At 36.6% G+C, this 461,373-nt stretch carries 430 protein-coding genes, 1 tRNA gene, 4 pseudogenes, 5 riboswitches and 2 other annotated features (3 of these 442 running past the window's edge); of the genes and pseudogenes, 142 read left to right on the plus strand and 293 right to left on the minus strand.

What is annotated here, in order from left to right; translation table 11 throughout:
* A protein-coding gene (locus tag NST91_RS17770; RefSeq protein ID WP_341332200.1) for a UvrD-helicase domain-containing protein crosses the window boundary here: on the minus strand, window positions 1-3 show its 5' portion. 3,201 nt of this gene lie to the left of the window's left edge; 3 of the gene's 3,204 nt are visible here — the first part of the coding sequence; its start codon is at window positions 1-3; the stop codon falls past the left edge of the window.
* Window positions 1-2,932, minus strand: partial view of a PD-(D/E)XK nuclease family protein gene (locus NST91_RS17775; protein WP_341332201.1) — the 5' portion only. 5 nt of this gene lie to the left of the window's left edge; 2,932 of the gene's 2,937 nt are visible here — the first part of the coding sequence; it begins with the start codon at window positions 2,930-2,932; its stop codon lies beyond the left edge, outside the window. The genes NST91_RS17770 and NST91_RS17775 overlap by 8 nt, the downstream gene beginning before the upstream one ends.
* 125 nt (window positions 2,933-3,057) lie before the next feature.
* On the minus strand, window positions 3,058-3,747 hold the full coding sequence (locus tag NST91_RS17780) for a copper homeostasis protein CutC (RefSeq protein ID WP_341332202.1): 690 nt from the start codon (window positions 3,745-3,747) through the stop codon (window positions 3,058-3,060).
* Between the two features lie 108 nt (window positions 3,748-3,855).
* Window positions 3,856-4,350 (minus strand): DUF1648 domain-containing protein, encoded by a 495-nt coding sequence (locus tag NST91_RS17785; RefSeq protein WP_341332203.1) that lies wholly within the window; start codon window positions 4,348-4,350, stop codon window positions 3,856-3,858.
* Window positions 4,351-4,525: 175 nt separating this feature from the next.
* Between NST91_RS17785 and NST91_RS17790 the strand changes: the two genes are divergently transcribed.
* From NST91_RS17790 to NST91_RS17805, 4 genes are all read left to right on the plus strand, one after another.
* Entirely contained in the window at window positions 4,526-5,758 is a 1,233-nt protein-coding gene (locus NST91_RS17790; RefSeq protein WP_341332204.1) for an aminopeptidase, read from the plus strand.
* A 268-nt stretch (window positions 5,759-6,026) separates the two neighbouring features.
* Complete coding sequence (nadC, locus tag NST91_RS17795; RefSeq protein WP_341332205.1) at window positions 6,027-6,887, plus strand: carboxylating nicotinate-nucleotide diphosphorylase; 861 nt, start codon at window positions 6,027-6,029, stop codon at window positions 6,885-6,887.
* A gap of 79 nt (window positions 6,888-6,966) precedes the next feature.
* Window positions 6,967-7,974, plus strand: a complete 1,008-nt coding sequence (locus NST91_RS17800; protein WP_341332206.1) for a TAXI family TRAP transporter solute-binding subunit — start codon at window positions 6,967-6,969, stop codon at window positions 7,972-7,974.
* Window positions 7,975-7,998: 24 nt separating this feature from the next.
* Window positions 7,999-9,927 (plus strand): TRAP transporter permease, encoded by a 1,929-nt coding sequence (locus tag NST91_RS17805; protein ID WP_341332207.1) that lies wholly within the window; start codon window positions 7,999-8,001, stop codon window positions 9,925-9,927.
* Window positions 9,928-11,066: 1,139 nt separating this feature from the next.
* Here NST91_RS17805 and NST91_RS17810 read toward each other — a convergent pair.
* The 3 genes and pseudogenes from NST91_RS17810 to abc-f all read right to left on the minus strand — a co-directional run.
* Window positions 11,067-11,957: pseudogene (locus NST91_RS17810) on the minus strand (IS3 family transposase); the annotation flags it as partial.
* Window positions 11,951-12,292 (minus strand): transposase, encoded by a 342-nt coding sequence (locus NST91_RS17815; RefSeq protein ID WP_341332208.1) that lies wholly within the window; start codon window positions 12,290-12,292, stop codon window positions 11,951-11,953. The gene NST91_RS17815 and the pseudogene NST91_RS17810, both read right to left, overlap by 7 nt.
* 274 nt (window positions 12,293-12,566) lie before the next feature.
* Window positions 12,567-14,255, minus strand: coding sequence for a ribosomal protection-like ABC-F family protein (abc-f, locus tag NST91_RS17820; RefSeq protein ID WP_341332209.1), 1,689 nt, complete (start codon window positions 14,253-14,255; stop codon window positions 12,567-12,569).
* Window positions 14,256-14,756: 501 nt separating this feature from the next.
* On the opposite strand from abc-f, the gene NST91_RS17825 reads away from it, so the two are divergent.
* The gene (locus tag NST91_RS17825) at window positions 14,757-15,689 is read left to right on the plus strand and encodes a CobW family GTP-binding protein (protein WP_341332210.1); all 933 of its coding nucleotides are present in this window, start codon (window positions 14,757-14,759) and stop codon (window positions 15,687-15,689) included.
* 225 nt (window positions 15,690-15,914) lie between these two features.
* Window positions 15,915-16,109: a small, acid-soluble spore protein, alpha/beta type gene (locus NST91_RS17830; RefSeq protein ID WP_121445252.1), complete on the plus strand. Its 195-nt coding sequence runs from the start codon at window positions 15,915-15,917 to the stop codon at window positions 16,107-16,109.
* 68 nt (window positions 16,110-16,177) lie between these two features.
* Here the strand turns inward: NST91_RS17830 and NST91_RS17835 are convergent, their stop codons facing one another.
* Window positions 16,178-16,333 carry a hypothetical protein gene (locus NST91_RS17835; protein WP_165918085.1) on the minus strand — a complete coding sequence of 52 codons (156 nt, stop codon included), beginning with the start codon at window positions 16,331-16,333 and terminating at the stop codon, window positions 16,178-16,180.
* 175 nt (window positions 16,334-16,508) lie between these two features.
* Here NST91_RS17835 and NST91_RS17840 point away from each other — a divergent pair, with 175 nt between their 5' ends.
* Window positions 16,509-16,694 carry a hypothetical protein gene (locus NST91_RS17840; RefSeq protein WP_341332211.1) on the plus strand — a complete coding sequence of 62 codons (186 nt, stop codon included), beginning with the start codon at window positions 16,509-16,511 and terminating at the stop codon, window positions 16,692-16,694.
* Window positions 16,695-16,793: 99 nt separating this feature from the next.
* Complete coding sequence (locus tag NST91_RS17845) at window positions 16,794-17,024, plus strand: spore germination protein (protein WP_341333555.1); 231 nt, start codon at window positions 16,794-16,796, stop codon at window positions 17,022-17,024.
* A gap of 36 nt (window positions 17,025-17,060) precedes the next feature.
* On the opposite strand, the gene NST91_RS17850 is transcribed toward NST91_RS17845, so the two are convergent.
* The 8 genes from NST91_RS17850 to ykzS all read right to left on the minus strand — a co-directional run bounded on the left by NST91_RS17850 (window position 17,061) and on the right by ykzS (window position 24,460).
* Window positions 17,061-18,680, minus strand: a complete 1,620-nt coding sequence (locus tag NST91_RS17850; protein WP_341332212.1) for an ABC-F family ATP-binding cassette domain-containing protein — start codon at window positions 18,678-18,680, stop codon at window positions 17,061-17,063.
* 211 nt (window positions 18,681-18,891) lie between these two features.
* A complete protein-coding gene (locus NST91_RS17855; protein WP_121445256.1) occupies window positions 18,892-19,233 on the minus strand; it encodes a DUF4257 domain-containing protein in 342 nt (113 codons plus the stop codon).
* Window positions 19,234-19,429: 196 nt separating this feature from the next.
* A complete protein-coding gene (locus tag NST91_RS17860; RefSeq protein WP_341332213.1) occupies window positions 19,430-20,389 on the minus strand; it encodes a nucleoside hydrolase in 960 nt (319 codons plus the stop codon).
* A gap of 106 nt (window positions 20,390-20,495) precedes the next feature.
* The gene (locus NST91_RS17865) at window positions 20,496-21,086 is read right to left on the minus strand and encodes a cell wall hydrolase (protein WP_341332214.1); all 591 of its coding nucleotides are present in this window, start codon (window positions 21,084-21,086) and stop codon (window positions 20,496-20,498) included.
* 241 nt (window positions 21,087-21,327) lie between these two features.
* Entirely contained in the window at window positions 21,328-22,701 is a 1,374-nt protein-coding gene (locus NST91_RS17870) for an aldehyde dehydrogenase (protein ID WP_341332215.1), read from the minus strand.
* 138 nt (window positions 22,702-22,839) lie between these two features.
* Entirely contained in the window at window positions 22,840-23,583 is a 744-nt protein-coding gene (locus NST91_RS17875) for a GTP cyclohydrolase II RibA (RefSeq protein ID WP_121445260.1), read from the minus strand.
* Between the two features lie 137 nt (window positions 23,584-23,720).
* Window positions 23,721-24,173 carry a MarR family winged helix-turn-helix transcriptional regulator gene (locus NST91_RS17880; RefSeq protein ID WP_099364562.1) on the minus strand — a complete coding sequence of 151 codons (453 nt, stop codon included), beginning with the start codon at window positions 24,171-24,173 and terminating at the stop codon, window positions 23,721-23,723.
* A 92-nt stretch (window positions 24,174-24,265) separates the two neighbouring features.
* Complete coding sequence (ykzS, locus tag NST91_RS17885; RefSeq protein ID WP_341332216.1) at window positions 24,266-24,460, minus strand: protein YkzS; 195 nt, start codon at window positions 24,458-24,460, stop codon at window positions 24,266-24,268.
* 224 nt (window positions 24,461-24,684) lie between these two features.
* Between ykzS and NST91_RS17890 the strand changes: the two genes are divergently transcribed.
* Window positions 24,685-25,395, plus strand: a complete 711-nt coding sequence (locus NST91_RS17890) for a hypothetical protein (protein WP_341332217.1) — start codon at window positions 24,685-24,687, stop codon at window positions 25,393-25,395.
* 44 nt (window positions 25,396-25,439) lie between these two features.
* Here NST91_RS17890 and NST91_RS17895 read toward each other — a convergent pair whose 3' ends face one another.
* The gene (locus tag NST91_RS17895; protein WP_341333556.1) at window positions 25,440-26,294 is read right to left on the minus strand and encodes a patatin-like phospholipase family protein; all 855 of its coding nucleotides are present in this window, start codon (window positions 26,292-26,294) and stop codon (window positions 25,440-25,442) included.
* 209 nt (window positions 26,295-26,503) lie between these two features.
* Between NST91_RS17895 and NST91_RS17900 the strand changes: the two genes are divergently transcribed.
* Window positions 26,504-26,686 carry a YkvS family protein gene (locus tag NST91_RS17900; RefSeq protein WP_099353856.1) on the plus strand — a complete coding sequence of 61 codons (183 nt, stop codon included), beginning with the start codon at window positions 26,504-26,506 and terminating at the stop codon, window positions 26,684-26,686.
* Window positions 26,687-26,725: 39 nt separating this feature from the next.
* On the opposite strand, the gene rarD is transcribed toward NST91_RS17900, so the two are convergent.
* Both rarD and NST91_RS17910 read right to left on the minus strand, forming a co-directional pair.
* Window positions 26,726-27,667 carry an EamA family transporter RarD gene (gene rarD / locus NST91_RS17905; RefSeq protein WP_341332218.1) on the minus strand — a complete coding sequence of 314 codons (942 nt, stop codon included), beginning with the start codon at window positions 27,665-27,667 and terminating at the stop codon, window positions 26,726-26,728.
* Window positions 27,668-28,269: 602 nt separating this feature from the next.
* Window positions 28,270-28,395, minus strand: a complete 126-nt coding sequence (locus NST91_RS17910; RefSeq protein ID WP_010283238.1) for a DUF6254 family protein — start codon at window positions 28,393-28,395, stop codon at window positions 28,270-28,272.
* Between the two features lie 124 nt (window positions 28,396-28,519).
* Here NST91_RS17910 and NST91_RS17915 point away from each other — a divergent pair, with 124 nt between their 5' ends.
* Together NST91_RS17915 and NST91_RS17920 are read left to right on the plus strand one after the other, a co-directional pair.
* Window positions 28,520-29,119 (plus strand): CPBP family intramembrane glutamic endopeptidase, encoded by a 600-nt coding sequence (locus tag NST91_RS17915; RefSeq protein ID WP_341332219.1) that lies wholly within the window; start codon window positions 28,520-28,522, stop codon window positions 29,117-29,119.
* A gap of 18 nt (window positions 29,120-29,137) precedes the next feature.
* Window positions 29,138-29,302, plus strand: a complete 165-nt coding sequence (locus NST91_RS17920; protein ID WP_165918087.1) for a hypothetical protein — start codon at window positions 29,138-29,140, stop codon at window positions 29,300-29,302.
* Here NST91_RS17920 and NST91_RS17925 read toward each other — a convergent pair.
* From NST91_RS17925 to NST91_RS17935, 3 genes are all read right to left on the minus strand, one after another.
* Window positions 29,299-30,696, minus strand: a complete 1,398-nt coding sequence (locus tag NST91_RS17925; protein WP_341332220.1) for an amidohydrolase — start codon at window positions 30,694-30,696, stop codon at window positions 29,299-29,301. The two genes, NST91_RS17920 and NST91_RS17925, sit on opposite strands and share 4 nt — an antisense overlap.
* 71 nt (window positions 30,697-30,767) lie before the next feature.
* Window positions 30,768-31,490, minus strand: a complete 723-nt coding sequence (locus NST91_RS17930; protein ID WP_121445283.1) for a small-conductance mechanosensitive channel — start codon at window positions 31,488-31,490, stop codon at window positions 30,768-30,770.
* A 21-nt stretch (window positions 31,491-31,511) separates the two neighbouring features.
* Complete coding sequence (locus NST91_RS17935) at window positions 31,512-32,210, minus strand: DUF5058 family protein (protein WP_341333557.1); 699 nt, start codon at window positions 32,208-32,210, stop codon at window positions 31,512-31,514.
* A gap of 213 nt (window positions 32,211-32,423) precedes the next feature.
* On the opposite strand from NST91_RS17935, the gene NST91_RS17940 reads away from it, so the two are divergent.
* Window positions 32,424-34,505: a helix-turn-helix domain-containing protein gene (locus tag NST91_RS17940; RefSeq protein WP_341332221.1), complete on the plus strand. Its 2,082-nt coding sequence runs from the start codon at window positions 32,424-32,426 to the stop codon at window positions 34,503-34,505.
* Window positions 34,506-34,620: 115 nt separating this feature from the next.
* Here the strand turns inward: NST91_RS17940 and NST91_RS17945 are convergent, their stop codons facing one another.
* Entirely contained in the window at window positions 34,621-35,652 is a 1,032-nt protein-coding gene (locus NST91_RS17945; protein ID WP_341332222.1) for a YkvI family membrane protein, read from the minus strand.
* A gap of 249 nt (window positions 35,653-35,901) precedes the next feature.
* Between NST91_RS17945 and NST91_RS17950 the strand changes: the two genes are divergently transcribed.
* Window positions 35,902-38,037 carry an ATP-dependent Clp protease ATP-binding subunit gene (locus tag NST91_RS17950; protein WP_341332223.1) on the plus strand — a complete coding sequence of 712 codons (2,136 nt, stop codon included), beginning with the start codon at window positions 35,902-35,904 and terminating at the stop codon, window positions 38,035-38,037.
* A 43-nt stretch (window positions 38,038-38,080) separates the two neighbouring features.
* Here the strand turns inward: NST91_RS17950 and NST91_RS17955 are convergent, their stop codons facing one another.
* Genes NST91_RS17955 through NST91_RS17965 form a run of 3 tightly spaced genes read right to left on the minus strand, consistent with a single transcriptional unit; the run spans window position 38,081 to window position 40,472 of the window.
* Window positions 38,081-39,061 carry a DMT family transporter gene (locus NST91_RS17955; RefSeq protein WP_341332224.1) on the minus strand — a complete coding sequence of 327 codons (981 nt, stop codon included), beginning with the start codon at window positions 39,059-39,061 and terminating at the stop codon, window positions 38,081-38,083.
* Window positions 39,062-39,075: 14 nt separating this feature from the next.
* Window positions 39,076-39,540 carry a GNAT family N-acetyltransferase gene (locus NST91_RS17960; protein ID WP_341332225.1) on the minus strand — a complete coding sequence of 155 codons (465 nt, stop codon included), beginning with the start codon at window positions 39,538-39,540 and terminating at the stop codon, window positions 39,076-39,078.
* A gap of 59 nt (window positions 39,541-39,599) precedes the next feature.
* Entirely contained in the window at window positions 39,600-40,472 is an 873-nt protein-coding gene (locus NST91_RS17965; protein ID WP_341332226.1) for a GNAT family N-acetyltransferase, read from the minus strand.
* A gap of 134 nt (window positions 40,473-40,606) precedes the next feature.
* Between NST91_RS17965 and NST91_RS17970 the strand changes: the two genes are divergently transcribed.
* Window positions 40,607-40,906 carry a hypothetical protein gene (locus tag NST91_RS17970; protein WP_341332227.1) on the plus strand — a complete coding sequence of 100 codons (300 nt, stop codon included), beginning with the start codon at window positions 40,607-40,609 and terminating at the stop codon, window positions 40,904-40,906.
* A gap of 38 nt (window positions 40,907-40,944) precedes the next feature.
* Here NST91_RS17970 and map read toward each other — a convergent pair whose 3' ends face one another.
* Both map and NST91_RS17980 read right to left on the minus strand, forming a co-directional pair.
* A complete protein-coding gene (map, locus tag NST91_RS17975) occupies window positions 40,945-41,697 on the minus strand; it encodes a type I methionyl aminopeptidase (protein WP_341332228.1) in 753 nt (250 codons plus the stop codon).
* Between the two features lie 138 nt (window positions 41,698-41,835).
* Window positions 41,836-43,530, minus strand: a complete 1,695-nt coding sequence (locus NST91_RS17980) for a M3 family oligoendopeptidase (protein WP_341332229.1) — start codon at window positions 43,528-43,530, stop codon at window positions 41,836-41,838.
* A gap of 215 nt (window positions 43,531-43,745) precedes the next feature.
* Here NST91_RS17980 and motA point away from each other — a divergent pair, with 215 nt between their 5' ends.
* Together motA and motB are read left to right on the plus strand one after the other, a co-directional pair.
* Entirely contained in the window at window positions 43,746-44,537 is a 792-nt protein-coding gene (motA, locus tag NST91_RS17985) for a flagellar motor stator protein MotA (protein WP_341332230.1), read from the plus strand.
* Window positions 44,530-45,276: a flagellar motor protein MotB gene (gene motB, locus NST91_RS17990; protein WP_341332231.1), complete on the plus strand. Its 747-nt coding sequence runs from the start codon at window positions 44,530-44,532 to the stop codon at window positions 45,274-45,276. Before motA ends, motB begins: the two co-directional genes overlap by 8 nt.
* A 195-nt stretch (window positions 45,277-45,471) precedes the next feature.
* Here the strand turns inward: motB and NST91_RS17995 are convergent, their stop codons facing one another.
* The gene (locus NST91_RS17995) at window positions 45,472-47,037 is read right to left on the minus strand and encodes a bifunctional metallophosphatase/5'-nucleotidase (RefSeq protein WP_341332232.1); all 1,566 of its coding nucleotides are present in this window, start codon (window positions 47,035-47,037) and stop codon (window positions 45,472-45,474) included.
* Between the two features lie 214 nt (window positions 47,038-47,251).
* Here NST91_RS17995 and NST91_RS18000 point away from each other — a divergent pair, with 214 nt between their 5' ends.
* A complete protein-coding gene (locus NST91_RS18000) occupies window positions 47,252-48,757 on the plus strand; it encodes an ATP-binding protein (RefSeq protein WP_341332233.1) in 1,506 nt (501 codons plus the stop codon).
* 50 nt (window positions 48,758-48,807) lie between these two features.
* Here NST91_RS18000 and NST91_RS18005 read toward each other — a convergent pair whose 3' ends face one another.
* Window positions 48,808-49,755: an aldo/keto reductase gene (locus NST91_RS18005; RefSeq protein ID WP_121445298.1), complete on the minus strand. Its 948-nt coding sequence runs from the start codon at window positions 49,753-49,755 to the stop codon at window positions 48,808-48,810.
* A 229-nt stretch (window positions 49,756-49,984) separates the two neighbouring features.
* Here NST91_RS18005 and NST91_RS18010 point away from each other — a divergent pair, with 229 nt between their 5' ends.
* Window positions 49,985-51,220: an MFS transporter gene (locus NST91_RS18010; protein ID WP_121445299.1), complete on the plus strand. Its 1,236-nt coding sequence runs from the start codon at window positions 49,985-49,987 to the stop codon at window positions 51,218-51,220.
* A 124-nt stretch (window positions 51,221-51,344) separates the two neighbouring features.
* On the opposite strand, the gene NST91_RS18015 is transcribed toward NST91_RS18010, so the two are convergent.
* The 7 genes from NST91_RS18015 to NST91_RS18045 form a co-directional block, all read right to left on the minus strand.
* Entirely contained in the window at window positions 51,345-51,605 is a 261-nt protein-coding gene (locus tag NST91_RS18015) for a Spo0E family sporulation regulatory protein-aspartic acid phosphatase (RefSeq protein ID WP_121445300.1), read from the minus strand.
* A 302-nt stretch (window positions 51,606-51,907) separates the two neighbouring features.
* Entirely contained in the window at window positions 51,908-52,537 is a 630-nt protein-coding gene (gene cbpA / locus NST91_RS18020; protein WP_121445301.1) for a cyclic di-AMP binding protein CbpA, read from the minus strand.
* A 176-nt stretch (window positions 52,538-52,713) separates the two neighbouring features.
* Complete coding sequence (locus NST91_RS18025; RefSeq protein WP_121445302.1) at window positions 52,714-53,259, minus strand: acireductone dioxygenase; 546 nt, start codon at window positions 53,257-53,259, stop codon at window positions 52,714-52,716.
* A gap of 21 nt (window positions 53,260-53,280) precedes the next feature.
* Window positions 53,281-53,901 carry a methylthioribulose 1-phosphate dehydratase gene (locus tag NST91_RS18030; RefSeq protein WP_121445303.1) on the minus strand — a complete coding sequence of 207 codons (621 nt, stop codon included), beginning with the start codon at window positions 53,899-53,901 and terminating at the stop codon, window positions 53,281-53,283.
* A complete protein-coding gene (locus NST91_RS18035) occupies window positions 53,888-54,556 on the minus strand; it encodes a 2-hydroxy-3-keto-5-methylthiopentenyl-1-phosphate phosphatase (protein WP_121445304.1) in 669 nt (222 codons plus the stop codon). The genes NST91_RS18030 and NST91_RS18035 overlap by 14 nt, the downstream gene beginning before the upstream one ends.
* Window positions 54,557-54,558: 2 nt before the next feature.
* Window positions 54,559-55,797 (minus strand): 2,3-diketo-5-methylthiopentyl-1-phosphate enolase, encoded by a 1,239-nt coding sequence (gene mtnW / locus NST91_RS18040; protein WP_341332234.1) that lies wholly within the window; start codon window positions 55,795-55,797, stop codon window positions 54,559-54,561.
* Between the two features lie 76 nt (window positions 55,798-55,873).
* Window positions 55,874-55,980, minus strand: a riboswitch (SAM riboswitch).
* 139 nt (window positions 55,981-56,119) lie between these two features.
* Window positions 56,120-57,295, minus strand: coding sequence for a pyridoxal phosphate-dependent aminotransferase (locus NST91_RS18045; protein WP_341332235.1), 1,176 nt, complete (start codon window positions 57,293-57,295; stop codon window positions 56,120-56,122).
* A 96-nt stretch (window positions 57,296-57,391) separates the two neighbouring features.
* Between NST91_RS18045 and NST91_RS18050 the strand changes: the two genes are divergently transcribed.
* The 3 genes from NST91_RS18050 (at window position 57,392) to mtnA (ending at window position 60,904) form a co-directional block, all read left to right on the plus strand.
* Window positions 57,392-58,183: a carbon-nitrogen family hydrolase gene (locus tag NST91_RS18050; protein ID WP_121445307.1), complete on the plus strand. Its 792-nt coding sequence runs from the start codon at window positions 57,392-57,394 to the stop codon at window positions 58,181-58,183.
* 86 nt (window positions 58,184-58,269) lie between these two features.
* Window positions 58,270-58,404: riboswitch (SAM riboswitch) on the plus strand.
* Window positions 58,405-58,659: 255 nt separating this feature from the next.
* Entirely contained in the window at window positions 58,660-59,850 is a 1,191-nt protein-coding gene (gene mtnK / locus NST91_RS18055; RefSeq protein WP_341332236.1) for an S-methyl-5-thioribose kinase, read from the plus strand.
* A 4-nt stretch (window positions 59,851-59,854) separates the two neighbouring features.
* Complete coding sequence (gene mtnA / locus NST91_RS18060; RefSeq protein ID WP_341332237.1) at window positions 59,855-60,904, plus strand: S-methyl-5-thioribose-1-phosphate isomerase; 1,050 nt, start codon at window positions 59,855-59,857, stop codon at window positions 60,902-60,904.
* A gap of 57 nt (window positions 60,905-60,961) precedes the next feature.
* On the opposite strand, the gene NST91_RS18065 is transcribed toward mtnA, so the two are convergent.
* Entirely contained in the window at window positions 60,962-61,450 is a 489-nt protein-coding gene (locus NST91_RS18065) for a methylated-DNA--[protein]-cysteine S-methyltransferase (RefSeq protein WP_341332238.1), read from the minus strand.
* 113 nt (window positions 61,451-61,563) lie between these two features.
* Window positions 61,564-63,324, minus strand: a complete 1,761-nt coding sequence (locus NST91_RS18070) for a methyl-accepting chemotaxis protein (RefSeq protein ID WP_341332239.1) — start codon at window positions 63,322-63,324, stop codon at window positions 61,564-61,566.
* A gap of 211 nt (window positions 63,325-63,535) precedes the next feature.
* On the opposite strand from NST91_RS18070, the gene NST91_RS18075 reads away from it, so the two are divergent.
* Complete coding sequence (locus NST91_RS18075) at window positions 63,536-65,281, plus strand: B12-binding domain-containing radical SAM protein (protein ID WP_341332240.1); 1,746 nt, start codon at window positions 63,536-63,538, stop codon at window positions 65,279-65,281.
* 42 nt (window positions 65,282-65,323) lie between these two features.
* Here the strand turns inward: NST91_RS18075 and ykzP are convergent, their stop codons facing one another.
* Window positions 65,324-65,479 carry a protein YkzP gene (gene ykzP / locus NST91_RS18080; protein WP_099354306.1) on the minus strand — a complete coding sequence of 52 codons (156 nt, stop codon included), beginning with the start codon at window positions 65,477-65,479 and terminating at the stop codon, window positions 65,324-65,326.
* A gap of 146 nt (window positions 65,480-65,625) precedes the next feature.
* On the opposite strand from ykzP, the gene NST91_RS18085 reads away from it, so the two are divergent.
* Window positions 65,626-65,982, plus strand: coding sequence for a DUF3905 domain-containing protein (locus NST91_RS18085; RefSeq protein WP_341332241.1), 357 nt, complete (start codon window positions 65,626-65,628; stop codon window positions 65,980-65,982).
* A gap of 65 nt (window positions 65,983-66,047) precedes the next feature.
* On the opposite strand, the gene NST91_RS18090 is transcribed toward NST91_RS18085, so the two are convergent.
* Window positions 66,048-67,381, minus strand: a protein-coding gene (locus tag NST91_RS18090) for an IS3 family transposase (protein WP_341333558.1) whose coding sequence is annotated in 2 segments (ribosomal slippage) — window positions 66,048-66,937 and window positions 66,937-67,381 — 1,335 coding nt in all. Because the reading frame shifts where the segments join, the coding sequence is not laid out codon by codon here.
* An 86-nt stretch (window positions 67,382-67,467) separates the two neighbouring features.
* A complete protein-coding gene (locus NST91_RS18095) occupies window positions 67,468-68,817 on the minus strand; it encodes a TrkH family potassium uptake protein (protein WP_341332242.1) in 1,350 nt (449 codons plus the stop codon).
* Window positions 68,818-69,047: 230 nt separating this feature from the next.
* On the opposite strand from NST91_RS18095, the gene NST91_RS18100 reads away from it, so the two are divergent.
* Window positions 69,048-69,242, plus strand: a complete 195-nt coding sequence (locus NST91_RS18100; protein ID WP_099354122.1) for an alpha/beta-type small acid-soluble spore protein — start codon at window positions 69,048-69,050, stop codon at window positions 69,240-69,242.
* Between the two features lie 45 nt (window positions 69,243-69,287).
* On the opposite strand, the gene NST91_RS18105 is transcribed toward NST91_RS18100, so the two are convergent.
* Together NST91_RS18105 and sigI are read right to left on the minus strand one after the other, a co-directional pair.
* Window positions 69,288-70,355: an anti-sigma factor domain-containing protein gene (locus NST91_RS18105; RefSeq protein ID WP_341332243.1), complete on the minus strand. Its 1,068-nt coding sequence runs from the start codon at window positions 70,353-70,355 to the stop codon at window positions 69,288-69,290.
* A complete protein-coding gene (gene sigI, locus NST91_RS18110; RefSeq protein WP_341332244.1) occupies window positions 70,352-71,104 on the minus strand; it encodes an RNA polymerase sigma factor SigI in 753 nt (250 codons plus the stop codon). The genes NST91_RS18105 and sigI overlap by 4 nt, the downstream gene beginning before the upstream one ends.
* Window positions 71,105-71,577: 473 nt before the next feature.
* Between sigI and ku the strand changes: the two genes are divergently transcribed.
* From ku to NST91_RS18140, 6 genes are all read left to right on the plus strand, one after another.
* On the plus strand, window positions 71,578-72,507 hold the full coding sequence (ku, locus tag NST91_RS18115; RefSeq protein ID WP_341332245.1) for a non-homologous end joining protein Ku: 930 nt from the start codon (window positions 71,578-71,580) through the stop codon (window positions 72,505-72,507).
* Window positions 72,508-72,555: 48 nt separating this feature from the next.
* Window positions 72,556-72,978, plus strand: a complete 423-nt coding sequence (locus NST91_RS18120) for an ATP-dependent DNA ligase (RefSeq protein WP_341332246.1) — start codon at window positions 72,556-72,558, stop codon at window positions 72,976-72,978.
* A gap of 91 nt (window positions 72,979-73,069) precedes the next feature.
* Window positions 73,070-74,407, plus strand: coding sequence for a site-specific integrase (locus tag NST91_RS18125; RefSeq protein ID WP_341332247.1), 1,338 nt, complete (start codon window positions 73,070-73,072; stop codon window positions 74,405-74,407).
* Complete coding sequence (locus NST91_RS18130; RefSeq protein ID WP_341332248.1) at window positions 74,373-77,561, plus strand: hypothetical protein; 3,189 nt, start codon at window positions 74,373-74,375, stop codon at window positions 77,559-77,561. The genes NST91_RS18125 and NST91_RS18130 overlap by 35 nt, the downstream gene beginning before the upstream one ends.
* Before the next feature lie 16 nt (window positions 77,562-77,577).
* Window positions 77,578-79,260 carry a tyrosine-type recombinase/integrase gene (locus NST91_RS18135; RefSeq protein ID WP_341332249.1) on the plus strand — a complete coding sequence of 561 codons (1,683 nt, stop codon included), beginning with the start codon at window positions 77,578-77,580 and terminating at the stop codon, window positions 79,258-79,260.
* Window positions 79,253-79,981 carry a hypothetical protein gene (locus tag NST91_RS18140; protein WP_341332250.1) on the plus strand — a complete coding sequence of 243 codons (729 nt, stop codon included), beginning with the start codon at window positions 79,253-79,255 and terminating at the stop codon, window positions 79,979-79,981. Before NST91_RS18135 ends, NST91_RS18140 begins: the two co-directional genes overlap by 8 nt.
* A gap of 360 nt (window positions 79,982-80,341) precedes the next feature.
* On the opposite strand, the gene ligD (NST91_RS18145) is transcribed toward NST91_RS18140, so the two are convergent.
* The 3 genes from ligD (NST91_RS18145) to NST91_RS18155 form a co-directional block, all read right to left on the minus strand.
* Window positions 80,342-81,586, minus strand: a complete 1,245-nt coding sequence (gene ligD, locus NST91_RS18145; protein ID WP_341332251.1) for a DNA ligase D — start codon at window positions 81,584-81,586, stop codon at window positions 80,342-80,344.
* A 23-nt stretch (window positions 81,587-81,609) separates the two neighbouring features.
* Window positions 81,610-82,566: an ATP-dependent DNA ligase gene (locus NST91_RS18150; RefSeq protein WP_341332252.1), complete on the minus strand. Its 957-nt coding sequence runs from the start codon at window positions 82,564-82,566 to the stop codon at window positions 81,610-81,612.
* Between the two features lie 375 nt (window positions 82,567-82,941).
* Window positions 82,942-83,265, minus strand: coding sequence for a hypothetical protein (locus tag NST91_RS18155; protein ID WP_341332253.1), 324 nt, complete (start codon window positions 83,263-83,265; stop codon window positions 82,942-82,944).
* A gap of 1,325 nt (window positions 83,266-84,590) precedes the next feature.
* Between NST91_RS18155 and NST91_RS18160 the strand changes: the two genes are divergently transcribed.
* The 8 genes from NST91_RS18160 to NST91_RS18195 all read left to right on the plus strand — a co-directional run bounded on the left by NST91_RS18160 (window position 84,591) and on the right by NST91_RS18195 (window position 89,792).
* Entirely contained in the window at window positions 84,591-85,595 is a 1,005-nt protein-coding gene (locus NST91_RS18160; protein WP_341332254.1) for a DUF3231 family protein, read from the plus strand.
* A 488-nt stretch (window positions 85,596-86,083) separates the two neighbouring features.
* Entirely contained in the window at window positions 86,084-86,290 is a 207-nt protein-coding gene (locus tag NST91_RS18165) for a DUF1657 domain-containing protein (protein WP_335704135.1), read from the plus strand.
* Between the two features lie 74 nt (window positions 86,291-86,364).
* Window positions 86,365-86,826, plus strand: a complete 462-nt coding sequence (locus NST91_RS18170; protein WP_341332255.1) for a YhcN/YlaJ family sporulation lipoprotein — start codon at window positions 86,365-86,367, stop codon at window positions 86,824-86,826.
* 17 nt (window positions 86,827-86,843) lie between these two features.
* Window positions 86,844-87,323, plus strand: a complete 480-nt coding sequence (spoVAC, locus tag NST91_RS18175; protein WP_341332256.1) for a stage V sporulation protein AC — start codon at window positions 86,844-86,846, stop codon at window positions 87,321-87,323.
* The gene (gene spoVAD / locus NST91_RS18180) at window positions 87,323-88,342 is read left to right on the plus strand and encodes a stage V sporulation protein AD (protein ID WP_341332257.1); all 1,020 of its coding nucleotides are present in this window, start codon (window positions 87,323-87,325) and stop codon (window positions 88,340-88,342) included. The genes spoVAC and spoVAD overlap by 1 nt, the downstream gene beginning before the upstream one ends.
* The gene (gene spoVAE / locus NST91_RS18185) at window positions 88,339-88,689 is read left to right on the plus strand and encodes a stage V sporulation protein AE (RefSeq protein ID WP_341332258.1); all 351 of its coding nucleotides are present in this window, start codon (window positions 88,339-88,341) and stop codon (window positions 88,687-88,689) included. Before spoVAD ends, spoVAE begins: the two co-directional genes overlap by 4 nt.
* 12 nt (window positions 88,690-88,701) lie before the next feature.
* Complete coding sequence (locus NST91_RS18190; RefSeq protein WP_341332259.1) at window positions 88,702-88,908, plus strand: DUF1657 domain-containing protein; 207 nt, start codon at window positions 88,702-88,704, stop codon at window positions 88,906-88,908.
* A 23-nt stretch (window positions 88,909-88,931) separates the two neighbouring features.
* On the plus strand, window positions 88,932-89,792 hold the full coding sequence (locus NST91_RS18195; protein ID WP_341332260.1) for a DUF421 domain-containing protein: 861 nt from the start codon (window positions 88,932-88,934) through the stop codon (window positions 89,790-89,792).
* A gap of 96 nt (window positions 89,793-89,888) precedes the next feature.
* Here NST91_RS18195 and NST91_RS18200 read toward each other — a convergent pair.
* The 3 genes and pseudogenes from NST91_RS18200 to NST91_RS18205 form a co-directional block, all read right to left on the minus strand.
* Window positions 89,889-90,071, minus strand: a pseudogene (locus NST91_RS18200) (Lin0512 family protein); the annotation flags it as partial.
* A 316-nt stretch (window positions 90,072-90,387) separates the two neighbouring features.
* Window positions 90,388-90,540, minus strand: coding sequence for a hypothetical protein (locus NST91_RS26325; RefSeq protein WP_445724495.1), 153 nt, complete (start codon window positions 90,538-90,540; stop codon window positions 90,388-90,390).
* Window positions 90,518-90,901 (minus strand): DUF421 domain-containing protein, encoded by a 384-nt coding sequence (locus tag NST91_RS18205; protein ID WP_445724496.1) that lies wholly within the window; start codon window positions 90,899-90,901, stop codon window positions 90,518-90,520. The genes NST91_RS26325 and NST91_RS18205 overlap by 23 nt, the downstream gene beginning before the upstream one ends.
* A 736-nt stretch (window positions 90,902-91,637) precedes the next feature.
* Here NST91_RS18205 and NST91_RS18210 point away from each other — a divergent pair.
* Window positions 91,638-92,042 (plus strand): hypothetical protein, encoded by a 405-nt coding sequence (locus NST91_RS18210; RefSeq protein WP_341332261.1) that lies wholly within the window; start codon window positions 91,638-91,640, stop codon window positions 92,040-92,042.
* A gap of 661 nt (window positions 92,043-92,703) precedes the next feature.
* Here the strand turns inward: NST91_RS18210 and NST91_RS18215 are convergent.
* On the minus strand, window positions 92,704-94,080 hold the full coding sequence (locus NST91_RS18215) for an FAD-binding oxidoreductase (protein ID WP_341332262.1): 1,377 nt from the start codon (window positions 94,078-94,080) through the stop codon (window positions 92,704-92,706).
* A gap of 327 nt (window positions 94,081-94,407) precedes the next feature.
* Here NST91_RS18215 and NST91_RS18220 point away from each other — a divergent pair, with 327 nt between their 5' ends.
* Both NST91_RS18220 and NST91_RS18225 read left to right on the plus strand, forming a co-directional pair.
* Window positions 94,408-95,262 (plus strand): hypothetical protein, encoded by an 855-nt coding sequence (locus tag NST91_RS18220; protein ID WP_341332263.1) that lies wholly within the window; start codon window positions 94,408-94,410, stop codon window positions 95,260-95,262.
* A gap of 1 nt (window position 95,263) precedes the next feature.
* Window positions 95,264-95,929 (plus strand): L,D-transpeptidase family protein, encoded by a 666-nt coding sequence (locus NST91_RS18225; RefSeq protein WP_341332264.1) that lies wholly within the window; start codon window positions 95,264-95,266, stop codon window positions 95,927-95,929.
* Between the two features lie 136 nt (window positions 95,930-96,065).
* Here NST91_RS18225 and NST91_RS18230 read toward each other — a convergent pair.
* The 3 genes and pseudogenes from NST91_RS18230 to NST91_RS18240 all read right to left on the minus strand — a co-directional run bounded on the left by NST91_RS18230 (window position 96,066) and on the right by NST91_RS18240 (window position 98,877).
* Window positions 96,066-97,396: pseudogene (locus NST91_RS18230) on the minus strand (IS3 family transposase).
* Window positions 97,397-97,557: 161 nt separating this feature from the next.
* Complete coding sequence (locus NST91_RS18235) at window positions 97,558-97,995, minus strand: hypothetical protein (RefSeq protein WP_341332265.1); 438 nt, start codon at window positions 97,993-97,995, stop codon at window positions 97,558-97,560.
* A gap of 294 nt (window positions 97,996-98,289) precedes the next feature.
* Entirely contained in the window at window positions 98,290-98,877 is a 588-nt protein-coding gene (locus NST91_RS18240) for a YitT family protein (RefSeq protein ID WP_341332266.1), read from the minus strand.
* Window positions 98,878-99,244: 367 nt separating this feature from the next.
* On the opposite strand from NST91_RS18240, the gene NST91_RS18245 reads away from it, so the two are divergent.
* Together NST91_RS18245 and ligD (NST91_RS18250) are read left to right on the plus strand one after the other, a co-directional pair.
* Window positions 99,245-99,721, plus strand: a complete 477-nt coding sequence (locus tag NST91_RS18245) for a hypothetical protein (protein WP_341332267.1) — start codon at window positions 99,245-99,247, stop codon at window positions 99,719-99,721.
* Window positions 99,722-100,152: 431 nt separating this feature from the next.
* Window positions 100,153-101,709: a DNA ligase D gene (gene ligD, locus NST91_RS18250; RefSeq protein ID WP_341332268.1), complete on the plus strand. Its 1,557-nt coding sequence runs from the start codon at window positions 100,153-100,155 to the stop codon at window positions 101,707-101,709.
* Window positions 101,710-102,762: 1,053 nt separating this feature from the next.
* Here ligD (NST91_RS18250) and NST91_RS18255 read toward each other — a convergent pair.
* The 4 genes from NST91_RS18255 to proV all read right to left on the minus strand — a co-directional run bounded on the left by NST91_RS18255 (window position 102,763) and on the right by proV (window position 108,955).
* A complete protein-coding gene (locus NST91_RS18255; protein WP_341332269.1) occupies window positions 102,763-105,831 on the minus strand; it encodes an efflux RND transporter permease subunit in 3,069 nt (1,022 codons plus the stop codon).
* Between the two features lie 126 nt (window positions 105,832-105,957).
* Window positions 105,958-106,857, minus strand: coding sequence for a glycine betaine ABC transporter substrate-binding protein (locus NST91_RS18260; RefSeq protein ID WP_341332270.1), 900 nt, complete (start codon window positions 106,855-106,857; stop codon window positions 105,958-105,960).
* On the minus strand, window positions 106,857-107,705 hold the full coding sequence (locus tag NST91_RS18265; RefSeq protein ID WP_341332271.1) for an ABC transporter permease: 849 nt from the start codon (window positions 107,703-107,705) through the stop codon (window positions 106,857-106,859). The genes NST91_RS18260 and NST91_RS18265 overlap by 1 nt, the downstream gene beginning before the upstream one ends.
* Window positions 107,705-108,955 (minus strand): glycine betaine/L-proline ABC transporter ATP-binding protein ProV, encoded by a 1,251-nt coding sequence (gene proV / locus NST91_RS18270; RefSeq protein WP_341332272.1) that lies wholly within the window; start codon window positions 108,953-108,955, stop codon window positions 107,705-107,707. The genes NST91_RS18265 and proV overlap by 1 nt, the downstream gene beginning before the upstream one ends.
* Before the next feature lie 326 nt (window positions 108,956-109,281).
* Here proV and cudC point away from each other — a divergent pair, with 326 nt between their 5' ends.
* Window positions 109,282-109,812 (plus strand): choline uptake/conversion transcriptional regulator CudC, encoded by a 531-nt coding sequence (cudC, locus tag NST91_RS18275; RefSeq protein ID WP_341332273.1) that lies wholly within the window; start codon window positions 109,282-109,284, stop codon window positions 109,810-109,812.
* A 5-nt stretch (window positions 109,813-109,817) separates the two neighbouring features.
* A complete protein-coding gene (locus tag NST91_RS18280; protein WP_341332274.1) occupies window positions 109,818-110,081 on the plus strand; it encodes a hypothetical protein in 264 nt (87 codons plus the stop codon).
* Between the two features lie 175 nt (window positions 110,082-110,256).
* Here the strand turns inward: NST91_RS18280 and NST91_RS18285 are convergent, their stop codons facing one another.
* Window positions 110,257-111,516, minus strand: coding sequence for a tetratricopeptide repeat protein (locus tag NST91_RS18285; RefSeq protein ID WP_341332275.1), 1,260 nt, complete (start codon window positions 111,514-111,516; stop codon window positions 110,257-110,259).
* A 496-nt stretch (window positions 111,517-112,012) separates the two neighbouring features.
* Here NST91_RS18285 and NST91_RS18290 point away from each other — a divergent pair.
* A protein-coding gene (locus NST91_RS18290; protein WP_341332276.1) for an IS3 family transposase occupies window positions 112,013-113,346 on the plus strand; the annotation gives its coding sequence in 2 pieces (ribosomal slippage) (window positions 112,013-112,423 and window positions 112,426-113,346; 1,332 coding nt in all).
* Window positions 113,347-113,396: 50 nt separating this feature from the next.
* On the opposite strand, the gene NST91_RS18295 is transcribed toward NST91_RS18290, so the two are convergent.
* On the minus strand, window positions 113,397-113,894 hold the full coding sequence (locus NST91_RS18295; protein ID WP_341332277.1) for a PTS sugar transporter subunit IIA: 498 nt from the start codon (window positions 113,892-113,894) through the stop codon (window positions 113,397-113,399).
* 198 nt (window positions 113,895-114,092) lie between these two features.
* Here NST91_RS18295 and NST91_RS18300 point away from each other — a divergent pair, with 198 nt between their 5' ends.
* The 3 genes from NST91_RS18300 to sstT all read left to right on the plus strand — a co-directional run bounded on the left by NST91_RS18300 (window position 114,093) and on the right by sstT (window position 117,669).
* Window positions 114,093-115,367: an ATP-binding protein gene (locus tag NST91_RS18300; protein ID WP_341332278.1), complete on the plus strand. Its 1,275-nt coding sequence runs from the start codon at window positions 114,093-114,095 to the stop codon at window positions 115,365-115,367.
* 18 nt (window positions 115,368-115,385) lie between these two features.
* Entirely contained in the window at window positions 115,386-116,063 is a 678-nt protein-coding gene (locus NST91_RS18305) for an SOS response-associated peptidase (protein ID WP_341332279.1), read from the plus strand.
* Window positions 116,064-116,433: 370 nt separating this feature from the next.
* Window positions 116,434-117,669, plus strand: coding sequence for a serine/threonine transporter SstT (sstT, locus tag NST91_RS18310; protein WP_341332280.1), 1,236 nt, complete (start codon window positions 116,434-116,436; stop codon window positions 117,667-117,669).
* 70 nt (window positions 117,670-117,739) lie between these two features.
* On the opposite strand, the gene NST91_RS18315 is transcribed toward sstT, so the two are convergent.
* On the minus strand, window positions 117,740-118,750 hold the full coding sequence (locus NST91_RS18315) for a DUF3231 family protein (protein WP_341332281.1): 1,011 nt from the start codon (window positions 118,748-118,750) through the stop codon (window positions 117,740-117,742).
* 135 nt (window positions 118,751-118,885) lie between these two features.
* A tRNA-Val gene (locus tag NST91_RS18320) sits at window positions 118,886-118,958 on the minus strand.
* A gap of 212 nt (window positions 118,959-119,170) precedes the next feature.
* Window positions 119,171-119,321: riboswitch (cyclic di-AMP (ydaO/yuaA leader) on the plus strand.
* Between the two features lie 146 nt (window positions 119,322-119,467).
* Between NST91_RS18320 and NST91_RS18325 the strand changes: the two genes are divergently transcribed.
* From NST91_RS18325 to NST91_RS18345, 5 genes are all read left to right on the plus strand, one after another.
* On the plus strand, window positions 119,468-120,697 hold the full coding sequence (locus NST91_RS18325; RefSeq protein ID WP_341332282.1) for a dicarboxylate/amino acid:cation symporter: 1,230 nt from the start codon (window positions 119,468-119,470) through the stop codon (window positions 120,695-120,697).
* A 111-nt stretch (window positions 120,698-120,808) separates the two neighbouring features.
* Entirely contained in the window at window positions 120,809-121,534 is a 726-nt protein-coding gene (locus NST91_RS18330) for an alpha/beta hydrolase-fold protein (RefSeq protein WP_121445328.1), read from the plus strand.
* A 113-nt stretch (window positions 121,535-121,647) separates the two neighbouring features.
* The gene (locus tag NST91_RS18335; protein WP_121445329.1) at window positions 121,648-122,163 is read left to right on the plus strand and encodes a 2'-5' RNA ligase family protein; all 516 of its coding nucleotides are present in this window, start codon (window positions 121,648-121,650) and stop codon (window positions 122,161-122,163) included.
* A 7-nt stretch (window positions 122,164-122,170) separates the two neighbouring features.
* A complete protein-coding gene (locus tag NST91_RS18340; RefSeq protein ID WP_341332283.1) occupies window positions 122,171-122,593 on the plus strand; it encodes a GNAT family N-acetyltransferase in 423 nt (140 codons plus the stop codon).
* Between the two features lie 77 nt (window positions 122,594-122,670).
* Window positions 122,671-123,345: a DUF421 domain-containing protein gene (locus tag NST91_RS18345; RefSeq protein ID WP_341332284.1), complete on the plus strand. Its 675-nt coding sequence runs from the start codon at window positions 122,671-122,673 to the stop codon at window positions 123,343-123,345.
* A gap of 12 nt (window positions 123,346-123,357) precedes the next feature.
* Here NST91_RS18345 and NST91_RS18350 read toward each other — a convergent pair whose 3' ends face one another.
* From NST91_RS18350 to NST91_RS18430, 17 genes are all read right to left on the minus strand, one after another.
* The gene (locus tag NST91_RS18350) at window positions 123,358-123,600 is read right to left on the minus strand and encodes a hypothetical protein (RefSeq protein WP_121445332.1); all 243 of its coding nucleotides are present in this window, start codon (window positions 123,598-123,600) and stop codon (window positions 123,358-123,360) included.
* Between the two features lie 138 nt (window positions 123,601-123,738).
* Window positions 123,739-123,993: a sporulation-specific transcription regulator SpoVIF gene (spoVIF, locus tag NST91_RS18355; protein WP_121445333.1), complete on the minus strand. Its 255-nt coding sequence runs from the start codon at window positions 123,991-123,993 to the stop codon at window positions 123,739-123,741.
* Window positions 123,994-124,144: 151 nt separating this feature from the next.
* Window positions 124,145-124,282 carry a YjcZ family sporulation protein gene (locus tag NST91_RS18360; RefSeq protein ID WP_121445334.1) on the minus strand — a complete coding sequence of 46 codons (138 nt, stop codon included), beginning with the start codon at window positions 124,280-124,282 and terminating at the stop codon, window positions 124,145-124,147.
* 101 nt (window positions 124,283-124,383) lie between these two features.
* The gene (yjzK, locus tag NST91_RS18365) at window positions 124,384-124,611 is read right to left on the minus strand and encodes a protein YjzK (RefSeq protein WP_121445335.1); all 228 of its coding nucleotides are present in this window, start codon (window positions 124,609-124,611) and stop codon (window positions 124,384-124,386) included.
* 564 nt (window positions 124,612-125,175) lie between these two features.
* On the minus strand, window positions 125,176-126,225 hold the full coding sequence (gene pseI, locus NST91_RS18370) for a pseudaminic acid synthase (RefSeq protein WP_341332285.1): 1,050 nt from the start codon (window positions 126,223-126,225) through the stop codon (window positions 125,176-125,178).
* Between the two features lie 18 nt (window positions 126,226-126,243).
* Window positions 126,244-126,939, minus strand: a complete 696-nt coding sequence (locus tag NST91_RS18375) for a PIG-L deacetylase family protein (RefSeq protein ID WP_341332286.1) — start codon at window positions 126,937-126,939, stop codon at window positions 126,244-126,246.
* Entirely contained in the window at window positions 126,936-127,619 is a 684-nt protein-coding gene (locus NST91_RS18380; protein WP_121445338.1) for a formyl transferase, read from the minus strand. Before NST91_RS18380 ends, NST91_RS18375 begins: the two co-directional genes overlap by 4 nt.
* Complete coding sequence (gene pseH / locus NST91_RS18385) at window positions 127,597-128,172, minus strand: UDP-4-amino-4,6-dideoxy-N-acetyl-beta-L-altrosamine N-acetyltransferase (protein ID WP_341332287.1); 576 nt, start codon at window positions 128,170-128,172, stop codon at window positions 127,597-127,599. The genes NST91_RS18380 and pseH overlap by 23 nt, the downstream gene beginning before the upstream one ends.
* A 4-nt stretch (window positions 128,173-128,176) precedes the next feature.
* Window positions 128,177-129,265, minus strand: coding sequence for a UDP-2,4-diacetamido-2,4,6-trideoxy-beta-L-altropyranose hydrolase (pseG, locus tag NST91_RS18390; protein ID WP_341332288.1), 1,089 nt, complete (start codon window positions 129,263-129,265; stop codon window positions 128,177-128,179).
* Complete coding sequence (locus tag NST91_RS18395; RefSeq protein ID WP_121445341.1) at window positions 129,262-130,011, minus strand: cytidylyltransferase domain-containing protein; 750 nt, start codon at window positions 130,009-130,011, stop codon at window positions 129,262-129,264. The genes pseG and NST91_RS18395 overlap by 4 nt, the downstream gene beginning before the upstream one ends.
* Before the next feature lie 28 nt (window positions 130,012-130,039).
* Window positions 130,040-131,467, minus strand: coding sequence for a glycosyltransferase family protein (locus NST91_RS18400; protein WP_121445342.1), 1,428 nt, complete (start codon window positions 131,465-131,467; stop codon window positions 130,040-130,042).
* 82 nt (window positions 131,468-131,549) lie between these two features.
* Window positions 131,550-132,668 (minus strand): polysaccharide pyruvyl transferase family protein, encoded by a 1,119-nt coding sequence (locus NST91_RS18405; protein WP_341332289.1) that lies wholly within the window; start codon window positions 132,666-132,668, stop codon window positions 131,550-131,552.
* 98 nt (window positions 132,669-132,766) lie between these two features.
* Entirely contained in the window at window positions 132,767-134,404 is a 1,638-nt protein-coding gene (locus tag NST91_RS18410; RefSeq protein WP_341332290.1) for a CDP-glycerol glycerophosphotransferase family protein, read from the minus strand.
* Between the two features lie 46 nt (window positions 134,405-134,450).
* A complete protein-coding gene (gene pseC, locus NST91_RS18415; protein ID WP_341332291.1) occupies window positions 134,451-135,644 on the minus strand; it encodes a UDP-4-amino-4,6-dideoxy-N-acetyl-beta-L-altrosamine transaminase in 1,194 nt (397 codons plus the stop codon).
* A gap of 13 nt (window positions 135,645-135,657) precedes the next feature.
* Window positions 135,658-136,602, minus strand: a complete 945-nt coding sequence (locus NST91_RS18420; RefSeq protein ID WP_341332292.1) for an NAD-dependent epimerase/dehydratase family protein — start codon at window positions 136,600-136,602, stop codon at window positions 135,658-135,660.
* Between the two features lie 412 nt (window positions 136,603-137,014).
* Window positions 137,015-138,019 (minus strand): SDR family NAD(P)-dependent oxidoreductase, encoded by a 1,005-nt coding sequence (locus NST91_RS18425; protein WP_341332293.1) that lies wholly within the window; start codon window positions 138,017-138,019, stop codon window positions 137,015-137,017.
* 55 nt (window positions 138,020-138,074) lie between these two features.
* Window positions 138,075-139,355 (minus strand): surface carbohydrate biosynthesis protein, encoded by a 1,281-nt coding sequence (locus NST91_RS18430; RefSeq protein WP_341332294.1) that lies wholly within the window; start codon window positions 139,353-139,355, stop codon window positions 138,075-138,077.
* Between the two features lie 363 nt (window positions 139,356-139,718).
* Here NST91_RS18430 and NST91_RS18435 point away from each other — a divergent pair, with 363 nt between their 5' ends.
* Window positions 139,719-140,030, plus strand: a complete 312-nt coding sequence (locus tag NST91_RS18435) for a hypothetical protein (RefSeq protein ID WP_121445349.1) — start codon at window positions 139,719-139,721, stop codon at window positions 140,028-140,030.
* Window positions 140,031-140,328: 298 nt separating this feature from the next.
* Window positions 140,329-141,327, plus strand: coding sequence for a spermine/spermidine synthase domain-containing protein (locus tag NST91_RS18440; RefSeq protein ID WP_341332295.1), 999 nt, complete (start codon window positions 140,329-140,331; stop codon window positions 141,325-141,327).
* 116 nt (window positions 141,328-141,443) lie between these two features.
* Here the strand turns inward: NST91_RS18440 and NST91_RS18445 are convergent, their stop codons facing one another.
* Window positions 141,444-142,349, minus strand: a complete 906-nt coding sequence (locus NST91_RS18445) for a spermidine synthase (RefSeq protein WP_341332296.1) — start codon at window positions 142,347-142,349, stop codon at window positions 141,444-141,446.
* Window positions 142,350-142,514: 165 nt separating this feature from the next.
* Complete coding sequence (gene metK / locus NST91_RS18450; protein WP_341332297.1) at window positions 142,515-143,723, minus strand: methionine adenosyltransferase; 1,209 nt, start codon at window positions 143,721-143,723, stop codon at window positions 142,515-142,517.
* Window positions 143,724-143,942: 219 nt separating this feature from the next.
* Between metK and speD the strand changes: the two genes are divergently transcribed.
* Together speD and NST91_RS18460 are read left to right on the plus strand one after the other, a co-directional pair.
* Entirely contained in the window at window positions 143,943-144,359 is a 417-nt protein-coding gene (gene speD / locus NST91_RS18455; RefSeq protein WP_341333559.1) for an adenosylmethionine decarboxylase, read from the plus strand.
* Window positions 144,360-144,655: 296 nt separating this feature from the next.
* A complete protein-coding gene (locus tag NST91_RS18460; protein ID WP_341332298.1) occupies window positions 144,656-145,021 on the plus strand; it encodes a hypothetical protein in 366 nt (121 codons plus the stop codon).
* Window positions 145,022-145,307: 286 nt separating this feature from the next.
* On the opposite strand, the gene NST91_RS18465 is transcribed toward NST91_RS18460, so the two are convergent.
* The 4 genes from NST91_RS18465 to NST91_RS18480 all read right to left on the minus strand — a co-directional run bounded on the left by NST91_RS18465 (window position 145,308) and on the right by NST91_RS18480 (window position 148,219).
* A complete protein-coding gene (locus NST91_RS18465; protein WP_341332299.1) occupies window positions 145,308-145,676 on the minus strand; it encodes a hypothetical protein in 369 nt (122 codons plus the stop codon).
* Between the two features lie 28 nt (window positions 145,677-145,704).
* Window positions 145,705-147,066 (minus strand): arsenic transporter, encoded by a 1,362-nt coding sequence (locus NST91_RS18470; RefSeq protein ID WP_341332300.1) that lies wholly within the window; start codon window positions 147,064-147,066, stop codon window positions 145,705-145,707.
* A 505-nt stretch (window positions 147,067-147,571) separates the two neighbouring features.
* On the minus strand, window positions 147,572-147,694 hold the full coding sequence (locus tag NST91_RS18475) for a hypothetical protein (RefSeq protein WP_341332301.1): 123 nt from the start codon (window positions 147,692-147,694) through the stop codon (window positions 147,572-147,574).
* 123 nt (window positions 147,695-147,817) lie between these two features.
* Complete coding sequence (locus NST91_RS18480) at window positions 147,818-148,219, minus strand: hypothetical protein (protein WP_341332302.1); 402 nt, start codon at window positions 148,217-148,219, stop codon at window positions 147,818-147,820.
* A 219-nt stretch (window positions 148,220-148,438) separates the two neighbouring features.
* Between NST91_RS18480 and NST91_RS18485 the strand changes: the two genes are divergently transcribed.
* Together NST91_RS18485 and NST91_RS18490 are read left to right on the plus strand one after the other, a co-directional pair.
* Window positions 148,439-149,206, plus strand: coding sequence for a BMQ_0737 family morphogenetic spore coat protein (locus NST91_RS18485; protein WP_341332303.1), 768 nt, complete (start codon window positions 148,439-148,441; stop codon window positions 149,204-149,206).
* A 322-nt stretch (window positions 149,207-149,528) separates the two neighbouring features.
* Entirely contained in the window at window positions 149,529-150,374 is an 846-nt protein-coding gene (locus NST91_RS18490; RefSeq protein WP_341332304.1) for a hypothetical protein, read from the plus strand.
* A 73-nt stretch (window positions 150,375-150,447) separates the two neighbouring features.
* Here NST91_RS18490 and NST91_RS18495 read toward each other — a convergent pair whose 3' ends face one another.
* The 8 genes from NST91_RS18495 to NST91_RS18530 all read right to left on the minus strand — a co-directional run bounded on the left by NST91_RS18495 (window position 150,448) and on the right by NST91_RS18530 (window position 157,182).
* Window positions 150,448-151,332: a BMQ_0737 family morphogenetic spore coat protein gene (locus tag NST91_RS18495; protein ID WP_341332305.1), complete on the minus strand. Its 885-nt coding sequence runs from the start codon at window positions 151,330-151,332 to the stop codon at window positions 150,448-150,450.
* Window positions 151,333-151,513: 181 nt separating this feature from the next.
* A complete protein-coding gene (locus NST91_RS18500) occupies window positions 151,514-152,185 on the minus strand; it encodes a YwrJ family protein (RefSeq protein ID WP_341332306.1) in 672 nt (223 codons plus the stop codon).
* Window positions 152,186-152,372: 187 nt separating this feature from the next.
* A complete protein-coding gene (locus NST91_RS18505; RefSeq protein ID WP_341332307.1) occupies window positions 152,373-153,287 on the minus strand; it encodes a hypothetical protein in 915 nt (304 codons plus the stop codon).
* Window positions 153,288-153,606: 319 nt separating this feature from the next.
* A complete protein-coding gene (locus NST91_RS18510; RefSeq protein WP_341332308.1) occupies window positions 153,607-153,960 on the minus strand; it encodes a DUF1360 domain-containing protein in 354 nt (117 codons plus the stop codon).
* Between the two features lie 179 nt (window positions 153,961-154,139).
* A complete protein-coding gene (locus NST91_RS18515; RefSeq protein ID WP_341332309.1) occupies window positions 154,140-155,498 on the minus strand; it encodes an arsenic transporter in 1,359 nt (452 codons plus the stop codon).
* Window positions 155,499-155,934: 436 nt separating this feature from the next.
* On the minus strand, window positions 155,935-156,315 hold the full coding sequence (locus NST91_RS18520) for a hypothetical protein (protein WP_341332310.1): 381 nt from the start codon (window positions 156,313-156,315) through the stop codon (window positions 155,935-155,937).
* Between the two features lie 165 nt (window positions 156,316-156,480).
* Window positions 156,481-156,795, minus strand: coding sequence for a hypothetical protein (locus tag NST91_RS18525; protein ID WP_341332311.1), 315 nt, complete (start codon window positions 156,793-156,795; stop codon window positions 156,481-156,483).
* Window positions 156,796-156,876: 81 nt separating this feature from the next.
* Window positions 156,877-157,182 carry a hypothetical protein gene (locus tag NST91_RS18530; RefSeq protein WP_341332312.1) on the minus strand — a complete coding sequence of 102 codons (306 nt, stop codon included), beginning with the start codon at window positions 157,180-157,182 and terminating at the stop codon, window positions 156,877-156,879.
* A 295-nt stretch (window positions 157,183-157,477) separates the two neighbouring features.
* On the opposite strand from NST91_RS18530, the gene NST91_RS18535 reads away from it, so the two are divergent.
* Both NST91_RS18535 and NST91_RS18540 read left to right on the plus strand, forming a co-directional pair.
* The gene (locus tag NST91_RS18535) at window positions 157,478-157,747 is read left to right on the plus strand and encodes a DUF1216 domain-containing protein (protein WP_121445366.1); all 270 of its coding nucleotides are present in this window, start codon (window positions 157,478-157,480) and stop codon (window positions 157,745-157,747) included.
* Window positions 157,748-157,791: 44 nt separating this feature from the next.
* Entirely contained in the window at window positions 157,792-158,256 is a 465-nt protein-coding gene (locus tag NST91_RS18540) for a spore coat protein (protein WP_121445367.1), read from the plus strand.
* Between the two features lie 540 nt (window positions 158,257-158,796).
* Here NST91_RS18540 and NST91_RS18545 read toward each other — a convergent pair.
* Complete coding sequence (locus NST91_RS18545) at window positions 158,797-159,045, minus strand: hypothetical protein (protein WP_341332313.1); 249 nt, start codon at window positions 159,043-159,045, stop codon at window positions 158,797-158,799.
* An 87-nt stretch (window positions 159,046-159,132) separates the two neighbouring features.
* Here NST91_RS18545 and NST91_RS18550 point away from each other — a divergent pair, with 87 nt between their 5' ends.
* Window positions 159,133-159,765, plus strand: a complete 633-nt coding sequence (locus tag NST91_RS18550) for a LysE family translocator (RefSeq protein ID WP_341332314.1) — start codon at window positions 159,133-159,135, stop codon at window positions 159,763-159,765.
* Here NST91_RS18550 and NST91_RS18555 read toward each other — a convergent pair.
* The 4 genes from NST91_RS18555 to NST91_RS18570 all read right to left on the minus strand — a co-directional run bounded on the left by NST91_RS18555 (window position 159,762) and on the right by NST91_RS18570 (window position 163,839).
* Entirely contained in the window at window positions 159,762-161,108 is a 1,347-nt protein-coding gene (locus NST91_RS18555; RefSeq protein ID WP_341332315.1) for an amino acid permease, read from the minus strand. The genes NST91_RS18550 and NST91_RS18555 overlap by 4 nt on opposite strands.
* Window positions 161,109-161,115: 7 nt before the next feature.
* A complete protein-coding gene (gene bcbE / locus NST91_RS18560) occupies window positions 161,116-162,348 on the minus strand; it encodes a bacillibactin exporter BcbE (protein ID WP_341332316.1) in 1,233 nt (410 codons plus the stop codon).
* A 174-nt stretch (window positions 162,349-162,522) separates the two neighbouring features.
* Window positions 162,523-163,152, minus strand: a complete 630-nt coding sequence (locus NST91_RS18565) for a LysE family transporter (protein ID WP_341332317.1) — start codon at window positions 163,150-163,152, stop codon at window positions 162,523-162,525.
* A 174-nt stretch (window positions 163,153-163,326) separates the two neighbouring features.
* The gene (locus tag NST91_RS18570; protein WP_341333560.1) at window positions 163,327-163,839 is read right to left on the minus strand and encodes a DUF3231 family protein; all 513 of its coding nucleotides are present in this window, start codon (window positions 163,837-163,839) and stop codon (window positions 163,327-163,329) included.
* 230 nt (window positions 163,840-164,069) lie between these two features.
* On the opposite strand from NST91_RS18570, the gene fabI reads away from it, so the two are divergent.
* A complete protein-coding gene (fabI, locus tag NST91_RS18575; protein WP_341332318.1) occupies window positions 164,070-164,849 on the plus strand; it encodes an enoyl-ACP reductase FabI in 780 nt (259 codons plus the stop codon).
* A gap of 108 nt (window positions 164,850-164,957) precedes the next feature.
* On the opposite strand, the gene NST91_RS18580 is transcribed toward fabI, so the two are convergent.
* Together NST91_RS18580 and mgtE are read right to left on the minus strand one after the other, a co-directional pair.
* Entirely contained in the window at window positions 164,958-166,805 is a 1,848-nt protein-coding gene (locus NST91_RS18580; protein WP_341332319.1) for a monovalent cation:proton antiporter family protein, read from the minus strand.
* 27 nt (window positions 166,806-166,832) lie between these two features.
* Window positions 166,833-168,212 (minus strand): magnesium transporter, encoded by a 1,380-nt coding sequence (mgtE, locus tag NST91_RS18585; RefSeq protein WP_341332320.1) that lies wholly within the window; start codon window positions 168,210-168,212, stop codon window positions 166,833-166,835.
* A gap of 251 nt (window positions 168,213-168,463) precedes the next feature.
* Between mgtE and NST91_RS18590 the strand changes: the two genes are divergently transcribed.
* Together NST91_RS18590 and prpE are read left to right on the plus strand one after the other, a co-directional pair.
* A complete protein-coding gene (locus NST91_RS18590; protein WP_121445377.1) occupies window positions 168,464-169,639 on the plus strand; it encodes an FtsW/RodA/SpoVE family cell cycle protein in 1,176 nt (391 codons plus the stop codon).
* 137 nt (window positions 169,640-169,776) lie between these two features.
* A complete protein-coding gene (prpE, locus tag NST91_RS18595; protein WP_341332321.1) occupies window positions 169,777-170,514 on the plus strand; it encodes a bis(5'-nucleosyl)-tetraphosphatase PrpE in 738 nt (245 codons plus the stop codon).
* 314 nt (window positions 170,515-170,828) lie between these two features.
* On the opposite strand, the gene NST91_RS18600 is transcribed toward prpE, so the two are convergent.
* The 4 genes from NST91_RS18600 to NST91_RS18615 form a co-directional block, all read right to left on the minus strand.
* Entirely contained in the window at window positions 170,829-171,728 is a 900-nt protein-coding gene (locus tag NST91_RS18600; protein WP_341332322.1) for an RluA family pseudouridine synthase, read from the minus strand.
* A 226-nt stretch (window positions 171,729-171,954) separates the two neighbouring features.
* A complete protein-coding gene (locus NST91_RS18605; RefSeq protein WP_121445380.1) occupies window positions 171,955-172,749 on the minus strand; it encodes an NAD kinase in 795 nt (264 codons plus the stop codon).
* 175 nt (window positions 172,750-172,924) lie between these two features.
* Window positions 172,925-173,608, minus strand: coding sequence for a GTP diphosphokinase (gene yjbM / locus NST91_RS18610; protein WP_341332323.1), 684 nt, complete (start codon window positions 173,606-173,608; stop codon window positions 172,925-172,927).
* Between the two features lie 33 nt (window positions 173,609-173,641).
* Window positions 173,642-174,010, minus strand: coding sequence for a UPF0738 family protein (locus tag NST91_RS18615; protein WP_341332324.1), 369 nt, complete (start codon window positions 174,008-174,010; stop codon window positions 173,642-173,644).
* 146 nt (window positions 174,011-174,156) lie between these two features.
* On the opposite strand from NST91_RS18615, the gene NST91_RS18620 reads away from it, so the two are divergent.
* From NST91_RS18620 to NST91_RS18635, 4 genes are all read left to right on the plus strand, one after another.
* On the plus strand, window positions 174,157-174,756 hold the full coding sequence (locus NST91_RS18620; protein ID WP_341332325.1) for a CYTH domain-containing protein: 600 nt from the start codon (window positions 174,157-174,159) through the stop codon (window positions 174,754-174,756).
* Window positions 174,753-175,367: a lytic transglycosylase domain-containing protein gene (locus NST91_RS18625; RefSeq protein ID WP_341332326.1), complete on the plus strand. Its 615-nt coding sequence runs from the start codon at window positions 174,753-174,755 to the stop codon at window positions 175,365-175,367. The genes NST91_RS18620 and NST91_RS18625 overlap by 4 nt, the downstream gene beginning before the upstream one ends.
* Window positions 175,368-175,564: 197 nt before the next feature.
* Window positions 175,565-176,404 carry a ClpXP adapter SpxH family protein gene (locus NST91_RS18630; RefSeq protein ID WP_341333561.1) on the plus strand — a complete coding sequence of 280 codons (840 nt, stop codon included), beginning with the start codon at window positions 175,565-175,567 and terminating at the stop codon, window positions 176,402-176,404.
* Window positions 176,405-176,889: 485 nt separating this feature from the next.
* The gene (locus tag NST91_RS18635; RefSeq protein WP_245864076.1) at window positions 176,890-177,066 is read left to right on the plus strand and encodes a hypothetical protein; all 177 of its coding nucleotides are present in this window, start codon (window positions 176,890-176,892) and stop codon (window positions 177,064-177,066) included.
* Between the two features lie 108 nt (window positions 177,067-177,174).
* On the opposite strand, the gene pepF is transcribed toward NST91_RS18635, so the two are convergent.
* From pepF to NST91_RS18660, 5 genes are all read right to left on the minus strand, one after another.
* Window positions 177,175-178,998, minus strand: a complete 1,824-nt coding sequence (pepF, locus tag NST91_RS18640) for an oligoendopeptidase F (protein WP_341332327.1) — start codon at window positions 178,996-178,998, stop codon at window positions 177,175-177,177.
* Between the two features lie 97 nt (window positions 178,999-179,095).
* Window positions 179,096-180,328: a competence protein CoiA gene (locus tag NST91_RS18645; RefSeq protein WP_341332328.1), complete on the minus strand. Its 1,233-nt coding sequence runs from the start codon at window positions 180,326-180,328 to the stop codon at window positions 179,096-179,098.
* A 130-nt stretch (window positions 180,329-180,458) separates the two neighbouring features.
* Window positions 180,459-181,127, minus strand: a complete 669-nt coding sequence (mecA, locus tag NST91_RS18650; protein WP_341332329.1) for an adaptor protein MecA — start codon at window positions 181,125-181,127, stop codon at window positions 180,459-180,461.
* A 641-nt stretch (window positions 181,128-181,768) separates the two neighbouring features.
* Window positions 181,769-182,164, minus strand: coding sequence for a transcriptional regulator SpxA (gene spxA, locus NST91_RS18655; RefSeq protein ID WP_099354197.1), 396 nt, complete (start codon window positions 182,162-182,164; stop codon window positions 181,769-181,771).
* A 234-nt stretch (window positions 182,165-182,398) separates the two neighbouring features.
* Window positions 182,399-182,974 (minus strand): GNAT family N-acetyltransferase, encoded by a 576-nt coding sequence (locus NST91_RS18660; RefSeq protein WP_341332330.1) that lies wholly within the window; start codon window positions 182,972-182,974, stop codon window positions 182,399-182,401.
* A gap of 146 nt (window positions 182,975-183,120) precedes the next feature.
* On the opposite strand from NST91_RS18660, the gene NST91_RS18665 reads away from it, so the two are divergent.
* Complete coding sequence (locus tag NST91_RS18665) at window positions 183,121-183,306, plus strand: hypothetical protein (RefSeq protein WP_341332331.1); 186 nt, start codon at window positions 183,121-183,123, stop codon at window positions 183,304-183,306.
* Window positions 183,307-183,343: 37 nt separating this feature from the next.
* On the opposite strand, the gene NST91_RS18670 is transcribed toward NST91_RS18665, so the two are convergent.
* The 6 genes from NST91_RS18670 to NST91_RS18695 all read right to left on the minus strand — a co-directional run bounded on the left by NST91_RS18670 (window position 183,344) and on the right by NST91_RS18695 (window position 190,369).
* Window positions 183,344-184,549 carry a putative glycoside hydrolase gene (locus NST91_RS18670; RefSeq protein ID WP_341332332.1) on the minus strand — a complete coding sequence of 402 codons (1,206 nt, stop codon included), beginning with the start codon at window positions 184,547-184,549 and terminating at the stop codon, window positions 183,344-183,346.
* 209 nt (window positions 184,550-184,758) lie between these two features.
* The gene (locus NST91_RS18675) at window positions 184,759-185,697 is read right to left on the minus strand and encodes an ABC transporter ATP-binding protein (protein ID WP_341332333.1); all 939 of its coding nucleotides are present in this window, start codon (window positions 185,695-185,697) and stop codon (window positions 184,759-184,761) included.
* A gap of 8 nt (window positions 185,698-185,705) precedes the next feature.
* Window positions 185,706-186,755 (minus strand): ABC transporter ATP-binding protein, encoded by a 1,050-nt coding sequence (locus NST91_RS18680; protein WP_341332334.1) that lies wholly within the window; start codon window positions 186,753-186,755, stop codon window positions 185,706-185,708.
* Between the two features lie 12 nt (window positions 186,756-186,767).
* Entirely contained in the window at window positions 186,768-187,685 is a 918-nt protein-coding gene (locus NST91_RS18685; RefSeq protein ID WP_341332335.1) for an ABC transporter permease, read from the minus strand.
* Between the two features lie 3 nt (window positions 187,686-187,688).
* On the minus strand, window positions 187,689-188,624 hold the full coding sequence (locus NST91_RS18690) for an ABC transporter permease subunit (RefSeq protein ID WP_121445395.1): 936 nt from the start codon (window positions 188,622-188,624) through the stop codon (window positions 187,689-187,691).
* A 107-nt stretch (window positions 188,625-188,731) separates the two neighbouring features.
* A complete protein-coding gene (locus tag NST91_RS18695) occupies window positions 188,732-190,369 on the minus strand; it encodes a peptide ABC transporter substrate-binding protein (protein ID WP_341332336.1) in 1,638 nt (545 codons plus the stop codon).
* A 161-nt stretch (window positions 190,370-190,530) separates the two neighbouring features.
* Window positions 190,531-190,769: a binding site (T-box leader), on the plus strand.
* Window positions 190,770-190,854: 85 nt separating this feature from the next.
* Between NST91_RS18695 and trpS the strand changes: the two genes are divergently transcribed.
* A complete protein-coding gene (gene trpS / locus NST91_RS18700) occupies window positions 190,855-191,844 on the plus strand; it encodes a tryptophan--tRNA ligase (protein WP_341332337.1) in 990 nt (329 codons plus the stop codon).
* A gap of 184 nt (window positions 191,845-192,028) precedes the next feature.
* Here trpS and NST91_RS18705 read toward each other — a convergent pair whose 3' ends face one another.
* The 12 genes from NST91_RS18705 to NST91_RS18755 form a co-directional block, all read right to left on the minus strand.
* Window positions 192,029-192,778: a YjbA family protein gene (locus NST91_RS18705; protein ID WP_341332338.1), complete on the minus strand. Its 750-nt coding sequence runs from the start codon at window positions 192,776-192,778 to the stop codon at window positions 192,029-192,031.
* 99 nt (window positions 192,779-192,877) lie between these two features.
* Window positions 192,878-193,093, minus strand: a complete 216-nt coding sequence (locus tag NST91_RS26345) for a YuzI family membrane protein (RefSeq protein WP_498079583.1) — start codon at window positions 193,091-193,093, stop codon at window positions 192,878-192,880.
* Between the two features lie 152 nt (window positions 193,094-193,245).
* Window positions 193,246-194,154: an oligopeptide ABC transporter permease gene (opp4C, locus tag NST91_RS18710; RefSeq protein WP_121445400.1), complete on the minus strand. Its 909-nt coding sequence runs from the start codon at window positions 194,152-194,154 to the stop codon at window positions 193,246-193,248.
* Between the two features lie 15 nt (window positions 194,155-194,169).
* Window positions 194,170-195,120: an ABC transporter permease gene (locus tag NST91_RS18715; RefSeq protein ID WP_341332339.1), complete on the minus strand. Its 951-nt coding sequence runs from the start codon at window positions 195,118-195,120 to the stop codon at window positions 194,170-194,172.
* A 136-nt stretch (window positions 195,121-195,256) separates the two neighbouring features.
* Entirely contained in the window at window positions 195,257-196,930 is a 1,674-nt protein-coding gene (locus NST91_RS18720) for a peptide-binding protein (protein ID WP_341332340.1), read from the minus strand.
* A gap of 114 nt (window positions 196,931-197,044) precedes the next feature.
* On the minus strand, window positions 197,045-198,067 hold the full coding sequence (locus NST91_RS18725; protein ID WP_341332341.1) for an ABC transporter ATP-binding protein: 1,023 nt from the start codon (window positions 198,065-198,067) through the stop codon (window positions 197,045-197,047).
* Complete coding sequence (locus NST91_RS18730; protein WP_341332342.1) at window positions 198,064-199,047, minus strand: ABC transporter ATP-binding protein; 984 nt, start codon at window positions 199,045-199,047, stop codon at window positions 198,064-198,066. The genes NST91_RS18725 and NST91_RS18730 overlap by 4 nt, the downstream gene beginning before the upstream one ends.
* Before the next feature lie 494 nt (window positions 199,048-199,541).
* The gene (opp4C, locus tag NST91_RS18735) at window positions 199,542-200,450 is read right to left on the minus strand and encodes an oligopeptide ABC transporter permease (RefSeq protein WP_121445405.1); all 909 of its coding nucleotides are present in this window, start codon (window positions 200,448-200,450) and stop codon (window positions 199,542-199,544) included.
* Window positions 200,451-200,463: 13 nt separating this feature from the next.
* On the minus strand, window positions 200,464-201,429 hold the full coding sequence (opp4B, locus tag NST91_RS18740; RefSeq protein ID WP_341332343.1) for an oligopeptide ABC transporter permease: 966 nt from the start codon (window positions 201,427-201,429) through the stop codon (window positions 200,464-200,466).
* A 76-nt stretch (window positions 201,430-201,505) separates the two neighbouring features.
* The gene (opp4A, locus tag NST91_RS18745) at window positions 201,506-203,227 is read right to left on the minus strand and encodes an oligopeptide ABC transporter substrate-binding protein (RefSeq protein WP_341332344.1); all 1,722 of its coding nucleotides are present in this window, start codon (window positions 203,225-203,227) and stop codon (window positions 201,506-201,508) included.
* A gap of 66 nt (window positions 203,228-203,293) precedes the next feature.
* Complete coding sequence (locus NST91_RS18750) at window positions 203,294-204,289, minus strand: dipeptide ABC transporter ATP-binding protein (RefSeq protein ID WP_121445408.1); 996 nt, start codon at window positions 204,287-204,289, stop codon at window positions 203,294-203,296.
* Between the two features lie 3 nt (window positions 204,290-204,292).
* Window positions 204,293-205,306, minus strand: coding sequence for an ABC transporter ATP-binding protein (locus NST91_RS18755; RefSeq protein WP_341332345.1), 1,014 nt, complete (start codon window positions 205,304-205,306; stop codon window positions 204,293-204,295).
* 268 nt (window positions 205,307-205,574) lie between these two features.
* On the opposite strand from NST91_RS18755, the gene NST91_RS18760 reads away from it, so the two are divergent.
* Window positions 205,575-206,402, plus strand: coding sequence for a nuclease-related domain-containing protein (locus NST91_RS18760; RefSeq protein WP_341333562.1), 828 nt, complete (start codon window positions 205,575-205,577; stop codon window positions 206,400-206,402).
* Window positions 206,403-206,870: 468 nt separating this feature from the next.
* On the opposite strand, the gene NST91_RS18765 is transcribed toward NST91_RS18760, so the two are convergent.
* From NST91_RS18765 to NST91_RS18775, 3 genes are all read right to left on the minus strand, one after another.
* On the minus strand, window positions 206,871-207,518 hold the full coding sequence (locus tag NST91_RS18765) for a DUF2268 domain-containing putative Zn-dependent protease (RefSeq protein WP_341332346.1): 648 nt from the start codon (window positions 207,516-207,518) through the stop codon (window positions 206,871-206,873).
* A 214-nt stretch (window positions 207,519-207,732) separates the two neighbouring features.
* Window positions 207,733-208,971, minus strand: coding sequence for a beta-ketoacyl-ACP synthase II (gene fabF, locus NST91_RS18770; protein WP_341332347.1), 1,239 nt, complete (start codon window positions 208,969-208,971; stop codon window positions 207,733-207,735).
* 78 nt (window positions 208,972-209,049) lie between these two features.
* Window positions 209,050-209,982 carry a beta-ketoacyl-ACP synthase III gene (locus NST91_RS18775; RefSeq protein ID WP_121445413.1) on the minus strand — a complete coding sequence of 311 codons (933 nt, stop codon included), beginning with the start codon at window positions 209,980-209,982 and terminating at the stop codon, window positions 209,050-209,052.
* 268 nt (window positions 209,983-210,250) lie between these two features.
* Here NST91_RS18775 and NST91_RS18780 point away from each other — a divergent pair, with 268 nt between their 5' ends.
* Window positions 210,251-210,529 (plus strand): hypothetical protein, encoded by a 279-nt coding sequence (locus tag NST91_RS18780; protein WP_341332348.1) that lies wholly within the window; start codon window positions 210,251-210,253, stop codon window positions 210,527-210,529.
* A gap of 29 nt (window positions 210,530-210,558) precedes the next feature.
* Here the strand turns inward: NST91_RS18780 and NST91_RS18785 are convergent, their stop codons facing one another.
* The 3 genes from NST91_RS18785 to NST91_RS18795 form a co-directional block, all read right to left on the minus strand.
* Window positions 210,559-211,515, minus strand: coding sequence for a BMP family ABC transporter substrate-binding protein (locus NST91_RS18785; protein WP_341332349.1), 957 nt, complete (start codon window positions 211,513-211,515; stop codon window positions 210,559-210,561).
* Between the two features lie 90 nt (window positions 211,516-211,605).
* On the minus strand, window positions 211,606-212,172 hold the full coding sequence (locus NST91_RS18790; protein WP_341332350.1) for a hypothetical protein: 567 nt from the start codon (window positions 212,170-212,172) through the stop codon (window positions 211,606-211,608).
* 87 nt (window positions 212,173-212,259) lie between these two features.
* Window positions 212,260-212,991: an alpha/beta hydrolase gene (locus tag NST91_RS18795; protein WP_341332351.1), complete on the minus strand. Its 732-nt coding sequence runs from the start codon at window positions 212,989-212,991 to the stop codon at window positions 212,260-212,262.
* Between the two features lie 157 nt (window positions 212,992-213,148).
* Between NST91_RS18795 and NST91_RS18800 the strand changes: the two genes are divergently transcribed.
* A complete protein-coding gene (locus tag NST91_RS18800; protein WP_121445418.1) occupies window positions 213,149-213,337 on the plus strand; it encodes a DUF2929 family protein in 189 nt (62 codons plus the stop codon).
* A 38-nt stretch (window positions 213,338-213,375) separates the two neighbouring features.
* On the opposite strand, the gene NST91_RS18805 is transcribed toward NST91_RS18800, so the two are convergent.
* The 13 genes from NST91_RS18805 to NST91_RS18865 all read right to left on the minus strand — a co-directional run bounded on the left by NST91_RS18805 (window position 213,376) and on the right by NST91_RS18865 (window position 227,028).
* A complete protein-coding gene (locus NST91_RS18805) occupies window positions 213,376-213,555 on the minus strand; it encodes a YjzC family protein (protein WP_121445419.1) in 180 nt (59 codons plus the stop codon).
* A gap of 108 nt (window positions 213,556-213,663) precedes the next feature.
* Window positions 213,664-214,623 (minus strand): ornithine carbamoyltransferase, encoded by a 960-nt coding sequence (argF, locus tag NST91_RS18810; protein ID WP_341332352.1) that lies wholly within the window; start codon window positions 214,621-214,623, stop codon window positions 213,664-213,666.
* Window positions 214,620-217,745: a carbamoyl-phosphate synthase (glutamine-hydrolyzing) large subunit gene (carB, locus tag NST91_RS18815; RefSeq protein ID WP_341332353.1), complete on the minus strand. Its 3,126-nt coding sequence runs from the start codon at window positions 217,743-217,745 to the stop codon at window positions 214,620-214,622. Before carB ends, argF begins: the two co-directional genes overlap by 4 nt.
* Window positions 217,738-218,814 carry a carbamoyl phosphate synthase small subunit gene (locus tag NST91_RS18820; RefSeq protein ID WP_341332354.1) on the minus strand — a complete coding sequence of 359 codons (1,077 nt, stop codon included), beginning with the start codon at window positions 218,812-218,814 and terminating at the stop codon, window positions 217,738-217,740. Before NST91_RS18820 ends, carB begins: the two co-directional genes overlap by 8 nt.
* A 117-nt stretch (window positions 218,815-218,931) precedes the next feature.
* The gene (gene argD, locus NST91_RS18825) at window positions 218,932-220,083 is read right to left on the minus strand and encodes an acetylornithine transaminase (RefSeq protein ID WP_341332355.1); all 1,152 of its coding nucleotides are present in this window, start codon (window positions 220,081-220,083) and stop codon (window positions 218,932-218,934) included.
* Window positions 220,083-220,859, minus strand: a complete 777-nt coding sequence (gene argB, locus NST91_RS18830) for an acetylglutamate kinase (RefSeq protein ID WP_341332356.1) — start codon at window positions 220,857-220,859, stop codon at window positions 220,083-220,085. Before argB ends, argD begins: the two co-directional genes overlap by 1 nt.
* Window positions 220,860-220,870: 11 nt before the next feature.
* The gene (gene argJ / locus NST91_RS18835; protein ID WP_341332357.1) at window positions 220,871-222,100 is read right to left on the minus strand and encodes a bifunctional ornithine acetyltransferase/N-acetylglutamate synthase; all 1,230 of its coding nucleotides are present in this window, start codon (window positions 222,098-222,100) and stop codon (window positions 220,871-220,873) included.
* Between the two features lie 35 nt (window positions 222,101-222,135).
* Complete coding sequence (argC, locus tag NST91_RS18840) at window positions 222,136-223,176, minus strand: N-acetyl-gamma-glutamyl-phosphate reductase (RefSeq protein ID WP_341332358.1); 1,041 nt, start codon at window positions 223,174-223,176, stop codon at window positions 222,136-222,138.
* 146 nt (window positions 223,177-223,322) lie between these two features.
* Window positions 223,323-223,556, minus strand: coding sequence for a molybdopterin converting factor subunit 1 (gene moaD, locus NST91_RS18845; protein WP_341332359.1), 234 nt, complete (start codon window positions 223,554-223,556; stop codon window positions 223,323-223,325).
* Window positions 223,553-224,023, minus strand: a complete 471-nt coding sequence (locus NST91_RS18850; protein WP_341332360.1) for a molybdenum cofactor biosynthesis protein MoaE — start codon at window positions 224,021-224,023, stop codon at window positions 223,553-223,555. The genes moaD and NST91_RS18850 overlap by 4 nt, the downstream gene beginning before the upstream one ends.
* 215 nt (window positions 224,024-224,238) lie before the next feature.
* Complete coding sequence (gene mobB / locus NST91_RS18855; protein ID WP_341332361.1) at window positions 224,239-224,751, minus strand: molybdopterin-guanine dinucleotide biosynthesis protein B; 513 nt, start codon at window positions 224,749-224,751, stop codon at window positions 224,239-224,241.
* Window positions 224,736-226,004, minus strand: a complete 1,269-nt coding sequence (locus NST91_RS18860; RefSeq protein WP_341332362.1) for a molybdopterin molybdotransferase MoeA — start codon at window positions 226,002-226,004, stop codon at window positions 224,736-224,738. The genes mobB and NST91_RS18860 overlap by 16 nt, the downstream gene beginning before the upstream one ends.
* A gap of 61 nt (window positions 226,005-226,065) precedes the next feature.
* Window positions 226,066-227,028, minus strand: coding sequence for a methyl-accepting chemotaxis protein (locus tag NST91_RS18865; RefSeq protein ID WP_121445431.1), 963 nt, complete (start codon window positions 227,026-227,028; stop codon window positions 226,066-226,068).
* 189 nt (window positions 227,029-227,217) lie between these two features.
* Here NST91_RS18865 and ric point away from each other — a divergent pair, with 189 nt between their 5' ends.
* Window positions 227,218-227,925, plus strand: a complete 708-nt coding sequence (gene ric / locus NST91_RS18870; RefSeq protein WP_341332363.1) for an iron-sulfur cluster repair di-iron protein — start codon at window positions 227,218-227,220, stop codon at window positions 227,923-227,925.
* Window positions 227,926-227,963: 38 nt separating this feature from the next.
* Here ric and NST91_RS18875 read toward each other — a convergent pair whose 3' ends face one another.
* From NST91_RS18875 to modB, 5 genes are all read right to left on the minus strand, one after another.
* Window positions 227,964-228,605 carry a hypothetical protein gene (locus tag NST91_RS18875; protein ID WP_341332364.1) on the minus strand — a complete coding sequence of 214 codons (642 nt, stop codon included), beginning with the start codon at window positions 228,603-228,605 and terminating at the stop codon, window positions 227,964-227,966.
* A 10-nt stretch (window positions 228,606-228,615) separates the two neighbouring features.
* Entirely contained in the window at window positions 228,616-229,224 is a 609-nt protein-coding gene (locus tag NST91_RS18880) for an SCO family protein (protein ID WP_121445434.1), read from the minus strand.
* Window positions 229,214-230,701 (minus strand): cbb3-type cytochrome c oxidase subunit I, encoded by a 1,488-nt coding sequence (locus NST91_RS18885; RefSeq protein ID WP_341332365.1) that lies wholly within the window; start codon window positions 230,699-230,701, stop codon window positions 229,214-229,216. The genes NST91_RS18880 and NST91_RS18885 overlap by 11 nt, the downstream gene beginning before the upstream one ends.
* 14 nt (window positions 230,702-230,715) lie before the next feature.
* Window positions 230,716-231,240 (minus strand): cupredoxin domain-containing protein, encoded by a 525-nt coding sequence (locus NST91_RS18890; protein WP_341332366.1) that lies wholly within the window; start codon window positions 231,238-231,240, stop codon window positions 230,716-230,718.
* Between the two features lie 136 nt (window positions 231,241-231,376).
* Window positions 231,377-232,030 carry a molybdate ABC transporter permease subunit gene (gene modB / locus NST91_RS18895; RefSeq protein WP_341332367.1) on the minus strand — a complete coding sequence of 218 codons (654 nt, stop codon included), beginning with the start codon at window positions 232,028-232,030 and terminating at the stop codon, window positions 231,377-231,379.
* A 172-nt stretch (window positions 232,031-232,202) separates the two neighbouring features.
* Here modB and NST91_RS18900 point away from each other — a divergent pair, with 172 nt between their 5' ends.
* A complete protein-coding gene (locus NST91_RS18900) occupies window positions 232,203-232,907 on the plus strand; it encodes a Crp/Fnr family transcriptional regulator (RefSeq protein ID WP_341332368.1) in 705 nt (234 codons plus the stop codon).
* Window positions 232,908-232,948: 41 nt separating this feature from the next.
* Here the strand turns inward: NST91_RS18900 and NST91_RS18905 are convergent, their stop codons facing one another.
* The 4 genes from NST91_RS18905 to NST91_RS18920 all read right to left on the minus strand — a co-directional run bounded on the left by NST91_RS18905 (window position 232,949) and on the right by NST91_RS18920 (window position 235,831).
* The gene (locus tag NST91_RS18905; protein ID WP_341332369.1) at window positions 232,949-234,073 is read right to left on the minus strand and encodes a TIGR04053 family radical SAM/SPASM domain-containing protein; all 1,125 of its coding nucleotides are present in this window, start codon (window positions 234,071-234,073) and stop codon (window positions 232,949-232,951) included.
* Between the two features lie 335 nt (window positions 234,074-234,408).
* The gene (locus NST91_RS18910) at window positions 234,409-234,702 is read right to left on the minus strand and encodes a DUF5316 family protein (RefSeq protein ID WP_121445440.1); all 294 of its coding nucleotides are present in this window, start codon (window positions 234,700-234,702) and stop codon (window positions 234,409-234,411) included.
* Between the two features lie 143 nt (window positions 234,703-234,845).
* Window positions 234,846-235,451, minus strand: coding sequence for a molybdenum cofactor guanylyltransferase (locus NST91_RS18915; protein WP_341332370.1), 606 nt, complete (start codon window positions 235,449-235,451; stop codon window positions 234,846-234,848).
* Window positions 235,452-235,600: 149 nt separating this feature from the next.
* A complete protein-coding gene (locus tag NST91_RS18920) occupies window positions 235,601-235,831 on the minus strand; it encodes a DUF2249 domain-containing protein (protein ID WP_121445442.1) in 231 nt (76 codons plus the stop codon).
* A gap of 201 nt (window positions 235,832-236,032) precedes the next feature.
* Here NST91_RS18920 and NST91_RS18925 point away from each other — a divergent pair, with 201 nt between their 5' ends.
* The 7 genes from NST91_RS18925 to NST91_RS18955 all read left to right on the plus strand — a co-directional run bounded on the left by NST91_RS18925 (window position 236,033) and on the right by NST91_RS18955 (window position 239,681).
* Window positions 236,033-236,170, plus strand: coding sequence for a hypothetical protein (locus NST91_RS18925; RefSeq protein WP_341332371.1), 138 nt, complete (start codon window positions 236,033-236,035; stop codon window positions 236,168-236,170).
* 158 nt (window positions 236,171-236,328) lie between these two features.
* Entirely contained in the window at window positions 236,329-237,018 is a 690-nt protein-coding gene (locus NST91_RS18930; protein ID WP_121445443.1) for a cyclic nucleotide-binding domain-containing protein, read from the plus strand.
* A 121-nt stretch (window positions 237,019-237,139) separates the two neighbouring features.
* Entirely contained in the window at window positions 237,140-237,379 is a 240-nt protein-coding gene (locus tag NST91_RS18935) for a DUF2249 domain-containing protein (protein WP_341332372.1), read from the plus strand.
* Window positions 237,379-237,585 (plus strand): DUF2249 domain-containing protein, encoded by a 207-nt coding sequence (locus NST91_RS18940; protein ID WP_341332373.1) that lies wholly within the window; start codon window positions 237,379-237,381, stop codon window positions 237,583-237,585. Before NST91_RS18935 ends, NST91_RS18940 begins: the two co-directional genes overlap by 1 nt.
* 14 nt (window positions 237,586-237,599) lie before the next feature.
* On the plus strand, window positions 237,600-238,841 hold the full coding sequence (locus NST91_RS18945) for a heme-copper oxidase family protein (RefSeq protein ID WP_341332374.1): 1,242 nt from the start codon (window positions 237,600-237,602) through the stop codon (window positions 238,839-238,841).
* A 15-nt stretch (window positions 238,842-238,856) separates the two neighbouring features.
* The gene (locus NST91_RS18950; protein WP_099354253.1) at window positions 238,857-239,156 is read left to right on the plus strand and encodes a metal-sulfur cluster assembly factor; all 300 of its coding nucleotides are present in this window, start codon (window positions 238,857-238,859) and stop codon (window positions 239,154-239,156) included.
* A 216-nt stretch (window positions 239,157-239,372) separates the two neighbouring features.
* Window positions 239,373-239,681 (plus strand): metal-sulfur cluster assembly factor, encoded by a 309-nt coding sequence (locus NST91_RS18955; protein ID WP_121445447.1) that lies wholly within the window; start codon window positions 239,373-239,375, stop codon window positions 239,679-239,681.
* A gap of 46 nt (window positions 239,682-239,727) precedes the next feature.
* Here NST91_RS18955 and yjfP read toward each other — a convergent pair whose 3' ends face one another.
* Window positions 239,728-240,495, minus strand: coding sequence for an esterase (gene yjfP, locus NST91_RS18960; RefSeq protein WP_341332375.1), 768 nt, complete (start codon window positions 240,493-240,495; stop codon window positions 239,728-239,730).
* 152 nt (window positions 240,496-240,647) lie between these two features.
* Between yjfP and NST91_RS18965 the strand changes: the two genes are divergently transcribed.
* From NST91_RS18965 to NST91_RS18975, 3 genes are all read left to right on the plus strand, one after another.
* Window positions 240,648-241,469, plus strand: a complete 822-nt coding sequence (locus NST91_RS18965) for a Cof-type HAD-IIB family hydrolase (protein WP_341332376.1) — start codon at window positions 240,648-240,650, stop codon at window positions 241,467-241,469.
* A 109-nt stretch (window positions 241,470-241,578) separates the two neighbouring features.
* Window positions 241,579-241,728, plus strand: a complete 150-nt coding sequence (locus NST91_RS18970) for a competence protein (protein WP_099354257.1) — start codon at window positions 241,579-241,581, stop codon at window positions 241,726-241,728.
* A gap of 1 nt (window position 241,729) precedes the next feature.
* Window positions 241,730-241,927: a DUF3813 domain-containing protein gene (locus NST91_RS18975; protein WP_099354258.1), complete on the plus strand. Its 198-nt coding sequence runs from the start codon at window positions 241,730-241,732 to the stop codon at window positions 241,925-241,927.
* 58 nt (window positions 241,928-241,985) lie between these two features.
* On the opposite strand, the gene NST91_RS18980 is transcribed toward NST91_RS18975, so the two are convergent.
* Window positions 241,986-242,867 carry a BsuPI-related putative proteinase inhibitor gene (locus tag NST91_RS18980; protein WP_341332377.1) on the minus strand — a complete coding sequence of 294 codons (882 nt, stop codon included), beginning with the start codon at window positions 242,865-242,867 and terminating at the stop codon, window positions 241,986-241,988.
* A gap of 49 nt (window positions 242,868-242,916) precedes the next feature.
* Complete coding sequence (locus NST91_RS18985) at window positions 242,917-243,759, minus strand: YitT family protein (RefSeq protein WP_341332378.1); 843 nt, start codon at window positions 243,757-243,759, stop codon at window positions 242,917-242,919.
* Between the two features lie 157 nt (window positions 243,760-243,916).
* Between NST91_RS18985 and NST91_RS18990 the strand changes: the two genes are divergently transcribed.
* Both NST91_RS18990 and NST91_RS18995 read left to right on the plus strand, forming a co-directional pair.
* The gene (locus NST91_RS18990; RefSeq protein WP_341332379.1) at window positions 243,917-244,780 is read left to right on the plus strand and encodes a DegV family protein; all 864 of its coding nucleotides are present in this window, start codon (window positions 243,917-243,919) and stop codon (window positions 244,778-244,780) included.
* A 64-nt stretch (window positions 244,781-244,844) separates the two neighbouring features.
* Complete coding sequence (locus tag NST91_RS18995; RefSeq protein WP_099354262.1) at window positions 244,845-244,976, plus strand: DUF3941 domain-containing protein; 132 nt, start codon at window positions 244,845-244,847, stop codon at window positions 244,974-244,976.
* A gap of 36 nt (window positions 244,977-245,012) precedes the next feature.
* Here the strand turns inward: NST91_RS18995 and NST91_RS19000 are convergent, their stop codons facing one another.
* Complete coding sequence (locus NST91_RS19000; RefSeq protein ID WP_341332380.1) at window positions 245,013-245,876, minus strand: CvfB family protein; 864 nt, start codon at window positions 245,874-245,876, stop codon at window positions 245,013-245,015.
* A 169-nt stretch (window positions 245,877-246,045) separates the two neighbouring features.
* Here NST91_RS19000 and NST91_RS19005 point away from each other — a divergent pair, with 169 nt between their 5' ends.
* Window positions 246,046-246,537 carry a YajQ family cyclic di-GMP-binding protein gene (locus NST91_RS19005; protein WP_341332381.1) on the plus strand — a complete coding sequence of 164 codons (492 nt, stop codon included), beginning with the start codon at window positions 246,046-246,048 and terminating at the stop codon, window positions 246,535-246,537.
* A 35-nt stretch (window positions 246,538-246,572) separates the two neighbouring features.
* Here the strand turns inward: NST91_RS19005 and NST91_RS19010 are convergent, their stop codons facing one another.
* The 8 genes from NST91_RS19010 to NST91_RS19045 all read right to left on the minus strand — a co-directional run bounded on the left by NST91_RS19010 (window position 246,573) and on the right by NST91_RS19045 (window position 253,517).
* Window positions 246,573-247,013 carry a YtoQ family protein gene (locus NST91_RS19010; RefSeq protein ID WP_341332382.1) on the minus strand — a complete coding sequence of 147 codons (441 nt, stop codon included), beginning with the start codon at window positions 247,011-247,013 and terminating at the stop codon, window positions 246,573-246,575.
* A gap of 47 nt (window positions 247,014-247,060) precedes the next feature.
* Window positions 247,061-247,570 carry a GNAT family N-acetyltransferase gene (locus tag NST91_RS19015; RefSeq protein WP_341332383.1) on the minus strand — a complete coding sequence of 170 codons (510 nt, stop codon included), beginning with the start codon at window positions 247,568-247,570 and terminating at the stop codon, window positions 247,061-247,063.
* Between the two features lie 593 nt (window positions 247,571-248,163).
* The gene (locus NST91_RS19020) at window positions 248,164-248,367 is read right to left on the minus strand and encodes a hypothetical protein (RefSeq protein WP_341332384.1); all 204 of its coding nucleotides are present in this window, start codon (window positions 248,365-248,367) and stop codon (window positions 248,164-248,166) included.
* A 16-nt stretch (window positions 248,368-248,383) separates the two neighbouring features.
* A complete protein-coding gene (locus tag NST91_RS19025) occupies window positions 248,384-248,530 on the minus strand; it encodes a hypothetical protein (protein ID WP_341332385.1) in 147 nt (48 codons plus the stop codon).
* 13 nt (window positions 248,531-248,543) lie between these two features.
* Window positions 248,544-250,259, minus strand: a complete 1,716-nt coding sequence (locus NST91_RS19030; protein ID WP_341332386.1) for a M56 family metallopeptidase — start codon at window positions 250,257-250,259, stop codon at window positions 248,544-248,546.
* Window positions 250,260-250,268: 9 nt separating this feature from the next.
* Window positions 250,269-251,345 carry a LolA family protein gene (locus tag NST91_RS19035; RefSeq protein WP_341332387.1) on the minus strand — a complete coding sequence of 359 codons (1,077 nt, stop codon included), beginning with the start codon at window positions 251,343-251,345 and terminating at the stop codon, window positions 250,269-250,271.
* 1 nt (window position 251,346) lies between these two features.
* The gene (locus NST91_RS19040; protein WP_341332388.1) at window positions 251,347-252,810 is read right to left on the minus strand and encodes a HAMP domain-containing sensor histidine kinase; all 1,464 of its coding nucleotides are present in this window, start codon (window positions 252,808-252,810) and stop codon (window positions 251,347-251,349) included.
* Window positions 252,807-253,517: a response regulator transcription factor gene (locus NST91_RS19045; RefSeq protein ID WP_341332389.1), complete on the minus strand. Its 711-nt coding sequence runs from the start codon at window positions 253,515-253,517 to the stop codon at window positions 252,807-252,809. The genes NST91_RS19040 and NST91_RS19045 overlap by 4 nt, the downstream gene beginning before the upstream one ends.
* A gap of 157 nt (window positions 253,518-253,674) precedes the next feature.
* Here NST91_RS19045 and NST91_RS19050 point away from each other — a divergent pair, with 157 nt between their 5' ends.
* A complete protein-coding gene (locus NST91_RS19050) occupies window positions 253,675-254,541 on the plus strand; it encodes an SDR family oxidoreductase (RefSeq protein ID WP_341332390.1) in 867 nt (288 codons plus the stop codon).
* A gap of 152 nt (window positions 254,542-254,693) precedes the next feature.
* Here NST91_RS19050 and NST91_RS19055 read toward each other — a convergent pair whose 3' ends face one another.
* On the minus strand, window positions 254,694-256,082 hold the full coding sequence (locus NST91_RS19055; protein WP_341332391.1) for an alpha-amylase family glycosyl hydrolase: 1,389 nt from the start codon (window positions 256,080-256,082) through the stop codon (window positions 254,694-254,696).
* A 212-nt stretch (window positions 256,083-256,294) separates the two neighbouring features.
* On the opposite strand from NST91_RS19055, the gene NST91_RS19060 reads away from it, so the two are divergent.
* Both NST91_RS19060 and NST91_RS19065 read left to right on the plus strand, forming a co-directional pair.
* Window positions 256,295-257,665 carry an MATE family efflux transporter gene (locus NST91_RS19060; RefSeq protein WP_341332392.1) on the plus strand — a complete coding sequence of 457 codons (1,371 nt, stop codon included), beginning with the start codon at window positions 256,295-256,297 and terminating at the stop codon, window positions 257,663-257,665.
* Window positions 257,666-257,803: 138 nt separating this feature from the next.
* Window positions 257,804-258,367 (plus strand): DUF2777 family protein, encoded by a 564-nt coding sequence (locus tag NST91_RS19065; protein WP_165918095.1) that lies wholly within the window; start codon window positions 257,804-257,806, stop codon window positions 258,365-258,367.
* Window positions 258,368-258,535: 168 nt separating this feature from the next.
* Here NST91_RS19065 and NST91_RS19070 read toward each other — a convergent pair whose 3' ends face one another.
* The 3 genes from NST91_RS19070 to NST91_RS19080 form a co-directional block, all read right to left on the minus strand.
* A complete protein-coding gene (locus tag NST91_RS19070) occupies window positions 258,536-259,969 on the minus strand; it encodes a putative bifunctional diguanylate cyclase/phosphodiesterase (protein WP_341332393.1) in 1,434 nt (477 codons plus the stop codon).
* Between the two features lie 129 nt (window positions 259,970-260,098).
* Window positions 260,099-260,458 (minus strand): YisL family protein, encoded by a 360-nt coding sequence (locus NST91_RS19075; protein ID WP_341332394.1) that lies wholly within the window; start codon window positions 260,456-260,458, stop codon window positions 260,099-260,101.
* Window positions 260,459-260,595: 137 nt separating this feature from the next.
* Window positions 260,596-261,501, minus strand: a complete 906-nt coding sequence (locus NST91_RS19080) for a fumarylacetoacetate hydrolase family protein (protein ID WP_341332395.1) — start codon at window positions 261,499-261,501, stop codon at window positions 260,596-260,598.
* Window positions 261,502-261,732: 231 nt separating this feature from the next.
* Here NST91_RS19080 and NST91_RS19085 point away from each other — a divergent pair, with 231 nt between their 5' ends.
* Window positions 261,733-261,900, plus strand: coding sequence for an aspartyl-phosphate phosphatase Spo0E family protein (locus NST91_RS19085; RefSeq protein ID WP_121445467.1), 168 nt, complete (start codon window positions 261,733-261,735; stop codon window positions 261,898-261,900).
* Window positions 261,901-261,914: 14 nt separating this feature from the next.
* Here NST91_RS19085 and NST91_RS19090 read toward each other — a convergent pair whose 3' ends face one another.
* Window positions 261,915-263,111 (minus strand): DUF418 domain-containing protein, encoded by a 1,197-nt coding sequence (locus tag NST91_RS19090; RefSeq protein WP_341332396.1) that lies wholly within the window; start codon window positions 263,109-263,111, stop codon window positions 261,915-261,917.
* Between the two features lie 222 nt (window positions 263,112-263,333).
* On the opposite strand from NST91_RS19090, the gene NST91_RS19095 reads away from it, so the two are divergent.
* The 6 genes from NST91_RS19095 (at window position 263,334) to NST91_RS19120 (ending at window position 265,753) form a co-directional block, all read left to right on the plus strand.
* On the plus strand, window positions 263,334-263,555 hold the full coding sequence (locus NST91_RS19095; protein WP_121445469.1) for a spore germination protein: 222 nt from the start codon (window positions 263,334-263,336) through the stop codon (window positions 263,553-263,555).
* A gap of 14 nt (window positions 263,556-263,569) precedes the next feature.
* Entirely contained in the window at window positions 263,570-263,785 is a 216-nt protein-coding gene (locus NST91_RS19100) for a spore germination protein GerPB (RefSeq protein WP_341332397.1), read from the plus strand.
* 258 nt (window positions 263,786-264,043) lie between these two features.
* Complete coding sequence (gene gerPC, locus NST91_RS19105; protein ID WP_341332398.1) at window positions 264,044-264,670, plus strand: spore germination protein GerPC; 627 nt, start codon at window positions 264,044-264,046, stop codon at window positions 264,668-264,670.
* The gene (locus tag NST91_RS19110; RefSeq protein ID WP_099354282.1) at window positions 264,667-264,846 is read left to right on the plus strand and encodes a spore germination protein GerPD; all 180 of its coding nucleotides are present in this window, start codon (window positions 264,667-264,669) and stop codon (window positions 264,844-264,846) included. Before gerPC ends, NST91_RS19110 begins: the two co-directional genes overlap by 4 nt.
* A gap of 5 nt (window positions 264,847-264,851) precedes the next feature.
* Window positions 264,852-265,235 (plus strand): spore germination protein GerPE, encoded by a 384-nt coding sequence (locus tag NST91_RS19115; protein WP_341332399.1) that lies wholly within the window; start codon window positions 264,852-264,854, stop codon window positions 265,233-265,235.
* Window positions 265,236-265,534: 299 nt separating this feature from the next.
* Window positions 265,535-265,753: a spore germination protein gene (locus NST91_RS19120; protein ID WP_099362373.1), complete on the plus strand. Its 219-nt coding sequence runs from the start codon at window positions 265,535-265,537 to the stop codon at window positions 265,751-265,753.
* Between the two features lie 32 nt (window positions 265,754-265,785).
* Here NST91_RS19120 and NST91_RS19125 read toward each other — a convergent pair whose 3' ends face one another.
* From NST91_RS19125 to addB, 4 genes are all read right to left on the minus strand, one after another.
* On the minus strand, window positions 265,786-269,172 hold the full coding sequence (locus NST91_RS19125; RefSeq protein ID WP_341332400.1) for an AAA family ATPase: 3,387 nt from the start codon (window positions 269,170-269,172) through the stop codon (window positions 265,786-265,788).
* A complete protein-coding gene (locus NST91_RS19130; RefSeq protein ID WP_341332401.1) occupies window positions 269,169-270,353 on the minus strand; it encodes an exonuclease SbcCD subunit D in 1,185 nt (394 codons plus the stop codon). The genes NST91_RS19125 and NST91_RS19130 overlap by 4 nt, the downstream gene beginning before the upstream one ends.
* A 130-nt stretch (window positions 270,354-270,483) precedes the next feature.
* Window positions 270,484-274,245 carry a helicase-exonuclease AddAB subunit AddA gene (addA, locus tag NST91_RS19135; RefSeq protein WP_341332402.1) on the minus strand — a complete coding sequence of 1,254 codons (3,762 nt, stop codon included), beginning with the start codon at window positions 274,243-274,245 and terminating at the stop codon, window positions 270,484-270,486.
* The gene (addB, locus tag NST91_RS19140; RefSeq protein ID WP_341332403.1) at window positions 274,238-277,726 is read right to left on the minus strand and encodes a helicase-exonuclease AddAB subunit AddB; all 3,489 of its coding nucleotides are present in this window, start codon (window positions 277,724-277,726) and stop codon (window positions 274,238-274,240) included. The genes addA and addB overlap by 8 nt, the downstream gene beginning before the upstream one ends.
* Before the next feature lie 169 nt (window positions 277,727-277,895).
* Between addB and NST91_RS19145 the strand changes: the two genes are divergently transcribed.
* Window positions 277,896-279,047 carry an MFS transporter gene (locus NST91_RS19145; RefSeq protein WP_341332404.1) on the plus strand — a complete coding sequence of 384 codons (1,152 nt, stop codon included), beginning with the start codon at window positions 277,896-277,898 and terminating at the stop codon, window positions 279,045-279,047.
* On the opposite strand, the gene NST91_RS19150 is transcribed toward NST91_RS19145, so the two are convergent.
* The 4 genes from NST91_RS19150 to NST91_RS19165 all read right to left on the minus strand — a co-directional run bounded on the left by NST91_RS19150 (window position 279,044) and on the right by NST91_RS19165 (window position 283,796).
* Window positions 279,044-279,499: a flavodoxin domain-containing protein gene (locus NST91_RS19150; protein ID WP_341332405.1), complete on the minus strand. Its 456-nt coding sequence runs from the start codon at window positions 279,497-279,499 to the stop codon at window positions 279,044-279,046. The two genes, NST91_RS19145 and NST91_RS19150, sit on opposite strands and share 4 nt — an antisense overlap.
* 2 nt (window positions 279,500-279,501) lie before the next feature.
* Window positions 279,502-280,545, minus strand: coding sequence for a ribonucleotide-diphosphate reductase subunit beta (locus tag NST91_RS19155; protein WP_341332406.1), 1,044 nt, complete (start codon window positions 280,543-280,545; stop codon window positions 279,502-279,504).
* A 14-nt stretch (window positions 280,546-280,559) separates the two neighbouring features.
* The gene (locus NST91_RS19160) at window positions 280,560-282,848 is read right to left on the minus strand and encodes a ribonucleoside-diphosphate reductase subunit alpha (RefSeq protein ID WP_341332407.1); all 2,289 of its coding nucleotides are present in this window, start codon (window positions 282,846-282,848) and stop codon (window positions 280,560-280,562) included.
* Between the two features lie 143 nt (window positions 282,849-282,991).
* Window positions 282,992-283,189: riboswitch (cobalamin riboswitch) on the minus strand.
* Window positions 283,190-283,286: 97 nt separating this feature from the next.
* The gene (locus NST91_RS19165) at window positions 283,287-283,796 is read right to left on the minus strand and encodes a GNAT family N-acetyltransferase (RefSeq protein ID WP_341332408.1); all 510 of its coding nucleotides are present in this window, start codon (window positions 283,794-283,796) and stop codon (window positions 283,287-283,289) included.
* Window positions 283,797-283,953: 157 nt separating this feature from the next.
* On the opposite strand from NST91_RS19165, the gene NST91_RS19170 reads away from it, so the two are divergent.
* Complete coding sequence (locus NST91_RS19170) at window positions 283,954-284,364, plus strand: VOC family protein (RefSeq protein ID WP_341332409.1); 411 nt, start codon at window positions 283,954-283,956, stop codon at window positions 284,362-284,364.
* Window positions 284,365-284,398: 34 nt separating this feature from the next.
* On the opposite strand, the gene NST91_RS19175 is transcribed toward NST91_RS19170, so the two are convergent.
* Window positions 284,399-284,938: a GNAT family N-acetyltransferase gene (locus NST91_RS19175; RefSeq protein ID WP_341332410.1), complete on the minus strand. Its 540-nt coding sequence runs from the start codon at window positions 284,936-284,938 to the stop codon at window positions 284,399-284,401.
* Window positions 284,939-285,184: 246 nt separating this feature from the next.
* On the opposite strand from NST91_RS19175, the gene NST91_RS19180 reads away from it, so the two are divergent.
* Window positions 285,185-286,753, plus strand: coding sequence for an IS1182 family transposase (locus NST91_RS19180; protein WP_341331490.1), 1,569 nt, complete (start codon window positions 285,185-285,187; stop codon window positions 286,751-286,753).
* Between the two features lie 122 nt (window positions 286,754-286,875).
* Here the strand turns inward: NST91_RS19180 and NST91_RS19185 are convergent, their stop codons facing one another.
* The 19 genes from NST91_RS19185 to NST91_RS19275 form a co-directional block, all read right to left on the minus strand.
* Window positions 286,876-293,760, minus strand: coding sequence for a 5'-nucleotidase C-terminal domain-containing protein (locus NST91_RS19185; protein WP_341332411.1), 6,885 nt, complete (start codon window positions 293,758-293,760; stop codon window positions 286,876-286,878).
* A 287-nt stretch (window positions 293,761-294,047) separates the two neighbouring features.
* Window positions 294,048-295,550: an acyl-CoA synthetase gene (locus tag NST91_RS19190; RefSeq protein ID WP_341332412.1), complete on the minus strand. Its 1,503-nt coding sequence runs from the start codon at window positions 295,548-295,550 to the stop codon at window positions 294,048-294,050.
* Between the two features lie 443 nt (window positions 295,551-295,993).
* Window positions 295,994-296,731, minus strand: coding sequence for a 3-oxoacyl-ACP reductase FabG (fabG, locus tag NST91_RS19195; RefSeq protein WP_341332413.1), 738 nt, complete (start codon window positions 296,729-296,731; stop codon window positions 295,994-295,996).
* Entirely contained in the window at window positions 296,728-297,639 is a 912-nt protein-coding gene (phaZ, locus tag NST91_RS19200; protein WP_341332414.1) for an intracellular short-chain-length polyhydroxyalkanoate depolymerase, read from the minus strand. The genes fabG and phaZ overlap by 4 nt, the downstream gene beginning before the upstream one ends.
* A complete protein-coding gene (locus NST91_RS19205; RefSeq protein WP_341333563.1) occupies window positions 297,621-298,652 on the minus strand; it encodes a 3-oxoacyl-ACP synthase in 1,032 nt (343 codons plus the stop codon). The genes phaZ and NST91_RS19205 overlap by 19 nt, the downstream gene beginning before the upstream one ends.
* 12 nt (window positions 298,653-298,664) lie before the next feature.
* Entirely contained in the window at window positions 298,665-298,844 is a 180-nt protein-coding gene (locus NST91_RS19210) for a hypothetical protein (RefSeq protein WP_121445486.1), read from the minus strand.
* 12 nt (window positions 298,845-298,856) lie between these two features.
* Complete coding sequence (locus NST91_RS19215; RefSeq protein WP_341332415.1) at window positions 298,857-299,864, minus strand: branched-chain amino acid ABC transporter permease; 1,008 nt, start codon at window positions 299,862-299,864, stop codon at window positions 298,857-298,859.
* Window positions 299,865-299,868: 4 nt separating this feature from the next.
* Complete coding sequence (locus tag NST91_RS19220; protein ID WP_121445488.1) at window positions 299,869-300,729, minus strand: ABC transporter permease subunit; 861 nt, start codon at window positions 300,727-300,729, stop codon at window positions 299,869-299,871.
* Between the two features lie 31 nt (window positions 300,730-300,760).
* On the minus strand, window positions 300,761-301,468 hold the full coding sequence (locus tag NST91_RS19225) for an ABC transporter ATP-binding protein (protein ID WP_341332416.1): 708 nt from the start codon (window positions 301,466-301,468) through the stop codon (window positions 300,761-300,763).
* Window positions 301,452-302,219, minus strand: coding sequence for an ABC transporter ATP-binding protein (locus NST91_RS19230; protein ID WP_341332417.1), 768 nt, complete (start codon window positions 302,217-302,219; stop codon window positions 301,452-301,454). The genes NST91_RS19225 and NST91_RS19230 overlap by 17 nt, the downstream gene beginning before the upstream one ends.
* Window positions 302,220-302,285: 66 nt before the next feature.
* Window positions 302,286-303,539 (minus strand): substrate-binding domain-containing protein, encoded by a 1,254-nt coding sequence (locus tag NST91_RS19235; protein WP_341332418.1) that lies wholly within the window; start codon window positions 303,537-303,539, stop codon window positions 302,286-302,288.
* A 98-nt stretch (window positions 303,540-303,637) separates the two neighbouring features.
* On the minus strand, window positions 303,638-304,642 hold the full coding sequence (locus NST91_RS19240) for a 3-oxoacyl-ACP synthase (RefSeq protein WP_341333564.1): 1,005 nt from the start codon (window positions 304,640-304,642) through the stop codon (window positions 303,638-303,640).
* A gap of 160 nt (window positions 304,643-304,802) precedes the next feature.
* Window positions 304,803-306,284, minus strand: coding sequence for an o-succinylbenzoate--CoA ligase (locus tag NST91_RS19245; RefSeq protein ID WP_341332419.1), 1,482 nt, complete (start codon window positions 306,282-306,284; stop codon window positions 304,803-304,805).
* Between the two features lie 15 nt (window positions 306,285-306,299).
* Entirely contained in the window at window positions 306,300-306,905 is a 606-nt protein-coding gene (locus tag NST91_RS19250; protein ID WP_341332420.1) for a TetR/AcrR family transcriptional regulator, read from the minus strand.
* A gap of 109 nt (window positions 306,906-307,014) precedes the next feature.
* Window positions 307,015-310,251: an AfsR/SARP family transcriptional regulator gene (locus tag NST91_RS19255; protein WP_341332421.1), complete on the minus strand. Its 3,237-nt coding sequence runs from the start codon at window positions 310,249-310,251 to the stop codon at window positions 307,015-307,017.
* Between the two features lie 123 nt (window positions 310,252-310,374).
* On the minus strand, window positions 310,375-310,935 hold the full coding sequence (gene lepB / locus NST91_RS19260) for a signal peptidase I (RefSeq protein WP_121445496.1): 561 nt from the start codon (window positions 310,933-310,935) through the stop codon (window positions 310,375-310,377).
* A gap of 27 nt (window positions 310,936-310,962) precedes the next feature.
* Window positions 310,963-311,583: a TVP38/TMEM64 family protein gene (locus NST91_RS19265; RefSeq protein WP_341332422.1), complete on the minus strand. Its 621-nt coding sequence runs from the start codon at window positions 311,581-311,583 to the stop codon at window positions 310,963-310,965.
* Between the two features lie 929 nt (window positions 311,584-312,512).
* On the minus strand, window positions 312,513-313,718 hold the full coding sequence (locus NST91_RS19270; protein ID WP_341332423.1) for an IS256 family transposase: 1,206 nt from the start codon (window positions 313,716-313,718) through the stop codon (window positions 312,513-312,515).
* A 1,132-nt stretch (window positions 313,719-314,850) separates the two neighbouring features.
* Window positions 314,851-316,842, minus strand: a complete 1,992-nt coding sequence (locus tag NST91_RS19275; protein ID WP_341332424.1) for a S9 family peptidase — start codon at window positions 316,840-316,842, stop codon at window positions 314,851-314,853.
* A gap of 170 nt (window positions 316,843-317,012) precedes the next feature.
* Here NST91_RS19275 and NST91_RS19280 point away from each other — a divergent pair, with 170 nt between their 5' ends.
* A complete protein-coding gene (locus tag NST91_RS19280; protein WP_341332425.1) occupies window positions 317,013-317,390 on the plus strand; it encodes a YhjD family protein in 378 nt (125 codons plus the stop codon).
* A 34-nt stretch (window positions 317,391-317,424) separates the two neighbouring features.
* On the opposite strand, the gene NST91_RS19285 is transcribed toward NST91_RS19280, so the two are convergent.
* Entirely contained in the window at window positions 317,425-317,964 is a 540-nt protein-coding gene (locus NST91_RS19285; RefSeq protein WP_341332426.1) for a competence protein ComK, read from the minus strand.
* 185 nt (window positions 317,965-318,149) lie between these two features.
* Entirely contained in the window at window positions 318,150-318,365 is a 216-nt protein-coding gene (locus NST91_RS19290) for a hypothetical protein (protein ID WP_121447029.1), read from the minus strand.
* 187 nt (window positions 318,366-318,552) lie between these two features.
* Here NST91_RS19290 and NST91_RS19295 point away from each other — a divergent pair, with 187 nt between their 5' ends.
* On the plus strand, window positions 318,553-318,789 hold the full coding sequence (locus tag NST91_RS19295; protein WP_341332427.1) for an IDEAL domain-containing protein: 237 nt from the start codon (window positions 318,553-318,555) through the stop codon (window positions 318,787-318,789).
* Between the two features lie 75 nt (window positions 318,790-318,864).
* Here NST91_RS19295 and aceA read toward each other — a convergent pair whose 3' ends face one another.
* The 3 genes from aceA to NST91_RS19310 all read right to left on the minus strand — a co-directional run bounded on the left by aceA (window position 318,865) and on the right by NST91_RS19310 (window position 323,230).
* Entirely contained in the window at window positions 318,865-320,142 is a 1,278-nt protein-coding gene (aceA, locus tag NST91_RS19300) for an isocitrate lyase (protein WP_341332428.1), read from the minus strand.
* Window positions 320,143-320,178: 36 nt separating this feature from the next.
* Window positions 320,179-321,768 carry a malate synthase A gene (gene aceB / locus NST91_RS19305; RefSeq protein WP_341332429.1) on the minus strand — a complete coding sequence of 530 codons (1,590 nt, stop codon included), beginning with the start codon at window positions 321,766-321,768 and terminating at the stop codon, window positions 320,179-320,181.
* A 199-nt stretch (window positions 321,769-321,967) separates the two neighbouring features.
* A complete protein-coding gene (locus tag NST91_RS19310; protein WP_341332430.1) occupies window positions 321,968-323,230 on the minus strand; it encodes a M48 family metallopeptidase in 1,263 nt (420 codons plus the stop codon).
* 163 nt (window positions 323,231-323,393) lie between these two features.
* Window positions 323,394-323,681, plus strand: a binding site (T-box leader).
* Between the two features lie 41 nt (window positions 323,682-323,722).
* Here NST91_RS19310 and argS point away from each other — a divergent pair.
* A complete protein-coding gene (gene argS / locus NST91_RS19315) occupies window positions 323,723-325,408 on the plus strand; it encodes an arginine--tRNA ligase (RefSeq protein WP_341332431.1) in 1,686 nt (561 codons plus the stop codon).
* A 28-nt stretch (window positions 325,409-325,436) separates the two neighbouring features.
* Here argS and NST91_RS19320 read toward each other — a convergent pair whose 3' ends face one another.
* The 5 genes from NST91_RS19320 to NST91_RS19340 all read right to left on the minus strand — a co-directional run bounded on the left by NST91_RS19320 (window position 325,437) and on the right by NST91_RS19340 (window position 330,148).
* A complete protein-coding gene (locus NST91_RS19320; RefSeq protein WP_341332432.1) occupies window positions 325,437-325,742 on the minus strand; it encodes an MGMT family protein in 306 nt (101 codons plus the stop codon).
* A 48-nt stretch (window positions 325,743-325,790) separates the two neighbouring features.
* Entirely contained in the window at window positions 325,791-326,567 is a 777-nt protein-coding gene (locus NST91_RS19325; protein WP_341332433.1) for an enoyl-CoA hydratase, read from the minus strand.
* Between the two features lie 128 nt (window positions 326,568-326,695).
* Window positions 326,696-328,249, minus strand: coding sequence for a fatty acid--CoA ligase family protein (locus NST91_RS19330; protein ID WP_341332434.1), 1,554 nt, complete (start codon window positions 328,247-328,249; stop codon window positions 326,696-326,698).
* 171 nt (window positions 328,250-328,420) lie between these two features.
* Window positions 328,421-329,410: a lipoate--protein ligase gene (gene lplA / locus NST91_RS19335; protein WP_341332435.1), complete on the minus strand. Its 990-nt coding sequence runs from the start codon at window positions 329,408-329,410 to the stop codon at window positions 328,421-328,423.
* 6 nt (window positions 329,411-329,416) lie between these two features.
* Window positions 329,417-330,148 carry an MBL fold metallo-hydrolase gene (locus NST91_RS19340; protein WP_341332436.1) on the minus strand — a complete coding sequence of 244 codons (732 nt, stop codon included), beginning with the start codon at window positions 330,146-330,148 and terminating at the stop codon, window positions 329,417-329,419.
* Between the two features lie 178 nt (window positions 330,149-330,326).
* On the opposite strand from NST91_RS19340, the gene yhfH reads away from it, so the two are divergent.
* Window positions 330,327-330,455: a protein YhfH gene (gene yhfH / locus NST91_RS19345; protein WP_341332437.1), complete on the plus strand. Its 129-nt coding sequence runs from the start codon at window positions 330,327-330,329 to the stop codon at window positions 330,453-330,455.
* A gap of 30 nt (window positions 330,456-330,485) precedes the next feature.
* Here yhfH and hemY read toward each other — a convergent pair whose 3' ends face one another.
* The 4 genes from hemY to NST91_RS19365 form a co-directional block, all read right to left on the minus strand.
* The gene (gene hemY, locus NST91_RS19350; RefSeq protein ID WP_341332438.1) at window positions 330,486-331,916 is read right to left on the minus strand and encodes a protoporphyrinogen oxidase; all 1,431 of its coding nucleotides are present in this window, start codon (window positions 331,914-331,916) and stop codon (window positions 330,486-330,488) included.
* Between the two features lie 379 nt (window positions 331,917-332,295).
* Complete coding sequence (gene hemH / locus NST91_RS19355; protein ID WP_341332439.1) at window positions 332,296-333,228, minus strand: ferrochelatase; 933 nt, start codon at window positions 333,226-333,228, stop codon at window positions 332,296-332,298.
* A 17-nt stretch (window positions 333,229-333,245) separates the two neighbouring features.
* Window positions 333,246-334,289: a uroporphyrinogen decarboxylase gene (gene hemE / locus NST91_RS19360; protein WP_341332440.1), complete on the minus strand. Its 1,044-nt coding sequence runs from the start codon at window positions 334,287-334,289 to the stop codon at window positions 333,246-333,248.
* Window positions 334,290-334,494: 205 nt separating this feature from the next.
* Window positions 334,495-336,633: a transglycosylase domain-containing protein gene (locus tag NST91_RS19365; protein ID WP_341332441.1), complete on the minus strand. Its 2,139-nt coding sequence runs from the start codon at window positions 336,631-336,633 to the stop codon at window positions 334,495-334,497.
* 359 nt (window positions 336,634-336,992) lie between these two features.
* Between NST91_RS19365 and NST91_RS19370 the strand changes: the two genes are divergently transcribed.
* From NST91_RS19370 to NST91_RS19395, 6 genes are all read left to right on the plus strand, one after another.
* On the plus strand, window positions 336,993-337,499 hold the full coding sequence (locus NST91_RS19370) for an antibiotic biosynthesis monooxygenase family protein (protein ID WP_341332442.1): 507 nt from the start codon (window positions 336,993-336,995) through the stop codon (window positions 337,497-337,499).
* 113 nt (window positions 337,500-337,612) lie between these two features.
* A complete protein-coding gene (locus NST91_RS19375) occupies window positions 337,613-339,031 on the plus strand; it encodes a hypothetical protein (RefSeq protein WP_341332443.1) in 1,419 nt (472 codons plus the stop codon).
* A 169-nt stretch (window positions 339,032-339,200) separates the two neighbouring features.
* Window positions 339,201-340,808 (plus strand): ATP-binding protein, encoded by a 1,608-nt coding sequence (locus NST91_RS19380; protein WP_341332444.1) that lies wholly within the window; start codon window positions 339,201-339,203, stop codon window positions 340,806-340,808.
* Window positions 340,808-341,491: a response regulator gene (locus NST91_RS19385; protein WP_341332445.1), complete on the plus strand. Its 684-nt coding sequence runs from the start codon at window positions 340,808-340,810 to the stop codon at window positions 341,489-341,491. The genes NST91_RS19380 and NST91_RS19385 overlap by 1 nt, the downstream gene beginning before the upstream one ends.
* 246 nt (window positions 341,492-341,737) lie before the next feature.
* The gene (locus tag NST91_RS19390; RefSeq protein ID WP_341332446.1) at window positions 341,738-342,187 is read left to right on the plus strand and encodes a tripartite tricarboxylate transporter TctB family protein; all 450 of its coding nucleotides are present in this window, start codon (window positions 341,738-341,740) and stop codon (window positions 342,185-342,187) included.
* Between the two features lie 15 nt (window positions 342,188-342,202).
* On the plus strand, window positions 342,203-343,711 hold the full coding sequence (locus NST91_RS19395) for a tripartite tricarboxylate transporter permease (protein WP_341332447.1): 1,509 nt from the start codon (window positions 342,203-342,205) through the stop codon (window positions 343,709-343,711).
* 64 nt (window positions 343,712-343,775) lie between these two features.
* On the opposite strand, the gene acnA is transcribed toward NST91_RS19395, so the two are convergent.
* From acnA to NST91_RS19420, 5 genes are all read right to left on the minus strand, one after another.
* Complete coding sequence (gene acnA / locus NST91_RS19400; RefSeq protein ID WP_341332448.1) at window positions 343,776-346,466, minus strand: aconitate hydratase AcnA; 2,691 nt, start codon at window positions 346,464-346,466, stop codon at window positions 343,776-343,778.
* Between the two features lie 81 nt (window positions 346,467-346,547).
* Entirely contained in the window at window positions 346,548-347,687 is a 1,140-nt protein-coding gene (locus NST91_RS19405) for a PrpF domain-containing protein (RefSeq protein ID WP_341332449.1), read from the minus strand.
* Between the two features lie 12 nt (window positions 347,688-347,699).
* Window positions 347,700-348,608: a methylisocitrate lyase gene (gene prpB, locus NST91_RS19410; protein ID WP_341332450.1), complete on the minus strand. Its 909-nt coding sequence runs from the start codon at window positions 348,606-348,608 to the stop codon at window positions 347,700-347,702.
* Window positions 348,609-348,696: 88 nt separating this feature from the next.
* A complete protein-coding gene (locus NST91_RS19415) occupies window positions 348,697-349,677 on the minus strand; it encodes a tripartite tricarboxylate transporter substrate binding protein (RefSeq protein ID WP_341332451.1) in 981 nt (326 codons plus the stop codon).
* A gap of 124 nt (window positions 349,678-349,801) precedes the next feature.
* A complete protein-coding gene (locus tag NST91_RS19420) occupies window positions 349,802-350,671 on the minus strand; it encodes a LysR family transcriptional regulator (RefSeq protein ID WP_341332452.1) in 870 nt (289 codons plus the stop codon).
* A gap of 134 nt (window positions 350,672-350,805) precedes the next feature.
* On the opposite strand from NST91_RS19420, the gene NST91_RS19425 reads away from it, so the two are divergent.
* The gene (locus NST91_RS19425) at window positions 350,806-351,948 is read left to right on the plus strand and encodes an MFS transporter (RefSeq protein ID WP_341332453.1); all 1,143 of its coding nucleotides are present in this window, start codon (window positions 350,806-350,808) and stop codon (window positions 351,946-351,948) included.
* 281 nt (window positions 351,949-352,229) lie between these two features.
* Here NST91_RS19425 and NST91_RS19430 read toward each other — a convergent pair whose 3' ends face one another.
* Window positions 352,230-353,651 (minus strand): aldehyde dehydrogenase family protein, encoded by a 1,422-nt coding sequence (locus NST91_RS19430; RefSeq protein ID WP_341332454.1) that lies wholly within the window; start codon window positions 353,649-353,651, stop codon window positions 352,230-352,232.
* 163 nt (window positions 353,652-353,814) lie between these two features.
* Here NST91_RS19430 and NST91_RS19435 point away from each other — a divergent pair, with 163 nt between their 5' ends.
* Window positions 353,815-355,896 carry a transglycosylase domain-containing protein gene (locus NST91_RS19435; protein ID WP_341333565.1) on the plus strand — a complete coding sequence of 694 codons (2,082 nt, stop codon included), beginning with the start codon at window positions 353,815-353,817 and terminating at the stop codon, window positions 355,894-355,896.
* 283 nt (window positions 355,897-356,179) lie between these two features.
* Window positions 356,180-357,082 (plus strand): annotated as a pseudogene (locus tag NST91_RS19440) (COX15/CtaA family protein).
* Window positions 357,083-357,096: 14 nt separating this feature from the next.
* Here NST91_RS19440 and NST91_RS19445 read toward each other — a convergent pair.
* The 3 genes from NST91_RS19445 to trhO all read right to left on the minus strand — a co-directional run bounded on the left by NST91_RS19445 (window position 357,097) and on the right by trhO (window position 359,064).
* On the minus strand, window positions 357,097-357,723 hold the full coding sequence (locus NST91_RS19445) for an NUDIX hydrolase (RefSeq protein WP_341332455.1): 627 nt from the start codon (window positions 357,721-357,723) through the stop codon (window positions 357,097-357,099).
* A gap of 20 nt (window positions 357,724-357,743) precedes the next feature.
* Complete coding sequence (locus tag NST91_RS19450; protein ID WP_341332456.1) at window positions 357,744-358,010, minus strand: hypothetical protein; 267 nt, start codon at window positions 358,008-358,010, stop codon at window positions 357,744-357,746.
* Window positions 358,011-358,095: 85 nt separating this feature from the next.
* Window positions 358,096-359,064, minus strand: coding sequence for an oxygen-dependent tRNA uridine(34) hydroxylase TrhO (gene trhO, locus NST91_RS19455; protein ID WP_341332457.1), 969 nt, complete (start codon window positions 359,062-359,064; stop codon window positions 358,096-358,098).
* Between the two features lie 224 nt (window positions 359,065-359,288).
* On the opposite strand from trhO, the gene NST91_RS19460 reads away from it, so the two are divergent.
* Complete coding sequence (locus NST91_RS19460; RefSeq protein WP_341332458.1) at window positions 359,289-360,104, plus strand: bifunctional hydroxymethylpyrimidine kinase/phosphomethylpyrimidine kinase; 816 nt, start codon at window positions 359,289-359,291, stop codon at window positions 360,102-360,104.
* Window positions 360,105-360,404: 300 nt separating this feature from the next.
* Window positions 360,405-360,650 (plus strand): helix-turn-helix domain-containing protein, encoded by a 246-nt coding sequence (locus NST91_RS19465; RefSeq protein ID WP_341332459.1) that lies wholly within the window; start codon window positions 360,405-360,407, stop codon window positions 360,648-360,650.
* 79 nt (window positions 360,651-360,729) lie between these two features.
* Here the strand turns inward: NST91_RS19465 and modA are convergent, their stop codons facing one another.
* From modA to NST91_RS19505, 8 genes are all read right to left on the minus strand, one after another.
* Complete coding sequence (modA, locus tag NST91_RS19470) at window positions 360,730-361,506, minus strand: molybdate ABC transporter substrate-binding protein (RefSeq protein ID WP_341332460.1); 777 nt, start codon at window positions 361,504-361,506, stop codon at window positions 360,730-360,732.
* Between the two features lie 61 nt (window positions 361,507-361,567).
* Window positions 361,568-363,061: a tagaturonate epimerase family protein gene (locus tag NST91_RS19475; RefSeq protein ID WP_341332461.1), complete on the minus strand. Its 1,494-nt coding sequence runs from the start codon at window positions 363,059-363,061 to the stop codon at window positions 361,568-361,570.
* A gap of 75 nt (window positions 363,062-363,136) precedes the next feature.
* On the minus strand, window positions 363,137-363,781 hold the full coding sequence (locus NST91_RS19480) for a hypothetical protein (RefSeq protein WP_341332462.1): 645 nt from the start codon (window positions 363,779-363,781) through the stop codon (window positions 363,137-363,139).
* Window positions 363,782-363,837: 56 nt separating this feature from the next.
* Window positions 363,838-364,674 carry a sugar phosphate isomerase/epimerase family protein gene (locus NST91_RS19485; protein WP_341333566.1) on the minus strand — a complete coding sequence of 279 codons (837 nt, stop codon included), beginning with the start codon at window positions 364,672-364,674 and terminating at the stop codon, window positions 363,838-363,840.
* A gap of 17 nt (window positions 364,675-364,691) precedes the next feature.
* On the minus strand, window positions 364,692-365,417 hold the full coding sequence (locus NST91_RS19490) for a rhamnogalacturonan acetylesterase (RefSeq protein ID WP_341332463.1): 726 nt from the start codon (window positions 365,415-365,417) through the stop codon (window positions 364,692-364,694).
* Window positions 365,389-366,051 carry a YesL family protein gene (locus NST91_RS19495; RefSeq protein WP_341332464.1) on the minus strand — a complete coding sequence of 221 codons (663 nt, stop codon included), beginning with the start codon at window positions 366,049-366,051 and terminating at the stop codon, window positions 365,389-365,391. Before NST91_RS19495 ends, NST91_RS19490 begins: the two co-directional genes overlap by 29 nt.
* Window positions 366,052-366,236: 185 nt before the next feature.
* Window positions 366,237-367,538 (minus strand): Gfo/Idh/MocA family protein, encoded by a 1,302-nt coding sequence (locus NST91_RS19500; RefSeq protein WP_341332465.1) that lies wholly within the window; start codon window positions 367,536-367,538, stop codon window positions 366,237-366,239.
* Window positions 367,539-367,541: 3 nt separating this feature from the next.
* Window positions 367,542-368,657 carry a glycoside hydrolase family 88/105 protein gene (locus NST91_RS19505; protein ID WP_341332466.1) on the minus strand — a complete coding sequence of 372 codons (1,116 nt, stop codon included), beginning with the start codon at window positions 368,655-368,657 and terminating at the stop codon, window positions 367,542-367,544.
* Between the two features lie 296 nt (window positions 368,658-368,953).
* Here NST91_RS19505 and NST91_RS19510 point away from each other — a divergent pair, with 296 nt between their 5' ends.
* Window positions 368,954-371,257 carry a helix-turn-helix domain-containing protein gene (locus NST91_RS19510; protein ID WP_341332467.1) on the plus strand — a complete coding sequence of 768 codons (2,304 nt, stop codon included), beginning with the start codon at window positions 368,954-368,956 and terminating at the stop codon, window positions 371,255-371,257.
* Between the two features lie 16 nt (window positions 371,258-371,273).
* Window positions 371,274-372,173, plus strand: coding sequence for a pectinesterase family protein (locus NST91_RS19515; protein ID WP_341332468.1), 900 nt, complete (start codon window positions 371,274-371,276; stop codon window positions 372,171-372,173).
* A 28-nt stretch (window positions 372,174-372,201) separates the two neighbouring features.
* Here NST91_RS19515 and NST91_RS19520 read toward each other — a convergent pair whose 3' ends face one another.
* The 13 genes from NST91_RS19520 to NST91_RS19580 form a co-directional block, all read right to left on the minus strand.
* Window positions 372,202-373,758: a glycoside hydrolase family 43 protein gene (locus tag NST91_RS19520; protein ID WP_341332469.1), complete on the minus strand. Its 1,557-nt coding sequence runs from the start codon at window positions 373,756-373,758 to the stop codon at window positions 372,202-372,204.
* A 48-nt stretch (window positions 373,759-373,806) separates the two neighbouring features.
* Window positions 373,807-375,360 (minus strand): glycoside hydrolase family 43 protein, encoded by a 1,554-nt coding sequence (locus tag NST91_RS19525; protein WP_341332470.1) that lies wholly within the window; start codon window positions 375,358-375,360, stop codon window positions 373,807-373,809.
* Window positions 375,361-375,398: 38 nt separating this feature from the next.
* On the minus strand, window positions 375,399-376,412 hold the full coding sequence (locus NST91_RS19530; protein ID WP_341332471.1) for an alpha/beta hydrolase family protein: 1,014 nt from the start codon (window positions 376,410-376,412) through the stop codon (window positions 375,399-375,401).
* 33 nt (window positions 376,413-376,445) lie between these two features.
* Window positions 376,446-377,978 carry a glycoside hydrolase family 28 protein gene (locus NST91_RS19535; protein WP_341332472.1) on the minus strand — a complete coding sequence of 511 codons (1,533 nt, stop codon included), beginning with the start codon at window positions 377,976-377,978 and terminating at the stop codon, window positions 376,446-376,448.
* A gap of 23 nt (window positions 377,979-378,001) precedes the next feature.
* The gene (locus NST91_RS19540; protein ID WP_341332473.1) at window positions 378,002-379,114 is read right to left on the minus strand and encodes a prenyltransferase/squalene oxidase repeat-containing protein; all 1,113 of its coding nucleotides are present in this window, start codon (window positions 379,112-379,114) and stop codon (window positions 378,002-378,004) included.
* 36 nt (window positions 379,115-379,150) lie between these two features.
* Window positions 379,151-380,026, minus strand: a complete 876-nt coding sequence (locus tag NST91_RS19545) for a carbohydrate ABC transporter permease (protein ID WP_341332474.1) — start codon at window positions 380,024-380,026, stop codon at window positions 379,151-379,153.
* 18 nt (window positions 380,027-380,044) lie between these two features.
* Window positions 380,045-380,965, minus strand: coding sequence for an ABC transporter permease (locus NST91_RS19550; RefSeq protein WP_341333567.1), 921 nt, complete (start codon window positions 380,963-380,965; stop codon window positions 380,045-380,047).
* A gap of 291 nt (window positions 380,966-381,256) precedes the next feature.
* Window positions 381,257-382,501, minus strand: a complete 1,245-nt coding sequence (locus NST91_RS19555) for an MFS transporter (RefSeq protein WP_341332475.1) — start codon at window positions 382,499-382,501, stop codon at window positions 381,257-381,259.
* Window positions 382,502-382,633: 132 nt separating this feature from the next.
* Window positions 382,634-384,115 carry an extracellular solute-binding protein gene (locus NST91_RS19560; RefSeq protein ID WP_341333568.1) on the minus strand — a complete coding sequence of 494 codons (1,482 nt, stop codon included), beginning with the start codon at window positions 384,113-384,115 and terminating at the stop codon, window positions 382,634-382,636.
* Between the two features lie 271 nt (window positions 384,116-384,386).
* Window positions 384,387-385,853 carry an extracellular solute-binding protein gene (locus NST91_RS19565; protein ID WP_341333569.1) on the minus strand — a complete coding sequence of 489 codons (1,467 nt, stop codon included), beginning with the start codon at window positions 385,851-385,853 and terminating at the stop codon, window positions 384,387-384,389.
* Between the two features lie 293 nt (window positions 385,854-386,146).
* Window positions 386,147-387,307 (minus strand): acyl-CoA dehydrogenase family protein, encoded by a 1,161-nt coding sequence (locus NST91_RS19570; RefSeq protein ID WP_341332476.1) that lies wholly within the window; start codon window positions 387,305-387,307, stop codon window positions 386,147-386,149.
* Between the two features lie 181 nt (window positions 387,308-387,488).
* On the minus strand, window positions 387,489-387,836 hold the full coding sequence (locus NST91_RS19575; RefSeq protein WP_341332477.1) for a DUF2680 domain-containing protein: 348 nt from the start codon (window positions 387,834-387,836) through the stop codon (window positions 387,489-387,491).
* 113 nt (window positions 387,837-387,949) lie between these two features.
* Entirely contained in the window at window positions 387,950-388,642 is a 693-nt protein-coding gene (locus NST91_RS19580; RefSeq protein WP_121447079.1) for a YjbE family putative metal transport protein, read from the minus strand.
* Window positions 388,643-388,809: 167 nt separating this feature from the next.
* On the opposite strand from NST91_RS19580, the gene NST91_RS19585 reads away from it, so the two are divergent.
* On the plus strand, window positions 388,810-390,945 hold the full coding sequence (locus tag NST91_RS19585) for a GDYXXLXY domain-containing protein (protein WP_341332478.1): 2,136 nt from the start codon (window positions 388,810-388,812) through the stop codon (window positions 390,943-390,945).
* 100 nt (window positions 390,946-391,045) lie between these two features.
* Complete coding sequence (locus tag NST91_RS19590; RefSeq protein WP_341332479.1) at window positions 391,046-392,245, plus strand: M20 family metallopeptidase; 1,200 nt, start codon at window positions 391,046-391,048, stop codon at window positions 392,243-392,245.
* Window positions 392,246-392,292: 47 nt separating this feature from the next.
* Here the strand turns inward: NST91_RS19590 and NST91_RS19595 are convergent, their stop codons facing one another.
* The 3 genes from NST91_RS19595 to NST91_RS19605 all read right to left on the minus strand — a co-directional run bounded on the left by NST91_RS19595 (window position 392,293) and on the right by NST91_RS19605 (window position 395,031).
* Window positions 392,293-393,003, minus strand: coding sequence for an EcsC family protein (locus NST91_RS19595; RefSeq protein ID WP_341332480.1), 711 nt, complete (start codon window positions 393,001-393,003; stop codon window positions 392,293-392,295).
* 65 nt (window positions 393,004-393,068) lie between these two features.
* Entirely contained in the window at window positions 393,069-394,298 is a 1,230-nt protein-coding gene (locus tag NST91_RS19600; protein WP_341332481.1) for an ABC transporter permease, read from the minus strand.
* Complete coding sequence (locus tag NST91_RS19605; protein ID WP_341332482.1) at window positions 394,291-395,031, minus strand: ABC transporter ATP-binding protein; 741 nt, start codon at window positions 395,029-395,031, stop codon at window positions 394,291-394,293. Before NST91_RS19605 ends, NST91_RS19600 begins: the two co-directional genes overlap by 8 nt.
* A 735-nt stretch (window positions 395,032-395,766) precedes the next feature.
* Between NST91_RS19605 and NST91_RS19610 the strand changes: the two genes are divergently transcribed.
* The 4 genes from NST91_RS19610 (at window position 395,767) to NST91_RS19625 (ending at window position 398,520) form a co-directional block, all read left to right on the plus strand.
* Window positions 395,767-396,195 (plus strand): HIT family protein, encoded by a 429-nt coding sequence (locus tag NST91_RS19610; protein WP_341332483.1) that lies wholly within the window; start codon window positions 395,767-395,769, stop codon window positions 396,193-396,195.
* Between the two features lie 150 nt (window positions 396,196-396,345).
* A complete protein-coding gene (serC, locus tag NST91_RS19615) occupies window positions 396,346-397,428 on the plus strand; it encodes a 3-phosphoserine/phosphohydroxythreonine transaminase (protein WP_341332484.1) in 1,083 nt (360 codons plus the stop codon).
* Window positions 397,429-397,546: 118 nt separating this feature from the next.
* Window positions 397,547-398,065 carry a tryptophan transporter gene (locus NST91_RS19620; RefSeq protein ID WP_099353390.1) on the plus strand — a complete coding sequence of 173 codons (519 nt, stop codon included), beginning with the start codon at window positions 397,547-397,549 and terminating at the stop codon, window positions 398,063-398,065.
* Between the two features lie 257 nt (window positions 398,066-398,322).
* Complete coding sequence (locus NST91_RS19625; RefSeq protein WP_121447087.1) at window positions 398,323-398,520, plus strand: sporulation YhaL family protein; 198 nt, start codon at window positions 398,323-398,325, stop codon at window positions 398,518-398,520.
* A gap of 227 nt (window positions 398,521-398,747) precedes the next feature.
* Here NST91_RS19625 and NST91_RS19630 read toward each other — a convergent pair whose 3' ends face one another.
* Window positions 398,748-399,602 carry a peptidylprolyl isomerase gene (locus tag NST91_RS19630; protein WP_121447088.1) on the minus strand — a complete coding sequence of 285 codons (855 nt, stop codon included), beginning with the start codon at window positions 399,600-399,602 and terminating at the stop codon, window positions 398,748-398,750.
* A 304-nt stretch (window positions 399,603-399,906) separates the two neighbouring features.
* Between NST91_RS19630 and NST91_RS19635 the strand changes: the two genes are divergently transcribed.
* Window positions 399,907-399,990 (plus strand): YjcZ family sporulation protein, encoded by an 84-nt coding sequence (locus NST91_RS19635; RefSeq protein WP_121447089.1) that lies wholly within the window; start codon window positions 399,907-399,909, stop codon window positions 399,988-399,990.
* A 292-nt stretch (window positions 399,991-400,282) separates the two neighbouring features.
* On the opposite strand, the gene NST91_RS19640 is transcribed toward NST91_RS19635, so the two are convergent.
* Together NST91_RS19640 and NST91_RS19645 are read right to left on the minus strand one after the other, a co-directional pair.
* Window positions 400,283-400,462, minus strand: coding sequence for a hypothetical protein (locus tag NST91_RS19640; RefSeq protein ID WP_099362463.1), 180 nt, complete (start codon window positions 400,460-400,462; stop codon window positions 400,283-400,285).
* Window positions 400,463-400,591: 129 nt separating this feature from the next.
* The gene (locus tag NST91_RS19645; protein WP_341332485.1) at window positions 400,592-401,131 is read right to left on the minus strand and encodes a DUF3267 domain-containing protein; all 540 of its coding nucleotides are present in this window, start codon (window positions 401,129-401,131) and stop codon (window positions 400,592-400,594) included.
* Window positions 401,132-401,380: 249 nt separating this feature from the next.
* Between NST91_RS19645 and NST91_RS19650 the strand changes: the two genes are divergently transcribed.
* Window positions 401,381-401,722 (plus strand): DUF1878 family protein, encoded by a 342-nt coding sequence (locus NST91_RS19650; RefSeq protein WP_341332486.1) that lies wholly within the window; start codon window positions 401,381-401,383, stop codon window positions 401,720-401,722.
* A 7-nt stretch (window positions 401,723-401,729) separates the two neighbouring features.
* Here NST91_RS19650 and NST91_RS19655 read toward each other — a convergent pair whose 3' ends face one another.
* The 8 genes from NST91_RS19655 to NST91_RS19690 form a co-directional block, all read right to left on the minus strand.
* Entirely contained in the window at window positions 401,730-402,308 is a 579-nt protein-coding gene (locus NST91_RS19655) for an HTH-type transcriptional regulator Hpr (protein ID WP_180271217.1), read from the minus strand.
* Between the two features lie 109 nt (window positions 402,309-402,417).
* Window positions 402,418-402,777 (minus strand): YtxH domain-containing protein, encoded by a 360-nt coding sequence (locus tag NST91_RS19660; protein ID WP_341332487.1) that lies wholly within the window; start codon window positions 402,775-402,777, stop codon window positions 402,418-402,420.
* Window positions 402,778-402,863: 86 nt separating this feature from the next.
* A complete protein-coding gene (locus tag NST91_RS19665) occupies window positions 402,864-403,706 on the minus strand; it encodes a hypothetical protein (protein WP_341332488.1) in 843 nt (280 codons plus the stop codon).
* Window positions 403,707-403,806: 100 nt separating this feature from the next.
* Window positions 403,807-404,751, minus strand: coding sequence for a 3'-5' exoribonuclease YhaM (gene yhaM, locus NST91_RS19670; RefSeq protein WP_341332489.1), 945 nt, complete (start codon window positions 404,749-404,751; stop codon window positions 403,807-403,809).
* Between the two features lie 78 nt (window positions 404,752-404,829).
* Window positions 404,830-407,847, minus strand: a complete 3,018-nt coding sequence (locus NST91_RS19675) for an ATP-binding protein (protein WP_341332490.1) — start codon at window positions 407,845-407,847, stop codon at window positions 404,830-404,832.
* Window positions 407,848-407,851: 4 nt separating this feature from the next.
* Window positions 407,852-409,084, minus strand: a complete 1,233-nt coding sequence (locus tag NST91_RS19680) for a metallophosphoesterase family protein (protein ID WP_341332491.1) — start codon at window positions 409,082-409,084, stop codon at window positions 407,852-407,854.
* 149 nt (window positions 409,085-409,233) lie between these two features.
* The gene (locus tag NST91_RS19685) at window positions 409,234-410,487 is read right to left on the minus strand and encodes an ABC transporter permease (RefSeq protein WP_341332492.1); all 1,254 of its coding nucleotides are present in this window, start codon (window positions 410,485-410,487) and stop codon (window positions 409,234-409,236) included.
* Window positions 410,480-411,379 (minus strand): ABC transporter ATP-binding protein, encoded by a 900-nt coding sequence (locus NST91_RS19690; RefSeq protein ID WP_341332493.1) that lies wholly within the window; start codon window positions 411,377-411,379, stop codon window positions 410,480-410,482. The genes NST91_RS19685 and NST91_RS19690 overlap by 8 nt, the downstream gene beginning before the upstream one ends.
* A gap of 159 nt (window positions 411,380-411,538) precedes the next feature.
* On the opposite strand from NST91_RS19690, the gene NST91_RS19695 reads away from it, so the two are divergent.
* Window positions 411,539-411,721: a YhzD family protein gene (locus tag NST91_RS19695; RefSeq protein ID WP_341332494.1), complete on the plus strand. Its 183-nt coding sequence runs from the start codon at window positions 411,539-411,541 to the stop codon at window positions 411,719-411,721.
* Between the two features lie 73 nt (window positions 411,722-411,794).
* On the opposite strand, the gene NST91_RS19700 is transcribed toward NST91_RS19695, so the two are convergent.
* From NST91_RS19700 to NST91_RS19775, 16 genes are all read right to left on the minus strand, one after another.
* A complete protein-coding gene (locus NST91_RS19700; RefSeq protein ID WP_341332495.1) occupies window positions 411,795-412,583 on the minus strand; it encodes an enoyl-CoA hydratase in 789 nt (262 codons plus the stop codon).
* Window positions 412,584-413,252: 669 nt separating this feature from the next.
* A complete protein-coding gene (locus NST91_RS19705) occupies window positions 413,253-414,872 on the minus strand; it encodes a long-chain fatty acid--CoA ligase (protein ID WP_341332496.1) in 1,620 nt (539 codons plus the stop codon).
* A gap of 54 nt (window positions 414,873-414,926) precedes the next feature.
* On the minus strand, window positions 414,927-416,066 hold the full coding sequence (locus NST91_RS19710; protein ID WP_341332497.1) for an acyl-CoA dehydrogenase family protein: 1,140 nt from the start codon (window positions 416,064-416,066) through the stop codon (window positions 414,927-414,929).
* Window positions 416,067-416,402: 336 nt separating this feature from the next.
* Entirely contained in the window at window positions 416,403-418,046 is a 1,644-nt protein-coding gene (locus NST91_RS19715) for a M20/M25/M40 family metallo-hydrolase (RefSeq protein ID WP_341332498.1), read from the minus strand.
* Between the two features lie 141 nt (window positions 418,047-418,187).
* Entirely contained in the window at window positions 418,188-418,862 is a 675-nt protein-coding gene (locus NST91_RS19720; RefSeq protein WP_341332499.1) for a GntR family transcriptional regulator, read from the minus strand.
* 32 nt (window positions 418,863-418,894) lie between these two features.
* The gene (locus NST91_RS19725) at window positions 418,895-420,076 is read right to left on the minus strand and encodes an aminotransferase A (protein ID WP_341332500.1); all 1,182 of its coding nucleotides are present in this window, start codon (window positions 420,074-420,076) and stop codon (window positions 418,895-418,897) included.
* Between the two features lie 148 nt (window positions 420,077-420,224).
* Window positions 420,225-420,572 carry a cupin domain-containing protein gene (locus NST91_RS19730; protein WP_341332501.1) on the minus strand — a complete coding sequence of 116 codons (348 nt, stop codon included), beginning with the start codon at window positions 420,570-420,572 and terminating at the stop codon, window positions 420,225-420,227.
* A gap of 12 nt (window positions 420,573-420,584) precedes the next feature.
* Window positions 420,585-421,868, minus strand: a complete 1,284-nt coding sequence (locus NST91_RS19735) for a TRAP transporter large permease (protein ID WP_341332502.1) — start codon at window positions 421,866-421,868, stop codon at window positions 420,585-420,587.
* The gene (locus NST91_RS19740; protein ID WP_341332503.1) at window positions 421,865-422,344 is read right to left on the minus strand and encodes a TRAP transporter small permease; all 480 of its coding nucleotides are present in this window, start codon (window positions 422,342-422,344) and stop codon (window positions 421,865-421,867) included. Before NST91_RS19740 ends, NST91_RS19735 begins: the two co-directional genes overlap by 4 nt.
* Window positions 422,345-422,434: 90 nt before the next feature.
* Window positions 422,435-423,457 carry a DctP family TRAP transporter solute-binding subunit gene (locus tag NST91_RS19745; RefSeq protein ID WP_341332504.1) on the minus strand — a complete coding sequence of 341 codons (1,023 nt, stop codon included), beginning with the start codon at window positions 423,455-423,457 and terminating at the stop codon, window positions 422,435-422,437.
* Window positions 423,458-423,933: 476 nt separating this feature from the next.
* Window positions 423,934-425,139, minus strand: a complete 1,206-nt coding sequence (locus NST91_RS19750; RefSeq protein WP_445724516.1) for an ornithine--oxo-acid transaminase — start codon at window positions 425,137-425,139, stop codon at window positions 423,934-423,936.
* A gap of 63 nt (window positions 425,140-425,202) precedes the next feature.
* Window positions 425,203-426,750 (minus strand): L-glutamate gamma-semialdehyde dehydrogenase, encoded by a 1,548-nt coding sequence (pruA, locus tag NST91_RS19755; RefSeq protein WP_341332506.1) that lies wholly within the window; start codon window positions 426,748-426,750, stop codon window positions 425,203-425,205.
* 325 nt (window positions 426,751-427,075) lie between these two features.
* A complete protein-coding gene (locus NST91_RS19760) occupies window positions 427,076-428,590 on the minus strand; it encodes a coproporphyrinogen III oxidase (RefSeq protein ID WP_341332507.1) in 1,515 nt (504 codons plus the stop codon).
* A 143-nt stretch (window positions 428,591-428,733) separates the two neighbouring features.
* Entirely contained in the window at window positions 428,734-429,597 is an 864-nt protein-coding gene (locus NST91_RS19765) for a Cof-type HAD-IIB family hydrolase (protein WP_341332508.1), read from the minus strand.
* 178 nt (window positions 429,598-429,775) lie between these two features.
* The gene (locus NST91_RS19770) at window positions 429,776-430,132 is read right to left on the minus strand and encodes a YlbF/YmcA family competence regulator (protein ID WP_341332509.1); all 357 of its coding nucleotides are present in this window, start codon (window positions 430,130-430,132) and stop codon (window positions 429,776-429,778) included.
* Between the two features lie 147 nt (window positions 430,133-430,279).
* Entirely contained in the window at window positions 430,280-431,416 is a 1,137-nt protein-coding gene (locus NST91_RS19775) for a DUF445 domain-containing protein (RefSeq protein ID WP_341332510.1), read from the minus strand.
* Between the two features lie 406 nt (window positions 431,417-431,822).
* Between NST91_RS19775 and NST91_RS19780 the strand changes: the two genes are divergently transcribed.
* The 8 genes from NST91_RS19780 to NST91_RS19815 all read left to right on the plus strand — a co-directional run bounded on the left by NST91_RS19780 (window position 431,823) and on the right by NST91_RS19815 (window position 439,974).
* Window positions 431,823-433,199 carry a YheC/YheD family endospore coat-associated protein gene (locus NST91_RS19780; RefSeq protein WP_341332511.1) on the plus strand — a complete coding sequence of 459 codons (1,377 nt, stop codon included), beginning with the start codon at window positions 431,823-431,825 and terminating at the stop codon, window positions 433,197-433,199.
* An 18-nt stretch (window positions 433,200-433,217) separates the two neighbouring features.
* Entirely contained in the window at window positions 433,218-434,279 is a 1,062-nt protein-coding gene (locus tag NST91_RS19785; protein WP_341332512.1) for a YheC/YheD family endospore coat-associated protein, read from the plus strand.
* A gap of 139 nt (window positions 434,280-434,418) precedes the next feature.
* Window positions 434,419-435,777, plus strand: coding sequence for a YheC/YheD family endospore coat-associated protein (locus NST91_RS19790; protein WP_341332513.1), 1,359 nt, complete (start codon window positions 434,419-434,421; stop codon window positions 435,775-435,777).
* Window positions 435,774-436,958 carry a YheC/YheD family endospore coat-associated protein gene (locus NST91_RS19795; RefSeq protein ID WP_341332514.1) on the plus strand — a complete coding sequence of 395 codons (1,185 nt, stop codon included), beginning with the start codon at window positions 435,774-435,776 and terminating at the stop codon, window positions 436,956-436,958. Before NST91_RS19790 ends, NST91_RS19795 begins: the two co-directional genes overlap by 4 nt.
* A gap of 55 nt (window positions 436,959-437,013) precedes the next feature.
* Window positions 437,014-437,226, plus strand: coding sequence for a DUF5342 family protein (locus NST91_RS19800; RefSeq protein WP_121447110.1), 213 nt, complete (start codon window positions 437,014-437,016; stop codon window positions 437,224-437,226).
* A 373-nt stretch (window positions 437,227-437,599) separates the two neighbouring features.
* Window positions 437,600-437,785 carry a hypothetical protein gene (locus NST91_RS19805; protein ID WP_341332515.1) on the plus strand — a complete coding sequence of 62 codons (186 nt, stop codon included), beginning with the start codon at window positions 437,600-437,602 and terminating at the stop codon, window positions 437,783-437,785.
* A gap of 73 nt (window positions 437,786-437,858) precedes the next feature.
* Window positions 437,859-438,767 carry a PucR family transcriptional regulator gene (locus tag NST91_RS19810; RefSeq protein WP_341332516.1) on the plus strand — a complete coding sequence of 303 codons (909 nt, stop codon included), beginning with the start codon at window positions 437,859-437,861 and terminating at the stop codon, window positions 438,765-438,767.
* A gap of 109 nt (window positions 438,768-438,876) precedes the next feature.
* A complete protein-coding gene (locus NST91_RS19815) occupies window positions 438,877-439,974 on the plus strand; it encodes a sn-glycerol-3-phosphate ABC transporter ATP-binding protein UgpC (RefSeq protein WP_121447113.1) in 1,098 nt (365 codons plus the stop codon).
* A gap of 55 nt (window positions 439,975-440,029) precedes the next feature.
* Here the strand turns inward: NST91_RS19815 and NST91_RS19820 are convergent, their stop codons facing one another.
* Complete coding sequence (locus NST91_RS19820; protein ID WP_341332517.1) at window positions 440,030-440,272, minus strand: hypothetical protein; 243 nt, start codon at window positions 440,270-440,272, stop codon at window positions 440,030-440,032.
* 289 nt (window positions 440,273-440,561) lie between these two features.
* On the opposite strand from NST91_RS19820, the gene NST91_RS19825 reads away from it, so the two are divergent.
* The 3 genes from NST91_RS19825 to NST91_RS19835 all read left to right on the plus strand — a co-directional run bounded on the left by NST91_RS19825 (window position 440,562) and on the right by NST91_RS19835 (window position 441,555).
* The gene (locus tag NST91_RS19825) at window positions 440,562-440,771 is read left to right on the plus strand and encodes an alpha/beta-type small acid-soluble spore protein (RefSeq protein WP_010283556.1); all 210 of its coding nucleotides are present in this window, start codon (window positions 440,562-440,564) and stop codon (window positions 440,769-440,771) included.
* Between the two features lie 144 nt (window positions 440,772-440,915).
* Window positions 440,916-441,134 (plus strand): DUF4025 domain-containing protein, encoded by a 219-nt coding sequence (locus NST91_RS19830; RefSeq protein WP_121447115.1) that lies wholly within the window; start codon window positions 440,916-440,918, stop codon window positions 441,132-441,134.
* A gap of 31 nt (window positions 441,135-441,165) precedes the next feature.
* Window positions 441,166-441,555, plus strand: coding sequence for a hypothetical protein (locus NST91_RS19835; protein ID WP_341332518.1), 390 nt, complete (start codon window positions 441,166-441,168; stop codon window positions 441,553-441,555).
* Window positions 441,556-441,622: 67 nt separating this feature from the next.
* On the opposite strand, the gene NST91_RS19840 is transcribed toward NST91_RS19835, so the two are convergent.
* The gene (locus NST91_RS19840; RefSeq protein ID WP_341332519.1) at window positions 441,623-442,891 is read right to left on the minus strand and encodes a hemolysin family protein; all 1,269 of its coding nucleotides are present in this window, start codon (window positions 442,889-442,891) and stop codon (window positions 441,623-441,625) included.
* Between the two features lie 573 nt (window positions 442,892-443,464).
* Here NST91_RS19840 and NST91_RS19845 point away from each other — a divergent pair.
* Complete coding sequence (locus tag NST91_RS19845; protein WP_341332520.1) at window positions 443,465-443,848, plus strand: globin domain-containing protein; 384 nt, start codon at window positions 443,465-443,467, stop codon at window positions 443,846-443,848.
* Window positions 443,849-444,155: 307 nt separating this feature from the next.
* Here the strand turns inward: NST91_RS19845 and NST91_RS19850 are convergent, their stop codons facing one another.
* From NST91_RS19850 to hpaB, 17 genes are all read right to left on the minus strand, one after another.
* Complete coding sequence (locus tag NST91_RS19850) at window positions 444,156-446,171, minus strand: ABC transporter ATP-binding protein (protein WP_341332521.1); 2,016 nt, start codon at window positions 446,169-446,171, stop codon at window positions 444,156-444,158.
* On the minus strand, window positions 446,168-447,925 hold the full coding sequence (locus tag NST91_RS19855) for an ABC transporter ATP-binding protein (protein WP_341332522.1): 1,758 nt from the start codon (window positions 447,923-447,925) through the stop codon (window positions 446,168-446,170). The genes NST91_RS19850 and NST91_RS19855 overlap by 4 nt, the downstream gene beginning before the upstream one ends.
* Window positions 447,926-447,955: 30 nt before the next feature.
* Window positions 447,956-448,132, minus strand: a complete 177-nt coding sequence (locus NST91_RS19860) for a hypothetical protein (RefSeq protein ID WP_341332523.1) — start codon at window positions 448,130-448,132, stop codon at window positions 447,956-447,958.
* A 534-nt stretch (window positions 448,133-448,666) separates the two neighbouring features.
* Complete coding sequence (locus NST91_RS19865) at window positions 448,667-449,686, minus strand: thiazole biosynthesis adenylyltransferase ThiF (protein ID WP_341332524.1); 1,020 nt, start codon at window positions 449,684-449,686, stop codon at window positions 448,667-448,669.
* A gap of 105 nt (window positions 449,687-449,791) precedes the next feature.
* Window positions 449,792-450,562, minus strand: coding sequence for an energy-coupling factor transporter transmembrane component T family protein (locus NST91_RS19870; RefSeq protein WP_341332525.1), 771 nt, complete (start codon window positions 450,560-450,562; stop codon window positions 449,792-449,794).
* Between the two features lie 20 nt (window positions 450,563-450,582).
* The gene (locus tag NST91_RS19875; RefSeq protein WP_341332526.1) at window positions 450,583-452,046 is read right to left on the minus strand and encodes an ABC transporter ATP-binding protein; all 1,464 of its coding nucleotides are present in this window, start codon (window positions 452,044-452,046) and stop codon (window positions 450,583-450,585) included.
* 13 nt (window positions 452,047-452,059) lie between these two features.
* Entirely contained in the window at window positions 452,060-452,644 is a 585-nt protein-coding gene (locus NST91_RS19880; protein WP_341332527.1) for an ECF transporter S component, read from the minus strand.
* 25 nt (window positions 452,645-452,669) lie between these two features.
* Window positions 452,670-453,350, minus strand: a complete 681-nt coding sequence (gene tenA, locus NST91_RS19885) for a thiaminase II (protein ID WP_341332528.1) — start codon at window positions 453,348-453,350, stop codon at window positions 452,670-452,672.
* 99 nt (window positions 453,351-453,449) lie between these two features.
* A riboswitch (TPP riboswitch) is annotated at window positions 453,450-453,613 on the minus strand.
* A gap of 78 nt (window positions 453,614-453,691) precedes the next feature.
* Window positions 453,692-454,006 carry a heavy metal-binding domain-containing protein gene (locus NST91_RS19890; RefSeq protein WP_121447125.1) on the minus strand — a complete coding sequence of 105 codons (315 nt, stop codon included), beginning with the start codon at window positions 454,004-454,006 and terminating at the stop codon, window positions 453,692-453,694.
* Complete coding sequence (locus NST91_RS19895) at window positions 453,987-454,196, minus strand: hypothetical protein (protein WP_257215761.1); 210 nt, start codon at window positions 454,194-454,196, stop codon at window positions 453,987-453,989. The genes NST91_RS19890 and NST91_RS19895 overlap by 20 nt, the downstream gene beginning before the upstream one ends.
* A complete protein-coding gene (locus NST91_RS19900; RefSeq protein WP_121447126.1) occupies window positions 454,193-454,396 on the minus strand; it encodes a sigmaY antisigma factor component in 204 nt (67 codons plus the stop codon). The genes NST91_RS19895 and NST91_RS19900 overlap by 4 nt, the downstream gene beginning before the upstream one ends.
* Entirely contained in the window at window positions 454,383-454,742 is a 360-nt protein-coding gene (locus NST91_RS19905) for a YxlC family protein (RefSeq protein WP_341332529.1), read from the minus strand. Before NST91_RS19905 ends, NST91_RS19900 begins: the two co-directional genes overlap by 14 nt.
* Window positions 454,696-455,256 (minus strand): RNA polymerase sigma factor SigY, encoded by a 561-nt coding sequence (gene sigY, locus NST91_RS19910; RefSeq protein WP_341332530.1) that lies wholly within the window; start codon window positions 455,254-455,256, stop codon window positions 454,696-454,698. The genes NST91_RS19905 and sigY overlap by 47 nt, the downstream gene beginning before the upstream one ends.
* Window positions 455,257-456,815: 1,559 nt before the next feature.
* Complete coding sequence (gene floT, locus NST91_RS19915) at window positions 456,816-458,351, minus strand: flotillin lipid rafts scaffold protein FloT (RefSeq protein WP_341332531.1); 1,536 nt, start codon at window positions 458,349-458,351, stop codon at window positions 456,816-456,818.
* Window positions 458,348-458,893, minus strand: coding sequence for an NfeD family membrane protein (locus tag NST91_RS19920; protein WP_121447130.1), 546 nt, complete (start codon window positions 458,891-458,893; stop codon window positions 458,348-458,350). The genes floT and NST91_RS19920 overlap by 4 nt, the downstream gene beginning before the upstream one ends.
* A gap of 185 nt (window positions 458,894-459,078) precedes the next feature.
* Window positions 459,079-461,142, minus strand: a complete 2,064-nt coding sequence (locus NST91_RS19925; protein ID WP_445724517.1) for a transglycosylase domain-containing protein — start codon at window positions 461,140-461,142, stop codon at window positions 459,079-459,081.
* Window positions 461,143-461,278: 136 nt separating this feature from the next.
* Window positions 461,279-461,373 carry the 3' end of a 4-hydroxyphenylacetate 3-monooxygenase, oxygenase component gene (gene hpaB, locus NST91_RS19930; protein ID WP_341332533.1) on the minus strand. The gene runs 1,342 nt beyond the window's last position, so only the last 95 of its 1,437 coding nucleotides appear in the window; its start codon lies off the right edge, out of view; it ends in the stop codon at window positions 461,279-461,281.

Raw genomic sequence — 461,373 nt, forward strand, 5'->3', positions numbered from 1 at the left:
CATAGGCGCGCACCCCCTTAAAACTTGTTAATCCTTTTGCCGTCTCGTCTTGTTGTTTTTGTTTTAATGTTTCTTTGTCATATGTGGAACGTCTGCATATTTGTTTAAACTCACAGAATTTGCATTCATTCTCATCATCAGTCATCGTGAAATGCCCATGTTCCACAATCGAAAGAAGCTTGTCTAAAATGTCCTTTCCATTTGTACGGGTGGCTTCTTCCTGCTCTCGTTCAAATCGTTTCCCTGCTCCCTTTCGGGTTGGAAATAAATAAGAGCTCTTTTTCACCGCTCCATCTTTTATTCCCAAATGCGCTTCAATTGCAAGTGTGTAGAGGAGATGTTGGAGTTGTCTTCCACCTTTAAAAAACTCTTGTGTCTTATATCCCCAACTACTTCCCGTTTTATAATCAATAATATGGTATGAACCATCAGGTAACTGATCAACTCGGTCGATGATTCCCCTAACATGAACCTTTCCTGATGGAAGTTCAATCACTGCTGGTGCGTCTTCACCAAAGGAATATTCAAAATACAAGGGTTCCCCTAACTCATTATTTTCTTCTTCGATTCTCAAAAAGGTTTCACACGACTCGATTATTTCCTCCTTCTCAAGTCTTTCCGTTCGTGCATTTGGTGGTGGAACGAGCGTTTTTACAAATTCTATCCTCTCTTTTGCTATTTTGGTTAGCAAGAGTATATGTTTTTCGAAGGAAGGTCTTTCATTACGGGCTTTGATTTCTTTATAGAACTTCTCAAAAATCTCGTGTAGCAAACTTCCCCTCGTTTTTGCGTCAAGCCATCGAGTCGGGTCATAGGAAATATCCTCAATTACTTTTAGTCTCAAAACATTTTCTAAAAAATAGGCATATGGGCATTTAGCAATCTTTTCAAGTTTTCCTGCAGAAATCGTAATATCTTGGTTGTTACGAGGATCAAACTCTGACGTATCACTTTCTATTTTCCCTTCATACACGGTGAAGGCAGGGTCTTGCCTCATCCTTTCAGCATGAAGTCCTCTTGCAATATTTGCATGCCCATCTAATACAGATTCCGCTTTAAGATTAGTTTGAGAATCTATGATGTGGTAGGTCCACCAATCTTCTCTAGCTACTATGTGTTTTCTATCCACACCAGGAACATTCTTTTGTAGAGTTGTAAAATCTGCCGAAATATCACCTGATTGAATTCGGTAGCATTGCAAAAACAAAAAGGCGGGTGATATTACTCGGTTTTCATTAACGTTAAATCTGCAGTAACTCACGGTAATCTCATGGTTTGCAGCTGAGGCTAATAGCTGAGACATGAGATAGAGATTGCGTTTCGCCTTGTCCTTTTCTAACGGAAGGAATCTACCTAATTTCTCACGTTCTATATCAAGCAATAATGGGTCTTCCCCTGAACTCCCTGGAAACCGTTGATTGTCCATTCCAACAATAAATACATGCTCACGATTCAAATAGATACCATTTTTATAGGACGAAATATGTAAAAAGCCAGGATTTGGTCGGGAATGGCCAATATGTATTGACAAAAAATCATCCTCAAATTTTTGATAAACTTCTATTATAGCCTCATTTGCATAGGGCAACAGGTCATCAATTCTACCTAATAATGTCTCTTTCGCTAGTTGGTCAAATACGGAAGAAACTTTACAATAGTTTTGCAGAAAATATTTAATCGTTTTTAGCAGATCACTATAGACAATGGTTCCATCATGTTGGATTGTAGGTGTTTGTTTGAATACAGATGAGAACCATTTTAATAGCCATTGATAATGCTGGATTCGTTCCTCTGAAGTGTTTTGTTGATTGATTTTGTCATGGATTTGTGAAAGATAACGCTCTTTCCCCCAACCAATATGTGCATCCCTTAGCAAGTTTGCAATTCTAGCTTTTGACGGCGCGTCTTCTCTCAAATCCAGTAAATTTTCCTGAAGAAGGTCCAAGAAGACTAGCACACTATAAACTTCCTTCATCCAAGCCAGGATGCCTGCCACAAACTTTCCAGGACGCGTAAAACCAATTGGAATCCCCTCACCGTACGTCACAGGGAGTTGCATTCGTTCCGCTAGATGATACATAGTGGTTATATATTTCGAACTTGCTGTGTAAAAGATTACTGCCTCATCAAACCTGATTCCTTTTTCCTTCATGCGAAATAGTACTTCCTTTAGCTCCGTATCCTCCGTTTTAGCAGAAAAAAGGGAAAGTGTCGGAATCGTTGTTTGGCAATGTTCTACATCAAAAAGATAGCTTAATGGTGTTTCGCCACCGAAAACAACCTTTGAAAAAGAAGTGCTTTCAGGTATCTCCATACCTCGTACTGCTTCCATCGGTAAATGGAAGTAATTTGCTGGAAGTATACTCTTTATAAATTCTACTTGAAGGTAAGCTAACCTTAAGTTGCTCTGAAAAATGAAGACTTGGTTTCTAGAGTGATATTTTCCTAGAGCACTCCTGAAAAGCTCGGCTTCATCAATCATTTTATTTTTATGAAGAAGTTCTTCATAAGTCGCTAATATTCTTATCATATCTTCGCCTTTTGCAGGTGAAACAAAATCTTCCCTCGAAACTGAGCTACTTGTGTAGCCATCCAGGCGCAATAACTTTACTGTTTGGTACATCCTTTGGCTTAAAGTCGGCGTGATTTCAACCTCTTGAAAATAGCGAAAGTCCATCTTTTGCTCCGACAGTAGGGAATACATAAAATGAGTTCCTAGTGTGTCACTGATGAGTTGGTTTTCTTCTTTAGAGTAGGCATCAAGTGCAAGATCCTTAACAGTTTTGATTTTGATATTTACCGCATTATTTTTATTTTGAGTAAATTGCCTTAGTATTTGTTCGCCAATCATATATGAATCCACAAGTAAGATTTTTTCCGTTAATAAATGCTTATTACATATCGTTTCGAGGTGTTTAATGAGAACTTCCAAGGTTTTCACTCTCCATTTTCGTGACTAGCCGTAACTTCTTTGTTTCTAACGGCGTGATATCTGTTCAATCGATTTTTACCAAAATAAAAGGACGTCTAAATCTACATTCAGACATCCATGTTGTATTAACCTAATATTTGTTTTATCGTACTAATAGTATTCCCATTTATCGGTTCGCTAAACTTCCCATTTATTCGAACCGCAGAGCCGAAATGGTATTCGGTTGCATGAACTTTTTCATGAATTTCTACAATATTGTTGTGTGATAAGCCAGATCCTGGCATAACGACCGGTGATGGCTTTTCGTTAGCTAATGCAATCATTTCCTTAAGATTTTCTACACCTTCTAACGCCTTTGGCGCTCCTCCAGAGGTTAATACCGTTTGGATAGAATCACTATATTTTTGAAGGGTCTTATATGCCTCAATAATATCCTTTGCTTCATCAATTGCACGGTGGAAGGTAATTTTCATTCCATCCGCTGCTGCAATCACTATGTCAAGAAAGGCTTCATCAATCTCTCCGCTTTCCGTTAATGAACCAAAAACAATTCCTGTGGCACCAAGGTCCTTACAAACCTTTATATCTTCCAAAATCACTCGCTTATCTTCCTCTGAATATATAAATGAGTACCCATGAGGACGAATCATAACATGAACAGGAATGGAGACCGCTTGAACAACATCCTTTATAACTCCATACGAAGGTGTTAAACCTCCTTCTGTCATTGCCGTTACTAATTCTAAACGATTTGCACCATGTTCTTCGGCCATTCTTGCATCTACTGCGTCTTGTACAATAATTTCAAGTAACATGTTTATTTCCTACCTTTTATGTAATTTGGTACCGCGGGGACGGTTCTTATGGTCCTTATAAGGAACCAAGAGAACCGTCCCTCTGGTCACTTTGACACTCTTCCCCACTTACCTTATTTTAAACATCTTGTACATATAATACCCCATTGTCCCAAAAAGAGACACAAAAAAACCAATCATGTACCATATGCCTAGACCTTCATTTCCTTGGGCGACGTTAATCATTTCCAATGCACCAATCACTAGGAAAAACGTAAGAAGGAAATTCATCACGACGAGCATTTTTCGAGATGCTCTATATATGCCTTCTGCGTTTTCGGGTGTCACCTCAACAGGGTAATTATGAATATGCGGAAACTTACTCAAGATAAACATGGTCTTGAATAAAAAGGTTGCAATGATTGGGAGGATGAGAACACTACCTTTACCGCCCCAGCTATTTGGCTCACCAGAGATATTAAAGTGGGTAGGTACTCGATCCGGGATTTCACCCCAACTTACGATGATGTAAACATAAATACCAACTAAAAATAAAATTGATAGCGTTTCTAGTATTCTTTCAGATATTGTTTTTGGGAGTTTAAGCACTGGTTTGTTGGACATAAAAAAACCACTCCTTCCTCATACTTTTAATACGATGAAGGGGTGGTAAGGGTTTCAATTTAAGACATTAATTTCATAAAAATGTATTTCATGGTTGATATTGTATCTGTTACACTAAAAAAGAAATATAACACAATCGTGTTAGGTTAATAGCACGTTGCAAAGGAGAATACATATGAGTACGTTCGAACAAATGTTAGAGAAATATGCTGACTTAGCTGTGCGTGTAGGTGTTAATGTACAGCAAGGACAAAACCTACTTATCAATGCACCTATCTCAGCTGTAGAATATGTTAGAAAAGTTGTAAAAAAAGCTTATGAGGCCGGAGCAAGAAATGTATATGTCGAGTGGAATGATGACGAAATTACACGCACTCGCTTTGATTTAGCACCAGATGAAGCATTCCTGGATTACCCAATGTGGAAAGCGAAAGGAATGGAAGAACTCGCTGAAAACGGAGCTGCCTTTTTGTCTATCATTTCATCAAATCCAGATTTACTGAAAGGTGTCAATCCTGAGCGCATTGCCAATGCAAATAAAACTGCTGGTCAAGCACTGGAAAAATACAGGAATTATTCTCAAGCTGATAAAGTAAGCTGGTCCGTTATTGCTGTGCCATCAGAAAGCTGGGCTGAAAAAGTATTCCCAGACCTCTCCTCTGCAGAACAAGTTGAAAAGTTATGGGAAGCGATATTCCAAGCAACTCGTGTAGATACGGAAAATCCCGTACAAGCTTGGAAGGATCACAATGCAACTTTGCATGCAAAAGTGGAGTACTTAAACAAGAAAAAATATAAAAAATTGCATTATACAGCGCCTGGAACTGACTTGATGGTAGAACTTCCTGAGGGTCACGTTTGGATTGGCGGTGGTGGTGAAAACGAACAAAATATTCAATTCGTAGCCAATATGCCAACAGAGGAGGTCTTCACCGTTCCTGCGAAAGAAGGTGTAAATGGTTATATAAGCAGCACGAAGCCACTCAATTACGGGGGAAGCTTAATTGATAACTTTACGCTCACATTTGAAAATGGACGAATCGTGGATGTAAAGGCTGAAGCTGGTGAAGACACACTCAAACGCCTTGTGGAAACAGATGAAGGCAGTCACTATTTAGGTGAGGTTGCGTTAGTTCCACATAGTTCACCTATTTCACAATCAAAAATTCTGTTTTACAATACTCTTTTTGATGAAAATGCCTCCAATCACTTTGCAATCGGAAACGCATATGCCTTCTGTATTGAAGGTGGTAAAACAATGTCGCGGGAAGAGCTTGTAATAAAAGGAGCAAACTCAAGTATCACACACGTTGACTTCATGGTCGGTTCAGGTGAAATGGACATCGACGGCATTACGAATGATGGCACCACCGAACCCGTTTTCCGTAAAGGGGACTGGGCATTCTAATATAATATTGTCTCTAGTAAATTTAACAAGTCATATATAGGCATCATTGGAGGATTTTCTCTTCCAGTGGTGTTTTTTTCTTTTTAATTATAAAATAGCCAATAATTTTATTTATTGATGCTATTGAATTTTAGATAGTATTATGTAAATATAGATGACAAGACACTTGTATTTCCAGATGTATCCCTTAAACTTTTTATAACCAAAAATTACCTTACCTAAGTTTGTGAAATTATTATCAAACTTATTTATCCTAGGAGGAAAAACTATGAATCTATTAAAATTGCGTAAAATGTTACAGGAGTTCTTACTTGAAGATTTAGGTGAACTGGATGTAACAAGTCAATCAATTTTCCCAATTGAACAAACAAGTCAAGGCGTATTTATTGCTAAAGAGGAAGGAATTATTTCTGGATTAGCCATTATTAAGGAAGCCTATCGCTTATTAGATTCTACCATTGGAGTCGAGCTTCGTTTTTCTGACGGAGATTATGTTTATGCTGGCGATTCAATCGCAACAGTAAGTGGACCGACATCCCACCTACTCACTGGTGAAAGAGTGATACTGAACCTTATCCAACGAATGAGTGGAATTGCAACCGTTACAAACAGATGTGTAGAAGCTTTAAACGACCCTTCCATTCGTATTTGTGATACTAGAAAAACCATTCCAGGACTTCGTATGCTTGATAAGTATGCAGTTGTAACGGGTGGTGGCAAAAATCACCGTTTTGGGCTCTATGATGGGGTTATGATTAAGGATAACCATATCGCCTATTGCGGTTCGATTACAAAAGCGGTTGAAGCGGTACGCGAAAAAATTGGCCATATGGTAAAGATTGAAGTTGAAACGGAAAACAAAGAAGAAGTCTTGGAAGCTGTGGAAGCTGGAGCAGATGTGATTATGTTCGATAATCGTAGCCCTGAAGAAGTGAATGACTTCACAAAGTTAGTACCAAAGGGAATCATCACCGAAGCCTCTGGCGGAATAACTTTAGATAATTTAGCCACCTATTCCGGTACCGGTGTCCAGTATATATCATTAGGATTTTTAACCCATTCAGTAAAAGCCCTTGATATTAGCTTGCAAGTAAAAGAAGGTAACAAGAAATCTTCTTTCAATGAATGATGATATGCTACCCGAGTACATCTGACTTGTTAAAAGTACGGGTGGAACTCGGGTAGCATGACCTTTGGGGGTAATGTGAATGTCTAAAAAAAATTGGATTTATTCTTTCTTACTTTTAATTAGCAGTATTCTTTTAGCAGGTTGCTTGAATAAAGTTGGTGCGGTGTCTGTCGCTGATACTGGCGATATTCGAACGACTATTATTGGCGGACGGACAGGTGGCGCATGGTCTGTTTTTACAGAAGGTATCGCCGAGTCGATTCGTCGTGAAAATAAAGGTTCACTTATTACGGTTGAGCCTGGCGGAATTGTTGAGAATCCGGCTAGTGTTGGAACAAACACGGTCCCTTATGGTATCTCCTATGCCATGACAGCTTACGCAGCATTTAGTGGAACAGAACCTTATAAAGAAGCCTATCCAGATATACGGGCGATTAGTGTGGTGATTCCTGCTAACTATTATCAATTAATCGCACGAGCTGACGTGGAATTCGATTCATTGGACGAGGTGATTCAAAAGGAAGCACCGATGCGGCTAGCAGTTGACCAAAGGGGCTCTGCGGGTGAAATCATAACCCGAACGATTTTACAAGAGTACGATGTAACCTATAAAGATATAGCATCTTGGGGTGGTTCTGTTGATCATTTAAGTGGTTCAAAAACGTTTGAATTGATGGGAGATAATCGAATCGATACAACAGGAGATGCAGTATCCGTCCCATCCAGTGATATTTTAGAGGCGGCCATCACAAATGACATGAAATTTATTTCGATGGACCAAGATATACTTCAAGATGTAGCAGATAAGCTAGGAATGGAGCTAGGTACAATAGCGGCAGGGAGTTATAATTTTTTAAATCAAGATATACACACCCTATATACCCCTGCTATTTTAATTGTTCACAAGGATGTTCCTGAAGAAGAAGTGTATCGCGTTACAAAGGCTATCTATGAAAATGTAGAATATCTAGGCACAGTCCATAAGGAATTTAAGAAGCTATCAGACGAAAACTTTAGCAAAGTTGGGAAGGTCCCTCTTCATCCTGGTGCAAAGAAATTTTTCGTAGAAAAAGGACTAATCCATTAAATTTAGAAGGGAGTTCCCGAGATAATGGGCTTTACAAATTATATAACTAGAACCTTTTCTGAAGGTGAAAAGCGTGACTTGACAGGTCCCGCTGCTAAATATTTTAAAAGTATTGCATTCATCTTATCACTATTCCAAATTGTGTCTGTTGTCTGGGGAAAACTAGATCCGATCCAACTGTTGGCAACTCATCTAGCTTTCATTCTAATCTTGACCTTTTTATATTATAGTTTTTCAAAACAAAGCAGAACAAGCGCTACACCGACAATCCCTGACTATATTTGTTCACTCTTAGCTTTAGGTGCCGGATGTTATTTTAATATCCACGCTGAACGAATTTCGGAACGGATTCCAATTGTCGACCCTATGTCCCCTTTGGATATTTTTGTTGGCTTCGTATTTGTCCTATTAAGTATCGAAGCAGCACGTCGCACGATTGGAATGCCGATCGTCATCATCGTTTTAATTGGAATCAGTTATGCACTTTGGGGCCATCATTTAGGCGGACTCATTTGGCATAGGGAATTTTCGTTTTCCGAAGTAGTTGAAGATCTAGCTTATAGCTTTAACGGCCTTTGGGGTTCACCAATTGCAGTTGCAGCATCATTCGTGTATATGTTTTTACTATTTGGAGCGTTTTTACAAAAGGCGGGTGCGGGTGAGTTCTTCTTCCGGTTGTCGACAGCTCTTGCTGGAAGAACCCGCGGTGGAGCAGCCAAGGTGGCCGTCATTGCGAGTGCATTTTTTGGCATGATTTCTGGTAGCCCAACAGCGAATGTTGTAACAACAGGCTCATTTACGATTCCAGTGAGTAGGCGTTCCGGATACAAACCAACATTTGCGGCAGCAGTTGAGGCAGCTGCATCGACTGGTGGTAGTATTTTACCACCAATTATGGGGTCCTCTGCCTTTTTAATGGCAGCAATTACTCAGATTCCATATATTTCGATTGTTATTGCTGCCATTATTCCTGGAATACTTTACTATACTTCATTGCTTGCGATGGTTCATTTTGAGGCAATAAGATTAGATTTACCAAAGGCGAATAAAGAAGACATTCCTAACGTTTCAAACGTGTTAAAAGAAGGCTGGTACTATTTTATCCCATTGGTTATCTTACTCTTCTTTCTTTTAAATGGCTATAGCGCATCTAGAACTGGTTTTTACGGTGTATTAGCAATAATCGTAGTTAGCTGGTTTCGTAAAAAAACCCGAATGGGTGTTAAGCAAATTTTTGAAGCGATGCTTGATGGTGCAAAATCCTCTATCCCAGTAACAACAGCTTGTGCCGCGGCTGGGCTAGTCATTTCAGGTATCATGTCAACGGGACTTGGTGGTAAATTAACGAGTATTGTCCTTGGACTAACTGAAGGTATGCTCCTTCCTACCTTGATTCTAGTTATGCTCATTTGTATTATTTTAGGAATGGGAATGCCGGTTGCTGCTGCTTATATTTTAACAGCGATGTTAGCTGCTCCAGCCTTAATGGAATTAGGTGTTTCATTAATGGCTGCCCATTTATTTATTGTTTATTTCTCTATTTTTTCAGCGATTACACCACCTGTTGCAGTAGCAGCTTATGCCGCTGCCGGTATTGCCGATAGCAACCCAAACCAAGTTGGGATAGAAGCAGTTCGACTAGGTTTAGTGGGCTTCATCATTCCATTTATGTTTGTTTTAGAACCTGCACTTCTGCTCGATGGTCCACCTATTGAAATTTTTGTTTCATTCTTAACTGCGGTTATCGGTGTTATTGCACTTAGCGCAGGCGTGATTGGCTGGCTACAAAAATGTGCGACTTACCTTGACCGCATACTGTTAATCTCGAGTGGTCTATTGCTGATATATCCACATGTTTTATTCAGTAGTATGGGCATCATTTTATTTGTATTGGTGATTGCAGTACAAAAAAAGCGCCCAATACAATACACTCCACTCGAAAAAGGGGCTTAAAAGAAAAAGAGTTCGGTGTTGAAGTGACGGGTTCCAAATTTGGGTAGTAAAAGAGTAAATCACAATACATTTTAAGCGTGAATTCACAAACGAATTCACGCTTACATTTTTTATATTGACTTCGGACACAACTACCATAATTTTGCCTTGGCTTTTCCGAAGTTACCTCTACTTCTGACACACTAACGATGATTTTGCCTTCCCCTGTCCGAAGTTACCTCTACTTTGGACACAACCGCGATGTTTTTATCTTCCCTTGTCCGAAGACACCTTGACTTCGGACACAACAGTGATGATTTTGCATTCTCTTGTCCGAAGTTACGTCTACTTTGGACACAACTGCGATAATTTTGCCTCCCCTGTCTGAAGTTACCTTGACTTCGGACACAACAGTGATGATTTTGCATTCTCTTGTCCGAAGTTACCTCTACTTTGTACACAACTGCGATAATTTTGCCTTCCCTTGTCTGAAGTTACCTCTACTTTGAACACAACCGCGATGATTTTGCATTCCCTTGTCCGAAGTTACCTCACCTTCGGACAAGACCGCGATGTTTTTGCCTTCCCCTGTCCGAAGTTACCTCACCTTCGGACAAGACTGCCATGATTTTGCCTTCCCTTGTCTGAAGTTACCTCACCTTCGGACAAGACTGCCATGATTTTGCCTTCCCTTGTCTGAAGTTACCTCACCTTCGGACAAGACTGCCATGATTTTACCTTCCCTTGTCCGAAGTTACCTCACCTTCGGACAAGACCGCGATGTTTTTGCCTTCCCCTGTCCGAAGTTACCTCACCTTCGGACACACTAACGATGATTTTGCCTTCCCCTGTCCGAAGTTACCTCACCTTCAGACAAGACTGAGATGATTTTGCCTTCCTATGTCTGAAGTTACCTCACCTTCGGACAAGACGCCGTGATTTTGCCTTCTCCTGTCCGAAGTTGCCTCACCTTCGGACAAGACTGCGATGTTTTTGCCTTCCCCTGTCCGAAGTTACCTCACCTTTGGTCTTCTGTCAAGAAAGTGGACAATAAAATTTGAGACTTTTTATAACTCAACGCTACCGCACTTCGTTTGGTACGGTATTAGAAATGACCAGTCGAAAACATGACTGCTCATTTCTAATACCAAAAGTCTAATTTATGAGATAAATACATCATTTGTTGGTTGAAGATTTCTCTCATATTCATTTGGAGAAGTATATCCTAAAGTTGAATGCTTTCTTTTTTCATTATAGAAATTATTAATATAATAATTGACCGCTTTTATTGCCTCTTCTCTTGTTTTGAATCGCCTTCTGTAAATTAAATCTTTCTTGATTGTGGAATGAAATGACTCGATACAAGCATTATCGTATGGATCACCTTTTCTACTCATACTGATTTCCATATTATTTTCAACCATAATATCGATATAATCTTGGGCACAATACTGAGAACCGCGATCCGAGTGATGAATTAAACCTTCGCCAGGCTGCCTTAAAACAATGGCCATATTTAATGCTTGAATAGTTAACTCTTTTTTCATATCTGACCCCAGGTTCCAACCCACAATTTTTCTTGAACATAAGTCCATAATGGAGGACAAATACACCCAGCCTTCTACCGTCCAGATATACGTAATATCAGAAACCCAAACTTTATTAGGTTCTTCTACGTTAAATTGTCGATTAAGCAGATTAGGATATGTGTTTAAATTATGGTTTGAATCTGTGGTGACCACGAATTTCGCTTTTTGATTCGCTTTTAAACCCATTTCATTCATGATTCTAGCTACAGTCTTTTCCGAAACCGAATAACCCCATTCATCTAAATCAGAATGTACTCTTGGACTGCCGTAAGTTCCAAAACTCTCATGAAATGATTTACTTATTTTTTGTTGAAGTTCTAAACGATAATCCTCTTTTTCCGATAGAACTCTAGATTTTTTAAGCCACTTATAATATCCACTCTTCGATACATTAAATAAACTGCACATCTTCGAAATAGCATACTCTTCAGAGTGGTCAAGTATAAAACTATAAACTACGCTTGGTTTTTGGTGAAGATGTGCATGGCCTTTTTTAAGATCTCGTTTTCCTCTCTTAGTTTTTCTAGTTCTTTTTCATGTTGTTTTTTTAATTTTTCAACCTCATTGGGCGTTAAATACTTATCACTCGTTTCTCCACAGTTTTTTTGTCGATACGCTGAAACCCACCGACTAATGGACTTAGATGAGATTTCTAATTCACGTGCAACATCAGCTGCTTTTCTACCTTCTTCAATAACTAATTTAGAAACATAATCTCTGAATTCTTGATCATAATGTTTTCCCATACCTGGACACGTCCTTATAAATGATGATTGTATTATATAATAAAATCTCATTTTACGTTGTCCACTATTAAGACTAACCTCACCTTCGGACAAGACTGCGATGATTTTGCCTTCCCTTGTCTGAAGTTACCTCACCTTCGGACAAGACCACGATAATTTTGCCTTCACTGTCCGAAGATTTGATGTTGTTTTTGCTCAGTTGCTTTTTTTGACAATGAATATGATTCGTATATGTTTTTATTTTGATAATGGGGCTGTTTGGAACATAAAAAGGAACTCGTCAGTGTTGAAGTGACACTGAACTTTTTTCTCCTTTTTAAGGCTTTCATAGTTCTCTTTTCTTTTTCATTAACGCTAACAATTTTTTGTCTAACTCCTCGTACATCGGGTCATCCTTTGAAAGTAAAGATAATTTGCCGATTGTCGCACTTATCTCATTGTCAAGTAGTAGCTTTTCTTCTTCCTTGTTTTGTATTGTCTTAGGTTCTTGATGATTTTTTTGCTGATATTCTTCTAGTCCCATCTCAACTCTTTTAATGACTTGATTGTCAAAAACAAGTAGTTTCTCACACATTTTTTTAAGAAAATAGTGATCGTGGGATACCGTTAAAATTGTACCTTGAAAGGACTGTAACATTTTTTCTAATGATTCCCGACTTACAAGGTCAAGGTGATTGGTTGGTTCATCTAATATCAGTATATCAACTTCATCCAATAAAAGTTTAACAAGCTTAATTCTCGTTCGTTCACCTAAGCTTAATGTGGAGATGGGCTGTTTGATTTTATCTGCATTAAACCCGATGTTTGCAAATATCGTTCTAGCTTCACTTATCTCGTCTCTGACGGTAATCCCAAGATATTCTAGAATGGTCTTCGTTTCCTCTAAATCTGTCACATCTTGAGATAAATAGCTAATTTTCAAAGAATCACTTTTCCATAACTCCCCACTTGAAATCCGTTCTTCACCCATTATTATGCGAAGCAAGGTCGTCTTCCCACATCCATTTTCACCAAGTATGCCTATTCTTTCCCCAAACTTTACATAAAAGTGGCTATTCTGAAACAGGATTCTTTCTCCAAATTGCATTTCTCCATTTTTCACTTCAACGATTCGTTTTCCTCTCTTTTTATTTTGTTTGAAGTGAAATTGCAGCTCATCCTTTTCGATCGGCTTTTCAATTTTATTCTTTTCAAGCTCTTTTTCAAGCCGTTTCATTTTTGACTTAATTTGTTTATCCATTTTCTTTGCTTTAACCCGATAGAATTCCTTAAAACCTTCTTTTTTCGTCGATTGGCGATGCGCTTTATCCGACCAAGTTTGTAAATTGCTCATTTGGTTTTCTATTTTTTCTTTATGCTTTTGCTGAATGTCGTAGCGATGAAGCTGGCTTTGATACAACCTTTCTTTCTCCTTATAGTAATTCGTATAATTTCCTTGATAAATGAATGAATTGCCTCCTTCAATCTCCAAAATTTGACTAACCGTTTGATCAAGAAAATATCGGTCATGTGAAATAACTAGAATGGCTCCCTGATATGCCTTCATTTCTTCAATCAGCCATTCCACACCTTTAAAATCAAGATGGTTTGTCGGCTCATCAAGTATTAAAAGGTCAGAGGACGATGACCATACCTTTGCAAGGGATAGCTTTGTTTTCTCTCCACCACTTAAATGTACTGCTCTTTCTTGGTCCCAGGTGTGTACCTTCATTAACCCTAGTTGACTCGTTTGTTCCAATATCTCCCCGGAAATAGTCGCTTCTTCGATTTCTTCATATGTTACTTCTGCAGCCTGTTTTACATATCCAATTGAAATAGGGCCAAAAGGCATGTCAATTGACCCTTTATCCATTTCTATCTTCCCAGTTATGATATTTGCTAACGTTGTTTTACCTGAGCCATTATCCCCGACAATCCCAATTCGGTCCCCTTTTTGGACCGTGAATTCAATATTATTTAAAATAATCTTATCTCCGTAACTTTTTTGAATCCCGGTCATCTTTAAAATCGTCATAAAAAAACCTCCCTAGACGGTATCTAGAGAGGACGTATTTTCCCATCACAAATAAACGTACATTTATAATGTACTAATGGACATGGAAATGGGCAGACTAATCCTATTCTCTAGATACACGTTTTTTCTTTAGAGGATGTTCAAAAGTCCGGTGAAAATGACACATCGAATTTCTGCGTTGACTTGCTTCTCCGTTCCTCACGTATTAATTGCATACGCTCCGGTACTCAAAGCTGCGTCGCCTTGAACTTCTTGGTCCTTTTCATCCTGCTTTTGGACTCTCATTCTTTTTGAAAAATCGGTACGAAAATAAGATTAGTTATCCATTGCCCCTTACCCATTCCTTTCGAATTTAGTTAACTTTAGTATATATTTTTTGTTTATTTCCTGTCAATTCCTACTAACAAGATTCCGCCTTTTCCCTAATTGCCATTATTCGCTATAATAGAAGGTATTCACCTTTAATTAGGAAAATATGTACTATTAAAATGAGGAGTTTTTATGGAAAAAGTTGAGGTTTTTATTTTATCTGGTTTTTTAGGAAGTGGTAAAACCACTTTATTACAAAATATTCTTACTCAAGAAAAGCAATTAGGTCGAAAAGTTGCTGTAGTTATGAACGAATTAGGTCAGGTTTCGATTGATTCAAACGCAGTTTCAGATAGCACTCCGCTTAAAGAACTGCTTAATGGATGTGTATGCTGTACGATTCAAGGACAGCTTGAGGTTCATTTGCAAGGACTATTACAGGATTATGACCTAGATGCTATCTACATTGAAACAACGGGTGTTGCACATCCAATTGAAGTATTAGATGCATGTATGTCACCGCTTTTTGCCGATCAATTATTTGTTCAATCAATTGTAACCCTAATTGATGTGATTCGTTGGAGAGAAAGAGATTCCCTAAGTCCTCAATTACAAATGCTATTACGCGAACAGATTCGTCATGCGGATGTGCTTTTACTTAATAAAATCGACCAGTTATCTGAAATGGAACAAGGACAAATGCTCTTTGAAATTCAATCCATCAACAGCGAGGCAAGAAGTTTGCTAACGAAGCATGCATCGGTGAAGCTTGATGATCTCCGTACAATTAAAAAAGCTGAACGAAAACCACATGAGCGAGCACATGTACATCTCGATTTGAAGCTAAAAACATTTGTGCATACATTTTCAAATGCACTTGATCTCGATTTGTTTGAAGAATGGCTCAGAAAGATGCCTGAAACAATATACCGAATTAAGGGCTATTTAAAGTTTACCCATTCGAACAACACATATTTATTTCAATACTCCTATGGAACACCCATTTACTTAAAAGAGTTGATGAATTATAAACCAACTTTGGTATTTATCGGTGAAAAATTAGACCCAACATGGATGAAGGTCGAAATGGAGAAACTACAGGAAGAAAGTTTGAAGATTGAATAGTTTCTTAAGGAAAAATTTAACCCGTTTTAATGTCATTGTGAAGTTGTTCTGAATAATTGTGACCAACTGGCCAAGATTCTGACCTAACTAAAGTTAATTTTCCCCTACCCATATTAAGGAATAATATTGGTCTTGATTCCCAAGCATGTTTATTTTATTACGTGGAAAGTTAATTATGAGTAATCATTTGGTTACTCAAAAAACTTCTGTCGGGAGTGATGTATCATGGCAAGAAACAAACTATTGGTTCCTGGTAGCGAAAATGCTCTAGATCAAATGAAAGAAGAAATCGCCAATGAGTTTGGAGTTCAGCTTGGTGCAGATACGACCGCACGTGCGAACGGCTCTGTTGGAGGCGAGATGACGAAACGCCTTGTTGCAATGGCGCAGCAGCAGCTTTCAAACGGTTCACAACAGTAACAATTCACCTATAAGGGGGTCCATATACTGGGCCTCCTATTTATTACAATTAAAAAACCGTCATTCCCCTAGAAATGAACGGTTTTTTCAACATATAATTCATCTGAAGTCTTCATCACTGTTGGATTTCCCTTTGCCTCAATCGTTCTTACCCCAAGTAAAATCATTCCCACCACTAACAGTGCAAACAGTACTACAATAATACAATTTTTAACTAATGCCATCTTACCCACCCTATCGTTTTTAAACCTTCTATTTTATCCACTTTTTTCCGACATGACCATTCTATTCACGAAAACGATTTTTATTCCTGTTTATTAAAAAATGTGTAAAACATCGTTGTTTTCCTCACTTTCCTCTCAATTTGGACATATGATGAAGAAAGGAGGGAAAAATCATATGGAAAAAATGTCTATATTATTTTTAGCTTGTATTTTAGCAGGTTTTGCCCTTATTAAAGTAACAGAATATGATAACGTATTAACTAGCCTACATTCCGTATTTACTCTAGTTGGGGCAATTACAATTATCGTATTCTCATTTGTTCTAATCTTTAAAGGAATATTAGCCTTATTAGGTAAGTGATAAGCTACTTTGGCTTATCCTTTTTAAAATTTTAGGGGTTTGTACCTTTCACAATTCCATAGGAGCCATATGCTAGTACTACGAAGATGAACGAAGGTGGTGCAAAGCATATGGCTTCTATCTTTTTTAGGACCGATTGAAATTAACAGCAATGAGGGTATTATCATCACCGGTAATTCCTTTTATGTCTCCCCTACTTCAACCAGTAAAACAATCGCTGGGTCGGGATCATTTAATACAGGTTTTCATGTGACAAACAATAATCGTGTGAGTACTTCAAATACCCTTGACCCGGATGGCGTCGACTCAAATGTTGTTTCCGGCACATAAAAACCGTCTACCTATTAGGTAAGACGGTTTTTAATGTTATACGTACATGGCTTCTACTTGTTTTTGAAGTTCAGTATTTTCAAGGTATTCATCATATGTCATTTGCTTATCTACAAGACCATTTGGTGTGATTTCGATAATACGGTTTGCAATTGTTTGAACGAACTGATGGTCATGCGATGTAAATAATACAGAACCTTTAAACGCAATTAAACCATTATTTAAAGCTGTAATAGACTCAAGGTCTAGATGGTTTGTTGGGTCATCGAGTACAAGCACGTTTGCACCACTTAGCATCATTTTTGAAAGCATACAACGTACCTTTTCTCCTCCAGATAGCACGCTTGGCTTTTTCAATACTTCTTCCCCTGAGAATAGCATTCTGCCTAAGAATCCTCTTAGGAAACTCTCACTTTGATCATTTGGAGAGAACTGACGAAGCCAGTCCACTAATGTTGGCTCATCTCCATTAAAATATTTCGTGTTGTCTTTAGGGAAATAAGCTTGTGATGTAGTCACACCCCATTTGAATGTACCACTGTCTGCTTCCATTTCACCCATTAAAATCTTGTATAATGTTGTGATTGCAATTTCACTTTTTCCTACAAATGCTATCTTGTCGCCTTTGTTCATAATAAAGTTCACATTATCAAGTACTTTAACACCATCAATTGTCTTTGTAAGACCTTCTACACGTAATAAGTCATTACCGATTTCACGCTCTGGTGTGAATCCGACAAACGGATAACGACGAGAAGATGGTTTGATATCATCAAGTGAAATTTTATCTAAAAGCTTTTTACGGGAAGTTGCTTGTTTAGATTTAGATGCATTTGCACTAAATCGCGCAATAAATGCCTGTAGTTCTTTAATTTTCTCTTCTTTTTTACGGTTTGCATCTTGAGCCATTCTTGAAGCAAGCTGGCTTGATTCATACCAGAAGTCATAGTTTCCAACATAGATTTGGATTTTTCCATAATCGAGGTCAGCCATGTGCGTACATACCTTGTTTAAGAAATGACGGTCATGGGATACAACAATAACAGTATTTTCAAAGTTAATTAAAAATTCTTCAAGCCACTGGATTGCTTTTAAATCCAGGTTGTTAGTAGGTTCGTCTAGTAATAGAACATCTGGCTTACCAAATAAAGCTTGGGCCAATAACACTTTTACTTTCTCAGAACCTGTCAATTCTGCCATTTTCTTCGCATGAAGATCTTCAGGTATTCCTAGTCCTTTTAAAAGGATAGCTGCTTCCGATTCAGCTTCCCAACCATTTAACTCAGCAAATTCCCCTTCAAGCTCAGCAGCTCTCATTCCGTCCTCATCTGAGAAATCAGGCTTCATATAGATTGCGTCTTTTTCTTGCATCACTTCATATAGACGAGCATGTCCCATAATCACAACTTTTAGAACTTCATGTTCTTCATATTCAAAATGGTTTTGTTTTAAGATCGCGAGACGCTCACCTGGTGTCATATGCACGTCACCTGTTTGTGGTTCAATCTCACCTGAAAGAATCTTTAAAAAGGTAGATTTTCCGGCACCATTTGCACCTATTAGTCCATAACAATTTCCCGGTGTAAACTTTATGTTAACATCTTCAAAAAGCTTGCGGTCACCGTAACGCAAACCTACATTTGTAACTGTAATCATGTAGTATAAATCCTCCATTTCATATCATTGCTACTGATTATACCATTTTCATAGAAACAACACTAGTTTTCGGTCCATAGTTTGTTGACATAAGACCCATCCATATTGTGACAAGTTTTTTTCCGAAAAATAGAAATGACCCTTCCCACAGTATTCCTGCAAAAAGAGTCATTAAAACAAACCACGTTTTTCTTTTTTTATTTGTTTACAATCAAATAACATCATTCTTATTAATGGTCTCCTGTTCCTGTTTTTTTGGTGGCAATTCGTTTGGCAGATCTGTTTGTTTTCCTGCGCCAAATCCCTGTATAATTTTTTCACCGCCGTAACCTGCTAAAATCGAAAGGAATATGACTCGAAAAATCGATTCTGTGTCACTTGAAGCTACAATTAATACTGCTGCAATGGTTCCAATAAGCATTTCTTCTAAGAATCCTAGGTAGATGAAGCGTTTTGTTACACGAGGTTTCTCTATTTTCCCCCTTTTTTTAGCATGTCCCAGTAAGCCCATAGAGCCACCAATAAAGATTGCTAGCACGAGATGCAACAACATGTCATCACCCCCTAAAGTCCAGATTGGGTAATGCTTGACCTTAGGCAACAAATGGAAGCTTCCTTATTAACATTATATGCCAATTATGAATAAGAAAGCTTGGGTATATTTTCCGAAAATTACGAATACTTTCATGCTACCAATGTCCCATTTTCATTCTAAAAACTATTTCGACCCCCTAAAGGACTGCATATAACTACCTAGCCACTCTTCCGTTTGTCATAACTTGGATAAAATCAGTTATGAACTTTTCATAATCAATGCGTAATGCAATCCGATCTAATGTTTCAACAGGCTCCTTGTCCGGATTAGCACGAAAATCCGCGACGCTCACTCCTTTTAAAATCCCAGACATTTCGATCCTTACTCTACGTCTTGCATATTGCATAATGGATGGATTTACAATTGCGCTAAGGGCAACAACATCATGTAGTGGTGTCCCTTTAATACCAGGCATGCTTTTCTTATAGAATTCATAATAATAATCAAAAATTGGACGAATCAAATTTCGGTAAGGATTATTTGTTCCCTGCCTTACAATTTGATCAACAATTTCAGAAGTTAAGATAGCTTGGATGGTTACATTAAGAGGATGTATTGCCAAGTTATGTGCACGTTCACAGATAAGATTTGAGGCAATTGGGTCACCATAAAAATTGGCCTCTGCTTCAGCGGTGACATTTCCAGGAACAAAAAAAGCCCCTCCCATTATATAAAACCCCTTAACTTTTTCCATCACCTCACCACCCAGGATGAAGGCAATCGCAAGAGATGTTGATCTTCCTACATCGACAATATAGATTTCGTTTTCATATTTTTCGATTATTTTAAAAATCTCATCAAAGTTTAATAACTCAGCGGTAGGAAGTGTATCAGGTGGTTGAATCGGGCCAAGCCCCTCTTCCCCATGTATTTCAGGGTAATACGCTGTGACCTCTCCTGATAATGGTCCCTTTGCACCTGCTATAATTGGGATATCCGTTTTGCCTGCAAGCGATAATAGATAAGCAACATTTTGAGTAGCTTGTTCTTGTTTTACATTACCATAGCTAGGAACGATTCCAACAATCTCAATCTCTGGATTAAGCAGTCCATACATAATTGCGATCGAATCATCAATTCCTGGATCCCCGAAAAACAGTACCTTTGCTGTCATTAACACCGCTCCCCTTTCAAAAATCATTCATAATATTCACTATATGTTGGGATGTTAAAAAAAACACCCACTTCGCTATGACACGAAATGAGTGTTTTGAAAAGTATTATTTTGCAAATCGATGATTTCCAATGACAGTTGTTACTTCTCTATCCATCATAAATGGATTTGAGCTTTTATCTGGATTAAAGAAAAATAATGACCCTTTTCCTTGTCCGCGGAACGTAATGGCTTCGTCTACTGCACGTTTTGATTCTTCATCAGCTGGCTGGTTGATTGAACCATCAGCTACAGGGCTAAATGCAAATGAACCGCCAGTTGTTTTTTCGTAAATGACTTCTTTAATCGTATTAGGGAATTCAGATGAGTCGACACGGTTTAACACTACAGTAGCCACTGCAACCTTACCTGCATATGGCTCCCCTTTTGCTTCCGCATGTACAAGTTTTGCTAGTAATTCCTTATCTTGAGTCGTCACTACCTCTGGTATTTCAAGCTCTTCACCTGGATAGATCATATCACTTGTTCGGTTATTTGCTTTCTTAAGATCTAAAACTGATACTCCATACTTCATGCCAAGATTCCAAAATGTATCACCTGTTTTTACAGTATGAGTTGCTGCCGATGCACTCACACCTGATGCTAATAGGGTAAATGTTAATGCTGTTGCAAATCCAATCTTTTTAAGGTTTTTCATGTTTTTTCCTCCTAGTAATCGTCGTTTTTTGCTCTACTAGAAGGTTAACAGCTGTAATATTTCGTTTCATTGCCCAAAAAGTGGTAGAATACTTGAGCCTTACAGACACTTTGCCTCAAAATATGAGTGGAAAAAATATCCTCGCTAAATATACCACCTATATATTGGTTAGGATGGAAAAATACAGATTGAATTTTACAAACATCTCAGTCATGTTATTAACATAAATAACATTTTACTGTTATTTCATTATCATCTTAATCAGCTTCAAACCATGTTTGGTTGTTGAGTAGCGCAAAGGAAGGTCAAACTTTGTCGTTTGCTTCATGATCCCTTTTTCATGAGAAAATACATCAAAGCTTCCTTTCCCATGGTAGGCACCAATTCCACTATCACCTACACCGCCAAATGGTAAATGGGGTGAAGTAAAATGGTAAACTGTATCATTCACACAACCACCACCGAAAGAGATGGATTCTAGCACTTTATTTTGCACTCGTTCCACTTCTGAAAAAATATATAACGCAAGGGGTTTTGGGCGTTTATTAATCTCATCAATGGTTTGTAGGATATCATCGTATCCCATTACAGGCAAAATTGGACCAAAAATTTCATCTTCCATGATCGGGTGTTCCCATGTAACATCAGTTAAAACTGTAGGCTCAATCAAAAGCTTATCAACATCAGCATCTCCACCATAGAAAATAACCCCACTATTATGGATAAAGGAAGTGAGTCGATCAAAATGGCGCGCACTTACAATTTTCGTAAACTTACTTTCTTTACTTAAGGCATTCCCATACAATTCCTGGATAGCCTCTGTTAACAGATTCAGAAATTCTGCTTTCACTTCATTATGAACATACAGATAGTCTGGTGCGACACAAGTTTGTCCAGCATTTGTATACTTCCCCCATGCAATTCGCTTTGCTGCATATCGAAGATTCGCATCTTTGTGGACAATACAAGGACTTTTCCCTCCAAGTTCAAGGGTAACAGGTGTTAAATGTTTAGCTGCAGCCTCCATAATCACTTTTCCAACGGCCACACTACCTGTAAAAAAGATATAATCTGTCTTTTCCTCTAAAAGGGCCGTGCTTGTCTCAACACCGCCTTCAACAATTGCTATGTAATCCTCTTGAAAATGTTCACGAATCAGTTTTGTTAGTAATTCAGACGTTTTTGGGGTTAGCTCAGAAGGTTTTAAAATCGCACAATTTCCTGCTGCTATAGCCCCAATTAATGGTGCAAATGCAAGCTGAAATGGATAATTCCAAGGGGATATGATTAAGACCACCCCATATGGTTCTGGATAAATATAATTTTTACTTCCAAAACCTGTTAAGCTTGTTTTTACCTTTCTTGGTTTCGCCCATTTTTCAAGATGCTTTATCGTAAACCTAAGCTCTTCTAAAACAAAGCCAATTTCGGTCGCATATGATTCAAACTCAGATTTGTTTAAATCTTTATGTAATGCGTCCATAATTTCCTTTTGATTTGTTTTTATAATGTTTCGAGTCTTTTTAAGAGCTCCCATTCGATAAGCAACTTCTTTTGTTTTCCCTGTAGAAAAAAATTCGCGCTGCTTTTTTATTAATGCACCATAGCTTTCCACTACGTCTCCCCCATTTCAACAGGATTTCCAACTATTTATAAATAGTACATACTATTTTTTAACAAAAAACAAGATAATACTACATGAAGAGTAGAAAAAAGGTAAGCCATCATTTTTTGGCTTACCCTTGATTTAGTATTAGATACTTGCAATTTTTTCTTTTACTCGTATATGACCTGATTTTTCAACCTTCGTGGCTAAATATTTTTTATTGTATTCAGAGACATCTCCCCAAAGTGGGACATGAGTATCTGATAATAGTCCGTATTCTTGTAATGCAGCTAGTTTTTTCGGATTGTTCGTGATTAAGGTAACTGGCTTCGAACGTAACTCAGTAAGCACGCGAATGGCATCTTCATAGTTGCGACTATCATCGTTAAAGCCTAATGCAAGGTTTGCTTCAACTGTGTCTAACCCTTCTTGCTGGAGAATATACGCTAAGGATTTTGAAAATAAGCCAATCCCTCTTCCCTCGTGATTAGCTAAGTAAAAGAGAGCCCCAGATCCATTTGAGACAATCATTCTCATGGATTCCCGTAATTGGAAACCACAATCACAACGCTTGCTTCCAAATATATCACCAGTATGGCAAATACTATGCATTCTAATTAGCGCATCATGTTCTGAGTCAAAATCACCATATACAAGAACAGATGATTGCTGCATTTCTGCTAAATTAGTTGTAGGGAGAGCATCTAGTACTTCCTCTTTACTCATTCCACTCTCCATTTTTAGCCATGTATACCATTTAAAAGTTACCACTTGATCATCTAATTGAACGGGTAATGTTACAGGTCCAACTAAGCAAATATCCTGTTCCCCTTGTTTATGGATCATGCTCATTTTATTTAATAGAAGGTCTTTCACCTTTTCTGAAACCATAAGAATTCTCCCTTTCTAATGTTACCACTTGTAAAATTTATTCTACTCTATGTTTTGAAAGTATAGAATTATTAAAAAGGGAGGTCAAGAAATATACACTTTATATCCTTATAGAATAGTCCCTCATTTAGTAAGTTTTACAGTTTGTCAGCATGATATCCAAGCTTTTTCAATAGCACCATCATTTCTTCTTTTTCAGAATCAGACAGCACCCCAACAATTTCTTCAATAGCCTGTTCATGCTTTGGAAATATCGTATCCATAAATTGTTTACCTTCCTCTGTGATGGACGCCCATGTTACACGTCGATCCTTTGGACATGGTTTTCTTGAAATATAATTCTTTTTTTCTAATTTATCCACAACATATGTTATACTTCCGCTCGATAATAAGACCTTCTTACCAATATGTTGAATTGGTTGGTCCCCTTTATGATAGAGAAGTTCTAACACAGCAAACTCAGTTAGATTTAATCCGTATCCTTTTACATCCTCTTCTACCCGCTCATTTACAGATCGAAATGCTCTAGATAGTATGACAAAAAATTTCAAGGAGAGGTTAGGAACATTTACTGCTTCATTCGCTTCCATACGATCCACCCTTTTTCATTATCTCGAATTCAAGATAATTTTACTAAATTTTTATGTTCTCTGTCAAGTTGGGTTCTGTGACTTTTTTCCCATTAGCTCCTTGCAGCTTCCGTATATCGATACATGACATCCCCACCGTGATGGGCAATTCCTCTAAAATGCTTAAAATCTTCCCGCTTAACCAACGTATTTCGGAACTCCAAAAATTGATCCTTCTTCACAAGGTATTCATTTAACTCTCCATCCCGGAGCTTATTTAAAATTTCATTTACAAATTCTTCATTCATATGTATACACCTCTTTTTAGATTATAATTGTTCAAAAAATAAGAAACAAGGCTAATACCCATTTATACCTCTATCTTACACACTATACATACTTAGGCATAAGATATGGGGGAAATGTCTAGTAGGCATTATGTCGAAATATAAAATTAAAAAGCTCTCTCAAAAAATTGAGATTATGTTTGCTGGCTTTTAACTGTTTGAATACAATAACGAGGTGGTTTTTTATGAAAAATTATCAAAACCCGTTTGGTTTTAATCCGAATATGAGTAACCAACAAGGCTTGGGATATGCGCCTGCGCAAGGAGCTAGCTTCGGACAAGAAGGAATACCTATGGGAATGAATATTCCACAAATGGGATACCCAGGAACTGGCTTCCAACAAGAGGTTCAAGGTAGCTATCCTTCACCCACCCACCAACACATGATGGGCGATGATTGTGGATGTGGTGCTGGTCCAAACGAAGGCGAAGTTGTAATGCCCGCAGCATTTAATTCGTATGGTCCTGGAATGGCGCCAAATATGATGATGCCTCACGGACCTCATGGCCCTGGCTGCACTTGTGGACAACAACAAGGTCCAATGGGCGGACCTGGAATGATGGGCGGTTTTGATCCTCAAGGATCCAGTGTGGGGCCGATGAGCGGTTTTGGTCCTCAAGGACCTGGTGTTGGACCCATGAGCGGTTTTGGTCCTCAAGGTCCTGGTGTTGGACCCATGAGCGGTTTTGGTCCTCAAGGTCCTGGGATGGCACCTGGTGAGATGGGTGGATTCGGACCTGGGGGACCGGGTAATCCTGGGATGATGTCTCCTCAAGGCCCTGGAATGGCACCAAATCTGATGATGCCTCATGGACCTCATGGCCCTGGCTGCACCTGCGGACAGCAGCAGGGCCCGATGGGTGGCCCTGGAATGATGGGCGGTTTTGGTAGATAGATTTACATTATTGGTGTCTCCTGTGAGGCACCTTTTCATATCATTTATGCCAAAACCCATTCATGAAACTTTTCAAACTGAGCATGTGCATCCTTAAGCCCAAGCTCGTAAAGGTTCGTTAATTTAACAGGATCCCTTTCAATCCTTCCCACCTCAAGTGGCTCTGACGGGCTAAATACAAAAACCCTACCCGCTTTTTCTTCTTTCTCTAAGTAAGCAATCGTCTCATTATAAAGCTGATACCGTTTTTCAATTGCTTTAACCAAATTAGGATATTGTTTATAAGAACGCCTCACAACCCATGTCAAATTTGATTTCTTTTTCAAATAACCGCGATTGCGAGTCAAAATGACGACATTTTTCTGATTTCCATCCTGTTGAGCTTTTATCAATGGAATGGGATCCGTAATGCCTCCATCCAGTAATTTCTTACCATTAAATTCAATGATTGGCGCAACAAACGGCAAAGAACTGGATGCCCGAATGACCTTTAACATGTCATTCCCATAATCCTCTCTGTGAAAATAAATAGGTTTGCCTGTTTCACAATCGGTTGTACCCACGACGAATTCTTCTTTTGCTTGATAAAAAGATTCATAGTCAAAAGGGACATGCTTATTAGGAATTTCATCAAAAATAAAATCCATTCCAAACAGCTGCTTATGCTTCACAAAATTCCTGAATGATAAGTAGTTTGGGTGATTCACAAAGTCTATATTAACCGTACGATTTCTTCCCATTTGTCTTGATAGATAGGAAGCTGCCATACACGCCCCAGCAGATACGCCGACGACATATGGGAAATAGATGTTTTGTTCCATAAAATATTCAAGGATGCCTGCGGTATAAACACCACGCATGCCTCCACCTTCTAAGACCAATCCTGTATCGTTCATTATTCTCGCTCCCTTTAGACAGGCATATTAAATAATATAAAAAAAAATTTATAGATTGTCACATTTTTTACATAAATTTTAAATAAAATATTATGAAAACGCTTTACTATTTTACAAAAGTAAGGCAAAATATAAAAAAATGGATTTTTTGTAAGTAAAAGCATGACTTGCTTTTACTTGGAGATTAATAGAATTTCTATGGAGGTGACATTATGAAAATTGCAGAAATTGGGGATGTCATTGAGTTCAAAGAAGGACTAAAAGGCGTCGTTGAAAAAGTAAATGAAAACTCAGTTATCGTGGATTTAACATATATGGACAATTATAGAGATTTAGATTTAGAGAGTCGTACTGTTGTAAATCATAAAAACTATAAGATTGTCACAGCAATATAAAAGTAAGGGAGCCGACCATTTGTGTCGACTCCTTTTTTATTATGCACCTAACGATTTATCTTTCGTAAATTTCGGTTGAATCGATGTTAAGAATTTTGTTTTTGAGAGGGAGTATATAAGTAATGCAGTCCAGATACATAAAAATGTAACGAAATGCGCTTTTGTAAAATGTTCATGAAATAAAAATACTCCTAATACAAGGCTTATAGTTGGCGCGATATATTGCAAGATTCCAATCACAGACAACGGGATTCGATTTGCTCCTGCTGCAAACCATAGCAGTGGCAATGCTGTCGCTACCCCAGCCCCTATTAATAATAATTGCACGTCAAATGTTGCACCAGTAAAGGATTCAACTCCACGGTTGTATAGAAATCCCAAATAGATAAGAGCAATCGGAGCAACCACCATTGTTTCCATCGCTAGCCCAATTAAGGAATCGAGTTTTGCAAGTTTCTTTGTTAATCCATAAAATCCAAAGCTTAATGCGAGTGTAATCGCAACCCATGGGAAACTTCCGTACTGTATAGTTAAAATGAGTACACCTAGACCCGCTAACACAAATGAAACTCCTTGCCAAAACAAGAGACGTTCCTTAAGAACGATAATCCCCAATAGGACACTGACCAATGGGTTGATGTAATATCCTAAGCTAGCATCAATTATATGATCCGTATTAACAGCCCAAATATATGTCGCCCAGTTGACTGTAATAAGGATTGATGAAGCGATAATCCCAATTAGTTTGGTTTTATTTTTGGAAATCTCTTTGAGGGTCGTTACCAACTGGTTCGCTTTTTTAGAAATTAAGATGATTACTAGCACGAAGACGAGCGACCATACAATCCGGTGTGCTAAAATCTCGATTGCCGGGACATAGTCGATTAATTTCCAATAAAGAGGCAGAACTCCCCACGCAATATACGCAATTGTCGTATACAAGATTCCGATTTTATAATCCTTCATGTCATCTTGACCCATCATGATCCTTCTTTCCATTTCATTTTTTATCATTTGTTAATTATATTTCGGTTCTCGACATTTCACAATGAAAATGAATTGGAATTTTGAGGATATCTGGCTGTATGTGGTCCACAAAACTTCTGAAGTAAACTCTGGAAGTATGTCACGGACCGCTTTTTAGGATGTTGATGGTACTCCAGTGCCTTTGGACTTATGTCATTTTCTATTTTTTAGGAAACCAATGATACTCCAAAGCTTTTTAACTCTCACTTTTGGGTATTTCAGGAAAAACTCTACTGTTATATCACGTATATGACACCACAATTGGAAATAACCGGAAAAACTATAGTGTTAAGACCCTTTTATGATATATGTTTTGGATAAATACGGAAAAACCATGCCGATAAACGTTCTTTATACCTTCACTTTTGTAAAATCTAGGAAAAACCTCTCCATTAAACCCTATTTATACCACCACTTTTGTAAGACTATGGAAAAACACAACCTAAATACCACTTTTATGGATCCCCTTCTGCGTAATACTGGATATCAAGTCACCTCTAGATACCCTCCGCCAAAAAACACACACCCAAAGCAGAGTGTGTGCGCCGTGCGTTTTCCTATTCTTTCGTATCCTTGCCAGCTTCTTCAGCCAGCTGTTCAAAGGATTTGACTTTTCCATGTGGGTTTTGTGATTGTTTTCTAACTGTCCACTGGCGTTCTTGTTGACGTTTTGATTGTGTCATGTAGAATCTCTCCTTCTTTCAGATCATCACCATTAGGATGAGTCACCGTCAGTTATTTATTCTAAAAAGTTTACGTTCATGTTAAAATGACAACGACATAATCTAAGTAAAGAGGAACGACAATATGCATAGAAACTTTTATCTTTTATTACTATTGGTACATATTTTATTGGCGACGAGTTTCTTGTCCACCATCCCTTTTTGGGTGATTTTCACCATATCCTTTTTCCTTTTATCAGCAGCAGCAATCCGTTTCGCCAATTTTGATAATAAATCTATATCAGCATCCAACCTAGCTATCGCTATCTTTTCAGGCATTATGATGTATGGCCTTTTCTCGATTGGAAAAATGGGATCCGCATTCCTCTTTCCAAACATGCTAGATGAGGTAGCTGATTTATATATGAAGATTCAGCCAGAGCTTTCCTGGCATTTTGTTGTACTCTTTCTCATCATTATTCCTGGTGAAGAAATCTTTTGGAGAGGCTATATACAGAAGAATATCGAGGCAAAGTTCGACAGCAAGCTAGTCGCAATCATCATCTCCTCTCTTCTTTATACGTCTGCCAATGTTTATACCTTTAATCTACTTTTCTTGCTTGCGACATTTGTAGGTGGGGTTGTTTGGGGAACATTATATATGTGGAAACGAAATATTTTTCTAACAATCCTTTCCCATCTAGTCTTCAATTTATTTTTACTTGTGCTTTTCCCACTATTTTAAATAAGGGGGCATGATTACATGAAGAAACGCAGAAAAAGGAGAGCGAAGGATGGTAAGTATACCTTCTCCGATCTCCTAGGTGATATTTTATTCGCATTGCCTGAGATTATTATTTTTCCATTTCGAATCATTTTTTACCTAATTAGAGGTCTCTTTAGGAATATATTTGATTTCTTTAATTAGGCCAAATTTATCGTTCTCGGTTTAACATTTTCAGGAATTCCTGCAACATATGGTTTATCTATTGTGGTTAGATTAAACTCCTCTTTTGCTCTTTCAAGTATATGATCTTTATTTAGTAATAAATCATATGCTGATAATGCCATCGTTTGCGCGGCAAAGTGCATTCCCTTGAATCCAATGGATGAACCAAATGAGGCTGTGGCCTGCCAAGTATGTAACTGTATACCGATAGGAGCACAAGTTGCCATAATTGAACCCACTGGTGTAATCCAACTAACATCACCGACATCTGTTGAACCAGTTAAAACTTTGCCCTTTGTCGATTTATCATTTTGTAAGTCTGACGCTAGGGACTCATTTGTAGAATTATGCGTCATTTTTATGATGTTAGAATCTACTGTCTTTAGCAATTCCTGAGCAAATTTCGCTTCTTCAACAGTATATGCCAAGGGTTCTGCTAGATTCATATTTTCAAACATGAGGTCATTTAAAGCTTCATTTGGAAGTGTGTCATAAGCAAAAGCATCGATTTCTGAACAAACCTCTGTTTCTGTCATAAGTGCTGCTCCTTGAGCAATTTTCTCTACCCTTCTAAGGATATCTTCAACTTGTTCTTTTGTAGATGCCCGTAAATAATACCAAACACTAGCATGTTCAGGAACAATATTAGGAGCAAGTCCCCCGTTTGTAATGACATAATGTATTCGTGAACCGTCCAACACATGCTCTCTTAAAAAGTTAGTGCCGACATTCATCAATTCAACAGCATCTAGTGCACTTCTTCCAGCATGGGGTGAGGCGGCCGCATGGGCTGGGATGCCTTTAAAATGAAACTTAATGGATACAATTGCTTGCATACTCATATTTAATGTCATGTTAGATGTCCATGGATGCCAGGTTAACGCACAATCTAAATCGTCAAAGACGCCTTCTCTCGCCATGAACGTTTTTCCAGACAATACTTCTTCAGCTGGACAGCCATAATAACGAATAGTCCCATTGATATCATACTTATCCATAACTTCTTTTAATGCAATTACTGCTTCAACCCCTGCTGTTCCGAGTAAATTGTGACCGCAGCCGTGACCTGGTCCATCTAATATAACTGGTTCCTGAACTGTATTAACTGTTTGAGAAAGACCAGGCAAAGCGTCGTATTCCCCTAATATCCCTATTATTGGTTTATCTGAGCCATATTCCGCAACAAATGCAGAAGAAATTCCTCCTATCGGGGAATGAATTCGAAATCCTTCTTCTTTTAATTTAGACACTTGTAGATCACTTGCATAGTTTTCCTCATATGCAATTTGCGGATGTTCCCATATTTTTTTTGCCATTTCAGTAAAATCTGATTGGTTGTTTTTAATCCACTGTAAAATATTCTGTTTACTCATTTTTTAGTCCATTTACTAAATGGATTTTTCACCCCTTCCCAAAAATTCAATACAAGGTCGACAACAAGGCTTTAATTATTTTTCTCTTGTTTTTTTAACTTCTCTAAAAGTAAACAAACTACAACAGTTCCGAGTATGCAGACAAATGTTTGGAAGGCACGGGGAACAGGACCTAAATTAACAAATAAACCAAATGCAATCCCAACTACACCAAATAATGGCTTCTTTATAGCAAACTGAGCAATGACTCCTCCAAAAATAGCCGGAAGGACAAAGTTTAGGCTATTTAAGACTGATTCAGGCAAGATTGTTAAAATGTATGAACCACTTAGTATTGCTAAAATAAGAATGATAGCATTCACGATTGAAGCAGTCGCAATTGCCAATGAGGCAGTAATTTCTCCCTTTTTAGTTCCTGGTTCTGCATCAACAACACGTTGAGCAACCGAAGCACATGGAAGACACATGTTTCCGATATTACCTGTAAGAAAGGCAAGATATGTACCAGAAACCCCCAAAACAGGATAATAGCTAATCGGCTCCAGCACCCAAACAAACATGATAATAGCTGCATAAGCAGTAAAACCTGAAATGATAGTTGACCAGCCTGGATGGTAACCAAGAACATATGATAGATATAGAGGCACAATTAATGTTAATGCAATGATTCCCCAAATTGTTAAGCGTCCCCAAAAATGAGACTTTAATTGAAAGGTTTCAAAGTCAATTGATGATGCAGACACTGGCACTGCTTCGTTTATAGATAGATTATTTTCCTCTCTAGTAACTGGCATATAGCTCTCCTACTTTCTTTTTTAAGATATCAAGTAACCAGCAAACATACCCACAATAATAACCAGACCTAATGACCATTCTTTTATCCACCTCAACTGGGTTTTATCTCCGATCCAAATAATGATGGGCATAACAATAAAGGCAACAATAAATACGACGAATTCACTAATACCTTTTACCATTTCTCCCCCACCAAGGTAGCTAAAAGCCCCAATCATTGCAGCAACTGATACTGTGCTTAACATCGTTACATTTTTAGGATTAGCTTCTGCTTTTTTCTGTATTTTCCCTAGAGATTTAGTAAATAGAGCAACGAATAATAACCAGCCCATTCCACCAAGACACATCACCCATACTGCATTTGTAAAGGCTTGTAACGTATAACCTTGAGAACCTAAATCAACCCCAGCTGCTTTAGACCCTATACTTGCACCAACTGTTTCTATTGCTGCCGATCCAATAATAGAGATTCGCATCAATGTAACGGGGCTTCCAATTAAAGAAATCATTGAAATAGCGACAACGATGATTGCTAATGATGGTCCAAGGGAACTAATCGCGCCAGCCCTTATTGCAGACTTAACATCTGTAGGTGTCATACCAACGGATTGGCTTGTTTTTGATGCAAGCCGAATAAAGATGATAGCTTGAAAGATTACGATACCAACTACCAGTGTAGCCAAAATCCAAAGTGGTAAGCTATTTGCCGTTTGTAACACTTTTTCCAAAATAATCTTCCTCCTTTTTCGAATTACTTTTAATTACAACCTTTAACCTCTAAAGAAAGCGCATTTAATATTTAATGGTTGAAAATTCTATATTTTCTAATTCTTATAGTAATTTATTAAAATACAGATTACAATGTAATAAATTACATTAATAAACCGGCAGATATGGAACTTTCTACATTTTCTTATTCTAGGAGGTTAGTAATGACAACAATTCAACAAATTTCATCTTATCTTGATAAAATTTTTAATGGAGCTTCCTATGAAATCTTGATACAAAAAGCACACGATACTTCGTTCAACCTTATATATAAAAAAGGGAATCTAAAAAAAGAGAATATTAATCCACAAACAAGTAATGGAGAATGCAAATACAAAATCATGATAAATAAAGGGTACTTATATGTTTTATTTTCTTACGTGAACAAGCATCAAGTGCTTCTTCGCTCTAATAGTAAAACTTGTCCCTTTGATGAAAGAGATTTGGAATATTTATATGTATGCTTCGAACTGCTAGATGCTAAAAGCCAAGTCCAAGCTAAAGGTGCAGAACTAGAGATGTTAATAGAGGGAATACGTTCTGTTTCTTCTTCTCTTGTCCTTGATGACCTATTAGAGAGGATTACAAAAAATGCATTATCAGTAATACCAGTTGCAAATGCAGGTTATCTACAACTCTATGACTATGATCAAGAAAAAATTATCACAAAGACAAGTGTTGGATTTGAACCGATCATCAGAAAGCTTAAAATGGAGGTCGGAGAATCGATTACGGGTGTAGTTTTTAAGGAAGGAAAACCGTTAATTTATCATTCTAAAGAACAGATTTATAAAGTAATGAGTGAGAATTCTATTTCAGAGAGAAATCTACATATAATCAAGTCTTCGTATAAAGAAAAAGAAATTCAAGCAATTGTTAGTGTACCTATATCTATTGGGGAAAAGCGTATTGGAGTCATGACGATTCACCAATTTAATAAGGTAGGAAAATTTACTGATGATGACGTGCGACTTTTACAAGGCTTTGCATCCCAGGCTGCAATCGCAATTCAAAATGCACGTCTTTATACAGAGGTAAAGCAACAATTAAATGAGCTCGCAAAAAGAAACGAAGTCCACGACAGACTTATTAAGATTTCTATACAAAACAAAGGTTTAAAGTCCATTATTAGAGAACTAGGAAAAATGATAAATGGTCCGTTTTCCTTCTACGACTATTTAGAAAACGATTGGTACCATAATCAAGAGAAAGAAAAAATTTATTTTAGCGTGGATGAAATTACTACTATTTTTAAAAATAGAAGAAATGCTGTTTTCGTGGAATTGCGTAAGCCTGAAGAGGGAAAATTTTATCTTTACCCGATTCTAAATGGTACTATTTTTCTTGGATGCTTTATTTACCCCTACTCTAATACATTATCAATCATTGATCGAATTATTATCGAACAGGGTGGCTCTTTACTCGCACTTGAACTTGTAAAGAAACACACACTAGAAGAAATCTATTATAAGAAATTCCATGAATTTTTTAATGAATTGATTCAAAGCAAGGAGCCAGAAGTCTTACTTGAGAAAAGAAAAGAGTTTAACATAAATCCTTCTCATATGTTTTATGTGGTCTTAATTGAACTTGTTAATTATAAAGATTTATATAAGCTTGGTGCTGATATTCATAGTATTATCTCATTGATAAAAAAGAATATCCAAGACGTGCAACTCATCTACGGATTTCATAATAAAATCATTTTACTTGTTTCAGTTGCACACAATTCAGGAGCTGACGACACGATAAAGGGATTAAAAACAATTATTACTAACTGGAAAACTATTAATGATTCGTTTTTGTGTGTGGGTATTGGTTCTGAAAATCAGGGAGTATATCACATAGGAAAGAGTTATGAGGAAGCAAAGAAGGCAGTTGCCTATCTAGTTAATAAAAAAGAATCTGGTATGATCGCATATGAAAGCATTGGGGTTAATCGCTTGTTTATTAATCAGGATACCAATGAGATTCAGGAATTCATAAATACCTTTTTCCAGCCTTTAAATACAGCAAAATCAAAGAAAAATGATTTAGAACAAACATTGTTAACATATGTAAAGTTAAATAAGTCTATGAATGAAACTTCGAAAAAACTTCACGTTCATATTAATACACTATACCAGCGTCTTAAAAAAATTGAAGACATGCTGAATTTGAGTTTTAATGACCCTAAAGAATTTCTTGAAATACAGCTGGCCTGTCACCTTAAAGAAACATTCGCTTATTCTAAGGATGTACATTAGTTATTTAAGTAGTTACCGTTAATCACTCTAAAAAAGTAAATAAAGAGGTTGATTATACCTCTTTATTTTTCCTCTTATATAGTTTCATTTATCCAGGTTTTGATTATTCCCTCGGTTAGCGCTTCATCGGTCTTGCCAACAGTACTAATAAAATCAAACTCATGTACCCAAACAATGGATATAAGAAAGAAATCAAGGAGCCATAACCTAATTGACTTATCAAATAGGCTATTGATAGAATCCCAAACACAATTGAAATCGATGAAAGCTTCAAGACATTTTTCAATTGGCGCTCAAGACCAAATAGGTTTCCGATCACAGACGTAAAGATTTCTCCATAAATCACAAGGATGTACAACCAATAAAACACAGCCATGAAGTTTTTCATTACTTCAGCCATCGGGATTTCAAAACCTTCTACATTTGGTAGTGCGGATAATGATATATGGCTCGTAAATAAAATAAGACATAACGCACCACCACCGATAAAACCGCCCCATCTTAATGTATGTTCATGGTTAATTTCTTTTGCAAGCGGAACTAATACCGGCATTGCCATAGTCAAATTAAAAGCCGAATATAAAAATGGTGAAATCAGCCATTTAGCGCTATGCGACTCGATTTCTGGCCGACTTAATAGACCCGTTGCATCATTTGCTATGACCTCTATTGCTAAAACAACACTAAAGAATATCATAATTGGAACAACAAACATGTTCACACCAAATAACCCTTTAACTCCATAAGTCAAAACAAAGATGGAAAGCCCACCCGTCAACAGGATTCCAAGCTGATAAGATATTCCCAATTGTTCATGAAAAACCGCTCCTGCACCAGAAAGCATAACGGAAGTTACTCCTATTAGGACAAGAAGCATAAGTGCATTCACCATTAACCCAATTTTTTTTCCAAATAAGTATTCATTAAATTCCTTATATGAATTTGCTTGAATTCGGTTTGCAATAATCATAATTCTTGTTCCTAACCATATAAATAGGAAACCGCTGATGCAGATTCCAACCAAGCCATATACACCGTGCTGGGTAAAAAATTCGACAATTTCTCTACCTGTTGCAAAGCCTGCTCCTACGATTGTTCCTACATATACAGCACCAATCTGGAATGCTGCTCCCCAATTCCCTCGCACAAATAGCCACCTCATTGTTTTATCTATATTACTTGATATATATGTACAAGTTCTATAAATAAGACGAGCTATTATTTCGGAAACAAGCGGAAAAAATTGCTAGGCCTTTTCACTTGAAAGTCAAAAATGGTCAAAGTATAATGTAGACATAAGGTCAAAGATGGTCAAACACTACGAATCATCATGCATGGCCTATTTCATTTATCTAATTAGTCAAAGATAGTCAAAAATTCAAGGAGGTATTTGTTTATGATTTGTCAAGCATGTAATCAAAATGAAGCTACTGTTCAATTACATCTACAACTTAACCAAGAAAAGCGACAAATTCAACTTTGCAGTGAGTGTTATGCGAAGGAGAAGAACAACATGAAAATACCTTCAGGATTGAACGGTTTCCCTAATTTCACATTTGATGACCTATTTAAAGGCAATGCCTTTAGTCAACAAAATGGAATCAACCAACAACAAACACAAACAAAACACGGTGGAAATGGCGGAGGTCTTCTCGATCAATTTGGACGTAACCTTACTCAAATGGCGAAAGCTGGACTAATTGACCCAGTTATTGGCCGTGATGAGGAAATCCAACGTGTCATTGAAATTCTGAACCGTCGTAATAAAAACAACCCCGTTCTAATTGGGGAACCGGGTGTAGGTAAAACTGCTATTGCAGAAGGATTAGCCCTACTTATCGCTGAAGGAAAGGCACCTAACAAGCTTTCAAATAAACAGGTTTACTTACTAGATGTCGCTTCATTAGTTGCCAACACGGGAATCCGTGGTCAATTTGAAGAACGAATGAAGCAATTAATAGCGGAACTTCAAAAACGTAAAAATATTATTCTATTTATTGATGAGATTCACCTTTTAGTTGGTGCAGGATCTGCAGAAGGATCAATGGATGCAGGAAATATTTTAAAACCAGCTCTTGCACGTGGTGAGCTGCAAGTGGTCGGTGCAACCACTCTAAAAGAATATCGAGAAATTGAAAAAGATGCTGCACTCGAGCGCCGTTTCCAACCTGTTACTGTGGAGGAACCATCGATTGATGAAGCAATTCAGATTCTTGAAGGAATTAAAGGAAAGTACGAAGACTTTCATGGAGTAAAATATTCAAACGAAGCAATCCGTGCATGTGTCACATTATCACACCGCTACATTCAGGATCGCTTTTTACCAGACAAAGCCATTGACTTACTTGATGAAGCTGGGTCAAAAATGAACCTAGTATCTGGTGGAACAAATCCAAAGAATATTGAAGGAGAGCTTTCAAAAATTGCAGCAGAAAAAGAAAAAGCTGCTGGTGAAGAAAATTATGAATTAGCAGCAAAATTAAGACATCAAGAAATTCTACTTGAAAAACAATTAAATAATCCAGAAAACAACGTAGAGCATGTGATTGATGTCGAAAACATTCAACAAATTATTGAAAAGAAAACCGGTATTCCTGTTGGTAAGCTCCAAGAAAATGAACAACAAAAAATGAAGCTACTTGCAGAAAATCTTGCCAAAAAAGTAATTGGTCAAGATGAAGCAGTAACAAAGGTTGCGAAAGCAGTTCGTCGTAGCCGTGCTGGTTTGAAGGCTAAAAATCGCCCTATTGGTTCCTTCCTCTTCGTTGGACCAACGGGTGTAGGTAAAACAGAATTAACAAAGACACTTGCTGAGGAGCTCTTCGGCTCAAAGGATGCGATGATTAGACTCGATATGAGTGAGTATATGGAGAAACATTCAGTGTCTAAAATCATCGGTTCACCTCCTGGATATGTCGGCCATGAGGAAGCTGGACAACTAACCGAAAAAGTTCGTCGTAATCCTTATAGCATCATCCTTTTAGACGAAATTGAAAAGGCACATCCAGATGTTCAACATATGTTCCTACAAATATTAGAGGATGGTCGTTTAACAGATAGCCAAGGCCGTACTGTAAGTTTCAAAGAGACAGTCATTATCATGACAAGTAATGCCGGAGTTGGCGCTCCTAAGAAAATTACGGTCGGCTTTGAAAAGGCTGAAACAGGTGCCTACAAGGAATCATCTATCCTTGAGTCACTTGGTTCCTTCTTCAAGCCTGAGTTCTTAAACAGATTTGATGCAATCATCGAATTCAAACAGCTTGAAAAAGAGCATCTGCTAAAAATTGTCGACTTAATGTTACATGATCTTGAAGCAACTCTTAAAGAACAAGAAGTAACTATGTCTGTTGACGACGAAGCGAAACAAAAATTAGCTGAGCTTGGTTACCACCCAGCATTTGGTGCACGTCCACTACGCCGTGTCATCCAAGAACAGCTTGAAGACCAAATCACAGATATTCTTCTAGAAAATGAAGATCAAAAAAGCTTGAATGTAACAGTTGAAGAAAATAAAATTGTAGTAAAATAATCTTCCCACTAAAAATGCAGAGCCCAAAAAGCTCTGCATTTTTTTATATTGACTTAGTCTTCAGGTCAGTCACCTTAATCGGAGTCTTTCGATTCGAGAACAGGCTGTGTAGCACCATCCCACCAGCGATCATGAAGAGTCCGACAAAGGAATACATCGTTGGCATTGGTGCACTTAATAAAAGGACCTCACCAAATATGACAAAAATAATCTGTGTAGCTTGGGTTGCTTCTACAGCAGCAAGTTTACTTTGATCATGTTTAACTAGCTCTGTCGCAAAAAAGAAAAGTACGGTTGCGATAATCCCAGAGGAAATCCCTACAATAAAGGACTGAAACACCTGGTCCTTACTCGGAAGTCCAACCGTAGCACCCCCAATTCCAGCAATGATTAGCCAAAATGGAGTCGATGCAAGTGTCATTCCAAGCACACGCTGAAACGTATCAAAGTTATTTTTACAATGCTCCATCATTTTCCTGTTACCTAATGGATACGCAAAGGCTGCCACCACAACTGGAAGGATCCCTACAAGAAACATCTCCATTCCAATGCCTTCATTTGCTGCCTGGAGTTGGATCAAGATAATCCCAATAAAAATGAGACTAGAAAAAATAAGACCTTTAACAGGGATTTTTTCTCGAACCCTTTGCATTCCATTCTTTGTTTCTACTGTCTTATAGAAAAACGGCACAACTAGTAATCCAGCAATAATCACAAATTGCCAAGTTCCCGCAACCAACCAACCTGGGCCTGATGTAGCTGCAAATGTAAGGGGTGCATAAAACAAGCCAAACCCAATCGTGCTCCATAATATCCATGTAACAGGATTTATTTTTAGCTCATGTAGTAGTTCCTTCATATTCCCTCTAAATAGAACAATCCCAATTAAAAATGGTACCATAAAAAAATATCGCAAGGATGAACTCCAAAGCCAACTACCACCTGAAAGTTCCATCGATCGATTTAGAATAAAAGTAACTGCAAAAAATAGTGATGAAACAATCCCAATGAGTATTGCTTTCATTCATATACTCCTTCCTACACCCTAAAACAATAAACTTCTTCGTCTACAAACCCTTTTATGATTTCAGCTGTTTTCGTAAATCCTGCTTCTGTATAAACATGGATTGCAGCTTTGTTAGTTGGAATAACTGACAAGTAAATCTCATCACAATAGGGTAATGTCCTTATCATTTCCGCAATAATTTCCTTTACTGCCGCTGTACCATAGCCTTTTCCTTGAAATTTATAATCAATCATTATCCTACATAGTTCAAACCGATTTCGTTCATTATCTAGTCCGAACATCGTAAATCCAATTAATTGTGTCCCATCATAAATTGCCTTTGTTACCCAATCTGGTTGGACTTTTGCCTGGGCTAGTGAAAATACATTTGAAGCAACCCACTTTTCAAATAAAACAAACTCTTTATCCTCAGATTTCAATTGAATGACATCCAGTAAATTTTCCATCGTGACATCACGTAAAATGATTTTTTTCAATTACCCTCCCCCACTTTACAATTGGTTTGACACTCAATTGATGTGAATATTCTAATAATTCATTTTATCATAAAGACTTGCTCTGCTTTCACATTAAATCCTTCTTTTTCTAATAATTCCCGTAAAATATTATTCAACATTGAAATATTGGCTGCAGTTCTTACCACAGGTTGACTAGTTGTTTTGTAAACCATACTTAGTAGATTTCTAACAATGTCCTCTTTCAATAGATGCGAAGGCTCGGCCTCACATTGAAATAGAATGATAGATTGAAGTGTACCTTCCTCATTAAATAGCCTTTTAAAGATTGCATAACCAACGACATTCTTGTTCTCATCTAAGGCTAGTATTGATTCTCCATCACGTGCATTGCTCCACTGCGTCTGCCACGGAACAAGTGCTTTGTAAAACGGCGCTTGCATAGCGTCAATTGGAATCCCTTTTTTATAAGTGTAACAGTTATTGTCTGATAAAAATGCATCCTTTGACAATTCACCTGTATGCTGGAGGTGAACTAACTCATCTACAATTTTATAACCGACCTTTTCGTATAAAGAGATAGCTTTCACATTTTCTTTCACAGCCTCGAGCGTAGCAACTTCTACACCTTCCACTTCATAGATTGCTAGCACAGCCTCAATCAGCTTTTTGCCGACGCCCTTACCTCTGTATTCAGGGTCAACACCTGTTCCACCATTCCAAGAAACCTTCTTACCGTTAATAAGGCGAATGCCGTTTAATATAATTCCTACTGGTCGCTCATCATCATATGCAATCACAGATAAACTTGGAGAAAGCCCTTCCAAAATTAATCGTCTTGTAAAAAAATCGACTGTTGTCGTCATATCAAAATAGTATCCTTCAAATCCTTTATTCCATGCAACTACTGCATCCTCAAGTGTACATTGGGACAAGCGCTTTATTGTGATCATGATTTTTTCGCCTCTTCCTTAAAAAGTAATTTAGTCGATTTATTTAACCATATTTTTGCTTAGGCTACAAGTAATTTTTGGAAGTGTGTCATCTACCTCTTTACTAATTCATATACATTAATGAGGTGGAAAACATGTCCATTATTCCAAGAATTTTCTTAATCATGTCCTTTTTCTTATTATTTATTAATGGTTCAGCATTAGGATTTATTTTGTATAATGAGAGGTTTAATACTTTATTTGGGAATGGCTTTTTTATCTTTACTTGTCTAGTGGGGGCTGTATTTGCGTCGATTGCTGAGGAACCAGGTTCGACAAAGAGGTTTTATTGTAGATATTGTTTCTATGGAAACTTACTTGTTATTGTTTTCCCGCTCTATTTTCATTGGGTAGCGGACTCCGTCTTCCCAGTATTAATCGAAACAATTCTTTAACAAAAAAGTGCCACAATGGATGTGACACTTTTTTGTGATTATGCATCTTGGTCGGTTAAGATTAGAGGACCATCTTGTGTAATTGCAAGTGTATGTTCGTATTGTGCGGAAAGACTGCCATCAATTGTACGCGCCGTCCATCCATTTTTATCCATGGTTGTTTGCCATTTTCCGACGTTTACCATTGGTTCTATTGTAAAAACCATTCCTTCTTTTAAGCGCAATCCTTTGTTTGGAAGACCATAGTGTAACACTTGTGGCTCCTCATGCATCGTTGGTCCGATTCCATGTCCGATAAAGTCACGAACAACTGAAAATCCTTCACCTTCCGTATAAGACTGAATAGCGTGACCAATGTCCCCAAGACGGTTGCCGATTACCGCTTGTTCAATTCCCTTGTACATTGCCGTCTTAGTAACATCGAGTAGCTTAGATGCCTTTGGTGAAATTTCACCAACCCCATAAGACCATGCAGAGTCTGCGAGTGCGCCCCCAAGGTTAACAACCATATCAATTGTAACTATATCACCATTCATCAATGGTTTCTTTCTAGGAAACCCATGACAAATTTCATCGTTAATTGATGCACATGTTGCATATTTGTAGCCCTTGTAGCCTTTTTGTTCAGGCGTGGCACCATTTTTCTTAATAAAGTCCTCAGCAAAGCTGTCGATCTCAAGGCTTGTGATTCCAGGCTGAATCATTTTAGCAATTTCCTTATGACAAGCAGCTAGAATTTGGCCCGCTTCACGCATTAATTCAATTTCTCTTTTTGTCTTTAAATGAATCATGAAAACACCCTCAATTTCAGTTTGATGTTTTTATTATATCCTTAATTCATACCTTTTGCATAACATACAACTTAATTTGAAAAATTTGAAAAAATAGCACAGAAAAGACTGTGGAATTTTCCACAGTCCCCCTGTCTTTTATAATGTTTTGTCGTCTACACTATTTAGCCACGCTTCAATTTCACCAACAACAGATTCTACAGTTCCCTCTTCGAATGGGGAAAGTAGGTTTGCAACCTTGACTAATTCAGTGAAAGGCTTGCTTCCTCCTTGTTTACATAGGTGAAGATAATCCGCCCACGCTGCTTCATGATTATCTCTAGATTTTTTCCAGAATTGGAATGCACAAATTTGAGCTAATGTATAATCAATATAATAAAAGGCAGTTGTGTAAATATGTCCTTGACGCTGCCAAAAGCCACCTTCTTCTAAGTATTGATTACCATCATAATCACGTAGTGGCATATACTTTTTCTCAATTTCTCTCCAAGCATTATTGCGTTCAGCAGGTGTTAATTCAGGATTTTCATAAACAATATGTTGGAATTCGTCTACTGCTACACCATATGGTAAGAATAATAACGCCTCACTTAAATGAGAAAACTTGTATTTTTCTGTATCTTCTTTGAAGAATAATTCCATCCATGGCCATGTGAAGAATTCCATGCTCATTGAATGAATTTCTGCAGCCTCATATGTTGGCCAGTTGTATTCAGGAACCTCGTAATGTCTACTTGAGTATACCTGGAACGCGTGTCCAGCCTCATGTGTCAGTACATCAATATCCCCTGATGTTCCATTGAAGTTTGAGAAAATATACGGAGCTTGATAATCGCTAATGTACGTACAGTAACCGCCACTAGCTTTCCCTTTCTTGGCAACAAGGTCCATTAAATTCGTATCAATCATATAATTGAAGAATTCTTTTGTTTCTTCAGAAAGTTCCTCATACATTTTCTTTCCATTTTCAATAATCCATTCAGGGTCACCCTTCGGAACTGCATTTCCGGATTTAAAGCTGAATGACTCGTCATAATATTTTAAGCTGTCAATTCCAATACGCGCTGCTTGACGCTCACGAAGCTTAACAGCTAGCGGAACAATATGTTCTTTCACTTGTTTTCTGAAGTTAGCAACCATTTCCGCATCGTAATCTGTTCTTGATAATCTCACATAGGCTAACTCTACAAAGTTATTAAATCCTAGCTTTTGTGCAATTCGAGTGCGTACCTTTACTAGCTGATCATATATCTCATCGAATTTCTCTTGGTGCTCTTGGTAAAATGAAAATCGCACTTCATTCGCTTTTTTACGCATAGTTCTGTCTTTAGATTCAGCAAATGGCTGTAACTGTGCTAATGTACGTTCTTCTCCCTCAAACATAATTTTTGCTGAAGCTACAAGTTTCGTATACTCGGAAGAAAGCTTGTTTTCTAACTGTAGATCCTCCACAACTTCTGGAGAGAATGTTTTTATTTGTGTTTCTGCAAAATCAAATAGCTGTTTGCCCCATTTGTTTTCTAATTCGGTACGGAATTTAGAATTAACAAGAGCTTCATAGTATTTCGTTGTTAAACCTTGAACTAATGGCTGTATTTCATCAAGATAATCTTGCTCATTTTTGTAGAATTCATCATTTGTATCAACCGTATGCCTGATATAGCAAATGTTAAAAGCTGTATCAACTGTTCGTTGAATGGCAATGATTTCTTTCATCGCTTCATCTTGTCGGGCAGGATTTGCCGCATTTTTAAATTTTTCAAGCGCTACATTAAATGATTGCTCTACATCGTCCATGTTCGGGCGGACATACTTAAAGTCATTAAAATTCATAGAAGGTTCCCCTTTTCGCTTAAGAGATTCGTATATATGTATACTCTTACATTGTAAACCACTCCTACATATATTTACCACTCCGAAATATTCGATATTAAATGATAAGTTTCGCTAAATAATCTAGTAAGTTTGTCGATAAAAATAGTAGAATGTTAGAATACACGATTATAAACAACTCGAGTTGTTGCGTATGAAAGTAAAGGTGATATTAATTGGATAAATCGTCATTAATAGGTGTAATACTTGGTTTGATTGCCGTCTTTATAGGTATGGTTTTAAAAGGGGTCCCAATGACAGCTTTGGTAAATCCCGCTGCCTTTTTAATTATTATTTTAGGTACGATTGCAGCAGTAACGATTGCTTTTCCTTCCAGCGAATTAAAAAGAGTACCACAATTATTTGGGATCCTATTTAAAGAAAAAAAGCTGTTAGGTGTCGAAGAATTAATTCCAATGTTCTCAAACTGGGCAACGATTGCTCGTAAAGAAGGGCTATTAGCGCTTGAAGTCAAGGTTGCTGAAGTGGATGACCCTTTCTTAAAAAACGGTTTAAGCATGGCGGTTGATGGACAAAGTGCTGAATTTATTCGCGATGTGATGACAGAAGAATTAGAAGCTATGGAAGACCGCCATTTATCTGGCGCTTCGATTTTCTCCCAAGCAGGAACATATGCCCCAACACTTGGGGTATTGGGGGCTGTTGTAGGTCTGATTGCCGCATTGGGCCATATGGACGATACAAATGCACTAGGGGAAGCTATTGCAGCTGCGTTCGTTGCAACTTTATTAGGGATTTTCACAGGTTATGTACTATGGCATCCTTTCGCAAATAAGTTAAAACAGAAATCAAAGCAGGAAATAAAAATAAAAGAAGTCATGATAGAAGGCGTTTTGTCCGTCCTTGAAGGTCAATCACCTCGAGCAATCGAACAAAAGCTTTCAATGTACCTATCAAACAAAGACCGCGAAAAGGTTTTGACTGAAGGTGAAATGATAGATGGCTAGAAAAAGAAGAAAGAAAAAACACGATGAGCACATGGATGAATCATGGCTGGTACCTTATGCGGATATTTTGACATTGTTGCTGGCGTTGTTTATCGTCCTCTTTGCTGCAAGCAATGTAGATGCGAAGAAATTTAATTCACTCAGAAGTTCCTTTAACAATGTTTTTATTGGAGGGACTTCTGTTTTGGAGTATGAGAGTCCGACACCAGTTGAAATTGATACAGTTGCAATCCAAAATGATAAAGAAAAAGAAAGAGAAAAACAAGAACAAGAAGAATTGAAAGAATTGCAAAAGAAAATTAACGGTTATATCACCGAGAGTGGTTTAGATTTAAGTCTTAAAACGCGCTTAACAGAAGAAGGTTTGCTAGTTACCATTCAGGATGGTGCCTTCTTTAATCCGGCAAGTGCAAAGGTTCGTGCAGAGGATATTAAAATTGCAAGGGAAATTTCTGAGTTGTTAGTTATGGATTCCCCTCGCAATATCATAGTAAGTGGACATACAGATACTATCCCTATTAATAATCATGAGTTTAAAAGCAACTGGCATTTAAGCGTCATGCGCTCCGTTAATTTTATGAGTATTTTATTAGAGAATGAAAAACTTGATCCAAGCCGTTTCAGTGCTCGCGGCCTTGGTGAATATGAGCCCGTTGCGACAAATGACACACCAGAAGGTCGTAGTCTAAATCGTCGTGTAGAAATATTAATCCTGCCAAATGGTGTAGAACAAGAATAAATGCGCAAGTGCCTTAAACAGCCCTGACAAGGTGGGACCCTGATGAGGGCTCAAAGCTAAGCTGAGCATATGTTCTCCGTGGATTATTCTCGTACATTTCTTCTGCAGCAGGTAGAGTAAAGTGACCACTAAGGGCTAGGTGTTTGAGCTGGATTACCATAAGAAAACCCCCGGACCATATCCGTGGGTTTTTCATTACCATATTACCTTCCAATTATCATCAACAGTGGCTTCAATTGTTCCTCTTTTAAGGATATAGTTTGCAATTAACTCGGACATATCAAGTGGAATATCTTTAATAACTGGCTTATCCTTGAACATGACATATTCACCACCACCACCTGCACGATAGTTGTTCATGACAACATCATACTCACCTTCTGGTTGAATGGGTTCACCCTTAAAACTTAACTTTACTACTCTCTCCCCCATAGGCTTTGAAATATCAATTATATATTCAATACCCTCCCACATATCATAATTGTAATGTTGTGGCTTTGGTGTTGCGAATGAAGGGTTGACTGCTGCCTTTCCATTTTCAAGAATAAAATAACTTGCACTTCTTTCTAGTGCAGCTCTTACGTCATCCCCTGTTATCCGAATGACCGTTAACGTGTTCGGATAAATATAATTGGAGACCACGTCTCTCATCGTAATATTTGAAGGAAAACCTTTCGTTATATTATTAAAAAGTGCTGTATTTGAAATCGATACCTTGGCGACATCCATCTGCACCTTGTTAATAAATTCAACAAGCGCATTATCCCTTAAGCGTGCTTTTAAAGGATCATCAATTGTCATATTTCCGATAACTTGACCAATTGGTTTGTCCAACCATTCTTGTGTCGCAACCTCATATTCATTTACTAGTTCAATTGAGCCTTCGTCTGCTTTTTTATCTTTTACGAAAATAAGTTCAGGCCTAGATTCAGAAATGGTCCACTTTTTCTCATTTTTCGTAAGGATTAGGGTAATTTTACCAATTGCCTGACCATTAAAGCTTGGCTGAACAATCGGGATGCCGTTTACTTTCCCGGCAAGTGAACGATGCTGATGGCCAGTTAATAAAAGGTCAACCCCCTCAATCTCTTTACAAATTCGGTACCCCTGATTTTCTCCTGTTATCTTTTCGGTTGGCTCACCGGTTTCCAAATCTGCTTCAAATCCACCGTGGTAGGAAACAATCATCAAATCCGGATTTTCATCATTACGGATTTTCCCCACCCAATATTTTGTTGTTTCAAATGCATCATTAAATGTTAAACCTTTAATATGTTCCGGATTCTCCCAATTCGGGATGTAATGAGTGGTTACACCCAGAATCGCAACCTTTATTCCTTCCTCAAGCTCAACCATGATATATGGCCTTCCAATAAATGGCTCCCCTTCTTCATTTACTATATTTGCAGAAAGCCATGGAAAAGTTGAATCTTTAATCGCCTGCTGTAAAACATCGATCCCATAATTGAATTCATGATTTCCAACAACAACTGCATCATATTTTAAATCATTCAATATTTTAATCATTGGATTTTGTTTATGACGACCTGATCTTACATAATAATAAGTTAAAGGTGTTCCTTGAATTAAATCTCCATTATCAATAACGATAGTATTCCTATTACGACTTCTCTCTTCTTTAATCACAGTTGCAATCTTTGTAAGTCCAAGACCAACAGGCTCATTGTTCCCATAGTTAATTGGAAAAATATTGCCGTGTACATCACTCGTTTCAAGAATGGTAATTGATATCGATTTCATTTTTTTACCTCTTTTGTATAGGGTCAATTTTAGTATACATAATTTTACCAATTTTCGGGGTTAAGAATAATAATCTTTTAACATTAAAGTTTCTCCATTCACCCCTAATTAATGTACCATTAGACAGAAATTGACTACTTTTGTCAAATTTAATATGTTTCTCTTTGCCATTTTGATATAATAATTTTACAGAAAAATGGCAAGGAGAATGTGTTTGAAAATAGAATCTAAAGTTCTAAAAAATAGTCTTGTATATCTAATTATTGTAATTTTACCTACCACAATTGGTAGTATTTTATTTGCGAATTATCATTATAATACGGCTATTATTAACCAAACAGCCAAAACAAAAGAGATGGTAAACTTTCAATCTAGCTATATTGATCGGTTTATTGGAGAAACTTTAGCTAGCACCGAAACTCTTGGGATTGTCTTTGAAAACAAAAATAGTAATGAAGAGATTAAGAACATGCTACATTCAATTCATAAAAAGGATGATCGCTTTTCTGGACTATATTGGGCAAATCCAAACGGTGATATCCTTGTGTCTACTCTCGACTTAGATAATAAAGTGAACATTTCCTATCGCGAATATTTCCAACAGGCGCTTCAAACAAAACGGACAGTCATCTCATCAGGGCATAAAGGAGTAATAACTGGAAGATTTATAGTTACAATCGCCACACCCGTTATTAAATCGAATAAAGTTAAAGGAGTTGTACTCTTTAGCTTACGCCTAGATTATTTAGAAAACGTACTGAAGGTTCTTGCACCAGATGAAATTTTAAGAGTCATCGACCCGATTGGCCAGGAATTAATTACCACTAATTTAGATTCACATTCGATTGATAGCGATATCATTAGTACGGAGCTAGCTAATGTGAATTGGACAGTTGAAGCATGGCCACGAACAACATTATCGAATAAAAAGATATTTATTTTAAACTCAGTGATTTTTAGTGGTATTTTATTGATCCTTACTCATATTCTTTTTCTTCTTGGAAAATATCTTCTTCTCAAACGCCAAACTATTCGTGAGCGAGAGGAAAATGAGTTACAGAAATTAGAATTAGTCGGAACACTAGCAGCAAGTAGCGCACATGAAATAAAAAACCCTTTAACTGGGGTTAAAGGACTCATTCAATTATTAAGTGAAAAACATAAGGATCCGAACGATCAATTTTATTTTTCGGTCATTCAGCAAGAAATTACAAGGATTAATGATATTGTCAATGAGTTCTTAATCCTTGGCAAACCTACCGCAGACAAACGTAAAAGTTATGATATGAATGACATTGTGAAAGAAGTCCAACCCATTATTCAATCTGAAACAAACCTCTATAATGTGGAATTTGATTTACATCTTTCGGAAAAGCCAATGTACATCATGTGCTCAAATGATAATATTAAACAGGTTGTTTTAAATCTATCCAAAAATGCAATAGAATCGATGCAAGCAGATGGTGGCAAACTGTCAATTTCAATTCAAAAAGAGGGAAAATCTTGTATATTATCAATCACTGATACAGGTGTCGGTATTCCAAAACATATTCTTTCAAAGGTGTATACCCCATTTTTTACAAATAAGGATACTGGAACTGGCCTCGGTCTTGTGATTTGTAAAAGAATTGTCAATATGTATAACGGAACAATTAATATTGATAGTGTGGAAGGTAAAGGTACTATAGTTCAAGTACACTTGCCTTTACACGAAGATTAATTAATAACAAACCCACTTTCTCGAAAGTGGGTTTGTTGATGCTTATGGGACTAGACAGTCAAAATAGATTCGATTCTCTTAATCTCTTCAAATCCAAGTACTAGGTCAGTGGCCTTGGCATTTGCTTCAATTTGTTCCGGATTTGTCGCTCCGACAAGTGTACTCGCGATATTGTGCTGTCTTAATATCCATGACAGAGCTAATTCCGGTAAGGTGACACCTAGTTCTGTTGCAAATTCTTCAAGACGATCTAATTTAGTTGAAACAATTCCATTAATGATATTTTTCACCCACGTATTTACCTGTGAGTTTGCTCCCCTACTACCAGTTGGAATCGTACCACCTCTATACTTACCGGTTAATACCCCTTGGGCAAGCGGTGAATATACCACCTGAGAAATTCCATTTTTCTCACAAACTGGTATTATCTCATCCTCGATGTCACGATGGAGCATATTGTATTGAGGCTGATTCACAATAATTCGATCTAATAAATACTTATCTGCAATGGCTACAGCTTCCTGGATTTGAGCTGCACTCCATTCGCTTACACCAACATAAAGAATTTTTCCTTGCCTAATTAAATCGTCAATTGCTCGTAGTGTCTCATCCAGAGGAGTATCTTCGTCATAGCGGTGACAGTAAAACACATCCACATAATCTAGTTCCATGCGTTTTAAACTTGCATTCACCTGTTCAATCACGTGTTTCCTTGATAAGCCTCTATCGTTTGGACCATCACCCATCGGACCATATGCCTTAGTTGCGATAACATATGACTCTCGCGGATATTCTTTTAATGCACTTGCTACGATTCGCTCTGCTTCCCCTCGCTCATACACATTTGCCGAATCAAAAAAATTTATTCCAAGTTCATATGCTTTATGAACGGTTTTCGTTGCCATTGATTCATCAACTGTTTTCCCAAAAGTTAGCCAACTACCCAAACTAATTTCACTAACTTTAAGACCAGAACGTCCTAATCTTCTGTATTTCATGTCATGCCTCCTCCTTCAAGCGAATATTATCTTACTATTAAATTTATCAGAAATTTCAAACAAGGTAAAGCAATTGTTCAATGAAGAAAATGCTGATTTTTGTCTTGATTTACTTAAATTTATTTTGAATTTTCGCTTTACAAAATTGAAAAAAAGGTTTTTTATAGAGTAAAGGATTATATTGATTAAAATTACTTCATCGGTAAGTAACAAAGGGGAAATAAATAAAATGCTCGCAGCAAAAACACAAGCTACAAGTACTGAAAATGACGCGAATAAAACACTTTATGGGATTTTATTTATCATTGGATTTGTCCACATGCTCAATGACTCCATACAAGCGATTATTCCAGCGATGTTCCCAATTTTAGAACAATCAATGGGATTAACGTTTACGCAGCTCGGATTAATATCCTTTGCGTTACAAATTGTATCTTCAGTTGCTCAACCTGTTGTCGGTTGGTATACAGACAAAAAACCAATGCCATTTGCCTTGCCAATTGGATTAACCTCTACTTTTTTTGGAGTCATTGGCCTCGCATTTGCACCTAACTTTTTAACGATCATTCTTTCAGTTCTATTTATTGGAATAGGTTCAGCTATTTTCCATCCCGAAGGGTCCCGTGTTGCCTACATGAGTGCAGGTAACAGACGTGGATTGGCACAATCGATTTATCAAGTTGGGGGGAATTCAGGTCAAGCTCTGGCACCTGTCATTACTGCTTTAATCCTTGTACCACTAGGACAATTTGGGGCCATTTGGTTTTCATTAGTTGCTGCGCTTGCAGTCGGACTACTTATATATATTGCTAAATGGTATTCTAAAACACTAAAAACAGTTGAGCTTCAAAAGAAAGTAAAAAAGGCCATTTCAGCTGCTCCGCGAAACATGAAAGCTGTCAAATTCGCATTAGTTGTTCTCGTGCTATTTGTATTTGCTCGAACATGGTACATGTCAAGCATCACAAATTTTTACTCATTTTATGTAATTGAAAAATATGGTTACAGCATTTCACAAGCACAAATATTTATTTTCTTATTCTTAGCCACAGGGGCCTTAGGAACATTCTTTGGGGGACCATTGGCTGATAAATTCGGTAAACGAAATGTCATCATTGTTTCTCTATTAGGTACAGCACCATTAGCACTGATTCTCCCGTTTGTTGGTCCTCATGTGGCAATCGTGCTCGTTACAGTTATTGGGTTTATGCTACTATCAAGCTTCTCTGTTACTGTTGTCTATGCTCAAGAATTAGTTCCAGGAAAAATCGGAATGATGTCAGGATTAATTGTTGGCCTCGCCTTCGGTATGGGGGCTATAGGCGGCGTTGGGATTGGTGCTATCATCGACGCAATCGGGTTAACACCAACCATCATTATGATGGGCTTCCTTCCATTGTTAGGATTATTGGCCTTCCTATTACCTACTGATCATAAGCTTAATGAGTGGAATAATGCAGGATAACACAATTTTCAGGACGCGTATGCGTCCTTTTTTATTGAGTCTTGGCATAACCTTGCAAATTCCTCTTCCCTTCGCAAAAAAATAAACAATCCATTTTCATGAATTGTTTGGTAGGTTATATTTTTTATGATTGTGATTTATAGCTGACTTTTTGAAGTAAGAAAAATAACATGACTCTCTTTAAAAACTGACGAAAAAGTGAATGGTTTCGTTCTGCTGTTTCTGCTCGTTGATAGATATTTATAAGTTCATCAAGTTCTTGACTACATTCAATTGTTTCATTACTTGTAAACCCCGTACTATTAGCGATAGCAATCATTTCTTCTCTTTTTCTATTAATATCCTCTAATAGTATCTGTTTGTAATCTATACGTCTAGTTTCCAAAACTTCCACTCCTTTATTCACACGTTAGAAAATTCTAACGCCGCATACAACTATCGTATGCCAACCAATACTACCTTTGGTGCATGCTGAGTTGCTACTCTATGAATTATTACAAAATCTACTATTTATGTAAATAGATTCGCAAAAATAGACATTTTTTTCTTAAAAAAATTTACAAATTTGTGTACGAAATCGCTTCCAAGCTGCCATTCAACCTTTTTCGACAATCGAAATAATACAGGAACCGACATAAACTTCAATAGAAAAACCTACAGGAATTCACCCATAGGTTAAAATTTTTCTTATTTAATTCGATCGATATGTGTAACACGGAATTCTTTCGTTTCGAGCTTCCTTTTGATAGCTTGAATCTTATCCTCTCCAAGAGTTCCCGGTAGATTTAGGATAATGCGACGGAGGTATTTTTCACCATTATCCAGAGTTAACATTCCATCTATGTTAACGTCACGGATTAGAGATACAAGATCTTTTATCGCACCTTTATGTTCAATCGTAGCAATTGTTAGTGTATATCCACCTGTCCGCATACCAAATGAATCCTCAAGGACATCCATAACATTAGAATGTGTAATAATTCCAAGAAATTCTTTCTCGGAGTTAAGCACCGCAATAAACGGCAAACGACGAATTGTTAAAAATGTTTTAAAGAAGGAATCCTCATCGTAAACAAATGCATCCTTACTTTCGACAAGGGTAAGAATACTTCCATTTGCATCTCCATTCTTTTCATAGAGGTACTCTAAAATGTCAACTTTATAAATTAAACCTTCAAATGTTGTACCATTTTTTGACAATACCGGCACAGACCGATATCCTGTTTCATTTAAAAATTGAAGTGCTTGTTGGACGGTAAAATCGTCGTTACAATATTTTACATCTGATTTTTCAACAAAATTATAGCGAATTTTCATAGTCTCCACTCCTCTTACAGTAGAAAGAATTCCCAACTACCTATAGTATATGCATCAGAATATTTCTTTTTCCAATGAACAAAAATGTAACATATTTACACTAATGTGTAAAGAATATTCTAAACATTTTGATATAAAAAAGCTTTATGGAAAATACCATAAAGCTCCTTCTATTCCTATTTTGTACCTGTAAACTCTGGGTCTTGGAATGGATGAGCTACCCAACCAGTTGGATCAATAAATAATCGAACTGCTACGACCTCACGATCATCCATTAGTGTGAAAAAGTGTGGTGTGTCAACAGGAACAGAAATAACATCCCCTGCCTCTAATTCAACATCAAAGTAGCCAGTATCGCCACTTCCTTTAATAATGAAAATTCCATGTCCTGCTACGATTGCACGTACTTCATCTTCTGTATGAACATGTACTTGTTCAAATTTCTTTAAAAGCTCATCAAGATTAGGAGTAGCATCGGACAATGCGATGACATCCCATTTTTGATATCCGTTACGCTCACCAAGTGATTTGATTTCTGCTTCGTAAATCGATAGGATTTGATCTTTTTGCTCATCCGTAATTCTACAATTTCCTCTTAATTCCTCTGGTAGTTTGTTAGTATCCCAATGTTCATAAAGGACACCTTGTTCTTCTAAAAATGCTGCTACCTCTTCTTGTCCCTCTAGTCTCTCACCTGTATTACGTAATTTAATATTTGCCATTTTTCTCACCTCGTGAATTTTTTATACCCTTAAAGGGGCTAATGCTAATAGTTTTAAATGATAGCTAAAAAGAAACTCATATGCTTCTAAATGTTTTTTTGCATCAAATGCATTGTTAGCCCAGACAGTGATTCCATGGTTTCGGATCAGTACGGCGCCAAAGTCGCTAGTGACATACTTGCCAAAATTTCTTGCAAGTGTAGGGATATCAGCATCATTTTGGATGATTGGTATTCTAATTTCTGAATCCACATCCCATAAACCAAGCGCTTTAATAATTTCCTGCCCCTTGAATACAACTTCTCCTTTGTCAGCATATAGTTCAGAAATGACATTATTATCAACTGTATGAACATGAAGACTACAACCTGCATTTGTTTTGTTATAGATTTCAACATGCAGAAGTGTTTCTGCCGAAGGCTTCAAGTGAGTAGGAGTAACTGGATAACCTGCTTCATCCACTAATAAAAAGTCCTCATCAGTTCTTTTCTTTTTATCTTTGCCACTTGCTGTAACAAGAAATGTGATAGGATTGTCGGATACTTTTATGGAAAGATTTCCACTTGTCCCCATAAACCAATCACGCGCTGCAAGTTCATCTTTTATATCTGCAAGCTCTGTCCATTGCTTAATTCGAAGCATTTGTTAGAACCTCCTTTTTTAGAATCTCTATTACATCAAAAAAGGAATGGAATGAAGAATGATTAATTCCAAGTTCTTCACATTTTTGGACAAGAAAATCTCTAGCAATGACCTTGTCTCCAAGTTTAGCCGCTTGAAGATCTGTAATGGAATCACCAATAACGATCTTAAAATCGTCCTGATTTGCAAACTTACGAATCAACGTTGGCTTGCAACAGCCACACTCGTTTGTGCACTCATCATCACAAGTGTATGGCCATACAATCTTTATTTTTTCATTTGTAAAATCGGATCTGTTACAGTAAATTTGCTCTTTTGGAACGAGTCCGTCAAGCAATGGCTCTACAAAAAAATCAATCCCACCGCTGACAATGTATAAGGGAATTTCCTCTTCTTTTGTAAACGCAACAAATTCCTTAAATCCTTCTCGTATTTCTGCATGGTTGAGTATATAGTCTGTAATTTCCTTACGCGATGCTGATGGTAAAAGCGCAAACATTCTACTCACTCCCAACTGTATCGGGATTGTTTGTAAGAGAACTTGGTCCTTGATCTCCTCCCATGCAGGGGGAGCAAATCTTTTCATGATGGCAATAATGTTATCAGTATTCGTGATTGTACCATCAAAATCACAGAAGATAATTGGTTTATTCATTTTTATACCTCTTTATATCCCCATAATTCAATTGCCTTTTTAAGCTCAGGGCTATTTTTTGCAAATTCAATAAGTGTCTTTCCACCTAGTACTGCATCAACTGCAGCATTAAAGGCTATTCCGCCCCCAATTGCACCATCAGGATGTCCGTGAACACCGCCACCGGCATTGATGACACTATCTTTTCCAAAATCATTGATTAGTAGTGGCACTAGGCCTGGATGGATTCCGGCTGAAGGAACAGGAAATGTTGGTTTAAATACCTCATCATTTTTTGTTAACTCTTCTGCAATTGCTAGTGTCTGTTCTCTTTCAAGCGCAACACTACCATATGGTGAAGGGAACAAGACAAGATCTGCCCCAGCATATCTAAGTAATTTTCCTAGTAATAGCTTATTAGAAAATCCGTAAAACTCAGAAGGAGTGAGTGTCCCACTTACAGCTGGATGGGCCATAATTGGTATTGAAATTTGCGGGTCTTCTGCTAAACTTTGAAGTACATCAATTCCGTAAGCAAAAACATTAAACAATAGTAGGTCAGCACCTAACTCTACTGCCTTCCTAGCTTTTTCCCTTAATTCGAATGTTCTTCCGGTTAAGTTTACAGCGTAAAGTGCCCGTTGTCCGGTTTCTTTGAACACATCTTCAAGTACCTTTTTCCCTTCAGTGATTCTTGTTTCCAAAGGTGTTAACGTGTTCTCAAAGAGTATTTCATCATCCTTGATGATATTCACACTACCGAGTGCCTGCTCACGAAGCTGATCCTTGAGATAGGCTATGTCTCTTCCAATGACCCCTTTAAAAATACTCATTACCAGCGGTCTATTATATACTCCAAGTTTTGCACGAATGCCTTCAATTCCAAATTTCGGACCAGGGAATGTGGATTTTAATTCACTAGAAAACTCCAAATCTAATAGTTTAACTTCCCCATCCAAGGAAAGCTTACCAAAGGTAGTTGTTAAAACAGCTGGTAGGTCTGCACTAAAATTAGCGCTTGGGTATGCTATTCTAATAATTCCCTTTTTTACTTGCTTTCCTAAATATTGACTTGCTCTGTTGTCTGAATCTAAATGCTCGACACTTATTACTATACCTTTATGCTTTTTAAGTTGGTTTTGTTCTATTTTTGGTAAATTTGTCCAAGAGCCGATTGTTAAGCCGAGTGCGATACCTTCAGCTTTTTTCACTAAGTTGTCCCCGGTGTCATGCACCAAATACGTAGCAATCACTTCACTCATTTTTCAACCCTCATTTCAAAATGTTCCATAAGACGAAAAAAACCTCTTCATAAGAAGAGGTTAGCAAACTAACATCTTCTTATCTCTCAGCTTAATGCTGCAAGAATTAGCACCGTGCTTACAATTTGTAAGTCGGTTGCCGGGCTTCACTGGGCTAGTCCCTCCACCTGCTCTTAATAAGAAAATAGATTCTATTATTATATTGAGCCATGTTTTAAGTAAGCTCAATCTAAATTTAATTTTTACGAAATTGAATTTAATTAGGATTATGACAGGAATTATTTTTCTTGTCAAACATTTTTTAACTTTTAAATTTTAATGGTTATTTAAACAAGTTTAGTTTTTTAATTCGATTTGCAGCTTCAACAAGTCTATTTTCGTCAGTTAAAAGACCAACACGTACATATCGATCGCCATATTCACCAAAGCCGATTCCTGGTGCTACAGCAACATGAGCTTTTTCTAGTAATAGGTCTGCAAAACTAACTGATGTGTAACCTTTAGGTACAGGTAACCATGCGAAAAATGAGCCTTCAGGTGCGTTCACATCCCATCCGATGTCTTTTAAGGCACCAATGAATGCATTCCGTCTTGATTCATATTTGTCTACTAATTCTTTTACACAGTCCTGTGACTCGGTCAGTGCGGATGCAGCTGCTACTTGAACGGGACTGAACAAACTCACGTACATATGGTCTTGAATTAGATTTATTGCTTCAATTACACTTGGGTTTCCAACCGCAAAGCCCACTCTCCAGCCTGCCATATTATAGGTTTTTGAAAGTGTGTATATTTCAATACCGATATCTTTGGCACCTTCAACTTCCAAAAAGCTGATCGGCTTTTTCCCCTCATATCCAATCGCACCATATGCAAAATCATGTACCACACAAATATTATGTTCTTTCGAAAAAGAAATTGTATCTTCAAAAAATTCTTTCGTTGCAATAGCCCCTGTTGGGTTATTCGGGTAATTTAAGAACATTACCTTTGCTTTTTCAAGCTTTTCTGAATCAATTTCTGTGTAATCTGGTAGAAAGTAATTCTCTTCTTTCAGAGGCATATAGGCCATTTCAGCTCTTGCAAGCTCAACACCTGACCAATAGTCTGGATAACCAGGGTCAGGTACTAATGCAACATCCCCAGGATTTAATAGACATTGTGGAATCTCTACCAATCCAGCCTTTCCACCAAATAAAATCGCGATTTCTGTTTCAGGGTCAAGTTCAACACCATATTCACGTTGGTAAAATTCTGCCGCTGCCTTCTTTAAGAATGTATGGCCACGAAATGGAGAATACTTATGAAATTTAGGCTGATCGGCAGCCTTTTTAAGAGCTTCAACAATATGTTGAGGTGTTGGTTGGTCAGGATTCCCCTGACCTAAATTTATTACATCATGCCCTTGGGCAACTACATTGTTCACCTTAGCTACAAGAGAAGCAAAAAACTGTTTCGGTAATTTTTGCAGGGTTTCAGATTGTTGGAAATTTTTCATATCTACACCTTCTTCAAAATACTTGAAATACTAACCAAAAATAATATATTGTTAGAGTTAACTTGTAAAGTATTATTTTCACTGGGAGGATACCAAATGAATCTTAAAATTGCTTGTATACAGTATGATATTCAATTCGGTAAACCGCAAGAGAATTTTGCCCAAATTTCTAAAGAAATCGAAAAGACAATGAATCAGGACAAACCTGATATTATCATCCTTCCAGAGCTTTGGACGACTGGATATGATTTAACAAGATTAGATGAAATTGCAGATGAAAATGGCGATGAAACAAAAACGTTTATAAAAACCTTAGCAAAACAATACTCTGTAAATATTGTAGCAGGCTCTGTAGCCAAAAAGACGGAGCAAGGTGTGACAAATACGATGTTTGTCTTTAATCGAGACGGAGAATTGCTAAGTGAATACAGCAAACTACATTTATTCAAGCTAATGGATGAACATTTGTATTTAAAGGCCGGTGAAGCAAAAGGCGATTTCATAATTGAAAATGTACCAGCAGCTGGTGTGATTTGTTACGACATTCGCTTCCCAGAATGGATTCGTGCACATACAACAAGTGGCGCAGAAGTTTTATTCGTGGTAGCAGAATGGCCACTTCCTCGCCTTGAGCATTGGCGAACATTACTCCTTAGTCGAGCGATTGAAAATCAGTGCTATGTTGTTGCATGTAATTGTGTTGGAAGTAATCCTAATAATGAATTCGGAGGTCATTCGATGGTTATCGACCCTTGGGGAAACATTATTGCTGAAGCAGGTACTGAAAGCACAACTCTAGTTGGAGAAATCGACCTTAGCAAGGTAAAAGAGGTGAGAAAACAAATTCCTATCTTCCAGGATCGTCGTCCTAATTTTTATCATTCATAGAAATAAAAATATATTGACAATTATGTACATTCGTTGATATCATTCTCTTCAGTATCAACATATAATAGAATATCAATTAATTTGATCTCTTATCAAGAGTAGGCAGAGGGACTTGGCCCGATGAAGCCCAGCAACCGACCGTAAATCCATCGCAAGGTGAGGCGCTATTTTTTAGCGCTGGGGAAACCCACAAGGCACGGTGCTAATTCCAGCAGGAAGTGAATAACTTTATTCAGTCATGCTTAAAACCAGACTGAATAAAGTTATAGCCTCCGGCGGATGCAACAGATTTTCAAAGGTAAATTTTCGAGCAAGCTCGAAAAAATCTGTGCGCAAATTCGCTGAAGGCTCATTTGATCTTCTTGGCAGATAAGAGGTGCGAAGCCGTGTCTTCAAGCCTCTTTCAATGAAAGAGGCTTTTCCGTTTTTAGAAAAGCCTCCAAACTATTAAATAATACTTCTGGAGGAATATAAATATGTCAATTTCATATCAATCGATTTACGAACCATTAACAGAAAGCACTGCGGTGGCATTGGCCATTCGTTTAGGTTTGTTTGAAGAAGGAACATTTTTAAAATGCAGAGAAATTGGGGATGGAAATTTAAATCTAGTTTTCCATATCACCGAAGAAGAAGGAAATGGCATTATTATTAAGCAAGCTTTACCATATGCAAAGGTGGTTGGTGAAAGCTGGCCATTATCTTTAAAGCGAGCAACAATTGAAGCAAATGCATTATTAGCAGCAGCGGATTATGTGCCAACTCTTGTACCAAAGGTTTATTATTCTGATGAGATTCTAGCTATTACTGTGATGGAAGACCTCTCCCACTTGCAAATCTCAAGAGCAGGTCTCATTGAAGGTAAAAACTTCCCGCTTTTATCTGAGCATATTGGAACATTTTTAGCTAAAACATTATTTTACACTTCAGACTTTGGACTAGAGCCATCGAAGAAAAAAATATTGGTTCAAAAATTTATAAATCCTGACCTTTGTAAAATTACGGAGGATCTTGTTTTTACAGATCCATTTTTCGATATCGATACAAATAGTTTCGAAGAGGAATTACAGAATGATGTTGAACAAATTTGGGCTGACCAACCGCTGAAGCTTGAAATTGCAAAGTTAAAGCAGAAGTTCTTAACTCAAGCAGATGCTCTATTACATGGCGATTTACACACAGGAAGTATATTCGCTAGTGAAACTGAGACGAAAGTTATTGATCCTGAATTTGCCTATTTTGGCCCACTCGGTTTTGATATCGGGCAATTTATTGCAAATCTATTATTAAATGCAATTTCAAGAGATTCTGAGTACCGTGAGCCATTATACGAACATATCAAAAGAACATGGGAAGTGTTTTCCTGGACTTTCTCAGACCTTTGGAAAAATGAAGCGGTTGAACTTTATCGTGATACGGAAGGTTATTTGGAATATGTTCTTGAGCAAACTTTTGAAGATGCAATTGGTTTTGCTGGCTGTGAAGTGATACGTCGAACAATCGGCCTTGCACATGTTGCTGACTTAGATGGCATTGAAAGCATTGAACAAAAAATCGCAACTAAACAGCATGCACTACGTTTAGGAAAAGAATTAATAAAAGAACGCAAGTCAATCAAGGAACTTGGAACTCTACGAAACTATGTAGAAAAAACAGCTAAGGAGTGACAACATGACATACACAAAAAAAGTTCCTCAATCTGTTCAGTGGAATGAAACACATATCAAACTATTAGATCAAACAAAGCTTCCGTTGGAAACTGTATTTATCGACCTTTTTTCAATTGAGGATGTTTGGGACAGTATTACCACATTAAAAGTCCGTGGAGCTCCAGCAATAGGAATTACTGCTGCGTTTGGTTTAGCATTGTCTGCTCAAGGCTATGATGTAACATCCATACAAGAATTCAAGGAAAGACTCCAAAAAGATAAAGAATACTTAGGAAGCTCACGCCCTACCGCTGTAAATCTAATTTGGGCATTAAACCGTCTAGTTGCAAGTATCGAAGCTTCAAAGTCAGTGAATGAAGCAAAAACAACACTTGTCCATGAGGCGATTCGAATTCAAGCAGAAGATGAAGGGGTTTGCCGCCAAATTGGTGAATATGCACTTTCTCTATTCAAAGATGGATTCAAGGTGTTGACAATATGTAATGCGGGTTCAATCGCAACAGCACGTTATGGAACTGCACTAGCACCTTTCCATCTTGCTGCACAACAAGGAATTAATCTATCAGTCTATGCATCTGAGACAAGACCAGTATTACAAGGTGCTCGGTTAACAACTTGGGAGCTACTTCAGTCAGGAGTGGATGTAACACTCATTACGGACAATATGGCCGCCCATACAATTTTGGAAAAAGGCATTGATGCGATCATTGTAGGTGCTGATCGAATTACAGCAAATGGGGATACTGCCAATAAAATAGGAACCTTTAATTTGGCGTTATTAGCAAAAACATTCGGTATTCCATTTTATGTCGCGGCACCTCTTTCTACGTTTGACGTGACATTGGAAAGTGGAAAAGAAATTCCGATTGAGGAACGAAATCCAGAAGAAGTGACTCATTTGGGTGGTGTTCGCGTCGCTCCAAAAGAAGTAAAAGTATACAATCCTGCGTTTGATGTTACACCAAATGAACTGATTACAGCGATTATTACGGAAAAAGGAATTTTACAAGGCGAGCTAAGAACGGAAATCCAGCAGGTGTTTGAAAGATAATAGATTATAAGAAAATCCAGTGTGAAGGCACACTGGATTTTTTGATTTGAAAGATCTTTAAAACACGCCTTCCAATTCCAACAATTTTTCTTTTAAATCTGTTCGTGTACCAGAGTATCCCGTCAATGACTTGTCTTTTCCAATTACACGGTGGCATGGAATTACAATCGGAATTGGATTTTTCCTGTTGGCTTGTCCAACCGCACGAACGGCTTTTGGATTATCAATGGCATCCGCAATATCCGCGTAACAGCGAGTTTCACCGTATGGAATATTTAAAAGTTCATTCCACACCTGTTCTTGAAACACTGTACCACGAAATTTAATTGGGAGGCTGAATATCTTTCGTTCCCCGCTAAAATATTCCTCAAGCTGATTTTTAATTTTAACGATAGTAGCATCGTCCGGAGCATTGGAAGCATTGTACTTTTTATTTGCCACTTCCCAGTCCTCTTCAGAGAGTGAGATGTCAACTAATTCCATTCCGTGGACAAGGATATAAATAGTTCCAAATATATCGGTATTCATTTCACTATATTTATACATCGCGCAGAACTCCCTTCTCTACTTTTATTTTACAAAACCCTGAAACATTTTGGAAATCCTATATTTTCTAAATAGAAAGCCAGTGCTTTGATTAGTGCACTGGCCTGTCCGCCTTATAGTTTGAATTTAGTAATCATGGTGTTTAGTCTATTTGCTAAATGAGATAACAGCTCTGAATGGTCAGAAATTGTTTCCATCGTACTCGTGGTCTGTTGAACAGAGGCAGACGTTTGCTCAACTCCAGCTGCTGACTGCTCTGAAACCGCAGCAATATTGTCAATCGATACATTCATTTCCACCGTATTACTTGTAATTGTATCAAGATTTTCAGAAATCGTTTGGATACGCTTAACCATGTCTGTAACGGCATCATAAATATCCTTAAACGTTTGTCCAGTTATTTGAATTTGTTTGGACCCTTCATCTACCTGGCTGTATCCATTTAATAAAACCTGAGCAACTGAATTTGACTCCTTTTGAATGCTATTTACAATTTCAGTAATGTCTTTAACTGAATGAGATACTTGTTCAGCTAATTTCCGGACCTCATCTGCAACAACTGCAAATCCTCTTCCATGTTCTCCTGCTCGTGCTGCTTCAATTGCTGCATTAAGTGCCAACAGATTCGTTTGATCTGCAATATCTCGGATGACCTTAACAAGGGTAGATATTTGTTTTGTTTGTTCGTCTAGTCCTTTTACCTTTTCGACGGAAAATTGCATGATGTTGTTTATTTTATTCATTTGCTCTGTTGAGGCACTCATATATTCATGGCCCTTTTTCGTCATATCCAATACGTTTTGTGACGACTCATTGATTTGGATTCCACTTTGATTTGCTGTCTTAATTTTCTCAGCATAATCATCCATCATTTTAGCTAATTGTGTAGAGGAGTTAGCCTGCTCTTCAGCCCCTGTTGATAACTCTTGGACGGTAGACGCAATTTGCTGGCTCGCTGCTTTCACTTCACTTGACGAGATCATTAATTCGGAACTCTTTGTAGTTACTTGCTCGGAAACCGTTGTAATTTCGCGAATCATCGACCGAAGGCTTTCATTCATTACGTTCAATGACTTGCTGAGCAACCCTATTTCATCATGTCCTTTCACTTGAATGACATCGACATTTAGGTTACCCTCTGCAATTCGATTCGAAATTCCAATCAATTTTTTAAGCTGCTTTCCAATATTTCTACCGATTATCACTAGGCTTAAAATAGCAATTATCGTCGATATGACTATTGAAACAAGTAAAACAATAGCCGTTCCAGTTACATTCGAATTTGCTACTGTAATGGCACGTTCACTTTTTACTTTCATGTTCGCTCTCATCTGATCCAATTGTCTGACAGTATCTTTAATTATTTGTTCAGCTTCCTTACTAGCTTCTATTGAACTAAGCTTATTTGCCGAGACAACCGCTGGAAAAACTTTCTCATCAAATAAAGTGGTGAGCTTTTGCTTATTTTCTCCAACCTTGTTATAATGCTGAAGCTCTATAGTTGTTAGAGAAGGCTTAAGTTCATCAGATAATTTGTCATATCGTTTACTTAAATCTTGAAATGCTGTAACGTGTTTTCCATTACTATCTTGTATGTAAATACTAATCTCGCTTCCTAGCTGGTTGAAAACACTAGCAATTTCAGTAATCATTATGGATTGCTCGCCGCTTTTTTTCACTTCTTTCATTTCATTATTTACTTGATGCAGCTGTACAAAAATGACTAATGCCGATAAACAAAATAAAAGAATGGTAATCGTAAATGCCACTCCATATTTATTACCAATCTTCAAATTTTGCCACCATGCTGCTAGTTTTGTTGGTAACTTTCTATGTTCGTTCTTTTCCCGTTTCTCCCTTATTGACCCCTTCAAGAGCCTACCCCCTTGTTTACTTCTTTTCTCTATTTTAGATCTTTCGACAAAATCTCTGTTTCGCTATTCTTTATTATAGTAGAAATTGTCGGACTTTGGAATGAATTCTGAGAATTAAACTAAGGAATATTCACTTGTATTTGGTGCAAGTAGCCTCATGTGGTAGAATATATTAGTTAATCATAGTGTTTTTAAAATAAGGAGTAAAAAAATGAATATTGTTGTAAGTACGTTAAATGCAAAGTATATCCATACAAGTCTGTCGATTCGATATTTAAAGGCTTTTGCAGCACCTGAATTTGATGTTACACTCGCGGAATATACAATTAAGGACCCTGCAATGAACATCGTTACTGACTTGTATCGAAAAAAGCCGGATATTATCGGCTTTAGCTGTTACATTTGGAATATCGAAGAAACGATTAAAGTCATCAAAATGCTTAAAAAAATAAATCCGGAGCTAATCATTATCCTTGGCGGCCCTGAGGTGACTTATGATGTTCATGAATGGCTTGAGCGCATACCCGAGGTTGATTACATTGTCATGGGTGAAGGAGAGGAAACTTTTAAAGATCTACTGACTGCGATTCGTGATAATGAAAGTAAAGATGACATCAGTGGTGTCGCTTTCCGTAAAGAAGATCGTTTGAAAATCAATCCACAACGAAATAAGCTCAATCTTAAAGAATTACCATCACCTTTTCGGTTTGAAGAAGACCTCGAACATTTATCAAAACGAGTGACTTACATTGAGACAAGTCGTGGATGTCCATTTAATTGCCAATTTTGCCTTTCCTCCATTGAAGTTGGTGTGCGCTATTTTGATCGTGAAAAAATTAAAGATGACATTCGTTTCTTAATGGACCATGGTGCTAAAACAATAAAATTCGTTGACCGCACCTTCAATATTAGCAGAAGCTATGCCATGGAAATGTTTCAGTTCTTAATTGATGAACACCGTCCAGGCACTGTTTTCCAATTTGAAATTACAGCAGACATTATGAGACCTGAAGTCATTGACTTTTTAAATAAGAATGCACCTGCTGGGCTGTTCCGATTTGAAATCGGGGTTCAATCAACAAATGATTTAACAAATGAATTGGTTAAACGCAAGCAAAACTTTACAAAGCTGCAGCGGACTGTAATGATGGTCAAAGAAGGCGGAAAAATCGATCAGCATTTAGATTTGATTGCCGGTCTACCTGAGGAAGATTACCAATCCTTCCGAAAAACATTCAATGATGTGTTTGAAATGCGTCCCGAGGAGCTTCAGCTTGGCTTTTTAAAAATGCTTCGTGGTACAGGAGTACGAATCACTGCAGCACAGCACGATTATATCTATATGGATCACTCACCTTATGAGATTCTAGGAAATAATGTTTTGAGTTTTGAGGATATAACAAGAATTAAGCAGGTAGAGGATGTACTTGAAAAATATTGGAATGACCATCGAATGAACGAGACGGTGGAGTTTTTGGTTACTCATAGTTTTGAGACACCATTTGATTTCTTCCAAGACTTTGGTACGTATTGGGATGAGCGTGGATGGTCTCGAATTGGTCACCAGTTAGAGGATTTATTCAAGCGGCTCTATGAATTTTTACAAGCGACAAACCAATATCAGCTCCCGGTTATAGAAGCTATAATGAAATATGATTATTTAAGAAATCAAAAATACAAGCCACGTAAACCTTGGTGGGAAGACCTTGTAAGTAAGCAAGATCGTGCAAACTTCTATCAGGAGATTGTGGAGGAACCGACTGCTCTAGGTGAGGAATTCAGCAGACTAGAACTTCAAGAAAAAGATTTATACAAGCATACAGTTGTTGAAAAAATACCATTTGACCTTGAGACTTATAAACAAACAGGTGAGATCAAATTACAAGATACGTATTTACTCGTTTATTTTGATCCGATTGAAAGACAAGCAAAAGTGTATTCTCGAAAAGTTTCATAAGAAAGAGTCAGCCTGGCTGACTCTTTTTTCCTTTTTTGAGGACTACTCGCCAGTGCTGTTTCCTTTTTTGGAATTACGATTTGCACCCTTCATTGGATTTTCATAATCTGCTTCTGCTGAAAATTCTGTATCAGGCATACTTTCTTTTGGTGTAAAATTACTCTTTCTTGCTGCATCAAACTTCACTTTACGTTTCATCGTTTTTACCCCCTTTTCATCTGTAGTTTTTACCGTGAATGTCATCTACATAGGTGGTAAAATACACCTCTTTCTAAACCTTACATTTTATAAATTTCTGGTTGTTGCAAACACTATAGAAAATAGATAGGTGAGGTGTATAAAGATTGACAAAAAAGAAAAAACAATCAGAAGAGATTGAATCACCAATTTTAGACGAAACGATGCCCCATCAAATTTCAGCTCCATCCTTTAAAGGTACTGGAATCAAAATGGAGGAACCATTTGTTAACGAACATGGAGTGGTCATAGGCGATAGTCTTTATGACTCCCCCCATTCACCATTGAATAATTGGAGCGATGAAGTGGATCCAGAAATTATGGCCGGAGACCAGTGGGTACATCCAACAAACGATATCGGCTGGAATACAACCGAGAATCGTGAATTACTTGAAAGTAAAAAACAACCTAAAGGAGTTCCATTCATGCATCCATCAAAAGACACTAGCTATGGAAACGACTAAATAGAAAAAGCTATCCAAAAAAGAGCACCCGAATTGAACTGCCCCAAATAAGTTAGACACATATTTTACGCAACTTTTAAGATTTGAGTTCGATTTTCTACAGGACTCAAGTCTTTTAATTTTGCCTTTATTCGTTTGTGATTGTAATAGTGAATATAATCATCTAATTCCTTTTCAAAATGTTCTATACTGTCAAATTCCTGTAGATAAAGGAGTTCGGACTTTAATAAGCCAAAGAAGTTTTCCATGACCGCATTGTCCAAACAATTTCCCTTTCGGGACATACTCTGCGTAATTTGGTGCTGTTCTAATGTCACTTGATATTGTCTCATTTGATATTGCCAGCCTTGATCTGAATGAAGAATCACTTGATCTCCTGGTTGAATACGTTCTATTGCTTGGTCTAACATTTCACCCACTAATTTATAAACAGGACGTTTCATGACATTATAAGCAATGATTTCACCATTACACAAATCAAGTACTGGAGAGAGGTAACGCTTTTCACCGAATAGGTGGAATTCCGTCACATCAGTTACCCATTTTTGATTCACTTTCTCTGCAGAAAAATCGCGATTTAGGATGTTAGGAGCAACTTTTCCCACATTTCCTTTATAAGAACGGTACTTTTTCATTCGGACTAAGCATAGTAAGCCCATATCATTCATTAAACCATTGATGGTTTTTTTATCGTGTTTAAACCCTCGTTTCTCTAGTTCTATCGTGATCCGACGGTGTCCATAACGACCCTTATGTTCATGAAATATCTCTTTAATACTTTCTTTAACGTTCGCATACTTATCAGGTTGGTTTAATCTTTTCTCCCAATAATAATACGTACTACGTTTAATGTCAGCGACTTCAACAAGATCCACAACTTCATACTTATGCTTTAGTTCAAAAATTACTTGCGCTTTGATTTTGTTTGTAACTTTTCTTGCATTTGAACTAAAGCATTCAACTTTTTTAAATAGGCGTTCTCCATTTCTAAACGTTCAATTTTCGCTTGTAGTGCTTCAACTGATCCTTCAACTGGTGCTAGCTTCTTTGATTCTTTTTCCATAGATGGACGCCCCTTTTTCTTCACTTTAAGGGCATCCAATCCTTTGGTTTCAAGCTTCACTTTCCAAGTAATTATGGTACTGGGAGATGGAATATTGAAAATAGCAGCTGTTTCATATAGAGATGTCCCTTGTTCGTTCATATATTTTAGTACGTCTAGTTTAAACTGAACAGTATAGTTTGTATAGCTTTTTATTAGCCCTTTTCCACCATGATATTGATACTGTAAAACCCATTTTTTTATTGTGCTTTTAGATATTCCAAACATTTTACTAAGATACCCATATCCACCCTCATTATTTAAGTACCTTTGGACAACTTCTAATTTCTTTTCTATTGTAAATTAGCCATAAAAACACCCCGTAAACGTTAGATTAGAGTGTCTAACATTTACGGGGCAGTTCAAATCGGTGCTCTTTTTTATTATCCAATTATTAGTCTCTCTTTCGGGTAGTGGTAATTTACATCCTTTCCTTTCTTTCCGATAATGAAGATAAAGTTTAAGATACCTACCCGTCCGATAAACATTAATAACATAATCAGTATTTTTCCGAAATTACTTAAATCTGGCGTAACCCCCATTGATAAACCACATGTACCAAAAGCAGATGCTACCTCAAAGAATATTTCCGTAAAAGTAAAGTCCTCAGTAATACTTAATAAAAATACAGAAATAAAGCAAGTAAAAAAAGCAAAAATCGTGACTATAAGTGATTTTCTAATATCGTCTTCATGAATTTCACGTTTGAAGATTTTAATATTCTTGTTTCCCCTTGCAAAGTGATATAAAAACAATATATTTATTGCAAATGTCGTGGTACGAATTCCTCCACCAACAGAGCTGGGCGAAGCTCCAATAAACATCATGGCACCCAGAAACAGTAATGTAGGCTCCGAAAATTGATTTACATCCATTGTTGCAAGACCAGCACTTCTAGTTGTTGTCGATTGAAATAAGGCATAGAAGAAGGTTTCATGCCAGTTCATTCCTTTAAAGAAATGATTAAATTCCAATAGTAGAATCATTATCGTACCAAAAACAACTAAGGATAAAAATGTAACAGTCGTAAGCTTCGTGAAAAGTGAGAATCGATATCTTCCTTGTTTTTGAAAAAGAAAATCCTTGATTTCGACTAAGACTGGGAAACCAATTGCGCCTAAAATGATTAGTATAATTGTAATAAATTGGACGAAATAATCGTTTGCATAAGGCACTAAAGAGGTCCCTGTAATATCAAACCCTGCATTCGTGGTCGCACTAACTGCGGCAAAAATACCCTGAATAAAAGCTTCCTGCCAGGTATCAAAAAACTGCATAAAATAAAGACCTAAAATCATGCTTCCAAACAACTCAATAATAACCATAATAATAATAATTTGTTTAAGAAGATTTACTAAACCTGATAACTGTGATTGATTCTGATCAACCATAATTAATCGTCTTTCACGAAGACCAATTTTCCGACGAAATAATAACCAAATAAAAGTACCCATTGTCATAATTCCAATCCCGCCAACCTGTAAAACGAAAATCAAAATAAAAATACCAGAAACGGTATATGTATCTTTGACTGAAATTACACTTAATCCTGTTACACTTACTGCACTTGCAGCTGTGAACAACGTATCAATGAAGTCGACCTCCACCCCTTCCTTAATAGCAAAAGGAAGACTAAGTAATATAACGGAAATCGTAACAGCCAATAGATAGAATGCAAAAATTAATTGAGCTGGAGAGAGATCGTTGAAATACAAATTTAATTTTTTCCACATTTTTCTGTCACCCTAACCTAATTGCGAAATCTATTCCTTTATATTAAAGAATTACTTACCATTTTAAAAGTCTTTTTTGTGTAAACGAACGGTCAACTAAAAAGGCTTTTGTCTTGATACTTTTCCGATATGATGATTAGTATGCATTTCCAGTATTGAAATTAATTATATTCTCATACTAAACATACAACGAATTAAACGTTGTTTATATCTAAAAAGGAGTGAGTTAAATGGCTAGAAGTAGTAATAAATTGCTTGTTCCTGGAATTGAACAGGCTTTAGATCAAATAAAGTTTGAAATAGCCCAAGAATTCGGTGTTAAGCTTGGTTCAGATACAGCATCACGATCAAATGGTTCTGTAGGCGGCGAAATTACAAAACGCCTCGTTTCCCAAGCACAACACCAATTAAGAGGCGGAGAATAATAACTTCATAAAATGGACGAAGCCGAGGCAAATTTGCCTCGGCTTTTAATCGTCATCATCGTCATGCTTTCTGTCTTTGCCACGATTGTTATTTTCTTTTTTATCCCATCTATCTTCTTTATCCCGTTTTTTTTCTTCCTTCTTACGTGGCTTTTTTTTCCAATTTTCTTCTTGTTTTTGCTTCTTCTTTTCCCACTTCTCTTCAATTTTCTCTAATTTTTTTTCTTTTAAGTGGGCTGGCATATTGGAGTTTTCAATATTGTTTTTGACTTTTTCTTTTATCTGTTCTTTTTTCTCTTTTAGTTCTTCCTTAACTTCTTCAGCCTGTTGTTTTTGATTGTTTTTAAATTTGTTTATCTCTTTCTGCTCATATGCCTTTTTCTGTTGATTCTTTTTCTCTTGGCGAACAGGCTGTACTTTCTTTTCTTGTACTGGTTTAGGAACTTTATCTTTTTCAATTAGCAGTTTCCCCGTCGAGATCCCCTTTTCTTGTGCAGCTTTCCTTGTTTCAACCGTACTTGTTATTGAGGTAACTGCAATTTGTTCCTTTTTATATTCTTTTTTTATTTCTTCAATACCTTGCTCAAGTTCACGGTCTATTTTTGTATCATGCGAGTCCGTCACAACTGTGGTAATTAAAACTTGCTTACCGTCCTTGAGATAGCCACTATTTTTACTATGTTCAATGATTTCTTCTGTGATTGAGTCTAACGTGAAATTTTTCCAATCTGGAATGGATTCAAGCAGTTTTTTCGCCTCGTCATTTAAAGCTTCTAAGCTTATGACTTGTAGGTTATCGTCTAATCCAACTTCAAAGCTTGGATTAATATCGATGGACATGTATGCATACACTTCATTACGCGTTGAAAAAGGAATAAATAAAGATAAAAATAAAATTGCAACTAAAGAACTTACTAACGCATAACGCCATTTCCTTACCTGAAAAAACCGCGGCTTTGAAGCATTCCTTACCCGCACGTCGATTGGAAAACAGGCTATTTCTTCGCCAATTTCATAGCTCTTTTTAGTATGTTTGGCTTTTACGAACTCACCATCAGGGGTTAGCATCGTAACATAATCATCGTTCACATCCATAACGATCCCCTTTTTCAACTCTCGAGCACCCCTTTTAGATAATCTTTTAAATAGACATAGTCGCTAGATAAAATGATTGCCATTGCAATAATGTATTTTCGATTTCTCTCTATCGTTTTACGACTAACTGAAACCTTTGATTCTAGCTGCTTAATTGGAAGGTGTTTCTTTTCAAACAGCGTCTCCATCAACTCTGCATTTTCTACAACGGCCTTTGATACCATAATAGCATTTTGTCTAGCATCTGCATGTTTTGGCGAAATTTCAAGGAGCTCTTGAAATGACAAACCAAATTCCTGCAATACCTGATGAAAATGGAGAATTTCCTCTTTTCTCTGTTCTTGCTCCACTTTCCTTTGATAATCGTCAACAGATAGATGAGCCTCGAGCTTTGATTGAGCTCCTTCCTCATCTGTTTCACCATTAGAGATAAAATTTATATTGCGTACTCGTGCTTCTTTACGAATGTAGTCAATCACTCGTCGTTTAATGAGAAGTTCACTAAACGATAAAAAGGAGCTCCCTTTTTCCTTCGAGTATTTTTCAATTGCCTCATTAAATGCAATAAGGCCGATACTAAATTCATCGTCTGATTCATTTATATATCGTTTACAAACAGCAGAAACATTTTTCGCAATAAAGGGCTTATAGTCATCAATTAGTTTATTTTGTAGTTGTTGATTTCCATTTTGAATCTCTATAACGGTTTCTTCCAGAGTGCTTTTTCGTTTTCCAATTTTAAATAAAAGGCTAAGCACCTGTTTCACCTCAATTCTCTTTACTATCTGTTAATAGTAGCAAGAGTCTGAAGCGAGATTCAATAACAATTTTTCACATTGGAATGCTCTAGCTGAAAATATTACAAAAGAACTAATACGAAAGACTATTCTTATATAGAAATGGTGATAAGCTCTGTAACATATATTTCTTTTCCGTTACATCCGCTTCTATTTTTGTAATGTTTGACTCATTTAAAGGTTACGTCTTCGGTATTATTTTTGAGGGGGTAAATAATACTTTTTTATCAAATATATTTTTACGAATTATTTTGAGGTTATTATTACCAACATTCCTTCCCCATTTAAAGGAAACAATAGAAAATAAAAGCGCAAGTGCCTTGCTCATCCATAAGGAAAAGCTGGTGGAAAGGATTTTATCCTTTTTGAAAGTTCGCTTTGGGACAATGAAGGGCGAGGCGCTGGAGTTAGACTTAGATCACAAAAAGAAAGTAGGAAAACATATGCATACGATGTGGAAGGGCTCAATTAGCTTTGGTCTTGTCAATATTCCAATAAAGCTTTTCTCAGCAACTGAAGACAAGGATGTCAAGCTTCGAAATCTTCATAAAGAATGCAATACCCCTATTCAATATGAAAAAATCTGCCCGAATTGTGAAAAGGACATTGGAAATGATGACATTGTTAAAGGCTACGAATATGTAAAAGGGAAATTCGTCATTTTAAACGATGAAGAACTGAAAGAACTAAAGGACGAGCACGAGGATAAAAGTGTAGAAATCATTGATTTCGTAAAACTTGAAGAAATTGATCCAATCTATTTTAGCCGTTCTTACTTTATGGGGCCTGGTGAAAATGGAAGCAAAGCCTATGCACTCCTTCGTGAGGCTCTTCAAAAATCAGGTAAAATCGGGATAGCTGAAATTACAATCCGTTCCAAACAACAAATGGCCATTATCCGAGTTTATAAAAACAGCCTAGTAATGGAAACGATTCACTATCCTGACGAAGTTCGGAATGTAGGTGAGGTCCCAGGTGTCCCAGAAAATGTGGATATTAATGAAAAAGAACTTGATACCGCCATCATGCTGATAGACCAATTAACAACAGAATTTAATCCTGATAAGTATAAGGATGAATACCGCACTGCTCTCATGGAGCTGATCGAATCTAAAATTAATAATAATGAAGGAACAACCTCTCAAGAAGCTCCAAGGACAAATGTTGTGGATTTAATGAGTGCCTTGCAGGCTAGTATCGAACGAACAAAATCGAAGGAAACAGCAGCACCCAAAAAGGCAGCAACTACAAAAGGTACAGCAAAGGCAACAGCTGCAAAACCAAAAGCAAAAGCTGAAGCGCCAACAGGAACAGATAAAACAACATCTGTCAAACCAAAAACGAGAACTACCCGTAAAAAAGTCGGTACCTGAAAAGAGCTCCTAATAAGGAGCTCTCCCCTTAATTAAAGGAGTGGTATGATGCTGAAGCCTATGCTTCCAACTCTTATTTTCGAAGCACCTACTGGCGAAAACTGGGTATATGAAATTAAATATGATGGTTTCCGCGCGATGCTACATTGGGAAAAAGATCGAATCCAGCTAATCAGTAGGAACGGAAACCTCTTAAATGAACAGTTTCCAGAGATTATAAAGCAATGTGAAGATCTTTTGGATGAAATGATTCCCTACTTGCCACTCATTTTAGATGGAGAACTATGTATTTTAGAATCTCCTTATAAAGCTAGTTTTGAAAAAATTCAGCAAAGAGGCCGATTAAGGAGCACCGATAAAATTAAACAAGCATCTGCTTCAACACCTGCTCATTATTTGGTGTTGTACAGTCACATATGGGTCAAAATCTATATTAGTGATGAAGAATCATACAAAACGCTTTATTTATAAAGGTTAAAAGGGATATTTCCTTTTAACCTTTTTTGATTATTATGGGTTATAATGGAGTTGGAGGATGTAAAGAATAAAGGATGTGTATATGTTGGAGAATGAATTAACCCATTTTAGATTTGTGGTAAGGGAATCCGAAATCGAAGAATGGAAAAGTAATCAATTAGTTAAAAAAAGGGTAGTTAATATAGGTATTATGGATAAAAGAAATGGTTTTATTGCTCCCCATCCATTAACTGATTTTATTCGAACAAAATACGAATTCAAAGGCATGGGTATTAGTTCTCAAATTAATGTAGCAAGGGAGATTGTAAAATTCCTTAATTTCATTTATGAGGAAATTGAAAACGGTAACGGCAATTTCACTCCACTTAAAGTAAGTGGACTTAGAGGATTGAGACTCATACATGCGAGTCGTTACATCACGTACCTAACAGCAAAAGGATTAAAAAGAAATACTGTATTAACAGCTGAAGGTTATTTGACAAGATTTTATCATTTTCTTCAGCAACAAGAGTTACTTGAGGAAGATATTATGCTAGATCACCAAGTAAATAAGATGGGTAGTCTGGTTTTACTATCACCTTTTACCCACCCCTCTCTGGAAACTCGTTATCCCTCAAGACATGAGCCAATCATTAATAAGCTTAAAGATTTTGGAAAGAACAGATACCAACTTGTAGTTGAATTTATTCAGGAAGCTAGAGAGATATCCCCTGAGATCGCATTAGGTATATGTTTTCAATTTTACGGAGGCTTACGAAGAGGAGAAGTCGTTAATTTAACACTAGGAAGTTTAAAACCACAAGGGTTATATGGATTGAACTCTTTAGTTTTGGACGTAGATAATCATCAAGATTTGTTATTTTCTCACCTCAAGGACACTAAAAAGGAGCAAGTAAAAAAAATAAGAAAACAAACAGTATTGCCAAATAACCTCCTTACCGTAGTTTATAAGGATCATATGGAAATACTACATAGAAAAAAATTAAAAAATCAATCAATCCTTTTTTACAACAGTGATGGACAGGCGATGTCGGGTTACTCATATGAACAAAAATTTAATAAAGTTAAAGAATCTTTCTTGTCAAAATTATTATCCACACCAGGAAGGTACTCTGATTATAAGCTTCTAAGTGAAACAAGCTGGTCTACCCACATTGGGAGAGGTATCTTTACAAATTTTCTATTTGACATGGGATTAACTGTTACTCAAATAGCTATAGCTAGAGGTGACAGTAATATTGAATCAGCATTGGCCTATGTAGATAAAAAAATTACTATAAAAAATATACAGGAAATGATAAACCAATTTAACAATACAAGCCCTGATGATTTTGGAAAAATTAATCCTCAATCTATTAATACTCATTGGAATAAGGATGTGTTAAGCCTTGGAAAAAGATCTCGTCACACTCTCACAAATTGAATCCAATCCCGACTATAATCATATTCCCTTTTCTAAATATATGATACAGTCCTTAGCCAAGGAAGGTCGTATCGAAGTTATAAAAAGTAAACGTGGTCATCTGGCAGTTAATATTAAACAACTTGAAAAGTTGGTTGATAGGGAATTTTCAGACGAACTAACTTCCATATGGCAAATAAGTAATACTCCTAAATATAGTTATTTAAATATCGGATACAGCAGGCTTTTGTCATTAGGTGAACAAGGGTTAATTAAAATTAAAAAGAACACACAAGGAAAACTGGCGGTTAATCTAAAGGAACTTGAGGATTTTCTAATTAAAGAGGAAGCAGAACAGTTAGTTCCTATTAACCAACTAGTAAGTAACCCACAGTACAGCGATTATAACCTTGGTATAAAAAGGCTTGAAACTTTATATAAAGAAGGACACATCGAAATTAAAATTAATTCACACGGTTATAAATCAGTGGTACTTAAGACGTTAGATGAATACATAAAAAAACACAATTTCCCAAGAGACTATATTACTGTTGAGAAAATCGCAATAAGCCCAGAATATCAATATTTAAATTTAGGTAAAAAGATGATTAATAGCTTAGTAGAAGAAGGTCATCTCGAAGTGTTTAGGAATCAAAAGGGATACCTAAGCATAGAAAAAGATAAATTACAAGAATACCTTTCTTTGGAAAAACGCATTTTAGAAAATTATATATCCTACAAAGATGTTTCAGTAAAATTTGGCTATAGTTCCAATTCGACAGACTATAGACCGATAAAAAGATGTATTGCAAAACTTAAGGCAGATGGATTAGTGGAAACAATCATTTTTAAACGGGAAGGATATTGTAAACGGGATCATATCGATAAGTTTTTATCACAGTTTGTATTAACCAAAACAGCGGCTGAAATTCTTGGAGTCACCAATGCGACTCTATGGAAGATTATAAGAGATGAAAATGTTGAATATGTGGATTTAAGTACAAGAATATATGTTAATAGAGAGCAACTAATTAAATCCAGAAAACCATTAACAATAGCTGAAGAAGAGCACAGGACCAGATCAAAAAAAGTGTCTTTAAAAGGTTTTTATAACACGGAAGATGTTATGCGAATTCTAAGTTGCAACAGAAAGATATGGGATAATATCAGAAAAGAAGAAACCATTACTGCAATCTATCAAGGAGGTATAAACTATTATTCTAAAAATGACATTGAAAAATTAAAAAAATTACAGCAAAAGTATCGGAATGATTATTATAGTCAAACAGAAATTCAGAAGAATTTCCAATTAGAGTATCACCGTATAACTCAAATAAAACGTATTCCCACTCCTGCTTTAGTTAGACCTTTTTTTAAAAGAAGTGAATTTTTATATCTTCAAAAAGATGTGCACGACAAAATAAAACAAATTAATACAGAAAGACAATTTTATACAATAGAACACTCCACTCCAGTAGATACCTATAATTACAAGATGAATATATTAAATATCTCCTTCTCTCAAAATAGTATTCATTCAAAAAAATACTGGTTGGAATACGTTTATGGTGTTCTCAATTCGAGAAGATGCAGTGAAGCATCCATGCAAAAAATAATTCACACACTTGTTAAATGTTCTCGTTTCATTACTGAATTGACAAAGAATAAAGAAATTTATTCAGTTACGTCAAACGACATTAATTTGTTATTTAACCAAATACCCCTTACCGACCAAAAATATATATATTTTTTTCTAAAGGGATTAAACGAACGGTTTAAGGCTGAAAACGTAAAATCATTTAAGTTTTCCAGAATCCAAAACCCTTTTGAAATAGAACCAGAAAGACATTATGAAAAAACTATTTATACATTCAATGATTACAAGGAACTTTATAGTTTTGTAAATGATGTGCAATACCATAAGGAACGGGCAATCAAGGATATTAAAAAATATATTAAAGGTGAAAATTCGATTTATTATGCCTCCTCTTGGTTATATGTTTTAATCCATTTAAATAACTCTTGGAGACATGGTGATGTGATCGAATTCCCACGAATAGATTTACCGGACACCTCTATCGAAAGTTTAGAATGGTTAGAGGAAAATAACTTATGCTTTGAAGACGCAAAAAACATCATAAACCAGGTTATTCGAACAGACTTAAAGATATCGAAGACTCAAGCTAGTAATCACTTTTTTTGTTCAGATGATCTAACAATAGCTGTAGCTACGGCATCCGTTATTTGTGAATTTGGGGCAAGAAGCATTGGATTAGATAACACGAAACTAATAGATCTTGGAAACAAGAATAATCAATTTTATCCACGTACTACTGCATATAAAGCCTTTTTTAAAGGTTTTAAACAGAATTTTAAATTTGAGTCTAGAAAAATGAATCGTTCAATTATTACGTATCTTTATATACTGCTATCCAAACACCGTAAAGGTGGGGCTGCTCTTGAATTAGCTCAGAGATTAAGAGGACATAAAGACTTTGAAACCACCAATCTATATGTTCAAATTCCTCAAGAAGAATTAGATTTCTTGACGCATCAATTATTCTCAAGGGGATACTTTGGTTATATACCCAATCTATTTGCAGACATCCTATTCGAAGAAGAATTTAGTAGGGAATTTCGAACAAATCAGATTACCTCAATTAAAGAACGATTTGGAAGTATCTATAAAATTGAAGCGACATCTGGTTTTTTAAATGCAATTCAAAGTGAAAGACAATCTATTGTGGATATCATCAGATCCATGAGCATACAAGAAGTTTCTGAATACATGCATAAGATTTTTACGGAACAACTTCCTAGCAAAGAGGAAAATTTTCAATGCCTTGTTTCGGAACAAGGATGTTTTATGAAAGGAAGGGGAATATCTTGTATGAATTGCCCCCTCTCTATCCCAAATTTTTATGCTTTATCTACAATAACAATTAGTATACAAACAAGAATGAAAGAATTCCAAAATAGTGTCCGGGAAAACACTCTACAAGCCGAAAGAACGCGAAAAGCTAATTTATTATATATGGAATTAAACTTACTTGCAGAAGCCATAGAAACATATGGACCCGATGAGGTTTATAAATTTTTTGACGGAGGAAGAGATCAATTTATTGAAATGATGAATCAAATAGAATCATTGCAAGAGGTAATTACTATATCCTAAGAAGTGGGGTTCAACAATGTCATTACAAAGTGTAAGCGTGGAAGAAATTGAATTAGATGCATTATCAGAAGAACGATTTTCTTTAAATGATAGTATAAGCTATGCAAATGACATTCTACAGGAATTAACACAAGAACAAGTCATGATTAAAGGTAGTTTCAAAGACGATGAATGGATATTTGTCAATAAATTAGATGATACAAGAATTTTTTTTCATTTTAATGAAGCTCATTTGCTAACATACGAGGTCGAACCTAATAAATTCAAAATAATGGTTAAATGTTGGGTGGTGGATCTTTTAGACAAATATTACCCCTCCACGGTAAGAGGAATGTATTACTATTTATTAGAGTCAATTGCTGTTACACAAGGTTTTCAGGAAGAAACTATTGATGATCTTATTGATTATCTTAAGAAAAATAATAGATTGCCGCAAATTACAAGCAACATTATTAAAGTTATTTTGAATTTTTTAGATTTTACAGAGTTGGAAGTCCAATGTGTTTACATAAAAAAATTAATTGATATTAAAGGTAAGACAAAACAAGAACAAAGTATAAGAGAGCTGCCTACTTCAAAGGACGTTCTTACATTTTCATGGTGTTTAGAACGTTTTTTTGCGGAATTAGATTATTCATCACAAACAGATAAGCATTTAATGGGGCAGAAACTCCTCTACTATCCCCTTTTAATTTGGTGGAAACTAACAAATGTAATCCCACTTCGACCTTCGGAGTTTTGTCTTATAGAAAGGAATTGTACAAGTAAAATAGGAGATAAATACTACATTCGGTTACCAAGGAAAAAGAAGCCCAAGACTAAGAGACGATTGGAAATTGTGGATACACTTGAAATTTCGGAAGAGATATTTGAATTGATAAATTATTACATTGTTGAAACCAATCAATACGGAAATACGGAAACCTTAATTTCTTATCGCTCAATTATAGAGATCTCTCCCCCATTTGAAAAACAAGCGAGATTGCGAAAAAGAAATTATGACAAGTTTTCCAATCCAATATTGAGTAAACTTATTGATCGTTTTTATCGAAAAATTGTCGAAAAGGAATATCAAAAAGAAGTCAGAAAGCAGGTAAAACCAAACGATACTCGTCACTTTGCGTTTTGTTCACTACTGATGCAAGGAGTCAATCCTGTTGAAATTGCCAGATTAGGTGGACATTCTACGATAGAAGCGCAATACCATTACTCTCAACATACAGAGTATTTTATTGATTCCGAAGTGTATAATTTAATGTTCAACTTTAAACATGAACGAGAATTACAAAATAAAGAAAATGAGAATCCTTTTTCCACCCTCCTAGTGAGCAAAATAAAAAATCAAAGTTTACAAGCACCAAATACTAATGCCCGGTTACCACTGAAATTTGGTTTTTGTACGGATATTCAACAAAGATGTGAATCAAGTGATTGTGTATTTTGTAGCAAGTGGTGGATATCACCAGAAGTACTATTAGAAAACGAAGAAACACTTATAAATATAATACAAAACAGTAAGAGAAAAATATATGAACTATCAAATTTTATCAATCAACTTCACCGTAAATTGGACTTTAATGAGTCATCGCTGCACCCTTCGGCTATAAACAAATTAACGAGCAAAGCAATGAGTATTGAGGAAGAACTTAATCGAATTGCTAAGTTAGAATCTCTAAGAGGTGATATATATCATGTCTAAAAAAACACCAGGTAGAAAACCAAAAGAATATTCAAAAGAGACAATTTATAATATGATCCATATGTACAAGGAAGAAACAGGCATTGTAGGAAAAGTTAAATACCTTGATATGTACCGTTACAACCATCAACTCTATATTTCAGGAAAGTGTACCGAAAGATATTCTGAAGATTTTTGGAGAAAAAAAGGTAGACCTGGGAGAGAAGCTATTGATGTTGCAAATCAACTTACTTCTCAAAAGTTAATGACTTCTTATAATGAGGAAGTCGTTGTACCTAATGTGGTGGATGCTGTTCACAAGTTCCATGGTGATAAGGATATGCTTATAAAACATTTAAAACCATTGGAGACAGAGTTAACAAGGAGCATTGAAATAGAAAGAAAACAAAAAATTAAAACGGAGGAATATCAAGAAAAATATGAAAAGGAAAAGTTAAAACGAATGGAAGCTGAGGAACGTTCAATGAAACTTCAGGATGCGCTTTTTAAAATGTTTAGATATAGTGCTTCGGATGACACTCCCTTAGAAAACCAGTTAAGGACAGGAAAGACCAAAACAAAAAGGGTGATGAACGCTCTTGAAAAAATCTTTAACTCACCCATGGAGTTTTATGAATTGTTTGAAGAAAAACGAAAAATACAGAGTACCAAAGTCGTCTCCATGGAAGATAGCATGAGAAATAAAAAAACATTACTGGATGATTTTAAAGGGAAGTTTTAGTATTAAAATTAGCGATTGAAAGGAAACGAGACATATGGATGCAAAGAATATACCAATACCAAAAGTTTTTATTTCATATAGTTGGACAAGTCCTGAGCATGAAGAAGCATGAAGTGGCTTGTACTTTTATATAGAAAATTGTGTTAAAATATTATTCAAGAAGAGTAGTGGCTCCTTTGAAATTGGAAGTAGCCCACTGAGATAACCCATGCCAAAATTCAACTTTCAGGGCAGGGTTATTTCTTTTTGGTCCTATTTTTACCTATCCATTTAAACATTTCAAAATAATTCCATTTCGAATGATTATGGGCGACGTATTGTTCCGCATAAGAAACTTATGCTTTTGCAAATAAATAAGTATTACTTATTTGCTTCTAGCCCTTTTATTACATCCGCTAATATTTCATTGGATTCATTAAAGTAATTTTCAAACGGGCAGCCTTTCGAGGAAATTCTATCTAAGACTTTGCTGATAGTAAAATTTTCTACATCTAAGTATTCATTTACTTCTTCCCAAAAAAGTGGTGCTGCAACTGTAGGCTTTTCTTTTCCTCTAGTTGAGTATGGACATATTATTGTTTTCCCCTCTGCAAATTGAACATAGTCAATATAAAGCCTATTCCCCCTGTTTTTCTTTAATCTTTCAATAGTAAACAATTCTGGAAACTTTTCAACAAGATATTCTGCAATAAAAGAAGTGAAAATTTTTGTATTTTCATAACTCAACCTAGAGTTTACTATAGGAATATGAATTTGAATGCCCTTACTGCCAGAAAGTTTAGGATAACTTTTTATACCAAAATTATTAAATATCTCCTTCATCTCTTTTGCCGCTATAATAGCCAAATCGAAGAATTCTTTTGATGGAGGGTCTAAATCAAATACAATTTCAATAGGATTTTCATCATTAATTAGGTGAAAAGGAACGTGGTATTCAATTGCAAGTTGATTTCCTAACCACAACAAAGATGATAAATCATTACAAATAATATAATTAATTCCTTCTTTCGTGAAAGTGTTTATAAAATCAGGTGCATATTCCGGACAATTTTTCTGATAGAATGCCTCACCGGTTGTTCCATGAGGAAAACGAATCACAGTTAACGTTCTTTCCTTTAAGAAAGGTAACATATAGGGTGAAACCTCGATTAAATAACTAATAAACTCCTCCTTTTTCACCAATGTTTTTTTCCAAATTGGCTTGTCAGGATGAGTAATATTTACATTGTTAATAATTTCACCGTTACGAAGAAGGAGCTGTAACCAAGTACATTCTTGCGAATCTACGTCAAATCTAAAAGAAATAAACCTTGGAGAATTTAATTTATTTTCATTGAAACCTTTAAACTCTAAATCAATACAAATCCCAGGTTTTGTGTGTATAATCCCATTATCTATATGAATTTTATTATCAGAAATAATCTTAATTAAGGCTTTTTTTTCACTATCACTTAACCCATTACTAAACTCCCCTACTTGGATTATTTGATTCGTCTTATTAATACCGACTAAAAACGTATTATTTACTTTACTATAACCTGTGACCAAAAAGGAACCTTTGTATATAGATTCATTATTAAAAATGCTTATTGCCAGTTTATTCATTTTCCTCACATCCTTTTATACACCTAACTACCTTCTATTTGATTGAAATTGCAATCTTGTGGAGAAATATCTACAAATGCTTGTATACTTGGTTGCCTTATATGTCTTCCCTCAGGCCATTCAATATACTGTATTTTAACTGTTAGAAGGGGTTCTACCCATTGGGTATTTTTAATTCTTTCTGGTCTATTGAAAAAGGGGGATTCATTAGTTGATATTTTATTTGTTATAGTAGTGATATCTTTCCAGTCAGAACTAGAAAGCTTTCCTGTTCCTGCATGCCCAATGTAAATAAATCGTTTTTCATGGTTATATAATCCTAACAAAAGAGAGTTAACTATACCGTCTCGAAAGGTGACTCCTCCAACAACTGCAATCAAGTCCTTAAAACTTTTTATCTTTCGCCAGTTTGAATCTTTTCCGCCGATTATATACTTGCTATCAAGATTCTTAACAACAATCCCTTCCATATTATGTTCTTCAATTACTTTATAAAGAGTTTTACTATCTTCTACAGAGGGTACTATATGTATATTTTCTGTTGGTTCTATAATATTTGAAAGTATATTTACTCTGTCTTTTAATGGATATTGATTAATCCATTCACCATTAAGAAAAATCACGTCAAATATCATGTAGTAAATCGGTACATCTTTCATTACCTGTTTAACACGATCCATCTTCCTAATTCCATCTCTCTTCATTACTTCACGAAAAGAAGCGTTTCCCTTTATATCCAATGAAATTACCTCTCCATCCAAAATGACACTTCTAGCATTACAATACGATTTTGCATTAGTAATCTCAGGAAAATGCTTTGTTCTTTCATTAAGTTTTCGATTATATAAACAAACAGTTTTACCATCAAAATATGTAAGAACCCTGACACCATCCCATTTAATTTGGCCAATCCAATTAGAACCTTGTGGAATATCAATACTACTGGTGGGCTCAAAGGGCACAATTGGTTTTATATTCATATTCAGCCTCCTCGTTTAAGAACTTGTTAATAGTATTATCAATTATATAAAATATATCGGAAGAATTAGTGGCTTACCTAGTGCGGAAAAAGGGACTTTTAAAGGATCTTTATCTTTAGTAATTGCCTCTAGCTTTTTAGCAATTACTAAAAACTTTTAGCTAACAGTCATAACGCTAAGCCTATAGGCTGACTTTCACCACAAAGTTATTGTCCATGCCGGGTAAAAAAAATAGGCTTTCTATTATTTTTGAAAGCCTAATGGTGAAAAAATTACTTGGGATAGGTTGTAATATGCACTTTATTTTGAAGAGAGTGAATTAATTTTCGGTATAATTATTTAACTGCAAGAAATACCGGTTCTTGTAATAACTATTTAATTTTTTTGACTAACTGTTTTTGTTATATTTGGTTTAATTTCTTCACCAAATTCTACATTTGCTAATTTAAAATTGTTTTTTTGAAAAGGATTTCTGGTGTTCTGAACTGCATTTTGTAAAGTGTCCCGAACATTTTTATAACCATTTTGCATTTGCACTCTTAATTTGGTATTTCGGCTTCCAAATATTCCAATAATGCTTATTCCAACTAAAAAAAGAATAATCAACCAATTATTGTTTTGATTTTTACTAAATAATTTAAGAAAATTTTTACTTCTCCCTTCTCTTATTAACGAAGAAAGTATTTGAAGATAGTTCACGCAAATCCCTCCTTATCACACAAAATTTTTAAGAAACAACATTATTGTGTGAAAGAATAGATAAAATATTGATGGTATTATTTAACGACATTCGTCGGATATTCTATTTCACGAACATTAAAATCCCCTACAACAGTAGGTGATAGAAACAGGTGGGTAATGAAACAGTGTCGATTTGATCTGTTCGCTCTAGCTTCAAATAAGTATCTTTTACAATACGACCAATGTTAACTTTATATTTTTCATAATTTCCGGGAATTGAGGGAAATTAAAATAGAAAATGGAAAGTTCCTAAAAAGAAAACAAAAAAGCTAGTGCTGGAGGGGTAAAAAATGAAGTTTATAAGAAAATATAACCTAAAAATAAGTCCTAGCAAGTGCCAAAACTGTTTATGGAGATCTGAATCAGTATGCCTTTTTCAACGCTGTATAAAAGATAAAAGTGTAGATTTAATGTATATTGAAAACCTACAAAGAGAAAAAAGAGCCAGGTAAATAAATTTTAATAAATACATAAAGCAATTTAAAAATAAAATTGACCCCTTAGGGAGTACGAAATATATTCCTAGCATATACCGATCTGATAGCTGCCAGGTCCCAAGATGCATCTCCAAGTCAAACAAAAAGCTGACACAAAAAATCATTTTTCATGACTTTTTGTGTCACTGCACGATTTAGCGCAAATAATTCCGTGACTTAACTAAATACGACTCGAATATCACTGATTGTTGCTAACCTATTTCCAGGTCGTTTTTATACACATACACATTTGTTCAATTTTAGTTTTATAAATTTACAAGAACCACCAAAAAGGTTCATTAATTTCCGCAGATACAATAGTAAAATGGTGTTTTGCTGATCCATACCTTTCCCCATCCCCAGTAAATGGTAATGACCACAACTTCTTGAAATGCATGCTTTTATGTATTTGCTTTCACCTCCTTCGGCTCCTTTAATCCATATTTCAAAATAGGTTGATTGACATTTAATATTTTTGTGGTTTCAGTTAAGGTTAAAAGGTTATTTTGTTGAATGCTCCGCCCATATCTCAGAACCCGGGGTAATTGCGGAAATTGCACGACATAATGCGGAGCAGGTTGATAATTAGACATGTGATAAGGATATTAATGATTCGTTCTTTACCCACTTTTCATTTGTTAAGCAGATACACATTAGATTTGTTGTCTAAATATTGATTGTAGCCTGAGTAAACAAGTTCCATGAAAGAAAAACATAGTCGAAGTTACTTTACTTTGTAGCCATCAGTTTAAGTATAAAATTCCTTTTGATACACAGTCTAATAATAAATCTAAAAGGGGATAAAAGATGGATAAAAGTAATATTAAACTAACCACAGCTGAAATCGGAACTCTCTGGACGATATATACCGAAAACACAGCACTACGATGTTTTTACATGCATTTTCTTCAGCATCTACAAGATGCCGAAATAAAATCAATTATTGAGGAAGTTTTAACATTGGTTGAAACAGTTGCTGGAAAAGTTAAATTCATTTTTAAAGAAGAAAGCATTCCTATACCTCAAGGATTTTCAGATAAAGATGTTGATTTATCAGCACCTGCTCTATACACGGACCTTTTCGCACTCAGTTTTTTATATCGTGGTGGACAAGTAATAGTTCCATTCTATGCGACTGCACTAACTAAAGTAGCCCGAAAAGATGTTGTCAATTTTATAGAGGAGTGTTTATCTAATGAATCTAAATTATATAAGAAGTCATTAAGTCTTATGCTTTCAAAAGGATTATACGATAGACCTCCTAAAATGGAATATCCAACGAGTGTTGAGTTTGTTAATCACAATCCTTCGTTAATATCTACCTGGCTTGGTGATCGAAGACCTTTAAATTCTTTAGAACTAGGAGAACTTTTTTCTGAAATTGAAAGAAATACCATAGGCTTAGTCTTTTTAATGGGTTTAATACAAGTAACAAAAGATAAGGAAATAAAGGAATTTTTATTAAAAGGAAAAAAATTAGCTGAAAAACAAATAGACACAAGTAATAAGCTATTGAAAGTAAATGATAATTTTATCGGCATACCTTCGACTATGGAAGTAACAAATTCGACAATCTCTCCTTTTTCTGATCGATTAATCATGTTTTTTATGGGTTCTACAAATCAAGTTGGTATTTCTACACTCGGATATGCTTTGTCTATCACAATGAGAAAGGATTTATCTTCTCATTTTGCCCTTTATATAGCCGAGATAATGAGGTACGGTCATGAGGGGCTAAAAATGTTGGTTGGTCGAGGATGGATGGAGAAGCCTCCACAACCGATTGATAGAAACGAATTTTATAAACCTTAAATCATAATGAAAAGTTGTAAGAAAGTTAATGGAGCATTTGTATGTGGCTGAAACTGAAAGGGTATGTTCGGAGGTAGTACGATTAGACAATCAATGTTACGCCTTTTTCATGTGCCAACTCAATATTATTGCTACTAATTTGATGGGAGGTAAATTACACGTTTCTTTACAATCCCAACTACATGAAATAACCAACAACGCCAAACCCTAAATTCTGGGGATTGGCGTTTATTCATTTTTTTTGATAATTATTTACCTTTATAATTATCATCGTCATTTACATACCTCACGAGTTTGCAATAATTTTTTACCGAAAACCATAATCTGCCCATCATTATTCCCCCTTTTTTTATTTTAAGTAAAAGTCCTTTTACTAATATTTCCATAGGGGTAGTGATGTTTTGTAAGAAATTGGTTTTGATAAATTGAATCCCTTTTACTTATCCTATGGTTGTTTAGGAAAAATCAGAATATGTGGAGGTAAAGTCATGACAGTTAAAAGTCAGGTCAAACAAACGATCGCGGGTTTGAAAAGTGCACAAGCTAGCCTTGAACAATTTTCACTTCAAACTCAAAATCAACAAGCAAAACAAATGTATCAAACCGCTGCACAACAAACTCAAATGATCGTGGATAGTCTTAACCCACGTCTGCAAGAACTAGATTCTGAAGAACCGCAATATCAACAAGAATAGGTTTTACATAAAGGTTGGTTTTTGAAACCAACCTTTTCTCGAATTGGAATGCTACTGGGATGGGGTTGGTAAATATGAAGAAATCCTTTTTTCGATTTGGTATTTTTCTATTAATCGTATTTGCGTTCATAACCGGGTGCAAGGAAAATATGGATTCTGTCAAAAATCAAAGCACATCGATTACCAATATAAATGCAAAAAAATCGATCAATCAAACAACGGCAAATCAAGCTAAGGAGCTAGTAATCAAAAGGGATGACGTCACCGGTGTTCGTGGAGTTAATACGAATAAAGAACTCCTAATTGCGATTATGGTCCCCCAAATGGATAGATTTCAGCTGAAGGCGATTGAAAAGAGTGTGAAAGAGGAGTTAACAAAGGAATATCCAGACTACAAGGTTCAAGTATCAACCGATCAAAAAATGTTTCTAGAATTAGATATTTTGGAGAGAAAGCTCGAGAAGGGGAAGACTGGGGAAAAAGAGCTGAAAAAAGAATTAGGGAATATTAAAAGTCTAATGAAAGAGGAAGCATAAGTTAGTGAGGGTAGCCTATGTCAAATAAAAAAAAGAAAAAATTAACCCCAGTTCAACAAGAATATCAAGCCTTTCAAGATCAACGGGAGACAAAAAGACCCGTATTTAAAAATTGTATGAAAGCCTTTTTAACGGGTGGCATCATATGCTTGATTGGACAGGCGATTCAGACCTTTTACATATATTTTTTCGATTTTACAGACCAAACAGCTGGAAATCCTACAGTTGCTACCTTAATTTTCATTTCCATGTTATTTACCGGATTTGGGGTTTACGACAGGATTGCACAATTTGGAGGTGCCGGTTCCGCCGTTCCAGTTACAGGGTTTGGAAATGCTGTTATCTCCGCAGCGATTGAACATCGGACAGAGGGGTTTGTTTTAGGTGTTGGTGGTAATATGTTTAAACTTGCAGGTTCAGTTATTCTTTTTGGCGTTTTTTCGGCCTTTGTGATCGCCACCATTAAAACCATTTTAATCACGTGGGGGGGACTGTAATGCTGACCGGTCATCGAACATGGATATTCGATAAAAAACCTGTGATTATTTCTACAGGAACAGTTGTCGGACCATTTGAAGGGAAAGGTAACCTTGCGCGGGATTTCGACCTAATTCATGGGGAGATTTGGTTAAATCAAGATTCATTTGAAAAGGCACATCAAGTTATGCTAGAGGAAGCTTGTCAAAAGGCGATGGAAAAAGCGAATCTGCAAAAGGATCAGATTCAGTTTTTCCTTGGCGGCGATTTAATCAACCAAATCACGCCTACAAGCTTTGCAACCAGAACATTAGGTAGCCCTTATCTTGGTCTATTTGGGGCTTGCTCAACTTCGATGGAAGGATTAGCCCTTTCCGCCTTTTTAGTAAATTATAATGGTGCAAAATATATTTTAACTGGTGCATCTAGTCATAATGCAGCCGTTGAAAAGCAATTTCGCTATCCAACCGAGTATGGTGGTCAAAAACCTCCAACTGCTCAATGGACGGTAACCGGTACAGGTGTCGCCTTAGTTAGTCCTATGGGCAAAGGACCACAAGTAACATCAGCCACCATTGGCAGAATTGTAGATATGGGACTGACTGATCCATTTAATATGGGTGGCGCAATGGCTCCGGCAGCTGTTGACACAATTGAGGCTCATTTAAAAGAACGAAACGTCGATCCCTCTTATTATGATTTGATTGTAACAGGGGATCTTGGTCATATCGGTCGGGAGGTATCCCTTGATTTATTCAAAAAACATGGTACTCCCATTAAGGAAGAAAATTATCAGGATTGTGGTCTACTCATTTATCGCGAGGGGCAGCCTGTCCTTGCGGGCGCTAGTGGTGCAGGGTGTTCTGCTTCAGTCGTGTACGGACATATTTTAAATCGGATGAAAAAAGGGGAACTAAATCGGGTCCTGGTCGTTGCCACGGGTGCACTGCTTTCTCCCCTATCGTTTCAGCAAAAAGAATCGATTCCCTGTATTGCACATGCGGTATCAATCGAAAATGGAGGTGAAGAGCAGGTATGATTTTCTTTTGGGCTTTTGTCATAGGTGGGCTCATTTGTGTGATTGGGCAAATCATGTTTGATGTATTTAAGCTAACACCTGCTCATACATTATGTACATTTGTAGTACTTGGAGCACTTTTGGACGCATTCGGTTTATACGAACCGTTCATCGACTTTGCAGGTGCCGGAGCAACCGTTCCAATTACTAGTTTCGGCAATTCCCTTGTACATGGTGCGATGGCAGAAGCGGAAAAGCATGGGTTGGTTGGTGTGGTAACCGGAATGTTTGAAGTCACAAGTGCTGGAATATCAGCTGCGATTATTTTTGGCATGATTGGTGCATTATTATTTAAACCAAAAGGATAAGGAGAATGTAAAGTGACAGTCGGCTCCCAAGTGAAACAATGTCTTTCCAGTATAAAAAGTATTGAAGCAAGTTTATCCAGCTTGGCATTACGCACGCAAGACACGCTAGCGAAACAAACCTTTCATGAAACCATGATGATCATGGATGAAATAAAAAATGATTTAAAACATCGAGTCAGTGAAATTGAGCGAGAGGAATATCAGTATAAAGGATTTTAAATCAATTGTAAGGAGTTAATCACATGCCAGATTGGTTAGGTATTGCAACACGATCACTAGCATTGCTTTTGGTTTTATTTTTATTAACCAAATGGCTGGGGAAGAAGCAAATTTCTCAGCTATCCTTTTTTGAATATATTAATGGAATTACAATAGGTAGTATTGCCGCTGAGGTCGCTACGGGATTGGATAAAAAAATAGCTCATGGATTAATAGGCATGGGTGTCTGGTTTGCGGTTCCATTTATCGTGGGTATCATTTCATTAAAGAGTAAAACAGTAAGAGACTTTGCGGAAGGAAAAGGAACCGTCTTTATTCAAGACGGAAAGGTAATGGAGGATAACTTAAAGAAAGAAAAATATACGGTTGATGAATTATTAGCAAAACTACGAGATAAAAATGTATTTCAGGTAGCAGATGTTGAGTTCGCAATATTAGAGACAACAGGAACCTTAAGTGTTTTATTAAAAAAGGAGAATCAACCAATCACCGCGAAAGTACTCAATATGGCTGTAGCACCGATTAAAGAATCACAAACAGTTATTATGGACGGAGAAATTATGCATGAACCATTGTCATCATCAGGAAATAGCCTGGAATGGCTAGAAACGGAACTCGATAAAATAGGTGTCAGTATTGAAAATGTGTTTATCGGACAAGTGGATACATACGGACAGCTAACAGTCGATTTATTTGATGATAAGATTAAGTTGCCTTCTCCACAGGAAAAACCATTACTACTTGCCACAATAAAAAAATGTCAGGCGGACTTAGAATTATTTGCCCTACAGACAAATTCCCAATCCGCAAAAGAAATATATCAAAAAAATAGCGAAAAACTCAAGGAAGCACTAAAAAAAGTGACTCCATTTTTAAGCAATTAAAGGGACGCGGGGACAGGTACTGCGTCCCACCATTTTTTTACAAATGATCTCAAAGAATAATGAATTTGATAGTTAACTTGTGACGAGGACTGTCCATCAATACCCAACTTCGAGCGATGCGACAACAATATAAATTAAATCATTTTGGTCGCCTTTTTCCTCAAGGTCGATTCCGCTCGTGGTAAGCATTCCTCTGTCCATAACCTCTACAAAGACTTTTCCGAATGGTATAGACGCTTTAATAGCATCAATATCAAGTTTTTCTTTATCACAGGGAACTAGTTAGTACCTAATCAGGTTAAATCAAAGAACCTTACTGAATCTGGCAGTGTACCAAAGATTGGACAATTAATAACCCGCAAAGTGAACGATTATTGAGAAAAGTATTTAAGGAAGTCGTAAGGATATTAATGTGAACTTCTTCTAGGATGGGTCTATTTCCCTTTACTCTTAGCCACAGGCAGATGTTATTTAACATTGCCGCCTCGAAAAGAAACAAAAAATAGGCTGTCGAGTTTTCGAAAGCCTAATGGTGAAAAAATTACTGGGGGTTAAATTTCAAGGCAATTATTACAACTTAAGCATTATTATAAATTTATATATCTCCAAGATTTCCCTTCCCATTATCAACGGTTAGAGAATGATCCGTATCTCTATCTGTAGCATAAAAAATATCTTTCAAACTTGAGTATCCTACGGCTTTAAGTTCCCCCCTTGACCATTGTTCATCCTTTTGTATCAAATTCAAATTTTGATACTGGATTTTCCCCTATAACAACAGCAATGGGTAGTCCTTTGTATTCAACATTTTGATTTAACATTTTGGGTGTTACTGGCATGCTGTCTTCTTTCCCCAACACACTAATATCACCATTCGGTTCAAGAATTGCATATTGAATATCAATGATATCTGAGTATCCTTTATTTCTAATACTCGACAATAATTCTCGTAAAGAAAGATGACTCTTTTCGAGATTCGATTTAATTAACTTTCCATGTTTAATCAAAATCGTGGGTTCTCCGATAACAAAACGATTAAGGGTTCTGTAGAGGTTAAGCTTTGATAAGACAATATGTATAAGAATGACAATTCCAATCCCGGTCAACACTTGTCCAATTCCCTTTACCTCGATGGGTTTCACAGCTAGTAAGATAATAAAAAAATAATGGTTAAGTCGTGGGGGGTGAACTGAGCCAATGCTGACTTGCCTATAAACCGTATGACAATAATGGTAAGCAATAATAAAAATATCAATGTTCCAATAAATCCGAGCATATCCTACACACCTTAAACTTTACATTGATTTTGCTTGTATATATTGGAGATTCCTCCTGTTTATACATAAAATAATATGTCACTAGAAATAACTTCATATTCACAATGTCTTTGAATTTATAAATAGAAATGATAAAAATAGTAGCTATGTAAAGCCGCTTACATCACATAATATATTTATGAAGATTACAAATATTATTAAAAAAATTTCCTAGTCTGATTAACCACAGTATAAAATTAAAAACATCGAAAAAAAGTATATATAAATACCCCATTCTTGCAATTTCCCAGAATAAAAACTGGCATTTATTCATATAAGTTGAACAAGTAGTATAATTGTGTTTTTAATATTCCTCGTTTTATTTTATATTTCTTTGCGTCAAATCTCATCCGCGTATTAGACAATTAGTGTTGTGTATAAAGTTGGCTATTATCGAACTCTATTTTTGATAGTTAATAAGAATTTTTAAAAATACTATAAATTGAAAACATCATTAATTGTAACAAAATTATTATATGATTTTTAATTCCTTAGGAAAATATAGTGATATATTAGGGAGGTTTTATGGTTGGAATTAAAACATTTGATATTAGATGAAGACGATAATCTAAAAAGACTATATAGCATAATTTGTTATGTACACAATAACCAGGGAGCCTACGATACCGAAGAAGATATTAAATTAACTAAACGTCATTTATCAAATATGATTTTTAATGAATTATATACAGATGGAGAGTGGATTTGTAATAATGAGGAAAGATATCCCTTTTTAAGGGATGATTTCCATAATGTTATTAATAAATGTTTCGAAAACAATATTGAGTATGAACTTTTTCTTATAGTAGTAGATACATTGATCGACAGTGCAAGAATTAGAGTTAAAGCGCTCAATGTCATAGATGAGGTAACTGACGTGAGGAACATAGAAAAGGAAAAAAGGACAAATAAATTTATAAATAAAAATTATTGATTTTCGTGATTTTTTACCGATCGGTTGGAAAAAGAGAGACCTTATTTTTAGTAAATCTTTCATTTGTTTCGGGTGGGTGTTAGTCCCGACGATAATCGTTGGTGAAAGCGAATCTTTATTTTTTAACACCTTAATCTTCCAAAAGCATTTGGATATTACCATACCTGATTCCGGTTTTGACCGTTTACATTAAGTTCTGGAACGGGGAGCCCCTCACTACATCCCAAGCGACTTGTAGTTATTGCAATTTATTTAGATGAAAAGTGAGCTTTTTATTGGATTCTTCAGCTAATACATTACTTCCATTTCCAAGCCACGCAATAAAACCAATTCTAGAAACTTCTAAACCTGTTTTGTACATTTGAAAAATGCAGAGTCATGCAACGGGGAGCAAAGACTTAAAAATTTGACATAGAGCCTCCGCGGGCATGACTACATAGCCAGGAAAAACAGTAGTACCAATAGCCGGCGCACCTAAACAAGGCTATCATTGCCCGCCCTTCATGTAAAGATAGTTTAAGCCAAATTCTTTGCAACATTCTACACTTAAGCTTTACAAACTATTACCCTTGATATTTAAGGATTTCCCCTAAATTTAATTCCTATTTTACAGATAGGTTTCCTTTAAGGGAAAGGTTTAAGTTAAAAAAACACTATTTTTCTACAACCATCCTTGGGCTGGCGGTATGCTCTGAGGAAAATTGAAGATGTTCTCTGGATCGTATTTTGCCTTCACCTGGGTCAACCGTTTGAAGTTACTGCCGTAGTAGGCCTCAGACCAGTTCTTAATTGAGAGATCAGGTGTATTAACGTAAACTCCTTGGGTAAAGGGAAGCATATCTCTTCGGAAGTCCTCTACCCAGCGGATGCCAGAACCCGCCCCTTCTGGAGTACTCCATGTGGACCAGATTGACATGTTATATAAGGCCTTGCGATAGAAGTAGGCCGTTGCATTGCCCGGAACCTTAGCAACTGCACCTCCCAGTCCATGTAACAAGACACTCTTGCTGACCGAGGAGGTGAGTGGCTTGTTGATGAAACGCTGGATCATGTCGATACCCTTGTCTGGCAGCAGTTGATTGACGAAAGGGCCTACACTCTTGAATGGCTCTGAATCTGGCTGGGTATTAGCTATCCGTTCCACTGCCTCTAGCCAAGGGATCTCTTCTATGAACACCTTCTGTGGCGAGCCAGCTCGAAGTAATGGCTGTAGCAATTGGCGTAGCTTTGCAGCCGAGCCTAGAAATACTCCTTGCACTAACAGCAATGACTCCTGCCCTGAAACTATCGTGAGAAGGGGTGTGAATCTCTCGTCAGCGTTAGGAGTAGTATAATTCTGCCAAGTACGTAAAACTGGAATTAGGTCGTTCAAGTTCCAGGAGATGTTAGCGTAGGCAACCGTGTCAATGCGGTGCGTACGGAAGCGAAAGGTAGTACAAATACCGAAATTCCCACCTCCACCCCCGCGCAAGGCCCAGAATAGATCGGCGTTGTGATTTGCATTGGCGAGTAGCAAGTTGCCATTGGCATCGACCATCTCCAGCTCAAGCAGGTTGTCAATCATCAGACCCAACGGACGAGAGAGACTGCTCTGACCACCACCAAGTGTATACCCAGCGATGCCCGTAGTGGGGCAGAGACCGCCTGGCACAACCAACCCCTCGGACCCAAGCGTCTTTAATAAGGTAATGTCCCGTTGACCAGTCTGCACCGTTGCAATGTCACGCTTGCGGTCTACCTCCACCCGTTTCATGTCGCTTACATCAATCACAATACCACCATCAACAACCGACAAGCCCTCATAATTGTGGCGGCCAGAGCGTATGCGGATCGGAATGTCCCAATATCGCGCCCAGCGCACGGCATTGGCCACATCCTGTGTTTCCTGAGCAAAGACAATGACCAATGGAAACCTATTGAAAAAGGTATTGAACTCCATTCGGGCAGAATTATATTCAGGGTCTCCTGGCACAACAATCCGTCCAGTCAATTCGGGTCCTTTCCCCCGTCTCAAAATATCCGCTTTTTTTTTACTCATCCCTATCACATCCATTTCATTAAGATTCTTCCATCATACAAGTTTCATACGAGAATGAAGAGCAATTTGTGAACTAGAAGGTCCGTGTATAATTATTACTATTTCGTGGATTAGATAAGTATAACTTTGTATCAAGATATTTTGCTCTATAAGGCAGGAATTAACGAAGATTTAGTAATGTCAATGCCCTTTATAAAAAAAGCATCTTAAGTTCCGCCCCTCAATTTTTTAACTGTAATTTAAATAAGTAAATTGTATATTTCCAATATTTATTATTAATTTCATTTGTGTTTGTTGATAAAAATATGAAAAAAAGAGGTAAGCTTTATGATGAAATTAAAAATATATGTGCTGATTTTAACTATTTTCTTATTGGTACTTCCTCAGAAAACATTTGCTAATGATGTATTTTATGATGACAATGACAGCCCTATTAGCCTTATGATAGAAGTATTACCGTGGGAAATAGCAAATCGAATACTCCCAAAAGGAAAAGTTTTTACTGTAATTGATGTAGAAACAGGGTTGCTATTTAGTGTTCAGAGAAGGGCTGGCAGTAAACATGCCGATGTGCAACCTTTAACTAGAAAAGACACCCAAATGATGAAAAGAATTTATAATGGAAAATGGAGTTGGGATAGAAGGGCGATAATAGCTCTTGTTGGTGATCAAATGATTGCTGCATCAATGCATGGTATGCCCCATGGTGGAGGTGTACTAAAGAATGGTTTTCCAGGCCATTTTTGCATTCATTTTTTGGGAAGTACTACACATCGATCAGGAAGAATGGATCGATCCCATCAATTAATGATATTAAAAGCAGGAGGAAAAATTGATGAGTATCTAAATAACATTGATCCCTATGAATTAATTACTATTTTTTCGACAGCTATAAATATTCGTGATAAACATATATTAGAACAAACGGTTGACAAAAATGATCATACATCAGATTTGATAAAAGGAGTAAACGACTTTACATACTTTGGAATCAGTCATATGTCATTTTTGCCGGTTGAAGATTTAAATAAACAAATTCTTATAGAGGTTCCTGTGGAAGTCGAATTCTTTCGGAAAAATAGTGGCAAAGAAAAAAAAGAAGTACATTTCATTCTTAGGCGTGATAGTTTAGTCGATAGGTGGTATATAGACGATCAATACATTTTGAAGGAGTTATTCTGAGATGAAAAATAAAATTTGGATAACTACTATTTTTTTAATCATTTTTTCCTTAACAATACCATTAAATATAGAGGTTTACAGCGAGGACCAACAGAGAATGTACCTTAAAATTGACTTATGGTCCAAAGAACTTTATGTAATTGAAGGTGAAAAAGTAATAAAGAATTATAAAATATCACCTGGTACGGATGAAACCCCTACACCAATAGGAACATTTATGATCATTAAAAAAGATAAGGAGTGGGGTGGTGGGTTTGGTACTCGTTGGCTAAGATTAGATGTACCCTGGGGAAATTATGGTATTCACGGAACCAACAAGCCTTGGTTGATGGGGAAGAATATTAGTGGTGGTTGTATAAGAATGCAAAATAAAGATGTAGAAGAGTTATTTGAAATAGTATCTGAAGGTACAGTTGTACATATAGAAGGACCTATCACTGGCATTGGAAAAGGAGAATTTAAACCTTTATCATTTGGTTCAAAAGGAACTTTGGTCCAAATTGTACAAGAAAGACTAAAGTTAATGAGTTTATATAATGGAAAGGTAAATGGAATTTACAATAAGGAAACTCAGAGGGCAGTTGAATTGTTTCAAAAAGAAAATAATTTACCAATTACGGGTGGGATAACAAAAAGAGAGTATATATTATTAGGATTATTAGAATAAATCGTATCTCATTCAATCGAAATGTAACTTAAACCGCATTTGTGCATGTGTAAATGACTATTTATAAAGAGTAAAATAAATAAACGCCAATACCTTAATTAAACTGTACCCCTTGTCAAGGACATTAAAAAAAAGACTAGGCAGCATTAATAAGATGATCTCTGTACTGTACAGGGGTCATCTTATTTAAATCCCATTGGTACCTATAATTGTTGTAGTAAGTCATATAACGCTTTATTTCCCTTTTAAGTTCGTCTAAAGTTGCGCATGGTTTAATATAGGCCTCGTCCTTAAAGTGCCCAAAAAACGACTCTTGTGGAGCATTATCCCAACAGTTTCCTCTTCTTGACATGGATTATCCTAATCCCAACTTCTTAACGTGCTTCTGGAAAATAGGGCTAGTATAGTGGCCACCCTGGTCAGAGTGAATAAAGGCATCTTTTGCTAACTTTACTTTTTGATTCTTTTTAAGTTTTACTAATGTATCAGTGGCTAAATCTAGCGTTATTCGGTCAAGCACATGGTAGGCCAAAATCTCATTAGTTGATCCGTCTTTAATAGTCGATAAATAAGCTTTTTGTCCTTTTCCAAAAAATAAATAAGTGATGTCTGTAAGTAATACTTTCCCTGGGACTTTTTGTTTAAATTCACGGTTTAACAGGTTAGGTAAGACGCTATGTTCCTGTGTAGCTTTAAACATCTTTTTGTACGGATTTGCCCTACGAATTGGACAGACAATATTATATTTCTTCATTATTCTTCTGATCATCTTTAAGTTGTAGATGATATTAAATTGACCTTCTAATGTCATTTTAATTTGTCTAGCACCTTTTTTGCGTCCCTTGAAATTAAAGGCTTTTAAAATGTTCTCTTTTAAAACCTCATCTTTCGAATCCCGTTTTTCACGTTGTTCCTTTGACCGTAAAGAAAAGTAATTATAATATCCAGAGCGTGATACTCCAGCTGTTTCACATAAATAACTAACCATATTTTTGAGTTGATATTTTTCGATAACAGAGTGAATAAGTAGGAATTTTTGTTCAGCTGATAATTTTACTTCTTCAGCCTCCTTTCGGCAAAATCTATCTTTTTTAATAATTCGTTCTCCGCTTTTAGTAAGTTATTTGCAGCTTCCAAACGAGCATATTTTTCTTCTAATGAAAGTTCCTTATCACTATGTCTACCAGAGTTTTCTTTTCGATTATCCCTTAATCCAACTACTCCATTGTCCCTATATGCAGCACGCCATCTCTTACCAGATGATTCAATGCGATTCATTCCGATAATATCAATATCAAAACCATTCTCTTCAAATATTTGTCTTGGAAATTTCCCCTTTTGATTTTCAGTAATGAAGAGACGCTTAAACTCATCAGTATAGGTGATCCCCTTTGGACTAACGGACTTTACATTTGTATTAGCTGATAGTTTCTTAATTTCTCTCTCTGTAAATATTTTTTTGCTCATGTGAAATTTCCCCATTCCCCATCTTTTTCTTAATTATACAAAAAAGTACCCTATAGGTAGACTTTTTTTAGTGTCTACTCTATAGGGTACAGTTTAAATTTAAGGTTTGGCGTTTTCATATACGAAATAGACCATTGAGAACTTTTCTCTATTTGAGCTGGCTAGACTTCCATTTTATAGTCTAATAAAATTTTCCTTAAATCCTGTCTCGGTATTTCCAAATTAATTGTCATCTGCAGAACTTCATCTTCTGTATCGTTTTCTCGGACTGACAATTCAATTTTGCCATCAGAACCAGTGGACAAGTCCTCTATTTTCCTTTCATCGGATTTAACCTCTTCTTGACCATTTACTGATTCTCTGTATAACAGTTCCCACTGTTCATACAAGTTTTTAGCTATGTGATATTCATCAAGATCAGCTTCTGTATCTGTCTGTAATTTTTCTTTCAACCCACGACATGACTCTCCCCATTCCTCTAAGGTCTTCAAATCAAATAATTTTGAAAACCTTGGTTTCATTCTTTCCCAATGGAAATAAATGTTATCACACCATTCCAGCAACTCTTCACGATATTGTATTTCTTCTACTTCTTCCATACCTCTTCATCTCCCGACCATAATTTTCATCCATAATATTCAAAAAACAATCGACATGTTTAAAAGTACAAATAGGTAAATTTCGTTAATGTTTCTGGAAATGAAAAGGTAAGTTGCCCCCGGTAATTGATAATAGACTTATCAAAAGTAAATTATTCAAAATGACACAAACCTTTTATTAAAACATCCTTGATAGCGATTTTTACCTATTTGATAATCACAATTTCATCATATGCTCCGCGATTGTCCAATGCCTAGACGGTTGCCTAATTGTTATTAATTGGAATTATTTGTTCAATAATCATTGCTTTTAAAATTCCAAGTGCAAAGACTTGTAGTTATTCCACCAGATGAAATAGTTATAGCCGAAAGAAAGAAAGTTTCAGTTGAAACGAATAAACCCCCAAGACAAATAACAAGAACATCCATAATGAGAATAATGATCCCAACATTAATTTTAACGAATTCAGAAAAGTACTGGGCTAATAAATCTGTTCCACCTGTGCTTGTCTCGAAGCGAAGCTTAAGACCAATGCCAAAACCAATGAATACACCACCTGTAAATGAACTAAGAATTGGTGAAAATTTTATAGGAACTTGATTGACGTTATGAAAAAGGTCAATAAAAAATGATGATAAAAGCATACCGTGCAAACTATTAAAAAAATATGAACGATACTTAAACCAAGCTAGAGCAAAAATGGGTATACTCAAAACCATTATTGTGAACCCTGCGTTTGTATTCAATAGGTAACTAATAATTAAACCTAAACCAATAATTCCACCATCTAAAACTTTGTTTGGTATTAAAAAAATATTTATTCCCAATGCTATTGACATGCTGCCTACAAGGATAGCAACTGCTTTCATAAAAAATGGCATTTATTAAGTACTCTCCTGTCTAAATGGACGTGTTCTATGTATATGCCAAAAACGTTAACATTATGGACAACTTTTACTTCACTGAATATAACTGCTGAAGTGCAGGTAGACGCAACTTAGCGTAATTTTTCGTTTTGAAAAGTAGGGTCGGAACCAAGGAACAAAGTTTTATGCGCTATTCACCAACATTAGGGAAGAATTTGCAATTGTTACAATCCGGTGAATGTACATGTTTATGGAACTGCTATTTGTACGTTACTATGGACTAGACTTAGGTGACACAACAAAATATACACATATATATTTATTTGGGTGGACATTTTAACAAGAAAGGGGATTTTAACTTATATAAAAGGACGTTGGTATTATGTCGGTAAAAATGCAAAAAATCATAAATATTGCCATGGTCTTATTATCATGGTCAACACTACCTTTTTTGGGCTTACAAAACATAAAAAGATTTCTTCCCGTTTCAATCCTTATTGGTGTAATAGAAGCTATTAATGCAATTATTGGGAAAAGGCGCAAATGGTGGGTTTTTTATAATAAACCAAACTCATACATTTTTAATGAGTTTCCTTTTAATATAGGGGTGTTTTTAGTTATTTCAATTTGGTTAATGAAATGGTCATATGGTAATTTCAAACGTTTTATCTTACTTAACGCTATTGGTAATGCATTCTTTGCGTACCCATTCTCCAAATTTGCAAGAAAAATAAAATATTATACATTGGTACGGTTTAGCCATTTCCAATTTTTCATTTATTTCTTTTCAAAGGCAATTTTATTTTATTGGTTTCAATACCTTTTTGAAAAGGAAAAAAACGATAACCAGCCATTGTAGGTCTAGTAACCCATTTTAAAGGGAATTGTCTATTAATGAAATAAAAAACTACCCCACGTGAGGCAGTTTTTACAGATAGACATTAAATTTATTCAATAATAATATATGTTTTTTTGCAATATAGGTGCATTTCCAATTTACTCCCTTTATTTTACACTAGTCGATAACGTAAATACGATTTTGATACTTCTGCTCTTTCCCTACTAACGAATAGGTATCACGACTTCCTTCTAGAGTATTTACATCATTTGTAGCAGATTATTTAGTTGAAAAAATTTCCTAGCGTTTTTACAATTAAACGGCTGAAGAAAAACCGTGATAACAGACTATACATTGATTATATCCAACTTATTTGAACTCTTTATTTTTTTGTTAAACCCGATCACTAATACAATTTAATAATTGTATTTGGCCCATTTTAAATTAGAAAATTGGGCAAAATCGAAAACAATCTATCAGGTGCTTGTTTTTTCGATTTTGCCCATGAAATACTTAATGTACAAGTAGTCTTTGATGTGTTAGAGTTAAGTGGTCAGAATCTCAAGGCTGAATCACTTCAGGTAAGAAAAGATGAACTTTATGATCTTTTTAGTAAAGCCGATCTCTCTCACATCATTAATCCAAGTAGTGACAAACTCATCCAATTAATTAAATACGAAATAGACCTCGACGCGATTTGGAAGAATGTTACAGAACATATTGCTGAAGGGATTATTGCAAAAAAAATTGATAGCACTTGGGAGGAAGGAAAGCGCACCACTAACTGGTATAAAATAAAAAATTGGCAAGTTGGTGTCTTTTTTATTCTAGGCTACGATAAAAAGAATGCCTTTTTTCATGTCGGGGTTATAAGAAATAAACAAATCTATGAAGCAGGCTTATTTTCACACGGTCTTTCTACTGATGAAAGACAAGCACTCCTTCGTGTTATACAAACAAACTCCACAGAAGAAACAGCTAGTTTTATTAAAGTCGACCCTGGCATCTGTGTTGAACTTTTATATCTAGAGTTGTATAAAGAGCAATTACGACAGCCTAGCTTCTCAAAATTTCGGTTTGATGTGGAATGGCGGGAGTGCACATGGGATAAGCTCATTAAAAATGCCCCACTTCTACCTAAAGAAATTGAGATTACTCATCCTGACAAGCCACTTTGGAAGGATAAATCGATAACAAAACTCGATTATATTCAATATTTGGTTGAAGTTTCACCTTATATGCTTCCTTTTTTAAAAGAGCGTTTATTGACCGTGATTCGTTATCCACATGGGATGTATGGTGAGTCCTTTTATCAAAAAAACTGCCCGGAGTATGCACCTGACTTTATCCAGACCTCTATGTCTGATGGGATTGAATATATTGTGTGCAATGATTTAAAAACCCTTTCTTGGTTAGGAAATCAACTAAGTTTCGAGTTTCACATCCCATTTCAAACGATTCATTCAAAAGGACCATCTGAGATTGTGTTTGATTTGGATCCACCGTCGCGCGCGGCTTTTCCACTTGCTAAAAAAGCCGCATCCATACTGAAAGAAGTATTTGATGGACTGAAACTGATGTCATTTGTAAAGACTTCGGGAAATAAAGGTTTACAGATTTATATACCTCTTCCGGAAAACAAGTTTACGTATGAGGATACGAGACAATTTACTGAGTTTATCGCCAATTATTTAATAACCATGGAACCTGACCTGTTTACGATTGAAAGATTGAAAAAAAATCGGGGAGACCGCATGTACGTAGATTACGTACAGCATGCTGAGGGTAAAACCATTGTAGCACCCTACTCTGTTCGCGGGAATGAGGGAGCCTATGTTGCCACCCCACTATATTGGGACGAAATAACGGATGATTTGTCAATTGAAGATTTTCCGTTGGAAACAATCATTAATAGAATTAACGAAAAAGGCTGCCCCTTTACGCATTATTTTGATGCGAAAGAGAAACAGCCATTTGAACCTGTGCTGAAGTTTTTGAGACAAAGCTAGGAGCGTGGGTCATTGGTTGGAATTGAGGAAAGTGAGTTTTGGGCTTGATGTATTTAGAGTACATGTGGGTTACTTGGTGATGAAGAACACTTCGGCTCTAATTTTGGCTTGAAATGTTCTTCATCAGGATTATGAAGTACACTTGTACTCTGATTTTGGCTTGAGATGTTCTTCATCGGGATTATGAAGTACACTTGTACTCTGATTTTGGCTTGAAATGTTCTTCATCGGGATTATGAAGTACATTTTCGCTCTAATTTTCGCTCGTAATGTTCTTCATCGGGCTTATGAAGTACACTTGTACTCTGATTTTGGCTTGAAATGTTCTTCATCGGGCTTATGAAGTACATTTGTGCTCTAATTTTCGCTCGTAATGTTCTTCATCGGGCTTATGAAGTACATTTGTGCTCTAATTTTCGCTCCTAATGTTCTTCATCGGGCTTATGAAGTACATTTTCGCTCTGAATTTGGCTTAAAATGTACTTCACCAAGCTTATTTAACGTTTGTTTTTCCTTAATTATCCAAAACCCCTATCTTAAATACCACTTTTGCCATGACAATTCCCAGAACTATCCAATAGTCTTGTCATATCAACCATTTATCTGATCACCTTTTCCAACATTGCCCAAAAATCCATTCATATCTACCATTATGCTGCTACTTTTTCCAATATCCCCCAATACCCTTGCCATATCAAGCACTTATCCCATCAGCTTTTCCAACATTGCCCAAAAATCCATCCATATCTACCATTATGCTGCTACTCTTTCCAATATCACCCAATACTCTTACCATATCAAGCACTTATGCTATGACTTTTTCCACCATTACCCAATAACATTGCCATATCTAAGACTTATCCAACCGCCTTTTCCACCATTACCCTATACCCCTACCATATCTAACACTTATCCAACCACCTTTTCCAGAGATTACCCAAACCCCACACCTTATCTACCATTGATTGATCCCATCACTCAAAAGCCACCAAAAAACCCTTCGATATCAACTATAGCTCCCTGCACCATTTCCAATATTCCCAACAACTATCCTTATTCCGCTCTAGCTCTCCTCCTCGTCTCCTTATCAAACAAGCTATACACAATTGGAATGATAAACAAAGTTAACAAGGTACTGCTAATCAAACCACCAATGACGGTAATTCCCATCGGTTGGTTAATTTCGGAGCCTTCACCGATACCGAATGCTAGAGGCAATAGCCCTAAAATGGTTGTGCTGGCCGTCATCATCACTGGTCGTGTTCGATCTTTAACCGCGACAACGATTGCTTCATGAGAAGCCATACCGTCCTCTTTCTTCTTATTAATATAATCAACAATCACAATTGCATTGTTTACCACAATTCCCGCTAGCACGATAATTCCGATGATAGCTGTGATTCCGATTGGAGTGTTTGTGAGACTAAGGCCAATTGCAACCCCGATGACCATTAACGGAACCGTAAACATAATAACAAACGGATATTTTAATGATTCAAACTGTGCTGCCATTACGATATAAATCAATGTTAGTGCAAGCACAAAGGCAAGACCCAATTGATCAATTGAGGATTCTAACAGTTCTTTATCACCACTGTAGACGATGTCTGTTTCATCAGAAAGTTTAAGGTCTGCTACTACTTCATCCACCTTTTTCGAAATTGCACCAAGATTTGTTGTCGTTACGTATTTGACTGTAAATTGTACGGCATTCTGCTGGTCAATTCTTCGTAAAGTTTGCGGCCCCTCGCCTATTTCAATTTCTGCCACTTCGTTTAAAGGCACAAAAGTTGTTGATTGAGTTTTAATAAGCAGGTTCCCTAGACCCTCGATATTGTTTGTAAAGTCTCGATCATAGCCTACAGTAACCGGATAAATTTGATTGTCTTCATCAGTTAGCTGCAACGCTCTTGTTCCTCTTGTAACATCGTTTACCGTTGTTGCGATTTGTACAGGCATAAGCCCTTCCTCAAACGCTTTTTCTTGATCAATCGTAATTTGAAGCTCCTCAATTGTTTTTGAAACATCTGTAGAAACCTCTGTAACATCTTTCAAATCAACCAGCGCTTCTGAAAGCCTTTGAACAGCCTCATTCAGCCTGTTTTTATCTGTATCTTTTACGTGAAACTGCAAAGTGTTTGGAGTTGAACCCGATGAGGATTGTAAATTAAATCTTACTTTTGCCTCTGGATGAAGTTCGAGAACTGGAGACTCAATTTTCGATTTCGTCTCGTCAACAAACTCAAATGTTGAGCGCTCACGTTCCTCGAAACCAACCATTTTCACATAAATTTCTGCTTCATTTGAACTTCCTCCACCCCTGAAACTATTCTCTTGAGTAGAGCCTATCAGGCTTACAAATACATCTACGTCAGCCTCTTTTTCTAATTTATCTTCAATTACTCCCACTATTTTTTGTGTTTCATCTAGTGGCGTTCCATTTTCAAGTTTTAAATTGATTGTAAAGAATCCTTCATCACTTTTTGGAATGAATTCCGTTCCGACTCTAAACAACACGAATATACTGGCCGCAAAGAACACAATCGTGAGCAAAAGGACCATGAGGCGATGTCGAAGTGACCATCTGGTGGCATTTTCTAAGAATCGCATGCCCCATGAAGACTGGCGCTTATTCTCAAGATTTCCATTCGGTTTCTTTAAAAATCGACTGGCTAGCATTGGAACAACTGTTAGTGCCACAACAAGGGATGCGAATAAACTAAACGCGATCGTAACAGCAAATTCAGTAAACAATTCCCCGATAAGACCGGTAATAAACACAACTGGCAAAAAGACCGCTACCGTAGTTAAAGTAGATGCTATAATCGCCGTTCCAATTTCCTTTGTTCCATCTGCAGCAGCTTGTTTTGGTTCTTTCCCCATTGATAAATGACGATAAATATTTTCGATGACGACGATTGAATTATCAACAAGCATCCCAATACCAAGTGCTAGTCCACCTAACGTAAGTATATTTAACGAGAAATCCGAAAAATACATGAGCACAAAGGTAACAATGACGGAATAGGGAATAGCAATTCCGATAATGAGTGGACTCTTAACACTTCTAAGGAAGAAAAAGAGTACAATCATCGCAAACAGTCCGCCTAACAGCAATGTACTTGTAATATTTCCAATGGCGATTTTGACATAATCCCCTTGATCAAACAGTACTTCAGCTTGAACATTTTTATATTTGTCCTGAGAGAGCTTCTTTTCTAGTTCTGTTTGGAAGGCTTTTGATACTTGCGCTGTATTTGCGTCTGATTCTTGGAGGACGCTGACTAACATCGCAGGTTCCTTATTTGCTCGAGTGATGGTTTTCTTTAATTCGGGCACAATTTTAACTTCAGCAAGGTCACCTAGAACTACTTTTTCACCAAGTAGTGGGTCAATTGTTATCGAAAGCTCCTCTAAGTCCTGGACCGACCCCAATGTACTAATTACTCTTGTAGTAAGTTCTCTGCCTTCAGATTCAATTGTATTTCCAGGTAATGAGACGGAATTTGCACGGAGAATGTTTACAATATCAGCCTGGGTCAAGGCGTATTCTTCTAATTGGTCTTGATTAAGTTCGACTTTTATTTCTTTTGTAACAATACCTGACAGATTAACGTTCGCAACACCCTCAACTTTATTGAGTTCAGTTGTTAGACTTTCTGCAAGCTCTTGGAGACCCTTTTCATCCCCTTCCATGCTAAGGGACAATTGAATAATCGGAAACTGAGATGGATCAAATTTTAGAAACCGAGGCGCCTCTGCATCATCGGTAATTTGTGTTTGATTAATCCGACTTAAAATGTCATTTTCAATATCATCAATCGATGTTGTCCATGAGAACTGTAATAAGATTAGTGATGCACCCTCCTGAGAAGTGGAGGACATTGTTTTTAAGCCGGGCAATGTTGATAAACTTTGTTCAAGAGGTTTTGTCACTTTTTCAGAAACTTCATTAGGACTAGCGCCAAAATAATTTGCAACAACTACACCTACAGGTGGATTGATTTCTGGGATTAATTTAAGCGGGATATTCATTAAGGAAACAAATCCTAGAATTATCACTAAAAACATTGTCACCAACGTAAATATTGGTCGTTTTATTGAAAAGTTGCTTATGTTCATAAAAAAAGTACCTCATTTCGCAAAAAGTACAGTATCATTGACATTATACCCATTAAATAGAAAAAAACTGTACACCCTCTAGAGAATGTACAGTTTCTTTTTAACTTATCCTTACATGATTGACTCTTATTCTTTTAAGTCTTCGATTGAGTCAATATCCATGTAAGCTGGTACAACTAAGCCGATTTTTGTGCCTTCAAGGTTTGAACCTAAATCTTCAAACTGACCATCATACTTTTCTACATAATCAGCATGAGTTACAGGTAACCATCCAGCAACGTGTGCATCAACAGAACCATCAGCTACACCAGTCCACATTGGGCCGGCTTCTACTTGGCTCATTTTTACTTTATATCCTAAATCTGTTAAAACCTTACCTACAATATTGGTACTTGCGATTTCACTATCCCATGCAACGTAGGCTAATTTTACTTCTTCGCCATTTCCTTCCTCTACACCATTAGTCCACTCTGCAACTTTATCTGGATTTTCTTCAATCCAATTCGCAGCGGCCTCTTCCGGTTTTGTTCCTTCATTAATATCTACCATTACACTTCCCATATCATCTGATGTCCAATTGAATTGGTCCAAGAACTTATAAACACCTGGCATGTCTTCTTCTAAACCATTTCGTGCAATAGTATGGATGTTTTCTTCCCCACCATATACTCCCTTAGGATCTTCAAGATATTTAAGATCGAAAGCTGAGAATTTCCAGTGAGGTGTCCAACCAGTGATGATAATTGGTTCTTCTTTATCATAGGCCTTCTTAAGTGCTGCTGTCATAGCTGCACCAGAACCTTCAACTACAGTCCAATCCTCAAGACCATATTCTTCAATTGCTGAAGCAGTTGCCTTCATGATTCCTGCCCCTGGATCAATTCCAACAATCTCATAATCTACACTTTCTCCTACAGATGCTGAAGATGTAGATGTAGTTCCTGCCTCATCAGAATTGCCACCACATGCAGCTAATCCTAGAGTAAATCCAATTGCTAATGATGCTTTGACTACTTTTTTTAACATTAAGCAGTTCCCCCTTGTTTAGTTTTTCCTATATTTTGAGTAATCCGATCTAAGATGATTGCAACAATAACAATCGCTAGACCAGCTTCAAAACCAGTTCCTGTTTGCAGTTGTGTAACAGCTCGGTATACATCTGCTCCTAACCCTGGTGCTCCTACCATGGAGGCAATTACCACCATAGATAATGCAAGCATGATGCTTTGGTTAATACCGGCCATAATTGTAGGCATAGCCAATGGAATTTGAACTTTTACTAATCTTTGTTTTGTTGTAGATCCAAAGGCTTCAGTTGCCTCTATTAAATCTTGTGGCACTTGGGTAATTCCAAGTATCGTTAATCGAATTGTTGGTGGCATTGCAAATATAACTGACGCCACAACACCAGGTACAACTCCGATATTAAAGAAAAAGATTGCCGGTAATAAATAAACAAATGCAGGCATTGTTTGCATGAAGTCTAGAATTGGAATCACGATACTTCCCACAGTTTTACTTTGTGAGGCCCATATTCCTAGCGGTATTCCAAGAATAACCGATATTCCCACAGAGGTTAGCACAAGTGCAATTGTTTCAAGCATATTGCCCCAGTAACCAAGGTTATCGATTAAAAATAAACCAATCAATGTAAAAAGTGCAATTTTCCAATTACAAATTTTCCAGGCCACAGCACCCAAGATAAGTGTTAGTAGAATAGAAGGAATAAATCCTAATCCTGCTACAATCCCTTCTACAAATCCTTCAAGTCCTACTGCAATTCCTTCAAATAAAAATTCGAAATTTGAGACTAACCAGTCTACAAATGTATCGATCCAATCCGCTATTGGCAGCTTTGGTAATAAACCTTCCATTATAAAGCCTCCCTTTCATCACTTGGAGGGAGTTGTTCAGCCCCAAAGTCATTTATATATGTGTCATTACCAGCAAGTGCACCGATCACGGCACCTCGTATGACAATTCCCTTAAGTCGATTTTGTTCATCAACTACAGCTACTGGAATAGTAGCTTGTGAAACATCATCGAATAAATCAACAAGTAATGTACTTGTATCAACCGTTTTAAGATTTGTTTCCATGACTTCAGCTAATGGTAATTTTTGCTCGACCGCTTTCGAAGCTTCTACAGCACTCACCGCACCAACAAGTCTATTCTGCTTGTCAACAACATAGACAGTCGATAAACCATTATCTTTCATGATTTTAAGAGCAAGTCTGGCTCCTTTATCAACCTGAACGGTTTCCGCTCGTTTGACGATATGGCCTGCAGTCAGTACCTTTGATAAATCAACATCCTCTACAAATCTTTCTACATACTCATTAGATGGATTCATTAGTATTTCTTCAGGGGTTCCGATTTGTACGATGTTTCCGTCCTTCATTAAAGCGATACGGTCACCGATTCGTAACGCTTCGTCGAGATCATGTGTAATAAAGACGATCGTTTTTTCCATAGAGCCTTGTAACTCAATCAATTCATCCTGCATATCCTTACGAATTAATGGATCTAGAGCACTAAATGCTTCGTCCATTAATAATATATCCGGGTCATTTGCGAGCGCTCTTGCAAGCCCAACTCGCTGCTGCATCCCACCACTAAGTTGGTCAGGATATTGATTTTCATAGCCTTCAAGACCGACTAATTTAAGAGCCTCGAACGCCTTTTGTGAACGTTCATGCTTTGCTACACCTTGAATTTCTAGTCCGTATTCCGTATTCTGAAGAACCGTTTTATGTGGGAATAATGCGAAGCGTTGAAACACCATGCTCATTTTTTTCCTACGTACTTCTCGAATTTCTTCTTTATTCATGGATACGACGTCTTTTCCATCAATAAAAATTTGACCAGAAGTTGGTTCTATTAATCTATTTAAAAGTCGAACTAAGGTAGATTTCCCACTTCCGGATAACCCCATAATGACAAAGATTTCTCCGGGATATACCTCAAAGCTTGCTTGATTTACACCAACGGTTGATCCAGTGCTTTTTAAAATTTCTTGCTTTGTTTTTCCTTCTTTTAAAAGTTGAATAGCTTTTTTAGACGATCGTCCAAAAATTTTCGTTACACTAGAAACCTTTATTTTTGCTTGTTTCTCACTTTCCATTCTGTCACCTCAATTTTTTCTTGCTGAAAACTTGCCTAATACAAACTACCCTTTATGATTTTCAAACAAACTACTGTATCCTATGTAGAAAGCAATAGTCACATTGACCTTTTAATTGTAGTAATGATTTCCAAAATACTCAAAGTTGATATAACGTGATATGCAACCGTAAAGTTTGTAAAGTAAAAACTGTACATACTTTACATCTTAAATGCATAGAATTCCTTCAGTATCCTCCATAATCCTTCCAGCACCTCCCCTTTACATTCATTGTACAAATGAGTAGTCTATATATATCAAACCTTTGATGTAGGATGTGAATCTATTTGCAAGGCATAGACAAGCTAGAAAAAGCCCGAGAACGTGTGATTGATGCGATTGCTCAAAATATGAATTTATATGGAGTAACACCTTCAGTTGGAAGACTTTGGGGTCTCATGTATTTTCATGATGAGCCGATGACGCTGGATGATATGAAACAAGAATTAGGCATGAGTAAAACAAGTATGAGTACTTCCGTTCGTAACTTGGTGGAATTAAAAATGGTTGATAAGGTATGGAAGAAAGGGATTCGAAAAGACCTTTATGAGGTTGAAGAAGACTGGTATCAAACTTTTATTGACTTTTTTACGATAAAATGGAGGAGTGGCATTTCTATGAATGTAAGTGCCATTCAGAAATCATTAGCTGATCTTAAGGAACTCATAGAGGACGAACAAATTAGCGAAGAGGTTAAAGTAGAAGCAGAAAATGATATTGCAAAGTTAAACAATGCGTTAGAATATTATTTTTGGCTTAACCGGTTAGTAGATAGCTTTGAATCACATGAAATCTTTACATTTGTTCCAAAAGAGTAACGTTTATGAACGTTGCTCTTTTTATGTTAAAAACAGATTACGATTCGTCTGTATCCCTCATCAATTTAATACGATTTCATACGTTACTATATGGGGGTGAGAAAATGCCATTATGGGGCTGGATGTTAGTCTTCTTTGGAGGGTTACTCTTTGTTGGTTTTGTAGTAGACCTTATTTCCAAAAAGAAACGTTCTACCGACTCCCGCAGCATTCAAAATCAAATCGATGAAGTAAAAAATAACCAAACAGATTATCATAATTTTCTATAGAATCAAAGAAAGCAGCCCTCAATCAGGCTGCTTTCTACATTATACCTGTACTTCGTGTGAATCTGGATAGTCATTGTCCACCCATGCAACTCCTTCATTTAATTGATAACCAGCAATTGTCACAAGCCCAAGCACGAATAGTAGCATTAGTTTTTTCATTTTACGATCATCTCCTTTATTGATTTATATGACTATGTTTTTTCAAAGATGAGATTACCTTTGAAAAATAATAGCTTGCTAGCTTATATTTATGATTTTCTTGATAGATTTTTCCAAGTTCCTCTGCATAATAGGCTACGTAAAGGTGATGTTCAATGCCTTCAAAATATGGCAATGCATCCTTTTCAATAAATCTCATCAAGTTATCAGACTTATTCAACAAATAATCATAATAGATAAAATGAATCTTGAATTCAGGATACCCCTGGTGATTCTCAACTATGGTAAACCCTTCCTCAAGCCATTTTTTGCATCCTTCATGGTCTCCTATTTTATAATTTTCTTCAATTAAACCGTGAATCGACCGTAAACGCCCAATTACCATGTGTTCTTCTTTATGTTCAAGGCTATTTACAAATTGCTTAATGGCTTTATTGGATTCACCTAATTTTGAATAGAGGACACCTTGATTATGATAAATTAAACCTAGTAATGACGGGTCTTTTATCCCTTCTGCTACCTTTGTTGCAAGCAAGTAATTCTCTTCAGCCATTTCGAATTCGTTTATTTTTTCATAACAAATTCCCAATAATATTTGACACTCAGCACTCCTTTTTAAATCGTAAAGAGATTGATAGATTGCCAATGCCTTCTGTATATACACGATACTTAAGGCTAATTTCCCCATCCGGTTATTATTTAGACCTTTATAATAATATAAATCAGCCGTTTCCCAGCTCTCAAAGTGTACACTGCTCGTTAAAATCTCCTCTGCTACCTTAAAGTGATCCATTGCAACGGAAAACTGGCTTTTCAAATAATAAAACTGACCAACAAATTTTTCGTAGAAGTAATTCATTCGAATTTCAAAAATATCTTTATATAATTCAATTTTCTTGATATGTTGTTCAGCTTTTTCTAATTGGTTTGTAAATATTAGATACCTTAGTTCAAAAAGAACAAAGAAAATGGCAACCCGTGAATCATTTGTATTCTTACATTCATAAGCATCATAAAATGAAACCGCCTGCTCCCTTTTTCGAGAAACCATTAGGTGGTACCAATCATAAAGCTCCTTTAGCTGGGCATATTCTTCACTTTCAATTAGCTTGATTCCTAATCGATCACATAATAATTCAAGTACCTCTATGCTTGCAGAGGTTTGGTTATTTTCAATTTTTGAAAGATAAGAAATTGAGATAATCTCATGTGCCAATTCTTCTTGTGTCATATTGTTTTGAATTCTAAAGAAACGTATTCTGCTTCCTATCTCCATCTTTCATACCCTCTCATTGACTGGTTATAGAGGCAATTCAAAAAGCCATCAAATGAAAAACTTTGAATCCTGTCATCATCTGGTCTCTCCGTTCTTCACGTATTTAAAGTGTACGCTCCGTACCTATAGCGTGAGTTCCTAGACCTTTTCGTTTCTGATTTGTTGACTGTCTAAACTCTTATAATAACTTTTTCTAGAAAATTGGTAAAAACCCTCTTTTAATAAATAGGGCAAAAGACTCATTTTTCAGAGCAACACGATGGAAGTCACACTGACTTTTGCCATATTGAGTGTCTTTCTTTTCTTTTTTTATTCATTAAAACCTATGCTCTGTTCTGATTAATATGTAAAGACATGTTCAAATACACAAAAAGTACTATAAAAAAAACGGTCCCAGATAGTAAACTGTACCCTGTGTAGTAGACACATTAAAAAAAGTCTGCTGCACAGGGTCTTTTTATGTACAATAGATTAAAAATAGTGCGGGAGAGATAGTATGAGTAAAAAAATATTCTCGGAAAAAGAGATCGAATTACTAGCTAAAAATCCATATGTAAAATCAGTAAGTCCCAAAGGTATTACCTATTCAGATGAGTTTAAGGAGCACTTTATAACTCAAAATGACCTGGGGAAGTTTCCTAGAGAGATATTTGAGGACTGTGGGTTCGATACTGAGGTATTAGGTATGAAACGGATTGAGTCTTCTGGAAAAAGATGGCGAGAAGCTTATCGTAAGCACGGAATTCTAGGACTTCGTGATACAAGATCAGGAAACTCAGGTAGACCAAGGGAAAGAGAGCTTTCCACTGAAGAAAAATATGCAAGGTTAGAGGCCGAAAATAACCTGTTGAAAGCAGAGAATGAACTATTAAAAAAGATACGATTCGTAGAAAGGGGGATGAAGAAGAAATAAAATTGTCAGCTGACCAGAAATTTAACCTTATTCATTCCGTTATCGAGAAATACAATCTAACAAGGATGGTAACCCACCTCTGTAAAGTAGCTGGTGTGTCCCGTCAGGGATACTATAACTACTTTTCTGCTAAACAAGTTCAGAGAAGGAAGGATCGGGAGAAAAAGGATGAATCCCTTCGGGACCTGGTTTTAAAAGCATACAATTTCAAGAACCGTAAGAAAGGGGCTCGTCAAATTAAGATGGTATTGGCAGGTCAGTTTAGTGTTGTTTTCAATCTTAAGCGAATCAGAAGAATCATGAAGAAATACGGGATTGAGAGCCCTTTTAGGAGAGCGAACCCCTACAAGCGCATCATTAAGGCTACGCAGGAGCACAAGGTCGTCCCGAACTTACTTAACAGGGAATTCAAACAAGGAATCCCACACAAGGTCCTTCTTACGGATATAACCTACCTATATTTCGGAAAAGGTAAAAGGGCTTATTTATCAACCATTATTGACGCTTCCACCAATGAAGTCTTAGCTCATCAGGTCTCTGATCGAATTACTTTAGATATCGCTACGGATACACTTAAGAAGTTAAAGAAAAACAGGAGAATCAAACTGGCTAAAGGAGCTTATATACATTCTGATCAGGGAGGTCACTATACCAGCCCTGTTTATCAAAAGCTGGTGAAAAAATTCAAATTGGAACAATCAATGTCTAGGAGAGGTAACTGTTGGGACAACGCCCCACAGGAATCATTCTTTGGTCATTTTAAGGACCTGGCTGATATAAAATCATGTGAAACTTTAAAAGAACTTAAGCAAGAAGTGAAAGCTGCCATCCACTACTACAATCACTACAGATATCAATGGAATATGAAAAAGATGACCCCTGTTCAATACAGAGATCATCTTCTTAAAGTAGCCTAGCTTTTTTTAAAATGTCCTTTACAAGGGGTACAGATTATAGGACCGTAAGCTTATTTTTTCTTCACTTTTGCAAGCTCTGTTGAACCCGCTGTTGCTTGGCCACTTCCAATTATCTCAAACGTTTCAACTGCATCAAAATTAGTGATGATAATTGGTGTAATTGTACTCGCTGCCTTCTCTCTAATTAAATCTAAATCAAAGGTTACGAGATCGGTTCCAACCTCAACTTTATCCCCTTCTTTTACATGTGTAGTGAAGCCTTCACCCTTCATGTTCACTGTATCAAGACCTATATGTATAAGAAGTTCTAAACCTATTTCAGTTTTTATACCAATAGCATGTTTAGTCGGGAAGACCTGAATTATTTCACCTTTCACAGGAGAAACGACTTTCCCTTCTGACGGATCGATCGCAAGGCCATCGCCCATCATTTTTTGAGAAAAGACAGGATCTGGAACCTCTTCTAGGGCAAGGATTTTTCCATTTGCAGGAGCCACTAACACTTCCTCAATTTTTTTATCTTTACTTCCAAATAATTTTTTAAACATAATAAGCCTCCAATATTATAGATATGTTTAGTTGTATCATACCCATATTAAGAAAAAAAGAATTATGATTGGGTTGAATAGCATATCTCATTTTGTCAAAATATTGTCGAGTATGCAAGTAATATAGAAGGATTATCGGTGAATATGTCGAATTTCTAACAAAAAGCAGTATTCAAAAATTTTAGAAATAAGAGGGAGATGGAGCAAAAGTTGTTAGAGCATATTGGACATGTTCTTTACCATGTATTAATCGTTATTTTTCCTATTCTTATATATTATTTATTGACTATCCAAGATAATCATTCTTCTCCAAAGCTTCACCGAAATAAACTTCTTGGAATGATTATCATTATGCTTCTTTTAACTGTCACTTTCCCAGTAACATACGCGAATGGATTCGCTTATGATTTTCGGATAATCCCGATATTTATCGCATTCCTCTATATAGGATTTATCCAAGGAATTGTTGTTATATTAATTATGCTAGGTTATTTATTACTGCTTGGATATACTAACGTTCTCCTGTCTATTATGAATTACGCAATTATTGTATTCATTTTTTATTTTCTCTTAAAAAGGTACCATTCTCTTCTATTAAATAAAAAGCTAATCACACTTACATGTATTTACAGTTTCATTGTTATAACAAGAGCAATTACCTTAGTAAAATATAACCAAGTTGATCAAATTCTAATTATGATCCTTTTTTCGTTTATTACGTGGATTACCATCTTATTAGTAGTTCTACTTATTGAGAACTTAAAGCAACAAATTCTCTTACAAAGGGAATTAAGACGTTCTGAAAAATTGAACGTAGTTAGCCAACTAGCAGCATCAGTTGCCCATGAGGTACGCAATCCGCTAACTACAGTAAATGGATTTCTTCAGTTAATTATTCGAGATGATAACATTACTGATAAACAGCGAAATTATATCGTTATTACCCTTTCTGAATTAAATCGTGCACAATCGATCATAAATGATTATTTATCTCTTGCTAAGCCAAATAATAGTAATACTGAATTGGTAAACATCAGCGAAGAACTATCAAAAACGGTTGAACTCATGACATCTTATACAAATATTCAAAGCATTGAGGTTGAAACCTTCATTGAAGACTCGCTATACATTAACGGGAATAAGGATGAAATCAAACAAGTCTTGATAAATATTATTAAAAACGCAATAGAAGCAATTGGAAATGACGGCTTATTGCAAATAAATGCTTTTGCAACAGACCAAGACATTATTGTTAAAATCACTGACAATGGTCCTGGAATGACAAAAGAACAACTTTCCAAAATAGGTACCCCTTTTTATTCAACAAAAGATAAAGGAACTGGCGTAGGGCTGACCATTTGTTTTCAAATTATTGAGCAATTAAAAGGTTCAATCGATGTAGAAAGTACGGTTGGGATAGGAACCTCTTTTCTTATCAAGTTACCAATATCCAAAAATCCTCCAATATATTAAAACATGAGGTGATGCATAATGTGTGGTCGATTTACTCTTTTTGCAGAGTACGAAGATATACTTAACCGTTTTGATATTAAAGCGGCAATTGAACAAGATTTATATCAACCAAGCTATAACATTGCCCCTTCACATTCGGTCCTTTCAGTTATAAATGACGGTACACAAAATCGCTTAGGTTATTTACGTTGGGGATTTGTACCTTCATGGGCAAAGGATGAGAAAGTCGGATATAAAATGATCAATGCACGCGCTGAATCATTGGCTGAAAAACCAAGCTTCAGACATGCCTTTAAACATAGACGCTGTCTGATTATTGCGGATAGCTTTTATGAATGGAAAAAAGGGCCTAACAAAACAAAAACACCGATACGAATTAAATTAAAATCGAATGATATATTCGCAATGGCGGGAATCTGGGAACGTTGGAAATCTCCGGATGGGCATACCTTATATTCTTGTTCAATCATTACCACAACCCCAAACGAACTAATGAGGGATATTCACGATCGTATGCCAGTTATATTAAATAAAGAGGACGAACAAGCATGGCTTAATCCATCTCTAAAGGATGTATCGAGGGTTTCACATCTACTCAAACCACTGACTGCTGACAACATGGAGGCATATGAGGTTTCGTCTTTAGTAAACTCGCCTAGCAATAACTCACCAAATTTAATTCAAAAAATATGTTAATGAAGAAAACGACTAATTTCTATCACGGATTAGTTGTTTTTTATTTTTTTAAAAGCTAATTATCTCAAAACTATTATTTTAGTATACCGAAACTCTTGTGACTATAAGGTAGTCATTTTTACTTATGTATAGGTTTGAAAAACTTGATTTCTATGATCAATAATGCCTATACTTTCATAACTTTCCTTTATGTCAAAGAGTTCTATGTTTTTTAAATACCAAATTTTTCACCTTAAAATTTCATTTCCAACTCTTAAATTTTATACACAATTGACAATTTTCGTGTTAAACTAACAAATATTATATTATTCATATAATATTAATTTCATAAGATAATAAGATGGACAACCATGAAAAAGGGGGAAAGAATATGAAAGAAATCTTTTACAAATGGAATCAGATTAGCCTAGTTAAACGTATATTTGGTGGTATTATCGTTGGTATCCTATTAGCATTAGTCGTACCAGAAGGAGCAAAATGGGTTAGTATTTTTGGTTCATTATTTGTAGGTGCACTAAAAGCTGTTGCACCTGTATTGGTCTTATTCTTAGTTATTGACGCCATCTCTAAACACAGAAGTGGAACCCAAACAAATATCAAATCGATTATCGGCTTATACGCAATAAGTACATTCTTAGCTGGATTCGTAGCCGTTTTGGCAAGTTTTATCTTTCCAGTAAATCTGTCACTTGTTTCTGGTGCAGAAGACCTTTCACCTCCAAGTGGTATTTTAGAGGTCCTTCAAACATTACTATTTAATATTGTAGACAATCCGATTAATGCCCTAATGAATGCAAACTACATCGGAATTCTAGCTTGGGCAGTTGTTCTTGGAATTGCATTAAAAAATGCAAACGACACAACTAAGACATTAATTACCAACGTATCTGATGCAATCGCAACAGTCGTAAAATGGGTAATCAGCCTAGCTCCTATCGGAATCATGGGTCTAGTGTTCGACGCATTTGTAACAAATGGACTATCTGCATTAATGGAATATGGAAAAATCCTAGGCCTTTTGCTTGGCTGTATGTTCTTTATTGCACTTATTGTGAATCCTTTAATTGTCTATTTCTACATTCGTCAAAACCCATATCCACTTGTATTTAGATGTCTAAGAGAAAGTGGGCTAACAGCCTTCTTTACTCGAAGCTCAGCAGCAAACATTCCGGTTAATATGAACCTTTGTGAAAAACTAGGATTAAATAAAGATACTTATTCTATTTCAATCCCATTAGGCGGAACTGTAAATATGGCTGGTGCGGCAGTAACGATTTCTGTTCTTACTCTTGCAGCTGTTCATACACTCGGCATTCAAGTTGATTTTGCAACAGCTCTAATTCTTAGCGTCTTATCAGCAATTTCAGCAGCAGGTGCATCTGGTGTTGCCGGTGGGTCACTTTTACTTATTCCTTTAGCGTCAAGCTTATTCGGAATTCCGAACGATGTTGCCATGCAAGTCGTTGCAGTTGGTTTCATCATCGGTGTCCTACAAGACTCTTGTGAAACTGCTCTTAACTCATCATCGGACGTACTTTTCACTGCAACTGCTGAATATGCTAAGAAACGTAAAGAAAAGAAGAATGTTACGGTTAAGTCGGCTTAATCCTTTATTTAAACATATTAATAAACACAATAAGACAAAGGGACTGATACGTTCTCTTTGTCTTTTTTTATCAAGATTGTTTTTTAATAATTTTTTCTCTGTTATCTGTTTGTGGAGGCTCCTCCAACCACCCATGTTTAATCATAATATTTGCCCCATCCTCAGCGTACATCGAAATTTCTGGAATTAATGATGCATATCTAAATCCTATATCTCTCCTTGGACTAGCCGCCATGGCCATTCCGAAATTCCCAATACCCGCTGCAATCATTGCTGACACATGAAACATAATAAGTTTATCAGAGAAAACACTCGCATTACTATCTGTAACAGCTGAATCCCAACTCATTGGAGCAGGAAGATCCTCTTTGATTAAAAAGTCGCTAAAAAGTTCTATATATTTTTGCGAAAGTTTCTTTCCTCTTACTAAGAATTTTTTTACATCATCACCTTTTGCAGTTTGTGCAAATCCTGTCATCAGTACCTTACCAATCGCATTGGTCTGTATATTTAAAAATAAATGACTAATTTCAATAGAGGTTAGTGCTCTTTTCTTCCCCATGAAACCAGCTAAAAAATGCTGTTTCTCTACAAAATCAACCTTGTCGGGAATAGATATATACGGAGGTCTTACATATATTCCTTGTTTTAACATTAATTCACGTGTTTGGTCCTGCAATTCAACACCTAAATTTAATACCCGCTTATGAAAAGCAATTACATCGGGCCGTGTCGCAAGGCCCAGTGCTCCACTACTACCTGCCATTCCGAGAATAGACATTTGCCTTAGGTACATTAATACGAAAGTATCAGAAAATAGTCTAGGAGCTTTAAAATCTACATCCTGTTCTGTAAATCCTAATGGGATAGGAAATTCTTCTTTTTCAAAAATTTCACGTACAATTTTTTGGTTTTCTTTAGATGCTTCCAGTGTATATTCAATAATTGGACGTACTTCCTCATCTTCAACTTTATCTAAAAAATACAAATTAACACATTCAGCTAACGTATCGTTTATGTATTGTGTCCATAAGCTCGACATCTCCGCAGCTGTTAGACGAATCTTGTTTTTATCCTCCATGTGAACGAACAACCTCCCAGTCTAGTCCTAACAAGGATAATTTCTCCAAAAACGGATAAAATTATTATAATTATTATCCAAAGTCTAAAAATAAACGCAAAAAAATCACTTGAGAAAACTCAAGTGATCTCATGATGATTCCGAGAGGGCTCGAACCTCCGACCCCTACCCTGTCAAGGTAGTGCTCTCCCAGCTGAGCTACGGAATCACTATATGAATAATTCATAATATACATCCGTTTTGAGTGTTTGTCAATTAAATTCTAGTCATTTTATCGTGAATACATAATTTTGTGGTTTTTGCTATTTGTCGTTCACTATTTTCCTATGAAAATATTAACATCGTAAAAACCATAAATATATGTTATTATTGACATATATTCATTTTATTTGTATAAATATAATATCAAGGCAAAGTACAATTTAATAGTCGCTGAATTCCCATTTTTGGGAAACGGGGGAACCATAAACGTGCAAAAGAGCACACGGGGTGAATCCTTTTTTATAAAGGTAGGAGATACTCTTCATCCGAATCCGACAGCTAACCTCGTAAGCATTTGGAGAGAGCATTGTTGCGCAATTTTATCGATAAGCCACGAGCCACACTCTCGTGGTTTTTTGTGTCTTACGAAAAGAATGCTGTTCTTCGACATGCGCATTCCCATTTGTTTTGCCAAAAAAAGAAAACACTTTCAATACAACTTAGAGGAGGTTTTTTATGTCATTAACTAAGAAGATTTTATTAGGTTTAGGTCTTGGTGCGATTGTAGGTCTTATTTTGAATTTAACATCACCTACTGTTTTTGAATATGCAAATACGTGGGTATTCGTTCCATTGGGTCAAATTTTCTTGAATTTAATTAAAATGCTTGTTGTTCCAATAGTCTTGGTATCTATTACTCTAGGAGTTACTGGCCTTGGTGATCCAAAGAAGCTTGGAAGAATTGGTGCCAAAACGATAACATATTTTTTAGCAACTACAACGATAGCGATTACAATTGCCATCGCTCTTGCTTCCATTTTCAAACCTGGTGCTGGTGGAGCTTTTGATACGCAAGGGGCTACTTATGATGGGGCTACTGAAGCTCCTCCATTCATGGAAACCTTAATTGGAATTATCCCGACAAATCCATTCACGTCAATGACAGATGGTAATATGCTTCAAATTATTGCATTTGCAATTTTTATAGGTTTTGCTCTTACCGTGTTAGGCGAAAAAACGAAAGGTATTGTAAATTTATTCGAACAAGCAAATGAAGTATTAATGTATCTTGTTAATCTTGTTATGAAGACGGCTCCTTATGGTACATTCGGATTAATTGCAACAGCTATTGGTGGCCAAGGGTATGCTGCAATAAAAGCAATGCTTGCATACTTCCTAATTGTACTTGCCACTCTACTTATTCACGCAGCCATTACTTATGGTGGCACGATTGCATTATTGGCAAAACGAAACCCTATTGAGTTTTTCAAAGGTTTTGCGCCTGCGATGACAGTTGCTTTTAGTACGTCAAGTAGTAATGCTACACTCCCTATATCAATGGAAACTGCACAGAAAAATCTTAAGGTTCCTGAACCAATTAGTAGCTTTGTTCAACCATTAGGTGCGACTATCAATATGGATGGTACAGCTATTATGCAAGGTGTAGCCACCATTTTCATTGCACAGGTATACGGATTTGACCTAACTTTTACTCAAATTATTATGGTTATCTTAACGGCTGTACTTGCTAGTGTAGGTACTGCTGGTGTTCCTGGTGTTGGTTTAATCATGCTAGCAATGGTTCTAAATCAAGTTGGTTTACCACCAGAAGGTATCGGTTTAATTATTGGTATTGATCGTTTACTTGATATGACACGTACAGCCATCAATATCACAGGTGATGCTGCGTGTGCTGTATATGTTGCAGAATCTGAAAAGAAACATATGGATGAAGCAGCAGCTTAATTTTTAATTTGTACCGAAAGCGACAGGGAGTTTTTCCTGTCGCTTTCCTATTTTTCAAGCGTTATAATAGTGATGCAACATAATTGATCGAATGTTTGGAGGTTTAAAAAGATGACGATTAATAAAGGTACTGTTAGGGAAATGACTATACATAGTAAGATTTTAAATGAAGAACTTGAGCTTATCGTTTATTTGCCTGCTACCTTCTCCCCTCTATATAAATATAATGTACTCATTGCTCAGGACGGGCGCGATTACTTTAATCTAGGCAGGGTTGCGAGAGTTGCGGATAAGCTAATTGAAACAAGTGAAATAAGCAATACCATAATTGTTGGAGTTCCTTATAAAAGCGTTGCAGACCGCCGTAAGAAATATCACCCAGATGGTGAGCAGCATGATTTGTATAAGCGTTTCTTAGGGGAAGAACTTGTCCCATTTCTTGATCAAGAGTTCCCGACCTATCAAATGGGACAAGGACGTGCATTAATCGGGGATTCTCTGGCGGCGACGATTTCACTACTAACAGCACTTGAATACCCACATACTTTTGGAAAGGTGATCATGCAATCTCCCCTTGTAAATGATCATGTTCTGTTACAGGTTGAAAGTTTTGCAGACCCATATCTCCTTGACTTATATCATATAATCGGGACAGGTGAAACCGAGGTGAAAACAACAAAGGGTAATATTGAGGATTTTTTAACGCCAAACCGAAAATTACATAAGCTCATTGTGAGCAAAGGTTTTTCCTATTTCTATGAAGAATTTAACGGTAATCACACGTGGAAATACTGGCAGCCTGACTTACCAAGGGCACTTTCAAAAATGCTCAAATAGCCGTTTTTTTATTCTATCATTTTCAAATATTTGATATAATTATATTATTATTTTTCGTTTACAACATTTGGTACTTCACTTTTTGAAATTTAAAACTATAGGAGGGCAATAAAATGAAATACGGCATTGTTATCTTCCCATCCAAAAAACTTCAAGACATCGCGAATTCATATCGTAAACGGTATGACCCGCATTATGCATTAATCCCACCGCATATCACACTAAAAAACACATTCGAAGCATCCGATCATGAGATTGTGGATATTACAAGGGAATTAGCAGCGGTAGCTAAACAGGTAGATTCATTTAAATTAAATGTGTTAAAGGTGAGTTCGTTTTCTCCTGTAAACAATGTAATTTATTTAAAAGTAGATCCAAATGAAGAATTACAGACATTACATAATGCCTTACACTCTGGCTATTTTGCTGGAGAACCTGAATATGCATTTGTGCCACATATTACAATTGGGCAAAAACTATCTAGCGATGAACATTCAGATGTGTATGGTCAGTTACGTATGTTAAAAATGGATCACGAAGAGCAAATTGACCGTTTCCACCTCCTCTATCAGTTAGAAAATGGTTCTTGGACCGTTTACGAAACATTTCGTTTAGGAAAGGAAAATTAATGACATTATGGAAGCAAGAATTGTAACGAACAACAATGAAAAAGACGATGCCTACACAATAAGAAAAGTAGTTTTCGTTGATGAACAAAAAGTACCTCTTGAAGAAGAGATTGACCAATTTGAAGATGAGGCAACACACGTTGTCCTTTATGATCATAATGAGCCTGTAGGAGCTGGCCGTTTCCGCGTTGTTGACGAGTACGGCAAAGTGGAGCGTATCTGTGTTCTTGCTTCACATCGAAAAAAAGGTGCAGGGAATTTGATTATGCATAAGATGGAGGACATCGCTAGAGAGCAAGGCATTTCAAAATTAAAGCTCAATGCTCAAACGCATGCAGAAAACTTCTATAAAAAGCTTGGTTATGAAACCGTATCTGGTCTTTTTATGGATGCTGGAATTCCTCATGTCACAATGGTTAAGGAAATATAAGGATGTCGAATGACATCCTTTTTTTCATGGATAAAAAAGGGTAAACCTGCTCATTCTACCATAGAGAGGTGAATGAGTTGGAATTTTTTAGAATTGCATTTGATTTAGTAGTTGGTCTGTTAGGATTACTGGTTCTTACAAAAATATTAGGTAAAACACAAATTACACAAATTACACCTTTTAATTTTATCTCTGCCTTAGTACTTGGTGAATTAGTTGGAAATGCGGTTTATGATCAAAAAATTGGCGTATTACAAATACTATTTTCCATTATTGTATGGGGAGTATTAATTTATGTAATTGAATTAATAACTCAGAAAGTTCGAAGGACTAGGCCTTTTCTTGAGGGAAAGCCAACAATTATTATTCATCAAGGAAAGATAATTAAAGAACATTTAAAGAAAAACAAACTTGATATCAACCAATTACAGCATCTTCTTCGGGCGAAGGATGTTTTTTCAATTAGAGAAGTAGAGTATGCAATTTTAGAAACAGATGGCTCCATTAGCGTCCTAAAAAAATCTAAATATGACCCACCCACACGCCAAGATTATAATATGGCGGAACAGAAGGTTCGTCTCCCTATTACATTAGTAAGTGATGGCATATTAATTCAAGAAAACCTAGAGGAAAGTGGATTTACTGAGGCATGGCTACATTCGGAATTGAAAAACCAGGGGGTAGCCACGTATAAGGATTTGCTTATTGCAGAATGGCATGAAGAGGAAGGCCTGTACGTTCAAGAATTTTAACCTTCCTATTTTTCATATAGACTCGTTGTAAAGCAGCCCTTTGCCAGTATATTGAGAACGAATATTTTCAATATATTGGCTTTGTTTTTTTGTCATTGCTTTACGTTCAACATGGTTTAAGCCATGCATTTGCTGATTCATATTTAATGACATTGGATTTACTGGATTTAACTTAATTTGGTTTGTTTTATAGATTGTAGTCCGATGTACATATTGAGTATATTGTTCATTATTAATTGGTAATATATATCCCATGTTTTGCCCTCCATCCTTTTTCATTAGTTTTATGTATCGAGCATTTACATTATGTTATATATTAAAATTTTCGAAGTATCTCCTGTATTTATAAGGGTCGTATCAGAAAAGGCCTGGCAATTTCGCCAGACCACACGCTTACTTTTTATTAATCATTTTTGAAATAGTGTTAAAGTCCATTTTTTGGTCGCCATTTACAATGCTATTAACAATTTTGTCTTCAAGCTGTTTGTTTACCGGCTTATTTGCAATTTGTGAAACCTTTCTAATTACAGAGCGAACTGTGTTTTCATCCTTAAAATTCGCATTTTGCAAAGAGTTTGCTAACTGGAATACATCCTGCATATTTACGCCTGTTTTCTTTTCGATATTCTTAAAAAAGTTATTGTCCATTTTGAAGCCTCCTTACTTTGTGTTATATCGTATGACCCCCGCCTAAAAGTGGTGCATGTCGCGGGGTAAAACCTAAATTCATTATTTCGGGTAATAAATGGAGAAAGTACGAGTCGTTTGACTCGTACCTCAATTTGGGGGAATGTTGATATTAGTTATAGAAAGAAGCACCTACAATAATTAATAGGATGAATAATACTACGATTAATACAAATGTACTACCGTAGCCATATCCGCCACCGCCATAACCGTAGCCGCCAAAGCCGCAACCACCGAATCCGTAGCCCATATTTTTGCACCTCCTCTTAAAAAGAGTACATTATAAAATATGTTACTAAGTGTGTTTTGGTGAGGACAGGAACACAGGGCAAACGCGGAATTTCAGGGTCCTTATCCCTCTATGTTTTTCTCTAACTCTTGTTGTTTTTTAGAAAACCATTGATCAAGTTTTTCCATTCTTGATTCAAACTGTTTTTCAAATTTACTAGCCTCAGTATCTAACTTCCTTAACCCCTTTTCGTTTTCTGAAGCCCATTTATCTAATTTTGCCTTCGCTTCATCATGGTCTTTGTAGTAATCCGCAACAAAACGTTCGATCTCTTTTTCAAATTTGCTCATAACGCTACACCTCCAAGTACTATATAAAATGCTAAAAACAGGCTACCTGAGCCTGTTTTTATCGTTCGATTTACTTAATTGCGTTATGTGCGTTAATACAACCTGCACCATAGGTATTTAAAATCAATACCTTTCCATTTATCTCACCTTTTAGTAAATCTTTTTTATATCTTCCGGAATATATTTTTTATTCTGTTTCTTTTTATATTTTCTTAGGTTTCATTGATAACTTTTCGAGTGTTTTGTGCAAAAAACAGGGTGTCCATGTAAATGGGCGATTTAAATTTATTGGTTTTTTCTGGGGCTTTTGACCATTTTGGAACCATAATTCCTTATAAATTGAACCATTGAAAATCCAAACATTTTACTAACCACCTTAATTACTATAAATTAATGTAAGAAAAGTTGAGATAGTTTTTTAAGCGGTGTTTGTCCAATTACGACCCCCAATTTTCTAGTATTCATAGATTTTTAATAGATTTGTATTACTAATTAATTTAATGTTTCTTTATATAAAAAAACAGACTAATCAGCCTGTTTTTTCTTGTCTATCAATATCTGTTTTTATAAAAGTTCCCATGTTAATGGTGTCCCACGTTTTGTGTCTTTTGAAATTTTTTTCCCTAATAAATTCTCATAGTACCTTGGATGTAATCCAAAACCAGGTCTAATCGATTTTAGGTTTTCAGAAGTGAAGACATCACCAGTTTTCATATCTTTTGTAATATATAGTGAACGACGATATTTTTTTGAGGGTATTTCATGATTCGTTGGTCCATACGTTATTTCTCCTAGTGACTGCCAAGCTCTTGCTGTCTCAATGACAAGTAACTCCATCTCCTCTGGTTCAATTGAAAATACAGAATCTACCCCACCATCGCTTCGATTCAATGTGAAATGTTTTTCAATAACCGTAGCACCTAATGCAACACTTGCAACAGCTACACCAATTCCCAAGGTATGATCTGACAGTCCTACCTGACATTGAAATAATTCTTTTAAATGAGGTATCGTATTTATATTTGTATTTTTAGGTGATGCTGGATACGAACTTGTGCATTTTAACAAAATAATATCTTCACATCCCGCTTCTCTTGCTACTCTCACTGCCTCTTCAATTTCTGCTACAGTTGCTAAACCTGTTGAGACGATCATAGGTTTACCTGTTGAAGCTACCTTTTTTATCAGCGGTATATCACTGATTTCAAACGATGCGATTTTATAAAATGGGACACCTAATCCTTCCAAAAAGTCCACTGCAGTTTCATCGAACGGAGTACTAAACGGAATAATACCCAACTCTTTACACTTTTCAAAAATTGGCTTATGCCACTCCCAGGGGGTATATGCCTGTTGATACAGACTGTATAATGAATTTCCGTTCCAAATGCTGTCTGAATCATTTATATAAAAATCACTGTTTTCAACATTAAGTGTCATTGTGTCTGCAGTATACGTTTGAATTTTCAAAGCATGTACGCCAGACTTTGCAGCTGCCTCAACAATCTTTAATGCTCGCTCTAATGATTGATTATGGTTTCCAGACATTTCTGCAATAATGAACGGAGAATGCGTGGACCCAACTAATCTCCCTCCTAAATTTATCTCCTTCATAAAGACCTTCCCTTTCTGTTAAGATTGAATTTTTCGTCCTAATAGGAAAGCTTCAGCCGCTTGTTTACCTATATTCGCACCTCGCCAATAGGCTTGGTATTCTAATGCTTTTATAGAACGAGCATGTGGCCATTCTCTCATTTCATAATCATAAGCCTCCAAGGATTTTAGTTTTAGAGACAAAGTATCTGTAATATCTACATACCAATTAGGTACAAATGGAGGTGCTGAACCTGCTGTCATCCACTCCGTGCTGGAGGCTGTTTCAAAAAATAAAAGTTCTTCGACAAAGTGATTTTGAGGAAAAGGCCGGCAGGCTGTAATTACAGCTTCATGAATGCGGCGGTGATCAATATTAACATCGCCTATATGGTGCGTATATATAATATTGGGTTTAATCTCATCTATTAGCTCTTCAACTATTTTGATAAGATCTAAACGATTTAGTGAATCTAAACGATTATCCGGTAAGTCTATTAATTTCAGGGAGTGTACACCTAGAATTTCATTCGCCCTTTTTGCTGCAGAACCTAATTCAGATAATTCTTCTTTATGCGCGTTTCGATCTCTTGATTTATCTCTACTTGTAATACCTTCGGCGAGAATAACAGTATGAACTTTATCACCCTCCTTAACATGCCTTGCGATAGTTCCCCCACACCCCAATACCTCGTCATCAGGGTGTGCTGCAATCACTAATACTTTCTTGTTCATGTAACATCCTTCCTTTTTCTTATTTTTACATCTGCATGTATATGATCAGGTTTTAAAGAACATCTTTCAAACTCTAATCGAAATTCCCCTATTTCTATAAAAGCTTTTGGATAGCCATCTGCATCTAGCATCCTTATATAATCAAAAACTTGTTCTATTGTTTTTAATTGGCTAATATCCCCATCTTTAGGCTTTCTTCTTTGAAATAAGACCGGCTCTCCTTCCTGCTTTATAGGGGTAGGCTGATGTTCAATGATATTAATAATCATATCTTTTATCGTTTTGGCCGCACGCACGTATATCTCTTCCGCATTGCCAAATAACGATAATGGTTTCTTCATATATACTGGCCCAGCATCTAAATCCTTTTCACACTTCAATGCAGTAATTTTTGTTTCATAAATACCTCGACTAATCAAATTTTGTAATGGGCTCCCTCCTCTTCCAAATGGAACGTCTGTCATGTGGAAAATAACACTTTCAAAGTGATTGTATATTTCGGAGGGAATGATATAAGACCAATGAAGAAAGAAGACATATCTTGGATTCATTTCGAGTAATCTTTCCTTTTGCAAGTCTTCCTTCTTATCTATCCAATAAACTTCATGTTCTAACTCATTAGTTAATTCTTGAAAAACCGAGTGATATCGTTCGTGATTAGCAACTACAGCTATCTTCACATACATCAATCCCTTTACGTACTAAATCATTCAAAATAAAAGGTCGTTGGAATTCATACCAATCTTTATTTAAGAGACCATACGTATATACATCTATAAATTTATCATCCTTTTTTATGTGACCCTTAAATAAACCTTCTTGTTTGAAACCTAATTTTTCATGGAACTTCACACTGGCAAGATTGTATGCTAGTATCTCCCCATAAATTTTGTTCATCTTCAGTTTTTTATAGGCGTAGTCAAAAGCTAAGGTTGCCATTATCGTCCCCGACCCTTTAGCCGCATCATCCCTACCAAGATAAAACCCCCAATAGCAATGCTCATGCTTATAGTTAATTCTATTAAAGTAAACCAATCCCGTTGGAATATCATCCATAAAAAATAATAAATAAACATCGTTTTTGGATTGAAGGATATGTTGAATCCATTGTTGATGTTCTTCCATCGTAATGATTTTTTCATTGTACATATTTTTTCTAATTCGATCTTGATTACGCCATGACAATATGGTATCTAAATATTCGGAAGTTAGAAATTGTAATTTGTACTTCATCCTTTTAATTCCTTTCACAAATTGCATGAATAAGAGAGTGGAAATTATCATTTTCATTCTTCAGTAGGTCTTTAGATAACTTTTCCATTTGTATTAATTGATCTGGGGTAACTAATAAAGATTCAAGTGTTGAAGTAATACATTTTTCAGTAACCTGCTCTTTTGAACCTAAATAGCAAACGATCTTACGTTTGCTTAATGTAGACGCGATTAATTCTTGATTCTTTGCAATCGAGATTAAAATTGTAGGTAATCCCATTACACATCTTTCCCAAGTTGCTGTTCCCCCTGCTCCAATACACAAATCAGCTTGATTCATCAATTCAGCCATATTATTCACCTGAAGATGAAATATAATATTTTTACTTTTATTGCAAATAGCCTTTAGATTTTCTTTGTTTTCGTTATTACTACCTACTACAACATCAACCATAATATCCTCTCGAGATAATGCCATAATAGCGTTTATCGCCTTCAATGTTTCGTTTGTAGGGTCAATACCTCCAAAGAAAATTAGAATACGGCGGATCTGACCATTTCTTTCTCTTAAACAGTCTTTCCTATCCAAAAACTCTTTTCGCAATATTGCAAATTCTGGCCCTAAAAATGTTTCACAATTGTCTGGTACTAACGCATTGTATCTCGTATCCATATCCTCGTAGAAATTCTGATCTAATAGAAAGTGACATTTATGTTTTCGATCCGCTAAATCATCAATTACCATAATACGCTTTACATAAGGTATTAACTCTTTTTCCCATTCAATATCAAGTGCATAATGATCAATTACTAATAGATCAACACGTTTATCTTTGATAAAGCAAATTGTTTCGGCTGCATCTTCTTTTTGAGATACTTTTAGCCAATCGGCATGTAAGACATGCCCTCGAATGTATTTTGCATCTTTTCTTGGCAAAACAATTACTGGGAACCCCTTACTTTGTATATAGTCACAAAGATTTCCTTCATGTTTCCGACAAATAAATGTAATTTTTGCACCATGTTCATTTAATTGCTCTGCTAGAGTTAAGCACCTCATCACATGCCCTGTCCCTATTTCAAACGAAGCGTCTACACGAATAAATACATTCATTCTGGTTTTTTCTCTCCATCACTTTTTTGTTGGATATGAGCATTAAGAAGAAATAAATCATTTCTTTTTTCTAATAAACGGGTTATATCTTCTAGATCAAAATTAGGATTCTTAGGATAAAGAATTTCTATAATGTTTCTTATTAACTCATAGTCCTCTTCCGTATCAACTGTAAGACGGTATTTACTTAAATCACTCTTGTATTTAACATTTTTTATTTGAAACTGGGTAGGGTTTCTGAGAATATAAGTGGTGACATGCTCCCGATATAGATGTTCGATGCCTTGCCTATACGACTGTTCGAGCGCATTAAAGGAAAAAACCTCGGTATCAAATCCTCTAGGATACGTTCTTTCAATCGTATTTGAAACATAATCATACCTTGGAGAGTTTTGTAGAAATGTAGTGATGATTTGATCTATTATACTTGGACTAATCAATGGACAATCTGAAGTTATCCTTATGATAATATCGGCCTTCGATTCCAATGCTGCATCATAATAACGTGATAACACATCTTCTTCAGACCCACGGATATAATCGATTGATAACTGCTCACACAAATCAATAATTGCCTGGTCGCTTTTCTTTGTCGTTGTGGCCACTACAATGTTGTCGATTATTTTCGACTTTTTTACTCGTTCAATTTGATATTCTAATAATGTTTTTCCTAATACTTTTTTTAAAACTTTTCCTGGTAGCCTCGTGGATCCCATCCTAGCCTGAATAATAGCTACTATTTTCATTAAAATCACCTTTGAAATTCATAATTAATTATTCATTATTCGTTAATTTATTCACTAAATGTTTTAATCGCTCTCCCGACGTCGTATCCAGAGAATAGGCATACGATAAAAACTCCATTCTTTTCCTTTGTTCATAATTTACAAGTTTGCCATTTAAATAATTTATAACCTGCTTTGCAAGTAATACGGGATCTTCTTGGATCAATTTCTCTAATGCATTAAAGTAACCTGAAGGTGCAGAAAACTCATTGTTAAGAACAAAAGCGGGGCGATCAGCTAACATAGCTTCTAACCCTACAGTTGAATGATACGTGACTACCACGTCAACATATTGGAGAATATCATAAAGTTCGATATTCATTGATGGAAAAACAGAAGAAGACTCTTTCGTTAGTTTATAGGGTTTTGTACTAGGATAGTCCTTGATAATAATATTTACATCCGTTTTTCTCAAGAGGTATTGAATAAAATCCCTCCACCTATCAATACCTTTCTCACCTCTAACAATCATTAATATCGTTTTCTTTTCTGGATCTAGACCTATACTTTCCTGAAACTGATTCTTAGAAATCGAAGGAGATCGGAAAATCAAATCAAATCGGGGATGCCCAATAATTTCAACGGACTGATCATTTACCCCCATTTGCCTATACCACTCAACTTCAAAATTCCCATAAACAGCATTAACTGTTGCTATTTGAGGAAAATACCCAAATTCACTTGAAATAATACCATGCTGCATACAGATTGTTGGAATTCCCTTCTCTGCTGCAACAAGTGCTAATGTTCGACTTTCTGGATAATGAGTTGAAGCAAATATGATACAGGTTGTAGGAACACTGTTCAAAAACTTTCTTGATCCATTGATAAGTTTTATGGTTTTCTCAATTTGATTGAATAATACCTGTTGAAACCCCGTATCACTAAATAGTGGATGTTTATTATATGTGTTGATTATTTTTTTTGCATATTGAGTATTTTTAACAATTTCTGTTTGTACTCCACTCTTTTCGAGGAATTGATTCAAATAATAGACAGGCAGACCATAAGATTCATTATTATCATTTGTGCTTGTTGTTATCATTTTTCTATCCTTTAGCATAATCGTATTGGAAGGATTAAAATGCTGATTTATGGTTTGCTTCGGAAAACGTAATAAATTTGCAACATCATGTAATACGACTTTTCCACCTTTTCTACTCATTGTATTCTCTCTTTTATGCAAGTTAATAAATGAATCGAATATAGATTGAACCTCTCCCGTGCTTTGAACAGTGTTCTTTAAATACTTGCCAAAAGACTCTTCGTGTAACGCATTTACCAGTTCTTTATTTTTTCTAATGAGACTTCGAAAATGAAATAAATAAGGTAGTGAGATTCCTTTATACGTTAATCCTTTGAAACTATCAATAAAATCAAGGTATAAAGACCAATAGTTTCGTTTATAGGTGTCCATTATTACCCCCCTTTATATTTTAATATTCCAATATGAAAGTAACTAACTTTCATACTATGCTAAACACTTTATTGAACAATAGCTATGGAAGTAGCTCTAACAATGGCCTGAATTTTGTTGTCCAAAGATTATCAACTGCAGTCAAGGTATTTTTAGTTATTGGATAGCCATTTTTTATTTCTTCTTTAAACATCTTAATTGCTCTATAAGATGGATTTGTTTTTCTCATTTCTTTCACCATTTCATGATCTACTGTTATCATTTGGTCTGCTTGTTGTATAGCCATTTTTGAAGCAGCTGAATATCCCAAACCATTTACTGTAGCCAAATGACCATATCCCCTGCCGTCTTCAGCAATTAATAAGCTTGGTTTTCTAGTTCTAAGAAACCAGATATGTGCATGGAGTCTAAATCCAATGTGAATATCGATTTCATCGTAAAATGCTAACTTCTCAGCCCCGCCTGATAAATCTACGATATTCACCAATTCTCTATTCCAACTTGGATTTATAAGTTTTTCAAATCTACCACGATAACCATGAAATGTAAGATATACCTCACAAGAAAACTCTCTCTTTATTTTAAGCGCTAACGAATACGCCATTTGCCAATGACTTTTAATATGTGGCATAGAGATGGCTACTTTTTTTATCTTCTTTGGAAGGACTGGTTTCGTCCCAATTAAATCATAATCAAATAATGCACAGTCCCCAGTGGTTCCATAACAGTTTATCCCATTATTTCGTAGTAGATTTTCAGTCGTTATATCTCTACATGAAATCAAACCTGCATTATTCGCTTCATTTGTTGCACCAAAATATTGTATTAAATGTCTCTTCTCCTCTTCATCAAGTTTAAGATGGGTGGACTGTTTGATAGTACCTGGATAAGTACTCCAGCCAGCTCCTATTGCATATATGGGAATACCCATTTTTGGGGCATTTTCTAGAAATTGTGTTCGATTCTTTGGTGCAACTTTACTCCCGTTTAATGTTGGTCTTAATCCTGGTGCAAGCACGGCTTTATATTTTGAAAAGTCTTTTATTGCTTCAACTCCTTGATCAGGTAAACTCACAATATCGTAATCAATATCGTTTCCTTTTATTTTTGCTAATAAATTTACAAGGCTTTTACCTATCAAATCATCTCCTGAATTCTTTGAACCTGTACCAGGATAAGTTGAAAGAATTAAATACGACAATTCATTCCCTCCTTAATTGTGAAAATATTCATAGACTCCCTTAACGATTAAGATATTTCTTAACCATCCTATTCTTCTACTTATAAAATTGATTGGACTTATAACGATTGGATTTTCAATCCATGCGGTATCCTTGAGATTTTGCTTTCTTTGACCAACAAGATTTCTTGCGGTTTTGTAATTGAATTTAATACATTAGAATGTATGGATCGTTTCATTCCATTTTCGATTAAATAGATTCTGTTATTCGAATCTTTTATTAACTTCCCTTCAAAATTTGACTCAGGTGCTTGATATGGGAAAGTTCCAGTTAGTTTATAAACGGTGTTTGCGATATTCTTGCCAGCAAACATTTCCGGATAGGAGTAATTTTTAAACTCTCGAAGCTTTTGTATATATATTTTTCTGTATAATTCTGACCGAAAATATTCGTTTATCTTTTCTGCTAAATCTTCAGGATTTTCATAAGCAGATTCACCAATTTTCTCAAAGTAATACTGATCATCCATATTGTAATTCGTGCGATCTTTCATAAAGAATACTGGTTTGTTAAACAACATAGCTTCTATTGCAACAGTCGATAACTGTTGAACAACTACATCAACATTTTCTAGTAAATCATTTAATTCCATTTTGGTACTTAAATGAACAGATTTAGAAATCGAGGCTATTTGTTGATATTGTTTTATTTTGTTCCTTAAAATTTCCTTTGGATGGGGTTTTAGAATGATTTCGATATTTGGATTAAGCATTAGTTTTTCTACAAGCAATTGAAGTACTGCTTTATTTTGAATGGCATTAGTTGCAATTAAGACAATCTTTTTATTTGGATAAATATTAAATTTACTCAGAAAATTGCTTCTAGAAATGGGATGATGGGTGAAGATCCTATCAAAACGTGGATGACCTGTAATTTCAATCCTATCCTCTTTAACTCCTCTAGTTATATACCAATCTTTTTCGTACTCGCCAAAAACAGCATGCTTTGTAGCAAAAATAGGTAAGAAACCTATTTCATTCGCAATGATTCCGTGTTGGGTACAAATACTCGGAATTCCTTTCAAAGCTGCAACCTGGGTCAGCGTCCTGGTATACACCCCATTTGTGTTTCCGACGATTAAACAAGAAACAGGAACTTTTTTCAAATACTCTTCAAAGGCAATAATCAGTTCAATTATTTTAGGGATCGTATCTAGAAATCTACCCTTAAAAATTTCATGACTAAAGACAGGATGTTTTTTGAATTTTTCCAAAATACCATTTGCTTTTTCTATTATTTTGGCACTAGTAATATCACTACTTTTGTAATCGTCTAAATAATGAACATGTCCTATGTTCTGACGAATAAAATTATTGGTTATTTCCTTTTGTGGATGCAGGAATATACATTTTGTTGGATGAAAATATTCTAAGAATGTTTCAATCGGGAAGCGTAAATGATCACTTTTTCCTTGTAATATCAAGGTCTTTCCCTTATTGTTTCCCTTGTTCCTATATGTCGGCAACTTTAAATAGCGATCGAAAAAAGGTTGAATTTCATCCGAATGTTGGAACTGATTTTTTATATATGGGGTAAGCGTTTCGCTTTTCATGACTTCTCGAATGGCTTTATTTGTAAGATAACTTTGAAAGTTCCCCACCAGTGCCAAAGGAATATTTCGATAAGTCAAATTTTCGAAGGCCTCAACAAAATCTGCAAATAATCCCCAATAGTTACGGTAATAGATCGAATTCAATTTGCGTCACTCCAATAATTAGTATTCTTTCTAACATAAAGTGGATTTAATTAGAATAATAAGAAAGAACCTTATTAACTCCTTCAATAACATCATTTACATCTGTTTTAGACATTGTAGGAAATAATGGAAGACTAATAATCTCTTCATATAACTTCTCAGCATTTGGACATAGGCCTTTCTTGTACCCCAGTTTTTGGTAATACGGATGTAAATAAACGGGTAGATAATGAACATTTACGCCTATGTTTTCCTTTTGTAAGGCATCAAAAATTTCCCTTCGACTAGTACCCAAGTTTTCTAAATCTAGTCGAATGATATAGAGATGCCAACTACTGTCAATCCCATTTGGTAAGATAGGTATTTTTACCTCATTTTTATTCTCAAATGCTTTGTTATACATTTGGACATATTGCTTACGTTTTTGGATAAATGGTTCTAATTTTTTCAATTGGGATATCCCTAATGATGCCTGAATGTCTGTCATTCTGTAATTAAAACCAAGAAACTGCATTTCATAATACCAAGATCCGTGATATTCATTTAATTTAGTAGTTTCTCGTGTAATCCCATGACTTCTAAATTGAATTAGTTTTTCATAATAATCTTTTATATTAGTTGTAATGATTCCACCTTCCCCGGTTGTAATATGTTTTACTGGATGAAAGCTGAACATTGTCATATCACTAATTGAACCAATTTTTCTTCCCTTATAAGTTGCTCCTAATGCATGTGCAGCATCTTCAATTACAAGTAGGCCATGCTCTTTTGCAAGTGACATAATTTGATCAAGTTCAGCTGGCTGCCCTGTGAAATCAACTGGTATAATGGCTTTTGTATTTTGTGTGATAAGTGGTTTTATTGCTTCAGGAGATATATTGTATGTGTTAGGGTCAATATCTGCAAAGACTGGTATTCCTCCTAAGTAGCGGACACAGTTTGCACTGGCAGCAAAGGTCATTGATGTAGTTATAACTTCATCACCATCTTTAATACCAGCTGCATAACAGGCAGCATGTAAAGCAGCTGTTCCATTAGAAAATGCTACTGCATATTTTGCTCCAACATTATCAGCAATCTCTTTTTCAAACTTAGAAATAAGTGGACCTGTTGTTAAGAAATCACTCTTTAATACATTTGATACAGCTTCTATATCCTCATTGTCTATGAATTGTCTACTATAGGGTAAATAAGATTCTCGGACAGGCTTCCCGCCGTGTATCGCCAGTTTTTCTACCATTTTTCGTCACCTCCTAAACTAGTTTAGTATTTTTTATCCATTCCTCTGTGCGCTTAATCCCTTCTACTAAACTAATTTCAGGATTCCACCCCAATAGCTTTTTAGCTTTTTCATAGTTGCACAATAATTTGGGAATCTCACTTTGAGGATGAATATGTTCAACATGTTTGATTTGCGAAGAGTCCCCCGAAATTAATTTAGCTAAGTCATTAATACTGATATCTCGACCTAAACCTGCATTTACAATTTCACCATTCACCTTATTTGAATAACCTGCTAATACTACGAATCTGGCGCAATCTTCTACATAAAGTAAGTCCCGAGTTTGTGTTCCTTCTCCATAAATAGATAGAGGCATTCCTTGAAGTTTATTTTTAATGAAGATGGCAACAACTCCTCCTTCACCGCCAGTTTTTTGGAAAGGCCCATATGTGTTAAACGGTCGGATTACTACAGCAGGGAGACCGTATGCATAATAATATGACAACACCATATTCTCTGCAGCAATTTTGGAGCCTGCATAAGGAGAAGCTGGTTTAATAGGGTCTGTCTCCTTAATACCATCAAGATTCGTAGCTCGATCATAGACCATGCAAGTACTCATAAATACTAGCTTTACATTATATTGTTTGCATTTTTCTAGTATATTGAATGTACCAATCGTATCATTTTCAAAGGTAGTCTTGGGATCATCTATACTATCTTGAACATTAATACTTGCCCCTAAGTGATAACAAATATCAAATTCATTCTTAAATAATTTCTCAAGTAAAACCACATCATTTATGTTCCCTTTAATAAAGTCCTTAAAGTTTTTATCACTCATAAATTCTTCAAGGTTTTTTTCTCGTCCGTTAGACAGATCATCTAAAACCCAGACATTATGACCATCATTCAAAAGCTTCTTTACAACCCATCTCCCAATAAAACCCGCTCCACCTGTAACTAGAACATTCAAATCGTTTCATCCTTTCTAAATAAAATGTGTAAAAAAGCTCATCTTCTCATTTAACTGTTTTCGTAAACATGATTAGCTTATACTATTTCTTTCGGTTATGGCTTAAAGTCTTCTCAACGAAATGCGGAGGCGACTTGCACAGAAACGAGAAACTTGGCCACTACGACAAAGAAGCGTATTTGGCCTCTGAAGGAGGAGTTGAAATTTCTCGAGCGACAAGTCGCTGCTGTTCATGCGGTATCTCAAGTCACATGTTTTTCCGCTGGACTTTGAAGTTGCTTTTTTGAAAGAAACCGCACACGAAGAGATTGTGTATACATTTCGAGGAGTCGCCACTTTATAATCAAATCAACTATGTTTGTACTTTATTATCAAAAAGCAACAATCTATTAGAAAAATTGCCCTTCATTTTTTAGATTAATTGTTCATTTATTAGTAACTGCCGTAATTCCTCAATCGAGAGAGGATTTTGATTCATTGAACTATAGGTACCGTATTTGGCCATCTTTACATCTTTATAATTTAATTCTTTCTGATAGAGTCCTGGAATCACATACATATGTGGGAGTTCTAGTGCATTTTTGGATTCATCATATGTCATCAATTCCTCGTACATTTTTTCTCCCGGTCTTAATCCAATTTCTTCTATAGTTATTTCATTAACTTCTAAGCCATATTTTTCACATGTTTCCTTGACTACAACATCTGCCAAATTCCCTAATTGAATAACGGGCATTTTTAATACAAAAACTTCGCCCCCTTTTGCTTCTTGAAGAGCTTTTAATGTGAGTTCAGTTGCCTCACTTAGTGTCATCATAAATCGTGTCATTTTACGATCGGTAACAGTAATTTTTTTATTTTCTAAAATTTGCTCTTTAAACAATGGAATCACTGATCCTCTGGATCCCATAACATTTCCAAAGCGGACACTTGCAAAAATTGTATTTCTTTTGCCTTTACTATATTCAGCTGATGAAATTAATCTTTCTGCTGTAAGCTTCGTTGCGCCATAGGTATTAGTAGGTGAAATTGCTTTATCTGAGCTAGTAAATATCACCTTTTTCACACCCTGTGAATTAGCAGCTTTAATCACATTATAGGTACCTTGTACATTTGTTAAGACTGCTTCAAAGGGATTATATTCACAAGACGATACATGCTTCATCGCAGCTAGATGTAGAACATAATCAATATCTTCCATAGCAGTATATACGCGTTCATAATCACGTACATCCCCAATTAAAAATCGAACATTGTCCCTCATACCTAATTCGTTTTGAAAATGGAACTGTTTAAATTCATCACGACTAAAAATTCTTACAACACTTGGCTCCTCTTTAAGAATGGACTTAACAAGGCTTTTGCCAATAGTTCCAGTTCCACCAATGACTAAAATTCTTTTTCCTTTAAAGAACATCTCTATCCCCCTTCTTTCGTTCTTCCCAATGTTACTTTTTTGTGAAAATTCTTCCCTACTCTTCAGTTGAAAGACTTATATCGAATAAGTTTTCGTCGATTTTATAAATAATCACATTATTATTTGCATGTTCAATTACGTCGATTTTTTTAAAAAAGCTCCTGATTTGTTCCATTGTTAAAGTAGTGAATTTATAGGATTGTTTAAGATAATTGGAATCAGGTTGATAACTTCCTATTCTATTCAAAGGTTCATTATGAATGGTAAGTTGATTTAATAGTTGGATAATCTTCTCATATGAAAATTGATCATCCATAGCTCCATAAAACTTTGATAAATAAGTGTTGGCAGTAGGATTATGAGGTGTGTACGTACCACTGCTTGTGGTTATTAATTGTACATAGTTTATTATTTCTCTAATACTAAAAGCCTTTACACTTAAATTGTTCGGTAAATCTACATCATAAAACCCACTGGAAAAAGGTAGGTAAGCAATAACTGGTTTTCGAAGTAGAAAGGCTTCAATACCTGTAGTGCATCCATTATGAATGACGATCCGAGAAGCTAATATCCAATTAATCACATTCCCCTCGTGTATAACGTGAATATTTCTATAGTTTGAGAACTGTTGTTCATATGTTGAGAAATTCTCCCCAGGATGTGGTCGTATCACAATATTCAGGGCCGGGAATTCTTTGGCTAATTCTGTTATCATTATTAAGAAACTCTCAAGCAAGTTCTTCATGTCTTGAATTCTTGGATTCAATTTGTTATTTCTTAATCCTGTAAAATCATTGTAAAGAGAAAATCTGGTATTTATGAGTATGAAATCACCGTAATTTTCTTGGATTTTATCAGAACTATCTTTATATAGTGAGTTAAACTTTTCTTTCAATAAATCAAACCTCGGATTGCCTACTATATAACACTTTTCACGGAATTGAGGATAGGAATTAATGATGGTTTCTTCCTGAAATTTCCCCCAACAATATTCATGTGTAACATCCGTTAGCAGTTCATCACACATTCTACCTTTTACATATTTAGTAGTATCATGGATAATCAAACCCTCTTCATCCAATTCAACAATCATATGCCCATACTTTTTCGCATTTCCTACTACTCGTTTTCGATAGCGATTAGGATATCCTTTAGAAAAAAATATCCCATTTGGAAACACGAACGATGCTCTCTCCACTTTCGTGTGCTCCCCAATAATAACTCTATAGTTCTGCTTAACTGCGTAATAGGCTAATAGTAGTTTTGCATCTAATTCTCTTACCCTTGTTTCTACAGGCAAATACAGCCATTTTTGAACACGCTGGTTTTGTTCCACTCCTTTTCCCCCATTCACTGACAAGTACCAAGAAATTAGAAGTATAGATTTCACATATTGTTAAATTATGAAGTTAGGTATGGAAAAGGTGCTAGAAATCAATGTCCATTTTAAAACTAGTCTTTTATATCTTTAAGAAATAAATCGTGAATGAGTATTTACATTCGGTAAAATACGGGATTAAGAGAGACTTAATGATTGCAATCATGAATGAAAGAACATGACAAAATAAAAACCGGATACATAATCTCTTAAATAACCGATATATGAATAAAATGTGCTTTTTTCATAGTAGATTTGCCGTCTCAATATTGAGGGTCAGTTTATATAATTTAGTATTGAGATGAAAGGAGGAAAATTGATATGCCTAAACATCATCATCACGATCATGATCATAATCATGGGAATGGGAATGGGAATGGGAATGGAGGAATCGGTGTAGTATTTATTTACTGGAATTTTGATACTCAACAAGTTATTGAAGTTTTCAAAAGCCCAAATTGCTATGACACAGGTTGCCCACTCCTAGGACCTGGCGATTCCATTCTTGAAGCCCTTGCTTGTTTATACGCACAAGGATATCAACTTCAACCTGGTACAGTTGTTGTAACGAATGATGACGTAAGTGATGCAGAACGTATTGTACTGTACACTTTAGTAAGAGGAGTGAACTAAACATTTAATCATAATGAGAAACCAAGAAACAAAATTCTTGGTTTCTTAATTTAAGTTTCAAAACATTACGGATTTACCTTTTTTATGGACAACCATTTACTCAAACCCTTTAGTTACTGACTAAATACATATATAATAAAATGTTTCCTCTTACTCAATGAACCTCAGAAAAATCTAGGCTTTTTCATCAATTTACTTTTGTATAGGCATCCATACAGGCTATTCCTAGGGGAATTATATAGAATAATATCATGATATGACGTTTGTCTATAAATTTCATTGATTGGTGGGAATAGAAATGCATAATCCTAAAATATGGCTATCGGAAGCGGTCACAAGAATTCCTCAATCCAATATACCGGAACAGCAAAGATACAATCATACAACAAATCCAACTACAAAAAAAAAGCATTCGAGGGGTGATGAGTGGGATCAAATAAATCTTACCGAATTGTTAAAATGTCCTCATAAAAAGCTATATGAAGGTCAAAGCCGTTTTCAAAACATCCATGTTTTGGAAGCAAAAGAAATTCGAATGTTTTTAGATGGACAATTACAATTTAGTTCTCTGGATGAGCGGATTTATCATGAAGCATTTGTTCATATACCGATGTCACTCACGAAGTCACATGAACGTATCTTAATCTTAGGAGGCGGTGACGGTCTCGCATTAAGGGAGGTACTGAAATACCCTGATGTAAAACATGTTGATCTTGTTGACATTGATCCAGAAATTTTACGTATAGCCAGAGAGGTACCTGAAATTGTTTCGCTTAATGAACAAGCATTTTATGATAAACGTGTGACTGCCTATGCTGAAGATGCTCGAACCTTTTTACAGACCGACAAAAGGAAGTATGATTTAATAATCGTTGATTTTCCTGATCCAACGGATCCCGTTCTGGCAAGCTTATATTCATTAGAGATGTTTCAATCATTAGGTGATTGTTTAACAAGTAACGGTATGATTGTATGCCAGTCAAATTCTCCCGAGGATACTCCTATCGTGTATTGGAGCATTGGTCTAACTATGGAAAAAGCAGGATTTTATACTCAGGGCTACCATACCATCATTCCCTCATTTGGAGATTGGGGATTTCAATTAGGATCTAAAACCCCTTTAGCCACTCAACTAAGAGAAATTAATGTTCCATATCGAACACTACCTCCAAACCTAGGTAAGCTGTTTCATTTTAAAAGTCAGTTGTTATCTTATCGAGCAGAGGCAATTGTTAATCGTGAAAGTAAACCTCAATTAGATAAAATATTCCAAGAGGAAATTATTAAAGTATATTAAAAACAAATTGAAAAAAAGCTACCCTCGGTAGCTTTTTTAGTTAATTATGAATAATGTACCATCATTCATATTTCATTAAAGCTTATTTCAAATCGAAATTAGGTAAATATTTAGAATTAAAATACTCTATTCGTAATATCAATTAAAACGGTATTTTGATCTGTTTGTACCTTTCCTGTGTTTTTATTAACTTTAAGATAATATGGCAGTCGGAACATTTCCCTTAATCGACTAGTTGTTAAATAATCAGCTTTAGTTATCATAGATAAATTTTCGACTCGAACATTGCTTGTCGTAGCAAGACAAAATAACCAATCCTCTCCATCTTCTGGTTCAAAGTAATGGTATGGAAAAACGTTAAATCCAGCTTTAAGGAGAGTTTTATAGATACTCCATAAATACTCAGGGGTTGTATCCGCAGTAGAACACCCTACACTAATGGCTCCTCCTGTTTCTAAACGACTTTTTATTAGACTATAAAACTCCAAACTAAAAAGACGAGAAAGAGAAGGGTTTTTATCCGTGGGCTCTGGGAGATCTACAATTATTACGTCCCATTTTGTTGTATTATTTTCTAAAAATTTTCTGCCATCTTTAATAATTGTTTGTACTTTTGGATGGTTCAACGACCCGTTATTAAATTGAACCATCCCCTTTAATTTTTTCCCGAAATAAACCATCTCTTTATCAATGTCTAATGTAACCACTTTCTCTACATCAGTATAAAGCAGAACTTCTCGGGTCGTTATCCCACCTCCACCTCCAATGTTCAAAACCTTTTTCCTGCTTCGAGCAGCAAGCATCGGAGCATGTACAATTGCTTCCGCAAATCTACGCTCATCAGGTGTTGTACCGAACATCATATGCCCATTACTATAGATCAATAGTTCACCATCTTCTTCTACAAGTGCTATTTTTTGTGTCGGCGTCTTATAAGTTCGTAAAACTACATAATCACCATCAGGTTCTTCTTCCAAACTAATGTAGTCTCTAATAGAATCAGAATCCTTATAATTACTCATAACCACAACTCCTTGTTATTATTTGTCTTTTTTAAATGCTATTCATTGGATAATGTGGATGTTCGTAATATCCGCTCTTGTATCAATAATAGAGACAAATCAATTTGTTACACCCGAAAATAATAAAAATCGATTTTATACTTCTTTTATTGTGTATTCGCGTTTCTAATTTCCTATACTTCTAGTCCCTTCTTTTAAAACTTTTATCTTATCTGTTTTTTCCCAAGGTAAAGAAAGATCAATTCTTCCAAAGTGTCCATAACAAGCAGTTTGTAAATAGATTGGACTTCTTAGGTGTAACATATTTATAATACCTGCAGGGCGAAGATCAAAGTGTTGGCGAATTAATTCAACTATTTGGTTATCTTCTATTTTGCTAGTTCCATAAGTTTCTACTGCTATAGAAACTGGTGAAGCCACACCTATAGAATAAGCAAGCTGTACCTCACATCTGTCTGCAATACCCGCTGCAACAATATTTTTAGCAACATAACGTGCTGCATATGCTGCAGAACGATCTACTTTGGTTGGGTCTTTACCTGAAAATGCTCCACCTCCATGCCTTGCAAAACCACCATACGTGTCAACGATGATTTTACGGCCAGTTACTCCTGCATCCCCCATAGGTCCCCCAATTACAAAACGACCTGTTGGATTTATGAAATACTTTGTCTCATTGTCTATTAAATGTTTCGGAACTACATGTGGAATGACATGATGGTGCAGATCTTTTTTAATCTGTTCCATTGATACTCCAGGATCATGTTGCGTTGAAATAACGATTGTATCAATACGAATAGGCTTATAACCTTCGTACTCCACTGTTACTTGTGCTTTTCCATCTGGACGTAAATACCCAATCGTCCCATTCTTCCTTACTTCAGATAAACGTCTTACAAGACTATTAGATAAAGAGGTTGCTAATGGCATTAACTCTGGCGTTTCATTACAAGCAAACCCAAACATGATTCCTTGATCACCAGCACCGATTGATTCAATACCATTTTCATTCAGAAATCCTTCGCGTATTTCTAATGCTTGGTCAACCCCCATTGCTATATCAGGAGATTGCTTATTTAACGCTACTAAAATTTTACAAGAATCCGCATCAAAACCATATTCAGGATTTGTATATCCAATGCTCCGAATCACATCTCTTACGACTTTTAAAAAATCAATCGAGCAGTTTGTTGTAATCTCACCGGATAGAACAACAAAATCCGAACTAACCATGGTCTCACAAGCTACACGAGCGTTAGAATCTTTTTGAAAAATGGCATCTAAAACAGCATCAGAAATTTGATCACACATTTTATCTGGATGTCCTTCAGTAACAGATTCTGTAGTAAATAAGTGTCTTTGTTTTTTATACACTCTACTTCATCTCCTTCCATCTGAAACCACTTACAGTATGCTACGATAAACTGAAGTATCATGCTTGGACTCTCATCTACTTTACATAAATTCCTACCTCTACGAACCAAAGGTATAGTAGACCATTTTCAAGTAAATATGGACAACCGTACAGTCTATTTCTTTCTATTCACATATCATGATGGAAATGGAAAATGAGGGGAATGATGTAATTTGATCATGGAGGGGAAGCATATTATTATAGATGCTTTCGAATGTGATGCTGTATATTTAAACGATATTACGTATTTAGAAAAATTGTGTAATGAAACCGCTTTAAACACAGATATGGAGGTCTTATATACTTACTTCCATCAATTTCAACCACAAGGGGTAACAGGCATGTTAGTTTTGTCAACATCACATATTTCAATTCACACTTGGCCAGAAGAAGGTTACGCCTCATTAGATTTTTATACGTGCGGAGATCATGACCTTAATTCACAAATTAAATTTCTACTACAAGGATTATCTTCAAAAAATGCAATGGTTTATAGTTTTTCAAGGGGAGTTTCCTATCCACAAATTATTCAATGTAAAAACATACGATTTAACGACACTATGCTAGATGATAACACTGATCTACAACAAGAATAAGAAGCCTAGATGAGACACAATTGAACCAAAGCTTATAGTCATAAGTTGATTGATTTCTTGAGAAAATGTACCAAAGAGATAACTTTTGTCAGAGCTGAATTAGTCTATTCCAAATGATTTGACTATTTTTTTATAGGGCATGACTTCTACTAGTCATGCCTTTATTATTATTCTGCACTTCTATTAGATAATGGAGAATATACTCTATGAAAAATGGTTAAATTGGCTGTTACTTCTGTCCAAGCTACTTTTAACTCCTTGCATTTAATATAGTAGGAGTTAGAGGGAGGTGACTTATGTCAAGAAGATTTAATGATAATTTTCATTTTCCGCCAATAACAAATAGACTAAATAACTCATATGACTTTGTAAATAATTATGTTAGTGAGCAATCTAATGGTGTAACCGTAGTAGTTGAAAAAGTAATAAATTATAGTTTTATTGGTGAAAATCCACTTGTTCAAATTGAAAGCAACCACGTTTTTCTTGAATCACAACTTACATCTAAAGTTGTTGCTTTTATCCCAGGATTTAAAAATGATGATTATATAAATATCACAATAAGTGGTAACAAAAAAGATATTGAACATGTTATGGTCTATGAGTTACTTGAAGATCCAACCGGAGAAAATTTCCTGTATACAGAAATGAAGGATGAGTAATTGGAATCTTATTCCCGAAGTAAAAAATAACAATAAACTCCCAATCATGAATGAATTTAATTATGGTGAAAACATTAGGGTATCATGATTAAATTTGAGAAAACAAATTTATACGAACAACATGATACAATACAACATATGTTAACAGTAGGTAGACACTATAAGAAAGACCGTGACTAATGACACGGTCAGTATTACTTTAGTGTTATTGAGTAATCCATCCTCTTGGGCGAATAGGGTGGATTATTCTTTTGTTCTACACTTTCTTAACATTTGGACAACACACTCACTTTCTTTTATAGCCAATATAATCGTTCATTATAGATCCCATTAAGCCATGTATGGCTTTTTTTCCACTCCAATAGTTTTGAACAAACATGCCTTTAGCAACCGTCAGTGCCTTTCGAAATGAAATGACATCTGTTTCAATTGGATTTTCTATAGGTGAACTATTTAAAAAATCTTCTTCCTCAAAACTTATTTCCTTCAATCTCTGCACATGATTAAATGGGACATAAAGGAATGATTGGTTTTTGTTATCGTGTATCACAATAATGTCTAATCCACTATCTAATAGGACCCCTTTTAGAAAAATTCCTCCTGATATTTCAACCTCAATTTTCTTTCCTATTAAATCTACAAAGTCTATACTCATTTTCATTCTCCCTTTTAATTTTTACTTGTTAAAGTGCGCCAACAAATAGCCAATTAACCCAATAATATAAAATGAAAAGCGTAAATATTGTTGCTGGTGGTATAACAACGAAAGTGATTTTCATATATTCCATCCATGTGATTTTTACTTTCCCTTTCCTCACAATATGCATCCACATTAACGTAGCAAGTGTTCCCATTGGAAGTAACAACGCCCCCATGTCGCTTCCGATTACGTTTGCAAGGTAAGCAATTTTCAATTCTAGTAAACTTAGGTCCATATTCATTAAAGTTAAAGTTCCTACCATCAGAGCTGGATGATTATTAAAAATATTGGATAGTACCGTTAGTAGGCCACCCATTAGGACACTTGCATTGAGGAGGCTACCAGAAACCATTGGTTTCATTATAGTAATCAACCAGTCTGTTAAACCGATGTTATTTAGACCATAAATGATGGTGTACATACTAAAAGCGAATATGATTATATACCACGGAGTTTTTTTGATAATATCAACCGGTGATTGTTTTAAATTAACCCATCTCCAGATTAAAAGAACGATTGAGCCTAGAACAGCCATTACGGAAATGGGAATGTTTAAAAAAGATGCGAGGAATAAACTACAACGCACACCAAATACGAAGAGTAGAACATTTCGCATAAATCTTGAACGTGTCTTTTCTGAAGCATGTTGAATACCTGGACGTTTTTTTAGGGGATGATAGTTTGCTCTTGAAAGACCTAATACATCTGTAGGAACGGTTTTTGGCAGATCTTTTCTAAATCGAAGGAATAACAATCCAGTTAGTAGGAACAAACCTAGTGTAGCAGGAACAAACATCATCGCTGTATGCAACCATAAATCCATGTCAACAATTTTTAGGGCGATTAAATTAACAATGTTACTTACACCAATTGGAGCGCTAGAAGCAGTTGCGATTAAAGCGCCAGACAGCAAATACGGTATCTTTTGATGATTTTTCAAGCCCATATTATTTAATAACATTAACAAAATAGGTGTTGTAATTAGGATACTCCCATCATTGTTGAAAAATAATGTCATGAAAAAGCATAATAGATTGACGTACCAAAATAACCGAAGACCAGAACCTTTTGCTTTTTCTGCAAGTTTCTCCGCCATCCAATGAAAAAAGCCAAAGCTTTCTAACACGATCGCCATTACAATCGTCGCCATGATTGTAATGGCTGCATCACTGATGGTGTTTGCAATACCTTCTAAATCTGATATCGATACACTTCCAATTAAAACAACAATTATCGCACCTATGGTAGCAGGTATAGCTTCGTTGATTCCCCTCGGCCTCCACAGGATAAATCCGAGTGTAACCAAAAACGTAATGATGGTTATCCAACCGATTAAACTACTCATATTTTTCACCTTTCCTATTTTTAATGTTTCAGGAGACCTTTCCCAAAACAGATATTACCTCCTTTTAATCATGTTCATTGGATTACCAGTATGATAAATGTCCCCCCCCTCTATCTATCTCGCTAATGTTTTAATGTATATATATGTAATAAGAAAATGAAAGGGATAGGGTTTGTACCTATTTTTTAATAAATCCACTAGAGTCATTAAGGTACGTATGTCCTTGTAAATACTAGAACATCTGAAATCTAGGAAACAAACGTCTAAAGCATTAGCAGATTTATTTGATTCTATTAACCTAATGTCTAACAAGAAATAGGGTTATAACATATGCAAAAATATGAATGGCACTCCTACTAGTTTCAAATACCATGTAATAAAAGTACCTTTTTGAATCCTAGAGAATGGTAGACACAAGATTATGTACGGAAGACACAAATCAATTACTTAAACATTGCCTAAACAAAAAAAGCAGATAACCATTATGGCCATCTGCTTTTTGTATCTATTTTGTTTGTTTGCTTCCCCCACAACCACATCCACCAGTGCCTTTTTTCTTCTTTTGTGGTTGAGTTTTGGAAGATGTAATAATTCTAATTCCAGAGGGATTTTGCGTTCTTCTGTTCATGTCTTGATTCCTCCCTTAGTACATGTTTATAACAAGTTATGAAGTTATAAATTAAATTGACACTGCCTCTGGCAAATTTTTAAACTTATTATTGTCATCCTTTGATTATTGTAGGAGGTTTTTCTATTTCTTTTTATCTTGGTCCCATTTATTATTATTAAGCGTTCTGTTATGGTGTTTAATCGCTTTTTGATTTTCTAAGTTATTTACAAACCACGAATTAAGGGATTGCTTTTTTCCATCCTGGCTAAAATGTATCTCCTGATTTTTTACTCCACCATTACTTTTCAGGATCATATTTTCTGTTTTTAACTCTTCAACTTGTTGTATTAATTCATTTATTCTTTGTTTTAATTCTGCAACCTGATCCTCCAGTATATGATTGTTATTACTTTGAGTGTTTTGGTTTAACTGAGCACTATTTTCGTATTTCTTCAATCGTTCCTTATATTTAGATACCTCAGATTGGTAATGAATGAGTTTTTGTTTTAACATGATATTCTCATCAGATATACTTTTCTTCAAAGTACCCCACTCCTTTCCTCATATGATAAATATCTATAGTATATGTAATTCAAAATGCTAGGTATTTATACCACTAAGTTAAGATTTTCAGAGAAAATTCCGCTTTTGTCACAGAACATTTGACTATTAGATTCATACTATACAGTAGCCCCGATACCCAAAGGGAATATTATTTAGAACCAGCTCAAGGGTAAATATTTTTAAATAGGAGGAAAAAAGGTGAGTAGATTTAACCATAAAGAAACAGAAAAAGTTTGTATTAAAACACGTAAAGTTTATGACTGGATTACTCGTCAAGTAGAGGTTCCAATCATCAATATGGCTGACGATAAGCTTGATGCAAAGTTTAAGTGTAACAGCCACGGTGGTGGAGGCAGCCACGGCGGCGGTGGTGGCGGTGGTAAATCCGGTGGTACAAATGATATTCAAAAACTTTGTAAAATTCTTGAAAATGCAGGTGATGACTTTACAGTAAATTGTTTCCTAAGTGATGAAGATGGTCGTAGAATAGATCCTCGCATGGAAAGCGATGATTTTACTTGTAAGGAAATCTTACCTGCAAATGGTCGTACTCCAGTAACTGTTACTTTACCAAATGGCGATACAGTAACACTTCAAAGAGTAAAAGCATTAGTTAAAGGTTTTGTAGCTGTTCAAATCGTTAACGACTATGGCGATGTCATTTGCTCTTCTAAAGGGATTCCATTTGCAACTGTACAAAATTTCTTATTATGTGCTCCTGATGGAACTGATTTAGAATGTCATGTATCTTTCTTTGAATGTGATGCTAACCTAATCTGTGCCCAAGATTTCCAACAGTTAGATGTATCTCTTACTCTATGCTTGGAAGTACAAGTAGAAGCAGATGTAAAACTTGAAATTGAAGCAGCTTTCTGCCATCCTCGCGATGAAATTTTGGAACCAGCACAACTTTGCCCAACAGACATTTTCCCGCCACAATGTCCTGAAATTTTTCCAGCATATTAGAAACTTAAAAATGTAGGGCTGTTGAACCATCCAACAGCCTTTTCTTTTTTGGTCTTAATTCATCAAATTAAAAATCCTTTTTTAAAAATATATGACTACTAGCCCTTCTACATTACATACATATATGATAAAGGCTATGTAAAAAGATGTTCAAAAAGTCATCTACATAAATAAATTATGAAACTTCAACTCAAACGTCACTCCGCCTTTTAGGGTCTCATACGTATTAAACTAATTTTTTCCTAATTGGGAGTTCATGAACATTCCACTTTTTTTATTTTATCGACTTTTTGAACACATACTGTAAAGGAGGAAAAAACTCTTGAGTAGAGGTAAATTTGATGATGACTTCCAAAATAAAGATTCAAAGCTGCAGCTACAACAAAAAATAATCCATTACCGTTCAGAAGTCATTACATTTCAAAATAAATTAAAAAAGACTGTGCAAGAACTGGAAAAGGAAAAAATACGAAATCAGTACCTACAGGAAAAATTATTTGAAGCTCAAAACACTAACCTTGAGTCTTATGAGAAAGAAATTTCTTCACTCCAAATAAAACTTTTAGCAAGTGAAGTCGCACTAGAAGAGGAAAAAAAACGTGTTAAATTGATTCAAGAAAAACTCATACAATCAACTCAGATCGAAAAACAAGTGATAGAAGCAAAACCAGAACCACTACTAGGATTACAATCATATTTTAACTATTCTTTTTTATACACACCTGAAGAAGAAAGAATAGAAGAGGAAACCGGTTACCATGATATTTCAATTATTGGTGACTGCCTAATTGAAAACTACGGGACAGCTGACCTTCATCAGCCAATTATTTGTATTCGTATTACCCCACACACTGCTGGACATATAAGTGGAAAAATTGCAACAAATCGATTAGGTTTAAATGATGAAGCAGATGATAATTCACGACAAGAAGAATGGCATTTTGTACATGATGATTGGAAAGAAAGAATCAAAAAAAATGGGGAGTATTGGATTAAACCCCAAAAAACATCTATTATTCAACCAAAGAGTAAGCTCACTTTCTCCAATTTTGAATTAACTCTTAGAAGTCCACTGGAACATCAATCTATCATTTTAGAGGCATTTGCTTATTGCAAGGAGTTTCCAAATGGTATTCCATCACTTAATAAAATTATCATAAACCTGTAGTTTTTCTTCCATAATCAATGGAGAATATCTTTGTTGATTATGGAAGTTTTAACACAGCTATTTATGAATCTTGTCAAACAATTCTTGGTTTACTAAAATGACCTTCTACTTCTACAATGACCTCTTCAACAGACATTATTTTTTGATATAGGGAGATTTTGAGCTTAATTTCAAAGGAAATACCACTGTCTCCTATATTAATCTCATCTACTTGACAATCAGCCTCTAAAACTTCGCAATCCACTTCCGTATGTTTTGGTGCTTTAAGCAACACTTTATCCTCAGCTATAAACTTAATCGGCTCTGTTGTGAAAATACAATCTCTATTGTAAAAAAAATGAAAAATGACATACCCTACCTTCATCACTTTAACCTTCTGTAACACAACGGTATTCCAATCAGGTAGGGTTAAAGTTAATGAGTCTCTTCCGTACATTTGTGGAACTTCCGTACACGTAATCGGCGGTAATTTATGTGAATGGTGTAGTATCCCCTCTTGGTTAGAAAGAAAGCATTTCACATCCGAACTATAGAGCCAACTTAGAAACAGATTTGGATTAAACTCTATCTCAAATAACCCCATAAATTCCCCTTCATCACCATCGCAGCTTATTTCTATAGTCTTTAAATGCTCAACCTCAAATGTATGACATTCCCCTTCATTCAGTGAGTGTTGAACTTTTCCGTTTATCCCTATGATCATCTCCCCTTCACAACCACTTTCAAATACGATTGTCACAGTAGCAGGGAGTCCCTTTGTAAATTGATGATCTGCGCTCCATACAATTCTCGGGACTTTCCCAGAAGGGACAATAAATTCATCAACAATTGTACTAAAATCAACATTTTCTAAAATATCTGCTATCCATTCAGTTCTAGTAAGTTGGTACGTCCAGTCAGTAAATTTTGTTACTTTAATACAATGTGTTTCACTTTTATTAAGTTCATTGAGAGTCAATATCCATACACCCCCATTGCTAAACATATAGTATGTGACAATAGCGGAATTGTTCCGGATTGTAACTATATAGACAAACACCCTTTTTAGTTATCTACATATACTGATAAGGAATGTACAATCACCACAAAGCAGGAGTTTTCAACAAAAAAAACCTTCTATACGAAGGTTTTCTAATCGATTACGAAAAGTGCAAAGTTTTTATATGACGAGTATTGCTAAAAACCGTTTCCTCCCGTGCAGTAACCAATTCAATAATATTATCTTTCACGTTTTTTAGTTGACCAATTTTATCTTTATCTTCACCTAAATCAAATACGACCATTTGTCCTTGTAGTTTCTTTACTTGTTCTTCAAACGTTCTCGCCAACGTAATGGATGATGGATTAACCGGAAACTTCTGCTTATCAAGTCCATATGGTGTTTGATGTTGATTATACGGAATTAACCATTTTAAGTGTTGGAATGGAATAAACATTGTTTTAAAGACTGGTGAATAAAAAACAATATAATCATTCATTAAGTTGGTCACATACCCATGGATTGAATTTTTCGAGGTAACGCACAGTTCTACGAATAGACCCTTTGCATTATTCACGATTTTGCGTAAGGAGATCTCATCAGTATAAGTGTTTATTGGTGTATTTCCGGGATTCGTAATTTGTTCAGTCTCATCCACCCTCGGAATTTTCACTTTTTGTATATGAAAAATAGGCATATAGTAAAAGTCTCCTTCTTTTGTATATAAGACGATTATGTCAGACCCTATCTCAATGAGAATTCCGATTTTTTGTTTATGACCAGAAATTTCAACAACAACTTGTTCTCCTATATAATGGCTTAGATGCTTCAATAAACTCACCTCAATTCTTAGATATTATTTTTTGTACAGGACCTGTACACTTTTATAGACATAAATACTTTTAACCCTTACTTAGATAAGAAAAAGTATCGGTATCTTTCGCATGAGACACCTCTTAACGGAAGAAGAAACCGATACTCTTGTTAACTATAACTTAACCATTTACTTAGTGAGGATGTTACAGTCTGGACTTTGTAGAACCGCTGTACATTTTAATACTAAATGATTTTTTGCCGTTATTTTTGTTTTGATTCTTCTGGTTGTTAGAATCATTATTTTGATTTTCATTTTGATCTTGGTTTTGATTGTTTTCATTAGATTCTTGTTGATTTTGATTATTTTCTGCATTTTGGTTACTTTCTTGTTTTAACACATAGCTAATGTTTCGAATATGGAATGTTGCAATACGACAAACTTCTTTCTCACAAATTAGAACTAAATGTCCGTCGGAGCTATCTGCAAGAACACCTTGCATGCTCTCTGGGCCACCGCGATTAATTGTAACCCACTTATATCTCATATTTTTTAATAACTCAGTAAAATTATCTGCTTCAACATATTCTGGTTTTACAAAAGTCACCATAGACATCGTGTTCCCATTTTGTGCTTGTGCTTGGTTATTATTATTTCCTGATCCATTTTTATTGTCACTAACTGCATAACTCAAACTCTTCACATGTTCTAACTGATAATAAACAACCCCGTCTTTCTCAGTGTAAAGAACTAAATAATCACCCTTCACATCAAGCAATCTACCATTTCTTGCCTCTGGTCCGCCTCGGTCGATACGAACCATTTGGTCTTTCATTGCTGTTAATACATCTGAAAAAGTATTGGTTTCCTCAATCATAGACATCGTCGTCATTACAGATTCATTATTGCTTGTATTCATGCTTGTTGTTGAATCTTCAATTACACTCTTAATATGACTAGTCTGATAAATGACGACCCCCTCTTCATTTGTACTTAACACTAAATAATCAGATTTAACTGAAATTAACTGACCTTTTCTGGATTCAGGTCCACCTTTAAACACTTTGACTGCTTTACCTTGTAATGATTCAAGGTAGTTTAGATTAATATTTTCATTCATCAACTTTTGCCTCCTTATCAAATATCATTGTGGGGTGTTTATAATGTATCTATATGCGTAGACAACGTTTTGGTCCTAATCTCTTGCCTATTTCTATAAAAATAAGCATTTGTCCATCAGAGAAAAACCTAGATTCGGATTCAATTAATAAAAATGTCCCAAATATGTAATAGATTCCATTGAAAAACCATTAAAAACAGGGTTTCATTGTTAGATATTTAACTCTTAAGGAACATCACCCATAAGTGGTTTATTAAGAAATCTACTTAAAAAAACCTGCACCTAGACAGGAATCTAGTGCAGGTTTACTTACCATTAATTATCTATTTATTATTTTATCAATTGTGGCTTCAATTATTGCTGCAAATCCAGCAATGGCCAGAATCAAGATGAACGGTTCAACCCATCTGAGATTAAAATAATAGGCCCCATATAGTAATAGGGAACTCCAAATCCCGGTACACCAGTAACAGCTTAATAACTCGCCAATCCACCTCCGTAAACCTTTTCCCTTTATATGAAGGTAGGATTCAACCGTTCCATCCGGAAATTCTTCATCAATGATCTCATGAAATGGACGACGGATAAAAAATGTAATTTTATCATAGATTAATAATCGTGTTAGTCTAAACGATGCTAAGCTAATTATGACAAATTCAAACCAAGTAATCATGTATTTGGACCTCCTCCCCGTTTTACAATCCGAAAAAGGATAGATAAACATATAACCATTTTATGCATAGGATATAGGAAGGAACATTGACATTGAAAAAATGGGCAATGGTAAAGTTGTGAAAGCATCTATAATACAGGAAGACGTCTAAATCATTGATTTAGACGCTATACTAAATGTTACAGGAACACCAATTTTATCCAAGCATTTAGAATAAGTAGGGTCACTATTGTTGTTATCGGAATTACGATTATCGTTATCTTTAAATAATCCTTCCAAGTCACTTTTATCCTATTTTGGCGTAAGATGTGCATCCATATTAATGAAGCCAGGGTACCTATTGGTAGTAATAATGCACCGATATCACTGCCAATAATATTCGCTAAATAAATGGTTTGAAGTGTTAGCGTATCGAGCTCCATTTCTGTCAATGCAATGGTACCAATCATTAATGCAGGATGGTTATTAAAGATATTAGACAAAATGGAAACTAACCCTCCCATTACAAGGCTTGCTTGAAAAAGCCCCCCACCTACTATTGGTTTAAAAGCGGAAACTAGTAATGACGTTAGACCTACATTGTGGAGTCCATAAATAATGACGTACATTGAAAAAGCAAACACTAAAATGTGCCATGGCGTCTTTTTAACTAAATCAATTGGATTTGTTCCTAAATGATACCACCTGAACATCAGTAGCACTAAGGATCCAAGAACCGCTACAAACTCGATGGGAATAGAAAAATAGGAGGCAACAAACAAAAGACATCGGATTAGTAACACAAATAAGATTATTTTAAACATAAAATTTGTGCGTTTTTTCTTTAATTCTGGTGGTTGACTACCTATTTTTAATGGATGAAAATCCGGTGCAACAATAGATTCCTCATTTTCAGAAAGTAAGATTGGAAGCTTTTTCGGAATCTTATTTTTCACTAATAAGAACATTAACAGTGACATGATTAGTAATCCTAACATTGCAGGTACAAACATCATTGCAGTTTGTGTATATAAAGTCATATTTACAATCTTCAAGGCAATTAAATTTACAATGTTACTTACTCCAATTGGTGCACTCGATGCTGTTGCAATTAATGCTCCACTTAACAAATAGGGGATCTGCTGTCTAGGTTTAATACGTAGATTTTTTAGGAGGATTATTAGAATAGGTGTTGTAATTAATATACTTCCATCGTTGTTGAATAATAATGTCATTAGAAAGCATAACAATTGGATGTACCAGTAAAGACGGTATCCTGACCCTCTCGCTAGGCTAACTAGACGCGAAGCTGTCCAATGGAAAAAGCCAAAACTTTCTAAAGTTATTGCCATTACGATAGTTGAAATGATCGTGATTGACGCCCCGCCTATTTTACTTATAATATCTACTATATCCCCGCGTGTAACAATACCCGATATCAAGATTAGAACAGCTCCAACTGTTGCTGGCCATGCTTCATTTATTCCTCTAGGCCTCCAAAAAATAATAGACATTGTTAGTATAAAGACACTTACTGCGATCCATATCTGAACATTCATTTTTCCCCCCCTTTCAAATGCCTTACATTGACATTTGTCCTTACTTGTCTTATACACTATATTTATATTCTTTTTTAGAAAGATGGAGATAGATATACGTCTAATTCTATTAAAATTGTACGCTTGTCATTACGGTCAAAATGTACCACAGAGAGATATAACTATATAAAATCTAGTAAATATTGTACCTTAGGGTGATATGACTAGAATGTATATAGTGAAGATATACCAGAATGATAAATAACCAATTTGCAAATAATACTTAAAACGACAGTACTCACCTACATTTACCCAACACAAAGCACAAAAAATGACTCCAGTAAAAAACTGGAGTCACTTTATAATAAACCAATATCGAAGGGGATTTGAATAATCTAATGTCATGGAGTAATTTCTTAGTTTTCTTGATTCTTTTGAGGTATTTTTGGAGACACTATTATCGAACATACGTATAAATGGCTCCATCACTATCATCATCATTTAAACTTGCTACAATGCGGAAACCTTGTTGGTACAAGCATGTATTGGCATCAGTGAAAGAGGTAACACCGTTTACAATTTCGCAACCAGTGTCTTCAGTTTGTGAACTTGTAAAAACTTGAGTCACTAAGTTATTTGCAACATCCACTAGAAGGTTCACAGTATCACCATTATAGTGACCGTGATGATGTTTATGTTTCCCATCAGCCTTAGCTGAAGCTTTTGCATTACCTTGATCGGAAGCTTTTGCATTGCCTTGATCTGCTGCTTGTGCGTTTTCTGAAGCATCTTTGTTATGCCCACGATCTTTGTTGTGTCCATGGTCTTTCTTAGGCATCTAATTCCCCCCTTTCTGTGAGTCTAATGTATTATATAAAGGTTTCCTATTTTCGAAACGGCATTTATACTAGAATATATGTCTATTTTTTATTCGATCACAAAATTATTATCTATTAGCAAGTGAGTCTTAACTAACTTTTACATATGTAAAGAGAAGCAATAATTATCTTCTCCATATATTATCATTAAAATATTTCACATTTGAATTTCGTCTTTTCTTATTTTCCCGATATTTGTCGGTTTGATCTAATAATTTCTTCGTAGCAATTTCAAACTCTTCATTTGATATTTCCTTTTTAACAAGAGACAGACATAAAAAGGCAAGTGCAACTGGGACCATATCGATTTCCACCATTACATTGACATCAACATCTGAATTACCACTTTTATTTACTGATGCTTGTATAGATTCCGAATTTGATAATCGATTTTTACTAGACTTTCCCCATACGTCTTTGTCACTAAATAACGATTCCATAATAAGTCCTCCTGATCGTAACATTTAATAAATACGGGGCAACACAAATATACCCCGTATCGATCACAGATCAAAACCAACCTAAAAATTAAATCTTTGATCTTGATTTTGATCTTGATCTTGATCTTGTTCTTGATCTGAATCTGCTTCAGCACGAGTTCGTGCTCTTGCTCTAGAATTAGAATCAACATCAATATCAACGTCTACTCGTGAATTACCACTGTGTGCGATCTTTGCAATATTTACATTTTTATCTTTTACTCTAACGTCATTTTCATTGTCAAGGTCGTTGTCTAATCGAGCATCAATTTCTGCATCAGTACGATTGTTTGCTTCATTTCTAGAACTTCTATTGCCAAAAATATCTGGGTTTCTCCATACACTCATGTTATCCCCTCCTTCTCTTTTAGATAGAATAGTTTATTCGAAAGCTAGTAATATGCTTGGACAAAGGTCCACCAAAATGATAGACAATGGTATATTTTTTTAAAAAAATAATAGATTATTACCCTTACATATAGGTTTGTAAGGGGCATCTTTCGTTTCTATTAAAAATTAGGATACTATCACGAAGGTATAAAAACACATTTATTAAATTTAGTAGTTTTCTCCACTAATTGCTTATACACATTATGTGACAAGTACATAAATTAATCATGTAGAAAGTAAAGGAGGGGAGCAAATGAGGTTAGATTCATCAAATCTACAAGAATCCCAACAGAAGCTTATGGAAATTCTTGTGAAGAATGTTTTTAGGAAACATGGTATTAAACCTAAATCAAATACCCTAACAAGTCAGCAACGCCAGGAAATTCGTAATACAATGCAAAAGTTGCAAAAACAAACTCAACAATTTTTAGAAAATGTACAGAAGAATGTTACAGAAAACGATGTGAACCCACAAACTCATTTGGCTGACAGTGTATCAAACCGAGCCAAAAAGAAAAAGTAAGGCTTACCAATAAATTGAAAAATACTAAAGGAGGAAATTTATTTATGAATCAAGAAACTTATCGATTCAATACCGCAAATCAAGGAAATAGATGGTCAGCTCTTGACCCTACTTCAAACCATCCTTGTTTTAATGACGACGATGTCGTCCAGGAGGGCACTCAAGTTTCTTCAAACTTCCAATTAAATGAAGAATTAATTTTTATTAAAGATTCTTGTGATGTAACTGTTACAACTACTGATACAAAAGCTGCACTTAACTTACAAGCTGCATTACAAGCTGCTATTGCTCTAGTTGTAAGTATTTCTATAGCTGATGGTTCTGAAGCAGAGAGAGTGACACAAGAACTCTTACAATCTACTAGAAACAAACAGATCTCTCGCCAAAAGACTGTTATCGAAAATTCTAGAAACGTAAACGTTACAACTACAGATACTCAAGTAGCCATCAATATTCAATTATTACTTCAACTTTTAATTGCACTATTAGTAGAAGTAGATATTCTCTAGTCACTTTCATTACAGTATATGTATAAATTCCTAGTGTTGCCATTGCATCCTAACTTTTTACAACTTTATATTTGTTATTTAACTATGGAACAGCACTTACAAAAAGACACAAACCCACGAAAATATCTGTGGGTTTGTGGTTTACATGATTCCTAAAACACAAGAGCTCAGGAGAATAAGAAATCAATATTCATTATAAAATTATATTTTATATTGATAATATATTAGTTAAATCAGCAATAAGTCCTTACCTTTTCTCCTTTCCTTTATAAACCTAGCTAGTGAACTAATGTTCAAATTCTATTTAAGGAGGATATAAATTGGGGAAGGTTTACTTTGAAAAGTCGAATAACTCAAAATCAAAAGATAACGAGAAAAAAGATAATAAAAAAGACAAATAATGCAAGTACACATATAGTTATATGTACGACAAAAAAGCTATTTTTTCCAATCATCAAGCAATCTTTCACATAGATACGAATTCCTAACTATACAGGTCTATTTACCCCACTTTTCGAAGTGGGGTTTCATTTTGCATTGTTAATACTTATTCGTTGCCTCATTTGCACGCTGAGTTTCTTCCAGCCTTCGAAGCAATGCTTTTGAACGTATGTATGCCAGATCTTCTGTTCCGCCTGAGTCTTCTACCTCCCGCAATTGTTCCTTTGCTTGTAGTACCAAGTTTTGAGCATGCTGGAACCGCTCCATGTCCCCATTTCCTTGTGACTCAATTACTGCAAGTTGAGCTTCATCTACAGTCTGCACGAATTGCTGCAATAGATTATCCATTTCATCTTCTCCTTTTAAAAAAGTGATACAAGCTCTCCAACTCGAATACAATTTCAAAGACAAGTCTTTTTAAGAGGTGTAAATGTTATGGGCGTTCTTTTCAGTTATGTTCTATTAGGTCTCAGCCTTGCAGCACCCATCGGTCCCGTTAATGCTGCACAATTAGACAGAGGTATTAAATACGGTTTCTTCCACGCCTGGCTTGTTGGTGTTGGTGCAGTACTCGCTGATGGGGTATATATGCTTATCGTTTATTTAGGATTGGTATCCTTCATTAATACCCCATTTATTCAGATGTTTCTGTGGCTTTTCGGATGCTTTGTATTGCTTTATACTGGTTTTGAAAGTATGCTAAATGCCGGTAAAATCAATCTCCAAAACATCAGAAACCGGGAGCCTGCTTTTAAAGCCTTTCTCTCAGGGTTCATCATGTCGATTACAAACCCGCTCACTATTTTATTTTGGTTAGGAATTTATGGCTCCGTATTGGCCAAAACAGCTTCCACTTCAACAAGTAGCGAACTAATCCTCTATAGTGCAGCCATCTTTTGTGGACTACTGCTATGGGATATAACAATGGCAACTGTGTCTAGTGGTTTTCGAAGGATTTTAACTTCACGTCTATTAGGTTTCATATCCATTTTATCAGGGCTTTCCCTTGTTGGTTTTGGTGTCTATTTTGGTTTCCAAGGTATAAAGCTTTTACTAAGTAGTCATTAAGTTTTCTGAAGTTTTTCAAATAAAGTGTCCATGCCCTTGGACTCTTTCTTTTTACTACCTTTATTTTTGATGTAAGCAACTATAAAGATAATCACAATAAACCCGAGACTAATAAAAAAGCCTGGACGAATTTCTTTACTAAATAATGTTCCACTGACAGCAAGTAAAATGAATAGTACTCCAAGATAATATTTCATTTTTCCAACAAATCCAGGCTTTAATAGTCGGTTTGCAGACAAGAGAATAAATAACCAATTGTATAAGAGCATGAGCCCTGCTCCAGTGGTTACATATTCGTAAATACTATCAGGCATTAAAAGTGAAAAGATAATAGAAGTAAGTAGACCGGATGCTGTTAAAATAAAGGCAGGTAATGGTACCTTTAATTTACCTTTTTTTGAAAAGATCTTTGGGGCATCCCAATCTTCTGACAAGTTCACTAAAATACTCGTTACCCCATATAAAGCAGCCACCATTGTGGAGAATCCGCCGATAATCAATGCCCCATTAAAAATATCAGCGACTAATGGAATATTGTAATTATCTAATGCAACTACAAATGTACTTTCTTCACCTGTAAAGACCTTCCATGACACGAGCATCACAGCAAGACCAACGGAAGCTAAATAAATGATGGTTAGAAGAAGAAGCATCACCTTTCCAGCTTTTGGTGCTTCACTCTTGTCCTTTAGCTGGGTCGCCATTAACCCCATTACCTCAATCCCACCGAATGCATAAAACGCAAAAATCAAGGCCGACCAGAGCCCCATTATTCCTTTCGGGAAGTATTCAGCTGGCAATTGAGGATCCCTTGTTCCATCGATAGCACCCGTTACTGCCAATACCGCAATTACAATGAACATTAGGATTGCCGATATTTTAATGAGAGCGAAGACATTCTCTAATTTGTTAATTCCACTTGTACCAATTAACAATACAGCTAAACCTAACACACCATAGATTGCAGCAAACACCCATAAAGGGGTACCAGGAAACCAAAACTTCGTAAAAATAGACAATGCTGTAAGCTGACTTCCCATGATAAGCATTTCGGCACTCCAGTATATCCAACCTATACTAAAGCCAGCCCACCTTCCAAATGCCTGTTTTGCATAAGTACGAAACGCACCTTTCTCAGCCTTTTTTGCAGTAAGTTTTGCTAAACCATCATAGACAAAATAAGTACCAATTGCAGCTATAATAAATAGAATCAACACAGAGGGGCCAGCTGTTCGAATCGCAATGCTGGACCCTAGAAAAAATCCTGTGCCTATTGTACAGCCAACTCCAAAAAGGGAAAGTTGCCACCATTTTATTTTTTTCTCACTTTTTCCTTTAGCCATATCCCCTCTACCTCTTTACCTTCTGGAATAATGAATCTGTCCGAACCCGCTTGGGTGGTTTTATAAAAAATAAAACAAGAACGGTTGCTACAGCCGAAATTCCAGCTACCGAGAAAAACAAGATATCATGTGAAAGCTTCATTAAAATGGCAAAAACGGGGGGACCGACAGCAACTCCAATAAATCGCGCACTACTGTAAATAGAGGTAATTGTACCTCTTTCATCTTTCTCAGTACCATTCGTAATGAGTGCATCCAAACTAGGAAGTGCAACCCCGATACCTATTCCGCAAATGACAAGGGCAGCTATGAAAATGTACAAATTTTCCGTGTAACAAATTCCAAAAACAGCTATAGTAGCTGCCAAAATCCCCGAAAAAATAATCCATTTGATTGTATTTTTATCATCACCAAGCTTTTTTCCAGTGATATATGAAGATAAGCAAAGTGCACCGAGGGGAATTGCAAGGATAAGACCTTTAATAATTCCATCAATCCCGTACTTATCCTCCAAAATGGACGATAAGAAAAAGAGCATCCCAAAAAGAATATAGAAACAAATGGCCCCCACGATAAATATTGAAATCAACCATCGCCCCTCTTCCTTAAGGGTGCGTTTGATTTTCTTCAGGAAAAAAGAAAAACTTGATGTATCCACTTCATTATTTTTTGGAGTTTTTATAAGAAATTGAATCAACAGAATAGAAATTAAGCAAAAAATGGGAAAAGCAAAAAAAGGCATATACCAAATCAAAGCTGCAAGTATTGCACCTAAAATGGGACTAAGTACCTTTCCAAATGTATTAGATGTTTCAATTAAACCGAGTCCAGTATTCACATCTTTTTCACTTTTACACATATCACCTACTAAAGGCAGAACAATTGGGGAAGCACCTGCGGCTCCAACACCTTGTAAAAACCTGCCAATTAAGATGATCAAATATGGATTTTCAAATAGCCAGGATGCTAGTCCAGATATTAATCCCCCTATTCCTGCAATAATTAAACTTGGTATTATAACTTTTTTTCTTCCGATTCGATCAGAGAGAAAACCAGCGATTGGGATTAAGATAATAGCTACAATCGAATAGATCGTTATGATTAAACTGGATTGAAATGATGTAATACCAATTTCTTTTTCCATAATCGGCAAAATGGGAATTAGCATAGAATTACCTAAGGTCATGACTAATGGGATGGATGCTAGTGAGAGCACTCCCCATTTCTCCGTTTTATTCATTTCTCCTATCTCCTTCGGAATTCTAATATTTATATCAAGATTAACCTATCCTTAAACCTCTCTTACTATGCATGGTGGATACTAAACGCTAGGATAAAAAAACCCACTAAAAGTGGGTTTCTTAACTAAATTATGTCTTGTCCATTTACAGCTGGTTATAAAGAATAAATTACCTTAAATCAGTGCTTTAATTCCCTGATAGCTAAAATAAACACCAAATAGGATTAAAGATGCTCCCGAAATTACAGAGATTGCAATTAGGGTTTTTACATTTAATAACTTTCTAAAACCGGTGGTAAGGGCCGCAACAAGGATATCCCAGAAAGTTAGCCCGAGGAAGATCATACTGCTATATATCAAAAGTAACTCTGTTCCATTTGTCTGGGCCGTTTTTGCCAATACAGATCCATATATCCCCAACCAGAAGAGGATAGATAACGGACTAGAAATAGATAAGATAAACCCGGTCAAAAAACATTTAAACAATGAATCCTTTGCCCTTTGGTATGTTAATGAAATCGTATTTGCATTTTTAATGCTCTCAAATCCAGAATAAATAAGAATAAATCCTCCAAATAACCACAGAAAAATTTGTACAATAGGTATATCTAAAAATTGAACCATTCCCAAATAAACCATTAACATAAAAACTCCATCTGCCATCATCGAACCTACACCTACAATCCATGCATGCCAGAACCCATTCTTGATTCCTTTATCCAAACGTGCAGAATTTACCGGCCCGATAGGAGCTGCTAATGTAAAGCCTAAGATTATGTAACTTATTAAAATACCAACACTCAAATACATCACCTCTATCCGCTTAGGTCAACTTGTAAATTTTATGACAAGCAGTAGAAATACATGTCCAAAAATTTATTAAAATAGACCTTAAACAAGAGGTTTCCAGGTTAAATATAAATAAGCAGAGCTATTCATAAGAATCACTCTGCTAGTAGTTTTTTATTCTTGGCCTTATTAACAATCGCCTTGTTTATGAAGGTGTAGAGGTGGCGGAATTAACCAGCCTTTTTCTTTATTTAATCGAAGTACTTTCGCACCTAATGCTGCTTTTTGATTATGGAATTGTCCATACATCATCGCAACATCTTCTCTAATTGATTTACCAATCACCTGACTACATAATACGATACCTGCAGCAATATCCGCTGAAAGTGTAGCAGCAATTGCTGGATCTGGTACTCTTGCACCTACTGGAATGTCCTCTAAACAAGCTTCGGGCGGCTCTGGTGAAGCTGGTGGTAATCCAATACCATTTTCTTTTAGTAGTTCTTCCACCTGTTTTGTTTCCTGCTTGCCTAGATTGATCGCTTCAGCTAATAATTTTTTCAAATCATCGTCCCCAGCATGATTAATCAGGGTTTGATAACCTGAAATCATCGCATTTCCAACAAGTACTGAAGACCAGAGATCAAAAACCTCGCCGTAATGTAAAGGCTCTTCCTTTGGATTTCCACTTAAGATTCCCATTGTTGCCCTCCTTAAAATAGTTGAGATTTTATCCATGTACTGTGCACTCCTTTGTTAAGCACATGTTTAGGTTATCCATCACTTTATTATTTATTTATGACCTATTTTAAAATTTGCATTAACACTACTCTTGGGTTAATTACTAAAAAATGATATGATTAGTATCAGATACTAAAACTAGGTATAATAAATAAAGGAATAACATTCTTGATGTTCTTATGGAGGTAACTATGGAAGATTTAATTCAATTAGAAGGTAAAAATATTGTAGTTATGGGTGTGGCCAACGAAAGAAGTATTGCTTGGGGTGTTGCGGAATCCCTATATAAAGCTGGAGCAAAAGTAATTTATACATACCGTCTAGATCGTTCTCGCGAAAAGCTTGAAAGATTATTAGAAAAATACAATTATCCCGCAGAAATGATTGTTAGATGCGATGTGAACAGTGACGAAAGCATCACTCAAGCGTTTAATGAAATCGGTGAAAAAGTTGGAACAATTCACGGATTAGTTCACTCCGTTGCGTTTGCAAACGCAGATGACCTAAAAGGTGATTTTATTGATACATCCCGTGATGGATATGCATTTGCACAAGATACAAGTGCATATTCCTTAGTCGCTGCAGCCAAAGCAGCACGACCATATTTAGCAGAAGATGCTTCAATCATCACGATGTCCTACTTAGGTGCTGTACGTGCATTGCCTGGATATAATGTAATGGGAGTTGCAAAAGCTGCACTTGAAGCGTGTGTAAGATACCTTACATTTGACCTTGGAAAAGATGGGATAAGAGTCAACGCAATTTCAGCTGGTCCCATTAGAACATTGGCTGCCAAAGGAGTACCAGGCTTTAATGATATTATGAAGATGATTGAAGAAAAAGCTCCGTTAAAGAGGAACGTTACAAAAGAGGATGTTGGAAATATGTCCATTGCTATGCTAAGTAACCTTTCACGTGGAGTAACTGGTGAGGTTATTTATGTGGATTCAGGATATAATATCGTAGGTTAACATGAAATGCACAAGGCGCTCGCACTTCGGATTATGACTTTGCCGGCAGTGCCTGAAGCCAGACAATAAAATGAGGGCAAACCATAATTATGGTTCGCCCTCTTTCCTTTAGAATTCTAAATCTACTCTTAACTCATCAACATACTCTCTCGAACCAGTTACGATTAAACGATCTCCTAGCAGAAGTTCTGTGTCACCATGTGGAACGATTGAGTCTTTACCTCTAAAAATACGCACAAAGATTACATCTCCAGTAAACGGGAAATTCCGTAACATTGTACCATCATAAAGACTATTGTTCATTTCGATCTGATACAAGGACTGCTCCTGGTTTGTCAAGATTGTCATGATACTTGGCGCCTCAATTAACGCACGGAGTAATGTATTGGTAGACATTAGTAATGAGAAGACATCTATATTAAGGTCTTTTAGCTCATCACCCAGCTCTCCTGATTCAATTCTTGCAATTACACGGTCTACTCCATTTTCCTTCGCGAATTTTGCAATTTCAGCATTCATTTCATCAGAACCCGACGTTACCACTAGAATATCTACATCAAATACATCGGAATCTTTTAGTGTGTCTATCGAATAATCGGAGAGTTCAACAATATCAAACACTGAATCAGAATGTCTTTTATCTATTTTATCCTGCACAGTATGATATAAAGTTGTATCATATAGTTTCGAATTCAATTCTCGCGTTACTGGTAAGGTCATTTGGTTTGCACCAATAAACGCAACACGGATAACTGGTTCTTCGTCCACTTGTTTTGGAAAAAGCTTTTTAAATCCAATAGGTGAAACTATACTCGCAATTACTGCAACCAAGATTAATGCACCTGACATTCGGTCATCAATGATTCCCATCTTCTCCCCAACAGTTGCAGCAGCAATAACGAGGGATAACGTTGAAGTTAATAACGCACCTGCCCCTATCGTTGTTCTCCAATCATACCATCGCTTAATATAAAGAATCGGAAGCATTTTTGAAATGACTAATGCTAGAAATAACAAGGGAATGAGCAATAGAATCTTCGGATCTTGGAATAGTGCCCATAAATCAAGTTCTACCCCAATCATTACGAAAAAGATTGGAATTAAAAATCCATAACCAAATGAATCAAGCTTTTGGACCATTTCATGGTTGGGTGATAACAATGATACTAATACACCCGCTAAAAATGCTCCCAATATATTTTCTGCACCAATTGTCTCTGAAAGGGCAACTAAAATCATAATTAACGCAAAAATGGCTCTTGTTCCAATTTGGATTGTTCCCTTTGACATCGTTTCTAGGAAGGAACGATTTTGGAACCTTTTTCCAACAAAATATAGGAGTATTCCTGCACCGAACAAGATTAATAATAGCCACATATTGCTTTCTCCGCCACCATAAATCGAAGCAAAAACAGCAAGTAGAATCATTGTAACGAGGTCAGCCACAACTGCAACTAATAAAATAACCTGACCGATATTCGTTTTCATGATTTGGGCATCTTTGAGAGTTGGTACTACAACTCCTAATGATATAGTGGAAATGATTAATGTCATTAAAAATGCATTATCTGTAAACCCAGTCCACACAAACATGTATGATAATAGAAGTGATAAAATAAAAATTCCTGCAAAAACTATTACGGAAACTAAGAAAGTATTTGGAGCCTTTTTACCATTAGGAAGCTTTTGTCTCTTTTTCCCACCTGCAAAAGCAGTAAAGTCAATTTCAACTCCACTTAAAAACATTAAAAAAATAAATCCTAGTGTAGATAATGTTTCAAGCCACATATCTGGTTCGACGACATCGAAACCACTTTTTCCAATGATAATCCCCATGATAATTTCAGCTACAACGACAGGTATTGCCCGTAATTTAAACCTATGTAATAACAGTGGTGTCAAAAAGGCCACCACCATCACGATTACTAATGATGTTAATGAAGCACCATGTTCCATACTTTACCCCCTTGTGAATAGTATGTTTTAAATTAAATAACCCATAAAGAAAGTTGCTAATCCAAAATAAATTAAAATACTGATAATATCATTGATTGTGGTGATAAAAGGCCCTGACGCAACAGCCGGGTCAACCTTTAATCGATGCATAAGCAATGGTACAAGTGCACCTGCAAGAGTCGCGACTATTAATGTAATTAAAATTGAAAAACCAACTAATAATCCAAGAAAGAAATCACCTTTCCACAAATAAACAACCAACATTATTACCGTTCCACAAACAGCACCTGTTATTACTCCTGTACCGGCTTCTCTCATGATCAATAGCCATTTATTTTCTTCCTCATCTTCACCAATCGCTATTCTCCGGACAGCAACAGCCAGGGCTTGTGTTCCGGTATTCCCCGCCATACCGGCAATTAAAGGAATAAAGACAGCTAATATAGCAACCTGATCAAGCGTGGCTTCAAATCGACCAATTAGGCTTGCCGTTAACATTCCAAGGAAAGATAAGATAATGAGCCACGGTAATCTCTTTTTCGCTGATGTTAAGATGTTTTTATCTGCTGAATCAACGTCTGAAATACCTGCAAGTTTTGAGTAATCATCAGAAGCTTCTTCATCCATAACATCGATAATATCGTCTACTGTAATTATCCCCAATAAATGGTTTTGAAAGTCAACAACCGGAACAGCTAAGAAATTATAGTCTTTCATCCTCCGTGCAACTTCTTCCTGATCTTCACTTACAGACACGGAGACAACTCGGTCATTCATAATTTCACTAATCATTGTGTCATCATCAGTAACAAGTAAATCTCGAATTGAAATAACACCTACAAGGTGTTTTTCCTCGTCTATCACATAAATGTAATATATCGTTTCAGCACGAGGGGCTTCCTTTTTCAAAATATACATCGCTGATTTAACAGTTTGATTGGCATGTATCGCGATAAATTCGGTAGTCATAATACTACCAGCTGTGTATTCCTCATAATGAAGGAGCTGTTTAATCTCTCCTGCTGCTTCAACATCCATTATTGTTAAGTAGCTTGCGACCTGTTCTTTATCTAATTCATTTAATACGTCAACAGCATCGTCCGCATACATTTGAGAAAGCATATCTGCAACAAAGGTTGGTTCCATCTCTGATAGAAGTTCTTCATATTCATTCTCATCTATTTCAAGGTTTTCGAAAACCTCTGCCATTTCCTTAGGAGACAAAAAAAGATATACGCGCATTCTAGCATCTTTTGGTAATTTCGCATAGAATTTTGCTCTTTCATATGGATGTATATCTAAAAATACGGTCCGGAACTCGTCAATATTCTCATTTTCAAGAGCTGTAAGCAATTGATCATTTTCTAATTGCTGTTGCTCTTTTTCATTTACCTCTTGTTGTAACATGTAGTTCCCCCCTTACAACTGAAATAATAAAAAAAATTTACATACATTATCAGAAATGTAACATACGACCATTTACTTTTTGTGGCTATATGTATATCATTTTTTATTTAGTGATGTGCTATGTAAAGATTTGCAATCAACCAAAAATAAGCTAAGATAAAATTGGCTATATATGATAAAGTGGATATTGAATTATACCCTGTTTTCTATAATATAAAACTCGTGCCAGATTAGAAAGGATTTTTTTCTCCATGAATAAAGAAAATACTCCACAAAAAATTGATTATACATTGTTGTTTATTTTATTTCTAATGGCTATCGTTAGTGCCATTGCCATCCAAAGTGCACAGCCCTTTTTACCGGAAAAACTAAAAAATATCAATTTCGCTGCACAACAACTTCAATGGTATGTAATAGGAATTGTTGCGATTATTGGAACAATGGTTATAGATTTTGATCGATTTAAAATGATTTCCTGGTATTTATATGGATTCGGGATGGTGCTATTATTTGGTCTATTTGTTGAAAAATATGTTGTAGATATCCCTTTTGCTTCGAAAGTAAAGGGAGCAACAAGTTGGTACAACTTTGGTTTTGCAAGCTTCCAGCCCTCTGAATTAATGAAAATATTTATGATCATTGTGCTAAGTAAAATTATTTCAGATCATCGTGAAAATTATCCGATTAATACAGTAAAGGACGATCTTCTACTTATTGGAAAGATTTTATTAGCCTCTGCTCCTCCGATTGGTTTTTTAGTGTTACAACCTGACATGGGAATGACCATGGTTTTTATGTCAATCATTGCTACAATGCTTCTCGTTGCTGGAATTAAATGGAGAATTATTTTCGCAGCCGTATTTACAGCTGTTTTTACAGTATCTGTAGGGGTTTTTCTATACTTTAACTTTCCTGATTTTTTCTTTAAGTATATTATAGAAGACTATCAGATGAGTCGATTTTATGGCTGGCTTGCTCCTTTTGATACTGCGGGTAATGAGGGACATCAATTAGTTCGTTCCTTACTTGCAATCGGTTCTGGCCAATTACACGGCAAAGGGTTCCAGGAATCTGAGGTTACGATTCCAGAAGGTCACACCGATTTTATTTTCGCTGTAGTAGCAGAGCAATTCGGATTTGTTGGAACAAGTATTATTATTTCTTTATTCTTCTTATTAATCTATCGAATGATTCATATAGCATTAGAAAGCCATGACCCATTCGGCAGTTATCTATGTGCAGGTGTAATTGGAATGATCACGTTCCAAGTATTCCAAAACATTGGAATGACGGTTGGAATTCTACCAATCACAGGGCTTCCGTTGCCGTTCATTAGTTACGGGGGGAGTTCCCTTGCAACCTATATGATTGCAATTGGGATTGTTCTAAATGTTCGTTCTAGAACAAAGAAATTCATGTTTGATTAACTTTAACTTAATGAAATAAAATCACGCCATTTTTCTTATAATAGTGAGAGTGGCGTGATTTTTTTTATGTTAATAACTAGAATCTAATATATACTGGCCAAAAGTGCAGAGAAGCGTTTTTAGGAAGGTGTTTTAGGATGAAAATTGATGTTATTGGTGACATACATGGATGCTTTCAGGAATTTAAAGAATTAACAACAAAGCTAGGTTATTCCTGGGAAAGCGGGATTCCACTACATAATAGACGCAAATTAGCTTTTGTCGGTGATCTAACAGATCGTGGACCTCAGTCATTAAAAGTGATAAAAACAGTGTATCAGCTTGTTGTTCAAGAGAAGAAGGCATATTACGTGCCTGGTAACCACTGCAATAAACTGTATCGCTTTTTTATTGGGAATAAGGTTCAAACCACACATGGCTTGGAAACAACGGTTGCAGAATATGACGCATTATCCAAAAAGGAACAAGAGTCAATCCGTAATCAGTTTATTGAATTATACGACGAAGCCCCATTGTATGAGAGGTTAGATGGAGGAAAGCTAGTGATAGCTCACGCCGGAATTCGTGAGGATTACATCGGCCGCAATGATAAAAAAGTAAAAACCTTTGTATTATATGGAGATATTACGGGAAAGAACAACCCTGACGGAACCCCGGAAAGACGCGATTGGGCTAAGCATTATAAGGGATCTTCTTGGATAGTCTATGGGCACACACCTGTGAGAGAGCCAAGATGGGTGAATCATACCTTAAATATCGATACAGGTTGCGTGTTTGGAGGTAGTTTAACTGCTTTAAGGTATCCTGAAATGGAGACTGTAACTGTGCCTTCTACAATGCCTCTTGTTGAGGAGAAGTTTCGGGAGTTTGGGTAGGTGATGTTGGATTAAGGTTTGGAAACGAGCACGAAATGTGCGATACCTTTTTGGCTGGGTTCCTCGGCGATCGGGTACGATTCGACCGATTACGTTACCCTTTTGTTGTGGTTTCTCCGAGAACGGGTACGATTCGATCGCCTACGTTACCCTTTTGTCCGGGTTCCTCGACGATCGGGTACGATTCAATCGCTTGCGTTACCCTTCTATGTCGGTTTCTCCGAGAACGGGCTCGATTCAATCGCTTGCGTTACCACTTTGTTCGTATTTCTTTTTAAAAACAGGTACGCATCCTTCCTACACAAAAAGCGACCTCAAAAGGTCGCTTTTTCCAATAATTTTTTCATATCCTCGGGTAGTTCTGCCCGAAAGGATAACTCTTTCTTATCCATTGGATGCCAAAATGAAAGTTCCCTGCAATGGAGTGCTTGCCTGCGTATATCCGCCTTCTTCCCCCCATACAGATCATCTCCAACAATAGGATGACCAATATGAGATAGATGAACACGGATCTGATGGGTACGTCCCGTCTCTAGCTGCAACCACACATGCGTCCACTCACCAAACTCTTGAATAACTCGAAAATGAGTAACCGCCTTTTGTCCATCCTGCCGCACTTGACGCTCAATAATACTATCGTCCTTCCTACCGATTGGGGCATCAATCGTCCCAGAATCCATATCCAATTTGCCGTGTACGATCGCTTCATATGCCCTTTTCAATCTTCCAGCCTTCTGTTGCTCAGATAATAGATGATGAATATGGCGGTGTTTAGCAACTACTAACAAACCTGATGTATCTCGATCAAGGCGATTAACTAAATGGACAGTCGTATTAAGACCTATAGATTGATAATAAAACAATAATGCATTGGCTAAACTGTCTGACCGGTTTTCCCGTGAAGGGATTGATTGCTGATGTGGAGGTTTGTTCACCACCATTACGTAAGGGTCCTCATACACAATCCGTAATGGTAGTTTATTAGGAAGTAATTCCATGCTCGCCTCCTCAGGCGGGAATACGACCTTCAAGACCTCACCTTCCGTTAAAAGATGCCGAACTGTAACAGATGCTTCATTAATAAAGATACCGCCACCAGCAAACTTAATATCTGTAAGAGCTGTTTTCGAAATCTGCTGCTCCCTTAAAAACTCTCTAATTAATTTTCCCGTGTCCCGTGATGAGATTTTCCATTCTAATGTAAATTGAGCCACAATCCTTTTTTCCTTTCAAATTTGTCCATCCACGACCCGCTTCGACTATCGTTACTTTCTTCTACCTAGCTTACGATAAATTCATCATCGGTTTACTTTGTTCACCATGTTTCCTTTATCTCCTTTAGGAACACAGACTAACTAAGACACGTCCTTTGGCAATGTCTGTGTGTCCCACCTTGAACCTTAGTACGTTGGTCGCTGAACACTCGCCTCCGAATTTCTGTCAATCCGAAATAAACGAATCACGAACTCTTTTCCAGAATGGGAAAGGTCGGAAGCGTGCAAAACGTACTTTTTCCGGAGCTACGCGGCATTGAATGGACTTGACATCCTTGTGTAAAAGGGTTAAATGGTCAATCGTGATATGAAAATCCACATCATTCACTGGTTTCATCACAATCGTATGGTGATTTGGTAAAATCAATGGCGAACCAACAGTTCGGAATACCCGATTATTAATCGATGCCATTTCTGCAACCTGAATTGCCTCGATTGACGGATGTAATATAGCACCACCAAGCGCCTTATTATACGCAGTGCTTCCGGAAGGTGTGGAAATACACAACCCGTCCCCACGAAATGTTTCAAAAAGCTGACCCTTAATTTCAAGGTCCATTACAAGTGAGCCTTCTACACTTTTCACCGTACACTCATTCAATGCGAGATACCTTGACTCTCGCCCCCCATTAATATACCGGATATATACTTCAAGTAATGGATATTCAACCACTTGATATGGGGTTTTTGCGATAGCAATCACTAGTTTTTCAATCTCTTCCGGAACCCAGTCAGCATAGAATCCAAGATGTCCTGTGTGTATACCTACAAATGCTGTTTTATCCAAACGACTGCGGTAACGGTGAAAGGCATATAATAGTGTTCCATCTCCTCCGACAGTAACTACAATATCTGGTTGGTCCTCATCATAAGTAAGCCCGAAGTCCATTAAATACGTTTTAATCTTATGCATTAATGTATTCGAGTTCGAGTCACCCCTCGAAGTTACAGCAAATTTCATATTTTACACCCTATCTATTATGATTTTTCCCGCATTAACGGGCAGTAAAATTTTGTTTAAAACAACTTTAGTAGGCATGTAATCACTGCCCGTAAATGCCCGATAAAGTGAACGAAGGCTAAGAACGCCACGTCCTGTGGCACCGTCTTCGTGACCCACATCATGTGGGCCTCAACTAACAATCAGAGGGGGCTGAAGTATCCCCCTCTGATTGAAGTTTCACTTTATCAGAGTCATTACCTTCAGCTTTTCTAGAAAATATAACTTGTGCTTCTTGAATTTCGCCACGGATCTTAGACATTTCCTCATCAAGCTGAAATGCAGCCTCTGCAGCACGTTGCAGTCGATTCTCAATCTCTTGCGGGAATCTGCCCTTATATTTGTAATTTAAGGAGTGTTCGATGGTTGCCCAAAAGTTCATAGCAAGTGTGCGTACTTGTATTTCTACAAGAATCTTCTTTTCTCCATTAATAGTTTGCACTGGGTATTTGATTACAAGATGATAGGAACGATAACCACTTTCTTTCTTTTGGGAGATATAGTCTCGTTCTTCAATGATTTCAAAATCTTTTCGCATCATTAAAATTTCAACGACCCTTTTAATATCGTCTACAAATTGGCACATCATTCTTAGACCTGCAATGTCTTGCATCTCTTCTTCAATATTATCGAGTGATATATTTTTCTTAGCAGCTTTATCTAGAATACTAGGGATTGGCTTTACTCTTCCTGTTACAAATTCTATTGGGGAATGGGTCCCTTGCATTTCGAATTGAGTTCTCATTCCTTTTAGCTTAACCTTTAGTTCATCAACAGCTTGCTTATATGGAGCCAAAAAAAGATCCCAGTCTTTACTCATAATAGCCCCCCCTGTTTTTCTAAGCTATAACAATCAAAATGTTTTTTCAACAAGCTCGACCATTTCATTTCCATAGTTGGTGTTACCTTCAATGTTTTGTAACAGGTATTCCAATTCAGGGATGATATCGATAAGTTCGAGTTCATTCTCTTCAAGGTGTAAAATAACTTTTTGTTTTTCTGATATAACATTTTTAAGGGACGGCCAAATTGATGATGGCAAGCTCACATATATAAATTCTTTTTCATTTTCAAGTTTGTAGATAAATGCTAACGAGTCAGAATCCACAAGCATTTGTCCACTAGACTGTAAACCAGTTGTGTCAAAATTTGGTTTTTCCGCAATTAGCTCTAATTGGTTGTTAGAGGTTTTCATTTCACTAATCTCAATACGTTTCTGCATTAGTAAGCTCCTTTTTCTCTTTTCAAAATCCAAACTTATTTTATCATATGTACAGCCATTCTTTAAAGAATTGCTATCCAAATCCTAAAAAAGATACACCATAATGATATAATAAAAAAAACTAATACAAAGGACAGGTTGAAATTATGTCACAAGAGCTTGAAATTGAGTTTAAAAATATTCTAGAGGAAGTTGAATACCGTCAATTGTTAACTGCATTCTCAATTAGTGAGGACAGAAAAATAATCCAAGAAAATTTTTATTTTGATACCCCTGAATTTTCATTAAAGGGTGTGGGGGCTGCCCTCCGTATTCGTAAAAAGAATGGAATATGTACTCTTACATTAAAACAGCCTGTTAAACGTGGTTTGCTTGAGACACATCAAGTACTAAGCAAGGAAGAAGCCGAGCAAATGCTTAATGGTGGAAACATCATTGAAGGCGAAGTCGCATCTATCATAAAAGGATTATCAATCGAACCTCTGGACGTTCTTTTTTTTGGCTCCCTTAAAACGAAACGAGCAGAAGTCGAATACAAAAATGGGTTACTTGTGCTGGATAAGAGTTACTATTTAAATAAAATTGATTTCGAGGTAGAATATGAAGTAACTGATGAAGTTAGCGGAAAAGTAGTATTTAAAGAGTTACTCGAACAATACAAGATCCCTATTCGGAAAACAGACAATAAAATTCTGAGGTTTTATAATCGAAAGAAACAAATTCTACTAGGAGAGGAACTCACTTGAAAATAGATTTAAAAGTAATGATGGAGCTTCAGGCTTTGCGTAACGTTTCGACATCCGATACACCGACTACTAGTAATGATGGTTCCTTATTTAAGGACATGATGTTACAGCTTATGTCTAATGCAACTAGTTCATCAACTGAAAGTATACGATCGAAGGTTAATCCTTCATCTTTAAATATCAATAATCATTATCTGCCTCTTACAATTTCGAACGCTGGACCTACGTCTATTCCGAACTCTTTTGATGAAATGATACAGAATGCGGCACAAAAATACAATGTGGATGCACGATTAATAAGCTCTGTGATTAAGCATGAGTCTAATTTTAATCCAAATGCGAAAAGCCATGCTGGAGCTACTGGCCTCATGCAATTGATGCCCGCAACAGCGAGAGGTCTAGGGGTAACCAACCTAACTGATCCTATGCAAAATATTGAAGGGGGTACAAAATATCTCCGAAATATGCTAGACCGTTATAATGGAAATGTTTCACTTGCCCTTGCAGCCTATAATGCAGGACCAGGTAATGTTGATAAGTATGGGGGAATTCCGCCATTTAAAGAAACACAAAACTATGTTAGAAAAGTAACAGAAACCTATATTGGATAAACATTGTTCTCCTGGACTAAAACAGGAGAACTTTTATTTTATAAGCGATTTAAACACTATTCCATAAATTTCATTCGCTCGAAAGTGCGCTTTATTTGAGTTAAATCTCATCCATTGATAAAATGTTAGTACACTTAACATATGATAGAAACTCCTTACGAGTAGAAAGGGGTAAGGTCTTGAAACATTCTGAAAATATGGGCTTCAATCAAACATCTAGCAATCGTCCGTTAGAGATCTATATGTTTATTGATCCATTGTGTCCTGATTGTTGGGCACTTGAGCCCATTTTAAAAAAGCTAACAATTGAATATGGAAAGTATTTTACAATTCGCCATATTTTAAGTGGCCGCCTTGCTTCCTTAAATATACAAAAGAAAAATAAACCTGCAGACATGGCTCAGGTTTGGGAGCGCACTGCTAGTAGGTCAGGAATGTCTTGTGATGGTAGTTTATGGCTTGAAAATCCGATTTCAGCTCCACATTCTGTATCGATTGCGATTAAAGCGGCTGAGCTGCAAGGAAAAAGAGCTGGTATACGTTTTTTAAGAAAACTCCAGGAAAATCTCTTCCTTGAAAAACGTGACATTTCTGATATAGATGTATTAATGTCTTGCGCAGATGAAGTCGGACTTGATGTAAATGAATTTATGAATGACCTTCATTCATCAAGTGCTGCCAAAGCATTCCAATGTGACTTGAAGATCACATCTGAAATGGAAGTGGATGAAATCCCTACTCTCGTTTTCTTTAATGAAAACATTGAGGAAGAAGGTTTGAAAATTACGGGGTGTTATCCATATGAAATGTACGTCCATATCATTTACGATATGCTTGGTGAAAAAATCGAACCAACCCCAGCACCTCCATTAGAAGAATTCTTGAAATACTTTAAATTTGTTGCTTCAAAAGAAATTTCAGTTTTATACGACTTGCCTATACCAGAGGTCGAACGGGAAATGAAAAAGCTTATCCTTAAGCAGAAAGTAGAGCAAGTTCCTGTTAAGTACGGAACCTTCTGGAGATATATTGACTAAACGTACAAGCGACTGTAAGAGGAGCATTGCCTAACAACAGCCACGTCCTGTGGCAAATGTCGATGTCAACACATCGAAAAGCTTTGCACTTTCTTCGCGTGTGAATATGCTCCTAAAGTTTCTTGTCCTGTGTAAATACAACAAGCATAAGGCGAGAAGATTGTTCTTTGACCTTCTTGTTTGATTGGCTAGTGACCTTGAGGGGCTAGGCGGTGAAACAAAATTATTGAATAACAAAAAAGACTTGGTCGTTTGACCAAGTCTTTTTTTCTATTTCAATAAAGGGGATGGGAGAAATCTCACTTCAAACAAAGGGGTGTTGTTTGTGTGATTACTTCTTGAATACATAATAGCAAGATTGATAACCATTTTCAACTATTTGTACATTTTTTCACAAAGTTGTCAAATTCCCTATTCTTAAAACGCATGCTTGGACATAGATATTAAAATAGATACTTACATTCACTTGTAAGGAGGGCGTGTCTATGAGGAAAATTGGGCTGATTATCGGGGTGGTTATGATTATCCTCACCTTTGGACTAAACATATTAGGATTGATGAAATTAATTCCCCTTTACATTACGACCCCTCTTTTATTTCTATCATTACTCGTGACACTTGTTATTTATAATCACCGAAATCGATTTAGGGGTTTTCATTAATTTTGCAAATAAGAGGGCATCCAATAATGGATGCCCTTCCTCTTTATTGTCTAGCTCCAGGCCCATCAGATCGAATCATAAGCCGGTCAGCTGAACCTTTCGCATTACTTATTGCTTTTCTAATAATTTTTCCATTTCAGTTAGGGTTGCTTCGAATACTTTACATGCTTCTTTAATCGGCTCCGCTGAATTCATGTCTACACCTGCATTTTTAAGTACCTCAATAGGATAATTGGAGCTTCCCGCTTTAAGGAAATTGTTAATATATCGTTCAACAGCAGGGTTACCCTCTTCTAGGATTTGCTTACTTAAAGCTGTTGCAGCACTATAGCCTGTTGCATACTGATATACGTAATAGTTATAGTAGAAATGCGGAATTCGAGACCACTCTAAGCCGATTTCCTCATCTACCACAATATTTGTACCAAAGTATTTCTTGTTTAACTCATAGTACATTTCAGTAAACAGATCTGGTGTTAATGCTACTCCCTCTTGGGCTTTCATGTGAATCATATGTTCAAATTCTGCGAACATCGTCTGACGGAATACAGTTCCTCTAAAGCCTTCAAGCTGATGATTTAAAAGATATAATCTCTTTTGGTCATCGTCAATCGTTTTTAATAAGTAATCTCCTAACAGTGCCTCATTACAAGTAGACGCAACCTCTGCTACAAAGATCGAATAATTACCATATGTGTATGGTTGATTGTTTCTTGTGTAGTAACTGTGTACCGAGTGACCAAATTCATGAGCTAACGTGAACAGATTATTCACATTGTCCTGCCAGTTCATAAGGATATATGGATTTGTACCATATGCACCAGATGAATACGCTCCGCTTCGCTTTCCTTTGTTTTCTTGAACATCAACCCATCGATTATCAAAGCCCTCTTTTAGAACATTAATATAATCCTCACCTAGTGGAGCAAGCCCTTTAAGGATATAATCCTTTGCTTCCTCATAAGAAACTTCCATTTTTACGTCTTTGACTAATGGTGTGTAGAGGTCATACATATGCAACTCATCTACCCCTAACGCTTTTTTACGTAAGTCAACGTACCTATGTAAAAGAGGCAGATTTTCATTAATGGTATTTACTAGATTATCATATACCGTTTCTGGAATATTATTGCTGCTTAGGGCTGCTTCGCGGGCTGATTTATAATTACGAATTCGGGCATTAAAATTATCCTTCTTTACAGTACCACTTAATGTGCTACCAAAGGTATTTTTAAATTTACCGTACGTATCATATACCGCTTTAAAAGCTTCTTCTCTCACACGTGGGTCTGAGCTTTCCAGGAATCGAATATAACGACCATGTGTGATTTCTACCTCTTCACCGTTCTCATCTTTAATAGTCGGGAACGTTAGGTCAGCATTATTTAGCATCCCAAATGTATTGCTTGAAGAATCCATTACTTCATAAGCTTGTGCAAGCAAGGCTTCTTCTTTTGCAGTTAATACATGTGGTCGTTCACGATTAATATCATTTAATGCATGCTCGTATACCTTCAACTCTTCTTTTTCCGCTAAAAAGGATTTTATTTTATCTTCATCGACTGATAAAATTTCCGGCACGATAAATGCGAGCGCACTTCCTACCTGTGTATACAAATTAGTTGCACGATCATATAAACCTTGATAAAACGAATTGGATGTATCTTGGTCATTACGCATATGTGCATATGTATAGAGTTTTCCCATTCGTAAGGAAATTGCATCTTGATAAGCTAAGGCTTCATACAGCTGATCCGCAGATTCGCCGAGTTTTCCTTGGAATGCTTCAATTCCAGGGATCATCTCTTTTATTTCTTGAAATTCTTTTTCCCAATCTACGTCAGATGCAAAAATATCTTCTAATCTCCAAGTATCCTGTTCAGCAATCTCATTACGATTCGGGAGCTTCTTTACAGTTGATTGTTCAGCCATTTTATAAACCTCCTAATTCCTATTCTTTAAAATGTATTCGATATCCTATTGACTATCTCCTTTTTTATTAGAAAAAGTTTAAGTTTTTTGAATTCAGTCATCCACCAATATTAGGTTTTACCATTCCAACTTCTTCATTCTGTCCAACACTTTCCAATCTTTTGGTAAGGGCTACATCCATATTATAGGCTTCCTCCAAATTAACGGGTATTTGGAATTCTCTTACTTTTTGATATTTTGTCTGTGTAAGTTTTTTTAGTTGCCCTGCTTTCACAAGCAAATCCAGGTATTCCTCCACAGCAAGAGAATATTGGGTATGAAAAATCAATGGTAGATGTCTGATTGTAATGTTATTTGAAGCAATTTGCTTCGATATCACCTCCATTGCCTTTGAAAAAAAGAATGTATCCCCTACTTGCAGTGGAAGCAATAAATCTAACACCGTCCACATTTGCCATATCATTGGTGGTGTATGGAACCAGTAGGCAGAGCGGACAGGCAAACCAGCTTCAGCTGGCAGGTGGGCTGGAGGTATTCGGTTTTGATAGAGAGATGATAATAATGATGCGATTTGATTAGATGAATAAACAGAGTAGCTTGCTCTCCATTTATACTTTTTTCTTACCCACAAACTTTGATAGGTAAACGTTGGTTGGTTGGGGGCTAGTAATTTTGGAAAGGTATGCACATTTTCTTTATGGAATTGAATGGTACAAAAGGTTTCACTAGTTGTAAAAGGTTGAAGGTTTGAGAGTTTTACAAAGGTAGAGGTATCTGGGCAATAATAAAGTATGCTAGGTTGGAATGGTTGATTGAAAGAGGTTGCAAAAAGCCATTGAAATGGTGAGAGTCGAACTGAGTAGGTTGACTGTCGTTTAAACCATTTTGCTCCTAAGATCCAAATTGGTACAATACCTTTGTTCCTATAAGAGTCTGATCTTTTCTTAAACAAAGGGTAATCAATTTGGGAGCACTGGTACTCGATTGCATACTGTTTGTCTTCTGTGGTCACTAAAAGGTCAGGGCGTTGCGAGATTTCATCTAAATAAGGCTCTAACTGGACCTTATAGCCTTGTCCTTGAATCCAACAATAGAGCTGTCGTTTGCCTTCGAGATGGTACTCAGATTCCGGCTCAGTTTTAACACTGCATTTTGCTCCTCTTAGATGTGCGAAATGATGTGTTTTCTTCATTCCCGCTTTTAACTGAACCTTACTTTGACATGCCGGACAAAGAAAGCTTTCATTGCTACGAAGTTCAAGTAAATCAGAGCGCTTCCATTTTTCCACTAACGAAATATATTCACCATTTTCACGTAACGCAACAAACACTCACGTCATCTCCTTACTTCTAATTTACTGCTACTTAAAAATAGCACAGATAACCGTGCATGTACAATTACAAAATTTCGAATTTTTCACACAAAAAAAGCCGATTCCAAAAAATGAAATCGACTTTTACTTATAGTGAGAAGTATTTAACCATCTCAGTTAATGCATTCTCATTAATTATCTTTTTACCATACTCTTCAATTCTATGAACAGAAAGTGCTGACTCATTCCCATACTCTAAGACTATGCTGAGCATATTCTCGAGTTCATCCTCTGTATAGAGTTCCTCATTAAATTCAATAAATAAATAGTACTTATTTTCAAACGAGTACAAGGAATTATTCAATCCATTTAGTTGAATCCGGTGTGCAAGAGAAATAACATCTTCAAAATCATTAAATCGAATTAGAAATTGGAAGTTTTCTTCCTCAAATTCCTCGACAAAATCATTTTCCTCATACTTAGAATGAAATTGCTGATCAAGTAAAGATTCAATCTTTTCGTCTACTGGAATCTTATCGTCACCAACAGGTAGTTCATATTTATTCCCATCTTTTGATAGTTGTGCGCGTGTTACAAGTACCTCTAACCCTTTTTCTAACGCCTGGACTTGGATCCATAGTGGACCATCAATCGTGAATTCTTCTTCTTGATGAATTTCATCCATCATTTCCCAGAAGAGCTCTTCGCTTCGTTCCCGGTTATACCATATTTCTTCACGTTCAAATCCGCGTTGCTCTATGTCATTATATGAAATGTAGAATTTAACAGTATGTTCGTTTATTCTTTCGATTTCCATTACAGAACCTCTCCCTTCTTGCTCAGATTTTGAAGGGACGTTATACCCCCGAGCCAGATGCTCTTTAAACTGTGAGTTCAAAAGGAGGATGAAAAGGACCGAGAAGTTCGAGGCGGCGCATCTTTGAGTACCGGAACGTATGCAACTAATACGTGAGGAACAAAAAAAGCAAGCCAACGAAGAAATTCGATGTGTCATTTTCACCTGACTTTTTGAACAACCACTTTTATTCACTTTTCCCATTATGGCTGTAGAATAACCTATCTTAAAGAAAAAAGTCTATATCTTGTACTTTATTTTATGTTAAAAGATATGAGAATGGAAATAAAAAAGAGTAATTTGTAAAAAACAGTGATTTTGCCCGGTTTTCATTCAAATTTATTTTGAATGCGGTTAAGTTTTTCGGGATGTTACTGTTTTACGTACCATTATAATACGAAACACAAAAGAAAACGAGAAATATGTCCTAATAAATTTTAGAAAAGTACAAGGCGAGCAGTCTTTGGCGAGCAGCATTTGAATAGTGATGGCAGAAGGTGTTATTTATCTGCCGAAGCAACTGGCTTAGACCATAGAGCCGAATGGCGCCTGTAGCTAGAAAAAAATAAAAAAACTTCTACAGGAGTAGAAGTTTCTTGTTGTTAGTTTACTAAGCGTTGTGCTTCTTTTAATTGGAAGGTACGAACTTTTCTTGGTAAAAATCTGCGAATTTCGTCCTCATTGTATCCAACCTGAAGTCTCTTCTCATCGATGATAATTGGTCGGCGAAGAAGACCAGGGTTTTCTTGAATTAATTTATATAAATCTTGAAGAGGCATTGTCTCAAGATTTACATTTAATTTTTGGAATACTTTAGAACGAGTTGAGATGATCTCATCTGTTCCATCTTCCGTCATACGTAAAATTTCTTTAATCTCTTCGATTGAAAGAGAATCAGAAATAATGTTTCTTTCTTGATATGGAATTTGATTTTCCTCTAACCATGACTTCGCTTTACGGCATGAAGTACAGCTTGGAGAAGTATAAAGAGTAACCATTAACTTATCACTCCCTTAAAAAGTAGATTATTACTTAACAATCAGCATGATTGGTCATGGAGTTTATGCTAAATTAAAATTAATTTAATTAAGTAATTTCTTTAATTATTATACCTTAAATTTTCTGAGAAAGATAGACAATTTTAAAGAAAACTTTTGCTTAATTAACATGTTGATTCACAGTCGTTTCTCTAATAAAGGCAATTGGAAATACAGCCCCAATTGCTTAATAGTTTACACATCTCTTAAGATATCACGATTATCATTCTTATTGTTAAATGATAATACTTCATTAACATCTTGGTAGGAATCTCCATAAAATTCTTTATCTTTGTACGTGTGAATCTCATCGTACGTTTTTCTCATCGCTTTGTAAATAAGTTCTTCCGACTCGTTAGTTGGAGACCAGTATAGTATTTCCATTTGATTAGACTCATTTGTTGCTAACGATTTACGTTCATAACCAATTGAAGTTGCGTGTTCGAAACCTTCTCTCTTATAGAACTTTAACCTTTTTTCAGTATCTGAGTCTTCATAGTTCACGGGTTCGACCTCTAGAATAATGGGTTTTCCTTTTTTCTTTAATTTTTCAAGAAGTTTATGGCCAAGCCCTTGTCCACGCGATTCTTTTGAAACGAAGAGATAGTCGATAAAAATAAAATGATCAAGTTCAACATACATGAGGACATGATAGGGTCCTTCATCTTTATGATAAATATCTCCTTTTTCTTTCAAGAGGGTTTCCATATGCTCTTTTGACTTCATTTCTTCAATTGGAAAATATTGATTTAGTTTCTCATACCAGTTCATACATCTGCTCCTTGTACTTTGATAGGACTTTCTTAGTGTATGCAATGTTTTTGTTTTGTTTCTAAAATTAGATATTCCCTCTTTCTTTAAAACTAAACTTGGAATAGAATAGAAGTAAAGAAGCGTTTTCATTAAGGGGGATATTCATGGCAAGCTACATAATGGATTTAGGTCTAATTGCTATTTTAGTCATTGGTATTACTGCTTTGATGGGTGTTATCGCAAATGGCGTTGGGGAAAATGTTTTTGGAGGTAAATCCGGCTCTAATATAGTAACACGTGATCTAAATGTAAAAGCTGGTTGGAAAAACGTTGGTGGACGGAAAAAATAAATATGATAAGCTGGCACATTGAGTCGTGCCAGCTTTTTTATGGCGTATAATCTACACCTTTTGTGTAGCTATTCCCAGCGTTCCATAGTAGGAATTCATGAATACCTTGGTCTTGCAATCCTTTTATTTGGGCTTCAATTTCATCTTTTCCATAAACAGTATAATTACCTTTTCCAAGCCAGCTTGCTGTGAAATCTTGGAGCCAAGGTCTTGAAACAGGTCTATTTTTAATTTGATTTAGCTTATGATTTTCAACTTTTGCATATTCAGATACCAATCGATACGGCTCTAAGTCTGGGCGGGGAATTCCAAAATAAGACGTCCAATGACTCGGGTAAATCATGGATGAGATGACATCAACATGCTCAGATATTTTCGAAAAATTTTGACCAATACCTGGTGCTTCAGGTAATGTTGCGGTGTACCCAAAAATATCTACAGAAACCTTCACATTATATGGCTCTAATTTTTCTTTTGCATATGCCACAAAATCGGTAACAGCGGCGACTCTCTTTTGTACATTATCAAGCTCCACTTTTTCATATTCACCCATACTATAGGTTAAAGAACTATCTCGTCTTTCAAACCCTTCAGGAAAGCGAACATAATCAAATTGTATCTCTTGAAATCCAAGCTTGGCTGCTTCAATTGCGATTCCTACATTATGGTCCCAAACTTCTTTTAAAAATGGATTTACAAAAGCTTCTCCGCGCCCATTTTTCCATACTTTATCCCCATCTTTAAACGATAATTCTGGACGTTGCTGTGCTAATACAGAGTCCTTAAATACAACAACCCTTGCGATTGGGTAAATCTGCTTTTCTTCTAGTTTTTTAAGCATTGCTGTTGGGTCTTTGATATAATCCTTACTAATATTCTGATGTTTTGAGCCTTTTGGTGGTACGTAGGTTAAATATCCAAAGTCGTCTTTAACATCAATAACCATAGCATTAAGGTCCGTATTCTCGATTAATTGGACAAGTTGTGAAAAACGATCACCACCGGCAGAATGGGCTGTTACGTATACCCCTCTTATGGCATCAGGATATTCAAATTGAAAGCCAGAATTAAATTCAAAACGCGAAACTAACTCAGGTAATTCCTTTTTTGGCATAACCAATTTACTCGTTGGATGTGAGTCCATAGCAAAATTTTTATTTTCTGCAGAGCTTGTTTGAGTAACAAAGAAAGTACCGAATACAACGATAATCATTGCCCCAACTAAAGATATAATCTTTTTCATCAAAGCTTCCTCCTTCCTTCCAATCTTCTATAGTCATTTTAAATGAACTTTCCAGAAAATAATACAAATTTAGACAAAATTCTTAGTGAATAAGGTATTTATTCAATTGTATGAGCAGTTTTGTCTATATATTTTAGTGTTCTTATAAACCTTACTGATATTAGTGGTAAATCTGCTCAAACAAAAAAATGGCCCTCTTATTAGGCCATTTAACTGTAATGCGATTTATATTCTTGAAATTCTTTTTCCGAGCAAGAAACGAGATGCCCGGGGCGAATCTCACGTAATTTGACTTCTTCATTATCTGAGTATCCATGTTCTTTCGGATCATATATAATTCTTTTTCGATTGCGTTCATAGTTCGGATCTGGCAATGGAATTGCTGATAACAAAGATTTTGTGTAGGGATGAATAGGGTTTGAATAGAGATCGTTAGCATCGGCAAGTTCCACAATTTTTCCGAAGTACATAACACCAATTCTGTCACTGATATATTTTACCATTGACAAATCATGGGCAATAAATAAGTAAGTCAAGCCTTTCTCTTCTTGAAGTTTTTTCATTAAGTTTACAACTTGAGCTTGAATGGAAACATCTAATGCAGAAATCGGTTCATCAGCAATAATAAAATCTGGCTTTACCGCAAGGGCACGCGCAATACCAATCCGTTGGCGTTGTCCTCCAGAGAATTCATGTGGATATCGATTCGCATGCTCACGGTTTAGCCCTACTGTTTCAAGTAACGTATAAACCTGTTCCATACGTTCGGCATTATTTTTTGCGAGCCCATGAATATCGATTCCTTCTGCGATGATATCCGCTACGGTCATTCTTGGATTTAGTGAAGCATATGGATCTTGAAAAATCATTTGCATTTTTCGGTTAAACTTTTTCAATTCTTTACGCGACTTTCTTCCATGAACATTCTCTCCATTGAAAAGGACCTCTCCACCCGTGGCATTGTATAACCGTATAATGGTCCTTCCTGTGGTAGATTTACCACATCCAGACTCTCCAACCAGGCCAAGTGTTTCACCTTTGTAAATATCAAAGGTAATCCCATCAACAGCTTTCACCATATTTGGTTTATCAATATTAAAATATTGCTTTAAGTTTTTAATTTCTACCAATTTTTGTTTTTCAGCCATTTCATTCATCATCCTTTCCTAAGCTTATCGGATGAGAAATTTTTCATACGACGCTTGACTGCTTCAGGTGGTTCCACTTTAGGAGCATCAGGGTGTAGAAGCCAAGTCGCTGCATAATGTGTCTCAGAAATTTTAAACATTGGTGGTTCCTTTTCAAAGTCAATTTTCATTGCATAACGATTTCTTGGAGCAAATGCATCCCCTTTTGGAGGATTTGTAAGGTCAGGTGGTGAACCGGGAATTGCCATAAGCTCTGTTTTTTCATCACTATCTAAGCTTGGCATTGACGATAATAATCCCCAAGTATAAGGATGCTTAGGATTATAGAAAATTTCATCCACTGTACCAGTCTCAACGATTTTCCCAGCATACATTACCGCTACCCGATCGGCTACATTCGCAACCACACCTAAATCATGAGTGATAAAAATAATGGATGTTTCCATTTTTTTTTGGAGGTCCTTCATTAATTCTAAAATCTGCGCTTGTATCGTAACATCTAATGCTGTGGTAGGTTCGTCTGCAATCAATAATTTCGGATTTGAGGCTAACGCAATGGCAATCATCGCACGTTGCCTCATACCCCCACTAAATTCATGTGGATATTGATTGACTCTCTTCTCTGGGCTAGGGATTCCAACAAGACGAAGGAGTTCGATTGCACGGTCCTTTGCATTTCCCTTTGACATATTTTGATGTTTAATTAAAACCTCAATAATTTGCATACCAACCTTCATCGTTGGGTTAAGGGAGGTCATTGGGTCCTGAAAGATCATTCCGATATCCTTCCCACGAATCTTCTCCATTTCCTTGTTGGTTTTTGGAACAAGATCTTCACCATCAAAAAGAATTTGACCATTACTAATTTTTCCAGGTGGCATTGGAATAAGCTTCATGATTGTTTGTGAGGTTACACTTTTCCCTGACCCTGATTCGCCGACAATCGCAAGTGTTTCACCTTTATATAAATCAAAATTCACACCGCGAACCGCCTTTACTTCACCAGCATAGGTTTGAAAAGAGACTTCTAGGTCTTTTACTTCCAATAACTTTTCCATTTACTCACTCCCTTACTTGCGCAGCCTAGGGTCTAATGCGTCACGCATTCCATCTCCAATTACGTTAAAAGCAAAGATTGTGATACAGATTAAGGTAGCAGGGAAAAACAAGCGCCATGGATAATATTCAAATGCAGGTAGTCCCTCAGAGGCCATCGTTCCCCAGCTGGCAAGTGGAACTTGAACACCTAATCCAAGATAACTTAGAAAAGATTCAGTGAAAATGGCATTTGGGATTGTTAGCGTCATTGTTACCAAAATGGGGCCCATTGAATTAGGTATCAAATGTTTGAACATTATTCTTTTAACATCCGCTCCAAGCGTTTGTGCGGCAAGTACATATTCCTGATATTTTAATTGTAGAACTTGTCCCCTTACAATTCTTGCCATATTGATCCATCCAGTAATCGTCATTGCTAGTATCATTGTTCCTAACCCTTGTTCGAGAATAACCATAAGTAAAATAACTAAAAGCAAATATGGGACGCCGTATAGAATGTCAGCGACTCTCATCATGAATTCATCCACTTTACCGCCCATGTAACCTGATATGCCACCCCATAAAACACCAATCACAAGATCAATTATTGCAGCTGCTAGTCCTATAAATAAAGAGATTCTCGCACCTTCCCATGTCCTTGTGAACACATCTCTACCCAATTCATCTGTTCCAAACCAATGCACACTAGATGGTGCTTCATTCGCATGGGCAAGGTCTGTTGTCCGATAATCAAACTCAGTCATCATTGGCCCAAAAATCGCCATGAATAATAGTAGGACTAAGAGAACTATACCTACTATGGCCAATTTATTTTTTTTGAATCTAGAGGTGACATCCTTCCAAAACGATAAACTTGGTTTTGAAATTTTTTCAGCCTCATTCTCATTTAATGTTGCTGGTGCAAACATTTCCTTTGGAATATTCTGCATAAGTTACTCTCCTTTCTTCGCACCAGATAGCTTAATGCGAGGATCAATAAATCCGTACAAAATATCAACAAGGAGAACAGAAATTAAGAGTAAGATACTATAAAAAACAGTAACTCCCATAATCACGGTGTAGTCGCGATTGGTTATACTCGTTACAAATTCGTCCCCTAATCCAGGTATTCCAAAGATTTTTTCGATAACAAAACTACCAGTTAAGATACCAGCAGTTAATGGCCCCATATAAGATACAACAGGCAACATTGCATTACGTATCGTATGCTTCATGGTGATTGTACCTTTCTTTAATCCTTTTGCTCGAGCTGTCTTTATGTAATCGTTACTTAGTACCTCAAGCATACTTGAACGTGTTAATCTGGCTATAAAGGCCATTGGTGAGGATGATAATGCAATTGCAGGTAATATAGTATGCATAAATGATTCCCACCTCGCAACTGGAAACAGGTCTAGCTTAATGGCGAATATATATTGTAAAACCGTAGCTAAAATAAAGCTTGGAACGGATATACCAAAAACCGCAATTATCATCGCAGAATAGTCTTGCCATTTGTTATGATAAAGTGCAGCAATCACACCTAGTACAACACCGAAAGCAATCGCAATAAGAATAGCCTCGATCCCTAAAAAGAGAGAAATTGGAAATCCATTATTGATGATTTCATTAACGGTCATTGCTTTATATTTAAAGGATGGGCCAAAATCCCATCTTGCCACATCATATAAATAGTCAAAATACTGCTTATACAATGGCTGATCTAAGCCGTAATGGGCATTAAGAGCTGCTTCAATCTCTGGAGGGACATCCTTCTCTTTCGTAAATGGACCTCCCGGAGCTGCTTGCATTAAGAAAAATGTGGCGGTAACAATCAAGATAAGCGAAACGATCATATAGATTAATCTCTTAATTATATATTTTGCCACTTCGTACACCTCCCATTGCAATCACATATGGTTTTCAAAAAGTAAGGTATATAGGCCAACTATATACCTTACTCTTTTGTTCTTATTGGTGATTTCCTAGTTTGCGATTACTCAAAATACGCCCATTTGTATTGAACATCTCCTAATGGAGAAATAACGACTCCTTTTAGGTTGTCATTTTGAACCCAGTTGTTTGTATAAAAGTATACTGGTGCAATTGGCATTTCATCGATTACCAATTGTTCAGCATCTTTTAATAGCCCAAGTCGCTTTTCTTTATCGGTTTCTTTTGCAGCTTGTGCTAAAAGATTATTAAATGTTTCATTTGTCCAGCCGGTATCATTATTTCCTTTTGGGACTGTAAAGATTTCAAGGAAGTTCACAGGATCGTTGAAATCAGCTAACCAACCAGCACGACCAATTTGGAAATTTCCTTGATCAATATTATCAAGATACACGTTCCATTCAGCATTATTAAGAGTAACTTCAATCCCCAAAGCCTTTCTCCACATATCTTGAATCGCTTGGGCAACCTTTTGATGGCCTTCTGAGGTATTATAGGATAAAGCAATCTCTGGAAGTTCAGAAACGTCTGATAACCCAAGTTCATCTAAAGCTTTTTGTAAATGTTCCTTTGCAGCATCCACATCATTATCTTTAAAATAGCCCTTCTCATTTTCCTTTAATATTGCAGACGGAACGAGGGCCATTGCTGGAATTTGTCCACCCTGCGTGACATTTTCAACTATTGCTTTTCGATTGATTGAATAACTAAGAGCTTTTCGAAGATTTTCATTTTGAAACGGCTCTTTATTAATATTAAATTTAAACCAATACGTACCCGCAATCGGGCTCTTTTGTAAAGTGCCTTCTTTATCTAAAGTTGGAATTACATCTGTAGGTAATGATGATGTAGGTGCACCAGCCCAATCAAGCTCACCCTTTTTGAAGCTTTGGTATTCAGTATTCGGATCGTTAATCATATCCATTGTGATTTTTTCGAGCTTCACTGAATCTGCATCCCAATAATCTTTGTTCTTTTCAAGAGTGATAGTCGATGATTTATCCGTTATGACAAAAGGTCCATTTGAGACATAGGATTCATCCACTCGATTTGCCCAATCTTGATTATCCTTCGCAATTTTACTATTAACAGGGTAATACGTATAAAAAGCTGTTAATTCTAAGAAGTAAGCTGTCGGGTTCGTTAGTTTTACTTCAAGAGTTTTATCATCAATCGCTTTTATGCCCACATTCTCCATTTTCTCAATTGAGATATCTGGTGTATCGTATGCCTCCTTTGCGCCTTCAATATAATTGTATATTTGTGACGCATAGTCTGATTGATTTGCAGGGACCAATACCCACTTCCAAGCATATTCAAAATCGTGAGCGGTAACAGGATCACCATTCGACCATTTGGCATCACGGATTGTGAAAGTATAGGTTTTTCCATCATCTGACACATTAATCTTTTCCGCCATTGCTTCTTCGGCTTCTCCATTTTTATTGATGCGAGTTAAACCTTCAAAAGCATGATTGAGAACTACCCCCGAAGTGGAGTCAGTTGCCAGACCTGGGTGTAAAGTAGGTGGTTCAGAACTTATATTGATTCGTAGTTCTTGCTTTGGCCCTTCCCCCTCTGCTCCTCCTCCTTTTTCATTTCCATTATCAAATGTGCCACAGGCTGATAAAATAAGAATACTCGCAAAAAGTATGCTTAATAGCCACGATATTTTTTTCAAATAGATGACCTCCTAATATGTAATTTCCTTTTTTTGTTTCAAAAGATATACGCTACTTATGTTGTTTCAAAACGTACTATCTTATGCGCAAATGGGCCTTAAGTTTTTAGCTAGAATACTTGCATTTCATGAAGAAAAGATTATAATAAAAATAATATTAATATCGGGCTATGAAGAAGAGTAGTACATATGTGGACATTAATTAAGAGGTCATTACCTCTTTCAGAGAGTCTGTGGTTGGTGTGAACAGATATTGGAGCATATGGAATGGACTTTGAGCATCTTTGCTGAAAATTGAAGTAGGCTAAGACGCATTCCTTACGTTACAAGGAAACGAGAGATTTTACCCTATATGGGTAAAATAACTAGGGTGGCAACGCGGAAACCATTCGTCCCTAACATTAATTTGTTAGGGACGAATGGTTTTTTATTTTGCCCAACTCTACTCTAAGCTTTATACCAGTCACTTAAAGGAGAGAAACAACATGCAAACTATTTTTTCAGGTATTCAACCGAGCGGTTCTGTAACATTAGGTAACTACATTGGGGCAATGAAACAATTTATTGAATTGCAAAATGAATACAATTGCTTCTATTGTATTGTTGACCAACATGCAATTACTGTTCCACAGGATGCTCAAGAATTACGTAAGAACATTAAGAGCTTAGCAGCACTTTATATCGCAATTGGACTTGATCCAGAAAAAGCTACTTTATTCATTCAGTCAGAGGTTCCAGCACATGCTCAAGCTGGTTGGATGTTACAATGTGTTTCCTATATAGGTGAACTCGAAAGAATGACTCAATTTAAAGATAAGTCCCAAGGAAAAGAAGCTGTTGTGGCTGGTTTATTAACATATCCACCGTTAATGGCTGGAGACATTCTTCTTTATAATACAGACCTCGTTCCAGTAGGTGAAGACCAAAAGCAACATATTGAACTCACAAGAGACCTTGCGGAAAGATTCAACAAAAAATATCGTGAAATCTTTACAATACCTGAACCAAGAATTCCAAAAGAAGGCGCAAGAATTATGTCCTTACAGGATCCTACAAAGAAAATGAGTAAATCTGATCCAAATCCAAAAGCATATATTGCTTTACTTGATGACCCAAAACAAATTGAAAAGAAAATCAAGAGTGCAGTAACAGATTCAGAGGGTATTGTAAAATTTGATAAGGAAAATAAACCCGGTATTTCTAATTTGCTTACCATCTATTCAAATTTCAGCAATAAAACCATTGAGGAAATCGAAGCATTATATGAAGGAAAAGGTTATGGGGATTTCAAAGCAGACCTTGCGGAAGTCGTATTAAGCGAGATTCGCCCAATACAAGAAAGATACCACGAAATTTTTAACTCACCAAAATTGGACGAAATCCTTGATGCTGGTGCTGAAAAGGCCAATAGAGTTGCGAGTAAAACCGTAAAAAAAATGGAAAATGCCATGGGACTTGGTAGAAAGAGAAAATAATTCAGCAGAATTTCAAGTCTTAGCTAACGGCAATAAAGTTGATGTAATGTCCATAAATCTAGATTATCGGCTATAAACTTTTTTTTACGGCCATTAAATTTATTTATCGGCCATAACTTCAAACTTGATGATATCTGAATCAAAAAGAAAAAAGGATTTGTCTTAAAAACAAATCCTTTTTCTTTTACACTTTTGATTCATGTTCTATTTCCCAAAGTTTTTCAAAAAATGGTTGACCTTTAATCAAATTTTCACATAGTTGTACATGTTTGCTTGTCCAACCGTTTCTCGTTTCTTCATAGAGGTTTTGCCAAACTTCTTCAAATTGCATTTCTTGAATTTCGTGGTATTTCGAAGGATTCCACTCCGTATACCAATACCTTATCTCTGCCACATTTTTCGTTGATGCTAATTGATCTAACGCCATAAATAATAGCTGCTTTAACTGTCTTTCCTTTCGGGTCAAGCCTGCCATTTCAATTGGCGATGGAGATAAAATGTGATGTTCCTTATCCTTTATGATATCCTTATTATCAAAGGTATAAGGAATCGCTTCATGGCCATTCACCATCTCATAAACGAGTTGTTCTTGTCGAGGAATTAATCGACTTTTTCGAATTGGGATATTATAACCTATTGTGTCTACTGCAATAATCCCTTGACCATCTGTTACAACGAAGCAATAATCTTGCTGAATTCGTTCATGATTTTTACGAACATACGCTTTTTGGTAAACATCCATGAGTAGTTGTTGTGGTAGTTCCATTAAATCATTCTCAATGTAGTTAAACAAAGGAGACTCAATTTTTAGCAAAGGTACCTGGTCTAACAGTTCAACACTATCATCCTTGCGCCATTCATGGAAGTGGCAAACGTTGTAACCATTTTCTTCACCTTCAAACCAATTTACCCAAATATCATGAAGAAACAACATTTTTTACCCCTCACTTCAAAGCTGTTTGTCAACAGTATAGGCAGAAGGAGAAAGTTTTATTCCAAAATATTCATGTATTGTTAGAAAATACATATAAAATTAATCCTTTTCTGTGGATTCAAAAGGAAAATAAATACTTATCCAAACCATTACTAAACCGACTACGATTAAGTAACACTCGATTCTTTTACTAATAAATTGTAGAAATTCAATAAAAGTGTATCCTGTCGTAGTTAAATTCAAATATGCAATAGTAGTAATTCCACCGCAAACAGCCAGTCCAAACCCAACTAAAAATATAAATGCTCTACCCATCTGAATACCTTGCAATAGCTAATTTCAAACCAATCACCTGCTCGCCCCATACTCATATTACCAATCTATGGTACAAGCTCACAAAACATGACAATAACACTTATGCATAGTTTTATTTCAAAAAGAAAAAGCCAAGATGGCATCTTGGCTTTTTACTCATTAATTTTTGGATCAAGGGCATCACGTAAGCCGTCACCCACAAAGTTAAAACATAATACAGTAATTAAAATCATTAAGCCTGGAGCAGTTGGTACCCACCACTGATTAAGCATGATTGTAATACTTTGTGCACCTTGAAGCATATTCCCCCAACTTGGTGTTGGTGGCATAATACCTAATCCAAGGTAACTAAGAGCAGACTCAGCTAAAATTACTCCACCAACATTTAATGTTGCCGCAACAATGATTGGACCCATTGCGTTAGGTAGAATTTCCCTGAAGATTATCGTAAAACTCCTAGTTCCAATAGTTTTTGATGCTAAAACAAATTCACGGCCACGTAATGATAAAAACTCACCTCGTACCAATCTGGCAGTGGTTGTCCACCCTGTAAGTGCAAAAATGAGAATTAACTTGTCCACACCTGGGTTAAAAATTGTTACAAGTGTAATTAACAAGAAGATTTGTGGAATGGAAAGCATGATATCTACAAATCTCATGATCATTGCATCCACAATACCACCAAAATATCCTGCAATTGCACCTAGTGCTGTTCCAATCGTAATTGCACCAGCAACAGAAGCAAAGCCAACTAGTAATGAGATTCTTCCACCATACAATAATCGGGTTAAGAGATCTCGTCCAAATGTATCTGTACCTAGGAGATGTTCCTTACTAGGGTCTACTAGTCTTTTTAACAAATCCTGTTTATCTGGATCATGTGGTGTTAATAAAGGTGCAAATATTGATGATAAGATAATAAGAATTAAAAGCACTGCACCTATAACTGCAAGTTTATTTTTAAAGAACTTACGAATCATTATCTTCGTTAAAGTGTCAGCTTTTGAATTTAAACCTTGGAGTTCTATTTCGTTTCCTGATGCTAAATTAGGTTGTGCCATCCTTCTTCCCCCCTTCTAGTATTCAATTCTCGGATCAAAGATAGCGTATAAGATATCGGCTATAAGATTTCCTACTACTACTAATACGGAGGAAATTACAGTTATTGCCATAACAATTGGATAGTCACGTTGGAAAGCTGAATCAACAAATAATTTACCAAGACCTGGCCAACCAAATACAGATTCAACAATAACAGAACCACCGATGAAACTTGGTATCATAATACCAAAAATCGTTATTACCGGAATTAGACCATTTCGTAATCCATGTTTTGCAATAACTTTTCTTTCTTTAAAGCCTTTTGCTCTTGCAGTTCTCATATAGTCTTGGTTGACAACCTCAATCATACTTGAACGAGTATAGCGTGTTAAACTCGCCATATCTGCAGTAGCCAATACAAACGCTGGTAAGATTAAATGGTGAAAACGATCCCAAATGCTAAACGGAGCATTTAGAGTTTGAGTACCAGAAGCAGGGAACCACCCTAGATGAACAGAGAAAACCATAATTAAAATTAATCCGAACCAGAAATTTGGTATAGCAAGTCCTAAAAATGAGGATACAGTAACCGTATAGTCGATTTTAGAATATGGACGTACTGCAGAAATTACCCCAAACGGGACTGCAATAACAATTGCTAAAATCGTAGATACTCCCATCAACAGGAGGGTGTTCGGCAATCGATTCCAAATCAATTCGGAAACGTCTCTTCCCTTATTAATAACAGAATCTCCAAAGTCACCTTGAAGCATATTTCCTAACCACTTAAAATACTGGACATGGATTGGGTCATTAAATCCGTATTTCTCCATAACCAATGCTCTATCTGCTGCACTAATATTAGGATCCATCATTAGTGCAGTTGGGTCACCAGGTGCCATATGCATAATTGCAAATGAAATGATGGTAATTCCTAATAATAGGGGAATAGCCATTAATGTTCGTCGGATGATATAAGATACCATAGCTATTTCTCCTTCATAATTTAATAAATTCTCTATGTGTTATCTAGATACGTATATCCAGGAGTTTTCGGTTTCAAAAGAAAGAAGGAAGGGAAACTACCCTTCCCTCTTCAACTATCATTTTAACTAACTCATATTAGTTAGCTGGTTGTAACCACCATTTATGAGCATTATAGAATGGGTTTCTTGAATGGAACTCATAACCTTGTAATTCTTCCGGCATAGCACGGAATTCTTCAGGATAATACAAGAATGTGTAAGCTTGATCTTCTACAAGAATATTGTATAGTTCTTTGTGAATCTCTTTGTACTTCTCAATGTCAGTAGTTTGTCTTGCTTCTTCCATTAACTTGTCAGCTTCTGGATTACTATACCAAGTCATGTTTAAGCCTTCTTCAGCTTGTGAAGAGTGGAAGATATCATATTGGTCAGGGAATGTTGATAATGCCCAACCAAGAATCATAGCTTCATACTCCCAGTTTGGAGCTGAGATTTGCTCGATGAATGCAGACCATTCAACGATTTCAGGTTTTGCTTCTACACCAATTTCTTTAAATTGTTGTTGTAATACTACAGCGATATCTTCACGGATTTTGTTACCTTGGTTCGTTTTGATAGAGAATGACATTTCTTTACCATCTTTATCTACGATACCGTTTCCGTTCGTATCTTCCCATCCAGCTTCTTTAAGTAATGCTTTTGCTTTTTCTAAATCATACTCAAATTGTGGTACATCGTCATTGTAAGTCCACATTAATGGGCTGTCAGGAGCAGTAGCTGGTTGACCCGCGCCATTCATGATGCTTTCAACGATTGCTTCTTTGTTAACTGCATGTGTAAATGCTTGACGAACTTTCTTGTCTTTGAATCTTTCATCTTTTTGGTTGAAACCTAAGAATGTATAAGATAATGCTAAACCATTTTCAACTTTAGTACCTTCGATAGTTTTAACTGTGTCAACTTCAGTTCCAGGAACTGCGTTGTACATGTCGATTTCACCAGCTTGTAATGCAGCAACTAGTGCGTTAGCATCAGCTACATAACGTGTAGTGATTGAATCTAAGTGTGGACGACCATCAAAATAGTCATCAAATGCTTCAACTTTTACATACTCTCCATCTTTCCACTCAACAAATTTGAATGGACCAGTACCGATTGGGTTTTTAGTATTGAACTCATTCTCGTGTAATGTAGCAGGATCAACATCACCTAAGATATGTTCAGGTAGTACAGAATAGCTCAAAGTTGTTGGGTAGAAAGTTACGTCTACTTTGTTTAAAGTAAATTTAACAGTGTAATCGTCGATTTTTTCTACTTTTTCCATGCTTTCAAAGTTTGATTTACGCTCAGAAACTACGTCTGGGTTTTTCATTAACATGTAAGAGAATACAACATCATCAGCTGTCATTTCTTCTCCATCATGGAATTTAACACCTTTTTTAAGTTTTACAGTATACTCTAAACCGTCTTCTGAAGGAGTGATTTCTTCAGCTAGGTCATTTGTTACTTCTAAATCTAAGTTAACTGTTACTAATCCATTGTAAATGAATCCTTCAATATCACTTGAAGCTGTATCAGTTGAGAAATATGGGTTGAATAATGTTGGGCTACCAGCAGATCCAACAACTAAATCTCCACCATCAACTGGCTCATTGCTTGGTTCTTCTTTTGCTGGTTCTTCCTTAGCTGGTTCTTCTTCTTTTTGTGTGTCAGTGCCAGCTTCTTCGCCGCCACCGCTACAAGCTGCTAAGAAAAGTGACATTACAAGTGTTAGGACTAAAAATAGCCATAAGCTTTTTCTTAACTTCACGTTTGTTTCCCCCTATCATTTTGTTAGAATTTTTAGTTTTTACTGCTTAAATTGATCCCTATAGGTGGCATCTCCTCCCTTCAAAGAATCTATATATATTCTGTGCCGTCACTTTTACTCGTAAAGGTGACATGCAACAAAATGCCCTTGTTTTACTTCTTTAAATTCTGGTACCAACTGGCGACAAATATCTGTGGCTGCCGGACACCTTGTGTGGAATACACAACCACTTGGTGGATTTGAAGGGCTTGGAAGTTCCCCCTTTAACACTATACGTTCCCTTTTGATTGCCCCTGATTTTTTAGGGACTGGAACTGCAGATAATAATGCCTGCGTATATGGATGAAGTGGTTCAGCATATAAATCTTCTTTATTCGCTAATTCCATCATCTTACCAAGATACATAACTCCCACTCTATCACTTATATGTCTTACAACACTCAAATCATGAGAGATAAAGATATAAGTTAGACCAAATTCTTCTTGGAGGTCTTCCATTAAGTTAATTACCTGTGCTTGAATTGACACATCTAGCGCTGATACTGGTTCATCAGCGATTATCAATTCAGGGTTCAAAGCGAGCGCTCTTGCAATCCCAATTCTTTGGCGTTGTCCTCCTGAGAACTCATGCGGATACCTGTTAATGAATGAAGCATTCAATCCAACTGTTTCCATTAATTCTTTTACTTTTTCTTCCCGCTCTTTAGCGGTATATAGATTATGAGTGATTAATGGTTCTTTAATAATAGAGCGTAAAGACTTTCTTGGATTAAGGGTTGCAAAAGGATCTTGAAAGACCATTTGAATATCTCTTCGTACAGTCTTTCTTAATTCATTTTCAGACATATGGGTAATATCTTTCCCCTTAAAGATGATCTTCCCATCGGTTGGTTCATACAACCGGATAATTGTTCTACCAGTTGTTGATTTCCCACAACCTGATTCTCCAACTAGTCCAATTGTTTCACCTTTTTTTATCTGCAAACTTATTCCATCTACCGCTTTAACATTTCCAACATTTCGTTGTAGTAGACCAGCTTTAATCGGAAAGTATTTTTTTACATCTTGAAGTTCAAGGATGATTTCACTATTTTCTTTCGAAGTATCAACCTTATTTTCTACGTTTGTTGAAATCATGCTTTTGCCCCCTCGTCGTCATATAAGAAACAGCGAACTGCTCGATCATTCCCCATTTGTTTTAGCTGAGGCGCTTCTGCAAAACAGCGATCAAATGCTTTTGAGCAGCGTGGAGCAAACCTGCATCCCTTTGGCATATTTTCCGGTGATGGTACATTTCCTTCAATTGACTGTAGACGTTCTATCTCACCTTCTATTGTAGGAATAGAATTCATGAGTCCAACTGTGTAAGGGTGAAGCGGTTCATCAAACAAGTCATCTACAGGTGATTGTTCCACAACTTGGCCCCCATACATTACAACGATCTTATCTGCTACTTCTGATACAACACCCAAATCGTGAGTGATTAGTAGAATTGAAGTATCAAATTTGTGACTTAAGTCCTTCATTAAGTCGAGAATTTGGGCTTGTATTGTCACGTCTAGTGCTGTTGTAGGCTCATCAGCTATTAGAAGTTTCGGATTACAACTCATTGCAATCGCTATCATGACCCTTTGGCGCATACCACCTGATAGGCGGTGTGGGTAATCATTTATTAATTCCGCTGCCCTTGAGAAACCAACCATTTCTAACATTTCAATTGCCTTTTTTGTACTATCAGCTTTCGACATTTTTTGGTGATACATTAGTACCTCAGTAATTTGTTCTCCAACTGTTAGTACTGGGTTAAGAGATGTCATTGGTTCTTGGAATATCATTGAAATATCATTCCCACGAACCTTGCACATTTCAGCTTCTGATAAATCAACCAGGTTCTTACCATCTAAAATGATTTCACCTTCAACAATTTTCCCAGCTGGACTTGGCACTAATTTCATAATTGATAATGATGTAATACTTTTACCAGATCCTGATTCACCTACAATAGCTAGGGTTTCACCTTTATTTATTTTCAAATCAACGCCATCTACGGCAGGTATTACAGTTTTCTTTTTGTAGAAGTAGGTTTTTAGATTTTTCACTTCTAGTAATGTAGCCATAAAAACGGTTCACCTTCCTTACCGGAACTAAAAAACAAGTTCACTCATTATTCAAAATATAATATCTTTAGTGAAATATCAACCAAAAAATTCTAGCAATCTCTTATTTTACCACACTAAAGCTTTTAAGTGTCAAATATATAGAAATTATCTGACAAAAGAATCAACTAAATTTTATTACAGAAAGATTACAAATACAAGTCAATTTTTTAAATTAAGTTAATATACATTTTTAACAGAAAAGTGACTATTCTCCTAATCTATTTAAAATTCTATTAAAACTATGTCGAAATTGCAAGATAATTTTTATTATTTTTATTACTTTTTAGTGTAACTGTTGATATTATTAGTTTTTTTAAAGTAATATCTAAAATACACCTTTCAAGAAAACAGGGGATTTTGTTTTATTAGTATAATTCTTTAGTGCTAAAAAGCGTTACATTAATGAAATGTAAAAATAAAAAAAGATCCATCACATTTTGTGATAGATCTAGCTAACGATTTGATTTAGGATTTAGCGCATCCTTCAAACCTTCACCTATAAAATTTATAGATAAAATCGTTAATGTTATTGCCAAAGCAGGCGGAATCCATATCCATGTTTTATTTTGAAGTACATCCGGCTGATTTGCTACTGAAAGCATATTTCCCCAACTCGGAACATCCTGCGGGATACCAAAACCTAAAAAGCTTAGTCCTGTTTCAGCAACAATCATACCAGCAAATAAAAGAGTTGCTTGAACGATAATAGTTGAAAAGACGTTCGGTAATAAATGCTTTACAATAATTTTCGCTGAAGAACAACCTATTGATTGTGCTGCTAAAATATATTCATTCTCTTTTTCTGCAAGAACCTTACTTCTAACGATACGTGCAACTCCACCCCAACTTAGCAGACTAATTACACCAATAAGTACCCAAACCCCTGATACTTTTCCAATTAAAATGGTATTGATAACAATAACAAAAACGATGAATGGGAAGTTCAGAACAAAATCAGTAAAACGCATTAACATATTATCGATTTTCCCACCAAAATACCCTGCTACTGATCCAATAAATGTACCAAATGTTACAATTAAAATCGTACAGGCAACCCCAACTGTTAAGGAGATTCTTCCACCGTATAAAAGACGTGTAAATACATCACGCCCTGCGTTGTCCGTACCTAGCCAATGTTCGCTAGATGGAGATAAATTCATCTTTCCGATATCTACCTTTGTTACATCTGCCGTTGTAATAAACGGGGCTAAAAAAGAAATAATAGCAACAAAGATTAAAAAGATTAAACTCACCATCGCAAGCTTGTTCTTTACAAATTTTTTCCGAGCAATGGCCCATGGAGATAGACTTTTACGAGGCTTTATGTTTGCTTGTAAGCTTGTATTTGTTGCTGTTTCCATAAAACCATTCCTCCTAATCTAAACGAATTCGCGGATCTACGATACCGTACAAGATATCTGCGATTAAATTCCCTACAAGTGTTAAAGTAGATAAAAGCATAGTTAATGACATTAAAACTGTATAATCACGTTGACTTACTGAGTTTAAAAATAGACTTCCTATACCAGGATAAGTAAATATAGTTTCTGTAATAATCGCCCCACCGATTAACGCTGCTAAATCAAAGCCAAAAAATGTTACAAGGGGAATGATTGAATTACGAAGAATGTGTTTGTTATAGATAGTAGATTCCTTTGTACCTTTTGCACGTGCTGTTCTTACAAAATCCTTACGGCTGTTTTCAATTACATCATTTCGTAAAAATTGTGTATAAGATGCTGTACTAAACGCACCAAGTACAAGAGCAGGTAAAAGAACATGATGTAAACGACTCATATAATATGCAAATGTTCCTTCCATTAATCCAACCTCTGAAGATCCACCTGATGGAAACCATCCTAATTGGAATGAGAAAACATAGATTGCTACAATTGCGGCAACAAATGAAGGAATCGCTAATGCAAAATAATTCCCTCCGCTAATTACATGGTCACCCACTGTATAGGGTTTTCTTCCGGAATACATTCCCATAAAGAATGCTAGAATATACGTAATGATAAGTGCAGCTACACCTAATAGAAGTGTATTTGGAAGTCGTTCTGCAATTACATCGATAACTGGCATTTTATAGCGTGAAGATGTACCAAATACTCCTTGTACGAAATCTGATATCCAACGAATATACTGAATATGAATAGGGTCGTTATAACCAAGTTTTTCCCTCATTTCCTCAATATACTGAGGATCCGTGTTTGTTGGATCAATTTCTCCGCTTAGTGAGTCCCCTGGCATTAGTTTCGCCAAAGTAAACACAACGATGGAGATAAGGAGCAAAACTGGAATCATACCGAGTATTCTTCGAAGAGCAAACTTTAACATGGTCGATTCTCCTTATCTAGTATTACTTTAAAGTAGTATCAGTGGGCGAATCGCCCACTGATAGAACCATCACATATTATTTACCGTCAGTAACATACCACTTATGGAAATCACTTAATCCAGGTGCAGAAACATGTACACCTTGAACACGTTTGTTCATGCCCCATAGATCATAATATTCTACGATTGGAATAATAGGTAATTGTTCGTTCCATAATTGCTGCCATTCAACATAAAGCTCTTTACGTTTTTCTTGGTCAGAACCAACGATTGAAACATCAAGCGCATCTTCTAGCAATTGGTCGTTCTTATCATCTGTCCAACGAGTGAAGTTCCAAATGGCATCTCTTCCCCATAATCCAGATGGATCTGGGTCAGTTCCAGTTCCCCAAGTACCGAAGTGAACTTCCATATCCTTATCGTCTTTTTCTAACATATCGTAATAAAGGGTACCGTCGATTAATGCACCTTTTGCAAATTCTGTTTTAATCCCAACTTCATTCCATGCTTGAACAATATACTTCGCACGTGGTTCGAATGTTGGGTTACTACCTGCGTAGTGAGCAAATTGAATAGAGAATTGCTCTCCATTAGGATCTTCTCTAAAGCCGTCACCATCAACATCTTTGTAACCAGCTTCATCTAATAATGTTTTTGCTTTTTCTGGATCATACTCATAATGAGTTAAATCTTCTTTATCAGCTGCAATCCAGTGCGCACTTGGTACTGGAGTGTCCACTACTTCACCTAAACCATTAAAGAATCCTTTAATCCATTCTTCACGGTTAAGTGCATGTACCAATGCTTGACGTAATTGTAAGTTTTGGAATTTTTCATTATCCATAACGTTTTGTTCTTTTTCTGCATCCCAGTGACCGAATTTAAATCCGATGTAAGAATAAGAAAGGCCTAATACTTTTTCAAGATTAACATTGTCTAATGCCGCAACCTGCTCGTAGTTTGAAGCGTGTACAGACATTACATCTACTTCTCCAGATTGAAGTACACCTGAAGTTAATGCTGCGTCAATTACTTTTACAACAACAGTATCTAGATTTGGCTTACCTTGATAGTAATCATCAAAGCGCTCCATCTCTACGGATTCACCTTGAACAATGTTCTTCACTTTGAAAGGTCCAAGCCCTACTGGGTTTTGACGAACTTGTGGTGAAGAAGCCATATCTTTAACAGCTACACCTTCAAAATGCTTTTCAGGCATTGGATATGTCCAAAGATTTTCTAAGTTGTTAACACGTGCTTTGTCAAAAGTAATTTCGATATTGTAATCATCAATTACTTTAATACCAGAAATACTCTCTGCTTTTCCATCATGGAATTCAGGAGCACCAACAATGTCTTTTACGTTCACATAACGTGGACCTGTATAATCAGGGTGTGCAATTGTTTCTAATGCAAATACCCAGTCATTAACAGTAAGTTCTTCACCGTTATGCCATTTTACACCTTCTTTGAAAGTGAAAGTATAGTGTTGGTTATCTTCTGTTTCCCAGCTTGCAATTCCTGGAATGTAATTTAAGTTGTCGTCAGTTTGAATTAAAGATTCATTAAAGAACTGAATAATTTCAGAATCTGAAGCTTCTTCATAGAATGCCCATTCTAATAAACCTTGGAATTCTCCACCTAACGCATATGTTACTTTACCACCTTGTTGTGGTTCAGTTGTTTTTTCCGCAGATTCTTTTTCCTCACCGGATTTAGAATCTTTACCTCCACATGCTGCTAAAAATAAAGACATTACTAGCAACAGGGAAATCACAGACAATAGTGATTTTTTCATCTTTGTTACCCCCGTTTTGTGTTTGTTTTTCATGTAAGTATGAACTAGAATTTTTCATTTATCACCCTACTCGTTGTAGAGGTGACACGCTACTCTATGTCCTGGTTTCACCTCCTTTAAAGCTGGTTTTACTGCTCGGCATTCATCAGTTGCAAAAGCACAACGCGGATGGAATGGACAGCCAGTTGGAGGATTTGCTGGGCTAGGTACATCACCTTCTAAGATGATGCGCTCCTTCTTTCTTCTAGGATCTGGATATGGAATCGCTGAGATTAGAGCTTTTGTATAGGGATGCAATGGTTCTGCATATAATCCATTTTTATCTGCAATTTCTACGATTCCACCTAAGTACATAACTCCGATTCGATCACTCATATGTTTTACAACACTTAAATCGTGAGCGATAAATAAGAACGTTAAATCAAATTCTTCTTGCAGTTCCTTCAATAAATTTAATACTTGTGATTGAACAGAAACGTCTAAAGCTGATACTGGCTCGTCCGCAATAATTAATTTTGGTCGTAAAGCTAACGCTCGGGCTATTCCGATACGTTGTCTTTGTCCACCTGAGAACTCATGCGGATATTTATAGTACGCATCCTCCGGAAGACCAACCTTTTTTAATAGTTCAATAATTTCGGGTTTTAATTCCTTAGACGATTTCTTGTAATAGTTCTTTATTGGTTCTGCTACAACATCCCCTACCATTTGCTTTGGATTTAAAGAAGCATATGGATCTTGGAACACCATTTGAAAGTCTTGGCGTATCTTTCTTAATGTTGTTCCGGATAGATTCGTTATATCTTTACCATCAAAAATGATTTTTCCATCTGTTGGTTTAGTTAATCGTAAAATAGTACGACCTGTTGTCGATTTTCCACAGCCTGATTCACCAACAAGACCTAACGTTTCACCCTTAAGTATCTCAAATGAAACATCATCCACTGCTTTTACATTTCCTACAGTTCTCTTAAAAAACCCGCCTTTAATAGGGTAATAGGTTTTGAGATTCTGAACTTCGAGCAAAACTTCATCTTTTCTTTCTTTCATTGCCTGGTTCATTTCTTATTTCACCTCTTCCATTGGATAACTTGTTTTGTAAAGAAGACAAGATACCTCATGGCCGCTCGCTACCTCTGCCAACTTAGGTGTAATTCGTTTGCATTCGTCTGTTGCCACTGGACAGCGTTCAGCAAAACGACAACCAACCTTTGGCATGTTCTTCAGCGAAGGAACTATACCTTCAATTGAACCTAATGTTTCTTCAACTTCTTCCATTTTAGGAATGGAATCTAATAGCATTTTTGTATACGGATGCTTCGGATTATAGAACAGCGTGTCGACATCCGTTCGTTCCACAATCTTCCCAGCGTACATCACGATTACTTCATCGCACATTTCCGCAACAACACCTAAGTCGTGTGTAATTAAAATAACGGACATATCATTTTTTTCTTGAATCTCTTTTAATAGATCAAGGATTTGTGCTTGGACTGTAACATCCAATGCTGTAGTCGGCTCATCCGCAATCAATAATTTTGGTTGACATGCAATTGCCATGGCAATCATAACCCGTTGACGCATTCCGCCCGATAACTGGTGTGGGTACTCGTCCACAATTTTTTCCGGCCTAGATATTCCGACACTCTGTAACAAACTGATACATCTTTCACGTGCATCCTGCTTTGAAATATCAAAATGATTAAGTAAAACTTCTGCTAATTGAAAACCGATAGTAAAAACAGGATTTAACGCTGTCATTGGTTCCTGGAAAATCATTGAAACATCTTTCCCACGAATTTTATTCATTTCAGATTCTGATAGATTCTCAATATTATTTCCTTGGAAAACAACTTCTCCGTCTGTAATTTCTCCGACCCCTACAGGTAGTAGTTTCATAACAGACATTGACATAACGCTTTTACCGCAACCTGATTCTCCAACAATTCCGACAATTTGGCGCGATTTAACACTAAAAGAAACACCGTCGACAGCATGATAGATTTGACCATCAATGTTAAAGCCTGTTTTCAATCCCTTTACTTCTAGCAAAGGTGCTTCCGTTTTTGTCTGATGCATAAAAACACCCCAGATTCTTCTAGATTAGTCAAAATTATTATGTAAATAGAATTTTATTACTATAATATTATAATTGCAAGACAATTTTTTATAATCAGAGTCAAAATCGTTTAAAATGTTGCAAAATAAGGTTTTATAATAAATTATCTATCAACTCAAATTATTTCAATATATTATAAAAATATATCATATTAGAATTTTCAAAAAACCTGTCTATACAACTTGATTAAGCACGAATGAAAGTTTCGAAAAAACAGAGAATCAAATTATAACGCTCGAAAAAGGTTATCATGGAGAAAAGATGTTTGACCAGAAACTAGAAAAGCTCTCCGTAGAATGCCTCATCATTAATGACCTCCTACTTGAAACGGCCAATACCCACTACCTAATCGATTCTCACCTTGTATCTCCGCCTAAAATTCACATTTTTGAAGTGAAAAATTTTGAAGGAGATTTCCTAATTGAAGACAACCGCATGCGACTAATCTCTGGTAAGGAGATTAAAAATCCCCTCATTCAACTATCACGTACCGAATCGCTCTTTCGGCAATTGCTCCAACAGCTCGGTTATAACCAAAAAGTAGAGGCTCATCTTGTTTTTATTAACCCGGAATTTTACCTCTACGGAGCCTCCCCCGACCTACCAATTATTTTTCCATCACAACTTGAACGATTTATGAATCAATTAAATTCACAGTTCTTCAAATTAGCAGGGAAACACCATGCACTAGCGGAGAAACTCATGGAATTGCATGTAAAAGATTCACCTTTTTCACTGCTGCCAGAGTATAGTTTTGATGGATTGACGAAGGGGATATTGTGTGAGGGGTGTGGTGAATTAGAGATGTTTGATTCAGGATTCACTACAACATTAACATGTAAGAAATGTGGTTTTGTTGAAGATAAAGAAGCTGCAATCTTGCGGAGTACAGAGGAGTTCAGTTTACTTTTTCCACAAATGAAGATTACTTCAGGGATTATTTTCGAATGGTGTAAAATTATAAGATCAAGGGCTGTCATCCAAAGAGCACTTGCAAAATCCTATCAATCTTGCTCATCCAAAAAAGGGACATACTATATTAAAAAAAATAAATAGTGCAATATGAGGAAAATAAGATAAGAGCTTTCCCTGTTTCATTCAAAAGGGGGACTCTTATCTTTTTTATTTTGTGGGGTTTATATTTGTATGATACGATTCCATTTTAAATCATGTGTATTCTTTGACTTTTTCCTACTTTATCCAAAATCTGTGGTTTATTCGCTTCTTATGCTTGGACTTTTTCCTGTTTTATCCATAACCCCTGTCATATTCGCAACTTACACTTTGACTTTTTCCTTTTTTATCCAAAAACCATGGTTTATCCACAACTTATACATGGGCATTTCCCTGTTTTATCCAAAACTCCTAGTTTATTCGATACTTATGCTTGAACTTTTTCCCGTTTTTCCAAAAGTCACTTCTTATACGGAGCTATTTTTACCATTTTTTTAAAAGTTAGATCGAAACTACTATTACCAATACATTTTTTACACATATGATTAGATTAAAAACAAAATACCACCATCAAAGATACTCCTTCACAAATCCCTTCGAATCCACACCCAAGATTGCGTTCGTTTGAAGTTTGTGGGCTTCCAAATATTGCTTAACTAAGTAATATCCTGCACAATAGCCTGCCATCTTGGGGCTGAATCCTTTTCCGTATAAGAGATCGTTGTGTTTTCGTTCTTTTATTTTTACAGATTGGTTCGGAATTATTAGTTGTTTAACTAGTTTTTCTAGCTGTACATCTGAGTAATATTTTGTCCACCCCGCTAGATTCTCTGCACCGCAATGCTCACGAACTGCATTTTCTGCAATACCCTCTAAGATCACGGTATCTAAAAAAGTTAAATCAGCTTCATTCTTTTTATATTTTTTTAGACGACAAACATGATTGTATTCATGTGTGAGGACTGCTTTGATTTCGTCATGAGAATTGTGCGGAGAGAAAAATAGAAATAATTTGTCCTTAAAGGCAAGCCCTGATTTCCCATTATATTCATTGTTGATCCTTGAATTTGTTTTATCTGCTGGAAAAATGAAAATTGGGACCTGCGGACCGCTCCATTTTTTTTGCAAGACACTATATTCTTTTTCTACCTTTCCCCATACGTTTTTAGGAAGGCTCTCAAGTATGTTCTCAGATACTGTTCTGTACATTCCGTGCATTTTTAGATACTCATAAATCTCACGTTCAGATGCTCTATTTGAAAAATAACTTTTTAATTTTTTACAAAGTTTAATTGGATTATCATGTGAATCCTTCAGCCATTGATCAGTGCGGATTACCCCACGTCACCACTTCCTTTCTTACCTCTTTATCGTATTCGACTTTCATAAAAAAAGAGCCAGACCATTTGGCCTGACTCCTTGGATTTATATGTTATTGATATTTCTTAAATAGAATAGTTGCGTTGTGACCACCGAAACCAAGTGAGTTACTTAAGGCAACATTTACTTCTTGTTTTCTTGCTTTGTTTGGTACATAGTCTAAGTCACATTCTGGATCTGGTGTTTCATAGTTAATCGTTGGTGGAATGATTCCTTCTTTAATTGCAAGTACTGAGAAGATCGCTTCCACACCACCAGCTGCTCCAAGCAAGTGACCTGTCATTGATTTTGTAGAGCTAATCGCTACTTTATATGCATGATCACCTAGTACTTCTTTAATTGCTGCAGTTTCAAACTTATCATTATAATCTGTGCTAGTTCCGTGTGCATTGATATAATCAATTTCACTTGGATTTAATCCTGCATCAGCAATGGCTTGGCGCATTGCGCGAGCTCCACCTTCACCACCTGGTGCTGGAGCCGTGATATGATAAGCATCTCCTGTTGCACCGTAGCCAACGATTTCTGCATAAATATTGGCTCCGCGTGCTAATGCATGTTCAAGTTCTTCAAGGACAAGAACTCCAGCTCCCTCACCCATTACAAATCCGTCTCGATTTTTATCAAATGGACGGCTTGCTGTTTTTGGATCTGGATTTAATGATACGGCTCTTGCTGAAACGAAACCGGCAAATGACATATTAGTTAATGGTGCTTCTGTTCCACCAGTGACCATAACGTCTGCATCTCCACGTTGAATTACCTTAAACGCATCACCGATTGAGTTCGTACCAGTCGCACATGCCGTAACTGTACATGTGTTAATTCCTTTTGCTCCAATTGCGATGGAAACTTGGCCAGCTGCCATGTCTGGAATCATCATTGGTACATAGAATGGACTTACACGACGATATCCTTTTTCTAAGAAAATTTTATGCTGTTCCTCATGAGTTTCCATTCCGCCAATTCCTGAACCAAGCCATACTCCAACGCGCTCAGCATTTTCTTCATTGATTGTTAAATTTGCATCCTTAACTGCCATGAATGAAGCAGCTATTGCATATTGTGTGAAGCGGTCCATACGACGTGCTTCCTTTTTGTCCATATAATTTTCCGGATTAAAATCCTTTAATTCCGCTGCTACCTTTGCAGGTAAGCCTTCGATTTGAACTCTTGTTAATGGACCGATACCTGAAACACCGTTTTTCGCGTTTTCCCACGTCGTTTTCACATCGTTACCTAACGGCGAAACCGTGCCTAATCCTGTTACTACTACACGCTTCTTTTCCATAATCTTTCTCCTTCCAGCCTATTTCAACATTTCTATCAATATTTTCGACTAATGATGTTCTAATCTGTTAGTTCTTTTTTAGCGACCCCATCTGATGCAAATGGCACCCCAAGTTAGTCCTCCACCAAACCCTACCATAACAATTACGTCATCATCCTTAATTTTTCCTGCTTCAATATCTTCAACAATTGAAATTGGGATAGATGCGGCAGATGTATTTCCGTATTTATTCACTGTTTTAGACATTTTTTCTACTGGTAGTTCAAGTCTTTCTCTTGAAGCCTCCATGATTCGAATGTTTGCTTGGTGTGGGATTAAATAATCAACATCTTCACGCTTTAATCCTGCTTTTTCAATTACATTTACACTTGATTCGCCCATTTGTCTTACTGCAAATTTGAAGACTTCGCGTCCATTCATAATGATGTGTTCATCTTGGTAAAGATGTTTTGAACCAGTTCCGTCTGCTCCTAATTCGAAAGAGAGGATTCCTCTTCCTTCAGAAACTTCACCAAGAACAACTGAACCTGCTCCATCTCCAAATAATACAGCTGTATTTCTGTCGCTCCAGTCCACAATTTTAGATAGTTTTTCAACACCTACTACTAATACGTGCTTATAATCACCATTTTCAATAAACTGTTTACCAGTAATGATTCCGTACATAAATCCTGCACATGCTGCACTAATATCCATTGCCGCTGCATTTTTTGCACCAAGACGTTCTTGAATCATACATGCAACTGACGGAAACGGATGGTCAGGCGTTACTGTAGCGACAATAATTAGGTCTAATGCATCCGCGGTAATACCTGAATCTTCTAAAGCTCTACGGGCTGCTTCATACGCCATATCAGAAGTATTTGTATCATCATCTGCAATTCTACGTTCTTCTATTCCTGTTCTTGTACGAATCCATTCATCTGATGTATCCAAAACTTTTTCGAGATCTTTATTTGTTACCACTCTATCTGGTACAAATCGATTGATTCCAATTATTCCTACACCCATACAAACATCTCCCTTTTATGAGAAAACATAATTTTTATCAAAAAAGCCTTTTTTATTCTGCGCTTTTCTTTATTATCAATTATTATGACTTGGTACTAATTTTAATCCATTTTTTAATTGTTATCAACTCTTTGGTTTTATTTTTGGTTAGATTCCATGTTAGCCTAGGGTTTTAAGTGATACTAGCCCATCTCATTTTTTGAGATGTATCATATGAATATAATAAAAATGTTTTGAAGAAAACTTCTAATGTGAGTTGGTGATAAAAATGAGTAATGAGAATGAAGAAATTGATTTAAAGGCCGAAAAGAGTGAGCGTGATACTCCTTCTTCGATGGATAAGTTTGATCGCCTCATGTTTGGTCCTCGTTCGGCAAAGAGAAATGAAAATGTACCTTCTGAGGCAAAATCCAATCAAAACCATGCTGATGGAGTAGATTTCAACCAATTAATGGGACAAATTAATGATATTATGACCTCAATTGACAAAATCAAACCAGCTTTAAAAGACCTTTCGCCTCTCCTTGATTATTTTCGTAAAAAATAAGAAGCTATCACTTGATGTGATAGCTTCTTCTATTTTGATGGAAGATCTCCTGTTTCTACATATTGATTAATATAATCATTTAGTTCTGAAATAAAGTTTTCATCTACCTTCGGGCTAAAAACCCCCATTGAAATGACTCCATCCTGGAAGTCAAACGAGAGGTTTCCCGAAGCCAGTTCACCTTTATTGAACTTTTCGGCAACTAATAAATAGAGTTGATCCACATGCTGAACAGTGCTTGTATAGACGGTTTCTTTGCCCAGGTCAGATTGGTCCGAAACATAGCCTATTGCATATAGGCCTTCTTCCTTCAGTCTTTCTATCACTGGGACATTGTAGCCGTCCCCAGCAGGATATATAATATCGATACCGTCTGAGATCATATTCTTTGCAATCGAAATTGCCTTTTCGTCATCATCCCAGTTTTGAACATATCCTATATCTACATCGGCTTCATCATTTTGAAATAAAACACCTTCATAAAACCCATTGATTTCCGGTTGCCATTCAAAAGCAGCAATAATTCCGATTTTATTTGTATTCGTCATTTCACCTGCAACCATGCCACCGAAAAATCCCATAGCATGCCCTTCAAAGTTTAGGCTTGTCACATTCTCTTTTCTCGTATTCCCATTGAAAAAAACAAAATGCACATTAGGGTATTCATCAGCAATATCATTAAAAATCGTAGTGTATTCACTACCATGACCAAATATTAAATTAACACCTTTATCAACATATTCATCTACAGCAGATCTAGTTGCAGCTTCTGTTGTAATTCCTTCTTTGTAAAAGACATCAACCTCAAATTGAGATTTTATCTGTAATAGCCCCTTATACCCCTTCGTACCCCATACTTGGTCATCTATTGTATCAGGTACAAGCAAACCTACTTTTTTGACCCCAGTATCTGCATCTGTTTGTCCACAGGATACAAGAAAACTTAACAGGATTAAGAGTGTCACCCACCTAAACCACTTTTGCATTCCTACAACTCCTTCAAAAACAAAAACAAAATTCGTCCTCTATATATTTATTTTATTGTACTTTGTACTACTTGGAAAGCAAAAGAAGTATTAGCTGTCTATGTTTTGGTAGAAAAATTCCCTATGGTCATTCATTATTCGAATACATTCAGTAAAACTTTTATTAGCAAAATCGATAAAAGTAAACAAAAAATTTACATTCTTTGTTCGTATTTTCCGATGTTCCCACAGACTATCTTTTATATTAACTTTTGAATACCAACTATCATCCAATTCATCTGCCAAAGAATCAATTTCAACTCTGTTTATTTCATGTGCCGATACCAGGATAAGTTTGGTTTTTGAATCATTACAATAGTCGAATATGGATTGAAGTCTCTCCTCTTTTTCCTCATTTTGATTTGGATGTGTAGAACTACACCAAGGATATATGACAGCATCTGTTTTATTGAACAAACTTTGGTTCAATGATGCCTTCGAATTCTCGAAAAAACGAAAATAGGCATTGCGCCCAATAAAGAGCAATTTCTTCTCTTCCGGACTATTTTCCATCGGTTCAGCATCTATCCCAATAACATTGATTTCCTCGTCTAGCATCTTGCAACAGAGCCCATATCCTACAAAGGAGAAAGCATCGAATAGTATAACCTTCTTCACTTGTAACATCCCCCATTTAATTTAATACAGTATCGTATGCGAATGAGTAAATAAAAAGTCCCTATTCTTTATAGAAACTGGGACTTTTTATAATTCCTTTTCATTTTCTTTATAGAAGCTACCAATTGAGCGACTAAATGCATACGTATTTTCACTGATATGATAGCTTAACGTGACCATCTCGTTTCCACTTTGATATTTCTTACTGTGTATTTCAGGAGTGTATGTTCTTTCATTTGTGTTATGCCAAATTTTGATTGGGATATTTGGGATTACAAGATTTTCTTTTGGTGCTAAATCTGCAATTTTTGATTCAACTTCTCTTTCCTCAAGGTGGTAAGCCTTCGCAACTTCTTTTAACAGCTTTTTATAAAAAAATTTATTTTTTCTTTCATTCTCAATATGTGCAACTAAGTCAATGCATGGATTTAGGAAGGCCATAGATCGTATCTCCCCCTGCATCCTTTTACTTAACTGCATGGCAGTTAATGCTCCCATTCCTTCTGCAAGAATATGGATGCGTTTATTTAGGATTTCGCGTTTCATCACGATGTGATACAACTGTATTGCTAATTTTATGCAGGCAGGATTTCCCCAGTTTGCACCATACAAGTTTGAATAAAATACAGTATATCCCTCATCCTTAAGGTATTCGAGAATTTGGGACCTTGCGTAGTTTTGTATCCAAAAGCTTGAGCTCTCTTCTACAAAATTCTTATTATCCCCAATGATTAATACAGCAAAGCCGTTTGGACGTTTTGGCAAATGAAGAGCAGACCACTCCGTGTCGAGCTTGAAAAATACTTTATTTTGAACCATTGCTCTCTTCTCCTACTCCTAATTTTCGTCCTTCATTATTAGTGTATGCTGTGGAATAAAAGATGAAAGGGGGAAATGCCTATAAATAACTTTTCTTAAAGATGACAAATGTGGTAAACTACTTAAAGATATAGTTAAATTTAATGAGGTGAAAACATTGCGTTATTTTTGGACTTTCTTTTGGACATTCCTCTTAATCCAAATGGCTTCATATGTTATTGGATCAATGCAGGCAGCTACATATTCATTCCAAACAGCTTCGATCGTTGCTGTGATCGTTACAGCCCTAATCATTATTTTAGGTTCTGTTATTCCAAACGAGCCTGTAGAGGAACCTCATCATTAATATGCAAAAAAAGACCCGTTCGGGTCTTTTTTTGTTGTTTACGGCTTTCTTTTATATGACCATTTGCGGTTGTGGTTTGAGTTTTCCGGGAACGGGTCACCGGCATTTAATTTAACACTTTTAGGGTTCTTAACCATATCTCCTTGCTCTCCGATTTCTACATAAATCCCATTATTCGGTGCTTTTTGCCCTGCACGAAATTCATGACTTTGCCCCATCATAATCCTCCTTTTGAATAGTATTACAAGATTACTATTCCCACTACCCTTTAAAATCATCAAAAAAAGCCCCAGTACCTAAAAAGGCTGAAGCTTCATTAAATTTCCTTATTCCATAATTGCTTTTAATACTGCTTTTTGAACGTGGAGACGATTTCCCGCTTGTTCGAATACAACTGAATGTGGTCCATCAATCACATCGGCCGTAACTTCTTCACCACGATGAGCTGGTAAACAGTGCATGAACATGTAGTCTTCATTAGCAGCACTTACAAGCTCTGAATTAACTTGATATGGCTTAAACGCCTTAAGTCTTTCTTGCTGTTCCTTTTCTTGCCCCATGCTAGCCCATACATCTGTGTAAATATAATCGGCACCTTCTAGGCCACAAACAGGATCATGGCTAACCTCAATCACTGCATGTGTTTCCTTTGCAATTTCTTTTGCCTGCTCTACGATAAAAGCCTTCGGAGCATAATTAGGCGGACAAACAACCGTACAGTCTAATCCAACCTTTGCCGAAGCAATCATTAAGGAATGAGCAACATTATTGCCATCCCCAACATAGACAAGTTTGCTTCCTTTGAAGATTTTATTATTTTCATAAATCGTGAGTAAGTCTGCTAATGCTTGGCATGGGTGATAATCTTCTGTTAAACCGTTAATGACTGGAATATTTGCAAATTTAGCGAGTTCCTCAATTTTTTCATGTTCAAATGTACGGATCATGATTGCATCTACATACTCAGATAAGACCATTGCTGTGTCAGCAATTGATTCTCCTCTACCTAACTGCATATCATTGCTATTTAGGTAGATTGCATTTCCCCCAAGCTGAAGCATGCCTGCCTCAAATGATACTCTTGTACGGGTTGAATGCTTTTCAAAGATCATCGCTAAGGTTTTTCCTTTTAAATACGGTGTGTCTTCCCCATTTTTATGCTTTTGTTTTATTTCAATAGCTGTATCCAACAAATTGATAATTTCTTCACCCGTTAAATCAAGGAGAGTGAGGAGATCCTTTCCCTTTAGAACGTTTTTAGCATTATGTTTAATAGCAGTTGTCATTTGCTAATCACTTCTTTCTGATTATTTAATGTATCTCTTCGTTCTTGAATCGACATTACGGAAAAATGCGATACCCGGAACGCTTTTAAGAATGCGTGTAATGTTTCAATTTCAGTGAATACATGAATGCGTTTTTGACTTGCCTCTAACTTATTCTTTTTCGCACTTTTCTCACCTGTAAGGCTTACAAATGCTAAAGCTTTTTCACTCTTACACCATTCTGAAATGTCGTTAGCAAGATACGTTTTTAGTCCCATTTCCTTAGCAATTTGGTTCAATTCTTCAGGAATATAATCCGCATCGAAGACAATTTCATCAGCGCCTTTTTTTGAAATGATGTAGCTATGGAAAACTTTTGTTAGTGCCTCATCAATTGTTGCAGCAATGCTGATTCCTTCTCCGGTCGATTTCATTTCAGGTCCTACTGTCGGATCACCGAGTAGTTTATATGTTGAGAAAACTGGGTATTTCACTGTATAGAACGGTAAATCACGTAATAATCCTTTTTCTGAAGTTACTTCCTGTAGTGATTTACCAAGCACAAGTTTTGACGCTAGTTGAGCCATTGGAATCCCTGTAATTTTGCTAATAACTGGTACCGTACGGCTTGCCCTTGGGTTCACTTCGAGAACATAAATTTGATTGTTACTGATTACGAATTGTATGTTCATAATGCCTTTAAAATCTAATTCACGAACGATCTTAGTAGCATAGGTTTCAACCGTTTTCTTATTATCTTCTGATAAAGAAACTGCAGGCATGATCGCATGACTGTCACCAGAGTGAACTCCTGCTTTTTCAATGTGTTCAACAATGGTTGGAATTAAAATCTCGTCGCCATCAGAAAGCAAATCAACTTCGATTTCTAATCCAGGTACATATGCATCAATCAGAAGTGGATACGTATCCTTTGTTATGTCTTTTAAAAATAATACAAGCTCGTCCTCATCATTTATTACGAGCATTCCCTTGCCGCCAATAACATATGAAGGACGGATTAAGACAGGATAACCTATCGCCTTAGCCTTTTCCACTAATTCCTGCGCATTATCGGCAATCTCACCAGGGATATGCGGAATATTCGTTTTTTCTAAGAGCTGATAAAAACGGTCACGGTCCTCAAGCTGGTCAATGATATCGTGTGTGATTCCGACGATTGAAATACCTGCATCTTCTAATCCTTGGGCAAGATTAATCGCGGTTTGACCACCAAATTGAACCATTACTTGATCCACTTTTTCTGCTTCAATTACATTTAATACATGTTCAAGAGTTAAGGGTTCAAAAAATAATTTATCAGCAATCTCATAATCAGTACTTACAGTTTCAGGATTGTTATTCATCAAAATGGTTTCGTAACCCTCGTCTTGTAGCGCAAATATCCCATGAACTGAGCTATAGTCAAACTCAATGCCTTGACCGATTCGAATAGGTCCAGAGCCAAGAATTAATACCTTTTGCTTTTCGGAAACGTCCAGCTCATTTTCACCAAAATAACTTGAATAATAATAAGCAGTTTGTGCAGCAAACTCTCCTGCACAGGTATCCACGCATTTGTAACTTGGAATAATGCCAAGTTCTTTTCGTTTTGCACGAACCATCGATTCCTCTACGTGACAAAGGAACGCAATATGCTGATCGGAGTACCCTTTTTCCTTTACGATTTGCATAAATTCTACAGTAAAATCATTGAGTGCAGTTTGTTGAATTTTTTCTTCAGTGTCTACTAAGACCTTGAACGTCTCTAGGAAAAATAAATCTATTTTTGAAATCGAATGAAGTTCCCTGACAGTTGTTCCTCTTCTTAACAATTCAAGAACAGCAAAGAAACGATTTTCACTTCCATTTTCAACAAGTTGGAGAAGTTCCTCACCAGATTTATTTACAATTGCAGGTAAACGAAGGCTTTTATTATCGCCTTCTAACGAATGTACAGCTTTTTGAATGGCACTTTCAAGATTTCGGTCAATGGCCATTACCTCACCCGTTGCTTTCATTTGAGTTCCAAGCGTAGTAGGAACATCTGTAAACTTATCAAATGGAAAGCGTGGGAATTTAACAACAACATAATCTAAAGCTGGTTCAAAGCTAGCGAATGTTTTTCCTGTAACCGGGTTTACTAATTCATCTAATGTATATCCTACCGCAAGCTTTGCGGCCATTTTTGCGATTGGATATCCAGTTGCTTTTGAAGCTAGTGCTGAGGAACGACTAACTCGTGGATTTACTTCAATTAGAAAATAATTCTTACTAAATGGATCCAAAGCAAATTGAATATTACAACCACCAATAATTCCTAAAGCAGAAATAATCTTAATTGATGCAGCTCGTAGCATTTGATATTCTTCATCTGTTAGTGTTTGTGATGGTGCCACAACGATAGAATCACCAGTATGGACTCCAACAGGATCAATATTTTCCATATTACAAATGGTAATGCAGGTTCCCTTTTTGTCCCTCATTACCTCATATTCAATCTCTTTATATCCAGCAATACTTTTTTCAATCAAACATTGAGTAATTGGGCTTTCGGATAAGCCATTTTTCGTTAGTTCTTCTAATTGTTGCAGTTCATGCGCAATGCCTCCTCCTGTTCCCCCCAATGTGTAAGCTGAACGAACAATGACAGGAAATCCAACCCTTTCTGCAAAAGTTTTCGCTTCTTCAACTGTTGTTACAATTTCACTATCTGGTACTGGCTCATTTAGTTCATTCATTAAGCTTCGAAAGGCCTCACGGTCCTCCCCCTTTTTGATGGATTCAATATGAGTACCAAGTACTTTCACATTATACTTATCTAAAATACCTGCTTCACTTAAACTAAAAGCTAAGTTGAGACCTGTCTGACCACCAAGTGTTGCGAGTAAACCGTCTGGACGTTCCTTTGCAATGATTTTTTCAAGGCTTTCAACAGTTAATGGTTCAAAATATACTGTGTCTGCATTGACTTCATCTGTCATAATGGTTGCTGGATTATTATTTACTAAGATGACTTTATAGCCTTCTTCACGTAGAGCTCTGCACCCCTGAGTCCCAGAATAATCAAATTCTGCTGCTTGCCCGATTACAATGGGTCCAGAGCCAATTACTAATATAGATTGTATTGAATGATCCTTAGGCATATATCTCTTCTCTCCTAACAGTACAGTTGTTGGCTATAAATTCATCAAAAACCCAACTGCTTTCAGCTGGTCCTGGGTGTGCTTCCGGATGAAATTGAACCGTTAAAATTGGAAGCGTTGAATGCGTTAATCCTTCTACTGAATTGTCATTGCAATTTATAAAGCGCGCCTTCAGTTTTGTTTCACTCAAACTGTCTTCATCAACTACATAACTATGGTTTTGTGAGGTAATATAAACTTTATCATTTAGCAAATCTACCACTGGTTGATTTGCACCTCTATGGCCGAATTTCAACTTCTTTGTATCTCCACCAAGGCTTAAGGCAACAAGCTGATGTCCTAAGCAAATGGCTAGTGTTGGAAAGTATTCGATCATCTGCTTAATTGTCGGAAGATGTTCAGCTAGAGCCTTTGGATCTCCAGGACCATTTGACAAGACAATACCATTTGGTTGAAGTTGTTTGACCTTTTCAAAAGGTGTAGTATAAGGAACTACAGTTACCGTACATCCCTTTGACAAAAGAGATTGTAAGATGGATCTCTTATACCCGAAATCAACTAATACAATGTGGTTATCTCCTGTACCAAATGTTTGCCACTCCTTACTCGATACTTCTCCCACCGGATTAGCATTAACAGACATGGCCGTTACATCAAAAGAAGGAGAATCACTAATTACAGCTTGCATTGTTCCTTCAGTTCTGATTCTCTTTACAATTGCACGAGTATCAACATGGGATAGCAATGGTATATTCCATTTATCAAGATACTGTTTTAAGGAATACTTTGCATTATAGTGAGAATAAGAATCCTTTGTTTCATATACAATGACTCCAGCGACGTGAGGTTCTTTACTTTCAAAATCGAATTCATTTATTCCGTAGTTTCCGATTAATGGGTACGTGAAAACAATGATTTGATTTTTATAAGAAGGATCCGTTAACACTTCTTGATACCCAGTCATTCCAGTATAAAATACGATTTCACCGTTCGTTACAGCCTTTTCAGAAGCTTGCGATAACGTTCCTTCAAAGCTTTCACCATTTTCTAAATGTAGATATCCCTTCATTGTTTCACCTCGTATTTTTATTTAGCTAGACGTATTTTTATACAAACATATTCAAAAAAAATTCGATTGTATAAGCTGGTAGTTAGATAGATAGATTCCTAACTACCAGCATCAATCCTAGGCAATATGTACTGCCACAAGTGTTTCTTTAATCATCTTAACCGCTTCATCAATTTCTTCGTAAGTAACAGTTAATGGTGGTAATAAGCGAATGACATTCGGGCCAGCTGGAAGAGTTAAAAGACCATTTTCTCGAAGTGCCGTAATCAAAGCAGCTACCTCTCCCTTACAAGCAATCCCTACGATTAATCCACTACCACGAATCTCTGTAACTAAGTCCTGATCTGCTAGTGCTGTAGTAAGCTCATTTTGTAAATAAGCCCCTTTTATCTCAACTTCTTCTAAAAACTCATCCTGAAAAATAATCGATAGGGTGGCTTTAGCTGAAGCTAATGAAATAGGGTTGCCACCGAAAGTTGACCCGTGTGAACCAGGTCCAAATGCTTCCTTCAGTTTTTCCTTACCAAGCATAGCACCAATGGGTAGGCCGCTTCCTAAACCTTTTGCTAAGGTAATAATGTCTGGTGTAAGGTTGAAATGCTGGTGAGCAAAGGCCTTTCCAGTACGACCAATCCCTGTTTGAACTTCATCTATAATAAATAGGGAACCATGTTTTGCACAAAGTTCTTCAATCTTTTTAAGGAACTCTTCTGTTCCAGGGACAACTCCACCTTCACCCTGCACAACTTCTACCATAACCGCTGCAACTTCATCATCCATTTCGCGCTCTAACGTGTCACAGTCATTGTATGGAAGATAGACAAATTCCTGCAAGAGAGGGCCAAATCCTGTATGAATTTTTTCCTGTCCAGTAGCTGCCATAGTTCCAAATGTTCTTCCATGGAAGGATTGTTTAAATGTAATGACTTTTGATTTTTGAGTGTATTTACGAGCGAGTTTTAAAGCAGCTTCATTTGCTTCAGCTCCACTATTACAATAGAAAACAGCATCAAGCTCTGAATTTGATACTAGCTTTTCAGCCACTTCTTGTTGAATATCAGACTTAAACAAATTTGATACATGCCAATATTTCTGCAACTGCTCTTCTACTGCTTTCATAACCTTAGGGTGGCGATGTCCTAGATTACAAACTGCGATTCCGGAAACGAAATCCAAGTATTTTTTTCCTTTATTGTCTACAATGATTGCACCTTCTGCAGATTCAACTGTTAAATCCCATCTTGCATAGGTTGGAAATAGTGCATCCATTATACCACCTCTAGTTCTTTTACAATTTTTGTTCCTTTTAACGATCCATCTACGGATAATAACGAGCTTTTCCCGTTAATAATCGTTATTTCATTAAGTCCCCCATCATTCAAAGCTGAAAGGGCTGCTTTTACTTTTGGAATCATTCCCCCGTAAATCGTCCCTTCATCGATGAGGGATAAAACTGAATCCGTTGTAAGCGATGGTAAGACTTCACCGTCTTTTTTAATTCCATCTACATCGGTTACGAATAATAAATGTTTTGCCTGAAGGGCTATGGCAACACTTGCTGCAGCAGTGTCAGCATTGATATTGAATTTGCTAAAGTCCTCATCAATCCCAATTGGAGAAATTACCGGAACATAATTTTGAGAAATTAGAAACTCCAGGAATGAAACATTAACATCTACAATTTCGCCAACATACCCCAATTTTGCAAGGTCCACAGGCTTCACTTTTATTAGTTCTGCATCACAGCCAGATAACCCAACTGCTGGGATACCAGCCTTCCCAAGCTCAACTACAACCTTTTTATTAACCGTTCCTGATAATACCATTTCAACAACATTAAGGACCTCTTTTGTTGTTTTTCTTAACCCGTTAACAAATTCGCTCTTTAAGTTCAGTGAGGAGAGGGTCTCAGCTATTTCAGGCCCGCCACCATGCACAACAACTACATTATAGCCACTGTTTTTTAATTCTTTAATACTATTAAAAAATGAGTCGGACAACTCACTGAGTATACTACCTCCACATTTGATAACAATTGTCTCCATTTCAAGTCTCCTTATGTTCGGTAGCTTGCATTTATCTTGACATAATCATAGGTTAAATCACAGCCCCATGCCGTACCAGTACCTTTTCCTAAATGGAGGTCAACGTGAATAACAATATCAGTACCTTCAAGATATTCTTTTGCAAGCTCTTCTGAGAAAGTCAACGGCTGACTTCCTTTTAGCATTTGGATTGTTCCAATTGAAATATCTACATTATCCGGATTCACAGTAGCTGTACTGTGACCTATCGCTCCAATAATTCTTCCCCAGTTCGCATCTGCTCCATAGATTGCTGTTTTAACAAGGTTTGAACCAACAATCTTTTTAGCAATAATACGTGCATCCACATCAGATACAGCTCCCGTTACATTCACTTCGACCAGTTTTGTAGCTCCTTCTCCATCCTTTGCAATTTGCTTTGCAAGATCTTCGAAAGTGGATTGAAGTGCAGAAACAAATGAATCCCATTCAGGATGTTCTTGTGTAAGTAGATCATTTTCCGCCAAGCCACTGGCCATTACCAAAACCATATCATTTGTTGAGGTCTCTCCATCGACTGTGATTTGGTTAAAAGTCACATCTGTCACTGTTTTTATTGCAGCTTGTAGGGAGTTTGAATCAATATTAGCATCAGTTGTTACAAAACCTAGCATCGTTGCCATGTTTGGATGAATCATCCCAGAGCCTTTTGCTGCTCCACCAATTGAAATCTTCTTTCCATCAATTGTTGTTTGGTAACATGCTTTTTTCATAACTAAATCTGTTGTTAAAATAGCCGTTTGGAAGCTTTCAGCTGCTTCTACTGTATTAGTTGGCTGAAGTTGTTTAATGCCTGCTTTAATTTTATCCATTGGTAATAGTTCCCCGATGACACCCGTTGAAGCAACTGCAACTAAATGATCTTCAATACCAAACTGAGCTGCAGATTCAGCTCTCATTTCGTATGCATCTAACAAACCTTGCTCACCAGTGCATGCATTAGCACATGCACTATTGATCACAACAGCCTGTAATTTGTTCTCTATGGCAATACTCTCTTTCGTAACCTTTAAAGGAGGGGCTTGAAAATGACTTTGCGTATATACAGCGGCACAGTTAGCCGGAACATCACAAACAATCGCTCCTAAGTCTTTCTTTTTATAACGTAATCCGGCATGGACTCCTGCTGTTTTAAAACCTTTTGGGGTTACAACAGTTCCCTCTTCCAATTTTATTATTTGAATCTCCTTCATATCTATCATGCAAAGTCACTCCTTATCTATCAATCATAATTCTATTATGGGAATAGAGGGACATAGTGTAATCCCGTATTTTCTTCTAAACCTAACATTATATTTGCATTTTGGATGGCCTGACCAGCAGCCCCTTTAACTAAATTATCTATGACTGACACAATGGTAATTCGATTTGTTCGCTCATCTAATGCAAGGCCAATATCACAATAATTCGTTCCATAAACCTCTTTTGTGGCAGGAAATGCGCCTTTTTCTCGGATTCTTACAAATGGAGCATCTTGATAGCTTTCCTTATAAAGTTCATAAAGTTGGTCCATTGTAAGTGTCTCTACTGCACGATTGATATACATCGTTGACATAATTCCCCTGGTCATTGGGACCAAATGTGTACTAAACGTAACGTATGGGATTGAATCGTCCCACCCTTGTATCACCTGTTCAATTTCCGGAATATGTTGATGTTGATTTACCTTATAAATTGAAAAGTTATCATTGCTTTCAGAGAAATGCGTAGTTCTAGAAGGACTCTTTCCAGCTCCGGATATTCCTGATTTGGCATCGATCACAATTGATTTTTCATCTATTAGTTTATGTTTCACTAACGGAGCTAAACCAAGCACTGTTGCAGTGGGATAGCACCCAGGATTGGATATAAAACTACTACTCTTAATTTCTTCTTTATTCCATTCAGGAAGACCATATGTAGCTTTGTCTAGGTCTGCTTGTAGGGCGCTTGGCTTTTTATACCATTGTTCATATGCACTAGGATTTTTTAAACGATAATCCCCAGATAGATCAATAATCTTTACATTTTCTTTCAATAGTTCAGGTACAATCGTGGTTGATACCCCTGATGGTGTAGAAAGAAATACAACATCAACTTCATTTGCAATCTTAGGAATATCAATTTCTTCTAAAGAATGATTTACCAGATTAGTAACATGGGGGTAGACCTCTGAAAGCTTCATCCCTGTTTGAGACGAAGTGTGAACAGAATGAACGTCTATAGTTGGGTGGTTTGTCAATAGTCTTAATAATTCAATTCCGCCATAACCAGTAACCCCTATAATTGCCGCTTTCAATATTTCCACCTCATTGTTTTTAATAACAAATTAAATTTTGAAATATGTTTCATTATAAGTCCGTATAAAAATAAAATCAATTGTATTTTTATAAATAATTCAGTTTTTTTATACAAAAAAACCACCAGTAGTCGATGGTTTTATAATTACCCTCCACTTACTGGTGGAATCAACGCCACTGTATCTCCTGCTTTTACAACGTCCTTATCTACTGCATACTCTTCGTTAATTGCAAACATAATTTGGTCAAGGTTTATTATACCATGGTCGTTCGAAAGCTTTTCTTTCAAATCTGTTACAGTTAGCTCATTTTCATGTAAAATTATTCTATCTGTTCCTGCCATTTCCTGTAAATGAGCAAAGAATAAAACAGTTATCATTTTAGATCCTCCTCTTCTGGTTGACCGGTTAAATATTGTTTTGTCTCTAATTGATCGCCTATCCACATTTCTCCATCTTCCCAATGCTCCTTTTTCCAAATGGGAACAATCTGTTTAATCCTTTCGATTGCATACTCGTTTGCAGCGTAGGCATCCTTACGATGTGGTGTGGAGACTGCGATGACAACAGCAGCTTCTGATATTTCCAATCGACCAATTCGGTGAATAATGGCCGTTTTAGCTTCTGGCCATTTTTCAGCTATTTCCTCTCCAATTTGAGCAAGCTTTTTTTCTGCCATTGAAACATATGCATCATATTCTAAATAGAGGGTCCGTTTCCCCTTAGTGAATTCGCGGACTGTGCCGATAAAAGTAGTAACAGCACCGGCCTCACGTCTAACGACTTTATTCGTAACTTCTTCAACATTGATAGGTTCTTTCGTAATTTTATATAAAGTATTATTCATTGATTTACCTCCTTCAATCCAGATACGCATAGGCGTATTTGCGCACAGACTTTTTAGGCCACACGATGTGGGTCACAAAAGAAGATGCCACAGGACGTGGCATTCTTAGTCTCTGATCTTATTCTCGTAAACTTCATTAAAAAATCTGTTGCATCTGCCGGAGACATTTAACTTCATTCAACTCAGAATTGCTCCTTTAAACTTCATTACTTCATTTATCCTTTTTGAATAAAGTTAAATACCCATTCTAAATAAATTTCTTCATCTTTTATATGAAAAAGAGGAAAATTAGATTCGATTGGAATCCAAGAAATAACTGCTACTATATTTGTTAATGAAGTTAGCAACTCCTTGTCCGCGTCATTCCTAATCAGAACAATTTTGGGATAATCAGCTAATTTAAACCCTTCAATTAATACCATATCATTTTCAAAAAAAGCATACAGCTGAATGAGCTTTTCTAAAGTCCAGCCGGCAGTCTTTGCTTCTAACTGAAGACTTCCACCGCCTTCAACAATGGTTGCAGATGCACCGGCTTTAAAGTGTCTGGAAGAATCTTTTTCTTTATTAAGTCCCTTCAGATTGCTTGTATGTCCATGATGTTTAATTGTTGCAATCCTAACCCCAAGTTCTGTGCCTCTTTTTACAATTTTTTCAACTAACGTTGTTTTCCCACTGTTTTGATATCCAACAATTTGTAAAAGTGGAAACCTTATTTCCAAGGCCACATACTTCCTTCCTGATCTTCCAGTAATAACACATCAACTTCGTCGCCTTTTCCAAACCCACGTGTTCCACCGGGTAACACCATTAATGCGTTCGCCCCGGCAAGCGAGGAGACTACATTGGATTTATCAAGCCCACTAGGCGTCACCAAAATTTTACCATCAGAGAAACTAATCCTACTCCGTACAAACCTTGTAAATGGGTTTGGTTTTGGAAAGTCAGCATTGAGTTCAGCTTGTATTTTTATTAGATGTGGATGATTCGAATATAATCTTGTTCGCACCACTGGTCTTACTAATAATTCGAAGCCAACATAACAGGCAGACGGATTGCCGGATAAGCCAAACAATAGCTTGCCATTTAGTTGAGCAACCGTTGTGACACTACCAGGTCTCATTGCAATTTTATTAAATAATACTTCTGCACCTAATTTTTCATAAATTGCCGGTAGATAATCATAATCCCCAACTGAAACTCCACCCGTTGTAATGAGAATATCAACTTCATCTAATGCGTTTTTGATTGCCTCATAGCAAAGGTCAAAATCATCCGAGAGTTTACCGAAATAGTTGGGCTTTGCACCTACTCTTTCAATTTGTGCGCTGACCATATAAGAATTGCTGTTACGAATTTTCCCAGGTAGTAATCCCTCATTAACATCAAGCAACTCTGTTCCTGTAGCGTAAATGCCGATTACAGGTTTCTTTGCCACTTCAACTTGATGATAACCAAAGGTTGCTAAAAGTGCTTTTACTCCAGGGTTAATGAATATTCCTTTTTCGACTAGGACAGAATCTTTTTTTGTATCTTCACCTTGGAATGAAACATTATCTCCGGATTTAAAAGGTCTTTTAATCGACATGTATTTTTTGCCATTACGTTCGTATTCATTTGTCAATTCCAGCATCACAACCGCATCGCATTCTGCTGGCATTTGCGCCCCTGTCATGATTCGAACTGTTTGAAAAGCATCTACCTTTTTCGTAGCAATTGAACCTGCTCCAATTTCTTCTATTACTTCAAATTCAATTGGATGGTCCTGTCTGGCGTCTATTGTATCCGCTGACCTTAAAGCAAAGCCATCATATGGGGAACGATTGAAATGAGGGACATCGTGATCAGCAATTAAATCCTCTGCTAAAAATCGTCCATAACTGGCCTCTATCGGTACTAATTCTTTTGTACCTGTACCCGCAAATTCCATTACACGAGATACCGCTTCTGGAACCGGTATCGGTGTTCGTTTTTCAACCATGTTATCCACTCGCTTCTTTTATCTACTTTTTTCCTATTGTAGTATATTTAAACAAAAACCACTACTTTCTTGCAGTGATGTCATTAAGTTGAATAATTCCTTCTTCTAATTTATCATCAACAACTTTAGCATCTATAATATGTTGAACAATTAAATGATTAGCATTATCAAATAGCTCTTTTGTATTTGATATTTCATTCATTACATCTTGTGAAAACTCCTTTTGTTCCTCGATTGTGTCCAAGACCAAGTGAACTTCTTGTTGCACAGACTGAATCACTGTCATAATGTAATTAAATCTTTCGGTTGTATTTATACTTACATCAACCCCTAAATGAACAAGACTTGTACTGTGTGTAGTCGATTGTAAGGATTCATTGATTTCTTTCTGAATCGCCTTTGTGAGTGAACTAATATGCTCCGTACTAACTGCCGTACTCTCTGCTAATTTTCTAACCTCTGCAGCCACAACTGAAAAACCTTTCCCCTGCTCACCTGCCCTAGCAGCTTCAATTGAGGCATTTAATGCTAATAAATTGGTCTGATCTGCAATCTCTTTAATGACTCCAACAATATCCTCGATTTCCCTTGAGCGGCTATTAAGATGATTCATTTTTTCAGATGTATCATTTAATTGGCTTCCAAGCTTTTTCATGATTGATTCAACCTCTAATACTTCGTTCTTTCCTTCCGTTGATTTTGTAACCATATCACTTGCTGCTGATAGTAAGGATTGACCATTTTCATATAATTTCGTTGAATTTTGAAAGGATAAGAGACTTAACTCTTCCACTCTATCGAATTTAGACTTTATTTTTGCTACGAGTTCACCTAGAACATGATGCTGTCCATTGACATGCTCATGCTGTTCAATAGTCGCCACAAGCTCTTCGTAAAAATGTTTAATAAACGTAGCAGTGCTTTCATTTTGCCGATCTCTTTCATTTATTAATTCTTCTAATTCTCTTTTTAGTTGGATATTTTCTTTTTCGAGATCTTCTATATATTGTTTACGAATAAACATTTACGCCAACTCCTTGCAGCCATCTTACTATAGCTTAATATTATCAAACTTGTCCCATTTGTATTTGTGATTTCCATCACTTTCACCTTATTTTTCGACGATTATTTAGCAAAAGTGTGATTCGCATCACCTCATTTGATTGTGTTACAAGCTATGCTAGAAGTAGCTTACTAAATAGGAGGTAGAATCATGGAACACACTTTTACTGAACAACATATCATTGGAGAAATTGTAACTGAGTTTCCGAAGGCTGGAGACCTTTTCAAAAAACTTCGAATTGATTTTTGTTTTGGTGGAAACCGACCACTTATAGATGCAATTGAGGAAAGAAATCTTTCAAAAGATGAAGTTTTAACTAAACTAAATGCTCTTTACCAAGACTTGAAAGAATTAAATGAAAAAACGGTGGATTGGAAAGCTGCGAGCTATTCAGAATTAATTGATCATATCGTTAATAAACACCATCGTTATTTAAATGAAGAACTTCCACAGCTTAGTCCATATGTAACAAAGGTATTACGCGTTCACGGTGGAAATCATCCACACCTAGCAAGGGTACATTCACTTTTTAATCAATTGAAGGTTGAGCTAGAACAACACACTATTAAAGAAGAAGCAGATTCGTTTCCACTCATCGTAAAATTTGAAAACGAACCAACTGCTGAAAATCATGAATTAGTGAAGAAGCATGTAATCGAATTAGAAGACGATCATGATGAGGCCGGAAATATTATAAAAGAAATTCGTAACATCACAAATGATTTCCAACCACCAATCGGTGCATGTGGAACGTATCGTCTTGTCTACCAACGTCTCGAGGCACTTGAAGCAGATTTATTCGAGCATATTCATTTAGAAAATAATATACTTTTTCCAAGAGTTGCGGCTGGCAACTAACACCAAATCAAAAAGAGCTGACATATGTCAGCTCTTTTTTATGTCATCCGTTCATCCAGTTCTTTTGCATGAATATTCAGGTTAATATATTTCCTTTTTTTCATAGTTGTATTCTTATTGATTTCTGGCTTTCCTAAAAATACCCGTCCAATAAATAAAATACAGATCGCTACTCCTAATACAAACATCGCTTTTCCAAGCTGTTGTTGGGCTGTCACTAAGTAGTTATTACAAAGACGGACTGGTGATACTGAATAAAGCCAGCTCATCACAAAAATCATAGAAATCAGATTAGCCCAAATAAAGGCTTTACTTATCGGACCTAGCAGTTGCCAACTATAAAACAAGAGTACCCCCACAAGAAGTGATAGGCTCATATATTTCGCAATCTCCATGATTGGCTCATTAAGTGCGGCATCTACTGACCTAGGCAACAGCCAAAACCCTACAACGCATATTGCTGTAAATATACCCGCAATACCTTTTTCATTGTAAAACACGAAGAAACCTCGCCATTTTCTCGGAAACCCTTTTGCAAGAAAAAATCCACTTCCTATTAATAGTGGATATTGAATAAGCATTGTTCCAACCATACTCTCTTCTAACAATGACCTTATATACGGAAGTGAAACGAATAGAAGTAAAAGTAGCCCTATCATTACATATCGAAAACGGTACATATTTTCACCTCTAGAATAGGATAGAATCCATGTATTCCACAACAACTTGTGGTGTTTGGTAATCAAAGATATTCGTTAATTTTCCATCTGGATTAATCACATAAAATGCAGAATTGTGCTCATAGCCCCCGTATTCATTAGGGATAACTACTACTTCAAGGGCGTCAAGGACATTCTTTAATTCCTGCTCATCCTGAATAGTGGCCATTTTCCAATGCTCCCCATCTGCACCAAAATGATTAGAATATGATTTTAATACCGTCGGAGAATCATTCTCTGGGTCAAAGCTTATGCTTACAAGCACAACTTCTTTCCCTAGGACATCATTAGGAATATTTTCATAAATTTCTGCAAAATTTCTTTCTAAAACCGGACATACGTCCCCACACGATGTATACATGAAGGTTAAAAGCGTATATTTCCCTTTTAACTCTTGTAGTTGAAAGTTTTCTGAATTGGAATCAATTAATGTAGCAGATGGGAGCTTTGGCTGCTCCCTTTCTAATTCAATAATTCTTGCTTTCTCAGCCGTAAAAGCCCGTAATCCATCTGTACCTATCCATAGCAATGAAAGACCCGCTACAAGTGCAAATAGAATTCCAATACTTTTACGCAACATGACGATCTGATCCTATTTTTTCTTTAAATTTATAATCAATTGACCTGCAGAAATTCCAAAAGCGGATTATAAATATCAATACAGCTAAGACTATAAAGATACCGAAAATAGCTCCCATACGGTCATATGGAATCCACTCTGGAAAATGCTCCGCCCATCTTCTTGGAGCTCCGACCTTACCGGAAAATAGAAAAGATCCACATAATCCAATGAAAAACATGATGTATACCCAAAAGCCAATTCCATCAATTGCTGTTTCCTTCTCTTTTTTATTCACTTTTGCCAAGTAATACATAAAACCAAATAACATCGCAGTTGCACCTAATCCCATATACATATGGAAATGACCTGGTACCCATTTTGTGTTATGCATGACATGGTTTACAACAATTGTTGCATCAATAATTGCTGGTACGACTCCGATTACCCAACCAAACATGGATAAAAACATGAACGAAGAGGCAATGTCCCATTTAATTCCTGAACGATAGACAATCATTAGCGCACCGTAGGCTGTGATAACTAATACTGGTAATCCGTTTGCATAGGAGAGCACTTGTCCAATTATAATCATCCACTTTGGTAATGCAAAGTCCATTAACAAGTGATGAGTATAGATAGTAATCGTAAATAATGTTGAACAGTTCCACGCAATTAAGAATGGGCGGTTTGCCTTCCATGGTCGATTTGTATAAGCCGCTAATATCTCATAAACTGCGATAACCCCCATGTAAATAATAGAATTTGCAAAGATATGACCAAATGCATATGTTAGATTTTTTGCAAGCAGTGGATCAATTTTGATTGTTGGAATATATAGATTAATAAGGTTCATAACGAGTGCTGTTGCACCTGCGATTAATGCAGTGGTGTTTACAATTGAAACCATTGTACTAGCAACGACAGCTGCTGGGGGACCATAGCCTTTTACCTTACCGAAGACGATAGACCACCCTAAACCTTCTCCTAAACTTCCATATTGTTTAATAATCGCTCTAGCAACATCCAAATTTAATAATAAGAATCCCACACCAAGTATGAGCATACCACCTAAATATAATGTTGCCCCCGCCATCTCCCATCCACCAGCAGAGATAGCTGGTAGCGGATATAAAAACGTCCAAGCTCCCGCAAAGTCAAATACAAATATTCCTACCAATACCATTAGGACACCGATTATGAATGTGATAAAATTTGTGATTAAAATTGCTTTGCTTAATTTTACATATTTACTTAAGAAGAACCACATGACTGCAGCTGCGGCTAATGCTGCGGCCCCTATCATTCCCGTTCCATGGACGGTCATAATTTCATAAAAGAATGCAGGGTCCACATCAATCATTTTTCCTTGTGCAAGTAGCATTAAGACTCCGAATACCATCATTGAAAAAATGATGAGGCTTCCTGTTAATAGATAAATAGCGATTGTTTTGTTTCGGGAGTTATTTGTCGCTCCCATTACCATATTAGTAGACATTGTTAACCCCCTCCTTAATTTGTTACAACAATTTCACCAACCATGAGATGGTGAGCAAGCCCACAGTATTCCATACATAATATTTGATATGTCCCAGGCTCCGAGAATGTGTAGTAAACCGTATTAGTATAATCTGGCATTGCCTGAGTCTGTGCTAATAAATTCATGTCTTTGTCATAGATACCAAAGCCATGGTTAACATCTGAGCTTGTGATATCGAATTCAATTGGCTCTCCCACTTTGAATTCCATTTGACTCATGTTCCATCCAAATTGAACGGCTTCAACATCGACAATGACTGGATTTTCTTCTTGTCCATATACCGGTCTTTCAAATGGAAGATCCTGGAGTGTAAAATACGTTAAAGTTCCAAATACAACGAGTAGAACTAAGAAATAAATCGTTCTAAAACGGTACCATTTTTTCTGAATTGGTTCATACTCTCTTCGTTTATTGGTTTTTAATACGACGGTAATAAAAATAACTGTAATTAAGGCCATTAAAATAATGGAAAGATACCAAGCGGCTGTTTGGTACAAAGAAACCCCCTCCTAATTTCTCTTTTCAGCAAGATTGTCACATATTGCTCGGCCATAAATCTGTTAAGTTTGTCACAAAATGGGACTGAAACAAAAAAAGACACATTCTTGTCAAGAATGCATCTTTTTATAACGACTATTTAATTAAGTAGGTTAACGCTAGCATTAGGAATGAGATGAAGACCGTTGTTAATACCCATAGCCAGGCCAATTCCATATTTCCGCTATCAATGGCAACATAGATTGCTGTTGGTAGTGTTTGTGTTTTTCCTGGTATATTGCCCGCAAACATCAAGGTTGCACCAAACTCCCCAAGTGCTCGAGTAAAACTCAAGATAAAACCCGTTACAATTGCTTTCAACGATAAAGGAATCGAAATGAACAGAAATATACTAAATTCATTTGCTCCATCCGTTCTTGCCGCATCCTCAATATCTGTATTTACTGTTTGAAATCCCGTCTTTACAGATTGGTACATTAACGGAAATGCAACGACAGAAGAAGCAATAACAGCTGCCAACCACGTGAACATAATCGGTTGTCCTGTTAATTTCTCAAGGAACATTCCTACAAAACTATTTCGTCCAAAAATTACAATTAATAAAAAACCAACAACCGACGGAGGCAGAACCAGTGGCAGCATTAACACTGTTTCCAGAAAGAGTTTGCCTCTAAATTGCTTATGTGACATCCATTTGCCTATGATTAAGCCTAGAAGTAAGACAATACAACCGGCCGTGATAGCAATGATTATCGATAGTTTAATAGGTGACCAAAAAGTAAGTTCCATTATGCAAACCTCAATTGTTAAAAATTGTTCAAAAAGTCAGGAATCCTTATTTTCTAAGGTATTATGCTTAATAAATGAAGGATGTGTGATTTATTATACACCTAATGTATGCCTAACATTATATGATTTCCTTAGAAACAAGTATAGCATTCCTATATGGAAGGTGGTACCTATGAGTAAATTAGCTTTACATCAATCAACTATTTCAGATGAATTAACCGAACTTCTTAAATCAGCTAATCAAGTCATCAATATGAAAAAAGGAACCTATTTATTTCGTGAAGGAATGAAAGCTTCTGAACTCTATCTGATTCTATCGGGGCGTGTAAAAGTAAGTAAAGGGACATCGGATGGCAATGAGTTATCGCTTCGAATCTGTAGCCAAAATGAAATCGTTGGGGAGTTGACCCTATTTACAGATCAACCTAAATATTTATTTGATTGCAGGATATTGGAGGATTGTGAAATTGCTGTAATTCAAAAGGATGAATTAGAAAAAAAACTCTTTGAAAATACAACACTAGCATTTGAATTTATGAAGTGGATGAGTGATCATTTCCGAAAAACACAAACAAAGTTTAGAGACCTTGTTTTATTAGGCAAAAAAGGAGCATTATATTCCACATTAATTAGGATGACCAACAGCTATGGGGTGGAAAAGGAAAACGGCACTTTAATTGACCTACGTCTGACCAATCAGGAACTAGCTAATTTTTGTGCAACCACAAGAGAAAGTGTAAACCGGATGCTGCATGATTTACGAGTGAAGGATATCATTTCTGTTCAAAAGGGCTATATCACTATTCACGATTTAGGATATATAAAAAAAGCAATACAGTGCGAGGAATGTCCAGCTAAATATTGTAGTATTGAATAACCTAAAGAAAAGACCCACGGGCTCCATGGGTCTTAGGTATTTTAATGTAATGTTCTTTCTTTTTTACGAAGTGCTTCAGGAATATATACACAGAATGGTTCACTCTCCATGTAATCTCCTGTCATGGCATATGCACGAGAACGGGATCCACCACATACATGTCTAAATTCACATACTCCACATTTCCCTTTATATTTGTCAGGATTACGCAAATCTTTGAAGATTGGGGATTCACGATAAATTTCAGCAAGTGGGGTCTCACGAACATTTCCTGCTTTTACAGGTAATAAACCACTCGGATACACATCTCCAGTATGAGAAATAAAGACGAATCCATTCCCATCGTTTACACCTTGTGGCGCTCTTCCAAGTCCATCAATTTGCCCCGTTTTCCCTTGCATAAGGGCATCTTCATAGCGGATTTGTTGTTTTGCATCCTTTGTTTCACGCAATTTTGATTGAATAACTACACGGCGATAGTGTTGTGCAGCAGTCGTTTTTATATCAAATTTCACACGTTTACTAAGGTCATACAACCAGCGAAATACCTTTTCATGTTCAACTGGAGAAATCATATCCGTTTCTTTTCCACGACCAGTAGGTACTAGGAAAAAGACGCTCCATAATACACAATCGAGGTCCTCAACTAATTTTGCCATTTCATCTAATGCATGGACATTGTATCTTGATATTACAGTGTTGATTTGAATTGGAATTTCAAGTTCATGTAAATATTTAATGGCTCTCATTGTTAAATCGAATGAACCATTTGTTCCGCGGAAATGGTCATGAATTTCAGCAGTTGGACCATCTAAGCTAAATGCCCAGCGAGCTAATCCTACTTCTTTCGCCTTTTGAATGGCTTCTTTTGTTACATTTGGTGTTGCACTTGGTGTCATGGAAACGCGCACACCTTTTTTAATTGCATATTCGGCAATGTCATAAACGTCAGTCCGCATTAACGGGTCCCCACCTGTGAATACAAGCATCGGATTATTCATCTCATATATTTGGTCGATTAGCTTTTTCCCCTCTTCAAAGGAAAGCTCTCTAGGGTCTCTTTTATACTGGGCTTCGGCACGGCAATGTAAACATTTTAATTGGCAAGCCCTTGTAAGCTCCCAAATCACAATAAATGGAACTTCGTTATAGTCTCTTTCAAACATGAGGCAAACCTCCCTTGTTAATGTACACATTTTAGCATTATAAAATAGTGAGCAATGTGAGGTACATCACAGGAAACGGAGGTGTTTAAAATTGTTCACAAATTAAGAAAAGCGTAAGCACCTTGAAATTGAACGTCTACTTACTACTGCCACGTCCTGTGGCAAACGTAGACGCCAGCACATCGTGTGCAAGTCCGAAAAGCATAAGAAAAGCTGGCGAGAAGGATGCATTTTATCCTTCTTGACTGATTGGCTTATGACCTCAAGGGGGTAGGCGATGGAGCTAGACAACAAAAATATATGAAATTGAAATGAAGAAATATTCTTTGAAGAAATTAAATGTAATTGAGGGTTAACACTACAGCTACAAGTAGGTTTGGAGCCCCCAAGAGGAAAAACAAATAGGAATATCGAATTCTTGTTTTGCGTTCTTTTTTGCTTTCGGTGTAATAGTTCGCTCTGGCACGATCGCCACTTACAAAGGTATCAGATACAATTCCTGCAAGTAAAAAACATATTATACCCAAAGTCCCAGAAATAACTGAATAAGTTTCAAATTGACGAGTAGACAAACCAATTAATAGTAGAAGTCCAGAGGTTACTATACCTAAAATTAAGCCTACTCTCAAACATAATCCCTCCTTAAAGATAGCTCAGATATTATTATTTTATCACATTTTTCAGAAAATTATGAGTGTTAGACTTGAATAATAATAACAAAGACGTTGCGATGTAATATGGCAACGTCTTTGTGACATATATCGTGTGATCCTCAAGTCGGCTTATGGTTTATTTTTTCATATTCAGTTTTATTATTGATATTCTCAAATTCCATACCTTGTAGCTGAAGATCTTGGTCGGTAACAAATTTTACATTGCAAGTGCCTAATAACTGTGTCATTTTTAATTTTTTATCTTTAAGTAATTGTTCAATCTTTTTTGCGACTCTAGCATGATACACGGCAATTAATGGCTGTTGTCTGTCATTGATAATGGGTACGATTGCATCAATACTTTGATCATTGGTAAAAGTAATAAGCTGCTTTACTAGATTGTCTGTAACAAAAGGAGTATCACAAGGTAAAATTACATACCAATCTGAGTTTGTTTTCTGCATGACTGTGAATATGCCAGCGAGTGGTCCATTGCCCTGAAATTCAGGTAAATCCTGAATTATGGAAATCGAGGCTTCGTTTCGAAATTGCTCTTCTAATACAGGATGGCTCACAATATAAAGTTGGTCCACGTTATCTTTTAATGCATCAACTGCATATTCGTAAAAATATTTGTTTTGAAATTGCGCAAATGCCTTAGGGCTTCCGAATCTCCTTGATTCCCCCCCAGCCAAAAGAACACCTATGAATGTCGGGATTTTCATCAGTAAACACCCTTTTGATTTTTTCTTCATAGTAGCATGAATGAAACAGCCTACCAAACAAAATTCATCATGAATCAAAAAAAGTGTAAACAAAGCCTTTAAAGACCATGCCTACACTATGTAAGAGATTGGAATCTGCGATTGATTTTTTATTTTTTACCGATTGCAACGCGCCATACTTCTGGTCCCTGTTCAAGGTATTCCCAAGTGAATGCGTCACCACGTTCGATCATAAACTGGTATTGGAGTGGTCTTGGATCGTGGTCATTTGATAGCTCCATGATTTCACCTGGTTGTAAACTATCAAATGTTCTAAAGATTGTTGGATGCTTATCCTTCGGTGCATAATCTGGTGCGTTTACTTTCGCTGCAAATACCATTTTAAAATTCCTCCTTTTGATTTATGGGTCCATTGTACCCGAGTCTTTTTAGACCATGTTGTGAAGCAAATCACTATTTACGTATGTTTTTTATCATATGTTCCGAAAACTATGCGATAATTAGATTAAATGAATATCCCACGTAAACATCTTGTCATTCTTCATGATTGTGGAGTTTAAAAGAATTAACGGGGTGAACACATGAAGGAATTTGTAGGCAAATGTAAGGAATGTGAAAAAGATATTTTTTGTTTAGATGGTTTTATTAATGGTGTTGTATTAGATGATAAAAATGGAATACTTTGCTTTAATTGCGCTGAAGAAAAGCATGATAACTAAGCTAGGAGTTTGACTCCTAGCTTTTTTGTGTCCAATTTTTGAACATTGTTGTCATCCTCACCGACTATGATTTATATCACTGTTTTAAAAAGTGGAATTGTTACACTAAATGTTGAGTAACCGCATATATAGTTTATTTTGAACAAGGAGTGAGACAGATGGGATTGCCATCGATTCGTGAACAATTGAAAGGAGTACCCTTGTTTCGGGAACTAACATCAGAAGAACTCGACCCAATTGTAGAAATTTCACAGTCACGATTATATAAACAAAAGATGTTTATCTTTATGCAAGACGATCCACTTGATCGTGTATTTTTCATCCAATCTGGAAAAGTAAAAATTTACAAGTCTGATATGCATGGGAAGGAACAAATTGTTTCTGTTCTAGAAGCAGGAGAAATGTTTCCTCATGCTGGCTTTTTTCGAAAAGGCGGATATCCCGCACATGCCGAAGTAATCGAGGATTCAAATATCATCTTCACCCCCATTGATAAGTTTGAAGACATATTGCTAAAAAATCCTGAGCTTTGCATAAAAATTTTTAAAGTGCTTGGTGAAAAAATAATAGACCTCCAAAAACGTCTAGAAGAACAAATTTTGTTAAGCACCCAAGAACAAATCATAATGCTTTTACTTCGTCTATGTAGGAGTAATGGTGAAAAGACTGGAAATCGCTTTAAACTTACAACTCATTTTACAAATCGAGAACTCGCTAATATGATCGGAACAACTCGTGAATCAGTGAGTCGAACGATTTCTGTTTTGAAAAAGAAGCATATTGTTGACTTGACTACAGACGGTTATTACTTATTAGATCATATGAAACTGCATGATGAGATTTTCTAAAACTAACTTTCAGCCTAATTGACAATCCTAAATAAAATTTGCATTTGTGATTCAGGTCACAACGTTTCTCATTGAAAATGATTATCATTAGTTTATAAACGTTGATAAGGGGGACTTTCAAGTGGAATCAAAAGTAGTAGAAGTAGATGTTAGGGAAGATCTTAAAAATAAGATTGAGCCATTTCAAAAGATTATGGAAGCCGTTAAACCTCTACAGAATGGAGATACATTCATCTTACATGCTCCATTCAAACCGACTCCTTTATTTCCTATTTTAAAGGCAAAAGGGTTTTCAAACGAGGTAGAGCAAATTGATAAAAAACATTGGAAGGTTACCTTTACTAAAAGAGGTGACAAATAATGATATTAGATAACCGAGGTCTTGAGCCACCAACTCCAATGATGCGAACGTTAAAGGCTCTCGAGAAACTAAACAAAGGTGAAACATTGACGATTATAAATGATCGTAAACCTATGTTTTTATATGAACAGCTTGAAGAACTTGGTTACAAGCATATAACAGAACCACATCCTGAAGGCGGCTTTCAAATTGAGATTACAAAATAAGGAGCTGCTTGATCATGATACCTCAATTATCAAATGAAACAAATATCAGGCTACCACTTTCTTTCATTTTATTTAGTGTTGCGGCATTGGTCACATCCCAAGTCATCCTGCTATTCAATGGACATATGGTGATTGATGGGAACTTTAGGGCCCCTGCCATTCTATCATCAGCTCATTTACTTATTCTTGGTTGGGCCTTAATGGTTGCGATGGGGGCAATGTATCAGCTTATACCGGTAGCATTTTTGACTCCGATTTGGAGTGAAAAATTCGGATTTATTCAATTTTGGATTACGGCAATTGGGTTTGGCGGATTTGGCATCACTCTTTCTTTTTCACCAGCCATTTCTATTTTTACAGGATCACTCGCTATAATTGGAATATTATTATTTCTTGTTCAAATGTTTATGACAATGAAAAAACAGGCAAAGAAAAACATTCTAACTGCATTCGTTGGTAGTGCTCTATTTTGCTTGTTACTCACTATTTCGTTAGGAATTCTATTGATTGTTAATTTAGGTGCTGGAATAGCTCACCTAGATCATTTTGCTGTTCTAAAAAGTCATATTCTACTAGGTGCCGCAGGATGGTTTACATTTTTAATTTTCGGCTTTTCCTATAAAATGGTTCCTATGTTTTCGTTAGCACACGGATTTTCGATGAAACTATCAAGTTGGGTTTATTTTGTTTATGCCCTCGGACTTGTTGTAACCATTTTCAGCTTTATTACTGAATTGAACCTAATGTTACAAGTTGGTATGGTTTTGCTTTTTGCTGGTTTCGCCTTATTTTCTTACCATATTTCCACTATCATCAAGGTTAGATTAAAGAAAAAGCTTGATAAACCATTTATTTTTTCATTAATTGCCATTTGTTTTGGCTTAGTTATTCACTTTTTCGGAATGGTTCTTGCTCTCTTACCAGGGTATTACAAATTATATGGTGTACTAGTCTTTCTTTATATCTTTTTATGGGTTGCAGGTAGCATTCTTGGCTATTTATATAAAATTATTCCTTTTCTTTGGTGGACACATAAATATAGCAAACAGATTGGTAAAAGCGATGTTCCTACTTTAAAACAAATGATTGATGAAAAAATGGCAATACCCATTTTTACAGGTTTCGTTGCTGGTTGTATTGTCGTAATTTTGGCCCTTGCCACAGGACAATTGCTTATCTTTTCGATTGGTCAAAGTATTTTTGTCGCTTCAGCATTCTTTTTCAGTTACAGCATTATAAGGGTTCTATTTAAATAAAAGGGGAGAAACATAATGGAATTAAAAGAAAAAATCCTTGAGCAGTTAAAACAAGTGATTGACCCTGAATTAAATATTAATGTTGTTGATTTAGGACTTATTTATGAAATTAATATTAAAGAAAATAATAATGTGTATATTGAAATGACGCTAACTACACCTGGTTGCCCACTACATGATAGTATTACCAGTGGAGTAAAGCATGCAGTTGCCTACCTTGAAGAAGTAAATGATATAGAGGTTTTAATGGTATGGCATCCTGCTTGGTCCCCTGAACGGATGTCTGAAGCTGCCATGAAGCAACTCAGAGGTTAACTATATTTAGCAAAATGCAGGGGATTTCACATTCTTAGATTGTTTCGTTATACTTAAGAAAAGCGCAAGGCGCCGTATATCGGCGACAAGCATAAGACGAGCGCTGACAGAAGGTGTTCTTTACCTTCAGAAGCGATTGGCTTATGACCTCAAGCCGATGGCACCTGGAGCTAGACACCTTTTAAATAAGCTATTTCTCGAAAGGAGAGGTTTTAAATGGATGAAGCTTTAAAGGAAAATATGTTGGGGGCGCTTGAACAAGTGGTAGACCCTGAGTTAGGAATTGATATTGTTAACCTAGGTCTTGTTTATGATGTGGATATGAACGATGAGGGTGTCGCTCAAGTTACAATGACATTAACATCCATGGGATGCCCACTTGCTGGAACGATTGCAATGGATGTAAAACGCGTTCTTACTGAATTGCCAGAAGTAAAAGACGTAGATGTTAACATCGTTTGGAATCCACCATGGAACAAAGATATGATGAGCCGGTACGCTAAAATCGCACTAGGAATCCGATAAATCAAATGAAAAAGAACGTGTCGACTGTGGCACGTTCTCTCTCTTATTATAGATGCTTTTTAAACCATTCAACAGACGCGAGTAGTCCTTCTCTTGTCACTTTATGATCTGCTCGTGTATCAGCAATAAAAGATAGATTCTCCTCTTTCCCCTTATACAGTGGTTTAATTTCTTGGTAAAATTCATACGTGTATTTGAAAGGAACCATCTTGTCTTTTTCACCATGCCAGAAAAACAATGGTCTTCCGTTTACTTTTTCAGGTTGCATGCTTAAATCATATTTCCGTAATTCTGCATATTTTTCTTCCAACTCTGCATCAGAGAAAGGAAGTTCAATGTCGTGTCGCTTCAATTCCTCAATTTGCCCCCGACAGAACTCTTCATAATATGGACTACCCATTAAACTTACTGCAGCCTTAATCCATGGGTATTGGGTCAATGCCCCTAATGTCACGATACCTCCCATTGAAGTACCTGCCACACCGATTCTTGCCTCATCAATTTGGCCTTGGTTTAGCAGTTCGTCCTTAATTATTTGAAGTTCTTTAATTTCATTGACGACAATATCCCAAAACTTAAAATCCATTGCATGATCATCTATGCCCCTATCTCTTTCACCATGATAGTCAGCTTCAGGCAATACTACCCGAAATCCTTGTTCTGCATAAAGATAAGCATAGTGTAAATTATGTTCTTTCGCACTGCCAAATCCATGTACAAAAAGGATCAACGGTAACGCTTCGTCTTTTAACTGATTTTTAACAATATGTAATGCTGGTATTTCTGCATATTTCTTATTTTCGATAATAATCATCTTTTTGTATGTACTCCTTTTATGAAAACTTTTGCCATCCTCTAGTGTATCATTTGTTGGAAGTTTATTGAAAAATATTGACTTTTCAATTGACGATTATTTTAATATCTGTTTAAGTTAAGGAAAGAGATAAGGTTCACAAGGAGATTGATATGACTAAACAACATTTAATTGCACTTGACCTAGATGGTACTCTACTAAAAGATGATAAAACGATCTCAAAAAGAACAAAAGACGCTTTAGAAGAAGCCAAAAAAGCCGGCCATATGGTGATGATTGCGACGGGAAGGCCTTACCGTTCGAGTTCAATGTATTACCAAGAACTTGGCCTTACAACACCAATTGTTAATTTCAATGGAGCATTTGTCCATCACCCACTTGATCAAAATTGGGGAGTTTATCATGATACGCTCGATTTAAAAACGGTAAAAGAAATTGTTGATGTTGCCGACGAGCTCCGTGTAAAAAATATTTTAGCGGAAGTAATTGATGATGTATATTTTCATTTTCACGATGAAACAATGTTAGATATTTTTGGAATGGGGAAACCAAATATTGAAACGGGTGATTTACGAAAAATCTTAAAACATGATCCAACTTCATTACTAATCCACCCCGATGAAGAAATTGCAGATAAAATCCGAAAGTATCTTTCTGACATGCATGCCGAGGTAGTCGATCATCGCAAATGGGCAGCCCCTTGGCACGTGATTGAAATTGTTAAATCAGGATTAAATAAAGCTGTTGGAATTCAAAAGGTTGCTGACTATTATCAAATTCCAAAAGACAGAATTATTGCTTTTGGAGATGAAGACAATGATTTGGAAATGATTGAATACGCTGGTCACGGAATTGCCATGGGTAACGGGATTGATGAGTTAAAAAGTATTGCTAACCATATAACAATGACTAACGAAGAAGACGGAATTGCCCTTTATTTAGAGGATGTTCTAAAATTGGAGAAAAATAAGTAGGTTGGTTCAGAAATAATTACCTGATATAACCCAAACGTAAAACTCAAACAATATAACTGGTGCTACAAATAAGCACTTCTTTTAAAGCTGTTAAAGGGGGAATTTACGGATGGGTAGTAATAAATCAAAACGATTTGTTCATCAAGGTGCAGATGCTGTTCAACAACATGCTCAGCGCTTTCCTTACCGTTCCACTCTAGCTGAAGCAGAAGCAAAGAAAAAAGCGAATGTCGAAAACTCATCACTTGGAGGCATCTAATATGGGAAACCGTTTATTCCAAAAGGCTCGTGAAACCGTAGAAGTTGCGAAATTAGCGAGTGCTGGCCAAAGTGATACATCCTTACAGGATGCCGTTTCGGTTGCTAAAAATGCACTTTCTTCTGCATATGCTAACTCTACAACAGCCGAAAAAGAACAACTCCGCGAATTGCAAAATGAATTAGACCAACTTCAATAACCTTTGGTTAATTCAAGAAAAAATAGGGTCAGACTTATCGTCTGACCCTTCCCTGTTTTTATTGGAATTGTTGAAGTTTTGCATGATAAAGGTTTGTGATCGAACCGTCTTTTGCACTTCTTTCGTATAAATGAAGAATCAATGCCCCGTTTGTCGGAATTTTATCCTTCGGAATGGAAATCTTAATTTCAAATGGTGCCCATGCTGGAGCACCCTCTGATGCCGTTTGAAGTGTTTCAGGAATTACATAATCATGACCATCCTCCACTGCATAGAAGAAGTTTGCTTCGAATACTCTTACTTCCCCTGTTACCGTATATTCACCATTTTCACCAAGTACTTGAACTTTACGAAATGCTGTATTTCCTTCTTCAGGAATTGTAAAACTCTCGTCTGCCTGCAATGAATTACTTTCGATTTTTTGACCATTTACTTCTGATGCAGTTAGGAAAATATGTGCTTTGTATTCTCCGGGAGCAAGTCTCGTTCCATCATTTGAAGTGTAATCCCATGGTTCTTCCCATACCTTTTCTTGACCAGGCTTTAATTCCATTTCCTCTATTGATTGGATAAACATTTTATCGATTGAATAGCGGTAAACTTCTTTATCATCTGCATCCTTTACAATAATTTCATATTTTTGACCAGATGGTATCGTTAGTTTCACAGAATTGTCGCTGGTGTTTTTTATTTTAATCGTAAAGGTTGCTTCGTTTTCCCCTGTTTTAATTAAAAGGTCAGTTTGAAGTTTTTCAACCACGTTCTCTTCACCTCCAGGTTCTTCACTTTCTTGCGCTGGTGGTGTTTCTTTTTCAGTGTCTACTTTTTCACTACCACCTGAAGTTACTGGAAGAGCCTCTTCGTTTTTTGTTGAGCCACATCCAGTGATGATAAATAGACTCATAACAAAAACTAATGTCACTAGAAGCCATTTTTTCATATTTGTCACCCCTTTACTCTATATGTCGATGTCTCGTATTAAAAAGTTACTACTCTTTGCGAAATAATCCATATACGCCAATTGTTTGTACAATATTTGTAAATGCATGTGGGTCAACTTCTTTTATTATGCGCTCTAAATCATATAATTCATATCTTGTTAAAACAATCATTAACATATCCTTTGTCTCACTCGAAAATGCTCCTTTTGCAGGTATCAACGTTATTCCTCTAACTAAATTTGAATGAATTGCACTTTTCAATTCGTCCGCTTTCTTCGTAACAATCATCGCTGTAACCTTTACATGACTTGTATGTACTGTATCAATAACCTTTGTCAATACATACAAAGCAACAAGTGTATATAATGCCTTTTCCCAACCAAATAAGAATCCTGCTGTAATGATGATTAGTCCGTTTAATGTAAAAATATAGGTTCCAATTGGTTTATCTTTTGATCTTGATAATACAAGGGCTATTATATCGAGACCACCTGTAGATGCACCCCACTTTAAAGTAAGCCCGATTCCAATGGCTTGAATGACAGCACCAAATACAGCATTTAGTAAAATATCATTAGAGATACGTTCGAGTGGAATAATTGCCAAGAATAAAGTTGTAAGTGCAACCGAAATAAAGCTATAAAGGGTAAATGCCTTACCTACTTTTTTCCATCCTAGAATCGCAACCGGGATGTTTAATAATAGTAGTATTACACCTGTTGAAATATGAATAGGCGTGTAATCACCAAGGATCCTAAACATAAGCTGTGACACACCGGTAAAACCAGAAGAATAAACATCAGCCGGAATTAAAAAAAGATTTAGGGCAGCAGCATTTAGTAGTGCACCAAATGTCACAATTAATATTTTTTTCACTTCTCTAGTTACCATTCAAATAGTCCTCCTGGAACAACATTCTTCAATCCTAGTAGTAAATTAGTAGTCATACAAAATTTTTCCTCAATTGTTGTATTTTTATCCAATACTCGCTACACTTACGATAGGCAAGTTTGTTTCAAACTTGACCAAAGAAAAGAAGGTGAGACTTTTGACCGTTAGAATTCTTACTGATAGCGGTAGTGACCTACCACTACAATTTTTTAAAGAAAATAATGTTACATTATTCTCCTTGGGAGTTCATCTAGATGGGCAAGATTACGAAGATATTGCAACAATTAACCCTGTAAAAGTATTTGAAGCCATGAGAAATGGGAGTGCTCCAAAAACATCCCAAGTTCCACCACATCGGTTTAAAGAGGTTTTTACTGAAATTGCAAAAGAAAAACAATCTGCTGTCTATATCTCCTTTTCATCACAATTGTCAGGAACCTATCAAACGGCAGTGATGATGAGTGAAGAAGTAAGAGAAGAGTATCCAGACCTTGACTTAACAATTGTGGACACAAAATGCGCTTCCCTTGGCCAGGGTCTTGTTGTAAAAGCTGCAGCTGAGCTTGCTAGCACGGGTGCTTCAAAGGATGAAGTTGTGAACCTTGCGAAATTTTACAGTACTCATATGGAGCATCTTTTCACAGTAGATGACCTTGAATATCTAGCACGTGGGGGAAGAATTAGTAAGGCTTCCGCTTTTGTTGGTGGACTCTTAAACATAAAACCACTCTTAAATGTAGAAGATGGAAAGCTTATACCGCTAGAAAAAATTCGTGGTAAAAAGAAAGTATATAAGCGAATTGTTGAGTTGATGGAAGAGCGCGGGGCAGATTTATCAAAGCAAACGATTGGTATTAGCCACGGAGATGTGGAAAATGAAGCGCTTGAGGTAAAGAAGTTATTTGAAGAAAAATTCGGATGTAACTCCTTCTTCATTAATGTAATTGGTGCTGCGATTGGTTCTCATGCTGGTCCAGGAACGATTTCAATTTTCTTCTTAAACGAATTGCCAAACAGCTAAATTTACATAGTTTGAAAAACGACTGGATATCCTAAATTTGAACGGATTGAAGGGAGTGTTATTTATGCCAAAAACAAGTGACAATGATAAAAAAGCAAAAGATAACAATGCATTACGCCATGAAAAGAATATGATGAGAGAAAAGAATCGTCAGGCGGGCAAACATCAATATTCAAAGAAAACAGATCATCTATAGAATGAAACGCATCGGTAACAGCCGATGCGTTTTTCTTTACTCCTCTTTTTTAAAGTATGTCCAGCCATCCTCTTGGTATACTTTTCCTTCTTTCATTAGCTTTCCAATTGCTCGTTTAAACGCTGCTTTACTCATGTCAAATCTGGCTGAAATATCTTCAGGAGAGCTTTTATCCCAATATGGCATAGCCCCACCACGGCTTTCCATGTACTGATAGATTTTCCCAGCATCATCACCCATTATTTCATGGCTTCGGCCCATTAGGGACACATTTACAGTGCCGTCTTCCTTTACGTCAATAATTCGCCCTTGCACCTTTTCTCCGACTCTTGGTTCCCTTGTTCTTTGAGACTCGTGGATAAAGCCGAGAAATCCTTCCTCCGAAATCATAAAAGAGCCAACCATTAATAATCGGTAAACAGTTCCAGTTATATTTTTGTTAAAATCTTTCCTTGTTGCTGGTTTTGAAATAGAACGAATGACATCTTCAGTTGCAAGCTTTCCAAAAAGTCTTCCGTTTTTATCTGTCCGTAATGAAATGTACAGCTGGTCACCTGGCTCTGGCCAGAGATCCCACACCTCATGCAAATCATCCTTTGAGACTAAAATATCCTTGCTAATCCCAATATCAACAAAGGCTCCCAAGTCACGTTTGACTTCAACCACACTGGCCCAATCATAGGAATCGATTTGAATAGTCGGTATTGTCATAGAGGCTGCCAGTCTTCCTTGATGATCTTGAAAAAGAAAAACAGTTACGTCCTCTTCCGGATCGAATCCTTCTATAATTTCATTTTCATGTAAAAGCACATCTTCTTCACCGTTTGTTAAAAAATAGCCAAATGGAGCATCTCTATCTACACGTAAAGTTACAACCGTGCCCGGTATTAATTCATTCATTTATTAAAGCCCTCTTTCTTATGTACTTAGCTAATCCGCTATTGCTATTGTCTTACATAGTATAGACGTTTACGACCATCATTTACTAGTATTGTTTTGGAAAAAGTTGTCCTAATTGCTAAGATTGACTATAATCAAGGGAAATAAACTATTTTTTTGGAGGTTGGCAATGGCAAAGGATAGCTCATTCGATATTGTGTCAAAGGTAGATTTGCCTGAAGTAACGAATGCAATTAGTATTGCAAAAAAAGAAATTCAAACTCGATATGATTTCAAAGGCAGTAAAAGTGACATCACACTTGATAAGGAAGAACTTGTTTTAGTATCTGATGACGAGTACAAACTGGAACAACTAAAGGATGTCCTAATTAGTAAAATGATTAAACGTGGGGTCGCAACCCGAAATATTGATTATGGAAAAATTGAAAATGCATCTGGTGGAACCGTACGTCAACGAGCGAAACTTATTCAAGGCATCGACAAGGAGAACGCGAAGAAGATTAACACCATTATTAAAAACAGCGGCTTAAAAGTAAAGAGTCAGGTTCAGGATGATCAAGTTCGAGTAACCGGAAAAAACAGAGATGACCTTCAACAGATTATCAACGCCATCCGTGAAGCCGATTTACCGATTGATGTGCAGTTTATTAACTACAGATAGTAAAAATGCAGCGGACTAATACCCGCTGCATTTTTTTATTCAAATATGTAATTTAACACATCTAATGCTTGATCAACCGTTTCGACAGTGACGTTGGCTTTATTTGATAATTCCTTTAATGGATGAATCAGTGATGGTGGTCTAACAATAATGGTTGGTTTATTCATCGTAATGGCCGCACTCGCATCCATCGCTGTATTCCATTGTTTGTACTTTTCCCCAAATAAAGCAATGACCACATCCGATTTTTGCATTAATACTTGTGTTCTGAAATTATTAATGGCTGATGCTGCATCGTCCTTGTAATAACTACCAGGTTGTTCTCCCAAAATTTGTTCTCCAATATCATCTGATTTATCATGGTCTGTTTGTGGTCCAACAAATGTTAACGGAAGATTTTTAAATTTCGCCTTATCCTTAATTTCCTCTCGCCAATTGTCATGAATTTGCCCAGCTAAATATACTGTCAGTTCCATGTTTTCTCCTCCTATTACCTTTTCATTATTTTATCATACATCAATGGCTATTTTACAAATTTATACATTATGATTTCATCTTCGTAATGTGTATCACTAAATTTAACAAACTTAACTTTTCGCCCTTCCTCTTGGAAGCCAAACTTTTTATAAAGATGGATTGCCCTTTCGTTATGTGAAAATACTTCTAGACATACCTTTTCAAGACCAGGCTCTTCTTGTGCCCAATCAAGCAAATAGCTCACTAATTTGCTACCAATTCCTTGATTACAGTATGTTTCTTGGATACTTACCCCAAAATAACCTAAATGAGACAGGCGTTTCCTTTTCGATGTCTTGAAATTTAAATTACCGACTATTTTCCCATCTTTTTCAGCTACTATGATTAAATTCCCTGGCTTTATATGATTCTCAATCCATTTTTCCTCGTCCTCAACACTTGTGTTAAATTCCTCAGGGGTTGTCAGCATGAATGTGGATTCATTAAGAACAATTTTTGTATGTTCAATTAACTGTAATGCATCCTCTTTTCTAGCAGGTCTAATATTAATTCCCATAAAAACCTCCAGCTCGAAATAGTATCTATTATCTATTTCCATAAAATTGATGGAAATCCTTTTTATTAGAGTGATTTCGGAAACATTGTGGTTTGAATCGTTCAAGCTTGAATATGCTTTGGATATGGATGAGTAGTAAAAAATCTAGTATATGGTCGGTCTTTTGGAATTCTCGGAAAAACGTATGGCTAAACACCTTTTGTGAGGAGAGTATGGATGGTTCCGGAAGAACCGATTTCATAAATACTTTTTATGAATGCACTTTTAGATGATTTTGCAAAAACCATTGGCATAAACACCTTTTATAAGTAGACCTTTGGATGGTTCTGGAATAACCCTTGGCATAAATACCTTTTATAAGTAGGCTTTTGGATGGTTCTGGAAAACCCTTGGCATAAACATCTTTTATAAGTAGGCTTTTGGATGGTTCTGGAAAATCCAATGGCATAAACACCTTTTATAAATAGACTTTTGGGTGGTTCTGGAAACCCCCTTCTCATAAACACCTTTTATAAGTAGGCTTTTGGATATTTCCAGAAATACTCAATGAATAAAAAAAGACCTCCCTTTGAGGAAAGTCTCCTGACTAAAACTTAGTAAAAACCAACATCTTGCAAAACAAGTACACCCACGATTGATACAATACGGCCTGTTAAAAGCACTATAAGAAGAGTTTTTAATTTTCTTGTATCTATCCAAACTATGCCTCCAGCCAAAATCGTAAACAGCAGTCCGAAAAAGAGAGCAGCATATGGATTTGTCGGGGTGATCCAATCATTTACACTCAGGAAATCCATTTACTCACCCCCTACTCTATGATTGTATTGCTGGTGTACTTAAGAAAACCGTAAGCCCCCCAACAATCGCTAAAACTACTCCTATAGGGCTATATGACGATAAGTAAATACCTAGCGGAAAAACAATTGCCCCAAGGACAAATAGTATCTTTGCGATTTTCATGTCCTCACCTCTTCTATCTCAAAACTGACTCCTTTACGCGATCTAACATCCATCGACTTCGAATACTTCTACCCCAGCCCCCTTTGTATTCTTTTAAGGACTGGATTCTCCAGTACATGGGTGGATGAAGCATGAATTGAAATTCTATAAACCTCCATAATAGGGAATCTCGTTCAATTGATGACTTTGCCATATCTTTCTCCTCTTCGAGAACCGTACTGTACGAAAGGGATTTAGTTATTGCTTCGTCTTGTTTCTTAGCTAAAGCGATTAAACTGTTTGACATTTGTTCACTTCCCCCATCTAGAAGCGATGCTCCAAGGTGGTCTGCACGGACTTCCATCCATTGCGAACAAAACGATTGGATGATAGGGAATAGAATCATTAAAAACCATATTAAAAGGAAAATCTGTGTACTGTATTCATCAATATTTTTAATGTATTTTTGTATAGCTAAAACCACAACAAGAACAATTAACAAATAACCTAGTCTCCAAAGCTGCCCCCACAAAACATCTCGCTTTTTGACGTGAATTGCTTCATGTGCGAGGATTCCTTCAATCGCTTCAATAGGTAACTTTAAAGTAGCAGTCGTTAGGGTAACCATCGATTTACCAATATTCATGCCTGTCGCAAGGCCATTATACTCGCTGCTTTCGGTTTCATATACACGAATGTTCGGAACTCCGGCCTTTTCAAAAATCCGTTGGGATATTTGGATTAGTTGTGGATTCTTAGTCTCCGTTGCATCCATTGCTACTTTTAAAACCTGATCAGAAATATAGAGATTAAAAAGCCAATAGGCTAAAAGTACAGTAACCATGATCCAAGGCGCAACTTCAAAATAATATAAAAGGAGAAGTAAACCTGTATAGGCTGATATCCCTTTTACTGTTGTTGCAAAATAAAGCTTTCCAATTAATCGTTTTACATTTTTTCGATGCCAAAATGGCAGAACGACTTGTGGCTCTTTCACACTTTCATCAACCTTGGTCATGTCCTCGAACGTTCTTTTCCATTTATCCGGTTCTAGGATCGTTAAATAAATTGTTTCTCCAGGCACAGATAGACGTAATACCTTCTGAAAGTTAGTTGTCCAGTCAGTATTGGAAGAAAACATTGTAAATAATGGATGAAGCTTTAACAAGTCTACATTCGTTTCTAGTTTCACTTCCTCCAAATCTTCTATCGGAATTTTTCGAGATTCAAAATGTGAGATGAGATACAATTGCTTTTCTTCTACGTCAAAAAATATTTTTACAGTAGCATAACTACCGATTCTTTTTATGACTTCTGTCAATGTACTGACCAGCCCGAAAACAATAATATATTTTAAAGGACTATATTCAGGACCAAAGATGTAAAACATGATACCACCAAACACAACCAACCCCGTCATCAACAAATCAGTTGCGATTCTCATAAAATTACGAGCTAATGTGATTTCTTCCACTTTAATCTGATGTAATTCTTTTTCAATTTCAATCCGTTTTTCATTTCCTGTAGTTAGAGAGATTGCAAGAAAATATCCACTTGAAATAAATGCAAGATAGATGAACCCATCCATAAAGGAAAATTTATAATAGACAAATCCTATTGAAAGGAGAGCTAAAAATATTTCACACGTCGTTCCTATTTTTTTATTTAATTTTCCGGAAACCAAACCAATGATTTGGATTCCGGCTCCTACTAAAATATACAGTACAATTAAATTCCAACTTGGTAGCAAAAGCCCCACCTACATTTCATTATTAGATACCATTTTTTCCGTCATTTCGAGAATATCTTCCATAACAAGATCAGGATTTTGAATGAGAATGGTATAACGCAGACCGTTCTCATCCCAGCTTAGTGCATTAATAAAATCATCATATTCTGCATTCTGGCCACGCACTTGCCATTTTCCAGGTTTAATTTCCGTTCCCGCATCTTCTGGGGTTGGAAAGATTGAAACTAATACAGAAGGGACGGCTTCATGTAAATAATAAACAGTAATTTCTGGGCGATTGATTACTCCTTGAAGGTTTACAACTTCAACATTATCAACAGTCAAGTCTTCTTCTGAGAAAACAAGGAATGGTTGAGCTAAAGCTGTCTGTGCATCTTCAAGTGACCCATAAGATGGTTCAAGTTGTGACTCAATTGGAGTAATTTTTACATTTTCAGGTATGTCTAAAGTGAAAGTATCCTCCTTAAAATTTGGTGAAAAATCGAGCACCTGATATTCAAACTCTGATTTTGTATCTCCCACGACAGATACAGATTTCACTACAAACCAAGTCTTTTGATCAATCCAGAGTTCAATTTCTCCGAATAAATTAGAATCTGTATTCGGAGTTGCCTTTATATGATATACATTAAAATCTAGTAATTTTTCTTCACCAACAATTTCATATTCATGTGTTTTTTTAATAGCATCTAGCATTGTCATGAGTTGTTCCTTGGGTGAGGCATCTAATAACGGCATACTCTCCTCTGTTAAATCGATACTTAATGCCGTTTCACTCCCCTTTTCATAGGAAATTATTTGTTTTCCGTTGTTTAACACATATGATTCAAGGTCATTCGTAAGACCTGTTGTAATGATTTTTCGTTTTCCATCCTCTGCAACGTATTCTTTAAAACTAGCATCTTCAGTGATCTCACCGTTTGTCTCAAGCTTTATAACACCTTCTCCATAATAAGAATGCTTATCTTCCTTTGCTGATAAGACTTTTGTAACAATTTCTTCAGAAGACACAGCCATTTCCGCCTTACAACCAGATAAAATCCCCATTATTAAAATTGCAAGTAGCATGAATTGATTTTTCTTCATATTAATCCCTTCTTTCCTTTATCCAGCAAGCCAGTAATGTTCCGTTTTTTTTCGCTGACCAGATTCCAATTTTTCCATTTTGTTGCTCCATCAACATTTTTGCAATACTAAGTCCTAACCCAGAACTTCCACCATAATTTCTAGCATCCTCTGCCTGGTAAAAGGGTTGGAATACTTTATCCAATTGTTCTTTCGGTATTCCTTTTCCCTCGTTTTGTATTAAAATGACGGTACCAGCTTTTCTCCATTTCTCAAGTTCTACCTGAAATTCTTTGAATACCCAATCCGGTAGTTTGGTGTCACTTGATATAGCAGCAAGCCAAATTTGTTTCCCTATTTCAGTATGTCGAATGGCATTCCCCATAATATTATCTACAACCCTCACCATTTGTTTCGGGTCAACCTCATAGGATTTTTTTACAGATTGATATACTTGTAGTGAAACGTCTTTTCGAATACAAGGTTCATCATATCCTGATAACAACATCTCAAAGTATTCTTCCCCTTCAACTTCAACAAGCTCAGTCCGTTGTTTAGAGGATTGTAATGCCGTATACATTGTTAAGTCATCGAGCATCCGTTTCATGTACTCAAGTTTCTGAAATAAGATTTCCTTATATTCTGCCCTTTCATGCTCGGTTAGTGTTCTATCATTTTGTAGGACTTCAGTATAAGCTCGTATTACTGTCAATGGTGTTTTTAAGTCATGGGATAATGACGCCACAATAAATTCTTTTTCCTTTTGTTGAACAGCTAATGCCTCTTGTGTTTGTTCAATCTGTGCTTTCATTTTCCAAAAATGTTTGATTAAATCCCCTATTTCATCATTAGATTCACGAATTTGAATAGAAGGACTTTCCCCATTTGCAAAAGCTGTCATTTGAGCTTGCAACTGACTTAATGGTCGATTCAATTTTCGATTTAATAAAATCACAACGACCGTATAAAGTAAGATGAAAAAAATACTAAAAAGCACACCTAAATAGAGATAGCGATTTGTTACCCCTGCTATCCATTCGTCTCTAGCAATGGATATTTCAAAAATTCCAACAACGTTTCCATCATTACTAACAGGTTTTTTCAACGAATAAGTACGAGCATTCTTTTGGAGATCATTTAAATTCCTATATGCCTGTTCCATGTTTATCGCAGGAAATCCATATGAACCTGGTTCAGGTAAACTAGAAAACAAAACGACTCCATCAGAACGATATAATGTAATTTTGATAGATTCATTTGTTAATGCTTGAACAGAATCATACATTTCTTTTGACTTTAGTGTGTATATATTTGGATCCAAGAGCTTTGGCTCAATTTCCTCCATTTTATTTGTCACCTCGACGTACTCCACGAGAGCTTGCTTATCATCAAGGTTACTTATACTTATATAAAGAAAATAAAGTGCGCCAACTGGAAGTAGCATTACAATAAAATAGCTAATCATTAACCATTGTTTAATTCTCATACAAGTTGTTCTCCTATGAAACGATAGCCAACGCCCCAGACCGTTTGGATAAACTTAGCAGATCGTGTACCATCCATTAATTTCGATCGTAAACTTTTAATGTGAACTGTGACTGTGTTATTTCCGTCGACATCCTCCTGTTGCCAAATATGCTCATAAATTTCTGTCTTCGAAAAAGTTTGTAATGGATTTTTTGCTAGGAGAAACAACAATTCTTTCTCTTTGGAACTCATTTGAACTATACTTCCATCCAGGTATACTAGATCATTTGTAAAATCAATGGTCAGCCCATTTAAATAAGTTATACGATTTTCAAAAAATGTCTTATTGTTGTATCTTCTGTATCTTCTTAAATGGGAGCTAATTCTCGCACTCAATTCCTCAAGACTGAATGGCTTTGTGACATAATCATCAGCCCCAATATTTAAGCCTTTTATTTTGCTCTCATCCTCATTTCGTGCACTCAAAATGAGTAATGGAATTTCACTTTCCAATCGAATGGTCTTACATAATGTATACCCATCCATTTCAGGTAACATTAAATCAATTAAGGCAAGGTCAAATTGATCCGCTTTAAAATCCTCCCACCCTTCTTTTCCAGTCGATGCCCATGTTACGGTATAGCCTTCTTTCCGTAAATGATCACAAACAATACGGGCGATTTCCTTATCATCTTCAACAAGTAGAATCTTTTCAGGTTTTTCCATGGATAACCCCTCTTTCTATCTATTTTCATTATAAAGGATGTTCCTGAGAGTAATTGGATTTTTTATAAATGCTTTATATTTATCCTGAATGTATATTAATGGCCCTTTTATAAAAAAGTAAGTAAGGTGCAGTTACTACATAAAAGAGGTGTTTATTTTGTCTAATAGTCAAGGGAAGAATATTTTGCCTCCACAGCATCAAAATCAGCAGCCTGGAACAGAAACAGAAATGGTACCAAGACCTGTATCTGAGGATCATTCTTATCAAGGAAGCAATAAGTTAGCAAATAAGGTTGCCATTATTACAGGTGGGGATAGTGGAATAGGAAAGGCAGTTGCGATTCATTATGCAAAGGAAGGCGCAAATGTTGTCATCGTTTATTTAGATGAGCATGAGGATGCTAAGGAAACAAAGCGCCAGGTAGAAGAAGAAGGACAAAAATGCTTACTTTTATCTGGGGATATTGGGAATGAAGAGTTCTGTAAAGAAATAGTAAAGAAAACAATTGATACATTTGGACAACTAGATATTTTGGTCAATAATGCAGCTGAACAGCATCCTCAAAAGAGTATTTCTGCTATCACAGCTGAGCAGCTTGAAAAAACATTCCGAACCAATATCTTTTCTTATTTTTATTTAACGAAGGCCGCTCTTCCCCACTTAAAACAGGGTAGTTCAATCATTAATACAGCATCTGTCACAGCTTATAAGGGGAATGAACAACTTGTTGATTACTCTGCAACAAAAGGAGCCGTTGTCTCTTTTACAAGGTCACTTTCGATGCAATTGATCGGTAAGGGAATTCGTGTCAACGGAGTAGCACCAGGACCGATTTGGACGCCACTTATTCCATCTACCTTTACAAGTGATCAAGTGGCGAAATTTGGTTCGACAACACCTATGAAACGCCCTGGACAGCCCGAGGAAGTCGCACCCTGCTATATCTTCCTGGCAAGTGACGATTCTTCTTATATGTCTGGACAAATCCTTCACGTTAACGGTGGAGAAATTGTAAACGGATAGAACTACGTAAGGCACGTACCTTAGGCACAAGCATAAGTCATACGCGACATGGTGTATTTTACCTTTAGAAGCGATAAACTTATACTCGAGCCGATGGTGCTTTGAGCAGGACAAAAAAAGCATCATCCGCAGATTGGATGATGCTTTCCTTATTATTCAGGTTTTCGGCGACCGTGCCTTTTTTTATTTAAATAAATGAATCCAATCATTAACACTGGTACGATAAATACAGCAATAAATAAAGTATAATTAATTTTCGTTGTGTCCCTAACTACGAATACTTCTGAGATATCACGATTTACAACTACATGAAATTCATCATCTGTAGGACGGATAAGATCCTCCGTAATCAGTCCGGTTAATTCCTTGTTTTGTCCAACTTGATCGGTTGTTAGACTAAAGCTTTGAGTTTTCGTTGTGTTATTAATCGCCACAAACGCTATTTGCCCCTCAAACTCTCTTTTAAAAACTAATAAACCAGCATCATTTTTAACTAATTCAATGGATCCCTTTGTTAATGCTGGTACTCCTGAACGGACCTTAGATAGCAAAGTGATATATTCCACAAGCTCTTGGTCTGTTCGAAAATCCATTAATCCAAGATTGTCTGGTGGCTCACTCCCATTTAATGCGATTTCCGTACCATAAAATACAATAGGAATTCCAGGTGTCGTATACAAATACGTTAATGCTGACTTTAAGCGTGGCGCTGGGTGCTCATTCGCTTCTGTTGCCAAATAAGTAAATCGAACTGTATTCGTGTTATCCATGAAATTAATTAAGGTATTTGTATTTTCAAATTCTTGATTCTGCTCCCAGATTGAATCTACATTGTTAAAAGGTTGATCCGGAACACTAAAACTCGTGATTCCTTCATAAGGTATCGGATTGAAAACTGAATCAAGACCTGCTGCTTTGAACTTGCTTAGATCATCTAGTCCAGCAGGTTCACCAATTAAAATCAGATTTTCTTTTTGGGATGTAAGCTCCGATGTGAATGTAGATATATAATTTGGTGATATGCCTTCTACGAGGTCTATTTTATAACCGTCAATATCTGTTTCTTGAACCCAGCCTAATGCTGTATTTACTAATTCACTATCAAATGGACCTTTGTTTGAACTGATTCCAAGGTCTAGAATAATTTTCATATCCTTTTCATGTGCTTCTTTTACAAGTTGTTTTAAGTCATCTTTCGTACCAAAGTGCCTATTGATTTCTTGTCTGTCAGTTACATGATACGGATAAAATGTATTCGAATCATTTTCAAAAATAGGAGATAATAATATTGAGGTAAACCCCATATCCTTTATGTAATCGAGTTGACCGATAATCCCCTGAATGTCTCCTCCATGGTATGCGAGTGGATTTGAACGATCCACATCAGAATCATTCGTGCTGTCACCATTATTAAAACGATCGACCACTATATAATAAATGCTTTCTTCATCAATCGAACGGTCATCAGCTGCCATAACAGGCATAGCTAACATTAGTAACAATGGTAGTAGAAACGCTACTATGTATAACTTTTTCTTCATCCATTTAACTCCTATCATATTAGTAATTATCATACTTAAAAGTAACCTTTTCCCCTCTAAAAATCAAATATAACAACGGTTTGTTCAAATTTTGTACAAATTTAATATATAAAAAATTCGTGATTTTTCCTAAAAAATTTCGTATCTTTCCCTCCTTAAACTGTGATAAACTAATATAGTTTTACACCTATGAAACAAAGGGAGTGGACTGCTTGGAAGCTTCTATCAGTACGAAAAAATTAACACTGTTTGCATTGACATGGCCAATTTTTATTGAATTACTTCTACATATGTTAATGGGTAATGCAGATACATTGATGCTAAGTATGTATTCCGATAATTCTGTTGCAGCGGTTGGGGTTGCAAATCAAATCTTATCATTAATTATTGTCATGTTTGGATTTATCGCAACCGGTACTGCTGTATTAGTGGCTCAACATTTTGGTGCGAATAATCAAAAAAGTGCACCGGAAGTTTCCGTTGTCTCAATTATTGCGAATCTGGTATTCGGTCTTATTCTAAGTTTTATCGTTTTTATTTGGAGCAAGAAGCTTTTGCTATTAATGGATTTGCCTGTTGAGTTATTAGATGAAGCAGATAGCTATCTAAGTATTGTAGGTATATTCTCCTTTCTCCAAGCACTAATAATGACGATTGGGGCTGTCATACGAAGCTATGGTTTTACACGGGACACAATGTACGTAACGATTGGGATGAATATCCTAAATGTGATTGGTAACTATATATTTATCTTTGGTCCTTTTGGATTGCCAGTGCTCGGAGTTGAAGGGGTTGCCATTTCTACTTCTGTCAGTAGATTAATCGGCTTATTTGTTATCACCTTTCTCCTAATCAAACGAGTAGATCATGGCCTTCCATTCAAAGAGGTATTCACTTTACCAAAACAGCATATCCAGAACCTACTTAAAATAGGGATACCTTCTGCCGGTGAACAACTCTCTTATAATTCCTCCCAGATGTTTATCACCTATTTTATTACGATTATGGGGACACAAGCGCTGACTACGAAGGTATACGCACAGAATTTAATGATGTTCATTTTTTTATTTAGTATTGCTATTAGTCAAGGAACACAGATTTTAGTTGGACAAATGATCGGAGCCCGTCAGATAAACGATGCATATCAAAGGGCATTAAAAAGTCTAAAGCTCGCAATCTTAATCTCAGCCGCAATGGCTATTGTTTTTTCAATCTTCAAAGAACCGCTGCTCTCTATCTTTACAAATAACCAGGACATAATAAAAACCGGTGGTATCCTCATTCTTTTAACCATTATTCTTGAACCCGGCCGAGCCTTTAACCTTGTCCTAATTAATGCATTAAGGGCGGCTGGAGATGTCAAATTACCGGTTTATATGGGGATTCTTTCGATGTGGGGAATTTGTGTACCAATTGCCTATGTGCTTGGCGTTCATTTTGAATTAGGGTTAATTGGTGTTTGGATTTCCTTTATTGTGGATGAATGGCTTCGTGGTATCATAATGCTGTGGAGATGGCGTTCGCGGGCGTGGGAAAGGAAATCATTTGTTACACCTGTTGAGAATGCAAACATAACAGCCTGAATGAATCAGGCTGTTTTTTTTATGTAGAAAATATCCAAAGCATAAGTAAAATCCTTGGTTATAAATTTCCTTTTTTTTGTCTAAAAAGAGGATAACAACAGTTAATATAGATTACACATGATGGATGGAGGATTTGCATTGGATTTACAACAACGTCTCGGCAGCATAAATGAACAAAAACGCTCTTTTATTATGGGAACGACTGAATGTATAAATGACCAGTGGATCTTCTTTGATGCTGAAACAGATGAAGCATCTATGCTTGAAGAAATGATTGGAAAGGAAGTAGAAGTTTTCACTTTGAACAAATGGGAAAAAGGCATTTTTGTGGAGGACGGCCTTATTCAAATGAATGATTATTTTTATAAGCTTGATAATGGGGACTGCCTTCGTTTTCGTAAAAAATTATCACTTGCCTATAAAGAACTTTTAGAGAATTTCTCAGAAGATCAATTTTTACGATTTACTTCTACCTTAAATAAACTTTCCTTTTCATTATATGATTGCATCCATTGTCATAATCAATTGATGTACCAACAAGACAATGGTGAAAATGAGGGTGTTAATTTTATTATGTTTGACAATACAGAAATGCTCCTATCTGTTCACCATCACTTTTCACGAGGAAAATTAAAGAAGGATCGATTTGAATTTACGTTGGCAAATGGAAAGAGAGCGGTTCTTTCAACATTATACAAATAAGAAAAAGCTCTAAGCGCACTCAGTTTTAGCTGACAAGCATAAGGCAAGTGCTGACAGAAGGGTCATGTTACCTTCCTATACGATTGACTTAGACCTGCGAGCCGATTGCGCCTGGAGCTGGATATGATAATAAAGGGGCTGTTCATCCGTGAACAACCCTTTTTATTTTTACAATGCCTTAAGTATAGCTAACCCATTCTCAAATTCTTCACTTTTCATTGGTTTGTCAATATAAAATCCTTGTGCATAATGGCACTCCAGTTCTTTTAGTAATTCAATCTGTTCATCGGTTTCAACACCTTCAGCCACTACCTTCACAGATAAACCATGTCCCATTGTGATAATCGCCTTAACGATCGCAATATCAGAGGTATTGACCTTCAGATTATTAATAAAGGTCCGATCAATTTTCAATGTATTAATAGGTAAATCCTTCAAATAACTTAAAGATGAATAACCCGTTCCAAAATCATCTATTGACACCTTAACGCCGAGCTTTTGCAGTTCTTTCATCACGTATACACTGTGGGTGATATTTCGAAGCATCACACCTTCTGTGAGTTCAAGTGTTAAAAATTGCGGTGGTAGACCTGTTTCTAATAGTGCCTCCTTTACCTCATCGATAAAGCTAATTTGTTGAAATTGATTAGCAGATACATTAACGGCAATCGTTAAATAATCATACCCCATATCATGCCATTTTTTATTCTCTCGACACGCTTTTGTTAAAACCCATTTGCCGATATCATGTATCAAACCTGTTTCTTCAGCTAACGGAATGAATTCCCCTGGTGAAACTAGTCCAAGCTTTGGATGTTCCCATCTTAAGAGTGCTTCACTTCCGTAGACACTTCCTGAAGCTAAATCTATTAGGGGCTGGTAGCATAAATGAAATTCTTTTTTTTCAAGGGCTCTGCGCAAATAACCTTCAAGCTCAAGCTTATACAAAACCTGCTGATTCATATCGGCACGGTAGAATTTCATTTTGTTCCCCCCCTGCTGCTTTGCAAGGTTCATCGCAGTATCAGCATGCTTAAAGAGCAATTCAGTTGTTATACCATCATTAGGATAAAAACTAACTCCAATACTTCCCGTTAAAAAGAACTCACGTGCTTCAAACATAATTGGTTTGGCGATATCATGTAAAAGACTTTGTCCAAGGTCAACAATCTTTTCAACCTCAACATCATTGGTTAATAAGATTGTAAATTTATCACCGCTAAATCTTGCAAGATGGCTCTTATTGGGTAGTAACGCTTTAATCCGATTTGCAAGTTCTTTTAATATAATATCCCCTGCATAATGTCCCACTGTATCATTAATAATTTTAAAACGGTCTAAATCTATAAATAACACAGCAAATTTATTTTGTTTCTTTTTCTGCTTAAACCTTTTCACAAATTCCTCTACTTGATTCGTAAAATGCTGACGATTCGGCAAGCCAGTGTCAGCATCATAAAAAGCTAAACGCGTAATCTTTTCCTCAGCCTTTTTCTCGTAAAAAGTCTCGATTTTTTTATATTTTTCGGTAGTAAGTTGGTGTTGCTCTATTAGTTCAATGATATCTATCAATTGTTTATATACAAAGCTATTTGTTCTCATTACGAGATTCACCACTCTTTTTCCCTCAAGAAGTATGTATATCTATTCATAAAGATAGCACAGATTTTGTCGAAAGACATAGAAAAAAAAGAAAAAGCTACCGCAAATGGTAGCTTTTTCACAAATTTTTTAGAAACTCCACATACCGAGTGGAAGTTTTGCTCCTAACGCAATTGTTAAGATTAGCACAATAATAAATAACACCCAAAAAAGTCCAGTTGATTTTGCCTTGCTAGAACGTGCTAAAATCATTTCCATAAATCCAATCGTTAATACTCCAAGTATTGCTTTACCTATGTATTCACCATCAATCTTGGATACGCTAAATAAAAGAAGTAAACCGGTTGCTAAAATGAAAAGATAAAATAAACGCAAAGTCATTTTAACGATTTTTTGAGACTTTTCTTTTCCAGCCTTATTAAGAACTGTTGCTGCAATTACAAAAAGAATAATAGCAACTACCCAAGAGGTAACATGTGCATGAGTCATGTACTACTCCTCCTTTTTCTTTTTTATTCCAAAGAATATCATAGCATGTTTATCGGGAATTTCAAAAGGTTACATCGAGTCTTTTTCACTATGTACATAGTAAATATGACTTTTCTGTGACAAGATATTCCTTACAATTATGCCTCAATTTTATTTCGCAATGTACCAAGGCCATCAATTGTAATTTCAATGACGTCTCCACCTTTTAAGAAACGTGGAGGTTTAAAGCCTTTACCGACCCCTGATGGTGTTCCTGTTGCTATAATATCTCCAGCCTCCAGCGTCATACCTTGTGAAATGACTGAAATAATCGTTTCAATCGGGAAAATCAATTGACTAGTATTACCTGACTGACGAACCTCCCCATTTACCTCCGTTTTAACGGACAGATTACTTGGATCTGGAATCAATGATTTATGAACTAATACCGGACCCATCGGACATGTCGTATCTAAGCTTTTTCCAAGAAAAAATTGTTTATGTCTTGATTGAATATCACGGGCTGTTATATCGTTTAAGATTGTATATCCAAAAACATAGTCAAAAGCTTCACTTTCTTTAATGCCTCGACCAGTTTTGCCAATTACGACAGCTAACTCGCCTTCGTAATCTAACTGTTCAGTGATATGTTTATGATTTAGTACAGTTTCTTCTGGACCAACTACTGTTGTTGGTGTTTTTGTGAACATTACAACATGCTCAGGGATATCCTTTTCACTTCCCATTTCAATGACGTGTTCTGCATAATTTTTACCGACACAGAAGATATTTTTGCTCGGTCTTGGAATTGGAGCCCTTAATGTAATTTCTTCAATGGAATAAGAAAAATCTGTATCAGGATTTTCGCGTACCCACAAATTGATTTCCCGAATTCTCTCAAGACACTCTTCCCCTTGAGCAATCACTTCAATCATTGTTTCTGGAATGGTTGTTGTGCCATTCATTTTCATTTCAGCAATTTTTACATCTATTACTTGATTAAGCTGCTCGTTTACAATTCCAATAAATTGTCTTTCATTCTTTTCAGCTGTTACAAACCTCATTTTTAATCACCTCTAATTTAGTCATATACTTAATTCTATTTTAGATGTTGAAATTCCTCTTTCTATACTTTTTGTAGAATTTTGTATGTTTTTGTAACATTATTAGAGGTTTTAGCGAACTTGTTTTAATCCCTGTAAAGGCAGGTATAATAATGGTACAAAGCTTGTATGTACTACTTTAGTATAAGTATGCATGATTATTATGTACTAAAAAAAAATGGAGAAATGAAAATGTTCATGTTGAAGATTGCAATTGAATTGAAACGCCGAAAGATGACAACTTTAGCAGATCGGCACGGCTTTACTGCTTGGGAGACGGTAAAGTGTAGTCAAGAGTTAGATCAATTATTGAATATTTATCAAAAGACAAAACAAAAGAAATTAAAAATGGTCAACTAAAAAGACTATTCGCATTAGCGAATAGTCTTTTTTCTTATTTCAACCTTATTAGCATATGTTAATGTTCTCCAAACCCATTCAAATGGACCGAATCTGAATTTTCTCAACCATAAATAACTTAGGATGATTTGAACAATGTAAATACCAATAGTCAAAAGGAAGCCTGTATATGGCTGTAACTTACCATATAATCCAAAACCATAACCATAAAACAATAATGTACAGACTATGGATTGGAAGAGATAATTACTCAGCGAAAGCTTTCCAACAAGAGCTAGTGGAGATAGCAGCTTTTTCCAAACGGGTAATCTCATTAACAGGACTATCGACGTTGCATATAATAAGGCTGTACTCGGGCCACCGATTGTGTCCTGTAAATAATCAGTTGCAGGATTTTTAGCAGTGTAATAGGGTAGTAGTTTCATAGGAACCCCAATTACCAGCGAGATCAACCAAAGAATCTTAACCTTCTTAATATCTTCATCTCGACCTTCAAACCATTTTTTCTTAGCGATAAAGGCACCCAGGAGGAACATTGGTAGCAATGTAATGACCATTACAAATATGCTTGCAACGTTATTAACAAAATACCAGTCTTGAAATCTCTGACTCGTGATCTCCCAAAAACCGCCGTTTGCATAAATTTCTGCCGATTTTAAAGCAAGCTGTTCATTGTACATAACATCATTTAAACCCGGTTCAAACAACACCGCTACAAACATAAGTCCACCGAGAACAACATTTGGAACAAAGATAAGGACTAATGCCCAAATAAGCAAAGTAATCGGCTTTGCCTTATGAAATAATAGTAGAATCGCACCAATTAGAGCATACGTAATTAAAATATCACCGTGCCAAACAAAGAACGCATGTAAACATCCAAAAAGTAATAGCACAGTTAATCTTCTTGAAATCAACGGATAAAATGAATAACCTTTAGCAACTGCTCTTTCCTTAAACAGAATAAAACCAAAGCCAAAAAGAAATGAAAATAATGTATAAAAACTTGCTTGTGCAAAAATATCGATGATACTATTTGTCCACTTATTGAGATCCCCAGTCCACCATGTCTCTGGATTTAAATAGAGAATGGGGGAAAAAAACGATGGCATATTGACAAAAAATATCCCTAATATTGCTAACCCTCTTATAACATCAATTGAGTGAATCCGCTCTGCTCCTAATACGGGACTTAATCGTTCATTACTCATTCTCACAACTCCTTACCACGTTTACATATATACGATTATAAGAGAACTCAATTGGAAACACTAGGAAAATTTCCTACTATTGGTTCAAACCTTCGGAGGAGCCATGGTAAAAATCACATCTTCTGGGCAGTTCTCATAGAATAAAAAAAACTGTTTATATTCGTATCAATGATATCACTATTCGTAATTCTTCAAATTCGTTTTGTAAAAGGGTGTTTTTGTATGCCAGCAATCGTAGGAGCCGTAAAAGTAAATAGTGTTGGAAATAGCAGTGTTTTCAATATTGGTGATGTCTTTCAAATCTCCCCTACCAGCACAGCCAAGACTTTTGCAGGTGCTGGCTCATTTAATACAGGGGATGGTCTTCGTGTCTATAATAATCAGAGTGTTACGAACACTTACGATACAGATAATATTGACAATGTCATTGTTGGTAATGCCTAAGGAGGGATGAGGACATGAATTTTTATATTAACCAAAGTATTTGTATTCATTCTTTACGTGTAGAGAGCGTTAGTAATTCATCCGTTTTACAAATTGGAAGTGCTGGGCTAATCAAGCCTTCGTCTAATCTTTATAATACAGGGCAATTTACGGAGCCTGCTCCAGAAATCGGATCTCAAACTTCAACTTCAGAGCCAGCTGTTCCACTTGTCGGACCAACTTCTTCATAGGCATTCACCCATGGTAATGTTCATGCATATTATAGACTATCATTGTTTAACTTTATTATTTAGAAGTCAACTACTTCCGATAATAAAGCAAAAGCCTCCGGAGGATGCCACGATTTTTCAAAGGAAATTTTTCGAGCAGTAAAATTAAAGACTAATAACGCCACCTCCTGTGGCAACGTCTTTATGACCCACTTCCTGTGGGCATAAAAATCGGGCGCAAATACACCAAGGCGTATTTGATAGAAAGGGTGAATGCCGTTGTACACGTATCCTTATGACATTAACTCTTATATTCGGAGCCTTCATTACTATATCCAACAACAGAATCAACGAATCGCACAACTAGAAGAGACACTGCAGCTCATCCAGGGAGATCTTAAAGAAATCAAGAATAGGCCAACAACTCAGATAGAAAAAATTGAATATAAATTTGATCAACTTAAGGTTGAAACGTTGGAAGGTACATTAAATATCGGATTAAACCCTATGAACGGAGAACAAATAGAAGATTTTGCAGTTTCACAGAGTAAGATGAATATACCTGACGTCCGACATACCCATAAAGATTTCATTAATGAAATAGAAGATGAAATTGATGAATACTTAAATAATGATTGCTCGGTTTATATTCAAAGTAAGTTAAACCAACAAAGGACTTCAATCCCCAACGAGCATGTCCAGTTTGTTGTGGAAGATATTCGAAAGCAGATCAATGAACGGATTATTTATTATTTAGAACAAAAGCAAACTGAACTCCAAGATCCTACGAGGATACATGAGGTATATACAGCCATTGTTGAAAGAATAAAATTGGATATTCAAAACTCAATCACAGCTTATCTGAATAATCTTCCAGATAATTTGAAAGAAGGTCACGATACATGAACTTTACTGTTGTAAATAAAGAAATCCATGTTGGGAATATTGAAATCGTTGGAGTCTCCACTTCTTCTGTTTTTATTATCGGGGACGCTAAAACAATATCAATGGCATCTGCGTTTGATACTCCACCGGAATCACTGATTATTGGACCATACGTTCCATTAGCACCACAAGGTTGATGTCTATGCAACGAATATCCGTTGTTGACCTTATTTATGTCAATTCTGTATCTTTTAGTAGTATTTTAGAAATTGGAGACTCAAAAAAAATCACCCCTGTTTCTCAGGCACTTGCGGTACAAAGAGAGGTTCCACTTTTTTTTACAAATGAAGGGGATTTTTCACAATATCCTATTTTTTCAATGGAACTTCCGAAAGTAAAAGTGACTGAATCCGTTAATATGGAGATATTTAATCAGAACCCAGTTATTAAGGTAAATTCCATAAAGGTAACTGGAGTTTCGTCGGCTGCCGTAATGCAAATAGGTTCAACGGAAACGATTCACACTGAATCAAAGGTAAAGCATATTCGAAAGCTCCTTGATGACAAATCAAAGAAGAACAGGTAACGAAATACCCAGTTTTTCATAAAGTAATAGTATGATAAATTAAATTGTAAAAATAGGCTTCAATAGGAGGACAAAAAGGACCAAGAAGATCAAGGCGGTGCAGTTTTGAGTACCGGAGCGAGGCAACTGCTTGAGTTAACTCCCTTGCAGCCTTGCGCTGAGGAATTGACTTCGTGAATAAACTAGTAGACGCAAGTGCATAATCTGGTTATTCACCATGTACTCGGAGCAACTTACGCAGAAATTCGATGTGTCATTTTTATCCGACTTTTGAGCTTCCTCTAAAAGGATGACGCGATATGCCCTCAATAGTAGGACCAATCAAAATCAATAGTGTTGGTGGCGGAGTTGTGAATTTCGGGGACTCCTTCTATGTTTCACCAAAGAGCACAGGTAAGACATATTCAGGCTCAGGCTCGTTTAATACTGGTGACTTTATCTGTACAAATAATGGTTTGAATGCTACCAATACAAACGATGAAGATTTTGCAGACCAACTTATTAAAAAGAATGCATAGAAAAAAGGCCATTACTGGCCTTTTTCCTATTTCTATAAAGTTTCTAATTTTACAAGCGTTCCTCTGCCAGAAGGCTCAGCAGGTTCAACAATTAGACGTTTTGGCAGCCTTGCCCTTAATTCCTGAACGTGGCTAATGACGCCTACCGCTAATTGTTTTGAGTGAAGTTTTTCAAGTGCGGATACAACAGTATCCAGTAAATCTGCATCCAGTGTTCCGAAGCCTTCGTCTAGGAAGAAGAATTGTAATGGATATTCTCCCCTTAGTTGGATTTGAGCAGATAATGATAGTGCCAGCGCCAATGATGTTAAGAATGTTTCCCCTCCGGAAAGTGTTGTCACAGGTCGTCTAACACCGCCATTTGCATCATCCCTCATAATAAATCCACCCTGTGAATCCACTTCAACAGCATAACGCTGCCTTGTTAAAATACCGAGTCGATCTGTAGCATCATGACTTACTTGGACTAATTGTTCTTCGGCAATATATTCTACGAAGCTATTCCCTTTAAATACGGATTGTAGCTTATTATATTGCTCTACTAGTTTATCTAATTCAATTCGTCTATCTTCAAGCTCGTTGAAACGCTCATGTTTATCTAAAAGAACTTGGAGAGCCTTTAATGCAGCTCCCTTTGTTTCTACTGCTTGATTTAGCATCTCTCTCATTTCGGTACGTATTATTTGGATTTCTTCCCATTTTTCTTTTGTTAGTTCTTCACCATTAAGTAAATCATTTACTTTTTGCAAATCAGTTTGGATTTGCTTGAAACGATCCCAGAACATGTCAATTTGTTTTTGCAGTTCTGATTGCACATGTTTGGAAAGAAGCGATTCCTTCACATCAGATATTGAATTAAAGCTTGTAGTCTCAAGCACATCATTCCATTTTGCTGTTGCTTTTTCACTTCGAAACTTACCATCTTGTACAGCCTGCAAGGCTGCATGGGTTTCGTTTTCGAGTTTCTGACATTGTGATTGGACCATCTGCCAAGATTCATACGCGATACTCTCAGTTTCTTCAAGCTTTTCTACCATTTGCTCGGTTTCAGCCACTAGCTGCTTGATGTTGTTTTCTCCAACTTCTTTTGAGAGCTTTTCATTTGCTTCTGTTAATGCCTCAAGTTTACCCTTTAAGGTTGATTTGATTTCAACAATATGCCGTTCAATGGTATTACAGTCATCCTGATATTTCTTCTTTTCTTGTTCTTTTCGTTCTAATAAATTTGTTGCACTTTCGATTTCAACAGAAAGACTTTGTGCCAACTTATCATTTTTCGATATTACTCCAAGCTTCGCTTCAACTGTTTCGAACTCAAGCTGAGGAAAAGTTTGCTTCCAATTCATGAACTGTTCTTTCACTTTTTGTTGTAAACTTGCAACGCGCACTTCCAGTTCATTATAGGACTTCGCGTTAATTGATATTGTCTGTTCTAGCTGACTTACTTTTTGCATGACCGCTCGGATTTCTTGGATCACTTTTCTTCCTGCTTCTTGAATCTTTAAGTAATCCTGATGTAATGATTTTTGTTCGACAATTAGAAATTGAAATTTTTCGGTTAAATCACCCAATTCCTGATCATTTACCGCTGTATTAGATTTTGGAGGGATAGTCATTTCACCTGGATATTCTTGTACAAGCCCCCCAGAAATTTGTTCAAGTTTAATCTTTAATGTAGAAAACTCTTGTTTCACACTACGTGCTAATGCTATCTCATTTGTCAATTTTTCAATTTGTGTTTCTAAGGAATCTCCATAATCCTCATGAACAACTGGATTTGGATGATGGGTAGATCCGCAAACTGGACATGGTTGCCCAGATTGAAGCTGGTTAGCAAGCCTGATGGCAAGATTATTTCTACGGCTATCCTCTAATTCTTGCTTGAGCCTAGATAATTTTACTTCCGCAAATCCGATAACCTTCTCGCATTCTCTATCCCGTTCACAAACCGTTTCATATGTTGATGCATTTTTTATAAAGATGGTTTCCATTTTGTGTTTAGCTTGGGCAAGTGACTCATATTGAGAATGTAGCTTTTCTTTCGTTTGCTCGAGCTGTACGCAATTCTTTTCCAATTCCGTCTGTTGGTCCTTAAGGCTTTCAGTGGAGAACATAATGGATTGTTTTATTTGATTCGCTTTTTGAAGCTCCTCACGAACATCTGCTGAAACAGTTAATTGAGACAGCTTTTCTCTCCGTTCTTTTTGCATTTCTGAGTCTGATGTAATGGATGCTGCGATCGCTTCAATCTGATTTTGCTTTTCACGTACAAGTGATTGTAGGTTGTTCACTTGTTGTTGTAGTTCATTTACTTCCTTTTCTAGACTGATTGCTCTTTCCTGAACAATGATAGCATATGAAAGTCTTTGTTTCTTGGTTAGATAATACGGTAGCTTTTCAGTCTTTTCCTGACGTGCCTGATGATACTCATTGGTCTTGATTTCATTTTCCTCTTTTTTTGCCGTTAACTGGCTTTGTAGGGATTGATAACGAACAGTTGCTTTTTCTAAAGCATCCTTCGCCGTTTCGTATTCTTCGAGATATGGCAGGATAAGAGCAGCTGTTTCTGCATTCTTCCGTTTTTCTTCAAGCTGAAGAATTTGCGGTTTCTCTTGATCCATTTCAACTAATTTTTGTGATAGAGCGCTCTTTTCCAGCTGCCATTGCCAAATATTTTTACTTTTTTCAAAATCAGCGTCTATCTTATTAACTTCGTTTTGACGTTTAGTCAGAAGAACTTCTGTTTCTTTTAGCTCTTGTTCCGCAGCTTTAATTGCTTCTGTTGATGCATCCCCTAGACCAGCCTGCTCGGCTATTACTTCGTTCAACTCGTTTTTTGCTGTCGTTAGCTTATTCTTTAACTTTTTATTTAGCTTGTCCCCATATTGTTCAAGATTGAATAGACGTTGAAGCATTTGTCTACGGTCTGCACCTTTCAGTGATAAAAACTCAGCGAACTTTCCTTGTGGTAATACGACTGCTCTCGTAAAGTCATCAATCGTCAAGCCTAATAAATCCTGTACGCACTGATTTACCTCACCAATTTTATCAGCCAGTACAACAGATTCCTCACCTACTTCAATAATCCGACTCACTGAGGATTTGACCTTTAAATCATCCTGTCGTTTAAAGCTACGTTCAATCATATAACGCTTTGTTCCTTTGGCATTTTCAAGTTCAAATACAAAAGAAACATGAAGTTGATTTTCTGCATGATTCAAAATCCCATGGGTATTATTTGATGCGCGTTCAACCTTTCCATACAAGGCAAGTGTCATAGCATCAAGGATTGAGGACTTTCCACTTCCTGTCGGACCAAATATCCCAAAAACTCCTCCTTCACAAAGGGAGCCAAAATCTACAGTTTGTTTCTCTCGAAAGCTATGAAGCCCTGCTACTGTGAGTGTAATTGGTTTCATGCTTCATCACCTTCCCCATCTGCATCTTCAGTAAGGAGTTCTAAAAACAACTTTGTAAGTTCAGGCTCTGGTTTTGCCCCACCAGTCTGTTTTTCATAAAAACGTGCAAAAAGTTCATCAATTGGGGTGTTCGTACTTACAGTCCGTTCCAGTTTATCTTTTTCGAGTTCATCAAAAACAGGCCGAATATGGATCAGGCCACTATGATACTTACGCAATCTATGAATCTCTTCGATTGATAACGCATTTGTTACATGAATTTCAAGGTCAATCCATGCATTTGCATCCTTGCCTTCATCAAGCCAACTGTATACTTGAGCAAGCCCCTCTTTTGCCTTCCATCTTATAAGTGGCCTTCCACTTGATAAAAACACCTCAGACATTTCAACCGGCAGGCCAGGTTTTGCATCTAAAATTGTAACTGACTTCGCATAACCAGCCTCTGAGAAACTATAGGCTAATGGTGAACCTGAATATCTTGCGATGGTTTTCGCTCTTGATACCATTTGCGGGCGATGCAAATGCCCTAATGCAACATATTGTGCAGATTCCGGAAGGCTTGTGGCTGCAACGGTGTACGCTCCGCCAACTTCAATTGGTCGCTCAGAATCAGTGCTACTGCCACCTGTCACATAAATATGACTCATTGCGATATTAATCGTTTCAGGTGTGAAAGCTTTACTCATTTGTTCAAAGATTCCTTGAATCCGTTGGTCATATTTATCTCGAAGCATTAATTCTTCATGAGATTCAGATAGTACTTCAGCCAATCGTGACTCAGACGGGTATGGTAATGCTGCTAGTTTAAGAGTTTCATTTGTAGAGGGTACATAGATGGTTTGGACATCCATCGTTGGCAAGCCCAGTAATTGAATTCCCTGACCGTGTGCAAGTGGTGATGCTGCTGACAAGCGGTCAGGATTATCATGGTTTCCTGCAATGATTGATATTGGTCGCTTACCCCCATCTGATAAACGAGAAATACTTTCATAGAATAAGCTTTCAGCTGCAGCTGGTGGATTTACTGTATCGAAGGCATCTCCAGCCATTAGCACAACATCGATTTTTTCTTCCTCGACGATTTTTACAAGCTCATCCAAGAATTGTGCTTGTTCTTCTAATCTACTTCTTCCCTCAAGTGATCGACCTAAATGCCAATCAGCGGTGTGAAGAATTCTCATTTGAAAGTCCCCTTTCTAAACCGTAATCCAGTACTATTATTTTAACATAGGAGGCTGGCTGGAAATGGTAGAGTTAACTGGAAATTGATATAAAAAGTACTGCCCTAAATTAAGAGCAGTACTTCTTAAACTACACCTCTAACAAATGGCCACCATCAAAAAAGTATAAATACTTTTCTGTAAGTGGTTTTCTCCAAATGTGTTCAATGGCCTTACTATATAATTCAAGCTGTACACGATAACGGTCTATAAGCTCTGGCTTTGCATCATCAAAGCTTCTGAACTTCCCAGTTATTGTATCTGTTTTATAATCAATCAGAACAATACCTTTATCATCCTCAAAGATACAGTCAATGACCCCTTGGATAAGGACATTTTCCCGCTGTTCATCAGACCAGTCCGCATAGGCATCAATAGCTGAAATAGCTACACTAAACGGAACTTCTCGTCTTACATTTTCAGCTGCAAGCATACGCTTTGCAAGATCCGATTTAAAAAATCCCAGAATACTTGTTACATCAATAACATCAGCCTGTTCCTGTGTTACTAATTCATGATGAACCATTTTTTGAATCTGCTCACGAATTGATTCTTCATTTATTGGTTCAACAAGGCTAATATGCTGCATAACCATGTGCATCGCTGTACCACGTTCTGCAGGTGTCAATGATTTTTGCTGCATGAACCTTGGTCGATCTGCAGAGCTCGAGCGGAACTTTGGAAGAAAGAGTGTATCACTTTGTTCATCCATGCTCTCTCTTTGTCTTTTGATTTCTGAAACAGATTGTTTGGAACGCTTATTCGCCGCAGATTTAAATGGATAACTCCAAGTTAATTGACGTTCAACTCTTTCTAAAAGTTCACTACTGACTGGAATTGGCTTTCCATCTTTCATTGCGGCTTCTATTTGTTCTTGCTTACTTTCTTCCCCAACCTCAATTTTTTGTAGCTCTACAGAAGGAATTGTACGAATCTCCCATTTTGCTGGATGATTTACGATGTCGGTTGGGATCTGGTCAACTGTTTCTTCCCCTCGTAACAGCATGGCATCCTTATGTCGAATTAAACCGTGTCCTATCCAATCTAAATAGGATTTTGCACCTGCTCTTAGATGGTCTGCAATTAACCATTCTTTGTTTTGAAGTGTGGCCTGCCATCTACCAATTTGCTTCTCTACATCCTTCACCGTACCAACAAGATATAGCTTCTCCTTTGCTCTCGTAAGGGCCACATAAAGCACGCGCATTTCTTCTGAAATCAGCTCTAGATGCATTTTCTTCTTAATCGCAAGCATAGGTAGAGTTGGATAGCTAATCCTAAGCGTTGGATTTACATATTTCGTTCCAAATCCAAGCTCTTTATCTAATAAATATTTTTTATTTAAATCCATCATATTAAATTGCTTCGAAAGTCCACCAACAAACACAACAGGGAACTCTAGTCCCTTACTTTTATGAATTGTCATAAGGCGGACAACGTCCTCTTGTTCCCCAAGGGCTCTTGCGGTACCCAAATCATCGCCACGATCCTGCATGCGTTCAATAAATCGCAAGAAACGAAATAATCCTCTAAAGGATGTCGCTTCATATTGACGGGCACGGTCGTAAAGTGCACGAAGGTTTGCTTGACGTTGCTTTCCTCCAGGCATGCCCCCTACAAAATCATAAAAGTACGTTTCTCGGTACAATTGCCAAATCAATTCAGATAATGAACCTGTTCTTGCTCTTGTACGCCAGCTATCTAACTTATGATAAAAATCGGAGACTTTCCCGTGTGTTGCATCATCAGAGGATACTTCCTCTAGAAATACCTTCAACGCCTCATAGTAAGGACTGTTTTTTTCAAACGTTCGAATTTTGGCAAGCTCATCAGCTTCTAGCCCAACAATTGGTGAACGTAAAACGGATGCGAGTGGAATATCCTGGTATGGATTATCAATCACTTTCAATAAGGACATCATAACGCTGACTTCTGTCGCATCAAAATAGCCGGTTGAAAGATCTGCATATATCGGAATGCCTTGTTGTTTGAATTCCTCCATAATTTGAGGAGCCCATGGCATTGAACGCATCAAAATGACAATATCGCGATACGTGATGCTCCTCATACGATTTTCTTTGCGATCATATACTTGGAATCCAGAGTAAATCATATCCTTAATTTGCTTCGCCATCGCGCGAGCTTCAAGCTGTGCTGTTTCAAGCTCTGCTTCGTCAAAGAGGATCAGTGGCTCTTCATCTTCCTCATTTTCTTCTGGCTCATAACTCGCTACTTCTTGGCCATTCTTATCAATTAACAATAGTTCTGCAGCCATCTGATTACTTTCTGGATAATCAGCGCCTAGCTTTAGCTCAGCATCATCGTCATATTCTATTTCACCAACGGCTTCACCCATGATTTGTTTGAACAGATAATTCGTTCCGTCCAAGACCTCAGCACGGCTACGGAAGTTTTTCGATAAATCGATTCTTAATCCAGTATTTTCTCCTAATTGGGTAAACCTTTTATATTTACTTAAGAACAACATGGGTTCTGCAAGTCGAAAGCGATAAATCGACTGCTTCACATCCCCAACCATAAACATATTTCCAGTTGCTTCTCCGTCTTTTGTAACTAGTTTTAAAATGGACTCCTGTACCATATTGGTATCTTGATATTCATCCACAAAAGCCTCTTCAAATTGGAGTCGGTATTCAAGCGCTGCTTCGGAAGGAACTAACTCGTCTGATGAAGTTCCATCTTTTCGTAAAATTTCAAGACAATAATGCTCTAAATCAGAAAAGTCAACTAGTCCCTTTTCTTCTTTTACCTTCTGAAATCTGTCACCGAATTCCATTACAAGTTCAACAAGCATTTCAATAGACGGCAGCATTTCTTTGATATTATCTAAATAGCTTTCAGGAGGTCGGCTGAACAAATCTTCCTTTATTTTTTCAACCTGCTTTTTCGCATCGTCCCTAAGCTTTGTTACCTGGTCCTTCAGATTTTCGTCATACTCATCACCCTTAACCGGCTTGGCTCTGCCAAATACAAGAGTTTGCATTTCATGATAAAGTGCCGTCCATGAGTGGTTCTTCGCATGTAAGAGGCGATGAATTTGTTCAAGGTCTGCTTCAATATTTTCTGCCCTTGGAGCAGGTCCTCCAGGCATTCGAATTAAGTCCATTGCATGTTCTAAATTAGCTTTTGCCCCCTCAAGCTGAAGAGTAATATCTGCTAACAAATATGGAATATACGGAGTTTGATCTAAACTTTGATCATCTACTCGGTAATCCTCCACAATTTGCTTAAGCCATTCATTAGGAGTAGGATGTGCTCGTGAAAATTCATATAGTTTTCGAATTATATTTTGCAATTCAACATCAGTACGGTCATTCGTAAAGCGATCAACTAAGTCAAAGAATTTCGTGTTTTCCAGTTTGCTGTAATGCTCTTCAAAAAGTTCTTCCATTACCTCATCTCGCATCAACTCTGCCTCAGTTGAATCTGCTATTCGAAATCCAGGGTCAATGTCAATTAAATAGTAAAACTTCCGAATGACTTCCAAACAGAAAGAGTGAATCGTTGATATTGAAGCACGGTTTAGTAAGCTAAGTTGGCGTCTAACATGTAAGGAAGCTGGATCTTCCTTTAATGCTTTTTCTAGCGCTTCTCCAATTCGATTTCTCATTTCAGCCGCAGATGCATTTGTAAAAGTCACAACAAGTAAACGGTCAACATCAACCGGATTTTCCTTAGATAATATTTTTCTGATAATCCGCTCAACAAGAACTGCCGTTTTACCAGAACCCGCAGCAGCTGCGACTAAAATATCTTGACCATTTGAGACAATCGCTTTCCATTGATCATCGGTCCATTGACTTCCTTCTGGCTTTGGTATGAGATTAGTCATGAATTTTCACACCTCCATTCCGAATTTTCTCGAGGATAACGTCTTTACTTTCATTTGGGAGTACTCGGTATTTATTTTCCTCTAAACTTTGATCAAACTGACAAACAGATTTAAACGAACAAAAAGTACAAGGCGTTTTATCCTTAAGTTTATATGGTGCAATATCAATTTCACCATCGGTAATCCTGTTTCCAGTGTTTTTAAAGACTCCCCGTACATGGTTGCGAAGATATCCCAATTCTTCTTCACTTGCCACTTGTGAATTAGAATAAAAGCTACCATCCTTCTTAATGGCTGCAGAGACAATTTGTGAGTAGCCTGTCCCGAGAGATTGGTCCATTAAACGAACAGATTCCTCATCCCCTAATAAGAGTCCTTTCATTTTAAATCTCTTAAAAATTTCCTCTTCAATTTTATCCTCAGACAGGACTTTATTTGAATGAATTAATGGATCATGGATATGGAAATATAGAACTCCTGCAGGTTTTGCAGCAGTACCAATCCAATCTTTTGAGTGAGTAATAATTACATCCAAATACGTTAGCATTTGTAGAGCAAGGCCATAATAAACCTCTGAGAGATTAAGTGCCTTTTGACTAGATTTATAGTCGATCACTCGTAAAAGCACACCATTTGAGCTTTCTGCTTTATCAACGCGATCTATTCTACCAATTAGTTCCATTGTACTGCCATTATCCAAATTAAAGCGGATTGGTGGAAGTGGGCCCTTCTTACCAAAGCCCAGCTCAATTCCTACTGGGGCAAAGCCACTTGCCTTCGCATGGTCACTTAAAATCTTTGATGCACGACTAATGATTTTTTGTAATTTATGCATGATATAGTGATAACGATTTGAGCTTAATAAAATTTCCTTCTGTAATCGTGGAGCTAATTCTTCTACTGCTTTTATCGCTAACTTGTCACATTGCTCTTTTGTTAAGTCCCGCCAGTCGATACCATTTTTTCGTAAAAAATCGGCAATATTCTTTAAAGCCGCATGGAATAAATCACCGATATCAGGAGATTCCAAGCGGAATACTTTCCGTTCTTTCAACTGAAGTCCATAGCTTGCAAAATGGGAGAAAGGACAGCCCTGGAACACTTCCATTCGAGAAACGCTCCCTTGAATATGTTCACCATATAGGGCATCCGTTATTTCTTTTGATAGCTTTTTCGGTTTGTTTTTATAAAATAAACTACTTAATACAAGCTGACTTTTATCTTTCATTTCATCGTGGTTTGCAAAATAATTGTATACATCCCACCATAAATCCTGAATTGGATACTGCTTTTTCCAAGCCTGTAATTGTGTTGCCAATGAAGATAAGGCAACATCAGGATTCACAATGTATTCTAATTGTTCTATAGCTGGTAACTCTGAAGGTTCATTCATGTAAAACTTTTCTTCTGCATTTGGGAATAAATCCTTCAGACGTTTTATGATGGGTGATGGAAGAAGTGACTTTCCTTCTTCGTTAGCTAAAGGATAGCTAATATACAAAGCTTCCTGTGGACTAGTTAGTGCACAATAAATAAGGAAATTTTCATCTAAAAGAGTCTCTCGACTTCCTGGCGCTAATTGTAAACCAGCATCACCTAATGTGTCTCGGTCTGATTCCGAAAATACACCTTCTTCATTTGGACGTGCAGGAAGGACACCATCATTCACACCGATAATAAAGGTACATTTAATGTTTGAAAATCTTGACCGTTCCAAGCTTGCCACAAGGACTTGGTCAATCGCAGGAGGCACTAGTGCAAATCGCATGCTTTCTAACCCAGTTTCAATCATGTTACTAAACGTAGTTAGGGAAACTTTTTCGTCACCAACGATTTCAACATATTGATCTAGTAGTTCTAAAACCGCATTCCACACCTGATCATTTTCTCTTGCCTCCGAAAGTCGTCCAGCGAGTTCTGCGTTCAACTTTAACTCTTCCATTTTTGCAGGGATTTCAAGATCCTCTAAATACAGAAAAAGTGCCTCGCACATCCCTCTACCGTCCTTCGCTTTTTGGAGACGTTTCCCTAGGGAAAGTAACGGTCGGGCAATCATGTCACGAAGATCATTTAGCTTGTCCTCATATTCACGTTCTTTGTCTGTTTGCGGAAGGTCTGAATCCTCCAATCCCCTTATGCGCTTATATTTCCATCGCTTATCATTTGTCCATTTATAGCCTTGAATCCCGTACTCAAGGACATAGTTTTCAAGCTTGTCCATGTCCTCTCGAAGTGTTGAAATCTCTTCACCAAAAGGATATAGGAGATCTGTTTTAACACAACGAAATACAGACTCATAGCGCCAATTGCTATTTACGACCTCAAGACTTGAACGAATCAATTCAATTAATGGATGATTTAACATCGATCGTTTTTGGTCAATGAAAAATGGGATGTGATAGTCTTGAAAGATCGTTTCGATAATTTCATGATAATCACTCGCATTTCGAATCATAATCGCAATATCACGATATCGATAATTTTTATCCCTGGCTAATTTTTGAATTTCACGCGCAATCCCTTCAATTTCAGCACGGCGATTCACCGCTTGGTTTAGTGTGATTGACCCCTTACCTTTATATGGAATTGTTGGTCTTTCATCAAAATATCTTTCTAGATGTGCTAAAGAAGGTTCAGAGGAGTAGCGATATTGACTTGTTAACAAAATGGGCTCCTCAACCTTTATCCTATTTTCTTGAGCGAATTGAATAATAGATTGATAGGTTTTTCCAGTCATTCGGAAAAGACTTAAATCATGTGGCGGAACTTCATACGCCTTATCAATCGTTAAAGCAATTGATACTTTCTTTGAGACTTTCATGAGCTGTCCTAAGACTTCAAGCTCCTGTGGGGTAAAGCTATGGAAGCCATCAATTAAGATTTCAGCTTCCTTCATATAGGTCGATTGAGGAATTTTTTCCGCTAAAAGTCGTAAATAATCTTCAGAGTCCACATATTTCTCAAATAGATGCTTTTCTAATTCATCATATAAAAGTTGAAGATCATGTAATTTATCTGAAAGTACTTTGTTATCAGGTTCAACTGTTTGTTTTTGTTCTTTAAGAATTTCAGGAGTAACACAATATCGTTTAAACTCCGCGACCATTTCTTCCATTTGAGTAATAAATCCATTTTTATCGGCAGCACGTGAGAAAACCTTAAGGTCCTGTTTTTTGGAATCAATAATCTTACGAAGCAGCATATTCACTCCAACATTATTCACATGATAACGGCTCATCCCCCCTGTTTCTTGCAAAACTCGCCATGCCAAACGAGTAAAACTGAATACTTGAGCTCTCATCATACCGCCAATTCCAGGGGTATTGATTAAATCATATTCTGATTGGAACGTCATTTGGTCTGGAACTAAATACACAATTGGAGAACCAGTAGGATCTTCAATAAGCTTTGATCGAATCTCTTCAAGACATGTGTATGTTTTACCTGTACCAGCACGTCCTAATATAAATTGTAGAGACATATAGTAACCTCCTAAAGAGAGAGAAATAATTCGTTTCATTCTTATCCTCTAATTGTATCAAAAAAAATGTCGAACAGTGAATTGTAACACCATCCAGATTCTAGAAATGTTCTTTTTCATAACAATAATTCCAGTTTAGGCATATCTTACAAAAGGGTGGTGGTTTATCTTGAAGCATTTATTTCTTGTAGCATTTTTGCTTATTATTACGGGGTTATTTGTTGCGGCTAATATCTACACATTTATTCCCATTTATCAAAGTATTTCAGATTCAATTCATATTTCTATTGAAAAAGCAGTACTTGGAGGAAGCATTTTTTCGTTTTTTTATGCTATTGGGTTACTAACCTTTGGTCCACTTTCTGAAAGGGTAGGCAGAAAAAAAGTGATTGTATATGGCTTATTCTTATCAATTGTTACGACTGGGTTAGTTAGTTTTTCTTTTAACGAGGCAAGTCTATATGTTTTTCGTGGTTTACAGGGGTTTGCACTTGGAAGCTTTGCACCGGTAGCGTTTGCCTACACATTTGAAATATTTCCAGTTCAACATCAGACCCTTGTACTAGCCCTTATTAATAGCGGTTTTTTAATTGCCGGAATACTCGGACAGCTTATGAGCTCAAGTATCACATATTTTTATGGTTGGGAGAATGTTTTTTATTGTTTTGCTGGTATCTATCTTGTTCTTTTTATTGGTAGTTTGTTCATATACCCCAGTTTACCAGTTACGAAAAAAGATGATGCATCCCTTTTACAAGACTTTTATAAAATTGTAAGAAACCCTGCATTAGTCATATGCTATATCATCACTTTTTCAATTTTGCTATCCTTTGTTGCGTTCTATGATGGAATCGGTCAATATTTAAATGAACAACATGGGGCCGACGAACAGACATTATTCAAAATCAGGGCAATTGGACTGATTGGTGCATCTTTATCCCTATTTACCGGAAAATTTGTACAACGATTTGGAGACCGTAGAACATTATTATTTGGACTAATCCTAGCTACCACAAGTCTTATTTTTCTTTTCATGTCCCAAACACCTGGATTAATCGCAATTCTAAGCGTACCTTTTGTTGCGTCAATATCTTTGCTCTTCCCTTCAATCATTTCCCTTGTAGGAAAGTTGGGGGAACACGCACGTGGTTCCGCTATTTCGTTATATTCATTTACATTATTAACCGGCGCTAGCCTTGGTCCAATCATTGCATCAACTTTAGATTTTCCTATATTACTAGTGATGCTCATTGGAGTATTTATTTTTAACATTGCCATGGGTTTACGTTTAAAATTTTCCTATGAAAAAGGGTACCACTAAACAGTGATACCCTTTTGACTATTTACTCGATCTGTTACAACTTGGGCAAAGCGCTCAAATCGATGTTCATCCATTTGCTGTGGCATTAGTTCAATTTTTAATGTAGCTGCTAAATTTGAGTGTACGTAAAGCATATCGCGAAATTTATCAACCGCCCCACAAAAATTTGGATAGCATTGATCCCCAGTACCAAATACACCCGTTACTATACCCTTTGTATGATTGTTCTCAAAAGCACGGTAAAGCTGAATCATTTCTAAAGGAATATCTCCATCCCCCCATGTATAGGTACCGATGATGACGACACCAAAGGATTCTAATTCGTAAAAAGGAAATTGTTCTACCGAATAGATCAAACACTCACTTGTATACCTTCTCATATAATGGTTGATGATTCCTGCTGCTTCCTCTGTGTTTCCTGTGATTGATGTATAAACAATGGCGACTTTCATTCTTATAGCTCATCAAATCCATTGGATTGGGATACTTTTGTATAGGTTCGTGATTTTTGCTCGAAGAAGTCAGATTTGGTGTCATTCATCATCTCATCACTAAATACTTGAATCCATGGCATTGGGTTTTCTTTTTCATCATACATATTTTGAAACCCTAGTTGGCGGAAGCGTTTGTTCGCAAGATACTCGACATACTCTTCAAACTCACGTAAATCGATTCCATCAATGTCTTTTAAGATATAGCGTGCCCACTCTTTTTCAAGCTCTACTGCCTGTCCAATTGACTTATAAACGTAATCTTTATTTTCTTCAGTATTCAATTCTGGGTTCTCAGATAAGAGAATCCGAACAAATTGCGCAATAAAATAGGCATGCTGCATTTCATCTCTTTGAATATAGCTAATCATCGTACTAGTCTTAAGCATTTTTTGTTGTCTTGCCAGATTATAGAAAAAGGCAAAACCTGCATAAAAATAGATGCCTTCTAGATTAATCGAATTAACCGCTAACTTAAATAAGTTTTCCGGAGTTGGCTGTTCCCTAAAACCTTCGTAAGCCTCTAGAATAAGTTGATTTCTTTTTCGAACAATTGGGTCCTCTTTCGCCTGATTAAAACGCTTATTTTGTTCTTGAAATGGTACAAGCGAGCTCAGAATATAAGAATATGATTCATTATGGACCGCTTCCTGTTGCGAAATTACTGCAAATATGGCTTTAAAACTAGAATCCGTCACATAATCCATGACCTGATTCATTGTTGGTGTTTGCAAACTATCTAATGATGCAAGTTGCGTGTTGATTCGTAAAAACACATCCTTTTCAATAGAACTTAGTTGGTCCCATTGTTTGATGTCATCCTGCATATTGATTTCTTGTGCTTTCCAAAAATTCGAAAGCAAGGTTTGATAGAGTGTATACATTTGTGGATACGCGATATCGTTCCAATTCAATATTCCCGAAGTTTCCCCATTAATGATTCCTGTTGATTTATTCGGAAACTCTGGATTAAACAATTTTATTTTTGTTAATGGCTGACTACTCATCAGCTTATTCCCCCTTAACTATGGCATAGTTCACATTCTTCAATTTCTGCTTGTGACGTGCTTCTCACATAATATGTTGTCTTAAGTCCATGTCTCCATGCTTCTAAATGAAGCTGCAAAAGGTCCTTTGCTTTAATGTCATGTCTTACATACAGGTTGAAGCTAATTCCCTGGTCGATATGACGTTGGCGTGCAGCATTTTGTCTAATGCTCCAAATCTGATCGACCTCATGACGTGCTTTCCGATAAAACTCATATGTCTTATGATTGATATCTGGTGCGGTAACTTTAAACTTAAAATTCTTTTTTTCCTCCGCATATTCAGCCGCATAAATGGGGTCAATTCCATCTGTGGAACCTCCAATTTTAGCTGTCGATGAATTTGGCGCCACAGCCATTAGCCAGCCATTGCGTATTCCATGTTTAGATACATTTTCTCGTAACATATTCCATCTGTCGGACAAATACTTTCTGCGGGTAAAATAGGTGCCGGTTTCCCATTCAGAACCATTATATTCACTATAGGCTCCTTTTTCCTTTGCAAGCTCCATCGATGATTTGATCGCATGATAAGCAATTTCTTCATATAGTTCATCAGCATATTGAACAGCCTCATCTGATTCCCAGTAAATTCCCTTTACTGCTAAAAGATGATGCCACCCAAATGTACCTAAGCCCACCGCCCGAAACTTCTTATTTGTGAGATCAGCTTGTTTAACGGATATCGTATTCAAATCGACAACATTATCAAGCATCCTAACCTGAATTCGAATTAAACGTTCAAGTACCTCGTCCCCAATAGCTCTTGGTAGATTGACAGATGAGAGATTACAAACCACAAATTTACCTGGTTTTCGAATGATCACAATATTTCCTTCATCGTCAATATACTCCTTCGTAATCGCAGTTGCGGACATGTTTTGTGCGATTTCTGTACATAAATTACTACAGAAAATCGAAGTACGTCCTGTTCCTAGAAGGTGCTTGTTTGGATTCTGGCGATTTACTTCATCACGATAAAACATATATGGTGTACCTGTTTCTAGTTGAGCAATCATGATCCTTGCCATGACATCCATCGCACGATAGGATTTCCGTGGTAAAAGTGGATGGTTCACAGCTTCCAAGTATTTTTCGGTAAAGTATTTATTATCATGTTCATCGTAAAAGTCCTCGAGCCCTAATGGATTTCCTTGCTCATCTCTCCAGCCCATGATTTGCTTTACTTCATGTGGACAAAAAGTTTGCCATTCCCCAATACTTCTGCCGTTTTCATCTACCTCTTGCAGCTTTTCCATAAACAAATCAGGTACCGAAACCCCCGTAAAGATGTCGTGAGCTTTACGACGTTCATCTCCATTATTTGTCTTTAAATCTAGAAAACCATTCATAATATCTTTGTGGAAGAGATCTAAATAGATGGCGATTGCTCCTTGTCGTTGTCCTAATTGATCAACACTTACTGCTGTATCATTGATAAGGCGAATCCAAGGAACGATTCCGGATGAATTTCCTTTGAATTTCTTTATGTCAGACCCTAACGCGCGAACCTTGCCATAGTATACGCCAATTCCACCACCATCTTTTGATAATCTAGCAATATCCCAATTGTTTAAATAAATTCCATCAAGTGAGTCCTCAACAGTATCAATGAAACAAGAGGACAACTGGCCAAAGCTTTTACCTGCATTTGATAGAGTTGGTGTGGCGACTGTCATATATAAATTACTTAATGCCCAATAGGCTTCTTTCACGTAAGTAAGTCGAACCTCCCTTTCCTCATGCTCCATTAATGTCATTGCAATTATCATGAATCGCTCCTGTGGAAGTTCGTAAATATTTCTTTCATAATCCCTTGCAAGATACCGATCCGCTAATAAAAATAAACCGATGTATGTAAACAAATGATCTTTATCTGGATCAATTACATCTCCTAGTTCAAGTATCTCTTCCTTAGAATAGGAGTTTAATAATTCATCAGAATATATTCCTTTTGATGTAAGTTCCTGTAGCAACTCATACAAACTTCCGTATTTTAGAGCCCTGTTGTAATTTCGATTCGTTGCAGCTTTTTCATACAGTTCATTTAAATAGAGATTAGCCGCTAAATATGTCCAGTTGGGTTGATCCATGGCAATTTTGTTTAAGGAATAAAAAAGTGCATGCTGGTTCGCTTCAACTGTATTAAAATTTATTTCCTGCAGTTTGTTTCGAATTTCGGTAGTGTCAAGCTGGTAGGTACTTTCTGCATATTCAAGCGAGTGTAAAATGGAATCCAATTCCCCTTGTGTTGTATTATTCATCTATTTCTCTCCCTTAACAATTTATTCGTTAAAATAAAAAATCCGCCCAATTCAATTGAGCGGATGAAACGATAACATCAAGAGAGCACAAGAGTTGCTCTACCTGTCGCCACCGTTTCATCTTCCCAATCCCCGAAGAAGGTGAAACATCTTAAGAAAAGACAGGTCTCCTGACTCATGCGTCGCTCTACTTTGAACCCTTCCCATATAAGTACCTTTATTTAAGTTATCTTATACAGTGGTCTGTTCATTTCGTCAGCATTTACAGTTGCGGGGGCAGTTCTGGATTTTCACCAGATTCCCTTTTAAGCACAAATGGCATCTTTTCCCCAAGGCTAAACACAATATGTAGTTGTTAACATTCAAATTCTATCAATATATACTATCACATTTAATAATAAGGGACACCTATTATTTTAGCAAGACAAAAATTGACAATTATTTCTCGAGAAATAATACCATGAGCTCTTCATCCCGATATTGTCCATTGTATTTAATGCCCTTTTTATCTACAGCAAATGTTTGAAAACCTAGTTTTTTGTACAATTCTTTAGCTGGTTTATTCTCCGCATCTACTGTTAAATATATCTGCTCGATTTCAGGGAGATTTACTGCCATTTTAATAGCTTCATTTAGCAATGCATTTGCAATTCCCTTGCCTCTTTTTTCATCATCAACATACATCGCCACAATATTAGCCCTATGTCTTATTTTTCGCCGTGTTTCCCTGACTAAGGTTACCATACCCACTAAATGTTCTCCTTCGAATGCCCCAAACGTTATTATTTCTTCAGATTGAAAACTTTTCTTGTACTCTCCTATTGGGTTATCTTTATTTTTTGCTTCATCATACGTAACTAAAAATGCATCAGGGTCAGTTGTTAGAGCTTGTAATCGCAACCTAAAATAGCTTTCAGCATCCTCTGGCAAAAGTCTTCTGATAAACAAAACGCACCTCCGAAAAGAACATTCGTTCTTGTATTTTGTATTATATTTAATTATAATGATTCATGAGGAAAAAATATACAATCGTGTATGATTTCTTTAGTAAATAGAAAACATAGTGTAGGGCAACTTGCTGATATTAAAAAGGAGTGTTTTGTGAATGAAAGGACAAGCGACACCTTATTTAATGTTTAATGGGAATGCGAAAGAAGCCTTGGAATATTATCAGGAAATATTTAAGGGCGAAATATTGGATGTTCAAACATATGCTCAAGCAGGCTATGAAACTCAGGATTGGGCTAATGACCGACTTATTCATGGTAAGTTCAAAAAGAACGAACTCTTACTAATGGTATCAGATGACTCTCCCGACCAAAGTGTATCCTTTGGAAACAATATCTCTTTAGTTTTGGAATTTGAAAGTGAAGAGGAAATTACGAAAACCTACAATGACCTAAAGCAAAAAGGCACTGTGTTCATGGAATTACAGGATACTTTTTGGGGGGCAAAATATGCAAAAGTAAAGGACCAATTCGGGATTATTTGGGACTTAAACTATGAAATGAAGTAGATTAAATTCCCCTAGCTTCTAGGGGAATTATTTTTTATTTCTTCCATTCATGTTTTAGCAGCCCATAAAAGTACATATCAAATCGCTTCCCGTCACGCTCTAGAAATTCTCTTGATGTGCCTTCTCTAACAAATCCCAACTTTTCATATAAGGCGATGGCCCTCTCATTATACTGAAAAACGGTTAATTGGATTCTATGAAGATTTAACTCTTTGAAAGCAAAATCCAACACGAGTTGCATGGCTTCGTATCCAAGCCCTCGATTACGGTTTCCTTCTCCACCAATTGCGATTGCAAGCCAAGCATTTCGATGTGGCCAAATAATGCTGTCAATGTCCACAAATCCAACTAATTTCTCTGTCTCCAATTCTTTAATCCCAAAAACAAACTCCTTCTCGTTTTTCTGCTCAACCCACTCTTTAAAAGCAGAAGGATGTTTAGGGAAAGATGGTAAAGTATCTAGATTTCTAAGAAACTCTTGGTCCTCATACCAACTTACAATAATCGGTACATCATCTTCTTTAATTCTGACAAGCTGAACCTTTTTTCCTCTTAACAAGCTGTACGTAATCATTCGAATAACTCCCTTATTTTACTAAGAAAGTAATTCAACAATTTTTGTAAAAATCCTTTAGAAATATTTATTAGGTCATTTAAATAAAAGAGGCTGGGACAAAACCCTCCTCTGAAATGAAAAAGCCTGTGGAATTTTACCATGAGTAAAATTTCACAGGCTTTGATTATTTTTAAATAAAAAATAAGGACATTCTTTGTTAAAATTAAGTTACCACACCAAATCCAAACAGAAAGAAGTGTCCTTATGTTTAAAGATTATAACATGAATCAATTAATTTTGCCTTTAAATTTAGAAGTAAAATTACAAGAGAATGATATTGCCTTCCATGTACATAACTTAGTTGAAAGTATTCCAGCTGAAGCACTTGAACCATTTCTTCGAAATGAAGGTTGCCCTGCTTATCATCCACGCATGATGTTAAAAATTATCTTATGTGCGTATTCGCAGTCTGTCTTTTCTGGACGTAAAATCGAGGCGCTTTTAAAAGATAGTATCCGTATGATGTGGCTTTCCCAAGGTTATGAACCGAGTTATCGCACCATTAATCGTTTCCGTGTTCACCCCGAAGCAATAGAACTGATTCGACAATGTTTCGTGCAATTCCGTTGCCATCTAGTACAGGAGAAATTAATCAATCAAGAAGCCATTTTCATTGATGGTACAAAAATAGAGGCGAATGCGAACAAATTTACATTCGTGTGGAAAAAGGCGATTGAGAAATACCACAAGAACTTAATTGAAAAATCAAATCAACTGTACAACGAATTACTTGAAAAAGAAATCCTACCTGAAATTGAACGAGACAATGATGAACAATTAACACTTAAAGAACTCGACCAAATGGTTGAAAAAGTAAATGAAGTCATTACGGAATATGACCAAAAAATTGAAACATCATCGAGCGTAGAAGAAAGAAAAGCACTAAGAAGTGAACGAAAATATCCGAAGCAAGTGCATAAGCAGCTGACTGATTATATTATACGGATTCAGAAATATCAACGAGATTTTGAAATCTTTGGCACACGTAATAGTTATTCAAAAACAGACCATGATGCAACTTTCATGCGAATGAAAGAGGATTATATGAAAAATGGTCAATTGAAAGCTGGTTATAATGTACAAATCGCAACAGAAGGTCAATACGCGCTTGCCTATAGTTTATTTTCAAATCCAACAGATACACGTACTTTAATTCCATTTCTAGATCAAATCGAGAAATATTATTTCGAATTACCGAAACATATTGTGGCAGATGCAGGTTACGGAAGTGAACAAAATTATGATGATATCCTTTCTAAGCGTAAACGAGAAGCTCTAATTACCTATAATATGTATCTGAAAGAACAAAAGAAAAAACATAAACAAAATGAGTTTAACCCAGACAACTGGCAGTACGATGAAGAAACGGATACATACACTTGTCCAAATCACAGACATCTTCCATTTAAATATCAATCTGAACGTACGGATAGAACAGGCTTTAAACGGGGATTTAAAGTATATGAATGCGAAGACTGTTCTGACTGCCCATTCCGTTCATCCTGTACAAAAGCTAAAGAAGGTAATAATCGAAAGTTAATGGTGAACGAGAAGTGGGAACATCAAAAAGAATATGTGAGAGCGAAGCTTTCAGAAGAAAAAACAGGTGCCATCTATCGTCAACGTAAGATTGATGTAGAACCAGTTTTTGGATTCTTGAAGGCTAATTTGCATTTCACTCGATTTTCTGTACGTGGAAAATCGAAGGTTGAGAATGAAATGGGCCTTGCATTAATGGCCGTGAATTTAAGAAAATTCACGGCCAACAGATAAGATTGTGTGAAAATTAATAGCAAAAAATAGATAAAGGAGAACTTGAGTTCACTCAAATTCTCCTTTATCACTATTCGAAGCTAGTTATGTCCCAGCCTCTTTACTAGCTTGTTGACAGTCTATTAAGCTGTTTTTCTTCTGTTTACATAGAGGATACCAACAGCTATAAGGATTAACACGAGACCGATAACTAACAAGTTGGTGGAATTCGTTGCTGTAATCGGAAGCTTTTTGCCACCATTGGCATTCTTACCACCAGATTCTGATGTCGTTGAGTCATTCGTATTATTATCTTTTTCATCAGTTTCTGGAGTTTCCTTAGAATCCTTAACCTCTAGTACACCAAATGTACTGAAGTGATCGGTAGTGGCTGTAATTTTACCATCTTTAAAGTCGCCACCCACCAATTCCCATTTCTTACTTTCTGGATTCCAATAGAAGACCTTCACTTTTTTCGGATCATCCACCGATTTAGGGTCAACCGAAAAAGTCATTGTGACTTTTTCGTTAAACTTGTGATAGCCCTTACCCTCAGATTTGATTGTAAAATCATAGGCAACTATAGCATCCTTACGGTTGTCCTTCTGTACTTTAATTTCCGTTTCACTATCAGGTAAGATAGAAGAAGGAATTTGAAGGTCAACCACGCCATTTGAGATGACTAATGTTGCATTTGCTGCTTTAAGTTTCGCAATGGCCTCAGGGCTCAATGATACAAAAATTGTGTTTTTCTTAGCAGGGACTTCAACTCTAACAATAGCTCCATCGTTTAGATCACCCAAATCATCTTCTGATACTACATATTTATTTCCTCTTTCGACTTCTGGAGTAACAACAATAATTTGAGGTTCTTCCGGTTCTTCTTCACCCGGTGTAGTAGTAATATCAACGATTCTACCTTCAACCTCAGTTGGGATTCCCTCGCTGCCAATGCTTACTAAGTGATCACGGAAGTTTTCCCAATCAGAAAGTCCTAAATCTGTTACACGGCCTTCTTCATATGCTTTTGCAAATACATCATAACCATCTCCACCTTTAGCTGTGAAGGCATTTGTTGCTACGATATATGTTGTATTTTCATCAACTGCTACAAAGTTACCTTTAGCATCTTTAATGTAAACCTCAACTACACGTTGGCCAGCTGGTTTTGTAGAATCGAATTCTACCTTTCCTCCAGCGACATGAAGGAAACCACCATTCTCATCCGGGTACTTACTAACAGAAATTTCGAACGCTTCTTTAAGCTCAACACCTGTTACTTCCATCGTAGCTAACGTGTTACCAAATGGAAGAACTGTGATCACTTCACCTACTGTGATTGGTCCTTCATTTATTGCTGCACGAATGCCACCGCCGTTTTGTAAAGCCATCACTACATTTTTTCCAGTAAACTCTTTTGCTTTTTTTAGCATTCCATCTGTAATTAAGTTTCCTAAGATTGTTTCGTTTTTACGTACACTTGGTTTTTTATTATCACCATTTGTACGTGGGTTTGCTAATTCTATAGGAGTTGATACTCCGATTTCCTCTTGTGCTACTTTGTCCACTTGCTCTTTGAATGGTGCTAACACTTTTGCTGCTTCAGGATCAGCCTCTTGATCACCGATTGAAATTAATTCCCCCGCATGTTCAATTACTACACCATTTTCATTAAATACTACATCTAGCACGCCTAAGTTACTATTCGCATTACCTGTTTGAACGATTAAAGTAGGTGTATCATCTTTTGCCACAACAGATGGGACATCCAAAGCTGTATGACTATGCCCACCTACAATGACGTCAATGCCTTCTACTTGTTCAGCTAAGATTAAGTCGTTATCTACGGCAGCATTATCATCATAACCAATATGTGTTAATGCAATAATCTTGTTAACACCTTCTGCTTCAAAAGCTTCAACAGCCTTTTCAGCCTCTTGTAGATAGTTTTCAAATGCGATGGAACCTGGGCTTGAGATATCGACAGTTTCTTCGGTTGTTAATCCGAAGATACCCACTTTCTCACCGTTTACTTCTTTGATGATTCCATTGTAAATTTGTCCATTATTAATATCTGATGCGATAGAATCATTGAAAATTCCATCGAAGTTTGCATCCTTCGAGAAATCAACATTGGCACTTACAAATGGGAACTGAGCTCCCTTAATAAATTCAACTAATTTTTGATGTCCTTCCGATGAAGAACCTAAGTCAAATTCGTGGTTACCAAAGGTCATTGCATCGAATCCCATTAAATTCATCATGGCTAAATCTGCTTTTCCTAGGAACTCATTAAAATACAAGGTTCCTGTAAAAGCATCTCCGGCATGAAGAAGTAGTGCACTCGGATCCTTAACTCTTTGCTCTTTCACTGCAGTTACCGTTTTAGGCATGTTGTCTAAAGAAGCATGTGTATCGTTAGTATGCATTACATTTAATTTAAATTGACCTTCTACATCAACGATTCTGCCTTCAACCTCAGTTGGAATTCCCTCGCTACCAAGACTTACTAAATGGTCACGGAAGTTCTCCCAATCAGAAAGTCCTAGGTCAGTTACGCGACCTTCTTCATAAGCTTTTGCAAATACGTCATAACCGTCACCACCTTTAGCTGTGAAGGCATTCGTTGCAATAGTATACAATTTATCGTCTTGTACTTCTACATACTCACCATTTTCGTTCAGGTATGATACAGATACCACACGTTCATGTTCTGGCTTAGTAGAGTCAAACTTAACTTTTCCGCCAGCAAGATGTAAGAATCCACCATTTTCTCCAGGATACTTGCTCACTGAGATTTCAAATGCCTCTTTTAATTCAGCACCTGTAACATCCATTGTAGCTAACGTATTACCAAATGGTAGAACTGTGATTACTTCACCAGTTGTGATTGGACCAGCATCGATAGCAGCACGGATACCACCGCCATTTTGTAAAGCCATTATTATATCTTTACCAGTGAATGATTTTGCTTTTTCAAGCATACCATCTGTAATTAAGTTTCCTAAGATTGTTTCATTTTTACGTACACTAAGTTTTGTATCATCACCATTTGTACGCGGATTTTCTAATTCAATAGGAGTTGATACTCCGATTTCTGTATTAGCTACCTCTTCAACTTTTGTCTTGAATGGTGCTAATACGGCCTGAGCTTCTTCGTCAGGATCTTGCTCTTTAATTTCAATTAATTTACCATTATGTGCCTCTATTACACCGTTTTCATCGAATTCAACGTTTAGCAAACCTAAGTTACTATTCGCATTACCTGTTTGAACGATTACGGTAGGTGTTCCATCTTTTGCAACAATGACTGGTTCAGCCAATGCTGTATGGCTATGTCCACCAACAATAACGTCAATGCCTTCTACTTGTTCAGCTAGGATTAAGTCGTTATCTACAGCAGCATTGTCGTCATAACCAATATGAGTTAATGCAATAATCTTGTTAACACCTTGTTCTTCGAAAGCTTTTACAGCCTTTTCAGCCTCTTCAAGATAGTTTTCAAATGCGATGGAACCTGGGCTTGAGATATCGACAGTTTCTTCAGTTGTTAATCCGAAGATACCCACTTTCTCACCGTTTACTTCTTTGATGATTCCGTTGTAAATTTGTCCGTTATCAATATCAGTTGCGATAGAATCATTGAAAATCCCATCAAATTTAGCATCCTTCGAGAAATCAACATTAGCACTTACAAATGGGAACTGAGCTCCCCTGATAAATTCAACTAATTTTTGATGTCCTTCACTTGAAGAACCTAAGTCAAATTCGTGGTTACCGAAGGTCATTGCATCAAAGTCCATTAAATTCATCATGGCTAAATCTGCTTTTCCTAGGAACTCATTAAAATACAAGGTTCCTGTAAAAGCATCCCCTGCATGAAGGAGTAGCGAATCAGGATTTTCTGCTCTTATTTCCTTCACTGCAGTTACCGTTTTTGGCATGTTGTCTAAGGAAGCATGAACATCATTTGTGTGCATGATCGTTAAGTCATAATTTTCTTTTAGATCAACTTGAACCATTACCGGGTCATGGTCACTCGCACGCCCCGCCATATCTGTAAAATCTGAATTAATGTGTAAAATATCAATTTCAGTACTAGGCACTAAGTTATTTGATACCACAATGTGGTCTAGAACCTGTGAATTACCTTGGAACAGATATGTGTAACGATCACTTTGTTCAACATGGTTAATCATGTTGGTCATTAAGTCGCCTTCAAGAATTTTTAGAGACTCAGCGAATTGGTAATCATTAAAATCACCAACTGATACAATATTTGCATCCGGGTTATCAACTTTGATTTCCTCGATAAAGTCATAAACAATATTTGCAATTTGTTTACGCTGGACTTCACTGCCATATACCGGCGGTTGTGTTGAACCGAACAATGGAGTGTCGCCAGATTTGGAGTTCCAGTGGTTTACAATAACCACTACATCTTCACCATTGAAGGTAAATTGCGCTGCTAATGGTTTACGACTGTTTTCAAATGCTGTATTTGTAGGATCAATTCGTCCAGGGTTATGAGTTAATTTACCATCTTCATAACCAACAGCTGTTGTTGCATCACCGGTTGGAATCCCTTCTGGTAAAGAAACACGTTCTGGATTGTATAGGAATCCAACACGGATGTTTGCATTTGGTGCTCCACCATCTTGATTATTAACTGGGTCAATATTTAAATATTGATATTCAGGACCGCCAGCCGCAACAATGGCTTGAATTAAACGCTCATAACTTTCGTTAGCAGTTGAATCCCCTGCACTCTGTCCATTGTTATCTTGAACCTCAGTTACCCCGATGATATCAGGACTCTTCATGTCTTGAACAAAAGCTCTTGCTAATTTTCGAGCTTTATCATCCGATGTTTCTTTCGTATTATTTGAGAAGTTTTCTAGATTATAAGAAGCAATGGTAAGCTTATCGTCTTCTTTAACAATCGTTGTTGTCTCAGGTTCTGAATTACCTTCAACATGCTTTGCTTGCATGTCTTCTAAATCGACATAAATCTTAAAATTTTGGAAACCGTAGTTTACTACACCTGTGATTGGCCCAGTAAATTTGTCCCCGGTTGCTACCTCGAAATCTCTAGCAGCATTGTTATCATACATTTTGAATTGGATGCGATCCGGATTCGCATTGTCTTCTGTTAGTAATACTCCACCATGGATTGTATCCGTCTTTCGATTTTCTAAAACAGTAATTAAATCTCCGTGTTCTTGAGGTGCAACAGCTTTAACTGTTCCAACTTCAACAAGCATTCCTTCTATACTTTCCCAGAAATCAATTGCATCTTCTTCTGGGTCAAACTCTCCGAAACTATCATTATCAATAACTTGATTTGGTAGGTTTTCGCTCGTAATTTCTACTGGAGCAGGAAGTTCTACATTGTTTTCAATTACTTCTATCACACCACCGCGGTCATCTCTAGCATTGATTTGTGTTACGGCTAAATCGGTTTTGTTTGCATCACTATAACCGTCGATATGGTATTCATCAACTGTACCTGTCACACGAACTAAATTACCTACTTTTACATCTGCTTTATTGCCTGTGTATACGACAATACCCTCAGATGTCTTTGAATTGTCATCGGTTTGGTCATCTGGTGTTTGCATATGAAAGTAGTTGCCGCCTTTAATACTATAAATATACGTTACGATACCCTCGACGTCATTTACCACTACACCATCTAACGGTGAAGTATGAGATTCACCTTGAATATCGTGTATTTTAATGTCTGCTGCATCATAGACGGTATAAGTAAATTCTGTTACTTCACTTGTTGTTAAACCTTCTTTTACAGCAATAGCTTTAATAATCACATCTTCATTAACCGTAATTGGTTCACTATATTTTTTACCATTTTCAACCGTTGGATCAGAACCGTCTGTTGTATAGTAAATTTCTGCACCTGAAGTTGAAGTAGATAATGTTACTTGAGTCCCCGCAGAAATTGTACCCGATGGTTGAGATGCTCTAACTGGCTGAACTTTTGATGAATCTACTACGATATCTGCTTGTCCTCGAGGAATGATTTGATAATCTTGATCAAATTGTTGAACAATACCTGTGATCGATTCGTAAGTAGTTCCAATAGATAACTCTAAAGTACCATTTTCATCACGAATTAAAAATTCTGTACCATCTTCGGCTTTAGCTGTGAAATTTGCCCAGCCACTACCTTTATTCACATCGATTAATTCTACATTTTTTACGAGGGCTAATTTAGATTCGTTTTCTTCATTAATTTTAGCTCCTGCTAATTCAACTGGGGATGGTACACCTTTATCTTCTGTTTTTTCAATTAATTTTGCAGAATCTAATTGTAACAGTCCTCTGTACTCTTGTAATGAACCACTCACAGTAATTTCATCACCAAGTTGAACATCTAACGAGGTTGGACGAACTGCAATTGCAGCTGTTTCATCTTGAATATGAATTGTATTTTTTAATAATGCAGTTACTGTACCTTTGATTGCTGCTTGACCAGTACTTTGGGTGCGTGCTTCAGCAATTGTAATTACGGTTGGTTGTTCTGGTTCTGGTTGTGGTTCACCAGGATTTGCATCCTCCTCAAGTTCATAAGAAGTTGCGCTTTTTAAACCCGGAACGCTAAAATATGCTTCTAGGCTCCCTGTAATCGCCACTTTTCTTTGAAAATTTTCTGGATGATCTACTAAGTTTAATCCTGTTCGAACATCACCTTTTGGTAACTGTACAGGTAAAATCTTAGCAGGATCCGTTTCGTTTGGATCATCAGCTAAACCAAGATTTGTATTAATATCGAATGGACTAACTTGGTCGTAGCTTGTTCCACTCTTAGCAGTGCCAACAATATATCCTTGTACTGTAGCTTTGCCAGTATTATTTGCAATTGCATCTGCTACAGTTTTATAGGATGTTTGTTCCACAGTTGCTTCTGCTGCACTTACAACAGGAGCAAAGTTTAATAGAGTAGTAGGCACTATTAAACTAAAAACGAATAATAATGACAGTAATTTTCTCACTATGCCTTTTTTCACAGTTTTCTCCCCTCACTTAGTAAATTAGTAGAATATGGTACGCCTACAGAATACTGGGAAAGGGGTATTTGGTCAATAAAATTTACGAAAATTAAACAAAAGTATTACAAAATATTTGCATAATACACGAACAATAGGTAAATAGTCGTAGTCTAATGTTAATGTAATTACCCTAGATATTCATACAACACAAAAACGACTACAAATGAAAATAGTAGTCGTTTTTTTAATACATATAGTCCTCTGATAAGTTGAATGCACATGGTTAACTCGAATCTTATTTTTCATTAACCAACTATATTTTTATATGTCTTTTGCAAATGGTTTTTATCAATTTTTCCAACATGTGTTTTAGGAATCTCCTCTACAAAGATAAACTCTTTTGGCACCTTATATTTACCTATCTTTTCTTGACAGAACACTGTCAATTCAGTCTTTGAAACGTGTTGTTCTGGCATTAAAGAGAGCACAGCAATCACCATCTCTCCCCATTTTTGATGGGGTACACCAATAACAGCAACCTCGTTAATTGCTGGGTGTTTACTGATGCACTGTTCAACCTCAAGTGGGTATACATTTTCTCCCCCTGTGATAATCATTTCTTTCTTGCGGCCCACAATATAGTGATAGCCTTCAGCATCACATCTCGCTAAATCCCCTGTGTGCAACCAACCGTCATTGTAGACTTCCTTTGTTGCATCTGGATTATTCCAGTAATGATGGAATACATGTTTTCCACGAATCAAAAGCTCTCCAACTTCACCAGCCTTTGCCACATGTCCTTCAGCTGTCATAATCTTCACTTCATTGAAAAACATGGCCTTTCCAACAGACCCTCTTCGAAACCTTGATATTTTTGGATCAATAAAGAAATTATTTGGCCCTGCCTCTGTTAAACCATAGCCTTCTTTAAAAGATAATCCCTTCTCTTCAAATGCCTGATAAATTTCAAGTGGGCATGGCGCACCTCCCGATAGAAAAGTATGCATGGTTGGAAATGTCACATGTTTAAAGGAAGGGGTGTTCACCATCATATGATACATCGTTGGAACGAGTAAAACGATTGTACATCCTTCTTGATTAATAATTTGAATGGCGCGTTTGGGCTCAAAGTTTTTTGCAATTACAACCTTGCCTCCCATCATTAAAATTGGAATGGATAACGCATTAAGACCTCCTGTATGGAACATTGGCATATATGTTAATGTCACATCTTCTGCTGACAAATTCCAGCTCACAATTGTATTTATCCCGTTCCACAAAATAGATTGATGAGAAAGGACAACTCCTTTTGGTTTTCCTGTTGTTCCACCTGTATAAATAATCGCCAATGGATCTTCTTCTAGAATGCACTCCTCTTGGTCAATCGAAGTACTAACTACATTGAAAATCCGATGATACTCCTCAGAATCAATTTTTATGTTTTTCCTAGTTTTATGTCCTTTTAATAAATCCTCAAATTGGCTTGAAAATGCAACCAGTTTTGGTGACGAATTTGAAAGTATATACTTGATCTCTTCACTTGATAAGCGCCAATTTAGCGGTACAAAGATTGCCCCAATTTTTCCACATGCAAATAACAAATCGAAATAACTGACATCATTCGGAGATAGTAGTGCTACACGATCTCCCTTCTTGATTCCAATTGTTCTAAAAAAGCAAGCGATACTTTCCGCACGTTTATTTAGTTCCTGAAAGGTAAATCGGCTGCCAGTTTCTCCATCCACGACAGCAATCGAATCAGGTGATAGTCGAGCCCGATTTGCAATCCAATCCAGTTCCCACCTCACAACTATCTCTCCTTACGTCTTCTTAATTCTATTCTTACTATAGAAAACAGGAGTTACATAGAAGTTACATGAGGATAGTGAAGAGTTTAGGTTTAAATAGAAAGTCCAATTTGGTTATTTTTCTTCGGGTTGTTCGCTTGGTTTGAGAAATTCACTTTCGGTGTGGGCCTCATTAACGGATGAGTTACCAGCTTGATATGTTTATTATTGAATAGGACGATTATTTTGAAAAAGACCTTACCATTTTGTAGATTCCTTAAAGGAAAGGGGTCTCAGAGACATTTCATTCAACATTCTTCTCTGATTTGACTATGATCAATGTTTTCTATTCAACCAACTATCCATGAACTTCTCCGTTCCGCAGCTCTCTATTCGTCCTTATTCCAACAAGTATCTTTCACTTACAAAAAAAATTAGGGGCTAACAAGCCCCTAATTTACAACTTACATCATAATCCCACCATCAACATGCAAGGTTGTACCGTTCACATAATCGGCTTCATCGGAGGATAAAAATAAATACGCATTGGCGATATCCGATGGTTTCCCCAGTTTTTGAAGTGGAATCATTTGCTTTAATTGATTGATAACTTTTTCAGGCACGGTTGCCACCATTCCTGTTTCAATAAATCCGGGTACAACTGCATTGACGTTGATTCCTTTTCTGCCAAGTTCTTTTGCCCAGGTTTTTGTCATCCCTACTACCGCGGCCTTGGATGCTGCATAATTTGTTTGCCCAACATTACCGTATACACCCGTTACAGAAGAAGTGGAGACAATTTTTCCTTTACCATTTGCAATCAGATGTGGAACCACTGCTTGTGTGCAATTGAAAACGCCCGTTAAGTTCACATCAATAACCTTTTGAAAGTCCTCCTGAGAAAGCTTTGTCAGCATTGCATCGCGAGTAATTCCCGCATTGTTTATTAAAATATCAATCTTACCAAATCGCTCCATTACAGCAGCGACCATTTGATCGACGCTGTTTCTATCTGCAACATCGACCTGAAAAAACTCTACATCTGCACCTTGTTCCTTCAGTTCTTTTGCTCTTTCAACCCCCGTTGTATCATAATCTGTTAAAGCAACCTTCGCACCCTCGCGTACAAATGTAATAGCTGCTTCTAGCCCAAGTCCATTTGCCGCTCCTGTGATGATTGCTACCTTATCCTTTAATCTCATTTTGCAGGCTCCTTTTGTTCGATAAATTCATGTATATGTTTTAATAACAAATCTAGGTTATCAATTAACGGAGAATGTCCACAGTCTGCTAATTCAATAAATGTTCCTACTTCACCTAAATCCTCAACTATTTCTTTTGTCATTTTATCTGTAATCACCAGGTCTCTATCACCACGTAAAATTAAGACTGGGATTTTAATCTTTTTCACAAGACCGTTTCCCTCAACCAATCCGTTATGATATTCACTGATATTATATTTATTTAATGAATAATAGACTTCAGCTAGATTTCTTTGTGTTAACATATCGTCTAAATATTCGTCGTAATGATTCTCATCAGGCAAGTTATGGGTATAAATTAAAGCATTCCAAATCAATTTTAATACTTCTTTATTTCTAGTGTCATACGCATTTTGAATCGGAATAATTCTAAGTGGATCCTTTAAGATATCCTCATAAGTTTTAAGCCTCTTTGAATAATCCTCTTTCCCCTCTGAATTAACCTCATAAAGCGCAATACCTCTTGTTGAGACGGACTCCACTAATATCAACTTATTACAATATCCTGGATAATCCGCTACAAACTGCATTCCTACAGTACCACCAGTTGACCAACCAGCAATGATAAAATCTGATAAGCCTAATTCATCAACAAATAATTTAATATCATCAGAAAAGTCCTTTATCGATTGTATGGGCTTGTTATATGAGGATATTCCAAATCCTCTCATATCAACAGCGATAATTTTGTAATCGTTATCAATTTTATCAATTAATATATCCCAGTGCTTTGACGAAGTCATGTTACCATGTATAAGTAAAAGAACCTTTTCGCCACCCTCACGTTCCCGATATCCTAACGTTTCTCCATTTGCTAGATTGACAGTTTTCAGTTCGATAGCTGGCATGAACAATCCCCCCATTTTATTGCCGTGGCCCCCCACGCATATCCAATTCCTGCACTCACTAACACAACAAGATCTCCTTCTTTTATTTTACCTTTTTTTTCCGCTATTTCCAAAGAAAGAATTTGATCTATTTGACCGATGTGCCCATACTCATTTAGATAGATTGATCGCTCCTCAGATAGGCCTAATTCCTTTAACACGTAATCATGGGCTGATTTCTTCATGTGAAGTATACCTAAATAATCAATATCTTTCTCTGTATATCCACTTTTTTCTAACGCAGTTCGAATAACTTTAAGAAAGTTTTGCATGGACTTTTCTTCAAGCCGCTGCTTCATCCCCTCTGGGTCAAGGACATCGAGCATGTTTAATTTTTGCTCAAGCGCCTCTTTTGTGATTGGATTTTTTGTCCCCCCTGCTACAACGACAACATCCTCAGAAAATGTGCCATCTGTAATAAGATGACTTTCAAGGACGTGATTTTTTTGTACACCTCTTTGTAAAAGAATTGCACCTCCACCAGCTCCTAAATTATACATAAAACGAGTTCTCGGATTCTCGTAATCAATGAAATCTACATTGCGATATCCACCTGCAAGTAAAACCGTTTTAATAGAATCATCCGATCTCATCATATTCTTAGCCACTTTTAAAGCCATGATTGTCGTACCACAGCGCATCGCAACATCAAACCCCCAAGCATTAACAGCACCAAGCTCTTGTTGCATTTTAATTGCAGCTGTCCACAAGGGATATTCCTTATGTTCCTCACCAATATAAATGATTAAATCGATATCCAGTGGACTGATCTTGGCTTTATTTATAGCTTCTCTTGCTGCAATTATTCCCATTTCACACGTATGGTCATCAGGACCGGGAATTGGCTTTTTCAATATGCCCAGTTTCTTTTCAACAATTTCCTTTGGTATCCCGCTCCTTTTTGAAATGTCTTCTCCAGTTAGAAAATCCTTCGGAATATAAGTTCCTGTACTTATAATTCCAACTGATTGCAAAGTCAATGTGAGTCACTCCTCTATTACACGTTTCATGTACTGAACAGCATCATCTAAATCGGTAACAACTACTTCATCTTCCCCTTGAACATGGCTTACCTTTATCCGCCATTGCTTTTTCATTGTCTCACTATCTACATGAATTAAGGCACAACGGACAACGAATGAAGTTATGGTTTGATTATCATTCATGACCCTCTCTCCTTAGCCAGCTATTTTTTCTTTATCGACGTCTTTCGTTTTATTCGTTCCTTTTCTTTTATAAAACCACGATTTTACAGTTCCGACGATTCCCATTGGGAAGAACATAACGGCTAAAATATATAAAATGCCAAAGAAGATCATCCATCGTTCAAAAATCCAATGAACCTTTGCGAGTCCTGTTAGCCAATGATGGGCAAATTCAATTAGTCCCGCTCCAATAATTGCCCCAACAAGCGTCCCTACTCCACCAATGATTGTCATGAGAAGAGCATCCAATGTCACATCGAGCGCGAATACTGAAGTATTTACAAAACGTAGTGTAAGAACATACATGGAACCAGAAACACTTGCGATAACACCAGCTACAATACTTGCTATGATTTTATAATGAATCACATTGTAGCCTAGTGACTCTGTCCGAGGCTCATTTTCACGGATAGCTTGAAGAACTCTCCCTAGAGGAGATTCTGTGAATCTTTTTAATACTAAAAAGACAACAATCATTAGGATTAATGTAATAAAATAGAGAGTCATCCGATCTTTAAAGACATCCGGGATACGAAAGGTAAATCCGTCATTCCCCCTTGTTAACGACCTCCACTTTTCTGCAGCTACTAAAAACAATCCTGAGAATGCCAACGTCAGCATCGCATAAAAGTGACTTTTTAACCGTAATGAGAGTAAACCAACAACATAACTTAAAATGGCTGCCAGAATCATCCCAACAATAATCGAAAGTAGAAAAATAGGAACTGTTGGTTCAAAGCGATCTAACAGAATTCCTGTCGAATAGGCACCTATTCCAAAAAACATTGCATGCCCGAATGAAACAATCCCTGTAAAACCTAGTAAGATATCATAGCTCATTGCAAAGACAGCAAAAATAAAAATTTGTGTAAATAAAATTAATATACTTCTAGTATCATTGATAAATGGATAGCATAAAAGAAACACAGCTGCTGCAATGTAGATAATATTAGCTTTTGAAGAACCAGTAAGAAGCTTCATTTCCTCACCCCTTTGCACCGAATAATCCTTGTGGTCTAAAAATTAATACAACGGCCATTAGAAGCATATTAACTGCTAGTGATAATTCTGGGACATAGTAGGCCATGAAGGATCCCGATAACCCTACTAGGATTGCTGCAAACAGGGAACCTGTAATACTTCCCATACCACCAATAACAACGACAATAAATGCGAGTATTGCAAATTCCATTCCCATCTCTGCATAAATTTGGCCGGAGTAGGGTCCTAGTAATACACCACCTAGTGCTGCCATAGCTGCACCTACCATAAAGACAAGCATAAAAATCCTTTTAATATTGATTCCAAGTGACTGAACCATTTCCTTGTTAATTACACCGGCACGAACAATTAATCCGATTTTTGTATTTTTAAGGATATAGTAAATGAGGAAGAAAACTAGAAATCCAATGAATATGATAAACAGCCGGTATTTGATTAAAATCACCCCGCCAAACTCCCAGCTCCCACTTAAATATTCAGGGGTTTTCGCACTCAATTGGTTCGGTCCCCAAACTACCTTCAACATTTCAGAAAGAACGATCATAACCCCTAGCGTTATCAAGATTTGCTGAACATGATTTCCATATACAGGAGTAACGATGAATTTTTCCATAAGTAAGCCTAGAATAAGACCGGTTATTAGTGCAGTAATAATTCCGGCAACAAAGCTTCCAGTTTGCCCATATGACCAAACCCCTGCATAAGCTCCCCAGGCAAACAAACCTCCATGTGCAAAGTTTAGGACATCCATAAGACCAAAAATCAAGGTTAACCCTGCCGCAAGTAGGAATACTAACATACCTGTAGCAAGGCCGTTAATCGTTAAGTTGATGATTGCTTCCACAAATTTTTCCTCCTTTCGCAAATGTTTCCGACTAAGCAATTCCTAAATATTGTTTGCGGAGATGTTCATTTTCTTTTAACTCCTTCATTTCACCATGATGTACGGTTCTTCCATCGTCAATAATAAAAAAGCGATCCCCAATCGTACTTGCCATGATAAAGTTTTGCTCCACAAGAACAATTGTCGTTTTTGACTTCATCTCTTGAATGGATTCCATTACTTTTTCAACAACAATTGGTGCTAGTCCCTTACTTGGTTCGTCAATGAGCAATAAGTCATTGTTATTGACATATGCTCTGGCAATTGAGAGCATTTGTTTTTGTCCACCACTCAGGTTTCCACCCTTTCTTTTCCAGAACATCTTCAAATCTGGAAACAGATTCAAAATATAATCTAGGCGCTCCTTCGTTTCTTCATTCTCCTTTTTGATTGCAACTTTCATATTTTCTTCTACAGTCAACTCCCCGAATATACCTTGGTCCTCAGGGACATAACCAATTCCTTTTGTGGCAATATGGTAGGTTGCTAAACCCGAAATGCTTTCACCATTAAATTCTATTTTTCCTTTAGCTGGAGGATTAAGTCCCATTATCGACCTTAAGGTAGTTGTTTTGCCTGCACCATTTCTGCCTAATAAAACGGTAACCTCTCCTTTTTTAGCCTCAAATGAAACGCCTTGAAGTATATGAAATTGATCGATATAGGTTTCAATTCCCTCAACCTTAAGATGCAGTGTCATCGTACAAACCTCCTAAATACGCTGATTGAACTGTTTCATTGTTCATGATTTCTTCAGGTGTTCCATCAGCAAGTAATCTGCCGTTAAATAAGACCATCACACTATCAGAAAGATCAAGAATCATATCCATTTTGTGTTCAATCAAAATGATTGTGCGATTCCCTTCCTCCTTAATTTTTTTGATAACTTCTAGGATTGCAGGAACCTCCTCAAGTGACATTCCTGCAGTTGGTTCATCAAGTAATAGAACCTCCGTCTCCAATGCTAATAACATAGCTATTTCTAACTTGCGTTTTTCACCATGTGCAAGGTTTTTTGCAATTGCATCAGCTTTATTATCAAGAAGAACAAGCGATAATATCTGTAATGCCTTTTCTTCAAATTGTCGGTATTTACGGAAGTGCTTAAACATTTGGTAGCGAACACCAGCTACCGATTGAACGGCTAATCGTACGTTTTCAAGTACCGTCAGATTTGGAAAAACATTAGTTATCTGAAAGGAGCGACCGATTCCTTTACGTGTACGTGTTGTTGGAGATAAATTTGTAATATCATCTCCTTTTAAAAGAACTTGGCCAGCAGTCGGTGTAAGCTGACCACTTAATAAATTGAAAAAAGTTGTTTTGCCGGCACCATTGGGGCCAATAATTGATTTAAAGTGGTTCGGAGGAACTGAAAAATTCACATTATCAACAGCTACATGCCCTCCAAAAGCGATTGTCAGGTCTTTCGTTTCAATAATATTCTTCACGAATGTTCACCTCTTTTTTCTAAAAGTAAGCTTCGGTAGTAATCCTACCGAAGCTTATCGTTCAAATTAGTTACGAACTGGCGGAGCTGTTTCATCTGGGCTTAACTCTCTTATTAAGACTGGAACTGGATAATCCACACCATCAACCTTTTCCAGACGAATCGCATATAAAGTTTGAAGAGCTTGGTGATCTTCTTCACGGAATGTCATTTTTCCTTTCGGTGTATCAAAGCTCATTCCTTCCATTGCTTCGATTAGCTTATCTGCATTCGTATCACCATCTGTCTTCTTAATCGCTTCCACAATTGCTAAGGCAGCCGTCATTCCGCCTGGAGTAAATAAGTCAGGAACCTCACCATTGAACTTTTCTTTGTGTTTTTCAACTAACCAATCGTTAATCTCATTTTTTGGAAGCTGATGATAGTAAACGGTGAATCCTTCCATTCCAACTAATGCTTCCATTGTTGCAAGTGCTGGGATATCTGGAGCACCTGTCGATATTTTAATACCATTTTCTTGGACCTTCATATCTGCTATTTGGTTCCAAGGTGAATTTGCACCTGCCCACACAACAAATAAATAATCGGGTTTTGCTTCAATAATCTTTTGGATATTTGAAGTAAAGTCAGTTGCTGCAGGATCTGCATATTCTTCATGGATAATCTCAGCACCTAAATTTTCAGCGGCTTCCTTAAAGGCTGCAACTCCATCTCGACCGAAAGCATAATCTGGTGCAAGGGTTGCAATTTTAACCCCTTCTTTTGCAATTGCTGCCGCACCTGCAACCGCATCCTGTGATGAATTACGGGCAGTTCTAAATATATACTCATTCCAATCTGCACCTGTAATACTGTCTGCTGCAGCTGGTTCAACAATCATAATCTTTTCATATTCTTCAGCTAATGGAAGGACTGCTAAAGTATCTGCTGAACTTGATGATCCAACTAAAAAGTCAACTCCGTCTTCTTCAATTAATTTTGTTGCTTTTTGAATGGCAACTTCTGGTTTTGTCTCAGTATCCTCTACAAAGAATTCGATTTTTTGACCATTTACTTCCATCGTCCCGTCTGTAGCGTACTCGAGGCCGAGTTCAAATCCTTGTGTTGATTGCTTCCCGTAGGATTCAAGCCCACCACTTAGTGAAGCAAGCACACCAATTTTAATTGGAGCTTTTGATTCTTCTGCTGGTTTGTCTGAATCACCTGAACTTGGATTCTCTTCTTCTGTAGTTGTTGATCCTGAGCTACATGCTGCAGCAATCACCATTAGCATGGCAAGCATGCTTAAAAAAAGCATTTTACGAAATGAGACCTTCTTCATTTTTCCTTCCCCCTTATGTTCGTTGAAACTGTGAAACCTTTGCATTCATCGTACTTGAGGATAGTTACAACTGAGTTACAAAATCAATCTAGAATTTTTCAGACACCCTTCCATTGGATAACAGTAGCAGCCCATGTATAACCCGTTCCGGCACTTACTGCAACCGCAATGTCCCCTTCAGATAATTTACCTTGCTCATTAGCAAAATGAAGGCCAATACACGGGTCTAGTGCCGACATATGTCCATGATGATCTAAATAAATTGTATTTTCTTCTGGTATTTGTAATGTTTGAAGTAGTTCTCTAAACATGGAGCGTTTCGTATGTAGTGGTAGAAGAACTTTTATATCATGTGGTGAATACCTGCTTTTTTTTAGTGCTTGACGAATCACTTTTTCAAAGTTTGGTATAGAGACAGGGTCAAGTCTTTTTTTCATACTTGTTGGATTAACAACATCAATATAATGTTGTCTATTCCTCACTGTTTCGAAGCTGGGAAACAGTTTAGATCCTCCAGCCGGTACACGAACATCTTCATAGAATGAACCGTCCGTAATTATCGAGCTTTCAAGAATTGCACTTGTGGTCGAATTTTTCTTAATTAATGCTGCTGTCCCGCCATCTCCAAAATTAAACATAAACCTGGAACGAGGATTATCATAATCAATAATTTGAGATTCTTTGCAGCCCCCAACGAGTAAAATATTTTCAATTGATACGTCTGATCGCAGCATATCCTTTGCCACTTTTAAAGCAATAGGAAAACAAGAACTCACATTCATTAATTCAAATGCATATGCATTTTTCGTTCCTAACTCATATTGAAGCTTTGGGGCACATGACCAAACTAAATAATCCTTATGTGGACTCCCAAAATAGATGACAACATCGATAGATAAAGGATCCACTTTTGATACTATTTGTTTTGCTGCTGCAATTCCGAGGTCAGTTGCCTGCATTGTGTCATCAGACACATGTTTTTGATACAAACCGAACTTTTCAATGATAACTTGTTCAGGAATCCCTGTTTTTTTAGACAATACTTCCGCTGTTTCAATTGCTTTTGGAAAATACACGCTTGTTGCTTCAATTCCAACATTTATCATACTAATCCTCCTTCTGATGGAGCCATCTTAAATGCTGTCCCAGTGAATACAAGTTCCACTTTTTGTTTTTTCACTCCGTTAGCATTTTGACACTTTCTTTTTCTGTATTACATTCTTGATTAATCCCCTTAGCTGTAATTGTGTACTTCCTCCCCTTTTAAGTATTAACTAGCTGGTTCTTCTGAATTTTCCCAGTTGCGTTCCTTGGAAGTTGATTGATAAACTCTATTTTTTTGGGAATTTTGTATCTTGCTAGAAACTTATTACAATATTTGATTATTTCTTCTTCTGTTAGTAAACTCTCTTTATTTTTTACGACAAAAGCGACTGGAACTTCTCCCCACTTCTCATCAACTACTCCAACCACTGCAACCTCTACAACATCTGCTATCTGACCGATTATTTGTTCGACTTCCAATGGATAAATGTTTTCTCCACCTGAAATAATCATTTCTTTTTTCCTACCCACGATATACAAAAATCCATCTTCATCAACCCTTGCTAAATCTCCAGTGTATAGCCATCCATCACAAAGAGCTTCAGCTGTGGCTTCCGGTTTATTCCAGTATTCCTTCATTACATTTGGACCACGGACAACTAGTTCTCCAACGTCTCCCCTATTAACAATTGAACCCTCTAAATTTATTAATTTATAATCACAATACATAACTGGCTTTCCAATCGATCCGATTTTCCGTTTTGCGTCCTCTTTCGAAAGCATAAATAATGTTGGTGATGTTTCAGTCATCCCAAAGCCTTGACCAAATAATAGCCCTTTTTCAAAAAAAGCTTGAATAAGTTGACGAGGACATGGTGCACCACCATTATAAAACCATCGAACAGATTGCAAATTTGTTTTTCCAAATGAAGGACTATGCAAAATAGCCTGATGAATTGTAGGAACGCCCATTACAATTGTCACTTGATGTTGCTCAATCATTGATAAAGCCTTCTCAGAATCAAATTTCCCCTCAGGTAAGACTATGGTCCCTCCAGTAAAGAGTGTCGGAAATGCAAATAAACCAATCCCTCCAATATGAAACAGTGGAAGTAAAACAAGTGAACGGTCATTTGATGTGATATCAATTGCAGTACAATTATTAACTGCATTCCAAAACATATTACTTTGTGTTAAAACCGCACCCTTCGGTTTTCCAGTTGTTCCCGAAGTGTAACAAATTAAATAGGAAGCGTTTTCATTTATATCAACTGGAACATTATCATTCTCAGCTTTTAGATGTTGTATTGCGTCAATAGAAACTATTTCTTTCAGGCAAGTTTCCTTTTGCAAGGAAAATGATGTTTTTTGATAGATTTCTTCTGCAAATAACACCTCTGTCCCACTGTCATTTAATTGATACATAAGCTCATTTACTGTTAAACGAAGATTTAGTGGGACAGCAATACATTCAATTCTTGCGATTGCAAAAAGCAATACAATGTATTCATATCGATTCTGAGACAAAATCGCAATTCGTTCCCCAGTTTTTATACCTAACTTGAATTTCAAGAAGAAAGCTAACTTATTTACATCTTGACTCAGGGTTTTATATGTGACTTGTTCCGTTTCTGTGATGATGGCAATACGCTTCGGATGTAATTCAGCTCTTTTTTCAATCCAATAAGCAATGCCTTGCATGATTTACACTCCTCTCTATTCTTTTTTAAGCCCTTCAAAAATGAGTGTCATGGCTGCTTCAAACGCCTCCTCTGGGACATCCTGTTGCTCCCAATACACCCATCTCATCCCAAGAAATTGACCAATTGACATTAAGCAATACGCTACCGTTTCTTGATCGATTTCTTTAAATTCCCCAACATTGATTCCAGCAGTAAGACTTTTTAAAAATCCATTTGCGAGTTTATCATAATACCAGCGATAAAGGTCTTTATCTACCACTACCGCTTGTTGAACAATACTATATAAATTTCTACGACTTTTTACCCAATTAAAGAAAGCCTTGAATCCTTTCCGTTGTGCATCTTCGTAATTGTTGGATTTACGCATTTCTTCTTTAATTGCTAAACGAAGTTCACGACTATATTGCTGAATTAGTTCGTCAAAGATATCTTTTTTTGAGGGAAAATAATTATAAAATGTACCTTGAGCAACTTTTGCTTCTTGCGAAATATTTACAATTGAAGTTTCATAGTATCCCTTTTGTCCAAATACCTCCTCTGCTGCGCGTAAAAGTTTCTCTCTTGTTTCTTGCCCTTTTTGTGTCAATACTTTTTCTTCTGACTTTATAATTTCTGACACCTGAATCACCTCTCAGTTTCTATTATATATACTTTTTTTGAATTTTACAACAATTAATTCAAAAAAAATAAACTACTATCATGTAGTAGTTTATTGGAGATTCTTTTATCTATTTTTGTGTTTGAAGGACCATTTCGTACATTTGTTTTGTAGGTTGCATTGGGTCTACTCCTAGTTCTTCCTGCAATGCAGCTACACATTTTCTGTACCACTTGATTGCCTGGGGACGGTTGTTTTTATGATAATAGCAAAACATCAATAACCGATATGCTTCTTCCCATGTTCGATCCTTTTCTAGAATTTGTTCACACCAATATATGGCTTCTTCAAATTCTTCCGTTTGAACAAAACCTTGTGCAATGCGTTCAGCTCCCCGTAAAAATAATACTTGAAGCCTCTCCCTCTCACCCAAGCACCAATCTTCATATCTTCGGTTTGGTAAATAATCACCTTCATAGTATTCTAATGCCCGCCGTAAGCATTTGATAATCTGATCTGTATCCTTTTCATGCAAACCTGCATGGATCCATTCTTCGAATTCGATAATATCCAACTGATAGCCAGCTTCCTGATTCAACCCATAAGATGATCCTTCCCGTTGGATAAAAAAAGGAGTCGATCTAGCGACACGGTTTGGCTCTAATGCATTGTTTAATGCATTTAAAGCAACCTTAAAATCTCTTGCCGCTGCTGCTTCTTCATGCTCTGGCCAAAGCATCGCAAAAATTTCTTCGCGTGCAATCATTCGATTTCGCATCGTAACAAAGAACTCAAGCAACTCCTTTGCCTTTCCACGCTGCCAATCCGATTCCTCCACCTCTTGACTGCCAAGCCACACTCGGAATTTTCCTAAAGTTTGAATTCGTAATGTGTAACCAGGATGAGAGGTGATATTTGAATATCCTAAATCATTTAGCAATTGATTTACATACGGAAGATGTATTCCTTCCTTTTGAGCTTCTAGTAATAAAGGCACAATATTATATAAATCTAGCGGTCCAAAAGTCGTCCGTTTTGTTAGGATAAAATCATATCCTCCAACCTGCAATTTCTTGAGAAAGTTCGTAATAAACCCTTTAAAAGCTTCTCGGTTCTTCTGATAAAAATAGAGAAATGCAAACCAAAGCTGCGTTAGTACAATTCCATATTGGTCACCACAATTTGTATACAAAGCCTCACATCTTGTTAAATATTGTTCAGCCTCTTCCCATTTTTCATTATGAACAGAAGAAATCCCCATGCATAATAAAATTAGTGCAGATAACCAAGCGTCCTTTACCTTTTCTGTCTCATCTAAGGCCCTATTACCATATTCAATGGCCCGGTCATATAATCCTCGATTTCCATTTAGAAGACATAAGCCCATTAATGGTTCTGCCTTTCCTCTTGATACATTTATTTCATCCATTATTTCAAGAGCTGTTTCATAGCATTGTGATGCTAAAGAAGAATCATATTTATCGAGTAGTTGCACCGCATGTCCCATCCGAATCCAGCCACAAGCCTCAACAAATGGTGCTTGAAATTGAACTCCTTGCTTTATCCCGGATTCTGCGAGTTCTTTTGCCTCTTGCCCATTTCCCATAAAGGCTTCGATTAAGGATAATAGTAGATCTGTTTCGCGATGAGATTGCTGTAAATGAATGGTTTTCTGATTTCTTTCAACCACTTTCTTTTGTGAAAGAATTTTTTTCGCTTCTACAAGTTTACCAGTTCGTAAATAAAGCCTAGATTCCAAGTTTCCATCTAATAGTGGAATATTTAGGCTTCTCCCTTTTTCAAACCATTTTTTCGCTTTATTCGCTTGGCCCGCATTTGCGAGATTTTCAGCCATTAATTGGTATAATCTACTTTTATCCTCATTTGAGGAGGACTCCTTTTCTTCAAGAGCCTCAATCGCCTGTAATAAATAGCGCTCGGCCTTTCCCGGTTGGATTGTATCAAGATAGATTCTCGCTTGTCCTTCATAGGCCTTACTTAAACTCCGAAGGTCTCTGGCAGACTCTGCTAGGTGTATTGTTTTTATGTAACAAGCCTCAGCCTCTTCATAGGAACACCGGTACCTCAATGCTTCCCCCTTATATAGCCATAATAAGTAATAATGACTCATAAGTGATTCTGGAATGCTTTTTATCCGGTCCAACAAACCCTCAAGTTGCCCGTTTTGAATCATTTTCTCTCCATAATGGTGGAGAATTTCTGCTATTCTCTCAAAATCTCGAATTGCCTCAAGATGATATATTGCTTGATTAAAATCACCAATTCGTTGATAATATCTTGCAGTTTGAATATGGAGGTTATAAAAGTGCCTATCATTCGTCGAAAATAGCCTTTGCTCAAGAAACTCCTTAAACAAAGCATGATATCGATACTGCCCTTCTCCAATCGAAAGTAAAAAAAGATTATGATCAGAAAGCTCCTTTAACATTTCTGCTGAACTTCGAATACCTAATACCTCATCACATACCTTTCCATTTACTTCCTCAAAAATGCATGTGTTCTCTAGAAATTGCTGGATCATTGGAGGTTGTTTCATAAATACCTCCATCGCAAGGAAACGGAATAACTCATCAAGTGTTTTTGATTTATTATTTAAAATCGATTCCAATCCACCGTCAGAAGAAAGCTGTTGGCGAATCATGCCAATCGCAATAATCCATCCTTCTGTTAGTGAAAAGATTTTTTCAATTTCTTTCTCAGTCATATCCCCTTCATACAAATCACTTAACAGGACTTCAACCTCATCATATGAAAACATAAGGTCGCGCTGCCGTATTTCTAAGAGTTCTTCTTTCACGATCATCGAAGTCAGGAAATCCCAGGAAGGTTTTTTCCTACTAGAGATTACAAGATTTAAATTGGGTGGAAGATGTTGAATCAACCATGTCATCCATTGGTCAATTGAAGAAGAATGCTGAATCAAATGGTAGTCATCGATGACGAGCATAATATTCGAATCTAGTATGGTAATTTCATTGATAAATAACGAGCACAGTGTTCGTATTTCTTCATCACGTACATATCTTTCAATATTTTCAACATAAAGCAGGAGTTCTGTTCCAAAACCTTGGTGGTTTTTGCGTATAGCATAGACCATATATATTAAAAATGGAATAATGTCATCGTCACTTGGTCCTACACTATACCAACATGACAACTTTTTTTGATCACGAATATAAGATGCAAGTGCAGTTGTTTTACCATATCCAGCTCCAGAATGCAGAATGGTTAGCGGATATCGTGGAATCGTTTTCATTTTTTTCATCAATGAAGGTCTTCTTAATATGGTGTCCTTTAAGTTCGGTGGAGTAATTTTTGTTTGTAGAACTTGTATCTTGGTACCCATCCCAAAACCCCCCTTCTTCTAAAATTGATAAATTTGGTACCATTTTATCATATCCAAGCTAAAAAAGAACTCGAATTTCGACTGAGTTCTTTGTGGTGGTATAGATGATTTATAAAGTTCTTCTTAGTGTAATAGTTCCATTTTGTCGAAAGGCCAGTATTTGATATTAACCTTTCCCACAACTTGTTCCATCTTTACAAAACCAAAATGGCGACTATCCCAACTGTCTATGCGATTATCGCCAATCACGAAAATATGATTTTCTGGAACAGTTGATTTTCCTGCCACTTCTTCAAGGGTAAAATCACCGGTTAATTGCCCAACGAATAGCTTCTTTTTAAAAGTATCTAAAAATGGTTCGGGAACACTTTTTCCGTTTACATATAGTACATCGTCACGATACTCGATATGATCACCTGGCAATCCAATAACCCGCTTTACAAAATCTTCTTCCTTATTTTTATGGAATACGACAATATCAAAGCGGTCAAGTTCTCCAATTTTCATCCCAAACTTGTTGACCATTAGAAGGTTTCCATCCTCGAGGGTTGGCATCATCGATTCACCCTCAACTATATAATTTGTAAAAAAGAAGGTTCGCAAAAAAACAACAATGATCAAACTGATTCCTAATGATTTAATAAAAGAAAAATGATGTTTATTCTTTGCTGGGGTTTCCTCCATCTACACTCCACCCTTCACTTTAGCATTTTATGCCTCATCTTCCGTAAGACGAGTCGGCTTAACTTTTAATCTTGCTTCAACCCTTTTACCTACAACCCATAGGACAAATATTATAACAACTACAATTATCGTTCGAACTGGCTGTTGAAAAAGAGCTCGTATATCATAACCTATGAAGCTAATGGTGAATATCATTACTAATTTTCCACATAAAACTGCTAAAACAAATTGAGGTGTACTTACTCTCGAAAGCCCGGCTACTAGATTGATTGCCGCTGATGGGGTAAAAGGAAAACATAATAGGAGGAATATTGGACCAAATCCGTGCCGTTCAACCCAGTTAATAAGGCCTTTCACTTTTTTATGGCGACTGACAAATGAAAAGAATCTTTTTTGACCATACTTACGAACTAGGAAAAAGACAAGGAGAGAACCACCAATTGCCCCTACCCATGAATACAAAAACCCAAGCCAAAGTCCAAATGCATTCGCATTCGCTACAACAAATGCAACAAGTGGTAGAAACGGGAGAAACGCTTCTAACATTGGAAGAAAAATTCCAGGCAATGGACCAAATGACCGATAATCCTTTAATAATTCTTCAATATTTTTTAGTGTAATGAGTTCTTTGATTGCTTCTATGTCCATAAGAATCTCCTTGTTAACTTACTACCTTTATTGTACACCCAATTGGGCATTACTACCAAAAATAATTTTCATATAGAGAAAGACACTAGAACTTAGGTTAATGGATCCTGACTGGGTTGCAAACAGACCGGCTTTCATTAAAAAATGCATATGATTTCTAATGTCAAATAAAAATGATAGTCAAAAAGCTACGAAGAAATAAAATCTTCGGACAATCGAATTTAACTTAGTCACAGTTTTGTCTGAAGTTGAGATAGTTTCAGACAAAGGAACGGCACTTTTTACGTCGTTGTGTTTTAGTTAAGTGGACTTCGGACAAGGATGGGCACTTTCTCCTTGCTGTGTCCGAAGTTTAGGGGACTTCAGACAAGGATCGGCACTTTCTGCTTTGGCGAGTCCGAAGTTTAGGGAACTTCAGACAAGGATCGGGACTTTCTGCTTTGATGAGTCCGAAGTTTAGGGAACTTCGGACAAGGATCGGCACTTTTACCTTTGGTGTGTCCGAAGTTTAGGGATCTTCAGACAGGGAAAGGTACTTTTACCTTTGCTGTGTCCGAAGTTTAGGGATCTTCAGACAGAGAAAGGTACTTTTACCTTTGCTGTGTCCGAAGTTTAGGGATCTTCAGACAGAGAAAGGTACTTTTACCTTTGCTGTGTCCGAAGTTAAGGGAACTTCAGACAAGGATCGGTACTTTCTGTTTTGGTGAGTCCGAAGTTTAGGGAACTTCGGACAAGATTGGCACTTTCTGTTTTGCTGTGTCCGAAGTTTAGGGATCTTCAGACAGGGAAAGGTACTTTTATGTCAAGTCCTGTATTATGTGTAAATTCATTCCTCATGAAAAACAGTGTTAAACGATCTTATTTGTTTTTTGTTACTGGAAGGGGGTACCCCCTTCCAGTAACAAAAAATTCGCGCGCTATCGCGCAGACTATTTTTGTTTTTTCTTTTTCTTTTTTTCCTTCTTTTCTTCTAACTTGCTCCCGATAAATCTATTGGAGACCTCATCGGCATAATCCATTAAGACAGCCCCAATGAGTCTAAAAGCTGACTGAGTATTTGGGAAGATTCGTATAACTCTTTCTCTTCGTCGGACTTCCTCGTTTATTCTCTCTACTGAGTTAGTGCTACGTATATGCTTATGTAATTTTGAATCTTCATTTAGATATTGTACGGCATCTTCGAAGCCCTCTTCTAATATTTCAATTGCTTTTTCAAGTTTTCGATTGGTTCCAAAGAGATCAATAAACTCTTGTTTATATTTCCTTGCATCATCTACTGTAGTAACTTCAAAGATCCTTTTTAAGCCCATCTTAACTTCTACCATGTCCTTTTTCGGCATATGAGTGATGATATTCCTTTTAAAATGAACTGTACAGCGTTGCCAAGAAGAACCCACAAATTCTGTTCCAATTGCAGCCTTTAATCCTTTATGCGCATCAGATATGATCAGTTTGGGCGAGTGTAAACCTCTAGACTTTAAGGATTGGAAAAAACGTTCCCAAGCCTCTTTACTTTCAACGTGATCTACTTTTAAGCCTAAGATTTCACGTCTATTATTTTTGTCTACCGCAGTTGCGATATAGACGGCTTTAGAAACTACTCGATTGTGTTCTCTCACTTTAATATACATGGCATCAACGAAAACATAAGGATAGTACATTGTGTTCAGTGGGCGATTCGCCCATTGATTGACTATAGGGTCTAACCTTTCAGTAAGTGTTGATACAAAAGATTTAGATACCTTTCTTCCACACAGTTGTTCCACAATATTAGTAACTCGTCTAGTGGAAACACCATTAACAACCATTTCGAGCATAGCTAGAACAAAGGCTTGGTCACAACGAGCGTATTCTTCAAAAACTGTAGTAGAAAAGTCTCCGTTACGAGTCCGAGGCACTCTTAGCGTAATTTTTCCAAAACTCATTAAAAGCTCTCGATCATAGTAACCATTGCGGTAATCTTGACGCGTACTGGTGCGCTCATAGACACCTGCTTGTAGGTAGGCATCCCGTTCCTTTTCCATAAACTCATTGAGGACAAGAACAACGGATGCCTTGATAATAGAATCAAGGTCAGAATTCATCACGGATTCTTTTAAAACATCTAGATTTAGGTTAAACTGTAACTGAGTCATATTAATTCCTCCTCATTGTTTTCGTCGCTGTTAACATTGTAGACAAGAGGAACTAATTTGACTCATTTTCTTTTTACACAATTATATGGACTTAATCTACTTTTACCTTTGCTGTGTCCGAAGTTGAGATAGCTTCAGACAAGGAACGGAACTTTCTCCTTTGCTGTGTCCGAAGTTAGGGATCTTCAGACAGGGATCGGCACTTTAACCTTTGGTGTGTCCGAAGTTGAGATAGCTTCAGACAAGGATGGCAACTTTCACCTACGTTGTGTCCGAAGTTGAGATAGCTTCAGACAAGGATAGGCACTCTCTGCTTTGCTGTGTCCGAAGTTGAGATAGCTTCAGACAAGAATAAGCACTTTCTGCTTTGTTGTGTCCGAAGTTTAGAGAACTTCAGACAAAGAAAGATACTTTCACCTTTGTTGTGTCCGAAGTTTAGGGATCTTCAGACAGGGAAAGGTACTTTTACCTTTGCTGTGTCCGAAGTTTAAGGATCTTCAGACAGGGATCGGCACTTTAACCTTTGGTGTGTCCGAAGTTGAGATAGCTTCAGACAAGGATGGCAACTTTCACCTACGTTGTGTCCGAAGTTGAGATAGCTTCAGACAAGGATAGGCACTTTCTGCTTTGCTGTGTCCGAAGACTAGGGGACTTCAGACAAGGAACGGCACTTTCTCCTTTGCTGTGTCCGAAGTTTAGGGGACTTCAGACAAGGATCGGCACTTTCAACTTTGCTGTGTCCGAAGTTAAGGGAGCTTCAGACAAGGATCGGTACTTTCAATTTTGCTGTGTCCGAAGTTGAGATAGCTTCAGACAAGGATAGGCACTTTCTGCTTTGCTGTGTCCGAAGACTAGGGAACTTTGGACAAGGATGGGCACTTTCACCTTCGCTGTGTCCGAAGTTGAGATAGCTTCAGACACGGGACTTTCTTGGATATAAAACAATCAACCTATTTTCACTCATATTCACACCGTACAACACGTATTGGTACACTCAAAAAACGGGATGTTAATATGTACTTTTTTAAATCAGCATAAATATATCAAAAAAAATTAAAGCGTGAATTCATATGTGAATTCACGCTAGAAGTATATAGTGATTAACTGTTATGCACCCAGAATCACCCGTTAATTAAACGAGATATTCTACAAACCAATCTTTAATATGGTCAAGGCGTGCCACCCTTAATTTTGGATTTCCGCTTCTAGATAATTCATGGTTAGCACCTGGGAAACGAACAAATTTTGTTGGTTTCTTTTGGTGTTTCAATGCAACATAGAACTGCTCTGCCTGTTCGATTGGACAACGGAAATCACGCTCACCATGGATGATTAATAAAGGAGTTTCTACATTCCCAACATATTTGAGTGGTGAATGGTTCCATAACTTTTCAGGATCTTCGAGGAAATTGCCTTTTAACTCCCACTCAGTAAAGAAGTAGCCAATATCACTTACGCCATAAAAGCTAAGCCAGTTTGAAATTGAACGTTGTGTAACGGCGGCTTTAAATCGATTTGTATGACCGACGATCCAATTCGTCATGAAACCACCATAGCTTCCACCTGTTACACCAAGTTTTGTTTCATCAACAAAATCAAAATGATCCACTGCATAGTCAGTTGCTGCTATCACGTCTAAATAATCCTTGCCGCCATAATCACCTCGAACAGCATCAACAAATTGCTGACCATAGCCATGACTACCGCGTGGATTAGTAAAGATAACAACAAATCCCTTACTAGTTAACACTTGAAATTCATGGAAATACGTATTGGCATACATCGCATGAGGACCACCATGTACTTCAATAATTGTTGGATACTTTTTACCTTCTTCATAACCAACTGGCTTCATCACCCAGCCATTAATTTCCCAACCATCTGGGGCATTAAATGTAAAGCTTTGCGCATCAGACAATTCAATATCCTGTAAAAACTTTTCATTTACATTTGTGAGTCGATTTATTTCTCCAGTACTCAAATCTAAATAATATAAATCCCCTGGTTCTGTTGGTTTACTGATACCAACAACTGCCTTATGATTATTTACTGTTAGTGCAAATACATGCTGGTTCTCGAATAATGATGGATAGACTTCACCCTCAATAGATCCATAATAAACCCCTGTACTACCATGGTTAGTTAATAGAAAGTAAAAACTTCTACTATCTTCGTTCCAGATGACACCAGGATTGGATCCCCCTAATTGGAAGTCAGCAGCAACACAATCTCCTACATAAGCATCTAATTCACTTGTTAAACAAGTTAGCTCAGCACTTTCAATTGTATATAACCAAATTTTTGGTAAAGTGGCTCCTGCAAATTCTTGTTCATGTCCAACTAATGCAATATATTGGCCATCAGGAGACCAAGAAGGAGTACCAAAGTTCCCTGAGCCGTTCGTAATCTTTTCATAGCTCTTATCTTTGAGCGACATCACATAGACATCAGAAATCAAGTTATAATCTGAATCCTCATTGATATCTCCTACAAATGTAATTTTTGATCCATCAGGAGACCAACATCCTGCCGTATAATCATGTTCCCCTGATGTTAATTGCTCCACTGCACCAGTAGCTACATCTACCAATGCAAGATGTTGATTTTTGTTATCTAGAAATCCTGCTGCGTCAGATTTATAACGGATTCTTTCAACGATCATCGGTTCAAGATGTTTCTCATCTTCTTCCTTCTTCTTCCTTTCTTTATCCGTAACGCTCTCGTCATGTGCTAATGAAGTAGTAAATAAGATCTTTGAACCATCCGGTGACCAGATCGGATTTCGTGCTCCATTTGCACAATATGTAATTTGTTTTGGTTCACCACCATCTGTATGCAAGCAATAGATTTGCTGTTTTCCAGAACGATTCGATACAAATGCAATAGATTCTCCAGTCGGGGACCAACGTGGCGACCCATCTCTCACATCACCAAAAGTCCATTGAGTAACTTTACCCTCAACAGCGCCAACATATAAATGTGAGTTATACTCGTGCTTATCCTTATTAATTTCAGTCTCCACAAACACAAATTTGCTTCCATCCGGAGAAAGCTGTGGATCATTGACTGTTTTTAATTCATATAAATCCTCTGCTACGATGCCTCTACGTTTTATCTCTGTCATTCTTCTCCCGTCCTTTGTTTACGAATTGTCATTGTAGTACCTCATACATGATGCACCACTAATAAAAGTATTTCGACACTAGAAATACTTTTTCCTTCTCTCTTCTTGATTCTTCTAAAAATATGTCTTATCATATATACAAACATATGTTCTAAAAAAGAGGGATAATCATGACAAGAATACCTGAGGATGACCGAGCTATTTTTGAAAAAGCTATCTTTTTACCTATGGTTCTTACCATCCTTAATCGTGATCTGACAGCAATAGAAACCGCTGGCTTTAAGTTAAAGAAGCCATATCTCCATTTACTTGAACATACAATGAAGATGGTTCAAAAAGACCTCTATACAATTAAACAACAAATGAAAAAGAAAAATATGAAGGTATGGGAAAAACAAAGAGATGAGGCATTCACATTATTTTCATTCATGTATCGAGGCTATGAAGAGGAACATAACTACTTTAACCCACGGATTCGAAATGAAGTTCAACAGTTGCTTGAATCTTATTTCATCGAAAAGACAATGACTAACAATGAACAAACGTAAGGCTGGGAAAACCAATTCATTATTGGCAATCAGATTAGTTTGGAATACTTGGATCGTTTTGAGGATTTAATACAAAATTTATGCGTTTATTTGGCTTGTCCATTCTATTGGTAACAATCGTTCGCAGTTGTGCAGTTCTATGGAGTTGGTTTTGAAAGGAGCCTTTCGAGATTTGCAATTTAATGGCTTGCTTATTTGTAAAAATAACAGTTGTGTTCTCGTTCACACTGTATCTACAATCTGAAACATAGTTATGAGATAGCCATGCGCAGTCTTGCTTTGTTGGCGATGCGGTAGGAAATAAAAAAATCTTATTAGACGCTTCAACAATAATCGGTGCTTTATGGGTTACCCCCATAATTTCACGTGTCCCTTCTTGCCTGCCCTTAAGCGAGCTTCCAAAATAACGGCAGCTTCGGTCAACAATCTCAGTCGGCTTCATAGCAACAACATATTCACCTTCAACTTCAAGTACCCTTGAACAAGTATTTTTACCAATTTCAATAGGTAATACCGCCATAGTGTCTGGATTAATTTCATATTCCATCAAATAATTCGTTTGCTTAACCTCCATCTATTCATCCCCCTTTAAATTATTCTAATATTTTTACTAATGGAAGCATTTTCATATTAGCATTACTAGGTATTTATAACTATACAGTTCACAAAAAATTCACAAAAAAAGAGTGGAATTCTTTCTAAAATGTTTTTTTGGATGCAAAAACATTTTTAAAAGAAGACCACCGAGTTTATTTTCTGCTATGAATTTTCATTTATTTGTCCTAGCTCTTTTTCGGCCAGATAGGAGTTTGCTTGTTCTAATGTCGTATGCTCATCCACCGAATTACCCGCATAAGCAGATTCTGAAAGAAAAGGATTATTTGTGTCTAGGACATTTGACATGCCGAAAACTGGATTTAATGGTGTATTCTTTGGGATATCGTGATTTGAACCCTCATCTAAATTATTTTTCATATTTTTCCACCTCCATTCTTATCATGCATGAAAATATAAATTATCATACAAGAATTTAACTTTAGTCAGTTAAAGTTTGCCTAGACACTATTAGTATTCCAAATAAATTTTTAAAAAGTCTAAAAATTCGGTTGATTTTACGTGTCCACCTAAATATACTATTAAAAAGGATTAGGAGTGAGCTTTCATGAAAAAAAGAAAAACATACTCTGAGATCATGAAGTCACGGGATACGAAAAATTTCAAAGCACCTAGGGAATCGGTATTAGACATATATATTCAAATGATTATCGATGAGAGCCTATTTAAACGAAGAAAAGAGCTTTTGGAAACGAGGGTTAATGAAGCAATTGACTCAAAAAATGAAGGATTGTTTATGGAAGCTTCAGCGGAGTACCGCAAATTATTTAACAAAACGTCATAATATAAAATTGTAAAGTCCAAGAATAACCGAATAAAAACTGACTAACAATATGTTAGCCAGTTTTTTTTAGGCGTCTTATTTTGAAAATTGTGCTTCCTCGGTAGAGCCTTTTAAAGCAGTCGTAGATGATGTTCCTCCCGTAATAACCTGTGCCACTTCATCAAAATATCCTGTTCCTACTTCACGCTGATGTCTTGTAGCTGTGTACCCATGCTTTTCGCTTGCGAATTCAGCCTCCTGAAGCTCTGAATATGCCCCCATTCCTCTTTCTTTGTAACCTCTAGCTAATTCAAACATGCTGTGGTTTAGAGCATGGAATCCAGCCAACGTAACAAATTGGAATTTGTAACCCATTTTTCCAATTTCTTTTTGGAAATTCTCAATAGTCTTTTCATCTAGTTTCTTCTTCCAGTTAAAAGATGGAGAACAATTATAGGCTAATAGCTTACCAGGAAACTTCTCATGAATAGCATCAGCAAAACGCTGTGCTTGCTCTAAGTCTGGCTCAGACGTTTCACACCAAATCAAATCAGCATATGGTGCATATGCCAGACCTCGTGCAATTGCTTGCTCAATCCCTGCCCGTGTCCGGAAGAAACCTTCTGGTGTTCGTTCGCCTGTAATGAATTCCTGATCAACAGGATCAATATCACTTGTTATTAAGTCTGCAGCGTCAGCATCAGTTCTAGCAACTAAAATCGTTGGTACTCCCATTACGTCAGCAGCTAGTCGAGCGGAAATTAAGTTCCGTACTGCGGTTTGTGTTGGTAATAAAACCTTTCCACCTAAATGACCACATTTTTTTTCAGATGACAGTTGGTCTTCAAAATGAACACCAGCAGCACCCGCTTCGATCATGCCTTTCATTAATTCAAATACATTCAACTGTCCGCCAAAACCTGCCTCTGCATCTGCCACAATAGGAGCAAACCAGTCGGTGTCACCTTGGCCTTCTAAATGTTGAATCTGATCGGCACGTTGAAGCGCTTGGTTAATACGCTTAACAACACTTGGTACACTGTTGGCTGGATATAGGCTTTGGTCAGGGTACATGTGCCCTGAAAGGTTCGCATCAGCAGCTACCTGCCACCCACTTAAATAGATTGCCTTTAAACCTGCTTTTACTTGTTGAACGGCTTGATTACCAGTCAATGCTCCTAGTGCATGAATATAATCCTCTGTATGAAGGAGGTTCCAGAGTTTTTCAGATCCTCTACGTGCCAATGTATGCTCAATATCAATTGAACCACGTAAGCGAATAACATCCTCAGCACAATAAGGTCTTTCAATTCCATTCCATCTAGAATCCATTTCCCAGCTTTCTTGCAGTTTTTGAACTCTTTTGTTTGTCATTTTAAATTCCTCCTTGTATTCTACTCATTTTTTAATCTATAAAATTTCATATCCAGGTAAAGTTAAAAATTCAACAAACTCATCATTCGTCACTAAGTCCTCAAACAGACGAGTTGCATCCGCGAAACGACCAGTTTCAAATGCTTCTTTCCCGATTTCTTGTTTAATTTTTTCAAGCTCTTCCTCTTTCAGTTGGTGAACTAGCTCAAGTGTGACCTTTCTTCCATCCGCAAGTATTCCTTTTGGATGGCGGATCCACTGCCAAACCTGAGCTCTAGAGATTTCAGCTGTAGCTGCATCCTCCATTAGATTATGGATCGGTGCGGCACCATGACCACGAAGCCATGATTCAATGTATCGAATGCCAACATTGATATTCGTACGTACTCCTTGCTCTGTAATAGCTCCTTCTGGAACCGCAATAAGTTCATCGGCTGTTACTTGAACGTCTTCACGTTTTTGGTCAATTTGGTTAGCTCCAAGCATTATTGTATTAAATACTTCTCTAGCAACCGGCACGAGCCCTGGGTGAGCCACCCATGTGCCGTCATGACCATTGTTCGCTTCACGTTCCTTATCTGCTCTTACTTTTTGAAAGGCTTCTTCATTAGCTTTTGTGTTATTTTTTACAGGTATTTGGGCAGCCATCCCACCAATCGCATGAACATTGCGTTTATGGCAGATCTTAATGACATGCTGTGAATAAGCACTCATAAATGGGGCTGTCATCGTAACAACAGAGCGGTCTGGTAATATCACATCTTCTACATTCCGAAATCTTTTTAAATAGTTAAAAATATAATCCCATCTACCACAATTTAGACCTGCTGAGTGTTCTTTTAACTCATATAAAATTTCTTCGACTTCAAAGGTTGCTAGAATCGTTTCAATTAACACAGTTGCCTTTATCGTTCCTTGAGGAATTCCAATTTCATTTTGTGCAAAGATAAAAACATCATTCCAAAGTCTTGCTTCAAGATGGCTTTCCATCTTTGGTAAATAAAAATATGGACCACTTCCATTCTCAATCAAGTAATTCGCATTATGATAAAAATAAAGACCAAAATCTAATAAACTCGCTGATATTCGGTTGCCATCAAGTTGTATATGTTTCTCTTCTAAATGCCAGCCGCGAGGGCGGACAACAAGTGTTGCAGTTACATCGTGAAGTTGATATTTTTTTCCATTTTTATTTTCAAATGTGATCGTCTTTCTTACAGCATCTCGTAGATTTATCTGCCCTTCGATAATGTTATTCCAAGTAGGAGAGGTAGCATCTTCAAAATCAGCCATAAATACTTTTGCCCCTGAATTTAGTGCATTAATAATCATTTTTCGATCGACTGGGCCAGTAATTTCAACTCGCCGATCCTCTAAGTCTTTTGGAATCTGCGCAACTGTCCAATCTCCAGTTCGGATATGCTCTGTTTCAGGCAAAAATGTTGGCATCTTTCCACTATCGATTTCGTTTTGTCTTTGCTGTCTCTTTTCTACAAGTTGTTTCCTTCTTTCTCCAAAGTTCCTCTCTAGTTTTTCAATGAAGTTCAATGCCTGGGGTGTCAAAATTTCTTCATACTGCTCATTCATCTTTCCCATGATCTGAATTCCTGAGGTTTGTGTCGTCATTTTGTCCCTAACACCTTCCTTAAATTGTTATAATACAGATTATTAAATACAGAAGTATTATATAACAGACTTTTTGAAATTGGAACATTTTTCTGTATTTTTTTATATAACAATTAAAAAATAGTAATTCTGTACTATAACAATATAAAAAAAGAAAGCCTTGTTAACAGATTTCACTCTGAAAACAAAGCTATTTTGGTTATTTCTCATTCTTTTCAAATTCGTTTGTATACGTAATCCTTTCAAGCATTGTTGGGTGTCCATATCTAAACATCTTCACTAGGAATGGTGGATTCACTTGACTTAGACCAGCCTTTGATAATTCCTGGAAGGACGAAACTGCTGCCTTGTTATCCTCCGTCATTTCAAGAGCGTACAAATCAGCTGACTTTTCCTGGTGTCTTGAAACAGCATTTGAAACTGGGTCTGAAACAAAACTTAAAACAGAGATTAACAATAGAAACACTGGAAGAACGGCAATATCTTTTACACTTGTTATCTTAAACAGTTGACCCCATTTTCTTACCATATAAGACATAAGCTTACTAATCATAAAGAGTCCAACTAAGGTTAATAGCAAATAACCAGCAATTCCAATATAAATATGTTTCATTACGTAATGCCCCATCTCATGGGCCATAATAAATAATATTTCATCTTCACTTAGACGTTGAAGTGTTGTATCCCAAAGCACAATTCGCGAATTAGACCCTATTCCGGTTACATATGCATTAAGAGCATTTGTTTTTTCGGACATATTCACTTCAAATACATGGTCTGCAGGAATTTCCGCACGATCTGCCATCTCCAGAATCTTTGTTTCTAACTCTTTATTGGTTAATGGAAAAAAATCGTTGTAAAGTGGGTCTATAATAACTGGTTGTACAAACATGAGAAACATGGAGAATGGGATTGATAGAAGCCATGCATGGAACCACCATCTTTTCTCATTTCTTCGAATCAACCAAAACAAGACGCCCACAATTACAATCATTAACGCGTAATTCACCCAAAAATCAATTAATAGGTCCTTCATCCAGCTTTGAGTGGTCTGTACAGTAATATTATATGTTTTTGAAACATTGTAGCTAATCCATGATAGTGGAAATGATAATACTTCAACCAACAAGGAAAGCCAAAATAAATAAATCGCTGTTTGTAGGATTGAAAACTTTGCTGATACTTTTGACCAATCACGGAATTTTGCTGAAATCCCAATCACGAGAACAAGTATATAAATCATCCATTCAAACGGTACTGACAGGAAAAACAAAAGGTTTCTAATTTGTGAATACTCTTCACTTAGTAAAAGCTCACGATTATTCATAAATGTTTGTGGGTCCGCTGGACTTCCTTTCAGCTGCGCAGGTATGTCCGTATTTGCTCCAAAAAATAAATACCACGCTATAAATAAACCAAAGATGAGATAAATTCCAAGTGACCATCCAATTACTTTTTTCACTATGCTGTCCCCCTTTATGTACAACCCTCTTACTAGTATTTTAGTTAAAAGTAGGGCCAGATAGAACAATGACTTTCCTCATATCTTCATTTTTGACAATATAAGCGTATAAAAAACTCATTGATTTCTAATCCATAATTAGTTATCATGAATGAAATATAATCGAAATTCTGTGATGAAGAGAGTAGTCCTGATGTAACCGATAGCGAGTTGGGGATGGTGGAAGCCCAATGGTGAAATCAAGATGAACCGCACTTCTGAGAAGCCCACCTGAAACTTTTATAGTGTAGTTCAAAAAGAAGGATGAAAAGGACGAAGTAATTTGATCTGTCATTTTCACCGAATCTTTTGAACATCCTTTAGTAGGGTGTGCCGGGGGAACCCGTTACTTACTAAGTTAGGTTCATCGTGAACAATTTGAGTGGTACCGCGGGTAAATCTCGTCTCTTTTAAGAGACGGGATTTTTTTATACTTTTAAAGGAGGTTAGATAATGAATGTTATACAAATGTATGCCGAAGCGTTATCAAAGCAACTACAAGCTGTTTTATCATTTGAAGAAGTAATAAAACTTATTGAAAAACCAAAATTTCAGGAACAAGGTGATTTAGCATTTCCTTGTTTTGCACTTGCAAAGCACTTGCGAAAATCACCCGCTGTTATTGCACAGGAAATGGCACCTTTAATTCAAGACTCCCTTTTTGAAAAGGTTGTTGCAGAAGGGCCATATGTAAACTGTTTTCTAAACAAACAGGAAATAAGCAAATATATTCTTCAAACCATTCTTGCCAAAGAGTCTAATTACGGAAGCCACAGCTTTGGTCAAGGAGCGACAATAACCATTGATTTTTCCTCACCAAATATCGCAAAGCCTTTTTCAATGGGGCATTTGCGTTCAACTGTTATCGGAAATTCGCTTGCCAAGATTGTCGAGAAATGTGGCTATCAGCCGCTCCGGATTAATCATCTTGGAGATTGGGGTACACAATTTGGAAAACTCATTGTAGCTTATAAACTTTGGGGGAATGATGAGGCCGTTAGAAAAAACCCGATAACGGAGTTGCTACAGCTTTATGTTCGTTTCCACGATGAAGCCCAGACAAATCCTCAACTTGAGGCTGAAGCAAGAATGTGGTTCAAATTGCTTGAAGAAGGAAACGAAGAAGCCTTAAACCTATGGCGTTGGTTTAGAGAGGAATCATTAAAGGAGTTTTCACGTATTTATTCCCTGCTAGATGTAGAATTCGATTCCTTTAATGGAGAAGCCTTTTATAATGACAAAATGGAGACTACTGTTGAATTGCTAAATAAGAAAAATCTTTTGACACCGTCACAAGGGGCAGAGGTAGTTGATTTATCTGAACAAAATCTACCACCTTGTTTAATAAAAAAATCTGACGGTGCAACCCTTTATGCCACCAGAGATGTAACAGCAGCCATCTATCGTCAAGATAACTACCATTTTGCTAAAGCAATCTATGTAGTAGGACATGAGCAAAGCTTGCATTTTAAACAAATCTTTCTAGTACTTGAAAAAATGGGTTATCAGTGGGCAAACGATATGGTCCATGTTCCATTTGGCTTCATCCTCAAAGATGGAAAGAAAATGTCGACTCGAAAAGGAAAAATAGTTCTGTTAGAAAATGTTATGAAGGAAGCAATCGAGCTCGCAAAGCAAAACATTGAACAGAAAAACCCCAGTCTCGATAACAAAGATGAAATTTCGAAAATGGTCGGTTTGGGTGCAATCATTTTCCATGACTTAAAGAATGAACGACTTAACAATATTGAATTCTCACTAGAGGAAATGCTTAAATTTGAAGGAACTACAGGACCTTATGTTCAATATACTCACGCAAGAGGCTGCTCTATTTTAAGAAAGGCGAAGGTTTCAGGAGAAATAACAAATGGACTTTCCGATTCGCAAAGCTGGTCAGTTGTGAAGCTTCTGATGGATTTCCCGGCAACCATCCAAAGAAGTATGCAGCAGTATGAGCCTTCAGTAATTGCAAAATATGTAATAGAGCTCTCTCAAGAATTCAATAAGTATTATAGTCATGTAAAGGTTCTTCATGTGGATGAAGAAATGAACGATCGGATTGCATTGGTACGTTCTGTTACCATCGTACTGAAAGAAGGGTTACGATTGCTAGGAGTAAAAGCTCCAGAAGAAATGTAGTTAGCCCAGGACCTTGTGTCCCGGGCTCTTATTCTGGATGATACTGATATTTTTTCAAATCTATAATGCCGTTAATAACCTCTATCCCTTCATCCTGTAGGTAAATGGCTTGAGCAGCACGTGTTTCCTCATCTGCAATTGCAATTTCACCCTTGGAGTTGATAACCCGGAACCAAGGAAGGTTATATTTCTTACTCATCGAATGAAGGATTCTCACAACCTGCCTAGCGCCTCTTGGACTTCCAGCGAGTTTTGAAATCTGTCCGTAAGTCATAACTTGTCCAGGTGGAATTTGCGTAATGATTCTAATAACATTTTCCGTAAATGGTTTCATTTTAACTTTGTCCTTACACTAGAAATACTTATTGTGAACTTACTATATTTATTTCCCTTTATAGTTCGGTTTTCTTTTTTCATTGAAGGCAGCTAGTGCTTCCACCCTGTCTTCCGTTGGGATAATTACTTCATACGCTTTGCGTTCAATCTTAAAGCCTGTGTGCAGGTCAGTGTTCAATCCTTGCTTAATAGCAAATTTAGCTTGTTGTAAGGCAAGAGGACCGTTCTTTAACATTTCATTTGCTAGTTTCATGGAAGCTTCCATTAGTTCGTCTCGATAAACTACACTTGATACAATCCCGTATTCTTTCGCCTCTTCGGCGCTAATTCGTTTTGCAGTTAAAATTAGTTCCATGGCTTTTGTTTCACCAATAAGGCGGGGAAGTCGTTGCGTTCCCCCGGCTCCAGGAATGATTGCTAGACTTGTTTCTGTCAACCCCATCTGTGTATCTTGAACCGAAATTCGGAAATCACAGGCCAGTGCAAGCTCCATTCCACCACCAAATGCATAGCCATTGATTGCAGCGATAGTTGGCTGTGGTAAATCTCCAATACTAGCAAAAACCTGACCTATTTTATATACGTTTCTTCTAACCTGTGCTTCATTTAATGTTTTTCGTTCCTTTAAATCTGCACCCACACTAAATGCTTTTTCACCTGTTGCAGTAATGATAACAACGCGAACATCGGCATTTGTACGAATATCTTCGATAACCTCATCAAGTGTTTTAAGCATCTCATAATTAAAGCAGTTCAACGCTTCTGGGCGATTCAATGTGACAGTTGCAACATGATTTTCAACTTCGTATAAAACTGTAGTCATAGTTCCACCTCTTCTAAAATAGTAATATCGCTTACATCCTATTTCGCTTCAAACTAAAAAATTCCTTTAACAATTTTTATCATTGTCGCCATACTAAAAAGAACAGGCCGTTTGACCTGCTCTCTACCTTATTTGTTTGTAACTAAATCCTTTAATGCACGACGGAGAATCTTTCCGGTCGTATTTTTAGGAAGTTCTTCTAGGAATTCGATTTTACTAGGTAGCTTGTATTTAGCTAAATGCTCACGACAATAATCTAGAAGATTCTCTTCTTTTAAATCTTCTTCCTTCTTCACAACATAACAGAGAACTGCCTCACCCATATTCGGATCTGGCACACCAAAAACAGCAGCCTCAACAACACCAGGATGATTATAAAGTATTTCTTCTACTTCTCTTGGATAAACATTATATCCACCAACATTGATCATATCTTTCTTGCGGTCAACGATATAAAAATAGCCTTCTTCATCCATTTTTGCTAAATCACCTGTATAAAGCCAGCCATTGCGTAATGTTGCAGCACTTTCTTCAGGCATTTTATAATAGCCCTTCATGACATTTGGGCCACGAACAATCAATTCTCCTACCTGACCACAAGGAACTTCCTCACCATTTTCGTCGACAACCTTATTCTCAACATTTACAATGTTTGTTCCAATTGAGCCTGGTTTTCGTGGCCGATCTAACGGATTAAAGCAGGTTACAGGCGATGCTTCAGATAATCCATAACCTTCAGATACAAGAACATTGAACTTCTGCTCAAAGCTCTTTAAAAGTGCCACAGGCATTGCAGCTCCACCTGAAATACATAGGCGTAAAGAGCTTAAGTCCTCAGGATTTCCTTCAGGATATTGGAGGAGAAAATTATACATCGTTGGTACACCCGCAAATACTGTTGCCTGATACTCGCTTGCGCCTTGGAATATTTCCTTTGGACTAAACTTTGGTACAATCAACATTGTTCCGCCGCTCATTAATGGTGCATTTAATGCGACTGTCATGCAGAAAACATGGAACATCGGTAAGGTTGTAATAACCCTATCCTGTTCAGAAATTTTCAGGTATTCCGCAACATCCCTTGCATTGCTGTACAAGTTCATGTGGGTCAGCATTGCTCCTTTAGGTTTACCCGTTGTACCAGATGTGTACAAAATTACGGCAATATCGTCATCCTCAAGAGTTGGTCTAACGAATGAGAGTTCACCTGAGCTAACAACTTCTGTAAACGATTTCAATTTTGGGCAGATTGATAGTTTTGTGATATCGACTCCACTATTTGTACCCTGTGGTGTTTCGCAAACTATGAGATGTTCAACTTTCGGAAGGTGTTCATTCATCTTTTCAAAAAGTGGGATAAGCAAGTCCAACATAATGACAGCCCTTACATCTCCATTATTGATAATATATCCGATCTCATCAGGAGTATAAATCGGATTAATTGGGATAACTGTTGCTCCTACACGTAGAGCACCGTAAAATCCAATAACAAAATGTGGAGTGTTGCCCAGTACTAGAGCAATATGATCACCCTTTTTAATTCCCAGCTTCTCCAAGCCATTTGCAAACTTTGTAACTGCACCATCTAATTCAGCATATGTACTTACATTACCTTGAAAAATATATGCTGGTTTGTCGAAGTATTTCTGCGCTGTTTCCCCTAGTCGTGATGATAGATTCAATTTTCTCCCTCCCTCAGCCAACAATATGAATGAATAGTCATTCATTTATTGACAAAAAATAAAATTCTAAATATATTATATTGAAAGAAAGTTTTTCTATCAAGATGGTATTGCATATTTTTATAAAAAACGGACTAGATTGTATGAATCTAATCCGCTTTAGTCATGTACTTAATAAATTAAATTGATAAAATCATCTTTCGTAATTTTACCGAAATAATGCTGGATATCAACATTCTCTAATGCTTTCTCGAGCTCCGCTTTTTCATATTTTGTTCCAATTAAACGTTTTTCAATATCTTCTACATCACCCACACCAAAGAAATCTCCAAAAATTTTACAGTTTTCTATCATTCCCTTTTGTACCTCTAATCGCACATCAATTGAACCAACAGGGAAGCGATGAGTATGCTGGTAATTGAACTTTGGGGACTTTCCATAGTTCCAATCCCAGTTTTGATAGCGTTCTTTTGAAATTTCATGTATGTTTTCCCAATCTTTCTCTGTTAGGACATATTCAGGAATATCACCATCGGTGTTGAAAATATAGCGTAGCAGCATTTGTCTAAATTCTTCAATTGTAATTTTTTCATTTAGGAATTCACTTATATTAGCAACCCTGCTTCGTACCGATTTAATCCCCTTCGATTCTATTTTATCCTTTTTCACTTTAAGTGCTGATACTACATGGTCAATTTCTGAATCGAACATTAGTGTTCCGTGGCTGAACATTCTACCTCTTGTTGAAAATTGAGCGTTTCCTGAAATTTTTCTTCCTTCCACCTCGATATCATTTCTGCCACTTAATTGGGCATTTACACCAAGCTTATGCAATGCCTCAATTACTGGTTCCGTAAACTTTTTATAATTATGGAAGCTTTCTCCGTCATCCTTCGTAATAAAGCTAAAATTTAAATTTCCTAAGTCATGGTAAACAGCTCCGCCACCTGATAAGCGCCTCACTACTTTAATACCATTGTCTTCTACATACTGCGTATTGATTTCCTCAATTGTGTTCTGATTTTTTCCAATGATAATTGACGGGGCATTTATATAAAATAATAAGTAAGTCTCATTTATGTCTAAATTTTTAAGTGCATACTCCTCAATGGCTAAGTTAATTTGTGGATCATGTATTCCTTTATTATCGATAAATAACATCGTTTTTCACTCCCAAGTTAGTCCTGATTTTGCTAATTTGATAAGACCATTAAATTGTGATGAAGCTTGATTGACAAGGTCTTCATGTTTACCGTAATGAGGCAGGTGCGTTAGCCAAAGTTCTCTTACATTAGCCGCTTTTGCAATCTTACCTACTTCTGTACTATTCATATGGCCCATATTGGAACCATCTTGATCCGCATACAGATTACATTCACAAATAAATAGGTCTGCATCTTGAGTAAACGGAATAAACTCTTCTAAATAACTAGAGTCAGCTGAAAATACAACAGTCTGTCCACCTGCTGTAATTCTCATTGCATAGCATACAACTGGATGCTTAGTCTTCATAAATGAAATTGAAAATGGGCCGATTTGAATGGTTTCATCAGGGTTATATTCAATTGCTATTGTATGTCCTTTATGTTCCAATTTTGCGAAGCCTTCTTTATCAGCACTGTGGCCATATATCGGCAGTTCTTTATGTTGATTATGTATTGCACTTGTTACAAGTCTTGCATACTGCATCGGACCAATATCTGCTACATGGTCATGATGGTAATGAGATAATATTATCGCATCAAGCTCATTAATTGTTAAATAGTTTTGAAGCTGTGCTAGTACACCACTTCCACAATCAACAAGTAACCGAAAACCGTCCTGCTCAAATAAATAACCAGATGTAGCTTCATTCACTGCTGGAAATCCACCCCAAAATCCAACTACAGTTACCTTCATAGGATCACCTTTCTCTCCCTTAAAATATCTACTCTTCAATGGTTTACCCTACCCACTACCACTATAATCGATACAAAAGAAAATTTCACTTTTTAAATAAATTGTTACAAAACAGTTATTGACACATTTAAAACTGTTATAGTACACTATAAATAACAAAGAAACGGAGGGGTTGTAAATGTTAGTAAATAGTACAGAGTTTTTTAAAAACTTACCACCAAAAAAATGTGTAGAGTGTGGCCATGATATCGAAGAGCAGCATGAGTGCTACGGCAACAAATGCGACCACTGTAACGAGATTAAATAACAAAAGGAAGGCCGAGGCCTTCCTTTTCTTTTACACTAAAACTGGTGTAGTTTCTTTTAAATATTCCATTACCTTGATAACCGCCTCTTCTCCTTGGTCAATACAGTCAGGCAGACCTAGACCCTCATAAGAGCTTCCCGCTAAAAAGACACCAGGTAGTTGATTAGCGACATTTTTCTTAACTGATTCAATCCTGTCCTTATGCCCTACTGTATATTGCGGCATTGCATCTTTCCATCTTGTTACAATAGAAAATTCAGGTTGGTCTGTAATATTCATTGTTTTGTTTAAATCATCAAGAACTACTTTGACAATCTCTTCATCTGATTGATCAACGATTGCTTCGTCTCCCGCTTTACCAACATAGCAACGAAGGAGTACTTTACCTTCTGGGGTCGTATGCGGCCATTTTTTATGGGTCCAAGTAACTGCCGTAATAATATAATCATTATTCCGTGATACAACAAAGCCCGTTCCATCAATATCTTTTTTTATAGCTTCTTCAGGGAAAGCCATTGCTACAGTAGCTACTGATGTAGATGGCATTTCCTTAAAGGAATCAAAAAATGAGTATTGATTAAAAATGGATTGTGTTACATGATGTGGTGTAGCAACAACTACACTATCCGCGGTTATCTCTTTCCCATTGTTCAGTTTAATAACGTAATGGCTACTTTGTTTTTCAATACCTTCAACCTTAATCCCCTTAAAAACGGTACCAGGCTCAAGTTTTGCTTCAATTGCATCAATAAATGACTGTAATCCAGAAGTTACAGTTAAGAACTGTCCCTTTGGAGCCGAATTTGTTTCCCCACTTGGCTTTGGTTTTGGTGGTGTTGTTTGCTTCATTCCTAAGATTAAGCTACGGTATTTTTGCTCAACTTGATAGAATTGAGGGAAAGTCGACATTAAGCTTAGTTGGTCAATATCTCCAGCATATATCCCTGATAGCAATGGCTCAATAAGGTTTTCAACGACCTCATCACCAAGTCTTCTTCTAAAAAATTGACCAAGTGATTGATCGCCTTCTCCAGGTGTACGAGGTAACACAAAATCCATTGCAGCACGAAGTTTACCAAACGGGGTAAACAAACCTGTAGTGATGAATGGTCCAATTTGAGTTGGTATTCCCATGATGGAACCACCTGGCATTGGATGAAGCTTTCCGTTCACAAGAACATATGATTTACCAGCAGTATTGTTAACCAATTTATCCCCTAGACCAACCTCATTGACAAGCCGGGAGGCACTCTTTTTCCTAGCTAAAAAAGAATCTGGACCTCTTTCAATGACAAAACCATCACGTTCCACGGTTTGTACTTTTCCACCAAGTCGATGGCTTGCTTCTAAAAGGGTACAGTTTATGTCTAAGCCCTTCTCTCTTGCCTCTTTTTGGAGATAATAAGCTGCTGTTAAACCAGTAATCCCGCCACCTATTACAACTACCTTTTGATTACTCACTTAACATCGCCTTCTTTCAATAGGATGTCAAAAAATCGGATGAAAATGACACATCGATATCGGAGCTTCGACTAAGTGCCGACACGTCCTGTGTCGAAAGTCGAAGCACCACATCGTGTGGAAGCTCGTTGGCTTGCTTTTCCGTTCCTTGGAAAGGAAAAACACCCTTTCCGGCTTGCGAAGGGGATTCACTGAAGCAATTGCTTATGCTGACGTATTAATTGCATACGTACCGCTACTCAAAGCTGCACCGCCTCGAACTTTCAACGCACAGGACGTGCTAGTGTCGACAATGCCACAGGAAGTGGCGTTTTTGTCGACGCGGTCCTTTTCATCCTCCTTTTGAACACTCATTTAAATGTAAAAATTCAGTGACAATTTATTTTTTAAGTTCTTTTAATACAACTGTTGCCAAACAATCGATAAATTCTGGCTTTGAGTTTGGCATTTCAGGACGGTAATAACTGACACCTAGTTCTTTTGTAACAACTTTACATTCGTAATCATTGTCATAGAGAACCTCTAAGTGATCTGCTACAAATCCAACTGGAATATAGACAAAAGTTTTGTAGCCTTTTTCATTGTAAAGGTCTCTAGTTAGGTCTTGAACATCCGGCCCCAACCATGGTTCAGGTGTATTTCCTGCACTTTGCCAGCCTATCTCATAATTCTTGATACCTGCTGCTTCAGCAATTAAATCAGCAGTTTCTTGTAACTGACTAGGATAAGGATCACCAGCAGCAATGATTTTTTCAGGAAGACTATGTGCTGAAACGATTAATACTGCATTCTCACGTTCTTCTTCTGGCATTGAAGCAAAGACTTGCTTCACCTGTTTTGCCCAGTAATCAATGAACTTAGGCTCTTTATACCAACTTTCTACAGATGTAATTGTTGGGCCCCCAAGCTTTTCTGCCTCTTCTTGCGCACGTCCATTATAAGCTTTTACACTAAAAGTTGAAAAATGAGGTGCGAGAACTAGACTCACAGCTTCCTCAATTCCATCCTCATTCATCTGAGCTACTGCATCTTCAATGAATGGCTCGATATGCTTTAAACCTTGATAAAATTTAAACTCAATTTCATCTTGTATTTGATTTAAATGCTCTTCAAGTCTTTCACCTTGTTCTGTTGTGATTTTAGCAAGTGGTGAAATTCCGCCAATTGCTTCATAACGACTACGTAGGTCCTCTAAGCTTTCTGGTGAAGGCTTACGTCCATGACGTATATGCGTATAATAACGTTCAATATCTTCTTCTTTATATGGAGTACCGTATGCCATTACGAGTAGTCCCATTTTCTTTCTTGTCATTTAAAACACCTCAGAAGCTAGATTAGTTTTTCTTTCGAATATTCATGGATAAATGTAGTTAGACGCTTTAGTGTCTCTGGTTTAACATCTGGGAAAACGCCATGTCCAAGGTTGAAAATATAACCCGGTTGTTGCATTCCCTGGTCTAGAATTTCTTTTGCTTTTTCTTCGATGACTTCCCAAGGAGCCAGCAAAATGGCTGGATCAAGATTTCCTTGAACTGCTTTTGTAATTCCAAGTTCTCTTGCATTCATGATTGGCAAGCGCCAATCGAGTCCAACAACATCTAGTGGTAAATCATGCCATTCTAATGCTAAATGGCTTGCTCCAACTCCGAACATGATAAGTGGTACATTCTCTTCACGAAGTGCAGAAAAGATACGATGCATGACTGGTTTAATGAAATGACGGTAGTCTGCCACATTTAATGCACCTACCCAAGAGTCAAAAATTTGTACAGCTTTTGCACCTGCAGCTATTTGTGACTTCACATAGGTAATCGTCATTTCAGCTAGTTTATCCATTAAGGCAAACCATGCTTCAGGTTGGGCATACATGAAAGCCTTCGTTTTATTATAGTTTTTTGAAGGTCCACCTTCAATCATATAGCTTGCTAATGTAAATGGCGCTCCTGCAAACCCAATCAATGGAACGGAGAGCTGTTCAGTCGTTAATAGTTTAATTGTATCAAGAACATATGGAACATCTGCTTCAGGATGAATTTCACCAAGCTTTTCAACGTCCTTAACTGAACGGATTGGGTTACTGATAACAGGTCCAACTCCTGCTTTGATTTCAACATCTATCCCGAGAGCTGGGAGTGGAGACATAATGTCTTTATATAGAATTGCTGCGTCCACATCATATTGCTCAACTGGAAGTCTTGTCACATATGCACATAACTCAGGCTGATGTGTAATTTCAAACAGTCCGTATTTTTCTTTAATTTTTCGGTACTCTGGCTGGGATCTTCCCGCTTGGCGCATATACCAAACAGGCACATGTTCAGTTTTTTTACCCCTAGCCGCTCTTAACAATGTATCATTAAAACCCTTTTGCATATGTATTTACCTTCCTTTCAATATCTTCAAACAATAGTCTCTATAATAGCATAGGTAAGTATTATATATTAAATAGAACATATCCTCACTTTATCACTATAATTGTTTCTACTATCCTTGTATACAAAACCGGGGCAAATGTCAAAAATTTGACGAACATTAACGGCTAAAGGGTGGTGAAATGAACACCACCCTTAAACATGTTTTATTTACTAGAGAAAAAGGTAGGCTTAACAGCTTGAGATTTTGTTCCCTCTTCTTTCGTCTGGGAGTTAAAAGGTACTACAAAATAAGATGGTATCGAAAATATATTAACATTTTCAATCTCAAAGTCCCCACTCCCTCTAACAGAACCGACATATTTAACAGACTTTGTGTTCTCCTCATAAATTCGATATTCAACACGTTCATCTTCTGACGGTTTCCATTTTAGGGAAACCGTAAATAATCCAAGAGGTTTAAAGGTCAAGTCAGCTTTAACATCATCAATTTCTGTGAGCCGTATTGGTGGCTCAAGTTCCTCTACGTCCTTTGGAGCAGAAAAGGCAGTTACTTTCTTTAGTTCAGATTGATCAAGTATTTTTTTAAAGAGTCTCGTCGGTGAGCCACTTCCACCTTTTAAATAATGCATGGCATCTGTAGAATCATAACCCATCCAAATTGCCCCTACTACTGATGGTGTGAATCCGACAAACCAAGCATCCTTGATTCCATTCTCTACACCAGGTAAATTGGTTGTCCCAGTTTTCCCTGCAAGTGCACCCTGATAAGTTCCCACCCTTGCAGTACCATTATCCACAACGCCTTCAAGCATTCTTGTCATATACCATGCCGTTTGTTTTGAAAAAGCTTCCGTCTCATGTGTCGATGCCTCTCCAATCACTTTTCCTTCACGGTTTACTATTTTGTTAATGACATGTGGTTCAATCACTTTTCCTCCACGGGCAAATGCGCGATAGGCTTTTGCCATTGCAATAGGAGAAATGCCTTCTTTAAGTCCACCTAAAGCGATTGATAAGCCTTGATCTGGAATTGTGATACCTGCTTTTGTTAAATATTTTTTAGCTGTATCAATACCAACTCTATCAAGCATCCAGACCGCTGGAGCATTTGATGACTCGACTAAAGCATCATACATAGATATTTCACCTTTATAAATACCTGAATAATTGCTTGGTTCATATTCACCATAGGATAATTTTTTATCAACTATCATGGAATAGGGTTCAAATTCATCTTCTTCCAATGCCGGGCCGTAAACTGCCAATGGTTTAATCGTTGATCCTGGCTGTCGTTTAATTACAACGCGATTAATGCCTCGACTTACATAGCGTCTACCGCCAATGCTAGCTAAAACACCACCTGTATCATTATCTAACAGTACAAATGCACCTTCTACATTTTCATCAACACCCGGAAAATTCTTTTGATCCTTAAATAGCTCGAAAGCTGTTTTTTGAATCTCCAGGTGAAGAGGAACAGTAATTGTATAGCCACCTCTAAGCAATTCCTCATTTGATAATTGATAGCGAGTCTTCGCTTCATCAAATACCATATCGATATAGGTTAATAATGCGGGATCCCTCTCTACTTCATGGACATTTAGAGAAAGAGTCTTTCCCTGAACTCTAACAGCTTCCTCTGGCTGTAAAAACCCTCTTTTCTCCATTAAATTAATGACCAAGTCCCGTCTTTGTTTACTTTTTTCAGGATTTAGGATTGGTGAATAAGTTGATGGTGCTTTCGGTATGGCTGCAAGTAGTGCACCTTCTTCAACCGATAATTCACTTACATTTTTGTTAAAATAAAATTTTGATGCAGATTGAATTCCGTATGCACCGTGACCAAAATAAATTTGATTTAAATACATTTCTAAAAGCTCTTGTTTGCTGTACTCTTCTTCTAAATTAATAGCTATTATCAATTCTTTCGTTTTTCGCAAGAATGTTTTTTCATTCGTAAGGAAAACATTCTTGGCGAGCTGCTGCGTAATGGTACTTCCACCTTCTACCTTTCCACCGGCAATAATATCTTTATATATTGCTCTAGCAATTGCTTGAAGATCAATACCATGATGTTGATAAAACCGTGTATCTTCTACTGCAACAAATGCCTGCTGTACATATTCCGGAATTTCCTTAATCCGTACAATATCCCGATTCTCATAATATAATTTTGTAATAAACTGTCCATCTTCATCAACAAGTTTTGTTGCTGAGTTCATAACAAGTTTTTTGTCATCAATGACATAGTCACCTGCATATAAGATAAGCAAATACCCACACAATCCAAGGACAAACGAACCTATAATAACAAACAATGAGAGGAATAATTTTCTTTTCATACTGTGACCTCCTTGGAATAATTAGAAGCGGAAGCGACTCAGTCAACCCCGACAAGCATAAGAAAAGCCGGATAGAAGGATACATTTTATCCTTCTTGATGGATTAGCTTGTAACTTCATGGGGCTAGGTGCTGAAGCTAGATATGATTAATTCAATCTGAGTTGGTTATGTTATCTTTTAGTATAACTGTAAAAGTTTCTCACTATGTATGCCCTAAAAGAAAAGCGCAAGACACGTTGCATTAGGTGACAAGCATAAGACGAGCGGTGACAGAAGGTGCTCTTTACCTTCAGAGCGATAGACTTAGACCAGAGAGCCGATTGTGCATGAAGCTAGACATTAATAAAGGAGGAGTTACATGAACTTTTATATGGCGTTCGGTACAATAGATTTTTTGATAAAACTCCAGGAAAAGCACAGAAATGAAAACATGACTGCGTTTTATAATAATGAAACAGCGATTCTGCTTCATGAGACAACAAAGAAGTCTGTTTTTGCAGCACCACGTAAATATGAAGTCCTCACTGCCATAGGAGAAATTGAGAGTGCAAAATTTTCTGCATTCACATATATCCCTGTAACAGAGGAAGGCAAACCGTTATTTGAATACAACATCACCCAAATGAGTTCTGTGTTTCAAAACTCTCGAGGATTTATTGCCTTTCGCGCACTAAAGCCAATAAAAAGTGATACTTTTGTAGTGGTAAGCTTTTGGGAAAAGGAATCATTTTATTTAGATTGGACCCACTCCAATAGCTTTGAACAACTTGACCAATTCATTCAAAAAACGAAAGCGGGCCTAAACCAAACAATCTTTTCTGGACCTGTTTATACAAAAACTTATCACTCTATATCAGATGATTAAAATTTGTGTGCACTTCTCACACCTAATCCCCAGTGACATATTCTGTAATACAAACATAGGTAAACGTGTAGTTACCTCTGGTTGAATTTGGAATTAGGAATGGGGGTTTCACAATGTTAGTGGAATTAACAGCCCTGCATTGGATATATGTTTCGTTTATCCTCTTAATCATTGGTTTTATGGTGATGAGGAGGGACACATCACTTATTTGTATACTCGGTATCTTTCTACTTGCCATTACAGCTACTGGATCAATAAGTGCTTCCGTGAGTGGTGTCTTTAATAGCTTTATTTATGCAATAACCGAGTTACTCTCAACCATTCTTGTCATTTCAATTATTGTTTCGATGAGTAAGGCATTAACAGTAACTGGAATCAATGACATCATGATTGCTCCTTTTGCAAAACTTATCCGTTCCCCTGCTCTTGCTTATTGGACAATTGGTATTGTCATGATGGTGATATCATGGTTTTTCTGGCCATCCCCTGCTGTAGCCCTTATCGGTGCGGTACTTTTACCGGTAGCAATGAGAGTAGGTTTGCCTGCTTTGGGTGTGGCAATGGCAATGAACTTGTTCGGTCACGGTATTGCCTTGTCAAGTGATTTTATCATTCAAGCCGCCCCAAAACTTACAGCAGACGCTGCAGGTCTTGAGGTGATGGAAGTTGTGAAAGCAAGTATCCCTTTAGTTTTTGTGATGGGGATTGTAACGACAGTTGTAGCCTACTTTTTACTACGACGCGATATGCGTAAAGGAACTCTTTCTGTAGGTGGTAAAACTGACTATTCAAATCCGTTGACTAAGGATCTATCAGAGAAAGAAGAAGAACGTTTAAAAAGCTTACTTTCAACATCCGCAAAACGTTTCTTTGCCATATTAATCCCTATCCTTTTCGCCCTAGATGTTGTTGCCATGTCTGTCTTAAATCTTTCCGGTGGAGACGCAACAGCACTTGTTGGTGGGACCTCAATCTTTATTCTTCTACTAATCTCACTTGTTGCTCATAAAAATGCTGGGTTAGAAAAAACAACAACCTATTTAATTGAAGGCTTTCAATTCGGATTCAAAGTATTTGGTCCAGTCATTCCAATCGCCGCCTTTTTCTATCTCGGGGACTCTGGATTTGTAAAAATCATTGGCGACTTCTTGCCAGAGCATTCACAGGGAATAGTGAATGACCTTGGGGTTAGTCTTGCATCAGTTGTACCATTAAATGCCCCAGTCAGCGCGGTTACCTTAACCATTGTTGGTGCAATTACAGGGTTAGATGGTTCAGGATTTTCAGGAATTTCATTAGCTGGATCACTTGCCGCTTTGTTTTCATCCGCTCTTGGGGCTGGTGCTGCGACATTAACAGCACTTGGGCAAATCGCAGCAATTTGGGTAGGTGGCGGAACCCTCGTTCCATGGGCACTTATCCCAGCTGCTGCAATATGTGGCGTCGACCCATTTGAACTTGCAAGGAAGAACTTACTTCCGGTAACAATTGGACTGGTGGTAACAACAATTGTAGCGATGTTCTTAATATAATCGACCATAATAGAAGCTCTTACCGAATAAGGGCTTCTTTTACTTTTAATAAATTAGTAATTTACAAAAGTTCCAATAAATTTAATGTTATGAATCTACACTATTTTTCGATATAATATTAGTAGATTCTACATATTCTTCCTATATTAATAACATCGGAGAGAGACACATGTTAAAGCTCTTTAACATTACTTTACAAACTAAAATTATCACATTAATACTTTCTTTAATTGTGTTTGTGATATCAGTCTTAACAGGAATGTTTATTTATTATGAAGCAAGAGAGACCAATGAGGACATGCAAAAGCTTTCTTTACAGGCATCACGTACACTTTCATTAATACCGGCATTGAAAGATGGTTCTCATGAAGACTTACAATCTGGTTCGATGGAAGCAATTACACAGCAAATTAGCAACCAAGTTGGGGCTAACTATATTTTTATCGAATATAAAGATGGGCTAAATTTCTCTTATCCCGAAGTTAGTATCGACCATACTGCTTTTGATGACGAAAACTTTAAAGCGATTGTTTTTGGCAGCTTTTACACAGTCGAAACAAATAATCAACTAGGGAATATTTTGTGGGGAAAGGCACCGATTATTTCAGGAGAATCTGGACAACAAATCATTGGTGTTGTAAGTGTTGGTTATTTAAAAAATGAGATAAAACAAAATATTAATCAGAAGTTACTGAAAACCTTATTTATTGCGATTATTGTTTTAATCGTTGGCTTATTTGGCGGAGTTCTATTAGCAAGGAGTATCCGCAATGACATAATGGGACTTGAACCACATGAAATTGCTTCCTTATATCGAGAAAGGAATGCAATTTTAAAATCGGTAAAAGAAGGAATTCTTGCAATTGATAATAAGGGACAGATTACATTACTTAATAAATCTGCAAAACAAATGCTTGGAATTTCAAGTGACAGTATTAATAAACCAATTGCTGAGATTCTGCCAAACACAAGGATGCTCCGGGTATTAGATACAAATATGGTTGAGACTGATGATGAAATGGTCATCAACAATCGAGTGTTAATTGTGAATCGCATGCCTATTATTGAGAATGGTAAAACAGTTGGAGTCGTTTCCAGCTTTAGAGATAAAACAGAAATTAAGAAAATGGTCGATACCTTAACCGAGATTAAAAACTACTCCGAGGATTTAAGGGCACAGACTCATGAATTCACAAATAAATTATATGTTTTATCTGGATTACTTCAGTTAAAGCAATATGAACAAGCCATTTCCATGATTCAGGAAGAAACAAATCAACTAAACTTTCAAAACGATATATTGTTTAATCAAATAAAAGATCCTAAACTCCAGGCTATTATACTTGGAAAAATAGGAAAGGCATCGGAAAAGAAGGTTAGTTTGATAATTGATGAAAATAGCTATTTGTCTAAATTACCGAGCCATATTTCAATTACGGATTGCATTATCATTATTGGAAATCTGATTGACAATGCAATTGACGAAGTTATGCAAGACGAAGGTGAAGTAACATTTTTCGTAACCGACATCGGAAACGATATTGTCTTCGAAGTTAGTGATAATGGCAACGGGATTCCAACTGAAAAAATGTCCCTTCTCTTTGATAAAGGAGTATCCTCTAAAGGTGAAGAAAATAGGGGCTTTGGACTGTGGAATGTTAAGACAATAGTTGATAAGTTAAATGGTTCTATCGAAATATCAAATGGAAAGAATGGCGGCGCAATTTTTACTGTTTTTCTACCGATAAAAAGTCAGATTAATAAGGAGGAAGACTGATGATAAATGTACTTATTGCTGAGGATGACTTTAGGGTTGCATCGATTCATGAACAATTCTTACAAAGAATTGAAGATGTGAACCTAATCGGTAAATCCTCAAACGCAAAAGAAACCCTTGATTTGTTAAAAAAACATCAAAATATAGACTTGCTTTTATTGGATGTCTATATGCCTGATAAAATGGGTACTGAAATTTTACCAATCATTCGAAATCTATATCCTGATGTAGACATCATTATGATAACTGCAGCGACGGAAAAGAAACATTTAGAAGAATCGCTCCGTGGCGGAGTTTTTCATTACCTCATAAAACCCGTAACTTTTGAAAAGTTTACGGAAACGATAGAAAAATATATTGAAAAGAAAGAACTGCTAAACAGCAGGAATGAAGTCGATCAGACTATTGTAGACCACTATTTCGGGAGCAAACAAATACAGCCTGTTGAAAAGAAAGTACATTATCCAAAAGGGATTGACCCCCTTTCTCTTGAAAAAGTACGAGATATTATCAACCGGATGGATACAGGAATTACTGCTGAAGAAATGGGTGAACGGATGGGAGCATCCAGAACAACCGCTAGGCGCTACTTAGAATACCTTGCATCAACTAATGAAGTAATGGCCGAACTTGAATATGGTATTGTCGGTAGACCAGAACGCAAATATTCAAAACAAAAATAATCACAACGGGCAAGCATCTTGAATCTCTTTCAAGATGCTTTTTCATGAACAAAATGAACAAAAAGATTTTATCGTATTTTATATTACTTATTTTGAAAACGGTTACAAATTTGTGTCTGAACTTTTAAAATAGTTTTATGAGTAATATTAGAACAACTAAGAATTTGCTCTACTATGAAGGGTGTTTAAAAGGGCAAGAGAATGAATCAATAATAAAAAAGATTTAGAGAAAGGAAGGTAATAAAAATGGGGGCAACTAGATTAATTCTACCGATTATTTCAATTCTAATTAGCATTTTCTATTTAATTTCAGCTATTAATCTACCTAAAGCCAAATTGGGAGACCCAAATGGTCCACTCTATTTTCCAATGATGGTTGGTATTTTTCTATTTATTGTGAGTGTTATTTATCTCATAAAAGAACTTAAAAACCACTATCCCAAAAATGATGAAATCAAACTTTTGTTTAAAGGCAGAGTTCCCTTTCTAATTATATCTACATTAGTATTATCATTAATTTACACACTCATTTTTGAAAGAGTAGGGTTCTTAATTTCAACAATTCTGTTCATGGCAGCTGTTTTATTCATCGTTAATGGTAAAGAAAAATGGAAGGTCAATATTAGTGTAGCTGTTTTATTTAGTTTGGGATCATGGTACGCCTTTTCTCAACTTTTAGATGTCAGCTTACCATAGATTAGGGGGGATAACATGGATATCCAAGGAATTCTTGAAGGATTTGCAACAGTACTTAGACCGGAAAATATACTATTCGTCGTATTTGGAGGATTTTTAGGAACCATTGTTGGGATGCTTCCAGGTTTAGGACCGGCAACAGCAATTGCAGTATTAATCCCGGTTACATTCGGAATGGATCCAACAAGCGCATTAATACTAATGGCAACGATCTACTATGGTGCCATGTATGGTGGATCATTAAGTTCAATTTTGATTAACACTCCTGGTGACGGATCAGCTGTTGCTGCTACATTTGATGGTTACCAAATGGCAAAAGCAGGTCGTGCTGGCCCCGCGATTGCGATTACAGCAATTGGTTCACTCATTGGTGGTTTTGTCGCAGTTATTGGCTTTATGTTTTTAGCAAAGCCACTCTCTAATTTCGCTCTACAGTTTGGTCCAGCGGAGTACTTTTTACTTATGCTTTTCACTTTATCAGCTGTCGTTTCCTTATCCATTGGAAATATGACAAAAGGGTTTATTTCGATGGGGATTGGTTTAGTTCTAGCTACAGTTGGTATCGACCTTCAAACTGGGGTACATCGTTTCACATTTGGCAATGTTCATTTAAGTGATGGCATTAACTTCTTAGTTATTATCATTGGTATTTATGCAGTTGGAGAAATTCTATATAACTACTTAACAATAGATAGACCAGTTGGTAAGAAAAATAAACTTGGACGAGTTTGGATTACAAAGGATGACTGGAAACGTTCAAAGTGGCCAATGTTCCGTAGTTCTCCACTAGGCTTCATAGTTGGTATTCTACCAGGTGCTGGTGGCGCGATTGCTTCATTGATGGCATACAGTACGGAAAAACAACTTTCAAAACGTCCTGAAGAGTTCGGTAAAGGAGCAATTGAAGGATTAGCTGCACCCGAAACGGCTAACAACTCGGCAGCGGTTGGCGCTTTCGTTCCACTGTTAACTATGGGTATCCCAGGTTCTGGAACAACAGCAGTAATGCTAGGAGCTCTTGTCATGCTTGGTGTAAAACCGGGTCCACTTCTATTCGAAAGTGACCCAAATATGGTATGGAGTTTAATCGATAGTCTATTCTTGGGTAATATTTTCTTATTCTTAATTAACGTATTAATGGTTGGTGTTTTTGTAAAAATCTTAGATGTTCCGGCAAAGGTCTTATATCCAATTATTTTAGTCCTTGCATTTATCGGTGCATATACAATGAACTACACAATATTAGACTTCTATATCTTAATTATTTTCGGTGTTATCGGTTTATTCTTGAAACTCTACGACTTCCCGATTGCTCCAATGATTTTAGCATTAATTGTTGGTACAGATATGGAACAAAACTTCAGAAAAAGCATTGTAGCTGGTCATGGTAATTTAGATATCTTTGTTAGTTCACCTATTTCGATTACACTATTAATCTTGACACTTTTATCACTTACTTATCCAATATTCATGAACAGAAGAAGAAAGAAAAAGACAGATCTAAACGAAAATACTTCCCTTTAAGATGACTAATTGACATAAGTAGTATATTAAAACCCTTAGTAATTTTACTAAGGGTTTTTATCGTTTATGAAAGATTTTCAAGTACGGATTGTAAAATACCACCGTTTTGATAATATTCGATTTCAACTACACTATCTAAACGTACATTAGCGGTGAATTCAATTGGTTCTACTTGGTCTTGTTTCCTTGCAATCACTTGAACCATTTGTCCTGGTTTGATTTCTCCGTTTAGATCTTGTATTTCAAAGTCTTCTCTACCATCTAATTTTAAGGTTTCGGCGCTTTCACCTTCATTAAATTGAAGTGGCAAGACTCCCATCCCTACTAAATTGCTACGATGAATGCGCTCGAAGCTCTCTGCTAGGACTACTTTAACACCTAATAACGCGGTTCCTTTAGCAGCCCAATCACGTGAACTTCCCGTGCCATACTCTTTACCTGCAATGATTAGAAGGTTATGATTTTCTTCTTTATACTTCACTGCTGCATCATAAACTGGCATGATTTCACCAGTTGGAAGATACGTGGTAAAGCCTCCTTCTATTCCGTTAGCTAATTTATTTCGAATTCGGATATTCGCAAATGTCCCCCTAACCATGACATGATGATTTCCCCTTCTTGAACCATATGCATTGAATTCCCGAACTGGAATACCTTTATCTGTTAGGTATATACCGGCTGGGCTTTTTACTGGAATTTGCCCAACTGGAGAGATATGATCTGTTGTAATGGAGTCACCTAACAATAATAAGGCTTTCATGTTTTTGAAAGCTGAGTCTTTCTTTATAGTTGAAAGCTCTTCAAGGAAATACGGCGCTTCTTGTATATAGGATGATTGATCATCCCATTTATAAAGCAACCCTTCAGATGATTCAATCGATGACCATGCCTCATTTTCAAAAATATGTTCATACTCCTCTTTAAATAGCTCGTTTGTAATAGAAGAACTGATCACTTCATTAATTTCTTCTGTAGTTGGCCAAATATCTTTTAAATAAACTGGATTTCCATTATTTCCGAAACCAATTGGCTCTGAGTACATATCCAATTGAACTGAACCCGCTAAAGCAAATGCAACCACCAATGGCGGAGAACTTAAGTAATTCGCTTTTATTAGTGGATGTACTCGTCCTTCAAAGTTTCGATTTCCACTTAAAACAGAAGTGACAAGAAGATTATTCTCTTTAATTGCCTCTTCGACAGATTCAAGAAGGGACCCACTATTTCCGCAGCACGTTGCACAACCATAACCGTCAACATAAAATCCAATCTCCTCTAATGCCTTAAGTAGGCCCGATGCTTCAAGGTATTTTGTTACGACACGTGATCCTGGTGTTAAACTTGTTTTTACAAACTCGGGCTTCTTAAGGCCAAGTTCCAATGCCTTTTTAGCCACTAGCCCTGCAGCTACCATCACACTTGGATTTGAGGTATTTGTACAGCTTGTAATGGCTGCGAGTACGAGTGAACCAGTACTGATCACACTACCGTCCTTTAATTCAACCTTTTTATTAAGTTCGGATTCATCTAAGCCATAACCGTCACTAGCAACCGGCTTTGTTACGACTTTAGTAAACTCGTCTTTCATCAAGCGTAATTCAATACTATCCTGTGGTCTTTTCGGACCAGCAACTGTTGGTTTAATTGATGATAAATCTAACTCTAGTGTTTCAGTAAAATTCGGATTAGTGGTATCATCTGTTCTAAATAAACCTTGGGCGTCATAATATGCCTTTATCAATGATCGGTTTTCTCCACGACCTGTTAGCTCGAGATAATCTAATGTCACTTCATCAATCGGAAAATACCCCATAGTCGCTCCATATTCAGGAGCCATATTGGCAATTGTTGCTCGGTCAGTTAAAGAAATACTGGATAATCCTGTTCCAAAAAACTCAACAAACTTGCCTACTACTCCTTTTTTTCGAAGTAAATTTGTAATTGTTAATGCAAGGTCTGTTGCAGTAACACCCTCTTGAAGCTTACCTGAAAGCTTTATTCCTACTACCTCAGGAATCACGAAATAAAGTGGTTGTCCAAGCATGGCTGCTTCTGCTTCGATTCCACCAACACCCCATCCTATTGTACCAAGGCCATTAATCATGGGTGTATGAGAATCTGTCCCTACAAGAGAATCTGGATAAACAACATTTTCTCCATTTTCATTTTTTGTGACAATCGATGTAGCCAAATACTCTAAATTAACTTGGTGAACAATCCCGTTTGATGGTGGTACTGCCCTAAAATTAGAAAAGCTAGTTTGTGCCCACCTAACAAAGCGATATCTTTCTAAATTTCGTTCATACTCAAGCTTAAGATTATCAGACAGGGATTCTTGATTCCCAAAATAATCAACAATCATTGAATGGTCAATAACTAAATCTACTGGAATTTGGGGATTAATTCGTGATACATCTCCACCTTTTCGTTTCACAGCATCTCTCATGGCAGCTAAATCCACGATAGCAGGAATTCCTGTAAAATCCTGAAAGACAATTCTAGCCGGCTTGAATGGAACTTCTTTTTTCTCCCATTGTGTCTTCTCCCAGTTTGCAAGTTGTTCAATATGTGAAGTGGTGATTTGCTTTCCATCTAGATGGCGAACAGCAGCTTCTAGCATCATTTTAATAGAATTAGGTAATGATGAAATAGGATACCCACTCGATTCTAGTTCTTTTATTCTATAATATTGATATTCTTTTCCATCCACATATAATGTTCTTTTTAATGTAGACAGAGATTCCGTTACACTCATGAATTTGCCTCCCTTGTTGTTATTAAACATTGAAAAAATAGTCTAGTTGATGGCAATCAGCTAGACTATTTATGATTAACACTATTTTTTAGGGATATATAAATCACCTTTTATTATTCTTCGGGCTGTTCTATCTAAGCCAACAGAAGCAACATCTGCCTGCTCCTTGGTTAATGCAACGCGAACCTCTGCGATACCCTCTGGATGACCGATTCGAATAATTTGTTCAACACTTCCATCTTTCTTTCTGGAGTATTGATTTGGAACGGTGCCCTCAAGCAATGCAGATGAAGCTAAGTTATATAACCCACTCCCTGCAAAAGTACGGTGAAATTTCTTCATAGAAACCATTTTTGTGACAATATCAATATCGTTCGCGTTAATATGCTTTCCTGCTGAAGTCACATAATCGTGTGGACTAGCAACTATAGCAATTTTCGGTATGGAGGGAATGTTTTTTGCTTCATCCTCGTTTTTTGCGATACCGCCGGCAACTGCCATCTTCAATCGAATTTCCTCTAACTCAGACAATAATTCATGATTCGCTCCTACAACATGATTTAGCTCTGAACCTACTATCCCAAATTCACTTGCTGCTACATACACAAATGGATTAACAATATCAATAAATGATGCTTCATAGATTCTTTTACTAGTAACTATCTTTGTTTTCAGACCGATTGGAATTGTTTTCCCAGTCTTTCCCCCTCCAGGCGAAAGAATATTAACCATGACTTTTGCTCCAGGGGTAACAACTCCTGGCATCAAATAATCTCCTGATACCTTTGCTTTACCGTTTGATAGAGGAACCTTCATTTTTATCATTTTATTTATATTTTTATTAAAAGCTGATACAGTCACAAAATCATCGTTTGAGTTCGTTGACACAAGGCCTTCATCTACCGCGAATGCTCCTATAGCCGCCATTAGATTTCCACATGTTCCTTTATCATCAACAACTTGCTCTCCAATGCCAATTTGATAAAATGTATAATCAAGGTCCGCACCTTCAACAGACGGCTCTGAAATAACCATGATTTTACTAGTATGAGATGTACCACTTCCTAAGCCATTTACTTGTGAGGGATTGTATGCATCAATTCCCTCTAAAAAAATTTTGTGCTTTAATTCTTTATTTTTTGGTAAATCTTTTTCATGAAAAAGGATACCTCTACTTGTGCCACCTCTATAAACAACACAACGCACAGAGAATTGAGACATTATTCTTCCTCCCTACTTCATTTCAGGAACAATGGTTTTAGCTATTTCTTGATCAAGATCCTCATAGTCATGAAGTTTAATGGTTTCATATAGTTCCTTACGTGTTTGCATCTTATCTAACACATCACGCTGTGTACCTTTCTCGAATACTTCAGAGAATACAATTTCATATGCTTTCGCTGCTGCTCTCAAAGAGGTAACCGGATAAATAACCATCGAGTAACCAAATGATTCAAATTCTTCAGCTGTAAAGTATGGAGTTTTTCCAAATTCGGTCATGTTTGCTAATAAAGGAACCTCAAATTTTTTGCTGAAAGCCCTGAAGTCTTCTTCGGTAATTAATGCCTCAGGGAAAATAGCATCAGCGCCTGCTTCTACATATTTTTTTAGTCTATGGATAGCAGCCTCTCTACCTTCAACAGCAAGTGCATCTGTTCTTGCAACAACAACCAATGAAGGAGCAACTTCTTTAATGATTTTAATTTTTTGGGACATTTCATCAGCTGTGACCAATTTTTTTCCATTTAAATGACCACATTTTTTTGGTAAATCCTGATCCTCAATTTGAACGGCAGCTACACCCGCTTCCACCATTTCTTTAGCCGTTCTGGCAACATTTAAGATTCCGCCAAAGCCAGTGTCAATATCAGCTAATAATGGCAAATTTGATGCACGAATAATTTCACGTGCTCTTTCGGCAACCTCTTGTGAATGTAATACACCTAAATCCGGTAGCCCTCTACTTGCCGTATAAGCCCCACCAGATAAGTACAATGCTTTAAAGCCAACCTTTTTAGCCATTAATGCAGCCATGCCGTCATGTGTACCCATAATCTTCAAGATTGGTCCTGCCTTTATATAATTTATAAAGTCCTCTGCTAATTCTTTTTGACTCTTTTGTTGTTCAACAAGCCATGTCATGATATTCCCTCATTTCATTTTTCTAATAAGTAAAACCCATGGTCATGAAAGAACGAAGGACCCTACTAAATAGGGCCCCGTCTTTTCATTAGTCAACTAAACCAGATTCACTAATTAAATCTTTATACATTGTAGTTTGTTCTTCCAAGAATTTAGTTGTTTCACTACTATTCTTGTAGAGTGGAGTCCAGTCATTATTTTTCACTAGGTCTTTCCAAGCATCGGTTTCAACCATTTCTCCGATTACTTTATCCCAGTAAGCAATTTCTTCTTCCGTCATATCTTTAGGTCCCATGATACCTCTCCAGTGAGGGAATACCATATCTACACCTTGTTCATTCCATGTAGGAACATCCTCTAAACCTTCTATTCTTTCATCAGAAGAAACGCTAATTACTCTGAAGTTGCCTGCAATATGCTGATCCTTAGACTCAGAAACTGCCATTGTTGCAACATCTACGTGACCACCTAAAAGAGCTGTTACTACATCTCCACCACTCTCATATATCATGAAATTTAATTTAGATACGTCAACACCGTATGTTTTTGCTGCTTGTACAAATGACAGGTGATCGTTGTTACCTAATCCTGGCGCAACTGCAATTGTTAAAGATCCTGGATCCTTTTTCAATTGTTCCATAACATCTTTTGCAGTTTTGAACTCGGAATCATTTCCAACTGCAATTGAAATCCACTCAGTTGTTAAAATTGCTAGTGGAGTGAAATCTTCATAAGTTAATTCACTTTGGCCTAATAAGTTATTTGTAATAAGTAGACTTGAGTTAATAGAAAGATGGTGTGCGTCTTTTGTAGAAAGATATTGCCAGCCTACTTCTCCACTTCCCCCTGGCTTATTAACTACATTAATGTTTTGGTCTACAATGCTTTCATCCTTAAGAATCTTTTGGATTGCTCTAGCAGTTGCATCCCAACCACCCCCTGGAGTTGCTGGTGCTACAAGTTCAATATTCCCAGTTGGAAATGATTTTTTATCACCTGATGCACCAGAAGAACATGCTGCAACAAATAGTAAAGATAAAATTGCAATAAACGAAAAAAGCTTTTTCATTTTCCCACCCCTTTTTTAAATTTTCACAACCTTATAATACTTTTAATATACAAAAATGTAATCGTTTTCAATTTAAAAGAAATTAACAACAATAACCCTATTTTGTTCATAAAGTTCACAGAATTTACAAATCTCGCAAATCTAAGGATGATATAAATGAAACGAATGCGTTAATTACATTTACTTCTAGTGATTCATTATGATAAAGCATCCATGTATTACGAATTAATGGATTATTTTCTTTATCCGTAATAAACACTTTATGAATATCTTCATTTCCTTTTAAAATCATGCCCGGCATTATTGCATACCCAAGTCCATTTACAACCATTTCTTTACAAGTATCCACTTGATCCACCTCCATCGTAACCATAGGAGGTCTTGTAAAGTTTTCAATCCACCAATGATCAATTATAGATTTTAGTAGATTATCCGTTTTATAATCAATGCGAGGTAGATTTGGCAAATTGCTGATATCAATTTCCTCCTTTGAAGCAATACATAATTGATCTTCAAATAATAAGTGTTTTTGCTCAATCCATGTATATTCCCCGCGAACAAAGGCGATATGGATATCCTTTTTATATAGTGAATGGAAAAGATCTCGGCTCCATCCTGTCGTTACTTTGAACTCAACATTTGGATAGTTGTCTTTAAATGCCCTTAATAATTGTGGCAGTTTATATTTGGTGAAAAAACTGGATACACCCAAATTTATTGTTCCAACAACCTTACTCTCCATATTAGTCAAATGATCCTTTATTTGTTTTAATTTTAAGATCATTTCCTCTGCACTTTTCGCCAAGTACTCGCCCTGTGGAGTAAACTGGACACCTCGTCTGTCCCTATTAATTATTTTGATCCCAAATTCTTTTTCAATTTGTTTGATACGATTTGTTAGGGCCGGTTGTGAGATAAATAATTGTTTACCTGTTCTTGTAATATTCTTATTTTCATAGAGGACCTTAAGAATTTCCCAATCCTGACTTCGCATTTCATTCCCTCCTTTTATACATTAGATATTCATAAATCTTATGGCTATTAATTCAAATACAATATTTTACTTATATCTATCAATATACTATATTTATCATTACAAAATAAGAAATTTTTTGGTGAGGGAGAAACATGATTCTTTGGATAGTCATCATTATCTGCACTGGTTTTCAAACAATCTTAAATACAACAAGACCGATCATCACGTTATATGCCTCTGAAATGGGGGCAAACACATTTGATATTGGAATTCTTACAGCAGCGTATGCTTTTTTTTCACTAATTTTCGCAATCCATGCTGGCAAAATTGCCGATAAAATCGGAGACCGATTACCTGTATTTCTTGGTTTAGCCGGAATATCACTTGGAATGGTCATTCCTTATTATTTTCCTTCAATGGCAAGCTTGTTTGTATCGCAATTAATAGTCGGTACAGCTGCTGTTTTTATCACAGTTTCTTTACAAAACATACTCGGAAATATTGCTTCCGAGGAAAAACGGGATCAATATTACAGTCTATTCGGAATTGCAACCGCGATGGGAGCGATGATTGGTCCGATAATCGGCGGATATTTAGGAGAACACATATCTTATTCTTCTGTATTCCTTGCTTCGATTTTTATTAATATCATTCCTATTTTGATTTCCTTATTTATTCCTGTCCTAAGGAAGCAAAAAACGAAGCAAAAAATGAGCATAGGTGCCTCAGTTGGATTATTAAAAATGCCTTTATTAAGAAAAGCATTAATATCAAGTGCGCTTGTCCTATATTCAAAGGATATCTTCGTTGCTTATTTCCCACTATTCGCAAAGCAGTATGGGATATCTACCTCAACAATTGGCTGGATTATTTCAATACAGGGGTTAGCGATTATTCTCGTTCGGTTCTTATTACCCGCATTAACAGAAAAACTTGGAAGAGACAAAGTTTTAATTGCATCCGTTTTTATGGCAGGTATCTCATTTTTATTAGTTCCGTTTACTGGAAGTGTGATTTTATTAAGTGCGCTAAGTGCTCTCATGGGACTTGGACTCGGCTGTGGCCAGCCTCTTTCAATGACCACTACCTATAATGCTTCACCAAAATCAAGAACTGGTGAAGTACTGGGACTGCGACTTGCCTCAAATCGTTTATCACAATTAATAGCCCCTGTCTTCTTTGGCTTAGTTGGTTCCTGGGCTGGTATTTTTTCCGTATTTTTTATTAGTGGGACGTTTTTACTTGGTGGATTATTTGCTATTAAACCCGAAAAGAAAAGAAAACTAGCTTCATAAAAAAGAAAAGCCTACAGCATAAGAAAGTTGCTGTAGGCTTGTTCGTTTATAGGATGTTCAAAAAGTCAGTCCAAAATGACACATCGAATTTCTGTGTAAATCACTCCAAGAATATAGTGAATTACTAGGTTATGTGCTTGCGTCTACTTGTTTTTTCACGAAGTCAATTCCTCAGCGCAAGGCTGCAAGGGAGTTAACTCAAGGAGTTGCCACACTCCGGTACTCGGGAGCTACACAGCCTTGAACTGCTCGGTCCTTTTCACCTCCTTTTGAACTCGTATTTATAGTTTAAAGGATACAAATTTCAATTCTGTCATTTCTTCTGTCGAATATTTGATACCTTCTTTTCCAACTCCACTGTTTTTAACTCCCCCATATGGCATATTATCAACTCTAAAGGTTGGAATATCATTAATGATGACTCCTCCTACCTCTAATCTGTCAGCTGCCTCAAATGCTCTTTGAATATTTGTGGTATAGACTCCTGCCTGCAGCCCATATTCTGAGTCATTTACGAGACTGATAGCCTCATCCCATGTTTTATACGAATTAACGGACACAACCGGACCAAATGCTTCATTACAAGAAACGGAAAGTTTTTCGTTAGTGTTTACTAAGATTGTAGGTTGGAAGACAGTTCCATCTTGTTTACCACCATAGACGACTTTTGCGCCATCTGCCTTCGCCTCTTGGACCCACTTATCGATTCGATCCGTTTCGTTTGGATTGATGAGAGATGATACATCTGTCGTTTCTGATTTTGGGTCACCAAGAACTAGTTGTCTAGTATAGTACTTCAATTTTCCAACGAACTCTTCAAATACATTTTCATTCACATAGATACGTTGAACCGAAATACATACCTGCCCAGCAAAATTGAATGCTCCCTCTGCACAACGAGCTGCTGCTGTCTCCAAATCATCAGTACTATCAATGATGACAGCAGCATTCGAGCCCAATTCGAGAGTAACGCGCTTAAGTCCTGCTTTCTCTTTAATTCGCATTCCTACTGGTACACTACCTGTAAAAGTAATCATTTTCACACGATCGTCCTGAACAAGTAAATCTCCTACCACACTGCCTTTTCCTGTCACGACATTCAGAGCACCTTTTGGCAGTCCAGCTTCTTCAAATAGCTTCGCTGTCATAATTGCACTTAAAGGTGTTTGTGATGCAGGCTTTAATACGACCGTATTTCCCGCCGCAAAGGCTGGGCCAAGCTTGTGTGCAACTAAATTAAAAGGAAAGTTAAATGGCGTGATTGCCGCGATGACACCTAGCGGTTCTCTTTTTGTGTATCCAAATCTTCCTTTCCCGCTTTTTGCAGCATCAAGTGGGACAGTCTCCCCGTGAAGGCGCTTGGCCTCTTCTGCAGCAAATTTGTAAGTTTCAGCAGTTCTAACAATTTCTCCCCTCGCAGCTTTTAGTGGTTTGGCATTTTCAGAAGCTAGGATAAGAGCACATTCCTCGAGCCTTTCAGTAAACAGATCAGATACCTTTTCTAAGATTTCTGCCCGCTCAAAAGCTGTTAAATTTCGCATTGTTTTTGTCGTTTGTTGGGCACTTGCAATTGCGTTTTCTACCTGTTCTTTTGTAGCTAAAGGGATCATTGAAATGACCTCTTGATTATAGGGTGAGCGTAATTCTTCGTACTGGACGCCTTCTTCCCATTTTCCATTGATGAATAATTGTTGTTTTTCCATTTTTTACCCTCCCATAAAACACTTCATCTATTCGTACAACTTATAAATATAATCTATAAATTGATTATATTATATTTTTCTTATTCGAATAACTGTTATAAAATATAAGTTCAGTATCCTAATGAATGGAGAAACAAATATGAGAGGTATTTTTGAAAAGATAATGCCGTATATAAAACGACTTTGGGAATCTATTAAACGTTTTTGGCGAGATAAGCATATTACTAAAATTTTATTACTTATTGTATTGGTGTTTATCTTATTGTCTATGCTCTTCTTTGCCTTTATGGCTACTCAGGCAAACGTTCAATCATTGAAAGACGGTTTGCGTCAAGCAACTGTTATTTATGATAAAGATGGTGAAGTCGCAACCAATATTTCAACAAATCGAACTGAGGGTGTCTTGGTAGAAGAACTTCCTGAGCATGTAAAAAATGCGGTTATTGCAATAGAGGATGAGCGCTTCTATTCCCATAATGGTTTTGATATTAAAGGAATCACACGCGCCTTTTTTAATAATTTATTTGCCGGAAGAATTACAGGTGGAGGCAGTACGATTACTCAGCAACTTACAAAAAATGCGCTTCTCTCTCCTGAACAAACCTATAAACGTAAAATCGAAGAACTCTTTTTAGCATTGGAAATTGAAAAGCATTATACCAAGGATGAGATTTTACAAATGTATTTAAATCAAGTCTTCTTCGGAAATGGATCATGGGGCATTAGCCAAGCTTCGAAAAAGTACTTTAATAAGGAAATTGACAATGTATCAATCAGTGAGGCTGCAATGCTTGCTGGAATTCTCCAAGCACCATCAGCTTTAAATCCTTATAAAAACTATGATGGTGTGATTAAGCGAAGAAATACAGTTCTGTTAAAAATGCATGAGTTACAGATGATTTCCGATGATGAATATGCACAAGCGAAACAAGAAGAAATCAAGCTTGAAGATGGTGGTGGAAGCTATATAGAAAGAAACTATCCTTATTATGTTGACGCAGTGCTAGATGAGGCCATTAAGAAATATGGGTTGACGCAAGAGGAGATTCTGACTCGTGGCTATCGCTTCTATACTGAGATGGATCAAGACATTCAATCTGCCCTTGAAGATGTTTATAAAAAGGACTATCTTTTCCCTAAGGGGAGGGACGTTCTTGTACAAAGTGGTGCTGTAATGTTACATCCAAAGACTGGAGGTGTGCTCGGTTTAGTCGGCGGCCGTGGTGAACATGTATTCCGTGGTTTTAATCGAGCAACTCATTTGCAGGCTCAACCAGGGTCAACACTAAAGCCATTAGCAGTATATACTCCTGCACTTGAAGAAGGGTATGAAGTCACTTCCGTATTAGTTGATGAGTTAAAAACATATGGAGATTACACACCTGAAAACTTCTCAAAATCGTACCAAGGTGAAGTAAAAATGTATGAAGCCCTTGAGCACTCTTTAAATGCACCGACCGTTTGGCTGTTAGACCAAATTGGACTTAATAAAGGACTTGATTCTTTACGAAGATTTGGTATTCCATATTCAGAAGAAGATAAATATCTAGGTATCGGACTGGGTGGAATGCATAAAGGGACTTCACCTTTACAACTAGCGGAGGCTTATTCAGTCTTTGCAAATGAAGGAAAACGACCGGAAGGACATCTAATCTCAAAAATAGTAGGACCAACAGGAAATGTCATTGCTGAACATAAGCATAAAACAACTAAGGTTACATCAAAAAAAGTGGCAAACGATATGACTTCTATGCTACTAAACGTTGTTGAAACAGGTTCAGGTAGAGGCACAAAAATCCCTGGAGTTGAGCTAGCTGGGAAAACAGGTTCTACCCAGCTCCCTTATAAAGAGATTAATGGAACTAAGGACCAATGGTTTGTTGGATATACACCTAATTTCGTCGGTGCCGTTTGGATGGGCTATGACAAAACAGACAAAACACATTATATCCAAGGTAGTAGCTCTGACTATATTGTTCCTTTATTTAAAGGAATAATGGACGAAGTACTTCCTACAATGGAAGTAGACTCCTTTGATGTTGTTTCTGTTAATGCGAAGCTTTCGGGACAAGAGGACCGAAAAACGATTACAAAGGAAGAAATTAAAGAGCAAGCTGAAAAAATCGAAGAAACATTAAAAGAAGAAAGTGCCAAATGGAAGATTGTATTGGAAGAGGCAAAAAAAGACATTAAGAATGTCAGTGAAAAGGTTGAAAACAAACTTAGAGATCTACTAGGAAACTGACATATAAACTTGAAAGAGTATTGGGAAACCGATACTCTTTTTTTGTGCTATTAAGATGATTGGAGTGCTATCAACTTCCTAATAACTGGTAGGAGGCATATTTATACGATAGTTGAAGCCCATCTACTTCCTAATTACTGCAATCCGATGTATTCCAAGGAAAGTCTGACTGCTTTCATCCAAATCATGAATGCCAAATTTTCTAAAAAGTGTGATTAAAACCACTACATTCCGAAATTCACGTTGGTACACTAATACTATCAAATAATTGGGGGTATGATTGTTGGGCATTCGGGGTCTTTCTATCTTATCTATTCTTGTAGCTTATTTTTTAATTGTGTTTGGTGGTTATGTCGCTTCATCTCAATCAGGTATGGGCTGTGGGCCAGATTGGCCATTATGTAACGGTGTATTAATACCTGTATTATAAGGTGAAACACTCATTGAATATGCACATCGTGTAATTGGTGCTCTGCTTTTTGTTCTTTCTGCCATATTATTTTTAAAAGTTAAGCGAACTGAAACTGAAAATCATGTAAAAACAACAGCAAATTGGATGATGCTTCTCCTTATCCTTCAGGTTATTCTTGGTGCGATTGTTGTTTTACTTGATTTGCCAGCAATTGTTGTTACCATTCATCTACTTATTGCAATGGCCTATTTTGCATGCTTGCTTTTTATATGGAAATGCCAAACAAGTTCAACAGTCAGCGTAAGTAATGCGTCACCCTTAAAGAAGCACTATTTCATCCTTATATTACTGCTAACTTTCACCTTAGGTTTTGGCGCTTATATAAAGCATCAGTCGTATGGTTTAGCATGCGAATGGTTATCTTGTTCAAACTCTTTCCTTCCATTAAATAAAGCTCAGATTTTACAATCCTTACATCGGTTCTTTGCGTATGCTTCAGCTATTTACATACTTATTCTGACGTTTTTTGCATTCACTAAGAACTGGAGTACAAGCATTCGATTAAGACTTGTGCTAACTTCACTAACCGTTTTATCACAAATTATTGCAGGCATTTTCACAATCAAGACGGCATTATCTATTCCTTGGGCAGTTATTCATCTAGCGATTGGTACCGCACTTTTTGGCATCATTGTAGAATCCTGGGTTACCCTACACTTTTCGCATACATCAATAAAGGTAACGAATTGGAGAAGCACTAAATTTACAAAGTAAAACACAAAAGCCCTTTATATAGGGCTTTTTTCAATTACTTCTAAAAAGTGTTTTAGGATTCCGGCTGTTAAACCCCAGATGACACGGTCTTCATAATAATAGAAGCATTCGTCCATACCTCTTACCTGCCATTTATAATTTTCCCCTCCAATGATATCGTTAAAAGGAAAGTTTTCTTCGGGCTCTACATGAAAATTCACTTTAAAAATCTGTGGAGGATTTGATTGTAAGAATGACAGTGGAACCGTAAATATTTCTCCAACTTCTGCTGGATTCGGTTGAATCTCATCAGGATTATTGATTACACCTACGTATGGATAAATAATTGTACCAAAAGGGGAAACAAAATAATCTAGTGGACTTACATTTGTAATATCACTTTCATTTAGCCCTAGTTCCTCCATCGTTTCTCTAATGGCTGTATGCCGCTCATCTCTATCCGTTGGGTCCATTTTTCCACCTGGAAAGCATATCTCACCTGGCTGTCGTCTTAATTGACTTGAACGAACCTCAAAAAGGATATGAACGTCATTATCTTTTTTTATTAAAGGAAGAAGAATGGAAAAGCGCTTAAAATCTCCACGGCCTAATAGAGAGGGAGTGCGTTCCTTAACTATATTGACAATTTTATCGATTTCCATAGTTCACCTCGAAACGTTATTTACTGTTTCAAACCTTTAAAAGCTTTAATAAAATCAATTGGGTCTTCTTTAATATTATAGGAGAATACTCCTTGGTTTGTGTGGAGATATAAAAAGCTCGCTCTGTAGGAAACATCATACACATGATCTAGATGAAATTCATTAGCAGAAGAAAGGATTCGGTCTTCAAACAATCGCAACTGATGATGGTTTTCAATATACTTTTGCACATTCCACTCTATTTTTCTTTGTATAGTGATATACGGTTGAGATGCAATAATTTTCACAATTCTCCCCTTTCTTTTCCTATATTGTACCAGAATTATGTATTTGAAAAAACCACAGTGGTTTTTCACACTGTGGTTTTCATAATTATTGTTGCACTAATTCTTTTTCAAGGTTTTGTAAACGTTCTGCTACTTCTTCCTCAGTTAACCCGTTCTCTTCTACATAACGGTTACGTGGGTGTACGCGACATTCATGTGTACAGCCTCTTAGATATTTATGCTCATTTTCTTCAGAACAAAGTATTTGTTCATTACATTCAGGGTTTGCACAGTTTACATAGCGTTCACATGGTTCTCCAGTAAAATGGTCTTTCCCTACAATCACATGCTCTTTTTGGTTTACTGGAACAGCAATTCTTTCATCGAATACGTAAAGCTGGCCGTCCCAAAGTTCACCTTGTACCTCAGGGTCTTTACCGTATGTTGCAATTCCTCCGTGAAGCTGGCCAACATCCTCGAAGCCTTCTCTTACTAACCAACCAGAGAATTTTTCACAACGAATACCGCCAGTACAGTACGTTAGTATCTTTTTTCCATCAAGCATTTCTTTGTTTTCTCTTACCCATTGTGGTAAATCACGAAAAGTTTCTACGTCTGGTCTAATCGCGCCTCTGAAATGTCCTAAATCATATTCATACGTATTTCTTGCATCTAAAATAATTGTATTCTGATCTTGCATTTTTTCATAAAATTCTTTTGGACTTAAATATTTACCTGTTAATTCATGTGGGTTAATATCATCCTCAAGGCTTAAGTTGACAAGCTCAGGACGAGGTCTAACATGCATTTTCTTAAAAGCATGTCCATCTGCTTCATCAATTTTAAAAACCATTGTTGCAAAACGAGAATCTTTTCTCATTTCTTCCATATACTTGTCGGTTTGTTCAATAGTTCCAGAGACCGTTCCATTAATACCTTCTGTCGCTACTAAAATACGACCTTTTAGACCGATTTCTTTACAGAAAGCAAGATGCTCTGCTGCAAATTCTGCTGGATTTTCAATTGTTACATATTGATAGTAAAGTAATACTCGATAAGGTTTTGTTTCTGTCATTATTTTCGACCGCCTATCATTAATATTTGCAAGATATGAATGTGTTTAGGATCGAATTACACTTTTCTCTTACATCAGTGTATTGTATCAAATTCTTTATTATTAAATCAACGTTTTATACCTTCCTTATATTGTAAAGTCGTTTTTTTATTGCATAAATATATCTATTTTTATCAATTGATATATAATAAGTCTGTCAAACTTTTTAGATGGGGGTTTCAAATATGAGTTTACCAAAAGCATTAACGATTGCAGGTTCTGATAGTAGTGGTGGAGCTGGTCTCCAAGCTGACATAAAAACCTTCCAAGAACATGGAGTTTACGGCATGTCTGCCTTAACTGTAATTGTTGCGATGGACCCGCATAATCGTTGGAATCACCAAGTTTTTCCGGTTGACCTCGATATCATCAAGGCACAATTAGCAACAATCCTTGATGGAATAGGTGTCGATGCGGCAAAGACTGGTATGCTTCCTACTGTCGATATTATTGAAATTACTGCAGATGCGGCTAAAAAACATAATCTTCAAAAATTTGTAGTGGATCCTGTAATGGTTTGTAAGGGAGAAGATGAAGTTCTATTCCCGGATCATGCTGTTGCCCTTAGAGAAATACTAACTCCACTTGCAACAGTGATTACTCCAAATTTATTTGAAGCAGGTCAACTAAGTGGAATCGGTTCAATCACAACTATTGATCAAATGAAAGAAGCTGCTGTGAAGATACACGATCTTGGTGCGAAATATGTACTCGTAAAAGGTGGCGGAAAGCTAAAACATGATAAAGCAGTAGATGTTTTATATGATGGAAAAGAAATAGAGATCCTTGAAAGCGACCGATTTGAAACAACATTTACTCACGGTGCCGGTTGCACCTCTTCAGCTGCAATCGCAGCAGGACTTGCAAAAGGATTAGAAGTGAAGGAAGCCATATATGAAGCGAAGAAATTCATTACAGCTGCCATTCGTCACTCCTTCCAACTAAATGAATATGTTGGTCCAACAAATCATGCTGCACGCCGACTTTATGGAGATAAGTAATTCTCTATTACAGCTGTAGACAGGTTCTACAGCTGTTTAAATTCTTAGGCAATGTGAAAACGCAAGGCGCCCTTCTATTGGTGAATAGCGTAAGATGAACGCTGACTTAAAGTGTTTTTTTCCCTTCTGAAGCGATTCGCTTATTGTCTCGAACAGATGGCGCTTGAAGCTGGACATCCTGAAAACCTGCCTAGACGAATTTTATATATGATGGTAATATTGTGAATATCATAGAATAATAGATACGCAATCATATATATATTCCCACATGTAAAAAGCCATAGGTAAGGAGTGTGTAAAATGCCTAGGATAAACAAAGATATTGTAAAATTTTTACGCAAAAAGAACAACATGACTCAACGTGATTTTGCTAAAGCAGTAAATTGTAGTTTTGCACTTATTGCCCTTGTTGAAGTTGGTAAACGTAGAATTACGAATAATCTTGAAACAAAAATCAAAGATTCTTTCAACTTAGACGATCAACAAATCTCATCCCTTGCAACCATCGTACAGGAGATTGCGAAGGGTGTACATCCGTATATGTAAAAGCAAATGCACAGGGGGCTAGGTGCTTGAGCTAGACCTAGAACAAAAAAGCAATTGGACATCATGCTCCAATTGCTTTTTACTTTATGTTTGAGAACCCATATTCCTCTAAAAGAGCAATAGCTTCATCGCTCAATAAGTATTCATAAAATAATTTTGCTTCATTTAAATGTTCTGATGATTTTAAGACTCCGATCGGATAAATAATCTCTGAATGATACTTAGTATCCACACTCATCACAATCCGAATTTGATCTGATAATTGTGCATCTGTTTTGTAGACAAACCCTGCATCAACATTTCCAGTCTCAACATATGTAAGGACTTGCCTAACATCTTTTGAAAGCACTAACTTATTTTCAATTTCATTCCACATATCCATGCTTTCGATTGCTTCCTTCGCATACTTCCCTGCAGGAACAGATTCTGGTATACCTATTGATATCCGTTCAGCCTTTGTTTTCAAATCTTCTATTCCCGTAATCTGCTTTTCGTTTTGTTTTGGAGCAATTAACACAATCTCATTGCCAGTTAGATTTTGCTGGAGATCTTCGTCAATAAGTTCCTTATCAATAAGTATATCGAACTTTTCTTTAGAAGCCGATAAAAAGATATCAACTGGAGCTCCTTGAGAGATTTGTTGTGCAAGTGCACCTGATGCGCCAAAATTAAAGGCGATATCAATTGTAGAATGTTCCTTTTCAAAATTGTTCTTTAATTCTTGTAAAACATTCTGCATACTTGTAGCAGCAGAAACCGTTAATTCTACCTCTTTAGTAGACTCCTGATCGGTACCTTGAGGCCCACAGCCAGATAAAAAAAGAGCAAAAAAGAGTATAAGGATAAATTTATGCATAAAAAACACCTTCCCTTAGCCAGTATAGCTAAAAGAAAGGTGTTTTGAAAATAGTCATTTTTTATAGGTTTAATAATTCAACGTGCTTGCCAATGTGTTTAACAAGGGCTTGACGATATTCATCTTCATTATCATTCAAAGTACCGAAAAATTCATCTTTGAAAATGAAGTTTCCGTTTTCATCTTTTACAGTTAACAATAATCCGTATGTTACATGGATTACTTGTCTTGCTGCATCATTATTCATATATTCTGGAAGGTTTTCATCAGAAACTGTATCAAGTGGTACGATTGTATTCATATCTGGTGTAATATGGTAATACTTAAGTGCCTCATTTAAATGTTCTAAAGCATATGCATGCATTCTTCTATATAATCCAGGATTTACCTTTGCAATTACACGTACAGCTTCAAGCCAGTTTGTGCCAGCTGTTTTAACATGAAGAACTCCATTCGTATACTTCGCGATAATTGGGAAAGCTGTAAATTTATCACTTCCAGAGTGGATACTTAATTTGTATTCAAAGTATTCAGCGATTAGCGCGTGTTCACGTAATTCTTTTTCGAATTGTTCTATATCACCGATATAATCAATTCCTTTTTGGAATTCACCACAGAATCTTGGAGCAAGGCTTGTTACTGTTACGCCACGTTTTTGTAATTCATTTGCTACAAAGAAATGTGCTGCTGGAGATGTAACTGTTTCAGTTTCATCAATCGAAATTTCAAAATCAATATCACGATCTGCTTTTTCGATATATGTTTCATGTACATGGACCATATACTCTAAAGCCTTTCCGTATAACAATACAAATTTCTTTAATGTATTTTCATCAAATCCGATTTCAAGACCTTTTACATCGAATTCTTTGTTTAAATATAGCTGATTATAGTGATTCTTCGTTTCTTCAGGGAGGCTATCAAATTCTGCACTGATTTCCTCTACTGTTAAGCCCTCAACTCGGTTTTGAATATGGTCTGAACAATCTAATGTTAGCATTGACATACCAAGTGATAATGCCATTTTAATATCTTCTTCTTCTTTTAAGTGGTCACCGTCTGCACCAAATCCACCTGTATATCCTTCTTGGAATACTGCAAAGCTTGCTGCGTCAATTACATCATTCATTGTACGATTCGTTAATGTTAATTCACGAATACTTTGTTGAGCAAGAATTGGCTTTACATTATGGTCGCGAACAGTTTCAATATGTCCTGGTGAAGCTAGACCTAAGCGGTCACCTAGACCCATTGTTGCAATTTTTGTACCAAATGCTCTTGGAACAGTATATTCAAAGTAACGATTTAATACTAAACGATTTTCGTGTGTTAATGGACAAGCCTTTCCATTTTCGGAAATCACTGTACCCTCTAATTCTTCAAATAAAGCTCCTTCGCCTGATGCAAGGATCCATTTTTGCTGTTGGTCCCTTACCATGACAAGGCTTACATTATCATGATGAGTTAAGGATTTCTCGTAAACTTTTACTTCACTAGAATTTTCGAAAACGTTTCCGTTTTTTAATGCTTCAACTAGTTGCTTCATATGTTCCATGGATATAGCCTCCTAATTAAATTGCCTTCAAATTAAATAATATCGTAATATACTAATATTGCAATGAAAAAATAACTATTCTTCGAATAAAATCTTGAAAACTTTTTCTATATTTTCTGTTCTTTGGGTATTTACAATGACACCCATTACCACATTTGGATCATCTATTGCTTCGTTAAATAGTGGCAATGCTTGCGCATCGATTCCAGTAGCCTGATTTTCAGAATCATAATACATAAATTCCTTATCAACTGGTAGTTTTTTATCTATTAATTTATCTAAGCTATAAAAATATTGTTCCCCATTCATAATCTCGAACTGTTCTTTATCAATGAACAAAACATCGAGTTCTCCAGTAGATATTTCTCCAGTTACTCGTTGTAGAGCTGCCATAACAACATTTAAATCTGCAGCATCCGGTGCATATGGGATTACCTGAATCGATACCTCATGTGTTTTTCTTTCTTCTTCAGATAGAATTCCTTCATTTAGCCTTTGTTGAATATTTTTAATTTCATTTGAATCTACCAAATCTCCTAAAACAAGAACTGAAAGTGCAGTATCCTTTTTGGGCGAATAGTCGTTTACTAGAAAGATAGCGGCAATTAATACAATAACAAAAGCAACTAGATAATATCTATAGTACTCCCAAATATACTTGGCTTTTTCAGCTGTACTCATGGCTGCAAATAATTCTTTGACCTTTCCTTTATCTCTCAAAGCCCTTTCATCCTTTCTGATGTGTATAAGAGGAATATACTACGTATTATCCCATACTAAGCATTTTCGTATTTTTCTTGTAAAAATGCAATACTATCATCTATAAAAGGTTCGGTTGTACTTTCTAGTAGAAATTGGATATAAGGTTTTTTATGCTTAATCAGTTCCATGACTAAATCGTAGTTTAATAGCCCTTTACCAGGAGGAGCAAACTTTAACTTGCCATTCTCAATAACAAAGTCTTTACAATGAACAATGATTATACGATCTCCAAATAGTTCGATTGCCTCTTTGAAAATTTCATCTTGATAAATGTAATTTTCAACAGTTAACAAATTTACCGGGTCAAAGATAATTTGTAAATTATTTGAATTTACTTCATCCAATAACCTTTTTAAAAGCATTGGATTGTAAACAGGATGGTTAACTCCCGCTTCTATTCCCACAATAACTCCAAATTTTTCTGCTTCATTTACAAGTTCTTTCACACTATCTACAACATCTAAAAAAGGTTTCTCTCGAAAATTATCTACAGTAAATCCCATTTTAGCATGGACATTTCCTGTTTCCGTTCCAACAACACTACAACCAAAATCTCTTGCATAACGGATATGCTCCTTGAAACGGTCTAATGCTTTTTGACGTTCTTGTTGATCTGGGTGAATCATATTAATATAGCAGCCTAATACTCCGATTTGGATGTTCATTTGTTGAAAAGCATTACCTATATACTTTGCAAAACCCGGTGAAAGACTTCCTAAACTCGTATTTAGTTGTGGAAATGATTTTGCTAAGGCCAATTGTACAGAAGATAACCCTTTATCTTTTACTGTTTGCACAAGTTCATCTAAAGAGCTAGCCTTCACATCATGGGCGCGAATACCTAGATTAATCACATGTACACCTCACTTTAATCCTTAAGATATAACGCTAAATCTGGGATTGTTTTTTTAATTTCTTTGGCAATAATTTCGGCAATTTTATTTGCCCCGTCCTCTCGAAAATGCGTATCATCACTAATTCCATCAGGGTAGTTTCGATGTTCACCCGGCTCAAACCAAATAAAAAGATTTTTACATTCTTCAGGACCTAAAGATTCATATAAATTCTTCGAATCACTCCATAAATCGATGATACTCACTTGTTTTTCTTTTGCTAGGGCGACCATCGCTTCCGGATACTCTCCTAAACTATTCATTATTTTTCCGTTTTCATCGAAGGTTCTTCGATGCATCGAAGTTACTAAAATCGGGATTGCCTCTTTTGCTCTAGCGCCTTCGATATATTTGCTCAAATATTCTTGATAGGTTGAATATGGTTCTGTTCTACGATGGTCCTGTTTTTGATCGTTATGACCAAATTGAATAAAGAGGTAATCATTCGGTTGAATTTCATTTAGTATTGATTCTAACCTCTTTTCATCTATAAAACTTTTTGAACTTCGACCGCCAATTGCGAAATTGTGAATGATAACATTTTCTTTAAAATATTGGTTGATTACCTGTCCCCATCCTGCACGCGGTTCTTCGTTCGGTGGGCAATCAGATACTGTCGAATCTCCGGCAATATATATATGAATGTTTTTCATTGAAACACCTTCAATTTGTCTATTTACTAAAACTTGGTTCTCTCTCATTTGATTTTACTTCGTCTTTCCCATTTACTTTTTCTTCAATTCTTGCAAATACTTTCAGCGCTAGCCACATAATAAAATAGGCTAGTATACTTACACTTAGAAAAGGTATAAGGGATGGGACATAAGTAAATCCCATATAAAGTATGAAAATCCCTAATACCATCGCAAAAGTAACGAGTGGGTAGGATAGACCGTACATGACGGCATTTTTTATATACGATTTTATATTCCCATTAAAATGTACGTAGATTGGGAAAATATATAGTAGAATTACGATGTAAACTGAACAAATTGCAATTAGTGCATACCTTACCACAATAAAAAACATGCTTGTGGTTGGAAGAAATACAAGATCAACATATAAGATATATCCAGCTATGAACAGGGTAAGCCCTAGGAGGTTGGATTTTAAGAATTCTTTCTTATATACACTCCAAAATGTTGAAAAGACAGGGATATCTTCATCTCCCATGATCCACTTTCGAGTTACTGCAAAAAGCGCTACAGTTGCGGGTACAAATCCTGCAACAACTAGTCCCATTATTGTAAATAGAAGCCATAGCATATTTAAATAAATCAAACGTGATATAGCCCCACACCAACGGTAAAATGGACTGTCCAATCCTCCTAGCATATGTCTTTCCCCTTTCTATTTTTGTTTATTAAGGAAGTTCAAAAAGTCATCAAATGATAAACTGCGAATCTCGGTAGTTTATTACAAAGATAGAACAAGGTCCTTGTATGTGTGCCTCGTACCGTTCCTCAAGCGACGAGTTCCTTGACCTTCTATGCTTCTGACTTGTCGACTTATTGTTACACTTATTCCGATAGTTGTCCTTGGTAACTTTTAAGTAATTCTTTAATCGAAATTGGTTTCTTCTCTTCGACTGATTTCCAAACCGCTTCTCCAAGTGCGATTGAGTAAGCTCCAGCTTCCGCACCTGCGAGTATTTCATATTGGCGTCTTGGATCAATGCCTTGATAAAGATCATGAATTAACACAGGATCTCCACCGCCATGACCCCCAGCTGTTTGGACAACATGAATAATTTCTTTTGAACCAAATAAAGGATAGTAATCAATTGTTTGCTCAGGCACTTCGAAAGGTACCCGACTTGGTGCATGAAATTCTTGAGTTTCAATTCTTCCCTTAGTACCATTGATAGCTAAGCGATAGCCCTCAAATGGTGTAGAGAAATTAATAGAATAGCTTAATAGAGCACCTTTGTTGTATTTTACACTAGCTGTATACGTATCTTCTATGTTTATCTCGGAGTCAAAGATACATGCATCCGGTCGATAATCCGTATATTTGTTTTCTTTTTTATCGCCCATGTTTAAGTGATCATCTTCAATTACTTCAGAAAATTCACGAGGATTCCATCTTAAGTAATAATCACAATTATCTTTTACATCGCATGTACCACAATATCTGTTATCAGTACTTGGGTCTGGGTTGAGCTCTCCATTTGGCCCATAATAATGTAAGGCTCCATGTGCAAAAACCTCTTCTGGATATTGATCAATCCACCAATTTACAAGATCAAAATGATGTGTTGATTTATGGATTGAAAGTCCACCAGAAAGTTCCCTTTTCCGATTCCAGCGTTTGAAATAGCTCGCCCCGTGGTATGTGTCGATATACCAATTCAAGTCAACCGAAGTCACTCTCCCTATTTTACCTTCTAAAACGAGTTCCTTGATTTTTCGATGGTACGGACTATAGCGATAATTAAATGCCACAGTCACTTTACCTTTACTATGTTGTTCTGCTTCAATGACCCTGTTAGCATCTTTAGCGGTTGTAACCATTGGTTTTTCTGTGATGACATCAACATCATGTTCAAGTGCTTTTAAAATGTAATCGATATGTGTGTTGTCACGGCTTACAACAATGATACAATCCGGTTTAGTTTCCTCGATCATTTGATCAATCTGATTTGGAAGATATGTCGGTGTTTGAGCTAATACAGGAAATTTCTCCTTGCATAATTCAAGACGGTATTCATCGCTGTCTAGCAAACCAACAATCTCGCTTTGTTTTGCAAACTTTTCAACTAATGGTGGAATAAACATTTTTAGTGCTCTGTTACTTAATCCACAAACTGCATATTTTTTCATTGATTATTTTACCCCCGGATGTTCAGCAAGCAATTTCTCCATCTCCATACTTGCCATAATAAAAGCACCTGCACCATGTAAGTCGTTATGGCTGCGCTCACGATTAATATAATAGTCATATACTCCAATTGAAGTACCGATTACAATATCATCTATAATAAGAGTGCCTTCTTCAGTTTCTTGAACTTTATACTTGAGCAGTCCCTCATATGCCTTTGTTGCATATTTTTCAAATTCCCCGCCTACATATTTCTTAGAAACAGCTTTGGCAATGACATAAACGAATAGACTGGAAGCAGATGTCTCAAGCCAGTTATCTTCATTGTCTCCCTTGTCCACAACTTGGTACCATAGGCCAGTCTTTTCATCCTGATATTTGACGACATCTCGAACATAATCTCGAATGAATGCAATCCACTCTTTCTTATGTGGATGGCCCTCTGGTAAAATATCAATCATGTCTATGACTGCTAATCCATACCAACCAAGAGCGCGCCCCCAAATCTCTGGAGCTTTACCATCAGGACGAGCCCATGGCTGTACCGCCTTTTCATCCCAACCGTGATGATATAAACCGGTCGCTTCACTCTTTGTATGCTTTCGCATTAAGTTTTCCTGATGAATGACCATCTCGATTAAATTTGGCTCATTGAAATCATTGGCATAATGTAACGCAAATGGTCCACCCATGTATAAGCCATCTAGCCACATTTGGTACGGGTATTTATCCTTATGCCAGAATCCGCCTTCGCTTGTAAGATTTAAAGTTGTAAAAATATTGCGTAAACGTCGTGCTGCTATTTCATATTTTTTTAATCCAGTAGCTTTATATAATGGGAATAATAACAGTCCTGCTTGAATTGAATCTAACTCATCTCTAGCAAATAATAAGTTTCCATTTTCATCGATATTGTGATCAACATATGCCTTTAAGTAATTAAAATATTTGTCTTCACCTGTTTTGTTGTAAACTAGATCCATTCCACATAAAAATACGCCTTGGTGATAGTGCCAACGTCCTCCAGGTGGAAGCTCCTCTGGAGTAAACTTTGTCATCAAAGTGTCACACATTTTTTGTGCAAAATATAAAGGTGATTTTTCAACTATCGTGTTATTCAAGAATATTCATCCTTTCTCACATTGAAATAGGTAAAATTTGAAAACGATAACAACTCTCCTGCCTTTATGATAGGATACTATTATAATAATAACTATAATCATTTAATTTACTTTTAAATAGGCCAGTATACCCTTGAATTCATTAGGAATGTTCTAATAATATGAACACAATGTAACAAAATGATTATTCAAATTATGCACGCTTACATTTATAATTAATAGACATTCGAATATTACAGGGATGTTACAAACTTAATAATCATCCCCTCACATTTGAATAGATTTGGAGTGATTACATGAAACTTAAGCTACCCGGAAGCTTCTTCCATAGGATGATTTTATTTGTAAGTATTTTGGCCATTATTCCCGTCATTATTGTCGGAATATTTTCATTCCTTCGCTCAACCTCTGTTGTGGAGAATTATGTTGCAAAAGAAAAAGAACATAGTGTGGACCAAATCCAAACAAATGTCGAGCAGGTTATTAAGTCAGTGGACCAATCCCTGACACAGTTAGCATCTTCATCAAAAATTATAGAATCATTAAGAGAACCACTTACTACAAGACAATTCCAGTTGTATAACCAGTTAAGAGACGATCTTAGTCATCAGCAAACATTCGATACACGTCTCACTGATGTTGCTCTGATTAGTCTTCAAAATAATTGGCTCGTTAATAATTACGGACTACAACGATTATCTGAGGGACAGCTGAACGAAATCTCCGATCGTTATCTTTCACTAAAGACAAGCTCTGTCTGGCTTTTAGAAAAAAAATCGAAGGAACCTTTGTACAAACAAGCTGCTTCCCGTGCTTGCGGCTATAATTTGAACCTAATTAAGAAAATACCTGCAATTTCTTCAAACAAAACAGGGATGATTATTGCGAATATACCGACATGCAGTTTTCGCGATATTTTAAAGAAGGACAACTCTTTAGAAACTTTTTATATTCTAGACAAAAATGGAACCGTTGTCTTACAAAGCGATACAAATAATGTAGGACAAGCTTTTGAATATAGTGATGTATTGTCTGAAAATACATCACTTGAAGAAGACACTGGGCAATTTACGATTGCATCCGATAGTACAGACTATCTTTTTACCTATCGAAAATCGTTCTATAATGGTTGGACTTATGTTTCTGTCGTTGAACTTGGTGAACTAACAGCCCAATCAAGATCCATCGGATGGCTAACACTTGCCATCACCTTATTAATTGCTGGCGTTTCATTATTACTAGCTTTATTTGGTAGTAGAATAATCTATCAACCTATTAAACAATTACAGAATGTAATTTTACACTCATTAACCAATAAAGAAGAACGAAAAGATATGAATGAATTTGTCTTTATAGAAAACCATGTAAAAGACATGATGAAACAAAATGATATCCTAGAAAAATCATTATCAAACCAAATTAATCAACTCAAACAATTTTTCATGCACCGACTCTTAACTGGAAATGTTACTGATGAAGAGTTAGAAGGTCGAATGAAATATTTTGGCTATAACTTAGATTATAAATGGATCAGTGTTCTAACAGTTCAAATCGACAGTCTTGATGGGACTTCTTATAAGCCAAAAGAAGAAGATGTTCTATTATTTGTTATTAATGGACTGGTTGAAGAAATGATTCCGAGTGATGAGCGAATGCTGCCAATAGTTAATAAACAAACTCAAGTTACCCTCCTATTAAGCAACATAGAATCGAAGGATGAGTTTAATCAATATGTAAATGATCTTGCTGAACAAATTCAGAAAAAAATAAAAGAGGAATACAGTGTCCCTGTAAGTATTGGGATAAGTGAACCATTCATAAATGTTCTTGAGACGAGAAATGGTTATAAGGAGAGCCTAGAAGCTCTCAAATACACTCTAAAATATGGTACTGAATCGATTATTTTCTTTGAAAACCTTGAAATCGGAAAAGGTTTGCATACCTACTTCCCTAAACGACTTGAAACTGAACTATTCGACTCAATCAAAGTGAACGACAAAGAGAAAGTCTATCGTTTACTCAATGAGCTAATTGATGAAATTTTCTCTGAGGATCTGAATCATATTCAATACCAAATTTCATTAGTAAGATTATTAAGTGATTTAATTGAACTTATGCACACATTGGCAATCAATGTATTAGATTTAGAAGACAATCGTTCAATATTTGAAAAAATCTATGAACTGAAGTCTAGAGAAGAAGTAAAGGACTGGTTTATCACAGTCATCATTGATCCCCTTCTTCAAAAAATTGATGACCGTGCTGAATCCCAGTACAAAACTATTTCAGAAAACATTGTTCATATCATTCATGAGGAATTTGAATCCAATATTACACTAGATATGATTGCAAATAGGTTACATTACAATCCGAATTATTTAAGCAGTATTTTTAGGAAAGAAATGAACATTTCATTTAGTGAATATTTATCCATGTATCGAATTAATATGGCAAAAAAATGGCTTGCTGAAACTGATATTTCCGTGAAAGAAATTTCAGATAAACTTAACTTTAATAACTCCCAAAACTTTATTCGCTCCTTTAAGAAAATTGAAGGAACGACACCTGGTAAATATCGTGAGTCAATAAGAGCTACCTAAGAAAGGAATTGTGTTCATGCAAAAACTAGTAGTTTCTCAACAGGGAGATGGTGATTATTCCACGATTCAAGCCGCGATTGATGCGGTTCGGGTCTTTCCTCTGGAACCAGTAACCATTTATGTAAACAAAGGTATATACGAAGAAATCATAACTGTACCTGAAAATAAACCCAATATTACCATCATTGGGGCTGGAGAATACGAAACGATTATTTCAGGTAGTAAATTTGCCAGAATGAAAAACGCAGATGGGAATGAAATTGGGACATTTGAAACAGCTACTTTCCAAGCGTTTGCAGATTTATTCCAATTGAAACATCTTACAATTCAAAATGTTGCCGGTTATGGTGAGGATATCGGCCAGGCACTTGCACTTTATGTAGCTGGTGATAAATGTACATTTAACCATGTTAGGTTATTAGCAAATCAGGATACTCTTTACACATCTAAGGGAAGACAATACTTCTCAGAGTGCTATATTGAAGGACATGTAGATTTCATTTTTGGCTCTGCTGTCGCTGTTTTTGAGGATTGTACGATTCATAGTCTTCGCAAAGGCTATATTACCGCTGCGTCAACTCCTAGGGAAAATGAATATGGGTATGTTTTCAAAAATTGCAAACTAACTGGAGCAAAGGGTGTCTCTGAAGTATACTTAGGACGCCCTTGGCGACCATTTGCCCATACAGTCTTTATCAATACATGGATGGGTCAGCATATTCATCCCCTTGGATGGGATAATTGGCGAAATGAAGACAATGAAAAAACAGCTCGGTATTCCGAATGGAATAGTACAGGACCTGGAAGTGATTCCCCACACAGAGTTAGCTGGGCAAAATCATTAAGTGAAGAGGAAGTTTCAAAATACTCTTTAGGGACTATTTTCCATACGAATGATAAATGGTTACCAAAATAAGCTCCCAAATCGGGAGCTTATTTTTTCATCAATCATCTAATCCGATGTACTCAAAATAATCGAAATCAGCATGGCGTAACGACTCAGTGCCATTTGAACTTGCATACATTCCTAAATAAGCACCTGTAAAGCCGCCTGCAATATCTGTGCTTAATATTCTTCCATCCACATCTTCTTTTAAGACTTGCCACTGTTCAGGCTTTTTTGCTACATAAAAATGATAGGACTGACCATATGCCTCAACTTTTAAATAAACTTCATTTTGTTGGTAAGGACATGACGCAATAATTTCTTCTTGTCCCGCTTCTCTCTTTATCAATTTGATCTCAGATTGTGTGTATTCTACTCGATAATGAAAGTCCGAGTTTTGTAACAATACAAGTCCTGCGGCCTCATACTTATTGTTTGGTGAGAATTCCATTTTTGTTCGAGCTGCAAAATTTATATGGCGCTGTCTAAGACCAACAAAGGCAGGATTGACGGTTTCTGTGATCGTTTCAGCCTTCAATCGTAACCGCAAATAACCTGGGCGTTCCGTTAATGACCAAAAATCACCTCTTGGTGTTCGGATGAAATTCCACTGCATCTGTAGTTCCGATAAATCAAAATGGTCACAAGCTGGTATGGTTGGCCATCTTTTCTCCTCGATATTAGGCTTGATTCCTTCCATTTCAATAATGCCTTTTCCTGGATTGACGACAGGCCACCCTTCTTCCCATTTGAGTGGAACGAGGAAGGACTCCCTACCTAGGTTTCGATATTCACCACCGTATGGACGTGAACCTAAACAAACCATCCACCATTCACCATTGTTTGTATCAATAATATCACCGTGACCTACATTTGAAATCGGGTATTCTCTTCCTAAATGCCGATGTGTCAATATGGGATTCGTTTTAGCACCTTCATACGGGCCGGTAACGGATTCGCTCCGTGCAACTGTAATGGAATGAGTAAAACCAGTGCCACCTTCTGCAATGATTAAATAATACATGCCATTGACCTTATATATATGTGGTGCTTCCTGGGCATGAACATTCTTTAAAGCCCCATCCCAAAGACTGTATTTCTCCCCGATCAATTGCTTCGTCTCTAAATCTAGTTCCTGCAACCAGATTTCCATATGTTTTGGATAAAGCTGCCCTCCTGGAGGTCGTCGATTTGCTGTCACATATACTTTTCCATCATCATCAAAAAACAATGATGTATCAATGCCAGGACAGTCCTCTAGCCAATATGGATCAGACCAAGAGCCTTCAGGTTTATCAGCTGTTACAAAAAAGTTTCTTCTAGCACCTGTTTGACTTTCTACAAAGGTTGTAATGACATAGAAGACACCCTCGTGGTAACGTATGGTTGCTGCATATATTCCCTTTGAATTAGGTGTTCCATCAAGATTCAATTGACTTGGTCTGGTAAGCACATGCCCGATTTGCCTCCAGTTTACCAAATCCTTGCTATGAAAGATGGGTATACCAGGAAAGTACTCAAATGTAGATGTGACTAAGTAATAATCATCATCTACTCGACAAATAGACGGATCTGGATAGAATCCTGGAATAATTGGATTTTTAAATGTAGACAATTTGTTCTCCCCTTTCTTCAAAACAATAAAAGGGCATTAAATGCCCTTTTAATTGTGAACTGAAAAATAGTCGAAATCTGCGTATCCTTTGCTATACTCATGGTTGTCGTTATAACAATAAATTCCGATTTGAGCACCAACCCATTTTCCTGGTGTAGCTTCAAAGATGTCTTCTGCCTGTGCAAAACTAATCCCATCCTCACTAAAGCTAAATCTACAAATCGCACCTTCATTGACTTCTACTTGTAAAAAAAGTTTATTTCCTTTGATTTCGCCGATACATTGTTCGTTTTGAAGATTTTTCTCATTTCCCCTGACATAAAAAACACCAAGTTGACCATCTAGTTGCCTCACTTCAATTGAAGCATACTGTTCTCCTAGTACAAGCAAACCACAGTGATCTTCAGGGGATTCAGGAGAAAAAGTCAGTTTTGTTGTTACTTTAAAAACTTCTGCCGGGAATTTCTGTGTCATAACATTTGGAATATGATAAAGATTGGTTTCCCCAGACTGGCCAACAGCATATAGCCTCAACATTTGGTCTTTTATATTGTACCAATGGGATTTACGATTTGCTTGCCATTGCCACTGAAGCCCTAATTTATTCGAAGTAAAATCATCACTCATGTCGGGAACAACAACCTCTGAAGATGCTTGTGCTTTTGGTTTTTCCCATTGAATCACAGGCTCTCCGATTCCTGCCTCATTTTGATTTTGCCCCATTACTGGCCAATCATTTTCCCAATACATTGGTTGAAGATGAACAATACGACCGTATGCTTCCTTATCTTGAAAGTGGAGAAACCATGATTCACCAGTTTCAGTCTCAACCCAACCTCCTTGATGAGGACCATTAATATTCGTCTTCCCTTGATATAGAACAATCTTATCCTCGTATGGGCCAAAGATATTGCTTGAGCGCAGTATTGTTTGCCATCCGGTTGGAACCCCACCTGCTGGAGCAAAAATATAATAATAGCCATTTCGCTTGTAAAATTTAGGACCTTCGATTGTTGGATGATGCTGTGTTCCATCAAATACATGAATACCCTCATCTAAAAGCTCTGTTCCATCTGGTTTCATCCGACTTACATGGAGAATGCTTTTGAAACCAGTTCTGCTTTTTGCAAAAGCATTGACCAAATATGCCTGACCATCATCGTCCCAGAATGGGCATGGATCAATCCATCCCTTGACTTCTTTAACTAAGTGTAATGGTGTCCATTCCCCCGCTGGGTCTACTGCCGTACTCATAAATATGCCTTCATCAGGTGCACTAAAAAACACCCAGAATTTTCCGTCGTGAAAGCGAATACTAGGAGCCCATACACCCTCCCCATGTCGTGGTTTATCGTAACTAGCGTAAGGAAATGTTTGTGCCACATGATTAATAATCTTCCAATTTACAAGATCAGTAGAATGTAAGACCGGTAAACTTGGTGACATATGAAAGCTTGAAGAAACCATATAATAATCTTTTCCTACTCGTACAACATCAGGGTCTGAATAATCTGCATGTAAAATCGGATTTTGATAAAAACCATTCTCTAAATCTGCTTGCCAAACCTTCCGATCAACAACACTTTTTTTTGCTTCCGTCATGTAAACAATCATCTCCATGCTAATATTTGGATTTATTGTTACCTAACATCCAAGGTAGAACAAAGCCATTCAAACGATTGATCTCCACATATCTCATGTCCACCGTCAAAAAGATGTGATTCTACTAAGTGTTCACTTTTACGTTCTGTATAGATTCTTTTAATCTCCTTAATTGCTTTTTCAGTTTCTTTAATTGGAAAGAGATGATCTTGTTTTCCTGCTTCAATAAAGAGTGGTCGTGGAACAATTAATGAAATTAACTCAGGCATTTCCGCGTCTTGCAAGATGCCCGGTACATAATTATCTAGACAGTGCCTTCTGTGTATGATACTACCTTTAAATGTATTCGCATAACAGGAAATAACAGTTGCAGTGATTCGTTGATCGAAAATAGAGGTGTAGGCGGCAACAAGTCCGCCTCCCGAAATTCCCATACAACCAATGCGGTTTGAGTCGATTTCTTCTAACCCCTCCATGAAATCTAAAACTTTTTGACATTCAAAAACACGAAGTCCTGCAAGTGTCTTTCCATAAAGCAATAACTGACTCGCCAGTGAATAACAAGAATTATCAGAAGGGTTCGTACGGTCATCATTTGAATAGGTTCGTTCCCCAAAACCAATTAATTCTGGAGCCACCACAATAAATCCCCGTTTGACAAGTTCCACCGCAAAATCCTTATGTAATCCTGGTTCCCCTTTTCGATCATTTCCAGATGGGTCTAGCCCCACAATATCTTTGTTTCCATATCCGTGACCATGTAAGGCAAGTATTGCTGGAGCTTTTTTTCCGTGAATATTATTTGGTACCAACACATACATCTGCATCCTAACATTTGGTAGAGTTGTAATCTCAGCACTATACCTTGTATAGTGCTCATATTGCTTTTGCTCGACCAAAGTAGGCTGAAGAGGCTCGTCATTTTTAAAAGTACCGATTCGTTCATGAAATTTTTCTTTTAATACTGTTTGCCATTTTTCATCATAAGTTTTTCTATCACTTTTAACAGTGTCTTGATATAATTCATCCAAAAATGGATGGGTTACCCACATGTAAATCCCCCCAATCAAATTAACCTACATGTTTTATAGATCCTGTTTTAATAAATTGCTCTGCTCATCTATTTGTAAATAGTTTTTATTTGCCATTTGTGAAGCATATCCCTCTACATTTTTATGTTCAACTCGTTTTAATATAACTGCTGGGGAGGAGTCATGCTGTTTTCTCATAGTAAAATGGTCGATGTTCACATGCTGACTATCTTCAATTTGAAGACCAGTACCTTGACGCGTTTCTACACGAACATGATGGATATCTAAATTTGAAATGTATTTTCCAAAAATTCCTGCTCCAACCATTATTAATTCCTCTTGAACCATATCTGGCTCTCCGCCCTCTTCATTTGGGTCCATCGTCATTTCGATGGTAGAATGAGAGATTGAAATATCGTTAATTGGTCTTTCCGGAAGCCCATATATAAAACCAGCAGCTGCTCGGCAGTTTCTAGCAGTGATATGACTAATTTGGATATGTTCGATTTCTGGTGTCTTTTCAGTGATTGGCTGTGCCTCAGGGCTATTTACTGTTGGATCGTTTTCATTTACACCATGGCGATAGAATGAATTAATCGCAATTGGACAGAATACATCCTCCATATAAATATTGTTCACAAGGATATTTTTCACGTATCCGCCGCGTTCTCGGTTTGTTTTAATCCGTACTCCACGATCTGTTCCAATAAACGTACAGTTAGATATCGTCACATTTTGGATACCGCCAGACATTTCACTACCAAGGACAATTCCACCATGTCCATGGTGCATAGTACAATTGGTTACAACCACATTTTCGGTCGGCTTACCCACTCTTCGTCCATCCTCATTAATGCCAGATTTTATGACAAGGCAATCATCTCCTACGGCAAAATGACAATCTCCAACACGTACATTTGTACAAGAATCAATGTCAAAGCCGTCACCATTTGGTGTATCAGCGGGATTTTCAAATGTCACATTATGAACGGTTACATGATCGCAATATACGAGGTGTGTATTCCAAAAAGGTGAATTTTTTAAAGTGACACCTTCAATTGTGACATGTTTACTGTTCATCAATTGTAGTAAAGGTGGACGTAGGAATTGAGAATCCCATTCTACGAGATTCGTCTCAATAGGTTCCATAAAGTTCTGATTTAGTTGAGCGATTTTTTCTGTTGTTTTTGAAGAATATGCTTTACTATCTACACGAAGCTGTCTATTAATTAGCCACCATGCTTTTCCCTGACCGTCAAAAGAACCTTCTCCTTTTATGGCGACATTCGTAAGGTTATCTCCGTAAATTAGTGGAGAATACCCATAACATTCATAGCCAGACCAGCGTGTCTTGACAGGCTGATAACGATCAAATTCATCCGAAAAAGTAATCGTTGCTCCCGCTTCTAAATAAAGGGTAATATTACTTTTAAGTACAATTGGACCGGTCAAATAGTTGCCAGATGGTACAAAAACAGTTCCCCCTCCGTTTTCTGCACACTGATTAATTGCCTGAGCAATAATTTCCGTGTTATCTATACGATTATCCCCAATCGCTCCTAATTGTGTGATGTCTAAAAACGCCATTCTATTACCTCCAACAAATATTGCTATACTTGTAATCTATTTATTAATAGGTTAAAAAAATTCTCAGAACCCTTAATTGGTTCTGCCGTTATCCCTACTAACTTGTGCAATTGCAAACGAATGAGTGTAGCTTGGGTACTAGCGTTCATATCCCCTTCGTATAATCCTTTACCAAGATGTACCGCCACAGGCATATCTGGATAATACTCATCAGATTTTACTTGGGCAATATTTGGTGCAGTTGGTGAATTCTTAATTTCCCTTGAAAACCCGCCATCCGGACGTTTAAGCTTTTCCATATTATCCACTGTGATTTGAATGATTTCCTCAAGTTCATGAATGGGTATATCAAGATTAATATAGGATAATAGATCAATAGGATTTCGAATGTAGCACATATCCTTTGCTAACTCAGTCCGTAAACAACGAAGAATACTTTGATACATCTTTTCAACTCTCGGCATAGGTAAACCAAACTTATGATAGAAGGTGTGCAGTTTAAATGTCCCTGAGATGCGGACATACATGCTACCTTCTCCCCATAGCCCTGTCTCGGGATCTTGTATGCTTTCTAAGTAATTTGCAGCGACTTTAATCATTTTTTCCTGCCTGTCTTTATCCATTTGCCCAATATACATGCAAGATGATGCTAATAAATCGCAGCCACGCCAACTATTCACTAAACTAATACTTTTCCATTTATTTAGATATGCATCTTCGGAATACACATAGTTTGGTGCTTTATTGAGGTCTACTGGTGACGGATATAGTGGCTTACCGCCTAATCGATGTAGAGAATTTAATGAATAATTGATGGCTCTGCTAACCATTACTTCATCATTCTTCATATTAGGATCTTCATCCAAAAAATAACCTGATTCTGAGTCTTGTTTATCTTGGAAAAAAGAAACAAATTTTGCCCGTACTTCTACGGGCATTTTAGTAAATAATTCATTTCTTGATAAGATGTTTAATGCTTGGGCAGTTGATTCGATATCAGGCGTAAATGAGCTATCAGAAACAGAACTTTTTGCATAATAAAAACCGCCTGTGACCGGATCGTATTGTCCCGCCAGCCATTCAAAGAATCCATTGAATAAAGAATCTAATTTGTTAAAGGAATTGGTATAATACATCTCTGTAGCTCACCTTCTATATTTAGTTTATATTGACTACTCCTTCATAGAGCCAAGCATAGCTCCCTTTGTGAAGTATTTCTGTAGGAATGGGTAAACCATTAATACAGGTATTGTAGCGACAACAATTACTGCCATTTTGATTGTAATGTCTGGCGGTGGAATATTTGTAAATTCAGAGCTATCGTAGCTAAGCCCACTCGCAAGAACTACAATTTGTCTTAATAAAACTTGAATTGGCCATTTTGCTGCATCATTGATATAGAGGATTGCATGCATATATGTGTTCCAGTATGCAACAGCATAGAATAAAGAAACAGTTGCAAGAGCTGGTTTTGAAATTGGCATTACGATTCTAAATAGTACTCCAAAATCGTTACAACCATCTATTTTAGCTGATTCTATTAACCCTTCTGGTAATCCCATGATGAAGCTTCGTAAAATAATCATGTTAAATACATTGATTGTAACTGGTACAATTAATGCTGCATAACTATCAAGTAGACCTGTTTCTTTTACAATTAAGAATGTTGGTATCATTCCACCACTAAATAACATTGTGAATACGAATAGGAACAAGATTTGTCTTCTACCGACTAGATCTCTACGTGATAATCCGTAAGCTGTTAATAATGAAATGAACATACTCCAAAGTGTTCCGATAAGAGTAACGCCTATTGAAACGAACAATGCCTTAAATATTGTATTAGTTGAGAAAATATACTTATAAGCATCTAAACTAAAAACAGTTGGAAATAAGACAAAACGTTTATCTGCTAACTCCGCACTTGTTGTAAAGGACGCTGCAATTACATGTATAAAGGGCAGGACCATTGTTAGTGCAATTACTATAAGTAGTAAATAATTTCCCCATCGAAAGATACGACTTCCGATCTGTTTTTCTCCAACCATGCTCTCACTCCTTTTGTCTTAATAGATACCTTCTTCTCCGAATTTCTTAGCCATTCTGTTTGCAAAGACAACTAGAATCAAACCAACTAGTCCTTTAAACAAACCAACTGCTGTACTATAACTGTATTGTCCTTGTAATAATCCAGTTGTGTATACATACGTATCAAAAATTTCTGCAACATTACGGTTTGATGCATTTAATAATAGGTAGACATGTTCAAAACCAAGCTCTAGAACGTCACCGATTTTTAGAATGAGAAGAACAATAATAACAGGACGAATAGCTGGTAAAGTAATATGCCAAATTTGACGTAGTTTACTTGCCCCATCCATTTTTGCTGCTTCATATAAACCAGGATCGACCCCAGAGATTGCAGCTAAGTAAATGATTGTTCCCCAACCGGCACTTTGCCACACAACTTGTATGATATATACTGGTCTGAACCAATCAGAGTTCATTAAGAAGTTAACCTTATCCATTCCTAAACTTACCAATAATTCGTTTATTAGTCCGCCATCCATTGTTAGGAGTACAAAGCTTATCGAAACAATAATTACCCAACTCATAAAGTGCGGAATATAGATAAGTGACTGTATCGTTCTTTTAAAGAAAAGATTTTTGACCTCATTTAGCATTAATGCCAAAATAATTGGAATTGGAAACGCTATAAAAATATGCAATCCAAAAAGTACAAGTGTATTTCTAAAAATCATCCAGAAGTCTGAATCTGTAAAGAGACGAGTAAAGTGTTCAAATCCGACCCAATCACTTCCAAGGATCCCCTGATATGGTTTGTAATCTTGGAATGAAATCACGAGACCGAGCATAGGGACATATTTGTAAATGAGAAGGTATAATACACCTGGTAGGATCATTAAGTATAATAGTTTATTCTTAAATATCCGCCTTTTTAATTCGGCCTTAAAGCTCCTTTGCAAATCGTTACTAGAAACTTGCTTTGTTTTATTCAATGCTAGTTCCGTTTGGTTGTTTTGTTCAACAACTGTTTCTGACTTCACCCTCATCTTCCTTTCATCTTATAATCGTAATCTTGAATGCATTTGCCTTTAAAGGCTTGTCATGCAAATACATCATACATTAGGAGATTTCATTGTTACCGTATTTGAAACAAACCTTATACCTGTATTTTCTAAATCTTTCTTCATATCGTAAATAATCAAAGTTTCATATACTCAGTAGATAATGAGAGTATATGAGACTTTGAAGATTTATCTTAGATTATGATTATACGGACTACTTCTCTTTTTTGTTAAAAATGATTGTTTATTTATAGCTAAATATGGGATAAACCATTGGAACACCGCTAGTGAAAACAGAACGATTGGTATACTATCTGCTTCAATGCCATTAACAAAAATTAAGAAAATGATTATCCCAAAACCTCTACCTAAATTGATTATTGTCTCCCTCAATACAACTGCTTCTGTCCTAAAATTTGTCTTTAAAGGGAGATGTCCAATCATATTATAGTAAAAAGCTTCGTATGCATTTCCTTGCAATGGCTTGAATATGGAATAAATAGACATGAACAAAATCACCGTTAAAGCCGATAAATCTGCTAGTAAAAATATAGCTGAAAGTGTGAAGCCCACTGCAGAAATAAGTAAATACTTTACCGTACCTTCGGCTTGAGCAAACCTAGAAATGAAATAACTCGCTATTATTGATAACGATAGGAAAACAATGTTTAAGTTAGCTACTGTTTGTTCCTGAAGGAAGATCTCATATAATAATATCGATGGAATAAATGATAATATCCCATGTGGAAAACCTAATATAAACCAGCCAAATAATGATCTCTTAAACCCTGGTTCCCTTTTAATTATTATTGGTAGGTATTTCATATAATAGGATGTATGATGATTTTCTTCTTTTTTCATTTTTAAGCTTCCCAATGCAGCAATTGCAAACATTACAAATGCCGCTCCAAAGACAATCATATAACCTTGGAATCCCGAATATAGGCCAATGATAAATCCTGCGATTGCCGGTCCTGAAAGATTCGTTCCATTCATAACAATGGTATTTATTCCTAATACCCTGAGGCGATTTTCATCCGTTGAAACCTCATGTACAATCGTAAAATATCCCAGCCAATATAAAGCCTGCGAAATGCCTTTCATGATTGCAAATAGGATATAAAACGTCACGATTTCTTCTTGGGCTAGTAATATAAAAAGATAAAAGAATGCAGTTATAAAGATACCTAATCGATACGCGAGTAGTTTTCCCTTCCTTTTAGCAAACTTACCAATTGAGAATGTTGTCATTGCCTGGGCAAGAATTGCTACTAAATTGAAGATTGCATTGATTAATAAACTATTGGTTAATCTCCATAAATAAATATTGAGAAAGATTAAAGACATCGAATTTCCGAATTGGTATATGGCATGATTCACAAGGGAAATTACCGCTTGTTGATTTAATCTCCTCGCCTTTTCAATGCGTAACATATGGTACACTTCCCTAAACTACAGATTAATAGAATAATAGGTATTACCATTACCCATTTATTCATTTTGATGTTGTAATAAAATAAAAGGCTGTATGGACAGCCTTTTATGCTAGTAGTAAGAGTTAAAGTATTATTTAGACTTCTTATAAGACTCGTTAAATTCTTTAATTACATCGGCTCCGCCAGACTTCTTCCAATCCTCGACTGCCTTTTCAAAGCCCGCTTTATCAAGATCTCCTAAGATATACTGATACGTTGCATCTGTAATTTTTTGAGCAAGAAGTTCTCCTTTTTCCGCAAAAGTGGCAGAGTCAAGTGCATTTGTTGGATTATGAATCAAGTAATTTTCATTATCAATGATTAATTCTTCCGCTTTTTCCTTAGCAGGTAATGTAAATACCCCTTCATATCTTCCGTTTGTACTAGGCTCACCAATTTCAATTGCTTGGTAAGGTTTTACTTCACGGTTTGTTAAATCTTGGTCCTCAGATGCTAAAGCTCTACCATCTTGTACTTCATAGTGTTCACCTTCAACACCCCAGAAGATTAGGTTCGCAATTTCAGGAGTAGCTAATTTATCAAAGAAACCTAAAATTCCTTTTAATTCTTCTTCTGATTCGACAGCAGATTTAGGGAATAATACTACGTTACCATAACCAGGGATTGCCCATACACCAAATTCTCCATTTGGACCCTTAATGTTATTATGAACATCGTACTCAATGTCGGGATTTAGCGCTACTGCATCCTTGTGAAGGCTTACAACGTCAGCCATTGAACCAATATACATTCCTGCAGTACCGTTTTTGAAGAATGCTTGTTGATCTTCTTTACTTGTTACTGGGAAGTCTTGATTAATATATCCATTGTCACGAAGGTCTTTAAAGAAATCCATTGTTTGCATATACTCGTCAAACATAAATTCAGGAAGAAGTTCTCCATCCTTTTCTCCCCACTCATTCGGAGTTCCAAACCAAGAAGAAACAGTTTTAAATGCTCCATATACTAAATCACTACGGTCAGTTAAACCAAATGTATCATCCTTACCATTGCCATCTGGATCTTTTTCAGTAAATGCTTTAGCCATTTCATAAATATCCTCAGTTGTTTCAGGAGTTCCTAGACCTAACTTCTTAGCCCAGTCGCTTCTATAAATTAAACCTTGGCGAGATAATGGTCTTCCTTGATAGATTGAATAAATCTTTCCATCTACAGCTGTATTAGCTAAGATTTGTTCATTTAATTTACTTAAATTTGGAAACTCGTCTAAGTATGGACCGATTTCCCAGAACTGACCATCACGGATTGCTTCCTTAAATTGAATAAAAGTTGTTTGGTTTTTCAAGAATACAGCTTCAGGTAAAGTTTCTGTTGCAAACGCTGTGTTCAGTTTTTCCTCATAACTTGTATCAGGAGTCCACTGGATAGTAAGATCCACACCCGTTTTTTCCTCTAACAACTTCTCAATTTTGTCGGATGGAACTTCTGGTGTGTGAAGGTTAGCCATAAGTGTAAAGCTAACTTTCTCATTGGATTCTTTTGGCTTATCAGAACCCTTGTCTCCTGAAGCGCTTTCATTTGAACAAGCAGCTAATCCGCCAACCCCTAACATTAACGCAAGGGATAGGCCTAAAAACTTCTTACTTTTCTTCAAAGGTAATTCCCCCTATTTATTTTTTTAGTACACCTTAAATTTATCTCCATGTCCTAATAATGTGAATAATCAAATTCTCACATATACCTATAATATCAGGGTTTGTAAACACTTTCATTGGCGATTATTAGAAAATGATTATCACATTTACAAAATTTTAATAACCTTCACAAAATGAGTATAAAAAAAGTGAAAGCATCATTTCAGCCCTCACTTTTGTACTTTGAAACTACTTGTTTAAATTCTGGTAAGCTTCATTAAATTCTTTAATGACATTTTCCCCACCGGATTTTTTCCAATCTTCAATTGCTTTCTCAAATCCAGCCTCATCAAGATCACCGAGAATATATTGATATGTTGCATCTATCATTTTTTGATTCAGAAGTTCTCCTCTTTCTGCAAAAGTAGGTGAATCAAGTGGGATTGTTGGGTCATGAATTAAATAATTTTCATTATCTACAATTAGTTTTTCAGCCTTTTGTTTAGCAGGAAGGGTATGGACTCCTTCATATCTTCCATTTGTCTTTGGTTCACCAATTTCAAGTGACTGATATGGTTTTACTTCCCTTGTTGTTAATTCAGTATCCTCTGAGTTAAGTGCTCCACCATCTTGAACGGTATAGTGTTCTCCCTCAATTCCCCAGAATATCAAGTTTGAAATTTCAGGTGTAACTAATTTATCGAAGAAACCAAGGATATCTTTTAATTCTTCTTCACTTTTAACAGCTGATTTCGGGAATAATACAACGTTTCCGTAACCTGGGATTGCCCAGATACCGTATTCACCATTAGGACCTACAATTTTATTATGAACATCAAATTCAACATCTGGATTAAGTTGTTTCGCATCTTTATCAATACTAATTACGTCTGACATTGATCCAATGTACATACCAGCAGTTCCGTTTTTAAAGAATGCTTGTTGATCCTCTTTACTTGTCACTGGAAAGTCTTGGTTAATATAACCGTTATCACGTAGCTTTTTCATAAAGTCCATCGTTTGTTTATACTCATCAAACATAAACTCAGGGAGAAGTTGTCCATCCTTTTCACCCCAGTTGTTTGGAGTCCCGAACCAAGATGCTACAGTTTTAAACGCACCATATGATAAGTCAGCACGGTCTGTTATTCCAAATGTGTCATTTTTACCATTTCCATCTGGATCATCTTCCGTAAATGCTCTAGCCATTTCATAAATATCATCTATTGTTTCTGGGGTTCCTAAGCCTAATTTTTCTGCCCAGTCTTTTCTATAAATCAAACCTTGGCGAGATAATGATCTACCTTGGTATAACGAATAGATTTTACCATCAACAGCAGTGTTTTCTAGGATTTGTTGATTTAACTTACTTAGATTTGGAAACTCATCTAAATATGGGCCAATTTCCCAAAACTGTCCATCACGGATTGCTTCCTTAAATTGGATAAATGTTGTTTGATTCTTTAGGAAAACAGCCTCTGGCAGTGTTTCGGTGGCAAATGCTGTATTTAACTTTTCTTCATAGCTCGTATCTGGAGTCCACTGGATAGTCAAATCAACATCTGTCTTTTCCTCTAGAAGCTTTTCGATCCTATCAGATGGAACTTCTGGTGTGTATAGGTTTGCCATAATCGTGAAACTAGTTTTACCGTCTTTATTTGTGTTGTTAGAAGCACCAGAGCTTGAACATGCAGCTAGTCCACCTGCTCCTAGCATTAATGCTAAAGACAAACCTAAAAATTTCTTTTTACTATTTTTCAAAACTATTTCCCTCCTAACAGGAATGTATATTACTCTCTCAATTTATTTGATTTAAAGGGTTCCGTAAATAATCACTATCTTAGTTACTCTTATTATATAAGGCTCTATAGGCATTTACGAGTTTTGATAGTAAGAAATTGATTACCTATTTATAGAAATTAATATTATTCTAGTCAACATATTTTTTACTATTAAAATAAAAAAAGTAGCCGCGAACAGCGACTACTTTCTCATTCGATTAGATTTAGTTAATTTTCCATTTCTTTAAATGCTTGATCCGCTAATTTTGCGATTGTCATGTCATCCATTGGGGGATTATGGAGTCCCGCTCTTACATCTCTATAATAGCGTTGTAACGGATTGGACTTTTGAAGGCTCTTTGCCCCAACAATCCGCATTGCTTTATCTACAACGGAAATAGCGCTATTTGTAGCAATATATTTTGCAAGTCCGAGCTCTGAACCAAGCTGACTTCGATCATCTGTCTTATCCCATTTGTCAGCAATTGCAAATAGAATATGGCGTGCCTTTAAAAGCTCTGCTTCCATTTCTCCCACATTCCGCCTTACATTTGGAATCGTTTTAATCGGTCCATTTAGACTGTTAGGTGAATATTCGTTTGCAAATTTCACAGCATAGTTTCTTGCCGCCATTGCAATTCCCAAGTAGCAAGCCGGTATATGAAGTAGCCAACCATTTGGAGTTGCTTTTTGCTCAGGTGTCACCATTTCAACTAAATCATCTTCTTCCAACACAACATTTGTAAGGACAAGATCGTGACTCCCTGTACCTCTCATGGAAATTGTATTCCAGGTTTCTTCGATCATTACTCCGGGCTTAGACCTTTTCACTAAAAATTCCCCGATTTGGTCCGTTCCATCTATTGAGGCAATTACCCCAAAATAATCGAGGACTGGAGACATAGTCGTAAAAGATTTTCTTCCAGAGAGGACCCACTTATCCCCTTCTTTTTTAGCAGTTGTTTGAGGTTTACCTCCCCTCGTTGGACTACCCGTTTGAGGTTCAGTTGCCGCTCGATTATAAAGAGCACCTTGTAAGACCTCTTTTGCATAAAATGATCGTTTTTCTTCCTTCCAACGCTTTTTATCAAATAAATCCATAGTTGCCCCTAAATGCCAGCCAATTGATAATGCGGTAGAGCCATCACCTACTGCAAGTCTTTCTTGAAGTAAAACAAGGTCATATAAGGAAAGCCCCTCTTTCCCACCATATTCCTTAGGAACGGAAAGGCTAGTATAACCAGTATTTCTTAGTTCCTCTATATTTAATAGAGGGAACTCGCCTGTTTCATCATACTCAGCTGCTCTTTCATTAAACCTTTCTGCTAATTCACTCACCAGCTTATATAATCGTTCTTGTTTTTCTGTTTTAATAAATGAAATGGGCATTTTCACCTCTCCTTTTGCAAATACCCTTAAGTATTTAATGTTTTTATTATACTATTCCTATTGGAATAAATAAAAAAGGATGCCTAAATATGAGGATGTGATACCAAATGAGAAAATGATTATTTGAATTTAATAAAAAAAGCTAGACAAAACAGAACATGTTTTACCTAGCTTATTATTATTAATTTTTGTCATTATCATTTCTATCGTCATCATCTTTGTGCTTTTTATGATGATGCATTGGAATGTATCCGTGTTCTTTGATCTTTTGATAATGTTCGTCTAACCAGTTTAGTTTTTTATCCGCTTTTTCTTTTGTAAGGACACCATATTCAACGTATTTGTTAATAATCTCCTTTTTTGTATCAAGAAGATCAAGATACAGCTTATCAAGCTCTTGCTTTTGCTGATCCGTTAATTCTACCTTTGGTTTTTGGTCGACGTTCTCCATTTCAGCAGATACTTGAATTTCACCTACTAACAAAAAACTTAGAAATAATGCTAAACCGGTAATAATTATCCTTTTCATAATAATACTTCCTTTCTGCTTATGTACAAAACTCGTTTTTAGTATCCATTATTATCCATTATTTATACTAAATATTTTATGAATATCAAAAGGCAGCCAAATGACTGCCTTTTTTAAGAAGCTTTTTGTTTTTCTTTAATTGAATGTGATTTCGTTTTCTTCACCTTTGTTCCAATTAGTACAACCGCAATAATGATTATCGCCTCAAATGTGTACCTAAACCAAGGATTATCAAAGAAGTCTTGTAGAATTGGCTCTCCTACAATCATTTTAGCTGCAGTATAGGAAAGGATAGCTGCACCTATTGTAACAATGATTGGAAAGCGGTCAATTAATTTAATGAAAAGCGTACTTCCCCAAACCATGATTGGAACCGATATGATTAACCCTGTTATGACCAAAACAAAGTTACCATGAGCGGCACCTGCTACTCCTAGAACATTATCGAGTCCCATTAAAGCATCCGCTACGATAATCGTTCTAACAGCGGCTGCAAAAGAACCCTTGGCTTCTATTTCATGTTCATCTTGGTCATCAACAAGAAGCTTATATGCAATCCAAATGAGAAGAATGCCGCCAACTAGGTGCAAACCAGGTAACTCTAAGAGCCAAACAACAGCTAATGTAGCTGTAGCCCGGATAATAATTGCACCAACAGTTCCCCAAAGGATTGCCTTCTTTTGTTGTTCCTTTGGTAAATTTCTTGCCGCTAAACCGATAACAATCGCATTATCGCCAGCTAAAACGAGATCAATTACTATAATCGCAAGTAGAGCTGAAAAAAACTCTGCTGAAAAGAATTCCATAAGTAATTCACCTCAAGAATAGGTTTCCCTAAGCTTTTATGAATTTGTTCATTAAATATTGGTATTGGAACTGGCAAAATATATTATAATCAATACAACGATTCATCTTAACCACATATAGTATGAGTAGGATATTTATTTTTCCTTGAGGAAATGGGGAGTATGATATGAAGAAGTTGATTCCTTTTGGTTACTTCGCTTCGATAGTTTTGATATTATCTGGAATTCTTTACTTTTTTGCTGCTAACTGGCCTGAATTTTCACGGTATGAAAAGCTTTCGCTTTCGGTTGCGGCTATGATTTTGTTTTATATCTTATCAGTACTTTCCACAAAACTACTTTCACAACAAGTATTTTTAGGAAAATGGTTTTTAGTGGGTGGTGCGATCACCTTTGGTTTATCTATTGCATTAATTGGTCAAATTTATAATTCTCATGCCGACAGTTATGTACTATTTCTTGTTTGGCTAATACCAGTTATACTGCTTGCAATAAGCACAAATTATGCTTCTTTTTCCATAATGAGCTTTATCCTTTTTCATCTCGCCTATTGGTTCTATATGAATCCATCATCATATTTCATTGTTCGCACAGATTTTCAAGAGTGGCTCATATATCTTGTAATTGCAGTACTTAATCTCATTCTCTTTATCCTTACTTTTACTCCGGTATTGGATAATAAAGCAATTCGCTACATGTCATATACCATGACACATATTATGTTAATCGGAATGAGTATTTTCGAATTATATGAACCATATAGTGGCTGGACGAATATCTTATATATTTTGTTTGCTGCTGTTTGTTATTTTTATCTTGCATCGAAGAAAATTGATAAGTATCTTTCCATTATTCTTTTCACAATGGTCAGTATTTATGTCTGTACAAAGATTATTGAGATCCCATTTTTATTCGGAGAATCTATAGGATATCTTGGCTTGCAATTACTAGGTTCAATTGCCTCTATCGCTTTAATTATCGGCGGAATATTGTTGGCTAGGCATTTATCATCCAAGCATTCTGAAGCTCCTATAGGTCAAGCGATTAAAGGTACGTTAATCGTGATTGTTACACTCATTGGTTCCTTCATGTTTTCAATAAGCTTTGGAGGAGTTCTCTTCCTAATATTCTCTAGCTTCTATGCTACGGTTGTTTTAAGTTTATTATTTATTTCAATAGGTTTATTTGTGAAAAAGCTTGGGCCATATGTCCGAAACACGCTTCTGTTTATCGGATTTTTCTCAGGTCTACTGGAAGCATTTTTCCTATCTGCACCCATTACCATTTTCTTTTTAAGCGTTTCTATTGTCGTAACAGTTATCATGAAAGATGGAAACATAAGATTCTTAAGCTACACTACAACCATCGGATGTTTAATAAATCTAATATTAGATGAATTAGGAATGTGGGTCCATTTAGAATTTGTATTCATAGGTATTGCACTAGTCAATGCAATAATCTATTATTTTGTTCGAAAGCAAGCTACATTAAAACGAATAAGTTTGTTTTACGCCTTACTCTTTTTCTACGCTCTTACCTTTTTAGATAATTTACTTTGGCAGGAAATAATCTATAGCTTTTTGTTTTTTATCATAACAACAGTACTCGTTCTTTTCTTCTCACGAAGAGACGATTTATTTTTATTTAGAATGACTTTAGTGTTCTGGATTGCACTATTTATATCAACTTATTACGACCTTGTTTGGTCTCTTGTACACAAATCACTGTCACTACTATTGATTGGACTTATTTTCTTCATAATCACTCAATTCTTTGAACGAAGGACTGATAAAAGTGAATTAAAGAAAGTAAAGGTTTTTTCAAAAAAGCAGTGGATTCTTATTGGACTCATTCTTCTTTTGCAGTTGACGATCGCGGGATACCAAATTGGGACTAGTGAGTCATTATTAAATAACGGTAAAGAAATTACACTTGAGTTAGCACCTGTTGACCCCCGTTCGATGCTTCAGGGTGATTATGTGATCTTGCGTTACGAAATTGCAGAAGTCAATGAATTAAAAAATGTTCATTCAGGAAATAAAGTGTTTATTCTGGCAAAAGAAGACCAACATGGTATCTATCAACGGGAGAAAATACTCACTTCTATAAATCCTCGTGACTATCAGCTCGCTCAAGATGAGGTCCTAATTGCTGGTAAGTACAATGGCTATAATGGTATTATTATCGGTATAGAAAGTTATTTTGTTAAAGAAGGTACAGGTTTAGACTTACAGCGCAATGCAAAATACGCTAAAGTAAAAGTTTCGAGAACCGGAAATTCAATACTACAGTCAATTGAGTAGGAGGCAAACTGTCCTCCTTTTTTTATGCAAAATTACAATACGATACAACTTATCATGATATAATTTATAAGTATAATAATTTGAAGGGGAGAATCGAGAAATGTTACAAAACCTATATGAATCTTTAGACAAAAAATATTCAGAATTGGTTGAAATTCGACGTTATTTACATCAACACCCAGAAGTTTCCTTTAAAGAATATAAAACCGCTGAATACATCTCGAATTTTTATAAAAGTTTAGGAATTGAAGTGCGTACAAATGTAGGTGGTAATGGTGTTGTTGCGAAAATTCATGGTAACAAACCAGGTCCAACTGTAGCTTTACGCGCTGATTTCGATGCTCTTCCAATTCAGGACGAAAAGGATGTACCTTATAAATCAACTGTCCCTGGTGTGATGCATGCTTGTGGACATGATGGACATACTGCTACATTGCTAGTATTAGCAAAAACACTTCATGAAATGAAGGAACAACTCGCAGGAACAGTCGTCCTTATCCACCAACACGCAGAAGAATTTGCTCCAGGTGGTGCTATTTCTATGATTGAAGATGGGTGTCTTGAAGGTGTAGATGTCGTATTCGGCACTCATTTATGGGCAACAACACCGACTGGAACGATTGAATACCGCGTTGGTCCAATCATGGCTGCTGCAGATCGTTTTGAAGTTAAAATTCAAGGATCAGGTGGCCACGGAGCACATCCACATACCACTAAGGATGCCGTTGTTATTGGCTCTCAGTTAGTTATGAATTTACAACAAATTGTGAGCAGACGCGTTGACCCAGTTGAATCTGCAGTTGTATCAGTAGGCTCGTTCGTTGCAGAAAATCCGTTTAACGTAATTGCAGACTCAGTTAAACTTGGAGGAACAGTGCGAACATTTAGTGAAGATGTTAGAGACCAAATCGAACATGAAATAGAGCGAATTGTAAAAGGAACATGTATTGCAGCAGCTTCCACTTACTCCTATGCCTTTCATCGTGGTTACCCTGCAGTCGTTAATCATAAAGAACAAACGGATTTCCTAGTTAAAGCTGCTGAAAATGTACCTGGTGTTATAAATGTTACGGAAGCTGCTCCTCAAATGGGTGGCGAGGATTTTGCTTATTATTTACAGCATGTACCTGGAACTTTCTTCTTTACAGGCGCGAAGCCCGCTGATGAAACAAAAGCTTATTCACATCATCATCCAAAATTTGATATTGATGAGAAAGCAATGCTTATAGCTGCCAAAACATTAGGAACAGCAACATTAAACTATCTTTCAGTCGAAAAATCAGAAGAAGCTACAGTATAAAAATAAAACGCAAGAATGATGTATTTCGCACCATTCTTGCGTTTTTATTATTGTAGTATTCGAATACGATAACAATTTTTCGCAACTTCTCCTAAGTGATCAAGTAAATTGTAATTGGCATATGCCCCAACAACAGCTCCAACACCTGGAAGTAATTGAAGCATTTTTACAAAATCAATATAATCACGGTATTCTTGTTGGAAGACACGCCAATCCATTTCGACTAGGCTCTCTTTCTCAAGTTCCCAATTCTCGATAATGTGAAATGTTTTCTTTTTATGTTCATCACTAGAAAAAGCCAATTGAAACACATATAACAAGAAAAGACGTTCCTCATATTTTTTCGTATCAAATCCATGTATCGCTGCTACTTCAAATAAAAATTTCATCTTTATTGAAAGAAGCAAAGGAAAATCGGCCAAGGCTAGAAAAAAACCTCCTGCCCCTGTACCTGCTCCTTCCGCGGCTGCAGTTCGTCTATAGACTGTTAATTTTTCTTCTATTAGCTTTTCTTTTACCTGCAATGTCATTTCATCCGGGTAGTTTCCCTTTGTTGTATATTCTGACCCAACTAACGTAGCTTGAACCATCTTCTTGATGCTCTCGGTAATGACAGTGTGGGCTTTTTCGGGAATCATTTCGTTCACTTTTGTTTGAGCTTTTTTTGAGACACGTTGGAGCATAGTAGATTTTTTAATCAGCTTTTTTCGCCATTGAAATAATTCCTCTTCTACTTTTAACAGATATGAATCATCCATGCACCCTCTACCCCTTTATTAATTTAATACTTACTACGATTTAAAATAGGGATAGGTTTCAAATATTAACTATACATCCGGTCAAGCTTTTTTACCTTCCCCTTTGCATATACAAATACAAAAAGATACACGAACACTAGACCAACAACAAATAATAAGATTGTTATCGAGAATTCAACTGTAAGTAAAAGGATTATTGTAAATAAGACACATTGAACTACTAGCAGCTGAAATAGAAACTGTAAATAAGAGGATAATTTCGATTCTTCACTTACCGGATATAATCGAACCCATATTTTAAAACTATGGTGTCTCCATAATGTCATAAGCTGATAGCCTGTTAAATATAAAAATAATATCATCACAAACGCTTTACCATAATGAAATGGGACGAAATAAATAATCAATCCGCCAATGATGGTTAGCCTCGCATACAAACCTAAGTAGTCGCTTGTCCGCAAAAAGGTACGCGTATATAGATAGCGAAATGTATTTTTCTTAGAGTATGAAATTAGACCGGTAACCCAGTTAAGCCAAGGTCGTTTTTTCACCTGCTCCTTTAGTTTAGGAACATCTGTGAATAAATTAGCAATTCGATAAAAAGTAAGCATTCTCTTTGACTCTAACTCGATTAATGTATTCCATTTTAGACCTTTACCCTCGACTGCTTTATGAAAATAAAGAAGTAGCCCAAGCATGAGTATCACGACACAACCGATAAAAATGATCGATGCATCAGAAAATAATAAATACATTAGCACGATATTTAAAATAAGCCGAATTACGTTGTCAGTATAATAAGTTGAGTTTTCTTGGTCATGCTGAGTTAACCATGTCATGAGCAAGTTCCACGCCTTGCTCAAAAGAACAATTACAAAAATAGCTACTAAGGATGAAAATGTTTTATCTGTGACAGCAAGATATAAAGGTGCTGCAATTGCAAACACAATTAATAATAAGTAAATTTGAGAAAACAAGCTATACCAAAATGCCTTTTGAAAATAAGGGGTTAACTTCGTTTCAATTGGCAATAAGAAGACAAGGTCTGGCTCTTTCACTAAGGATTGAACTCGACTTCTAGTCAGTATAGCTCCTAAAGCAAGTGCAATAATAATCGCGTAAGGAAATTCCTTAGGAACATCCTGTAGCCAATAATTATAGTAGTATGCCCCTCCGCCACCTAAAAAGAGGAGAGCGATTAACAAATGGTCATTTAACATATACCGCAAATAACGGCTAATTTCTTTAAAATGTTGGACCTGGCGTTTTTTCCATAGTTCTTTGATATCAATCATTTTCTTCTTCCTTTGTCAGGCTGATATAAATATCATCGAGTGATGCGTTCTCCATTTTGAATTGCCTGCGGAGATCTTCTAAGGCTCCTGAAGCCTTTACTTTTCCGTTATGTAAAATAATAAAGGAATCACAATACTTTTCTGCAGTCGCTAAAATATGGGTAGACATTAAAATGCCCGCACCTTGATTTTTCTTTTTATTCATTAGCTCTAACAAGGATTGAATACCAAGTGGATCTAAACCTACAAAAGGTTCATCTATGATATACACATCCGGATCAACTAAAAAGGCACACATAATCATGACTTTTTGCTTCATTCCTTTTGAGAAATGAGCTGGGAAAAACTTTACCTTTTTTTCCATTCGAAATTCTCTTAATAAAGGTTCAATTCTTTCTTCAAATACTTTCTTATCAAGTCCATAAGCCATTGCGGTTAATTCAAGATGTTCATAAAGGGTTAACTCATCATAAAGAATTGGTGTTTCTGGAATAAAACTAAACTTGGATCGATAGGCTTCCATGTCATCTTGAATCGTTTTCCCCTGAATATGAATAGACCCTTTCTTTGGCTCCATTAAACCAATTATATGTTTAATTGTCGTGCTTTTCCCCGCACCGTTTAATCCGATTAATCCTACAATTTCGTTTTGATTAACTTTGAAGGAAACATCCTTAAGAACAGGATTTTTTGTGTAACCACCGGTTAGATTTTTTATCTCTAGTAGTGCCATGTAAAGCTCCCTTCTTATCATACAAGTTTTTTCGTTTTCTGATGTCTAGCTCCAAGCGCCATCGGCTCCAGGGCCTAAGCCATCGCTTCCTTCTTTTTGCTCAACTTAAGCTTGTTGCCTATCGCTGAGCGCCTTGCGCTTTTCTTTTTATCATATCAAAAATTGCCATTTTTACATAGTTAAAAAAATTGAATAGAACATTTTAAAACGGCCATACTAATTTTTGAAGAGGGCAAGAAAAAAAGCCTTTGATGTTAATCATCTACCTGGAATGAGGTGTTTGTTAAAGACAATATCCTTGTTTTAGACGACAGCTTTTTATATCTGTTATAAGGGGATGGTTACTTTGGGAAATGTGAGAATAAAGTAAGTTCGAAACAAATTACCACTAACAAAATAACAATATTTTGTAAATGAGGTGTTTGTTAAAGGCTACCTAGTCGCTTTATAAGTTGTATTAACTTATAAACATTAGACAAGGGGATGGTCCGCTTGAACTACGGAATTGACTCACTCCATTAGATAAAGACTTTCATTCCTAAAAAAAATGAGGTGTTTATCAAAGATACCGTTAACCTATAACAAGAAAGCCTTCTTCAGAAACAGGATGCATCCTTTGCGATTGCATCCTGTTTTCTTTTTTAAAAATTGGTTACAACATGAAAATTTTAACATCGTATGAACATGTGATAAAATACTAGTTATTAACTGAATTATTGAAAGGAATGGACGTAAATGAGTGATTGTATTTTTTGTAAAATCATCAATGGAGAAATTCCAAGTGCAAAGGTGTTTGAAAATGAACACGTGTATGCCTTCCTAGACATCAGCCAAGTATCGAAAGGACATACTCTTGTTATCCCAAAAGTACATAAAGAAAATGTATTTGAATTAACGCCAGAAATTGCCCAAAATATCTTTGAAGTTGTACCATCTATTGCAAACGCAATAAAAAAAGAATTCAATCCAATCGGTATGAACCTTTTGCAAAATAACGGTGAGCAAGCTGGACAATCTGTATTCCACTTTCATTTACACCTTATCCCTCGTTATGGAAAAGGCGATGGATTTGGCATCGTATGGAAGTCTCATGAAAGTCAATATTCATCGGATGATTTAAAAAATATTGCCTCAAGCATTTCAAAAACAATTGAACAGAATTAACCTCTAAAAAGGCAAGACTTAGGTCTTGTCTTTCTTTATGTCGTGAAAGCGCTATTCTGTGTTTTTTCTAAAAATTTCACTTTTTTTTTCATAAAAACATGATAAGATAACTTTATTCAACTAAAGCAACAAAAATAGGAGGATTCAATTATGCAACGAGCTTACAATTTTAATGCCGGTCCCTCTGCTCTTCCAATTGAAGTATTAAATCGAGCCCAAGCAGAACTTAATAATTTCAAAGGAACTGGCATGTCTGTAATGGAATTAAGCCATCGAAGTAAGGAATATGATCAAGTACATCAACAAGCTATTTCTGATTTACGTAGTCTCATGCGAATTCCTGATGACTACCAAGTATTATTTTTACAAGGTGGCGCAAGTTTACAATTCTCAATGATTCCCATGAACTTTCTCACTCCAGGTAAAATAGGTGACTACATATTAACTGGTTCTTGGTCACAAAAGGCACTTGATGAGGCAAATAAACTTGGTGAAACCAATATAGTCGCTTCCAGTAAAGAAGATAAATACAATTACATCCCTGAAATAGGTGCAAACGCTCATTCAGAGAACTCAGCTTATGTTCATATCACATCAAACAACACCATATATGGTACACAATGGGAAAAGTACCCTACCTATACAAATGTGCCATTAATTGCAGATATGTCCAGTGATATTTTATGTAGAGAAATTAATGTAGAACAATTCGGGATGATCTATGCTGGTGCTCAAAAAAATCTTGGTCCATCTGGGGTCACCGTTGCTATTATTAAAGATTCCTTATTAAAAGAAGGCAATAGCAATCTACCTACCATGTTGGATTACAAAACACACGTAAAATCTAATTCACTTTATAATACACCACCTACTTTTTCAATTTACATGCTTTCGCTTGTGCTTGAATGGGTCAAGGAGCAAGGTGGCGTTCCTGCAATTGAAGCGATGAATAATGAAAAAGCAGCTCTTTTATACCAGACAATTGATGAATCTGATGGTTTCTATAAAGCTCATGCTAAAAAAGGCAGTCGTTCCACGATGAATGTATCATACACACTTCCAAGCGAAGAGCTTACTAAAAAGTTTTTAATACAAGCTAAGGAAAAAGGTTTCGTAGGGTTAAATGGACATCGCTCTATCGGTGGGTGCCGTGCTTCCATATACAATGCGGTACCTTATGAGTCTGTTGAAGCCCTCGCTTTATTTATGAAGGCATTTAAATCAGATAATTAGAACTGTAAATTGGTCTAATAGTCTGATATACTGATAGATAAGATTCTTGCAATAGGCAATGAGTGCACTATTGGAGAATCCAAAAATATAGCTTAGAAAAGCTGAGGAGAGATGAGAAATGAATACAAAAGTTTTAGTATTTTTAGCATTATTAGTTGGAATGGGTGCTGTACTACACACAGTTATGCCGGGAATATACCTAGGTATGAAGCCTGACTTATTGTTAATCTTCATGTTTTTAGGAATTATGTTATTCCCTGAAAAGAAATACGTATTGCTTGTAGCAATTGTCGGCGGTGTGATTTCAGCATTGACAACAACCTTCCCAGGTGGTCAAATTGCGAACCCTGTCGATAAATTAGTATCAGCATTCGTATTCTATGGCATGTTTACAGTTGCAAGAAAGCAGACACAATCACTAGTAATGGTATGTGCTATTACTGCAGTAGGAATTTTAGTTTCTGGATTTGTTTTCTTAAACACTGCACTTATAATTGCTGGTCTACCTGGAACATTCATCGGATTGTTCATTGGTGTAGTCATCCCAGCAACTGTAATGGGTACAATTGCAATGGCGATTATTTATCCAGTTGCACAACAAATTATAAGACGTACAAACTTTACAGTTAGTGCATAATCATGAATCTCCGGTGTCCGACTTATTGGCGGGCACCCTTTTTCTGTCCAATTTTGTAAATTAGTTAAAATCGATAGAACTGAAGTAAAACTGATAGAATGAAAATATATAATTCATAGAAAAGAAATAATGTCGATAGAATCAAGTGATCCATCGTTCCTACTCCTCATCTCCATCAAAAATCTATGAAATTAAGTGATATCTAGTCATTTCTCATCATATAGTAGAAGTAAAAAGTGGGACAAGGAGTGGAATCTATGTTAACAGTACCTTGGTTTGTATATGTAGCGTTATTTGGAGTTCTTTTTAGTGCATATATGGTGATTAGGACATCTAGAGAGGAAAAGAAGATTGAAGACTCCTATATTGAACAAGAAGGTAATGTATATATCGAACGTATGAATAGCGAAAAAGAAAAACGTTCTAAGCAAATGAATAAACCAGAGGCCATGTAGAAGTCGAAAAGCGCAAGTCCTTGAAAGAGGAACATCGACTAACTACTACTGCCACGTCCTGTGGCAAACGTCGATGTCAGCACTTCCTGTGAAAGTCCGACAAGCATAACAAAAGCCGGCTGAAAGGATCTCTTTTATCCATCTTGCCGGCTTGGCTTGAACAGAGAGGGACTAGGCGCTGAAGCTAGACAATATAAAAAGGACCGTTTAAAAACGGTCCTTTCTCATTATTCTGCAGCAGGCGCTTCAAATAAATCTTTAAAATCTTTATCTTTAATTTTTACATCTGCATTATCAATTGCTTTGTCTAAAGCAGTTTGAAGAGCAGCTTGGTCTGCTTGAAGTAAAGCCTTGCGAATCTCGTCCTTTTTCTCTTGTTCCATCTTATCAAAACCTTCAGTTGTTCCAGTTACTTTAATGATGTGATAACCGAATTGTGACTCAACAATATCACTTGTTTCGCCTTCTTTAAGAGTAAAGGCAACTTCTTCAAATTCAGGAACCATACGTCCTTTTCCAAACCAACCAAGGTCCCCGCCATTTTGAGCAGAACCATCTTCAGAATATTCCTTTGCTACATCTTCGAATTTTTCACCTTTGTCAAGCTTAGCCTTCGCTTCTTCAATTTTCTTTTTAGCGTCTGCTTTTTGCTCTTCTGTTGCATCCTGTGGAACTTGAGCTAAAATATGGCTTGCTTTAACCACTTCGCCTTCTTTTACTTCAACTTCTTCCAATGCAGCTTTTTCTTTTAACATGTCTGATTTAAGAAGTTCGCGTACGAATTCCTCACCATTTTGCTCAACAATGGCATCAAACTGGGCACCTAGAGCAGCTTGCATTTCTTCATATTTTGCATCTATTTCTTTATCTGTTACTTCATATTTCTCTGATAATACTTTAGTATAAACTAAATCTTTAAGGATCACTGCGCCTGCTTGATCCTTCATGGCATTATATAATTCGTCTTTTGTAACATTTCCAGCTTTTGTTTCTACAAGTACTGCTGAATCGTCGGCATTGTTACATGCACTTAGACCAAGAATACCTACAGCAGCAGTTAAAGCAATTATTGATTTTTTCATTACACACACTCCTACTATGTACAATTTTTATATACGGTTTGTCCAAGGGTACAAAAATTACTATAACATACTTTTAAAAAAGAAAGAAAACATTTTCGCAAGATTATTCAAAAATCTGGGACATTCGCACAGTCATATAGGCTTTATGCGAATAGGATATAGTGAACTGAATAAAAGGCTTTTGCCTTTCAAGTTCAAAAGTTTAGTTGATTGTGAAAAAGAATTCCTAAAGGCGTGACAATCGCCTATTCGTTCACAAATGATTTCGCATAAAATACCGTACTAAGATATAGGAGGTGTAACTATGAGTCACGGATACGCTGGTGGATTCGCGCTAATTGTCGTGTTATTCATCCTTCTAATCATCGTTGGTGCTGCTTGGTTCTAAGAAAAGCTTAGCTTATTGATTGTCCACGTTAGCCACGTCCTGTTGCTAACGTGGACGTCAGCACTTCCTCGAAAATGCTTTGCATTTTCTTCGTGCGATGTATATGCTTCCGAAGTCTTTCCTGTCCTGTGCAGGTCCGACAAGCAAAAGAAAAGCTAGCTAGAAGGATGCCTTTTATCCTTATTGACAGGTTGACTTGACCAGAGAGGGGCCTGGCCCTTTAGCTAGACAAAATAAAAACATTCTCAAATAAGAAAAAGGATGGCCGAAAAATCGGTCATCCTTTTTCCATTTACGTAAACAAGACCTCTACATAGGAGGAAATAAGTAAAATGGTAATCAAAATATTAATTGTTCGATAAACTTTTGGCTGGCGGTCATCAGGAATTTCTTTTTGCTCACATAGCCGGTAAGTCATTTGATTAATGTAAAACAAAATAAAAGCAGCAAATGGAATATAAAATAAGAGCACTCCTCATCCCCCCATCTAAAATCAAATATGCCGTAGCATTTTTCCCCTAGATTTGTTCAATCATGAAAATCTAAGACTCCCAGAAGGCTCAACTTTATTCATTACTCCAAAATTTCATATGAATAAAGTTTATTTATGAATTAAAATATCATAGCCATCCTCTACTTCTTCAACAGTACAAGATCTTGGTGCCTTAATAAACTGACCTAAATAGATAAAATCAGGAACACATAACCCAAAATTGATCGCTGCAATAATGGAAAAATAATGAATATAGACCGGAAATGCAACACACGCACCAAGCATAAGTGTAGTAATCAATAAAAATGGTGTACTCATTACTAAAATGATAAACGGCTTAGAAAGTGCATCTTTTGAACGAGTAGAAACAACTGGAATAATTCCATACAACCATTTAAATGTTACTTTTATTTTTTTACCAGTTACCCAAAAGGGTAAAACATGCAAGGTTGCATGTAATGGATAAATCAACAATAAAGCTAATAAAAAATAAATTGATCCATCTTCATTTAGTTTAATTGAAGAATACAGAAGATTCATTGGCAAATAAAAAAGAATAAATGCAATGAACATTGATATCAAGGATACCAATACAATTCGATGGAATCCATAATCCTTTGAAAGATTAATGGTTTTCCAACATGTCATACAAAATCACCATCCACAATCATAAGAAGTAAATAATTGGAAGTCGCATCCAAATCGAAGTAAAATTTTTTTAAATTTAGTTACTCTAAACTTACTAAACTACTTTACTTTGTTTCTAACAAAAATGCAATAGGTATCCAAAAGAACGATAAAATACATGTTTTTTCGACTTTTTTCGCTATTTTTGGGCATATTATTTAAAAATAAACGTAGAGTATTCATTCAACTAAAGTATTTGGGGTGTAAACTATGGAGTCAATTGAAGATCGTTTGGAGCGACTTGAATATTATCAGTCGCTCATCTTACCGTTGTTAGAGGATAAGTTATCACCGTTTCATCAATTAATAATGGAAGCAAAATTAACAAAAAAAGACGTCGAAGACTTATTGGAACTATGTGAAGAAATGAGCATTACATATAAAAAACAAAAAGCGGAGGGACTAATATGTTTCACGCCGCTTTTAACTCAATTTGTAGGGATGCTTCATCCCCACTTAGATCCAAAAACAACAATCGACGTATTAGCTAAAGAAAGAAAATATACCCCTTTAATGAACGAGTTTAAAGGGATACTCAACGAAATAAACTAATTCCAGATTACAACTCTATTTTTTCTTCTACTCGTTTGTAAAGCTTTCCATCTACTTCAATAAAATCATCTTCAATATTTCGGAATGATTTCTCGAATATTTCCATATAATCGTCTCCATATATGTTACGGACAATGCTCATAACCTCAACGATTTCTGGGAACTTTCCGTAAAGCTTCTTAAGTGGAATTGCTCCTTCCAAAACTCCATTTTTACTCGGATTATAGCTTTCCACAATTTTCAAAAAGATTTCTTCCCCTTTTGGTGTCAACTCGATATACGTGTTACGCTTATCATTTTCCTTTTTTGAAAATTGTAAAAGTCCACGTTCCTCTAACTTTTTAGAAAAGTTAAATGCAGTTGAAACATGCATAACTCCAAACTTAGCAATCTCTGAAATTGAAGCACCTTTCAAATGATACGCTATCCAAATAATATGATGTTCATTAATATTTAAATCATAAGGCTTGATCCATTGTTGCCAGTCCTTTTCAATAGATTTCCATAATGCCTTACTTAGCTGTGCGATTCTCTGACTAAAAAGGAGCGCTTCTTTGATGGAGGCCATTTTTTCTTCATGTTTCATAGATTCACCCACTTTTCTATTTTCTCTTATTACTATTATGCCAATAAAATAAAAATTAATAAAGATGTAAATTTACGAAATTTTTAAATTAGGTGAAAAAAATTTGATTCTATGGGGTTGTAACCGCTTTTTCTAGTTTTTCTAAAGCGCTTTCTATTTCTGAAAGCTCTTTTTGAATATTTTTTTGATTACCTTCAATCTCTTGTTTCCAATGATTTAGTAAATAACTAATATCACCAGAAACCTCAGATATTGTATTCACCGCCTGTTTCGTTGACCTAGAAACCTGTTCTGTTAAGGATTTCCCATCGGAAACAACCTGAGACAGGGAATTAGAGATTTGTTTTTGATTATTTTTTAACGCCTTTCTTAATTCCTTGCCTGAAGTAGGTGAACTTAAAAGGACGGATACACCACCAATTACACTTCCAATTAATACACCAATTAATAGAGACTTTGTTGATGTCATTTTAATCACTCCAAATCAGAACTATTATTTACAGAATTCTACAAAAACTAAAGAAATCCTTTTCAAACTTCATATTTTTTACAAAATTACAGTTGCTGTAATAAGTCATTTTGTTGGATATACCAACGGTCAACAATACTATTCCGAACCAGTACAAAAACGATTCGTTTTCGTTCCTTCCCTTGATTTTCCCTGTATATTTCGACTTCAACTGGTATTTCCATACTTAATAGTCCTTTTAAATCGCTTAATGGTAAATAGGACATGTTTGTTATTGAAAAAATTGTAATTTGATTTAAGGTTTTGTAAAGCATCTTATTTTTTGAATTCGGCATAAAGGTTTGTTTGATTATTTTTCGATCCGATTGATTAATACCGGCTACAAAAATTTCAATTAGGTGATAAGGGTCCGCATTATTAATGTAATCGTCTAACCTGCCTCCCGCCTTTAATAACATGAGTTTATGAGCAAAATCTGGTTCTTTTGAACTGTGGGTGGTACTCCCTAAGAAATGCACACAAAAATGACCAGGAAAGCCGTTTTTTAAAGCACCTGCACCATGTGGCATACCGTGCATTGAGGCGGCAATCATTTGATCTCCATATTTTACAATAATCGCCCTTCGCTTCCAGCTCCATTTCCCGCTATAAATTCTTTTCATAATTTTTGTGTCTTCAATTGTGAGTGGTTGAACATCGGCATGTCTGCTTCCAGCCCTTCTTTGCACACGAAATTGAAGGCCCGTTTCAACGTCAATAATAGTAAAGAAGGATTTTCTAGGAAGAATCTCATTTACAATGTCCCAAGGAACCATTTCAACTTTAAAGCTTATTGGGCTATCTCTCTCATCATATTCATTTGTAACCGCAATGGCTGTATTATGAAATGCAATTAAAAAAAGAAAAAATAGAAGTATTACTTTTGTCATTCTTCAGGACCTCTTTTTTTTACATAGCTTTCCATAAATGATGAAAATCTATTTATAAAAAAACTCGACTCATAAAAAAAGTGAGTCGAGTCTTGATTGATTACTTATGAAAGGTTGGTTTATAGAAACTTCGATTATCCAATGCAAAGACTCGGTCTGAGAATTCGCCTGGTTTTACACGTTCTAATGCACGATCTAACATATTCATTTTGGCATCAAGATTATCTATATAATGTAGAACTTCCGCTTCCTTAATCATTGGTGGCTTAGGGCTTCCCCATTCTGCCTTTCCATGATGGCTTAAGATAATATGCTGCAATACCGTAACTTCTTCACCTTCAATACCTAGCTCCTTTGCTGCTTGTCCGATTTCATTTACCATAATTGAAATATGGCCTAATAAATTTCCTTCTACTGTATATGTTGTTGAAATAGGGCCTGACAGCTCCGTAACCTTGCCTAAGTCATGTAAAATGATGCCTGCGTATAATAAGTCCGTATCAAGTGATGGATATAGATGAGCAATTGCTTTAGCTAAGTCAAGCATTGAGACAACATGATAGGCTAAGCCAGACACGAATTCATGTTGGTTCTTGGTTGCTGCTGGATATTCAAAAAAGGCAGCTTGATGCTTTTTCAGTAAATGCCTCGTAATCCTCTGGATATTTGAATTGTTCATTTCAAAAATATATTGTGTGATTTTTGAAGCCATCTCATCCTGCGGTACTGGTGCAACTTCAAGAAAATCGGAAATAGTAACCCCATCTAAATCAGTTATAGGTCGGATATTTCTGATTTTCAATTGATTTCGTCCTCGGTAACTATTAATCTCGCCAGCAAGTCTTACGATTTGTTGAGCAGCATAGTTAGTCTCATCTTCAGGTGTTGCATCCCAAAGTTTTGCTTCAATTTCTCCACTTTTATCCTGAAATACTAAAGTTAAGAATGGTTTTCCATTACTTGCAATGCTTTTTGTTGATGATTTAATAAATAAATATACATCAACCTGCTGTCCCACTTCATAATGAACAATACCCTTCACCATATTTTCTCCCCCTGCTTATCTATTTACTCTCACTTCTAAAAAATGAGGACTAAGGAAATAACAAATTTCTTACAAAAATTATAGCATACTTTTTTGGTATTCTATGATACCCTCATTACTTAGTATTATAGGTTTTGCTTCACCAAATCCTTCCAAAACGTGTTGATGACAAGTAAATAGGAGGACTTGATTTTCTTTTGACAGTTCTTTAATTAAAGAGATGACATTTGATAAACGACCTGAATCAAAATTAACAAAGCTATCATCAATAATAAATGGAAATGATTGACTGGGATGCATCGTATTAGCAAGCGAAAATCTGAGCGAAATATACAATTGCTCTGAAGTTGCCTGGCTAAGTTCAGACGGCTCATAGCGTACACCCTTATTATTCTCGACTAGAAAACCATCGACTTCATTGTCAAGGTAAATTCTTTTGTACTTCTTATCTGTAAGAATAGAAAAATAATGCTCAGCCCTTTTTATTACCTTAGGTAAGCGGAGCGTTCGATAGTGGTCTACTGTTTTAGTTAGAATATCTTTTGCAACTGATAGTGTTGCCCAGTTTTTAGCATAGTTTTTTACTACAGAATTACTTGCCTCGTAAGAATGAAGTAAATCTGCGTAGGTTCCACCTTCTTCTAGTTCTTGTATCCGATGGTTTATAGCTGACAGTTGACCTTGCCTTTCTTTTTCAATTGCATGAAGTCTAGTGGTTTCAGCTGACATCTCCTCAATTAGAACTTCATAATCAGTTTCTATATTACAAATCTTAACTAACTTACCAAAGCGTTCTAGTTGCGCCATTAGGAGATTCATTCGCTCTTTCAGTTCTCTTGCGGTATCATTTGCTTGTCCCTTTGCCCGATACTCTTCTTCATTCGAAACTTTCGCAATATCCCAGAGAACTTGAATTTCCTTTTGAAGATGCTCGATTTCCAAACTAAGCTTTAAGATTTGTTCTTCTGAATCCTTTATTTTCGCATCAATCTGTAATAACTGTTCATATTTCTTTTTTTCTACTTGTAATTGGATCGCTATCTGGTCAACTTTTATCGAACTTCGGTCTTCTATGTTTAACTGTTTTGCAACTGTATAAATTTTAGATTGGAAGTTAGAAATCTCATTTTGAAGATCTACTTTTGCTTTAGAAAGCTTTTGTTTATTTAAAGCTTTCTCCTTAATCGCTTCAAGAATTTGAAAAACATCCAATAATCGTTCATTTGAAATTTGCAGTGGAAGTCCATATGTTTTCTTGATGTTTGTTGCTTTTTCCTCTAAGGAATACTCTGTTTTCTCCCATTCCTCAAAGTCTTTAAATACCTTATCTAATGCACGTTCATTTTGTCGATACGTGGCTTTTTCAATTTCAATCTGTTGTATTAGGTGCTTATCACGAATAAGTATTGCTGATAGCTCTTCATGATCTGAATAGTTGCTATGTGTTAGTTGCTCATTTATAGCCTCCAGCTTTTTCATTAATCTTTCTCTATCATCCTGGAGTTCATGAATGAATGAGGATGTCATCTGAGAAGTTACTGTTTTCCCAACTGGCCACATAAGAGCACCTAGGATAGTTAATATCCCACCAATTATCCAATCTTTTGTAACATAGAAATAAACCGAGATAATCAATAAGGTAAAACCAATTCCATAAAACAATCGAGTATACTTTTGTTTGTTTTCAGATTCTTTTGCTGTCATTCTTTGCATTTTTTGATCAATTCTTTTTATCTCATCCTCAATTAACAGCTTTTCACTTTCTAGGTTCTCCTTCGAAGTATATTGGCTTTTCTTTTTTTCATAGCGTTTTCGTTGTTCCTCTGGGAGCACCTGTTGCTTTAAGTCTCTTAACTTTTGTTCGCTATTATCTAGAGCTTCTTTTACTTGTGTAAAACTGTTATCTAAGAAATGCTTCTGTTGCCTATGTCGTGCTGTCTCAGAAACAACTTCAGAGAACATATCTTTTGCAGTAATGCTTAGATTTAATTTCAAAACATCTTTCTCTGGTAATGTAAAATTTATTCGATCTATTAGTTGATTTAATTCATCTTCTATCTCTTGAAGTTCTATCGTAACTTGCTGAAATCTGTTTTCTTTTTCATAAAATAGGTTTTTATTTTCAACCAATTCCAATATCCGTTGTTCGTTAACAATGTATTGTTTGGCAAAATTGATTTCACTTTTTTCCTTGTTCCATTCTAGAATTTGGCCATTTATAGCAGCTAATTGTGCCTGATACGGTTTTATTTGCGCCTGCAGTTGTTCTAAGCGATTCAGCCCATCCTCGGGATAAGGTTCAAACACTGGTAAACTTTGCAATCGATTTTGTAATGTTTGATATTCTTCTACGATTGGTTGAATGGATCGGAGTTTTTCTGATTCTTGAATTTTTTGCTTTAAAGAACTTATCTTGGAATCATAGGATACAAGTTCGTTTTCGAGTTGCTGTTGTTCGTTCAGGAGAGATTCATATTCATTATTTTTCTCCTGCCACTTCGTAACTTTTGCATGTTCCTCCTTTAGTCGGATAAGTTCCATATTAAGTGGTGGATTCTTTCCTTTTGGTTTATATAATCCATCCATTTCCTTCACCAATTTAGTTTGTAATTCAAGTAAGGCGTCTGTTCCAATTGTCCCCGCAGAAAATAAAAACCTTCCTACGTCCTCTCTCTTTAAATTATGTACACCCTGTAGTCCATGAATATTAAAGGAATAAACATTCTTAAACAGGTTTTTATCCATTCCTTGGAAGAGCTCTGATATAAACTCTTCTCCGTAAACTGAACCATCTGGCATAAATACTGATACTTCTCCTGTGGCTTTACCTGGTAATCTTTCAATCAAAATTGTTCCATACTCGTCAGTTTGGAGAATGAGCTTTCCACCATATTTGGCTCCTGCTTTAGGGATATAACGTTGCTCATTTTGTTGTTTCGTTGGAAATCCAAATAAAATACTATGTATAAACGACATAAGTGTTGATTTTCCAGCTTCATTTTGACCAAAAAAGACCTGAAGATGTGGAGAAAGCTCTCCGAGTTCCAAGTTTTCAAGTTTTCCATACCCATAGACCTGAATTCCAATGATTTTCATATCGTCACCTCCTATTTGAAGAATAGAGTTCTCGTAGAATTAAGTTCTCCGCATCATGAAGTATTTCCTGTAGTTCTTCATTTGTAAAAGTATCAATATGCCTCCGGAAGCTTTGATTATTCCGTAAAGGGAGTAGTGCATGATCAAAGTCCTGATAGGTTTCCATGTTTTCCAATAAATCACCAAAAAAATGTGAATCCTGCTTTAACTTTTGACGATTGATCTGTATTTGAAAATTTTGTTTAAGTCCCACCACATAGACAAAATTCTTTTCTGAGATATCATCGTTTAAAAGAGATAAGAGATCTTCTTTTATTGGATTCTCTTGAAGTTGTGTTAGCAGTGGTCCGGTTCCTATATATTCAATCGTTACAAATAAGCCTTGGGTTTCTTTACGGAGAGATTCAAGATGAGAAAGTGATTTGTCAACAAGTTGGTCAAAACTAGTAAGCTCAGAAATATCGATGGTCGTATTTTCCCAAACTAAGTCGGATGTTGGAAAAAATGTATATTCTGTTTTAGCTTTTGAAAGTTTTACGAGATAACCACCCTTTTCACCTGTTTCCTTTTTATGCCTACCTTGAATATTGCCAGGATAAATAATAGGAGGGTCTTCAGCTAAAATCTCCCTTGTATGAATATGTCCAAGAGCCCAATAGTCAAATCCTTTTTTCTGTAGGTCAGAAAGCAAAAACGGAGCATACCGACTATGTGAACTCTCCCCTTCTTTACTTCCATGTAAGATGCCTATATGATATGTGGCACCGTCTTTCTTTTCATAAAATTTGGTTTTGTTTTCAAGCACAGCTTTTTTGGCATAGCTAAACCCATAAATATTCGCAACGGTTTCTCCATTTTTTAAATATGGAATGACCTCGACATTTTCATTTTGAAACACATGGACATTACTCGGCCATTCAAAATGTGGCCAATTTCCACTAAGATGGTCATGATTACCGTGCGTGACAAATGCCTCAATACCATGTTCTCTAAGTCGTTCCATTTCTTTACGAAATCGTGATTGTGCACGGAGGCTTCGGTCTTCTCCATCGAATAAATCACCGGCAATGATGATAAAATCAACCTTTTGCTCAATCGCAATATTGATTAATCTAGACAAGGAGGTAAACGTACTCTCTTGTACACGCTTAAAAACTTTCGTTGGCAGATTGGTTAACCCTGAAAACGGGCTGTCCAAATGTAAATCCGCAATATGTAAAAAGGTAAGTGCATCCATTAATTAGCTCCTTTAGACTCTTTTACCTATATTCTATCACCTACTCAATACGAATGCACGTTCTTATTAATATGAGATTATCAGGGTGTATATTGGTTTTAGATCATATAAAAACCGAGGGAAATTACCCTCGGTTTAATTCTTGTAGCTTATTTATCATTCTTTGTAATTTGTAAAGCCTTTTTGATGTCTTTGAAGGAGGATGATTTACCGTACATTAGTACTCCTCCGCGGTAGACTCTAGCTCCAAATATCGCTAGTAAAGTTATTGTTATAACTAGTAATCCAATTGATAATGCAATTTCCCAGGTTGGAAGTGTTAGCATACCAACTCGAAGAAACATGATCATTGGTGCGAAAAATGGAATATAAGAAGTAATTGTAATCGCGGATGATTCCGGTTTTGTTAGCCCAAACATTGCAATCATAAATGCGGCTACGATTAACAAGGTCATCGGTGTGATCATTTGTTGAACATCTTCAATTCGACTTACTAAAGACCCTAAGAAGGCTGCAAGTGTTGCATATAAGAAGTATCCCAAAATGAAGAAAACACCAGCGTAAACAAAGGTTGATACGGGCAAATCGCCAAAACCAAATACTTCAAAAAATCCGCCCTCCATACCACCCATGCTTTGCTTTAAGGAGCCATATCCGACCAATAAAATCACAGCAAATTGAGTTAGGCTCAATAATGCAATACCAAGTATCTTACCGAACATTTGCTTAATAGGAGAAACACTCGAAATCAATATTTCCATAACACGAGATGATTTTTCAGTAGCAACTTCCATCGCAATCATATTTGCATACATGATGACTGCAAAATAGATAACAAATAAAAGGACGTATACTAAACCACGCGCTTGATTAAGTTCTTCTTCCGATTTTGCGTTTTCTTCAAGGGCCACTTTATCAAATTGGACGGGTGCATACAATTGATTAATCTGATCAGGGGTTAATCCCGCTTTTGTGGTTGCGATTGTCACCTTCAACTGTTGAAGAGCCTGTTCTAGTTGCCCAGTGATTTCTGAATCTGTTATCGACGGTGCCTTATAAACTCCCTCTGGTAGACCCTCTGAACTTTCAGTTAGGATAAGATAACCGGTTAATTCTTCGTTAGTAACCCGTTCTTGGGCATTCTCTTCTGCCCCTTCCATTTTCTCAATGACGATATCACTAGACATAGCTGATAAAGTCTGTTCATACGCTTGATAAAGCTCATCTGACTCGCTAAGAACTGCTACATGGGTTGTCTCATCTTCATCAAATTTGTCAATGATGGTTTGAATATTTGCTAGACCAAAGATAATGAGTGCCGTTATCAATGTCGTAATAATAAATGATTGTGTTTTTAATTTACTCACATAGGTGTGAAAAAGGATAATCCAAAACTTATTCATAAGAAGCACCTACCTTTTCGATAAAAATATCATTTAAGGAAGGTTCCTCTAATACAAACTTTCGAACAAAGCCTTTTCCTACTATAGAATCTAGTATTTTTTGTGATATTTGTTCACTTTCAACCTGTAAATTGAGTCCCTCCGCAGTTTCCTTCACCCTTGTTACACCTGCTAATGTTTTTAAATGACTGATATCAAAATCGGCATGTACGATGACATTTTTCTTTCCAAAAGAACGCTTAATTTCTTTTAGAGAACCATGGACAACAGGTTTGCCGTGATGCATAATGCATAAATGTTCACATAATTCCTCAACATGTTCCATCCGGTGACTTGAAAATACAATTGAGGTCCCTTCATTTTTCAAATCCACAACGGCTTCTTTTAGAAGCTCTACATTCACAGGGTCAAGCCCGCTGAATGGTTCATCAAGAATTAGTAACTTCGGCTTATGAATAACAGATGCAATAAACTGTATTTTTTGCTGGTTCCCTTTTGATAATTCCTCAACTTTTTTTGTCGCATATTCAGGAACCTTAAATCGTTCTAACCAGTAATCAATTTGTTTTAAAATATCCTGTTTTTGCATACCGCGTAGTCTCGCAAGGTACACAAGTTGATCACGCACCTTCATTTTTGGGTAAAGTCCTCTTTCTTCTGGTAAGTACCCAATCATATGGCTTGTATCGTAATTAATCTTTTTTCCATCCCAACTAATTCGGCCATCACTGGCATCTAATAATCCAAGTATCATTCGAAATGTTGTTGTCTTTCCTGCCCCATTGGCGCCTAGAAATCCAAACATTTCACGCTCAGGAATTTCGATTGATAGGTTATCTACTGCTGTGAAGCTACCGAATCGTTTTGTCACATTTTCTAGCTGTAATGCCATTTCGACTCCTCCTTTTCCTGTTGTTTTTTACGAATGAGTTAGGAAAAAGTTTCAAAAATTATCATAACACATTTATTTATTGTATATATTGCGCTGGAACTTGCAATCAACTACACTTTAAGTATCTGAATTTTAACTTTATTTATGGGGGACTCTGATATGAACTATGTGTTAACAGTGTTTGATAAAACGGGAGAAAAATTACTCGAAGAAACATTTGAAGCTGCTACTGAAAAAGAGGCAAAGGAAACTGGCGAAAGAATACTGATAGAAAAAAACTATTTAGAAACAACACATCGTTGCACAAGCACAGCAGGAAAATTAGTGTTATTTCATCGTTAGGCAGGCACCCAATTTGGGGTACCTGTTTTTATTTATTAAAAAATCCCGCTGTGCTTTCAACGGGATTTTTTCATTATTCACCTTTAAAAACTGGTTTTCTTTTTTCTAAAAAGGCTTGAATGCCCTCACGGTGATCCTTCGTACTTCTCATTGCATACTGTCCGTGTTTTTCTAATTCCAATATTTTTTCAAGCTCTGATAAGTGCATTTGATTGTAGATAGACTTAGTTTGAATCATGGCAAGTACAGGTTTCTTTTTCCACTTTTTCACCTTATGAATGACTGCTGTTTGCAGTTCTTCCTCTGCAACCTCATCAATTAATCCGAGGTGCAAGGCTTCACCAGGAGACAATTGCTTTCCTTCCCAAATTAAATGTTTTGCTCTTGCTTCGCCAAGTCTTTTTTCAAGAAAGAAATGTGCACCACCATCAGGAATTAGGCCGATTCCGATAAAGTTCATAGCTAATCTGGATTGTCGATCAGCTATGATGTAATCAGCACCTAACGCAAAGCTTAACCCAAGGCCAGCAGCTGGTCCATGGATTGCGCTGATTACTAGCTTCGGTAACAAGTATAGCGTTTTCATTATTTCTGAAATAAGTTCCATCACAGGTGCAAAAGCACTTTCGTCAGTTGAACTTAACATTGTTTTAATATCTCCACCAGCTGAAAAGCCTCGTCCACTACCAGCCAATACAAGGATATCCACTCCATCGTTGGCAGCTACTTCTTTTAAACTATGTAAAATTTGGTTAAGCATTTCAATATCCATCGAATTTAGTGCTTCTGGGCGATTTAGAGTAAGATAGGCTACTCGCTCATCAATATGAAGAAACACTTTTTCTACTTGTTCGATTGCCATTATTAAGCCCCCTTAGTGGTGTTTCTACTATTATATAATGATATTACCTTAAAAGAAACCGTTTTCAACAAATTGATAAGGTCATCCAAAGTTTTTGGATGACCCTTTTGCAAGTTAGTTATCTACTAAATTTACCCAGAATTTTTACCTCTATATTGAGTTTGCGAATTTCCGGGTTCGCTATCTCCTAAAGTTATCCAGTTGTGAACCTCTTTTCTATCTTTGCGGGTTCGCTATCTCCTAGTTTTGCCCAATACCTAACCTCTTTTCCATCTTTGCAGGTTCACAATCTCCTAGTTTTGCCCAATACCTAACCTCTTTTCCATCTTTGCAGATTCACAATCTCCTAGTTTTACCCAATACCTAACCTCTTTTCCATCTTTGCAGGTTCACAATCTCCTAGTTTTGCCCAATACCGAACCTCTTTTCCATCTTTCCGGGTTCGCTATCTCCTAGTTTTACCCAATACCGAACCTCTTTTCCATATTTCCAGGTTCACAATCTCCTAGTTTTGCCCAATACCGAACCTCTTTTCCATCTTTCCGGGTTCGCTATCTCCTAGTTTTGCCCAATACCGAACCTCTTTTCCATCTTTGTGATAACGCCATCTCCTGGTTTTATCTAGTTCCGATCCTCTTCATACAGTTTCTTTCGAGGTGTCCTACATGTTTACTTAACTTGTGATAGATGGTCTTTCAGTTGGTCTCGAAGGGCTCTTTTCAAGAACTTTCCTACTGATGTTTTCGGGATATCATCCATGAAGATGATGTCATCTGGCAACCACCATTTCGCAAATTGTGGCTTTAGAAACTCATATAGCTCATCCTTTGTAATTTGGTCCTTTGCAGCATCTTTTAACACTACACATGCAACTGGCCGTTCTTGCCATCTTTCATGCGGTACTGCAATAACCGCCGCTTCAAATACTGCCTCATGGGCCATAAGTGCATTCTCAATATCAACAGAGGATATCCATTCTCCACCACTCTTGATTAGATCCTTTGTTCGATCAACAATCTTCACAATTCCTTCTTCATCTACTGTGACTACATCTCCGGTATGTAACCACCCATCTCGGAACGCATCATTTGTTCGCTCATCCTTATAATACTCATCCGCAATCCAATTTCCTCTTAACAATAACTCTCCCATTTCTTTACCGTCATTGGCCACTTCTCCATTTGCCCCTACAACTTTCATTTCAACGAGGGGGACGATAGAGCCTTGTTTCGAGCGTATTTCTAATTTTTCCTCTTCTGATAGATTATTTTGATAGCTTTTTAGACGCGACAAAACAACAAGTGGTGTTGTTTCTGTCATCCCATAAGCATGGATAAACGGGATTTTGTATTTTGTTTCAAACGCTTTAATAAGCCCCTTTGGAGCTGCAGAACCACCACATAAAATACGAGTTAGACTGCTTGTATCGTAGCTGCCTTGTTCTAGTTCATTAAGAAGCCCAAGCCAGATTGTTGGTACACCCGCAGTCATTGTTACTTTCTCGGAATCTATTAATTCAGCCAATACCTTTGGAGTAAAATAGGGTCCCGGCATAACGAGAGTGGTTCCAAACCACACCGCCGCAAAAGGTAATCCCCAGGCATTTACGTGGAACATCGGAACAACTGGCATCGCAATATCACTTTCCGTCAATCCTGAACCATCGGCTAAACCTAGTGCCATACTGTGTAAGACAACTCCGCGATTTGAATAGACAACCCCTTTCGGATTACCAGTTGTTGCAGAGGTGTAGCACATCCCTACAGGATCATTTTCATCAAGGTCTTTCTTAAATTCGAAAGTAGGGTTTCCTTCATTTACAATTTTTTCATAATGATAAAGTGGTTCTAAGTTTGTTTCTGGCAATTCATCCTTATCAGTCATAATGATGAACGCCTCAACTGTTTTTAATTGATCCTTAACCTTTTCTAATAATGGAAGTAGATCTTCATCAAAAAGCAGTACCTTATCTTCTGCGTGATTGATGATGTAGACTATATGCGCAGGTGAAATGCGGATATTGATGGTATGAAGAACTGCACCAATACCAGGAATCGCAAAATAAGCTTCTAGATGACGATGATGATTCCATGCTAATGTTCCGACACGCTCACCTTTACTTACCCCGATTTTGTCAAGTGCACTTGATAATCTTCTTGTTCGTTCACCTATCTCTTTATAAGTATGAGTTACAATTCCATTTGAAGTTCTCGAAACAACAGTTTTCTTTGGAAAATACCTCTCTGCACGCTCGAGCATTGATGAAACTAGCAATGGTACATTCATCATAATCCATTCCCCCACTTCAAAATTATTTGAAAAAGGCAAGTTACTCTCGTAAACTTATAGCCCCATATTTTTTGCGATTATCGTTTTCATGATTTCATTTGTCCCTGCATAAATCGCCGATACTGGTGTGTCACGATACCGTCTCGCTATCTCGTATTCCTCCATATATCCGTATCCACCATGTAGGTGCATACATTCAGCTGCGACTTTTTTTGCCATATCGGTTAACCACCATTTTGCCATGGAAACCTTTGTCACCACATCCTTTCCTGCGATATGTTTCTCAATCAAATCATCTAAAAAGGTTCTACCTATTTCAACTTCAGTTGCCATCTCTGCAAGTCTAAATTGAATATGTTGGAATTTACTAATTGGCCGCCCAAAAGCATCACGCTCTTTAACATATTTCATTGTTAGCTTTAGCATTGTTTCAGCTGCAATTTGAGCGGATATTGCAACAATTAATCGTTCTTGCTGGAGCTGTTGCATCAAGTAATAAAAGCCCTTCCCCTCAATTCCAATAAGATTTTCAGCAGGAACAATTGCATCTTCAAAAATCAGTTCTGCTGTATCTTGGGCATGAAGACCAACCTTATCGAGTTTCCTTCCACGAGTAAATCCTGGGGTATCTTTTTCAATTGCTAACAAACTAATTCCTTTATGTTTTTCTTTCGGATCTGTTTTACAAACAACAACGACTAAATCCGCATGAATGCCGTTTGTTATAAATGTTTTCTGACCGTTTACAATGTAATGGACACCATTCTTTACAGCAGTCGTTTTAATCCCTGCCAAATCAGAACCAGCACCTGGCTCTGTCATCGCTATTGCTGTAATCATTTCACCTGATATACATGTTGGCAACCATCTTTGTTTTTGTTCCTCTGTGCCATATTCATTTAAATAAGGGACCACGATATCACTATGAAGTCCTATTCCTATCATGCTTGCTCCAACTCGTTCAAGCTCTTCGTTAATGACGACAGTATAGCCAAAATCAGCATTAAGGCCTCCATATTTTTCATCAACCCATGGACATAAAAAGCCATTCTCTCCCATTTTCGTCCAAAAAGAACGAGGGATTATCCCGTTTTTTTCCCAATCGTTATAAAAGGGATATGCTTCTTTTTCAAGAAACTTTTGAAAGGCATCCCGAAATATATGATGCTCGTCTTGTAAATAACGTGCCGTCATTATTATCCCTCCTAGTAATAAGGGTTTGTTTTTATCAATGTATGTTTCATGATGGGTAAATATAATGTGGTATTTTTGTGAAAGTCTTGTCTAATAGAAACAAAATAGAAAGCGTTTACATTTAATAAAAAGGAGTCTGTTTAACTTTATGAGTTCCAGTACTTGAATAATTCCTCATTTCACAGAAAAATCCTCCTTTTTGAAAAGAAAAAAGACCTAATCCCCAAATATTTAGTTTTAAGTATAAAAAAAATACCTATAGATAAAACACAATTTTTCAAGTGTCCTATCTATTGGTATCATTTTAAAAGGTAATATTTACTATTATATATATTCCTATAAAGAATTACTAATAGAGTTTTGACAAGCACCTGCCGAATTTGAAATATGGCGGATTAACCCCTCTACAAGAGAAGGTACCTCTTCGAAAGCACTCTTCATATGAAGGCGTTCTGTTCGCTTGTGGGCATCTTTGCCGAATGGCCCGACATTCAATACGGGTGCCTGAAGTTGTTTCATTTCCTCAAATGGGATGCTGTAGTTCCCACCCCAAACCGGTGTATTGGAGATGAAAGAAGTCCAACCTTCGCCTTCTTCCTTGTAGTTCACGTAACTAAGATCGCTTATGCCATTGAAATAGTGAACTTGCTTTACTGGTAATTCAAACTTCTCCATGCTATGTGACTTGACATAATCTACACATTCAATAATAAAGTCACAATCAGACGAATTTACAGCAGGATAATATGGAGGTGCATAGAGTAAAACCATCGCCGGTGAAAGCTCTTGACACTCAATCATCAATGAATCAACAATTTGGAAGGATTTATCTCGATCACTCCACTCGTTATTCCCGAGAATTTCGGTCTTAACTGATTCAACAAAGTCTTGGCCAAGTTTTCGAATAGCGTAATCTAGTAGTTCCTCATAGCGGTAAACACGAATTTCTCCTACAGGCTTGACGCCCTGAGTGGAACAGATTTTTTGATAGTCTTCGTTACAAGACTTTGCAGCATTTCTAGCAATGCCTTCAAAAATATCCATAATTTCTGCTGCATTTCGTTTCATTAAAAACACGTTGTACAATGCGACTGCACGGAATGGAGTCTGGGTTGAGTACTCCATTTTCAAATCCTTTTGCTGCAGCGTAACAGGAAGTGGAGTCTTCTCCCCCATCACCGTTTCCTGAAGCTTGGCGTTCCATTCCATTTCCTTTGTCATAAACGAAGCAATATAGTTTGCGGTAATACCACTAAGTGGTTCACCTACGTGGGTTTCACGTCCGTAAAAAAACACTGACGGCATAATCTTTCCGATTGACCCTGAGTAAATATAATAGTTAGGGTCTCCTGGTTGCTGACTAAATACCGGCTCACCGTTTAAGAAAAGCTTATAATTGAGGGCATGTTGTTCACGCATTTCTACTAACTTCGACACAGCTGCTCGCATTCCCGAAGAATTAACCTCTTCATCTGGAACAGTTAATAGAACAAGATTAATTGGCCATTTTTCTGTAGTAGCCTTTTCAATTATCCCCATATGCATGACAAGTCCCATTTTCATATCCATCGTGCCTCGTCCAAATAAATACTCACCAGAAAGAAGATCCTTTTGTGCATCCTCAGGCAAACTGTCGATTCGGCTATGAAGTAATTGTGTTAATTCCTCTGGACGAAAAGCAAATTCCTCTATATCACCGTATTCATCCGTATATACTGTATCAAAATGGCTAATAAGTACAATTGTTTCCTCTGCTTCAGGGTGTTTGTATAAAGCGGTTACAAATCTTCTGCCAAGATCTGCATCATGAAGATCAAGATGAGAGGGATTCTCTTGAAAGTAAGGCAGACTTTTCAGTTTTTCTGATACTTTAGCGGGGAAATCCCTTTCTCCCGCTGTGAGTGTCCTACTATCCCAACTAACTACCTCGCATAGCAATTGACGAAGCCCTTCTTTTGTTGCCCACTGATATTCCGTCATTTCCTTCTAACCCCTTTTTCATTATTGTATTTGCATTTGTATTTGTATACAATAAACATGTAAAAAAATGACTTTTGGTTTAAAATTGTGCAAGAAGCTCCAGTATGTATCTTTTTACCTAGAGCGTCTTGGCAGTGATATTTATTCTTCTTTTGCAGTAAGACCAAGTCGATTGGATATATTTTTTATATGATTAGCCATACATGTTGCTGCTTCTTCAGGGTCTTTTCTTTCTAAAGCGGTTATAATTTGAAAATGTTCTTCAATGGCTTCAGTCGCACTCGTTCGTATTGTATTCGTTAAAATTATATATCTTTGCATCTGAATGCGAAGAGAATTAATAAATTCCTTTAATTTATGATTATTTGTGAACTCGGCAAGATAGCTGTGAAATTGGGTATCCAAATTAATGAATTGACTAAAGTTCTTTTCGACGATACTTTCCTGCTGTTGAATACATATCTCTTTTAAAAACTCTAACTGCTCAGCATCAATGGTTATGCAGGCAAGTTTTGCTGCTAAAGGTTCCAGCGATTCTCTCAAAACCTGATAGTCTTGTGCTTCTTCTATTGAAATTGCTCGAACTCTAGTCTGTTTGTTTAATTCCATCTCAACCAGACCTTCATATACTAACCTTTTTAAAGCCGTACGAATAGGAGTCCGGCTTATCCCCAGTTTTTCTCCTAAATGTTCTTCAGTTAAATATTCCAAAGGTTTTATTTCATTATTGATAATGGCATTTTTAATTACATCGTACGCTTGATCAGATAATGAACCAGCAGATTTCAGTTTTTGCATCATAATCCCCTTTTTCATTTAAAACTTTCCTGTTACCATACTTCATCTTATTAACATTTCTCTACTGTTCTGTTTTTCATAATGCTATCCATAAATAGCTCTAATCTATCTAAAGCTTCTTGTAGCATTTCCATAGAGGCTGCATAAGAAATTCTGATAAATCCTTCACCAAACTCGGTAAATCCATTACCCGGAACAACAGCAACTTTTGCTTCTTGTAATAGCTTTAACGAAAAATTCTCTGAAGTCATATTTGTGCTTTTTATTGAAGGAAAAACATAAAAAGCACCTTCTGGTTTTATTACATCAAGTCCCATCTTCATTAAACGGTCACAAACATAATCTCTTCTTTTCCTGTATTCTACAGCCATTTCGTTTGCGTCATTTATTCCATTTGTGAGTGCTTCAATTGCTGCATACTGGCTAATTGTGCTTGCACAAACTGAATTATAAAGATGAATTTTTAGCATTTCTTCAGATAAATAAGCTGGTGCAAAGGTAAAACCAATTCTCCACCCTGTCATCGAATGAGACTTTGCAAGACCGTTAATGACAATTGTCTTTTCTCTCATTCCAGGGATAGCAGCGATAGAATAATGCTTTTTGTCAAAAGTCAGCTCACTGTAAATTTCATCTGAAACTATGAAAATATCCTTTTCCATTAGAAGACTAGCAATTTCATTCAAATTTTGTTCATCTAACATGCTTCCTAATGGATTAGATGGAGAGCAAAGAACCAAACAGCGTGTTTTTTCCGTAAGTTTGCTTTTAATCAACTCAGCATTAAGCTTAAATTGATCCTGCGTCACATCAATATATACTGGAGTAGCGCCGCATAATTTGATGAGCGGTTCGTAACCTGGATAAATAGGAACTGGAAGAAGGACTTCGTCTCCCTCTCTCAAAATAGTACGAAAGGCTGTATCAATTGCCTCAGTCGCCCCGTTCGTTACAATGATTTCTGTTTCGGCATCGTATTGTAAGCCGTATTTATGTTTCAAAAAGTCACTTGCAGCTTGTCTAAGGTCGATTAACCCTGCGTTATGAGTATATGAAGTTAAATTCTGTCTTATTGCTGAAATCCCTGCTTCTTTAATATGCTCAGGTGTGCTAAAATCAGGCTGTCCAAGGGTTAGATTAATCGAATTAGGATAGTCGGCAACCATATTAGAAAATTTTCTTATACTGGGAACCTGAATATCCGTAACCCTTTTATTCAATAAAATATCCATCGTTATCCCCCTTTTTACTGTTACGTGTGGATAGTAATAATCCTTAAGTAGGTATGTGTTGCACTCACTTCATGTTGAACCTTTTCTAAAATCCCCAGTCAGATTTCACTAGCCTCAATTACCTTCATGAAATTTCCCTTCGTTTTCCCTACCTTTCAGGGTAAACTACCGCGATGATTTCCATTTCTTCATCATTCGGATTTTCCATTCCATGACCATGGCCAACTTCCATCATGCACGCATCGCCTGCTTTGACAGCAATGCGTTCTTGATTATTCCTTATGAAAAAGCCCTTCCCTTTCGTCACATAGTAAACCTCGGCCTCACCATGATGTTCATGGAACCCAATTATTGTTTGTGGTTTCAAAACAACCTTGGCAAAAAGAGAAACATTACCCAACGTTTCATCTGAACCAAAGATTTCATATAACTCAATGGTGCCCTCTCCTCCACGTGGATTTTCAATAATCTTTTTCTTCTCTGTTTTTCTAATCAATTGATTCACCTTCTATCTGAACAATGCTGGCATAAATGTTGAAATAGCTGGAACGAATATAATTAACAATACAAAAATAATTAAAATTCCAATTACATGTAATACATATGGGAATGTATGCTCAATTCCCATTTTACGATCAGTGATACTACATCCGGCAATTAAGGACAGACCAACTGGCGGTGTTACATTTGCTAACGCAAAGTTCATGCACAATACCATTCCGAAGTGAATTGGGTCGATGCCATACTGCATCGCAATCGGCATAAAAATCGGACTCAACAATATAATTAATGAGGTTACTTCAGTAAGCGTACCTAAAATGAACAGAATTAATGAAACAACCAATAAGAATTGAAGTGGAGTATGGGCATACTGCAAGAAGAATTCTGAAATCATTGCAGGGATTTGATTTGTTGTTAACACATATGTAAATGCATTCGCAACAGAAATAATAATTAATATTGTTGCTGATGTCGAAGCTGAACTGACCATGATTTGCTTAAACTTTTTATACGTTAATTCTTTATAGAACAAGGACAAAATAAAGCCATATACTACCGCAACAACAGCTGCTTCGGTTGCTGTGACAAGGCCACTAAATATCCCAGCAAGAATAAATACCGGTGTCATTAGCGGGAAGAACGCTTCCCTACAAATCTTTAAAAATTCTTTTCCACTTATTTTTTCTTGGTGGATGACCCCAAAGTTTTTACGTTTAGACATAAAGGCAACATAGATACATAAAAGAATAACAAGTATAATACCAGGTAAAAATCCGGCAAGAAATAAATCCCCAATAGAGATATTAGCTGTTATGCCAAGGATAACCATTGTTATACTTGGAGGAATAATTAATCCTAAGACACCCGAAGGACCAACGATACTTGCAATAAAGCCTCTGCTGTAGTTTTGTTCTTTCATACGAGGTACAATAACAGATCCTACCGCATATGTTGTCGCAACAGTTGAACCCGACACGGCACCAAATAAGGCGCTAGTAACAACTGCCGTCATCCCAAGTCCCCCTGGCAACTTCCCAACTAGAGCATTTGCTAATCCCATCAAACGCTTCGTTAAACCACCTTTACCCATGATGTTACCTGCTAGGATAAATAACGGGAGGGCAAGATATGAGAAGTTGTTAACTCCAGCAAACATTCGCTGCACCATCATTTCTAATGATACATCGGTTAATACCAGCATACCTATCGTTACAATACCCATCGTAAACGCAATTGGCATTCCTAGAAAAAGGAAGAAAAAGAATAGAGCTAAAATCGTAATGATCATCATAATTCAACAATTCCTCCTTTTTTAGAAGAACCAAACATATTAAGTATGATGAAATAGATGGAAAAGATCGAACTTATCGGAATCATGATATAAAATAGGCCCATAGGTATCGTCAATGTAGAAGATGTCGAGCCCCATGCTAATATAGAAAGTCGGAATCCATAGACCATCAATACACCGAAAAAGAGGATCATAATGCATTGAATAAATATACCAACCTTCTTGCTTATACTTTTTGGCATCATATCAACTAAGAAGTCGACAGATAAATGTATCTTTTCATACATGGCTAAGCTACACCCTAAAAATGTTAGCCAAATAACCATCAGCCTTGCCAATTCTTCTGTTCCAGGTAATGAAATTCCAACATATCTTGAGATAACCTGTATAAAAACAATAGCTGTTAAGCCCGTAATCATAATCATACAAAGCGTAGACAACAACTTAACAAGTATATTGGTTAATTTAGTAATCATAGAATGGCTCCTTTAGTTAATACTTTTTCCTATGGAAAATAATTCTCCCTGTTCAGATCTTTATGACCCAAACAGAGAGAATGTTAATCCTTAATATCCGGAAGCTGCTCTGTAAATGTCCATTAACTCAGTACCAAATACTTCTTTTTCCCATTTGTCATAGACTGGTAGCATTGCTTCACGGAATGCTTCCTTATCAACATCATCATTAACCTTCATTCCACGTTCTTTGAGTGTGTCAATGTATTCTTGTTCTTTAGAATCATTTACAGTTCGAACTTCCTTAGAAATTCTATCTGCTTCTGCTAGAATTATTTCTTGATCTTCTGCTGAGATTTTCCCCCAAACATCAGTATCAACAACCATCATTACTGTATTGTAGAAGTGACCAGAAAGTGATAGATATTCTTGAACTTCGTCAAACTTAGCAGCTACGATATTAGAAAGTGGGTTTTCTTGTGCATCAACTGTTCCTTGCTGCAATGCACCATAAAGTTCGCTGAATGCCATAACAGTCGGAAGTGCCCCAACTTCTTCAAAAGTGTCTACACGAAGTTCTGTTTCAGCCACACGAATTGACATACCTTTCATGTCTTCTGGCTTAACAATTGGCTTCTGGTTATTTGTAATGTGTCTAAAGCCCCACTCAAGATAACCAATTTTTGTCATACCTTCTTCTTTCATCACATTTCCTAGGTATTCTCCAAATTCCCCATCATATGCAGCACGCGCATGTTCAGCATCTGCCCACATGTATGGCAAATCCTCAATCGCCATTGTCTTATTTAGGTTTTGCATAGAACCAATCATGATTGCACCTGATCCCATGGTTCCTAATTTTATTTGCTCTAACATTTCTACTTCGGAACCTAACTGGCTGTTCGGGAAAACTTTGAACACGACTCGTCCCTCTGTTTGTTCCTCGACATTCGCAGCCATTTCTTTAATTAATTCGGCAGCAGGAGTACCTTCAGACAATGCATGTCCAAGTTGTATTGTCGTAGGTTCAGCACCACCACCATCACCTTTCGATTTTTCAGCATTACTGCTACAACCAACAAGAATAAATGCAAATAATACCGATAAGCATAAAAATGATATAATTTTGTTCACTTTTTTGACCTCCTTCTAATATTTTTTATATTTCATAGTTTTCCAACACATCAATTTGCCATTACATTGTTAGGTACATATTAGACAATATTTTACTGCCGTTACTCAATGTAACTGCTTTCATTTCGTGATGGCTAACTATAGAAAACAACAAGGATTTCATATTATTTCCAATTATTCAAAATATTCAGAACTGGAAGTTTTGCAAAAAGATTGTACCAATGAACAGCATGTGTAGAAGTTAACAAGTATTTAAATAAAGTCTACTAAATTACCAATATCAATATAAGTATACGGTATACTGTATACAGTATACCGTATACACTAAGTGTTAAACTTAGTTATAAATATACGTTATATAAAAATTGACGTCAATACAATTGTATAAAGAATTAAAATATTCTATATTCTATTAACATTCACCCTAGTCCCCCTATTGGCACCACGATATCTTTATATTAAAAAACGAATTCCCGTTAACATAAATCTAAAACTTTGCTAATTTTTTCAATTGCCCAATCTAATTCCTCTTTACTAATTACTAATGGAGGAGCAAAACGAATAACTGTATCATGAGTTTCTTTACATAAAAGACCTTCTTCTTTTAATGCTTCGCAATATATGCGGGCAGGTTCTATAAGCTCTACACCGATAAACAAACCGCGACCGCGAACCTCTTTAATGATTGGGTTATTAATTTCTTTTAACTTCCCCATGAAATACTCACCAAGTTCTAAAGAACGACCTGCCAGTCTTTCTTCAATAAGTACATTCATAGAAGCAACTGATACGGCACATGCCATTGGGTTTCCACCGAAAGTTGAACCGTGTGATCCAGGATTAAATACGCCAAGTATGTCTTTGCTAGCAACTACACAAGAAATCGGGAATACCCCGCCACCGAGTGCTTTTCCTAAAATAAACATATCAGGATTGACATCTTCCCAGTCACATGCAAACATTTTACCCGAGCGAGCTAATCCGGATTGTATTTCGTCGACAATAAAGAGAACATTGTTTTCTTTACATAATTCTGATGCATTCTTTAAGAATCCTTCAGGTGGAATCACAATTCCAGCTTCACCTTGGATAGGCTCAACTAGGAAAGCTGCTGTATTTGTCGTAATAGCATTTTTCAAAGCTTCTAAGTCACCAAAAGGGATTAGTTTAATACCTGGCAGCATTGGACCAAATCCTCGTTGATATTCTGCTTCAGAGGAAAGTGACACAGCCGTCATAGTTCGACCATGAAAATTACCCACACACGCAATAATCTCAGCCTGATTTTCAGCTACACCTTTTACATCATATGCCCAGCGGCGTGCAGCTTTAATCGCCGTTTCCACAGCTTCAGCCCCAGTATTCATAGGTAAAGCCATTTCTTTCCTTGTTAATTTACAAATCATTTCATACCATGGGCCAAGCTGGTCATTATGAAATGCACGAGAGGTTAATGTCACACGATCAGCCTGTTCTTTTAACGCCTGAATGATTTTTGGGTGGCGGTGCCCCTGATTAACTGCAGAATAAGCACTCAACATATCCATATATTTATTGCCTTCAGGATCTTCCACCCATACTCCTTCAGCTTTTGAAATTACAACTGGAAGCGGGTTATAATTGTGTGCACCAAATTTTTCAGATTGCTCTATTAATGTTTGTGATTTTCTTGTTTGAGTCATCATACTATTCTCTCCCCACGAGATTTTGAGTTTAATAGAAAGTATTTGGTTAAGTACGCGTTCCTAATACATTTCAGAAGTTGTTTTTGCTTGCATATGCAACTGAATGTAGTCAGGTCCGCCTGCTTTTGAGTCTGTTCCTGACATGTTGAATCCACCAAAAGGCTGGTAGCCAACAATTGCACCCGTACAACCACGGTTAAAGTAAAGGTTACCTACATGGAAATCTTCACGTGCTTTTTGAATGTTGACACGGTTGTTTGTAATTACTGCACCTGTTAAGCCGTATTCCGTGTCATTCGCAATTTCAATAGCATGATCGAAATCCTTTGCTTTTGTGAAGCCGACTACTGGTCCAAAGATTTCTTCCTTCATGATACGTGCGTCTGGGGTAAGGTCAGCGAATACCGTCGGCTTAATGAAGAAGCCTTTGGAGCTGTCTCCTTCTCCACCTGTCATTAGCTTTCCTTCTTTCTTACCAATTTCAATATAGCTCATGATTTTATCAAATGCATTTTGGTCAATCACTGTAGCCATGTAATTACGATAATCTGCTGGATCCCCTTGTGTTAATTCATTTGTTAATTCAACAACACGGCTTAGCACTTCATCATATACATCTTCGACAATAACTGCACGGGAACATGCTGAACATTTTTGTCCAGAGAAACCAAACGCTGAAGACACAATAGATTGAGCTGCTAATTCAAGATCGGCCTCTTTATCTACAACGATTGTGTCTTTACCGCCCATTTCAGCGATTACACGTTTGATCCAGATTTGGCCGTCATTCAATTTAGATGCGCGCTCGTTGATTCGTAGTCCAACGTCACGAGAACCTGTGAATGAAATGAAACGAGTATCTTTATGATCAACTAAATAATCTCCAACTTCAGAACCGTTTCCAGGAACAAAATTAAGAACACCTGCAGGAAGACCTGCCTCTTCCATCACTTCAACAAATTTCGCTGCCACAATTGGAGTTGTAGAAGCAGGTTTTAATAGAACAGTATTGCCAGCAACAATTGCAGCTACAGTTGTTCCAGCCATGATGGCAAGCGGGAAGTTCCAAGGAGAAATGATAACACCAACACCTAATGGAATATAATCATAACGATTAAATTCATTCGGACGGCTGTTTACTTTAACACCATCTTTGATTCTTAGCATTTCCCTACCGTAAAATTCAAGAAAGTCAATAGCTTCAGCTGTATCAGCATCTGCTTCTCTCCATGGCTTTCCTGCTTCTTTCGTAAGTAAAGCAGAAAACTCATGTTTACGGCGGCGAATGATAGCAGCCGCTTTAAATAATACGTCCGCACGTGTTTCCGCTGACACCTTTTTCCATGTTTTAAAAGCTTCCACAGCCGCTTGCATAGCCTTTTCAGCTAACTCACGATTTGCTTTTGATACGCGTCCAACGACTTCTTCTTTATTAGCTGGATTAATTGATATAATTTTATCGTCAGTAGTAATTCGCTCTCCCCCGATTAATAAATCATAATCTTGGCCTAAGTAACTTTCTACTGTTTGTAATCCCTTTTTGTATGCGTCTTGATTAGCCTCGATAGAAAAATCTGTAAATGCTTCATGTTTATATGGCTGTACCATCTTTTCATCCCCCATTAATTTTTTGGTCAACCTACATTTATGCAAGAAGTGTGCCAACTTTACAAACACATTCAGTCACCGTTTTAAAAACTTTTAGAGCAAATTTATTTTGCTACGCTAATTTTTTTTGCTCCTAACCGCAAATTTTTTTTGCTTTTTTTTAATACAGAAAATTATAACCGAGTTGATCACTCAAGCTTGACATGGAAAACAGCAATAAAACTAAGAGAATCCAAAAATCAATAGAAAATACCATTGAGAAGAAGTTTACACGTTTCCTAAAGATTCATTTCAACTATGAACGAAAAAAAAGAGGTATAGTTTCCTATACCCCTTTTGCTACTCCAAATAAATCGTTTAAAATCTCGATTTTTTTGTTCGTGTATTCAATAAAATGATCATTGTAGGATTTCGGATCCTTCGGGTTTGCAAATTGAGTAATCTTCCCCGTCATAGGATCAATAAATTTGCTAGCTGCCCCACAGCCTAAGCCGATGATTGTTTGCATTTCTTCCATAATCATAATATTGTAGATACTCTCTTGCCCTGGTAGTGAATAGCCAACATTCTCTAAGTTTCCAAGTATGTTCTTCATTCGATATAAATAATATGGGACATACCCGTGTTCCTTTGTCCATGTTGAAGCATTATTCATCATCTCTGTAATTTCCTCACGGCCGGCAACCTTATATTTTTTCTTATTTCGTGTCATTTCAGACGCACGCTTAAAGGATAAAGTATGAACAGTTAGTGACTCTGGCATAAGCTTTTTTGTTTCTGAAAGGGTATAATTGAACTCTTCTACTCCTTCGCCCGGAAGGCCAATGATTAAGTCCATGTTGATATTGTTCATCCCCATATTTCGTGCAAGATGAAACTTTTCTACTGTTTCTTCAACCGTGTGATGACGGCCAATCGCTTTCAGTGTTTCCTGTATATAGGACTGAGGATTAATACTGATACGGTCAATATTCCACTTCTTTAGGACGTCTAGTTTTTCCGGTGTAATTGTGTCCGGTCTTCCCGCTTCAACTGTAATTTCACGAATGTTTTTCACATTTGGGAAGGATTGGTACATTTCTTCATACAGCATGTCCATCTCTTCTGCCGTGATACTTGTTGGAGTTCCGCCACCATAATATACGGTTGTAATATTAATGTGATTTTCCTTCAACCAACGCCCCATCTCACGCATCTCATAATGAAGTCCACCTAGGAAGGAATTAACCGAACCTTGTCTTCCATTGATCGCATAGGCAGGAAATGTACAATAGGCACATTTTGTTGGGCAGAAAGGAATCCCAATATAAATACTTACTTCGTTTTGTAGTTGATATAAATCAGGGACCATTGTGAGTTGGCGGTCAACAATTTGGAGCATTAATTCAAGTTTTTCATCTGTAATTAAGTAATCTTCTTTCAGCTCTTTGTGTGCTACCTCATGAGATTTTCCCTCTCGAACCTTTTTGTGTAACAGTTTTGTTGGACGCACGCCAGTAAGCATTCCCCATGGCTGAGTAATACCTGTAAAATCTTGCATCACCATTACATACACATGTGAGACTGCATTTTTAATCTTTTTAAATAGTTCTTTGTCATTCTCAAATGGAGGAAATTCCTTACGATAGCTTCCCTTAAATTCGTTCCCGGATTTGATGTCAGTCAGTTTGGCATATGTTGTTATGACAGGACTATTATATTCATATTGGAAGTCTATTAATAGCTCAGGATTATCTAACTCACTAATTGAGAGTTCACTTTCTTCATAAAAAAGATTCGTGATGAGCTGTAGTGGTCGTAAAAACCTGTCATCCCCGAGCCCTTTGAATAATATTCGCATAATTTGTATCACCTTTTCAAAAAAATACTTATTTAAGTGTACAGAATGTACCTTTTTTAATCAATATGAGAATTTTGGGTAGTTTTTGTTTCTGCATTCTCCCTATAAAAAAACCCCCACAAACCGTGGAGGCCAACCCATCTCTATTTTTCAATCTTAATTTGTTTTAAGAAGTCAATTCTTTGCTGCTTACGGAAATGCTCTTTAATCATATAGGAGACGCCATTCATATTGTTGGACCGAGTCACCCAGTCAGCAGCAAATTTCACTTCCTTCGGTGCATTCCACATTGCAACCCCTAAGCCAGCAGATTCAATGATTTCAATATCATCTATTGAATCTCCAATAACAACTGCTTCATGCAAAGGAATATTTAAGTGATTAGCTAACGTTTTTAATCCATTAAGCTTAGAAACCCCAAAAGGAGTGATTTCTAGCTTATGTGGTTCTGTTAGATCCACTTGAATGTCATTGAAATGCTCAGTCACTGTTTCTCTAATTGCCCTCAGTTCATTTTCACTTTGTGAATAGACCTCAATCTTAGGTGGTGCAACAGGATTGTCTGTTAAATAATCCCCAAGCGAATCGACAAACTGCATTGGATAAAAGAGTGGATCACCAGAACCAAACATTGCTTTTGCGATTAAATTACCAGGGAATCTTACGCGATTGCCAATTGAAAACTTTTCATGTTGGAGGCGAATGCTACATTTAAAGTTTTCTAATACCTGGACAATATTAAATGTTTTCTCTTCTGAAATACGTTTTACATAAATAGGTTCATCAAGGTTATCACTGATGAATCCTCCATTATGCGTAATTAGCAATGAGTTCAGCTTTAGTGCTTTTGCGATTTTTTTTGTCGATGGGAAGTGACGTCTTGTTATGAGAGTCACATAAACTTCCTTTGCACGGACGAAATCGATGGCTTCCTTTGTACCACTTTGAAGCCGACCGTTTGGACGTAGTAATGTGCCATCCACATTTATTGCTAGTAACCTATACATATGGCAGGTCCTCCTTCTCAGTTGGGCGTCCCCTATACATATGGTTATGAAAAAATGAAACTGATTAGAACAAAAGACTAATATAGAAAAATGGACGACAACATGTGAAACTTAATGTTTCACATATATGAGCAAAAAAAAGAACCCTCACCATATTGGCGTAGGTTCCAAAGAAGTCTTATTGTTGATCCATACTTCCGTATAATTCTTCAAGTGGTTTAAGCATGATTTGATTTAATTCGCCGATAACAACGCTCATTCGCTGCTCTGCTTCCATAAGTTTTGCAATTGTATCATGTTGTTGAACAAGTGCAACTTGTCTCTGAGCCTGTTCTACTTCTTCTTGTGAAATATCTTCACCCATCATTTGTTTTTGTTGAAGGGATAACTGAATATTTCGAAAGCTTTCAAATAATTTCTTCGCACCTTCGTCGTTATTCACTTGATCATATAAATGCTTTAGTTGTTTAAACTCATCACTCTCACGAATCGCCTTTTCAACACCATAAGCAACATCATATAAATTTACACCCATTTTACCTACCTCCTTTATCCAGATTTATTACGAGCAAAATGGTTCTTTTCCACTATAACAAACATTTCCATATAATTCACCCTCATCTAAAAAATAGAGTGGATATTTTAAGATATTCTATACAGAGCGATTTGCTTATGTTTATGTTTATTGTAGAAACTGTGCAATAATCCCTTGAAGAATTCCAATGATTCCACCTAGAAGTGCTCCTAAATAGGTAATCATCTTGAATTCTCGTTTAGAAATACCTAACACCATTTCCTCTAGTCGCTCTACAGAAAATGTTCCAACCTGATCCTTTACAATTTCCTCGAGCTTTAGGCTTTTCATCATTTTCTCAATACGATTTGCCACAAATTCGCCGGCCATCTCAATCCCTTTAGGAACTATCGTCTCAAGGATTCTTTCTTTGTAAGGTAGTAATACCTCATTTGCAGGAGTTTTAAGATACTTCTTAACAGGGAAGATGTTTAGAGACTGTTCCTTTAGGAATGAAAGAATTTTTTCTGACCCTACCTGCTCAACAATTATATTAACCTCCCAGGATTTTACCTTATTCCACTCTTTTTCAATCAAAGATTGTATAAGCTCCTTTGTCCCCGGGTTTGATAGAAATTTTATAATTTCAGGTTGGATCTTATCTATTAAGCTTGTGTTTCCTAAAAACATTTGTACCATATTTCCAAGCATTCCACGGGTCGATAGGAACTCATCGATCATTCTTTTTAGTCGAAGTTTCCCTTCCTCACTTTCGAAATACTCTATACCTTTTTCGGTTATATATTCCGCGACCGCTGGAAATCTTTTTTCGATAGTTGAAAGTAGCTCCTCAGGAATGACATTGCCTATTTCCTTTTGGCCCATTTCATGTAAAAGACTTTTAAATTTGGTTTCAATAAGGTTAGTTAGTTGCTCCTCTGCACGTTCATCAAGATTATATATCCCAACTTGTCCAGCAATCTCGACTAAATTTTTCTCAGTATCCAGCAGTTTAGAAACCTCTTCTTTCGCCCAACCTTCGATGTTGGCAACAAAACTTTCATCCAGTAATTTTTTCTTTAGACTTTCTGGAGTTAAAAGATGCTCTACCACGGTTCTTCCCATTTGCCTTGCTAACTCATCCCTACGCTTCGGGATTAATCCAGGAGTAAATGGAAGGCGTTTTCCACCAATATAGATGGCTTTATATGGCCGAAATAACATCTTAATGGCCAATGAATTCGTAACTCCTCCAATAATGGCTCCAATCACCATCATTAATACAATCATTAAAAAAACGTTCATACAGATCACCCTTTGTTAACTTAATATCAAATACACCAAGGCGGTATTTGCCCGATTTTTTTAGGCTCACACGCTGTGGGTCAAAAAGACGTTACCAAAGAACTTGGCATTTTTAGTCTTTGATCATATGCTCGGAAAATGTCCTTTTAAAAATCGTGGAATCCGCCGAAGGCTTAACTTTATTCTGCAAGGAATAATTTCCACTATATTGTTTACCCCAAACTATTTCATACCACTTATAGAAATAAAGGACTTCTACTGAATAAAGTTAATTTTTTTTCACAGTTTTTATTGTCTTTTCATACGATACGATATCAGACATTTGCCTATATATTGAAACAAAATTGTTTTTCACCTTATCAATTATAGTGTTTGAACGTCAAGTTACGCAAATGGGGTTATCATGATGACGAAAAAAATTCTTATCGAGGTGATTCCTGTTTCTGACGAGCAGGATTCCTTTTTACAAATAAAAATGAGTGACATCATTATTAAGAAGTTTGGCTTACAAAAGGAACAGACAATTGAATTATACTGTAACAGGAATAGTCTTATGGTAAATATCGTATCTATTAATGAGAGCGAGCCTGTCATTCAATGTCCAACTTTCATATTAAAAGAATTACAGCTTCCTCCTGAGAACTTTTCAATAACGTTATTCAAAAAAGCAAATGACAAACTAGAAATGGGTCCCGTTATCGGGCTATTAACGGAAGCAACAGAAAAAAACAACCAGGTATCATTTGGTTCAATCGGAGAGTTTTGCGAGGAAATTTCACTCTACGCAAGCGAAATCGGAGTGCTTTTCTACGTTTTTACCTTAAATACATTTTATGACCAAAAAGGGTACATCTTTATCGATGGAATATGGAAAAAATCTTCTGTTCCCTACCCTCATGTGGTTCACAATCGGATTCACTCACGCAAGCGAGAGCAACACTCGAGTTTTATCGATTTTACAAATGAACTGCAAATGAACAATATCCCATATTTTAATGATCATTTTCTGAATAAATGGGAAGTACACGAAATGCTATATGATAATGAGCATCTCCATTCATACCTACCTGATACCATGCTTTTAACAAATAAAGATGTTCTCTTTGAAATGCTTGAAAAATATCAATGTGTATTTGTAAAACCGGTCCATGGGAGCCAGGGGAGAAATATTTTTCGGATTCAAAAAACGGATGAAGATACGTATTTTTTAGATTATACAACGTTCTCAGGTGACATCGAGACGGTCCATCAAAGCTTCCCTTCCCTCTTTCAATCTTTATTCTCAAGGCTAAAACAGCATACTTTCATCGTTCAACAATGTATTCCGCTTCTTTCCTATAAAGAAAAGCCATTGGATTTTCGGGTACTTTGTCAAAAACAAGCCAGTGAAAAATGGCAACTAACCTCGATTGTTGCACGTGTATCTTCAAAGGATGAATTTGTTTCAAACCTGGCAAGAGGTGGAGAAATTCAAAAGGTCCACAGCGTCCTTCTCGAAAACTTTGAAATGAAAGAGATTCCGCATATTAAGAGATTAATAAGAGACTTAGCACTTGAAGTTGCTGAAATTATTGATGGAACAGCGGACGGATTATTTGCGGAGTTAGGGATTGACCTTGCTCTCGATGAAACTGGAAAGCCAACAATTATAGAGGTTAATACGAAACCATCAAAAAATCAGGAACAGGATAAATTATCTAACAAAATTCGCCCAAGCGCAAAAGCGCTTCTGCAGCATTGTCTCTTCCTTTCCAACCAACATGATCAATCAAAAATAGGATAAAAGAAAGGGGAGAATCTTGTGATTTCACTGGGATTTGTTACTCTTTATCCGAATCAGGAAAAAGGTTATGCAACGGAACTTGCTAAACGTGCGCCTGAATTCGGGATTCAACTATTCCGATTTACACCAACCTCTATCGAACCAGCCTCTGAAATGATTCAAGGAGAAAAATACAATGAGATTTCACATGCATGGGAAAAAAGCCTGTTTGAACTTCCAACATATTTATATGACCGCTGTTTCTACTCAGATGATGATGTCTCTAAGAAAAGTCAACCAATTATGAACTGGTTAAAAAGGAGGCCGGGCAATCTATTTCTAGGGCAAGGGCTGCCAAATAAATGGGAGATTTATAAAATTTTAAGTCAAGATGAGAAATTATCACCTTATATCCCTTCAACTGAACAAGCACTCTCCGCCTCTTCTATCCTTCGAACCCTAATGAAAAAACATCGACTTATTCTAAAACCAGAAAAAGGGTCGATGGGAAAAGGGATTATTGGTCTCTTTCTTCATCAGGATTATGTTGAAGCGATCTATAAAGATGCAAATCAACTAAAAAAGCAGCAGTTTAAAACAAGAGGGGAATTAAAAAAGTGGCTTGATAGTGTCATTTCTCACCAGCCCTATTTAACTCAAACCTATTTGCCTCTCCATGATGCAGACAACCGACCTTTTGATATTCGAATTCTTCTTCAAAAAAATGCGCAAGGGGTATGGATTGAACAAGGTCGTGGAATCCGCCTAGGATTGCGTGAGCATCTTATCTCAAATTTAGGTGGCGGTGGGGAAACTCATTCCTTTGAGAGTTGGACAGAAAAAATGTCTTTCAATCAAAGGCAATTACTCTCGGATAATATTCATACAATTATTAATAGGTTACCAGATGTTCTTGAAGGACATTTTAATCCCTTATTCGAACTTGGAGTTGATTTAGGTCTTACAAAGGACGGTGCCCTCTGGATATTAGATACAAATTCAAAACCAGGTAGAAAGGTAGTTATAGAAACGAGACCGGAACAAGAAGAAACTCTTTATACAACATTATTACAATATTGCACGTATCTACATTCTAATTAGAATAGCAAAAGGCGCACGCTATTCGCGACAAACATAAGTCGAGCGCTGACAGAAGGTGTCTTTTATCTTCAGAAGCGATTGGCTAGACCAGAGAGCCGTGGCGCATGAGGCTAGACACTTTAAAAAGGAGTTGTAATAAATGCGAACACCGCTTCCAATGAAAATTACGGAACAAGTAACAGGAACCGTGAATATTCCTAAAGCTTTCAAACTAAAAACACCAATCAAGCGTATCTTTTTTGGAACGTCCTCCTGTGAATGTAAGGTCGTTCAAACTGACCAACAGGAAATTAAAATTTCCCAGGATATTTTTAACAACTTAAAAATTCCTTATACAAGTACAACGCAAGTGATTATCCATGAGGATCATCTCTATATTGGTCCTTTGGTCGGAATTTTCACAGCTGGTTTTAGTGAGTCGATGATTCGCCCAATCGGGGAACGAACACTGTTTTTCGCAAAGCTATTGGCCCAAGAAAAAGCTGTCGGAGCATATGTATTTATTTTTGGTGCGAAACATATTGATTGGGATAAGGGTACCATTCATGGACTTTTTCATAGCCATAACGGCTGGGAAACGATTGAAATTCCATTTCCTAATGTTGTCTATGACCGTCTTCCAAACCGACGGACTGAAAAACATAAAACATTAAGTGAAATAAAACAACGTTTACATGATGAATACTTAATTCCATGGTTTAATCCTGGATTTTTTGATAAATGGGAAATCCATCAGTTATTAGAGGGTGATCACCGTGTCGCTACGTATTTACCTGAAACCCATAAAAGTCCGACCTTTTCACTAATTGAACGAATGCTTTCTAAATATCAGCATGTATACATTAAGCCAGCAAATGGAAGTCTTGGTTTAGGTATCTATCAAATTCTGTTTGATCGTGAAACGGATGAATATTATTGCAGATTTCGTGATACGGACGGAAAAAATCGTCTCCAACGTTTTACTTCCATTGAGTCATTTGTTAACACTCATTTCCGTAATAGACGATTGGAACATTATATTGTCCAACAAGGGATTCATTTAATTCGAAGTGATCATAAAACGATTGATTTTCGTATTCATACGAATAAAGATGAAAAAGGAAAATGGCAGGTTAGCGTGATGGCTGGAAAAATTGCAGGTCGCGGCAGTGTGACAACACATTTAAATAATGGTGGCGTGGTCCGAACACTTACTGAAATTTTTCCTGATGCCGAAGAATGCAAAAAAGTCACTGATTCACTAAGCCAGGCAGCCCTTTTATTAAGTGAAGTTATTGATTCTCGACAAAAAGGGCATATAGGGGAACTTGGTTTTGATTTAGGTATTGACAAGAATGGAAGTGTGTGGCTTTTCGAAGCGAATTCAAAGCCGGGGCGTTCGATTTTTTCTCATCCAAAGCTAAGAAAATACGATAAACTATCAAGCAGACTCCCACTACAATACGCTGTTTACTTAACAGAAACGACGATTAAAGCCCCTGAGGAAGTGTTCAGATGAGCACCATTTACTATCACACCGTAAAACAGGAATGGTATCAATGCGAGGAGGAGAATGGGCTTTATATCGGAACGGAAAATACAATCATTTCTTATGTTGGGAGCAGGCAGGAGCATTCGCTCCCTTTTTCTGTTTCGAAAAGTGGAAAGCGTGTTGGACCATTGATTGGGATTCTTACCGGTTCTTCCAAGGACAATTCCTTTGTTGGAAATCTCAAAGATTTAAAAAGAATTCTTTCATCCTTACAGTCCGAAGGGGCCTTAGGAATCGTTATGACACCAAATTCTTTACAGGAACATTCAGTTGAATGCTTTACCTTTTACCAACCCATACAAAAATGGATCAAACTCCGGACACCCCTTCCTGACGTTGTGTATAATCGTGTTCCTTATCGTCACATGGAGAAATCAAAGCATTTTATTGATATCGTTTCTTTTTTTAGAACAAATGGTATTCCCTTTTTTAACCCGTTCTTTTTTTCAAAATGGTCTGTTTATCAAGTTTTACGAAAGAATAAATTTGTTTCATCATTTCTTCCGGATACTCTACTTCTTAAACAAGAAAGCGACCTTAAACAAATGATAACAAAACATCAGGATCTCTATATTAAAAGTTCAACTGGTCATAAGGGTATTGGCCTTTACCGAATAAGAAAAAGGAAAAGTCTTTTTATTGTTGAAACACCAAACGAAAAACAAAGCTATTCATCCCTTGCCTCATTTTGGGAGAAAATTGAAGAATCGTTTATACAAGAGGAATATCTATTGCAAAAGGCCATTCAGGCTGACACTTTTAAAGGCAAGCGGTACGACCTACGTCTATTATGTCATTATGACGAAAGTGGGTATATCATTAGCGGTATTGGAGTACGAGTTGCGGGTGAGAATGGGGTAACCACACATGTTCCAAATGGCGGGGCAATCATTCCGTATGAATCGGTATCCAGCCGTTTTAATGAAGCCATTTTACAAAAACTTGTTTTTGAGATTGGAAAAGAGCTTACAGAGCAAATTGACCAATTTATCGGGGAATTCTCAATTGACCTTGGACGTTCCGTTGATGGCGAAATTTATATTTATGAAATCAATTCAAAACCAATGGTATTTGACGAGACTTATATTCGTGAGAAAGGGCTTGAAAATTTAACCAAACTCCTTATAATGAAAGGGACAAAAGTGTAAGCGTATTAAACTGTTTTTACTAATCCTTCAAATACTACCTAAGGAGAACTTATTGATGATCTCACATTTTCAGTGGAAACCTCTTTATCATAGCAGTAAAATTCCTGGCTGGAGTTTTTCTTTCTATTATCAAGGAACGAAATATAATGGAAACTATAATAAGGATGGAAGCATCGATTGGCACGGCAATCATCCTGATTTAAAAGTAATAAATGATATAACCAAACAAATTCATGAATTAATGCTTTTTCATGTTTATGATAATTAACAGGATATTCTATTCACCTCCTTCACAGACTAAGACTACAATTGCGTGTTCAAAAAGGAGGATGAAAAGGACCACGTCGACAAAAACGCCACGGCCTCATGTCTTGTGACACTAGCACGTCCTGTGCGTCGAAAGTTCGAGGCGGTGCATTTTTGAGTAGCAGAACGTATGTAGTTAATACGTAGCAGATGTTCTAGCACGTAGGAAAAGTATTTTCTTTTCCAAGGAACGGAAAAACAAGCCAACGAGCTTCCACGGAATGTGGTGACTTCGACGTTCGACACAGGATGTGTCGGTACTTAGTCGAAGATCCGATATCGATGTGTCATTTTCACCGGACTTTTTGAACATCCGCTATAAAGGAGGTTTTTTTATGGAAAACAAAGGAAAAGAGCGCGAAGACCTTCAATATGAAGGTAAAGATGAGGTATTCATGGATGTCGATCGCTTCATAAACGAAGGGATGGCTGGTGGAAGTGTCTATCGCTTTCATGATCAAACCAATATAGAAGAAGCTCGCGATTTTGTAGAGGAAGAACCACCGAAAGAAATTGAATAGCAGTTATACAGACTTTCTCCTTCTGTTATAATGGAAGGAGATTTTTTATGTTCGATATAAGGAGTTATTTTACATGATTGAAAATCTAAAGAATCACTATAAGGATGCGTTTGTAACGTCCGAATCGCCATATAATACAGAGAAATATATGTGGTTTCTAACAGATTCTGGACCTTTGTTTGGGATAAAAAAGGAGCAACTTTCGCCAAAAGAGGCCTCCCTTCTGTCTTCCCTTTTTACACCGTATGGTACACATAAAAATGATATGACGGATACTCAGGCGTTCTGGTATAACCTTTTGTTTTTGCAACAAGGAAACATTTCTTCAAATCAAATGTCTTTTACACAATGCCGATTTATTCAATTCTATGCTGACCAACCTATTACCGACAAACTTGAATTCCAGGAAGCCATACAAGCACTTTTACCACGGGATACAATCTTCTTATGGGAAAATGACTCGAGTGGGGTTCTAATTGAAACAAGAAATGAAGAAATGATTGAGGAAGTCATTTATGATGAAATTACTGTTACATTAACTAGTGATTTCTATACGGATATGAATTTATTCATTGGACAAACCCATCCCCTCGCTGACAATCTCGGTTCGCTTTTTCAAAATGAAAGGGAATGGTTTCGTAAAGGGATGCACTTTTTACATAAACAGAAAGTCTACCGACTTCATGATGTTTTGCCATTTATACTGTTAGAAGGATTGGATAGAAATTTTCGAAACCAACTTAAAAATATAATTCCCGAGGAACTTCAGGGCGATCATGAATTACTTGAGACAATCAAGGTTTTCTTTGAAAGTGATTTAAACGTATCCAATGCAGCTAAACGTTTATATATGCACCGGAATAGCTTGCAGTATCGTATTGAGAAATTCATCGAAAAGTCGGGAGTCGATATAAAGCATTTTCATGGTGCAGTTACGACGTATTTAGCAATTCTAGAATTAGAGCACTATTCAGATTTGTAGACATGCACGAAAACCCTTTCAAAGTTTTGTGCAATTTACACATTTACGATTTTGACCTCTCTAAAGTAAACTTTAACTATCGAAAACGTTTACACTAGGAGGAGAAACAATGGCTGAATTAGTATTAGACCATATTTACAAAGTATATGACAATAAAGTAACAGCAGTAGAAGATTTTAACCTTCATATTCAAGATAAAGAATTCATCGTATTCGTAGGTCCATCTGGTTGTGGTAAATCTACAACTTTACGTATGATTGCAGGATTAGAAGAAATTTCCCAAGGTGATTTCTTCATTGATGATAAACGTGTGAATGATGTTGCTCCGAAAGACCGTGACATCGCGATGGTATTCCAAAACTATGCATTATATCCACATATGAGTGTATATGATAACATGGCTTTCGGATTAAAGCTTCGTAAGTTCCCTAAAGACGAAATTGATCGTCGTGTGAAAGAAGCAGCAAAAATTCTTGGCCTAGAAGAATACTTAACTCGTAAGCCAAAAGCTTTATCAGGTGGTCAACGTCAGCGTGTTGCGTTAGGCCGTGCGATTGTTCGTGACGCAAAGGTATTCTTAATGGATGAGCCTTTATCAAACCTTGATGCAAAGCTTCGTGTACAAATGCGTGCTGAAATTTCTAAACTTCACCAACGTCTGCAAACAACTACTATTTACGTAACGCATGACCAAACTGAAGCGATGACAATGGCTACTCGTCTTGTTGTTATGAAAGATGGTATTATTCAACAAGTCGGTGCACCAAAAGATGTTTATGATAACCCTGAAAACGTATTCGTTGCTGGTTTCATTGGATCCCCTGCGATGAACTTCTTCCCAGGTACTTTAAAAGATGGTACATTTACCATCGGCAATGTAAACATTGCTGTTCCTGAAGGTAAAATGAAAGTTCTTCGTGAGCAAGGCTATGTAAACAAAGACATCATCCTTGGTATTCGTCCTGAGGACATCCATGATGAGCCTGTATTCATCGAGTCTTCTCAAGGATCTAAAATTAATGCACTTATTGAAGTATCTGAATTAACTGGTGCAGAAACAATGCTTTATTCACAACTTGGAAATACGGATTTCGTTGCACGTGTAGATTCTCGTACACAAGCAAAACCAGGTGAAACAATCGAACTTGCATTTGATATGAACAAATGCCATTTCTTCGATGCTGAGTCAGAAAAAAGAATTCGCTAATTTGAAAATAGAAAGTCGCCCACTTGGGCGACTTTTTTACATTCATGCAGATTTGCTATTCTTTAATTAGGATCGTTTCTTGGTTGTTACAGTTTGGACAATAAAACAAATGAGCACATTCATTATTTTGTAAAGTTGTCTCTATCCCATCTATGTTCTTCATGGAATCTATCTGCATATAAGCACTGTAGGGACCAAAATAATCAATAATACGTCCTGAATCCTCTAAGGAATTCCCACATTGTGCACATGAGAAGCTAGCATTGTTAAAGCCATTACATAATGGACAAATTGGCATGGTCTTCTCTCCTATATTCTTAATTACTTACCGATAGTTTTTGACGAAACAATACTGTTATGCTTTCTTTTTCATAGGAATTATTTGGTAGATAAATTCTCGAATATATTCTTCTCTTCGTCACATAATACTTAGTACAAACACAGCAACAGCAACTCACCAAGCAACACCGAAACATCTTTAAACAGTTTTTACTCGGGTTAGCCTAGAGGCTAAGGAAACCCTTATATCTGGTGCAATTCCGGAGTAACCCACCAAATAAAAATCAGTTTAAGGAGATGAAGGAAAAATGGCAAACAACAATAGCAACAACAGTAACCAATTATTAGTACCAGGTGCAGAACAAGCTATCGACCAAATGAAGTATGAAATTGCTCAAGAATTTGGTGTTAACTTAGGTGCTGACACTACATCTCGCGCAAACGGATCAGTTGGTGGAGAAATTACAAAACGTTTAGTATCTTTCGCTCAACAATCTATGAGTGGTCGTCAAGGTTAATAAAAAATTAAATATTATGGCTTAAGAGGCACCCTTTAAGGGTGTCTCTTGTTTTATATAAGGTTTCCAACTTTTGACTTGATTTATTAAATATTGTTGTTGAGATACTAAGAAAGAAGATATTATTTTTAGGAGGAATTCGCTTTGAAGGATAACGTACAAAACAATACGAATGAATTAGCTGCAAGACATTATCAACCAGAAGATTACGGTAAGAATGATCAATTATCACAAGGATTAGCTACAACACATGAACAAGTAAGTGATTCTTATATGGAAGGCGAGATTACAGCCCCTTACAATAGCACGAATGAAAAAAAGGCTGAATCATCAAATGAAGGCTATCAGGATTACTACTCATAAGACTAGAAATCCCTATTAGGAGAGATCCACATTGAGTGAAGTAAATCAAATTATTCGAGACATAACAACAAAGGCTAAAGATACATTGACAACAACATCACAAATGGTAAAAGAAAAAATAAACACTGTTTTGAATCGGCCAATGTCAACGATAGATGAACTTGCCAAGTATATTTCTACGCACCCAGACACCCGTTTTGATGTCAAAGAATTTCTTGGATTCCAGTATCATTTTTATCATCTAGAAATTGCAGATACTACCTTTTATCTAGAGACAAAAGGTGATCATGGCGACTACATTCTTGACCTTGCCGTGACTTCACCTGAAGGTACACTTTTTGAATATCACTCGTTTGAGAAGAAATATGGCGTTGATGACAAAGTCCCCATCCCACAGACTGTGGCTAGTATTATCCAATAAAGTACAAAGGGACGGTTCTACAGGTTTCCACTTTTATGAAAACCAGAAGAACCGTCCCCTGAATATGTTAATTTTCGATATCTAATATAGGTTGATTTACTTCTACGAAAGCCTTTCTAATCCTGCGGTTTTCAACCTCAGTAACTTTTATTGTGAGATGCAAATAGTCAAACGTATCTCCGACAACTGGAATTTTTTCAAATGATTCAAAAATCCAACCACCTACTGAATAGTGTGAGCTTTCAGGCTCTTCAATTCCAATGATATCGGAAAAATCGTCAAGTGGCATATCTGCATTTATTTCATAAGTATTTTCATCTATTTGTGTAAAATATTTAATCTTTTCATCATGTTCATCCCAAATTTCTCCAACAATTTCCTCTATAATGTCCTCTAGCGTAATTAAACCGGAGGTACCACCAAATTCATCCACAACAATTGCTAGATGTGTTTTACTTTTTTGAAGTTCAGGTAGTAGTGTAGAAATTTTCATCGATTCAACAACAAAGAATGGTTTGCGAATAATTGAACGGATATTAATGTTCTTTTGTTGAACAAGAAGACTTAAAAATTCACGTTCTGATAAAATTCCAATTATATTATCAATGTTGTCCTCATAAACCGGTACACGTGAAAAGCGTTCCTCTAAGAACATATCTCTAATATTTTCTATCGAATCATTGACTTCAACGGCAATCATGTCAATGCGGGGTGTCAATATTTCTCCGACTAAAATATCATTAAAGTCGAGTGATCGATGCACTAATTCTTTTTCTTTATTGTCAATAACTCCTTCTTCCTCACTTAAATCAACCATTACTTTGATTTCTTCTTCTGTAAAGGACGGAGTCTCATTATTACTTTTGATGAGTTTAGCTGCCAATGCTTTTAATAGTCCAAATAAATATGTAATTGGTGTCAGAATCTTCATTAATGTAAATAATATACCGGAGACTCTTAATGAGAAGCTTTCCGCATTTTCTTTTGCAAATGATTTTGGAAGAACCTCCCCAAATATTAAAATAAGTAATGTCATCACAAATGTACTGATAACAAGTCCCGTATTCCCACCAAAGAGATCGGTTGCTACTTTTGAGGCGATTGATGCAGCAGCAATATTTACGATATTATTTCCAACTAAAATTGTTGAAAGGGCGTTATCAAAGTTCTCCGTAATAAAAAATGCTTTCTTACTCCCGCGTCGCTTTTCATCCACATAATTCTTCAGTCTTATTCGATTAACACTTGAATAAGCCGTTTCACTTGCTGAGAAAAACGCTGATAACATGATAAGAATGAGTAACAAAATAATGGTACTCAGTGGCAAATCGTCCACGTAATTTTCACACTCCTAATTGTAATTACCTTTGTATTTGTTTAAGATAAAACAAAGGTATTTGTTAAATGATAATACAAATTCTTCCGGTTATTTTTATAATAGCAAACATTCTTTTATATGGGAATCATTATATCTAATCAAATTCGCCTTGGCGTATTTGCGCCCGATTTTAGTCCCACAGGAAGTGGGTCATAAAGACGTTGCCACAGGATGTGGCGTTTTTAGTCTTTGAACTTACTGCGAGATACAGTGAAACTTCAATCGGTGAAATTTTTTCTACCGATTGTTAGTTGAACCAATCGGGCATTTACTGGTATTTGCCCTCCATGAGGGCTTAGTACCAGTAAATGCGGGAAAAATTACCTTTGAAAAATCGTGGCATCCGCCGGAGGCTCTAACTTTATTCAGTCTAGGTTTAAACATTCAACTGAATTGTTAAGTTTTTTGCATTAATACTTTCCTATATAAGTAGGAGCTTAACTGAATAAAGTCAGTTGTGATTCAAATCACACCATTGTGTTTTTAGTATTGATATAGTACTAATAAAGAAAAATTAGCGGCGGTGATAATATGGACTTCAGACTTAATACATTATATGAAGAGATTGGTGGCGCAGAAGCCATTCATGATTTAGTCAATGCATTTTATCCAAAGGTTTATGCAGATCCAGATTTAGCTCCTTTATTCGAAGGGGATATTGAAGAAATTAAACGTAAGCAATATATGTTCTTAACCCAGTTTCTAGGTGGACCAACATTGTATAGTAATGAATTTGGACCTCCAGCCATGAGATATCGTCATATGCCTTTTGAAATCACACCAACTCGAGCAAATGCTTGGCTACGTTGCATGAAAGAAGCATTCGAGGAAACAGAACTTACCGGTGAGGTAGCAGATGCCTTCTATGCTAGACTTCAACAAGTAGCGGGCATCATGGTAAATACACCAGACTAAAAAGAAAAATGGAAGGCGCGCGGCTTTAGGAGGGAAGCTCAAGTCAAGCGCTGACATATTGTGCCTTTTTTCCTTCCAAACAAAAAATCCACGAAAACCGTGGATTTTTTTATGATTCAATCAATATTGCACCGATAAAGAATACTAAAACTAATGCTGCAGCAATATTAAATGTAATTGATAATTCTTCCATATTGACTCCCCCATTATCTTTAGATGATTTTATAGTATCATCTAATGTGGAAAAGTCAGGCTTATTTTATGGCGGATTCTTGTCAAAGGAATGAACATTTTCTGACTCCTTTTCTTAGCCAGCAATTGAATTTTTACCTTGCTGCAGTTGATACATTTGATAGTACTTCCCTTTCCTTTGCATCAGTTCATCATGGTTTCCTTGCTCAACGATTTGGCCTCGGTCAAGTACGAGAATCTGATCTGCATTTTTTATAGTCGACAAGCGGTGAGCAATAATGAAGGTTGTTCGTCCCTTCTTTAATACCTCTAACGCATCTTGGATAATTGCCTCTGTTTCAGTATCAATACTTGCCGTGGCTTCATCAAGAATGAGGATTGCAGGGTCGAAGGCAAGTGCTCGCGCGAAGGAAATAAGCTGTCTTTGTCCTGATGACAATGTACTTCCTTTCTCGATCACAGGCTCATCGTATCCTTTAGGCAAGCTTTTCAGCAGTTGGTCTGTCCCAACATCCTTCAATGCCTTTTCAACCTTTTCTCTTGATATTGAAGGGTCATCTAGACTCACATTCGTTGCAATCGTACCAGTAAAAAGGTAAGGATCCTGCAACACAATTCCCATGTGCTTACGCAGTTGCTGTTTCGGAATATCATTTATATTTTTCCCGTCAATCAATATTTGTCCATCCTTAATATCATAAAAGCGGAACAGTAAATTCATGATTGAGCTCTTTCCAGAACCTGTATGACCAACAAGCGCTACGGTCTCTCCTTGCATTGCTTCAAAGGAGATATCTTTTAAAACATATTCCCCTTCTTTGTAACCAAAATTAACATGATTAAACTCAACATTTCCTTTGTAGCGAGGTAGTTTCTCCTCATTTACATCGACACCTTCTAAGTCGAGAAGCGTAAAGACCCGTTCACCCGCTACTAATGATTGTTCTAAAATCGCCAATTGGTTGACCATTCCAGTAATTGGCTGAAAGAGTCGATTCAAATAATCAACAAAAGCATATAAGACACCTAAAGAAATAACGCTGTTTGCAGACAAAGATGCTCCTCCAAAATACCAGATTAATGCTACGAATGATACATTTCGGAGAACCCCAACAAGATTGAAAGAAGTTAAAGCGTTTAAACTTAGTAGCTTATTTTGATAAGAAAAATGTTTCTCATTAAGCTCTTCAAATTCCTTTCGGGATTCTTCCTGCCTTTTAAATGCCTGGATAATAGTCATCCCTTGAATGGATTCGTTGATCATTCCATTGATTTCACTTAACAGTGAGCGAATCTTATGATTATACTTTGAAGCATATTTCCGGTAGACCTTAATCCAAATAACTAAGATTGGAACAAGGATTAAACAAATTAGAGCAAGCTTTACCTCTAATAAAAATAACGCGATAAATATCCCAGTGATGTAAATAATACTTGAGAAAAAATTAGCTAAAACAGTTACATACAGTTCTCGTATTGCTTCCGTATCATTTGTGATTCTTGAAACCACTTTACCAGCTGGCAATTTATCAAAATACTGTATCGGTAACCGCTGTATTTGCGCAAATACATCCTGGCGCATCTTTTGAATAATACGATTTGAGGATGTCTGCAATAAAAAGCGTTGCCCAAAGTGAAAAATGGATGCAACTACTAAGAGACCGAAATAGGCCACAATTAATTTAATGAGCTTTGGAATCTCAGGTCGATAAAATGCGAACAACTCATCAACGGATAATTTTGATGCAGGGTATACTAGTGTTTCACCATTTCTTCTAATTTCAAGATTCCCGTTTTTTACTGTTCGTTCCCCATCAAACTCGATTGGCCTATCCACAAAATAATAAGAACGGCCAACCTGTAAAATACGTGATTCGTCACCCTTATCCTCACCCTCTGAGAAATTATCAGAGCGTTTATACCAAGTATTGTTGTATTCTACAGCATCCATGCTTTCAGTCGTTACATACCATTTATTCTCGATTCCCAAAATATGGTCATCTATCATGGTCTTTGCAATGAATGGACCCGTTAATTCAGCTGCTACTGCGAGCGACAGCATTAATAGTGCTGAAATTATCATTTTCTTATAAAGGAGTGCATAAGATACGAGACGTTTTCCTACGTTCATGCTGTCACCCCATTTTCTGTTAGTTCCTCTACCTGTTGTCGGTCAAATTGTTCTTTGTACCAACCGTTCATGGCTAATAGCTGTAAGTGAGTTCCCTCTTCAATTATTCGACCATCCTCTAGTACAACAATCCAATCCGCGTGCTCTACGGCAGATAATCTGTGAGTCGTTATAATAGTTGTTTTACCTGCACGCTCTTTTCGAATATTCTCAATGATTTTAGTTTCAGTTTTCGCATCAACTGCTGATAATGAATCGTCTAAAATAAGAATTTCCGGATTAATGAGTAAAGCACGTGCTATTGAGATTCTTTGCTTTTGCCCACCTGATAACGCTACCCCTTTTTCACCTACAAGGGTCTGCAAACCTTCTGGTAGCATTGTTAAATCTTTGCTAAAAGCTGCAAGTTCAATCGCCTTTTCAAGCTCATCATTTGTTGCATCTTTATTGCCAAATAGGATATTCTCACGAACTGATCGCGAAAATAAAATATGGTCTTGCGGTACATAACCAATCCAACCGTGAAGTGTCTCCATTGGAATGCGGTCAATTGGTGTTCCGGAAATCATAAGTTCTCCTTTGCCAACAGGATACTCACGAAGCAACTGCTTTACAAATGTTGTCTTCCCGCTTCCTGTTTTACCTACAACCCCTAAAGTGCCCCCCTTATTTATAGTAAGATTAACATCTTCAAGGTTTTTCACTGTTGATGTAGGGTATTGGAAAGTCACCTTATGAAATTCGATTTGTTCAGGCAACTTGATTTCTATTGTATTTTTGTGATTTGCAACATCTGGCTGATAGGCTAGTGTTTCATTCACACGGTCGAGTGATGCATTTCCCCGCTGCATGATGTTGATGAGTTCACCAATTGCTAACATCGGCCAAATCATCATTCCAAGATATACGTTGAAAGAAACCAGTTCCCCAAGGGTAATTACATTATGAAATACGAGATAGGCCCCATATCCAAGGCCAATTAAATAACTTAATCCCACCAATATCTTCATTGTTGGATCAAACAAAGCATCAATTTTTGCTACCTTAATATTTTTTCGAAAAACATCTTCAGTCAAATGACTGAAACGTTGTTCATCCGCCTTTTCTTGGACATACGCACGAATTACACGAATTCCTGCAATCGATTCGAGTACTTGGTCATTCAAGGTCCCGAATGAGTCCTGTGCTTCCATAAACCGTTGATGAATTTTCTTTCCGTAAATATTCATAATGATCGCCATAATCGGAAGAGGAATCAGTGCAGCAAATGTTAGCTTCCAGCTTATTAAAAATCCCATCGTAAGAAGAATGGTCAGCATAAATATACTGGAATCGACTAAAGTTAAAATCCCAAACCCGGCTGTTTGAGAAACAGATTTTAAGTCATTCGTTGCACGAGCCATCAAATCACCGGTTCGATTTTTCTCATAAAAACTAGGCTTCATGATTAGCAAATGCCTCATAAATCGCCCTCTCAAGATTCTCTCAACGAGATAGGCACCGCCAAATAATTGATACATCCAAATATAAGTGATTCCGTAAATAACAATTGCTAAAGCTGCTAAGAATAATAGATATTGGACTATTTTTTCTGAGGTTAGTGTTCCGATATGAATTTCATCAATCGCAAGACCTATTATCTTTGGAGGTATGATTTCTAAAATACCTACTATTGTTAACAATATAATTGCAACAGTGTATCTTTTCCAATATTGTTTAAAAAACCATCTTAATTTTCCTAAAACTGAAAACATATGTGTCCTCTCCCTTCACGTTCCACTGTTCTAACCGCTTTCTGGATCTCCGACATATTTCAATGCAATAATCACATTCATTTCAACTTCCTCCCTTAGTTGTTGTTCAAAAAGTGCGGTGAATATGACGCTTCGAATTTCTGCAAACATTTCTCCGAGAACATGGTAATAACTAGGACATGCGCTTGCGTCTGCTAGTTTATTCACGAAGTCAATTCCTCAGCGTAAGGCTGCATGGATGTTAACTCAAGCAGTTGCCTCGCTCCGGTACTCGGGTGCTCGCGTCGCCTTGAAATTTCGACGCACAGGACGTGCTAGTGTCGACAAGACATGAGGCCGTGGCGTTTTTGTCGACGCGGTCCTCTTCATCCTCCTTTTGAACACTTATTCTTTTTGTATTTTTATAGTAAACAACCTTGAGGTTGTTGTACCCAAAAAGACGCAAAAAGGGCATACCGGCGCAAGCGCGATATGCCCTAAAAAGCACATAAAAACACACGTCCGCATAGCGTGACCTGTGTATCCTTTGTGTAGATGTTAATTTTGATAGTCGTGGACTATCAATCTATATTTACAATAGGAAGGGTCACGAATTGTATAAAGTTAATTGGATAAATCTTTTGCTTTTTCATTTCGTTACCCTCCCTTCCATTTTGTAGTAATCTTAATACTTTGTTAGATTACCATCATGGACATGTTATTGTCAATCACTAGTTTTTCGACAAGTTCCTCAATTTGAAATTATCCCAAATATCGATGGTAAAGGCTTTTAGCCTCTAATAAATCCTTTGTTCCATGGATGAGAACACGCCCATCTTTGAAAATGACCATTCGGTTTTGTCCTTTTTGAAAGGATAGTAAGTATGGGTTTCTTTCGACCTTGCCACCTTGGGTGGATAAAAGCTCCGCAAGTGAATCTAAATCTCTTTCGATTTTTTCACTAGGCCGTATTTGAACAGAATCTCGTCCACATAAAACAGCTGACTTTGTTTGATTCTCATAGGATAAAAAAGGATAGGTTGGATTTGTTCCACAGGAAAGACAGCTTTCCTTTTTCACACGATCAACCTTAATCGCGGTATGTTGATTTTTCCATAAATCAAACGAAACCAATTTACTGCGTAATGCATCGTAATCCTCAACCAATATTTTTAAAGCTTCGGTTACCTGATAGGCTACCACCATCTGTACAGCTGGACTAATAATTCCCACCGTATCACATGTTAGTCCACCCATGGGTACAGTTTCTAAGAGGCAATGCAGACATGGTGTTTGACCAGGAAGAATAGCATAGCTAATTCCATAGCTCCCAACGCATGCCCCGTAAATCCAAGGAATCTTATACTTTTGTGAAGCATCATTTAAGAGCATTCTTATGTCAAAATTATCGGTAGCATCGATTATTAAATCAACATGATCAATGATATTTTCAATCTCTTGAATGGAAACATCCATGACATGAGCCCGGATATCGACCTCTGAATTTATTTTTTCTAAGCGTTGTTTTGCTGCAACAGCTTTTGGTAAACGATTTGCCGCATCTTCTTCACTATATAATTGCTGTCTTTGTAAATTTGTCCATTCTACATAATCACGGTCTACAATTGTTAACTTTCCAATTCCAGCTCGAACCAGTCCCTCAGCACTGCCCGTACCTAGTGCACCAGCACCTACAATTAACACATGCTTACTTCTAATCTTCTTTTGTCCTTCCAATCCAATTGGAGTAAATAACTCTTGGCGAGAATAGCGTTCAGTCACCCCACATCAATCCTTCCTTCAAACTCCTAAATCCCAAAATATCTTATTCCTTAACTTAAAATTATCGTAACACATCTAGTTCCCTTCCATGAAGTAACCGGACTCCTAAATCAAAAATAATGGACTGGAGAGATAGTAACCAAGACTTACCATAATCACGAAATATAGAATAAAAACCAAATCATACTTTGAAAGAGTCAGTTCATAATAGAATGTACGATTATTATGATTCGAAAAGCGCTTTGCCTCCATAGCAACTGCTATCCGATGTGCTCGCCTAATACTTTGTGATAATAACGGAATAGAATATGCTTTTAGTTTAATAAAGATAGAGCGAATCCCTTTTTGGTGTTCAATCCCACGAACGCGCAATGCATTTTGAATCGTTTGGAACTCTTCTATCATAATGGGAATCAACCGTAATCCAGCCATAAAGCTATATGCATATTTAGGCGGCAACTTTAGCTGCTGCATCAACGAATAAAAAAGAAAAACAGGCCGTGTCGTTAAAGCGAACGTTAAGCCTAGACCTGCAAATATAATTCCTCTAAAACCAACAACTAACCCTTTATAAATGCTTTCCTCGGAGATTGTTATAAGTCCCCACTTAAAAAGTACCGTCTCTCCTTTACCAAATAGAATCATAGATGATGAGGTTGAGAGAAAAATAAGCAAAAATGGCAAAGTAATAAGAATGATTCGTTTAAATGAATGTCCTGTGAATCCAAAGAATAAGATAAAAACGACCAATGAAATATGAATAAGAAGCTGAAGAGTATCAATGAATAATACTGCAATACATAAACTGATTAGTACGAATAGCTTTATACTTGGATTTATTCGATGTAGCCATGTATCTTTACTTAAAAGTTCCATGAGTAATTTCCTTTCCCTGTTTACACTCTCAAGAGGCTAAGATTTACTTTCACTTGATTCAACAATTGATCTTTTACTAATCTCCCATTCTCAATGGTCCAACTTCTTGTCGCAAAATACTCTTCAATTTTTTCATCGTGAGTAACCATAATGATTGTCTTGTTCTTTTGTCTATAATTTTCTAGTAAAGTAAGAAGGGCAAACGTATTTTTTGAGTCAAGTCCAAATGTGGGCTCATCTAGTAAAAGTATTTGCTGATCCCTTACAATAGAGGCTGCTACACTTAATCTTCGTTTTTGTCCCATAGATAACTGGTAAGGATGTTTGTTTTGATGTTCTATGAGGTGAAAGATTCGTAGAAGTTCCTCCACGGTCTCAGATATTTCTAGTTCACTTCGTTTATCAATCCTTAACGAATAAGCAATTTCCTCATAAACAGAGTTTGTTACAAATTGAAGCTCCGGGTTTTGAAATACAAATGTCATGGCGTGATCTAGCTTTTTTGAGGTTGTAACTACTTCTCCAAATAATGAATAGTGACCTTTTGTTTGAATGAATTGCATGAGGGAGTGAAGCAGGGTACTTTTCCCAGCACCATTTCTCCCCTTGACCACAATCCACTCTCCTTCCTGAACTTGAACATCGTTAATATATATTTTTTCCTTTTTCTGTCTATATCCCTTAAATTCCTCTAGTCGAATAGATGGGGGATTAAACTCTGCTGTATTAATAGATTGCATCCATTTAAAGTCTTGAACAAAGTGATCCCAGACTCCTGGATACCAAATACCTTGTTCGTTGATGACCGTTTTATAATTAGAAAAAATTTCAGTTTTAGATCCATCTGCAATAATCTCTCCAGCTTCGTTGAAAAGGATTATTCGATCAACAATTGGAAGGACGTGCTCCAGTTTATGCTCTACGATGACCACTGTTTTATCCACCATAACATTTCTTATCACTTCCCAAATTTCCTGTGTCCCAGCTGGATCAAGCATGGATGAAGGCTCATCTAAAAATAATACGTCTGGCTCTAATGCCAATACAGATGCTATGGCTAAACGTTGTTTCATTCCTCCTGACAAGGTTTGGATGTTTGTGTGGATATCTTCCAAATCTAATCCAACTTGCTCTAAAAGACTTTTTATCCGTTCATCCATTTGATCCCTAGGAATTTGTAAATTTTCTAAGACAAATGCAAGTTCCTCATCAACATAAGGCATGCAAAACTGTGAATCAGGATCCTGAAAAACATAGCCCCATGCTTTGGGGATCTGTAACTTATCTACCTTCATTGGTAATTCTATCGAGTTTGGGATAATCCCGCTTAACACTTGAAGAATTGTTGACTTTCCACAACCTGAAGGCCCGAGAATTAATATTTTCTCCCCTTTTTTAATATGGCAAGATAAGTCCTTAAAAAGCAAGGACTTATCTCCAGGAAATGTTAAACGTAGGTATTCTACAAAGGCAATTGATTCCATATTCGATCCCCTTTTATTTTTGATCTAGTGCATCAAAATCACTGCTGGATAGTGGGCGTACAAGTTTTGTTACCCCTGTCATTTCCAAGGCACTAACTAGGTAATAAGCAAAAACACCAGCAAACAAGATGGAACCTACGAATCTAGCAACTAGGAACAAAATGAGATTCCAGGTAGCTAAGTCACCTATTTCTCCATACGCAAAATCCATTATTACTGACCCTAGACAAGAAGCTATTGCTGCCAAGACGACCACAGCAAGATTATATTTTCTATATCGAAAGAGCATAAACACTGCTTCAGCAAACAGCCCCTGTACAACACCGTACAGCAGAACGGTTAGGCCCCATGGAGACCCTAAAATAAATTCACCTGAGGCAGCTGCAATTTCTGCCAGTAATGCAACACCAGGTTTACGAATCACAAGATACGCAACAGTCGCTGCAATAAACCACATTCCATAGATTAACTGATCGGCGTGCAGCCCAATCGGCTTTACAACATAATATAAAGAACCCCAAACAATATAAACAATTCCAAATGCAATGGCGATTACGATCGTAACCAAAATATCAGTTAGTTTTAATCCTTTGCTCATTAATACCTCTCCTCTTCTCCTTCGTTCAGACAGATAGTTTTGATTGAACTGGCCAGTTCTCTAATTTGTACGCCATTTCCCAAAAGGAGTATTCATATTGACTACTAATCATAAAATGTTCCTTCATGCGGTCACGATCCTCTTGCGTCGCTTTTTCTGCCAATTCATTTACTCTATCGATCTGTTCTTCAACTAGTTCTTTAAACCAATCCCCACCATACGCCGCAATCCACTCCTGATAAATCGGCTCTTCTGGTTTGCAACCTTTAAGTCTTTCACCAATTTCATAATATAGCCAATAACATGGTAATAAAGCAGCAATTACATCACCCAAATGACCTGAATATGCGGCTCTATACAAGTGTGATGTATATGCATATGCTGTCGGTGCGGGTTTAAAGTTTTTTCTTTCTTCCTCCGTAATCCCAAGTCTTCCGGAAAAGCTTTTATGCAGCGCTAGTTCGGCCTCGTAAGTTCCTTGAGCGTGAATAGCAAGCCTGTTTGTTGTATGTAAGTCCTCCGCCTTTGCTGCGCCTAAAGATTGCACTTTTGCAAAATGAGTTAAGTAATAGGCATCCTGCATGACATAGTAACGGAAACATTTAATTGGTAATGTACCGTCTCCAATCCCTGTGACAAATGGATGGTCAAAGCTTGCCTCCCAAATATCGTTTGCCTCTTTACGTATTTCTTCTGAAAATAACATGTTCAATTCTCCTCCCTTTACTGTTATTTGCAAAATAAAAAACCACCTTCTTTACCAACGTAAAGAAAGTGGTTTGGATTTAGACAAATAAAAATAAAGAGACCCGTCTACCCACTTCCCTACGCTGGTATCAACCAGATCAGGTTCTAAGGGTCTCAAGGTTATGATAAAACAATCCTCAATCTCAGCCTTCCGGTAAACGATTCAAAGGTATAACACCATTAATACATTTACCTTATTTAAAGGCACCCCTAGTGGAATAATATTATTTATGCAATTTTTCTTATTTCCAATCATAACATGTTGGAAATAATTATCAAGGCTTTTTTAAGTTTTACTAGTTACTCTACATAAACTGCTGTTCCATATGCAATAATTTCAGATGCATTTTGCATAACAGCTGAGGTTTGTAATCGCATCCCGATTACTGCATTTGCTCCTTTTGCTTTTGCATCTTCCACCATTCGACCAATTGCTTTTTGGCGGGCTTCTTCTAGCATTTCAGTATAATCGGAGATCTCTCCTCCAACAATTGTTTTTAATCCAGCCATTATATCTTTACCAATATGCTTTGACTGAACTGTACCTCCTCTTGCAAATCCTTTAAGTTCTTTTACTTCTTTTCCAGGTACAAAATCAGTAGTCACGATAATCATTTTCGTCATCCTCCTCTTTCTCACGTTTTCGTTCCCATACTAATAGGGCAAATAATAGAATAATGGCAACCATGTAAAAGGCATAGAATGTTAGTGCCTTTGAAATATCAATAAACAAAAATACAATTCCTACGATTTGTCCAACAATGGCTATCATTAATACAATATATTTTGCAATATTCCTCATCATTCCCTACCTGCTTTACGTCGATAAATTTTTCTTGCAATAATAAGATAACAAAGAAGGGGCAACGGTGATTGAATTAATCCCCATATTCCCCAAAACCAATAATTATGCCCCCGCTTTCGAGCATCTAAAAACAACCAAAAGCTTTGAATAAGAAGGGCAATCACTGCCACCATAATAAGTAGAGTATCATTCGTATTCATGTACAATCACCTTTTTTCGATAACGAAAGAAGCTATATACTGGAAAGCTAATTGTTGCAATACCTTGAATCACAATAAATGCAAGAGGAAGACGGAAAAATGACGTTATTAAAGCCGTCATGATGAATAATGCAATCAAAATAAATGCGGTCAGTTCTCGTCTAAACTTCTTCTTTTGTTTTTGTTGTGCAGTTGCTACCATTTGTTCAAATACTTGTAGGTCCGGAGTGAAAACCGAGTAATGATGATCTATTTTAGTGAGTGCTTCATTTATATCTTGAATCGTTTCTGGATCCTCTTCAAGTCGTTGTTCGTTTTTTAATAGAGTTAGCTTGTTTTTCTTCATTAGGTCTCAACTCCTTTCTCACTGTATGAATTCCATTATGTATTCTTGATTTAACAGTACCGATGGCGATATGAAGCATATCAGCGATTTCTTCATATGAATATCCATAATAATGTTTGAGAACAATTGGAATCCGAATTTCATCTGAAAGCCTTCCCAGTGCATCAAGAACATCATTCCAATCCTCAGAATGGTTCTCGAATTGCCACTTCATTTTTCGTAATGCTTGCTCCTGTTGATAATTTTGTTCGCGTTTCTTTTTGCGGATAGTGTCTATGTATAAGTTCGTAGCAATTGTTATGAGCCATGAGGAGAATTTTGCTTTACCGTTATACATATTAATTTTTTCCATGCTTTTCATCATTGCCTCTTGTGCGATGTCTTCAGCAATATCAGGTTTCATTGTAACTTTTATTAAATACTTAACTAAAAAAGGATAATGTTCTTTAAAAAGCATTGCAAACGCGAGTGAGTCACCACGCTTTGCACTGCGAATTAGTTCCTTTTCATCCATGCATTGAATTCTCCCCCGAGAAAATTTGTTATTTTTTATTTTTCGCTAATAATACGTATGAAGTCATTAAAAAGTTCACTCTCAGTTAAAAAAAATTTATTATATACGTTTTCAACAGTTTAACCCATCCTATAGAAAATTACATTCCCCATTTTGACTCAAAATGGAGTTATCCTCGGATCTTGCCCAAATCATGCGAAATTAGGATTCTTGCTTGGAGATTTCCATTGGCCCTTGCCTGTATCACACCTTTATTCAGACTCATGACTGGGGATTTCCTCCGGCCTTGTCTGAATCACACCATTATTCAGACTCATCCTTGGAGATTTCCTCGGGCCATGTCTGAAATCACACCATTATTCGGACTCATACTTAGTGGTTTCCTCTGGCCTTGTCTGAATCACACCCGCATTCGGACTCATGCCTAGAGATTTCCTATAGCCTTGTCCGAATCACACCCTTATTCAGACTCATACTTAGTTGTTTCCTCCGGCCTTGTCTGAATCACACCATTATTCAGACTCATACTTGGAGATTTCCTCGGGCCATGTCTGAAATCACACCATTATTCGGACTCATCCTTAGTAGTTTCCTCTGGCCTTGTCTGAATCACACCCGCATTCGGACTCATGCTTGGAAATTTCCTTTTGCCTTGTCCGAATCACACCATTTTTCGGACTCATGCCTAGAGATTTCCTATAGACTTGTCCGAATCACACCCTTATTCAGACTCATACTAGGGGATTTTCTCTTGCCTTGTCTGAATCACACCCTTATTCAGACTCATACTAGGGGATTTTCTCTGACCTTGTCTGAATCACACCCGCATTCGGACTCATGCCTAGAGATTTCCTATAGACTTGTCCGAATCACACCCTTATTCAGACTCATACTAGGGGATTTTCTCTGACCTTGTCTGAATCACACCCGCATTCGGACTAATGACCGGAAATTTCATCGGGTGTTGTCTGAATCACACCATTTTTCAGACTCATACTTGGAGATTTCCTCTGGCCTTGTCCGAATCACACCCTTATTCAGACTCATACTAGGGGATTTTCTCTGGCCTTGTCCGAATCACACCCTTATTCGGACTCATGCCTAGAGATTTCCTATAGCCTTGTCCGAATCACACCCTTATTCAGACTCATGCATGAAGGTTTCCTCTGGCCTTGTCTGAATCACACCCGCATTCAGACACATGCATGAAGATTTCCTCTGGCCTTGTCCGAATCACACCCTTATTCAGACTCATACTAGGGGATTTCCTCTGACCTTGTCTGAATCACACCCGCATTCGGACTCATGACCGGAAATTTCCTCGGGTGTTGTCTGAATCACATCATTTTTCAGACTCATACTTGGAGATTTCCCCTGGCCTTGTCTGAATCACACTATTTTTCGGACTCATGCCTAGAGATTTCCTATAGCCTTGTCCGAATCACACTTTCTTTCCGACTCTTGCTCGCTTTCTTCTAATATCCTAGACGCAATAACACTTTACAAATTCAACGCAAAAAAGAAAAGCAGCTTTTGAGTAAGCTGCTTTTCGATTCATATTATTCTTTATCTGTTGGCTCCGCTTTTCTAGTTTGGACTAATTCATCCGTTAACTGGTCGATGCTGTTTTTCACATTACCTTTACCAGATAGGTTTTCAATTATTTCTTTTACATCAATACCTGAGGATGCTTTTAACGACTCTTGAAGAGTTGACATCAAATTAGTAGCATAACCAGTTACCTTATTGGCTCCACTATTTTCCCCATTACTACCAGTATCCACAACTGTAATTTTGTCGATATTTGATAATGGTGCTGCCACTTCTTTCGCATATTGAGGAAGCATTTTAATAACCATATCGAGGATAGCCGCTTTCCCATATTGCTCGAATGCTTCTGCAATTTTTTGTTTTGCTTCTGCTTCTGCAAGACCTTTCAAACGGATAATATCTGCTTCAGATTCCCCTTGTGCACGTTGTGCTTCCGCTTTTGCAAGACCATCAATACGGATTTTCTCTGCTTCCGCCTTTGCCATTGCTTCAATTCGATATTTATTTGCATCTGCTTCAGCTAACTGTTTCGCTTTTTCAGCTTCTGCCGCTTGAACAACTGAGTAACGGTCAGCATCTGCTTTCTTCTTAACCTCTGAATCGTACTGCTTCTCACGACGTAGGATCTCTTTTTCTTCGAGTTCAATTTGCTTCTGTCTTTCAATGATTTGGATTTGCATTTGCTGTTCAGTTACCTCTTGTTTCGCTCTCGCTTCCTCTAAGTGGTATGCTTGGTCAGCACGTGCTTTCGCGATATCCTGCTCTCTACGGAATTCAGCAATTTTCAATTGATTGATTTTTTCTGCTTCCGCAACCTCAGTAGCTCGCTCTAACTCAGACTTCTGCGCTTCTTTCTCGGCTTCTGCACGTTTAATACGTGTTTCTTTTTCAGCTTCAGCTGTTGCAATATCTGCGTCACGCTTTACTTGAGCAATTCTTGGCTTACCAAGTGAATCTAAGTAACCATTCTTATCACGAACATCCTTAATTGTAAACGACACAATGATAAGACCCATTTTCGCTAAATCCTGTGATGCGACACGTTGTACTTCTTGTGAAAACTTATCACGATTTTTATAGATTTCTTCGACGGTCATTGAACCGAGGATTGAACGAAGATGACCTTCTAATACTTCTCTTGCTTCATTTTCTCGATCTTCTTTTCGCTTACCTAAAAATTGTTCTGCTGCTGTTGCAATTTCAGATATGGAACCACCGATTTTAATAATTGCTGTTCCATCCGCCATTACCGGCACACCTTGCTCTGTGTAAACTTCGGGTGTTTGAACATCTAGTTTACTAGATAAGAGACTTAAAGGTTCAGCCTGTTGGAAGACAGGAAGTACAAATGTACCGCCACCGCGGACAATTTTGATTCGATTTCCTGATTCGTCTACATGAACATTTTTGCCACCTAAATAACTACCCGTTACAATAAGAGCTTCATCGGGACCAGCCGTTCTGTACTTTGTAACAAATACCCCAATAAGTGCAAGAAGTAAAAATGCGACTACCCCAATTACAATCCAAATTCCTGTTGTCATTGTTGATTTCCCCCTTTAATCATCATATTTTGGTAAGGCAGGACGTAGGCAACGCCTTCCTTTACATCTATAATAAGAACCTTTTCATCATATGGAATTGGTTCATTATTAAAGCTCTTAGCAGATTTAGCGATTGTGCCACTGATTCCCTCAATGACAACCTCGCCGAAGCCATCAATCGGGATTGAAGTAATTACTTTTCCAATTCTCCCTTTCAAATCTTCTTCCCTGTATACCATCGATTCCTCAGCAGAAGACAACGGGATTAATACAAATACATTTAATAATGTGACTAAAATAAGTGCTAATACAAGTGAAATAACAAAAATTAATAAACTATGAAAGGAAAGTATTTTTTCAAAAATGTACCCAGATGCGCTCAAAAAGGTGAGGAATGAGAAGATAAGTGTTGGGCTTAAGAAACTATCTGGAAAAATTCCCTCTAAAAAATCGCCAAATAGGATAAAAAGAAGGGTACCGATTCCACTAATGACTAAGCCAATCAAATAAATCGTTTCAATGTCATATCCGAATAATTCCATAGCTTCACCTCCAAATCCAACATAATAATTATGAAATTTTCTTTACACTCTCATTTACGGAAAATACTTGAAAAAGGTTTCATTTTTTTAAAAAGAATTTTAGATAATTTGTAATCCAGAAGTAAATCTTATGTAACAATCGTATTAAACAAAAAAGAAAGATCCCTTCATCCGGGACCTTCCTCTTAGTCATCATTATGCTTCTTTCTCTTTTTTTCTTCCTTTTTACGCTCTTTCTCTTTTTCTTTCCTTTTTTTCGCTTCTTCTTTCTTCTTTTTTCCTTCTTCTTTCCACTTATCTTTACCTTTGCCGTTATCATTTTTCTTATCTTGGTTCTTCCACTCATTCTCCTTTTTCTGAACAGGAGCCTGATAGGCTGGGAGATTAAATGAAGTTGGTGGGGTATTACTTAATGACTGTTGCATCAATTCTTTAAAAATGGTTGCAGCCGTTGAACTAGTAGTCGTTAAATAGTGATTTTCATCTGTCTTGTCATATCCAAGCCAGACTGCACCAACAAGTTCAGGCGTATATCCGACCATCCAAATATCCTTTGCCCCATTTACACCATCAATAGCTACCTGAGTTGAACCGGTCTTACCTGCTACTTCTCTTCCCTCTATTTTCGCATTTCGACCAGACCCGTTCTCAACAGCACCTTTCAGCAAGAATGTCATTCTTTTTGCAACCTCTGGGGTTGTAATTTGTACAGGCTCTTCTTTCCACTCGGCAATGGTTTCGCCATTTGTATCAATAATTTTTGAAATTGCATGTGCCTTCATCTTTTTCCCTTCATTTGGAAAGGTTGTATAGGCTTCAGCCATGTGAATGGGGGCGACCCCCTTATCCAGACCTCCAAGAGCAAGACTCAAATTATGATCATTTTCCGTAATCGGAAGACCAAATTCGTTTACAGCATCAATCCCGCTTTTTAGTCCAATTTCATTTAAGAGCCACACTGCTGGAACATTATCGGAATTCCTCACTGCATCGTATAAAGTGACACTGCCTTTAAAACTTCCACTTACATTTGATGGTTGGTAGCCGTTGAAACTCATTGGTTTATCAGGGAGGACATCATACACACTGTAGCCTCGTTCCAAAGCTGGCGTGTATACTGAAAGTGGTTTGATTGTTGAACCCGGCTGCCTTTTCAATTGAGTCGCATGATTGAAACCACGAAATACATGCTCACCACGACCTCCAACTAGAGCGTTTATTCCACCCGTCTTCGGGTCTACTAAAATAGCACCACTTTGTAGCAATTGATCTTCTGGACTTGCAGGAAATAGGCTGTCATTATTGTATACATTTTCAGCAGATTCCTGCATGTGAGGATCAAGTTCTGTATAAATTTCCAAACCACCAGACATCACCTCATTTTGGGTGAGTCCATATTTTTCAATGGCTTCTTCAATAATATAGTCGACGTAAAATGGGTATTTTCCTTCATATGGATCAAGTTGTCGTCCCTTGAACACGATTTCTTGTGCCTTTGCTTCCTTCACTTGGTCAGAAGATAAATAACCCTGTTCCTCCATCGCTGCTAATACAAGATCCCTGCGGTTAAGCGATTTTTCCTCGTTAATTAATGGGTTCATCGTCGAAGGTGCTTTAATAATACCAGCAAGAATGGCTCCTTCACTAACTGTTAGTTCATTAACCTCTTTGCCAAAATACGTTCTTGAAGCATTTTTTATGCCCCATGCCCCTTCACCAAAATAGATTTGATTCAAATACATTTCAATTATTTTTTCCTTTGAAAATGTACGTTCTATCTTTTGAGCAAGGAAGAATTCATCAATTTTTCGTTTCAGGGTTTGATCATGAGTTAGAAAGACGTTCTTTGTTAATTGCTGGGTAATCGTACTTCCGCCCTCGACAATACCACCCGCTTTTAAATTTCGGAAAAGCGCACGAAAAATACCGATATAATCCACCCCCGGATGTTTGTAAAATCGACGGTCTTCAATGGCAACTAAGGCATTGATAACATGTGGCGGAATTTTTTCATAGCTGACACCTTCGATTTTAGGTCCAGGTACCTTACTCGCGATTTCTCCATTTTTATCATAGATAATAGTTGGTTCCGGCAATGGATTGTTCAAAGCACTAACATCCCGAGAATTGATATACATGTTGAGCCCAATAGTAATAACTAAAATAAAAACCAACCCAATTAACAGGATGATTTTTACCTTTCCTACTTCGGACAATGTCTTCATGAAGTTTTTTCCCATTATTCGAATGCCCTCCAAATGTGCTAGTAAGAATAATATCGCAAAAATAGCGCTACATATATTTATTCGAACAAGAAATGTTTTTATGTTCATACAAAAGATATATTTTTAAAAAATTGGTTAGCGGAGGGGGAACTGTCGCGAATTAGCTTTTTAAGAATTCTTTAATTTGATTTGTGAGTTCAGTTCTATCGTATGAGCGGTATAGGTTACTTGCAAGTCGTATTGGGTCACCGAAGA

It is taken from the genome of Ferdinandcohnia sp. FSL W7-1320, from assembly GCF_038050315.1.
GTDB lineage: Bacteria > Bacillota > Bacilli > Bacillales > Bacillaceae_L > Ferdinandcohnia > Ferdinandcohnia aciditolerans.

Bases quoted from the DNA above. Each gene is read 5' to 3' on its own strand.
- NST91_RS17780 (WP_341332202.1), bottom strand. From the start codon at position 3,747: ATGTTACTTGAAATTATTGTACAAGACGCAGTAGATGCAAGAATGGCC.
- NST91_RS17785 (WP_341332203.1), bottom strand. From the start codon at position 4,350: ATGTCCAACAAACCAGTGCTTAAACTCCCAAAAACAATATCTGAAAGA.
- NST91_RS17790 (WP_341332204.1), top strand. From the start codon at position 4,526: ATGAGTACGTTCGAACAAATGTTAGAGAAATATGCTGACTTAGCTGTG.
- nadC (WP_341332205.1), top strand. From the start codon at position 6,027: ATGAATCTATTAAAATTGCGTAAAATGTTACAGGAGTTCTTACTTGAA.
- NST91_RS17800 (WP_341332206.1), top strand. From the start codon at position 6,967: ATGTCTAAAAAAAATTGGATTTATTCTTTCTTACTTTTAATTAGCAGT.
- NST91_RS17805 (WP_341332207.1), top strand. From the start codon at position 7,999: ATGGGCTTTACAAATTATATAACTAGAACCTTTTCTGAAGGTGAAAAG.
- NST91_RS17815 (WP_341332208.1), bottom strand. From the start codon at position 12,292: ATGAGATTTTATTATATAATACAATCATCATTTATAAGGACGTGTCCA.
- abc-f (WP_341332209.1), bottom strand. From the start codon at position 14,255: ATGACGATTTTAAAGATGACCGGGATTCAAAAAAGTTACGGAGATAAG.
- NST91_RS17825 (WP_341332210.1), top strand. From the start codon at position 14,757: ATGGAAAAAGTTGAGGTTTTTATTTTATCTGGTTTTTTAGGAAGTGGT.
- NST91_RS17830 (WP_121445252.1), top strand. From the start codon at position 15,915: ATGGCAAGAAACAAACTATTGGTTCCTGGTAGCGAAAATGCTCTAGAT.
- NST91_RS17835 (WP_165918085.1), bottom strand. From the start codon at position 16,333: ATGGCATTAGTTAAAAATTGTATTATTGTAGTACTGTTTGCACTGTTA.
- NST91_RS17840 (WP_341332211.1), top strand. From the start codon at position 16,509: ATGGAAAAAATGTCTATATTATTTTTAGCTTGTATTTTAGCAGGTTTT.
- NST91_RS17850 (WP_341332212.1), bottom strand. From the start codon at position 18,680: ATGATTACAGTTACAAATGTAGGTTTGCGTTACGGTGACCGCAAGCTT.
- NST91_RS17855 (WP_121445256.1), bottom strand. From the start codon at position 19,233: ATGTTGTTGCATCTCGTGCTAGCAATCTTTATTGGTGGCTCTATGGGC.
- NST91_RS17860 (WP_341332213.1), bottom strand. From the start codon at position 20,389: ATGACAGCAAAGGTACTGTTTTTCGGGGATCCAGGAATTGATGATTCG.
- NST91_RS17865 (WP_341332214.1), bottom strand. From the start codon at position 21,086: ATGAAAAACCTTAAAAAGATTGGATTTGCAACAGCATTAACATTTACC.
- NST91_RS17875 (WP_121445260.1), bottom strand. From the start codon at position 23,583: ATGGTTTCAGAAAAGGTGAAAGACCTTCTATTAAATAAAATGAGCATG.
- NST91_RS17880 (WP_099364562.1), bottom strand. From the start codon at position 24,173: ATGGAAGCGAATGAAGCAGTAAATGTTCCTAACCTCTCCTTGAAATTT.
- ykzS (WP_341332216.1), bottom strand. From the start codon at position 24,460: ATGAATGAAGAATTTGTAAATGAAATTTTAAATAAGCTCCGGGATGGA.
- NST91_RS17890 (WP_341332217.1), top strand. From the start codon at position 24,685: ATGAAAAATTATCAAAACCCGTTTGGTTTTAATCCGAATATGAGTAAC.
- NST91_RS17900 (WP_099353856.1), top strand. From the start codon at position 26,504: ATGAAAATTGCAGAAATTGGGGATGTCATTGAGTTCAAAGAAGGACTA.
- rarD (WP_341332218.1), bottom strand. From the start codon at position 27,667: ATGGGTCAAGATGACATGAAGGATTATAAAATCGGAATCTTGTATACG.
- NST91_RS17910 (WP_010283238.1), bottom strand. From the start codon at position 28,395: ATGACACAATCAAAACGTCAACAAGAACGCCAGTGGACAGTTAGAAAA.
- NST91_RS17915 (WP_341332219.1), top strand. From the start codon at position 28,520: ATGCATAGAAACTTTTATCTTTTATTACTATTGGTACATATTTTATTG.
- NST91_RS17920 (WP_165918087.1), top strand. From the start codon at position 29,138: ATGAAGAAACGCAGAAAAAGGAGAGCGAAGGATGGTAAGTATACCTTC.
- NST91_RS17925 (WP_341332220.1), bottom strand. From the start codon at position 30,696: ATGAGTAAACAGAATATTTTACAGTGGATTAAAAACAACCAATCAGAT.
- NST91_RS17930 (WP_121445283.1), bottom strand. From the start codon at position 31,490: ATGCCAGTTACTAGAGAGGAAAATAATCTATCTATAAACGAAGCAGTG.
- NST91_RS17940 (WP_341332221.1), top strand. From the start codon at position 32,424: ATGACAACAATTCAACAAATTTCATCTTATCTTGATAAAATTTTTAAT.
- NST91_RS17950 (WP_341332223.1), top strand. From the start codon at position 35,902: ATGATTTGTCAAGCATGTAATCAAAATGAAGCTACTGTTCAATTACAT.
- NST91_RS17955 (WP_341332224.1), bottom strand. From the start codon at position 39,061: ATGAAAGCAATACTCATTGGGATTGTTTCATCACTATTTTTTGCAGTT.
- NST91_RS17965 (WP_341332226.1), bottom strand. From the start codon at position 40,472: ATGATCACAATAAAGCGCTTGTCCCAATGTACACTTGAGGATGCAGTA.
- NST91_RS17970 (WP_341332227.1), top strand. From the start codon at position 40,607: ATGTCCATTATTCCAAGAATTTTCTTAATCATGTCCTTTTTCTTATTA.
- map (WP_341332228.1), bottom strand. From the start codon at position 41,697: ATGATTCATTTAAAGACAAAAAGAGAAATTGAATTAATGCGTGAAGCG.
- NST91_RS17980 (WP_341332229.1), bottom strand. From the start codon at position 43,530: ATGAATTTTAATGACTTTAAGTATGTCCGCCCGAACATGGACGATGTA.
- motB (WP_341332231.1), top strand. From the start codon at position 44,530: ATGGCTAGAAAAAGAAGAAAGAAAAAACACGATGAGCACATGGATGAA.
- NST91_RS17995 (WP_341332232.1), bottom strand. From the start codon at position 47,037: ATGAAATCGATATCAATTACCATTCTTGAAACGAGTGATGTACACGGC.
- NST91_RS18005 (WP_121445298.1), bottom strand. From the start codon at position 49,755: ATGAAATACAGAAGATTAGGACGTTCTGGTCTTAAAGTTAGTGAAATT.
- NST91_RS18010 (WP_121445299.1), top strand. From the start codon at position 49,985: ATGCTCGCAGCAAAAACACAAGCTACAAGTACTGAAAATGACGCGAAT.
- cbpA (WP_121445301.1), bottom strand. From the start codon at position 52,537: ATGAAAATTCGCTATAATTTTGTTGAAAAATCAGATGTAAAATATTGT.
- NST91_RS18025 (WP_121445302.1), bottom strand. From the start codon at position 53,259: ATGGCAAATATTAAATTACGTAATACAGGTGAGAGACTAGAGGGACAA.
- NST91_RS18030 (WP_121445303.1), bottom strand. From the start codon at position 53,901: ATGCTTCGAATTAAGCAATGGACAGAGCTTGCAGATATAAAAGATGAA.
- NST91_RS18035 (WP_121445304.1), bottom strand. From the start codon at position 54,556: ATGAATAAACCAATTATCTTCTGTGATTTTGATGGTACAATCACGAAT.
- mtnW (WP_341332234.1), bottom strand. From the start codon at position 55,797: ATGAGTGAAGTGATTGCTACGTATTTGGTGCATGACACCGGGGACAAC.
- NST91_RS18045 (WP_341332235.1), bottom strand. From the start codon at position 57,295: ATGAAAAATTTCCAACAATCTGAAACCCTGCAAAAATTACCGAAACAG.
- NST91_RS18050 (WP_121445307.1), top strand. From the start codon at position 57,392: ATGAATCTTAAAATTGCTTGTATACAGTATGATATTCAATTCGGTAAA.
- mtnK (WP_341332236.1), top strand. From the start codon at position 58,660: ATGTCAATTTCATATCAATCGATTTACGAACCATTAACAGAAAGCACT.
- mtnA (WP_341332237.1), top strand. From the start codon at position 59,855: ATGACATACACAAAAAAAGTTCCTCAATCTGTTCAGTGGAATGAAACA.
- NST91_RS18065 (WP_341332238.1), bottom strand. From the start codon at position 61,450: ATGTATAAATATAGTGAAATGAATACCGATATATTTGGAACTATTTAT.
- NST91_RS18075 (WP_341332240.1), top strand. From the start codon at position 63,536: ATGAATATTGTTGTAAGTACGTTAAATGCAAAGTATATCCATACAAGT.
- ykzP (WP_099354306.1), bottom strand. From the start codon at position 65,479: ATGAAACGTAAAGTGAAGTTTGATGCAGCAAGAAAGAGTAATTTTACA.
- NST91_RS18095 (WP_341332242.1), bottom strand. From the start codon at position 68,817: ATGTGGAAAAAATTAAATTTGTATTTCAACGATCTCTCTCCAGCTCAA.
- NST91_RS18100 (WP_099354122.1), top strand. From the start codon at position 69,048: ATGGCTAGAAGTAGTAATAAATTGCTTGTTCCTGGAATTGAACAGGCT.
- ku (WP_341332245.1), top strand. From the start codon at position 71,578: ATGCATACGATGTGGAAGGGCTCAATTAGCTTTGGTCTTGTCAATATT.
- NST91_RS18120 (WP_341332246.1), top strand. From the start codon at position 72,556: ATGCTGAAGCCTATGCTTCCAACTCTTATTTTCGAAGCACCTACTGGC.
- NST91_RS18135 (WP_341332249.1), top strand. From the start codon at position 77,578: ATGTCATTACAAAGTGTAAGCGTGGAAGAAATTGAATTAGATGCATTA.
- NST91_RS18140 (WP_341332250.1), top strand. From the start codon at position 79,253: ATGTCTAAAAAAACACCAGGTAGAAAACCAAAAGAATATTCAAAAGAG.
- ligD (WP_341332251.1), bottom strand. From the start codon at position 81,586: ATGAATAAACTGGCAATAAGCATTTTTAATAATGAATCTATATACAAA.
- NST91_RS18150 (WP_341332252.1), bottom strand. From the start codon at position 82,566: ATGAATATAAAACCAATTGTGCCCTTTGAGCCCACCAGTAGTATTGAT.
- NST91_RS18160 (WP_341332254.1), top strand. From the start codon at position 84,591: ATGGATAAAAGTAATATTAAACTAACCACAGCTGAAATCGGAACTCTC.
- NST91_RS18165 (WP_335704135.1), top strand. From the start codon at position 86,084: ATGACAGTTAAAAGTCAGGTCAAACAAACGATCGCGGGTTTGAAAAGT.
- NST91_RS18170 (WP_341332255.1), top strand. From the start codon at position 86,365: ATGAAGAAATCCTTTTTTCGATTTGGTATTTTTCTATTAATCGTATTT.
- spoVAC (WP_341332256.1), top strand. From the start codon at position 86,844: ATGTCAAATAAAAAAAAGAAAAAATTAACCCCAGTTCAACAAGAATAT.
- spoVAD (WP_341332257.1), top strand. From the start codon at position 87,323: ATGCTGACCGGTCATCGAACATGGATATTCGATAAAAAACCTGTGATT.
- spoVAE (WP_341332258.1), top strand. From the start codon at position 88,339: ATGATTTTCTTTTGGGCTTTTGTCATAGGTGGGCTCATTTGTGTGATT.
- NST91_RS18195 (WP_341332260.1), top strand. From the start codon at position 88,932: ATGCCAGATTGGTTAGGTATTGCAACACGATCACTAGCATTGCTTTTG.
- NST91_RS18215 (WP_341332262.1), bottom strand. From the start codon at position 94,080: ATGAGTAAAAAAAAAGCGGATATTTTGAGACGGGGGAAAGGACCCGAA.
- NST91_RS18220 (WP_341332263.1), top strand. From the start codon at position 94,408: ATGATGAAATTAAAAATATATGTGCTGATTTTAACTATTTTCTTATTG.
- NST91_RS18225 (WP_341332264.1), top strand. From the start codon at position 95,264: ATGAAAAATAAAATTTGGATAACTACTATTTTTTTAATCATTTTTTCC.
- NST91_RS18235 (WP_341332265.1), bottom strand. From the start codon at position 97,995: ATGGAAGAAGTAGAAGAAATACAATATCGTGAAGAGTTGCTGGAATGG.
- NST91_RS18240 (WP_341332266.1), bottom strand. From the start codon at position 98,877: ATGCCATTTTTTATGAAAGCAGTTGCTATCCTTGTAGGCAGCATGTCA.
- NST91_RS18245 (WP_341332267.1), top strand. From the start codon at position 99,245: ATGTCGGTAAAAATGCAAAAAATCATAAATATTGCCATGGTCTTATTA.
- NST91_RS18255 (WP_341332269.1), bottom strand. From the start codon at position 105,831: ATGAACATAAGCAACTTTTCAATAAAACGACCAATATTTACGTTGGTG.
- NST91_RS18260 (WP_341332270.1), bottom strand. From the start codon at position 106,857: ATGTTAAAAAAAGTAGTCAAAGCATCATTAGCAATTGGATTTACTCTA.
- NST91_RS18265 (WP_341332271.1), bottom strand. From the start codon at position 107,705: ATGGAAGGTTTATTACCAAAGCTGCCAATAGCGGATTGGATCGATACA.
- proV (WP_341332272.1), bottom strand. From the start codon at position 108,955: ATGGAAAGTGAGAAACAAGCAAAAATAAAGGTTTCTAGTGTAACGAAA.
- NST91_RS18280 (WP_341332274.1), top strand. From the start codon at position 109,818: ATGAACGTTGCTCTTTTTATGTTAAAAACAGATTACGATTCGTCTGTA.
- NST91_RS18285 (WP_341332275.1), bottom strand. From the start codon at position 111,516: ATGGAGATAGGAAGCAGAATACGTTTCTTTAGAATTCAAAACAATATG.
- NST91_RS18295 (WP_341332277.1), bottom strand. From the start codon at position 113,894: ATGTTTAAAAAATTATTTGGAAGTAAAGATAAAAAAATTGAGGAAGTG.
- NST91_RS18300 (WP_341332278.1), top strand. From the start codon at position 114,093: ATGGAGCAAAAGTTGTTAGAGCATATTGGACATGTTCTTTACCATGTA.
- NST91_RS18305 (WP_341332279.1), top strand. From the start codon at position 115,386: ATGTGTGGTCGATTTACTCTTTTTGCAGAGTACGAAGATATACTTAAC.
- sstT (WP_341332280.1), top strand. From the start codon at position 116,434: ATGAAAGAAATCTTTTACAAATGGAATCAGATTAGCCTAGTTAAACGT.
- NST91_RS18315 (WP_341332281.1), bottom strand. From the start codon at position 118,750: ATGGAGGATAAAAACAAGATTCGTCTAACAGCTGCGGAGATGTCGAGC.
- NST91_RS18325 (WP_341332282.1), top strand. From the start codon at position 119,468: ATGTCATTAACTAAGAAGATTTTATTAGGTTTAGGTCTTGGTGCGATT.
- NST91_RS18330 (WP_121445328.1), top strand. From the start codon at position 120,809: ATGACGATTAATAAAGGTACTGTTAGGGAAATGACTATACATAGTAAG.
- NST91_RS18335 (WP_121445329.1), top strand. From the start codon at position 121,648: ATGAAATACGGCATTGTTATCTTCCCATCCAAAAAACTTCAAGACATC.
- NST91_RS18340 (WP_341332283.1), top strand. From the start codon at position 122,171: ATGGAAGCAAGAATTGTAACGAACAACAATGAAAAAGACGATGCCTAC.
- NST91_RS18350 (WP_121445332.1), bottom strand. From the start codon at position 123,600: ATGGGATATATATTACCAATTAATAATGAACAATATACTCAATATGTA.
- spoVIF (WP_121445333.1), bottom strand. From the start codon at position 123,993: ATGGACAATAACTTTTTTAAGAATATCGAAAAGAAAACAGGCGTAAAT.
- NST91_RS18360 (WP_121445334.1), bottom strand. From the start codon at position 124,282: ATGGGCTACGGATTCGGTGGTTGCGGCTTTGGCGGCTACGGTTATGGC.
- yjzK (WP_121445335.1), bottom strand. From the start codon at position 124,611: ATGAGCAAATTTGAAAAAGAGATCGAACGTTTTGTTGCGGATTACTAC.
- pseI (WP_341332285.1), bottom strand. From the start codon at position 126,225: ATGAAGGAGATAAATTTAGGAGGGAGATTAGTTGGGTCCACGCATTCT.
- NST91_RS18375 (WP_341332286.1), bottom strand. From the start codon at position 126,939: ATGAACAAGAAAGTATTAGTGATTGCAGCACACCCTGATGACGAGGTA.
- pseH (WP_341332287.1), bottom strand. From the start codon at position 128,172: ATGAAGTACAAATTACAATTTCTAACTTCCGAATATTTAGATACCATA.
- pseG (WP_341332288.1), bottom strand. From the start codon at position 129,265: ATGAATGTATTTATTCGTGTAGACGCTTCGTTTGAAATAGGGACAGGG.
- NST91_RS18395 (WP_121445341.1), bottom strand. From the start codon at position 130,011: ATGAAAATAGTAGCTATTATTCAGGCTAGGATGGGATCCACGAGGCTA.
- NST91_RS18400 (WP_121445342.1), bottom strand. From the start codon at position 131,467: ATGGACACCTATAAACGAAACTATTGGTCTTTATACCTTGATTTTATT.
- pseC (WP_341332291.1), bottom strand. From the start codon at position 135,644: ATGGTAGAAAAACTGGCGATACACGGCGGGAAGCCTGTCCGAGAATCT.
- NST91_RS18425 (WP_341332293.1), bottom strand. From the start codon at position 138,019: ATGTTCTTTAAAGGAAAAAGAATTTTAGTCATTGGTGGAACTGGAACT.
- NST91_RS18435 (WP_121445349.1), top strand. From the start codon at position 139,719: ATGCCTAAACATCATCATCACGATCATGATCATAATCATGGGAATGGG.
- NST91_RS18440 (WP_341332295.1), top strand. From the start codon at position 140,329: ATGCATAATCCTAAAATATGGCTATCGGAAGCGGTCACAAGAATTCCT.
- NST91_RS18445 (WP_341332296.1), bottom strand. From the start codon at position 142,349: ATGAGTAATTATAAGGATTCTGATTCTATTAGAGACTACATTAGTTTG.
- speD (WP_341333559.1), top strand. From the start codon at position 143,943: ATGGAGGGGAAGCATATTATTATAGATGCTTTCGAATGTGATGCTGTA.
- NST91_RS18460 (WP_341332298.1), top strand. From the start codon at position 144,656: ATGTCAAGAAGATTTAATGATAATTTTCATTTTCCGCCAATAACAAAT.
- NST91_RS18465 (WP_341332299.1), bottom strand. From the start codon at position 145,676: ATGAGTATAGACTTTGTAGATTTAATAGGAAAGAAAATTGAGGTTGAA.
- NST91_RS18470 (WP_341332300.1), bottom strand. From the start codon at position 147,066: ATGAGTAGTTTAATCGGTTGGATAACCATCATTACGTTTTTGGTTACA.
- NST91_RS18475 (WP_341332301.1), bottom strand. From the start codon at position 147,694: ATGAACAGAAGAACGCAAAATCCCTCTGGAATTAGAATTATTACATCT.
- NST91_RS18505 (WP_341332307.1), bottom strand. From the start codon at position 153,287: ATGAATGAAAATATTAATCTAAACTACCTTGAATCATTACAAGGTAAA.
- NST91_RS18510 (WP_341332308.1), bottom strand. From the start codon at position 153,960: ATGATTACTTGGTTTGAATTTGTCATAATTAGCTTAGCATCGTTTAGA.
- NST91_RS18515 (WP_341332309.1), bottom strand. From the start codon at position 155,498: ATGAATGTTCAGATATGGATCGCAGTAAGTGTCTTTATACTAACAATG.
- NST91_RS18520 (WP_341332310.1), bottom strand. From the start codon at position 156,315: ATGCCTAAGAAAGACCATGGACACAACAAAGATCGTGGGCATAACAAA.
- NST91_RS18525 (WP_341332311.1), bottom strand. From the start codon at position 156,795: ATGGAATCGTTATTTAGTGACAAAGACGTATGGGGAAAGTCTAGTAAA.
- NST91_RS18530 (WP_341332312.1), bottom strand. From the start codon at position 157,182: ATGAGTGTATGGAGAAACCCAGATATTTTTGGCAATAGAAGTTCTAGA.
- NST91_RS18535 (WP_121445366.1), top strand. From the start codon at position 157,478: ATGAGGTTAGATTCATCAAATCTACAAGAATCCCAACAGAAGCTTATG.
- NST91_RS18540 (WP_121445367.1), top strand. From the start codon at position 157,792: ATGAATCAAGAAACTTATCGATTCAATACCGCAAATCAAGGAAATAGA.
- NST91_RS18545 (WP_341332313.1), bottom strand. From the start codon at position 159,045: ATGGATAATCTATTGCAGCAATTCGTGCAGACTGTAGATGAAGCTCAA.
- NST91_RS18550 (WP_341332314.1), top strand. From the start codon at position 159,133: ATGGGCGTTCTTTTCAGTTATGTTCTATTAGGTCTCAGCCTTGCAGCA.
- NST91_RS18555 (WP_341332315.1), bottom strand. From the start codon at position 161,108: ATGGCTAAAGGAAAAAGTGAGAAAAAAATAAAATGGTGGCAACTTTCC.
- bcbE (WP_341332316.1), bottom strand. From the start codon at position 162,348: ATGAATAAAACGGAGAAATGGGGAGTGCTCTCACTAGCATCCATCCCA.
- NST91_RS18570 (WP_341333560.1), bottom strand. From the start codon at position 163,839: ATGGGAATCTTAAGTGGAAATCCAAAGGAAGAGCCTTTACATTACGGC.
- fabI (WP_341332318.1), top strand. From the start codon at position 164,070: ATGGAAGATTTAATTCAATTAGAAGGTAAAAATATTGTAGTTATGGGT.
- NST91_RS18580 (WP_341332319.1), bottom strand. From the start codon at position 166,805: ATGGAACATGGTGCTTCATTAACATCATTAGTAATCGTGATGGTGGTG.
- mgtE (WP_341332320.1), bottom strand. From the start codon at position 168,212: ATGTTACAACAAGAGGTAAATGAAAAAGAGCAACAGCAATTAGAAAAT.
- NST91_RS18590 (WP_121445377.1), top strand. From the start codon at position 168,464: ATGAATAAAGAAAATACTCCACAAAAAATTGATTATACATTGTTGTTT.
- prpE (WP_341332321.1), top strand. From the start codon at position 169,777: ATGAAAATTGATGTTATTGGTGACATACATGGATGCTTTCAGGAATTT.
- NST91_RS18605 (WP_121445380.1), bottom strand. From the start codon at position 172,749: ATGAAATTTGCTGTAACTTCGAGGGGTGACTCGAACTCGAATACATTA.
- yjbM (WP_341332323.1), bottom strand. From the start codon at position 173,608: ATGAGTAAAGACTGGGATCTTTTTTTGGCTCCATATAAGCAAGCTGTT.
- NST91_RS18615 (WP_341332324.1), bottom strand. From the start codon at position 174,010: ATGCAGAAACGTATTGAGATTAGTGAAATGAAAACCTCTAACAACCAA.
- NST91_RS18620 (WP_341332325.1), top strand. From the start codon at position 174,157: ATGTCACAAGAGCTTGAAATTGAGTTTAAAAATATTCTAGAGGAAGTT.
- NST91_RS18630 (WP_341333561.1), top strand. From the start codon at position 175,565: ATGGGCTTCAATCAAACATCTAGCAATCGTCCGTTAGAGATCTATATG.
- NST91_RS18635 (WP_245864076.1), top strand. From the start codon at position 176,890: ATGAGGAAAATTGGGCTGATTATCGGGGTGGTTATGATTATCCTCACC.
- pepF (WP_341332327.1), bottom strand. From the start codon at position 178,998: ATGGCTGAACAATCAACTGTAAAGAAGCTCCCGAATCGTAATGAGATT.
- mecA (WP_341332329.1), bottom strand. From the start codon at position 181,127: ATGGAAATCGAAAGAATAAACGAACATACTGTTAAATTCTACATTTCA.
- spxA (WP_099354197.1), bottom strand. From the start codon at position 182,164: ATGGTTACTCTTTATACTTCTCCAAGCTGTACTTCATGCCGTAAAGCG.
- NST91_RS18660 (WP_341332330.1), bottom strand. From the start codon at position 182,974: ATGAACTGGTATGAGAAACTAAATCAATATTTTCCAATTGAAGAAATG.
- NST91_RS18665 (WP_341332331.1), top strand. From the start codon at position 183,121: ATGGCAAGCTACATAATGGATTTAGGTCTAATTGCTATTTTAGTCATT.
- NST91_RS18670 (WP_341332332.1), bottom strand. From the start codon at position 184,549: ATGAAAAAGATTATATCTTTAGTTGGGGCAATGATTATCGTTGTATTC.
- NST91_RS18675 (WP_341332333.1), bottom strand. From the start codon at position 185,697: ATGGCTGAAAAACAAAAATTGGTAGAAATTAAAAACTTAAAGCAATAT.
- NST91_RS18680 (WP_341332334.1), bottom strand. From the start codon at position 186,755: ATGGAAAAGTTATTGGAAGTAAAAGACCTAGAAGTCTCTTTTCAAACC.
- NST91_RS18685 (WP_341332335.1), bottom strand. From the start codon at position 187,685: ATGCAGAATATTCCAAAGGAAATGTTTGCACCAGCAACATTAAATGAG.
- trpS (WP_341332337.1), top strand. From the start codon at position 190,855: ATGCAAACTATTTTTTCAGGTATTCAACCGAGCGGTTCTGTAACATTA.
- NST91_RS18705 (WP_341332338.1), bottom strand. From the start codon at position 192,778: ATGTTGTTTCTTCATGATATTTGGGTAAATTGGTTTGAAGGTGAAGAA.
- NST91_RS26345 (WP_498079583.1), bottom strand. From the start codon at position 193,093: ATGGGTAGAGCATTTATATTTTTAGTTGGGTTTGGACTGGCTGTTTGC.
- opp4C (WP_121445400.1), bottom strand. From the start codon at position 194,154: ATGGCACAACCTAATTTAGCATCAGGAAACGAAATAGAACTCCAAGGT.
- NST91_RS18715 (WP_341332339.1), bottom strand. From the start codon at position 195,120: ATGGTATCTTATATCATCCGACGAACATTAATGGCTATTCCCCTATTA.
- NST91_RS18725 (WP_341332341.1), bottom strand. From the start codon at position 198,067: ATGATTTCAACAAACGTAGAAAATAAGGTTGATACTTCGAAAGAAAAT.
- NST91_RS18730 (WP_341332342.1), bottom strand. From the start codon at position 199,047: ATGGCTACATTACTAGAAGTGAAAAATCTAAAAACCTACTTCTACAAA.
- opp4C (WP_121445405.1), bottom strand. From the start codon at position 200,450: ATGGAAACAGCAACAAATACAAGCTTACAAGCAAACATAAAGCCTCGT.
- opp4B (WP_341332343.1), bottom strand. From the start codon at position 201,429: ATGTTAAAGTTTGCTCTTCGAAGAATACTCGGTATGATTCCAGTTTTG.
- opp4A (WP_341332344.1), bottom strand. From the start codon at position 203,227: ATGAAAAAATCACTATTGTCTGTGATTTCCCTGTTGCTAGTAATGTCT.
- NST91_RS18750 (WP_121445408.1), bottom strand. From the start codon at position 204,289: ATGAACCAGGCAATGAAAGAAAGAAAAGATGAAGTTTTGCTCGAAGTT.
- NST91_RS18755 (WP_341332345.1), bottom strand. From the start codon at position 205,306: ATGCATCAGACAAAAACGGAAGCACCTTTGCTAGAAGTAAAGGGATTG.
- NST91_RS18765 (WP_341332346.1), bottom strand. From the start codon at position 207,518: ATGCACGGAATGTACAGAACAGTATCTGAGAACATACTTGAGAGCCTT.
- fabF (WP_341332347.1), bottom strand. From the start codon at position 208,971: ATGGAAAAGAAGCGTGTAGTAGTAACAGGATTAGGCACGGTTTCGCCG.
- NST91_RS18775 (WP_121445413.1), bottom strand. From the start codon at position 209,982: ATGGGTGTAGGAATAATTGGAATCAATCGATTTGTACCAGATAGAGTG.
- NST91_RS18780 (WP_341332348.1), top strand. From the start codon at position 210,251: ATGAGTAATGAGAATGAAGAAATTGATTTAAAGGCCGAAAAGAGTGAG.
- NST91_RS18785 (WP_341332349.1), bottom strand. From the start codon at position 211,515: ATGCAAAAGTGGTTTAGGTGGGTGACACTCTTAATCCTGTTAAGTTTT.
- NST91_RS18795 (WP_341332351.1), bottom strand. From the start codon at position 212,991: ATGGTTCAAAATAAAGTATTTTTCAAGCTCGACACGGAGTGGTCTGCT.
- NST91_RS18805 (WP_121445419.1), bottom strand. From the start codon at position 213,555: ATGGGGCAAAGTCATGAATTTCGTGCAGGGCAAAAAGCACCGAATAAT.
- argF (WP_341332352.1), bottom strand. From the start codon at position 214,623: ATGACAACTGCTATTAAACATAATGCTAAAAACGTTCTAAAGGGAAAG.
- carB (WP_341332353.1), bottom strand. From the start codon at position 217,745: ATGCCTAAGGATCATTCAATACAATCTATATTAGTAATTGGCTCTGGA.
- NST91_RS18820 (WP_341332354.1), bottom strand. From the start codon at position 218,814: ATGAAGGGATATCTACATTTAGAAAATGGTGAAAGCTTTGAAGGAACG.
- argD (WP_341332355.1), bottom strand. From the start codon at position 220,083: ATGGATGCACTATTTCCAACCTATGCAAGATGGGATTTAACAGTTGAA.
- argB (WP_341332356.1), bottom strand. From the start codon at position 220,859: ATGGAGACAATTGTTATCAAATGTGGAGGTAGTATACTCAGTGAGTTG.
- argJ (WP_341332357.1), bottom strand. From the start codon at position 222,100: ATGATAGATATGAAGGAGATTCAAATAATAAAATTGGAAGAGGGAACT.
- moaD (WP_341332359.1), bottom strand. From the start codon at position 223,556: ATGATAACTGTTTTATTCTTTGCTCATTTACAGGAAATGGCAGGAACA.
- NST91_RS18850 (WP_341332360.1), bottom strand. From the start codon at position 224,023: ATGAATAATACTTTATATAAAATTACGAAAGAACCTATCAATGTTGAA.
- NST91_RS18860 (WP_341332362.1), bottom strand. From the start codon at position 226,004: ATGGTTGAAAAACGAACACCGATACCGGTTCCAGAAGCGGTATCTCGT.
- NST91_RS18865 (WP_121445431.1), bottom strand. From the start codon at position 227,028: ATGTTTATTCGTAAACAATATATAGAAGATCTCGAAAAAGAAAATATC.
- ric (WP_341332363.1), top strand. From the start codon at position 227,218: ATGGAACACACTTTTACTGAACAACATATCATTGGAGAAATTGTAACT.
- NST91_RS18875 (WP_341332364.1), bottom strand. From the start codon at position 228,605: ATGTACCGTTTTCGATATGTAATGATAGGGCTACTTTTACTTCTATTC.
- NST91_RS18880 (WP_121445434.1), bottom strand. From the start codon at position 229,224: ATGTTGCGTAAAAGTATTGGAATTCTATTTGCACTTGTAGCGGGTCTT.
- NST91_RS18885 (WP_341332365.1), bottom strand. From the start codon at position 230,701: ATGTCTACTAATATGGTAATGGGAGCGACAAATAACTCCCGAAACAAA.
- modB (WP_341332367.1), bottom strand. From the start codon at position 232,030: ATGGAACTTACTTTTTGGTCACCTATTAAACTATCGATAATCATTGCT.
- NST91_RS18900 (WP_341332368.1), top strand. From the start codon at position 232,203: ATGAGTAAATTAGCTTTACATCAATCAACTATTTCAGATGAATTAACC.
- NST91_RS18905 (WP_341332369.1), bottom strand. From the start codon at position 234,073: ATGTTTGAAAGAGACTATAACGAAGTTCCATTTATTGTGATTTGGGAG.
- NST91_RS18915 (WP_341332370.1), bottom strand. From the start codon at position 235,451: ATGAAAATCCCGACATTCATAGGTGTTCTTTTGGCTGGGGGGGAATCA.
- NST91_RS18920 (WP_121445442.1), bottom strand. From the start codon at position 235,831: ATGGTATTTGCAGCGAAAGTAAACGCACCAGATTATGCACCGAAGGAT.
- NST91_RS18925 (WP_341332371.1), top strand. From the start codon at position 236,033: ATGAAGGAATTTGTAGGCAAATGTAAGGAATGTGAAAAAGATATTTTT.
- NST91_RS18930 (WP_121445443.1), top strand. From the start codon at position 236,329: ATGGGATTGCCATCGATTCGTGAACAATTGAAAGGAGTACCCTTGTTT.
- NST91_RS18940 (WP_341332373.1), top strand. From the start codon at position 237,379: ATGATATTAGATAACCGAGGTCTTGAGCCACCAACTCCAATGATGCGA.
- NST91_RS18945 (WP_341332374.1), top strand. From the start codon at position 237,600: ATGATACCTCAATTATCAAATGAAACAAATATCAGGCTACCACTTTCT.
- NST91_RS18950 (WP_099354253.1), top strand. From the start codon at position 238,857: ATGGAATTAAAAGAAAAAATCCTTGAGCAGTTAAAACAAGTGATTGAC.
- NST91_RS18955 (WP_121445447.1), top strand. From the start codon at position 239,373: ATGGATGAAGCTTTAAAGGAAAATATGTTGGGGGCGCTTGAACAAGTG.
- yjfP (WP_341332375.1), bottom strand. From the start codon at position 240,495: ATGATTATTATCGAAAATAAGAAATATGCAGAAATACCAGCATTACAT.
- NST91_RS18965 (WP_341332376.1), top strand. From the start codon at position 240,648: ATGACTAAACAACATTTAATTGCACTTGACCTAGATGGTACTCTACTA.
- NST91_RS18970 (WP_099354257.1), top strand. From the start codon at position 241,579: ATGGGTAGTAATAAATCAAAACGATTTGTTCATCAAGGTGCAGATGCT.
- NST91_RS18975 (WP_099354258.1), top strand. From the start codon at position 241,730: ATGGGAAACCGTTTATTCCAAAAGGCTCGTGAAACCGTAGAAGTTGCG.
- NST91_RS18980 (WP_341332377.1), bottom strand. From the start codon at position 242,867: ATGAAAAAATGGCTTCTAGTGACATTAGTTTTTGTTATGAGTCTATTT.
- NST91_RS18985 (WP_341332378.1), bottom strand. From the start codon at position 243,759: ATGGTAACTAGAGAAGTGAAAAAAATATTAATTGTGACATTTGGTGCA.
- NST91_RS18995 (WP_099354262.1), top strand. From the start codon at position 244,845: ATGCCAAAAACAAGTGACAATGATAAAAAAGCAAAAGATAACAATGCA.
- NST91_RS19000 (WP_341332380.1), bottom strand. From the start codon at position 245,876: ATGAATGAATTAATACCGGGCACGGTTGTAACTTTACGTGTAGATAGA.
- NST91_RS19005 (WP_341332381.1), top strand. From the start codon at position 246,046: ATGGCAAAGGATAGCTCATTCGATATTGTGTCAAAGGTAGATTTGCCT.
- NST91_RS19010 (WP_341332382.1), bottom strand. From the start codon at position 247,013: ATGGAACTGACAGTATATTTAGCTGGGCAAATTCATGACAATTGGCGA.
- NST91_RS19015 (WP_341332383.1), bottom strand. From the start codon at position 247,570: ATGGGAATTAATATTAGACCTGCTAGAAAAGAGGATGCATTACAGTTA.
- NST91_RS19020 (WP_341332384.1), bottom strand. From the start codon at position 248,367: ATGGATTTCCTGAGTGTAAATGATTGGATCACCCCGACAAATCCATAT.
- NST91_RS19025 (WP_341332385.1), bottom strand. From the start codon at position 248,530: ATGAAAATCGCAAAGATACTATTTGTCCTTGGGGCAATTGTTTTTCCG.
- NST91_RS19035 (WP_341332387.1), bottom strand. From the start codon at position 251,345: ATGAAGAAAAATCAATTCATGCTACTTGCAATTTTAATAATGGGGATT.
- NST91_RS19040 (WP_341332388.1), bottom strand. From the start codon at position 252,810: ATGAGAATTAAACAATGGTTAATGATTAGCTATTTTATTGTAATGCTA.
- NST91_RS19045 (WP_341332389.1), bottom strand. From the start codon at position 253,517: ATGGAAAAACCTGAAAAGATTCTACTTGTTGAAGATGATAAGGAAATC.
- NST91_RS19055 (WP_341332391.1), bottom strand. From the start codon at position 256,082: ATGAAGAAAAAGTTATACATAGTAGCGTTTCTACTACCATTGTTACTA.
- NST91_RS19070 (WP_341332393.1), bottom strand. From the start codon at position 259,969: ATGAGAACAAATAGCTTTGTATATAAACAATTGATAGATATCATTGAA.
- NST91_RS19075 (WP_341332394.1), bottom strand. From the start codon at position 260,458: ATGACTCATGCACATGTTACCTCTTGGGTAGTTGCTATTATTCTTTTT.
- NST91_RS19080 (WP_341332395.1), bottom strand. From the start codon at position 261,501: ATGAGGTTTGTAACAGCTGAAAAGAATGAAAGACAATTTATTGGAATT.
- NST91_RS19085 (WP_121445467.1), top strand. From the start codon at position 261,733: ATGTTCATGTTGAAGATTGCAATTGAATTGAAACGCCGAAAGATGACA.
- NST91_RS19090 (WP_341332396.1), bottom strand. From the start codon at position 263,111: ATGAGTAATGAACGATTAAGTCCCGTATTAGGAGCAGAGCGGATTCAC.
- NST91_RS19095 (WP_121445469.1), top strand. From the start codon at position 263,334: ATGCCAGCAATCGTAGGAGCCGTAAAAGTAAATAGTGTTGGAAATAGC.
- NST91_RS19100 (WP_341332397.1), top strand. From the start codon at position 263,570: ATGAATTTTTATATTAACCAAAGTATTTGTATTCATTCTTTACGTGTA.
- NST91_RS19110 (WP_099354282.1), top strand. From the start codon at position 264,667: ATGAACTTTACTGTTGTAAATAAAGAAATCCATGTTGGGAATATTGAA.
- NST91_RS19115 (WP_341332399.1), top strand. From the start codon at position 264,852: ATGCAACGAATATCCGTTGTTGACCTTATTTATGTCAATTCTGTATCT.
- NST91_RS19120 (WP_099362373.1), top strand. From the start codon at position 265,535: ATGCCCTCAATAGTAGGACCAATCAAAATCAATAGTGTTGGTGGCGGA.
- NST91_RS19125 (WP_341332400.1), bottom strand. From the start codon at position 269,172: ATGAAACCAATTACACTCACAGTAGCAGGGCTTCATAGCTTTCGAGAG.
- NST91_RS19130 (WP_341332401.1), bottom strand. From the start codon at position 270,353: ATGAGAATTCTTCACACCGCTGATTGGCATTTAGGTCGATCACTTGAG.
- addA (WP_341332402.1), bottom strand. From the start codon at position 274,245: ATGACTAATCTCATACCAAAGCCAGAAGGAAGTCAATGGACCGATGAT.
- addB (WP_341332403.1), bottom strand. From the start codon at position 277,726: ATGTCTCTACAATTTATATTAGGACGTGCTGGTACAGGTAAAACATAC.
- NST91_RS19150 (WP_341332405.1), bottom strand. From the start codon at position 279,499: ATGAAAGTCGCCATTGTTTATACATCAATCACAGGAAACACAGAGGAA.
- NST91_RS19155 (WP_341332406.1), bottom strand. From the start codon at position 280,545: ATGAGTAGTCAGCCATTAACAAAAATAAAATTGTTTAATCCAGAGTTT.
- NST91_RS19160 (WP_341332407.1), bottom strand. From the start codon at position 282,848: ATGAATAATACAACACAAGGGGAATTGGATTCCATTTTACACTCGCTT.
- NST91_RS19170 (WP_341332409.1), top strand. From the start codon at position 283,954: ATGAAAGGACAAGCGACACCTTATTTAATGTTTAATGGGAATGCGAAA.
- NST91_RS19175 (WP_341332410.1), bottom strand. From the start codon at position 284,938: ATGATTACGTACAGCTTGTTAAGAGGAAAAAAGGTTCAGCTTGTCAGA.
- NST91_RS19180 (WP_341331490.1), top strand. From the start codon at position 285,185: ATGTTTAAAGATTATAACATGAATCAATTAATTTTGCCTTTAAATTTA.
- fabG (WP_341332413.1), bottom strand. From the start codon at position 296,731: ATGAGATTAAAGGATAAGGTAGCAATCATCACAGGAGCGGCAAATGGA.
- phaZ (WP_341332414.1), bottom strand. From the start codon at position 297,639: ATGCCAGCTATCGAACTGAAAACTGTCAATCTAGCAAATGGAGAAACG.
- NST91_RS19210 (WP_121445486.1), bottom strand. From the start codon at position 298,844: ATGAATGATAATCAAACCATAACTTCATTCGTTGTCCGTTGTGCCTTA.
- NST91_RS19215 (WP_341332415.1), bottom strand. From the start codon at position 299,864: ATGAAGCTTCTTACTGGTTCTTCAAAAGCTAATATTATCTACATTGCA.
- NST91_RS19225 (WP_341332416.1), bottom strand. From the start codon at position 301,468: ATGACACTGCATCTTAAGGTTGAGGGAATTGAAACCTATATCGATCAA.
- NST91_RS19235 (WP_341332418.1), bottom strand. From the start codon at position 303,539: ATGAAGAAGGTCTCATTTCGTAAAATGCTTTTTTTAAGCATGCTTGCC.
- NST91_RS19245 (WP_341332419.1), bottom strand. From the start codon at position 306,284: ATGCAAGGCATTGCTTATTGGATTGAAAAAAGAGCTGAATTACATCCG.
- NST91_RS19255 (WP_341332421.1), bottom strand. From the start codon at position 310,251: ATGGGTACCAAGATACAAGTTCTACAAACAAAAATTACTCCACCGAAC.
- lepB (WP_121445496.1), bottom strand. From the start codon at position 310,935: ATGGAGGAAACCCCAGCAAAGAATAAACATCATTTTTCTTTTATTAAA.
- NST91_RS19265 (WP_341332422.1), bottom strand. From the start codon at position 311,583: ATGGACATAGAAGCAATCAAAGAACTCATTACACTAAAAAATATTGAA.
- NST91_RS19270 (WP_341332423.1), bottom strand. From the start codon at position 313,718: ATGACTCAGTTACAGTTTAACCTAAATCTAGATGTTTTAAAAGAATCC.
- NST91_RS19275 (WP_341332424.1), bottom strand. From the start codon at position 316,842: ATGACAGAGATAAAACGTAGAGGCATCGTAGCAGAGGATTTATATGAA.
- NST91_RS19280 (WP_341332425.1), top strand. From the start codon at position 317,013: ATGACAAGAATACCTGAGGATGACCGAGCTATTTTTGAAAAAGCTATC.
- NST91_RS19285 (WP_341332426.1), bottom strand. From the start codon at position 317,964: ATGGAGGTTAAGCAAACGAATTATTTGATGGAATATGAAATTAATCCA.
- NST91_RS19290 (WP_121447029.1), bottom strand. From the start codon at position 318,365: ATGAAAAATAATTTAGATGAGGGTTCAAATCACGATATCCCAAAGAAT.
- NST91_RS19295 (WP_341332427.1), top strand. From the start codon at position 318,553: ATGAAAAAAAGAAAAACATACTCTGAGATCATGAAGTCACGGGATACG.
- aceA (WP_341332428.1), bottom strand. From the start codon at position 320,142: ATGACAAACAAAAGAGTTCAAAAACTGCAAGAAAGCTGGGAAATGGAT.
- aceB (WP_341332429.1), bottom strand. From the start codon at position 321,768: ATGACGACACAAACCTCAGGAATTCAGATCATGGGAAAGATGAATGAG.
- argS (WP_341332431.1), top strand. From the start codon at position 323,723: ATGAATGTTATACAAATGTATGCCGAAGCGTTATCAAAGCAACTACAA.
- NST91_RS19320 (WP_341332432.1), bottom strand. From the start codon at position 325,742: ATGAAACCATTTACGGAAAATGTTATTAGAATCATTACGCAAATTCCA.
- NST91_RS19325 (WP_341332433.1), bottom strand. From the start codon at position 326,567: ATGACTACAGTTTTATACGAAGTTGAAAATCATGTTGCAACTGTCACA.
- lplA (WP_341332435.1), bottom strand. From the start codon at position 329,410: ATGTTATTTATCGATAATAAAGGAATACATGATCCACAAATTAACTTA.
- NST91_RS19340 (WP_341332436.1), bottom strand. From the start codon at position 330,148: ATGAAGGTAACTGTAGTTGGATTTTGGGGTGGATTTCCAGCAGTGAAT.
- yhfH (WP_341332437.1), top strand. From the start codon at position 330,327: ATGTTAGTAAATAGTACAGAGTTTTTTAAAAACTTACCACCAAAAAAA.
- hemH (WP_341332439.1), bottom strand. From the start codon at position 333,228: ATGACAAGAAAGAAAATGGGACTACTCGTAATGGCATACGGTACTCCA.
- hemE (WP_341332440.1), bottom strand. From the start codon at position 334,289: ATGCAAAAGGGTTTTAATGATACATTGTTAAGAGCGGCTAGGGGTAAA.
- NST91_RS19365 (WP_341332441.1), bottom strand. From the start codon at position 336,633: ATGAAAAGAAAATTATTCCTCTCATTGTTTGTTATTATAGGTTCGTTT.
- NST91_RS19370 (WP_341332442.1), top strand. From the start codon at position 336,993: ATGAACTTTTATATGGCGTTCGGTACAATAGATTTTTTGATAAAACTC.
- NST91_RS19375 (WP_341332443.1), top strand. From the start codon at position 337,613: ATGTTAGTGGAATTAACAGCCCTGCATTGGATATATGTTTCGTTTATC.
- NST91_RS19380 (WP_341332444.1), top strand. From the start codon at position 339,201: ATGTTAAAGCTCTTTAACATTACTTTACAAACTAAAATTATCACATTA.
- NST91_RS19385 (WP_341332445.1), top strand. From the start codon at position 340,808: ATGATAAATGTACTTATTGCTGAGGATGACTTTAGGGTTGCATCGATT.
- NST91_RS19390 (WP_341332446.1), top strand. From the start codon at position 341,738: ATGGGGGCAACTAGATTAATTCTACCGATTATTTCAATTCTAATTAGC.
- NST91_RS19395 (WP_341332447.1), top strand. From the start codon at position 342,203: ATGGATATCCAAGGAATTCTTGAAGGATTTGCAACAGTACTTAGACCG.
- acnA (WP_341332448.1), bottom strand. From the start codon at position 346,466: ATGAGTGTAACGGAATCTCTGTCTACATTAAAAAGAACATTATATGTG.
- NST91_RS19405 (WP_341332449.1), bottom strand. From the start codon at position 347,687: ATGTCTCAATTCTCTGTGCGTTGTGTTGTTTATAGAGGTGGCACAAGT.
- prpB (WP_341332450.1), bottom strand. From the start codon at position 348,608: ATGACATGGCTTGTTGAACAACAAAAGAGTCAAAAAGAATTAGCAGAG.
- NST91_RS19415 (WP_341332451.1), bottom strand. From the start codon at position 349,677: ATGAAAAAGCTTTTTTCGTTTATTGCAATTTTATCTTTACTATTTGTT.
- NST91_RS19420 (WP_341332452.1), bottom strand. From the start codon at position 350,671: ATGCGAAGTCAGGATTGGGAAATTCTTAAGGTCCTCTATGAAAATAAG.
- NST91_RS19425 (WP_341332453.1), top strand. From the start codon at position 350,806: ATGATTCTTTGGATAGTCATCATTATCTGCACTGGTTTTCAAACAATC.
- NST91_RS19430 (WP_341332454.1), bottom strand. From the start codon at position 353,651: ATGGAAAAACAACAATTATTCATCAATGGAAAATGGGAAGAAGGCGTC.
- NST91_RS19435 (WP_341333565.1), top strand. From the start codon at position 353,815: ATGCCGTATATAAAACGACTTTGGGAATCTATTAAACGTTTTTGGCGA.
- NST91_RS19445 (WP_341332455.1), bottom strand. From the start codon at position 357,723: ATGGAAATCGATAAAATTGTCAATATAGTTAAGGAACGCACTCCCTCT.
- trhO (WP_341332457.1), bottom strand. From the start codon at position 359,064: ATGACAGAAACAAAACCTTATCGAGTATTACTTTACTATCAATATGTA.
- NST91_RS19460 (WP_341332458.1), top strand. From the start codon at position 359,289: ATGAGTTTACCAAAAGCATTAACGATTGCAGGTTCTGATAGTAGTGGT.
- NST91_RS19465 (WP_341332459.1), top strand. From the start codon at position 360,405: ATGCCTAGGATAAACAAAGATATTGTAAAATTTTTACGCAAAAAGAAC.
- modA (WP_341332460.1), bottom strand. From the start codon at position 361,506: ATGCATAAATTTATCCTTATACTCTTTTTTGCTCTTTTTTTATCTGGC.
- NST91_RS19475 (WP_341332461.1), bottom strand. From the start codon at position 363,061: ATGGAACATATGAAGCAACTAGTTGAAGCATTAAAAAACGGAAACGTT.
- NST91_RS19490 (WP_341332463.1), bottom strand. From the start codon at position 365,417: ATGAGAGAGAACCAAGTTTTAGTAAATAGACAAATTGAAGGTGTTTCA.
- NST91_RS19495 (WP_341332464.1), bottom strand. From the start codon at position 366,051: ATGCTAGGAGGATTGGACAGTCCATTTTACCGTTGGTGTGGGGCTATA.
- NST91_RS19500 (WP_341332465.1), bottom strand. From the start codon at position 367,538: ATGAAAAAATATGCAGTTTGTGGATTAAGTAACAGAGCACTAAAAATG.
- NST91_RS19510 (WP_341332467.1), top strand. From the start codon at position 368,954: ATGAAACTTAAGCTACCCGGAAGCTTCTTCCATAGGATGATTTTATTT.
- NST91_RS19515 (WP_341332468.1), top strand. From the start codon at position 371,274: ATGCAAAAACTAGTAGTTTCTCAACAGGGAGATGGTGATTATTCCACG.
- NST91_RS19525 (WP_341332470.1), bottom strand. From the start codon at position 375,360: ATGACGGAAGCAAAAAAAAGTGTTGTTGATCGGAAGGTTTGGCAAGCA.
- NST91_RS19530 (WP_341332471.1), bottom strand. From the start codon at position 376,412: ATGTGGGTAACCCATCCATTTTTGGATGAATTATATCAAGACACTGTT.
- NST91_RS19535 (WP_341332472.1), bottom strand. From the start codon at position 377,978: ATGGCGTTTTTAGACATCACACAATTAGGAGCGATTGGGGATAATCGT.
- NST91_RS19540 (WP_341332473.1), bottom strand. From the start codon at position 379,114: ATGTATTATACCAATTCCTTTAACAAATTAGATTCTTTATTCAATGGA.
- NST91_RS19545 (WP_341332474.1), bottom strand. From the start codon at position 380,026: ATGGTTGGAGAAAAACAGATCGGAAGTCGTATCTTTCGATGGGGAAAT.
- NST91_RS19555 (WP_341332475.1), bottom strand. From the start codon at position 382,501: ATGTTACGCATTGAAAAGGCGAGGAGATTAAATCAACAAGCGGTAATT.
- NST91_RS19560 (WP_341333568.1), bottom strand. From the start codon at position 384,115: ATGTTAGGGGTTGGCGGATTAGCTGCTTGTTCAAATGAAAGCGCTTCA.
- NST91_RS19565 (WP_341333569.1), bottom strand. From the start codon at position 385,853: ATGCTAGGAGCAGGTGGACTAGCTGCATGTTCAAGCTCTGGTGCTTCT.
- NST91_RS19570 (WP_341332476.1), bottom strand. From the start codon at position 387,307: ATGCCCATTTCATTTATTAAAACAGAAAAACAAGAACGATTATATAAG.
- NST91_RS19575 (WP_341332477.1), bottom strand. From the start codon at position 387,836: ATGAAAAGGATAATTATTACCGGTTTAGCATTATTTCTAAGTTTTTTG.
- NST91_RS19580 (WP_121447079.1), bottom strand. From the start codon at position 388,642: ATGGAATTCTTTTCAGCAGAGTTTTTTTCAGCTCTACTTGCGATTATA.
- NST91_RS19585 (WP_341332478.1), top strand. From the start codon at position 388,810: ATGAAGAAGTTGATTCCTTTTGGTTACTTCGCTTCGATAGTTTTGATA.
- NST91_RS19590 (WP_341332479.1), top strand. From the start codon at position 391,046: ATGTTACAAAACCTATATGAATCTTTAGACAAAAAATATTCAGAATTG.
- NST91_RS19595 (WP_341332480.1), bottom strand. From the start codon at position 393,003: ATGGATGATTCATATCTGTTAAAAGTAGAAGAGGAATTATTTCAATGG.
- NST91_RS19600 (WP_341332481.1), bottom strand. From the start codon at position 394,298: ATGATTGATATCAAAGAACTATGGAAAAAACGCCAGGTCCAACATTTT.
- NST91_RS19605 (WP_341332482.1), bottom strand. From the start codon at position 395,031: ATGGCACTACTAGAGATAAAAAATCTAACCGGTGGTTACACAAAAAAT.
- NST91_RS19610 (WP_341332483.1), top strand. From the start codon at position 395,767: ATGAGTGATTGTATTTTTTGTAAAATCATCAATGGAGAAATTCCAAGT.
- serC (WP_341332484.1), top strand. From the start codon at position 396,346: ATGCAACGAGCTTACAATTTTAATGCCGGTCCCTCTGCTCTTCCAATT.
- NST91_RS19620 (WP_099353390.1), top strand. From the start codon at position 397,547: ATGAATACAAAAGTTTTAGTATTTTTAGCATTATTAGTTGGAATGGGT.
- NST91_RS19625 (WP_121447087.1), top strand. From the start codon at position 398,323: ATGTTAACAGTACCTTGGTTTGTATATGTAGCGTTATTTGGAGTTCTT.
- NST91_RS19630 (WP_121447088.1), bottom strand. From the start codon at position 399,602: ATGAAAAAATCAATAATTGCTTTAACTGCTGCTGTAGGTATTCTTGGT.
- NST91_RS19635 (WP_121447089.1), top strand. From the start codon at position 399,907: ATGAGTCACGGATACGCTGGTGGATTCGCGCTAATTGTCGTGTTATTC.
- NST91_RS19645 (WP_341332485.1), bottom strand. From the start codon at position 401,131: ATGACATGTTGGAAAACCATTAATCTTTCAAAGGATTATGGATTCCAT.
- NST91_RS19650 (WP_341332486.1), top strand. From the start codon at position 401,381: ATGGAGTCAATTGAAGATCGTTTGGAGCGACTTGAATATTATCAGTCG.
- NST91_RS19655 (WP_180271217.1), bottom strand. From the start codon at position 402,308: ATGAAACATGAAGAAAAAATGGCCTCCATCAAAGAAGCGCTCCTTTTT.
- NST91_RS19660 (WP_341332487.1), bottom strand. From the start codon at position 402,777: ATGACATCAACAAAGTCTCTATTAATTGGTGTATTAATTGGAAGTGTA.
- NST91_RS19665 (WP_341332488.1), bottom strand. From the start codon at position 403,706: ATGACAAAAGTAATACTTCTATTTTTTCTTTTTTTAATTGCATTTCAT.
- yhaM (WP_341332489.1), bottom strand. From the start codon at position 404,751: ATGGTGAAGGGTATTGTTCATTATGAAGTGGGACAGCAGGTTGATGTA.
- NST91_RS19675 (WP_341332490.1), bottom strand. From the start codon at position 407,847: ATGAAAATCATTGGAATTCAGGTCTATGGGTATGGAAAACTTGAAAAC.
- NST91_RS19680 (WP_341332491.1), bottom strand. From the start codon at position 409,084: ATGGATGCACTTACCTTTTTACATATTGCGGATTTACATTTGGACAGC.
- NST91_RS19685 (WP_341332492.1), bottom strand. From the start codon at position 410,487: ATGAATAAGTTTTGGATTATCCTTTTTCACACCTATGTGAGTAAATTA.
- NST91_RS19690 (WP_341332493.1), bottom strand. From the start codon at position 411,379: ATGGCATTACAGCTAGAAAATGTGACAAAACGATTCGGTAGCTTCACA.
- NST91_RS19695 (WP_341332494.1), top strand. From the start codon at position 411,539: ATGAACTATGTGTTAACAGTGTTTGATAAAACGGGAGAAAAATTACTC.
- NST91_RS19700 (WP_341332495.1), bottom strand. From the start codon at position 412,583: ATGGCAATCGAACAAGTAGAAAAAGTGTTTCTTCATATTGATGAGCGA.
- NST91_RS19705 (WP_341332496.1), bottom strand. From the start codon at position 414,872: ATGATGAATGTACCATTGCTAGTTTCATCAATGCTCGAGCGTGCAGAG.
- NST91_RS19710 (WP_341332497.1), bottom strand. From the start codon at position 416,066: ATGACGGCACGTTATTTACAAGACGAGCATCATATATTTCGGGATGCC.
- NST91_RS19715 (WP_341332498.1), bottom strand. From the start codon at position 418,046: ATGACGGAATATCAGTGGGCAACAAAAGAAGGGCTTCGTCAATTGCTA.
- NST91_RS19720 (WP_341332499.1), bottom strand. From the start codon at position 418,862: ATGAAAAAGGGGATTATGATGCAAAAACTGAAATCTGCTGGTTCATTA.
- NST91_RS19725 (WP_341332500.1), bottom strand. From the start codon at position 420,076: ATGGATATTTTATTGAATAAAAGGGTTACGGATATTCAGGTTCCCAGT.
- NST91_RS19735 (WP_341332502.1), bottom strand. From the start codon at position 421,868: ATGATGATCATTACGATTTTAGCTCTATTCTTTTTCTTCCTTTTTCTA.
- NST91_RS19740 (WP_341332503.1), bottom strand. From the start codon at position 422,344: ATGATTACTAAATTAACCAATATACTTGTTAAGTTGTTGTCTACGCTT.
- NST91_RS19750 (WP_445724516.1), bottom strand. From the start codon at position 425,139: ATGACTCAAACAAGAAAATCACAAACATTAATAGAGCAATCTGAAAAA.
- pruA (WP_341332506.1), bottom strand. From the start codon at position 426,750: ATGGTACAGCCATATAAACATGAAGCATTTACAGATTTTTCTATCGAG.
- NST91_RS19760 (WP_341332507.1), bottom strand. From the start codon at position 428,590: ATGCGAATATTATTCAAAGGGCTCGGGGATGACAGGTTTTTACGACCA.
- NST91_RS19765 (WP_341332508.1), bottom strand. From the start codon at position 429,597: ATGTATAGGTTACTAGCAATAAATGTGGATGGCACATTACTACGTCCA.
- NST91_RS19770 (WP_341332509.1), bottom strand. From the start codon at position 430,132: ATGGGTGTAAATTTATATGATGTTGCTTATGGTGTTGAAAAGGCGATT.
- NST91_RS19775 (WP_341332510.1), bottom strand. From the start codon at position 431,416: ATGAACGTTTTTTTAATGATTGTATTAATGATGGTGATTGGAGCCATT.
- NST91_RS19780 (WP_341332511.1), top strand. From the start codon at position 431,823: ATGACGAAAAAAATTCTTATCGAGGTGATTCCTGTTTCTGACGAGCAG.
- NST91_RS19790 (WP_341332513.1), top strand. From the start codon at position 434,419: ATGCGAACACCGCTTCCAATGAAAATTACGGAACAAGTAACAGGAACC.
- NST91_RS19795 (WP_341332514.1), top strand. From the start codon at position 435,774: ATGAGCACCATTTACTATCACACCGTAAAACAGGAATGGTATCAATGC.
- NST91_RS19800 (WP_121447110.1), top strand. From the start codon at position 437,014: ATGATCTCACATTTTCAGTGGAAACCTCTTTATCATAGCAGTAAAATT.
- NST91_RS19805 (WP_341332515.1), top strand. From the start codon at position 437,600: ATGGAAAACAAAGGAAAAGAGCGCGAAGACCTTCAATATGAAGGTAAA.
- NST91_RS19810 (WP_341332516.1), top strand. From the start codon at position 437,859: ATGATTGAAAATCTAAAGAATCACTATAAGGATGCGTTTGTAACGTCC.
- NST91_RS19815 (WP_121447113.1), top strand. From the start codon at position 438,877: ATGGCTGAATTAGTATTAGACCATATTTACAAAGTATATGACAATAAA.
- NST91_RS19820 (WP_341332517.1), bottom strand. From the start codon at position 440,272: ATGCCAATTTGTCCATTATGTAATGGCTTTAACAATGCTAGCTTCTCA.
- NST91_RS19825 (WP_010283556.1), top strand. From the start codon at position 440,562: ATGGCAAACAACAATAGCAACAACAGTAACCAATTATTAGTACCAGGT.
- NST91_RS19845 (WP_341332520.1), top strand. From the start codon at position 443,465: ATGGACTTCAGACTTAATACATTATATGAAGAGATTGGTGGCGCAGAA.
- NST91_RS19850 (WP_341332521.1), bottom strand. From the start codon at position 446,171: ATGAACGTAGGAAAACGTCTCGTATCTTATGCACTCCTTTATAAGAAA.
- NST91_RS19855 (WP_341332522.1), bottom strand. From the start codon at position 447,925: ATGTTTTCAGTTTTAGGAAAATTAAGATGGTTTTTTAAACAATATTGG.
- NST91_RS19870 (WP_341332525.1), bottom strand. From the start codon at position 450,562: ATGGAACTTTTAAGTAAAGATACATGGCTACATCGAATAAATCCAAGT.
- NST91_RS19875 (WP_341332526.1), bottom strand. From the start codon at position 452,046: ATGGAATCAATTGCCTTTGTAGAATACCTACGTTTAACATTTCCTGGA.
- NST91_RS19880 (WP_341332527.1), bottom strand. From the start codon at position 452,644: ATGAGCAAAGGATTAAAACTAACTGATATTTTGGTTACGATCGTAATC.
- tenA (WP_341332528.1), bottom strand. From the start codon at position 453,350: ATGTTATTTTCAGAAGAAATACGTAAAGAGGCAAACGATATTTGGGAG.
- NST91_RS19890 (WP_121447125.1), bottom strand. From the start codon at position 454,006: ATGATTATCGTGACTACTGATTTTGTACCTGGAAAAGAAGTAAAAGAA.
- NST91_RS19895 (WP_257215761.1), bottom strand. From the start codon at position 454,196: ATGATGAGGAATATTGCAAAATATATTGTATTAATGATAGCCATTGTT.
- NST91_RS19900 (WP_121447126.1), bottom strand. From the start codon at position 454,396: ATGAATACGAATGATACTCTACTTATTATGGTGGCAGTGATTGCCCTT.
- NST91_RS19905 (WP_341332529.1), bottom strand. From the start codon at position 454,742: ATGAAGAAAAACAAGCTAACTCTATTAAAAAACGAACAACGACTTGAA.
- sigY (WP_341332530.1), bottom strand. From the start codon at position 455,256: ATGGATGAAAAGGAACTAATTCGCAGTGCAAAGCGTGGTGACTCACTC.
- floT (WP_341332531.1), bottom strand. From the start codon at position 458,351: ATGACAACAGGAATTTGGATTGTAATTGGGGTAGTCGCATTTTTACTT.
- NST91_RS19920 (WP_121447130.1), bottom strand. From the start codon at position 458,893: ATGGAATTATTCGGATATGACATTGAAACGATTTATTTGATTGGCTTA.